This is a genomic window from Rhodococcus sp. 3258 (assembly GCF_031456475.1).
In the GTDB taxonomy this organism is placed as follows: domain Bacteria; phylum Actinomycetota; class Actinomycetes; order Mycobacteriales; family Mycobacteriaceae; genus Rhodococcoides; species Rhodococcoides fascians.
On record NZ_JAVDUT010000005.1, the window covers coordinates 1 to 450,703 of the forward strand.

The 450,703-nt window shown below is 64.9% G+C and carries 443 protein-coding genes, 4 tRNA genes, 1 other RNA gene, 2 pseudogenes and 3 riboswitches; of the genes and pseudogenes, 263 read left to right on the forward strand and 187 right to left on the reverse strand.

The genetic code is table 11. The annotated features are described in order from the left end of the window. Positions 1 to 93 precede the first annotated feature (93 nt). On the reverse strand, positions 94 to 1,074 hold the full coding sequence (locus J2X62_RS16140) for a sugar-binding transcriptional regulator (RefSeq protein WP_094623152.1): 981 nt from the start codon (positions 1,072 to 1,074) through the stop codon (positions 94 to 96). A 122-nt stretch (positions 1,075 to 1,196) separates the two neighbouring features. Here J2X62_RS16140 and J2X62_RS16145 point away from each other — a divergent pair, with 122 nt between their 5' ends. The 5 genes from J2X62_RS16145 (at position 1,197) to J2X62_RS25465 (ending at position 7,190) form a co-directional block, all read left to right on the forward strand. Next, the gene (locus J2X62_RS16145; RefSeq protein WP_310181836.1) at positions 1,197 to 2,051 is read left to right on the forward strand and encodes an MIP/aquaporin family protein; all 855 of its coding nucleotides are present in this window, start codon (positions 1,197 to 1,199) and stop codon (positions 2,049 to 2,051) included. Further along, positions 2,048 to 3,565, forward strand: a complete 1,518-nt coding sequence (gene glpK, locus J2X62_RS16150; protein ID WP_032367858.1) for a glycerol kinase GlpK — start codon at positions 2,048 to 2,050, stop codon at positions 3,563 to 3,565. Before J2X62_RS16145 ends, glpK begins: the two co-directional genes overlap by 4 nt. Further along, complete coding sequence (locus J2X62_RS16155) at positions 3,562 to 5,268, forward strand: glycerol-3-phosphate dehydrogenase/oxidase (RefSeq protein WP_027494672.1); 1,707 nt, start codon at positions 3,562 to 3,564, stop codon at positions 5,266 to 5,268. The genes glpK and J2X62_RS16155 overlap by 4 nt, the downstream gene beginning before the upstream one ends. 168 nt (positions 5,269 to 5,436) lie before the next feature. Beyond that, positions 5,437 to 6,951: an alkaline phosphatase D family protein gene (locus J2X62_RS16160; protein ID WP_310181842.1), complete on the forward strand. Its 1,515-nt coding sequence runs from the start codon at positions 5,437 to 5,439 to the stop codon at positions 6,949 to 6,951. A 53-nt stretch (positions 6,952 to 7,004) separates the two neighbouring features. Then, entirely contained in the window at positions 7,005 to 7,190 is a 186-nt protein-coding gene (locus J2X62_RS25465; protein WP_371128971.1) for a hypothetical protein, read from the forward strand. On the opposite strand, the gene glgX is transcribed toward J2X62_RS25465, so the two are convergent. Next, positions 7,121 to 9,163 (reverse strand): glycogen debranching protein GlgX, encoded by a 2,043-nt coding sequence (gene glgX, locus J2X62_RS16165; RefSeq protein WP_032367855.1) that lies wholly within the window; start codon positions 9,161 to 9,163, stop codon positions 7,121 to 7,123. The genes J2X62_RS25465 and glgX overlap by 70 nt on opposite strands. A 122-nt stretch (positions 9,164 to 9,285) precedes the next feature. Here glgX and J2X62_RS16170 point away from each other — a divergent pair, with 122 nt between their 5' ends. Beyond that, positions 9,286 to 11,661, forward strand: coding sequence for an ATP-binding protein (locus tag J2X62_RS16170; protein WP_310181847.1), 2,376 nt, complete (start codon positions 9,286 to 9,288; stop codon positions 11,659 to 11,661). 8 nt (positions 11,662 to 11,669) lie between these two features. Here the strand turns inward: J2X62_RS16170 and J2X62_RS16175 are convergent, their stop codons facing one another. Together J2X62_RS16175 and J2X62_RS16180 are read right to left on the reverse strand one after the other, a co-directional pair. Then, complete coding sequence (locus J2X62_RS16175) at positions 11,670 to 12,056, reverse strand: DUF5313 family protein (RefSeq protein WP_032367853.1); 387 nt, start codon at positions 12,054 to 12,056, stop codon at positions 11,670 to 11,672. Then, on the reverse strand, positions 12,053 to 12,505 hold the full coding sequence (locus J2X62_RS16180; protein WP_080966137.1) for a MarR family winged helix-turn-helix transcriptional regulator: 453 nt from the start codon (positions 12,503 to 12,505) through the stop codon (positions 12,053 to 12,055). Before J2X62_RS16180 ends, J2X62_RS16175 begins: the two co-directional genes overlap by 4 nt. Before the next feature lie 210 nt (positions 12,506 to 12,715). On the opposite strand from J2X62_RS16180, the gene J2X62_RS16185 reads away from it, so the two are divergent. After that, the gene (locus J2X62_RS16185) at positions 12,716 to 13,702 is read left to right on the forward strand and encodes an alpha/beta hydrolase family protein (protein ID WP_201010513.1); all 987 of its coding nucleotides are present in this window, start codon (positions 12,716 to 12,718) and stop codon (positions 13,700 to 13,702) included. 24 nt (positions 13,703 to 13,726) lie between these two features. On the opposite strand, the gene J2X62_RS16190 is transcribed toward J2X62_RS16185, so the two are convergent. Further along, positions 13,727 to 15,112, reverse strand: a complete 1,386-nt coding sequence (locus J2X62_RS16190) for a VOC family protein (protein WP_236254012.1) — start codon at positions 15,110 to 15,112, stop codon at positions 13,727 to 13,729. 184 nt (positions 15,113 to 15,296) lie between these two features. Here J2X62_RS16190 and styD point away from each other — a divergent pair, with 184 nt between their 5' ends. Then, positions 15,297 to 16,781: a phenylacetaldehyde dehydrogenase StyD gene (gene styD, locus J2X62_RS16195; RefSeq protein WP_310181856.1), complete on the forward strand. Its 1,485-nt coding sequence runs from the start codon at positions 15,297 to 15,299 to the stop codon at positions 16,779 to 16,781. A gap of 40 nt (positions 16,782 to 16,821) precedes the next feature. Next, positions 16,822 to 18,348, forward strand: coding sequence for a GMC family oxidoreductase (locus J2X62_RS16200; protein WP_201010516.1), 1,527 nt, complete (start codon positions 16,822 to 16,824; stop codon positions 18,346 to 18,348). Positions 18,349 to 18,381: 33 nt separating this feature from the next. On the opposite strand, the gene J2X62_RS16205 is transcribed toward J2X62_RS16200, so the two are convergent. The 11 genes from J2X62_RS16205 to J2X62_RS16255 all read right to left on the reverse strand — a co-directional run bounded on the left by J2X62_RS16205 (position 18,382) and on the right by J2X62_RS16255 (position 28,184). Next, a complete protein-coding gene (locus J2X62_RS16205; protein ID WP_310181859.1) occupies positions 18,382 to 19,287 on the reverse strand; it encodes a helix-turn-helix domain-containing protein in 906 nt (301 codons plus the stop codon). A 1-nt stretch (position 19,288) separates the two neighbouring features. Beyond that, positions 19,289 to 20,596 carry a phenylacetate--CoA ligase PaaK gene (gene paaK, locus J2X62_RS16210; protein ID WP_027494661.1) on the reverse strand — a complete coding sequence of 436 codons (1,308 nt, stop codon included), beginning with the start codon at positions 20,594 to 20,596 and terminating at the stop codon, positions 19,289 to 19,291. 18 nt (positions 20,597 to 20,614) lie between these two features. Next, a complete protein-coding gene (gene paaE, locus J2X62_RS16215; protein WP_094693844.1) occupies positions 20,615 to 21,709 on the reverse strand; it encodes a 1,2-phenylacetyl-CoA epoxidase subunit PaaE in 1,095 nt (364 codons plus the stop codon). Beyond that, positions 21,709 to 22,170, reverse strand: coding sequence for a 1,2-phenylacetyl-CoA epoxidase subunit PaaD (gene paaD, locus J2X62_RS16220; RefSeq protein WP_052055184.1), 462 nt, complete (start codon positions 22,168 to 22,170; stop codon positions 21,709 to 21,711). Before paaD ends, paaE begins: the two co-directional genes overlap by 1 nt. A gap of 41 nt (positions 22,171 to 22,211) precedes the next feature. Continuing rightward, positions 22,212 to 23,129, reverse strand: a complete 918-nt coding sequence (gene paaC, locus J2X62_RS16225; RefSeq protein ID WP_027494658.1) for a 1,2-phenylacetyl-CoA epoxidase subunit PaaC — start codon at positions 23,127 to 23,129, stop codon at positions 22,212 to 22,214. Between the two features lie 28 nt (positions 23,130 to 23,157). After that, on the reverse strand, positions 23,158 to 23,520 hold the full coding sequence (paaB, locus tag J2X62_RS16230) for a 1,2-phenylacetyl-CoA epoxidase subunit PaaB (RefSeq protein WP_027494657.1): 363 nt from the start codon (positions 23,518 to 23,520) through the stop codon (positions 23,158 to 23,160). Further along, the gene (gene paaA / locus J2X62_RS16235) at positions 23,517 to 24,464 is read right to left on the reverse strand and encodes a 1,2-phenylacetyl-CoA epoxidase subunit PaaA (protein WP_027494656.1); all 948 of its coding nucleotides are present in this window, start codon (positions 24,462 to 24,464) and stop codon (positions 23,517 to 23,519) included. Before paaA ends, paaB begins: the two co-directional genes overlap by 4 nt. Before the next feature lie 186 nt (positions 24,465 to 24,650). After that, complete coding sequence (locus J2X62_RS16240; RefSeq protein WP_057472492.1) at positions 24,651 to 25,421, reverse strand: enoyl-CoA hydratase-related protein; 771 nt, start codon at positions 25,419 to 25,421, stop codon at positions 24,651 to 24,653. Beyond that, a complete protein-coding gene (locus tag J2X62_RS16245) occupies positions 25,418 to 26,269 on the reverse strand; it encodes a 3-hydroxyacyl-CoA dehydrogenase family protein (RefSeq protein WP_310181879.1) in 852 nt (283 codons plus the stop codon). The genes J2X62_RS16240 and J2X62_RS16245 overlap by 4 nt, the downstream gene beginning before the upstream one ends. Next, positions 26,266 to 26,988 carry an enoyl-CoA hydratase/isomerase family protein gene (locus tag J2X62_RS16250; RefSeq protein WP_310181881.1) on the reverse strand — a complete coding sequence of 241 codons (723 nt, stop codon included), beginning with the start codon at positions 26,986 to 26,988 and terminating at the stop codon, positions 26,266 to 26,268. The genes J2X62_RS16245 and J2X62_RS16250 overlap by 4 nt, the downstream gene beginning before the upstream one ends. Further along, the gene (locus J2X62_RS16255) at positions 26,985 to 28,184 is read right to left on the reverse strand and encodes a thiolase family protein (RefSeq protein WP_032367841.1); all 1,200 of its coding nucleotides are present in this window, start codon (positions 28,182 to 28,184) and stop codon (positions 26,985 to 26,987) included. The genes J2X62_RS16250 and J2X62_RS16255 overlap by 4 nt, the downstream gene beginning before the upstream one ends. A gap of 110 nt (positions 28,185 to 28,294) precedes the next feature. On the opposite strand from J2X62_RS16255, the gene J2X62_RS16260 reads away from it, so the two are divergent. The 5 genes from J2X62_RS16260 to J2X62_RS16280 all read left to right on the forward strand — a co-directional run bounded on the left by J2X62_RS16260 (position 28,295) and on the right by J2X62_RS16280 (position 32,894). Beyond that, a complete protein-coding gene (locus tag J2X62_RS16260) occupies positions 28,295 to 28,906 on the forward strand; it encodes a TetR/AcrR family transcriptional regulator (protein WP_027494651.1) in 612 nt (203 codons plus the stop codon). A gap of 111 nt (positions 28,907 to 29,017) precedes the next feature. After that, complete coding sequence (gene paaZ, locus J2X62_RS16265) at positions 29,018 to 31,045, forward strand: phenylacetic acid degradation bifunctional protein PaaZ (protein ID WP_310181886.1); 2,028 nt, start codon at positions 29,018 to 29,020, stop codon at positions 31,043 to 31,045. Next, entirely contained in the window at positions 31,042 to 31,359 is a 318-nt protein-coding gene (locus J2X62_RS16270; RefSeq protein ID WP_167325834.1) for an EthD family reductase, read from the forward strand. Before paaZ ends, J2X62_RS16270 begins: the two co-directional genes overlap by 4 nt. 23 nt (positions 31,360 to 31,382) lie before the next feature. Then, entirely contained in the window at positions 31,383 to 31,751 is a 369-nt protein-coding gene (gene paaI, locus J2X62_RS16275; RefSeq protein ID WP_045841663.1) for a hydroxyphenylacetyl-CoA thioesterase PaaI, read from the forward strand. Between the two features lie 30 nt (positions 31,752 to 31,781). Further along, positions 31,782 to 32,894, forward strand: a complete 1,113-nt coding sequence (locus J2X62_RS16280; protein ID WP_310181891.1) for a helix-turn-helix domain-containing protein — start codon at positions 31,782 to 31,784, stop codon at positions 32,892 to 32,894. On the opposite strand, the gene J2X62_RS16285 is transcribed toward J2X62_RS16280, so the two are convergent. Next, positions 32,878 to 34,284 carry an FAD-linked oxidase C-terminal domain-containing protein gene (locus J2X62_RS16285; protein WP_310181894.1) on the reverse strand — a complete coding sequence of 469 codons (1,407 nt, stop codon included), beginning with the start codon at positions 34,282 to 34,284 and terminating at the stop codon, positions 32,878 to 32,880. The genes J2X62_RS16280 and J2X62_RS16285 overlap by 17 nt on opposite strands. Positions 34,285 to 34,567: 283 nt before the next feature. Here J2X62_RS16285 and J2X62_RS16290 point away from each other — a divergent pair, with 283 nt between their 5' ends. After that, entirely contained in the window at positions 34,568 to 35,869 is a 1,302-nt protein-coding gene (locus J2X62_RS16290; protein WP_027494645.1) for an MFS transporter, read from the forward strand. 87 nt (positions 35,870 to 35,956) lie between these two features. Here the strand turns inward: J2X62_RS16290 and J2X62_RS16295 are convergent, their stop codons facing one another. The 8 genes from J2X62_RS16295 to J2X62_RS16330 all read right to left on the reverse strand — a co-directional run bounded on the left by J2X62_RS16295 (position 35,957) and on the right by J2X62_RS16330 (position 43,519). Then, positions 35,957 to 36,250: a helix-turn-helix domain-containing protein gene (locus J2X62_RS16295; RefSeq protein WP_032367835.1), complete on the reverse strand. Its 294-nt coding sequence runs from the start codon at positions 36,248 to 36,250 to the stop codon at positions 35,957 to 35,959. Then, entirely contained in the window at positions 36,247 to 36,651 is a 405-nt protein-coding gene (locus tag J2X62_RS16300; RefSeq protein WP_032367834.1) for a VOC family protein, read from the reverse strand. The genes J2X62_RS16295 and J2X62_RS16300 overlap by 4 nt, the downstream gene beginning before the upstream one ends. A gap of 99 nt (positions 36,652 to 36,750) precedes the next feature. Further along, positions 36,751 to 37,677 carry a zinc-binding dehydrogenase gene (locus J2X62_RS16305; RefSeq protein WP_310181901.1) on the reverse strand — a complete coding sequence of 309 codons (927 nt, stop codon included), beginning with the start codon at positions 37,675 to 37,677 and terminating at the stop codon, positions 36,751 to 36,753. A 131-nt stretch (positions 37,678 to 37,808) separates the two neighbouring features. Then, positions 37,809 to 38,687 carry a LysR family transcriptional regulator gene (locus J2X62_RS16310; RefSeq protein ID WP_032367832.1) on the reverse strand — a complete coding sequence of 293 codons (879 nt, stop codon included), beginning with the start codon at positions 38,685 to 38,687 and terminating at the stop codon, positions 37,809 to 37,811. A gap of 104 nt (positions 38,688 to 38,791) precedes the next feature. Further along, positions 38,792 to 40,159, reverse strand: coding sequence for a dihydrolipoyl dehydrogenase (lpdA, locus tag J2X62_RS16315; RefSeq protein ID WP_310181904.1), 1,368 nt, complete (start codon positions 40,157 to 40,159; stop codon positions 38,792 to 38,794). Continuing rightward, positions 40,156 to 41,406, reverse strand: coding sequence for a dihydrolipoamide acetyltransferase family protein (locus J2X62_RS16320; RefSeq protein ID WP_310181906.1), 1,251 nt, complete (start codon positions 41,404 to 41,406; stop codon positions 40,156 to 40,158). Before J2X62_RS16320 ends, lpdA begins: the two co-directional genes overlap by 4 nt. After that, complete coding sequence (locus J2X62_RS16325; RefSeq protein ID WP_204847061.1) at positions 41,403 to 42,407, reverse strand: alpha-ketoacid dehydrogenase subunit beta; 1,005 nt, start codon at positions 42,405 to 42,407, stop codon at positions 41,403 to 41,405. Before J2X62_RS16325 ends, J2X62_RS16320 begins: the two co-directional genes overlap by 4 nt. Next, positions 42,404 to 43,519: a thiamine pyrophosphate-dependent dehydrogenase E1 component subunit alpha gene (locus J2X62_RS16330; RefSeq protein WP_094651622.1), complete on the reverse strand. Its 1,116-nt coding sequence runs from the start codon at positions 43,517 to 43,519 to the stop codon at positions 42,404 to 42,406. Before J2X62_RS16330 ends, J2X62_RS16325 begins: the two co-directional genes overlap by 4 nt. 158 nt (positions 43,520 to 43,677) lie before the next feature. Here J2X62_RS16330 and J2X62_RS16335 point away from each other — a divergent pair, with 158 nt between their 5' ends. Next, positions 43,678 to 44,163 (forward strand): Lrp/AsnC family transcriptional regulator, encoded by a 486-nt coding sequence (locus J2X62_RS16335; protein ID WP_032368670.1) that lies wholly within the window; start codon positions 43,678 to 43,680, stop codon positions 44,161 to 44,163. A gap of 28 nt (positions 44,164 to 44,191) precedes the next feature. Here the strand turns inward: J2X62_RS16335 and hppD are convergent, their stop codons facing one another. Beyond that, complete coding sequence (hppD, locus tag J2X62_RS16340) at positions 44,192 to 45,397, reverse strand: 4-hydroxyphenylpyruvate dioxygenase (RefSeq protein ID WP_048316976.1); 1,206 nt, start codon at positions 45,395 to 45,397, stop codon at positions 44,192 to 44,194. A gap of 162 nt (positions 45,398 to 45,559) precedes the next feature. Here hppD and J2X62_RS16345 point away from each other — a divergent pair, with 162 nt between their 5' ends. Next, positions 45,560 to 46,072 (forward strand): Lrp/AsnC family transcriptional regulator, encoded by a 513-nt coding sequence (locus J2X62_RS16345; protein ID WP_057472508.1) that lies wholly within the window; start codon positions 45,560 to 45,562, stop codon positions 46,070 to 46,072. A 6-nt stretch (positions 46,073 to 46,078) separates the two neighbouring features. On the opposite strand, the gene fahA is transcribed toward J2X62_RS16345, so the two are convergent. The 4 genes from fahA to J2X62_RS16365 form a co-directional block, all read right to left on the reverse strand. Next, the gene (fahA, locus tag J2X62_RS16350; protein WP_310181915.1) at positions 46,079 to 47,245 is read right to left on the reverse strand and encodes a fumarylacetoacetase; all 1,167 of its coding nucleotides are present in this window, start codon (positions 47,243 to 47,245) and stop codon (positions 46,079 to 46,081) included. A 19-nt stretch (positions 47,246 to 47,264) separates the two neighbouring features. After that, on the reverse strand, positions 47,265 to 48,104 hold the full coding sequence (locus J2X62_RS16355) for a hypothetical protein (protein ID WP_310181917.1): 840 nt from the start codon (positions 48,102 to 48,104) through the stop codon (positions 47,265 to 47,267). Further along, positions 48,050 to 49,243: a homogentisate 1,2-dioxygenase gene (locus J2X62_RS16360; RefSeq protein ID WP_310182441.1), complete on the reverse strand. Its 1,194-nt coding sequence runs from the start codon at positions 49,241 to 49,243 to the stop codon at positions 48,050 to 48,052. The genes J2X62_RS16355 and J2X62_RS16360 overlap by 55 nt, the downstream gene beginning before the upstream one ends. Before the next feature lie 71 nt (positions 49,244 to 49,314). Next, positions 49,315 to 49,842, reverse strand: coding sequence for a MarR family winged helix-turn-helix transcriptional regulator (locus J2X62_RS16365; protein ID WP_283541793.1), 528 nt, complete (start codon positions 49,840 to 49,842; stop codon positions 49,315 to 49,317). Between the two features lie 94 nt (positions 49,843 to 49,936). On the opposite strand from J2X62_RS16365, the gene J2X62_RS16370 reads away from it, so the two are divergent. Continuing rightward, positions 49,937 to 50,146, forward strand: a complete 210-nt coding sequence (locus J2X62_RS16370) for a hypothetical protein (RefSeq protein ID WP_094693806.1) — start codon at positions 49,937 to 49,939, stop codon at positions 50,144 to 50,146. On the opposite strand, the gene J2X62_RS16375 is transcribed toward J2X62_RS16370, so the two are convergent. Beyond that, positions 50,118 to 50,519, reverse strand: a complete 402-nt coding sequence (locus J2X62_RS16375) for a GAF domain-containing protein (protein WP_310181922.1) — start codon at positions 50,517 to 50,519, stop codon at positions 50,118 to 50,120. The genes J2X62_RS16370 and J2X62_RS16375 overlap by 29 nt on opposite strands. A gap of 83 nt (positions 50,520 to 50,602) precedes the next feature. Between J2X62_RS16375 and J2X62_RS16380 the strand changes: the two genes are divergently transcribed. The 4 genes from J2X62_RS16380 to J2X62_RS16395 all read left to right on the forward strand — a co-directional run bounded on the left by J2X62_RS16380 (position 50,603) and on the right by J2X62_RS16395 (position 54,942). Continuing rightward, on the forward strand, positions 50,603 to 51,484 hold the full coding sequence (locus J2X62_RS16380) for a dioxygenase (protein ID WP_094623077.1): 882 nt from the start codon (positions 50,603 to 50,605) through the stop codon (positions 51,482 to 51,484). Positions 51,485 to 51,686: 202 nt separating this feature from the next. After that, entirely contained in the window at positions 51,687 to 53,108 is a 1,422-nt protein-coding gene (locus J2X62_RS16385) for a lipase family protein (RefSeq protein WP_310181927.1), read from the forward strand. A 51-nt stretch (positions 53,109 to 53,159) separates the two neighbouring features. Further along, the gene (locus tag J2X62_RS16390; RefSeq protein WP_032368661.1) at positions 53,160 to 53,801 is read left to right on the forward strand and encodes a TetR/AcrR family transcriptional regulator; all 642 of its coding nucleotides are present in this window, start codon (positions 53,160 to 53,162) and stop codon (positions 53,799 to 53,801) included. 31 nt (positions 53,802 to 53,832) lie between these two features. After that, the gene (locus J2X62_RS16395; protein WP_310181931.1) at positions 53,833 to 54,942 is read left to right on the forward strand and encodes a CoA transferase; all 1,110 of its coding nucleotides are present in this window, start codon (positions 53,833 to 53,835) and stop codon (positions 54,940 to 54,942) included. A 114-nt stretch (positions 54,943 to 55,056) separates the two neighbouring features. Here J2X62_RS16395 and J2X62_RS16400 read toward each other — a convergent pair whose 3' ends face one another. Beyond that, the gene (locus J2X62_RS16400) at positions 55,057 to 55,785 is read right to left on the reverse strand and encodes an SIMPL domain-containing protein (RefSeq protein ID WP_230072852.1); all 729 of its coding nucleotides are present in this window, start codon (positions 55,783 to 55,785) and stop codon (positions 55,057 to 55,059) included. A 38-nt stretch (positions 55,786 to 55,823) separates the two neighbouring features. Then, complete coding sequence (locus J2X62_RS16405) at positions 55,824 to 56,375, reverse strand: YceI family protein (protein ID WP_032388009.1); 552 nt, start codon at positions 56,373 to 56,375, stop codon at positions 55,824 to 55,826. 70 nt (positions 56,376 to 56,445) lie between these two features. Here J2X62_RS16405 and dhaL point away from each other — a divergent pair, with 70 nt between their 5' ends. After that, positions 56,446 to 58,092, forward strand: a complete 1,647-nt coding sequence (dhaL, locus tag J2X62_RS16410) for a dihydroxyacetone kinase subunit DhaL (RefSeq protein WP_310181936.1) — start codon at positions 56,446 to 56,448, stop codon at positions 58,090 to 58,092. Here the strand turns inward: dhaL and J2X62_RS16415 are convergent. The 5 genes from J2X62_RS16415 to J2X62_RS16435 are packed head-to-tail and all read right to left on the reverse strand — an operon-like array spanning position 58,085 to position 61,936. Further along, the gene (locus J2X62_RS16415) at positions 58,085 to 58,570 is read right to left on the reverse strand and encodes a GAF domain-containing protein (RefSeq protein ID WP_204858629.1); all 486 of its coding nucleotides are present in this window, start codon (positions 58,568 to 58,570) and stop codon (positions 58,085 to 58,087) included. The genes dhaL and J2X62_RS16415 overlap by 8 nt on opposite strands. Continuing rightward, positions 58,546 to 59,235, reverse strand: a complete 690-nt coding sequence (locus J2X62_RS16420) for a DUF998 domain-containing protein (RefSeq protein WP_230592070.1) — start codon at positions 59,233 to 59,235, stop codon at positions 58,546 to 58,548. The genes J2X62_RS16415 and J2X62_RS16420 overlap by 25 nt, the downstream gene beginning before the upstream one ends. A 9-nt stretch (positions 59,236 to 59,244) precedes the next feature. Continuing rightward, on the reverse strand, positions 59,245 to 60,303 hold the full coding sequence (locus J2X62_RS16425; RefSeq protein ID WP_310181943.1) for a hypothetical protein: 1,059 nt from the start codon (positions 60,301 to 60,303) through the stop codon (positions 59,245 to 59,247). Positions 60,304 to 60,359: 56 nt separating this feature from the next. Further along, positions 60,360 to 60,785, reverse strand: a complete 426-nt coding sequence (locus J2X62_RS16430; protein WP_310182443.1) for a very short patch repair endonuclease — start codon at positions 60,783 to 60,785, stop codon at positions 60,360 to 60,362. Between the two features lie 2 nt (positions 60,786 to 60,787). Beyond that, a complete protein-coding gene (locus J2X62_RS16435; RefSeq protein ID WP_176457981.1) occupies positions 60,788 to 61,936 on the reverse strand; it encodes a DNA cytosine methyltransferase in 1,149 nt (382 codons plus the stop codon). 225 nt (positions 61,937 to 62,161) lie between these two features. Here J2X62_RS16435 and J2X62_RS16440 point away from each other — a divergent pair, with 225 nt between their 5' ends. Both J2X62_RS16440 and J2X62_RS16445 read left to right on the forward strand, forming a co-directional pair. Next, positions 62,162 to 63,955 carry an ABC transporter ATP-binding protein gene (locus J2X62_RS16440; RefSeq protein WP_032367810.1) on the forward strand — a complete coding sequence of 598 codons (1,794 nt, stop codon included), beginning with the start codon at positions 62,162 to 62,164 and terminating at the stop codon, positions 63,953 to 63,955. Then, the gene (locus J2X62_RS16445) at positions 63,948 to 65,771 is read left to right on the forward strand and encodes an ABC transporter ATP-binding protein (RefSeq protein ID WP_310181947.1); all 1,824 of its coding nucleotides are present in this window, start codon (positions 63,948 to 63,950) and stop codon (positions 65,769 to 65,771) included. The genes J2X62_RS16440 and J2X62_RS16445 overlap by 8 nt, the downstream gene beginning before the upstream one ends. Here the strand turns inward: J2X62_RS16445 and J2X62_RS16450 are convergent. Continuing rightward, positions 65,768 to 66,109 carry a hypothetical protein gene (locus J2X62_RS16450; RefSeq protein WP_230595149.1) on the reverse strand — a complete coding sequence of 114 codons (342 nt, stop codon included), beginning with the start codon at positions 66,107 to 66,109 and terminating at the stop codon, positions 65,768 to 65,770. The two genes, J2X62_RS16445 and J2X62_RS16450, sit on opposite strands and share 4 nt — an antisense overlap. Before the next feature lie 304 nt (positions 66,110 to 66,413). Between J2X62_RS16450 and J2X62_RS16455 the strand changes: the two genes are divergently transcribed. After that, positions 66,414 to 66,929 (forward strand): putative glycolipid-binding domain-containing protein, encoded by a 516-nt coding sequence (locus J2X62_RS16455; protein ID WP_027494613.1) that lies wholly within the window; start codon positions 66,414 to 66,416, stop codon positions 66,927 to 66,929. On the opposite strand, the gene J2X62_RS16460 is transcribed toward J2X62_RS16455, so the two are convergent. Beyond that, positions 66,902 to 67,873 (reverse strand): prephenate dehydrogenase, encoded by a 972-nt coding sequence (locus J2X62_RS16460; protein WP_371832743.1) that lies wholly within the window; start codon positions 67,871 to 67,873, stop codon positions 66,902 to 66,904. The two genes, J2X62_RS16455 and J2X62_RS16460, sit on opposite strands and share 28 nt — an antisense overlap. A 63-nt stretch (positions 67,874 to 67,936) precedes the next feature. On the opposite strand from J2X62_RS16460, the gene J2X62_RS16465 reads away from it, so the two are divergent. The 4 genes from J2X62_RS16465 to J2X62_RS16480 all read left to right on the forward strand — a co-directional run bounded on the left by J2X62_RS16465 (position 67,937) and on the right by J2X62_RS16480 (position 69,374). Then, positions 67,937 to 68,476 carry a tRNA adenosine deaminase-associated protein gene (locus tag J2X62_RS16465; RefSeq protein WP_032368651.1) on the forward strand — a complete coding sequence of 180 codons (540 nt, stop codon included), beginning with the start codon at positions 67,937 to 67,939 and terminating at the stop codon, positions 68,474 to 68,476. Positions 68,477 to 68,479: 3 nt separating this feature from the next. Next, on the forward strand, positions 68,480 to 68,935 hold the full coding sequence (locus J2X62_RS16470) for a nucleoside deaminase (RefSeq protein WP_027494610.1): 456 nt from the start codon (positions 68,480 to 68,482) through the stop codon (positions 68,933 to 68,935). A gap of 93 nt (positions 68,936 to 69,028) precedes the next feature. Continuing rightward, positions 69,029 to 69,226, forward strand: a complete 198-nt coding sequence (locus J2X62_RS16475; protein ID WP_027494609.1) for a CsbD family protein — start codon at positions 69,029 to 69,031, stop codon at positions 69,224 to 69,226. Positions 69,227 to 69,284: 58 nt separating this feature from the next. After that, positions 69,285 to 69,374 (forward strand) — tRNA-Ser (locus J2X62_RS16480). A gap of 396 nt (positions 69,375 to 69,770) precedes the next feature. Here J2X62_RS16480 and J2X62_RS16485 read toward each other — a convergent pair. Genes J2X62_RS16485 through J2X62_RS16495 form a run of 3 tightly spaced genes read right to left on the reverse strand, consistent with a single transcriptional unit; the run spans position 69,771 to position 72,189 of the window. Continuing rightward, positions 69,771 to 70,244: a hypothetical protein gene (locus tag J2X62_RS16485; protein ID WP_310181957.1), complete on the reverse strand. Its 474-nt coding sequence runs from the start codon at positions 70,242 to 70,244 to the stop codon at positions 69,771 to 69,773. Positions 70,245 to 70,267: 23 nt separating this feature from the next. After that, positions 70,268 to 71,182 (reverse strand): S9 family peptidase, encoded by a 915-nt coding sequence (locus tag J2X62_RS16490; RefSeq protein WP_204878996.1) that lies wholly within the window; start codon positions 71,180 to 71,182, stop codon positions 70,268 to 70,270. Then, positions 71,179 to 72,189: a PHP domain-containing protein gene (locus J2X62_RS16495; RefSeq protein ID WP_032367806.1), complete on the reverse strand. Its 1,011-nt coding sequence runs from the start codon at positions 72,187 to 72,189 to the stop codon at positions 71,179 to 71,181. Before J2X62_RS16495 ends, J2X62_RS16490 begins: the two co-directional genes overlap by 4 nt. Before the next feature lie 120 nt (positions 72,190 to 72,309). Here J2X62_RS16495 and J2X62_RS16500 point away from each other — a divergent pair, with 120 nt between their 5' ends. After that, positions 72,310 to 72,999: a YceI family protein gene (locus tag J2X62_RS16500; RefSeq protein ID WP_032367805.1), complete on the forward strand. Its 690-nt coding sequence runs from the start codon at positions 72,310 to 72,312 to the stop codon at positions 72,997 to 72,999. Here J2X62_RS16500 and J2X62_RS16505 read toward each other — a convergent pair. Further along, positions 72,980 to 73,885: a sterol desaturase family protein gene (locus J2X62_RS16505; RefSeq protein WP_310181966.1), complete on the reverse strand. Its 906-nt coding sequence runs from the start codon at positions 73,883 to 73,885 to the stop codon at positions 72,980 to 72,982. The two genes, J2X62_RS16500 and J2X62_RS16505, sit on opposite strands and share 20 nt — an antisense overlap. 71 nt (positions 73,886 to 73,956) lie before the next feature. Here J2X62_RS16505 and J2X62_RS16510 point away from each other — a divergent pair, with 71 nt between their 5' ends. The 7 genes from J2X62_RS16510 (at position 73,957) to tgt (ending at position 83,044) form a co-directional block, all read left to right on the forward strand. Then, complete coding sequence (locus tag J2X62_RS16510; protein ID WP_230597289.1) at positions 73,957 to 74,412, forward strand: GNAT family N-acetyltransferase; 456 nt, start codon at positions 73,957 to 73,959, stop codon at positions 74,410 to 74,412. A gap of 29 nt (positions 74,413 to 74,441) precedes the next feature. After that, positions 74,442 to 74,900, forward strand: a complete 459-nt coding sequence (locus J2X62_RS16515) for an Rrf2 family transcriptional regulator (RefSeq protein WP_027494603.1) — start codon at positions 74,442 to 74,444, stop codon at positions 74,898 to 74,900. 83 nt (positions 74,901 to 74,983) lie between these two features. Beyond that, positions 74,984 to 75,670, forward strand: a complete 687-nt coding sequence (locus tag J2X62_RS16520) for a TetR/AcrR family transcriptional regulator (protein ID WP_045841463.1) — start codon at positions 74,984 to 74,986, stop codon at positions 75,668 to 75,670. 2 nt (positions 75,671 to 75,672) lie between these two features. Then, positions 75,673 to 77,961 carry an MMPL family transporter gene (locus tag J2X62_RS16525; protein WP_310181975.1) on the forward strand — a complete coding sequence of 763 codons (2,289 nt, stop codon included), beginning with the start codon at positions 75,673 to 75,675 and terminating at the stop codon, positions 77,959 to 77,961. Between the two features lie 91 nt (positions 77,962 to 78,052). Then, a complete protein-coding gene (locus J2X62_RS16530) occupies positions 78,053 to 79,786 on the forward strand; it encodes an ABC transporter ATP-binding protein (RefSeq protein WP_310181977.1) in 1,734 nt (577 codons plus the stop codon). Between the two features lie 41 nt (positions 79,787 to 79,827). Next, complete coding sequence (locus tag J2X62_RS16535) at positions 79,828 to 81,723, forward strand: ABC transporter ATP-binding protein (RefSeq protein WP_032368744.1); 1,896 nt, start codon at positions 79,828 to 79,830, stop codon at positions 81,721 to 81,723. An 82-nt stretch (positions 81,724 to 81,805) separates the two neighbouring features. After that, positions 81,806 to 83,044 (forward strand): tRNA guanosine(34) transglycosylase Tgt, encoded by a 1,239-nt coding sequence (tgt, locus tag J2X62_RS16540; RefSeq protein WP_032368643.1) that lies wholly within the window; start codon positions 81,806 to 81,808, stop codon positions 83,042 to 83,044. Here the strand turns inward: tgt and J2X62_RS16545 are convergent. Next, positions 82,998 to 83,654 (reverse strand): pyridoxamine 5'-phosphate oxidase family protein, encoded by a 657-nt coding sequence (locus J2X62_RS16545; RefSeq protein ID WP_167329889.1) that lies wholly within the window; start codon positions 83,652 to 83,654, stop codon positions 82,998 to 83,000. The genes tgt and J2X62_RS16545 overlap by 47 nt on opposite strands. Positions 83,655 to 83,791: 137 nt before the next feature. On the opposite strand from J2X62_RS16545, the gene J2X62_RS16550 reads away from it, so the two are divergent. Both J2X62_RS16550 and J2X62_RS16555 read left to right on the forward strand, forming a co-directional pair. Beyond that, the gene (locus J2X62_RS16550) at positions 83,792 to 84,268 is read left to right on the forward strand and encodes a DUF2231 domain-containing protein (protein WP_310181986.1); all 477 of its coding nucleotides are present in this window, start codon (positions 83,792 to 83,794) and stop codon (positions 84,266 to 84,268) included. Continuing rightward, positions 84,261 to 84,980 carry a VIT family protein gene (locus J2X62_RS16555; RefSeq protein ID WP_310181989.1) on the forward strand — a complete coding sequence of 240 codons (720 nt, stop codon included), beginning with the start codon at positions 84,261 to 84,263 and terminating at the stop codon, positions 84,978 to 84,980. The genes J2X62_RS16550 and J2X62_RS16555 overlap by 8 nt, the downstream gene beginning before the upstream one ends. A 2-nt stretch (positions 84,981 to 84,982) precedes the next feature. Here the strand turns inward: J2X62_RS16555 and J2X62_RS16560 are convergent, their stop codons facing one another. From J2X62_RS16560 to J2X62_RS16570, 3 genes are all read right to left on the reverse strand, one after another. Next, positions 84,983 to 85,864: a M56 family metallopeptidase gene (locus tag J2X62_RS16560; protein WP_222058812.1), complete on the reverse strand. Its 882-nt coding sequence runs from the start codon at positions 85,862 to 85,864 to the stop codon at positions 84,983 to 84,985. After that, complete coding sequence (locus tag J2X62_RS16565; RefSeq protein WP_222058811.1) at positions 85,864 to 86,238, reverse strand: BlaI/MecI/CopY family transcriptional regulator; 375 nt, start codon at positions 86,236 to 86,238, stop codon at positions 85,864 to 85,866. Before J2X62_RS16565 ends, J2X62_RS16560 begins: the two co-directional genes overlap by 1 nt. 129 nt (positions 86,239 to 86,367) lie before the next feature. Continuing rightward, entirely contained in the window at positions 86,368 to 86,739 is a 372-nt protein-coding gene (locus J2X62_RS16570; RefSeq protein WP_032367789.1) for a MerR family transcriptional regulator, read from the reverse strand. A gap of 112 nt (positions 86,740 to 86,851) precedes the next feature. On the opposite strand from J2X62_RS16570, the gene J2X62_RS16575 reads away from it, so the two are divergent. From J2X62_RS16575 to J2X62_RS16590, 4 genes are all read left to right on the forward strand, one after another. Next, the gene (locus J2X62_RS16575; protein ID WP_094623061.1) at positions 86,852 to 87,814 is read left to right on the forward strand and encodes an aromatic alcohol reductase; all 963 of its coding nucleotides are present in this window, start codon (positions 86,852 to 86,854) and stop codon (positions 87,812 to 87,814) included. A 119-nt stretch (positions 87,815 to 87,933) separates the two neighbouring features. Continuing rightward, the gene (locus J2X62_RS16580; RefSeq protein ID WP_032364613.1) at positions 87,934 to 88,788 is read left to right on the forward strand and encodes a tryptophan 2,3-dioxygenase; all 855 of its coding nucleotides are present in this window, start codon (positions 87,934 to 87,936) and stop codon (positions 88,786 to 88,788) included. Beyond that, positions 88,788 to 89,996, forward strand: coding sequence for an aminotransferase class V-fold PLP-dependent enzyme (locus J2X62_RS16585; RefSeq protein WP_310182449.1), 1,209 nt, complete (start codon positions 88,788 to 88,790; stop codon positions 89,994 to 89,996). The genes J2X62_RS16580 and J2X62_RS16585 overlap by 1 nt, the downstream gene beginning before the upstream one ends. Beyond that, complete coding sequence (locus J2X62_RS16590; RefSeq protein WP_310182000.1) at positions 89,977 to 90,813, forward strand: PaaX family transcriptional regulator C-terminal domain-containing protein; 837 nt, start codon at positions 89,977 to 89,979, stop codon at positions 90,811 to 90,813. Before J2X62_RS16585 ends, J2X62_RS16590 begins: the two co-directional genes overlap by 20 nt. Here the strand turns inward: J2X62_RS16590 and J2X62_RS16595 are convergent. From J2X62_RS16595 to gluQRS, 3 genes are all read right to left on the reverse strand, one after another. Continuing rightward, the gene (locus J2X62_RS16595; RefSeq protein WP_310182003.1) at positions 90,810 to 91,553 is read right to left on the reverse strand and encodes a queuosine precursor transporter; all 744 of its coding nucleotides are present in this window, start codon (positions 91,551 to 91,553) and stop codon (positions 90,810 to 90,812) included. The genes J2X62_RS16590 and J2X62_RS16595 overlap by 4 nt on opposite strands. 79 nt (positions 91,554 to 91,632) lie before the next feature. Further along, positions 91,633 to 92,493: a membrane protein gene (locus J2X62_RS16600; RefSeq protein WP_037218833.1), complete on the reverse strand. Its 861-nt coding sequence runs from the start codon at positions 92,491 to 92,493 to the stop codon at positions 91,633 to 91,635. A gap of 106 nt (positions 92,494 to 92,599) precedes the next feature. Next, complete coding sequence (gluQRS, locus tag J2X62_RS16605) at positions 92,600 to 93,460, reverse strand: tRNA glutamyl-Q(34) synthetase GluQRS (RefSeq protein WP_310182006.1); 861 nt, start codon at positions 93,458 to 93,460, stop codon at positions 92,600 to 92,602. 559 nt (positions 93,461 to 94,019) lie between these two features. On the opposite strand from gluQRS, the gene J2X62_RS16610 reads away from it, so the two are divergent. Further along, complete coding sequence (locus J2X62_RS16610) at positions 94,020 to 94,844, forward strand: TIGR02391 family protein (protein ID WP_310182007.1); 825 nt, start codon at positions 94,020 to 94,022, stop codon at positions 94,842 to 94,844. Positions 94,845 to 95,365: 521 nt separating this feature from the next. Here the strand turns inward: J2X62_RS16610 and J2X62_RS16615 are convergent. From J2X62_RS16615 to J2X62_RS16640, 6 genes are all read right to left on the reverse strand, one after another. Continuing rightward, on the reverse strand, positions 95,366 to 98,866 hold the full coding sequence (locus J2X62_RS16615; protein ID WP_310182008.1) for a DEAD/DEAH box helicase: 3,501 nt from the start codon (positions 98,864 to 98,866) through the stop codon (positions 95,366 to 95,368). Continuing rightward, on the reverse strand, positions 98,851 to 99,771 hold the full coding sequence (locus J2X62_RS16620) for a hypothetical protein (protein ID WP_310182010.1): 921 nt from the start codon (positions 99,769 to 99,771) through the stop codon (positions 98,851 to 98,853). Before J2X62_RS16620 ends, J2X62_RS16615 begins: the two co-directional genes overlap by 16 nt. Before the next feature lie 420 nt (positions 99,772 to 100,191). After that, a complete protein-coding gene (locus tag J2X62_RS16625) occupies positions 100,192 to 101,223 on the reverse strand; it encodes an ABC transporter ATP-binding protein (protein WP_310182014.1) in 1,032 nt (343 codons plus the stop codon). Continuing rightward, positions 101,220 to 102,008, reverse strand: a complete 789-nt coding sequence (locus J2X62_RS16630) for an ABC transporter permease subunit (protein ID WP_310182017.1) — start codon at positions 102,006 to 102,008, stop codon at positions 101,220 to 101,222. Before J2X62_RS16630 ends, J2X62_RS16625 begins: the two co-directional genes overlap by 4 nt. Next, entirely contained in the window at positions 102,005 to 102,844 is an 840-nt protein-coding gene (locus J2X62_RS16635) for an ABC transporter permease subunit (protein ID WP_310182019.1), read from the reverse strand. The genes J2X62_RS16630 and J2X62_RS16635 overlap by 4 nt, the downstream gene beginning before the upstream one ends. Then, positions 102,841 to 104,052, reverse strand: a complete 1,212-nt coding sequence (locus tag J2X62_RS16640; RefSeq protein WP_310182020.1) for an ABC transporter substrate-binding protein — start codon at positions 104,050 to 104,052, stop codon at positions 102,841 to 102,843. The genes J2X62_RS16635 and J2X62_RS16640 overlap by 4 nt, the downstream gene beginning before the upstream one ends. Before the next feature lie 169 nt (positions 104,053 to 104,221). Between J2X62_RS16640 and J2X62_RS16645 the strand changes: the two genes are divergently transcribed. Next, entirely contained in the window at positions 104,222 to 104,890 is a 669-nt protein-coding gene (locus J2X62_RS16645; RefSeq protein WP_310182022.1) for a VTT domain-containing protein, read from the forward strand. Continuing rightward, a complete protein-coding gene (locus J2X62_RS16650) occupies positions 104,887 to 105,498 on the forward strand; it encodes a CDP-alcohol phosphatidyltransferase family protein (RefSeq protein ID WP_310182024.1) in 612 nt (203 codons plus the stop codon). Before J2X62_RS16645 ends, J2X62_RS16650 begins: the two co-directional genes overlap by 4 nt. Here J2X62_RS16650 and J2X62_RS16655 read toward each other — a convergent pair. Beyond that, entirely contained in the window at positions 105,470 to 106,936 is a 1,467-nt protein-coding gene (locus J2X62_RS16655; protein WP_052073583.1) for an NAD(P)/FAD-dependent oxidoreductase, read from the reverse strand. The genes J2X62_RS16650 and J2X62_RS16655 overlap by 29 nt on opposite strands. 36 nt (positions 106,937 to 106,972) lie before the next feature. On the opposite strand from J2X62_RS16655, the gene J2X62_RS16660 reads away from it, so the two are divergent. Next, positions 106,973 to 107,623 carry a class I SAM-dependent methyltransferase gene (locus J2X62_RS16660; RefSeq protein WP_032408542.1) on the forward strand — a complete coding sequence of 217 codons (651 nt, stop codon included), beginning with the start codon at positions 106,973 to 106,975 and terminating at the stop codon, positions 107,621 to 107,623. A 106-nt stretch (positions 107,624 to 107,729) separates the two neighbouring features. Here the strand turns inward: J2X62_RS16660 and J2X62_RS16665 are convergent, their stop codons facing one another. After that, entirely contained in the window at positions 107,730 to 108,443 is a 714-nt protein-coding gene (locus J2X62_RS16665) for a TetR/AcrR family transcriptional regulator (RefSeq protein WP_222072363.1), read from the reverse strand. A gap of 82 nt (positions 108,444 to 108,525) precedes the next feature. Between J2X62_RS16665 and J2X62_RS16670 the strand changes: the two genes are divergently transcribed. The 4 genes from J2X62_RS16670 to J2X62_RS16685 all read left to right on the forward strand — a co-directional run bounded on the left by J2X62_RS16670 (position 108,526) and on the right by J2X62_RS16685 (position 111,489). Continuing rightward, positions 108,526 to 109,386 carry an NmrA family NAD(P)-binding protein gene (locus J2X62_RS16670; protein WP_310182027.1) on the forward strand — a complete coding sequence of 287 codons (861 nt, stop codon included), beginning with the start codon at positions 108,526 to 108,528 and terminating at the stop codon, positions 109,384 to 109,386. A gap of 119 nt (positions 109,387 to 109,505) precedes the next feature. Beyond that, the gene (gene arr / locus J2X62_RS16675; protein ID WP_222072365.1) at positions 109,506 to 109,934 is read left to right on the forward strand and encodes an NAD(+)--rifampin ADP-ribosyltransferase; all 429 of its coding nucleotides are present in this window, start codon (positions 109,506 to 109,508) and stop codon (positions 109,932 to 109,934) included. Between the two features lie 37 nt (positions 109,935 to 109,971). Beyond that, a complete protein-coding gene (locus J2X62_RS16680; RefSeq protein WP_222072366.1) occupies positions 109,972 to 110,838 on the forward strand; it encodes an alpha/beta fold hydrolase in 867 nt (288 codons plus the stop codon). Between the two features lie 33 nt (positions 110,839 to 110,871). Continuing rightward, positions 110,872 to 111,489 (forward strand): dihydrofolate reductase family protein, encoded by a 618-nt coding sequence (locus J2X62_RS16685; RefSeq protein WP_222072367.1) that lies wholly within the window; start codon positions 110,872 to 110,874, stop codon positions 111,487 to 111,489. Positions 111,490 to 111,502: 13 nt separating this feature from the next. On the opposite strand, the gene J2X62_RS16690 is transcribed toward J2X62_RS16685, so the two are convergent. Both J2X62_RS16690 and J2X62_RS16695 read right to left on the reverse strand, forming a co-directional pair. Next, complete coding sequence (locus J2X62_RS16690; protein WP_222072368.1) at positions 111,503 to 112,225, reverse strand: hypothetical protein; 723 nt, start codon at positions 112,223 to 112,225, stop codon at positions 111,503 to 111,505. Positions 112,226 to 112,263: 38 nt separating this feature from the next. Beyond that, positions 112,264 to 113,172, reverse strand: a complete 909-nt coding sequence (locus J2X62_RS16695) for a LysR family transcriptional regulator (protein ID WP_094644222.1) — start codon at positions 113,170 to 113,172, stop codon at positions 112,264 to 112,266. A 139-nt stretch (positions 113,173 to 113,311) separates the two neighbouring features. Here J2X62_RS16695 and J2X62_RS16700 point away from each other — a divergent pair, with 139 nt between their 5' ends. Together J2X62_RS16700 and J2X62_RS16705 are read left to right on the forward strand one after the other, a co-directional pair. Beyond that, on the forward strand, positions 113,312 to 114,727 hold the full coding sequence (locus tag J2X62_RS16700) for an MFS transporter (protein WP_310182034.1): 1,416 nt from the start codon (positions 113,312 to 113,314) through the stop codon (positions 114,725 to 114,727). Beyond that, positions 114,724 to 115,470: a 3-hydroxybutyrate dehydrogenase gene (locus tag J2X62_RS16705; protein WP_094623041.1), complete on the forward strand. Its 747-nt coding sequence runs from the start codon at positions 114,724 to 114,726 to the stop codon at positions 115,468 to 115,470. Before J2X62_RS16700 ends, J2X62_RS16705 begins: the two co-directional genes overlap by 4 nt. Before the next feature lie 256 nt (positions 115,471 to 115,726). Here J2X62_RS16705 and J2X62_RS16710 read toward each other — a convergent pair. Beyond that, positions 115,727 to 115,814: transfer RNA gene (locus J2X62_RS16710), tRNA-Ser, on the reverse strand. A gap of 95 nt (positions 115,815 to 115,909) precedes the next feature. On the opposite strand from J2X62_RS16710, the gene ffs reads away from it, so the two are divergent. After that, an RNA gene (ffs, locus tag J2X62_RS16715) (signal recognition particle sRNA small type) lies at positions 115,910 to 116,004 on the forward strand. A gap of 54 nt (positions 116,005 to 116,058) precedes the next feature. Further along, the gene (locus J2X62_RS16720; protein WP_094717085.1) at positions 116,059 to 117,345 is read left to right on the forward strand and encodes an aminotransferase class I/II-fold pyridoxal phosphate-dependent enzyme; all 1,287 of its coding nucleotides are present in this window, start codon (positions 116,059 to 116,061) and stop codon (positions 117,343 to 117,345) included. 63 nt (positions 117,346 to 117,408) lie between these two features. On the opposite strand, the gene J2X62_RS16725 is transcribed toward J2X62_RS16720, so the two are convergent. After that, entirely contained in the window at positions 117,409 to 118,926 is a 1,518-nt protein-coding gene (locus J2X62_RS16725) for a DHA2 family efflux MFS transporter permease subunit (protein ID WP_032364593.1), read from the reverse strand. A 105-nt stretch (positions 118,927 to 119,031) separates the two neighbouring features. Between J2X62_RS16725 and J2X62_RS16730 the strand changes: the two genes are divergently transcribed. From J2X62_RS16730 to J2X62_RS16775, 10 genes are all read left to right on the forward strand, one after another. Continuing rightward, positions 119,032 to 119,703: a TetR/AcrR family transcriptional regulator gene (locus tag J2X62_RS16730; RefSeq protein WP_032369276.1), complete on the forward strand. Its 672-nt coding sequence runs from the start codon at positions 119,032 to 119,034 to the stop codon at positions 119,701 to 119,703. Positions 119,704 to 119,864: 161 nt separating this feature from the next. Beyond that, the gene (locus tag J2X62_RS16735; protein ID WP_045841657.1) at positions 119,865 to 121,121 is read left to right on the forward strand and encodes a lipase family protein; all 1,257 of its coding nucleotides are present in this window, start codon (positions 119,865 to 119,867) and stop codon (positions 121,119 to 121,121) included. A 221-nt stretch (positions 121,122 to 121,342) separates the two neighbouring features. Beyond that, positions 121,343 to 121,996 (forward strand): phosphate signaling complex protein PhoU, encoded by a 654-nt coding sequence (phoU, locus tag J2X62_RS16740; protein ID WP_027494559.1) that lies wholly within the window; start codon positions 121,343 to 121,345, stop codon positions 121,994 to 121,996. Positions 121,997 to 122,033: 37 nt separating this feature from the next. Beyond that, positions 122,034 to 122,837 (forward strand): transglutaminase family protein, encoded by an 804-nt coding sequence (locus J2X62_RS16745; RefSeq protein WP_045841454.1) that lies wholly within the window; start codon positions 122,034 to 122,036, stop codon positions 122,835 to 122,837. A 248-nt stretch (positions 122,838 to 123,085) separates the two neighbouring features. After that, complete coding sequence (locus tag J2X62_RS16750) at positions 123,086 to 124,171, forward strand: AAA family ATPase (RefSeq protein ID WP_310182036.1); 1,086 nt, start codon at positions 123,086 to 123,088, stop codon at positions 124,169 to 124,171. Next, complete coding sequence (locus J2X62_RS16755; protein ID WP_310182038.1) at positions 124,168 to 125,808, forward strand: LuxR C-terminal-related transcriptional regulator; 1,641 nt, start codon at positions 124,168 to 124,170, stop codon at positions 125,806 to 125,808. The genes J2X62_RS16750 and J2X62_RS16755 overlap by 4 nt, the downstream gene beginning before the upstream one ends. Before the next feature lie 39 nt (positions 125,809 to 125,847). Then, entirely contained in the window at positions 125,848 to 126,252 is a 405-nt protein-coding gene (locus tag J2X62_RS16760; protein ID WP_204859165.1) for a DUF1761 domain-containing protein, read from the forward strand. Positions 126,253 to 126,333: 81 nt separating this feature from the next. Beyond that, positions 126,334 to 126,909 (forward strand): HhH-GPD-type base excision DNA repair protein, encoded by a 576-nt coding sequence (locus tag J2X62_RS16765; RefSeq protein WP_310182039.1) that lies wholly within the window; start codon positions 126,334 to 126,336, stop codon positions 126,907 to 126,909. 53 nt (positions 126,910 to 126,962) lie between these two features. Then, the gene (locus J2X62_RS16770) at positions 126,963 to 129,356 is read left to right on the forward strand and encodes a helicase-associated domain-containing protein (RefSeq protein WP_310182041.1); all 2,394 of its coding nucleotides are present in this window, start codon (positions 126,963 to 126,965) and stop codon (positions 129,354 to 129,356) included. A 150-nt stretch (positions 129,357 to 129,506) separates the two neighbouring features. Then, on the forward strand, positions 129,507 to 131,906 hold the full coding sequence (locus J2X62_RS16775; protein ID WP_310182043.1) for a DNA polymerase III subunit gamma and tau: 2,400 nt from the start codon (positions 129,507 to 129,509) through the stop codon (positions 131,904 to 131,906). Positions 131,907 to 131,909: 3 nt separating this feature from the next. On the opposite strand, the gene J2X62_RS16780 is transcribed toward J2X62_RS16775, so the two are convergent. Beyond that, the gene (locus J2X62_RS16780) at positions 131,910 to 132,152 is read right to left on the reverse strand and encodes a hypothetical protein (protein ID WP_201010587.1); all 243 of its coding nucleotides are present in this window, start codon (positions 132,150 to 132,152) and stop codon (positions 131,910 to 131,912) included. 233 nt (positions 132,153 to 132,385) lie between these two features. Here J2X62_RS16780 and J2X62_RS16785 point away from each other — a divergent pair, with 233 nt between their 5' ends. Continuing rightward, positions 132,386 to 133,597 (forward strand): acetyl-CoA C-acetyltransferase, encoded by a 1,212-nt coding sequence (locus J2X62_RS16785; RefSeq protein ID WP_027494551.1) that lies wholly within the window; start codon positions 132,386 to 132,388, stop codon positions 133,595 to 133,597. Between the two features lie 9 nt (positions 133,598 to 133,606). Next, positions 133,607 to 135,742, forward strand: a complete 2,136-nt coding sequence (locus J2X62_RS16790; protein WP_032399301.1) for a 3-hydroxyacyl-CoA dehydrogenase NAD-binding domain-containing protein — start codon at positions 133,607 to 133,609, stop codon at positions 135,740 to 135,742. Between the two features lie 61 nt (positions 135,743 to 135,803). Here the strand turns inward: J2X62_RS16790 and J2X62_RS16795 are convergent, their stop codons facing one another. The 4 genes from J2X62_RS16795 to mihF all read right to left on the reverse strand — a co-directional run bounded on the left by J2X62_RS16795 (position 135,804) and on the right by mihF (position 138,545). Further along, complete coding sequence (locus tag J2X62_RS16795; protein WP_052063059.1) at positions 135,804 to 136,460, reverse strand: GntR family transcriptional regulator; 657 nt, start codon at positions 136,458 to 136,460, stop codon at positions 135,804 to 135,806. A gap of 13 nt (positions 136,461 to 136,473) precedes the next feature. Then, entirely contained in the window at positions 136,474 to 137,646 is a 1,173-nt protein-coding gene (locus J2X62_RS16800; RefSeq protein ID WP_027494548.1) for a cation:proton antiporter, read from the reverse strand. A gap of 19 nt (positions 137,647 to 137,665) precedes the next feature. After that, positions 137,666 to 138,148: a cation:proton antiporter regulatory subunit gene (locus tag J2X62_RS16805; protein WP_027494547.1), complete on the reverse strand. Its 483-nt coding sequence runs from the start codon at positions 138,146 to 138,148 to the stop codon at positions 137,666 to 137,668. Positions 138,149 to 138,230: 82 nt separating this feature from the next. Then, on the reverse strand, positions 138,231 to 138,545 hold the full coding sequence (mihF, locus tag J2X62_RS16810; protein WP_008712632.1) for an integration host factor, actinobacterial type: 315 nt from the start codon (positions 138,543 to 138,545) through the stop codon (positions 138,231 to 138,233). A 343-nt stretch (positions 138,546 to 138,888) separates the two neighbouring features. On the opposite strand from mihF, the gene J2X62_RS16815 reads away from it, so the two are divergent. After that, on the forward strand, positions 138,889 to 139,941 hold the full coding sequence (locus J2X62_RS16815; protein ID WP_057472548.1) for an alpha/beta hydrolase: 1,053 nt from the start codon (positions 138,889 to 138,891) through the stop codon (positions 139,939 to 139,941). A 16-nt stretch (positions 139,942 to 139,957) separates the two neighbouring features. Here the strand turns inward: J2X62_RS16815 and J2X62_RS16820 are convergent, their stop codons facing one another. Further along, a complete protein-coding gene (locus J2X62_RS16820) occupies positions 139,958 to 140,860 on the reverse strand; it encodes an oxygenase MpaB family protein (RefSeq protein ID WP_057472549.1) in 903 nt (300 codons plus the stop codon). 2 nt (positions 140,861 to 140,862) lie between these two features. After that, on the reverse strand, positions 140,863 to 142,380 hold the full coding sequence (locus tag J2X62_RS16825; protein WP_371832744.1) for an aldehyde dehydrogenase family protein: 1,518 nt from the start codon (positions 142,378 to 142,380) through the stop codon (positions 140,863 to 140,865). Between the two features lie 102 nt (positions 142,381 to 142,482). Here J2X62_RS16825 and J2X62_RS16830 point away from each other — a divergent pair, with 102 nt between their 5' ends. Next, complete coding sequence (locus J2X62_RS16830) at positions 142,483 to 143,157, forward strand: GntR family transcriptional regulator (RefSeq protein WP_027494543.1); 675 nt, start codon at positions 142,483 to 142,485, stop codon at positions 143,155 to 143,157. A gap of 6 nt (positions 143,158 to 143,163) precedes the next feature. Here J2X62_RS16830 and J2X62_RS16835 read toward each other — a convergent pair whose 3' ends face one another. Genes J2X62_RS16835 through J2X62_RS16845 form a run of 3 tightly spaced genes read right to left on the reverse strand, consistent with a single transcriptional unit; the run spans position 143,164 to position 146,439 of the window. After that, positions 143,164 to 145,530: an FdhF/YdeP family oxidoreductase gene (locus J2X62_RS16835; protein ID WP_027494542.1), complete on the reverse strand. Its 2,367-nt coding sequence runs from the start codon at positions 145,528 to 145,530 to the stop codon at positions 143,164 to 143,166. A 50-nt stretch (positions 145,531 to 145,580) separates the two neighbouring features. Beyond that, complete coding sequence (locus J2X62_RS16840; protein WP_310182060.1) at positions 145,581 to 145,841, reverse strand: acyl-CoA-binding protein; 261 nt, start codon at positions 145,839 to 145,841, stop codon at positions 145,581 to 145,583. A 28-nt stretch (positions 145,842 to 145,869) separates the two neighbouring features. Then, the gene (locus tag J2X62_RS16845) at positions 145,870 to 146,439 is read right to left on the reverse strand and encodes a TetR/AcrR family transcriptional regulator (protein ID WP_032364581.1); all 570 of its coding nucleotides are present in this window, start codon (positions 146,437 to 146,439) and stop codon (positions 145,870 to 145,872) included. 23 nt (positions 146,440 to 146,462) lie between these two features. Here J2X62_RS16845 and J2X62_RS16850 point away from each other — a divergent pair, with 23 nt between their 5' ends. Both J2X62_RS16850 and J2X62_RS16855 read left to right on the forward strand, forming a co-directional pair. Next, a complete protein-coding gene (locus tag J2X62_RS16850; RefSeq protein ID WP_310182062.1) occupies positions 146,463 to 147,395 on the forward strand; it encodes an oxygenase MpaB family protein in 933 nt (310 codons plus the stop codon). Between the two features lie 28 nt (positions 147,396 to 147,423). Next, positions 147,424 to 148,206 carry an alpha/beta fold hydrolase gene (locus J2X62_RS16855; protein WP_222060906.1) on the forward strand — a complete coding sequence of 261 codons (783 nt, stop codon included), beginning with the start codon at positions 147,424 to 147,426 and terminating at the stop codon, positions 148,204 to 148,206. A 52-nt stretch (positions 148,207 to 148,258) separates the two neighbouring features. Here J2X62_RS16855 and J2X62_RS16860 read toward each other — a convergent pair whose 3' ends face one another. Both J2X62_RS16860 and J2X62_RS16865 read right to left on the reverse strand, forming a co-directional pair. Further along, positions 148,259 to 149,575, reverse strand: coding sequence for a class I SAM-dependent methyltransferase (locus tag J2X62_RS16860; RefSeq protein WP_027494537.1), 1,317 nt, complete (start codon positions 149,573 to 149,575; stop codon positions 148,259 to 148,261). Then, positions 149,572 to 151,017, reverse strand: coding sequence for an FAD-binding oxidoreductase (locus J2X62_RS16865; protein WP_052053649.1), 1,446 nt, complete (start codon positions 151,015 to 151,017; stop codon positions 149,572 to 149,574). The genes J2X62_RS16860 and J2X62_RS16865 overlap by 4 nt, the downstream gene beginning before the upstream one ends. Before the next feature lie 258 nt (positions 151,018 to 151,275). On the opposite strand from J2X62_RS16865, the gene J2X62_RS16870 reads away from it, so the two are divergent. After that, a complete protein-coding gene (locus J2X62_RS16870; RefSeq protein WP_032392970.1) occupies positions 151,276 to 151,710 on the forward strand; it encodes an SRPBCC family protein in 435 nt (144 codons plus the stop codon). Here J2X62_RS16870 and J2X62_RS16875 read toward each other — a convergent pair. Further along, on the reverse strand, positions 151,707 to 152,357 hold the full coding sequence (locus tag J2X62_RS16875) for a hypothetical protein (RefSeq protein WP_167328505.1): 651 nt from the start codon (positions 152,355 to 152,357) through the stop codon (positions 151,707 to 151,709). The two genes, J2X62_RS16870 and J2X62_RS16875, sit on opposite strands and share 4 nt — an antisense overlap. Before the next feature lie 132 nt (positions 152,358 to 152,489). Between J2X62_RS16875 and J2X62_RS16880 the strand changes: the two genes are divergently transcribed. From J2X62_RS16880 to J2X62_RS16890, 3 genes are all read left to right on the forward strand, one after another. Further along, the gene (locus tag J2X62_RS16880; protein WP_027494533.1) at positions 152,490 to 152,828 is read left to right on the forward strand and encodes a YbaB/EbfC family nucleoid-associated protein; all 339 of its coding nucleotides are present in this window, start codon (positions 152,490 to 152,492) and stop codon (positions 152,826 to 152,828) included. A 9-nt stretch (positions 152,829 to 152,837) separates the two neighbouring features. Beyond that, entirely contained in the window at positions 152,838 to 153,446 is a 609-nt protein-coding gene (gene recR, locus J2X62_RS16885) for a recombination mediator RecR (RefSeq protein ID WP_027494532.1), read from the forward strand. Between the two features lie 96 nt (positions 153,447 to 153,542). Continuing rightward, entirely contained in the window at positions 153,543 to 154,580 is a 1,038-nt protein-coding gene (locus J2X62_RS16890; RefSeq protein ID WP_310182077.1) for a hypothetical protein, read from the forward strand. Between the two features lie 20 nt (positions 154,581 to 154,600). On the opposite strand, the gene J2X62_RS16895 is transcribed toward J2X62_RS16890, so the two are convergent. From J2X62_RS16895 to J2X62_RS16905, 3 genes are all read right to left on the reverse strand, one after another. Next, on the reverse strand, positions 154,601 to 155,305 hold the full coding sequence (locus tag J2X62_RS16895; RefSeq protein WP_310182078.1) for a glutamine amidotransferase: 705 nt from the start codon (positions 155,303 to 155,305) through the stop codon (positions 154,601 to 154,603). After that, on the reverse strand, positions 155,298 to 156,560 hold the full coding sequence (locus J2X62_RS16900; RefSeq protein ID WP_032400335.1) for a Mur ligase family protein: 1,263 nt from the start codon (positions 156,558 to 156,560) through the stop codon (positions 155,298 to 155,300). Before J2X62_RS16900 ends, J2X62_RS16895 begins: the two co-directional genes overlap by 8 nt. A gap of 85 nt (positions 156,561 to 156,645) precedes the next feature. Next, entirely contained in the window at positions 156,646 to 157,542 is an 897-nt protein-coding gene (locus tag J2X62_RS16905) for an EamA family transporter (protein ID WP_222060909.1), read from the reverse strand. A 72-nt stretch (positions 157,543 to 157,614) separates the two neighbouring features. Here J2X62_RS16905 and J2X62_RS16910 point away from each other — a divergent pair, with 72 nt between their 5' ends. Continuing rightward, entirely contained in the window at positions 157,615 to 158,526 is a 912-nt protein-coding gene (locus J2X62_RS16910) for a LysR family transcriptional regulator (RefSeq protein ID WP_310182081.1), read from the forward strand. Here the strand turns inward: J2X62_RS16910 and J2X62_RS16915 are convergent. The 3 genes from J2X62_RS16915 to J2X62_RS16925 all read right to left on the reverse strand — a co-directional run bounded on the left by J2X62_RS16915 (position 158,495) and on the right by J2X62_RS16925 (position 162,733). Beyond that, positions 158,495 to 158,872, reverse strand: a complete 378-nt coding sequence (locus J2X62_RS16915) for an SHOCT domain-containing protein (protein ID WP_310182083.1) — start codon at positions 158,870 to 158,872, stop codon at positions 158,495 to 158,497. The genes J2X62_RS16910 and J2X62_RS16915 overlap by 32 nt on opposite strands. A 208-nt stretch (positions 158,873 to 159,080) precedes the next feature. After that, a complete protein-coding gene (leuA, locus tag J2X62_RS16920; protein ID WP_310182085.1) occupies positions 159,081 to 160,892 on the reverse strand; it encodes a 2-isopropylmalate synthase in 1,812 nt (603 codons plus the stop codon). Between the two features lie 152 nt (positions 160,893 to 161,044). Further along, positions 161,045 to 162,733, reverse strand: coding sequence for an FUSC family protein (locus J2X62_RS16925; RefSeq protein ID WP_310182086.1), 1,689 nt, complete (start codon positions 162,731 to 162,733; stop codon positions 161,045 to 161,047). A 136-nt stretch (positions 162,734 to 162,869) separates the two neighbouring features. Between J2X62_RS16925 and J2X62_RS16930 the strand changes: the two genes are divergently transcribed. Together J2X62_RS16930 and J2X62_RS16935 are read left to right on the forward strand one after the other, a co-directional pair. Continuing rightward, positions 162,870 to 164,135, forward strand: a complete 1,266-nt coding sequence (locus J2X62_RS16930; RefSeq protein ID WP_027494523.1) for an aspartate kinase — start codon at positions 162,870 to 162,872, stop codon at positions 164,133 to 164,135. 2 nt (positions 164,136 to 164,137) lie between these two features. Continuing rightward, positions 164,138 to 165,160: an aspartate-semialdehyde dehydrogenase gene (locus J2X62_RS16935; RefSeq protein WP_032364568.1), complete on the forward strand. Its 1,023-nt coding sequence runs from the start codon at positions 164,138 to 164,140 to the stop codon at positions 165,158 to 165,160. A 51-nt stretch (positions 165,161 to 165,211) separates the two neighbouring features. On the opposite strand, the gene J2X62_RS16940 is transcribed toward J2X62_RS16935, so the two are convergent. Further along, positions 165,212 to 166,282, reverse strand: a complete 1,071-nt coding sequence (locus tag J2X62_RS16940) for an ABC transporter ATP-binding protein (RefSeq protein ID WP_094651686.1) — start codon at positions 166,280 to 166,282, stop codon at positions 165,212 to 165,214. A gap of 117 nt (positions 166,283 to 166,399) precedes the next feature. Here J2X62_RS16940 and J2X62_RS16945 point away from each other — a divergent pair, with 117 nt between their 5' ends. The 3 genes from J2X62_RS16945 (at position 166,400) to J2X62_RS16955 (ending at position 170,681) form a co-directional block, all read left to right on the forward strand. Beyond that, a complete protein-coding gene (locus J2X62_RS16945; RefSeq protein ID WP_310182089.1) occupies positions 166,400 to 168,217 on the forward strand; it encodes a multicopper oxidase domain-containing protein in 1,818 nt (605 codons plus the stop codon). Positions 168,218 to 168,365: 148 nt separating this feature from the next. Beyond that, entirely contained in the window at positions 168,366 to 168,767 is a 402-nt protein-coding gene (locus J2X62_RS16950) for a DUF6855 family protein (RefSeq protein WP_032385994.1), read from the forward strand. A 48-nt stretch (positions 168,768 to 168,815) separates the two neighbouring features. Then, on the forward strand, positions 168,816 to 170,681 hold the full coding sequence (locus J2X62_RS16955) for a DUF222 domain-containing protein (protein ID WP_310182090.1): 1,866 nt from the start codon (positions 168,816 to 168,818) through the stop codon (positions 170,679 to 170,681). Between the two features lie 333 nt (positions 170,682 to 171,014). On the opposite strand, the gene J2X62_RS16960 is transcribed toward J2X62_RS16955, so the two are convergent. From J2X62_RS16960 to J2X62_RS16970, 3 genes are read right to left on the reverse strand one after another with little or no spacing between them, the layout of a single operon-like run. Next, a complete protein-coding gene (locus tag J2X62_RS16960) occupies positions 171,015 to 171,926 on the reverse strand; it encodes a polysaccharide deacetylase family protein (RefSeq protein WP_310182091.1) in 912 nt (303 codons plus the stop codon). A 41-nt stretch (positions 171,927 to 171,967) separates the two neighbouring features. After that, positions 171,968 to 172,246, reverse strand: a complete 279-nt coding sequence (locus tag J2X62_RS16965; RefSeq protein ID WP_310182092.1) for a hypothetical protein — start codon at positions 172,244 to 172,246, stop codon at positions 171,968 to 171,970. A 49-nt stretch (positions 172,247 to 172,295) separates the two neighbouring features. Then, positions 172,296 to 172,865, reverse strand: coding sequence for a CGNR zinc finger domain-containing protein (locus J2X62_RS16970; protein ID WP_310182093.1), 570 nt, complete (start codon positions 172,863 to 172,865; stop codon positions 172,296 to 172,298). An 84-nt stretch (positions 172,866 to 172,949) separates the two neighbouring features. Between J2X62_RS16970 and J2X62_RS16975 the strand changes: the two genes are divergently transcribed. The 11 genes from J2X62_RS16975 to J2X62_RS17025 all read left to right on the forward strand — a co-directional run bounded on the left by J2X62_RS16975 (position 172,950) and on the right by J2X62_RS17025 (position 185,298). Beyond that, complete coding sequence (locus J2X62_RS16975; RefSeq protein WP_310182453.1) at positions 172,950 to 174,128, forward strand: epoxide hydrolase; 1,179 nt, start codon at positions 172,950 to 172,952, stop codon at positions 174,126 to 174,128. Positions 174,129 to 174,163: 35 nt separating this feature from the next. Beyond that, positions 174,164 to 174,769, forward strand: coding sequence for a TetR/AcrR family transcriptional regulator (locus tag J2X62_RS16980; protein WP_371128968.1), 606 nt, complete (start codon positions 174,164 to 174,166; stop codon positions 174,767 to 174,769). Beyond that, positions 174,766 to 176,274 (forward strand): NAD(P)/FAD-dependent oxidoreductase, encoded by a 1,509-nt coding sequence (locus J2X62_RS16985; protein WP_310182094.1) that lies wholly within the window; start codon positions 174,766 to 174,768, stop codon positions 176,272 to 176,274. Before J2X62_RS16980 ends, J2X62_RS16985 begins: the two co-directional genes overlap by 4 nt. Continuing rightward, complete coding sequence (locus tag J2X62_RS16990; RefSeq protein ID WP_032373786.1) at positions 176,271 to 177,962, forward strand: GMC oxidoreductase; 1,692 nt, start codon at positions 176,271 to 176,273, stop codon at positions 177,960 to 177,962. The genes J2X62_RS16985 and J2X62_RS16990 overlap by 4 nt, the downstream gene beginning before the upstream one ends. After that, positions 177,962 to 178,597 (forward strand): hypothetical protein, encoded by a 636-nt coding sequence (locus J2X62_RS16995; protein ID WP_310182095.1) that lies wholly within the window; start codon positions 177,962 to 177,964, stop codon positions 178,595 to 178,597. Before J2X62_RS16990 ends, J2X62_RS16995 begins: the two co-directional genes overlap by 1 nt. Before the next feature lie 174 nt (positions 178,598 to 178,771). After that, positions 178,772 to 180,304, forward strand: coding sequence for a catalase (locus J2X62_RS17000; protein WP_027494511.1), 1,533 nt, complete (start codon positions 178,772 to 178,774; stop codon positions 180,302 to 180,304). A gap of 139 nt (positions 180,305 to 180,443) precedes the next feature. Next, positions 180,444 to 180,917 carry a Dps family protein gene (locus tag J2X62_RS17005; RefSeq protein ID WP_027494510.1) on the forward strand — a complete coding sequence of 158 codons (474 nt, stop codon included), beginning with the start codon at positions 180,444 to 180,446 and terminating at the stop codon, positions 180,915 to 180,917. 83 nt (positions 180,918 to 181,000) lie between these two features. Further along, the gene (locus J2X62_RS17010) at positions 181,001 to 181,690 is read left to right on the forward strand and encodes an HAD family hydrolase (RefSeq protein WP_310182096.1); all 690 of its coding nucleotides are present in this window, start codon (positions 181,001 to 181,003) and stop codon (positions 181,688 to 181,690) included. Then, entirely contained in the window at positions 181,687 to 183,486 is a 1,800-nt protein-coding gene (locus tag J2X62_RS17015) for a glycoside hydrolase family 15 protein (protein WP_310182097.1), read from the forward strand. The genes J2X62_RS17010 and J2X62_RS17015 overlap by 4 nt, the downstream gene beginning before the upstream one ends. A gap of 30 nt (positions 183,487 to 183,516) precedes the next feature. Further along, complete coding sequence (locus J2X62_RS17020) at positions 183,517 to 184,317, forward strand: SDR family NAD(P)-dependent oxidoreductase (protein WP_027494507.1); 801 nt, start codon at positions 183,517 to 183,519, stop codon at positions 184,315 to 184,317. Positions 184,318 to 184,326: 9 nt separating this feature from the next. Beyond that, positions 184,327 to 185,298, forward strand: a complete 972-nt coding sequence (locus tag J2X62_RS17025) for an LLM class F420-dependent oxidoreductase (protein ID WP_032387954.1) — start codon at positions 184,327 to 184,329, stop codon at positions 185,296 to 185,298. Between the two features lie 61 nt (positions 185,299 to 185,359). Here J2X62_RS17025 and J2X62_RS17030 read toward each other — a convergent pair whose 3' ends face one another. From J2X62_RS17030 to J2X62_RS17040, 3 genes are all read right to left on the reverse strand, one after another. Beyond that, positions 185,360 to 185,785: an SRPBCC family protein gene (locus tag J2X62_RS17030; RefSeq protein ID WP_310182101.1), complete on the reverse strand. Its 426-nt coding sequence runs from the start codon at positions 185,783 to 185,785 to the stop codon at positions 185,360 to 185,362. Between the two features lie 80 nt (positions 185,786 to 185,865). After that, positions 185,866 to 185,939: transfer RNA gene (locus tag J2X62_RS17035), tRNA-Pro, on the reverse strand. 17 nt (positions 185,940 to 185,956) lie between these two features. After that, a complete protein-coding gene (locus J2X62_RS17040; protein ID WP_228139376.1) occupies positions 185,957 to 186,883 on the reverse strand; it encodes a metallophosphoesterase in 927 nt (308 codons plus the stop codon). 197 nt (positions 186,884 to 187,080) lie between these two features. Between J2X62_RS17040 and J2X62_RS17045 the strand changes: the two genes are divergently transcribed. Next, positions 187,081 to 187,545, forward strand: coding sequence for a GatB/YqeY domain-containing protein (locus J2X62_RS17045; RefSeq protein WP_310182103.1), 465 nt, complete (start codon positions 187,081 to 187,083; stop codon positions 187,543 to 187,545). Between the two features lie 66 nt (positions 187,546 to 187,611). On the opposite strand, the gene J2X62_RS17050 is transcribed toward J2X62_RS17045, so the two are convergent. Then, positions 187,612 to 189,963 (reverse strand): penicillin-binding protein, encoded by a 2,352-nt coding sequence (locus tag J2X62_RS17050; RefSeq protein ID WP_027494501.1) that lies wholly within the window; start codon positions 189,961 to 189,963, stop codon positions 187,612 to 187,614. A gap of 293 nt (positions 189,964 to 190,256) precedes the next feature. On the opposite strand from J2X62_RS17050, the gene J2X62_RS17055 reads away from it, so the two are divergent. Beyond that, on the forward strand, positions 190,257 to 190,580 hold the full coding sequence (locus J2X62_RS17055; RefSeq protein ID WP_008712729.1) for a WhiB family transcriptional regulator: 324 nt from the start codon (positions 190,257 to 190,259) through the stop codon (positions 190,578 to 190,580). Between the two features lie 20 nt (positions 190,581 to 190,600). Here J2X62_RS17055 and J2X62_RS17060 read toward each other — a convergent pair whose 3' ends face one another. Further along, the gene (locus tag J2X62_RS17060) at positions 190,601 to 191,731 is read right to left on the reverse strand and encodes an ArsA family ATPase (RefSeq protein ID WP_027494500.1); all 1,131 of its coding nucleotides are present in this window, start codon (positions 191,729 to 191,731) and stop codon (positions 190,601 to 190,603) included. Then, positions 191,728 to 192,735 carry an ArsA-related P-loop ATPase gene (locus J2X62_RS17065; protein WP_027494499.1) on the reverse strand — a complete coding sequence of 336 codons (1,008 nt, stop codon included), beginning with the start codon at positions 192,733 to 192,735 and terminating at the stop codon, positions 191,728 to 191,730. The genes J2X62_RS17060 and J2X62_RS17065 overlap by 4 nt, the downstream gene beginning before the upstream one ends. A gap of 105 nt (positions 192,736 to 192,840) precedes the next feature. Between J2X62_RS17065 and J2X62_RS17070 the strand changes: the two genes are divergently transcribed. Continuing rightward, positions 192,841 to 193,008, forward strand: a complete 168-nt coding sequence (locus J2X62_RS17070; RefSeq protein WP_072691993.1) for a DUF4177 domain-containing protein — start codon at positions 192,841 to 192,843, stop codon at positions 193,006 to 193,008. 4 nt (positions 193,009 to 193,012) lie between these two features. Beyond that, on the forward strand, positions 193,013 to 193,471 hold the full coding sequence (locus J2X62_RS17075) for a RidA family protein (protein WP_027494498.1): 459 nt from the start codon (positions 193,013 to 193,015) through the stop codon (positions 193,469 to 193,471). Here the strand turns inward: J2X62_RS17075 and J2X62_RS17080 are convergent. Continuing rightward, positions 193,452 to 194,840 carry a wax ester/triacylglycerol synthase domain-containing protein gene (locus J2X62_RS17080; protein ID WP_310182456.1) on the reverse strand — a complete coding sequence of 463 codons (1,389 nt, stop codon included), beginning with the start codon at positions 194,838 to 194,840 and terminating at the stop codon, positions 193,452 to 193,454. The two genes, J2X62_RS17075 and J2X62_RS17080, sit on opposite strands and share 20 nt — an antisense overlap. Before the next feature lie 13 nt (positions 194,841 to 194,853). Next, a complete protein-coding gene (locus tag J2X62_RS17085; protein WP_167327181.1) occupies positions 194,854 to 195,714 on the reverse strand; it encodes a Gfo/Idh/MocA family protein in 861 nt (286 codons plus the stop codon). A 71-nt stretch (positions 195,715 to 195,785) separates the two neighbouring features. On the opposite strand from J2X62_RS17085, the gene J2X62_RS17090 reads away from it, so the two are divergent. After that, positions 195,786 to 196,577, forward strand: a complete 792-nt coding sequence (locus J2X62_RS17090) for an MBL fold metallo-hydrolase (protein ID WP_310182120.1) — start codon at positions 195,786 to 195,788, stop codon at positions 196,575 to 196,577. Here J2X62_RS17090 and J2X62_RS17095 read toward each other — a convergent pair whose 3' ends face one another. Both J2X62_RS17095 and J2X62_RS17100 read right to left on the reverse strand, forming a co-directional pair. After that, positions 196,578 to 197,252 (reverse strand): Crp/Fnr family transcriptional regulator, encoded by a 675-nt coding sequence (locus tag J2X62_RS17095; RefSeq protein ID WP_027494494.1) that lies wholly within the window; start codon positions 197,250 to 197,252, stop codon positions 196,578 to 196,580. A gap of 255 nt (positions 197,253 to 197,507) precedes the next feature. After that, on the reverse strand, positions 197,508 to 197,777 hold the full coding sequence (locus tag J2X62_RS17100) for a hypothetical protein (RefSeq protein WP_310182123.1): 270 nt from the start codon (positions 197,775 to 197,777) through the stop codon (positions 197,508 to 197,510). Positions 197,778 to 197,950: 173 nt separating this feature from the next. Between J2X62_RS17100 and nth the strand changes: the two genes are divergently transcribed. The 4 genes from nth to marP are packed head-to-tail and all read left to right on the forward strand — an operon-like array spanning position 197,951 to position 201,193. Then, positions 197,951 to 198,637, forward strand: coding sequence for an endonuclease III (gene nth / locus J2X62_RS17105; RefSeq protein ID WP_205912677.1), 687 nt, complete (start codon positions 197,951 to 197,953; stop codon positions 198,635 to 198,637). 50 nt (positions 198,638 to 198,687) lie between these two features. Continuing rightward, positions 198,688 to 199,296, forward strand: a complete 609-nt coding sequence (locus J2X62_RS17110) for a TlpA disulfide reductase family protein (RefSeq protein ID WP_222089886.1) — start codon at positions 198,688 to 198,690, stop codon at positions 199,294 to 199,296. Between the two features lie 23 nt (positions 199,297 to 199,319). After that, on the forward strand, positions 199,320 to 200,006 hold the full coding sequence (locus J2X62_RS17115; RefSeq protein WP_032364742.1) for a CoA pyrophosphatase: 687 nt from the start codon (positions 199,320 to 199,322) through the stop codon (positions 200,004 to 200,006). Further along, positions 200,003 to 201,193, forward strand: a complete 1,191-nt coding sequence (marP, locus tag J2X62_RS17120; protein ID WP_027494489.1) for an acid resistance serine protease MarP — start codon at positions 200,003 to 200,005, stop codon at positions 201,191 to 201,193. The genes J2X62_RS17115 and marP overlap by 4 nt, the downstream gene beginning before the upstream one ends. A gap of 10 nt (positions 201,194 to 201,203) precedes the next feature. On the opposite strand, the gene J2X62_RS17125 is transcribed toward marP, so the two are convergent. Continuing rightward, on the reverse strand, positions 201,204 to 202,136 hold the full coding sequence (locus tag J2X62_RS17125; RefSeq protein ID WP_310182125.1) for an alpha/beta hydrolase: 933 nt from the start codon (positions 202,134 to 202,136) through the stop codon (positions 201,204 to 201,206). A gap of 24 nt (positions 202,137 to 202,160) precedes the next feature. Then, positions 202,161 to 202,655 carry a phage holin family protein gene (locus tag J2X62_RS17130; protein WP_032373800.1) on the reverse strand — a complete coding sequence of 165 codons (495 nt, stop codon included), beginning with the start codon at positions 202,653 to 202,655 and terminating at the stop codon, positions 202,161 to 202,163. A 267-nt stretch (positions 202,656 to 202,922) separates the two neighbouring features. Between J2X62_RS17130 and J2X62_RS17135 the strand changes: the two genes are divergently transcribed. Further along, complete coding sequence (locus tag J2X62_RS17135) at positions 202,923 to 204,293, forward strand: MFS transporter (RefSeq protein WP_048316729.1); 1,371 nt, start codon at positions 202,923 to 202,925, stop codon at positions 204,291 to 204,293. A 60-nt stretch (positions 204,294 to 204,353) separates the two neighbouring features. Here the strand turns inward: J2X62_RS17135 and acs are convergent, their stop codons facing one another. Beyond that, the gene (gene acs / locus J2X62_RS17140) at positions 204,354 to 206,297 is read right to left on the reverse strand and encodes an acetate--CoA ligase (RefSeq protein WP_310182127.1); all 1,944 of its coding nucleotides are present in this window, start codon (positions 206,295 to 206,297) and stop codon (positions 204,354 to 204,356) included. A gap of 444 nt (positions 206,298 to 206,741) precedes the next feature. Here acs and J2X62_RS17145 point away from each other — a divergent pair, with 444 nt between their 5' ends. The 5 genes from J2X62_RS17145 (at position 206,742) to J2X62_RS17165 (ending at position 212,811) form a co-directional block, all read left to right on the forward strand. Next, positions 206,742 to 208,364 carry an ABC transporter substrate-binding protein gene (locus J2X62_RS17145; RefSeq protein WP_371832739.1) on the forward strand — a complete coding sequence of 541 codons (1,623 nt, stop codon included), beginning with the start codon at positions 206,742 to 206,744 and terminating at the stop codon, positions 208,362 to 208,364. A gap of 139 nt (positions 208,365 to 208,503) precedes the next feature. Then, positions 208,504 to 209,427, forward strand: a complete 924-nt coding sequence (locus tag J2X62_RS17150) for an ABC transporter permease (protein WP_310182129.1) — start codon at positions 208,504 to 208,506, stop codon at positions 209,425 to 209,427. After that, positions 209,420 to 210,358, forward strand: a complete 939-nt coding sequence (locus tag J2X62_RS17155; protein ID WP_094718964.1) for an ABC transporter permease — start codon at positions 209,420 to 209,422, stop codon at positions 210,356 to 210,358. Before J2X62_RS17150 ends, J2X62_RS17155 begins: the two co-directional genes overlap by 8 nt. A gap of 1 nt (position 210,359) precedes the next feature. Then, positions 210,360 to 212,033, forward strand: coding sequence for an ABC transporter ATP-binding protein (locus J2X62_RS17160; protein WP_222100401.1), 1,674 nt, complete (start codon positions 210,360 to 210,362; stop codon positions 212,031 to 212,033). A gap of 31 nt (positions 212,034 to 212,064) precedes the next feature. Then, positions 212,065 to 212,811: a hypothetical protein gene (locus J2X62_RS17165; protein WP_032364740.1), complete on the forward strand. Its 747-nt coding sequence runs from the start codon at positions 212,065 to 212,067 to the stop codon at positions 212,809 to 212,811. A gap of 365 nt (positions 212,812 to 213,176) precedes the next feature. Here J2X62_RS17165 and J2X62_RS17170 read toward each other — a convergent pair whose 3' ends face one another. Next, positions 213,177 to 214,022 (reverse strand): HAD family hydrolase, encoded by an 846-nt coding sequence (locus J2X62_RS17170; RefSeq protein ID WP_371832745.1) that lies wholly within the window; start codon positions 214,020 to 214,022, stop codon positions 213,177 to 213,179. A 335-nt stretch (positions 214,023 to 214,357) separates the two neighbouring features. On the opposite strand from J2X62_RS17170, the gene ssd reads away from it, so the two are divergent. The 7 genes from ssd to J2X62_RS17205 all read left to right on the forward strand — a co-directional run bounded on the left by ssd (position 214,358) and on the right by J2X62_RS17205 (position 218,963). Then, positions 214,358 to 215,473, forward strand: coding sequence for a septum site-determining protein Ssd (gene ssd / locus J2X62_RS17175; RefSeq protein ID WP_080735767.1), 1,116 nt, complete (start codon positions 214,358 to 214,360; stop codon positions 215,471 to 215,473). Beyond that, positions 215,470 to 216,654, forward strand: a complete 1,185-nt coding sequence (locus J2X62_RS17180) for a TadA family conjugal transfer-associated ATPase (protein WP_310182138.1) — start codon at positions 215,470 to 215,472, stop codon at positions 216,652 to 216,654. Before ssd ends, J2X62_RS17180 begins: the two co-directional genes overlap by 4 nt. Beyond that, positions 216,651 to 217,430, forward strand: coding sequence for a type II secretion system F family protein (locus tag J2X62_RS17185; protein ID WP_027494476.1), 780 nt, complete (start codon positions 216,651 to 216,653; stop codon positions 217,428 to 217,430). The genes J2X62_RS17180 and J2X62_RS17185 overlap by 4 nt, the downstream gene beginning before the upstream one ends. Next, complete coding sequence (locus J2X62_RS17190) at positions 217,427 to 217,999, forward strand: type II secretion system F family protein (RefSeq protein WP_027494475.1); 573 nt, start codon at positions 217,427 to 217,429, stop codon at positions 217,997 to 217,999. The genes J2X62_RS17185 and J2X62_RS17190 overlap by 4 nt, the downstream gene beginning before the upstream one ends. A gap of 63 nt (positions 218,000 to 218,062) precedes the next feature. Further along, entirely contained in the window at positions 218,063 to 218,266 is a 204-nt protein-coding gene (locus tag J2X62_RS17195) for a DUF4244 domain-containing protein (protein WP_027494474.1), read from the forward strand. A gap of 23 nt (positions 218,267 to 218,289) precedes the next feature. Continuing rightward, complete coding sequence (locus J2X62_RS17200; protein WP_032392769.1) at positions 218,290 to 218,601, forward strand: TadE family type IV pilus minor pilin; 312 nt, start codon at positions 218,290 to 218,292, stop codon at positions 218,599 to 218,601. Then, entirely contained in the window at positions 218,598 to 218,963 is a 366-nt protein-coding gene (locus J2X62_RS17205) for an Rv3654c family TadE-like protein (protein WP_310182143.1), read from the forward strand. The genes J2X62_RS17200 and J2X62_RS17205 overlap by 4 nt, the downstream gene beginning before the upstream one ends. Positions 218,964 to 219,195: 232 nt before the next feature. Here the strand turns inward: J2X62_RS17205 and J2X62_RS17210 are convergent, their stop codons facing one another. Both J2X62_RS17210 and J2X62_RS17215 read right to left on the reverse strand, forming a co-directional pair. Further along, the gene (locus J2X62_RS17210) at positions 219,196 to 220,458 is read right to left on the reverse strand and encodes an alpha-hydroxy acid oxidase (RefSeq protein ID WP_310182145.1); all 1,263 of its coding nucleotides are present in this window, start codon (positions 220,456 to 220,458) and stop codon (positions 219,196 to 219,198) included. 243 nt (positions 220,459 to 220,701) lie between these two features. Further along, positions 220,702 to 223,071, reverse strand: coding sequence for a DEAD/DEAH box helicase (locus J2X62_RS17215; protein WP_310182147.1), 2,370 nt, complete (start codon positions 223,069 to 223,071; stop codon positions 220,702 to 220,704). 403 nt (positions 223,072 to 223,474) lie between these two features. Between J2X62_RS17215 and J2X62_RS17220 the strand changes: the two genes are divergently transcribed. The 4 genes from J2X62_RS17220 (at position 223,475) to J2X62_RS17235 (ending at position 228,838) form a co-directional block, all read left to right on the forward strand. Continuing rightward, positions 223,475 to 223,678: a cold-shock protein gene (locus tag J2X62_RS17220; protein ID WP_005248460.1), complete on the forward strand. Its 204-nt coding sequence runs from the start codon at positions 223,475 to 223,477 to the stop codon at positions 223,676 to 223,678. 151 nt (positions 223,679 to 223,829) lie between these two features. After that, positions 223,830 to 224,417, forward strand: a complete 588-nt coding sequence (locus J2X62_RS17225) for a hypothetical protein (RefSeq protein ID WP_027494470.1) — start codon at positions 223,830 to 223,832, stop codon at positions 224,415 to 224,417. A 109-nt stretch (positions 224,418 to 224,526) separates the two neighbouring features. Next, positions 224,527 to 227,532, forward strand: coding sequence for a type I DNA topoisomerase (gene topA, locus J2X62_RS17230; RefSeq protein WP_027494469.1), 3,006 nt, complete (start codon positions 224,527 to 224,529; stop codon positions 227,530 to 227,532). Positions 227,533 to 227,650: 118 nt separating this feature from the next. Next, positions 227,651 to 228,838, forward strand: coding sequence for a DNA polymerase III subunit delta' (locus tag J2X62_RS17235; protein ID WP_310182184.1), 1,188 nt, complete (start codon positions 227,651 to 227,653; stop codon positions 228,836 to 228,838). Here J2X62_RS17235 and J2X62_RS17240 read toward each other — a convergent pair. Next, on the reverse strand, positions 228,835 to 229,353 hold the full coding sequence (locus J2X62_RS17240; RefSeq protein ID WP_310182185.1) for a CGNR zinc finger domain-containing protein: 519 nt from the start codon (positions 229,351 to 229,353) through the stop codon (positions 228,835 to 228,837). The genes J2X62_RS17235 and J2X62_RS17240 overlap by 4 nt on opposite strands. An 87-nt stretch (positions 229,354 to 229,440) precedes the next feature. Between J2X62_RS17240 and J2X62_RS17245 the strand changes: the two genes are divergently transcribed. From J2X62_RS17245 to J2X62_RS17260, 4 genes are all read left to right on the forward strand, one after another. Beyond that, positions 229,441 to 230,136 carry an SDR family oxidoreductase gene (locus J2X62_RS17245; RefSeq protein ID WP_222072407.1) on the forward strand — a complete coding sequence of 232 codons (696 nt, stop codon included), beginning with the start codon at positions 229,441 to 229,443 and terminating at the stop codon, positions 230,134 to 230,136. Between the two features lie 66 nt (positions 230,137 to 230,202). Next, positions 230,203 to 230,275, forward strand: a tRNA-Thr gene (locus J2X62_RS17250). A gap of 125 nt (positions 230,276 to 230,400) precedes the next feature. After that, on the forward strand, positions 230,401 to 230,619 hold the full coding sequence (locus J2X62_RS17255) for a hypothetical protein (protein ID WP_027494450.1): 219 nt from the start codon (positions 230,401 to 230,403) through the stop codon (positions 230,617 to 230,619). Between the two features lie 52 nt (positions 230,620 to 230,671). Beyond that, positions 230,672 to 231,481 (forward strand): alpha/beta fold hydrolase, encoded by an 810-nt coding sequence (locus J2X62_RS17260; protein WP_310182187.1) that lies wholly within the window; start codon positions 230,672 to 230,674, stop codon positions 231,479 to 231,481. Here the strand turns inward: J2X62_RS17260 and J2X62_RS17265 are convergent. The 4 genes from J2X62_RS17265 to J2X62_RS17280 are packed head-to-tail and all read right to left on the reverse strand — an operon-like array spanning position 231,471 to position 235,486. Continuing rightward, positions 231,471 to 232,283, reverse strand: a complete 813-nt coding sequence (locus J2X62_RS17265; protein ID WP_310182188.1) for an ABC transporter permease — start codon at positions 232,281 to 232,283, stop codon at positions 231,471 to 231,473. The genes J2X62_RS17260 and J2X62_RS17265 overlap by 11 nt on opposite strands. Continuing rightward, positions 232,280 to 233,242, reverse strand: coding sequence for an ABC transporter ATP-binding protein (locus J2X62_RS17270; protein WP_310182189.1), 963 nt, complete (start codon positions 233,240 to 233,242; stop codon positions 232,280 to 232,282). Before J2X62_RS17270 ends, J2X62_RS17265 begins: the two co-directional genes overlap by 4 nt. After that, the gene (locus tag J2X62_RS17275) at positions 233,239 to 234,330 is read right to left on the reverse strand and encodes a hypothetical protein (RefSeq protein ID WP_310182191.1); all 1,092 of its coding nucleotides are present in this window, start codon (positions 234,328 to 234,330) and stop codon (positions 233,239 to 233,241) included. The genes J2X62_RS17270 and J2X62_RS17275 overlap by 4 nt, the downstream gene beginning before the upstream one ends. Before the next feature lie 58 nt (positions 234,331 to 234,388). Continuing rightward, complete coding sequence (locus tag J2X62_RS17280; RefSeq protein WP_310182193.1) at positions 234,389 to 235,486, reverse strand: DNA alkylation repair protein; 1,098 nt, start codon at positions 235,484 to 235,486, stop codon at positions 234,389 to 234,391. Between the two features lie 673 nt (positions 235,487 to 236,159). Here J2X62_RS17280 and J2X62_RS25470 point away from each other — a divergent pair. Beyond that, positions 236,160 to 236,477: pseudogene (locus J2X62_RS25470) on the forward strand (PAS domain-containing protein); the annotation flags it as partial. On the opposite strand, the gene J2X62_RS17285 reads toward J2X62_RS25470, so the two are convergent. Continuing rightward, complete coding sequence (locus J2X62_RS17285; protein WP_310182194.1) at positions 236,366 to 236,851, reverse strand: hypothetical protein; 486 nt, start codon at positions 236,849 to 236,851, stop codon at positions 236,366 to 236,368. The pseudogene J2X62_RS25470 and the gene J2X62_RS17285 sit on opposite strands and share 112 nt — an antisense overlap. 62 nt (positions 236,852 to 236,913) lie before the next feature. Between J2X62_RS17285 and J2X62_RS17290 the strand changes: the two are divergent. After that, positions 236,914 to 237,450, forward strand: a pseudogene (locus tag J2X62_RS17290) (diguanylate cyclase domain-containing protein); the annotation flags it as partial. 179 nt (positions 237,451 to 237,629) lie between these two features. Then, the gene (locus tag J2X62_RS17295) at positions 237,630 to 238,277 is read left to right on the forward strand and encodes an EAL domain-containing protein (RefSeq protein ID WP_310182461.1); all 648 of its coding nucleotides are present in this window, start codon (positions 237,630 to 237,632) and stop codon (positions 238,275 to 238,277) included. A gap of 3 nt (positions 238,278 to 238,280) precedes the next feature. On the opposite strand, the gene J2X62_RS17300 is transcribed toward J2X62_RS17295, so the two are convergent. Next, a complete protein-coding gene (locus J2X62_RS17300; protein ID WP_032391310.1) occupies positions 238,281 to 239,528 on the reverse strand; it encodes an MFS transporter in 1,248 nt (415 codons plus the stop codon). A 112-nt stretch (positions 239,529 to 239,640) separates the two neighbouring features. Between J2X62_RS17300 and J2X62_RS17305 the strand changes: the two genes are divergently transcribed. Together J2X62_RS17305 and J2X62_RS17310 are read left to right on the forward strand one after the other, a co-directional pair. Beyond that, a complete protein-coding gene (locus J2X62_RS17305) occupies positions 239,641 to 240,525 on the forward strand; it encodes a LysR family transcriptional regulator (RefSeq protein WP_032373818.1) in 885 nt (294 codons plus the stop codon). 50 nt (positions 240,526 to 240,575) lie between these two features. Further along, positions 240,576 to 241,667: a spore photoproduct lyase family protein gene (locus J2X62_RS17310; RefSeq protein WP_310182196.1), complete on the forward strand. Its 1,092-nt coding sequence runs from the start codon at positions 240,576 to 240,578 to the stop codon at positions 241,665 to 241,667. A 4-nt stretch (positions 241,668 to 241,671) separates the two neighbouring features. On the opposite strand, the gene J2X62_RS17315 is transcribed toward J2X62_RS17310, so the two are convergent. After that, positions 241,672 to 242,040 carry a helix-turn-helix domain-containing protein gene (locus tag J2X62_RS17315; RefSeq protein WP_032364524.1) on the reverse strand — a complete coding sequence of 123 codons (369 nt, stop codon included), beginning with the start codon at positions 242,038 to 242,040 and terminating at the stop codon, positions 241,672 to 241,674. Positions 242,041 to 242,119: 79 nt separating this feature from the next. On the opposite strand from J2X62_RS17315, the gene J2X62_RS17320 reads away from it, so the two are divergent. The 5 genes from J2X62_RS17320 to J2X62_RS17340 all read left to right on the forward strand — a co-directional run bounded on the left by J2X62_RS17320 (position 242,120) and on the right by J2X62_RS17340 (position 246,942). Further along, the gene (locus tag J2X62_RS17320; protein WP_310182198.1) at positions 242,120 to 242,530 is read left to right on the forward strand and encodes a RidA family protein; all 411 of its coding nucleotides are present in this window, start codon (positions 242,120 to 242,122) and stop codon (positions 242,528 to 242,530) included. A 75-nt stretch (positions 242,531 to 242,605) separates the two neighbouring features. Next, entirely contained in the window at positions 242,606 to 243,163 is a 558-nt protein-coding gene (locus tag J2X62_RS17325) for a dihydrofolate reductase family protein (protein WP_032388252.1), read from the forward strand. 39 nt (positions 243,164 to 243,202) lie between these two features. Next, entirely contained in the window at positions 243,203 to 244,432 is a 1,230-nt protein-coding gene (locus J2X62_RS17330) for an AGE family epimerase/isomerase (RefSeq protein ID WP_027494439.1), read from the forward strand. 48 nt (positions 244,433 to 244,480) lie between these two features. Beyond that, positions 244,481 to 245,836, forward strand: coding sequence for a hypothetical protein (locus J2X62_RS17335; protein ID WP_310182200.1), 1,356 nt, complete (start codon positions 244,481 to 244,483; stop codon positions 245,834 to 245,836). After that, on the forward strand, positions 245,833 to 246,942 hold the full coding sequence (locus tag J2X62_RS17340; protein ID WP_310182201.1) for a hypothetical protein: 1,110 nt from the start codon (positions 245,833 to 245,835) through the stop codon (positions 246,940 to 246,942). The genes J2X62_RS17335 and J2X62_RS17340 overlap by 4 nt, the downstream gene beginning before the upstream one ends. A 28-nt stretch (positions 246,943 to 246,970) precedes the next feature. Here J2X62_RS17340 and J2X62_RS17345 read toward each other — a convergent pair whose 3' ends face one another. Together J2X62_RS17345 and J2X62_RS17350 are read right to left on the reverse strand one after the other, a co-directional pair. After that, positions 246,971 to 247,231 (reverse strand): hypothetical protein, encoded by a 261-nt coding sequence (locus J2X62_RS17345; RefSeq protein WP_052053276.1) that lies wholly within the window; start codon positions 247,229 to 247,231, stop codon positions 246,971 to 246,973. A gap of 118 nt (positions 247,232 to 247,349) precedes the next feature. Beyond that, a complete protein-coding gene (locus tag J2X62_RS17350) occupies positions 247,350 to 247,883 on the reverse strand; it encodes a CGNR zinc finger domain-containing protein (protein ID WP_310182202.1) in 534 nt (177 codons plus the stop codon). Positions 247,884 to 247,922: 39 nt separating this feature from the next. On the opposite strand from J2X62_RS17350, the gene J2X62_RS17355 reads away from it, so the two are divergent. Next, positions 247,923 to 248,924, forward strand: a complete 1,002-nt coding sequence (locus J2X62_RS17355; RefSeq protein ID WP_032373824.1) for a DMT family transporter — start codon at positions 247,923 to 247,925, stop codon at positions 248,922 to 248,924. 7 nt (positions 248,925 to 248,931) lie between these two features. On the opposite strand, the gene J2X62_RS17360 is transcribed toward J2X62_RS17355, so the two are convergent. Then, positions 248,932 to 249,576: a TetR/AcrR family transcriptional regulator gene (locus J2X62_RS17360; protein WP_230072927.1), complete on the reverse strand. Its 645-nt coding sequence runs from the start codon at positions 249,574 to 249,576 to the stop codon at positions 248,932 to 248,934. Positions 249,577 to 249,648: 72 nt separating this feature from the next. On the opposite strand from J2X62_RS17360, the gene J2X62_RS17365 reads away from it, so the two are divergent. From J2X62_RS17365 to J2X62_RS17375, 3 genes are read left to right on the forward strand one after another with little or no spacing between them, the layout of a single operon-like run. After that, positions 249,649 to 250,515: an SDR family oxidoreductase gene (locus J2X62_RS17365; protein ID WP_032364730.1), complete on the forward strand. Its 867-nt coding sequence runs from the start codon at positions 249,649 to 249,651 to the stop codon at positions 250,513 to 250,515. A gap of 26 nt (positions 250,516 to 250,541) precedes the next feature. Continuing rightward, a complete protein-coding gene (locus J2X62_RS17370) occupies positions 250,542 to 252,032 on the forward strand; it encodes an NAD(P)/FAD-dependent oxidoreductase (RefSeq protein WP_310182203.1) in 1,491 nt (496 codons plus the stop codon). Between the two features lie 37 nt (positions 252,033 to 252,069). Next, positions 252,070 to 252,729 carry an NADPH-dependent F420 reductase gene (locus J2X62_RS17375; RefSeq protein WP_027494431.1) on the forward strand — a complete coding sequence of 220 codons (660 nt, stop codon included), beginning with the start codon at positions 252,070 to 252,072 and terminating at the stop codon, positions 252,727 to 252,729. Positions 252,730 to 252,743: 14 nt separating this feature from the next. Here J2X62_RS17375 and J2X62_RS17380 read toward each other — a convergent pair whose 3' ends face one another. From J2X62_RS17380 to J2X62_RS17400, 5 genes are all read right to left on the reverse strand, one after another. Continuing rightward, positions 252,744 to 253,025: a protealysin inhibitor emfourin gene (locus tag J2X62_RS17380; RefSeq protein WP_027494430.1), complete on the reverse strand. Its 282-nt coding sequence runs from the start codon at positions 253,023 to 253,025 to the stop codon at positions 252,744 to 252,746. Positions 253,026 to 253,034: 9 nt separating this feature from the next. Continuing rightward, positions 253,035 to 254,108 (reverse strand): M4 family metallopeptidase, encoded by a 1,074-nt coding sequence (locus tag J2X62_RS17385; RefSeq protein WP_310182204.1) that lies wholly within the window; start codon positions 254,106 to 254,108, stop codon positions 253,035 to 253,037. A gap of 90 nt (positions 254,109 to 254,198) precedes the next feature. Then, positions 254,199 to 254,948 carry a 5'/3'-nucleotidase SurE gene (gene surE, locus J2X62_RS17390; protein WP_310182205.1) on the reverse strand — a complete coding sequence of 250 codons (750 nt, stop codon included), beginning with the start codon at positions 254,946 to 254,948 and terminating at the stop codon, positions 254,199 to 254,201. Next, positions 254,945 to 255,898, reverse strand: a complete 954-nt coding sequence (locus J2X62_RS17395) for a PfkB family carbohydrate kinase (RefSeq protein ID WP_310182206.1) — start codon at positions 255,896 to 255,898, stop codon at positions 254,945 to 254,947. The genes surE and J2X62_RS17395 overlap by 4 nt, the downstream gene beginning before the upstream one ends. 57 nt (positions 255,899 to 255,955) lie before the next feature. Further along, positions 255,956 to 257,629: a phospholipase D-like domain-containing protein gene (locus tag J2X62_RS17400; protein ID WP_032406659.1), complete on the reverse strand. Its 1,674-nt coding sequence runs from the start codon at positions 257,627 to 257,629 to the stop codon at positions 255,956 to 255,958. A gap of 54 nt (positions 257,630 to 257,683) precedes the next feature. Between J2X62_RS17400 and J2X62_RS17405 the strand changes: the two genes are divergently transcribed. Then, entirely contained in the window at positions 257,684 to 258,532 is an 849-nt protein-coding gene (locus J2X62_RS17405) for an aldo/keto reductase (protein WP_032364727.1), read from the forward strand. Positions 258,533 to 258,604: 72 nt separating this feature from the next. On the opposite strand, the gene J2X62_RS17410 is transcribed toward J2X62_RS17405, so the two are convergent. Further along, complete coding sequence (locus J2X62_RS17410) at positions 258,605 to 259,243, reverse strand: 3-oxoacid CoA-transferase subunit B (RefSeq protein WP_057472599.1); 639 nt, start codon at positions 259,241 to 259,243, stop codon at positions 258,605 to 258,607. Next, complete coding sequence (locus J2X62_RS17415; protein ID WP_032364512.1) at positions 259,240 to 260,001, reverse strand: CoA transferase subunit A; 762 nt, start codon at positions 259,999 to 260,001, stop codon at positions 259,240 to 259,242. Before J2X62_RS17415 ends, J2X62_RS17410 begins: the two co-directional genes overlap by 4 nt. Positions 260,002 to 260,142: 141 nt before the next feature. Between J2X62_RS17415 and J2X62_RS17420 the strand changes: the two genes are divergently transcribed. After that, positions 260,143 to 260,925, forward strand: a complete 783-nt coding sequence (locus J2X62_RS17420) for an IclR family transcriptional regulator (protein ID WP_235579900.1) — start codon at positions 260,143 to 260,145, stop codon at positions 260,923 to 260,925. Here J2X62_RS17420 and J2X62_RS17425 read toward each other — a convergent pair. Both J2X62_RS17425 and J2X62_RS17430 read right to left on the reverse strand, forming a co-directional pair. Continuing rightward, positions 260,922 to 261,176 carry a hypothetical protein gene (locus J2X62_RS17425; protein WP_037218818.1) on the reverse strand — a complete coding sequence of 85 codons (255 nt, stop codon included), beginning with the start codon at positions 261,174 to 261,176 and terminating at the stop codon, positions 260,922 to 260,924. The two genes, J2X62_RS17420 and J2X62_RS17425, sit on opposite strands and share 4 nt — an antisense overlap. 9 nt (positions 261,177 to 261,185) lie before the next feature. After that, positions 261,186 to 262,151, reverse strand: coding sequence for an arsenic resistance protein (locus J2X62_RS17430; RefSeq protein WP_027494420.1), 966 nt, complete (start codon positions 262,149 to 262,151; stop codon positions 261,186 to 261,188). 211 nt (positions 262,152 to 262,362) lie between these two features. Between J2X62_RS17430 and J2X62_RS17435 the strand changes: the two genes are divergently transcribed. Beyond that, the gene (locus J2X62_RS17435) at positions 262,363 to 264,369 is read left to right on the forward strand and encodes a DUF222 domain-containing protein (RefSeq protein WP_310182213.1); all 2,007 of its coding nucleotides are present in this window, start codon (positions 262,363 to 262,365) and stop codon (positions 264,367 to 264,369) included. A 24-nt stretch (positions 264,370 to 264,393) separates the two neighbouring features. Here the strand turns inward: J2X62_RS17435 and J2X62_RS17440 are convergent, their stop codons facing one another. Both J2X62_RS17440 and J2X62_RS17445 read right to left on the reverse strand, forming a co-directional pair. Next, positions 264,394 to 266,214, reverse strand: coding sequence for a pyridoxamine 5'-phosphate oxidase family protein (locus tag J2X62_RS17440; protein ID WP_310182215.1), 1,821 nt, complete (start codon positions 266,212 to 266,214; stop codon positions 264,394 to 264,396). A gap of 134 nt (positions 266,215 to 266,348) precedes the next feature. Continuing rightward, on the reverse strand, positions 266,349 to 267,230 hold the full coding sequence (locus J2X62_RS17445) for an alpha/beta hydrolase (protein WP_310182218.1): 882 nt from the start codon (positions 267,228 to 267,230) through the stop codon (positions 266,349 to 266,351). Between the two features lie 86 nt (positions 267,231 to 267,316). On the opposite strand from J2X62_RS17445, the gene J2X62_RS17450 reads away from it, so the two are divergent. Continuing rightward, on the forward strand, positions 267,317 to 267,832 hold the full coding sequence (locus tag J2X62_RS17450) for a CGNR zinc finger domain-containing protein (protein ID WP_310182220.1): 516 nt from the start codon (positions 267,317 to 267,319) through the stop codon (positions 267,830 to 267,832). 190 nt (positions 267,833 to 268,022) lie between these two features. Here the strand turns inward: J2X62_RS17450 and J2X62_RS17455 are convergent, their stop codons facing one another. Further along, a complete protein-coding gene (locus J2X62_RS17455; protein WP_032373834.1) occupies positions 268,023 to 269,168 on the reverse strand; it encodes an NADH:flavin oxidoreductase in 1,146 nt (381 codons plus the stop codon). Between the two features lie 64 nt (positions 269,169 to 269,232). On the opposite strand from J2X62_RS17455, the gene J2X62_RS17460 reads away from it, so the two are divergent. The 4 genes from J2X62_RS17460 to J2X62_RS17475 all read left to right on the forward strand — a co-directional run bounded on the left by J2X62_RS17460 (position 269,233) and on the right by J2X62_RS17475 (position 273,190). Beyond that, the gene (locus J2X62_RS17460; protein ID WP_310182223.1) at positions 269,233 to 270,054 is read left to right on the forward strand and encodes a sulfurtransferase; all 822 of its coding nucleotides are present in this window, start codon (positions 269,233 to 269,235) and stop codon (positions 270,052 to 270,054) included. Positions 270,055 to 270,126: 72 nt separating this feature from the next. After that, entirely contained in the window at positions 270,127 to 270,954 is an 828-nt protein-coding gene (locus J2X62_RS17465; RefSeq protein ID WP_027494413.1) for an SDR family oxidoreductase, read from the forward strand. A 62-nt stretch (positions 270,955 to 271,016) separates the two neighbouring features. Continuing rightward, complete coding sequence (locus J2X62_RS17470; protein ID WP_371832582.1) at positions 271,017 to 272,162, forward strand: acyl-CoA dehydrogenase family protein; 1,146 nt, start codon at positions 271,017 to 271,019, stop codon at positions 272,160 to 272,162. Between the two features lie 44 nt (positions 272,163 to 272,206). Continuing rightward, entirely contained in the window at positions 272,207 to 273,190 is a 984-nt protein-coding gene (locus J2X62_RS17475; RefSeq protein ID WP_080733271.1) for an ABC transporter substrate-binding protein, read from the forward strand. Here J2X62_RS17475 and J2X62_RS17480 read toward each other — a convergent pair. Together J2X62_RS17480 and J2X62_RS17485 are read right to left on the reverse strand one after the other, a co-directional pair. After that, a complete protein-coding gene (locus J2X62_RS17480) occupies positions 273,187 to 274,215 on the reverse strand; it encodes a TIGR03086 family metal-binding protein (protein WP_310182227.1) in 1,029 nt (342 codons plus the stop codon). The two genes, J2X62_RS17475 and J2X62_RS17480, sit on opposite strands and share 4 nt — an antisense overlap. Then, positions 274,212 to 274,568, reverse strand: coding sequence for a helix-turn-helix transcriptional regulator (locus J2X62_RS17485; protein WP_032364507.1), 357 nt, complete (start codon positions 274,566 to 274,568; stop codon positions 274,212 to 274,214). Before J2X62_RS17485 ends, J2X62_RS17480 begins: the two co-directional genes overlap by 4 nt. A 99-nt stretch (positions 274,569 to 274,667) precedes the next feature. Between J2X62_RS17485 and J2X62_RS17490 the strand changes: the two genes are divergently transcribed. The 6 genes from J2X62_RS17490 (at position 274,668) to J2X62_RS17515 (ending at position 280,126) form a co-directional block, all read left to right on the forward strand. After that, a complete protein-coding gene (locus J2X62_RS17490) occupies positions 274,668 to 275,318 on the forward strand; it encodes a hypothetical protein (protein WP_032364506.1) in 651 nt (216 codons plus the stop codon). Between the two features lie 33 nt (positions 275,319 to 275,351). Next, positions 275,352 to 275,951 carry a DJ-1/PfpI family protein gene (locus J2X62_RS17495; protein ID WP_310182231.1) on the forward strand — a complete coding sequence of 200 codons (600 nt, stop codon included), beginning with the start codon at positions 275,352 to 275,354 and terminating at the stop codon, positions 275,949 to 275,951. Further along, positions 275,948 to 276,412, forward strand: coding sequence for a MarR family transcriptional regulator (locus tag J2X62_RS17500; protein WP_310182233.1), 465 nt, complete (start codon positions 275,948 to 275,950; stop codon positions 276,410 to 276,412). Before J2X62_RS17495 ends, J2X62_RS17500 begins: the two co-directional genes overlap by 4 nt. Positions 276,413 to 276,419: 7 nt before the next feature. Continuing rightward, positions 276,420 to 277,673 carry a hypothetical protein gene (locus J2X62_RS17505; RefSeq protein WP_310182235.1) on the forward strand — a complete coding sequence of 418 codons (1,254 nt, stop codon included), beginning with the start codon at positions 276,420 to 276,422 and terminating at the stop codon, positions 277,671 to 277,673. A gap of 23 nt (positions 277,674 to 277,696) precedes the next feature. Continuing rightward, positions 277,697 to 278,701, forward strand: a complete 1,005-nt coding sequence (locus tag J2X62_RS17510; protein WP_027494405.1) for an aldo/keto reductase family protein — start codon at positions 277,697 to 277,699, stop codon at positions 278,699 to 278,701. 63 nt (positions 278,702 to 278,764) lie between these two features. After that, positions 278,765 to 280,126 carry an NAD(P)/FAD-dependent oxidoreductase gene (locus tag J2X62_RS17515; RefSeq protein WP_310182237.1) on the forward strand — a complete coding sequence of 454 codons (1,362 nt, stop codon included), beginning with the start codon at positions 278,765 to 278,767 and terminating at the stop codon, positions 280,124 to 280,126. 53 nt (positions 280,127 to 280,179) lie between these two features. On the opposite strand, the gene J2X62_RS17520 is transcribed toward J2X62_RS17515, so the two are convergent. Together J2X62_RS17520 and J2X62_RS17525 are read right to left on the reverse strand one after the other, a co-directional pair. Continuing rightward, entirely contained in the window at positions 280,180 to 282,021 is a 1,842-nt protein-coding gene (locus tag J2X62_RS17520) for an NAD(P)/FAD-dependent oxidoreductase (protein WP_222069562.1), read from the reverse strand. Positions 282,022 to 282,113: 92 nt separating this feature from the next. Further along, positions 282,114 to 283,229 carry a hypothetical protein gene (locus tag J2X62_RS17525; RefSeq protein ID WP_310182240.1) on the reverse strand — a complete coding sequence of 372 codons (1,116 nt, stop codon included), beginning with the start codon at positions 283,227 to 283,229 and terminating at the stop codon, positions 282,114 to 282,116. 180 nt (positions 283,230 to 283,409) lie between these two features. On the opposite strand from J2X62_RS17525, the gene J2X62_RS17530 reads away from it, so the two are divergent. Genes J2X62_RS17530 through J2X62_RS17545 form a run of 4 tightly spaced genes read left to right on the forward strand, consistent with a single transcriptional unit; the run spans position 283,410 to position 288,684 of the window. Further along, complete coding sequence (locus tag J2X62_RS17530) at positions 283,410 to 284,468, forward strand: 2,3-butanediol dehydrogenase (protein WP_310182242.1); 1,059 nt, start codon at positions 283,410 to 283,412, stop codon at positions 284,466 to 284,468. Then, on the forward strand, positions 284,465 to 285,232 hold the full coding sequence (locus J2X62_RS17535; protein ID WP_027494400.1) for an acetoin reductase: 768 nt from the start codon (positions 284,465 to 284,467) through the stop codon (positions 285,230 to 285,232). Before J2X62_RS17530 ends, J2X62_RS17535 begins: the two co-directional genes overlap by 4 nt. A gap of 44 nt (positions 285,233 to 285,276) precedes the next feature. Continuing rightward, positions 285,277 to 286,605, forward strand: a complete 1,329-nt coding sequence (locus tag J2X62_RS17540; protein WP_310182244.1) for a GAF domain-containing protein — start codon at positions 285,277 to 285,279, stop codon at positions 286,603 to 286,605. 21 nt (positions 286,606 to 286,626) lie between these two features. Then, on the forward strand, positions 286,627 to 288,684 hold the full coding sequence (locus J2X62_RS17545) for an FUSC family protein (RefSeq protein ID WP_310182246.1): 2,058 nt from the start codon (positions 286,627 to 286,629) through the stop codon (positions 288,682 to 288,684). 66 nt (positions 288,685 to 288,750) lie between these two features. Here J2X62_RS17545 and J2X62_RS17550 read toward each other — a convergent pair whose 3' ends face one another. After that, on the reverse strand, positions 288,751 to 289,833 hold the full coding sequence (locus J2X62_RS17550) for a serine hydrolase domain-containing protein (RefSeq protein WP_310182248.1): 1,083 nt from the start codon (positions 289,831 to 289,833) through the stop codon (positions 288,751 to 288,753). A gap of 460 nt (positions 289,834 to 290,293) precedes the next feature. On the opposite strand from J2X62_RS17550, the gene J2X62_RS17555 reads away from it, so the two are divergent. From J2X62_RS17555 to J2X62_RS17585, 7 genes are all read left to right on the forward strand, one after another. Next, positions 290,294 to 291,475: a sensor histidine kinase gene (locus J2X62_RS17555; protein WP_057472609.1), complete on the forward strand. Its 1,182-nt coding sequence runs from the start codon at positions 290,294 to 290,296 to the stop codon at positions 291,473 to 291,475. Next, the gene (locus J2X62_RS17560) at positions 291,472 to 292,134 is read left to right on the forward strand and encodes a response regulator transcription factor (protein WP_032364494.1); all 663 of its coding nucleotides are present in this window, start codon (positions 291,472 to 291,474) and stop codon (positions 292,132 to 292,134) included. The genes J2X62_RS17555 and J2X62_RS17560 overlap by 4 nt, the downstream gene beginning before the upstream one ends. 55 nt (positions 292,135 to 292,189) lie before the next feature. Continuing rightward, a complete protein-coding gene (locus J2X62_RS17565; RefSeq protein ID WP_310182462.1) occupies positions 292,190 to 292,849 on the forward strand; it encodes a HEAT repeat domain-containing protein in 660 nt (219 codons plus the stop codon). Positions 292,850 to 292,858: 9 nt separating this feature from the next. Continuing rightward, positions 292,859 to 293,833, forward strand: a complete 975-nt coding sequence (locus tag J2X62_RS17570; RefSeq protein WP_310182250.1) for a HEAT repeat domain-containing protein — start codon at positions 292,859 to 292,861, stop codon at positions 293,831 to 293,833. 23 nt (positions 293,834 to 293,856) lie between these two features. After that, complete coding sequence (locus J2X62_RS17575) at positions 293,857 to 294,204, forward strand: plastocyanin/azurin family copper-binding protein (RefSeq protein ID WP_032388277.1); 348 nt, start codon at positions 293,857 to 293,859, stop codon at positions 294,202 to 294,204. A 13-nt stretch (positions 294,205 to 294,217) separates the two neighbouring features. Next, complete coding sequence (locus J2X62_RS17580; protein ID WP_057472613.1) at positions 294,218 to 294,622, forward strand: DUF2752 domain-containing protein; 405 nt, start codon at positions 294,218 to 294,220, stop codon at positions 294,620 to 294,622. A 113-nt stretch (positions 294,623 to 294,735) separates the two neighbouring features. Further along, positions 294,736 to 294,933: a hypothetical protein gene (locus J2X62_RS17585; RefSeq protein ID WP_027494394.1), complete on the forward strand. Its 198-nt coding sequence runs from the start codon at positions 294,736 to 294,738 to the stop codon at positions 294,931 to 294,933. 8 nt (positions 294,934 to 294,941) lie between these two features. On the opposite strand, the gene J2X62_RS17590 is transcribed toward J2X62_RS17585, so the two are convergent. Further along, the gene (locus J2X62_RS17590) at positions 294,942 to 296,081 is read right to left on the reverse strand and encodes an epoxide hydrolase family protein (protein ID WP_032388279.1); all 1,140 of its coding nucleotides are present in this window, start codon (positions 296,079 to 296,081) and stop codon (positions 294,942 to 294,944) included. 136 nt (positions 296,082 to 296,217) lie between these two features. On the opposite strand from J2X62_RS17590, the gene J2X62_RS17595 reads away from it, so the two are divergent. From J2X62_RS17595 to J2X62_RS17605, 3 genes are all read left to right on the forward strand, one after another. Then, the gene (locus tag J2X62_RS17595) at positions 296,218 to 296,874 is read left to right on the forward strand and encodes a GntR family transcriptional regulator (protein WP_032369373.1); all 657 of its coding nucleotides are present in this window, start codon (positions 296,218 to 296,220) and stop codon (positions 296,872 to 296,874) included. Beyond that, the gene (locus J2X62_RS17600; protein ID WP_310182254.1) at positions 296,871 to 298,121 is read left to right on the forward strand and encodes an MFS transporter; all 1,251 of its coding nucleotides are present in this window, start codon (positions 296,871 to 296,873) and stop codon (positions 298,119 to 298,121) included. The genes J2X62_RS17595 and J2X62_RS17600 overlap by 4 nt, the downstream gene beginning before the upstream one ends. A gap of 70 nt (positions 298,122 to 298,191) precedes the next feature. Next, positions 298,192 to 298,812 (forward strand): hypothetical protein, encoded by a 621-nt coding sequence (locus J2X62_RS17605; RefSeq protein ID WP_310182255.1) that lies wholly within the window; start codon positions 298,192 to 298,194, stop codon positions 298,810 to 298,812. An 82-nt stretch (positions 298,813 to 298,894) separates the two neighbouring features. On the opposite strand, the gene J2X62_RS17610 is transcribed toward J2X62_RS17605, so the two are convergent. After that, a complete protein-coding gene (locus J2X62_RS17610; protein ID WP_230072950.1) occupies positions 298,895 to 300,232 on the reverse strand; it encodes a M1 family metallopeptidase in 1,338 nt (445 codons plus the stop codon). 6 nt (positions 300,233 to 300,238) lie between these two features. Further along, complete coding sequence (locus J2X62_RS17615) at positions 300,239 to 304,183, reverse strand: Pls/PosA family non-ribosomal peptide synthetase (protein ID WP_310182463.1); 3,945 nt, start codon at positions 304,181 to 304,183, stop codon at positions 300,239 to 300,241. Positions 304,184 to 304,378: 195 nt separating this feature from the next. After that, positions 304,379 to 304,494: riboswitch (SAM riboswitch) on the forward strand. 54 nt (positions 304,495 to 304,548) lie between these two features. Between J2X62_RS17615 and J2X62_RS17620 the strand changes: the two genes are divergently transcribed. Together J2X62_RS17620 and J2X62_RS17625 are read left to right on the forward strand one after the other, a co-directional pair. Beyond that, positions 304,549 to 305,880 carry an aminotransferase class V-fold PLP-dependent enzyme gene (locus J2X62_RS17620; RefSeq protein ID WP_310182257.1) on the forward strand — a complete coding sequence of 444 codons (1,332 nt, stop codon included), beginning with the start codon at positions 304,549 to 304,551 and terminating at the stop codon, positions 305,878 to 305,880. Between the two features lie 154 nt (positions 305,881 to 306,034). Continuing rightward, positions 306,035 to 306,538 carry a hypothetical protein gene (locus tag J2X62_RS17625; RefSeq protein WP_094715249.1) on the forward strand — a complete coding sequence of 168 codons (504 nt, stop codon included), beginning with the start codon at positions 306,035 to 306,037 and terminating at the stop codon, positions 306,536 to 306,538. 11 nt (positions 306,539 to 306,549) lie between these two features. On the opposite strand, the gene J2X62_RS17630 is transcribed toward J2X62_RS17625, so the two are convergent. Genes J2X62_RS17630 through J2X62_RS17640 form a run of 3 tightly spaced genes read right to left on the reverse strand, consistent with a single transcriptional unit; the run spans position 306,550 to position 309,020 of the window. Further along, positions 306,550 to 307,023 (reverse strand): YbaK/EbsC family protein, encoded by a 474-nt coding sequence (locus J2X62_RS17630; protein WP_094642930.1) that lies wholly within the window; start codon positions 307,021 to 307,023, stop codon positions 306,550 to 306,552. Between the two features lie 27 nt (positions 307,024 to 307,050). Next, positions 307,051 to 308,013: an allantoicase gene (gene alc / locus J2X62_RS17635; protein WP_310182258.1), complete on the reverse strand. Its 963-nt coding sequence runs from the start codon at positions 308,011 to 308,013 to the stop codon at positions 307,051 to 307,053. Positions 308,014 to 308,024: 11 nt separating this feature from the next. Beyond that, on the reverse strand, positions 308,025 to 309,020 hold the full coding sequence (locus tag J2X62_RS17640) for a hypothetical protein (RefSeq protein WP_032386064.1): 996 nt from the start codon (positions 309,018 to 309,020) through the stop codon (positions 308,025 to 308,027). Positions 309,021 to 309,092: 72 nt separating this feature from the next. Between J2X62_RS17640 and J2X62_RS17645 the strand changes: the two genes are divergently transcribed. Both J2X62_RS17645 and J2X62_RS17650 read left to right on the forward strand, forming a co-directional pair. Next, positions 309,093 to 309,737 carry a TetR/AcrR family transcriptional regulator gene (locus J2X62_RS17645; protein ID WP_179273890.1) on the forward strand — a complete coding sequence of 215 codons (645 nt, stop codon included), beginning with the start codon at positions 309,093 to 309,095 and terminating at the stop codon, positions 309,735 to 309,737. A 28-nt stretch (positions 309,738 to 309,765) separates the two neighbouring features. Next, positions 309,766 to 309,990 (forward strand): DUF6480 family protein, encoded by a 225-nt coding sequence (locus J2X62_RS17650; RefSeq protein WP_027494384.1) that lies wholly within the window; start codon positions 309,766 to 309,768, stop codon positions 309,988 to 309,990. A gap of 10 nt (positions 309,991 to 310,000) precedes the next feature. On the opposite strand, the gene J2X62_RS17655 is transcribed toward J2X62_RS17650, so the two are convergent. Continuing rightward, positions 310,001 to 310,498 carry a 2-oxo-4-hydroxy-4-carboxy-5-ureidoimidazoline decarboxylase gene (locus tag J2X62_RS17655; RefSeq protein WP_032364483.1) on the reverse strand — a complete coding sequence of 166 codons (498 nt, stop codon included), beginning with the start codon at positions 310,496 to 310,498 and terminating at the stop codon, positions 310,001 to 310,003. Positions 310,499 to 310,618: 120 nt separating this feature from the next. Here J2X62_RS17655 and J2X62_RS17660 point away from each other — a divergent pair, with 120 nt between their 5' ends. From J2X62_RS17660 to J2X62_RS17670, 3 genes are all read left to right on the forward strand, one after another. Continuing rightward, positions 310,619 to 311,446 carry a crotonase/enoyl-CoA hydratase family protein gene (locus J2X62_RS17660; protein ID WP_027494382.1) on the forward strand — a complete coding sequence of 276 codons (828 nt, stop codon included), beginning with the start codon at positions 310,619 to 310,621 and terminating at the stop codon, positions 311,444 to 311,446. A gap of 1 nt (position 311,447) precedes the next feature. Further along, entirely contained in the window at positions 311,448 to 311,912 is a 465-nt protein-coding gene (locus tag J2X62_RS17665; protein ID WP_032364482.1) for a MarR family winged helix-turn-helix transcriptional regulator, read from the forward strand. 130 nt (positions 311,913 to 312,042) lie between these two features. Further along, a complete protein-coding gene (locus J2X62_RS17670) occupies positions 312,043 to 313,119 on the forward strand; it encodes a GGDEF domain-containing protein (RefSeq protein WP_032364716.1) in 1,077 nt (358 codons plus the stop codon). Between the two features lie 61 nt (positions 313,120 to 313,180). Here J2X62_RS17670 and J2X62_RS17675 read toward each other — a convergent pair whose 3' ends face one another. Continuing rightward, positions 313,181 to 313,639 carry a PAS domain-containing protein gene (locus J2X62_RS17675; protein ID WP_027494379.1) on the reverse strand — a complete coding sequence of 153 codons (459 nt, stop codon included), beginning with the start codon at positions 313,637 to 313,639 and terminating at the stop codon, positions 313,181 to 313,183. Positions 313,640 to 313,703: 64 nt separating this feature from the next. Further along, positions 313,704 to 314,195: an inorganic diphosphatase gene (locus J2X62_RS17680; RefSeq protein WP_027494378.1), complete on the reverse strand. Its 492-nt coding sequence runs from the start codon at positions 314,193 to 314,195 to the stop codon at positions 313,704 to 313,706. Between the two features lie 178 nt (positions 314,196 to 314,373). Here J2X62_RS17680 and dacB point away from each other — a divergent pair, with 178 nt between their 5' ends. The 19 genes from dacB (at position 314,374) to J2X62_RS17775 (ending at position 334,578) form a co-directional block, all read left to right on the forward strand. Beyond that, positions 314,374 to 315,744: a D-alanyl-D-alanine carboxypeptidase/D-alanyl-D-alanine-endopeptidase gene (gene dacB / locus J2X62_RS17685; RefSeq protein WP_052053284.1), complete on the forward strand. Its 1,371-nt coding sequence runs from the start codon at positions 314,374 to 314,376 to the stop codon at positions 315,742 to 315,744. After that, the gene (locus J2X62_RS17690) at positions 315,741 to 316,817 is read left to right on the forward strand and encodes a zinc-dependent metalloprotease (RefSeq protein WP_094642934.1); all 1,077 of its coding nucleotides are present in this window, start codon (positions 315,741 to 315,743) and stop codon (positions 316,815 to 316,817) included. The genes dacB and J2X62_RS17690 overlap by 4 nt, the downstream gene beginning before the upstream one ends. A gap of 16 nt (positions 316,818 to 316,833) precedes the next feature. Beyond that, the gene (tilS, locus tag J2X62_RS17695; RefSeq protein WP_310182263.1) at positions 316,834 to 317,787 is read left to right on the forward strand and encodes a tRNA lysidine(34) synthetase TilS; all 954 of its coding nucleotides are present in this window, start codon (positions 316,834 to 316,836) and stop codon (positions 317,785 to 317,787) included. Positions 317,788 to 317,798: 11 nt separating this feature from the next. Beyond that, positions 317,799 to 318,350, forward strand: coding sequence for a hypoxanthine phosphoribosyltransferase (hpt, locus tag J2X62_RS17700; protein WP_027494374.1), 552 nt, complete (start codon positions 317,799 to 317,801; stop codon positions 318,348 to 318,350). Positions 318,351 to 318,657: 307 nt separating this feature from the next. Further along, positions 318,658 to 321,498, forward strand: a complete 2,841-nt coding sequence (ftsH, locus tag J2X62_RS17705; protein ID WP_310182265.1) for an ATP-dependent zinc metalloprotease FtsH — start codon at positions 318,658 to 318,660, stop codon at positions 321,496 to 321,498. A 207-nt stretch (positions 321,499 to 321,705) separates the two neighbouring features. Further along, a complete protein-coding gene (gene folE, locus J2X62_RS17710; RefSeq protein WP_072691999.1) occupies positions 321,706 to 322,332 on the forward strand; it encodes a GTP cyclohydrolase I FolE in 627 nt (208 codons plus the stop codon). A 19-nt stretch (positions 322,333 to 322,351) separates the two neighbouring features. Further along, positions 322,352 to 323,200: a dihydropteroate synthase gene (gene folP / locus J2X62_RS17715; protein ID WP_310182267.1), complete on the forward strand. Its 849-nt coding sequence runs from the start codon at positions 322,352 to 322,354 to the stop codon at positions 323,198 to 323,200. Further along, complete coding sequence (folB, locus tag J2X62_RS17720; RefSeq protein WP_045841635.1) at positions 323,197 to 323,598, forward strand: dihydroneopterin aldolase; 402 nt, start codon at positions 323,197 to 323,199, stop codon at positions 323,596 to 323,598. The genes folP and folB overlap by 4 nt, the downstream gene beginning before the upstream one ends. Then, complete coding sequence (gene folK, locus J2X62_RS17725) at positions 323,595 to 324,104, forward strand: 2-amino-4-hydroxy-6-hydroxymethyldihydropteridine diphosphokinase (protein WP_205024888.1); 510 nt, start codon at positions 323,595 to 323,597, stop codon at positions 324,102 to 324,104. The genes folB and folK overlap by 4 nt, the downstream gene beginning before the upstream one ends. Next, on the forward strand, positions 324,101 to 324,571 hold the full coding sequence (locus J2X62_RS17730; RefSeq protein WP_032369421.1) for a DUF3180 domain-containing protein: 471 nt from the start codon (positions 324,101 to 324,103) through the stop codon (positions 324,569 to 324,571). The genes folK and J2X62_RS17730 overlap by 4 nt, the downstream gene beginning before the upstream one ends. Before the next feature lie 90 nt (positions 324,572 to 324,661). Continuing rightward, a complete protein-coding gene (locus J2X62_RS17735) occupies positions 324,662 to 325,903 on the forward strand; it encodes a DUF6779 domain-containing protein (RefSeq protein WP_310182272.1) in 1,242 nt (413 codons plus the stop codon). Between the two features lie 114 nt (positions 325,904 to 326,017). Further along, positions 326,018 to 326,932: a Rossmann-like and DUF2520 domain-containing protein gene (locus J2X62_RS17740; protein ID WP_032391344.1), complete on the forward strand. Its 915-nt coding sequence runs from the start codon at positions 326,018 to 326,020 to the stop codon at positions 326,930 to 326,932. Then, complete coding sequence (panC, locus tag J2X62_RS17745; protein WP_310182274.1) at positions 326,929 to 327,837, forward strand: pantoate--beta-alanine ligase; 909 nt, start codon at positions 326,929 to 326,931, stop codon at positions 327,835 to 327,837. Before J2X62_RS17740 ends, panC begins: the two co-directional genes overlap by 4 nt. A 4-nt stretch (positions 327,838 to 327,841) precedes the next feature. Continuing rightward, positions 327,842 to 328,273: an aspartate 1-decarboxylase gene (panD, locus tag J2X62_RS17750; RefSeq protein WP_027494364.1), complete on the forward strand. Its 432-nt coding sequence runs from the start codon at positions 327,842 to 327,844 to the stop codon at positions 328,271 to 328,273. Positions 328,274 to 328,277: 4 nt separating this feature from the next. Next, on the forward strand, positions 328,278 to 329,078 hold the full coding sequence (locus J2X62_RS17755; protein WP_032382184.1) for a type III pantothenate kinase: 801 nt from the start codon (positions 328,278 to 328,280) through the stop codon (positions 329,076 to 329,078). Positions 329,079 to 329,215: 137 nt separating this feature from the next. Beyond that, positions 329,216 to 329,785, forward strand: coding sequence for a cysteine dioxygenase family protein (locus tag J2X62_RS17760; protein ID WP_310182276.1), 570 nt, complete (start codon positions 329,216 to 329,218; stop codon positions 329,783 to 329,785). Next, on the forward strand, positions 329,782 to 330,204 hold the full coding sequence (locus J2X62_RS17765) for a rhodanese-like domain-containing protein (protein ID WP_032364474.1): 423 nt from the start codon (positions 329,782 to 329,784) through the stop codon (positions 330,202 to 330,204). Before J2X62_RS17760 ends, J2X62_RS17765 begins: the two co-directional genes overlap by 4 nt. A gap of 36 nt (positions 330,205 to 330,240) precedes the next feature. Then, on the forward strand, positions 330,241 to 331,764 hold the full coding sequence (gene lysS, locus J2X62_RS17770; RefSeq protein ID WP_032373866.1) for a lysine--tRNA ligase: 1,524 nt from the start codon (positions 330,241 to 330,243) through the stop codon (positions 331,762 to 331,764). Between the two features lie 273 nt (positions 331,765 to 332,037). Continuing rightward, positions 332,038 to 334,578 carry an ATP-dependent Clp protease ATP-binding subunit gene (locus tag J2X62_RS17775; RefSeq protein WP_032364473.1) on the forward strand — a complete coding sequence of 847 codons (2,541 nt, stop codon included), beginning with the start codon at positions 332,038 to 332,040 and terminating at the stop codon, positions 334,576 to 334,578. 214 nt (positions 334,579 to 334,792) lie between these two features. On the opposite strand, the gene J2X62_RS17780 is transcribed toward J2X62_RS17775, so the two are convergent. After that, a complete protein-coding gene (locus tag J2X62_RS17780) occupies positions 334,793 to 335,992 on the reverse strand; it encodes a lipase family protein (RefSeq protein ID WP_310182277.1) in 1,200 nt (399 codons plus the stop codon). Between the two features lie 94 nt (positions 335,993 to 336,086). Here J2X62_RS17780 and J2X62_RS17785 point away from each other — a divergent pair, with 94 nt between their 5' ends. Both J2X62_RS17785 and J2X62_RS17790 read left to right on the forward strand, forming a co-directional pair. Then, a complete protein-coding gene (locus J2X62_RS17785) occupies positions 336,087 to 336,524 on the forward strand; it encodes an OsmC family protein (protein ID WP_032364911.1) in 438 nt (145 codons plus the stop codon). 173 nt (positions 336,525 to 336,697) lie between these two features. Next, positions 336,698 to 338,992: a bifunctional diguanylate cyclase/phosphodiesterase gene (locus J2X62_RS17790; RefSeq protein ID WP_310182470.1), complete on the forward strand. Its 2,295-nt coding sequence runs from the start codon at positions 336,698 to 336,700 to the stop codon at positions 338,990 to 338,992. A 16-nt stretch (positions 338,993 to 339,008) separates the two neighbouring features. Here the strand turns inward: J2X62_RS17790 and J2X62_RS17795 are convergent, their stop codons facing one another. Continuing rightward, positions 339,009 to 339,320, reverse strand: coding sequence for an antibiotic biosynthesis monooxygenase (locus tag J2X62_RS17795; RefSeq protein ID WP_027494354.1), 312 nt, complete (start codon positions 339,318 to 339,320; stop codon positions 339,009 to 339,011). Between the two features lie 36 nt (positions 339,321 to 339,356). Here J2X62_RS17795 and J2X62_RS17800 point away from each other — a divergent pair, with 36 nt between their 5' ends. Both J2X62_RS17800 and J2X62_RS17805 read left to right on the forward strand, forming a co-directional pair. Further along, a complete protein-coding gene (locus J2X62_RS17800; protein ID WP_052073632.1) occupies positions 339,357 to 340,133 on the forward strand; it encodes an alpha/beta fold hydrolase in 777 nt (258 codons plus the stop codon). Beyond that, on the forward strand, positions 340,100 to 340,909 hold the full coding sequence (locus J2X62_RS17805; RefSeq protein ID WP_094651904.1) for an alpha/beta fold hydrolase: 810 nt from the start codon (positions 340,100 to 340,102) through the stop codon (positions 340,907 to 340,909). Before J2X62_RS17800 ends, J2X62_RS17805 begins: the two co-directional genes overlap by 34 nt. On the opposite strand, the gene J2X62_RS17810 is transcribed toward J2X62_RS17805, so the two are convergent. Continuing rightward, positions 340,906 to 341,790: an A/G-specific adenine glycosylase gene (locus tag J2X62_RS17810; protein WP_032386079.1), complete on the reverse strand. Its 885-nt coding sequence runs from the start codon at positions 341,788 to 341,790 to the stop codon at positions 340,906 to 340,908. The two genes, J2X62_RS17805 and J2X62_RS17810, sit on opposite strands and share 4 nt — an antisense overlap. A gap of 121 nt (positions 341,791 to 341,911) precedes the next feature. On the opposite strand from J2X62_RS17810, the gene J2X62_RS17815 reads away from it, so the two are divergent. The 3 genes from J2X62_RS17815 (at position 341,912) to J2X62_RS17825 (ending at position 344,281) form a co-directional block, all read left to right on the forward strand. Then, positions 341,912 to 342,538 carry a carbonic anhydrase gene (locus tag J2X62_RS17815; protein ID WP_027494350.1) on the forward strand — a complete coding sequence of 209 codons (627 nt, stop codon included), beginning with the start codon at positions 341,912 to 341,914 and terminating at the stop codon, positions 342,536 to 342,538. 111 nt (positions 342,539 to 342,649) lie between these two features. After that, positions 342,650 to 343,396 carry a hypothetical protein gene (locus J2X62_RS17820; RefSeq protein ID WP_027494349.1) on the forward strand — a complete coding sequence of 249 codons (747 nt, stop codon included), beginning with the start codon at positions 342,650 to 342,652 and terminating at the stop codon, positions 343,394 to 343,396. A 15-nt stretch (positions 343,397 to 343,411) separates the two neighbouring features. Further along, a complete protein-coding gene (locus J2X62_RS17825; RefSeq protein ID WP_032371515.1) occupies positions 343,412 to 344,281 on the forward strand; it encodes an SCO6745 family protein in 870 nt (289 codons plus the stop codon). Between the two features lie 47 nt (positions 344,282 to 344,328). Here J2X62_RS17825 and disA read toward each other — a convergent pair whose 3' ends face one another. The 3 genes from disA to J2X62_RS17840 form a co-directional block, all read right to left on the reverse strand. After that, positions 344,329 to 345,414 carry a DNA integrity scanning diadenylate cyclase DisA gene (gene disA, locus J2X62_RS17830; RefSeq protein ID WP_027494347.1) on the reverse strand — a complete coding sequence of 362 codons (1,086 nt, stop codon included), beginning with the start codon at positions 345,412 to 345,414 and terminating at the stop codon, positions 344,329 to 344,331. Between the two features lie 128 nt (positions 345,415 to 345,542). Continuing rightward, on the reverse strand, positions 345,543 to 346,940 hold the full coding sequence (radA, locus tag J2X62_RS17835) for a DNA repair protein RadA (protein WP_310182287.1): 1,398 nt from the start codon (positions 346,938 to 346,940) through the stop codon (positions 345,543 to 345,545). A 53-nt stretch (positions 346,941 to 346,993) separates the two neighbouring features. Continuing rightward, positions 346,994 to 347,602 (reverse strand): hypothetical protein, encoded by a 609-nt coding sequence (locus tag J2X62_RS17840; protein ID WP_027494345.1) that lies wholly within the window; start codon positions 347,600 to 347,602, stop codon positions 346,994 to 346,996. Between the two features lie 288 nt (positions 347,603 to 347,890). On the opposite strand from J2X62_RS17840, the gene J2X62_RS17845 reads away from it, so the two are divergent. From J2X62_RS17845 to rlmB, 5 genes are read left to right on the forward strand one after another with little or no spacing between them, the layout of a single operon-like run. Next, on the forward strand, positions 347,891 to 348,379 hold the full coding sequence (locus tag J2X62_RS17845; RefSeq protein ID WP_027494344.1) for a CarD family transcriptional regulator: 489 nt from the start codon (positions 347,891 to 347,893) through the stop codon (positions 348,377 to 348,379). 35 nt (positions 348,380 to 348,414) lie between these two features. Next, on the forward strand, positions 348,415 to 349,080 hold the full coding sequence (ispD, locus tag J2X62_RS17850; protein WP_057472633.1) for a 2-C-methyl-D-erythritol 4-phosphate cytidylyltransferase: 666 nt from the start codon (positions 348,415 to 348,417) through the stop codon (positions 349,078 to 349,080). Next, complete coding sequence (gene ispF, locus J2X62_RS17855; RefSeq protein WP_310182298.1) at positions 349,077 to 349,541, forward strand: 2-C-methyl-D-erythritol 2,4-cyclodiphosphate synthase; 465 nt, start codon at positions 349,077 to 349,079, stop codon at positions 349,539 to 349,541. The genes ispD and ispF overlap by 4 nt, the downstream gene beginning before the upstream one ends. 23 nt (positions 349,542 to 349,564) lie before the next feature. Beyond that, positions 349,565 to 350,980, forward strand: coding sequence for a cysteine--tRNA ligase (gene cysS, locus J2X62_RS17860; protein WP_310182300.1), 1,416 nt, complete (start codon positions 349,565 to 349,567; stop codon positions 350,978 to 350,980). Further along, positions 350,980 to 351,963: a 23S rRNA (guanosine(2251)-2'-O)-methyltransferase RlmB gene (rlmB, locus tag J2X62_RS17865; protein ID WP_032373657.1), complete on the forward strand. Its 984-nt coding sequence runs from the start codon at positions 350,980 to 350,982 to the stop codon at positions 351,961 to 351,963. Before cysS ends, rlmB begins: the two co-directional genes overlap by 1 nt. 18 nt (positions 351,964 to 351,981) lie before the next feature. Here rlmB and J2X62_RS17870 read toward each other — a convergent pair whose 3' ends face one another. Genes J2X62_RS17870 through J2X62_RS17895 form a run of 6 tightly spaced genes read right to left on the reverse strand, consistent with a single transcriptional unit; the run spans position 351,982 to position 356,983 of the window. After that, positions 351,982 to 352,836 carry a biotin-dependent carboxyltransferase family protein gene (locus tag J2X62_RS17870; RefSeq protein WP_310182303.1) on the reverse strand — a complete coding sequence of 285 codons (855 nt, stop codon included), beginning with the start codon at positions 352,834 to 352,836 and terminating at the stop codon, positions 351,982 to 351,984. After that, entirely contained in the window at positions 352,833 to 353,435 is a 603-nt protein-coding gene (locus J2X62_RS17875) for an allophanate hydrolase subunit 1 (protein WP_094622820.1), read from the reverse strand. The genes J2X62_RS17870 and J2X62_RS17875 overlap by 4 nt, the downstream gene beginning before the upstream one ends. Next, on the reverse strand, positions 353,435 to 354,193 hold the full coding sequence (locus tag J2X62_RS17880; RefSeq protein WP_094622819.1) for a LamB/YcsF family protein: 759 nt from the start codon (positions 354,191 to 354,193) through the stop codon (positions 353,435 to 353,437). Before J2X62_RS17880 ends, J2X62_RS17875 begins: the two co-directional genes overlap by 1 nt. Positions 354,194 to 354,203: 10 nt before the next feature. Beyond that, the gene (locus J2X62_RS17885) at positions 354,204 to 355,082 is read right to left on the reverse strand and encodes a metal ABC transporter permease (protein WP_032364918.1); all 879 of its coding nucleotides are present in this window, start codon (positions 355,080 to 355,082) and stop codon (positions 354,204 to 354,206) included. After that, entirely contained in the window at positions 355,079 to 355,912 is an 834-nt protein-coding gene (locus J2X62_RS17890; protein ID WP_027494335.1) for a metal ABC transporter ATP-binding protein, read from the reverse strand. The genes J2X62_RS17885 and J2X62_RS17890 overlap by 4 nt, the downstream gene beginning before the upstream one ends. A gap of 48 nt (positions 355,913 to 355,960) precedes the next feature. Next, positions 355,961 to 356,983 carry a metal ABC transporter solute-binding protein, Zn/Mn family gene (locus J2X62_RS17895; RefSeq protein WP_310182307.1) on the reverse strand — a complete coding sequence of 341 codons (1,023 nt, stop codon included), beginning with the start codon at positions 356,981 to 356,983 and terminating at the stop codon, positions 355,961 to 355,963. Between the two features lie 141 nt (positions 356,984 to 357,124). On the opposite strand from J2X62_RS17895, the gene J2X62_RS17900 reads away from it, so the two are divergent. Continuing rightward, complete coding sequence (locus tag J2X62_RS17900; protein ID WP_032364921.1) at positions 357,125 to 358,231, forward strand: LacI family DNA-binding transcriptional regulator; 1,107 nt, start codon at positions 357,125 to 357,127, stop codon at positions 358,229 to 358,231. Between the two features lie 207 nt (positions 358,232 to 358,438). On the opposite strand, the gene otsB is transcribed toward J2X62_RS17900, so the two are convergent. Next, positions 358,439 to 360,991 (reverse strand): trehalose-phosphatase, encoded by a 2,553-nt coding sequence (gene otsB / locus J2X62_RS17905; protein ID WP_310182309.1) that lies wholly within the window; start codon positions 360,989 to 360,991, stop codon positions 358,439 to 358,441. Between the two features lie 59 nt (positions 360,992 to 361,050). Next, a complete protein-coding gene (locus J2X62_RS17910; protein ID WP_027494331.1) occupies positions 361,051 to 361,794 on the reverse strand; it encodes a FadR/GntR family transcriptional regulator in 744 nt (247 codons plus the stop codon). An 80-nt stretch (positions 361,795 to 361,874) separates the two neighbouring features. On the opposite strand from J2X62_RS17910, the gene J2X62_RS17915 reads away from it, so the two are divergent. The 4 genes from J2X62_RS17915 to J2X62_RS17930 all read left to right on the forward strand — a co-directional run bounded on the left by J2X62_RS17915 (position 361,875) and on the right by J2X62_RS17930 (position 364,365). Then, a complete protein-coding gene (locus tag J2X62_RS17915) occupies positions 361,875 to 362,435 on the forward strand; it encodes a gluconokinase (RefSeq protein ID WP_032364969.1) in 561 nt (186 codons plus the stop codon). A gap of 259 nt (positions 362,436 to 362,694) precedes the next feature. Continuing rightward, positions 362,695 to 362,997, forward strand: a complete 303-nt coding sequence (locus J2X62_RS17920) for a WhiB family transcriptional regulator (RefSeq protein ID WP_032364923.1) — start codon at positions 362,695 to 362,697, stop codon at positions 362,995 to 362,997. 38 nt (positions 362,998 to 363,035) lie between these two features. Continuing rightward, positions 363,036 to 363,830, forward strand: a complete 795-nt coding sequence (locus J2X62_RS17925; protein ID WP_032382196.1) for a DUF2637 domain-containing protein — start codon at positions 363,036 to 363,038, stop codon at positions 363,828 to 363,830. Between the two features lie 22 nt (positions 363,831 to 363,852). Then, positions 363,853 to 364,365: a DUF427 domain-containing protein gene (locus tag J2X62_RS17930; protein WP_032364925.1), complete on the forward strand. Its 513-nt coding sequence runs from the start codon at positions 363,853 to 363,855 to the stop codon at positions 364,363 to 364,365. Positions 364,366 to 364,369: 4 nt separating this feature from the next. Here J2X62_RS17930 and J2X62_RS17935 read toward each other — a convergent pair whose 3' ends face one another. The 3 genes from J2X62_RS17935 to J2X62_RS17945 are packed head-to-tail and all read right to left on the reverse strand — an operon-like array spanning position 364,370 to position 368,324. Continuing rightward, on the reverse strand, positions 364,370 to 365,419 hold the full coding sequence (locus J2X62_RS17935) for a hypothetical protein (RefSeq protein ID WP_230072965.1): 1,050 nt from the start codon (positions 365,417 to 365,419) through the stop codon (positions 364,370 to 364,372). Next, positions 365,416 to 366,039 (reverse strand): 5,6-dimethylbenzimidazole synthase, encoded by a 624-nt coding sequence (gene bluB, locus J2X62_RS17940; RefSeq protein ID WP_179274518.1) that lies wholly within the window; start codon positions 366,037 to 366,039, stop codon positions 365,416 to 365,418. The genes J2X62_RS17935 and bluB overlap by 4 nt, the downstream gene beginning before the upstream one ends. An 11-nt stretch (positions 366,040 to 366,050) precedes the next feature. Continuing rightward, on the reverse strand, positions 366,051 to 368,324 hold the full coding sequence (locus tag J2X62_RS17945) for a bifunctional diguanylate cyclase/phosphodiesterase (protein WP_230072966.1): 2,274 nt from the start codon (positions 368,322 to 368,324) through the stop codon (positions 366,051 to 366,053). Between the two features lie 134 nt (positions 368,325 to 368,458). On the opposite strand from J2X62_RS17945, the gene dinB reads away from it, so the two are divergent. After that, positions 368,459 to 369,691 carry a DNA polymerase IV gene (gene dinB / locus J2X62_RS17950; protein ID WP_290369194.1) on the forward strand — a complete coding sequence of 411 codons (1,233 nt, stop codon included), beginning with the start codon at positions 368,459 to 368,461 and terminating at the stop codon, positions 369,689 to 369,691. Here the strand turns inward: dinB and J2X62_RS17955 are convergent, their stop codons facing one another. Continuing rightward, positions 369,692 to 371,089 (reverse strand): cytochrome P450, encoded by a 1,398-nt coding sequence (locus J2X62_RS17955; protein ID WP_310182316.1) that lies wholly within the window; start codon positions 371,087 to 371,089, stop codon positions 369,692 to 369,694. A 95-nt stretch (positions 371,090 to 371,184) separates the two neighbouring features. Here J2X62_RS17955 and J2X62_RS17960 point away from each other — a divergent pair, with 95 nt between their 5' ends. The 3 genes from J2X62_RS17960 (at position 371,185) to J2X62_RS17970 (ending at position 372,863) form a co-directional block, all read left to right on the forward strand. Next, entirely contained in the window at positions 371,185 to 371,760 is a 576-nt protein-coding gene (locus tag J2X62_RS17960) for a TetR/AcrR family transcriptional regulator (protein ID WP_032386090.1), read from the forward strand. A 22-nt stretch (positions 371,761 to 371,782) separates the two neighbouring features. Then, positions 371,783 to 372,064, forward strand: a complete 282-nt coding sequence (locus J2X62_RS17965) for a DUF2277 domain-containing protein (protein WP_032373673.1) — start codon at positions 371,783 to 371,785, stop codon at positions 372,062 to 372,064. A gap of 106 nt (positions 372,065 to 372,170) precedes the next feature. Further along, positions 372,171 to 372,863, forward strand: a complete 693-nt coding sequence (locus J2X62_RS17970) for a hypothetical protein (RefSeq protein WP_201011318.1) — start codon at positions 372,171 to 372,173, stop codon at positions 372,861 to 372,863. A gap of 17 nt (positions 372,864 to 372,880) precedes the next feature. Here J2X62_RS17970 and J2X62_RS17975 read toward each other — a convergent pair whose 3' ends face one another. Beyond that, complete coding sequence (locus J2X62_RS17975; RefSeq protein WP_094622946.1) at positions 372,881 to 374,044, reverse strand: globin domain-containing protein; 1,164 nt, start codon at positions 374,042 to 374,044, stop codon at positions 372,881 to 372,883. Between the two features lie 212 nt (positions 374,045 to 374,256). Here J2X62_RS17975 and clpB point away from each other — a divergent pair, with 212 nt between their 5' ends. The 5 genes from clpB (at position 374,257) to pyrE (ending at position 380,192) form a co-directional block, all read left to right on the forward strand. Beyond that, positions 374,257 to 376,803: an ATP-dependent chaperone ClpB gene (gene clpB, locus J2X62_RS17980; RefSeq protein ID WP_230072967.1), complete on the forward strand. Its 2,547-nt coding sequence runs from the start codon at positions 374,257 to 374,259 to the stop codon at positions 376,801 to 376,803. A gap of 102 nt (positions 376,804 to 376,905) precedes the next feature. After that, on the forward strand, positions 376,906 to 377,829 hold the full coding sequence (locus tag J2X62_RS17985) for a DUF5666 domain-containing protein (protein ID WP_310182319.1): 924 nt from the start codon (positions 376,906 to 376,908) through the stop codon (positions 377,827 to 377,829). A 125-nt stretch (positions 377,830 to 377,954) separates the two neighbouring features. Further along, the gene (locus tag J2X62_RS17990) at positions 377,955 to 378,908 is read left to right on the forward strand and encodes a hypothetical protein (protein ID WP_032382281.1); all 954 of its coding nucleotides are present in this window, start codon (positions 377,955 to 377,957) and stop codon (positions 378,906 to 378,908) included. Between the two features lie 57 nt (positions 378,909 to 378,965). Then, positions 378,966 to 379,541 (forward strand): LemA family protein, encoded by a 576-nt coding sequence (locus J2X62_RS17995; RefSeq protein ID WP_230072969.1) that lies wholly within the window; start codon positions 378,966 to 378,968, stop codon positions 379,539 to 379,541. A 102-nt stretch (positions 379,542 to 379,643) separates the two neighbouring features. Continuing rightward, positions 379,644 to 380,192 carry an orotate phosphoribosyltransferase gene (gene pyrE / locus J2X62_RS18000; RefSeq protein ID WP_032364933.1) on the forward strand — a complete coding sequence of 183 codons (549 nt, stop codon included), beginning with the start codon at positions 379,644 to 379,646 and terminating at the stop codon, positions 380,190 to 380,192. Between the two features lie 57 nt (positions 380,193 to 380,249). Here the strand turns inward: pyrE and J2X62_RS18005 are convergent, their stop codons facing one another. The 5 genes from J2X62_RS18005 to J2X62_RS18025 form a co-directional block, all read right to left on the reverse strand. After that, the gene (locus tag J2X62_RS18005) at positions 380,250 to 380,747 is read right to left on the reverse strand and encodes a class F sortase (protein ID WP_310182323.1); all 498 of its coding nucleotides are present in this window, start codon (positions 380,745 to 380,747) and stop codon (positions 380,250 to 380,252) included. Between the two features lie 97 nt (positions 380,748 to 380,844). Next, positions 380,845 to 382,692, reverse strand: coding sequence for a hypothetical protein (locus J2X62_RS18010; protein WP_310182325.1), 1,848 nt, complete (start codon positions 382,690 to 382,692; stop codon positions 380,845 to 380,847). A gap of 271 nt (positions 382,693 to 382,963) precedes the next feature. Then, on the reverse strand, positions 382,964 to 384,190 hold the full coding sequence (locus J2X62_RS18015; protein WP_027494311.1) for an MFS transporter: 1,227 nt from the start codon (positions 384,188 to 384,190) through the stop codon (positions 382,964 to 382,966). Continuing rightward, positions 384,187 to 384,648 (reverse strand): MarR family winged helix-turn-helix transcriptional regulator, encoded by a 462-nt coding sequence (locus J2X62_RS18020; protein WP_032364936.1) that lies wholly within the window; start codon positions 384,646 to 384,648, stop codon positions 384,187 to 384,189. Before J2X62_RS18020 ends, J2X62_RS18015 begins: the two co-directional genes overlap by 4 nt. Positions 384,649 to 384,741: 93 nt before the next feature. Continuing rightward, the gene (locus tag J2X62_RS18025; protein WP_048316526.1) at positions 384,742 to 385,341 is read right to left on the reverse strand and encodes a hypothetical protein; all 600 of its coding nucleotides are present in this window, start codon (positions 385,339 to 385,341) and stop codon (positions 384,742 to 384,744) included. A 141-nt stretch (positions 385,342 to 385,482) separates the two neighbouring features. Between J2X62_RS18025 and J2X62_RS18030 the strand changes: the two genes are divergently transcribed. Then, positions 385,483 to 386,178, forward strand: a complete 696-nt coding sequence (locus J2X62_RS18030) for a lysoplasmalogenase (RefSeq protein ID WP_052068967.1) — start codon at positions 385,483 to 385,485, stop codon at positions 386,176 to 386,178. Here the strand turns inward: J2X62_RS18030 and J2X62_RS18035 are convergent. Next, entirely contained in the window at positions 386,105 to 386,554 is a 450-nt protein-coding gene (locus J2X62_RS18035) for a hypothetical protein (protein ID WP_027494309.1), read from the reverse strand. The genes J2X62_RS18030 and J2X62_RS18035 overlap by 74 nt on opposite strands. Positions 386,555 to 386,645: 91 nt before the next feature. Here J2X62_RS18035 and J2X62_RS18040 point away from each other — a divergent pair, with 91 nt between their 5' ends. The 4 genes from J2X62_RS18040 to J2X62_RS18055 all read left to right on the forward strand — a co-directional run bounded on the left by J2X62_RS18040 (position 386,646) and on the right by J2X62_RS18055 (position 390,062). Next, on the forward strand, positions 386,646 to 387,434 hold the full coding sequence (locus J2X62_RS18040; RefSeq protein WP_027494308.1) for an SDR family oxidoreductase: 789 nt from the start codon (positions 386,646 to 386,648) through the stop codon (positions 387,432 to 387,434). 131 nt (positions 387,435 to 387,565) lie between these two features. Next, positions 387,566 to 388,183 carry a DUF6636 domain-containing protein gene (locus J2X62_RS18045; RefSeq protein WP_230591112.1) on the forward strand — a complete coding sequence of 206 codons (618 nt, stop codon included), beginning with the start codon at positions 387,566 to 387,568 and terminating at the stop codon, positions 388,181 to 388,183. Further along, positions 388,180 to 388,863, forward strand: a complete 684-nt coding sequence (locus J2X62_RS18050) for an RNA methyltransferase (RefSeq protein WP_230072974.1) — start codon at positions 388,180 to 388,182, stop codon at positions 388,861 to 388,863. The genes J2X62_RS18045 and J2X62_RS18050 overlap by 4 nt, the downstream gene beginning before the upstream one ends. 62 nt (positions 388,864 to 388,925) lie before the next feature. Next, positions 388,926 to 390,062 (forward strand): glycoside hydrolase family 76 protein, encoded by a 1,137-nt coding sequence (locus tag J2X62_RS18055; RefSeq protein ID WP_230072975.1) that lies wholly within the window; start codon positions 388,926 to 388,928, stop codon positions 390,060 to 390,062. A gap of 117 nt (positions 390,063 to 390,179) precedes the next feature. Here the strand turns inward: J2X62_RS18055 and J2X62_RS18060 are convergent, their stop codons facing one another. Both J2X62_RS18060 and J2X62_RS18065 read right to left on the reverse strand, forming a co-directional pair. Next, positions 390,180 to 390,845 carry a DedA family protein gene (locus J2X62_RS18060; protein WP_027494304.1) on the reverse strand — a complete coding sequence of 222 codons (666 nt, stop codon included), beginning with the start codon at positions 390,843 to 390,845 and terminating at the stop codon, positions 390,180 to 390,182. A 73-nt stretch (positions 390,846 to 390,918) separates the two neighbouring features. Next, positions 390,919 to 391,659, reverse strand: coding sequence for a VTT domain-containing protein (locus J2X62_RS18065; RefSeq protein WP_371828753.1), 741 nt, complete (start codon positions 391,657 to 391,659; stop codon positions 390,919 to 390,921). A 185-nt stretch (positions 391,660 to 391,844) separates the two neighbouring features. Between J2X62_RS18065 and fbaA the strand changes: the two genes are divergently transcribed. Further along, positions 391,845 to 392,885 (forward strand): class II fructose-bisphosphate aldolase, encoded by a 1,041-nt coding sequence (gene fbaA / locus J2X62_RS18070; RefSeq protein ID WP_027494302.1) that lies wholly within the window; start codon positions 391,845 to 391,847, stop codon positions 392,883 to 392,885. Between the two features lie 63 nt (positions 392,886 to 392,948). Here the strand turns inward: fbaA and J2X62_RS18075 are convergent, their stop codons facing one another. Continuing rightward, a complete protein-coding gene (locus tag J2X62_RS18075) occupies positions 392,949 to 393,650 on the reverse strand; it encodes a hypothetical protein (RefSeq protein ID WP_310182336.1) in 702 nt (233 codons plus the stop codon). A gap of 148 nt (positions 393,651 to 393,798) precedes the next feature. Here J2X62_RS18075 and J2X62_RS18080 point away from each other — a divergent pair, with 148 nt between their 5' ends. The 3 genes from J2X62_RS18080 (at position 393,799) to J2X62_RS18090 (ending at position 396,355) form a co-directional block, all read left to right on the forward strand. Continuing rightward, complete coding sequence (locus J2X62_RS18080) at positions 393,799 to 394,215, forward strand: DUF3151 domain-containing protein (RefSeq protein ID WP_027494301.1); 417 nt, start codon at positions 393,799 to 393,801, stop codon at positions 394,213 to 394,215. 37 nt (positions 394,216 to 394,252) lie between these two features. Then, positions 394,253 to 395,347 (forward strand): aromatic acid exporter family protein, encoded by a 1,095-nt coding sequence (locus J2X62_RS18085; RefSeq protein ID WP_032371495.1) that lies wholly within the window; start codon positions 394,253 to 394,255, stop codon positions 395,345 to 395,347. Positions 395,348 to 395,425: 78 nt separating this feature from the next. Continuing rightward, positions 395,426 to 396,355: a cation diffusion facilitator family transporter gene (locus J2X62_RS18090; protein ID WP_027494299.1), complete on the forward strand. Its 930-nt coding sequence runs from the start codon at positions 395,426 to 395,428 to the stop codon at positions 396,353 to 396,355. Here the strand turns inward: J2X62_RS18090 and J2X62_RS18095 are convergent. The 3 genes from J2X62_RS18095 to J2X62_RS18105 form a co-directional block, all read right to left on the reverse strand. Next, positions 396,345 to 396,812 carry a pyridoxamine 5'-phosphate oxidase family protein gene (locus tag J2X62_RS18095; RefSeq protein ID WP_310182341.1) on the reverse strand — a complete coding sequence of 156 codons (468 nt, stop codon included), beginning with the start codon at positions 396,810 to 396,812 and terminating at the stop codon, positions 396,345 to 396,347. The genes J2X62_RS18090 and J2X62_RS18095 overlap by 11 nt on opposite strands. 117 nt (positions 396,813 to 396,929) lie before the next feature. Beyond that, positions 396,930 to 397,703 carry a site-2 protease family protein gene (locus tag J2X62_RS18100; RefSeq protein WP_222061160.1) on the reverse strand — a complete coding sequence of 258 codons (774 nt, stop codon included), beginning with the start codon at positions 397,701 to 397,703 and terminating at the stop codon, positions 396,930 to 396,932. Further along, a complete protein-coding gene (locus tag J2X62_RS18105; protein WP_052053266.1) occupies positions 397,700 to 398,365 on the reverse strand; it encodes a hypothetical protein in 666 nt (221 codons plus the stop codon). The genes J2X62_RS18100 and J2X62_RS18105 overlap by 4 nt, the downstream gene beginning before the upstream one ends. 203 nt (positions 398,366 to 398,568) lie before the next feature. On the opposite strand from J2X62_RS18105, the gene J2X62_RS18110 reads away from it, so the two are divergent. From J2X62_RS18110 to J2X62_RS18145, 8 genes are all read left to right on the forward strand, one after another. Further along, positions 398,569 to 399,858, forward strand: a complete 1,290-nt coding sequence (locus J2X62_RS18110) for an adenylosuccinate synthase (protein ID WP_027494295.1) — start codon at positions 398,569 to 398,571, stop codon at positions 399,856 to 399,858. A 431-nt stretch (positions 399,859 to 400,289) separates the two neighbouring features. Beyond that, positions 400,290 to 400,844: an alternate-type signal peptide domain-containing protein gene (locus J2X62_RS18115; RefSeq protein ID WP_057472654.1), complete on the forward strand. Its 555-nt coding sequence runs from the start codon at positions 400,290 to 400,292 to the stop codon at positions 400,842 to 400,844. Between the two features lie 37 nt (positions 400,845 to 400,881). Further along, positions 400,882 to 401,421, forward strand: a complete 540-nt coding sequence (locus tag J2X62_RS18120) for a hypothetical protein (RefSeq protein WP_235579902.1) — start codon at positions 400,882 to 400,884, stop codon at positions 401,419 to 401,421. Between the two features lie 11 nt (positions 401,422 to 401,432). Beyond that, positions 401,433 to 402,056: a signal peptidase I gene (locus J2X62_RS18125; protein WP_057472656.1), complete on the forward strand. Its 624-nt coding sequence runs from the start codon at positions 401,433 to 401,435 to the stop codon at positions 402,054 to 402,056. Continuing rightward, positions 402,053 to 402,562 carry a hypothetical protein gene (locus tag J2X62_RS18130; protein WP_057472657.1) on the forward strand — a complete coding sequence of 170 codons (510 nt, stop codon included), beginning with the start codon at positions 402,053 to 402,055 and terminating at the stop codon, positions 402,560 to 402,562. Before J2X62_RS18125 ends, J2X62_RS18130 begins: the two co-directional genes overlap by 4 nt. After that, entirely contained in the window at positions 402,562 to 403,191 is a 630-nt protein-coding gene (locus J2X62_RS18135) for a SipW-dependent-type signal peptide-containing protein (protein WP_057472658.1), read from the forward strand. The genes J2X62_RS18130 and J2X62_RS18135 overlap by 1 nt, the downstream gene beginning before the upstream one ends. A 2-nt stretch (positions 403,192 to 403,193) precedes the next feature. Continuing rightward, positions 403,194 to 404,783: a signal peptidase I gene (locus tag J2X62_RS18140; RefSeq protein ID WP_310182346.1), complete on the forward strand. Its 1,590-nt coding sequence runs from the start codon at positions 403,194 to 403,196 to the stop codon at positions 404,781 to 404,783. Positions 404,784 to 404,873: 90 nt separating this feature from the next. Beyond that, positions 404,874 to 405,314, forward strand: a complete 441-nt coding sequence (locus tag J2X62_RS18145) for an LGFP repeat-containing protein (protein ID WP_032364947.1) — start codon at positions 404,874 to 404,876, stop codon at positions 405,312 to 405,314. Positions 405,315 to 405,386: 72 nt separating this feature from the next. Here J2X62_RS18145 and J2X62_RS18150 read toward each other — a convergent pair whose 3' ends face one another. Next, the gene (locus J2X62_RS18150; RefSeq protein ID WP_204846982.1) at positions 405,387 to 405,911 is read right to left on the reverse strand and encodes a methylated-DNA--[protein]-cysteine S-methyltransferase; all 525 of its coding nucleotides are present in this window, start codon (positions 405,909 to 405,911) and stop codon (positions 405,387 to 405,389) included. A gap of 90 nt (positions 405,912 to 406,001) precedes the next feature. Between J2X62_RS18150 and J2X62_RS18155 the strand changes: the two genes are divergently transcribed. Then, positions 406,002 to 407,483 carry a PLP-dependent aminotransferase family protein gene (locus tag J2X62_RS18155; RefSeq protein ID WP_032373687.1) on the forward strand — a complete coding sequence of 494 codons (1,482 nt, stop codon included), beginning with the start codon at positions 406,002 to 406,004 and terminating at the stop codon, positions 407,481 to 407,483. An 84-nt stretch (positions 407,484 to 407,567) separates the two neighbouring features. Here J2X62_RS18155 and J2X62_RS18160 read toward each other — a convergent pair whose 3' ends face one another. Further along, positions 407,568 to 408,644 carry a CaiB/BaiF CoA-transferase family protein gene (locus tag J2X62_RS18160; protein WP_027494286.1) on the reverse strand — a complete coding sequence of 359 codons (1,077 nt, stop codon included), beginning with the start codon at positions 408,642 to 408,644 and terminating at the stop codon, positions 407,568 to 407,570. A 95-nt stretch (positions 408,645 to 408,739) separates the two neighbouring features. Between J2X62_RS18160 and purT the strand changes: the two genes are divergently transcribed. Then, on the forward strand, positions 408,740 to 409,936 hold the full coding sequence (gene purT / locus J2X62_RS18165; RefSeq protein ID WP_310182353.1) for a formate-dependent phosphoribosylglycinamide formyltransferase: 1,197 nt from the start codon (positions 408,740 to 408,742) through the stop codon (positions 409,934 to 409,936). On the opposite strand, the gene J2X62_RS18170 is transcribed toward purT, so the two are convergent. Beyond that, positions 409,933 to 410,628, reverse strand: a complete 696-nt coding sequence (locus J2X62_RS18170; protein ID WP_204846981.1) for a CPBP family intramembrane glutamic endopeptidase — start codon at positions 410,626 to 410,628, stop codon at positions 409,933 to 409,935. The two genes, purT and J2X62_RS18170, sit on opposite strands and share 4 nt — an antisense overlap. A 42-nt stretch (positions 410,629 to 410,670) precedes the next feature. Here J2X62_RS18170 and J2X62_RS18175 point away from each other — a divergent pair, with 42 nt between their 5' ends. Next, on the forward strand, positions 410,671 to 411,153 hold the full coding sequence (locus J2X62_RS18175; RefSeq protein ID WP_032371480.1) for a DUF456 domain-containing protein: 483 nt from the start codon (positions 410,671 to 410,673) through the stop codon (positions 411,151 to 411,153). Here the strand turns inward: J2X62_RS18175 and J2X62_RS18180 are convergent. Next, complete coding sequence (locus J2X62_RS18180; RefSeq protein ID WP_032406542.1) at positions 411,150 to 411,896, reverse strand: amidohydrolase; 747 nt, start codon at positions 411,894 to 411,896, stop codon at positions 411,150 to 411,152. The genes J2X62_RS18175 and J2X62_RS18180 overlap by 4 nt on opposite strands. 46 nt (positions 411,897 to 411,942) lie before the next feature. Between J2X62_RS18180 and J2X62_RS18185 the strand changes: the two genes are divergently transcribed. Beyond that, positions 411,943 to 412,821 (forward strand): SMP-30/gluconolactonase/LRE family protein, encoded by an 879-nt coding sequence (locus J2X62_RS18185; RefSeq protein ID WP_371832740.1) that lies wholly within the window; start codon positions 411,943 to 411,945, stop codon positions 412,819 to 412,821. Positions 412,822 to 412,925: 104 nt separating this feature from the next. On the opposite strand, the gene J2X62_RS18190 is transcribed toward J2X62_RS18185, so the two are convergent. Next, positions 412,926 to 414,311 carry an FAD-dependent oxidoreductase gene (locus J2X62_RS18190; protein WP_310182359.1) on the reverse strand — a complete coding sequence of 462 codons (1,386 nt, stop codon included), beginning with the start codon at positions 414,309 to 414,311 and terminating at the stop codon, positions 412,926 to 412,928. 304 nt (positions 414,312 to 414,615) lie between these two features. On the opposite strand from J2X62_RS18190, the gene J2X62_RS18195 reads away from it, so the two are divergent. The 4 genes from J2X62_RS18195 (at position 414,616) to J2X62_RS18210 (ending at position 417,770) form a co-directional block, all read left to right on the forward strand. Beyond that, positions 414,616 to 415,479 (forward strand): TauD/TfdA family dioxygenase, encoded by an 864-nt coding sequence (locus tag J2X62_RS18195; RefSeq protein WP_310182361.1) that lies wholly within the window; start codon positions 414,616 to 414,618, stop codon positions 415,477 to 415,479. An 81-nt stretch (positions 415,480 to 415,560) separates the two neighbouring features. Continuing rightward, on the forward strand, positions 415,561 to 416,088 hold the full coding sequence (locus tag J2X62_RS18200) for a hypothetical protein (RefSeq protein ID WP_310182363.1): 528 nt from the start codon (positions 415,561 to 415,563) through the stop codon (positions 416,086 to 416,088). A gap of 48 nt (positions 416,089 to 416,136) precedes the next feature. Beyond that, positions 416,137 to 416,550 carry a rhodanese-like domain-containing protein gene (locus tag J2X62_RS18205; protein WP_032364957.1) on the forward strand — a complete coding sequence of 138 codons (414 nt, stop codon included), beginning with the start codon at positions 416,137 to 416,139 and terminating at the stop codon, positions 416,548 to 416,550. Next, complete coding sequence (locus J2X62_RS18210; protein ID WP_201011303.1) at positions 416,547 to 417,770, forward strand: O-succinylhomoserine sulfhydrylase; 1,224 nt, start codon at positions 416,547 to 416,549, stop codon at positions 417,768 to 417,770. Before J2X62_RS18205 ends, J2X62_RS18210 begins: the two co-directional genes overlap by 4 nt. 5 nt (positions 417,771 to 417,775) lie before the next feature. Here the strand turns inward: J2X62_RS18210 and J2X62_RS18215 are convergent, their stop codons facing one another. The 5 genes from J2X62_RS18215 to J2X62_RS18235 form a co-directional block, all read right to left on the reverse strand. After that, a complete protein-coding gene (locus J2X62_RS18215; protein WP_032382214.1) occupies positions 417,776 to 418,849 on the reverse strand; it encodes an isochorismate synthase MenF in 1,074 nt (357 codons plus the stop codon). Next, a complete protein-coding gene (locus J2X62_RS18220; protein WP_068053998.1) occupies positions 418,849 to 419,607 on the reverse strand; it encodes an HAD-IIA family hydrolase in 759 nt (252 codons plus the stop codon). The genes J2X62_RS18215 and J2X62_RS18220 overlap by 1 nt, the downstream gene beginning before the upstream one ends. A 90-nt stretch (positions 419,608 to 419,697) precedes the next feature. Then, positions 419,698 to 420,039, reverse strand: coding sequence for a WhiB family transcriptional regulator (locus J2X62_RS18225; RefSeq protein ID WP_370878629.1), 342 nt, complete (start codon positions 420,037 to 420,039; stop codon positions 419,698 to 419,700). A gap of 167 nt (positions 420,040 to 420,206) precedes the next feature. After that, positions 420,207 to 420,569: a hypothetical protein gene (locus tag J2X62_RS18230; protein WP_230073377.1), complete on the reverse strand. Its 363-nt coding sequence runs from the start codon at positions 420,567 to 420,569 to the stop codon at positions 420,207 to 420,209. A 42-nt stretch (positions 420,570 to 420,611) separates the two neighbouring features. After that, positions 420,612 to 421,811 (reverse strand): hypothetical protein, encoded by a 1,200-nt coding sequence (locus J2X62_RS18235; RefSeq protein ID WP_230073376.1) that lies wholly within the window; start codon positions 421,809 to 421,811, stop codon positions 420,612 to 420,614. A 234-nt stretch (positions 421,812 to 422,045) separates the two neighbouring features. After that, positions 422,046 to 422,139: riboswitch (SAM riboswitch) on the forward strand. Between the two features lie 204 nt (positions 422,140 to 422,343). Here J2X62_RS18235 and J2X62_RS18240 point away from each other — a divergent pair. The 4 genes from J2X62_RS18240 to J2X62_RS18255 all read left to right on the forward strand — a co-directional run bounded on the left by J2X62_RS18240 (position 422,344) and on the right by J2X62_RS18255 (position 425,627). Then, entirely contained in the window at positions 422,344 to 423,213 is an 870-nt protein-coding gene (locus tag J2X62_RS18240) for an amino acid ABC transporter permease (RefSeq protein WP_371832746.1), read from the forward strand. Continuing rightward, entirely contained in the window at positions 423,210 to 424,007 is a 798-nt protein-coding gene (locus tag J2X62_RS18245) for an amino acid ABC transporter ATP-binding protein (RefSeq protein ID WP_310182366.1), read from the forward strand. Before J2X62_RS18240 ends, J2X62_RS18245 begins: the two co-directional genes overlap by 4 nt. 42 nt (positions 424,008 to 424,049) lie before the next feature. Further along, positions 424,050 to 425,027 carry an ABC transporter substrate-binding protein gene (locus J2X62_RS18250; protein WP_310182369.1) on the forward strand — a complete coding sequence of 326 codons (978 nt, stop codon included), beginning with the start codon at positions 424,050 to 424,052 and terminating at the stop codon, positions 425,025 to 425,027. Between the two features lie 75 nt (positions 425,028 to 425,102). Continuing rightward, positions 425,103 to 425,627 (forward strand): GNAT family N-acetyltransferase, encoded by a 525-nt coding sequence (locus J2X62_RS18255; RefSeq protein WP_310182371.1) that lies wholly within the window; start codon positions 425,103 to 425,105, stop codon positions 425,625 to 425,627. A gap of 62 nt (positions 425,628 to 425,689) precedes the next feature. On the opposite strand, the gene J2X62_RS18260 is transcribed toward J2X62_RS18255, so the two are convergent. Together J2X62_RS18260 and J2X62_RS18265 are read right to left on the reverse strand one after the other, a co-directional pair. Continuing rightward, positions 425,690 to 426,028 carry a TfoX/Sxy family protein gene (locus tag J2X62_RS18260; protein ID WP_310182373.1) on the reverse strand — a complete coding sequence of 113 codons (339 nt, stop codon included), beginning with the start codon at positions 426,026 to 426,028 and terminating at the stop codon, positions 425,690 to 425,692. Positions 426,029 to 426,174: 146 nt separating this feature from the next. Next, entirely contained in the window at positions 426,175 to 428,040 is a 1,866-nt protein-coding gene (locus J2X62_RS18265; protein ID WP_310182375.1) for a DUF222 domain-containing protein, read from the reverse strand. Positions 428,041 to 428,410: 370 nt separating this feature from the next. On the opposite strand from J2X62_RS18265, the gene J2X62_RS18270 reads away from it, so the two are divergent. The 10 genes from J2X62_RS18270 to J2X62_RS18315 all read left to right on the forward strand — a co-directional run bounded on the left by J2X62_RS18270 (position 428,411) and on the right by J2X62_RS18315 (position 439,676). After that, entirely contained in the window at positions 428,411 to 428,917 is a 507-nt protein-coding gene (locus J2X62_RS18270) for a hypothetical protein (protein WP_167328876.1), read from the forward strand. 103 nt (positions 428,918 to 429,020) lie between these two features. Next, a riboswitch (SAM riboswitch) is annotated at positions 429,021 to 429,114 on the forward strand. 220 nt (positions 429,115 to 429,334) lie between these two features. Then, positions 429,335 to 430,945, forward strand: a complete 1,611-nt coding sequence (locus J2X62_RS18275) for an ABC transporter substrate-binding protein (protein ID WP_371832741.1) — start codon at positions 429,335 to 429,337, stop codon at positions 430,943 to 430,945. After that, on the forward strand, positions 430,942 to 431,922 hold the full coding sequence (locus tag J2X62_RS18280) for an ABC transporter permease (protein ID WP_310182379.1): 981 nt from the start codon (positions 430,942 to 430,944) through the stop codon (positions 431,920 to 431,922). The genes J2X62_RS18275 and J2X62_RS18280 overlap by 4 nt, the downstream gene beginning before the upstream one ends. After that, positions 431,915 to 432,811 (forward strand): ABC transporter permease, encoded by an 897-nt coding sequence (locus J2X62_RS18285; protein WP_032369860.1) that lies wholly within the window; start codon positions 431,915 to 431,917, stop codon positions 432,809 to 432,811. Before J2X62_RS18280 ends, J2X62_RS18285 begins: the two co-directional genes overlap by 8 nt. Then, entirely contained in the window at positions 432,808 to 434,406 is a 1,599-nt protein-coding gene (locus J2X62_RS18290) for an ABC transporter ATP-binding protein (protein ID WP_204846972.1), read from the forward strand. The genes J2X62_RS18285 and J2X62_RS18290 overlap by 4 nt, the downstream gene beginning before the upstream one ends. Continuing rightward, the gene (locus J2X62_RS18295; RefSeq protein WP_310182382.1) at positions 434,399 to 435,478 is read left to right on the forward strand and encodes an LLM class flavin-dependent oxidoreductase; all 1,080 of its coding nucleotides are present in this window, start codon (positions 434,399 to 434,401) and stop codon (positions 435,476 to 435,478) included. Before J2X62_RS18290 ends, J2X62_RS18295 begins: the two co-directional genes overlap by 8 nt. A gap of 2 nt (positions 435,479 to 435,480) precedes the next feature. Then, the gene (locus J2X62_RS18300; RefSeq protein WP_310182481.1) at positions 435,481 to 436,845 is read left to right on the forward strand and encodes an NtaA/DmoA family FMN-dependent monooxygenase; all 1,365 of its coding nucleotides are present in this window, start codon (positions 435,481 to 435,483) and stop codon (positions 436,843 to 436,845) included. Then, complete coding sequence (locus J2X62_RS18305; protein ID WP_310182384.1) at positions 436,842 to 437,582, forward strand: DUF1684 domain-containing protein; 741 nt, start codon at positions 436,842 to 436,844, stop codon at positions 437,580 to 437,582. Before J2X62_RS18300 ends, J2X62_RS18305 begins: the two co-directional genes overlap by 4 nt. After that, positions 437,579 to 438,703: an LLM class flavin-dependent oxidoreductase gene (locus tag J2X62_RS18310; RefSeq protein WP_204846970.1), complete on the forward strand. Its 1,125-nt coding sequence runs from the start codon at positions 437,579 to 437,581 to the stop codon at positions 438,701 to 438,703. Before J2X62_RS18305 ends, J2X62_RS18310 begins: the two co-directional genes overlap by 4 nt. A 37-nt stretch (positions 438,704 to 438,740) precedes the next feature. Then, complete coding sequence (locus tag J2X62_RS18315) at positions 438,741 to 439,676, forward strand: NADP-dependent oxidoreductase (protein WP_310182386.1); 936 nt, start codon at positions 438,741 to 438,743, stop codon at positions 439,674 to 439,676. A gap of 24 nt (positions 439,677 to 439,700) precedes the next feature. Here the strand turns inward: J2X62_RS18315 and J2X62_RS18320 are convergent, their stop codons facing one another. Both J2X62_RS18320 and J2X62_RS18325 read right to left on the reverse strand, forming a co-directional pair. Then, positions 439,701 to 440,567, reverse strand: a complete 867-nt coding sequence (locus J2X62_RS18320) for an LLM class flavin-dependent oxidoreductase (RefSeq protein ID WP_310182388.1) — start codon at positions 440,565 to 440,567, stop codon at positions 439,701 to 439,703. Position 440,568: 1 nt separating this feature from the next. Beyond that, positions 440,569 to 441,588, reverse strand: coding sequence for an aldo/keto reductase (locus J2X62_RS18325; protein ID WP_222081276.1), 1,020 nt, complete (start codon positions 441,586 to 441,588; stop codon positions 440,569 to 440,571). 87 nt (positions 441,589 to 441,675) lie between these two features. Between J2X62_RS18325 and J2X62_RS18330 the strand changes: the two genes are divergently transcribed. Further along, positions 441,676 to 442,272, forward strand: a complete 597-nt coding sequence (locus J2X62_RS18330; protein ID WP_371832742.1) for a TetR/AcrR family transcriptional regulator — start codon at positions 441,676 to 441,678, stop codon at positions 442,270 to 442,272. Between the two features lie 29 nt (positions 442,273 to 442,301). Here the strand turns inward: J2X62_RS18330 and J2X62_RS18335 are convergent, their stop codons facing one another. Beyond that, positions 442,302 to 444,116, reverse strand: a complete 1,815-nt coding sequence (locus J2X62_RS18335) for an FAD/NAD(P)-binding protein (RefSeq protein ID WP_310182390.1) — start codon at positions 444,114 to 444,116, stop codon at positions 442,302 to 442,304. 126 nt (positions 444,117 to 444,242) lie between these two features. On the opposite strand from J2X62_RS18335, the gene J2X62_RS18340 reads away from it, so the two are divergent. The 4 genes from J2X62_RS18340 (at position 444,243) to J2X62_RS18355 (ending at position 447,814) form a co-directional block, all read left to right on the forward strand. After that, a complete protein-coding gene (locus J2X62_RS18340) occupies positions 444,243 to 444,653 on the forward strand; it encodes a nuclear transport factor 2 family protein (protein WP_310182391.1) in 411 nt (136 codons plus the stop codon). Between the two features lie 326 nt (positions 444,654 to 444,979). Further along, positions 444,980 to 445,852: an LLM class flavin-dependent oxidoreductase gene (locus tag J2X62_RS18345; protein ID WP_310182392.1), complete on the forward strand. Its 873-nt coding sequence runs from the start codon at positions 444,980 to 444,982 to the stop codon at positions 445,850 to 445,852. Between the two features lie 12 nt (positions 445,853 to 445,864). After that, positions 445,865 to 447,211 carry an LLM class flavin-dependent oxidoreductase gene (locus J2X62_RS18350; protein ID WP_310182394.1) on the forward strand — a complete coding sequence of 449 codons (1,347 nt, stop codon included), beginning with the start codon at positions 445,865 to 445,867 and terminating at the stop codon, positions 447,209 to 447,211. Positions 447,212 to 447,289: 78 nt separating this feature from the next. Then, entirely contained in the window at positions 447,290 to 447,814 is a 525-nt protein-coding gene (locus J2X62_RS18355) for a hypothetical protein (protein WP_032388998.1), read from the forward strand. 14 nt (positions 447,815 to 447,828) lie between these two features. Here J2X62_RS18355 and J2X62_RS18360 read toward each other — a convergent pair whose 3' ends face one another. Beyond that, positions 447,829 to 448,308 (reverse strand): winged helix-turn-helix domain-containing protein, encoded by a 480-nt coding sequence (locus tag J2X62_RS18360; RefSeq protein ID WP_032366689.1) that lies wholly within the window; start codon positions 448,306 to 448,308, stop codon positions 447,829 to 447,831. A gap of 282 nt (positions 448,309 to 448,590) precedes the next feature. Between J2X62_RS18360 and J2X62_RS18365 the strand changes: the two genes are divergently transcribed. Next, positions 448,591 to 449,004: a GNAT family N-acetyltransferase gene (locus J2X62_RS18365; RefSeq protein ID WP_080731947.1), complete on the forward strand. Its 414-nt coding sequence runs from the start codon at positions 448,591 to 448,593 to the stop codon at positions 449,002 to 449,004. Positions 449,005 to 449,022: 18 nt separating this feature from the next. On the opposite strand, the gene map is transcribed toward J2X62_RS18365, so the two are convergent. Beyond that, on the reverse strand, positions 449,023 to 449,793 hold the full coding sequence (map, locus tag J2X62_RS18370) for a type I methionyl aminopeptidase (protein WP_283548907.1): 771 nt from the start codon (positions 449,791 to 449,793) through the stop codon (positions 449,023 to 449,025). A gap of 103 nt (positions 449,794 to 449,896) precedes the next feature. On the opposite strand from map, the gene J2X62_RS18375 reads away from it, so the two are divergent. Further along, entirely contained in the window at positions 449,897 to 450,592 is a 696-nt protein-coding gene (locus tag J2X62_RS18375; protein ID WP_094643879.1) for a GNAT family N-acetyltransferase, read from the forward strand. Positions 450,593 to 450,703 lie beyond the last annotated feature (111 nt).

Here is a 450,703-nt window from a genome sequence, read left to right on the forward strand (position 1 = left end):
AATCCGCTGCCTCAAACGAGCCGTCGCCCGCGAAATGTTCCAACTTCTCACCCAGAAAACTGCCACTTGACACTCATAGGAGCATCACATGGGTCAGCGCGAGCGCAACACCAATTTCGCGGCGCTGATGTCGTCGATCACCAGATCGGTGATCAGGCCACCGCGCAGTGCGGCGGTGAGGGCGTCGAGTTTGGACTCTCCCGCCACGATGGCGACTCTGCGCGGGACGGCCTTGAGTCGATCGAGGCTCGGCCCACTCGATCTGTCGTTCAACGCAATTCGGTTGTAGCTGCCGTCGGATCGGAGGAACACCGTGGCGATGTCGCCGACGACGCCGTCACGTTGCAGCTCGGCTCTGTCCTCGCGTTCGAGATAGCCGGCGCTGTAGACGTGACTCGGAACGGCTCCACTCATGACGCCGATGCTGAAGACGGCGAGGTTCATGCGATCCTGAAGTTCGAGCACGCGCCTGATGCTGCGCTCGCGCCACAGGTGCTGTCTCGTTTCCGGATAGTCGAAGAATGCGGGAACCGGAAATCCCTGTGCCGCAGCCCCGTACGCGTCGGCGAACGTCCGGATGATGTCGGTGGCATACGAGACCCCCGTGGTGCGCATGTTGGCTGCCCCGTTCAGTTGCACCACGCTCGAGTTGTGGGTTCGCTTGGGGGCGAGCTTGCGGCTGACGGCGCTGACGGTGGTTCCCCAGGCGACGCCCATCACCATGTCCGACTCGAAGAACGACGTGAGTAGTCGGCCGGCGAAGGTCGCGACCCGATCGAGACGCTGCAGTTCGTCGACCGTCTCCGCGACCGGCACCACGTGTGCACGAATGTCGTACAGATCGGCGAATGCACGCTCGATCCGCGGTGCCTGACCGAGTGGGGTGGAGATCTTGATTTCCACCAGTCCCGACGCCCGCGCGAACGTGATGAGTCGTGAGACTGTCGAACGAGATACGCCCAGCTCACGGCCGATGGCCGCCATCGTCATGTCCTGGAAGTAGTAGAGCCGCGCCGCCTGGGTGGCATGGCCGGTCCGCAGGTCGGATTCGGGAGTGATACTGGGGTCCGTCACCGGCACCAGTGTACGACCGAATTGCACATATGTGCATCAGCTGTGAAACGCAGTGCAGGCCGTCTACCGTGGCAAATGGCACGCAATGTGGCGTGTATCACTGACTGTGTGGAGGCTGAAAGATGGCACGTAAGGAACCGGAATGGGGGCTACCGGCGCACATGGCCGCGGAGTTCGCCGGAACCATGATTCTCATTCTGTTCGGTGTCGGCGTCGTCGCTCAGGTGGTCTCGGGTGGTGAGTCCGGCAGCCTCGGCGGTCACGACTCGATCGCCTGGGCGTGGGGGCTGGGCGTGATGTTCGGTATCTATGTCGCGGGCCGTATCACCGGCGCGCACCTCAATCCCGCGGTGACCATCACGTTCGCACTCTTCCGCGGATTCAGCTGGAAGATGGTTGCGCCGTACATTCTCGCGCAGACCGCAGGTGCCTTCGTGGCCGCCCTGCTGGTGCGCTGGAACTACAACGACATGATCAACGCGGTCGACCCCGGGCACACCACCGCCACCCAGACCATCTTCTCGACACTGCCCGGTAACGGGACACTGCCGGTGAGTGTGTCCTCGGCGCTGATCGACCAGATCATCGGTACCGCCATTCTGCTGTTCCTCATCGTGGCCGTGACCGATTCGCTCGGCACCGCACCGATGGCCAACATGGCTCCCCTGATCGTGGGCCTCATCGTCGTCGCCATCGGATTCGCCTGGGCCACCAACGCCGGCTACGCGATCAACCCGGCTCGAGATTTCGGACCTCGCCTGGCGTCGTACATCACGGGCTACGGTGGAGCGTGGCGAGATCAATACGGCGGCCTGTACTTCTGGGTGCCGATCGTCGGACCTCTCGCAGGTGGACCGATAGGAGTGTTCCTGTACGACCTGTTGATCGGGAAGAACCTACGCAAACAAGAAGGTTCGACGCCCGAGCCGCCATCACGACTCCCAGCAGACACCCAGACCACAGGAGAGAAGCCATGACCGAGTTCGCAGGAAAGTACGTCGCCGCGATCGATCAGGGAACCACGTCTTCACGCTGCATGATCTTCGATCACGCGGGCACCGTCGTCGCCGTCGATCAGAAGGAACACCAGCAGATCTTCCCGCAGGCCGGTTGGGTCGAGCACGACGCGTCGGAGATCTGGGACAACGTGCGCGCCGTCGCGGCCGGTGCCATGGCCGCAGCGGATCTGACGCGCGAGGACATCGCCGCAGTAGGTATCACCAACCAGCGTGAGACGGCGCTGGTGTGGGACCGCGAGACGGGCAAGCCGATCTACAACGCCATCGTCTGGCAGGACACCCGTACCGATCGCATCGCGACCGCACTCGGCGGCGGCGATGCCAACAAGTACACCGCCAAGACCGGTCTGCCGTTGGCCACCTACTTCTCCGGGCCGAAGATCAAGTGGATTCTCGACAACGTCGACGGTGCACGGGCCAAAGCCGAAGCGGGAGAGCTGTGTTTCGGCAACATGGACACCTGGGTGCTGTGGAACATGACCGGCGGAACCGACGGCGGATTGCACTACACCGATCCGACCAACGCCTCGCGCACGCTGTTGATGGATCTCGACACCCTGCAGTGGGACGAGGGCATCTGCGCCGACATGGGCATTCCGATGTCGATGCTGCCCGAGATCAGGTCGAGCTCCGAGGTGTACGGCACCGGCCGTGAACGCGGACCGTTCCGCGGTGTGCCGATCTCCGGCATCCTGGGCGACCAGCAGGCGGCCACCTTCGGGCAGGCCTGCTTGTCTCCCGGTGAGGCCAAGAACACTTACGGCACAGGCAATTTCGTGCTGCTCAACACCGGCACCGAGAAGGTCATGAGCAAGAACGGCCTGCTCACCACCGTCTGCTACAAGATCGGCGACCAGCCGACGGTGTACGCGCTCGAAGGCTCGATCGCGGTGACGGGTTCGCTCGTGCAGTGGCTGCGGGACAACCTCGGCATGATTTCCTCGGCTGCGGACATCGAGACCGATGCGCGTTCGGTGGACGACAACGGCGGCGCGTACTTCGTGCCCGCGTTCTCGGGTCTGTTCGCTCCGCACTGGCGTGCCGATGCGCGCGGTGCCATCGTGGGATTGACGCGGTTCGTCAACAAGGGCCACCTGGCCCGTGCCGTGCTCGAAGCCACTGCGTACCAGACGCGCGAGGTCATCGAGGCCATGAACGCCGACTCCGGCGTCGACCTCGAGGTGCTCAAGGTCGACGGCGGAATGGTTGTCAACGAACTGTTGATGCAGTTCCAGTCCGACATCCTGAACGTCGACGTGGTGCGGCCTGTCGTAGCCGAAACCACCGCTCTCGGAGCGGCATACGCGGCAGGCCTCGCCGTCGGGTACTGGGCGAGTGAGGACGACATTCGCCAGAACTGGGCCGAGGACAAGACATGGACACCGTCCATGGACGAAGACCAGCGGGCAAAGCTGTACGCCGGCTGGAAGAAGGCAGTGACACGTACTCTCGATTGGGTTGATGAAGAATGAGTTCCACCACAACGGCTTTGAGTCCAACCGCGCGCGCCGAGGCAATCGCACGGATGGAAGCCGAAGAGCTGGACATCCTGGTGATCGGCGGCGGCGTCGTCGGCGCGGGAACGGCTCTCGACGCGGTGACGCGTGGTCTGAAGGTCGGACTGCTCGAAGCACGCGACTATGCGGCCGGCACGTCCAGTCGCTCGAGCAAGCTGTTCCACGGCGGTCTGCGGTACCTCGAACAGTTCAACTTCTCGCTGGTGTTCGAGGCCCTCAAAGAGCGCTCGCTCGTGCTGAACACGTTGTGCCCGCACCTCGCTCGGCCGGTCCCGTTCATCTATCCGCTCGAAAAGGTGATCGACCGTCCGTACGTGGGGCTCGGCATCGGCGTGTACGACGTCATGGGTGCCGGACGCGGCGTCCCGAGTCATCACAAGCACCTCGGTAAGAAGAAGACGCTCGAATCCTTCCCTTCCGGTAAGCGGTCGGCGATTCGCGGTGCGGTGAAGTTCTACGAGGGCCAGGTCGACGACGCTCGGCACACGATGATGATTGCGCGGACCGCAGCCGCCTATGGGGCGTTGTGCGCCAACAGCACTCGCGTCACGGGCTTCCTTCGTGAGGACGACAAGGTCGTCGGAGTCGTGGCGAGCGATCTGGAAACGGGTCGTTCGTTCGAGGTGCGTGCCAAACAGGTCATCAACGCCGCGGGTGTGTGGACCGACGAGGTCCAGCAGATGGTCGGCGGGCGTGGACAGTTCCAGGTTCGCGCATCCAAGGGCGTGCACCTGGTGGTGCCCCGCAACCGCATCAACAGCGCCACGGGCATCATCACGCGCACCGAGAAGAGCCTGCTCTTCGTCATCCCGTGGGGAAGCCACTGGATCATCGGCACCACCGATACCGACTGGAAGCTCGATCTCGCTCACCCGGCCGCGAGCCAGAGCGACATCGACTACATCCTGGGGCACGTGAACAAGCTGCTGGCCGATCCACTGGACCGCGCCGATGTCGTCGGGGTCTACGCGGGTCTGCGGCCGTTGCTGTTCGGAGAATCCGACTCCACCAGCACGCTCTCCCGCGAGCATGCGGTGTCCAGCCCGGTGCGAGGACTGACCGTCATCGCCGGTGGCAAGTACACCACCTACCGCGTGATGGCCAAGGACGCAGTGGATGCCGCGGTGCACGGGCTCGAACGGACCGTGCCCAAGTGCGTCACCGAGAACATCCCACTCGTCGGGGCCGACGGCTACCTCGGGGCGTACAACTCCCGCAATCTGACGGCCGAACGTACCGGCATGCGGGTCTCACGCGTCGAGCATCTGTTGGGTCGGTACGGCACCCTGATGGGTGAGGTGCTGGATCTGATCGACGCCGATCCCGAACTCGGGAAGCCTCTCGACAGCGCACCGGAGTACCTCAAGGCAGAGGTCGTCTATGCCGCGAGTCACGAAGGCGCGCAGCATCTCGAGGACATCCTCACCCGGCGCACCCGCATCTCCATCGAGGTTCCCGATCGTGGTGAAGCAGCAGCCGAGGAAGTAGCTCGGCTGGTGGCTCCTATTCTCGGATGGGACGATCAGCACCGGACGGAAGAGATCGAGCACTACCGTCTTCGTGTTCTGGCAGAACGGGATTCACAGCAACAGCCCGATGACGAGACCGCCGACGCGGCCAGGCTCGGGGCACCGGACGTGCGCGCCGGGGTGAGCTGACCCTCACAGCGGTTCGGTGAGGTAGCGCCGCAGGGTCGGGATCGGTGGTTGTGTTTTCCGATCCTGCGGCCGCGTTCCTCGTCGCACGGTACGACGCGCTTGTGGCGGAAATCGTCTGTCTTCCTGGGCGCTACGAGCCGTTCATGTCGATGCTGGACGGTGAAGGGCATGCAGCTCACCCGTCGATCCCTCCTCCGATATGCCGCTCTCGGTGCCGCTGCCACGCCTGTGCTGGCATGCAGCCCGGCGTTGGTTCGCACCCGGCCGGTGCTGACACACGGTGTCGCCAGCGGTGATGTGCGTGCCGACGGAGCGCTGGTGTGGGCACGTTCGGATACTCCGGCGACGATGATCGTCGACACGTCCGCGACGGACTCGTTCTCCTCTGTGACTACGATGCGGGGGCCACTGCTGACTCCGCAGTCGGACGGAACGGGGGTGCTGCGCCTGACCGGATTGCCTGCGGGACAGAAGGTTCACTATCGCGTCACGCTCGAGGGCGAGGACGGCGCGACGTCTGAACCCGTCACCGGAATGTTCTCCACAGCTCCTGACGGCCCATCCGACATCCGCCTGTTGTGGGGTGGCGACACCGCAGGCCAGGGTTACGGCATCAACCCCGACATCGGCGGTATGACGATCTTCTCGGCGATGGCCGACAGGCAGCCGGATCTGTTCCTGCACAGCGGCGATGTGATCTATGCGGACGGCCCGCTCGAGGAGCGCGTGACACTTCCCGACGGCCGAATCTGGCGAAACACCATGAGCGAGGCCAAGTCCAAGGTCGCCGAGACGCTCGACGAGTACCGCGGCCAATACGCCTACAATCTCACCGACGACAACTACCGCCGCTTCAATTCGTCTGTCGCCCAGATGGTCCAGTGGGACGATCACGAAACCGTCAACAACTGGTATCCCGGTGAGATCCTCGACCTGGAGCAATACACGGTGAAGGATGTGGACCTGCTGTCGCAGAGAGCGTTGCAGGCGTTTCACGAGTGGTTGCCAATCGCGCCCACAGAAGCCGTCGACGGCCGGGTGTACCGCAAGATCGCCTACGGGCCGCTGCTCGACGTCTTCGTCCTCGACATGCGCACGTACAAGGATGCGAACGGTGCGAACACCGCTGCGTCAGGGGAGATCCTCGGCTCGGCGCAGCGTCAGTGGTTGATCGACGAGCTGTCCCGCTCCACCGCGACGTGGAAGATCATCGCGAACGACCTGCCCCTCGGACTCGTCGTTCCTGACGGGAAGGTCGCGCAGGAAGGCGTCGGCAACGGAGACCCCGGTGCGCCGCTGGGTCGTGAGACCGACATCGCGCAGGTGCTCACCGCGATCGATCGGAACGACGTCACCGGCACCGTCTGGCTCACCGCCGACGTGCATTACACAGCAGCGCATCACTATTCGCCGGAGCGCGCGGCCTATCAGGAATTTCGCGAGTTCTGGGAATTCGTCAGTGGGCCGCTCAACGCCGGCGCGTTCGGCCCCAACGACTTGGACGGCACGTTCGGCCCGGAAGCAGTGTTCGTGCACGCGCCACCGGAGCCGAACGCGTCGCCACTCGACGCGTTTCAGCATTTCGGTGAGGTTCTCATCGACGGGGACTCGCGCGATCTGACCGTCAACCTCTGCGACGCGACCGGGGCCGTGCTGTTCACGAAGGTACTGCCTGCCGCCTGATCGCTCGGGTCCGTCGGGGTCAGGTCGGCGAGAGCGACTGCACTCGAACGGACATCGTCCGCCGTACCGACAGCGGCCCCGCCGTCCTCGTCCGGCCCGACGGATACATCGCGTGGGCCGGACGCTCCGAATCGGAGGAGTGGCTACAGATTCTCGAACGGTGGACCGATCAGCCTTGCAGCAACGTGAACGAATGCTCGCGAATCAGAATGGACGGTCCGCCCGCCTCGTACGCCTGATCCGGATCACTCGACGTCGACTGACTCCACTTGCCCTCCGGCAGCGTGAATTCGACTGTCGCAGGTGAGGCGTTGACCATCCAGGCGAACGCCGCGTCTCCCTCGCCCGCACGCATCAGGATGAGAATGCTGTGCGCGTTTCCGTCCGACCAATCCTCGTCGACCAGTTTCTGACCGTCGGCGCGGTAGAAGTCGACCGTATCGGGTCCTGCCCCGTCTTCCTCGGAATCGCTGTCGTGCCGGAACCAGGTGGGACGCAACGCCGGATGCTCGTCGCGCAGCGAGATCAGGTGGGTGGTGAAGTCGACGAGATCCTGATCGACCGTGCTCCAGTCGAACCAGGAGACCTCGTTGTCCTGGCAGTACGCGTTGTTGTTGCCGTTCTGCGTTCGGCCCAGTTCGTCGCCGCCGAGGATCATCGGGACGCCGGCCGAAAGGAGCAGTGTGGCAAGGTGATTACGCTGCTGGCGGGCGCGGAGTGCGTTGACGCCCTCGTCGTCGGTCGGGCCCTCGGCACCACATCCCCACGAACGGTTGTCGGATTCGCCGTCCTGGCTGTCCTCGCCGTTCTCCTCGTTGTGCTTCTCGTCGTAGGAATTGAGGTCGGCCAGGGTGAAGCCGTCGTGGGCGGTGATGAAGTTGACACTCGCCAAGGTTGGGCGCCGGGTGCTCTCGTACACGTCGGGGCTGCCGGTGACACGTTGCGCAAGAGCGGACAACGCGCCGTCCTCGCCGCGCCAGAAGTCACGAACGTCGTCGCGGAACTTACCGTTCCACTCCGACCACCGGGCCGGGAACCCGCCCACCTGGTAGCCCTGGGTGTCCCAGGGCTCGGCGATGAGTTTGACCGGCGCGAGCGTCGGATCCTGGTGTACGAGATCGAGGAACGCGCTGTGGACGTCGAGGCCGGAGTCCTGACGGGTCAGGGTGCTCGCGAGATCGAAACGGAATCCGTCGACGTGCATCTCCGTGACCCAGTACCGCAGCGAGTCCATGATCAGGCCCAGCGCCGCGGGATGTCCGACGTTGAGGCTGTTGCCGGTGCCCGTGGTGTCGTAGTAGGCGCTGCGGTCGTCGTCGACGAGTCGGTAGTGCGAGCCGTTGTCGATTCCCTTGAGAGACAACGTCGGTCCCAGGTGGTTGCCCTCGGCTGTGTGGTTGTAGACGACATCCAGGATGACCTCGATACCGGCCTCGTGCATCGCCTTGACCAGTGCCTTGAATTCGTCCACCTGACCGCCGGTGTCGCCGGTGCTGGCGTACTCGTTGTGCGGGGCGAAGAAGCCGATGGAGTTGTAGCCCCAGTAGTTTCGGCGGCCCTCTTCGAGCAGGTGCGAATCCTGGACGAACTGATGAATGGGCAACAGCTCCACTGCGGTGACGCCGATACGCTTCAGGTGCGCGATCGCGGCGGGGTGGGCCAGCCCGGCGTACGTTCCTCGAATGTCCTCGGGAACATCGGGATTGGTGGCGGTGAAGCCCTTCACGTGGACCTCGTAGACGACGGTGCGGTCCAGCGGAGTGCGCGGTGCCTCGTCGCCGGTCCAATCGAAGTTCGATTGCACTGCAACGGAATACGGCATGTGCGGCGCGGAGTCCTCGTCGTTGCGGGTCTCCGGCTCTGCATGCAGATGCGAGAACACCGACTCGTTCCAGTCGACCTGGCCGGTGATGGCCGTGGCGTACGGGTCGAGCAGTAGCTTCGCCGGGTTGTGGCGCAGTCCCGAGGCGGGATCCCACGGGCCGTCGACGCGGAGACCGTATCGCGTTCCCGGGGTGACGTCGGGCACCAGATCGTGGAAGACGTGACCGGTGCGAAGCGTCAACGGCGTTGTACTGCGCTCTGTTCCGTCTTCGTTCATCACGACGACGGACACCGAGTCGGCTGTCTCGGAGTAGACGGCGAGGTTGGCACCGTCGTCGGACAGACGCGAGACGCCCAGGGGATACGGGAGACTGGATGAGGTGGGCATGAGCGGTCGATTACCCCCGGCGCAGGTGAGCGAAACGCTCACCCACCTGGTGCTCGGATAGAATCGTCGAGGAGTTTGCGCCCGTCCTTGACCTACGGCCGCATGTGACTAAGGACGAGGCCATGAATCCCGCAGTACCCGATCCCGGTTCGGCTCGGCTCGACGAGCTGTTTCCCGGTGACAATGCCACCGAGGCTCGGTTTCGCGAGCTGGATTGGAGCTGCACGGAGCTGGGACCGGTGGAGCAATGGCCGTACGAATTGATCGCGGCCATCCGCACGGTCATGCCGTCGACCATCCCGATGTTGATCTGGTGGGGGCCGCACCTGGTCCAGATCTTCAACCACTCGTACACCGATTTTCTCGGTGACAAGTTTCCCGCCGCCGCAGCGCAGCCGGCCAGGGACTGCTGGGCAGAGATCTGGGACGAGATCGGCGCATTGGCTCATCAGGTCGTCGACGGCGGCACTGCGGTGCACGGTGCTCGCCAACGGTTCATGATGAATCGGTACGGGTTCCTCGAAGAGACGTACTGGACCTTCTCGTACAGTCCGATTCACGGTCCCGAGCGCGCGGTCCTCGGCGTGTTCGTCGCGACGTCGGAGGTCACCCAGCAGCTCCTCGGCGAACGCCGCATGCAGGCGTTGCTGAGCCTGGGCACGCTGACGGGCAACGACACCGACGGTGCCGTGGACATCTGCCGTGCGGCAGTGGGCGTGCTCGCGGCGGAAGCGTCGGAGTTTCCCCTCGTCGCCGGTTACCTCCGCGAAGATCTGAATGCGGACGGTCCGGTGGAATGTGTCGTGACCGGCGGCGACGCCGGGTACGACGCTGCGACGTGGGAGTGCGCCGACATCTCTCGAGTTGCCGACGGTACGGTCGCCTGCGCGACCGTGCAGGTGGACGGCAACGTTCCGCAGGCCGTCGTCGTACCGTTGACGATGGCGGGTCGGGTTCAGCCGGTCGGGGCGCTGTTGATCGGAGTGAGCAGCCATCGGGTGATCGACGATGCCTTCACCTCGTTCTGCGTCGTCGTCGCCGAACGCCTGTCCACCGCATTGACGGCCTCGCACGCGTTCGAGATGGAGCGCAGCCGGGTGGCGGCCTTGGCCGACGCCGATGCTGCGAAGACTCGGCTGCTCGAGAACGTCGGGCACGAATTCCGCACCCCGCTGACGTTGCTGACGGGCCCGCTCGATTCGGTACGCGAGAACGCTGCTTCGGTGTTGGCCGCGAACGACCGCGAATCACTCGACGTCGTTCATCGCGCGTCGATGCGGCTGCGCAGGTTGGTGGACGACCTGCTCGACATCGTCAATGCCGAGGCCGGCCGACTCGTCTCTCGACCCGAGCCGGTGAACCTCGGCTCGGTGACACGCGATTGCGCGACGATGTTCTCGGCCGTCGCGTCGGCGCAGGGGCTCGAGCTCGTCGTGGATGCGGCAGAGGACGTCGTGGTCCTGACCGACGCCGAAATGTGGTCGAAGGTCGTGTTCAACCTCGTCGCCAACGCCGTCAAGTACACCCCGGCCGGACGGGTGTCGGTTCGTCTGGTCGCGGACGAGACCACCGTTCGGCTCGTGGTCGCAGACACCGGACTGGGAATTCCGGCCGAGGACCTGCCTCGAATCTTCGACCGGTTCCACCGCGTCGAGAGAGAAGGCGCGCACAGCATCGAAGGGTCCGGAATCGGGCTTGCCCTGGTGACGGACTTGCTGACCGCCTTGAACGGGCGCATCGACGTCGACAGCGACGTGGGCCGGGGGACTACCTTCACCGTGCAGGTGCCGCGGTTGCCCGCAGAAGCTGCCGCTGTCGATCGACCCGGCGCTCCGGCCGATCCGATCTCGGCGATCTTCCCCTCGATCGAGCCCGTTCCCGAGACGACCGATCGCGCCGATGTCCTGCTCGTCGAGGACAACGTCGACATGCGCAACTACCTCGCGCGCCTGCTGACCGACGAAGGGTGGTCCGTCTCGACAGCGGGGGACATCGAGACCGCTCTCGATCGTGCCCGAGCGATGCTGCCGGGGCTCGTGCTCTCCGACGTCATGCTGCCGGGGCGCAGTGGTCTGGATCTGGTGGACGACATCCGCGGCGACGCCGACTTGAGACGAGTACCGGTCATCTTGCTGACCGCTCGTGCGGGAACCGACTTTGTGCTCGACGGACTCGGACGCGGTGCCGACGATTACATCGTCAAGCCGTTCCACGACCGAGAACTCGTCGCGCGCGTTCGCGTGCACCTCGAACTGTCACGGATGCGCGAGCAGCTGATCGCCGAGAGCGGCAATCAGGCCGCGACACTGCGTACGGCGCTCGAGACCCGCGGCACTATCGGCCGAGCCGTCGGCATCCTCATGTCGGTGTACCGCATCGACGCCGACGCCGCGTTCACGCAATTGACCGAACTCTCACAGAACACCAACCGCAAGACGCGGGATCTGGCCGTCATGATCGCCGACGACTTCACCGCCGGCCTCGCCCGCGAGCACTGACCGGCCGGTCAGTGGTTGCGGCGGTAGTTCTCGCGTTCGCGTTCGAGTTCCGCCGTCTTCTTCTCGCTCTTCAGGTCGGCGGGCAGTCCGTGAATTTCGAGACGACGGGCGCGGTTCTGGTCCATGTATGCGGCGGTGTAGAACAGCGCGAGCAGCAGGGCCAACAGAACCATCGAGGCACGTAACCAGATCGCGCCGGGAAAGAGCACGAAGAACCCGATGAAGATGGGCAGGAACGGGATCATCGAGCGCAGGATGTGACGCGGTGTCGCGCCGGGGCCGACGAGGTCGCGTCGAACCCAATCCTGCATGGAGTCGGGGAGTTTGCGGCCCAGGACGGCGTAGCCCAACCATTGGCCGGCGTTCGGACGGGTGCGCTGGGGTCGTGCGCTCATGTCAGTGCTCCTGCTGCGATCGCCGCGTCGTTGACGCGAGTGAGGACGCGGCGCAACTGCTCCAGTTCGTCGAGTGACGCACCGAGTCTCGCCACGACCGCGGATGGAATCTTTTCGGCCTCGGCGCGGAGAGCGGCTCCGGCGGGGGTGAGGGATACGAGCAGAATGCGCTCGTCTTCCGTGCTGCGTGTGCGGGTGAGCATCCCCATCGATTCCAGACGCTTCAGCAGTGGGGACAGGGTGGGCGAGTCGAGTTGCAGCGCTGAGCCGATCGCTTTGACCGACATCGGCGACTCGCCCCACAAGGCCAACATCACCAGATACTGCGGATGGGTCAGGCCCATCGGTTCGAGCAACGGCCGATACACCGACAGCACAGCCCGGTTGGTGACGGCCAGGGCGAAGCAGACCTGGCGATCGAGCGCGAGTGGATCCTCGGTGGTGGTCACGGTGGTCAGAGTAGCAGAATTGATTAGTGCACGAATTGTTCGTGTGCGACTCAAGGGACGAAAAAGGGCGGAGGTACAGGTTCGCCACCTCGATCGGGTACCGAGTCTGCGGCAGTGGTGAAAGTTTGCCCACAACGTGTTACCGGGCGCGCAATTGTGCAATGCTGCACCTCGATTCACCCTTACCGTGATAATCCCGAGAGGATCGCCATGCGTCGCCGACGCATCTCCACCACTGTCTTCGTCGCAGCGTTGTCCCTGTCGATCGCCTCGGGAGGTATCGCATCCGCCGAGCCGGCTGCCCCCTCCGCCCGCATCGTCGACACCGTCCTGGCATCCGACACGCTGCGCACGCTGAAGGTCGACTCACCCGCCATGGGAGCCGTCGTCGAAGTGCAGGTGCTCACACCCGCGGTGAAGACCGGACCGCGTCCGACGCTGTACATGCTCAGCGGCATCGGCGAAGAGGATCCGCACAACAGCATGTGGTTGCGGAAGGGGCAGGCAGCGGAGTTCTTCGCCGACAAGAACGTCAACGTCGTCCTGCCGTTGGCCGGGCCAGGAAGCTTCTACACCGACTGGCAGCGCGACGACCCGAAACTCGGCCGCTACCAGTGGGAAACGTTTCTCACCGAGGAACTGCCTCCGCTGATCGACGCCGCCGTGGATGGCAACGGCCGCAACGCGATCGCCGGCCTGTCGATGGGCGCACAATCGGCGATGATGCTCGCCGCACGTAATCCGGACGTGTACTCCGGCGTGGCGTCGTACAGCGGCTGCTTCGCGTCCGCCGAACCGTTGGGCCAGGCCAGTATTCGAGCCATCGTCGGAGCATTCGGCGGCAATGCCGACAACATGTGGGGCGGACCCTTCGATCCTGCGTGGGCCGAACATGATTCGGTGGCCAATGCCGAAAGTCTGCGCGGTACCGATGTCTACGTGTCGGTGGGAACCGGCGCTCCCGGACGTCACGAAAGCTTCGACACTGCAGCGGGATGGGACAGGGTGGTGGTCGGTGGCCTCATCGAGGTCGGGTCGAACTACTGCACACACCGACTTGCGGATCGGCTCGGCCAGTTGAACATTCCTGCAACGTTCGACTTCACCGAGACCGGAACGCACTCGTGGCCGTACTGGGTGGAGCAGCTACCGAAGAGTTGGCCGACCCTCGCCGGATCTCTCGGTATCTCGGGCTGACGCTCGGTATCTCGGGCCAGTTGCTCAGTGGGTCCATGGGCAGTCGAGAGGCTTCGTCAGGCCGAGGTGCTTCTCGGCTCGCGTCACCGACTCGTCTCGGAGGCGGCCGTAGATCCGGTACGGGTCGTGCAGGGTCCGTCCCAGAACGCTTTCCATCGCCTCTGCATCGAAGGCTGCCGCGGTGTTGTCGGAATTTCGGGTGCCGTCGGATTCGAGATTGGACCTGAAGATGCCCGCCGCCGACTTGGGCAGGAAGTCCTCGTACACGATCGGGTCGGCCGCGACAACACCCGACCTGACCAGATCGACGAGGCCACCGTCCCGGACTGCAGCGGACGGGTTCGACCCCGTGACTCGAAAGGTGAAGTAGGCGAGGTCTTCTGCCATCCACTGTGTCTCGTCGTCCGGCACCAGCGACGACCACAGTGCGGACGCGTCCTCGGGTTTCTCGGTATCGAGTCGATCCAGATACTCGTCGTAGCGACGTCGTCCGAGTGCGGTAGCTGCCGCGCCCCTGGCTTCGACCTCGCCGAACCGTACCCGTAGATGGCCGGGTTCGATGTTGCCGTTCTCGTCGAGAAACATCCGCTGCTCGTCCAGCGCTCGGAACGACGTCTGGCGCAACAACAATCCGGGACCGGACGTACGAGGAGGCCCCTGGATGGTGTCGATCATCGCCACCCCGCGCTCTCCCATACGGCGATGCAGAAGATCGATGTCCAGAACCCTCGGTGTCAGATGGTTGATGTGGGTGGAGGAGACACCACCGATGTCGGCGGCCACCGCCGAGACTGCCTCGAGTTCGCGATACCACGCTCTGTCGACAGGGTCGGTCGACAACGCGAACGCCGCCGTCGCGAGGTCCAGAAAGGTAGCGGACTCCTCCGCTGCGAGGCCGTTGTCCCTCTCGCACGTGGCTGCCAGCTCGAGCAGTAGCGGAGGGAACAGTGTTCTGCGGTCGAGGAATTCCGTCAGGCGACGGCCGAGATCCGGGTCGAAGAACCGTCGATCCGACGCCACCAGCATCGAGGTGAAGATCCGGAACGGGTTGATCGCCAGCTCGGCCGGATCGATCGGCCGGAACGCAGTCGACACCACCGGAATCGAACTCGACGCAGTGTCACGCAGATCGTAGAAACCCACCGGATACATGCCCATGGCACCGAATATCAGTGCCACCTGCGACATCTCACGTGCATTGCCGACACGAATCGCCCCGTGTCGCTCGGCGGTGACGCGATCGATGGAGCCGAAACGTTCCGCATCGGCACCGCTGGTGCGCATCGTGTCGGCATTGATCGACGCGGTGACATCCAACAGCGTCGTGTACGCGGGAACCTCCCGCCCGTACAGAGCCGACAGACGAAGGGCGAACTGCGCTCGCAATTGCGTCGGTGTCACGTTCACCACCTCATACTGCGCCTTTCGGTGCCGGCACGGAACCCGTTCGGCTGTCTGCTGCACTCTCGCGACTGTGCGCATCTACCGCACAATGTGTGCGCGATCACACAAGACCGGCACGTTCGCCCGGGCGCAGTCTGGAGCAGACATGCGAGAGGTGCCTGCACACGGCACCGAGAAGGAGCGAAAACATATGACCGCAGTACAGGAATCGGCCGCACCGTCGCTGCCGACCGGAACCGCCACCGAGCTCTACATCGCGGGGCAGTGGCACGGTGCATCCGACGGAGGCACCTTCACCGACATCAACCCGACCACCGAACAGCCCCTGGCCGAGATTGCTGCGGCCACCGCGTCGGACGTCGATGCAGCGGTGCGTGCGGCCCGTGCCCAGCTCGGTGGTGAGTGGGGTGCTACCCCCGGAGCGGTCCGGGGCCAGCTGCTCAATCGGGTGGCCGATCTGATCGAGCGGGACGGTGACCTTCTCTCTCGACTCGAAGCCCTCGACGTCGGCAAGCCGGTCGGTCAACCGGCAATGCTCGACATCCCCAATGCTGCAGCCACTTTCCGGCACTTCGCGGGCTGGGCCGACAAGATCACCGGGAGCTCCATCCCCACTGCGGGCTACTTCGGGCAGCCGACGCACTCGTACACCGTCCGTGAGCCGGTGGGCGTCATCGGCATGATCGTTCCCTGGAACACCCCGCTGATGATTGCGGCATGGAAGCTTGCTCCCGCTCTGGCCGCGGGGAACACCGTCGTCGTCAAGCCGCCGGAGGACGCGCCACTGTCCATCCTGCATCTGGCTCGACTGATCGACGAGGCAGGCGTACCTGCCGGAGTGGTCAATGTTGTTCCAGGACTGGGCGAAGTGACGGGCGATACCTTGGTCGGCCATCCGGACGTCGACAAGATCAGCTTCACCGGCAGCCCTCGGGTCGGCAGAATCATCGCCAAGAAGGCAGCCGACACATTCAAGCGGACGACGCTCGAGCTCGGCGGCAAGTCCCCGCAGATCATCCTCGAGGATGCGGACCTGGAGGCGGCGATCAACGGAACCGCGATGGGACTGTTCTTCAATCAGGGCCAGGTGTGTGCCGCGGGGACGCGAGTGCTGGTGCACCGCTCGCTGTACTCGCAGGTGGTCGACGGTTTGGCCGCCGCCGCATCGGCTCAGGTCCTGGGAGATCCCTTCGATCCGTCGACGACGATGTGCGCACTCGTCAACGCGAAGCAGCGCGACAGCGTCCTCGGGTACATCCAGGCCGGACGCGACGGCGGAGCGCGAGTGGCGGCCGGCGGTGGACGTCCCGACAGCGCCGGCTATTTCGTCGAGCCGACGATCTTCGCCGACGCCGACAACGACATGAAGATCGCCCAGGAGGAGATTTTCGGACCCGTCGGAACGGTGATTCCGTTCGATACGGCCGACGAGGCGATCTCCATTGCCAACGACACCGTGTACGGCTTGGCCGCTTCGATCTGGACCCGCGACGTGTCGAGGGCGCACATACTGGCCGGGCAGGTCCGTTCCGGCGCGGTGTGGGTGAACGGCTGGGCTGCAATCGATCCCGCTCTCCCCTGGGGCGGCATGAAGTCCAGTGGCACGGGCCGGGAACTCGGGTGGGCCGGTATCGAGGCCAACACCGAAGAGAAGGTCGTCACCGTAGTTCTGTAGCCCGACTCCCTCGTGCAGCAACGAAACAGCAAGGACTGACATGCCGAAGAAATCGACCGACTACGTCGTCGTCGGAGCAGGATCAGCAGGAAGCGTCATCGCGAGAAGGCTCCTCGACGCAGGCCACACCGTCCACGTGATCGAGGCCGGTCCCGTGGACACCGATCCGGCGATCCACTCACCGCAGGGCTGGCCGACGCTGTTGGGCGGACCGCAGGACTGGGGACTGTTCACCACCCCGCAGAAGCACGCCAACGATCGGCGAATCTTCTGGCCACGCGGACGCGTCCTCGGTGGCAGCTCGTCCCTCAACGGAATGATTTACGTGCGAGGGCATTCCAGCGATTACGACGGATGGGCCTCTGCGACCGGTGATGCGGGATGGGCCTGGGAGAACGTGCTGCCGCTGTTCAAGCGTTCGGAGTCACACGAACTCGGTGCCAACGAGTTCCACGGCGGCGACGGGCCACTGCCGGTGTCGATCATGGGTACCCCGCACCCCTTGGCGGCGGCGTTCGTCGACGCGGCCGTCGAACATGGTCACAAACTGATCGACGACTTCAACGCCGACGAGATGGTCGGTGCCGGCTACAACCACACCACCACGCGCGACGGTGAGCGGATGAGCGCCTGGAAGAGCTTCGTCGGCCCGGTGCTCGACAATCCCGACTTGACGGTGACCACCGGTGCTCTCGTGCACCGAGTGGTGCTCGAGAACGGCCGAGCGGTGGGCATCGAATACAGCCGCGGAGATGGCGAGCTGGAGCGAGCGTTCGCCGATCACGAGGTCATCCTGTGCGGCGGAGCCCTCGGCTCTCCGAAGACCCTGCTGCTCAGTGGAATCGGGCCGTCCAGACATTTGGCTGAACTGGGAATCGACACCGTCATCGACCTGCCGGGCGTCGGCGAGAATCTGCACGATCATTTGCTGCTCAGCAACATCTACGAGTCCCTCGAGCCGCTCGCAGCCGGTACCAACAACCTGCTCGAAGCGCAGCTGTACGCCCGCAGTACCGGATGGGCCGGCGCTGCACCCGATCTGCAGCCCCTGTTCATGCACATCCCCTACCCCGCCGACGGATACCCGGTGCCCGAGAACGGCTACACGATCGCTCCGGGAATCGTGGCTCCGCGTTCACGCGGCACGCTGCGATTGGCGTCCTCGGATCCGAATGAACTGCCTCTGGCGGATCCGAACATCCTGGCCGATCCGTACGACCTCGAGGCGATGGTCGACGCGGTGGAGATCTGCCGGGAGATCGGTGCCTCCGATGCCTTCGCGCCGTGGCGCAAGGCGGAGGTGGTTCCGGGACCGAGCGCCCGCACCCGCGACGACCTGCGGGCGTACGTCCGACAGACTGCCGGTACGTACCACCACCAGGTCGGCACCTGCAAGATGGGAGCCGAGTCGGACTCCGATGCCGTTGTCGGAGCGGACCTTCGGGTCCGCGGGGTCGATGGATTGCGGGTGGCGGACGCGTCGATCATGCCCACGGTGCCGTCGGGCAACACCAATGCGCCGTCCATCATGGTCGGTGAGCGGGCCTCGGATCTGATCCTCGGGTAGTAGTTCGTGGTCGGCTGAGGGCGGCGTGCGCTCTCACCCGGCGCGATACTCCCGCGGAGACATGCCGTACGTCTCCTTGAACAGCTTCGAGAAGTTCGAGGAATCGATCAAACCGTGACGTGCACAGACGGTTCCGATACTGTCTGCGGCGAAACGAGGGTCACGCAGGTCGCGGTGGCACCTCTCCAGACGCCTGGATCTGATCCAGCCGGCCACCGTGCGACCGTCCTGCGCGAAGAGCTTCTGCAAGTAGCGCGTCGAAATATGCAGGTGCGCAGCGAGAGACGCCGTGGACAGTGTTGGATCGGACAGCTGAGCTTCGACGAGACTCTTGGCCTCGATCAGGAGTGTGGATCCCGGCGCATCGTGGGGAGCCGCGTCGTCGAGAGCGGCGCAGAGCAAATCGAGGACGGCGTTCTCGAGCATCGGTGTCGTCGGCAATGTGCCGTCGGCGGCGTTGCGACGCAAATTGAACAGGAACGGCGACACCAGCGCACCGACGCCGTGATCGCCCTCGATGCGACGCGCGGCAACGGTCGTCAAGTCACGGGAATCGATGCGGAGCGCGTCGCGTGGAAACATCACCACGAACATCTCGAAGTCCCCGGCGAAGTGCAGATCGTAAGGGGCACTGGTGTCGTAGACCGCGAAGTCGCCAGGATGGAGCACGGCCTCCCGCTCGTTCTGGACGATCGTGCCGCACCCCGTCAGTTGCAGACCCACCTTGATCGATCCGGGGTCGGACCGCCGGATGGTCGCGCGTGTGCGCCTGACGTCGACCTCCCGGCCGGTCACCTCGCTCAGTTGCAGCGCCCCGAGCGTCGACGACACCAGCGTGCCCTGGAACGACGACGGCCCGGTGGACACAGCGTCGAGCGGCACGAACGCCGTCGAGACGTTCTCGCGCCATTGCTCGAAATCCTGTGCCACCGGGCTCATGTCATACGGTCGGACGGTTGTCGATCAGACGACGGGCCTTACCGATGGAACGCTCGAGGGCCGCCGGTGCAACGACGTCGACCGCGACGCTGACGCCGATCCGGTCCTTGACCAGCTTCTTCAGCGTTGCTGCGGCAATCGGATGCGTGTCGAGCGCGGCATCGGGTCGGGCTTCGACGAGGACGGTCAGTGAGTCCATGCGTCCGGCACGCTCGAGCACGCACTGGAACTGCGGTGCCAGAACGGGAACCGTCAGGATCAGCTCCTCGATCTGCGTCGGGAAGAGATTGACTCCGCGCAGAATGATCATGTCGTCGGTGCGGCCGGTGACCTTCTGCATCCGACGCATCGTGCGAGCCGTGCCCGGTAGCAGTCGCGTCAGATCGCGCGTGCGGTAGCGGATGATCGGCATCGCTTCCTTGGACAGGGACGTGAACACCAATTCACCCTCCTCGCCGTCGGGCAGAACCTCGCCGGTCACCGGGTCGATGACCTCCGGGTAGAAATGATCCTCCCAGATGTGGAGTCCGTCCTTGGTTTCGACGCATTCCATCGCGACGCCCGGTCCCATGACCTCGGACAGGCCGTAGATGTCGACGGCGTCCATGTCGAGAGTCTTCTCGATCTCCTTGCGCATCTCCTCGGTCCAGGGCTCCGCGCCGAAGACGCCGGTTTTCAGCGAGGTCTTCGCCGGATCGATGCCCTTCTTGACCATCGCGTCGACAATCGTGAGCATGTACGACGGCGTGACCATGATGGCGTCGGGCTCGAAGTCCTCGATGAGCTGGATCTGACGATCGGTCATGCCACCGGACATCGGAATCACGGTGCAGCCCAGTCGTTCTGCGCCGTAGTGCGCGCCGAGTCCGCCGGTGAAGAGACCGTAGCCGTAGGCCACGTGCACCTTGTCCGACGGCTTGACACCACCGGCCCGAAGGCTGCGCGCGATGAGGTCGGCCCAGTTGCTGATGTCGTTCGCGGTGTATCCGACGACGGTGGGACGGCCGGTGGTGCCCGAGGACGCGTGGATGCGCGAGACCTTGTCCTGCGGCACCGCGAACATGCCGAACGGGTAGTTCTCCCGCAGGTCCTTCTTGGCGGTGAACGGGAACTTCGCCAGATCCGACAGATCTTTCAGATCGGTCGGATGCACCCCGGCGTCGTCGAATGCCTTCGTGTAGTGCGGAACGTTGTCGTACGCGTGCTGCAGCGACCATCGCAGGCGCTCCAACTGCAGCGTGGAAATGCGGTCCCGAGAGGCGAACTCGATGTCGGGGGTATCGGTGGGGGCGGACAGCACACTGGTCATGATCGGTCTCTCGTGGTCTCAGGCGTCGAAGTCGACGGTGACGGTGTCGCTGAGTGGGAAGGTTTGGCAGGTGAGCACGAAGCCGGCATCGACCTCGTTGTCTTCCAATGCATAGTTACGACGCATGTCGACCTCTCCGAAGGTCACCTTCGCGCGGCAGGTGCCGCACACTCCGCCCTTGCATGCGAAGGGGAGGTCCGATCGCAGCTGCTCGGCCGAATCGAGAATCGACTCGTCCTGCGGCAAAGCGCCTTTCACCTCGCGGCCATCGAGGATGATCGTGACCTCACTGCTGGGGCCGGTGATACCGGGCTCGCGGTGCTGCTCCTGCGGCGGCGGTACGTCGTCGACGTAGAACAGTTCGTGGTGAATGCTGCTCTTCGCGACGCCGAGTTCCTTCAGAACGTCCTGGGCATCGTTCACCATCCCGAACGGACCGCACAACCAGAAGTGGTCGATGTCCGGGGTTGCGACGACGGTGTCGAGTATCTCGCGTAGCCGGCCGGCATCGAGCCTGCCGCTGAACAATTCGACTTCCCGTGGCTCGCGAGACAGCACGTGAATGACGTCGAATCGACTGCCGTACTGATCCTTCAGGTCGGCGATCTCCTCGGCGAACATCACCGTTCGCGTCCGTCGATTGCCGTACAGCAGAACCACTTCGGAGTCGGGATTCGCCAGAACGGACGCCGCAATCGACAACATCGGGGTGATACCGGAACCGGCGGCGATGAGCACGTGCCTGCCGGCCTGGGCCGGATCGGCGTGAAAGGTGCCGCTCGGGCCCTGCACGTCGATGCGGTCGCCTGCTTTGACGTCGTGAACGAGCCAGGAGGAGAACAGACCGTCGGACACCTCACGGACACCGACGCGGGGACGCGCACCCGCCGGGGCGCAGATGGAGTAGGAGCGGCGGTGCTCGACGCCGTCGACGGTGCGGCTGAGCATCAGTGACTGGCCCGGTCGAAAGTCGAACTCTTCGCGCAATTCTTCCGGGACGTCGAACGTGACGGCAACGGCGTCGTCGCAGAGCGATTCCACGTCGGCAACGGTCAGTGAATGAAAAGGTTTGTTGCGTACATTCTTCTGAACGGGCTCGGCGGTGACGGTCATCAGATTTCCTTCACGTGGTCAAAGGGCTCCAGGCAGTCGTCGCACCGGTACTGGGCTTTGCAGAGGGTGGCGCCGAACTCGGACGTGAGCCGGGTGTTGCGCGAGCTGCACTGCGGGCAGGTGAGCTGACGGGGTTTGACGGTCAAGGTCAGCGGCACCGGGCCGGATGTACGTTCCGGGGCCGGACCCGGAGTGGAGTAGCCGGTCTCGCGCAGCTTGCGCAGGCCCTCCTCGGAGATCCAGTCGGTACTCCATGCCGGCGTCAGGCTGGTGACGATCTCGACATCCGCGTAGCCGTGGTCCTGAAGCTTGTGAGCGATGTCGTCCCGCATCGTCGCCATGGCGGGGCAGCCGGAGTACGTCGGAGTGATCGTGACGAGCACGCTGCCGTTCTCGCGTACCTCGACGTCGCGCAGGACGCCGAGGTCGTCGAGGGTGAGCAGCGGCATCTCCGGATCCATGACGGTAGCTGCGATTTCGCGTGCGGTTCGTTGAAGTGTGGTCACCAGACTCCCTCCGGATGGGCCCTCGCCACGACCTGCATCTCGGCGATCAGTGGACCGAATGCTTCGGTGTGAATGCCGCGACGACCACCGCGGCCGCCGATGGTGCCCACGGACTTGCCCTCGGGTGCCTCCAGCTCCGCGGCGTGCAGCACCTGTGCGAGAACCGAATCGAACTCGTCGCGAACATCGCGAGGGTCGACGGCGACACCGACCTTCGCGAGTGCGATCTCCTCGTCCGTCGGGATGAACAATTCCGAGACGTACGGCCAGATCCGAGTCACGGCGTCGCGGACGCGTCGCTTCGATTCGTCCGTGCCGCAGCCCAGGGTGACGACCCAGCGTGCCGCGTAATCGCGATGGTACGTCAGCTCTTTGACGCCCTTGTTCGCAACTGCGGCAAGGACGGGATCACGGGATTCCTGCAGGCGGGTGAAGACGGCGAGCCGCCACGTCGAGAACACCAGCAGCCGAACCAGCGACTTCGCGAAGTCGCCGTTGTCGAGCTCGGTGAGCCGAACGTTGCGGAAGTCGGCCTCGTCGCGAAAGAACGCCAGCGCATCCTCGGCGGGTGCGGGTGACGTGTCCGAGATGAACGGCACCACCGTCGGATCGGCTTTCGCGGCGCGGGCCAGTAGCAGCCGGGCCTGGCCGAGGAGATCGAGGCCGACGTTCGCCAGCGCCACCTCTTCTTCCAGTTCCGGTGCGCGAGTGCTCCATTCGGCGAGGCGCTGGGAGCTGATCAGCGCATCGTCACCGAGCATGAGGCAGTACGCGGCAAGGGCTTTCAGGTCGACGTCGTCGGGAACGGTGGTATCGACGCCGGCGAGTGGGTCGTCGAAACTCGTCCCGAATGCCCACTGCCCGTGCGAGTCCTCGTCGACGAGGCCCTCGTAGGCGCTGTCGTGATCGGTCATGAGTGCTTGTCCTCTGGGAGTGTGGGTCTCACATGTGGGGAACGTTGTCGGGGATCTCGTAGAACGTCGGGTGGCGGTAGACCTTGTCGCCACTCGGCGCAAAGAACGGATCCTTCTCCGACGGTGAGGACGCGACGATCGAGTTGGACGGAACCACCCAGATGCTGACGCCTTCGTTGCGGCGGGTGTAGACGTCGCGAGCATGCCGCAGGGCCATGTGGTCGTCGGCAGCGTGGAGCGATCCGACGTGTACGTGGTTCAGGCCGCGCTTGCCGCGTAGGAACACCTCGTACAACGGCCAATCAGCCTTTACTGCTTCTCTTTTCGGCTCCACCGGCACGTTGTCGGTGGGAACTGCGCCGTGGCCGCCCTCGGCCGTGAATTCTGTCATGATGCTGCGTTCCTTTCGGCGAATGCGGTTGCGGCCTCACGGACCCAGGCTCCGCCGTCGTGAGCTGCTCGACGGTTCGCGATGCGCTCGACGTTGGAGGCACCGTTGCCCTTGATCACCTGCATGAACTCGGACCAGTCGGGCTCACCGAAATCGTGTGACTTGCGCTCCTCGTTCCACTTCAGGTCCGGGTCGGGGAACGTGACTCCGAGTGCCTTCGCCTGCGGGATCGACATGTCGACGAAGCGTTGGCGCAGTTCGTCGTTGGTGTGGCGCTTGATGCCCCACTTCATGGACTGCTCGGTGTTGGGGGACTCGTCGTCCGGCGGGCCGAACATCATCAGTGCCGGCCACCACCATCGGTTGACGGATTCCTGGACCATGGCGCGCTGTTCGTCGGTGCCGCGCATCATGGTTGCCAGCAATTCGTAGCCCTGGCGCTGGTGGAAGGATTCCTCTTTGCAGACGCGGATCATCGCGCGCGCGTACGGCCCGAAACTGCTGCGACACAGCGGAACCTGGTTGCAGATCGCTGCGCCGTCGACGAGCCAGCCGATGGTGCCCACGTCGGCGTACGTCAGGGTGGGGTAGTTGAAGATCGAGGAGTACTTCTGCTTGCCCTCGATGAGCTTGACCGTCAGGTCGGCGCGGTCCGCCCCGAGGGTTTCGGCAGCGGAATAGAGGTAGAGGCCGTGACCGGCCTCGTCCTGCACCTTGGCCATCAGGATCGCCTTGCGGCGCAACGACGGTGCGCGGGTGAGCCAGTTGCCCTCCGGCTGCATGCCGATGATTTCGGAGTGCGCGTGCTGGGCGATCTGGCGGATGAGCGACTTGCGGTAGCCGTCGGGCATCCAGTCGCGGGGCTCGACGCGCTGCTCGTGGGCAATGGTCTCGTCGAACCCGTCCTGCAGCGTCTCGGTGGACAGGGTGTTTGACGTGGTCATAAGTCCTACTTTCATTACCGAATGATCGGTTGGTAACCAGTATGCATCGAAGTGACCCCGGGCACAAGAGCGGCTTCGCCGCACGTGCGTGAAAGTTCGTAGCAGGGGTCGAGTTTCTGTTCACATGGGTCGTTCCGCAGGCTCCACTCCCGCTCACATGGGTCGTTCCGCAGGCTCCACTCCCGCTCACCTGCCGACGAAGGAGGCTCCCTTCTTCGCGAGGAAAGCATCGACGGCGGCCTTGTGGTCGGCGGTCTGGCCGAGGGCGGTCTGCGCCTGCGCCTCGCGGTCCAGGGCGTCGGACAGTCCGGACCGCGCGATCAGCGACTTGACCTGCTTGTACGCCAGGGTGGGTCCCGCAGCGAGCGTTGTGGCCAGCGTGCGCGCGGTCTCGAGAACGTCGGCATCGTCGACGACGCGATGCACCAGACCCCAGTCGAGAGCCTGCGCGGCGGTGACCTTGTCTCCGAGCAGCATCAGTCCCGCGGCCCGGCTCGCTCCCAGTGCGTCGACCAGCGTGTAGCTCAACCCCGAGTCGCTGGCCAATCCGATGCCGGTGAACGCCGTGGCGAACGACGACTTGGTGCCGGCGACGCGGATGTCTCCGGCGAGTGCGATCCCGAGACCCGCACCGACACACGCGCCGGGGATGGCCACGACGATCGGCACCTCGAGCGCTGCGAGCCCTCGGATGACCGGGTTGTAATGCTCGCCGACGGTATCCATCGCCGTGGCCGGGTCGGCTTCGAGCGCGGTGACGTGCTCGCCGAGGTCCTGGCCGACGCAGAAGTTCTTGCCCTCCGCGGTGATGAGCACCGCGCGCACGCTGGGTGCGGCGGCGTTCTGCACTGCAGACATCAGGCCGACTTTCGTCATGACGTCGAGGGCGTTGTGTGCCTCGGAGCGCGCGAGGGTGATGGTCGCCAGGCCGTCGGTGACGTCGAACCGTACCGTCATGCGTTCGTCCAATCGTGAAAGCCGCGACCGGACTTGCGTCCGATGTCGCCGCGAGCAACCATGTCTCGCAACAACTGCGGGGGAGTGAACCTGTCGCCGAGGGTCGACGCCAGGTGTTCTGCGATGGCGAGCCGAACGTCCAACCCGACGAGGTCGGTGGACCGCAACGGACCCATCGGATGCTTGTAGCCGAGTTCCATGGCGCGGTCGATCGATTCGGCGTCGGCGACGCCTTCCTCCAGCATCCGGATGGCCTCGAGTCCGAGGCACACGCCGAGCCGGGAGGTAGCGAACCCGGGGGAGTCGTTGACGAGCACTTCGGTTTTGCCGAGCAGTGACACCCACTGCTGTACTCGCTCGACCACGTCCGCAGAGGTCGCCGGAGCGCGCACGATCTCGACGAGGGTCGACGCCGGAACCGGGTTGAAGAAGTGCATCCCGAGAAAGCGGCTCGGATCACTCAGTGCCGCGCCGAGTTCCGCGATGGAGATCGAGCTCGTGTTCGACGCGATGACCGTGTTGGGCCCGGCGATCTTGTCGACGAGAGCCAGTACCTCGACCTTGAGCGACGGGATCTCGGGAACGGCCTCGACCACCAGGTCCAGGTCGGCAGGAAGATCCGCGGGGCCGGCGACGGTGGAGACCCGGGCGAGAATCGCAGCGGGGTCCTCGCTGAGTTTCCCGCGCTCGTGCGCCCGGTCCAGTCCGGTCGAGACTCGTCCGAGGGCTGCAGTCTGGTCGGCTGCTTCGGCGATGACGACGGTCGAGCCGAGGGCCGCGAACACCTGGGCAATACCTGCACCCATCCGTCCGCCACCAACGACACCAACTGAGCGGGGAGCTGTCATTTCTTCTTCTCCAGAAATGCCGTCATGCGGCGTTGTTTGTCTTCGGTCTCGAACAGAACAGCCTGCGCGATGTCGTCGGCCCACGGGTGCGAACCGGGTGCATCGAGAATCTTTTTCGTCAGCTTCAGGGCCAGTGGTGCCTGTCTCGCAATGCGATCCGCGAGTGAATGCGCTGCAGTCAACGGCTCGTCGACGACGTCCAGCACCAGGCCGCACCGAAGTGCCACCTCTGCGTCGAGTGTCCGGCCACCGAGAAGTACCTGCTTCGCGACGGAGACGCCCACCAGCGTCGGCAACCGGTAGCTGGCCCCGGCGGCAGCCATGATGCCCAGTCCCGGTTCGGGATTGCCGAACACGGCCGTCGGCGACGCGATGCGGATGTCGCAGGCGTAGGACAGTTCGGCTCCGCCGCCGAGCGCGTATCCGCGCACCGCGGCGATCGTGGGCAGGGGGAGTGCGGCGATGCGATCGAACAGGTTTCGGTTGATGCCGCGCAGTGCGTCGTCGCGAGTGCGGGCCCGCAACTGATTGATGTCGGCACCGCCGGCAAAATGCTCGCCTGCTCCGGTCAGGATCACGATCTTGGGATCCTGCTCCACGAGCGCGCACACCTCGTGCAGCTCGCCGATCATGTCGGAATCGATTGCGTTGCGTTGCTTCTCGCGATTCAGGGTGACGACAACGCGGTCCGTCGACTCCTCCACGATGAGCGTGTTCACGGTGCCTCGATCAACATCGACACGCCTTGCCCGACGCCGACGCACAGTGTCGCAAGGCCACGGGAGGCCTTCTCGCGTTCCATCCGGCCCAACAGCGTCAACAGAATTCGAGCACCCGACGAGCCGAGAGGGTGGCCGAGGGCGATGGCCCCGCCGTCGGCGTTGACGATGTTCTCGTCGAGCTTCAGCTGGCGGATGACGCCGAGGGACTGCGCCGCGAAGGCCTCGTTGAGTTCGACGGCACCGAGGTCGTCGATCGACCATCCCGCGCGAGTGAGCGCCTTCTGCGTGGACGGGACCGGCCCGAGTCCCATGATGTGGGGCGCGATGCCGGCGCTCGCGCTGGTGACGATGCGTCCGCGCATCTCGAGGCCATACTTGTTCACGGCTTCTTCCGAGGCCACCACCAATGCCGATGCCCCGTCTGTGAATGGCGACGAGGTGCCGGCGGTGACGATGCCGTCCTTGCGGAAGACGGTCTTCAGGGTGCCGAGCTTGTCCAGAGTGGTTCCGCGGCGCGGCGTCTCGTCCTCGGTGACATCGCCGTTCTTGGTCGTGACGGGCACGATCTCGTCGGCGAAGCGTCCGGCATCCTGGGCGGCGATGGCACGCTGCTGACTGCGGAAGGCGAAGGCGTCGGACTCTGCGCGGGTGATGCCCTCGCTGAGCGCGACCTCTTCGGCGGTTTCGCCCATCGACAGGGTGATCTTGGGATCGGTCCCCCCGTCGTGGGAGGCGAAGGTCGGGTTGGTGAATCGCCAGCCGAGGGAGGTATCGAAGATCTCGCCGGGCTTGGCCCACGCCGTCCCGGGCTTGGCCATGACCCATGGCGCGCGCGTCATGGACTCGACGCCACCGGCGACGATGATGTCGGCCTCACCGCTGCGAATGGTGCTCGCGGCGTTGGCCACTGCGGTCAGTCCGCTCGCGCACAGGCGATTGACGGTGTATCCCGGCACCGACTGGGGCAGACCTGCGAGCAGAACCGCCATTCTGGCCACATCGCGATTGTCCTCGCCTGCCTGGTTGGCCGCACCCAGAATCACCTCGTCGATTCGGTCGACGGGTACGCCCGCTCTGCGGACCGCCTCGGCCACGACCAGCCCGGCGAGATCGTCGGGGCGCACCGAGGCCAGGGCGCCGCCGTAGCGCCCGTGCGGGGTACGTGCGCCGGCCACGAGAAATACTTCGCCCACTTCGAAACTCCTTCGTCGGTTGCGTCATTAATAACCGAACATTCGGTCGTTTGGCAAGGTCTGCTGCCCGTGGTGCTGTGGAATCGTCCGCCGACTGCGAAGATGTGGCAATGACAACCGCACGCGCGCCGCGCAAGACCGGACAGCCAGGGCGGCCGGGATACGACCTGGATTCCCTCTTGGCCGTGGCGGTCAAGGTCTTCAACGACCGTGGGTACGACGGCACCAGCATGGAGATTTTGGCGAAGCGGCTCGGTATCACCAAGTCGTCGATCTACCACCACGTATCGGGCAAGTCCGAGTTGCTCGAACTCGCGCTGTCGCGGGCTCTCAACGCACTGTTCGCCGTGACGACCGAGGATCGGGCGACCACCGGGCGGTATATCGATCGCCTCGAATACCTGGTGCGTCGCAGCGTCGACATCCTGTGCGCGGAACTGCCCTACGTGACGCTGCTGCTACGGGTGCGGGGCAACACCGACGTCGAGCGGCGCGCTCTCGCCCGCAGGCGCGAATTCGACACGTTCGTCACCGGGCTCGTCGTCGCCGCCGCCGAGGAGGGCGACCTGCGTCCCGGTGTCGACCCGGCACTGGCGTCCAAGCTCGTCTTCGGCACGGTCAACTCGCTCATCGAGTGGTACCGCCCGCGCACCGGCGGATCCGTCGAGGAATTGGCCGACGCCGTCGTGGCTCTGACCTTCGACGGCCTGCGCCGCACGTAGCGAGGGCATGCTCAGCCGGGTCGTTCCGCAGGCTCCACTCCTGGTCTTGACTTCTCGGCGTTCGGCGGCGATGGTAATTACCGACCGAACGTACGGTGAAATGGAGGCGTTGTGAGCAGACTTCTGGAAAGCTATGCCCAGGGCACGTGGTATTCCGCGACCGACGAGGGAACGCCGCTGCTGAGCGCCGTCGACGGCAGTGAGATCGCTCGGGTGTCGTCCAGCGGTCTCGACGTCGCAGGCATGGTCGACTACGCCCGGACCGTCGGAGGGCCCGCGCTCGCAGCCCTGACGTTCCACGAGCGTGCAGCCCTGCTCAAGCAACTGGGCCTGACGCTGCTGGCCGGCAAAGAGGAGTTCTACCAACTCTCCCGGCACACCGGAGCCACCACCCGTGATTCCGGCGTCGACATCGACGGCGGTTTCGGAACTGTGCTGAGCTATGCGAGCAAGGCTCGACGCGAACTCCCCAACGAGACGGTCTTCCTCGACGGTGCCATCGAGCAGCTCGGCAAGAAGGGCACCTTCCTCGGTCAGCACATCTACACCTCCCGGCGTGGCGTCGCCGTGCAGATCAACGCGTACAACTTCCCCGTCTGGGGCTTCCTCGAAAAGCTGGCACCCGCGTTCATCGCGGGCGTGCCCTCGATCGTCAAGCCCGCCAGTCAAACTGCGTACCTGACCGAGCTTGTCTTCCGTCGGATCATCGAGTCGGGGTTGCTGCCCGAGGGGTCGGTTCAGTTGCTGTGTGGCAGTGCCCGCGGTGTCCTCGACCACCTCGATGGCCAGGACTCGGTGGCCTTCACCGGATCGGCCGATACCGCTGCGACCCTGCGCTCACACCCCAACGTCGTCGGCGAGGGACTCCATTTCACGGCGGAAGCCGATTCTCTCAACGCGTCCATCCTGGGTTCCGATGTGGCACAGAGCGATCCGGAGTTCGATCTGTTCGTCAAAGGTGTCTTCACCGAGATGACATCCAAAGCCGGCCAGAAGTGCACGGCCATCCGCCGCGTGCTGGTGCCGCAGGACTCGGTCGAACCCGTCATCGAGGCGCTCAAGGCCAAGCTCGACAAGGTCGTCGTCGGTGACCCGCAGGACGACGGCGTCACCATGGGTGCACTCGCCAGCATCGACCAGCGCGACGAGGTCCTCAAATCCATTCGTGGACTGATCAAGTCGGCCACCGTCGTCTTCGGTGATCCCGACTCCGTGGATTCACGGCCCGGTGCCTTCATGGCACCGGTCCTGTTGAAGGCCGGCGACAAGAGCGCACCCGAACCGCACGAGATCGAGGCATTCGGGCCCGTCTCCACCGTCATCGGTTACGACAGCACCGCAGACCTGCTCGACCTCGTCGCCCGCGGAAAGGGCTCTCTGGTCGCATCTCTGGTGACCAAAGATTCGGCCATCGCGCGCGAGATCGTGCTGGGCACCGCTCCGTATCACGGGCGCATCCTGGTCCTGAACTCCGAGGACGCGAAGGAATCGACCGGTCACGGTTCGCCGCTACCGGTACTGGTGCACGGCGGACCCGGCCGCGCAGGCGGTGGTGAAGAACTCGGCGGTATCCGCGGCGTCCTGCACCACATGCAGCGCACCGCAATCCAGGGAACCCCGGACGTGCTGACGGCCATCGGCAACAAGTGGGTCACCGGAGCGAAGCAGACGACCGGCGACGTTCACCCGTTCCGCAAGAACCTCGGCGAACTGCGACTGGGCGATACCATCGTCGGTGGCCCACGACAGGTCACCCGCGCGGACATCGATCACTTCGCCGAATTCACCGGCGACACGTTCTACGCGCACACCGATCCCGAAGCGGCAGCGGCAAATCCGTTGTTCGGCGGCATCGTGGCGCACGGCTACCTGGTGGTCTCGCTGGCCGCAGGGCTGTTCGTCGACCCGGCACCGGGCCCCGTCCTGGCGAACTTCGGCGTCGACAGCCTGCGCTTCCTGACGCCGGTCAAGGCCGAGGATTCGCTGACGGTCACGTTGACGGCCAAGCTCATCACACCGCGCCAAAGTGCCGATTACGGCGAGGTGCGGTGGGACGCAGTGGTCGTCAACCAGGACGGTGACCCCGTCGCCACCTACGACGTACTCACTCTGGTCGCGAAGCCCGAGGCCGCGTCATGAGCGTGCGAGTAGCCGTCTGTTACGGAATACCCGAGGACCCTGCCGCCTTCGATCGGCACTACACCGAGGTGCACGTGCCCCTCGCTCGCGCAGTTCCCGGCCTGGTCGACTTCACCTGGGGCACGCTCGACTCGCTCGACGAGTCCCCGCCGCCCTACTACGCAATCGCAAGTCTGTACTTCGCGGACGAGGCATCGCTGAAGGCAGGGTTGGCTTCGCCCGAGATGACAGCGGCAGGCAAGGATCTGCGGAACTTCGCGACCGGTGGCGTCACGATGTTCACCCAGAACGAGCGTTCGGTGCTGCAGCCGTGAGCGATTCGCCTATTGCGCGGGAGATGTTCGAGGTCGACGCCGCGTCCCGCAAGCTCGGTATCGAACTGATCGAGCTGTCGCCCGGTCACGCGAGAATGTCGATGGTCGTGACCGAGGACATGGTCAACGGTTACGCCATCACACACGGCGGATACGTCTTCCTGCTTGCGGATACGACGTTCGCTATGGCCTGCAACTCGCACGAGGACTCGGCCGTCGCTGCCCGATGCGACATCCGGTACCTCCGTCCGACGAAGGTCGGTGACGTCCTCGTCGCCGACGCCGTCGAGCGTGCGAGGTTCGGCCGCAACGGTATCTACGACGTGTCGGTGACGTGCCGAGACGAGCTGATCGCCGAATTCCGAGGCGACAGTCGCACGATAGCGCGCTAGCGATCCGGCGCGTGGAAGTACTGTGAGTCGGTGACCACTGCAGACCTGTCGGCGCTGGCAGACACCACCGCCACTGCGGTGGGTGGTGCTGTGTCGGTGATGGATCCGCAGGGCTATGTGGTGGCGTATTCGTCGGTGCCGGGGCAGCCGATCGACGACGTGCGACGCGACGGCATTCTGGGCAAGCAGGTCCCGGCTCGATACATGGTGCATCACATCGATCCGGACTTCCGGCGCAGCTCGACCGTTCACGTCGTCGATGTGGCCGGTGCTCTACCGCGTCTGGCAGTAGCAGTTTCGGTCGACGGTGAGTACCTCGGCTCCATCTGGTGCATTGCGTCCGGTGCCGGCATCCGTCCGCCGGCCCCTGCGGCAGTGGCTGCATTGACGCGTGCGGCCGCAGCTGCAGTGCCGTTGTTGTCGGCCCGACATCATCCGGCCGATTCCGACAATCCAAGGGTGCGTGCGTTACTGACCGATCCCGAGGTCGTCACTACGCCGGGAAAGCACTACGCCGTTCTGGCCGCAGAAGTGGAGTCGCCGCGAGCGCAGAAAATGTTGGTGCAGCTCGCTGGTCTGCTGCAGCTCACGTTCGGCAACGCGGGCGACTCCGGATGCATCGTCGACGGGAACACCGTCCTGCTGGTGGTGGAGTCCGACGACGAACGCGCATTCGCTGCGGAGGCAGAGGAGGTTCGACGACGGGCGGAGACGGCCTTCGGTGCTGCGGTGAGCTTCGCGATCGGTGGCCCGGACGCCCGTCCAGCGATAGCGCTCAGACATGCTCACTGGGTACTCGACGTGATCGAAACAGGAGCACAGACAACGACATTCGAGCAGAATCGGGTATCGGTCACTCTCCGGAGAGCGGGGGAGGCGCTGTCGGAGGTGTCGCTCGCGTTGCCTGCCGTCGAACGGATGCTGTCCTGCGATGCCTCGGAAGGTACGGAATACGCCGCGACGGTGCTGGCGTTGTTGGCGCACGAGTCCAACGTCGCTGCCGCGTCTGCGTCGCTGTACCTGCACCCGAATACCTTTCGCTACCGACTCCGGCGTACCAAGGAGTTGTTCGGTCTCGATCTCGACGACGTGGACACTCGGTTGCTGGTGTGGATGTCGCTGCGGCTCAGGGCCGGACGGTGAGGACCTTCCCTGGGTTGAGCAGGTAATGCGGGTCGAGTAGTTCCTTGATGCCGCGCTGCAGTTCCGCTGCAACAGAATCGAGTTCGGTCTCGAGAAGATCGCGTTTGAGCAGGCCGACGCCGTGCTCACCGGTAATGGTCCCGCCCAGCGAGAGGGCGAAAGCCGCGATCTCGTCGAACGCGCGGTGTGCCTTGGCCAACGATGAAGGGTCCATCGGGTCGACGATGACCGTCGGATGGATGTTGCCGTCCCCTGCGTGGCCGACGACGCCGATGACGATGCCGATGCGCTCGGCGATGCGTCCGACCTCGTCGATCATCGCGGCGAGCTGCGAAATAGGAACGGACACATCGTCGACCAACGGTGAGCCGAGACGCTCGAGTGCGGGGTACGCCAGTCGACGGGCCTGCACGAGCTGCTCCGATTCGACCTCGTCCTCGGCAACGGCCACATCGGTTGCCCCGGCTGCGGTGCACAGTGCGGCGATGGCTTCGAGCTCCTGCACAGAGCCTGCGCCGATATCGGACTGAGCGATCAGCACGGCCGCGGCGTCGGTGCCGAAGTCCATCCGGGCGTAGGCGTCGATCGCGGCGATGGTGGTGCGGTCCAGCAACTCGAACAGGCTCGGAGTGATACCGGCGGCCCGGATCTGCGTCACCGCTTCACCGGCCGCGACAGTCGACGGGAAGGTCGCGGCCATAGTCAGCGGAGTGGCAGCCGGAAAGTCGAGTCCTACGGTTGCTTCGGTGATGATTCCGAGTGTGCCTTCGGATCCGACGAACAGTTCGGCCAGGGAAAGCCCGGCCACGCCTTTGACAGTGCGTCGACCGACGAACGTGGCGCGCCCGTCGGCGAGTACGACGCGCAGACCACGGACGAACCGTGCTGTGACGCCGTATTTCACGCAGCACAGACCGCCGGCGTTGGTGGCGATGTTGCCGCCGATGGTCGACGCCTCCCAGCTGGACGGGTCGGGGAGGTACGTCAATCCCTGCTGCAGGGCAGCATCTTTCAGCTCTTTGTTCGTGACACCGGGTTGCACGACGGCGGTGCGGTTGACGACGTCCAACCCGACGATCTTGTTCATCCGCCGGGTGTTGAGGGCAACGGCTCCGACGCTGGCGTTCGCGGCTCCCGCCAGGCCGGTCAATGCGCCTTGCGGTACCACGGGAATGCGATGTGCCGATGCGATTTTCATGATCGCCTGTACGTCCGATTCGGTGCTCGGTAGCACTGCCGCCAGGGGTAGGGCGGATTCGCACAGAGCGGCGGCGTCGTGCCGGAAGCTCTGCAGAATGTCCGGGTCGGTCAACACCGCGTCGGCACCGAGGGCGCGCATCAGTTCGTCGATGACCGGCGAATGGAGAACGAGGGTGGTCGGAGCAGCCATGGATTCGAGTATGTCGGGCGGCGCTGTCGATGTCTGCGTCGTTTCGGACGAAGCACGAGGTCTCGATCGGTAGTTTCCGACGAAGTGTGGGCAGGCCCTTGTTATGCACGCGACCACCTTGACAAACTACGGTGGCGCCGGTCACAGTAATTACCGACCGAATGGACGGTGAGTTTTATCCGGTTCGTCGGTTACCTGAATCCGCCGCTGTTCATACCCCACGTCACTCCGAACTGTCGCTCGCTCTCACGAGCGCCGGAGCCCGAACGAAACGAGATCGTCGATGACAACACAGGTCGAGACGCCCACCGGGGTGTCGCGTGAGCATCGCCGCGCCGCGATGGCCAGCATGGTCGGAACCACCGTCGAGTGGTACGACTTCTTCATCTACGCGCAGGCCGCGTCGTTGATCTTCGCTCAGCTGTTCTTCGCGCCCATGGGCTCGTCCGGACAGCTGGTCGCCTACGTGACCATCGGTATCAGCTTCGTGTTCCGTCCTCTCGGGGCCATCGTCGCGGGGTACTTCGGCGACAAGATCGGTCGCAAGAAGGTCCTCATCGCGACCCTCACCCTCATGGGCGCGGCCACCGTCGGAATGGGACTGCTGCCCACCTACGCGACCATCGGCATCTGGGCTCCGATCATCCTGATCGTGTTGCGCATCCTGCAGGGATTCTCGACCGGCGGCGAATGGGGCGGCGCGGCATTGATGGCCGTCGAGCACGCCCCGAAGGGCAAGCGCGGAATCTACGGTGCCGCAACGCAGATGGGTGTTCCGCTTGGCATGCTCATCGCGGTGGGAACGTTGGCACTGTGCACCGGTTTGCTCAGCGAAGAGCAGTTCGAGGCCTGGGGCTGGCGTATTCCGTTCCTCATCAGCTTCGTGCTGATCCTGGTCGGCTTCTACATCCGACGCCGCGTCGAAGAGACTCCGGTGTTCAAGGAGCTCGCAGAACGCAAGGAGCGCAACCACACTCCCGTTCGTGCACTGTGGCGCACCAACAAGAAGCAGGTCATGCTGGCAGCGCTGTCGTTCGTCGGCAACAACGGCAACGGCTACATCATCGTCGGTGGCTTCATCGTCGCGTACTCGACGAGGGAGCACGGGCTCGCCCGTGTGGACGTGTTGGTGGCCAGTCTGTTCGCGGCTCTCGTGTGGGGTGTGTTCACCCTGCTCGGTGCGTATCTGTCCGACCGCTACTCCCGGACCGCCATCATGAACCTGGGCAACGCGTCGATGGTGTTGTGCGCCATCCCGTTCTTCCTGCTCGTCGATACCGGTGAGCTGCAGTGGATCTACGTGGCCCTCGGTCTCTTCGCCGTCGGACTCGGTCTCGCCTACGGACCACAGCCGGCGCTGTATGCCGAGATGTTCCCCGCAGCAGTCCGATTCAGTGGTGCATCCATCGGCTACGCCATCGGAACCGTGCTCGGTGGGGCCTTCGTCCCGACGATCTCCGAGGCGTTGTTCAAGGGAACCGGTACCTCGATGTCGATCTCGATCTACCTGATGATCCTGGCGGCGATCTCGTTCATCGCGACCTCGCGCATCAAAAACCGCCGAGACGAGGATTTGAACGTCTGACACAACGACGACGACAGCCCCGCAACCAGCCGAGTTGCGGGGCTGTCGTCGTGTACGTGGACCGAACGGTGTTCGCACCGCGTGAGCTCAACTGACCTGTGGTGCAGCCTCTTTGCCCCATTGCTCGAGTGCGACAATTGCGTCACGCAGGGCGAGACCTCTTTCGGTCAGCGCGTACGCGCGAGTGTTGTGCCGAAGGGGGAGACGGGTCAACACTCCTGCCGCTTCGAGTTCGCGCAGCCGGGTAGCGAGCATGTTCGTCGGTACTCCGAGGTCGCGCTGCAGATCGCCGTACCGTTGCGGTTCCTCGAGCAGTCGCTCGACAATAAGAAGTGCCCATCGTGCGCCGACGATGTCGAGGGCGGCGGCGAGGTCGCTCATTCGGCCGTATCGGTGTCCGGCTTCATCCAGAACGGCGAGTAGTGGTAGCCGTCGAGGTCGTCGAACTGACGTTGATACATGAAGGCGTAGTCATCGATGTCTCCGATGCGTCCACCGGCAGCACCGGCCCGCTCGGTGAGCTCGTCGACCGCCTCGCGACTACCGAGGTCGAACGAGACCGTGACCTTCGACGGGGTGTCGGGACCGCCGATCAGCTCCTCGGTGCCACCCACGCTCGCATACATCTCGCGGCTTCCGAGCATGACGTACTGCCCCGGTGTGATGGCGAAGCACGACACGTTGTGGTCGGACATCTCGGGGTTCAGCGTCCAACCGAGGGCTGTGTAGAAGGACGTTGCGCGCTCGACGTTCTCGACGGGACAGGTGATGAACAGGCTCATGCCCTGATACTTGCAAAATGCAAGTGCGGCGTCAAGGGTCGTGCCCGCTGACCGTTTGGCATGTCACCGTGTTGGCCTCGAGTGATCGATGATGCAGTTTCAGTGGGAGATAGTGAGTACGGCTTTCCCTCCGGGCAATTCGCGTCGCCTCATCAGTTCGATGACATGAGTGAGTTCCGACCAGTCGACGCAGTACCCGGGTGTCGGATCGAGGCGGCCGTCGGCGGCCAAGCCCACGAGCAATTCGAGGTCCTCGCGTTCGGGGTACGCGACTGCATACGACATGTAGTTGGTGATCGTTGCGCCCTCGTGACCCATGAACGAGAACACATCGAGCTCGGCCTTGCTACCAGAACTGTTGCCGATCATTACCAGCGTGCCACGGGGTGCCAGCACGGACAGTGCCGCTTCGAGTACTGCGCCGCCAACTGATTCGATAATCAGATCGAAGGGACCTGATGCATCCGACGGTGTAGTAGTGACCTCGGTTGCTCCGAGTTCGATCAGTTCGCTGGCTTCGTTCTCGCCGGCTGTCGTGGTCGCTGTGACCGACGCACCTGCGGCACTTGCCAATTGGATCTGAAATCGACCCACGCCGCCGTTGGCGCCGGTGATCAGGACCTTGCGTCCCAGGAGGTCGCCACCCATACGCACAGTGCGTAGCGCGGTCAGCCCCGCCATTGGTAGAGCGGCAGCGATGTTGGTGCCCAACGTATCCGGGAGGACTGCCATTCGGTCGGTGCGCACGGCTGCGAGTTCGGACCATCCGGCTCCGTCGACCATTCCGACAATGGGTGTGCCTGCTTTGGGTCCGCTCCCGTCTGCGGCCGCATCGATCACGACGCCACTGATGTCCTGGCCGGGTCGCCAGCCGTGGCCCCTCGCGGCCATGAGGGAGAGTTCCCCGCGGTTGACAGAGAACGAATGGATCTGCACCAGAGCCTCATCGGCGGCCGGCTTCGGATCTTCGGCTTCGAGGCGTTGGATGGGAGTATCAGAGTCAGGGGTGTTGATCGTCGTGTACATCGGCGTATCCGATCTCGTCGTGTGGTCACACCGCGAGGGTGTGAATCTGTACGACGACGAGTCAACGCCGATCCGTCGGTGTGAACCAGAATCAATTCGTGCACTCAGCGTTCACGAAAAACAATCGGAGGTCAGATGCGGGCGCACGCTTCGGCCAGGGCGTCGACGAGTGTGGTCCGTTCTCGTACCGCCAACCACATCTGCACGGCCATGCCAGGATCGGTCACGGGCCGGAAGGTGACGCGTTCGGTCGACAGCGCTTGTGCTGAGCCCTCGTACATCGCTGTCCACGATGGTGGTCCCGAGCCGAGTTCGAGCACTGTCGCTTGTAGATCTCGGAATGGAATTCCCGTGGCCGGCTCGAACCCGGCGTCCGCACAAGCACGGAGCACGGTGGCGGCGAAGGCGGGGTTCTGCTCGGACGGAATCAGACGCAGCGGAAGGTCCGCCAGATCAGATAGCGTGAGATCGGGTTTGGAAGCCAGTGGGTGGCGCGTGGGAATCGCAACGACGATCCGGTCGAACCACGCCGGAGTCATCTCCAGATCGTGATCGTTCCTGGGCAGGCGAACAAGTGCGGCGTCGAGTGCTCCCGAACGAACAGCGTCGAGTTGCTCCCACACCTGCCCGATTTCCAGTGTGACGAGCAGATCGGGAAACTGAGTTCCAAGGTGGTCCAGCACCAGATCGACGCGAGTGCCCGAGCCTCCAGCTATCCCCAGTCGCAGGTGTGGTGGCCCGTCCGGCTCATCGGAGCGAGATTGCACAGTCGCCGCGGCGTGTGCCACCGCGTCGAGCACTGCATGAGCCTCCGGGACCAGCCTGCACCCGGCGGGGGTGAGTGTCACCTGACGTTTGGACCGGTCGAACAACGGCTGACCCAGCTCGTGTTCGAGTCTTCGAATCTGTTGACTGACCACGGCCTGGACCACGTGCAATCGTTCCGCCGAACGGGCGAAATGCAGTTCCTCGGCGACCACTAGAAAGTATCTGAGCTGCTTGATCTCCATGTCGAAACCGCCCCCTGCTCGGACCCCGCGTTCGTAGAACCTACCGATCAGTATCCATTGTGTCCTGCTCGTCCGCCGGATGGAAAGACATCGACCACCAATGCTCAGCTGTGCGCGTGCAACGGCCTACCCGAGAGCGCCATCATTGCCTCACCGAATGCTTCGTTCTGAGTGGGGTGGGCGTGCACGAAGCTACCGACCTCCGATGGCAGTGCTTCCCATGCCACCGCGAGTTGCGCCTCGCCGATCAGCTCGCCCACGCGGTCACCGACGAGGTGGACTCCCACAACAGGGCCGTCCTCGCGTGCACGAATCACCTTGACGCCACCTGCAGTGGCGAGGATGCGGCTCTTGCCGTTGCCGCCGAGGTCGTAGACCACAGAGGTCACGGTGCCGTACTTTTCCTCCGCGGCCTTCTCGGTGAGACCGACCGACGCCACCTCCGGATGCGAATAGGTCACGCGCGGAACGAGATCGCCGTCGATACGTGCCGGCGCGAGTCCGGCAATGTGTTCGGCGACGAACATGCCGTGCTGGAATCCGCGGTGAGCCAACTGATAGCCCGCCACGATGTCGCCGACGGCATAGACGCCGTCTGCGGTGGTGAGCAGATTGTCGTCGACAGTGACGAAGCCACGTTCGGTGGCGATGCCCTGCTCGGCCAGACCGAGGCCATCGGTGCGGGGGCCGCGTCCGACGGAGACGAGCACGAGATCCGTCGAGAGGGTGTCGCCGGAGGACAGCGCCACCGCGAAGTCGTCGGACGACTCGGTGACGGTCTCCACCTTGGTGCCGGTACGAATATCGATGCCGCGCTTGCGTAGTGCTTTGGTCAACTGCTTCGAGGCCCATTCATCTTCACCGGGCACGATGCGATCGAGCGCCTCGACGACGGTGACCTTGGCACCGAACGATGCCCAGATGCTGGCGAATTCGATGCCGATAACACCGCCACCGAGCACGACGACCGACTCCGGAACTCGGTCGAGTGCCAATGCGTCGTCGCTGGTGAGTACGCGAGGTCCCACTTCGATACCGGGGATGGTGCGCGAATACGACCCGGTGGCGAGAACCAGCGAAGCCCCGGTGATGCGTCGACCCTCCACCTCAACGGTGCGAGGACCGACCACCTGACCACGGCCCGAGACGATCTCGATTCCCGGACGTTTCAACAAGCCTTGCAGTCCGGAGTACAGGCCGGCGACCACACTGCGCTGATAGCCCAATGCCGCAAGCATATCCACGCCAGCAAACGATGCCGTGACGCCGACGTGCGCCGCACTGCGCACCGCATCGGCAACCTCGGCCGTGTGCAGCAGAGCCTTGGTGGGGATGCACCCGCGATGGAGGCAAGTGCCGCCGAGCTTGTCCTCCTCGACCAATGCGACCGTCAGGCCGAGTTGCTCAGCCCTCAGGGCACAGGAGTACCCACCCGATCCACCGCCGACGATGAGGACGTCCACGTCGCTCATCGGACGGATCCCAATGCAACGACGGGGTTCTCGACGAAATCGGCCACGGTGCGCAAGAAACCGCCGGCCACTCCGCCGTCGCACACGCGGTGATCGAACGCCAATGACAGCTGCGCAACCTTGCGGACGGCCAATTGGCCGTCGACCACCCACGGGCGGTCGATGATGCGTCCGATGCCCAGGATCGCGGCTTCGGGATGGTTGATGATCGCGGCCGAGCCGTCGACCCCGAAAACTCCGTAGTTATTCAGCGTGAATGTTCCACCGCTCAGCCGGGCTGCGGGCAGGGAGCCGGTTCGCGCCAGCTCGGTCAGCTCGGCCAGTCGCTCGGACAGTTCCTTCAGATCGGCCTTGTCGGCCTGCGGCACAACAGGAACCATCAATCCGCGATCGGTCTGCGCGGCAATGCCGAGTCCGACGTTCTCGTAGCGCAGAATCTCGCCCGCCGCAGTATCGACCGTGCTGTTGAGCTCGGGGAATTTGGACAGCGCGATCATCGTCAGCTTTGCCAGCACCGCTAGCAGCGTCACCTTCACGCCGTCGATGGAGGCGTCGAGGTCACGTCGGGCTTGCAGCAGAGCCGTCGCGTCGACGTCGACCCAGACGGTCGCCTCGGGAATCTCCGTACGACTGCGAGAGAGTTTGTCGGCGATGGTCTTACGAATCCCGGTGATGGGAATTCGCGTGACGCCCTCGGCACTGGGAGTGCTCGAGGACAGTGCCCGTTCCACGTCCGCGCGGGTGATGACTCCATGACTGCCAGCGACATCGATAGACGCCAGATCCAGCCCACCCTGCAGTGCCATGCTCCGAACGATGGGGGAGAGCACCTTCGGTGCATGTGAGTGGAAATTCGTAGTCTGGGTCGAGTTTTCACTCACGTGCGAAGCTCTTTTTCGACGGCCGGTCGGGCCGTGTCCCGTGCCATAGCCGATCAGCACATTTCCTGAGCCGGCGCGTTCTTCTTCGCGGTATCGCTCGTGGGCTGCAGGCGTATCGGCGACGGCACCGCCGGTGATGCTGATGAGCGGCGCGCCGACGGCGAGTGAGGTGCCCTCGGCCGCATGCAGTTCGCCGACAACACCCTCGAAGGGGCAGGGCACCTCGACGGACGCTTTTGCCGTCTCTACTTCGACGACGACCTGATCGATGGTGACGGTATCGCCGGGCTTGACCTTCCACTCCACGATCTCGGCCTCGGTCAGTCCTTCACCGAGATCGGGGAGCAGGAATACCTGCATGCTCATACCGTGACCGCCTTGCTGAGGTCGGGGGCATCGTTCCACTGCAGTCGGTCCATGGCATCGAGCACACGGTCGGCGGACGGCAGGTGAAAGTGCTCGAGTTTCGGTGCAGGGTAGGGAATGTCGAGTCCGGTCACCCGCAGTACCGGAGCGTGCAGGTGATGGAAACAACGCTCGGAGACGCGCGAGGCGATCTCCGCGGCGACGCCGGAAAACCCCTGCGCTTCCTGAATCACGATGCAGCGTCCGGTCTTCCGTACCGAGGCTGCGACGGTTTCGTCGTCGAACGGATTGATCGACCGCAGATCGATCACCTCGACGCTCCGGCCGTCCTCGGCTGCGAACTCTGCGGCCTGCATGGCCACCGACACGGTGGGTCCGTAGGCGAGAAGCGTGACGTCGGTACCGGCACGACGCACGACGGCGGTGCCGATCGGCTCGGTCTTGGTCAGCTCGATGTCGTCCTTGGAGAAGTACAGCCGTTTCGGTTCGAGAAAGATCACCGGATCCGGATCGGCGATGGCATCACGCATCAGCGAGTACGCGTCGGCGACGGTGGACGGCGAGACGACTTTCAGGCCCGGGGTGTGGGCGTAGTACGCCTCGGACGAGTCGCAGTGATGTTCGACGCCGCCGATACCTCCCGCGAACGGGATGCGGATGACCATCGGCGCGGTGAGTAATCCGCGAGTTCTGTTGCGCAGCTTGGCAACATGGGACACGATCTGCTCGAAAGCTGGGTAGGCGAAGGCGTCGAACTGCATCTCGACGACGGGCTTGTAGCCCGACATCGCCATCCCGATCGCAAATCCGACGATGCCCGACTCCGCGAGCGGGGTGTCGAAGCAACGATCGTCACCGAAGTCTCGGGTCAGTCCGTCGGTGACGCGAAAGACGCCGCCGAGCGTGCCGACATCCTCGCCGAAGACGACGACCTTCTCGTCCTCGGTCAACGCGTCGCGCAGGGCGGCGTTCAGGGCTCCGGCCATGGTCATCGTGGTCATGACAGTTCTCCTGCTGCGATCTCGGCGGCGACCTGGTTTCGCTGTTCGATCAGGCCGGGGGTGGGGGAGGAGTAGACGAACCGGAACAGATCCTCGGGGTCGACGTCCTGCTCGACGTTCATGCCCGCGCGAAGTGCCGCGGCATCGGCGTCGGCCGATACCGTCATCTGTTCGCGCAGATCGTCGGTGAGCAGACCCTGGGCTTCGAGGTAAGAATCGAGGCGCGAGAGCGGATCTCGGGCCAACCACCCTTCCACCTCGTCTGCCTTGCGGTAGCGCGTGGCGTCGTCGGCATTGGTGTGGGCGTCCATGCGGTAGGTGTGCGCCTCGACGACCACCGGTCCTTTGCCTGCTCGGACGTACTTCACTGCCTCGTCCATCACGGCCATCATGGCGATCGGGTCGTTGCCGTCGACCTGCTCGCTGCCGATGCCGTAGCCGACTCCCTTGTGCGACAACGAGGGTGCTGCACTTTGACGTGCCAGCGGAACGCTGATGGCGAATCCGTTGTTCTGGACCAGGAAGATCACCGGTGCGCGGAACACCGCGGCAAAGTTGAGGGCCTCGTGGAAGTCGCCTTCACTGGTCGCGCCGTCACCGCAGAACGCGAGGGCGATGGTGTCTCGTCCCTGCTTGGCCTCGGCGTAGGCGAAACCGGTCGCGTGCAGCAATTGTGTTGCCAGAGGCGTGCATTGGGGAGCGACCTTGTAGGCGGTGGGATCGTATCCGCAGTGCCAGTAGCCGGCGAGCATACCGAGCAACTCCACCTGGTCGACGCCTCGCGCCGCGAGAGCCATCGAGTCACGGTACGTCGGAAACATCCAGTCCTGCTCACCCAGGCAGAGGGCGGCCGCGATCTGGCAGGCCTCCTGTCCGCGCGAGGACGGGTACACCGCGAGCCGACCCTGCTTGGTCAATGCCGTTGCCTGCTGGTCGAATCGGCGACCGTGGACCATCGATCGGTACATCTCGAGCAAGCGTTCGTTCGACGGGTGTGCGTAGCGGGCGGCACTGTCCACGCCCGTCCCATCGGGTGCGAGGTACTGCACGGGACGATCGGCAGGCATGAACTGTTGGTAGGACGTTGCCGGAACCTTCTCGACGGTCGTCATGGGGCACTCTCCTGAGATCGGCTTGTACGGTGATTCTGGCCGAATCGGTGAGGAGGAAGTCCTATGGTCGTAGGATTGCAGACATATTGCCGACATTTCAGGTACGAACTGACTATCTGTCGGATCGGCGTAGCGAACCACCAGGTAGGAGCGGACGAATGGACGACGTCTCGAGACGTGTGGAATTGGACGACACGGATCGTCGCATCCTCGCCGAGCTGACTGCCGACGGGCGGGTCTCGATGCGGGTGCTGGCCGATCGTTTGAATCTCTCTCGGGCACATACCTATACACGGGTGGACAGGCTCAAGGATGCGGGTGTCATCGAACGGTTCACCGTGCAGGTGGATCACGGGGCGTCCGGGCTAGGGACCTCGGCGTTCATCGCGTTGTCGATCCGTCAGGATTCGTGGCGCAGTGTGTCCGAGGGGTTGCGGTCGATGGAATTCGTCGACCACTTCAGTTTGCTCGGAGGGGATTTCGACGTGCTGGTACTCATCAGGACTCCCGACAACGAGAGTCTGCGGCAAGTCGTGCTGGAGGGCCTGCAATCGCTCGACGGCGTCCGGGCGACGCGCACGTGGTTGATCTTCGACGAGGACCGAGGTGGTCTGGGACGAACTGCGCCGCCCACCGAACGCTGACAGTGGGCGGCGTCGTTCGGGGTACGGGTCAGAAGTTGCCGCGAGCGTCCTGCTCACGTTCGATGGCCTCGAACAGTGCCTTGAAGTTTCCGATGCCGAAGCCGAGCGAGCCGTGGCGTTCGATCATCTCGAAGAACACCGTCGGGCGATCGACCAGCGGCTTGGTGAAGATCTGCAGTAGGTACCCGTCCTCGTCTCGGTCGACGAGAATTCCGCGCTTCTGCAACTCTTCGATCGGCACTCGGACCTTACCGATACGGGCTCGCAGTGCGGGATCCTCGTAGTACGAATCAGGAGTGGCGAGAAATTCGACGCCCGCCGCGCGGAGCGCATCGACCGAAGACAGGATGTCGTTGGTCGCCAGCGCCAGATGCTGTGCGCCCGGGCCGCGGTAGAAATCCAGGTACTCGTCGATCTGTGAGCGCTTCTTCGCGATGGCCGGCTCGTTCAGCGGGAACTTCACTCGGTGGTTGCCGTTGGAGACGACCTTGCTCATCAAGGCCGAGTAATCGGTGGCGATGTCGGCCCCGACGAACTCGGCCATGTTCGTGAAGCCCATGACGCGGTGGTAGAAGTCGACCCACTCGTCCATCTTGCCGAGCTCGACATTGCCGACCACGTGATCGAGAGCCTGGAAGATGCGCTTGGGAGCGCCCTCCGGTCGCTGCAACGTCGACGTGCGTGGCACATAACCGGGGAGGTAGGTGCCGGTGTAGCGGGATCGGTCGACGAGCGTGTGTCGGGTGTCGCCGTAGGTCGCGATGGCCGCGGTGCGGACCGTGCCGTGCTCGTCGGACATGTCGGTCGGTTCTTGTAGTACGCGCGCGCCCTGGGCTCGCGCATGTTCGATGCACCGGTCCACGTCCGGCACGGCCAGCGCGATGTCGACGACGCCGTCGCCGTGGCGCGTGTGGTGTGCGACCAGTTCGCTGTCGGGGTCGACGGCTCCCTTGATGACGAAACGCACTGCGCCGGACTTGAGCACGTACGCGTGGTGGTCGCGTTGGCCGGTGGTCGGGCCCGAGTACGCAACGAGCTCCATGCCGAAGGCGGACTGGAAGAAGTGCGCGGTCTGCGTCGCGTTGCCGACCACCCACACGATGGCGTCCCAGCCACTGACCGGGAAGGGGTCGCGCTTGTCGTCGTACTCGACCAGACCGACGAGCTGCCGCAGCTGATCGGCGTCGAGATCGGCGAGCTTCTCGTCGTCGTTGAGGATGTTGTCGAGGCTCATGAAAGCTCCTGGTTGGTCCGAGTGAGGCGCACTATTCCGCTCAGCCCAGCATCGCGGTGCAGGGGAGTCAATCGACGCCTGAATAGCTGTCCGTGCTGTGCAGATAGGGCAGGTTCTTCCGCAGTTTGCTATACGATTCTTATAGCAAAGTGGAGGTGCGTCATGGAATCGACGTTGGACGAATTGGACCGCGCGATGCTCGCTGCGCTGCACGACAATTCGCGGATCGGTGTGCTCGAGCTGTCGCGAACGCTCGGTGTTGCACGTGCGACTGTGTCGGCCCGCCTGCAGCGATTGGAGGACAGCGGTGTCATCACCGGCTATCAGCCTCGAATCGGTTTGGCAGCAGCCGGTTACGGCGTGCAGGCGTTCGTCACATTGGAGATTGCCCAGGGTGCGCTCGGTGACGTCGTCGCCGTCCTGGAGCAGATACCCGGAGTGTTGGAGGCATTCGCGACAACCGGCGTCGGCGATGTGTTGTGCCGGGTCGCCGCGGCGTCTCATGACGATCTGCAGCGGACGTTGATCGCGCTCAATCAATCTCGCACGATCGCGCGGTCGACCAGTGTTGTCGTACTCTCGCAATTGGTCGAGTTCCGGGCACTGCCGTTGCTCAACAGCGCCGAGTCCGATCGAACCCCCAGAGCCCCCGCATACCGACGGACGCGCGAGTGATGGGCCTCAGGCCGGAACGATCCGGCCATGGACGTCGCCGAACCCGATGCGCGATCCGTTCGGTCCCGGGGCGCTGGCGGCGATGACGACCTCGTCGCCGTCTTCGAGGAACGTCCGGGTCCCCGCGCCGAGTGACACCGGTTCCGTTCCGCCCCAGGTGAGTTCGATGAATGCGCCGCGCTGATTCTTCTCGGGTCCCGAGATGGTGCCCGACGCGAACAGGTCACCGGTTCGGGATGTCGCGCCGTTGCTGGTCTCGTGAGCCAGCATCTGGGCCGGCGACCAATACATCGAACTGTACGGCGGACGGGATACGACGTGGCCGTTCCACGTGACGGACAGATCGATATCGAGTGCCCAGGAACGAGATTCGCGGAGGTGTTCGAGTGGCGCGGGGTCCTGAGTCGGCGTCGACACCCGAGCCTGTTCCAACGCGAGCAAGGGGACCACCCACGGTGAGATGGACGTCGCGAAACTTTTGCCGAGGTTCGGGCCCAGCGGCACGTACTCCCAGGCCTGGATGTCGCGAGCAGACCAGTCGTTGACGATGACGGCACCGAACACGTGCTCGGAGAACTGATCCGGCGAGATGGGGCCATCTGCCGGAATGCCGACGACGAAGCCCATCTCGGCTTCGATGTCCAGTCGCCGACTCGGACCGAAGGTGGGCGATGGCTCGTCGGGTGCCTTGCGCTGACCGCAAGGCCGGGTGATGTCGGTGCCGGAGACGACAACCGTGCCTGCCCGGCCGTGATACGCCACGGGCAGGTGCTTCCAATTCGGTAGCAGCGGTTCGGCATCGGGCCGGAAGAGTCGGCCGAGATTGGACGCGTGGTGCTCGGACGCGTAGAAGTCCACGTAGTCCGCAACTTCGAACGGCAGGTGCATCGTGACATCGGAAACCGAGACGATCGCTTCCGCGGTGGTCGTGTCACTGACGATCATGGCGGTGACGGACTCGCGGACCTCGACCCACCGACTGCGGCCGCGCGCCATGAAAGCATTGAGGCTGGGCGAGGCGAAATCCGAATCGTTCAGAGCGACAAACAGATCGATCACAGTGTCGCCGTACCGGACTCCGACTCGAGCGTCCGAACCAGGAGTACTGAAAATGCCGTAAGGAAGGTTGTCGATTCCGAACTCGGAGTCGGCGGGGATGTCGATGTGCGTCATGAACGGCGCGCTCCTTGGTTCACTGAGGTGGGACGAGTCCGAGGCGGACGAGGTCGTCCAGGGGTTCGCGGATGCTGCAGGTGCCGAACGATGCGAAGGCGCGTTGACCCTCGATCCCGGCGACGAGACCGGCGAGGACGTCGGCGTCCCGGATTGCCAGGATCTTCTCGAGCTCACCGACGCGTGCGCCGCTGTGTGCGGCCTGCGCGGCGAGGATCACGTTGAGGAAACCGTGTTGCTCGAAACCGTTGTGGGGATCGGTGTTACGGGCGGCATGATGCAGACCCGCGGTGGTTTTGAAGTGGACCTCGCGTTGTGCCGCCTCGTAGATGGACGCGGCAAGCTCCCGCTCGTCCGGGTACTCGTCGGCCGCGACGCCGCCGGTCCTGAATTTGGCTCGATACCCGAACTCGTCGACTGCGTCGAAGATGTCGTCTCGTCGGGAGTCTCGGGGAATTTCGACATAGATGTCGACGTCCTGAGTGATGTTGCGCAAGGCGTCGATGTTCGTGCCCTCGGGTACGGCCACTTCGACGGCAACGACCGTCACGCCGGCGGTCCGGTCGGCGGCGCGTAGGCCTGCCTCCACGCTGCCCGGACCGGCAGGTGCGGTCAACGCGACCTCCATCCGGGCGCCCAGGACGAGTTCGTGCACCCGGTCCATCGGAACGACCAACGGGCCGACGAGGTCTGCGAAAGAACTCGCCCGGTACTCGAGATGTTGTGCTGCAGCAACATCGAGTGGTGCATTGCCGGGAGGGAAGGCAGCGGCGTCGTCGCACAGGCGATGGAAGAACTTCGGGATCATCGGTTCGGCCCCCGGCCTGCCCACGTCCACGCGTACCCGGTGTCCTCGCACGCGAGCGCTCCTTCGCCGAGTTCGAGGGGGCGGAAAGTATCGACCATGACGGCCAATTCGTCGAAGAACTCGGCACCGATACTACGTTCGTATGCACCGGGTTGCGGACCGTGAGCATGACCGCCCGGATGCACCGAGATCGAACCCTGGCCGATTCCGGAACCCTTGCGGGCCTCGTAGTCGCCGCCGACGTAGAACATGATCTCGTCGGAGTCGACGTTGGAGTGGTAGTACGGCACCGGAATTGCTAGCGGGTGGTAGTCGACCTTGCGCGGAACGAAATTACAGATCACGAAGTTGGCCCCCTCGAATGCCTGATGCGCAGGCGGCGGTTGATGCACACGGCCGGTGATCGGTTCGTAGTCGGAGATGTTGAACGTATACGGGTACAGGCAGCCGTCCCAACCGACCACGTCGAACGGGTGGTGCGGATACACGTATCGGGTTCCGATGATTCCCGTCGAACCACGATGTTTGACAAGCACTTCCACGTCGCTGCCCTCGACGACCAGAGGCTCGGTGGGGCCGTGCAGATCGCGTTCGCAGTAGGGAGCGTTCTCGAGCAACTGGCCGTACTTCGACAGGAACCGCTTCGGTGGCGCGATGTGACTGTTGGCCTCGATGGCGTAGGCGCGCAGGGGGCCGTCAGGAATCCAACGGTGCGTCGTCGCGCGCGGGATGAGCACGTAGTCACCCTGCTGCGCCGGGAGAGTACCGAACACCGTTTCAACGGTGGCAGAACCGGATTCGACGTAGACCATCTCGTCACCGATCGAATTGCGATACAGCGGTGAAGTTTTCGATGCGACGACGTAGGACAGTCTGACGTCGGCGTTGCCGAGAACGAGGCGTCGGCCGGTGACGACGTCGGTGTCCGCCACCGTGGATTCGGGAAACAGCTCGTGCAACTTCAGGTGCCGCGGCACGAGCGGATGGTTGGGCGTCGTCGATTGATCGGGAAGGTCCCACACCGTGGCATCGACGATGGCCGACGGTATGTGGCGGTGGTACAGCAGAGACGAATCCGATGAGAAGCCCTCTTCGCCCATCAGCTCCTCGTAGTAGAGGTTGCCGTCGGGAGTTCGGTGCTGGGTGTGCCGCTTCGGCGGTACCGATCCGAGCTGCCGGTAGTAGGCCACGTTCTCTCTCCTGAGTTCGGTCACCGCTTGTAGTAAATACATTAACTACTTTGACGTGATCTACGCAACCGTCAGTTGCGCCCCCGGACGTCGAACTGGCTGCGGTTGGTGATCAGTTTGGTCAACAGCATCACCAGGATTCGCTGTTCGGGTTCGGTGAGCGCGCTGACCCATGCGTTCTCCCGTTCGTTCTGTTCGGCGAATGCCTCGACCATCTCGTCGTGCCCCAATGCGGTCAGGGCGAGGCGCACCGAACGTCCGTCCTTCTCGTCGGGCGTGCTGGCGAGCAGGCCGCCGGAGATGAGTGTCTTGGACAGGTTCGACACTGCGGCGCGGCTCATGCCGGTCAATTCGGCTGCTCGTCGCGGCTCGATCGGGCCGGCGAGCCACGTGACGAACATCAGCCGAAACGATGACCACGACCAGCCTCTGGGGCGATGAACCGTCGACTCGAGGTCGTACGTGACGATGTTCGACGCTCGGTTCAGTGTCAGCAGAACCTCGGTGGCCAGCTGATGCTCGAACCCGTACTCCCGGGCCAGTGTGGTGTTGGCGGTGTCGATGAACGACCAGAAATCGGGCTCGGGTGCGGCGGTCACGGATTCACTGTAGCCACGAACTCATCTGATCAACACCTGTATCACTTCAGTATGCGCAATTCATGTCTCATCCCGGAGGGGTCATGATGGACCCATGAGCTCGAAGAACCTGTTCGGCGGTCCCCGCACCCTGTTGATCGTGGCAGCAGTGGTCATCGTGATCGCACTCGTCGCTGCCGCCGCGACGCTGATCGTTCGCGCTGTGCTCGGACCACCCGAGGGTGAGAACAAGTTCGAGATCAAGGGCTACTCGGTGGTCCAGGTAGATCCCCAGGTCAGCGACCTCGCGCTCGCCACACGTTAGCCGACTCCGCGGCGACCTGAGGGTCGTGTGTCTGCTGAAAGTTTCGCCCGCCGCGCGCGAATGTCCGAAGCGTGGCGGCGGGTACCTCGTGCTCGGGAATCGGCTCGCTCGTCCACTCGCAGTTCCGTACGAAGATCAGGTTCGACGCCACCGCGTCGGCGCTGAGATCTTCCCGCAGAGGGCCGGAAATTCGGCCGAGGAAGTACTCGCCGTGCTCGGTTCGCGTCCAGACGAAAGATCCGTCCGCGACCTGCTCGAAACGCTCGACCCGTCGTAGCGAGCGTTCGTCGTTCGCCGACATGCCGCAGAGTCCGTAGGTGAGGGCACGCTCGACGCCATATGGCATCGGGGCGCGATAGACGGCGTCCGGCATACATTCGAGAGTATCGATGCTGGCCGGAATTCCCAATGGGTGCTAAGTTGAAGATTCAACTTAGGTACTTCGAAGGACCCGCCATGACTTCTGTGATGAACCCGCCCGTCGCGGGTGCCGCATTCGATGCGTTTCTCGCCGACGCAGCACCCGCGAGCCGGTCGCAGCAGATGTGGACCCCACACGATGGGCCGATGCCCGCGCTGTACATCAGTCACGGTGCGCCCCCGGTGTTCGACGACGCGCTCTGGATGAACGAGCTATTCACCTGGTCGCAGTCGATGCCCAAGCCGAAGGCGATCCTGATCGTCAGCGCGCACTGGGAAGAGGCCCCGTTGAGCCTGTCCGCGACGGCTGCGGCGACGCCACTCGTCTACGACTTCGGCGGATTTGCGCAGCGTTACTACTCGATGGAATACCGAACTCCCGACGCTCAGGCGCTGGCTGCACGGGTGGCCGCGGCCATTCCGGCGTCGGAGAACCTGCATCGGCACACCGCGCGCGGACTCGATCACGGTGCCTGGGTGCCGCTGAAGGTCATGTATCCCTATGCCGATGTCCCGGTTCTGCAATTGAGCCTGCCTACGCACGCGCCCGATCGGCTGATGTCGATAGGCGCTGCGCTGAAGGAACTTCGGGCCGAGGGTGTGTTGGTCATCGGTTCCGGGTTCATGACCCACGGACTGCCGTTCCTGTCCCGGGAGAATTTCGCAACCAACACCGTGCCGACGTGGTCCGAGGACTTCGACCTCTGGGCAGCCGACGCCTTGTCTCGCGGTGACGTCGGGACTCTCGCCGACTTCCGCAGTGCCGCACCGGGAATGCCGTACGCGCACCCCACTGTCGAACATTTCACGCCGTTGTTCGTCACCCTCGGTGCCGCCGAGAATCCGGAAGCTCCGGTGACGACGGCCATCACCGGCTTCCAGTTCGGTTTGGCGAAGCGGTCTTTCGCCGTCGCGTGACGAACGGGAACTACCCCGTGCAATTGGGCTCGATTCAGTTCTGAATCTTTTTCGTTTCGGGGATTGTTATCCACGCCACTTCGCTCTACAGTTCTGAGCACCATCTCGGACATCGGTGTCCAAGATCGTCGGATGCGCTGTACGAAATGTCGCCGGGCGCGCGTCCTGTGGACCCCGTTGTCCGGCGCGAAGGAGTAGAGCCGTGTCTTCTGCCCGATCTTGGACGCTGCGGGTAGCGATCGGTGTGGCGACCGTAGCCGCCGCCGTTGCCGCTACGACCAGCCCCGCTTCCGCTGCACCCGAATCCAGCGGTCCGGCCGGTGTGGAGGTTCAGCCGCCTCTGCCGCCGCTCACGTGGCCGAAGATTCCCGAGTTCGACACCGACTTCTACCTTCCTCCCGCCGACGTGGTGGCAGCGGCCGCGCCGGGCCAGATCATCGCCGCACGGCCCGTCGAGCTGGCTACTCTGAACGTCATTCCCACGCAGGTCGACGCGTGGCAGTTGTCGTTCCGGTCCAACAACGGGCGCGACGAGCCGATCGCCGCCGTGACCACGGTCATCAAGCCGCGGGGAGTGCCTGCGGCACCGCGTCCGTTGATCTCCATCCAGGTGGCCGAGGATTCTCTCGCGGCCTACTGCGCTCCGTCGTACGCGATGCGAGCGGGTGCCATCCCCTGGCCGGTGACCGGCGCGGTGACGTCGGGCGCTCAATTCCTCGAAGTGCAGGCAGCGTTGGCGCAAGGATGGGCGGTGTCGGTACCCGATCATCAGGGCCCGAACAATTCGTTCGCCGCCGGGCCGGTCGCCGGCCGGATCACACTCGACGGCATCCGAGCTGCCGAGAATTTCGCGCCAATGCAGTTGGCTGGGGCGGCCACCAAGGTGGGGATGAGCGGCTACTCCGGTGGCGCGATCGCCACCGGGCACGCAGCAGAACTGGCCGAAAACTACGCCCCTGAGCTCGATATCGTCGGAGTCACCGAGGGCGGCACCCCGGCCGAACTCGGGGCATTGGTCGACAACGCGAACAACACCCTGGGATCGGGCATCGTGGCCGCCGGCATCATCGGTGCCAGCCGCGAGAGTCCCGAGTTGGCCGCCTTCATCGACGAACACGTCGACCCGTTCGGTAGAACGTTGTTCGCGGCCAAGGACAACCTTTGTGTCGGCTACTCGTCGGCGCTGCTGCCGTTCGTCAACCTGAAAGGCTTGCTGCACACCGACGGCGACCCGATCCAGCAACCGGTGGTGAAGAAGGCCCTGTCTGCGATGCAGCTCGGCCGCACCACTCCGAACATGCCGCTCTACGTCTACCATTCCAACCCGGACTGGCTGGTGCCGATCGGGCCGGTCAACGCGATGGTCGAGTCGTACTGCAGCCGTCCGGGTGCCGACGTCACCTACACCCGCGATCATTTCAGTGAGCACATCAGCTTGGAGCTGATCGCTTTTCCGAGTGCGGTGTTGTGGATGCGCGACCGATTTGCCGGTGTTCCGGTGGAACCGGGTTGCCGGACGAAAGATGTCGGCTCGATGGCGCTCGACACGCGTGCGCACCCGACGTTCGTCGCGGCCGTCGGCGAGATAATCGCCGGATTGTTCGGGAAGCCGATCGGGTCGTGATGGAACTGATCAGCGGGGCTGCGAGCGGTGCGTCGCCTGTAGACTCCCTCGGTGACTGTCGCCGATGATCAGGGCCGCATCTACGCCGGACGATCCTCCGCTGTTCGGAAAGCCGATCGACGAGCTCGGTTCTTGCACGCGGCTATCGAGGTCATCGGGGGACGCGGATACGCCGCCACCTCGGTGGCGGACATCTGCGCCGCGGCCGGCCTCGCACGCAGTCAGTTCTACAGTGAGTTCGCCAACCGTGAGGCGCTGCTCGTGGACGTCTACGACCTGATCCAAGACGACGCGCTGGCCGCCGTCGTCGCCGCACTCGACGAGCAGGTCGACCGTGATCGTCGCTCGCTGGTCGTCGCAGCGATGACGGCCCTGGTCGGATCGATCGGAGGTGACCCACGTCGGGCGCGCATCTCCTATCTGGAGATGTTGGGTGTCAGCGATGCCGTCGAACAGCATCGGACGCGCCGTCGTGCGCAGTGGGTGGAGTTCTTCGAGAACACCCTGCGCTCGGAAGTCGGTTCCGATTTCGTTCCCCCGGGTGGATACCGCTTGGCCGCAACGGCATTCCTCGGTGCGCTCACCGAGATCGTCTCCGACTGGTCCCGCACTGCTCCGCCTCGTCCACCTATCGAGCAGATCGTGGACACGATGGTTGCCGTCCTGGCAGCGTTCGTTCCGGACCTGAACTGAACTGCAGCCGGCCGCGCAATACAGTGGACCGATGACAGACGCCACCGGTCCGCTCACCGGCCTCGTGGTCGCGGACTTCTCTCGTGTACTCGCCGGACCGTACGCGACGATGATGCTCGGCGACATGGGCGCGGACGTGATCAAGATCGAGCGGCCCGGCAGCGGCGACGACACCCGATTGTGGGGTCCGCCGTACGATTCTGCCGGTACGGCAACGTATTTCAACTCGGTCAATCGAAACAAGACGTCTCGGTTCATCGACCTGCAGTCCGAGAGCGGTGTGGCCGAGGCCCGTGAGATCGTCGCGGGCGCAGATGTTGTGATCGAGAACTTCCGCGCCGGAACGATGGACCGGCTCGGTCTCGGCTATTCGGCTGTCGCGCAGACGAACCCCGGCCTGATCTACTGCTCGATCACCGGCTTCGGTACCGGCGGTGGTGCTGCTCTCCCTGGATACGATCTGGTGGTCCAAGCTGTCGGCGGGCTGATGAGCGTCACCGGCCCCGACGCATCCACACCGACGAAAGTGGGCGTGGCGATGGTCGATATCGTCACCGGTCTGCATGCGCTGAGCGGAATCCTTGCCGCACTGCATCATCGATCGAACACCGGTGCGGGTCAGCAGGTGCACACCTCGCTGATGGCGTCGGTACTGTCCGCGTTGAGCAACCAGTCGGCGGCATATCTCGGGGCGGGCACCGTGCCGGTTCCGATGGGCAACAAGCATCCGTCGTTGGTGCCGTACGAGGTGTTCGAGACCGCCGACCGACCGCTCGCGTTAGCGGTGGGCAACGATCGGCAATTTCAGGCGCTGGTCGACGTGCTGGGTACCCCGGATGTGGCTGCGGATCAACGCTTCTCGTCCAATTCTGCTCGCGTCGAACATCGAGATCAGTTGGTCGACATCCTGAACTCGGCGTTGCGGACGCGTACTGCGGACGAATGGTATCGAGAACTGATGGCCCGCAACGTTCCCGCCGGGCCGGTCAATTCCATCGAGGAGGCCTTCGCGTTCGCGCAGTCGTTGGGTCTCGAACCACGCATCGAGGTTCCCGGGGCAGTGGCCGAGGGCGTCCGAAATCCGGTGGATTTCTCGACGACCCCGGTGAACTACCGGCTGCCGCCCCCGCCGGCCGGCTGAGCCCGTGCGTGGGGGTCCTGCAACTTGTGCTCCACTCCAGGGCTCGAGTCGGCGAATCCCCGGTCTGCAACCTCTTCAGTGGAGCAATAGTTGCAGCGGCAGTAACTCGCTGCGCTAGTTCAGCGCCCACTTCACCGACACGGACACGCTGACGGTCTGCTGTCCCGGTTCGATGGGCACTGCCGTGTCGAACGAAGCGGAGTCGCGAAAGCTCGTCGGCTGCTCCTGACCGGTGATCGACTCGGTGATCGACAGAACGTCACCGAGTTCGCCGCCTGCGAGCGACGCATACTGCTCGGCGCGATCGCGGGCGTCGGCGAACGCCCTGGACCGGGCATCGGTGATCAGCTCGGAATCGTCGTCGATCTTGAACGAGACCCCGGAGATTCGGGTCGCGTTGCCACCGGCGGAGGTGGCGTCGCCCAGGACTGCAGACGCCTTCGACAGGTCGCGCACCGTGACCTGCAACGTGTTGGTGGCCTGATATCCGGAGATGGCCGAGGTGCCGCCCGGCAGTGCTCCGGAGTACTGCGGATCGATCGACACCTGCTGCGTCTGAATGTCCTCGCGCGCGACGCCGGCAGCAATCACTGCGTCGGTCACCTCGGTAACTGCAGCATTGGCCTGTTCGATGGCGGCAGTGACGTCCTCGGCTGTGGCCTGAACGCCGATCTGAGTCGTCAACGTGTCCGGTGCACCCTGGACTTCGCCCACTCCGTTGACGTTCACTCCGGGAGGTCCGTCCGGGGACGTGGTCGCCGGACTGCTGCAGCCTGCGGTCAGGGCTGCGGCCAACACCAGGGCCGATGCGCACGATCCGATCGTCCATCGATTTCGGTTCACCGCCGTAGTGTCCACCATTGCAGGTGAATTGGGAAGGCTCAGGGCTTGCGATACTCGGCGTCGAACGTGACGGTCACGTCGTCTGCCACCTTCATGGCTCCGAACATCTGCGAATACGGCGTGATCTTGTAATCCGTTTGACGCACGGTAGTTTCGGAACCGATCTGCCATCTGTCGCCGGAGTCGGTGACGTCCACGTCCACGGTGATCTCCTTCGAGACACCGTGTATCTCGGCGGTGCCCGCCAAGCGAAATCCGGAGGCAACGGCAGTGATCTCCTCCGAACGAAATCGAATTGTCGGGTACCGATTGGCGTCGAAGGTCTTGAGTGCGTTGGCTTTTGCGACGATCTTCTCCGGCCCGATCAGCGGTGTCAGTCCGCCCTCGCCGTGGATCACCTCGAGTGAGCCGACCTCGGCGGTCAGTGACACCGCGGTGGGGGCGTCCCCGGACCACTCGACCGTCGCGGTCCAGGAGGTCACCGCAATCGTGAGTCGATGCCCCATCTTCGATGCCCTCCCGGTGACATCCGTCCGAACAGCCAGCTGCCCGCCGTCCGATGCGTCGAAAGCCCAGGTCTCGGTGGTCATCTTCGCGACTGTAGACGCGCGGCGGCCCGGCAGCTCACCGAAGCCGACAATGGAGGCTTAGTGTGAAGGAATGTTCTCCAATTCTCCTCGAACATTCGTCGCCGACGCCCTCCGCGGCTTCGTGGCCGCCACCGACGACGTCACCTGGCACGCCGATCCCGGATTCCTCACCCGTCGCTATCGCATCTCCGACGGTCAAGTCGCGCTGCTGTCCGGTGGCGGATCGGGCCACGAGCCGATGCATGCCGGATTCATCGGTCGCGGCATGCTCACCGGCGCGTGCCCCGGCCTGGTGTTCACGTCACCGAACGCCCTCCAAGTACACGAGGCATCCAAGGCCGTGGACTCCGGCGGCGGAGTGGTGCACATCGTGAAGAACTACACCGGCGACGTGATGAACTTCAAGATCGCCCGAGACTTGTTGCAGGAAGACGGTATTGCAGCCGATGTCGTTCTCGTCGACGACGACGTGGCCAGCGAGAGCGAGGACGGCCCGGGTCGCCGTGGCACTGCCGCGACCATCGTCGTCGAAAAGGTGTGCGGCGCAGCGGCAGAACGTGGCGACAGCCTGCAGGCGGTGGTCGCGCTGGGGCGTCGAACAGCGGAGAACGCACGCAGCATGGCGGTCGCACTGAACCCGCCGACGCTACCGGGTGCCGACGGCCCGTCGTTCGAATTGCCCAAGGAGGAAATCGAACTCGGCATCGGTATCCACGGTGAGCGCGGCACCGACCGGGTGTCCCGGCTGCCTGCTCAGGAGGTCGTCGAGAAGCTGACCGAGCCTATCGTGAGCTCGCTCGGATTGAACTCGGGCGAATCGGTGATCGCCATCGTCAACGGGCTCGGTGCAACGCACCCGCTCGAACTGCATCTGCTGTTCGGGGAACTCTCGGAGTACCTCGCGGGTAAGGGCATCGAGATAACCCGCTCACTCGTCGGAAGTTTTGTCACCGCACTCAACATGGGTGGAGCGTCCATCACTCTGGTGCGCGCCGACGACGAGATGCTCGAGCTCTGGGATGCCCCCACCGATGCGCCCGGTTGGCCCAACGCGCAGAGCCAAGGCGCGAAACCGGTCGGCGAGCGCGGCACATTCGGGCCGACATTCTCGCCGTCCGAGACCGGAGAGAAGTCGGCATTCGTCTCGGAGTGGATCGGGTCGTGGGCCCAGCGGGTACTCGACGAGGAGCCCGCTCTGACCGAGTTGGATCGCAAGGCGGGTGACGGCGACTTCGGTACCAACATGGTGGCCGCACTGGAACAACTCGACCTCGACGCGATCAAGGAAACCTATTCGGCAGCAACGGTATTCGAAGCCGTGAGCGAGGCCTACCTCGGCCACGCAGGCGGTACGTCCGGCGCACTGTTCGGTATCTGGTTCCGCCAGTTCTACCGAACGATGCTCGAATCCGAGCCATCTGCCGCGGCTGTCGCAGCGGCCGCGCGGGCCGGACTGGACAGCATCACCGAACTCGGTGGAGCCCGCGTGGGCGACAAGACGATGATCGACGCCATTGCCCCGGCTGTCGACGCGCTCGAGAAAGACGGCGGCACCCTGCAGGATGCCGCCGACGCCGCGAAGACCGGAGCCGAATCGACCAAGGACATCACCGCCAACCGCGGCCGCGCCAGCTATGTCGGTGAGGCCGCGCGAGGCGTCGTCGACCCCGGTGCGTTGGTCATGGCCTGGTTCTTCGAGGCAGCAGCGTCTAGCTGATCGAACCGAGGAACACCGCCGCGATCGCTTCGAGGCCGGCCTGATCGTCGGCGTCGAAGCGATCGGGTATCGGGCTGTCCAGATCGAATACACCGATCAGCTTCTCGCCCTGGTACAGCGGAACGACGACCTCGGAGCGAGTGTTGGCATCGCACGCGATGTGGCCGGGGAAGGCATGAACGTCGGCCACTCGCTGTGTCTCGCGGGTGGTCGCGGCAGCGCCGCAGACCCCTTTGCTCAGCGCGATACGAACACAGGCAGGCTGGCCCTGGAACGGACCGACCACCAGTTCGGTGCCGTCGAACAGGTAGAAGCCGACCCAGTTGACCTCGGGCAGAGCGTGATACACCAGTGCGGAGAGGTTGGCGGCGTTGGCGATCAGGTTCGATTCCTCGAACACCAGGCCGCGGGCCTGCTCGGTGAGCTGCTGGTACTGCTCTGCCTTGGAACCGTTCAGTTCGGTCGCGGTGAAAGACATGCGCCGAGTCTAAGCGCACACCCCAGCACCACCAGATACGCCGACATCCCGCCTACCTGCACCCGCTGAGCGATGCCGAGGCCATGATCGCCGGGAAGGTTGTCGGCGATCAACAGCCACGCCGTGGCCAGGGCGGTGATGGCCAGCACCGCGACACCGAGCGTCCGAAGCAGGGGATAGGCCCGATAGCGGAATGCGGCGAGCGTGAATGCGATCATGACCGTGAAAATCGCGAACACCGCGATGGTGCTCGTCAGAGCGTGAAGATGATGAAGCTGGGGGAACAACCCGCTGGGCTCGATCGGACAGCTCGGATCGTCGGCGGCCACACACTCGAGTGGCAGTTTCGCGTCGGCGATGGTGGCGATACCGAAGATGCCCGACGCCACCCAGCCGGTGACGACGAGCCGTCGGCGAGGGCTGACGAGGAAACCGAGTACGGCGGCGAGGATCATCAGCGAACCCGTGACCACGTCTGCAGTGGAGAAAAATTCGCGGTACGGCTGATCGCGGGCATCGAGTTCGCTGAGGAAGGATCGGGCCGGGTCGAGCCCGGTGTCGAGGAAGAATTCGGCCACCCACGCGGAGTACAGCAACCCGGCGAGGATCAGAAACACCACCGCGATTACTCGGCGGATATCCACACCTTCGGTTTTCGAGCGCACCGACCAAGGCTAACCAGTGAGCTCGTCGGCAGCTGCCACCGCCAGCGCGACGGCGGAGTCGCAGTCGTCCGCCATGACGGACAGCTCGGGAACTGTGCGGGCGTAGCGCGCGGCCGAGTCCTCGTTATCGGGCAGGCCGAGAACGGGGTTGCCCAACACGATGTCGGCCGAACACACCGAATCCGAGTCGCGAGTCTCCACGGTGTAACCGCCCTGCCGGATCTTCACGCGATCTGTCGAACGCAAGTCGCTGTCGTCGTAGGTGAGCGCGACGTCGAGCAGTACCAGGTTGTCCTCGAACGTCGCCGACGACGCCTCGAAGTGGCAGCCGTACGGATCCGCGGCAGGGTTCCACCGGTCGACCGTCCAGGTCTCGGGCAGATGCTCCAGAACGCTGCACGGATCCTTCGTGGCCAACGGCAGGTTGTACCTGGAATCGGCACGTAGTGGTGGATCGCTCACGAGGCCGAGTGCGGTCTCGGTGACGGATTTCGCTGCACTGCAGGCGTCTCCGTCAGCAAGATAGACGTCGATCGTGGCGAAACTACGACCGGATTCGGTGAGGACATCGTCCATGGGCCCGGAGGTGGTGCCGTCGAACTCGTCGCGGAGCGGGAAGCTGACGCGGCACGTCCCTCGGGAGGCGCCGTCGATATACACCTGTTCGTCGCCGATCGTGACTTGCTCGAAGTTCGGGTCGGCCGGCGTCGGCTGGTATCCGTTCAGCTTGATCGACACGGAGTCCGTGGCGTCCGATCGCCCAGGGTCGACTTCTGCCGAGCAGCTACTCAGTTCGCCGTCCGGTCGGAGCTGCACCACGGTGCCGAGGGCGGTGAGGTCGTCCTCGGTGAGGAAGCCGCAGGGATCGAGGCTGCGGACGAAGGCCGCCGAGTCGGCCAGATAGCGGTCTGCCTCCGACATCTCGAATCCGTACCGGTTCTGTCCCGTCGGCGACGCACTGCCGGCGGGGAACGCGCTGCCGAGCAACACCACCGCGCATCCACTGGTCCATACCGACATCGCCGCTGCCATCGCCGCAAGCACCCAACCTTTACGCACTGTCCTCATCCCCCGACTCGAATCGACCGATCATCAGGTTGGACGCGCGGGGAGTGCTGTGGGTTTCAGTCGGTCACTATCGGATCTGCAGCAAGATCGTCGACGACGCGTTGGGCGGCGACGACCGGGTCCTCGTGTTCCCAGATCCGCACGACGCGCCAGCCTTCCTCGATCAGGCGGGTGTCGGTGTCGCGGTCGCGGGCCACGTTGGCAGCCAGCTTGTCGGCCCACCACCGGGCGTTGTTGCGGGGTCTCGTCGCGTGAATGGGGCAACTGTGCCAGAAGCAACCGTCGACGTAGACCGCGACTTTGCGACGGGGGAACACCAGATCTGCTCGACGCCGCATGCCCTTCAGCGGGGCGCGGTCGACGAAGTAGCGCAGTCCTCGTCGGTGCAACTCTCGACGCAGCGCCACTTCCGGTTTGGTGTCGCGGCGGCGTTGCTTACTGAGCCGTGCACTGGTTTTCGCGTCGGTGACGGGGCGTTTCACGCTCACACCGACACCCGTTGCGTGTACCCACCCATGCGCTCGAGGTGGGCGTCGAGGTCGTCGAGAAAGCCGTCGGCGAAGCGGAGGTTGCCGGCTCGCGCGCGCTTGAGGAACCCTGCCGTGGCTCGCGCCGACAGCAGGGTGGAGTCGTCCAGGAAGTCGATCAGGTCCTCGGGCGGTTGGTGCACCGGCATGGTCGAGACGGTCACCTTGAAGCTCGCGCGGTCTCGGCCCCACGCGGCCGTCGGCCAGGCCTGACCGGGCAGCAATGCGGTATCGCCTGCGACGTCGTAGGGCTTCGGGTCGTCGAGTGCACCGGCCACCCACGACGCCATCCGCACACTGACGGCATTCCCGACGAGCTTCCAGCGATGCCCGGTGCGCACCCCGGCGCGCTCGACCGCGGGCAGCGTCCAGTCCGGATCGAACCCCTGCAGCCGCTCGGCCCCGATGATGCCGGGCGTGACGATCTCCCCGGACGGCAACCGCACGGCCGGCGGACTGGCGATGCCGAGGGACGAGCCGCCTTTGAGGGTGGGGACGGCGTTGACGGCCCAGCCCAGTCCGCGGGTGCCCTCGGTCCAGTAGAAGCCGCAGGGCGCAGTACTCGGATCGCCGTCGGGCAACGGCCCGGCATCCTGCGAGAACAGCACCTCACGCGGATCGTCGGTGCGCGAAGCCAGCATCACCACGCGCTGTCGACGCTGCGGCAACCCGAACGCACGGGCGTCGACGACGCGGTAGGCCCACATGTAGCCGAGGTCCTCGAGCGCGTCGGTGATGTGTCGCATCGCTGCGCCACGTCCGAGTTGCAGCATGAACGGCACGTTCTCCATCAACAGCCACCGCGGGCCGCGGCGACGTGAGACCAGCCGGAACACCTCGTCGACCAGCCCGGAACGAGCCCCGGTGATGCCTGCGGTCCGTCCGGCCTGGGAGAGGTCCTGGCAGGGGAAGCCGGCGGCCACGAGTTCGGTGCCGGTGGGCAGGCTGCGCAGCGTGGTGACGTCGGTGTGCAGCGGAACGTTCGGCATGCGCGCCGACAGCACCGCGCCGGCACCCGGATCGATTTCGCACAACAGCTGCGTCGTCCACCCTGCCTCGGCCAACCCCAGCTCGAGCCCGCCGATTCCGGCGAACAACCCGACCATCGACCGTGTGCTCACGTGTGCCCTTCTCTCGCCCGACGGGTTCACGTTACTCGAGAGCCGGTGCGCTGAAGGTCCACAAGCTGAGCGTCCGCGAGCTGAGCGTCGGTCGAACTTGACCTCGACCGTGCTCGAGGTTCCACACTGGAATGCACGCCGCCGAAAATCGGTTGGAAACTGAGCCTGAGCAATGAAATCATTCGGGCACCGCAATAAGGAGAACAACACGTGTCCACGGGTGTGCTCGACCCCGAAGCCCCAACCGTCGTTGAGTCGAACCCGAATGCTGCGCGGACACCCACGTCGCTGCAGCGTTTCGCGCCGTTCCTGGCCCCGTACAAGTGGTTCTACATCGGCTCCATCGTGGTCTCGCTCATCGCGACCCTCACCGGCCTCGTCATTCCGCTGGTGATGCAACGCGTCATCGACGGGCCCATCGCCGACCGCAACTTTTCCGCGGTGTGGTGGCCCGCGGCTTTGATCCTGCTGCTCGGCACCATCGACGCGGCCGGCATCTGGGTGCGGCGATACTTGGTGTCCCGCCCCTCCAGTCAGTTCGAGATCAGTGCTCGGGCAACGGTATTCGACAAGCTGCAACGGCTGTCGGTCGCGGCACACGAGAGTTGGGAATCGGGTCAGCTGCTCTCCCGTGCCATCGCCGATCTCGGGTCGCTGCGCCGGTTCATGGCGTTCATCGGCCCGTTCATCATCATCAACGCCGTCACGCTCGTCGTGGGTATCGGTGTATTGCTCGTTCAGGCATGGCAATTGGGTCTGATCATGCTGGTGACATCGGTTCCGCTGGTGATCGCCTGCACCAGGTTCGAGACGCTGTACCGCGTCGTCGCGCGTGATGCTCAGGACCAAGCAGGTGATGTGACGACAACGGTCGAGGAGTCCATTCAGGGCATCCGTGTTCTGAAGGCGTTCGGGCGAAGTGCGCACCTGGGCAAGCAGTTTCTGCGTCAGGCCTACACTCTTCGCGGCACCGAGCTGAAGAAGGTGCGCTATCTCGCGATCATCTGGGCGGTGATCGTCGGACTGCAGCCGATCACCATCGGCGCGATTCTGGCCGTGGGAACCTACTCGATCGTGCAGGGCACGATGACGGTCGGCACGCTCGTCGCTGCCATCGCCATCGTCACGTTCCTGCTGTGGCCGATCGAATCCTTCGGATACCTGCTGGCGGAGTTGAACAATGCGCGGACTGCGGCGGATCGTTACTGGGAGATCATCGACACCCCGGAGACCGTGACGGATCCGGACAACCCCGTCGAATTGCCCGACACGATCCGTGGCCGAGTGCAGTTCGACCGCGTCGGATTCACCTTTCCGGACGCGTCCTCGCCGCTGCTCACCGATGTCAGTTTCGTCGTCGAGCCGGGGGAGACCGTTGCGCTCGTCGGCAACACCGGCAGCGGAAAGACGGCACTGACGAACCTCGTTCCTCGTTTGTTCGACGCTACCGAGGGCACCATTTCGATCGACGGTATCGACGTGGCGTCGATGCGGCTGGCCGATCTGCGCTCGATCGTGTCGGTAGCGTTCGAGGACCCGGTGCTGTTCTCGGCCAGTGCGCGGGAGAACATCGCGCTCGGCTCTCCTGGCGCGTCCGATGCCGAGATCACCGAGGCGTTGGAGATTGCTCACGCAACGGAATTCGTCGACCGGCTGCCGTGGGGCCTGGCCACGCGCATCGGTGAGCAGGGCATGAGTTTGTCGGGCGGGCAGCGGCAGCGACTCGCACTGGCCCGTGCAGTGCTGGGCAAGCCCCGGGTGCTGGTGCTCGACGACCCGCTCTCGGCACTCGACGTGGACACCGAAGCGAAGGTGCAGAAGGAATTGCGGCGCGTGCTGGCCCATTCGACGACGTTGCTGGTGGCACACCGGCCGTCGACGGCGGCGTTGGCCGACCGGGTGCTGTATCTGGAGAACGGAAGAATTGTGGAGCAGGGAACGCACGAGGGACTGCTGGCGTCGTCGCCGCGGTACCGCGACGTGATGGGGTCGATCCATGGCTGAGCAGACCGCAACCGCAGATTGGCGGGGAGTGGGCGGCGAGGACTCGGAGGTCGACGCCACCGGAAACCTGGTGTTGGCCGGGCGTTCTCGGCGGTTGCTCGCCTCGCTGGTGCGCCCGTACAAGAAGCAGGCCCTGCTGTCTTTCGTCATCATCCTGATCGACAACATCACCTATGTGGCCGGACCGCTGTTCGTCGCCTACGCCCTCGACAACGGCGTCGGTGCTGCCGGACAAGGTGATTGGGGTCCGCTGCTGTGGGCCGTGGGCGGATACACCGGCTTCGGCCTGCTCGGAATGTTCACCACCTACGCGTTTCTCACCGTCTCGGGCCGACTCAGTCAGAACATTCTCTACGACCTTCGTGGACGCGTGTTCGACCACGCGCAGAAACTCAGTCTGTCGTTCCACGAGAAATACACGTCGGGACGGTTGATCTCGCGGTTGACCAGTGACGTGGAGTCGTTGCAGACACTGCTCGAAAGTGCGCTCAACGACGCGTTGACGGCCATCCTGTCGATGGTCTCGATTGCCGTCATTCTCGTGTATCTCGATGTTCCGATGGCGATGATCGTGCTCGCCGGCTTCGTACCGCTGGTGCTCGTCACCCGGTGGTCACAACGACGCCAACGCCAGGGATACCGTCGAACACGGGTCGCGATCGCGCGTGTGGTGGTTCATTTCGTGGAGTCGATGGGCGGAATCCGTGCCGTACAGGTCTTTCGGCGTGAAGGTCGCAACGACGCGATCCTCGAGACCGAGGACTCGGAGTACCGAGACGCCACCACCGCGGCCTTGCGCGGCATGGCGAGCTACACCGGAATTGTTCGGTGGATCGGCAACGTCACTCTGGCGATCATCCTGGTGTTCGGTAGCTGGCGAGTGATCAACGGGCACATGGACGTCGGCGTGCTCGCCGCGTACGTGCTGTACCTTCGCCGGTTCTACGGCCCACTCGACGAGCTGGCGATGGTGTTCAATGCCTACCAGTCGGCCGCGGCTGCGCTGGAGAAGATCTCCGGCGTACTCGAGGAAGAGCCGTCGGTGGTTGCCCCGAAGAACCCGGTGTCGATCGGAACGGTGAAGGGAGACATCACGTTCGACGACGTGCACTTTTCCTACGGCACCGAGCGCGTCGTGCTGCCCGAGTTCTCGCTGCACGTGCCGGCGGGTCAGGTGGTTGCCATGGTCGGTGCGACCGGAGCCGGAAAGTCGACGTTGGCAAAGCTGTTGGCGCGCTTCTACGATCCGACCGCCGGATCCGTGCGACTCGACGGCATCGACATGCGCGACATCTCCGACGAGGACCTGCGCCGCAACGTCGTCATGGTGACACAGGAATCGTTCCTGTTCTCCGGCTCGGTGGCCGACAACATCCGCCTCGGACGTCCCGACGCGACGGACGCCGAGGTCCGCGCTGCCGCCGAGGCCGTCGGACTGACCGAGTTCATCGCCTCGCTCCCCGAAGGGATCGATACCGACGTGCGTAAGCGCGGAGGCCGATTGTCCTCGGGCCAAAGGCAATTGGTGGCCTTTGCGAGGGTGTTCCTCGCTGCGCCGTCGGTGATCGTGCTCGACGAGGCGACGTCGAGTCTCGACATCCCGAGCGAGCGGTTGGTGCAGCGCGCACTCGAAACGATTCTGCAGGGCCGGACGGCGTTGATCATCGCGCACCGCTTGTCGACGGTGGCCATCGCGGACCGCGTCCTCGTCATGGCGGACGGGAACATCGTCGAGGACGGCGCCCCGGCGGACCTCATTGCGGGAGAGGGCCGCTTCGCGCACCTGCACGAGGCGTGGGAGGACTCGCTCGTCTAGGTCCAGGGGGTGATCGGCGGCTTGACCCACATGATCTTCTCGTCGGCGTGCTGGGGCGTCGCCCCGTCGTGACCCGGGTGCTCGGCCGCCCAGGCGGATTTGCGGTCGAGCAACTCGGCCACGATGGTCCACGTTTCCATCGTGCTCGGTGGATGCAGGTCCGCTGCGCGGGCCAGTTTTCGACGGGTGGCGTCGGGAAGATCGAGCAGTTCCGCGCCGCTGATGCCGCGCTCCCAGACGTAGCGCGCCAGAGCGGTCGCCTTGTCCTGTCGGCTCTTCGCGGCCTGCTCGGAATGCGCGAAATCGAACTGGCCGCCGCCTGGGTTCCCTGTCGTCACGGCCATCACCTTAGTAATCGTGAGCGAAATCGACAGGGCCTGCCGCTGTAAGGCGTCGCACACGGTAGCGGGCCAGAAGTCGACGTCGACGGGGGTCGGCCGGGGTCGAGCGCAGCATGAACGGCCGGGTCGGTGCAAAGAAAAGTCGCGTCCGCTTGTTCTACGGGGGGCCCTGTCGCATACCGTAGGACCTGTGATCACTCAAGCATCGGGTGCAGAGCACGTCTCCGTTCCCGCAACCGCCACCACCGACGCGAAATCCTGGCCCTCGATCCTGACGTGGCGAGCGCACGACGTTCCCCGCATGGAGTCCGTGCGCGTCCAGCTTTCCGGCAACCGCATCAAAGCTGCCGGACGCATCATCGGTGCCGCCTGCAGTGATCATCCCGCGTTCAGTGCGTCGTACGACCTGGTGACCGACGAATACGGCGTCACCAAGAGGCTCTCGGTGCGCACTTCGCTCGCGTCGGGCGACCGGCAGGCCTCGGTCAGCCGCGACGACGAGGGCTACTGGATGGTGGAGAACTCCGCCAACCACCAGCGCTCGACCTACAGCGGTGCCCTCGACGTCGACATGGTGCTCAGCCCGTTCTTCAACACCCTGCCGATCCGACGATTCGGTCTGCACACCCAGGTCCAGGACCTCGAGGTGCCGACGGTCTACGTCAACCTCCTCGATCTGAGCATCCAGGAAGCGACGCTGACCTACAGCAGCGGCGCGCACGGCATCCACGTCATCTCGCCGGTCTCGACATCGTCGGTGACGGTCGACGCCGACGGCTTCGTCGTCGACTACCCGGGACTCGCCGAGCGGATCTGACGCACGACGCCACCGCGTCGCCCCGCGTCCTGCAGGTTCTCTCGCCACCCCGGCTCGCCCGGGGTGACGTCGGTGATGTCGAATCGCTGATGCTGCTCGTACTGCAGTCGCGCTGCGTGTCCGGCGTCGACCAGCGTTTCGGTCGAGTTCTCGTTCAATTTTTCGCGCGCTGTGGTGAGCGTATGCAGCGCCTCGTCGAGCGCGGTTCGTAGCGCGGTCGCGTTGCCCTCGGTCATCGCACGGACGAGATTGGGGGCCGAGGACGCCACCCGGGTGCCGTCGCGAAACGACCCCGCGGCGAGCCCGAGCGCCAACGGCCCGCCCGCGGCCCCCACGATCGCCAACGCCTCGGCCAGCAGATGCGGTAGGTGCGAGATGCGGGCGACGGCACTGTCGTGCTCGACGCTGCCGGCCGGAACGACCACCGAACCGCAGTCCAGGGCCAGCTGGGCCACCCGGACCCACACGTGCGCGTCGACCCCGGGATCCGTGGACACCACCCAGACCGCGTCGGCGAACAGTGCCGGGTCCGTCGCCGACCAGCCCGAGTGGTTGGTACCCGCCATCGGATGGCCGCCGACATAGCGGGCCTGTAGTCCGCGAGCAGCGACGGCCGCGGCAACCTCGGCCTTGACGCTCACCACGTCGGTGATCGGGGCGGCGGGTGCGTGCTCGGCGATGGCCTGCAGAACGGAGTCGACGGCAGGCATCGGAACGGCGATGACGATGAGCGCATCCTCGTCTGCAGCCCTGGTCAGAGCGGCTGTCAGATCGGTGCCGACGTCGTAGCCATCGTCCGCAGCCCCGGCGATCGCGTCGGCCGATCGGTTCCAGCCCCACACCCGGCGACCGGCGTCATGCGTCGCCCGCAGAATCGACCCACCGATCAGTCCCAGACCGAGAACGCACACCGAAGAAGAAGTCACCCGATCAGATTGGCACAGGTGGGTGACTTCCAAGGGAGGTGGACTTCGAATACCGGCACCTACCGGACTACCGTTGCGCACATGGCCGCACAGCGCGCGAACAACAACCGTGCCTCCGCATCGGAGTACGACGACCTCGAAGGATTCGGCGTTGCAGTTGTCCGAGAGGACGGCAAGTGGACCGTGACGCCACTGTCCGACGACGCACTGACCAGCCTGTCGGCAGCAGAGACCGAATTGCGTGAACTACGCAGCTCGGGAGCGGTGTTCGGACTGCTCGACGTGGACGAGGAATTCTTCGTCGTCCTGCGTCCCGCACCCAACGGCACCCGCCTACTGCTGTCCGACGCGGTCGCCGCCGTCGACTACGAAATCGCCGCCGACGTCCTCGACGCACTCAACATCGAGATCCCCGACGTCGACCCCGACGAACTCGACGACATCGAACCCTACGAGGAAGGCGACCTCGCTCTCCTCGCCGACCTGGGCCTGCCCGAGGCAGTCCTGGGCATCATCGTCGCCGAGACCGACGACTACCCGGACGAACAACTGCAATCCATCGCCGAGCGCCTGGGCTTCGAGGACGAATTCGCCGCAGCGGTGAACAAGCTCCGGCGGTAACCGATGCCGCTGCCCGACGCGGACATGATCCGCGCAGCGCTGTCGGCCGCAGCCGAGGCATCGGACGCCGACGTCCCCGTCGGAGCCGTCGTGTACGACGCGTCGGGACGTGAGATCGCGCGAGCCTGCAATGCGCGGGAGGCGTCGGGCGACCCCACTGCCCACGCCGAAGTGCTCGCATTGCGTCGAGCAGCCGCCGTCCACGGAGACGGCTGGCGACTCGAAAACTGCACTCTTGCAGTCACTTTGGAACCCTGCACGATGTGCGCCGGTGCCCTCGTTGCGGCCCGCGTCGGCACCGTGGTGTTCGGAGCCTGGGAACCGAAAACCGGGGCCGTCGGCTCGCTGTGGGACGTCGTCCGAGACCGTCGACTCACCCACCGCCCACAGGTGCGCGGGGGAGTGTTGGAAGCCGAATGCGCCGAAGTGCTGACCCAGTTCTTCGCCCGCCAGAGATAACGATCTCGTCACGGGGTGGCCGGAATGTCCAACATTGGGGAGGGTGGAGGGCAGGGCGCAACGCTGCGCTCCGAACTTGCGAAGGAGACACTCATGGGACTCGACGACAAGATCTCGAACAAGACCGAAGACCTCGGCGGCAAGGCAAAAGAAGCCGCAGGTTCGGCAACCGGAGACAGGGACCTCGAAGCAGAGGGCAAGGGCGATCAGACCTCCGCCGCATTCAAAGACGGTGCCGAGAAGGTCAAAGACGCGGCCTCGAACATCAAGGACAAGCTCACCGGTAAGTAACTTTGCGCTCTGAGCAGGCGATTTAGCCTCAGGCGCTCATTCCGGTACAGTCTTCTGCGGTGGCGTGTCCGAGCGGCCTAAGGAGCACGCCTCGAAAGCGTGTGAGGGTTCACCCCCTCCGAGGGTTCAAATCCCTCCGCCACCGCCAAGACTCCCCACCCGATCCGTCGGGTGGGGAGTTTTTTGTGCGCGGGGTGGTGGCTGGTTGTTGCTCGGCAAACGCGCGCGCATTTGTCAGACGCGAGCGAATTTGCCATCGATTCGGGGTCTATTTCGCGCGCACCTAGCAAACGCGCGCGCGTTTGCGGGATCACCAGGGCCCGGGCATCGAACCCCCAGGGCCCGGACGGGATCACCGGGCGGGTGTTACGCGGCAAACGCGCGCGCATTCGTCAGACGCGAGCGAATTTGCCACCGATTCGGGGTCTACTTCGCGCGCATGTAGCAAACGCGCGCGCGTTTGCGGGATTACCAGGGCCCAAGATCAGCAGGGCTCGGGCGGGATCACCAGGGCCCGGGCATCGAATCCCCAGGGCTCAGACGCTCAGCATTGCCCCGCGCCCGCGGCGTCGAGTCCCCGCAGAATTTCGCCTTGATCGGCCTCGGGCACCGTGGACCAACTCGGCGCGGTGGTCATTTCGCTGCGCAGACCCTCGACGGATTTTGCGCGATCCGAGATTCCGGTTTGCTCCAGTGCATCGATGGACGGGAGAAACTGAGTGCAGGTCTGTCGGTAGAGATCGTCGCCGGTGACGCCTCCAGTTCCACCGGTCACCGCGGGGTCGGCTGGATCAGCGGCGGGCGGGGCCTCGGGAGCCGGGATGTCAGCGGGTGCATCGGCCGTCGGCGTGGCAGCTGTGGAGGTCGTCGCCTGCGTCGTCGTGGCCGACATGGCCGGAGCTGACGTGGCCTGAACGGACGTGGTCGACGCGTTCTCGGTCGACGCGTCGTCGCCGCATCCGGCTACAGAGGTGGCCACGATCAGCCCGAGCAATCCGGTCGCGATCTTTCGTTTCATCGCCACTGTGTACCACCTGCGGCTCAGAGCAGTGTCTGCGCGCGCCCGGTGATGGTGCTCAGTGCGGTGGACCATGCGATGTGCTTGGGGTCCAGGAACGCTCCGTGTCCGGCTCCGGGCAGTACGACCAGCTCGGGGTCCGTGCTCCCTGCGCGGGTGGCGGCGTCGACGTACACGCGGCTCTGGTTCACCGACACGGTCTGGTCCGCATCACCATGCAGCGCGGTCAACGGGACGTCGAGCGGGAGGTATTCGATGGGGGAGGCGATCTTGTATCGACCGGGAACGTCGCTGGGCATGCCGCCGAGGAATGCGGGTACGAACTTGTCGTTGCCGATGTTCGCCGCCCGTTTCATGTCGAACACCCCGGCCATGATGGTGGCACTGCGCGGCCGGATTCTGGGGTCCGCACCCGGTGCGTCGATCGGCATCAGATGACGCGCAGCGACCCACGCGGCCAGTTGTCCTCCGGCCGAATGTCCGGCGACATGCACTCGATCGAGGTCGAGTCGACCGTCGGCGGCGTTCTGGACGACGGTTGCCAGTGCCTCGGTGGCGTCGTCGACGTCGGTGAGGGTGTTGGCCCAATTGTTCGGACCGCGCCGATACTCGACGTTCCACACGGCGATGCCTTGGTCTGCGATGGCCTTGGACATCTGCTGGAAGTACGACAGATCGAGGTTCTCCTGCCATCCACCGCCGTGGATCATCACCACCACAGGCAGTGACGTCGCAGTGTTGGCAGGGAGATACAGGTCTCCGATGTTGTCGGGTTGGTACCCGTACTTCAGCCGGATCGGATCTCCGGTCGGTCCCGAAACGGGTTGCAGTGCAGCCGAATACGTCTCTGCTGTGCTCGGTGAGGATTCGGTGTCCGTGGAACTGCAGCCGACCAGCGTGACCGCGAGCAGGCCGGACAGGAAGTGGCGACGATTCACGTGCCCTGAGCCGTCCAATCGAGCAGCTCGGACAGCGACCAGGTGTTGATGACGCGATCGGCGGGAACGCCTTGGGCTTCGGCGCGGACACAGCCGTAGCCCTGCCAGTCGAGCTGGCCCGGTGCGTGTGCGTCGGTATCGATGGAGAAGAGGCAGTCGCGTTCGAGGGCGATGTCGATCAGGCGCTCGGGCGGGTCCTGGCGTTCGGGCCTGGCGTTGATCTCCACTGCGGTGCCGAACTGTCGGCATCCCTCGAACACCACCGGGGCGTCGAACGTCGACTCGGGCCGCTTTCCCCGGCCGCCCTCGACCAGTCGGCCGGTGCAGTGACCGAGTACGTCGACGTGCGGGTTGGCGATGGCGGTGACCATGCGTTTCGTCATCGCCACAGAATCTGCCCGCAGGTTCGAGTGCACGCTGGCCACCACCACGTCCAGTTCGGCGAGCAATCCCTCGTCTTGATCCAGCGAACCGTCGTCGAGGATGTCCACTTCGATTCCGGTGAGGATGCGGAACGGCGCGAGTTGCTCGTTGAGCTCGGCGATGATGTCGAGTTGTTTTCGCAGACGCTCGGCGCTGAGTCCGTTGGCGACCTTGAGCCGCGGTGAATGATCGGTCAGCGCGCAGTACTCGTGCCCGAGGTTCTTGGCGGTGCGCATCATCTCGTCGATGGGGCTGCCGCCGTCGGACCAATTGGAGTGGGTGTGCAGGTCGCCTTTGAGTGCGGCTCGTAGGGCGTTGTTGCCGATGGGTTCTGCGGCATCGCGTTGTTCGGCCAGGTAGTCCGGAACGTCCTGGGTCAGCGCCTGCCGGATGATCAGCGAGGTCTTGGCACCGATTCCGGCCAACGACGACCAGCTGTCCGCCTTCTCGTGCTCGGATCGCTGTGCAGGAGAGAGTGATTCGACGACATCCGCGGCTCGGCGGTAGGCCTTGACGCGATGGGTGTCCGAGCGCGAACGCTCGAGCCAGAAGCCGATCTCACGAAGTGCCTCCACCGGATCCATGGGTTCCATTGTGCCTGGCACCACCGACACCTGCGCACGGGGTAATCGGACAAAATTCTCAGGGAGTTGCCAGGTCGCTCACTCCCCATGGGCTTGAAGCTGCAACTATCATCGTCGGTCATGACCAAGAAATGGTGGACAGTCGGCGTCGTTGTCGTAGTGCTCGTGGCCCTCGGGCTGTATTTCGGCCCCAAGATCTACGCGTCCTTCCAGGAGGACGACGCTCCGGCGGCGACCGTCGACACCTCCGGTGCGCAGGCCGCCACCACCGACGATCTGAACGGCACCTGGACGGTGACGGCAGGCGATACGTCGAACAAGACCGCGGCCGGCTACACCGTCGACGAGGTGCTCAACGGATCCGACGTGACCGTCGTCGGGTCGACGCCCGAGGTCAGCGGCTCGGTGACCGTGGCGGATAATTCGTTGACCGCCGGTGAGGTTGTGGTGCAGACCAATTCGATCACCACCGACAGTGACCGTCGAGACGGTCAGTTCCGCGGCAACATCTTCGACACCGCGACATATCCGACGGCGACGTTCACCATCGACCAGCCCGTCGACCTCTCGTCGTTGCCCAAGGACGGAACCACCCAAACCGTCACGGCGGAAGGGACATTGACGCTCAAGGATCAGACGCGTCCGGTGTCGGTCGAGATGGAGGTGCTGCAGTCCGGTGACACGCTGATCGCGTCGGGCGCAATTCCGACGACGTGGTCGGACTACGGCATCGAGCCGCCGTCGCTCGGTTTCGTGACCGTCGAGGGCTCGGGAACCGTCGACTTCCTGATCAATCTGAGTCGGCAGTAGCCCGTTCTCGTGGGGCCGCCGGTGTCCATCCTGGCGGTCCGACGACGTATCCGACGCGTTCCCTCCATGACCTCGATGCCGCGACATCTCGTGCGATGTTGCGGTATTCGTGTGTTTGGAGCGTCCAGATGTTGAACGTGTCGACGGGTTTGGTCAGTCCGTAATTCGGTCGCTGCACTTCGTCGGCGTAGCTGCCGAACAGGCGGTCCCAGACGATGAGGATGCCGCCGTAGTTCTTGTCGAGGTACTGCGGATCGCGACCGTGATGAACGCGGTGGTGAGAAGGCGTGTTGAAGACGAACTCGAACGGTCGCGGCAACTTGTCGATCCGCTCGGTGTGTACCCAGAACTGGTAGACGAGATTGATCGAGAAGCCCACGAACACCATCCACGGTGGCATCCCCAGCAGCGGCAGCGGCAGCCACATGATGATCTCGCCGCTGTTGTTCCACTTCTGCCGCAGCGCCGCGGCGAAGTTGAAGTACTCGCTCGAATGGTGAGCCTGATGGGTCGCCCAGATCAGTCGGGTTCGGTGTGCGATGCGGTGGTAGCCGTAGAACAGCAGATCGACGCCCAGGATCAGGATGACCCACGTGTACCAGGCATCGGCGGGTAGATGCCACGGCGCGATGTAGACGTAGATGGCCGTGTAGCCGATCAGGGCCAGCGCTTTCCACGCAGTCGTGGTTGCGATCGAAACCAAACCCATGCTCAGGCTCGCCCGTGCGTCCCGGGCCGAATACGCGCCGGGGGTTCTGTCTTCGAGTTTCTTCGCCGCGATCCACTCGATCGCCAGCAGTAGCGCGAACGCGGGGACGGCCAGGGCAACCGGATCCCGCAGCGGTTCGGGTAGCGAGTTCCACGCCGATGCGAGTTGGTCCCTCATGTGTACGGCCTTCCGTGCGTGACACTGCTGTTCGAAGTGTAACGACAGTATGGTGATCGTAGTCTCGACGCGTGAAAATTCGTAGCCGCCGTTCCGGGGATATGGCGTTCTGTGTGACCGCGCTGGCGACGGTGCACGAGGCAGACGGGTATCCCGCACTGTGGCCCGAGGATCCGGCCGCCTGGTTGCGCTCGGCAACGCAGGTCGCCGCATGGGTAGCGGAGTCGAATGACCGGATCGTCGGCCACCTGGCACTCGACCTGGTCGACAACGGGCTGGTGGTCTCGCGATTGTTCGTCCGTCCCGAGTGCCGGGGCACAGGCGCAGCCGCGGCCTTGTTGGACGCCGCAGTGGCGTATGCGGTGGAACGGTCGGTTGCTATCGAACTGCACGTGGAACAGGGCTCGGCTGCGGCGATCGCGTTCTACGAGAAGTCGGGTTGGATCAGGACCGGTACCGCGCCCGCGGACTGGGTGTTGCCCGACGGGCGCAGAGCCGTCGAACATCGGTACGTACCCGGTCGCTAATTTCCTATCGAAATGATAGGAATTGAATCGTGCACATCACGGCGAAAGCGGACTACGCGGTGCGGACTCTCGTCGAGCTCGCCGCGGTCGGCGGCCGAGCACCCGCCAAGGCCGAGGCGCTGGCCGCCGCGCAAGGGATACCGCACAAATTTCTCGAGTCGGTGCTCTCCGACCTGCGTCGCGCCGAGTTGGTGCGAAGTAGAAGGGGGCCCGACGGCGGATACTGGCTCGCGCGGGAGGCGTCGAACATTTCCGTCGCGGACGTGATGCGTGCCGTCGAGGGACCGCTCGCATCGGTGCGCGGGCAACGGCCCGAGGATGCGCAGTATGCCGGTCCCGCCGAGCCGTTGACGCGGGTGTGGCTGGCCGTCCGCGTCAATCTGCGTGCGGTTCTCGAATCGGTATCGCTGGCCGACATCGTCGACGACGACCTCCCGGATTTTGTCGGAGAGCTGATCAGCGAGCCGACCGCATGGTCCCGTCGATGACCTGAGTCACAGTCGGACGCCGATGTGGCGCGGTCGTCAATATTGCACAGCTCTGCAAACTTGCCGAGCTGTGCAACTTCCGTATGTTGGACAGGGTGACCACCCCGACCGGCCTTCGCGATCAGAAGAAGGCAGCCACCCGCGACGCCCTCGGCATCGCCGCAGTCCGTCTGGGAAAAGAGCACGGACTCGATGCCGTGACGGCCGACGCCATCGCACACGAAGCCGGAGTGTCGACCCGAACGTTCCACAACTACTTCTCCAACAAGGAAGAAGCGGTACTCCACAACATCGAGGCCTCGGCTCTGGAATGGTTCGAGCTGCTTCGCGCCAGACCCGAGGCCGAACCCATCTGGGATTCGCTGCAGCACATCGCCGTCAACCTGGTCGCCGACCCCGGCCGCGACCTCGACGACACATTCGCCGCAGCACGACTCATCGAGGCCAACCCGGCGCTGATGGCACGCAAGCTCGAAATGCACCACTCGCTCACCCGCAAACTCGGCGAGGCAATCGCCGAACGCACCGGAACCGATATCGATTCCGACCTCTACCCCAACCTGCTGCAAATGGCAGTCGGCGGTGCCGTGACCGCCGCACTGAACCTGTGGATCAACGACCCCGGCGGAGAGAACACTCCGAAAGCACTCGTGGAGAACGCATTTCAGCAACTCCGCGCCGGAATCCCCGAGCCTGTGGGTCATTCCGCAGGCTCCACTCCCAAGCCTGAATCTCGCCAGCACGTATCCGATAACAACCGAGGAGCCTGACAGTGGCCACCTATCTGTACCGAATCGGCAGATTCGCCTACCGCCGCAAGGGGGTCGTCCTCGGCCTCTGGCTCGTCATTCTGATCCTGGCCGGAGTGGGCGCAGCCACGCTGTCCGCGCCTACCGTCAACTCGTTCAGCATCCCCGGAACGCCTGCTCAGGCCGCATTGGATCTGCAGAAGGAACGATTCGGCGGAGCCGAGGATCCCCTTCAGGCCGTCAACGCCGAGTACGTGTTCCAGGCACCCGACGGTCAGTCGCTCGATACCCCGCAGTACACCTCGGCCATCGACGCCACGATCGCCGAGATCGAGAAGGTCGATGCGGCCAAGCCGGCGGAAGGCGCTCCGCCGCTTGCCGATCCGGTCGAGGCGAACAAGGCCATCGTGCAGCAGTACACCGACGCCGCCGCCGAGGCCGGTACGCCGGCCGACAAGGTGGCAGCCGACGCGGCAGCCACGTCGCCGTTGAGCCCCAACGGCAACGTCGGCACCGTCACGGTTCCGATGAACGTCGAGCTGGCCGATGTCACCGACGCGATTCGCAGCGATCTCGATGCCGCGGCGCAACCCGCGCGTGACGCAGGGCTGACCGTCATCCTCGGTGGCACCGTCGCCCAGGAGAACCCGTCGCCCGGTGGAAGTTCGGAGATCGTCGGTCTTGCCGTCGCCGCCATCGTGCTTCTCATCATGTTCGGCTCGGCCGCCGCTGCCAGCCTGCCGCTGATCACCGCGATCGTCGGTATCGGTATTTCGAGTCTGGCCATCACGACGGCCTCCGGGTTCGCGAGCCTGTCCTCGTTCACCCCGATTCTCGCTATCATGATCGGGCTCGCCGTCGCGATCGACTACTCGCTGTTCATCCTCGCGCGCTACCGGCACGAGCTCACGCTCACCGACAACCGCGAAGAAGCAGTCGGTCGAGCGGTCGGTACCGCCGGATCGGCCGTCGTGTTCGCCGGCGCGACCGTGCTCATCGCCCTCGTCGCCCTGCGCGTCGTCGGCATCCCGTTCCTGTCGCAGATGGGTCTGGCAGCAGGCTTCGCGGTGTTCATCGCGGTACTCATCGCCCTGACGTTCCTGCCTGCCATGCTGGGCGTCTACAAGGGCAAGGCCTTCGCGGGCAAGCTCAAGTTCGTCAACACCACCGACCCGGAGGACCCGAACGCAACCCCCACCAATGGTCTTCGGTGGGCACGGTTCCTGGTCAAGAAGCCGATTCTCGGCCTCGTCGGAGGCATCGTGCTGCTCGGTGTCATCGCGGGCCCGACCACCGGGTTGTCGCTGGCTCTCCCGTCGATCGCCACCTCGGACCCGTCCACGCCTGCCCGTCAGGCCTACGACATCACCGAAGAGGCATTCGGGCCGGGACGTAACGGCCCGCTGCTCGTCATCGCCGACGCGTCCGACGTCGCCGAGGCCGACCGCACCGCGTCCTTCGGCAAGGTCATCGAGACGATCACCGCACAATCCGACGTGACGAATGCGCAGATCGTCGCCGTCAATCCGGCGGGTGACACCGCGCAGATACTCGTCACCCCGTCGAGCACACCCAACAGTGACCAGACGAAGGCGCTCGTGACCAACCTGCGCGATGCCGAGAGCGGATTGCAGGAGAGCTCGGGCGTCTCCTACGGAGTGACGGGCGAAACCGCGATCGGGATCGACATCTCGGAGCGGCTGCAGAGCGCGCTGATTCCGTACCTGGCCGTGGTCGTCGGACTGGCGTTCGTGCTGCTGATGCTGGTGTTCCGCTCGATTCTGGTGCCGCTGACGGCAACTGTCGGGTTCCTGCTCAGCGTGCTCGCCACCTTCGGCGCGACGGTGTTCATCTTCCAAGAGGGCGGGCTCGGCATCATTTCCAACCCGCAGCCGATCGTCAGCTTCATGCCGATCTTCCTCATCGGTGTGGTGTTCGGCCTCGCGATGGACTACCAGGTGTTCCTCGTCTCGCGCATGCGTGAGGAGTTCGTCCACGGCGCGGCCGCCAAGGACGCCGTCGTCAACGGCTTCAAGTACGGCGCACGCGTGGTCACCTCGGCAGCGGTCATCATGATCTCGGTGTTTGCCGCCTTCATCGCCGAGCCGGACTCGTTCATCAAGTCCATCGGCTTCGCATTGGCCGCCGCCGTCTTCTTCGACGCGTTCGTCGTCCGTATGGTGCTGATTCCGTCGGTGATGGCGCTACTGGGCGACAAAGCCTGGTGGTTGCCGAAGTGGCTGGACAAGATCCTGCCCAACGTCGACATCGAAGGGGCCAAGCTGAAGACGGCCCCGGAGAAGCGCGCGTAGTACTCGCGTCGCAGCTGAGAGGCCGAAGATTGCTCGTAATACTCGAAACGGAGAGACTGTTATCCATGTGTACGAGTAATCTTCGGTCATCATGCTGATCCCCCTTCTGCGTAGGTTTCTCGCCCCGTACAAGCTGCCGATTCTCTGCTTGGTGCTGCTGCAGCTGATCGCCACCCTCGCCGCGTTGTTCCTCCCGAGTCTCAACGCGGACATCATCGACAACGGTGTGACCGTCGGCGACACCGGCTACATCCTGTCCGCCGGCGGCGTCATGCTGTTGATCTCGGCAGTACAGATCATCAGCTCTGCCGCAGCGGTGTTCCTCGGTGCACGCACGGCCATGAGTGTCGGACGCGACCTTCGCGGAGCAATCCTCGAACGCGTCGGCACGTTCTCCGCCCGCGAGGTCGGAAAATTCGGTGCTCCGTCACTGATCACCCGCAACACGAACGACGTGCAGCAGGTGCAGTTGGTGATCATCATGGGATTCACCATCGTGGTGATGGCTCCCATCATGTGCATCGGCGGCATCGTGATGTCACTACGTGAGGACATCGGCCTGTCGTGGATCCTGCTCATCGCAGTGCCCGGCCTCGCGCTCGCGATGGGCCTGATCATCGTTCGTATGGTGCCGGCCTTCCGCTCCATGCAGAAGCGCATCGACGCGGTCAATCGCGTACTACGCGAACAGATCACCGGTATTCGCGTCGTGCGGGCGTTCGTTCGCGAACAGTTCGAGGTCGACCGTTTCGGCGCAGCGAACACCTCGTTGACCGAGACGGCACTCAAGGTCGGCCGGCTGATGGCCCTGATGTTTCCGACCGTCATGCTCATCAGCAACGTCACCAGTGTCGCCGTCATCTGGTTCGGCGGTCACGCCATCGACAACGGCACGATGCAGATCGGTTCGCTCACTGCGCTTCTGAGCTACATCATGCTCATCCTGATGTCGGTGATGATGGCGTCGTTCATCGCGATGATGGTGCCGCGCGCATCGGTGTGCGCCGATCGCATCAGCGAGGTTCTGGCCACCGAATCCTCGGTGGTGCTGCCCGAGAATCCCCGGACGTTCGTGTCCTCACCGGGCACGGTCGAGCTCGTCGGGGCCGAATTCTCCTATCCCGGAGCCGAATACCCGGTGCTGTGCGGGGTGAATCTGACTGCCGAAGCAGGCAAGGTCACCGCCATCATCGGCGGCACCGGATCGGGTAAATCGACTCTCGTCAATCTGATTCCACGGCTGATGGACGTCACCGGCGGTCAGGTGCGGGTCGGCGGTGTCGACATTCGCGAACTCGATCTGGACCTGCTGCGATCGGAGATCGGATTCGTGCCGCAGAAGCCGTACCTGTTCTCCGGCACCATCGCCAGCAATCTGCGGTACGGCAAGGCCGACGCCACCGACGCGGAACTGTGGGAGGCGCTCGAGATCGCCCAGGGAGCCGACTTCGTGCGCGCGATGCCCGACGGCCTGGATACTGCCGTCGCGCAGGGCGGCACCACCGTGTCGGGAGGACAGCGTCAACGACTGGCCATTGCCCGGGCGCTGGTACGCAAGCCCAAGATCTACCTGTTCGACGATTCCTTCTCCGCTCTCGACCTCACCACCGACGCGAAACTGCGTGCGGCGCTGCGGCCGGTGACGCGAGATGCATGCATGATCGTTGTGGCTCAACGGGTGTCGACCATCGTCGACGCCGACCAGATACTCGTGCTCGACGACGGAAAGCCGGTGGGCGTGGGTAACCACGAGCAACTGATGGCCACCTGCCCCACCTATGCCGAGATCGTCGACTCGCAGCGGCAAGTTGCAGGTGCACTGTGACCGACACCGACACCACCAAGGATTCCGCAGCCAAGCCCTCTTTGGAGAAGAAGAAGGGCGGCCGCGTCGCGAAGGCACTGCCGGCCACGAAAGCCAAGAACTTCAAGGGCTCGTTCAAACGCGTCATCGGTCTGCTCGCGCCGGAACGATTTCTGCTGAGCCTCATGCTCGTGCTGGGAATCGTCAGCGTCGTCCTCAGCGTCGCTGCGCCGACCGTCCTCGGGCATGCCACCAACCTCATCTTCAACGGAGTCGTCGGCGGAGATCTCGAACCGGGGCAGACGAAAGAACAAGCGGTCGACGGCCTTCGGGCCGCCGGTAACGACACCGTCGCCGACCTCGTCTCGGGCATGGACGTGACGCCCGGTGCGGGAATCGATTTCGGTGCCGTCGGAACGGTGTTGCTCTGGGTTCTCGCGCTGTACGTAGTGTCTGCACTGCTGGCATGGGCTCAGGGCTACATCCTCAACATCGCGCTGCAGCGTCGAATTCTGTTGCTGCGCGGCAGCGTCGAGGCCAAGGTGCATCGCCTGCCGCTGCAGTACTTCGACAACAATGCCCGAGGCGAGACGCTCAGCCGCGTCACCAACGACATCGACAACGTCTCGACCAGCCTGCAGCAGACACTGAGCCAGCTCATCACCGGCATCCTGACCGTGCTCGGCATCCTCGGCGTGATGATCTGGATCTCGCCGTTGCTCGCTCTGGTTGCGCTGCTGACTATCCCGGCCTCGTTCCTGGTGACCGCGCTGATCGCCAAGAGGTCGCAGCCGCACTTCGTGGCGCAGTGGAAGCACACCGGCAAGCTCAACGCGCAGATCGAAGAGACCTACACCGGCCACGAGATCGTCAAGGCGTTCGGTCGCCAGGCGGAGGTGGAACGCGAGTTCGGTGACCGCAACGAGAAGCTCTTCCAAGCAGGCTTCCGAGCGCAATTCATCTCCGGTCTGATCATGCCGATCATCATGTTCCTCGGAAACATCAACTACGTCGTCGTCGCCGTTGTGGGCGGCCTTCGCGTGGCGTCGGGAACATTGAGCCTGGGCGAAGTGCAGGCATTCATTCAGTATTCGCGGCAGTTCACTCAGCCGCTGTCGCAGGTCGGCGCGATGATCAATCTGATTCAGTCCGGAGTCGCGTCCGCCGAACGCATCTTCGAGGTGCTCGACGCCGACGAGGAAGACCCCGACGTCGTGCCTGCGTCCAGCCCCACGGAGCGCCGCGGCCGCGTCGTGTTCGACGACGTCTCGTTCAGTTATTCGCCGGAGCAGCCGCTCATCCAGAACCTGTCGCTCACAGCGGATCCGGGACATCTGGTGGCGATCGTCGGACCGACCGGTGCCGGCAAAACCACACTGGTCAACCTGATCATGCGGTTCTATGAGATCGATTCCGGCCGAATCACACTCGATGGCGTCGACACTCGCAAGATGACGCGCGACGAGTTGCGTTCACGAACCGGCATGGTGTTGCAGGACACGTGGTTGTTCGGCGGCACCATCCGCGACAACATCGCCTACGGTGACCCGACCGCCAGTGAGGAAGAGATCCTCGAGGCAGCTCGGGTGAGCTACGTCGACAAGTTCGTGCATTCGCTGCCCGACGGATACGACACGATCATCGACGAGGAGGGCAACAACGTCAGCGCCGGTGAGAAGCAGCTCATCACCATCGCCCGTGCCTTCCTGGCCAAGCCGCTGATCCTGATCCTCGACGAGGCCACCAGCTCGGTGGACACTCGCACCGAACTGCTGGTGCAGAAGGCGACAGCAGCGCTGCGCAACGACCGCACCAGTTTTGTTATCGCGCATCGTCTCTCGACCATCCGTGACGCCGACACCATCGTCGTGATGGAAAACGGCAGCATCGTCGAGCAGGGCAATCACGAGGAATTGCTCGAGGCCAAGGGTGCGTACTACCGGCTCTACAGCAGTTAGGCGGCTGGCGCCGCACGTGAGTGGAAAATCGTAGTGGGCTACGAATTTCCACTCACAAGCGGCGAAGCCGCATACTGACGCGGTGAGTTCTTCCAATTTCGGCTTCGATATCGGCACCCGGCTCGACGGTGAGCTCGGCCGCACCGGCACCATCCACACCCCGCACGGCGACATCGCCACCCCGGCGTTCATTGCGGTGGGGACGAAGGCGACCGTCAAAGCAGTGCTGCCGGAGGCGATGAAGGAACTCGGCGCTCAGGCGGTACTGGCCAACGCGTATCACCTGTACCTGCAGCCGGGCTCGGACATCGTCGACGAGGCCGGCGGCCTGGGCAAATTCATGAACTGGGACGGGCCCACGTTCACCGACAGCGGCGGCTTCCAGGTGATGTCCCTCGGTGTCGGGTTCAAGAAGGTCATCTCGATGGACGCCTCACGGGTGGAGTCCGACGACGTCATCGCCGAGGGCAAGGAACGATTGGCCCACGTCGACGACGACGGAGTCACGTTCAAGTCCCATCTCGACGGCTCGAAGCATCGATTCACTCCCGAGGTGTCGATGCAGATTCAGCATCGGCTCGGCGCCGATATCATGTTCGCGTTCGACGAGCTGACCACGCTGATGAATACCCGCGGGTATCAGGAGAAGTCGGTCGACCGCACCCAGGCATGGGCGAAGCGATGCGTCCTCGAACACGAACGCCTCACCGTCGAACGTGCCGACAAGCCGTATCAGGCACTGTTCGGAGTGGTGCAGGGAGCGCAGTACGAAGATCTGCGACGCAAGGCCGCGCACGACCTCGAGACCATCACGGGGGACACGGGCCGTGGGTTCGACGGCTACGGAATCGGCGGCGCACTCGAGAAGCAGAACCTCGGCACCATCACTCGGTGGGTGAACGAGGAACTGCCCGAACACAAGCCGCGCCACATGCTTGGGATCAGCGAGCCGGACGACTTCTTCGTCGCGATCGAGAACGGTGCCGACACCTTCGACTGCGTCAATCCTTCACGGGTGGCGCGCAATGCGGCGATCTACGTGCCCACGGGCCGCTTCAACATCAACACCGCGAAGCATCGACGCGACTTCACCCCGATCGACGAGAACTGCGACTGCTACACCTGCGCGCACTACACCAAGGCCTACATCCATCACCTGTTCAAGGCCAAGGAGATGCTCGCCTCGACGCTGTGCACGATTCACAACGAGCGATTCACGGTCAAGCTGGTCGACGACATCCGTGCTTCGATCGAGCAGCAGCGATTCACCGAGTTCAAGACGGAGTATCTGGGCCGGTTCTATGCGTCGAAGACTGCCTGAGCTGATCTTCCAGCTCCGAAATGCGCTGCAGTAGTTCGGTTTCCCGCTCGGCAGCTTTGCGTTGGTACACCTCGGACAGGTCCGCGAGGTACGCCGCGTCGTAGCGCGGGATGATGCTGCGCGTGCAGTTCCAGTCGAATGCCTCGACATCGATGACGACGCTGCGTTCGCAGGTGGCGGCGACGGTCAGGTCGCCGATCTTTTTGAGTCGCTCCAGTAGTTCGGGATCGTCCGCGGCCCCGATCGTCCGTGCCCGTCCGTAGAGCTTGAGTCGTTGCCGCAGAGGGTAATTGACCAAGAACACGGCGACGCGATCGTCGTGATCGAGGTTGGCCGCCGTCACGTACTGGTGGTTGCCGGCGAAATCGGCGAAACCCAGTGTGTGATCGTCGAGGACCTGCAGGAACCCCTTCGGCCCACTTCGGTACTGAATGTAGGGCCACCCGGACTCGGTGACAGTGGCGATCTGGAACTGATCCAGCGCGCGGATCATCGCCTTCTCGCGATCCTCGAGTGGCATCGGGCCGTCGTCGGGCCGCTCGGTCTGCGAGCCGTAGGCGGTGTAACTGCCGTCGACCTGCTGCCGCGCAATCGCGGCAGGGCCGAACATCAGGTGGTGATAGTGGTTGTTCGGCGGCACGCACCGACGATACGACAAACAAGGAAATCCGGCGCTCAGCTACTACACGATGTGTAGTATGAGCGGGGCGTGAGGTGCACGCGACTTCGAATCCAGCGGGAGAACGCATGTCCACCTTCAACGGCCTTCCGGCCCATATTCTGCTCGTTCACTTCATCGTGGTGCTGGCACCGTTGACCGCGCTGCTCGCCATCGCGGCCAGTAGCTGGACCGGTGTGCGCAGCAGGCTGGTGTGGCTCATCGCCGCTCTGGCCGTGTTCACGTTGGTGCTGACTCCGCTGACCACCGAGGCAGGCGAGTGGCTCGAGAAGCGCGTACCCGAGACCGCGGCGGTGGAGCAGCACACCGAGATCGGTGACTGGATGATCTACTTCTCCGTCGGTCTGGTCGTCGTCGCTGCACTGCTCGTGTTCCTGCATCTGCGTGAGCGTCGAGGTAACGCGCCCGTGCGGTGGCAGTCGATTGTCGTCGTGGTCTTGGCAGTGGTGATCGGAGCGACCACAATCGTCCAGGTGTACAGAATCGGAGAGTCCGGCGCTCGCGCCGCGTGGGACGACGTATCGGCAACGGCCGTCGATGAGTGAGCCCGAGCCGAGCCTGCACGAGCACGAACCGCACGGAGATCTGTCCGGTCGGCTGAACTGGCTGCGGGCCGGGGTGTTGGGTGCCAACGATGGCATCGTCTCCACCGCCGGCCTGGTCGTCGGCGTCGCGGCTGCCACCACGGACAGAGGCTCGCTGCTCACCGCTGGTGTCGCGGGGGTCGTCGCTGGAGCGGTGTCCATGGCACTCGGGGAGTACGTCTCGGTGAGCACGCAACGTGACGCCGAGCGTTCTCTGCTGATCAAGGAACGCCGAGAACTCGACGAGCAACCCGAGCAGGAATTGGCCGAGCTCGCGGCACTGTACGAGGCGAAAGGCCTGTCCGCCGACACGGCACAGACCGTCGCTCGCGAGCTCACCGACCACGATCCGTTCGCTGCACACGTGGATATCGAATTGGGAATCGACCCCGATGCCCTGACCAATCCGTGGCAGGCGGCTGCGTCGTCGGCGGTGTCGTTCATCAGTGGTGCGCTCTTGCCGTTGCTCTCGATCCTGCTTCTGCCTGCTTCGCAACGTATTCCGGTCACTTTCGTCGTGGTGCTGCTGGCTCTGGCCTTGACCGGCAGCATCAGCGCGCGTCTCGGCGGTGCGCCGGGCCGGCCGGCGATGACTCGCATCGTGATCGGTGGTGCGATCGCGATGGCCGTTACCTACGCGATCGGCCAACTCGCGGGCGTCGCGGGTATCTGAGATCAGCGGAAGATCGAGGTGGCGGCTTCCCCGGTTTCGGGTGCCACCACATCTTGGACGACGTCGAACAACGCCACCGAGATGACGGTGAAGGCGAGGACGAGAACCAAGCCGGCCGCAAGGATTCCGCGATCGTGACGGTGCCGTGGTGGTTCGCTGAGGGCCTGCACGCGGCGCACGACGTCGCCGCCGGTACTGGCGAGAGTGCGAGTTCCACGGTCGAGATGGTTTCGAAGCAGAGAGGTTCTGGCAATGGCAGACAACGTCTCTCGCCGCCCCAGCCTTGCCGCACTCTCGTCTGCTTGACGCTCCGCCGCGTGCCGTACCTTCGCGGTCAACGGTTCGAGAATTGGATCGACGCGGGCCGCGATTTCGCACATCTGGATCCACACGCTGTGACGGTGCCTCAGATGGGCGCGCTCGTGCTCGATCGCTGCTCGTAACTCGTTGTTCGACAACGCTTCCGCGAGTCCGGTGGTGATCACGACCGCACCTCCGCCGGACGGGACAGCGAAGGCGTCGGGAACGTCGGAGTCGACGACGACGATGCCGCCCGTCGCCCGCGCCTCGTCACCGAATTCGGATGCGATGGACGTACTGGCGACGACGCGTCGAACATGGCGGGCCACCTCGACCGACCGCCAGATCATCCACGCGCAGATCACGATTCCGAGTGTCACCCACACGGCCCGACTCGTCGTCAGAAACACCGCGGCGAGCGCAGTCAGGGACGCGAGCACCGAGAACGCCGTGACCACAGACAGAACGGGCAGCAGTACGACGGCGGTCGAGGGGTTGAGACGACGGTCGATGCGGTCGGCTCCGAATCCGAGGAGCAGCGACAGCGCCCACGGCAACACCGCGACGATCAGGAGCAGAGTCATCAATGGTGCTCGGCTGCGTCCGACTTGGCGAGTAACTCTCGCAGCGTCGCCTCGTCCTCAGGGTCCAGTGCGGCGACGAAGCTGGCCAGTACGTCGGCGCGCTCGGCTCGTGTGCCGAGCTCGGTGCGCATTCGCATCGCGGCCCGAAGCGCGGGGATCTCGTCGACCGGAGCGTTGAGGGTGTAGACGTACGACCGTCCTCGGCGCTCGCGATCGACGAGGCCTTTGCCGTGCAAGCGCACCAGAGCGGTCATGACAGTGGTGTGGGCGAGATCCGAGCCCAGATGCTCGCGCGCTTGGGCGACCGAGAGTTCCGTGTGCTCGCCGAGCAGATCGAGGATCGACTCCTCCAGCTGTCCGGACGCTCTTCGCAATGCGATTCCTCACTCGATTCGGCTACCTCGAGGATAGTTCAGCGGGCAGCGGTATCGACACCCGAATCGAGGTCGACTACCGCGGAGTCCAGATCAGGGCGACTCGGCCGTGGTCCTCCAGTGCGTCTTCTAGGTAAGGAGGTCTGCGTGGTCGGTGCTGCGGAGGAAGTCGATGACGGCATCGCGGCTTTTCTCGAGGCACACGATTCGGTTCTCCACCACCCGCAACTCACGCGCGAGCTCCTCTGCAGCCGCGCGACCACCCATCGTCGAATACTGTTTCGGCTCAGGAGTTTCGATGTCGAGGACGATCTTGATCATGCGCGTGGAAAGACCCGCCTCGACGAGCGCGCGCACGTGGCGTGCGTGCTCGATCTGCTCGTCGGAGTAATCGCGGTACCCGTTTGCCGACCGTGCAGCGTCGATGAGTCCCTGCTGCTCGTAGTACCGCAGCATCCGTGCCGGCGCTCCGATCGCATCCGCTGCCTCACTGATTTTCATGCCGGGGTCCTTCCGTCGGTGGCCACCGATTTGACCTTGACAGTGATGTCAACGTTTATGGTCGCAGACGTGTTCGGCACCCGATCCTCGGGGGAGCCGAAGAAAGGAACACATGACCAACGACTGGAATGGCCCGTCACGGAAGATCCTCGTCATCGGAGCCGGTGAACTCGGCATGCCCGTGCTACGCAACGTCGTCCGTCGAGCCGCTGGCGTCGCGGAATCTGTCGTCGATGTCTTGCTCCGTGGGACCACCATCGACTCCACCGTCCCGGCCAAGCAGCACGACGTCGCGGAGATCCGCGAACTCGGGATAGGCATCGTTCGTGGTGACCTGGTCGAGAACACCGTCGATGACCTCGCTGCGGTCTTCGCCGACTACGACACCGTCATCGGCTGCACCGGGATCACCGCAGGATTGGACACTCCGATGAAAGTCGCGCAGGCGGCATTGCAAGCGAAGCTTCCGCGATACTTCCCGTGGCAGTTCGGTGTCGACTTCGACGTCATCGGCCGGGGTAGCCCCCAGGACATCTTCGACTCCCAGCTCGACGTGCGGGATCTCCTCCGTTCACAGCACGACACCGAGTGGGTCATCATCTCCACCGGCATGTTCATGAACTACCTTTTCGACGCCGGCTCCGGGATGGTCGACCTCCCGAACGACACCGTCAATGCCCTCGGGACCGTCGACACTGCAGTGACCGTGACCACGCCGGAGGACATCGGCGCGCTCACCGCGGAGATCCTCTTCGCCGAGCCGCGCATCCGTGACGAGATCGTCTTCGTCGCCGGGGACACGATCACCTACGGCCAACTCGCCGAGACCCTCGAAACAGTCCTCGGTCGTCCGTTCGCGCTCCGGGTGTGGTCGGAACCGCTCCTGATGGCAGAACTCGGTGCAGACCCGGACAACATGACCCGGAAGTATCGTGCCGTCTTCGCGCAGGGACGCGGTGTCGCATGGGACAAGGCCGACACGTTCAATGCCCGGCACGGGATCCCGACCACAACGCTCCGCGAGTGGGTCGCACAGAACCTCGCCGAACGCACCACCCCTGTTGTCAATCGTTGATGGACGCGCCGATCCACTTCTCGAGGTTCGGTCGCGACTCACTGACTTACGGATATCTGGCGGTCGGCACATATGTGTAATACGGTGGACTCACCAGCCCACCACCTCGAGGACGATCCATGAGCGTCGAAGCGAACACCCGGAAGATCGAGAAGAGCGTCGTCACCGATTTCAGTGACCGCATGAGCTACGGGTCCTACCTCGACCTCGATACGCTGCTCAGCGCTCAGAAACCGGTGAGCACCCCCGAGCATCACGACGAACTGCTGTTCATCATCCAGCACCAGACCACCGAGCTATGGCTTAAGCTGGTTCTGCACGAGACCCTCGCCGCACGAGCAGCTTTCGATGCCGACGACATCGGTACCGCACTCAAATGCGTGGCCCGGGTCAAGCACATCCAGAAGACGCTGACCGAGCAGTGGTCGGTACTGGCCACTCTGACGCCGACGGAGTACTCGCAGTTCCGCGACTTCCTCGGGAACTCCTCGGGCTTCCAGTCGTATCAGTACCGGGCCGTGGAGTTCGTGCTGGGCAACAAGAATGCGGGAATGCTGACGGTCTTCGAGTCCGATCCTGCTGCGCATGAGCTGCTTTCGACTCTGTTGCGCGAGCCCAGCCTGTACGACGCCTTCTGGCGGTCGTTGGCGCGGCAGGGGTACGACGTACCGGCATCGGCCCTCGACCGTGATGTCACGACGGCATACACGTTCAACGAGGACCTGATGCCGCTGATCAAGTTCGTCTACGAGAACCACACCGAACATTGGGCGGTGTACGAGGCATTCGAGGAGCTCGTCGACTTGGAGGAGAACTTCCAGCTCTGGCGCTTCCGTCACATGCGCACGGTGCTGCGCACCATCGGAATGAAGAGCGGGACGGGAGGGTCGAGTGGCGTCGGATTTCTGCAGAAGGCACTCGAACTCACGTTCTTCCCCGAATTGCTCGCTGTGAGAACGGAAATAGGCCGATGATGGAACGTGCACTCGAACTAGACGACAATGATCCGCTCCGGAGCTACCGCGACAAGTTCCTCGGTAGTGACGACCCGTCGATCACCGCATATCTCGACGGCAATTCGCTGGGTCGGCCGACCAAGGCAAGCGTCGAACGCATCAACACCTTCATGACCGACGCCTGGGGCGGACGCCTCATCCGCGGCTGGGACGAGCAGTGGTTCGACCTCCCCGTCACCATCGGCGACGCCCTGGCCGACGCCACCCTGGGGGCAGCGCCCGGCCAGACCACGATCGGTGATTCGACGACGGTACTGCTGTACAAGCTGGCTCGGGCGGCGATCGCCATGCGGCCCGGCCGCACCGAGATCGTCATCGACCGCGACAACTTCCCGACCGATCGATACCTGCTCGAAGGTATTGCGGCCGAGATGAATATGACCCTGCGATGGATCGAGACGGACCGCCGCGGAGGCATCGAACCGGAACAACTCGCCGAGGTGGTGGGGGAGAACACCGCCCTGGTGGTGATCACCCACGTTGCCTACCGTTCCGGCTTCCTCGTCGACGTGGCCGAGGCGACGCGCATCACGCACGAGGCCGGCGCTCTGATGTTGCTGGATGTATGCCATTCCGTCGGTTCGGTGCCGCTCGAATTCGATTCGTGGGGAGTGGATCTGGCCGTCGGGTGTACCTACAAGTACCTCAACGGAGGTCCGGGTTCACCGGCCTTCGCGTATGTGCGCAGTGATCTTCTGGCCGACTTCGTGCAGCCGATCTGGGGCTGGATGGGCAGAGCCGATCCGTTCGAGATGGCGCAGGGTTACGTTCCGGCACAGGGTATTCGACGCGTCATCAGTGGCACGCCGTCGGTGTTCGGGATGATCGCGATGCAGGACACAATCGAGATGATCGCCGAGGCAGGGATGGACGCGATCCGTGCGAAGTCCGTAGCGCTCACCGAATACGCCCTCGAACTCGTGCGCGAGATGCTGGTGCCGCTCGGGGTCGAGATCGCCTCACCCGAGGACTCGAATCGACGCGGCGGTCACGTCACCATCGACCATCCCGATTTCAAGGCCATCACTGCTCGGCTGTGGGAGCAGGGTGTCATCCCGGATTACCGCGCACCGCACGGTATTCGGCTGGGGTTGAGCCCACTGAGTACCTCGTACCGCGAGGTGTATCTGGGTATCGTGGCGATCCGTGACGAACTCCGCGCCTAGCACTGCCGGGGCCATCCTCGACGACTTCGAGTCACGTCCGGGCAGTGCCACCTCGTTGGTGCGCACGGTGCTCGGGGCCTACGTTCGCCCTCTCGGCGGGTGGTTTGCCATCGCCGATTTCGTCGTCTGGATGGACACGCTGGGAGTGCCACCGGAAAGCACGCGCATTGCGGTGACGAGGTTGAAGAAGAAGGGCGTCGTCGAATCCGCAAATCGTGACGGCCGCACCGGCTATCGCATCACCGAGCAGGCCGACGCGATGTTCGCTAGGGGAGACGGTCGAATATTCGGCTTCCGGCGGATGGCCGACGGCGATCCATTCCGGTTGATCTCGTTCACCATTCCCGAGACGCAACGCGCGGCTCGGCACCAGCTGAGGCGTCGGCTCACGTCGATAGGTTGTGGGACCGTCTCACCGGGATTGTGGATCGCGCCCGAATATCTGGCGGCGGAGGCCGTTGCCATCGTCGACGCGTTGGAGTTGTCGCAGTACGTCACGACGTTCGTCGCGGCCGAGGTCGCGCCTCCCGGCACGCTGCGCGAAAGTGCCGAGCAGTGGTGGGATCTGGCCGGAATCGCCGATCGACATCGGGCATTTCTCGACGCTTTCGACGGCGGGTCGCCCGCTCGGAACCCGCGCGACGCGTTTGTCACGTTCGTGCCGTTGCTCGACGAATGGCGCGTCATTCCCTACGTCGACCCTGGTCTTCCGCCGTCGATGACGCCGGAGGACTGGCCGGGCACCCGGGCCGTCGCCACGTTCGAGACGGCCCGGGAGCGCTACTTTGATCTCAGTTTTGAATGGGTCGCGTTCTAGCGATCCTGGTACGACGGCTCGCGGTTCTTGATGTACGAGATGACGCGGTACGTGATGGGCATGACGATGACCTCGGCAAGCGTCTTCCACAGGAATCCGACGATGACGTAGTTGATGAAGTCGGTCCACGTGGTGATGCCGATGACTCCGGCGGCGATGGAGCAGAAGATCAGGGTGTCGAAGAATTCGCCGACGATGGTCGAGCCGATCAGTCGCGCCCAGAGGTGCTTTTCCTTGGTGCGTTCCTTGATCTTGACCAGCACGACGGAGTTGAGAAGCTGCCCGACGGTGTAGCCGGCGAGACCGGCGAGGACCAGCCGGGGAACGACGCCGACGACGCTTTCGAGCGCGGCCTGGTTCTCGTAGAACGAGGCGGCGGGGAGTTCGATGGCGATCCAGAAGCACACCGAGGTGAGCAGCAGGGAGCCGAAGCCGAGATAGATCGCTCGGCGCGTGGCTTTGAAGCCGTAGACCTCGCTGAGTACGTCGCCGAGGATGTAGGCGAGGGGGAACAGAAAGAATGCGCCGTCGGTGTTGATCGGCAGGATCTGGAACGGTCCGAGCATGACGTCGGACGAGGCGAAGAAGGCGACACCTTTGCTGGCGGCCACATTCGAGATCAGCAGCGTCGCGACGAACAAGGCGACGATGGTGGGGTAGTAGCCCCGGCTGATGTGAGCGAACGTGGCCTGCCCAGACTCGGTGCCGCCGTCGGGGGCGGTGTGTTGGGTTGTAGTCACCTGACAATCCAAGCACCGAGACGACGATGGGCGCGAATCCCGGGGTAGGGGATTCGCGCCCATCGAGGCGGATTACGGGTCAGGCGACGTTGCCACGCACCGTGACGCGGTAAGCGTAGGTACCGGCGATGATCGTGATCGGAATGGTCACCAGCAGACCGAGGCCAAGGGGGATCGCACCGACGATGTTGAGGCCTACCAGGGCGAGAGCGAGCACGAAGAGGGTCCCGCCGTTCGACGCGATTGCCTGCGCGCTGGCCTTGATGGCGGGAATCGGCTCGTCGCCGCGGTCGATGACGAACTGGAAGGTCCACCACGTGAAGAACGTGATGACGATGCCGGGGATGATCAGCAGGACGAAGCCGATGCTGGTTGCAATGCCGACGAGGATGCCGGCGATGATGACGGCGGCGACGTTGCCGAATTGGAAGAAGGACCCGAACGCGGGCTTGATCCCGTCCACCTCGTGCAGAGCGCCGCGGACGAGCGCCGCCTGGATGAGGAGTGCGACGACACCGACGATGATGCTGAAGACCAGGCTGAGGACGATGCTGTCGGAGCTCAGAACGAAGTTCAGCACGCCCTGGATGATCGCGGCGATCAGGACGATGCCCATCCAGACGAGGGCGTTCTGCTTGAACTTCTCGAACGCGTAGCCGATGGCTGTTCCCACGGATAGCTGCGTCGCCGTCGGCGAGTTACCGAACGGCGGAGGCGGCGGGTAGTTGCCCTGTGGGGGCGGTGGGTAGCCACCGGGTGGTGGGTAGCCACCTTGCTGGGGATAGTCGCCGGGAGGAGGTGGGTAATTTCCGGGCGGCGGATAGTTGCCTTGCGCGGGTGGTGGGTAGTTGCCGGGTGGTGGGTAGCCGCCGCCCTGCGGCGGGGGATAACCACCGGGGTTCTGTGGATCCTTGTCGGGGTCGTAGCCGCCTGAGGTCATGGTGTCCTTCTCCCTCGGGATAAGTTTGTCGCGGTCACTGTACGTCCGATTCGTGCGCAGTTGGGTTCTGTCGCGTTGCGACGTGATCTCGATTTTGTCAGGGCGTTCAGAGATTCGAGGGGTCGAACACCCACGGTTCGCGCGGCACCAGCCTCGGCTTCCACCGCTCGAGCAGTTCCTCGGCGTTCTTCACGTCCGGCATGCCGAGGGATGCTGTGATGAGCGTCCACGCATCGGGCCGTTCGCGCAGTGTTACGGCACCGTCGCGCTTGGCAAGGCGCTTGCCCTCGACGTTCAGAGCGAGGGGCACATGGACGTACGTCGCGGGGGTCAGTCCCAGGAGCTGAGCGAGATACCCCTGCCGCGGCGCGGAGGTGAGGAGGTCGTCGCCGCGCACGATCTGGTCGACGCCTTGCGCGCCATCATCGACGACAACCGCCAGGTTGTAGGCGGGGACGCCGTCGGATCGACGCAGGACGAAGTCGTCCACCTGGCCGCGGAACAGGCCGTGCAGTTGATCGACGATGGTGAATTCGGTTACCTGCGAACGCAATCGAATGGCCGGTGGGCGGTCCTTCGCTGCTCTCTGGTCTGCGGTCAGATTTCGACAGGTTCCGGGATAGGCACCGTCGGGAGCATGGGGCGCGGATGCGGCCTGCAAAATTTCCCGGCGCGTGCAGAAGCACTCGTACGTCAGTCCGGCTGCGGTGAGCGTGCGAATCGTGGCGTCGTAGATTTCCCGACGCTCGGATTGCCGCATGATCGGCCCGTCCCAGTCGATGCCGATTGCGGCGAGGTCGTCGAGCTGACGTTGCTCTGAGCCGGCTTTCACGCGATCGAGGTCTTCGACGCGCATGACGAAACGCCGTTCGGTGGAGCGGGCGAAGAGCCATGCCAGTAGTGCGGTTCGCAGATTACCGAGATGCAAGTCGCCGGAGGGACTGGGAGCAAAGCGTCCGGCGGGCATGGAAGCAGCTTAGTTTCTCCGTTGTCGGGCACAGAAGCCATGATCTGAGCTGGCCCACGACCGACCAGATGCAGGCGTTGTAAATTGCATTTTCCGCATCATCTCGCCTAAAACGCCAGTTCAGCACAGTTTTCGCCACTCCGACATGTCGGTGAACTGCGCTGGGCTGCCGATTTGTACTTCTGACCAGCTTGAACACTCTCGGCAACTGCTTACGAGAGCACTGCGGGGTTCGTATCAACGGCTGTGGAGCCGAAATCCCAGCGGGTTGCGAAGCGAATCGCGAAAGCGGTCGAGTCGTCACGGTCGGAGGGCACCAGAAAGACCTACGCGGCCGCATGTCGACGTTTCACCGGCTGGTGTGAACGAGAGGAACATGTCGCACTTCCGGCGCACTTATGCCAGGCACCGCACCTGAATAGACGCAGCACCAGAAATCTCACTGAACTCAGAATTGAACTCAACCCGCCGCGCGACGGGCGCACAGTCGTCCTTGCCCTCGTCGTCCGGGCAGCCCTCGGATAGGTTCTGTTCCGGCACGGAGTGAGACAATCTCGCCATGACATCCCCATCCCTGAAGAGACTTCCTGTGTTCGATCCTCAACTCACCGAGGCAGTCTCGAATATCTTGGCTCAGACTGACTATCCAGGTCTGACGGGAACTGACATAGATACGCTGCTACAGCTAGTGAACGTCACAGATCAAGAGCCTGGCCCGAACAAACGAACGAGGCTTTATTTGACGCTCCACAACACCCAAGTCTCGCAGGGATGCGGCAACGTACTTGGAGGGTTCGTCGCTCGCGCGATGAGACCCTCGCGCTACGTTACTGATCAACGCAGGTGGATGCAGTTGCGTGACCAGCTCAACGCAGTGTTAGTTCTATACGGGTACAAGATCAACGAAGAGGGTCGGTTGTCTACGGGCGCGAAAGCTAACACTCTCACAGAGGCTGCGAGACTGGCGGGGGAGTTACAAACGGAGTTGCACCGTAGAGGTTGTCACGCCGAACTGTTTAAGTACTGCGCGGAGGAAGTGATCGTCAAGGATTTGTTCCACGCAATGAGCGAAGCATCGAAAAGTGCACCGAATAGGGTGCGGGCTCTAACGGGTTTGACCACAGATGGTCAAGAGCTGTACGACGCTGCATTCGGGACCAACACACTTGCACCGATCGTGTTTATCAACCCTTATCGAACGGCGTCGGAAATTAGTGAACACAAGGGATTTAAGAATCTGCTCATCGGAGTACACGGTCACTATCGAAACCCAAGGGCGCACAAAACACGCGAAGGGGCTGAAGAGCTATTGGCCGACTTCTACGACCTGTTCGCCCTGATTTCGTACGTACACAGACGGTTGGACGAGAGCCGTCAAACCTAGCACATGCAGAGGGTTTCTGGTAACCCTGCATATTCGATTGCTGTATATCCTGTCGTCGTAGGCCGCAGTGACCTTTTTTGCTGGCGGGGTGGGAACACACGTCGCCTCTTCGGTCGGAAAAGCGTCGTTTGAGGCAGCCGGGCGGCTCAGATCTTGACGAAAATCTCTGGCGAGCATGGGGTTTGAGGTGGGTTACTGCAGAGGGTGCGTGGCCGGGCCTTTTTCATCTGATGCAATATGCAGCGGTTTACTGGTAACCCTGCATATCGAGACTGGTCGTATTGCTCCACAGTTGGGTGGCGACAGTCTAATCGCCGCCGTCTATGCTGCCGACGACATGACGACCCAACGGCTAGCAGAGCCCGGAAAACCGGCCTCTTATCGGTAGCGAGATTGTCGACCTCGCACACACTCTGGGCTGAAACCTTTAGTAGCTATCCGGTTCTGCGCCGGCGGCCCAAAAATCCCACGTTGCCGCCGGGCCCCGCGTTGATTATTCCCGGCGTGCAGGACCGGGTTGGTCAAAGAAAGTCAATCTGTCCCGCCGAGGCGCGCGTGATGGTCACCGTAGTGCCCTGGAGGACGAAGTCGAGTACTAGGCCGCTCGCGAGTACCGCTGCGACGCCGGCATGATCAGGCGCCACGATAAAGCCGCGAATCGCGCGATCGTTGGCCAGGATCCTGAGTTCGTCACCGTCATCCGACGCGACGACGCTCACTGGCAACGGGAAGACCTGCTCGTCGCCGTTGACGAGCCGAGATTGAGCGGTGACAGCCCCCAACTCCATCATCTCGGCCAGCTTATGCCGGTCTCTCCCTTCGACGTACTGGAGCAGGTCGAGGACATCCGTCGGGGTTGCTTCGAGATTGTCGCGCCATCCGCGGATGTGCTGCTCGCTCAGGTGTTCGCGTAAGCCTTCTTCATCCCAACCGGCTTCTCGTGCCACTTGCCCTAGACGCTGGGCCAGCGTCCGGGACTTCACATCTCGGACAAGCAGGTTGATTGCGATTGGTGAATCTACGCCGTAACGCAGGTGGGCAGCAGCGCTAGCGAAAAGAGCCGCTGAACTTAGGCGCAATCGAAGGATGTCGTTGGCTTGGGAGATGACCAGGCCAACGGTCCAGGACAGATAGTGCTGGATCCCCTCACTGATGCCGTCGACCATTTGCTCCAGTCGGAACGCCGTGTTGGGAACTTCGGAAAGATGGTCGTTGGCTAGCTCGGTGAGTGTGCGTCCTGTGATCCAGTCACGGACCACGGCATCGGTGTCGATGTCGATGTCCGCGCCCCTGGGTGACTTTCGGAATCGCCAGTATTTACCTGCTTCGGGGAGTGCCAAGAGTTGGGCGTACACGGCCAGACTGGTGAGGACGTCGAGCGTCTCCTGCAAAGTCTGTTCTTCGATGCTGCCGAGTCCATGCAAATGGTCGGCAACTGACTCTGCGATTGTCTCGATGACTGCGGCTGATGCCAGGCTGGTTCCAGCTTCCGCCCAGCGCCGACGTGATGTAGATGGTGTCCGCTCGTACTCGCTCTCGACGAGATCAGCGAGTGTTAGCCACCGTTCCTTGAGGTCGTCAGAAAGCTGGGTGAAGGCGAACAGGCGCTCGACGATCTCCCGCCAGGTTCGGGTGTTTGCGATGGTGGGTACCTGCTCCAGGACGTGGAGGATGAACCAGACGTAGTTGACGAACCCTCCGGTCTCCTGATCGGGTGTCAACCGCAGAATTGCGTCTTGTGTCTCGGCAACCAATTCCTCGGCCTCGGCAAGCGCATCGAGAGCGGCCGATCTGGCCACGGTCGAGCGAACTTCTAAGTCTTCCGGGCTGGGGGTTAGCCGGTCGAAATCACTTACGGTCAGCGCCTTCTGAAGAGCCAGCACGATCCAGCCTTCCGACTCCTTCCCGGCTCGGCCTGCACGGCCAACTGCGTTCAGAAGCTGGGAGGCACTCATCCTTTGGGCGGGGTTCTGCCCCTCGTACTCGGTGGTTGCGATGATGACGGTACGGACGGGCAGATTTACACCGTCAGTGAGCGTGCTTGTTGCAACGACGGCCTTGATTGTCTCGCTACGGATCGCGTCTTCGACGGCCTCTTGTACTTCGACGGGCAACCCGGCGTGGTGGTAGGCCACGCCCTTGCGGACTGTGGCAATGAGAGGATGGTCGTCGCCCAGGCGAGCTACGAGGGCGTCGGCAAGGCCCTGCGAGCGAGGGTCATCTCCGAGTTCGCCAGCCATCACTTTCGCGGCGTCGCGGGCAGTGGCCCGTTGGGAGACGATCATGAGGAGACTTCCGGCGCGCAAAAGCAGTGCGGCCGTCTTGGCGGTCATTGAGTAGGCGCTGGAGGAACCAGAGAGTCGCGTGCTGTCGGGGCCGATAAGGAGCCGGCCGACAGGAGTGTCCTTGCTGGTGGCAAGGTTCTGCGCGGTGGCACTGGTGGGTCGAACCGCGAGACGCGCACGCAGGTCGTATCGGGTCTTGTCCTTCCCCCCTGCTCGGTGGGCCGGGATGTCTGTGCGGCTTTCCTCGATCTTCTCGGTATTCAGGAGGACGTGGAGCCGACGCGGGGCTCTCCAATCGTCGGTGAACAGCACGTCTGCCTTGCCGTCGGAGGTCCACGCTGCGAGAGATGCAGCGTTGCCGATCACGCCGGAGAGGAGGATGAGTCGTGCGCCGCTGGCGTCGAGCAACGCCAACAGTCCTTCGAGCAGCAGTCCGCGGCCACCGGATTGGGCGATGAGGTGGACCTCGTCGATGACGAACAGACTGAACCGGCTCAGTACTTCGTTGGGGTTCTGCCGTAGGGCGTTCATGAGTCGTTCGGGCGTCATGACCTCGACCTGTGGCTGATGGGCGGTGTTGTCCTCGCTCGAAATCGTGTCGTCGCCGAATAGGTCCTGGGCGCCGAAGCCATCGGGGAGATCTGCGCCGAGGCGGCGATCGAGGTATCGCAGGCGCGGCCGGAGCCCTTGACGCATTTCTCGTCCGAGGCTGCGCAACGGGGTCACGTAGCAGACGTCGCGGTCGTCGCGGGCGGTGTGGGCGCAGATGATGAGCTGTGCGAGCAGCGTCTTGCCAGCGCTGGTCGGGACGGAGACGAGCAACCTGGAGGTTGTCGGGCTAAGAGGGCTGAGTGTCGGATGGGAGATGAGGTTGCGTTGTGGCGGCCACAGGGTCAAGATGGGCTGCGGGTCGAGGGTGAACGCCTGCTTGACCGCCGGGGGCAAGTCGGGTGGTAGGACTGCCCAGATGCTGCTGGCCTCAAGCCCGTCAGCGAGGGCGATGAGGTGTCCAGCTACCCAACGGGTGTCGAGGTCACTAAGGCCGACTTCGTCGTCGATGACGACGCGGAGGTGTCCGCGGGCAGTTTCGAGCGCTTCGGTGCTGCCTTCCCGCAGATACTGGACGAGGCCGGTGACACCGCGAAGGAGCCGTTGTGTCGGGCCGAACATCGTGCCGTCCAGGCTTTCGAGTTCGGCACTTCGGGTCAGTGAGGTCGCGGCGGAGCGCCAGGTGCTTAACCGCTGGTTGAGGGTGGTCATATCGAGGCCGAGGAACAGTATCCCGGCTTGAAGAGCGACGTGTGCGCTGTCGCTGAAAGCGGCCGGCACGTCGACGACGGGGCGCATTCTGCGGTAGATGGCACCGGCGTTGGGACTTTCGTCGGCGCGGTGGTAACCGACCTGGGCTGCGAACGCGGTTGCCATCTTCTGAAGGCCCGTTTCGGCTGGGTCGTCGAGGAGAAGGTCGTGGACATGAGCGCTGACGGCGAACGCTCGGCGCCGCTGATCCTGGGGGTAGCGGACACCGTCTGCTGTGGATGCGATCCCGTGCAGATACCAGGCGGTGCGACGTAGTTGCGTGAGGTCTGCGCGGAACCCGGTGTCAGTGAGGCCGCGAACGAGTTCAATCTCGAGTTCGGCAATCAGGTTAGTGAGCTCATCAACGGTAGGGAGCTCAGTGAGTTGATCGTCGCCGAACGCGGCGTTGAGGTGTTCGGCGGCTAGAGCGCGGTCCATGCGTATCTCCGTACCGTTTCAGCGAGTTCCTTGTAGCAGCTGATGCTGGTGGCCAGTCCGCGTAGCTGACCGGGTTTGCTCAGCAGCGGCAGCTTTTCGCTCATTTTCTTGAATGGCTGCGCTGACAGAGGCTGTTGGGTTGCCAGAGATACCCCGGCACCGACGAGCGCATCTCCTTGCACCCACGCGGCGGGCAACTGTTCGATCAAGGTAACTATCTCGGCACTGTGCGAGTCCCGCTGAAAAGTGCCAACGAGCTTCCCAACGTAACGCTGGCCCTCGTCGGTGATCTGCTTATACGCTTTGCTGAAGCTTCCGGACAGCGGCCCGTTGCCAGTGTTTTTCTTGCTCTCCCAAAGCCGAAACCGCAGCGCGCCGGCGGAATCTTCGTAGATTGAGAACGCGTCGGCGCCGGCATCCGTGACGTCGCCCTTGGGGTCGGGTTGAAGGCGAACGGCTGCGTTGTTCTTCGTGAGCAAATGCAGGAGCCACTCGGCGATGTGGCCGTGCAGATGATCCGTACTTTTCGGCTTCATCGGTAGCCCGAAGACCGGTTCGATGAACGCGGCGACGACTTTAGTGTCCGGTGGTGACAATTTGGTGCCACTGAGAGTGTGTGTATGCCACGAGTTGTACCAGGACACGGCTACGCCGAAGCGGGCACGCATGATCGTGTCGATGAGCACCCATGCGAGCGCGCCACCCTCCTCGGGGGTGAGGCTGGTGCTGGTGTGCGAGCTCCATTCACACTTACCCGCCCCGGGAGCACCGTCATGGGAGGTCCGGGGCAAGTAATCTTGGACGTTGAGTCGGTGATGGGTGCGGGCATACTCCTCGGACTGCGCAGGGGACAGTCCAGTGAGCGCAGCCACCCATTTTTCGGCGGGCGCCTGGGCATGGGTCACTGCTGCCTCCGGTGTGTACGTGCGCAGGTTGCCAGCACAAAGACATCCTTCGACCTGGATCTCTCAGCTGATCAGCAACGTCATTGAGATGCATTGCAACCGACACACTAGTCACAGACACACGATGGCACAGCAGCGTTGCCTCAATTGGTTGATACAGCAGCAGAGGCTCAAGGCCACCGTCCCAACCCCGATATGAGTCACCGCTGGCACACGATTTCGCGCAAGACTCTACGCCGCAAGAGCCTTCATAACAGGTTGACGTAATCCAAGTATCGGCGACGCCGTTTTGAGGAGAAAAATTCTGCAAGATCATCTCACAGCATGACGGTTCGGTAACTGTATTTCTCGCGGGCACGGGGGAGCGCCTTAGCGTCGGAACCCAGAGCATGGGGACTGCGTAACGCCGCATCTCCGATCTCAGCCTGCAACAACAAACCTCGTCCCACCCGGAATCTTCAGCCCCACCTCATCCCCGACCCGCGCCGTAGATCCCGCCGCCAGCTCTACCTTCACGGTCAGCGAGCCCACGGTCACATCAGCGATACTACGAAATCCGGTAGGCCGCAGGTCCGAAACAACCCCACGAATCCCGTTGTCATCCAGAGTAATCGGCTCATGTCGCAACAGCAGCACGGCAGGCCCAGCCGGCAAAGAAACTCCTTCGACCTCCAACTCCCCGAGCTCGGAGCGATGCACCCCAACCCCGTCCCACTGCCCCTCGATTTCGTTCATCCCACCCATCAGTCGCGACACTGCGAGCGTGCTCGGACGCGTGTAGGCCGTTGCGATATCGGAGTGATGCTCCAATCGCCCGTCGATGAGCACTGCGACCGAATCGGCCAGCACCGCAGCTTCCTGCTGATCGTGGGTGACGAGCAGCAGGGTCTGATCGAGCGTCGAACGTAATTCGCGAACCAGGTCGTGCATCTCGCTGCGCAACACAGGGTCCAGAGCGCTGAAGGGCTCGTCCAACAACAACACTCGCGGTGAACCGGCAAGTGAGCGTGCCAACGCCACCCGTTGGGCCTGCCCGCCGGATACCTCCGACACCGCGCGATCCCCGATGTCACCGAGATGAACCAGATCGAGATACTCCCGGGCACGTTCGCGCGACCGCTTGCGACTTTCCCCGGCCGCGCGGTACGCGAAACCGATGTTGTCCAGTACCGACATGTGCGGGAACAACATCGGACGTTGAAACACCATCCCGACGCCGCGGTTCTCGGCCGCAACACCGTTCACCTCGTGGCCGTCGATCTGCACCGTGCCGGTGGTGGGTGAATCCAATCCCGCGATGAGCCGCAGCGCCGTACTCTTGCCCGAGCCCGACGGCCCGAGAATCGCCGTGCAGGATCCCGGTGGCACGGTGAGATCCAACGAATCCAGAGCCGCAACCGATTGACCGGCATGTACTTTCGTGAGTCCGTGAACGGACAGTTCGACGCTCATCGTGCACTCCTACGACGCAACCGGGCGAGAATGAGCACCAGCAACAACGGCGGCACGACGGCGGTGACCGACAGCGCAGCCACCACCGAATCGTTACCGGTCCCCGCAGCGAACGAGGCGACAAGTATCGGCACGGTGACCAGTCTGCCGCCACCGATCAACAGGGTGATGACGTAATCGCTCCACGCCACGAGGAAGGCGAGTAACGCCGCCCCCGCCAACGCCGGAGCCAGCAGGGGAATGCGAATCCGTCGCAGCACCATGGCACTCGACGCACCGAGCGTGCGGGCCTCCTCCTCGTAGCCGATGTCGTATGCGCCGAACGCCACTCGCATGAGATACGTCGTATACGGAATGGCCGCAACGGTCAGCAACGCGATCACAGCCACCGTGCTCGGAATGCGGGAGCGCAGCACCAGAACATCGAGTCCCAACGCCACCGCAAACGGGGGCAGGGCCAGCGGAGCGAAGAGAACCCCGGCCACGAAAGCGGGGAAACGCACGGAACCGTTCACCAGTGCGCGAGCGGCCAACGCGCCCAATGGTGTTGCGATGGCGGCGACGGCGAAAGCGAGGAGGGTAGACCGCACGAACGCATCGACACCACCGGCGTCGAGGGCGCTGCGGACGCCGTCGAATCCCCATTCCTGGGGAACCGATCCGGGAAACGACCAGCGATTGCTGATGGCCCACAAGACAACCGGAATCAGCGGCAACAGGAACCACAGGACCAGAACGGACCTGCCGACAGCGGGAAGAATCCTGTTCACTTCCACCCTGTTCATTTCCACGCTGCCGATCTGCGCAGATAGTGCAGCGCCACCGCGGCTACGGCCACCGTCAGAGCGGTGGCGACCGTCGCCGCAGCAGCTGCCTGCGGACGCGTCTGAAGATCGATCGAGGTGAACAGTCGAATGGCCATCACCGACAACGGCTCCGGATACGGGCGACCCAGAATGCGGGCTACCTCGTACGAGCCGACCGTGTAGGCGAACGCGATGGCCGCCGATGCGATCAGCGCGGGCCGAGCCAACGGCAGCGTGACCAAACGGAGCCGAGCCCACCGTCCGGCACCCAAGGTCGCGGCCGTCTCGTCGAATGCCGCTACTCGGGTGGCGAGCGTCCCGGCCACGACGACGGCTACGAAAGCCGATTCCTTCCAGGCGTATTCGGCGACAACGGCGATCCACCACCTCCCACCGACCAACTCCGGCCAGCCGCCGTCGGTCATGCCGAGAATGCGCGGCAGCATCCCCGAATCCGCCAGCAACAACGCCATCGCCGCCGCGCCGATCAGGTGCGGCACCGTGACCGTCACCCCAGCAGCGACCAACGCGGCGCGTCCACCCGACAACGCCGTCAGCGCCGCGGCAAGCCCGATCACCGTGGCCAACGCCGTCGAGACGATGGCGATCGACAGCGTCAGCACCACCGAGCGCCAGAGGTCGCCGCCCAGAGCGGAGTACGCGTCGACCGATAGTTCGGGGGTTCCGACCAACGGCATCAGACCCAGGCTCTGCAGCACCACGGTTCCCAGGCCGCCGCCGACGACGAGAACGACCAAGACGGCGGCGGGGAGGACCGCCGCTGTGCCGCGAAAGCTCCTCGTGGACGCGCTCACTGACCGGCGAGCACGCTTCGACGCCAACCCTCGTCGACCGGCGAGACCCAGTCGGCTGACAGTTCTGGATGCGCGTTGGCCGACAGCTCTTCGTAGGACGGCAGAACCGTCGAACTCGGCAACGCCTCGAACCTGGCGCGGGCGTCATCGGGCAATCGGTCGATATCGAGCACGGTGAACTGGCCCCACACGTCCGGCGCCGCCTTTGCAAGTTGTTGCTCGGGCGACAGCGCGAGATTGGCAACCACCTGCGCCGCGGCCGACTTCCCCGACGTCGACGGAATGGCAAGGAAACTCGCATTCCCGACGGTTCCCTCGTCGAGAGTCAGCACGCGGGTCTCCGGTGGGAAGGTGCCGTCGGCGACGAGTTTCGGGAGGGTCGCGGGGCCGTACGTCATCGTCATGTCGACCTGGCCACCGGCGTAGAGGGCGTCGAGCTCGGAGGAGGACTGCGGATACGTCGTTCCTTCGCGCCACAGTGACGGGGCGAGCTCGTTCAACTGATCGAACAATGCCGGGGCGAGGCGATCGTAGGAGTCCTGATCGAACTGAGCGGGAACCTCGTCGACACCGCCGGAGGCGTTGATCAACGCTTCACGCACGAAGACGGAGCCGGTGAAGTCCGGGGGAGCGGGGTAGGTGAAGCGGCCCGGGTTCGCGCGAGCCCAGTCGAGCACGCCGTCGAATGTCGTCGGCGGATCGGGGATGGCAGCCGCGTTGTAGACCAGTGTGAATTGAGCTTTGTGCCAGGGTGATTCACAGTTCTCGACTGGAGTGCCGAAGTCGTCGCGCAACAGCGGATCCTCTGGATCGGTCAGTTCCATGTTCGGTAGATTCTGCGTCCACCCGCACAGCCACGCGCCGGCCTGCTTACCGGTGCCGAAGTTGGCGCCGTTGACCCACACCAGGTCCACTTCGCCGTCGGTGACCCCGGCCTGCCGCTCGGACAGGATGCGGTTGACGGCATCGGTGGTCGATTCCACCGGCACGCGACGCAATGTGACGCCCTCCGCGGCGGCCGCGGGGGTGAGCACGTCGTCGACGTAGGCATTGCCCTGCTCGTCGCCGCCGTACATCCACAGCGAGACGGTCTGTCCTTGCGCCTGCTCCTGGATCTCGCTCCAGGACAGGTCGTCGGCGCGCGGAGCCTCCGATGATGGTGCTGCGCATGCGGTGAGCAGCAACCCTGCGCTCGCCGCAATCGCCACTGCGCACCGTACTGAACGAATCACCCGGGGGCCTCCAGATCAACCGAAGCAGCCGTCGTCGACGCTGCCCCCACCACCGTAATCGGTCGAATGCGACAACCGCTGAACACGCGGGCAGACCGGCCGTGTGCACAATGGATCGTGAACCGTCGGACGAGAGGCACACACCGTGACGCAGGACCGCCCGACGCGTAGTCGCCGCGGCACGACCCTGAAATTGCTCGCGGCTGCCGTGGTCGTCATCGCTGTGGTGATCGTGCTCGGCACCGTCGACCTGCCTGATCCGTCGTTCATTCGTGACCGAGTGGCGTCGGCCGGGCCGTGGGGCATCGCGTTGTTCGTCGTGCTCTATGCCGTCCTGTCGGCCACTCCGTTCCCCGCCAGCACGTTGACCATCGCGTCGGGACTGCTGTTCGGGTTGGCTGTGGGCGCGACCGTCGTGGTGTTCGCCGCCACCGTGGGGGCATATCTCGGGTACTGGGGAGCGCGCGCGCTCGGCCGTGGACAGGTGGCCCGCACGGAATGGGACAGGCTCCGCCGGCTCGACGCCATGCTCGGACGACGCGGATTGCTGTCGGTACTGCTCGTGCGACTGGTGCCGCTGCCGTTCTCCTTGGTCAACTACGCGGCCGGAGTCAGTGCCGTGGGGCAACGTGACTACGTGGTGGGCACCATGATCGGGATCGTGCCCGCGACCGTCGCCTACACCGCGCTCGGTGCCTACGGGACGTCGCCGCTGTCATGGCCGTTTGCCATCGCATTGCTTGCCGTGCTGGCGATCGCGGCCGGCTCGGCTCTGTTGGCCCGACGTCTCGGATTGACCGGAGCCACCGAATGATCGACAGCTACCTGCGGCGCCACCTCGAAGGTCCGCTCGATCGCTGCGCCCGCGCACTCGATCGTCCGGCGATCACGCCCGACCGGATCACCGCGGCGGGACTCGTTCTGGGCCTGGGTAGTGCACTGGCCGCCGGCCTGCAATTCTGGTTGCTCGCTTTGGCATTGTGGATCGTCTCCCGCATCGCCGACGGTCTGGACGGACCGCTGGCACGCAGGCGGGCGACAACAGCCGGGGCCGGCGGGTTCTTCGACATCACCGCCGATTTCGTGGTGTACGGAACGACGGTGGTGGGCGTCGCGGTGGGTGCCTCGGCCGCGTACGACGCCCCCTGGTGGCCGTTCCTGCTGGTGCTGTTGGCGTACTACATCAACGGCACCGCATTTCTTGCGTTCTCCTCGATTGCCGAACGCACCGGTCGTACCATCGACGACGGCCGCTCGCTGTCGTTCCTCGGGGGCCTGGCCGAGGGTGCCGAAACAATTGCGGTGCACAGTCTCTGGCTACTGCTCCCCGGCATCTCGTGGCAGATCGCGGTGGTGTGGGCGGCCGTGGTCGCGGTGAGCTCTACCCAACGGATCATCGCCGGGTATCGCGCTCTTTCCTGACGAACCACGCACCGCGCGCCTTCGCCAGTGCGGCGGTTGCCCGAGAAATCACCGGAGAACCCAACTGCGCCTTCACGTCTGCGATCGCCGCGTTCCACGGCCCGTCGTTGTACGTCGGATACGGGTGCGTTGCCCCGGCGAGATCGCGGGTACGCAGGCCCTGCTCGATGGCGATGATCAGCTCCCCGATAGTCTCGCCCGCTCGCGGTCCCACCACACACGCTCCCACGATCCGACGCTTCGCGTCGAGAACGAGGGTCGTCGATCCGGTAGTTCTGCCCTCGGTGACGGCTCGATCGACGTGATGGTGATCGAGCGTCTGCAATCGAAGTCCACGCTGCCGCGCAGTCCGCACATCGATTCCGGCCGAAGCGATCTCGGGATCGGTGAACGTCACCCGCGGCATCCCCGTCGTACTCACCTTTCGGTTCAGGCCGAGCGCCGCGTTGCTCGCGGCCAGGCTGCCGTGCACACCGGCGGTGTGGGTGAACTGAGGGTGACCGGTGAGATCTCCGGCCGCCCAGATGCGGGGATTGGTGGTTCGTAGATGCTCGTCGACCCGCACGAATCCGTTGCCGTCCAATTCCACACCGGCCGTGCCCAACCCGAGCGACGCGGTTCGTGGGGTCCGCCCGGTGGCGACGAGCACCCGATCGAATTGGATCTCGACACCTGAGTCGGTCACGGCCGAGCCGTTCTCGATGCGCACGACGGCGGTGGAGGTCAGGACGCGCACGCCCTCGTCGGTCAGGGCCTGCGTCAGTATCGACGAGGCCTCAGGGTGCTCGCGGGGAAGGATCGTCGCTGACCGTCCGACAAGGGTGACGTCGGATCCGAGACGCGAGAATGCTTGCGCCATTTCGCAACCCACCGACCCGGCACCGACGATCAGCAGTCGCTGCGGTAAGTCCTTCAGATCCCACAGGGTGTCGCTGGTCAGGTAGTCCACGTGCTCGATGCCGTCGATCGCCGGCACTGTGGGATGCGCGCCGGTGGTCACGATCGCCTGACCGAAATGCAGCATCCGCGTGCCAACATTCACCGTGTTCGGACCGGTGAACACGGCGTTACCGCTGATAACGTCGACCCCGGCCGCAGTGAGTGCCTCGGGTGAATCGATCGGCGCGATCTCGGCGATCGACCCGTGCACGTGCTGCATCACGCGCGCAAAATCTACGCGCGGTGGTTCGGTGTCGATGCCGAACCGGGACGCGGATCGAACCGTCTCAGCCACCGAAGCCGCCGCGAGCAGAGCCTTCGACGGCACACACCCGGTCCAGAGGCAGTCGCCGCCGGTGCGGTCCCGCTCGATCAACACGACGCGAATGCCGAAGCCGGCCGCGGTCTTTGCCGCCACGATGCCGGCGGTACCGCCGCCCACCACGACCACGTCGGCGCGGTTCTCGGGCACACTCGAAGACGAACGACGAATTCCCATACCTCCCACTATGCCCGCGCCTTGGAGAGACCCGAGATGAGACGACCGACCAAGTACACCTTCTCGGCGCGCCTGTACGACGTGATCTCCGCCGAATGGCCGGTGTATCGAGCCGGACGGGAGGCGGCGTTCGAGCTGATGAATCTGCCTGTGGGGAGCCATGTTCTGGACCTCGGCTGCGGGACGGGGCTGAACTTCGCCGGGTTGCAGCGGATGATCGGCCCGACCGGCTCGATCACCGGAATCGATGCCAGCCCGCAGATGCTCGAACAGGCCCGACTTCGAGCTGCCCGCGCAGGGTGGATGAATGTCACATTGATCCCCGCCGACGCCACCGCCCTGACGTCCGCCGATCTGGGGGAGCAGGCCCCGTTCGATGCGGCCCTGAGCACCTACGCGCTGTCATTGATGACGCCATGGCAGGCGGCGCTCGAATCGATGATCTCGGCTACACGGGTGGGCGGCGTCGTGGCCGTCGTCGACATGCAGCGGCCCGTCGGACGAGCAACTGCGTGGACGCCGCTCGCGAAGCTTGCGTGTCGACTCGGAGGGGCGGATATCGAGGCGCATCCGTGGACAGCGATGACGCCACTGCTGCAGGATCTTTCGGCCCGCGCTGTCCGCGGAGGCCATATCCAGATTCGCGTCGGGACTGTCAACTCTGGCTCGGCAGAGCCGAGTTCATGAACGGTGGCGTCGAACGGCTCCTCGTCGCGCGAGGTCTGCCTCGTCGAACGGCGATCGAGTCAATTCGTGCGGCCATACCACCAGTGTCCGCGCATCGGGTGCATCGTCACCCGGATATCCGATCGAGCCACTCGGCCAACAACTGCCGCTCCGAATTACTCAGTACGTCGATGTCGGAAATCGAGGCTCGCAAGGCAATCGCTGCACCGTGCGCAGAGCTTTCGGGATACCGAGGTGTGTCGACGACGATGTGGCGCATGACTGCATCGAACAGCTCGTCGGCGAGTCCGACGTCTCGGCGATCGAGCTGTGTGCCGAGGATGGTCAGGACAGCACCCGTACCCGCGGCATGAATGAGCTCCACCGCGCGCTGCTCGGTGACCCGAAGTCGGCCGGCGCGGGCTATCCGGCGAATCCGTGCCGCGAGAACGGCTTCTCCTTCCCGGACCGCGGGAGAATCGGGCACTCGAGCAGGGTCGCTGAGCAGAGCGAACAAGGTTGGGTTGGCGATCCCGAACTCGATCTGTGCGCGCCATCCGGTTCTCAGATCCTCCACGGGGTCACAGTTCTCGGCGAGCTCATTGTCTGCGATCTCGGACTTCGTGGACACATAGGTGGCCATGACATGTTCGGCCACGGCGTCGAGCAGACCATTCTTATCCCCGAACAATCGGTAGATGGCCGGTGCCTGAACCCCGGCCGACTCGGCGACGCCGCGAGTGGTCACCGCCCCAGGGCCGTTTTCTTGCAGAAGCCGAGCTGCGGCATCGACGATTCGTCGACGGGTGCTGTCTCTGGTGCTCGTCGACGAATCCTTCACGTATCGACGATAACGCACTGTTGCTATCGTTGTGTTTCCGGTGTTACCTTCTATTTGATTCCATTGATAACTGGAGGTTGTCATGATTGTCATCACCGGAGCTACCGGGGCATTGAACGGTGCCACCGTCGACCATCTACTCGACCTCGTTCGCCCCTCGGAGATCGCCGTCGCGGTTCGCGATGAGGCTCGGGCGCAGCGCTTTGCGGATCGTGGCGTGCAGGTGCGTCGAGGCGATTATGACGATTCGGACTCGCTGACGACGGCGTTCGACGGGGCAGACCAGGTGTTGCTCGTCTCGTCCAGCGATCCCGGGGCCGACGCGACAGCGTTGCATCGCAACGCGATCGACGCGGCGGTCGCCGCCGGTGCCGGGCGCATTCTCTATACGAGTCACCAGGGCGCGGGGCTCGACAGTCCGTTCAAGCCTGCGCGCGATCATGCTGCGACCGAGCAGATGTTGGCCGACAGCGGTGTGGCGTGGACGTCGTTACGCAACGGCTTCTACGCACACAGCCTCGATTTCGTCATGGGCGATTGGCGCGAGACCGGCGTTGTATCCATACCCGTGGACGGCCCTGTTTCGTGGACCGACAGAGCGGATTCGGCGGAAGCTGCCGCCGCGATACTCACGTCGGATGGCGCATACGAGGGCCCCACGGTGTTGACGGCCCGCGATGCTCCGACAATGACCGAGGTAGCGGCCATCGCGTCGACAGTCGTGGGTCGAAAGATCGAGGTATCGATCGTGGGTGAGGAGCAGTGGGTCGCCGATCGCGTGGCTGCAGGTGCGAACGAGTTCATGGCTCGCTTCACCCTTGGCATCTTTCTCGCCGCCCACGACGGCCGATTCGCCGGTACCGACCCGCTGTTGGGCGAACTGCTCGGTCGCGAACCACGAACTACGCGTGACTTTCTCGTGTCGAGTGAATGCGCGACGTGATGTGGCCGTGCCTGCCACCGTTGCCTTCAGTTTATCGCTGAGTTGGGGGCTTGCGGCAAGACCCCATCGGCGGTGCACACTCTTCCGGCTACCGACACGGAGGAATTTCTATGGCAGACATGGCCGACACACCGGAGCGATTTCGCGTGCACGAGTCAGGTTCTTACTTTCATGGCACGAAGGCCGATCTGAAGGCCGGTGATTACTTGTCTCCCGGCTATCGCTCCAATTACCGTCCCGAGCACATCTCGAACTACATCTACATGACCAAGGTGCTGGACGGTGCCGTGCTCGCGGCCGAGATGGCCGTCGGCGAGGGGCCTCCTCGGGTCTACATCGTGCAGCCGACCGGCAGCGTCGAGGACGATCCGAACGTCACCGACAAGAAGTTCCCCGGCAATCCGACTCATTCCTACCGCAGCGCGGAACCGGTACGCATCGTCGAAGAGACGTCCGAGTGGGTCGGGCATTCGCCCGAATACCTGAACCGGTTTCGTGAAGGTTTGGAGAAGTTGAGGCAGACGGGAACTGCGGTTCTCTACGACTAGACGGTGAGTTTTCGCGCAGACCAAGGTCCACACCAGCATGACGACACAGACAGTTTCCGTGCCCGGTGCGACCCTGACGTACGACGTGATCGGCGAACTCGAGCCCGGGGTCACTCCCTTGGTGCTCATCGGCTCACCGATGGATGCGAGCGGGTTCGGGACGTTGGCATCGCACTTCCGCGACCGAGTGGTCGTCACGTACGACCCGAGAAATGTCGGACGCAGTCGACGAGACGACACGACCGCCGCGGTCACCTTCGGCCAACATGCCGACGACCTGCACGCAGTGCTCACCGCCGTCGGCCATGGGCCGGTCGATGTGTTCGCCTCGAGCGGGGGTGCGGTCAATGCGCTGGTACTCGTCAGCAGATACCCGTCCGATGTCCGGACGTTGGTGGCCCACGAACTACCCGCCGGAGGCACCCTGCCGGATCGCGAGAACATCGCGACCGTGTGCGCAAACATGGTGGCCGCATACGATGCTCACGGCCGCGGTCCGGCCATGGCTCAGTTCATGGCGTTGCTCATGCACGCAGGACCCATCGACAACACGTTCTTCGATCGCCCGACACCGGACCCGGCGCAGTTCGGCGTCTCGGCCGAGGACGACGGAACCCGCGATGACGCCCTGATGTCCAACATGCGCGGCGGCGGAGTCGATTTCGCACCCGACGTCGATGCAATGCGTGCTGCTCCCACCACGGTTGTGATCGGAGTCGGCGAGGAATCCGGCGGCCCCGAGGACGGTCACATCGCCGCTCGCGCAGCGTATTCCACTGCGGCGCTCCTCGGATCGGAGCCGATTGTCTTTCCCGGCGGCCACTCGGGCTTCCTCGGCGGCGAATTCGGTCAGACGGGAAAGCCGACCGAATTTGCCGAGACACTACGGAAAGTATTGGGCTGATCGAGCTTTCGTCCTACAGAACCAGGAGCAATCATGGGCCTCATCACGCTGGAGCTTTTTGCCACCCTCGACCTCGTCGCGCAATCACCCGGAAGCCCGGAGGAAGACCCCGAGAATTTTCCCTACGGCGGCTGGCAGGCTCCTTTGCTCGACCAGGTTTCGGGGGCGCAGGTCGCCGCCGCTTACGAGGGCACGGATGCGCTCCTGCTCGGGCGGCGCACCTACGACATCTTCGCCGCGTACTGGCCGCACCAACACGATTCGTTCGCAACGTTGTTCAACACCATCCCGAAATACGTGGCCTCCCGCGGCACACCCGATCTGCTGTGGAACGGTTCGACCCAGCTCGGACCGGACCTGGCCGGAGCCGTGCGTGAGATCCGAGATCGACACGACAATATCAAGGTGGTCGGAAGTCTCGATCTGGTGCAGACCCTGTTGCGCGAGAAGCTCTTCGATCGACTCGATCTGTGGGTGCATCCCATCCTTCTCGGAGTGGGAAAGAAGGTGTTCGCCGACGGCACCGTGCCCAGCAATCTGACGCTGCTCGAGCCACCGGCCGTCGACGGCAAGGGCACCGTCTACCTGCGGTACGGCCTCGACACCGGGACCCCGGACGTCGGCAACATGGACGACGTACTGACCGACTAGATCGGAGGGCAATTCACTTCTTCTGCCGTCGGCTCCCGCCGTGCCAATCCTGTTGCACGCCAACCTCGTCCTCCGTCACCCCCAGTGCCTTCAACTGGGGGAGTTCACGCATGCTGCGCTTCATCTCGGCAAATCCAGGGAATCGTGCGAGTCCGATCACGTTGTCCCACAGCGGTACTGCTTCTTCGTCGCTGGGTAGTCGGCTGATCACCGGACCGAAGAACGCCACACCGTCCGGCGGCTCGAAGGCGATGATGGGAGTTCCGACGTCCTTGCCGGTCAGCGACAGCGCATGATCGGTTTCGGCCCGGATCTCGTCGTCGATCGTCGAATCATCGAGTGCTGCAGTGTGACGGGTGGGCAGCCCGACTTCCTCGAGGATCGGCCCGAGGAATGCCGCGGTGCCGCGATGTCCGTGACTCGCAGCGTCGTCGGGCACGATCTCGGTATCGAATATGTGCGTTCCGAGGGCCTGATACAGCGGCCCGACAGCGTCCGACCCATGCTCACGACGAACAGAGGCAGCGGCCCGCAACAGTCGCAGACCTGCGGTGTGGCCGGCCTCGTACTCGGGTGGGAAATGGGCGTCGTAGTCGATGTGGGAGTTGAGCAGGCGAAGCGAGATGAACCGCCAGTCGACGGTGTAATCGCGCTGGGCCTGAACCTTGCGAACCCATTTGCTGGTCATCCACGCGAACGGGCATACCGGATCGAAATAGAAATCGATATCGGACATCAGGGGACTCTCCTTGTGGGGCGTAGGTTCCGTGCGTTTCATTTCTCACCCAGCAGAGCCGAGCGTTGTTCGGTGACCACCGCACGAATTGCGTCGATCACTGCGGACACTTCGGGTCGTCTGAGGGTTTCGGTGCGGGTGACGAGCCAGTAGGTCAGGGTCACCGCGATGGCGTCGGGCAGGATTCGTTGCAGGTCGGGGTGTCGGTCGGCCATGAAGCACGGCAACAATCCGATGCCCGCCGAGGCTCGTGTGGCCTCGACGTGGACGAAGACGTTGGTCGACGTCACCGATTCGCGCATCGTCGGAGTGAAGTTGGGGGCCAGATCCAGATCGTCGACGTGCAGCATCGAGTCGATGAAGTAGATGAACGGATGGGCGGCGAGGTCGGCCGGCACCTGCGGCGTGCCGTGCTCGTCCACGTAGGTCTGCGACGCGTACAGACCCAGCACGTAGTCGCCGAGCCGGATGGCCTCCGCGCGATGCACCTGCGGTTGTCCGACGACGATCTCGATGTCCAGTCCGGACCGTTGCCTCGACGCACGTCTGGTGGTCGCGACGATCTCCACCGACACCAGCGGATGGGTGCGTTGCACGCGAGCAGCCGCGGGAGCTGCGATGTAAGCGCTGAAGCCGTCCGTGGCCGAGATGCGTACGACGCCCTTCAGCGCACCCGCGTCGCTCGAGACCAGCGTCTGCAGCGCGTTTTCGACGGCCTCGGCAGCGGCGAGTGCGCCGTGCCCCAGTTGGGTCAGTTCCCAACCTCCGCCGGCGCGGGTGAGCACTCGTCCGCCGAGTGTGTCCTCGAGTGCGGCGATGCGTCGGGAGATGGTCGTGTGGTTGATGCCGAGGTCGTCGGCAGCGGAGCTGTAGCGTCCGGTTCGACTGACGGCGAGCAGGACCAGCAGGTCGTCGGCACTGGGAACCTTCCCGTCACCGCGTGTCATGTGTGCAGTTTTGCAGATCGAACCTGCGTTCATGCCTCTTGCGCAGAAAAAGATCTGCACCAATACTCAGACCAACCCCGCTACATGTGTGGTCTGTCACAAACACGAGCACGCAGTGCCGAGCAACACAGGAGAAGCTATGAGCGTCGACCAACCGCTGGCAGAAAGGTCCGAGCCGGACCCCGATGCCACCCCCACGGGCCTGAAGAAGGTCGTCGGAGCATCGATGGCCGGCACCATCGTCGAATGGTACGAGTTCTTTCTCTACGGAACCGCCGCCACACTGGTGTTCAGCAAGATTTTCTTCGCGGCCGGAACCAGTGAGCTCGACGCCATTCTCGCGGCCTTCGTCACCTACGCCGTCGGCTTCGTCGCACGACCCTTGGGCGGCATCGTCTTCGGACACTACGGCGACAAGTACGGCCGAAAGAAGCTGCTGCAGTTCAGCCTCGTCCTCGTCGGTGGTGCCACGTTCCTCATGGGCTGCCTACCGACATTCGAGGCCATCGGCTACTGGGCACCGGCACTGCTGGTCACCCTGCGATTCATTCAGGGCTTCGCCGTCGGCGGCGAATGGGGCGGCGCGGTTCTCCTTGTCGCAGAACATAGTCCGAACAAGAGCCGCGGATTCTGGGCCAGCTGGCCGCAGGCAGGCGTGCCCGCCGGTAACCTCCTCGCCACCGTCGCACTGCTCGTCCTGACGACAACCCTGTCCGACGAAGCGTTCCTCAGCTGGGGCTGGCGCGTCGCGTTCTGGCTCTCTGCCGTCATCGTTTTCGTCGGCTACTACATCCGTACCAAGGTCTCCGACGCCCCGATCTTCCTCGAGGCACACAAGCAGGCCGAGGTCATCAAGGCCGCGTCGTACGGCGTCTTCGAGGTCGTGAAGCGTTACCCGCGTGGCGTATTCACCGCGATGGGTCTGCGCTTCGGTGAGAACGTCATGTACTACCTCGTCGTCACCTTCTCCATCACCTACCTCAAGGTGGAGGTCGGCACCGACACCAGCACGATCCTGTGGTGGATGCTCATCGCCCACGCGATCCACTTCTGCACAATTCCGTTGGTGGGCAGGCTCGCCGACCGCATCGGCCGCCGTCCGGTGTACTTCGCCGGTGCCCTCACCGCGGCAACGTGGGGCTTCTTCGCCTTCCCGATGATGAACAGCGGCCATAACGTCGTCATCCTGCTGGCCATCATCATCGGCCTGATGTTCCACGCCTTCATGTACGCCACGCAGCCGGCCATCATGGCCGAGATGTTCCCGACGCGGATGCGGTATTCCGGTGTGTCCCTCGGCTATCAGGTCACCTCGATCGTCGCCGGCTCGCTGGCCCCGATCATCGCGGTGAAGCTGCTCGACATTTACGGCTCGTCCGTCCCGATCGCGGTGTACCTGGCCGTGGCCTGCGCGATCACCGTGGTTGCCGTCATCGTAGCCAGGGAGACAAAGGGACTGGCGCTCGAAAGCATCGACATCGCCGACGCCAAGAACCTGGCCACCGAAGCCGAGCTGGCCAAGGCCGGTCTGCTCGATCCGATTGCGAAGCAGTGACCGACCTGACCGGACGCTCCGCCCTCGTCACCGGGGGAGCGTCCGGCATCGGGGCCGCGTGCGCGCGTGAGCTCGCCGGCCGCGGTGCCCGCGTCACCATCGCCGACGTGAACGACGTCGCAGCAAAGGAATTGGCGGCCGAGCTCGAAGGCGAGGTGTGGTCGGTCGATCTGCTCGACACCGCCGCACTGGACGACCTTCGGCTCGACGTCGACATCCTGGTGAACAACGCGGGTATCCAAACGGTGGCACCGATCGTCGACTTCGACCCGGGCGCGTTCCGTCGCATTCAGACGCTGATGGTCGAGGCCCCGTTCCTGCTGATTCGTGCGGCGCTGCCTGGGATGTACGCACGCAGGTTCGGCCGAGTCATCAACCTGTCGTCGGTGCACGGACTGCGGGCATCGGAATTCAAGGTCGCCTACGTCACCGCCAAACACGCACTCGAAGGACTGTCGAAAGTGACAGCCCTCGAAGGTGCAGCCCACGGCGTGACGAGCAACTGCGTCAACCCGGGATACGTCCGCACACCGCTGGTGGAAAAACAGATCGCCGATCAGGCCAAGGCGCACGACATCCCCGAAGACGAAGTACTCGAAAAGGTGCTGCTGACCGAGGCTGCCATCAAGAGACTCGTCGAACCGGCCGAAGTCGCCTCGCTGGTGGGATGGCTGACGTCCAAGAACGCAGGCATGGTCACCGGGGCGTCCTACACCATGGATGGTGGTTGGTCGGCTCGTTAGTTCGGTGCCGCCCGTCTGCTGCGCCCCCACTTTGGGATCAATGTGGGTTTCAGTCGCTCAGATTGCAACAAAGTCGCATTCATCCGGATCGGGTCGCCGCACCCCACCGGATGAATGCGGCTTTGTTGCACTCAGACGGACTCGAACGCCCATTGATCCGGAGACGGGTGGGCTGATCGGGAGACGGGTGGGCGCGAGCCGGAGCACCCCTCCCTGAACAGCAAGAAGCCCCCGTGACAGGTCACGGGGGCTTCTTTGGCGGAGGATAGGGGATTTGAACCCCTGAGGGCGTTAACCCAACCCGCGTTCCAGGCGAGCGCCATAGGCCACTAGGCGAATCCTCCGTGAGGGAGCTTACCCGGTTACCCCCACCAACTCCCAAATCGGGAGGCGCGAAGGGTGGTGATGCGTTGCCCGACGGGAGGCGGCTACACTTCCTAACGGATCCCGCGCGGCGCGCATCCTGTGAACTCCCCCAGGGCCGGAAGGCAGCAAGGGTCAATGGGCTCTGCCGGGTGCGCGGGGTCCCCTTTATTTCAGTGACATAGACACTGTCCGGGGAACCCAGTCACCGAGAGGCCGCTCCGCATGCCAGCGCAAACCCAGTTGGGTCTGATGAACCATGAGGAGCTCGCCTCCGAGCACGAGCGGCAGAGCGCGAAGTACACGCAGCTCAAAGCCGAGAATCTAAAGCTGGATCTGACCCGCGGCAAGCCGTCGCCTGAGCAGCTCGATCTCGCTGCCGATCTGTTGACGCTCCCCGGCGCGGACTACAAGGACGGCAATGGCACCGATTGCCGCAACTACGGTGGCCTTGCGGGTCTGCCGGAACTGCGTGCCATTTTCGGCGAGTTGCTCGGCATCCCGGTGAAGAACCTGGTGGCCGGCAACAACGCCAGCCTCGAAATCATGCAGGACCTCGTGGTCTGGGCTCTGCTGCACGGGCTCTCGGATTCGCCGCGCCCGTGGTCGGCGGAGCCGAACGTTCGCTTCCTGTGCCCGGCCCCCGGCTACGACCGTCACTTCGCGATCACCGAGAGCTTCGGCATCGAGATGATTACGGTGCCGATGGGTCCGGACGGACCGGACGTGCACGAGATCGCCAACTTGGTGGCGTCGGATCCGCAGATCAAGGGCATGTGGGTCGTGCCGAACTACGCCAATCCTACCGGTGCCGTCTACTCCGAAGAGGTCGTTCGCGCGCTGGCCACGATGCCCGCAGCCGCACCCGATTTCCGTCTGTTCTGGGACAACGCCTACGCGGTGCATCCGCTGACCGAGGAGTTCGCGCCGTCCTACGACGTCATCGGGATGGCGGCGGAGGCCGGGTTCCCCAATCGTGCGTTCGTGTTCGCCTCGACGTCGAAGGTCACGTTCGCCGGTGCGGGCGTCAGCTTCTTCGGCAGTTCCGAGGAGAACCTTGCCTGGTATCAGAAGCACCTCGGTAAGAAGAGCATCGGACCGGACAAGCTCAACCAGCTACGTCACCTGCGTTTCTTCGGTGACGCCGAGGGGGTGCGGGCTCACATGGCCAAGCATCGCGAGATCCTGAAGCCCAAGTTCGCGCTGGTGCAGCAGATCCTCGAGGACCGGCTCGGTGCGTCGAAGATCGCGTCGTGGACCGAGCCCAAGGGCGGCTACTTCATCAGTCTCGATGTGCTCGAAGGCACGGCTGCGCGGTCGATCGCGCTGGCCAAGGATGCCGGAATCGCTCTGACGGCCGCCGGCTCGGCCTTCCCGTACGGAAAAGATCCGGAAGACAAGAACATTCGCCTGGCCCCGAGCTTCCCGTCGCTCGGTGAGCTGGAGAAGTCTATGGACGGCGTCGCGACCTGCGTTCTGCTGGCCGCGACGGAGAAGCTGCTCGAAGGCTGAACGCATGTGAGTGGAAACTCGTAGCAGGCTACGCGTTTCCACTCACATCAGGCGAAGCCGCTCTCAGTGCCCGACGACGACCGCACCCTCGGGAGCGGAGGGCAACGGCCCCTTCTTCAAAAGCGTGGCCGAGAGCACCGCGCCCAGTAGGAAGATGCCCGACGCCCACCAGAAGGTGGTCGTGTAGCTGGCAATTTCGGCGTTGGCCTGCAGCAGAGCCGCATCGGTTGCCGTCGCCATGTTGGAGCTGACGTAGCTGGTAGCGGCGTTGGCTGCCACGGTGCTCAGGAGTGCGGTGCCGATCGAGCCGCCCACCTGCTGCATGGTGTTCACCGTTGCCGACGCGACGCCGGAGTCGTCCGGGGCGACGCCCGAGATTGCGCCCTGCATGGCCGGTGCCATGGTGGCACCGAGTCCGAGACCCATGATGATCAGGCCGGGCAGGATGTGCGTGACGTAGCTGCTGTCCAGATCGATCTGGGTGAGCAGTCCCATACCGATCGACGCGACGACCAGGCCGGTCGTCATGAGGATGCGCGGTCCGAACCGGGGGAGGATCAGTGCCGTCGACAGTGTCGCGGTGAGGATCAGCGACGCGATCATCGGCATGAACGCGAACCCGGTGGTGATCGGGGTGTACTTCAGCGTGCTCTGCAGGTAGTAGGTCAGGAACAGGAACACCGCGAACATGCCTGCGCCGGTGACGAACACCGCGAGGAATGATCCGGCCCGGGTGCGATCCAGAACGATGCGCAGCGGCAGCAGAGGGTGTTCGACGCGATTCTGGATGGTTACGAAGACGGCGAGAAGAACGACACCTGCCGCAAGGAAGCCGAGGGTGACGGGGTTGCTCCAGCCGTCGGACTCGGCGTGGGCGAAGCCGTAGACGATCGAGAACAGCGCAGCGGAGACGGCGATCGTTCCGGGGATGTCGAGCTTGGGTCGGACGTCGACCTTGTGCTTGGCCAAGAACAGGAAGGCTCCGACGAAGGCGAGCGCAGCGAAGATCAGGTTGACGTACAGGCTCCAGCGCCAGTTGGCCCACTCGGTGAGCATGCCGCCGAGCAGTAGACCCAGTGCGCCTCCGCCGCCGGCGATGGCACCGAAGATGCCGAAGGCCTTGGCGCGTTCTTTGGTGTCGGTGAAGGTGGTGGCCAGCAGTGACAGGGCCGCGGGTGCCAGCAGCGCACCGAAGACGCCCTGACCGGCGCGGGCAGCGACGAGCATGCCGAAGTTGACGGCCGCGCCGCCCACTGCCGACATCAACGCGAAGCCGACGAGGCCGATGAGGAAGGTGTTACGTCGACCGAAGAGGTCGCTCAAGCGTCCACCGAGGAGCAACAGGCTGCCGAACGCGAGTGCGTAGGCGGTGACGACCCAGGAGCGGTCGGCGTTGTCGAAGCCCAGATCGAGCTGGGCGGCGGGGAGTGCGATGTTCACGATGGTCGCGTCGAGCACGACCATGAGCTGGGCCAGTCCGAGAGTGGCGAGAATCAACCAGCGATTCCGGTGCGCACGCTCGTCCGCCGGCGTCGTGGTCGACGTTGCGCCGTCCACGTTCTCCGATGAAAGGGTGGTCATGGTGTCCTCGGTTCGACTATGCGGAGGTGTATCCTCCGGTTGTAGGGCAAAGGTAGCAGCTAAGTGGAGGAATGTCCTCCGCTTATCGGGTGAAACGGACATCGAATGAGTGTGAGAGCGGACACAGCGGCATCGAAGCCCCTACGGGCGGATGCCGAACGCAACCGACGCCGCATCGTGGACGCGGCTCGCGAGTTGTTCGCTTCCCGCGGTATCGACATCACGCTCGACGACGTCGCCGCACACGCCAAGGTGGGCGTCGGCACCGTCTATCGCCGCTTCTCGTGCAAGGAAGAGCTCATCGACGGCGTCTTCGAGCAGCGCCTCGAGGGAATGCTCGCCAGTGCCGAACGCGCCCTCGAAGCGGAAGATCCCTGGAGTGGGTTGGTGGGCTTTCTCTCGGACGTATGCGAGGAAATGGCCTCCGACCGCGGGCTCGGTGATGTGGTCCTCGGGTCGGACGAGGGGTGCCGCGGCATCGCGGAGATGCGCCGACGGATCGATCCGTTCTTCGCGAAAATCGTCGATCGCGCCCTCGAATCCGGTCAGCTGCGTCCCGATGTGGCCGTCACCGACTTCTATCCGGTGCTGGGGATGATCGGCTCGACCGTCGAATTCTCCAGTCATGTCGATCCCGCGAACTGGCGTCGGTACTTCACGGTGCTGCTCGACGGCCTGCGCGGTGATTCGGTACCCCGATCGGAGCTCCCCGGACGTCCCTTCACCGACGACGAAGTGGATACGGCGAAGGCGGCCATGCACGGTCGCCGCCGCTGACTGGTGATTCGTCCAACTTCGGTCTGTACGTTGTGTGCGCCGTCACGTAAGGTGCGTCACGGTAAGTGCTACGCGGGGTAGCGCACACCTGGCAGCAGGTGTTCAGACGTTGGGGGTTCGATTTGCGTTCGACGCGTGTCTTCGGTTCGGCCGTGGCAGTGATGGCAGTGTTCATGGGGGTGACTGCGCCGGCCGTGTCGGCAGCACCGTCGACGGGTTCGACCGTCGAATCCGACTTCTACATTCCGCCGAGCCCGCTGCCCGCCGGCGCGCCGGGCGACGTGATTCGTTCCGAGCCTTCGCATCTCGCGCTGTCGGTGCCGGGCATCGGCGGCACCCTGCCGGGTGAGGCAACCCGAATCATGTACCGCAGCACCGATTCCAACGACGACGCCAACGCCGTCACGGGTACCTACATCGACCCGGCCGCGCCGTGGACCGGTCCGGGGCCGCGCCCGCTCGTGGTGTTGGCACCGGGAACGCAGGGGCAGGGCGATCAGTGCGCGCCGTCGAAGATGCTCAACAACGTCATCACCTACACCCCGCCGCTCGGATTCATGGTCGAGTACGAGGTACTGGCCGCGTATTCGCTTCTCTCCCAAGGCTATGGCGTCGTGATCACCGATTACGAGGGTCTCGGCACGCCGGGCGCGCACACCTATGTGAACCGCGCGTCCGAGGCCCATGCCGTGCTCGACGCGGCCCGCGCAGCTCGGCAGTTGCAGGGCACCAAGATCTCCGGCGACGGCCCGGTCGCGGCCTACGGCTACTCGCAGGGTGGCGGAGCTGCCGCAGCGGCGGCCGAGATCGCCGATGAATACGCCCCGGAACTCGACCTGGTCGGCACCTACGCAGGAGCACCTCCCGCGGATCTGAAGGCGACCCTCGAACAGGTCGACGGCACCATCCTCACGGGCGTGATCGGCTACACCCTCAACGGCCTGCTCAATTCCGACCCCGGTCTGCAGCCGATCGTCGACGAGAACATCAACGACGCAGGAAAGGCCATGCTCAACCTGGTCGCGAATCAGTGTGTCGGAGAGACGATTCTGAACGTCGGGCTGCACCGCACCAACGAGTACACCAAGACCGGCGAGCCGTTGTCGGTCGTGCTGGACAGGTTGCCCGTCGCGCAGGAAATCCTGGCCAAGAACAAGATCGGTGAGCGTACGCCGAATGCCCCGGTACTGATCCAGTCCGGTACCTCCGACGACATCGTGCCCCACGGTCAGGCCGTCGAACTGGCCGGCGACTGGTGCGGCAAGGGTGCAACAGTGCAGCTCAGTTCCGCGCAGGTCCCGGCTATCGTGCCGGGTTCCGGTGCCGGGCATCTGATCCCGGACATCCTCGGTCTCGGCGAAGCTCAGAGCTGGATCAAGGATCGCTTCTACGGAGTGCCCGCCCCGTCGAATTGCTGATCGGCAACCGATGATCGAACGGCCCGCGCTCACCGAGCGCGGGCCGTTCGGCGTTCCCTCCCATGTCGGCAATCGATTCGTGTTCAGCAGGCATGACCGACGTCACACCGTCGAGTTCTCCAACGAGCCCACAGCGGTGTGAGGGTGTAGAAGGATGCGCAGCAGGGTACTGCCCTCCAATGCCCTGAGGTTGGGCTGTCGAGCGGTTGGGGTGAGTGAACATGCGGGACAGTTACACGGAGGCGCTCGACACGTTGGCGTCGGAGCTGTCCGAAATGTCGAGAATCGCGGAACGAGCGATGGCTGACGCCACGCGCGCGCTGCTCACCGCCGACATCGTGCTCGCTGAGCAGACGATCGAGTACCGCGAAGAGATCGACACTCTCGCCGTCGAATGGGAACACGAGGCCTTCGCCTTCCTCGCTCGACAGTCACCGGTTGCCCACGATCTGCGCCGTGTCGTGTCCGGGATCAACATCGTGGCCGACCTCCAGCGCATGGGTGGGCTTGCGGTGCACATCGCCGAGCTGGCCCGCCGCCGTCACCCCGCACACGTCCTCCCGCCCGAGGTCGAGGGCGTGTTCACCGAGATGGGTCGGGTAGCCATCGCACAAGCGGAGGCGACCCAACGGGTGCTCGAGACGCGGGACGCCGAACTCGCCGCGAGTCTGCGAACGCAGGACGAGGAGATGGACGCACTGCACCGCAGCCTGTTCATGTTGACCTCCGCGCCCGACTGGCCGCACGGTGTACCGGCCGCCGTCGACATCACGTTGCTCGGCCGCTTCTACGAGCGGTATTCCGACCACACCGTCGAGGTCGCGAAACGGGTCATCTTCCTGGTGACCGGAGCTCGCCCCACCGACGAGTCTTAGTCTGCGAGAACCGCTCGGAGATGGCAGGATCGGCACGATGAAACGTGACGTCTCCGCGTACCTCGATGTCGATGTGACCGAGGCCAGCACCCTCGAGTTCCAGATCGCGATCGCGCCGCATCCAGGAACCGAAGTGTGGGAAGCGCTCTCGTTCACGCTCGACGGTCAACCCGTCGAAGCGCAGGAAATCAGCGGCGCGCACGGCACCCGCATCCACAAGCTGCACGCCGACGTCGGCAAGCTCGAAGCGTCGTACTCGGCGACGATCTACGGCAACACCGACCCCGCACCGGTGTCCGATTACGACCTGTCGCTGTATCTGCGGCCGAGCCGCTACGCCGAGGCAGACAAGTTCTTCGGTTTCGCAGCAACGGAATTCGGCTCGTACCCGCCGTCGGAGAAGCTTCTCGCCGAGGTGTCGTCTTGGGTCGGAGCCCGGCTGAGCTACGTTCCCGGCAGCAGCGACCCCATCGACGGCGCCGTCGACACCCTCCTCGCCGGTGCCGGAGTGTGCCGCGACTACACCCACCTCGTCGTCGCACTGCTCCGCGCAGTGAACGTGCCCGCTCGACTCGTGGCCGTGTACGCGCCGGGCTGCGATCCGATGGACTTCCACGCCGTCGCCGAAGCCTTCGTCGAAGGACAATGGCGAGTGGTCGACGCCACCTGCCTCGCGCCGCGATCGACCCTGGTGCGCATCGCAACCGGACGCGACGCAGCCGACACCGCTTTCCTCGACAATCACGGCGGATCGATCATCCTCAACAGCGCTGTCGTCGGAGCCGTCGTGGATGGGCCGCTGCCCTTTGACGACATCACTCAACTGGTGTCGATCACCTGACATGTCCCCTGTGAGGTAATCGCGGCTGTTCCCTAGGGCTTTCTCGCACGTCGGTTCGACCGAAGATAGGGAACTCGTCCGATGTGCGGACGGTGCGGCGGAGCCAGAGTGGGTTTCATGCACCCCACCTATGATGTTCTGGCCGATCATGAACGCCGTGTTGCCGATTCGCTGCGAGCGTACGACCGCCGGGTGCGCAGCCGCGCACAGAACGACCATCGACCACGAGTGCGGCGTAGTTTGTTGGCGTGGCTCGCACTCTGATCGGACGGGACGCCGAACTCGCGGCGCTCGAACAGGTCGTCGCCGATGCTGTCCGAGGCGTACCTGCCGCGGTCGTCCTGTCCGGTGACGCCGGTGTCGGCAAAACGCGGCTGCTGGCAGAACTGCGGCGCAATGTGGAAGCACGCGGATCTCGGGTACTGGTCGGGCGGTGCTTGGACCTCGGTGAGGTCGGAATTCCGTACCTCGCGTTCACCGAATTGTTCGGTCCACTCCCGCACACCACACGGACCGAACTGTTCGATGCTGCGCTCGTCGCCCTGACTGCAGCTGGGGCCGACCGCCCGGCGCTCGTCATCGTCGAGGATGCGCACTGGGCGGACACCTCCACCCGTGAGCTCATGACATTTCTGCTGTCGAGGCTCGCGAAAACGCACGTGTCCTTGGTGATCTCGTATCGTAGCGACGATCTGCATCGCAAACACCCACTCCGGCAGTCGCTCTCCGAGTGGACGCGTCTGAGCTACGTCCGTCGAGTCGACGTGACGCCTCTCGACGTCGAATCGTCGTATCGCCTCCTCGATTCGCTTCCTGCAGCGACGGATGTGGCATCCCGGGACGTCATCGTGGAGAGATCGGGCGGCAATCCATTCTTCATCGAAGAACTCGTATCTGCCGGCCAGCGTCCCGGATCGTCGATTCCGCCGGGCCTTGCCGAGCTACTGCTGGTCCGGCTCGACGCCTTGTCGCCCGAGGCGAAGTCGGTAGCCGAAACCATGGCGGTGGGTGGCCCCCGCGTCGCGCACGAGGTCCTGGCAAAGGTGACCGGTCTGGACGAGGACCGGCTCGAAGACGTGATCCGCGAGATCGTCGACGCCCGGCTGGTGGAGACCACCGACTTCTACTACGTCTTTCGGCACGCGCTCCTGGCCGATGCCATCTACGACGACGTCCTGCCCGGCCGTCGTGCGAGGTTGCACGCGTCTTTCGTCGACACGCTCACCGAACACCGGCATCGTGGCGCTGCCGCGGACCTGGCTCGACACGCAGGATCGGCGCACGATCTGCCGAAGGCGTTCGGAGCCCACGTCGATGCGGGCGCGAGGCGATGACGCTGGCTGCTCCTGCTGAGGCCATGGCTCACCTCGCCGCCGCACTGGAACTGCGACAGCCGCAATGGGAGCCGACGGAGACGGCACTGGTGTTGGAATACGCGTCGGCGTCGACGGCAGCAGGGCAAGACCTGCGGGCGCTCTCCGTCGTCCGTGCCGAACTGGAACGGGGTGGGGATGCGCTGACGATCCCCGAGCGACTCGACTTGTTGCATGCCGAGGCGACATCGGCTCTGGCGATCGAACGAGAGGATTCGGCCCTGGCGGCCGTCGAGCGCGCTTTGATCATCGCGGCCGCGGGGGAATTCGCCTTCTGGAGAGTGCAATTGACCGGTCTCGGTGCTCGGATAACCGAGGCGTTGGGCCGGGAGGATCAGTCGCTCGCCTGGGCCGAGGAGTCTGTACGTATCGCAGAATCCCTCGGTGACCCGGGGCTGTCGGCAGATGCACGAATCACGCTGGCACGCTTACATAGACGCCACAATGACCCCGCGGCGTCGCGCACGCTCCTCATTCGTACCGCCGCACTCGCGCGAGGATGCGGTGACATCGGGAATCTGTTGCGCAGCAAGTTCAATCTCGGAATGGTCGAATTCGACGACGGGAATTTCGTATCGGCCCAGGAGTCGTTCGAGGAGGCAGTCGAGATCGCCCGATCCGCCGGCCGCCAATGGACGCCCTACGGCGTCGGGGCGCGTGTCCAGTTGGCGAACGTGCGGTACTACTCGGGTGACTGGACACTCGCCCTTGCCGACTTGGCTCGGATCGAATCGGACGCACCACCTTTGGGTTCGGCCGAGCAGCTGTGTGCAGGGTTTCAGATTCGTGCCGCAATCGGGGACGAGGAACTCGCGGCCGACATCGAACGCGTTCGGCCCTTCGAGTCTCAGGATGGCTTGATCACGATTCTGACGAGCGCAGCTGTTGCCTATAGAGCGTTGTGCAACGGGCGGTTCGGCGACGTGATCACCGGTCTCGAAGCCGCTGTCGCGACCGTGGGTGCGCAATGGCACAACCCATGGTTCGGGGGACGCATCAGATTGTCGGTACTGGCGATGGAAGCGGCGCGCCGCGGGTCGACGGACATCGGTGCGCAGGCCGCACTGGACATCGGATCACGCCTGCACTCCGAGATCGAGCGCACAGCGAGTTCCAGCCCGTCCTACGGTTGGGAGTCGACCGCGTGGCTACGGCGAGGCGAGGCCGAGTTGGCCCACCTGCGTCTCAACTGCGGATACGGGGATGCTGTCTCTGTGGTGGCGGCATGGCGTGTGGCCGTCGACGTCTTCGCAATTCAGCCGTTCGAGCGTGCCCGTGCACTGCAGTCGCTCGCCGAAGCCCTCGAGGCGGCGGGGGAGCGGGCGGCAGCCGCACACACGGCCGATGAGGCCATCGCGATCTACGACCGACTCGGGGTCACCGTGAGACTCGGTGATGCGCGTCGACCCGCGGGCGCGGACCTTTTGACTCGTCGCGAGTGGGACGTTCTGGAACTCTTGGGCGAGGGATGCACCAACAAGCAGATCGCCGAGCGACTCGTGATCAGCGTCAAGACCGTCAGCGTGCACGTGTCGAATGTGTTGACCAAACTCGGTGCCCAGAACCGCACGGAAGCAGCGCGCTTCGCGAAAGGATGAACGAGACATTCTGGAGCTCGTTCGGACAAGGGGGAGCACATGGAACTGGATTGGCTCGGCGTAGTGCTGGCAATCGTGGCCGGCATGGGAGTCGCCGGCATCTGGTACGGCAAGGTTTTCGTTGCCCCATGGTGGCAACTGACCGGCATCACCCCGCAACAGTCCAAAAATGCCGGCACAAGAAACATGGTGCAGCTTCTTGTCGCCAACAGCATCACTGCCGTGGGTCTGGCCACCGCCATCAGCGTTGCATTCACGGCTGTCGGGAATGAATCGGTGTGGGTCCCACTGCTTGTCGGCCTGGTCGCTTGGATGGCGTTCTCGGCAACTACGTTGCTTCAACACAATGCCTTCGAGCTGAAACCTCCCAAGCTGACGCTCATCAACTGCAGTTACCAGCTGGTGTTGTTTCTCGCCATGTCGCTGGTGATCTGGCTGGTGTGAAACAGGTCGTCTCGCACAGTGCCTACGGTTCTGTTGCGCCCCGGACACAGATCGACAGCCACGGGTGGCAGGATCGAGGCCATGTCTCGCACTCTGCACCTCGTCGGCGATCCGGAGGCCGATGCATTGCTCGCCGAGGATCCGTTCGCGCTGTTGATCGGCATGCTTCTCGATCAGCAGGTGCCGATGGAATCCGCCTTCGCCGGGCCGAAGAAGCTCGTCGACCGCCTCGGTGATCTGAAGGTCGATACCGTCGCCGACGCCGATCCGGACGACTTCGCCGCATTGTGCGCGCAGACCCCGGCCGTGCATCGTTTTCCCGGCTCGATGGCCAAGCGCATCCAGGGACTCGCCGCGTTTCTGGTCGAGAACTACGACGGCAAGCCGCAGGAAATCTGGACCCGCGACGACCCCGACGGTGCCGAGGTTCTGAAGCGTCTCAAAGCACTTCCCGGCTACGGCGACCAGAAGGCGCGCATCTTCCTCGCGCTGCTCGGCAAGCAGATGGGCGTGACGCCCGAGGGGTGGCGAAAGGCCGCCGGAGCGTACGGCGACGAGGGTGCACGTCGATCCATCGCCGATGTCGTCGACGAGAAGTCCCTGCTCGAGGTACGCGAATTCAAGAAGGCAGCGAAAGCGGCAGCCAAGAACAAATAAGTCTGTCGGTGCCCGTCGGTACGTTGTGGCAGAACTTGCACCGGGGGGACGAGATGACCGAGAAGATCGGGACGTACGAGGGGTGGCTGGCCTCGCTCGACGAGGACGCACTGACGGATCTGCTGCGACGTCGACCGGACGTGGCGACCGACCCGCCACCCCGCTCGTTCGGGTTGCTCGCGCAACTCCTCGGCTCGCCCTGGCGGGTGGCGGCGTTGCCTCGAAAACTCGACAGGGGAGCGCTCGACCTGCTCGAGTTGTTCGCGCTCATGGAGGATCTCAGCCGCGCCGAGATCGGCCACTGGACGGGCGAGGGAATCTCGAACGAGACGGCGCATATCGATGCAGCCCTGAACACTCTGATGGCCTACGGCCTGATCTGGCCGCACACGGCAGGGGGCTCGGACGCGGTCGAGTACCGCCCCGTCGATCTGTCCGGCGTGTTCTCGCACCCATTCGGGCTTGCCCGCAGGCAGCGAAAGTTGTTCTTGCACTGCGCCGTCGAGCAGGACCGACTTGCTTTGCTGACCCGCCTCGGAGTCGACTCCTCGCACGATCGAGCCGAACGCGCCGACGCCGTCGCGGCCGCGATGACCCCCGAACGTATCCGAGCTTTGTACGACGACGGCCCGCCCGAGATGCGAGAGATGTTGTCTCGCTTCGTCGATGGACAACCGGCGTCGTTGATCTTCGACGTGCCTCCGACCGCAGGTACCGCCGCCTTCGAGCGCGGATTGCTGTATCGATTGGACGGGCATCGCGTCGAGATGCCGTTGGAAGTGAGCATCGCGCTGCGAGGAGACGGGTGGCGATTGCCCATCGAGCTCAGGCCGCCGGAATTCGCCAATCATGCTCTCTCGCAGGATGACTCGCAGCGCGCCCGCTCCATAGCCTTGCTGCAGTTCTGTGAGCACACGCAGGCGTTGTTGACTGCAATCGACACCGATGGCCTGGCAATGATGAAGACCGGTGGCCTCAGCGCCAAAGAGCTCCGTGCGCTGACTGCTCGTCTGGGATTCGCCGACGAGCATCACACCGCGCTGATGCTGATGCTGGCGCGCGAAGCCGGTTTGCTCGCCGACCGGGGAAAGACCGGTATCGCATTGACCTCGACCTACGAAACATGGTCGACGAGCTCGCGATCCGAACAGGCGGCAGCATTGCTGGCCGCGTGGTGGTGCTCGCCCTTCACTCCGACCCATCGGGTGCCACGATCCTCCCAGAAGACCGCGCCGGTGCTCAAGAAGATGCTCGACGATCCCGCAGCCGCAGACGTGCGTTCGACTGCCTTGGCGGCTCTTCTGCGCCTCGGTGGATCCGACAGCCCGACGCCGGTGTTGTCCGATCCCGACGAATTCGCCCGCTACCTCGAGTGGCATATCCCGGTCGTCGCGACGAGCGCCGCGCCCGGCCACGTGCGCGCACTCTGGGCCGAGGCCACCCGTCTCGGAGTTCTGGCCGACGGCGCACCGACAGATCTGTGCGCCACCCTGACGGACTTCCGAGTGGGCCGAGACGGCGATCCGCGCCAGATTGCCTCCGCGCTGGCAACGCAGCTACAGGATATGGCCGACTGGGTGCCGTTCTCGGTGCGCCTGCTGCCCGATTCGACCGCAGTGGTCACCGGGCCGCCGAGCACCGAGGTGGCGTCGATACTCGGTGCGGCCGCGCAACCCGAGTCGCGGGAAGTGGCGTCGGTCTGGCGGTTCACCCCGGCGACGATCCGCAGCTTCTTCGACACCGGCGGTACCGGGGAGGAGTTGATCGACGCCCTCGCCGAGATGGCCGACACCGACGTTCCCCAAGCCCTGGCTTACACGATCCGAGACTGTTGGCGCACCTACGGAGCACTGGCCGTGCGCAAGATCCCGTGTGCCATCGTCTCCGAGGACGTCGTACTGCTGACGAACATCGAGACGGACGAGGCATTGGCGGTGCTGAAGTTCCAGCGGCTCGCGCCGACAGTCCTGATCAGTTCTGCCACACCCATCGACACTCTCGCGGTGCTGCGCAGGCACGGATACTCCCCGGTGCGACATTCCGACACCGGCCGGCTCGAGCTGGCCAGCGCGACCAAGGTCCGCGCCAACACCACCCGCACCCCGCACCCGAGCGCACCCGCAGCACCAGTTCGACGCGAATCACGCGAGCTGGCACAGCTGCTGCGGACGGGCGACTCCGGCACCGTCGACGACGCGCGGGTGCGTTCCGCACTCAGCACGCACAGCAGACTGCTGCCACGGGAGCTCGATGCGTTGACCGACGCCGCAGCGCGCGGCGCACCCGTCTCGATCGACTATCAGAACTCCAAAGGCGCAATCGTGCGGCACGCGATCTCGGACGCGCTGCAGGACGGCAACTGGCTACTCGCGCTGTCGACGTCCACCGGCGCCCGGGAAAGCTTCGCGATCATGAACATCAGAGCGGTGTCCGTCGGTCCACACTGATGCAACCGAGCCGTGGGTTCCGTCGCGCGATGCAACTGAACCATTGGTTCCTCGCGCCCACCGACGCGCGATGCAACTGAACCCTTGGTTCCACCGCGCACACCGACGCGCGATGCAACACTGTCGTCGGTCGCCGGTACCCTTTCGGGCGTGGCCCTCTACCGGAAGTACCGTCCTGCGACGTTCGCCGAAGTCGTCGGTCAGGAGCACGTCACCGAACCGATCAGCGTGGCGCTCGATTCCAACAGAATCAACCACGCCTATCTCTTCTCAGGCCCTCGTGGCTGCGGAAAGACGTCCTCGGCGCGCATCCTCGCCCGATCGCTGAACTGCGCCGAAGGACCGACCTCCACGCCCTGCGGTGTGTGCAACTCCTGCGTCGCTCTGGCACCGGGCGGGCCCGGCAACTTCGACGTCGTCGAGATGGACGCAGCCAGCCACGGTGGCGTCGACGATGCCCGCGATCTTCGAGACAAAGCCGTGTACGCCCCGGCCGAGTCGCGCTACGTCATCTTCATCATCGACGAGGCACACATGGTCACCCCGGCCGGCTTCAACGCGCTGCTCAAGGTCGTCGAGGAACCGCCGGAGCATCTGGTCTTCATCTTCGCGACCACCGAGCCGGAGAAGGTGCTCCCCACCATCCGCTCGCGAACCCACCACTACCCGTTCCGACTGCTCGCGCCGTCGACGATGCGCGGCCTGCTCGAGAAGATCTGTGGTCAGGAACAGGTCCCGGTCGAGGACGCGGTCTATCCACTCGTCATCCGCGCGGGTGGCGGTTCTCCGCGTGACTCGCTGTCGGTCATGGACCAGTTGCTGGCCGGAGCCGGACCGGAAGGCGTCACGTACCCGCGAGCTCTGTCGCTGCTCGGCGTCACCGACGTCGCGCTCATCGACGAGGCCGTCGACGCACTGGCCGCGGGAGACGGCGGCGCACTGTTCGGCACCGTCGACAAGGTGATGGACGCCGGCCACGACCCACGTCGCTTCGCCATCGACCTCCTCGATCGCATGCGAGACCTGATCCTCATGAAGGCCGTACCGGACGCCGGTGAACGTGGCCTGGTCGACGTGCCGGGCGACGTCCTCGAACGACTCCGCGACGAGGCGGACCTGCTCGGCTCGGCGACGCTGACTCGCTACGCCGAGATCGTGCACTCGGGCCTCGGCGAAATGCGAGGGGCCACCGCGCCGCGCCTGCTGCTCGAAGTGATGTGCGCACGGATGCTGCTGCCCTCGGCCTCCGATGCGGAATCGGCCGTGTTGCAGAGGCTCGAACGCGTCGAACGCCGCCTGGACGTCACGCTCCCTGCCGGTGAGCAGGCGGCAGTGGCACAGGCAGCCGCAGACCCGACACGACCACAGCTGCCCGCGACCGACGAGCCTGCGCCCTCCGGCCCGCCCCCGGTGAACAAATTCCAGCGACCGTCCCAGCGACAGCCGGCCGCCGAGTCCGCCCCCGCTCCGGCGCCAACCCCCGCTCCGACACCAGCGCCTGCGCCTGTCGCGGCACCCGAACCCATGGCGGTCCCGGAACCGTCTCCGGTGCCAGAGCCTGCAGCCCCCGAGCCCGCTCCCACACCCGAGCCTGCAGCCCCCGAACCGGCTCCCACACCCGAGCCGGCTCCCGCACCCGAGCCGGCTCCCACACCCGAACCGGCTCCCACACCCGAACCGGCTCCCACACCCGAACCGGCTCCCACACCCGAGCCAGCTCCGACACCTGAACCGGCTCCGACACCCGAGCCAGCTCCGATACCCGAACCGGCTCCGACCCCCGAACCGGCACCGGTCACGACTCCCGTTGCAGCGCAACAGTATTCGGAACAATCACTCGCCCACGAGGATTTTCCGCCGGAGCCCGAGGACGAGTACGGCCCGGAACCCGAGCCGGTGTACGAATCCGAGTCCGAGCCTGTCGCGGCACCCGCGGCTGCCTCCAACGAGCCTGATGCGGCTGCCGTCCGCGCGGTGTGGTCCGAGGTGCGAACCAAGGTGCGAGAGCGAAGCAGGACCGTCGAGGTGATGTTGTCCGGTGCGTCGGTACGCACCGTCGAGAACGGCACCATCACTCTGGGCCACGATTCGGCACCGCTCGCGAAGCGTCTCGAAGAACCCCGCAACGCCGACGTCATTCGGGACGCGCTGCGTGACGTGTTCGGCGTCGAATGGTCGGTGGTATGTCTGGTGGGTGCTGCGGCACCACCGGAACCGTCATCAGCAAAAAAAGATGAACCGGCAGCGAAACCCGCGTCGCTGCCGAAGTTCTCGAGGCCGAGCCAGGCAGGGGCTCCCCGTCCGACGTCGGACGGTTTCGGTTCAGCGGGCGATGGATCGGACGCAGATATTCCGATGCCCGAGGCCCCGGACTATCCCGATGATCCCGAGCCGGTAGGTCCGCCGCCTCCGGAGACGCCGGAGGACGAGGAAGAACTGCTCAAGGCCGCGGCCGAGCCTGCGGACCCGTCGGTTCGCCGGGACCCGGAAACCGTCGCCATGGAGCTGTTGGTGAGCGAACTCGGAGCGGTACCGCTCAAGGAGATCTGAGACTCAAGCAAGCGTGAGGTCGTCGGTGTCGACGAATACCAATCGGCCGCTGTCGAGAGCGACGGCCCAACGCTTGGCGACGGCCCAGTCCCGCGAGGTGCTGTCGGTCGCTTGGACTCCGAAGTCGTCGACGATCGCGCCGGTCTCGTAGGAGTCGGATCCAGAACTGTCGGCTCCGGACTTGTCGTCGTTGCGAGTGCGTACCTTGACGCGAGCGCCCACGGTCGGTTCGTTGTCGGTTTCCATGGTCGGTCTTCTTTCGCCTTCGGTCGATCTGACGCATCGTAATTTCCCATGACGGGGTCGTTCAAACCTGAACCGCATCGTGGGTCATGCGAAACGCTCGTTTCGGTCCTTATGTCGGATCGGTATGCCAACTTACTGTGGCATGAGCTGAGGTCTGTCATGGCCTCGCACCGACGCGATCGGCCGGCACGGCGATCGCGACAAGATCGAGTATGTGGAAGGAACTGCGCGCTGTGACTACAGAGGCATTCATTTACGAGGCCATCAGGACTCCCCGAGGTAAAGGAAAGAACGGCTCCCTGCATTCGGTGAAGCCGATTTCCTTGGTGACCGGGCTGATCGACGAGCTTCGTCGACGTTTCCCCGACATGGACGAGAACCGAATCTCCGACCTCATCCTGGGCGTGGTCTCGCCCGTCGGAGATCAGGGTGCCGACATCGCCCGCACGGCCGTGCTCGCAGCCAAGATGCCCGACACCGTCGGCGGCTTCCAGCTCAACCGCTTCTGCGCGTCGGGCCTCGAGGCCGTCAACCTGGCCGCGCAGAAGGTGCGCTCGGGCTGGGACGAACTGGTCGTTGCCGGCGGCGTCGAGTCGATGTCTCGCGTGCCGATGGGCAGTGACGGCGGCGCATGGGCCATGGACCCGGCCACCAACTACGACACCTACTTCGCCCCGCAGGGCATCGGTGCCGACCTGATCGCCACCATCGAAGGATTCACCCGCGAGGACGTCGACGCGTATGCCGTCCAGTCCCAGGAGCGCGCCGCAGCGGCGTGGTCCGGTGGTTACTTCGCCAAGTCCGTCGTTCCGGTCACCGACCAGAACGGTCTGCTGATCCTCGATCAGGACGAGCACATGCGTCCGGGCAGCACCGTCGAGTCGCTCGGCAAGCTGAACCCGGCATTCACCGGTATCGCGGCCATGGGCGGGTTCGACGACGTGGCGCTGCAGAAGTACCACTGGATCGAGAAGATCGATCACGTCCACACCGGCGGAAACAGCTCCGGCATCGTCGACGGCGCAGCCCTCGTCCTCGTCGGCAGCGAGCAGGCGGGCAAGGACCTGAACATGGTCCCGCGCGCCCGCATCGTCGCGACGGCCACCAGTGGCGCCGACACGACCATCATGCTGACCGGACCGACCCCGGCGTCGAAGAAGGTTCTCGCCACAGCAGGACTGACCGTCGACGACATCGATCTGTTCGAGCTCAACGAGGCGTTCGCTTCCGTGGTGCTGCGTTTCCAGAAGGATCTGAAGATCCCGAACGAGAAGCTCAACGTCAACGGCGGCGCGATCGCCATGGGCCACCCGCTCGGTGCCACCGGAGCCATGATCACCGGCACCGTGCTCGACGAGCTCGAGCGCCGCGGCGGCCGGTACGCCTTGATCACCCTGTGCATCGGCGGCGGCATGGGCGTTGCCACCATCATCGAGCGAGTCTGAGGTAGAACGATGTCTGACAACATGATTCAGTGGGACCAGGACGCCGACGGCATCGTCGTTCTGACGATGGACGACCCCAACCAGGGCGCCAACACGATGAACCAGCTGTACAAGGACTCGATGGGCGCGACGGTCGACCGCCTCGAGGCCGAGAAGGACAGCATCACCGGAGTCGTGCTGACCTCCGCCAAGAAGACGTTCTTCGCCGGCGGTGATCTGCACACCCTCATCGAAGCCAAGCCCGAGGACGCCCAGCGGGTGTTCGACGAGGTCCAGGAAGTCAAGGGACAGCTGCGTCGGCTCGAGAAGCTCGGTAAGCCGGTCGTGTCCGCCATCAACGGCGCGGCACTCGGCGGCGGACTCGAGATCGCGCTCGCGACGCATCACCGCATCGCGGCCGATGTTCCCGGCGTGCAGATCGGTCTGCCCGAGGTCTCGCTCGGTCTCCTGCCCGGCGGCGGCGGCGTTGCCCGCATCACGCGACTGCTCGGCATTCAGACCGGCTTCATGACGGTCCTCGCTCAGGGCACTCGGTTCCGTCCGGCCAAGGCTCTCGAAATCGGTCTGGTGCACGAATTGGTCGGCAGTATCGACGAATTGGTGCCCACCGCCAAGGCATGGATCAAGGCCAACCCCGAGGGTGGCGTCGCACCGTGGGACGTCAAGGGTTACAAGATCCCCGGCGGCACGCCGTCGAACCCGAAGCTCGCGCAGATCCTGCCTGCTTTCCCGTCCAACCTGCGCAAGCAGATCAAGGGCGCACCGATGCCGGCTCCGCGCGCGATTCTCGCTGCGGCAGTGGAGGGTGCGCAGGTCGACTTCGACAATGCGTGCACCATCGAGTCGCGGTACTTCACCGAGTTGGTCACCGGTCTGGTGTCCAAGAACATGATTCAGGCGTTCTTCTTCGACCTGCAGGCGATCAACGCCGGCAAGTCTCGTCCCGACGGCATCGAGAAGACCACCTTCACCAAGGTCGCGGTTCTCGGCGCAGGCATGATGGGCGCGGGCATCGCGTACGTGTGTGCCAAGGCCGGAATCGACGTGGTGCTCAAGGACGTTGCCATCGAGTCGGCGCAGAAGGGCAAGGCGTACTCCGAGGCCATCGAGGCCAAGGCACTCTCGCGTGGCAAGACCACCCAGGAGAAGTCGGACGCTCTGCTCGCACGCATCCACCCGACCGCCGATGCCAAGGACGTCGAAGGTGCCGACCTCGTCATCGAGGCCGTCTTCGAGTCGGAAGAGTTGAAGCAGAAGGTCTTCCAGGAGATCGAGGACCTCGTCGATCCGACGGCGCTGCTCGGTTCCAACACCTCGACGCTGCCCATCACGAGCCTCGCTCAGGGCATCAAGCGTCAGGAAGACTTCATCGGCATCCACTTCTTCTCACCCGTCGACAAGATGCCGCTGGTGGAGATCATCCGCGGCGAGAAGACGTCGGATGCAGCCTTGGCCAAGGCATTCGACCTGGTGCAGCTCATCAAGAAGACCCCGATCGTCGTCAACGACAGTCGTGGATTCTTCACCTCTCGCGTGATCGGTACGTTCATCAACGAGGCCATCGCGATGCTGGGCGAGGGCGTCGAGCCGTCGACCATCGAGCAGGCCGGTCTGCAGGCCGGATACCCGGCTGCGCCACTGCAGCTTTCGGACGAGCTCACGCTCAACCTGATGCAGAAAATCCGCAAGGAAACCTACGACGCCATCAAGGCTGCCGGTGGAACCCCTCCCGAGGATCCGGCCGGCGAGGTCATCGACAAGATGGTCGACGAGTTCGAGCGTCCGTCGAAGGCCAAGGGCGCTGGCTTCTACGAGTACGAAGACGGTAAGCGCGCCGGCCTGTGGCCTGGACTGCGTGATGCGTTCAAGTCGGGTTCGGCGGACATCCCGTTCGAGGACCTCAAGGAACGCATGCTGTTCATCGAGGCCATCGAGACGCAGAAGTGCTTCGACGAGGGTGTCCTGAACACCACCGCCGACGCCAACATCGGTTCGATCTTCGGCATCGGCTTCCCGGCGTGGACGGGTGGCGTGCACCAGTACGTCGTCGGCTACCCGGGTGGTCAGGCCGGATTCGTCGCTCGCGCGGACGAATTGGCCAAGAAGTACGGAGAGCGCTTCCAGGTTCCGGCCTCGCTGCGCTGACCCCATGTGAGTGGAAACGCGTAGCAGGCTACGAGTTTCCACTCACGTGCGCGTAGCGCTCTCACCCGCGATGCGCGATCAACCTCTCGGCGCCGTCTGTGAATTGTTGCTTCATCAATTCGCAGGCGGCGTCGATGTCGTTTCGAATCAGGGCCGCGATCAGATCCTCGTGATTGCGCACGGCTGCTCGGCCCCAGTCACGGTCGGTGGCGTACAGACGAGTGGGGGTGTAGCGGGTGGCGTTGTTGAGAAACCACGCCAATTTGGACGACTCGGCCAGACGGTTCAGCACGCGATGGAACTCGAACTCGATATTCTCGACGTCCTCGGCCCGGCCGTTCTCGACGGCGACCGACAGGGCAGCGGTCAGCTCGGCGAGCCTGTCGAGTTCGACCTCGGTGATCTTCGGTGCCGCCCGGCGCACGAGTTCGACCGCGATCTCACCCTGCAGCCAGAAGATGTCGACGATGTCGCTCGGCGTCAGCGCAGACACCACATAGCCGCGGTGGGGGACGAGCTCGACGATGCCCTCACCACGCAAGGTCAGTAGCGCCTCACGCACCGGGGTGACGCTGACGCCCAGCTGGGCTGCGGTCTCGTCGAGCCGGATGAAGTCTCCCGGACTCACCTCTCCGGACATCACCAGGTGCCGGACGTGGCTGGCGACTTCCTCGGACAACTGCGGCCGTCGCCTCAGAGCCGTCCGCTTGTCTGCCATGTCGAAAAGCCAATCACACCGCGGGCTTGGTCCGGAGCACAACCTTCGCGACGGGTTCGACGACGCGGGCAGCAATCGGCCCCAGGATGGCCATCAGCAGCACGTACGCCGTCGCCAGGGCCGCCAGTTCGCCTTCGACAGCTCCCGCGGCGACGGCCAGTCCGGCGATGACGATGGAGAACTCTCCGCGCGCCACCAGAGCCGCACCGGCGCGTAGTCGTCCCGGCCTGCCGATTCCCTGCCGACCTGCTGCCCACCAGCCCGTCGCGATCTTGGTAGCGGCGGTGGTGACGGCGAGTACGACGGCCCAGCCCAACACGGGCGGGATGGTCGACGGGTCGGTGCCCAGGCCGAACACGACGAAGAACATCGCGGCGAACAGGTCTCGTAGGGGTTCGAGGACGCGGGTCGCGTTGTCGGCCGTCGAGCCGGAGATCGCGATTCCCAGAAGGAACGCGCCGACGGCCGCCGAGACTTGCAGTTCCGACGCGATGCCGGCCACCAGCAGGGCGGATCCGAGGACTTTGAGCAGGACGATTTCGCGGTCGGGACTGTCGACGATCGCCGAGACGAATCTGCCGTATTTCAGCGCGACGACCAACACGAAGGTGATGACGAACAGTGAGATGCCGAGGGCTTCGAGTCCGCCGAGGAAGCTGACTCCGCTCAGGACGGCGGTGAGGATCGGGAGGTAGATGGCCATCGCGAGGTCTTCGAACACCAGGATCGACAGTACGACGGGGGTTTCGCGGTTTCCCAGTCGGCCCAGGTCGGTGAGTACTTTGGCGATGATGCCCGACGACGAGATGTACGTGACGCCGCCCATCACGAGCGCCCCGACTCCGCCCCAGCCGAGCAGCAGCGCGACGACGGCACCGGGCGCGAAGTTGAGGACGATGTCGACCAGACCGGCCATCCACGATCGACGCAGGCCGGTGACGAGCTCCGTTGCGGTGTATTCGAGGCCGAGCAGCAGCAACAGCAGGATGACGCCGATTTCGCTGGCGATTTCGCTGAACTCGTCGATGCCGCCGAGGTTGACGAATCCGCCGTTGCCGAAGGCCAGCCCGCCGAGCAGGTAGAACGGGATGGGGGAGACGCCGATCCGGCCGGCGAGACGAGCGAGAAGTCCGAGAACGAAGAACACGGCACCCAGCTCGGTGAGGGCGAGCGCGCTCTCGGCCACGGGTCAGCCCCGACTGATCTCAGGCATTGCCGAGCAACTTGGCTGCTGCGTCCAGTCCGTCCGCGGTGCCGACGGCGACCAGCAGGTCACCTGCGGCGAGCGTGAAGTCGGGGGTGGGTGACGGTTGTACCTGGCCGGCGCGCATGACAGCGACGACGGATACTCCGGTCTTGGTGCGCATGGCGGTGTCGCCGAGTGTGCGGCTGACGAACCGTGAATTCGCGCGAATGGGGAGTTGACGAGTGTTGATTCCGGGGAGGTCGCGATGCTCTTCCCCGAGCTGAGCAATGAGTTGCGGCGACCCGAGCAGATTGCCCAGGGCCGCCGCTTCCTCATTGCTCAGGGTGATGGACGCCTGCGTCGCATCGGGGTCGTCCTTGCGCGAAACGATCAACTCGTTCGCGCCGTCCTTGCGGGTGATGACGCCGATGCGGCGCCCGGAAGCGAGGGCAAAATCTTTCCGCACCCCGATTCCGGGCAGCAGGGTCACTTCGACGTTCATGGTCGAAATGCTAGCCCTGCAGGCAACGCGTTATCGCAGGATCAGGCGTGGAGCCTGCAGGAACGACCCGTGAAAATGTGAATCAGGATGCGACGGCAGCGAGCAGCGCTTCGCGCTGGTTTGCGCCGAGGCCGCCGATGCGGCGCGTATCTGCGATGGACAGCTGCTCGAGAAGCTGTGCGGCGCGCACGGATCCAACGCCCGGCAGGGCCTTGATCAGCGCGGACACCTTGGTCTTCTTGACGATCTCGTCGTTCTCCGCCTTGGCGAGGACGTCAGCGACGCTCAGTTCGCCGGACTTGACGGATGCGAGCAGCTTCGACCGCGCAGTGCGTGCCTCGGCCGCCTTGGCCAGCGCCGCGGTGCGCTGTTCCGGTGTCAATACTGGTAAAGCCATGGCCTGTTCTCCTCGATTGTGGTGACCCGTCGCTCGTTGACAGGTCTCGACCCTCTTGCATCGTGCCTGGTGGCTCTTCCAATCTAACCGAACAACACGGGTGTCATTCACGGTCGAACCACCGAACCTCCCTCGCCAGGCTACGTCCTATCCGATTCGGGGTGTGCCCCGACCAGCACTTCGGCCTTCCGGAGCCGGTGTGTGCTGGGTGTTCGACGCCTCGAGCCGGCCCGGTCGGGAGCGGTCGCGTGCGTTTTCGATGGGCGACGCGAGCGTCGTGCCGTGGGCGCTACGGCCAGTGACGCCGTATCCGAACGGTCGGTCGGATTGTTATTCTGGCGGCATGATGCGCACCCGAGGACTGCTGGCCGGACTGGCCGCGTCGATGCTCCTGCTCGTCGGCGCGGGTACCGCGGCCGCTGCTCCGATCAACGTTCCGTGGTCACCCGACGACGCGCTCGATTCGGAGGTCGGCTTCGAGTCCGGTGGCATCACCTTCTACGGCAGCCTTCGCATGCCGGTCGGCGACACCCGCGGCGTGGCATTGGTGCTGCCGGGCAGCGGGCCGACCGACCGCAACGGGAACTCGGGTGATCTGCAGCTGAATACGACCGCATACGTCGCCGACGAGCTGTCGCGACGCGGTATTGCGAGCCTGCGTTTCGACAAGCTCGGGAGCGGCCGCACCGGCCTGGCCGGGGTGGATCCGAACAATCCGCCCGGCTTCGATGCGCAGGTCGACAATGCTGCGGACGCACTGGCTTTCCTGCAGCAGCGCACCGGTGTCGGGGCGGATCGCACGACGGTGATCGGGCACAGCGAGGGCGCACTGACGGCGCTGCGCCTGGCTGATGCCGACAGCGCGGCGTTCACCCATGTCGGCCTGCTCGAGCCGTTGTCCATCCGCTACCTGGATCTGTTGACCGCGCAGGTCGATCGCAACATCGGCGAGGCCGTGGCGGTCGGCCAGTTCACCGAGGAGCAGGCCGCGTCGTCGCGGGATCGCTTCGCCCAGGCCGTCGCCGATATTCGCGCGGGACAACCGCTGTCCGCGGAGCCCGACCCGATCGTCGACGGTCTGGGACTGCGGCAGAGCGCCACCTTCCTGCGGGAAGCGGATGCCACGGACCCGGCGGATCTGGCTGCCGCGCTACCGGACTCGTACTCCTCGTTCCTGACCTGCTCGGACAAGGACCTGAACGTGTCCTGCGGCCAGGTCGAGAACGTGCGAGTGGCCCTGGGACACACCGACCTGCACTTCGCGCGCTTCGCCAACAGCTCGCACATGCTGGGCGAGCTCGGCCCGCTGCCCGCCGATCCGAACACCGCCTTGGCACCGCTGCCGCTCTCGGGGGAGTTTCGCGATGCGTTCGGCCGGTGGGTGGACGGACTCTGACCCGTCGAGTGCGCAGTTACGTCGTCGCTACCGGACAACCGCGAATCGGTGATGCGGCCTGGGTGCCCAGATCTCGCGGGCTGTACCCGACGGGATAGCCGGGGTAGGTCTTGTTGCCTGCGTCGGCTGTCGTGCGTGAGTGTTTTCTCGTGGGCAGGAAACGCTCCACGCGGGCCTTGGTCCGCAGCGCCCGCACCGCGGCCCGTTCCAGCGTGGGTGAGCCCGCGGGAAAGCCGAATGCGTTCGCCATCCGATCGTCGAGCAACGCGAACACGCCCTGCCGGACGGCCGGGGTGAGCGCGGCGGGAAACCACGAGCAGTAGAGATCGAGTGTGTAGGTGCCGATGCGACGGTTGTCCTCGCCGAAGCGGAACGTGCGTTCTTCGTAATCGAGCTTGAACTGTGCGAACTCGGTGTACGACTCCGGAATGTCCTTGATGCCCATGCGTTTACCCACTTCGCTGTAGAAGTGGAAGGTCGCGAGCCGCTCGTGGGGATGCAGGCGACGCCACCCGTAGGTGTCGATCCATTCGATGGGCTCGTAGATGAACGTCGTGAGCACGTACAGCATGTCGTCGTTGCAGATGTCGTACTGCGCGTGCATTCGATTGACCGTCCGCAACGATTCGCGACCTCGTTCGGAGTCGTATCCGTGTTCGACCATTTCCGACATCAGCAGCGAGGTGTCGTCGTACCGCTTCTGCGGTCGCTTCTCGAACTCGCCGGTCCGGGCCAGCAGAGCGGAGATCGTCGGCACGCAATAGGTTCGGAACAAGGCGAATTCGAGGGCCCGCTGATAATCCCAGGGGAACTCGTACCCCGCGGTGATCCGGTGAATGGTGTGACAGTCGCGGACCGGGTCGAGTTCCTCGACGCGGCGCAACCACCCGTATCGACCCCGACCCGGCGCGATGTCCATGGTCAGCCTCGTCCGTGGCGGAGTTTGAGCGCCAGCACCGAGAGCTTCATGTTCCGGGCTTTGCGCTTCATCGTCAACAGATCGATCGGTGCCGCGAAGCCCTGCACGGTCAGTGATTTGACGGTGCTGAATTCGCGAAGGCCGTCGTCGCCGTGAATGCGGCCGAAGCCCGAGTCGCCCGTTCCGCCGAACGGCAACGCCGGCACGCCGGCGAAGCCCAGCACCGAATTGACCGTCACGACACCACAATCGAGCTTCTCGGCGGCGCGTCGCCCGACCGCGGTGTCCTTGGTGAACACCGATGCACCCAGACCGTAGGAGGACGCGTTGGCGCGGGCGATGGCCTCGTCCAGGTCGCGGACCTTGTTGACGACGACGGTGGGCCCGAACGTCTCCTCGGTGATCGCGGTCGAATCCTCGGGAACGTCGGTGAGGACGACGGGGTCGATGTACGGCCCGTGCAGTGAGTCGAGACCTCCCACCACTGCGGTGCCGCCCTTGGCCAACGCATCCTCGATCTGGGCGCGGACGATGTCGCTCTGCTTGCCCAGCGTCATCGGGCCGTAGGACGAGGTCTTCGATCCACCGGGCTTCAATTCCTTGACCGCCCTGGTGAATTCGGCGACGAACCGGTCGTACACCGGGGCGGCGACGTAGATACGTTCGACTCCGGCGCAGGTCTGCCCGGCATTGCCCATCGCGCCGAACGTCGCGAACTCCACGGCCGCAGAGATATCGGCGTCGGCGTCGATGAGCATCGCGTCCTTACCGCCGCACTCGGCGATCAACGGCGTCAACGATTTCGCGCACGTGGCCATGACTTTCTTGGCCGTCGCGGTCGAGCCGGTGAATGCAATCTTGTCGACGCCGGCTTCGACCAGGGCAGTGCCGGTGGAACCGTCGCCGGTGATCGTCTGGAACACCGGGTGGGGAGCGGCGAGCGACTGCCACTTCTCGGCCAACCAGACCCCGACACCCGGGGTGAGTTCGCTGGGCTTGAAGACGACGGTGTTGCCTGCGGCGAGGGCGTACGCGATCGACCCCATCGGCGTGTACAGCGGGTAGTTCCACGGCCCGATGACGCCGACGACGCCGAACGGGCGGTAGCTGACGTAGGCCTTCTGGTTGATGGCGAGCAGACCCGATCCGACCCTGCGCTGTTTCAGGGTCTTGCCGGCGTGACGCGCCGCCCAATCGATGTGTTCGACGCCCAACATGACTTCCAGCAGGGAGTCCTCGTCCGGCTTGCCGGTTTCGGCGGCGATGACGGCGGCGAGGCTCGCGGCGTCGCGGGCGATCGCGGTCTTGAATTCGAGGAGCCACCGCTTGCGGCCCTCGAATCCCTGCGCGTCCCACCACCGGGCGGCCGAGCGGGCGCGGGCCACGGCGATCTCGACCTCGGCGGCGTCGGCGATCGGGTACGTGGCGAGTGCGAGACCCGTTCTGGGATCGAGGCTTTCGAAGGTGCTCTCGTTCGTTCGTTCGATCTGGTCCGTCACGGGCTCTATCCTCCAGCAGATCGCATCACATATATTTGATGTGATTCAATGTTGTCCAGGACACACTATGCGTCCGTCACCGTTGCAACAACCCCCGCCGCCCCGCTGTGCAGGAGATGTGGAATGAGCCTCGATCTCACGCGCACGGCATCATCGAAACAGCCGATTCCGCGACGTCCGCAGTTGTCCGAGGATGTCGCCGTGAACATTCGTCGCAGGATCGTCGCCGGTGCGCTGAAGCCGGGGACGTTCGTCCGCATCGACGAGACCGCAGCCGAGTTGGGAGTCAGTGCCACCCCGGTACGCGAGGCGCTGGTGTCGCTGCGCGGCGAAGGGCTGCTCGAATCGGTCCCGCATCGGGGCTATCGCGTCGTCGAACTGACACAGCAGGACATCGACGACATCTTCTGGTTGCAGGGCACGATCGCCGCGGCCCTGGCCGAGCGCGCATCCCGCCGGGTGACGGCGGAGCATCTCCAGCAGTTGACCACCCTCAACGACGACCTACGCGACGCCGTTACACGCGCCGCCGCCGATGCCGTCGAACGGTGCGAGTTCGAGTTTCACCGCGCCATCAACAAGATCGCAGGCGGCACCACGTTGGCGTGGTTTCTGCTCGGTGCCGTCAAGTACACCCCGACGCATCTGCATGCGTCGGACACCGACTGGGGACGACGGGCGGTACGCGGCCACGAGGAATTGATCGAGGCGATGCGTCGAGCGGATCACCGGGCCGCCGGTGAACTGATGCGACATCAGTTCACCGACGCAGCGACCCTGGTTCGATCGTTCAGCTGAGTCCGCTCAGCTCAGGTGATGCGGCTGGGGGTGCGACTTGTGCCCCTCGTCCGAACCCTCGTTGTCCTGATGCCCGTTCGACGTGCCCTGCGCTCCTGTTCCCGCCGGAACCATCGAGATGATCACCGATTTCGAGGTAGGGCAGTTGCTCTGCAGCGCAGTCGAATCCAACGGAATCAGCGGATTGGTCTCGGGGTAGTACGCAGCAGCCGACCCACGCGGGGTGTCGTACTCGACGATGCGGAACGACGGCGCGCACCGTTCCACGTCGTCGTCGTCCCACTTGGTGACGAGATCGACCATGTCGCCGTCGCGGAAGCCGAGCGTCGAGATGTCTTCTCGGTGCACAAAAATGACGCGTCGGCCGTTCTCGATTCCGCGGTAGCGATCGCTGAGGCCGTAGATCGTCGTGTTGAACTGATCGTGGCTGCGCAACGTCTGCAGAATCAGATGGCCGGGCGGAACCTGCAGCACGTCGATCGGCGAAACGGCGAATTCGCCTTTCCCGCTCTTGGTTTCGAACGTCCTGCTGTCGCGAGGGGGATGCGGAAGGACGAAGCCGCCGGGGCGTCGAACATTGACCTCGTACCCTTCGCAGCCGGCGACGACGCGCGAGATGTGCGTACGGATGTTGCGGTAGTCGTCGCGGAAACCCTTCCAGTCGAGACCGTATCGGTCGCCGAGTGTCGCCTCGGCGATTCCGCTGACGATCGCGACCTCCGAGCGCAGGTACGGGCTCGCGGGCTTCAGCGGTCCTCGTGACGAGTGCACCGAGCAGGTGGAGTCCTCCACCGAAATCCATTGCTCACCACTGGCTTGCACGTCCTTCTCGGTGCGTCCGAGGGTCGGCAGAATGAGAGCGGTCTCGCCGCAGACGAGATGCGAACGGTTGATCTTCGTGGAGATCTGCACGGTCATCCGCATCTTGCGCAGCGCCTCGAACGTGACGTCGCTGTCGGGCGTCGCCTGTACGAAGTTGCCGCCGAGGCCGAGGAAGAAATGGGCCTTGCCGTCGCGCATGGCGCGGATCGAGTCGACGGTGTCCAAGCCGTGCTCACGGGGCGGCTCGAAGTCGAACTCCGCCGCCATGGCGTCGAGGAAGGCCACCGGAGGGCGCTCCCAGATGCCCATCGTTCGGTCGCCCTGCACGTTCGAGTGGCCACGGACGGGAAGCAAACCGGCACCGGCCTTACCGATGTTTCCTTGCGCGAACGCTAGATTGGTGACTTCCTTGATGGTGGCGACGGCATTGCGATGCTGCGTCAGACCCATCGCCCAGCAGAAGACGGTGGCCTTGGAGTCGCGCAGCATCTCGGCGGCCTCGGTGATCTGCTGCATCGACAGGCCGGTGACCTCGGTGACGAGATCGAAATCGACCTCGGCAACGTGGGCCTTCCACTCGTCGAATCCGACGGTGTACTCGCCGAGGAATTCGTGATCGAGGGCGTCCCACTTCACCAACAGCGCCCCGAGGGCCTGGAACAGAGCGAGGTCGCCGTTGAGCTTGATCGGCAGGTGCAGATCCGACAGATCGGTACCGGGACCGACCATGCCGCGCGGGGTCTGAGGGTTCTTGAAGTTCAGCAGTCCCGCTTCGCGAAGGGGATTGATGGACAGAATCTTTGCGCCGTTCTGCTTCGCCAGCTCGAGGGCGGAGAGCATGCGCGGATGATTCGTGCCGGGATTCTGGCCGGCCAGGATGATCAGTTCGGCGTTGTGAACGTCGTCGAGCGTGACGCTGGCCTTGCCGATGCCGATGGATTCCTGCAGCGCGATGGACGTCGACTCGTGACACATGTTGGAGCAGTCGGGCATGTTGTTGGTGCCGAACGACCGAGCGAACAACTGGTAGATGAACGCGGACTCGTTGGACGCACGACCCGAGGTGTAGAAGATGGCCTCGTCCGGGCTGGCCAGGCTCTTCAACTCGTCGCCGATCAGACGGAACGCATCGTCCCATTCGATGGGCTCGTAGTGGCTGCCGCCGGGGAGCTTGATCATCGGATGCGTGATGCGGCCCTGCTGACCCAACCAGTGTTCGGTGTGCGCATCGAGCTCGGCAATGCTGTGCTGCGCGAAGAACTCCGGAGTGGCTCGCGTGGTCGTCGCCTCCTCGGCGACGGCCTTGGCACCGTTCTCGCAGAACTCGGCGGCGTGCCGATGACCCGGATCGGGATCGGGCCACGCGCAGCTCATGCAGTCGAAGCCCTCGGCCTGGTTCAGCTTGAGGAGCGTCTGCGCGGTGCGCTTGGGACCCATGTGTCCCAGCGCGCGCTTCATCGACACCGCAACGGCGGTGGCACCTGCCGCATGGGTTTTCGGCTTCTCGATATCGAGCTCGGCCTCGTCGACGTCGCTGTCGGTGCGTCTCATGCGGGTCCCTTCGTTGCGTTACCCCCGAAAACCGACAATAGCCCGAAGGCTCAGCCGGCGAGGAGCGCGGTCACCAAATCCACGTACTGCTGTTTCGCTGAATCCTGGCTCGTACCTTCGAGCTTCGCCCAGGCATCGAACTTCGCCCGATTCACCATGTTCAGCCGTCCGGGACGCTTACCCGTCACGTCTCCGATCGAACCTTGCTTGAAGAGCGAGTACAGGCGCAGCAGATCGTCGTTGCTCGGCTTGGACGTGAGCTTCTTGACGTCAACCTGCGCATCGGCGAACGACTGGTCGAGATCGGACATGAACGAGCTCCTTCGGCTGTAGGTGCCGTCATCCTTGCACGGCGGCCTGCTCGAGGATGCGAATACAGTGCGCGACGAGAGCGTCGCGAGTGGCGTCGAGGGTGCCGTCCAGAAAACCGATGAACAGCGCCGTCAACGCGCCGACGGTTCCGACGGCGACGAGCTGCCGGTCGGCGGACTCGGGTAGCCGGGCACGAACCAGTTCGACGAACCCGGGCAGCAGGTCGAGTCCGCGTCGGCTCAGTGCAGGTTCGGCCAACGGAGCGATCAGCAGTACTCGTCCCATCCGAGGCTCGTCGACGACGATTTCGACGAACGCCCGGACGGGCGCGGCCACGGCGTCCTTCGGTGATGCTCCGGCGACGGCGTTCTCCAGGGCCTCCTGCGCTCGGGCCCCTACCCAGGCGTAGACCGCGCGAACGAACGTGTCGCGATCGGTGAAGCTCTCGTAGAAGTAGCGCTCGGTGAGTCCGGCTGCGCGGCACACGGCGCGCACGTTGACCGCAGGCCCCTCCTGCGCGCCGAGGAGTTCGATCCCCGCATCGAGCAACGCGTCGTATCGCTTGGATCTGCGCTCTTCCAACTGTTGACTACGCATGTTGTCGAGGCTACTTTGACAACATGCGTAGTCAGTTCGATCGACCCGTCCCACTCGGTCCCGACTCGCTCACCTGGAAGTACTTCGGTGACTGGCGCGGGATGCTGCAGGGCGTGTGGGCGGGGTCGATGCAGAACATGCACCCGGGCCTCGGAGCGGGCGTCGAACAGCATTCGACGTTCTTCGACGAGCGATGGCAGCGCCTCTACCGCTCCCTGTATCCGATCGGGGGAGTGGTGTTCGACGGCGACCGCGCCGAGGAGACAGCCCACCAGGTTCGCAGCTACCACAACGACATCAAGGGAATCGACTCGAAAGGGCGCACGTACCACGCCCTCGATCCCGACACCTTCTACTGGGCACACGCGACATTCTTCATGGGCACGGTGCTCACCGCCGACTGCTTCATGGGCGGCCTGACCGAAACGCAGAAGGTGCAATTGTTCGACGAGCACGTGCAGTGGTATCGGCTCTACGGCATGAGCATGCGATCGGTGCCCGAGACCTGGGCCGAATTCCAGAAGTACTGGGAGCACATGTGCACACACGTGCTCGAAGACAACATGGCTGCACGTGGAGTGCTGGATCTGTCCGCGCTCGGCCCGCCGCCGTATGCCTCCTGGCTGCCGGAACGAGTGTGGGCCGTGCTGCGCAGACCGGTGGCATCGTTGTTCGTCTGGATCACCGTCGGGCTCTACGACCCGCTCGTCCGGGAGCTGCTGGGGTACACCTGGTCGGAGCGGGACGCACGACGGTTCGCACTGTTCGGCAGGGCGGTGAACCTGGCGTTCGGGCTGGTGCCGCGTCGTCGCCGACTCCATCCGCGCGCCCGAGCCGGATGGGATCGCGTGGCGGGCCGCAGGCCGGCATCGGCTCCGCTGGTGCACACGCCCGCCCGCAATCTGCCGCCGGCACAGCGTCGCTCGCACCCGTCGCACTACAGCCCGAAAGTGTAGGTTTCCGGTTTCCGGGTACGACGCGGGTATGTACAACGTCAGAACTGGCAGCGGGTCGCCGCTGGTCCTCGTCCACGGGCTCGGGTCCTCGCACCGCAACTGGGATCCGGTCGTCCCGGCACTCGCGGAGCACCGCGAGGTCATCGCCCTCGACCTCCCCGGGTTCGGACGGACACCGCCGCTGGCCGACGTGTCCATCGCGTCGTTGACCGATGAGCTGCGTGAATACCTCGACAACGAGGGATTGTCCGACGCCGATCTCGTCGGCAGCTCCATGGGCGCGCGGATGGTCGTCGAATTGGCTCGACGGGGTCACCGGGGGTCGACGGTGGCACTCGATCCGGGTGGCTTCTGGAACGACCGTCAGGTCAAGGTGTTCGGGGCGACCATCACCGCATCGCTGGCGTTGATGAAGCGGGCGCAGCCGCTGGTGCCCTTCCTGGCCGGAAACCCGATCACCAGAACCGCTGCACTGGCGCAGTTCTCGTCCGCGCCGTGGAAACTGCCGAGCGGACTGGTCGAACGGGAGCTGAAGGGCTTCTCTGCCAAGACTTCACCCTCGCTCGATGCCGCTCGCAAGGCGCTGATCCACGGGCCGAAGCAGCAGGGTGCCCCGAAAGGTTCCCTGCAGGGGTCGCTGCTCATCGGCTGGGGTCGTCAGGACAAGGTGACGACGCCCAGCCAGGCAGAGGTGGCGATGCAGCGTTTCCCCGACGCCACCCTGCATTGGTTCGACAAATGCGGACACTTCCCGCACTGGGACCAGCCGACCGAAACCGCCCGCGTCATCCTGCGGGCGACCGGTCGCTAGCTCCCATGTGAGTGGAACTTCGACCCCTGCTACGAAGTTCCACTCACAAGGCTCAGCCGTTCCACCACGGACGCAGAGGTACGTCGGCCTGACCTTTCGGTCCCAGCTTGACCGCCAGAACCTGGTGCAGCTGAACGACATTGCGCTCGAATCCCAGACGGGACCCGGCCATGTAGAGGCCCCAGACACGGGCGGTGCCCTCGCCGGCCTCGGCGACGCACGCATCCCAGTTGTCCACCAGGTTCTGACACCACCCGGCGAGGGTCAGCGCGTAGTGCTCGCGCAGGTTCTCCTCGTGCCGGACCTCGAGTCCGACGTCCTGGATCTCGGTGATGATGCGACCCGATCCGGTGAGCTCCCCGTCGGGAAAGACATACCGGTCGATGAAGCTGCCCGCCTTGGCGTGCGCGCGGTTGTCGGGTCGGGTGATCGAGTGGTTGAGCAGCCGACCACCGTCGCGCAGCTTGGACTGGATGAACGTGAAGTACGCCGGGTAGTTGCCGACACCGATGTGCTCGGTCAGCCCGATCGACGAGATCGCGTCGAAATTCGTCTCGGGCACATCGCGGTAATCGGAGAAGCGAACCTCGGCGAGGTCCGCAAGACCCTCGTCTTCGATGGCCTTCTGCGCCCACGAGGCCTGCTCCTGCGAGAGAGTCACACCGATGACCTGAACTCCGCGTCGCGCTGCGTAGCGCACCATCGAACCCCAGCCGCATCCGATGTCGAGCAGGCGATCACCGGGCTGCAGACCCAGTTTGTCGAACACCAACCGATACTTGTTCTCCTGCGCGGCCTCCAGAGACTGCTCGACGTTCTCGAATGCCGCACAGGTGTACGTCATCGAGGGACCGAGGACCATCTCGTAGAACCTGTTGGACACGTCGTAGTGGTGGTGGATCGCTTCGGCATCGCGTGTCTTGGAATGCCGCAGACCTTCGGCGATGCGACGCCACCGCGGAATCGCCTCCTGGGGTGGAGGAGCGATGGGACGCAGCACGTCCCAGCCGAGCGACCGAGCGATCGAGGTCAAGGTCATGGCCGACGGGCGGCGGAAATGGAGCTCGTCGCCCATCAGCGCGAGCAGTTCGTAGGGATCGCCGGGATGAACACCGGTGGCCTCCAGGTCGCCGGAGACATAGGCGCGGGCCATGCCGAGATCGCCGGGAGCTGTTGCGAGATAGGTGGTTCCGCGTGGGCTCTTGAGGTTGAGGCCGATCTTGGCATCCTCGGGGCCGGCCACGCTGCCGTCGTACGCGGTGAAACGCAGGGGAATGTTGCCGTCGGAGATCAGCTCGAGGATCTCGGAGATCTTGAGTTTCTGTGGCCCGTTCACCGTGCGATTGCCGGAGTCCTTGAACGTCGTCATTTGCGCTGCACCGCCTTCGAGTACAAATCCAGCAATCGGGATTCGGGATCGTATTTCTTCTTCAGTTCTCTGTATTTCTCGCCGCCGTAGAGAACGGCGAATTCATCCTCGGTGTAGTAAGCGTCCGAGTACAGCGATTTATGCCCCTCGAACTCGGTGACCTTCTTCTCGATGGCGCGGTTCGCGGCACCCTCGGGTCGACCGGGCACGATCGGCACCGACGACCAGAAGCCGATGTTGACGTAGGTGCGCTTGGGCTCGAGCGGGTACAGCGGCCACGGCCGGGACGGATCGGCTCCGGGGGCGGCCGGTTCGCGAAGACGCAAGGGGCACAACCACAACGGCTCGATCGGAATCTCGTCGAGAAACCAGCGTACGAATCCGGCGGTGTGTTCGATGGGAACCTCGACGTCCTGTACGACGCGTTCGCGCGGCGGATTTCCCTTGCGCTTCTCGAGTCGATCGGCGATGTCGTACTTGCGATCGAGGCCGATCAACTTCCAGTAGAAGCTGCTGCGCCGGTACTTGCGCGGCCAGAAGCGTCGGATCCGGGGGTTCTGGGTTCCGAACGCACGCGAGCACCAGAACCAGTCGGTGTCCCAGCGCCACAGGTAATCGTGGATGGTGAGCCGATCGGTCTTCGGAGTGTCCGACGAATGCTGGATCGAACGGTAGAAGATGTCGGCACCGGTGTAGTCGCTGACGGGTCCGGGCTCGTCGGTCTGAACCCCGAGAGTGAGGTAGCTTTCGTCGGCGCTGAAGACGACGCCGTCCAGGTACTGAACGTCGATGCCGTCGTACTCACGCCGAGCGACGATGGTGTCCATCGTCGTTTGAAGCGTGTCCAGATCGTGGAATCGCAAGTGGCGCAGGGCAACGAACGGAAGTACCGGCTCGAGTTCGATCTTCAGCCGCGTCGAGTAGCCGAGAGTGCCGTACGAGTTGGGAAAGCCCCAGTACAGGTCCGAGTGTTCGCCCTCGGGTGTTGCCGTGAGGATTTCGCCGCTACCGGTGAGGACGTCGATCTCGAGTACCGACTCGTGCGGAAGCCCGCTGCGGAACGACGTCGACTCGATGCCGAGTCCGGTGACCGCGCCGCCGAGGGTGATCGTCTTGAGCTGCGGAACGACCAGAGGGGCGAGGCCGTAGGGCAGCGTCGCGTCGACCAGATCCTCGTACGTGCACATCCCCGCCACGTCGGCGGTGCGAGCCGCGGCATCGACGGTGACGACCTTGCTCAATCCCGAGACGTCGAGTCCCGGCGTCTTCGAGGTCGTCCTGGCCCGAAACAGGTTGGACGTCTTCTTAGCCAGACGCACCGTCGCGTCGGTCGGTATTGCGCGATAGCTGCGAAGCAACTTCTCGACACCCGACCGATGCGCTGCGTAACCGCTCTCCCTCGGTTCTGGCCGTCGTCCGAGAAGAGCATTCACTGAAGCCACGAGTAGACGCTATATCTCGTACTGCTCGGTATCCACCGAAGCTGCCGACGGTCCGGTGAAACTTCACGCAACTGTTGTGGAATCGGCCGGCTGAAACAGAACTATTCGGACAAATGGTTGCATCATGCATGTGTTTTTCGATGACAACTGATCGTGTGTGAACCACCTCACACACCCTCGGCGGCAGTGCCGACATCGGGAGCGACGCGAGGCAGGATGGAGAACGCAACCCCAATCGACTCGAAGGAGAACGTTCTCGTGGCTCAGGTCAGCGCATCCAGTTCCGCCACCATCGCCACCACACCCGATCAGGTGCTCGCCGCGCTCGCCGACTACGAAACCGTGCGGCCCCGCATCCTTCCCGAGCAGTATCGCGACTACCGGGTGGTGCAGGGCGGACAAGGCGACGGCACCGTGGCCGAATGGACCCTGCAGGCCACCCAGAAGCGAGTGCGCAACGTGAGCGCCTCCGTCACGGTCTCCGGCTCGACCATCACCGAACGCGACGCCAACTCCTCCATGGTCACCACCTGGACCGTCGCCCCCGAAGGCAACGGGTCCGTCGTCACCACGACGACCGAGTGGGCGGGTGCCGGAGGAATCGGCGGATTCTTCGAGAAGACGTTCGCGCCCCTCGGATTGAAGAAGATCCAGGCCGCGACCCTCGACAACCTGCGCCGCGAGTTGATCTAGACCCGCTCGAAATCCGGCTCTTCGATCAACGCCAACGTGCCGACCACCACGGTGCGCATCGACCACAGAAACATCCCGTCGGGTCCACGGTCGATCGTGTCGTAGGCCCCCGGCAGGGTGTCGAGGTCGGTGCGCGCCGCGATCGCGTCGTCGTACTCACGGTCGCGGCGATCGGCGTTGTACACCATCTGCGCCAACGCCAGTGCATGTTCGCTGACGGTGATGACGGCCCACGTCGCCTGCTTGGAAGTCAGTTCGTAGCGCACTCGATATCGGGTCTGCACGGTGTCGGCCATGCGCAGCGCGTCGACGGAACTGGGAGTCAGTCCGATCAGATACTCGGCGATGCCCGGGTTCTCGAGTACGAGCACCCGCAACGCGGACGAGAGTCCCAGCAACGCGTCGTGCATCGACTCGTCGTCTCCGGGGAGCGGCGGCGACCAGCGTCGCAGGATCTCCTCGGCGACCAGGGCCTTGAGCGCGGTCGGGCCGTCGATGTTGTTGTAGATCGCGACGATCGATACGCCCAGCGCGTCGGCGACCGACTTCACCGTCACCTTGGGCAGCGTCAGGGCGATGCCCGCCTCGGTCATGGTTTCGGGAGTCACTCGGCGCTTGCGAGGGGTCGAGCTCGCCGGCGCGTTCATGCCCTCAGGCTACGTGGGCTCAGAACTGACGGAACGTCAGCCGAGTGTCGAACCTGATCGTGCGGCCGAACGTCTTCCGACACCGTGCGACTACGCTGGAGCTCGCTTCGACCCACGCGAGAGGACGGCACAGTGCAACCCGGTGAACAGCCCGACATGGCCTCGATTCTGCAGCAGGCTCAGCAGATGCAGCAGCAACTGATGGCGGCACAGGCGGAGATCGCCGAAACCGAGGTCACCGGTCAGGCCGGCGGCGGACTCGTCGTGGCGACCGTCAAGGGAACGGGCGAAGTGGTCGGACTGACCATCGACCCCAAGATCGTGGATCCCGACGACGTCGAGACACTGCAGGACCTGGTGATCGGTGCCATCGCCGACGCGTCGAAGGCAGCGCAGAACGTAGCGAGCGAGAAGCTCGGCCCCCTCGCAGGCGGTCTCGGCGGCGGCTCCCTCGGACTACCCGGCTTCTAGGCGAGACGAGTGTACGAAGGTCCCGTACAGGATCTGATCGACGAGCTGGGAAAGTTCCCCGGAGTCGGTCCGAAGAGCGCTCAGCGCATAGCGTTTCACCTCCTGGCCGTCGAGCCACCCGAGGTCGATCGCCTCATGCGCGCGCTGCAGCGCATCCGCGACGGCGTGCAGTTCTGCATCGTCTGCGGGACCGTATCGGACAAGGAACTGTGCCGAATCTGCGCCGACTCCCGACGCGACAGGTCCATGATCTGCGTCGTCGAAGAGCCCAAAGACGTTCAGGCCGTGGAACGTACGCGCGAATTCAAAGGCCGATACCACGTACTCGGCGGAGCGCTCGACCCACTCAACGGAGTAGGCCCCGACCAGCTGCGCATCCGAGAGTTGTTGACCCGCGTCGGAACTCAGGACGACGGCGTCGACGTCACCGAGGTCATCATTGCCACCGACCCCAACACCGAGGGCGAAGCAACGGCTACGTATTTGGTTCGGATGATGCGCGATTTCCCCGGTCTCGCCATCACCCGTCTCGCCTCCGGCCTGCCGATGGGCGGAGACCTCGAATTCGCAGACGAACTGACACTCGGCCGAGCTCTCACCGGTAGGCGTCGTATGTGAGATGCCGGAGGCAGTGGTGTGGTTAAGTGCCCCAGGCGGCGCATAACCGCACCACTGCCGCAGGCACTTGTCGTACCCCTGGTGCAATATCCCGCCATGACAAACGACGGGACCCGCATACCGCAGTCCGTTCTCGACGATCAGCACGGTTTGATGACCTCGGTTCAGCTCAGCACATTCGGGTTCACGCCGAAGGCAATCCGCCACCATGTCGAAACCGGTCGGTGGCTACGAGTGTTTCGAAACGTGATCTGTCTGACCAGTGGTCCACTCAGCAGGGATATGGAGCTGCAAGCGGCGCTGCTGTACGGAGGCGGGGGCGCGATCCTGAGCCATGACACCGCCGCGTATCAGTGGGGAATGCTGCGGGAGTCTGCCGGACCGATTCACCTCACTGTCCCTCGCCAGTGCTCGGCCATCAGCCAGCCACCGACGATGCGACATGTTCTGACGCGGCCGACGTCGCTGAGCAATGCGCGCATCCATCCCGGGGTGGTGGTGCATCGGTCTCTGGCCATCGAACACATCGGTGTCGATACCGAGCCGCGTCGGACGAGCAAGGAAGACACAGTCATGGACCTGGCCGCGTCCGCGCCGACTGCCCCAGAAGCCGCAGCAGCTTTTGTGGCGGCCATGACCAACGGAAAAGTGTCCATCCCGGCAATGCGTCGAAAGATCGAACTGCGGCGTCCGCGGCGGTACAAGAAAATCATGCTCGACGCCCTCTCCCTGTTGGCAGGTGGCGTCCAGTCCGTTCTCGAGTTTCGCTATGCGATCGACGTCGAGCAGGCGCACGGACTGCCCGCCGGTCGCCGTCAAGCGCCACACCACATCGGTGACCGGGTGGTGTTCGAGGACGTCGAATACGGCGCCGAGGGTCTGATCGTTCGTCTGGACGGCCAGCAGTTCCACGCGGCGAGCAGTGTGAGGTTCCGAGACAGGTTGCGAGACAACGCTGCCGAGCTCAGTGGGCGGCCGCGGCTGGTGTACGGATGGCACGAAGTGTCGACGGACCCCTGCGGGGTGTACCGCGAAGTGCGTGATGTTCTGGTGCGCGAAGGGTGGGTGGATGCGTCGTATGCCTGCAAGAAGTGCTGCCCAGTGGTGCGGTTAGGTGCCGCCGAGGGCACATAACCACACCACTGCCGCAGGCACTACCGGAGCCGCTCCTTGCGGAGTTGCGTGACCTCGGGGAGGTCGAGGGGAGCAAGGGTAGTGCCCAGCGCCCGTTCGAGTAGGTAGTCCGCCAACTCCGGGTTTCGGGCGAGTACCGGCCCATGCATGTAGGTGCCCAGCACCGAACCCTGCACGACGCCTTCGCGTCCGTCTCCGACACCGTTACCCACCCCGTGCGTGACCTTGGCGAGCGGTGCGGCATCAGGCCCGAGTGTCGTTCCGCCGCGGTGGTTCTCGAATCCGCTGAGCTTCTGGGTGAGACCGTCGAGCGTGGGTTCGGTGACGACTTCACCGATGGATCGGGTGGCCTGGGGCGCGGTGGTCACGTCGAAGAGAGAGATGCCGTCTACGCGTTCGCCTGCGGAGGTCTCGTACCAGTGCCCGAGCACCTGGATCGCGGCGCAGATGGCGAGTACCGGCACACCGCGAGCAGCTGCGTTCTGCAGGCCCGGGTATCGGGTGAGGTGACGCGTCGCGAGGCGCTGAGCCGAATCCTCCGCTCCACCAAGGGTGTACACGTCCAACGAATCCGGGACCGGATCGTTGAGCGTGATGTGCACGACCTCGGCGTCGATGTCGCGCATCCGCAGTCGCTGGCGGAGAACGAGGGCATTGCCGTTGTCGCCGTAAGTGCCCATGACGTCGGGCAGAACGAGGCCGATCCGAACTGTGGACTCAGACATCCTTGGTCTCCCGTGCCAGTGCGCGACCGAGATCGCGGAACGCGGTGTAGTTGGCCAGCACTTCGACGCGTCCCGGCGGGCAGGATGCGATGGCCTGCAACGGATCTGCGATGGTGGTGTGCTGCGAACCGGCATACAGCAGGCGGACGCCCAGGTCGGTCGCGCGTTCACCGGCCGCGACGACAGCGACGTCCTCGAAGTGCTCGAAACGCACGTCCCACAGCCACGATAGGTCTTCACCGTCGGGAATCTGCCCGTTGACGGCGATGACGAGACCGTCGCACGTGGGATCGATCATCGACAGTGCTTCCTGCCAACCGGCAGGATTCTTGGCCAAAAGCATTCGGACGGAATGCGATCCGTACTGGACGGTGGAGTAACGCCCGGCCACCTCGTCGACTCCCGATGCGGCAGCGACGGCGTCGGCAGGCGTTGCGCCGAGAGTGACGGCTGCAGCCACGGCCTGAGCTGCGTTGCCGCGGTTGGCCTTCCCCGGCAGCGCCAATGTCATCGGTAGAACGAGCCCATCGGGGCCGTAGAGATTCTCGTCGTCGAGCCACCAATCCGGCGTCGGACGCTTGAAATCGCTTCCGGTGCTGTACCAGTGCTCGCCGTCCCAGACGATGGGTTCGCCGGTACGCGGGCAGCTGACGGAGTCGCCGGCCCAGCCGCCGCCCGCGGCGACCCACACGACGTTCGGCGCATCGAATGCCGCCGAGGTGACGAGGACGTCGTCGCAGTTGGCAATGACGACGGTGTCGGGATGACGGGCCAACCCGGCGCGCAGGGCTCGCTCGATCATGTTGATCTCGCCGACACGGTCGAGCTGGTCGCGACTGAGATTCAGCAGAACGATCGCCGCGGGATCGACGGCGTCGGAAACGTGGGGGACGTGGAGTTCGTCGACCTCCAGGGCCGCCAGCTCCGCGTCGAAATGAGCGTGCAATGCCGCGACGATGCCGGCATCCATGTTGGCTCCGTCGGCCTGGGTGGCGACGTCGCCGAGAGTGGCCAGCGCTGCGGCCGTCATCCGCGTCGTGGTGGACTTGCCGTTGGTGCCGGTGACGATGACGGTGCGCCGCCCACGGCCAAGGCCGCCCAGAATGGTCGGATCGATCTTGAGCGCGACCAGACCACCGATCATCGAGCCTTTGCCTCGGCCCGCCTTGCGGGACGCCCACGTCGCCAGCTCCGCCGCGCGTAATGCCACGCGGCCACGGGCGCCGATACGTCTGCGCTCACCCAGTTCAGCCATCCGCCGAGTCTGGCACAGAACAGGGTGGCGTTTCATATCGGCGGCTCGCTAACCCACGGTCATCCCGCAGGCTCCACTCCCGCCCTCATACCGGTACTTTCTCCAGAACTGGGGTCGGCTTCCTGGCAGCCATTCCGCCCAGGCAGCCGCCGATGACGATCGCTCCGCCGAGCAGGGCCAACAGCGACGGGGTTTCGTCGAGGAACGCCCAGGCACCCGCGATACCGACGACGGGAACCAGCAGCGAGAACGGTGCGACGAGACCGGCCGGGTTGCGGCTCATCAGGATGCTCCACAGGCCGCTTCCCATGATCGTGGCGGGAATCACGATGTACGCCAACGCGACCAGCCCTGGCCAGCCCTGCGAACCGAACGAGTCGGCGAGCGCGTGCCAGCCCGTGCTCGGGCCCTCGACGACCGCCGACAGCGCCAACATCGGCACCGGCGGTACGACGGTCATCCAGAGCATCAGTGTCATCGGGGAGTCGGATTTGGCGAGTCGGTTTCCGAGATTGCCGAATGCCCAGCCCAGACCGGCGAGCAGGGTGAGGACGACAGGAAGCAGGGTGGCGTTCTGGGCGCGATCCCACCCGATGAGGACCATGCCGAGGACGGCCACACCGATGCCGATTGCCTGCCTGCGGCTCACGTGTTCGCGTAACAGCAGCGCGCCGAGAACGACGGTGAACGGAGCCGACGACTGCAGCACGAGCGACGCCAATCCGGTGGGCATGCCTGCCGCCATTGCCGCGAACAGGAAGGCGAACTGCAGGAAGCCGAAACCGAAACCGTAGAGCAGCAACCATTTCAGGGGCACCTTCGGTCGTGGAACGAACATCACGACCGGAATGGCGATGACCAGAAAGCGCAGTGCCGCGAAGAAGAAGGGCGGAAAGTGGTCGAGCCCGACGCGGATGGCGAGGAAGTTCAGTCCCCACAGAACGGCGACAGTCAGTCCGAGGAGGCGGTCGCGAGTGGTCATGCCGTTCATCGTGACGGGTGCAAAAGATCAGCACAATCGAATATATCCGCACCAACAGTTAAGATTTTCTGTATGAACGTCGAGCGGCTCCGGATCCTCGCTGAGCTTGCCGACCGCGGAACCGTTGCATCGGTCGCCGAGGCGATGTCGATGACTCCGTCGGCGGTGTCTCAACAGCTCAAGTTGCTGGCGCGCGAGGCCGGCGTGACACTTCTCGAACCCGACGGGCGGCGGCTGCGGCTCACGGATGCCGGGCGTGCACTGGTACTGAGAACCGACGAGGTTCTCGCAGCCCTCGACCGCGCCGCTGCAGAGATGGATCGCTATCGAGCGTCGCCGCGGGGACGCGTCCGAGTTGCCCTCTTCCCGTCGGGCGCGGCACTGCTGCTGCCCGGAGTCCTGACGCGGTTGGCGGACTCGGACGTCGACATCGATGCGCGCGACGAGGACCTGCCCGCCTCCTCGGTGCCCGAGCTACTCGCCGATTACGACGTGGTGCTCACCCATCGAGACGACCGAGCTCCGTCGACTGCAGGTCCACGGATCGAGGTGACGACCCTGATGCGCGAGCCCATAGATCTGGTGTTGCCTCTCGATCACGCACTGGCGCAGCAAGGCTCGATCGATCTGCGAGACCTGATCGACGAGCGGTGGATCAGCGTTCGCGGCGGTTTTCCGGTCGACGACGTATTGCTCTCCGTGGCTTCGGTGACCGGAGTGCAGCCGCGAGTTGTCCAACGTATCAACGACTTTCGAGTGACCGAAACACTCGTCGCCGCCGGGCACGGAGTGGCGCTGATGCCGCGCTACGCCGTTGTGCATCCGGGCCTGGTACGTCGAGAGCTCGCCGGCGTTCGAGCCGGGCGAATCTACGAACTCGCGACGAGGCCCGATGCGCGTCGACTACCCGCGATCGCCGCTGTGCTCGACGCGTTCGGAGCGGAGGCTACGTTCAGGACAGCGCTTTGGCCTTCAGTGTCGTGAACTCGTCCTGATCGATGGTTCCGTTGTCCAGCAACGCCTTTGCGTGCGCGATCTCTTCGGACGCAGATCGACCGGCGACATGCTTGATGTAGGCCTCCTGCTGGTCCTGTGCGTGCTGCAGGGCAGCAACCTGACGCTTGGCCATGTTGCTGCCGTTCACGATGAGGTAGACCAGCGCGGTGAGGAACGGCGCAACGATGAGGAAGAGCACCCACAGGGCTTTGACGAACCCGGATGTCTTGTGGTCCCGGAAAAGATCTCCGATGATCGAGAACATCACCATCAGGTAGGCCACGAAGGCGAAACCGACGATGAGAAGCCAAAGAAAATCCCAGAAAGAATCCATGGCGAACTTCCATTCTCTGAGGTGCCCCGACGGCTGATTCAGTGTGGCATTTGCGGCACCCCGTGCACACGGGTCTTTGGTCCCTTTCGTCGACCGGAAGTCCGCGTGAGCCACACATCGACCGCGCCCGCTTTCGTTTCGTGAGGGCCCCACAACGCAACACGCCGCCCACCCCGAAAGGTGAGCGGCGTGTCGTCGAGCAGCGAAGTTACTTCAGCGCGCGGTTCACGGCCGAGACGACGGCACGCAGCGACGCGGTGGTGATCGAGGTCGCGATTCCGACGCCCCAGACGGTGGTGGCGACCCCCGCAGGCGAGGTGACCGAGGCTTCGACGTAGGCGGCGGCCTGGGCGTCGTCGCCTGCGGACAGTGCGTGCTCGGAGTAGTCGAGGACGCTGACGTCGTAGCCGATGGTGGACAGCGCGTCGACGAACGAAGCGAGTGGTCCGTTGCCGGAGCCGGAGATTTCCTGCTCGACGCCGTCGACCTTGACCGTGGCGGTGATGGTGTCGGTTCCGCCGTCGATCTCGGCGGCCTGTACCGACTGCTTGATGCGCTCGAGCGGACGGATCGGCGTCAGGTACTCCTCGGCGAAGACGTCCCACATCTCCTTCGGCGAGACCTCGCCGCCCTCACCGTCGGTGATGCGCTGGACGGCCTGGGAGAACTCGATCTGCAGGCGACGCGGCAGGTTCAGTCCGTGATCGGACTTCATGATGTACGCGACGCCGCCCTTGCCGGACTGCGAGTTGACGCGGATGACGGCCTCGTAGGTGCGGCCGACGTCCTTGGGGTCGATGGGCAGGTACGGCACCTGCCAGGTGATGTCGCCGATGTCCGAACCCTGTTCGTCCGCCGTGACTTTCATGGCATCGAGGCCCTTGTTGATGGCGTCCTGATGGCTGCCCGAGAACGCGGTGTACACCAGGTCGCCGCCGTAGGGGTGGCGCTCGGCGACGGGCAGCTGGTTGCAGTACTCGACCGTGCGGCGAATCTCGTCGATGTTGGAGAAGTCGATCTGCGGATCGACGCCGCGGGTGAACAGGTTCAGGCCGAGCGTGACCAGGCAGACGTTGCCGGTGCGCTCACCGTTGCCGAACAGGCATCCCTCGATGCGATCGGCACCGGCCTGGTAGCCCAGTTCGGCTGCGGCAACACCGGTTCCGCGGTCGTTGTGCGGGTGCAGAGACAGCACGATGCTGTCGCGACGATCGAGGTTGCGGCTCATCCACTCGATCGAGTCGGCGTAGACGTTCGGCGTCGCCATCTCGACGGTGGCCGGCAGGTTCAGGATCAGAGGCTTCTCGGGCGTCGGGTCGATGACGGCGGTGACCGCGTCGCACACCTCTTTGGCGTAGCTGAGTTCGGTGCCGGTGTAGGACTCGGGGGAGTACTCGTAGCGCCAGTCGGTATCGGGGAACTTGGCTGCTTCTTCGAGTACCTTGCGAGCACCGTCGGTCGCGATCTTCTTGATGACGTCACGATCGGCCCGGAACACCACTTTGCGCTGCAGGATCGACGTCGAGTTGTAGAAGTGCACGATGACGCTGCGAGCGCCCTCGCACGCGACGAACGTGCGCTCGATCAGTTCGGGACGGCACTGCGTCAGAACCTGGATGGTGACGTCGTCGGGAATCGCGCCGTCTTCGATGATTTCGCGGACGAAGTCGAAGTCGGTCTGGCTGGCGGACGGGAAGCCGACCTCGATCTGCTTGTAGCCCATCCGGACCAGCAGGTCGAACATCCGGCGCTTGCGCGCGGGGCTCATCGGATCGATCAGTGCCTGGTTGCCGTCGCGCAGATCGACGGCACACCACTGCGGCGTCCGGTCGATGATCTTGTCCGGCCAGGTGCGGTCGGTGAGGGTGACGGGCTCCACTTCCTCGGCGAACGGCCGATAACGGAACGTGGGCATCGAGGAGTTCTTCTGGGTGTTCCACGCAGGCTGGTCGCTGGGCGCGGGCCGTGAGGGCGGGGTGATGGTGCGGGATCCCGAGGTGAATGCGTCGGCTGGTGACATGGTCTTCGTCTCTCCGTACAGATCAGAGCAATGGTGTTCGACCGGCGCAACGAACCCCGCGACGGGAAGCCAGTCTGGTCTCAGACCCCGTCGCGGCTGTTAAGAAGGAGAGCTCGCAGCATGGGGTGAGTGTACTACCGCAGACCGACCGCCTACCCCAGGGTTCGGGAGTCGAATTTTCCGGTCACGGTGTCGTGCCTGCGCTGCCGCTGATCGATGTCGTTCGGTCGTCCGACATCGTCCGCGGTCCAACACCGTGCGAGCAGTTCGTATCCGAGATGATCGACCTCTGCATGCCGATCCCAGACTCGATGCGCCCAGCGGCGATCGTTGTGCGCCGCTTCGGCTCCCGCGAGCGCGGCACCGACCAGCTCGAACTGGACATCTCGTCGTAGCTCCATAGTGGCTGACGCCGAAGCTTTTTCGGTTCGGAGGGCCGTCAACAATCGGTCGGTCAACTCCAGAACCCGCCGATCGGACCACAGCAGCGCGCGCCGAAAAGCGCCCGGTAACAACAACCACAGCGCCGCGAAGGCAAGGGCGACGCCCACCGCGGTCTCCACCACCCGATCGACGACGATGCCGCCGAGCGGAGCGCCCGGATGCGAGATGGTGCCCATCAGTAACGCGAGTGGGGTGATGAACGTGACGGCGAGACCGTAATTGCGCGCAACACTGATCTCGATCGCGAACTGCAGCACCATCAACACCACGATCACCGCGAGACCGGTCAGCGGCGAAAGATAGATCGCCGAGAACAGCACCACTCCGGCCAGCGTTCCGCCGAGCCGCTGCATGCCGCGGTACGTCCCGTGCACACGATCCGGCCCCTGCTGGAGCACCAGGACCGCGCCGAGGATCGCCCAATCCGGCCTGCTCAAACCCATCGCCACACTGATCCCGCCGGCACCTGCCGCCGCGCAGAACACCCGGATCGCCGTGGACGCCGCGTGCGAATCTCGATGCAACGACCGCCTCAACCGATACCCGATGCCCGGACGAGCCAGCGGCAGCTGATCTCGTGGCGATTCCACCGCACTTTCCGGATCCGGGACTGCACCGGCGCGCGCCCTCGTGGCAGCCGCAAACGCGAGATGGGCGTCGAACAGGGTCTGTACCAGCGCGGGGCGCGAGGTCCCGCGCGTCGACCCGGCCTCGTACACCGCGGCCCACGCCCCATGCAGCCGCGAGGCGGCGGTGTGCCGATCGACGACGGACGCCGTCGGCGATGCCGTGTACTTCTCGATCGCCGTCACGGCCGCACCGACGGCCGCCCGTTCGGGACCCCTCGGGTCACGCACCACCCCGGACATCGCGACCACCAGCGCCGACGCCACCCCGATCGCCGCGCACACGGCACCGCGGGTCGTGCTGATGTCGGCGGCAGGGAGGTACGACGCCACCGCGCACACCAGCACGAAGAAGAAGGCTCCGGGCGGGCCGAGTCGCAGCGCTGCCACGACGTAGACCGCGACGAGAGCGAGAACGGACAACACGGTCACCGGGATCATCCGCGCCCACCCGGTCTCGCCGAAGTCGAGGGCGAGCCGACCGGCCGTCGCGCCCAGCCACACCGAGGCCACCAGGGCGGCCCCTGCGGTCAGCACCACCCACCACCGCGATCGGTAGGGACGGCCCTCGCCGTAGATCACCGCGAAACTGCCCGAGACCACCAGCAGTGCCTCGGTGTGGAAGCCGAGCAGCCACGCCAGGATCGCCGGAACACCGAACGCCAGCGCCGAACGCAGTCCACCGGGCCAGCGCCGGCCGACGGCGGGGAGCCCGAAGAGCACCTTCAGGCCTCGAGCCGGCGGTGGTGGGAGATGTTCGGGAACGGTCACTCGAACATGTTAAGGCAGGCGAGAGGCCCTAAAGTCCCAGCTCGGAGCTACCCGGCCCACTGCTCGGGGCATTCGCTCGGTAAGGTGACCCGCGGACAATCGAACGATTGTCGGCTATCCAGCGGAGGTAAAACGCGTGGCTCTCATCGTCCAGAAGTACGGTGGATCGTCGGTGGGGACCGCCGAACGTATCCGACGCGTCGCTGAACGAATCGTCGAGACCAAGAAGGCGGGCAACGACGTTGTCGTCGTCGTATCGGCGATGGGCGACACCACCGACGAACTGCTCGACCTGGCACAGCAGGTGTGCCCGGCCCCGCCCGCTCGCGAGATGGACATGCTGCTCACCTCGGGTGAACGCATCTCCAACGCACTGGTCGCGATGGCCATCCACTCGCTCGGCGCCGAGGCACGGTCGTTCACCGGTTCCCAGGCAGGCGTCGTCACCACCAGCGTGCACGGCAACGCCAAGATCATCGACGTCACCCCCGGCCGCGTCCGCAGCGCACTCGACGAGGGCTCGATCGTGCTCGTCGCCGGCTTCCAGGGCGTCAGCCAGGACAGCAAGGACGTCACGACGCTCGGTCGTGGTGGGTCCGACACCACCGCCGTCGCGCTCGCCGCGGCCTTGAACGCCGACGTCTGCGAGATCTACACCGACGTCGACGGTATCTTCACCGCAGACCCGCGCATCGTTCCCAACGCACGCCACCTCGAGACCGTCTCGTTCGAGGAGATGCTCGAAATGGCAGCCTGCGGCGCGAAGGTGCTCATGCTGCGCTGCGTCGAATATGCCCGTCGCTACAACGTTCCCGTTCACGTGCGCTCGTCGTACACCACCAAACCCGGAACGATCGTCTCCGGATCTATGGAGGACATTCCAGTGGAAGAAGCAATTCTCACCGGCGTCGCACACGATCGCAGCGAGGCGAAGGTCACCGTCGTCGGTCTGCCCGACACACCGGGCTACGCCGCCAAGGTCTTTCGCGCCGTGGCCGACTCCGAGATCAACATCGACATGGTGTTGCAGAACGTCTCCAAGATCGACACCGGCAAGACCGACATCACCTTCACCTGCCCCAAGGCCGACGGCCCGACGGCAGTGGAGAAGCTCACCAAGCTGCAAGCCGATATCGGCTTCGCGCAGGTGCTCTACGACGACCACATCGGCAAGGTCTCGCTCGTCGGTGCCGGTATGAAGAGCCACCCCGGCGTCACCGCGACGTTCTGTGAGGCCCTCGCCGACGCCGGCATCAACATCGATCTCATCAGCACCTCCGAGATCCGTATCTCGGTGCTGTGCAGCGACACTCAGCTCGACGATGCCGTGCGCGCACTGCACGCCGCCTTCGATCTCGGCGGCGACGAAGAAGCCGTCGTGCACGCAGGAACAGGACGATAGCCATGACCACAGTTGCAGTCGTAGGAGCCACCGGCCAGGTCGGTGCCGTCATGCGAACCCTGTTGGAGGAGCGCAACTTTCCCGCCGACACCGTTCGATTCTTCGCCTCCGCACGCTCGGCGGGCAAGAAGCTGCCGTTCCGCGGCGAGGAGATCATCGTCGAGGACGCGTCCACCGCGGACCTCACCGGTATCGACATCGCACTGTTCTCGGCCGGTGCCACGCTTTCGCGTGAGCAGGCACCGCGATTCGCTGCCGCAGGTGCCACCGTCATCGACAACTCGTCGGCGTTCCGCAAGGACTCCGATGTGCCGCTGGTGGTCAGCGAGGTCAACCCCGAGTCCGCGAAGAACCCGCCCCGCGGCATCATCGCCAACCCCAACTGCACCACCATGGCCGCCATGCCGGTGCTCAAGGTGCTGCACGACGAAGCCGGCTTGCAGCGGTTGATCGTTTCGAGTTACCAGGCGGTGTCCGGTAGCGGCCTCGCCGGCGTCGACGAGCTCGCCACTCAGGCACGCGCCGTCATCGACGACGTCGAAAAACTGGTGCACGACGGTTCGTCGGTCGATTTCCCGGCCCCGAACAAGTACGTCGCGCCCATCGCTTTCAACGTCCTGCCGCTGGCCGGCGCGTTGGTCGACGACGGATCCGGCGAGACGGACGAGGACCAGAAGCTACGCAACGAATCGCGCAAGATCCTCGGACTGCCCGACCTGCTGGTCAGTGGCACCTGCGTGCGCGTTCCGGTCTTCACCGGGCACTCGCTGTCGATCAACGCCGAGTTCGCTTCACCGCTGTCAGTGGAACGCGCTCGTGAACTGCTCGCCTCCGCACCGGGTGTCTCGCTGGTCGACGTACCGACGCCGCTGGAAGCCGCAGGCAAGGACGACTCCCTCGTCGGCCGCATCCGTCAGGATCCGGGCGTCCCCGAGGGCCGCGGACTCGCCCTGTTCGTCTCGGGCGACAACCTGCGTAAGGGTGCCGCGCTCAACACCATTCAGATCGCCGAGCTGCTGGTCTGACGTCGTGCGCGTTGTGCGTACCCAGGGGTACGCACAACGCGCACGAGGGGGTCAGTTGAGGCGGCGACCCTCGGCGGAGGCGTCGAAGATATGCGCATGGGCCTCGTCGATGCGGACGTGAACGCGGTCGCCCTTCTCGGGTGGGCTGCGCCAATCTGCCCGAGCGACAATGGTTTCGGTCCGGCCGTTGATGTCCGCGCGGCCGAACACGAAGGCCTCGGAGCCGAGTTCTTCGACGACGTCGATCTCGAGAGCGATTCCGCTGTCGGCGATTTCGATGTGCTCGGGACGAATGCCGAACATCACCTCGGTGGCGGAACCGAGCGTCTGACGTGGGACCGGGACTACCTGATCGGCCAGGCGGACGCCGCCGTCGGTGACCGGAGCGCGGAACAGATTCATCGACGGTGAGCCCATGAACCCGGCGACGAATGCGTTGACCGGGGTTCGGTAGAGCTCACGCGGGGTGGCGCACTGTTGCAGCACACCACCTTTCAGGACGGCGACGCGATCACCCATCGTCATGGCCTCGACCTGATCGTGCGTGACGTAGACCGTCGTCGTGCCGAGCCGACGCTGCAACTGAGCGATCTGCGTCCGCGTCTGAACCCTCAGTTTGGCGTCGAGATTGGACAGCGGCTCGTCCATCAAGAACACCTGGGGCTGCCGAACGATGGCGCGCCCCATGGCAACTCGCTGCCGCTGGCCGCCGGAGAGCGCCTTGGGCTTGCGGTCCAGGTACGGCTCGAGGTCGAGTAGCTTGGCGGCCTCCTCGACGCGAGTGCGAATGTCCTCCTTGTTCGCCTTCGCCAGCTTGAGGGCGAACCCCATGTTCTCGGCGACGGTCATGTGTGGGTACAGCGCGTAGTTCTGGAACACCATCGCGATGTCGCGATCCTTGGGTTCCGAATTGGTGACGTCCTTGCCGCCGATGAGGATGCGTCCCGAGTTGACCTCCTCGAGCCCGGCGAGCATTCGGAGCGACGTCGACTTGCCGCACCCGGAGGGGCCGACCAGAACGAGGAACTCACCGTCCTCGATGTGCAGATCGAGCTCGTTCACCGCGGGGGTGTCGGAGCCGGGAAAAAGCCTGGTCGTGCGCTCGAACGAGATTGTTGCCATGACGAAATAGATCCCTCCACCGGCAGGAACGTGCCGGACGATCCGAGTGTGGGGTGACGGCGGGAGCCGACCAGCACATAGTATGGGCCCCATCACAACCAGGAGGAAGGTGGCCGGGTGAGCGGCTCCGTGTCCAGACGCACCGCCCTACGTGGGCTGGCGGCGGCCGCAGTGGCAGCCGGAGCAGCAGCGATACCCGTGGCGTCGACGACGCGTCGAGCACTGGCCGACGACTTCCTCCGCGGGCAGAGCCCACTGCTGTTCCATTCGCCGCAGCTGACGCCGTTCCGTGACGAGCTACCGCGGTTGCCGCTGATCAGCGGTACCGAGATCTCCCTCGACGCGCACAGCGCCACCCACTCGTTCCACGCCGATCTCAGGCCCGCGCCTACGTTCGGTTACGGCCAGTGCGACTACCTCGGGCCCACCATCGAATCGCAGCAGGGCCAGCCGTGGACGCTGAAGTACTCCAACACCACCGCAGGCAACCCACTCGCCGCCGACGTCGACACCTCGCTGCACGGCATGAGCGAGATGGATCGCACGATGACGCCGACGGCACTGCACCTGCACGGTGCCGTCACCGAACCCGCGAGCGACGGGCACTCCGAGATGCTGGTGCGCCCGGGTGAGTCGATGACGCACAACTTCTCGGGTCTGAACGACGCCGCCGGACTCTGGTACCACGACCACGCCATGTCCATGACACGTATCAACGTGTACGCGGGCCTGCTCGGGATGAACCTCGTCCGTGATCGGTGGGACACCGGCACATCCGACAACGCCCTCGGTCTGCCCTCGGGCGAATTCGAGTTGCCGTTGGTGCTGCAGGAAAAGATCATGAATCCCGACGGCAGCATGAGTATCCGGTCCAATATCACCGTGCCGCAGGGTAAATGGGAGGGCGGCGGTACCGGCGACGTCGGCGTCGTCAACGGCAAGATCTGGCCGACGATGGAAGTCGCCCGGGGCATGTACCGGCTGCGGCTCGTCAACGCCGGGTCGTACAGTGTGTGGAACCTGTTCTTCACCAACAGGTTACGTTTCTGGGTTATCGGAAACGACGGTGGATTGCTCGACGCACCGGTGGAGACCACCAGCATCCGGCTCGCGCCCGCCGAGCGTGCTGACATCCTCGTCGACTTCGGAGCGGTCGAGGCAGGTGCCCTCGTCGAGCTGTTGAACGACGAGCCTCCGCCGGCGCAGGCCGCGTCCCTCGGAGCCGTCCCGATGCCGATGTTCTGCCAGTTCCGCGTCGCGTCCGCGGCGGGGTTCCGGGGTGGCATGCCGTCGTTGCTGCGCGGGGGAAAGGGGCAGCCGGATCTGTTGCCCGCGTTGCCGACACCCACCTTCACGCGCACTGTCACCGTCAACCAGCCCTCCGGTGGGCTGAACCTCGACATGACGCTGATGAACTTGAACAACCTGCGGTACTCCGACCCGGACATCGAGATGCCCAAGCAGGGCACCGTGGAGATGTGGAACATCGTCAACACGACGGTGGAGCCGCACCCGATTCACCTGCACCTGGCGCACTTCCGGACGCTGGGGCGAATTCCCATCGACATCGCGGCGTACCAACGCGACTTCCCCCGGCCGACGTTCGGCACCAAATGGGCTCCGCCGGTGGAGAAGTTCCTCACCGGGCCCTCGGTGCCGCCGGCCACCTGGGAAGCCGGGTGGAAAGACACCGTCAACACGTACCCGGGCACCGTTACCCAGATCCTCGTTCGATTCCCGACGGCCGACGAACTCGGCTTCGATCCCGACGCCACGTTCGCGGGACCGGTCGCACACCACGGCGGTCACGACATGAGCGGTCACGACATGCCGGCTGCGGGTCCGTCCGAACTGCAGGGGTACATGTGGCACTGCCACATGCTCGACCACGAGGACCACGAAATGATGCTGCGGTACCGCACCGTCGCTCCGTGACGCACGACCCCGAACCTGTCCCGGGTCGAGAGTTGGTTGTATTCGCCGTCAGGTCGGCCCACACTGACCGTGCCGTGTAAGGCAATCACCGTGCTCGGTCGGTCTTTCTGCCCGTCGGCTGACTGCGACGACTGAACGGACCCAGGCCATGACCAGCGGAACGAAATCCGACCCGTGGGCTCTCACCACCGCCCCCGGCACCTCGGCGTACACCATGTACCGTGATCCCGACCACGAGCCACCTGCCCTCGTGTGCCAGGTGGGGTCGACGACTCTTCGATACCGCATCGAGGCAATCGAAGACCTGCACGGTTGGCTCACCGAACGTGGCGACTGGGTATTGCTCGGTGCCGCTGACGAGAAGAAGCCGGCTGCGCCGGACACGGTCGAAGCGTGGGGACGCTCGCCGGACAACCCGGTCGGTGGTTGGTACGGGCTCAGGAACGGATACCGCGGCCGCTTCGGCATGTATCTGCCACCGCTACTCGAAGAGCTCGGCCTTGCAGAGCTCACCCACAATGCGCGGAACAACAGCATGCGCGCGCTGTAGCGGAGTCATCGAAAAAGTCTGTCGGTGGGTGGGTATAGCTTTCGTGGGGTGAAGACATGGGGGGATGTGTTCGGGCTCGGGGACCAGGAGTTGGTCTCCGAGCTCGCCGATGTGACCTCCCTCGAAAACGCTCTCGCAGCACAGAGATTGTCGTTGCTCGCGGAAATCGACCGCCGCGGCTTGGCGATGAAACTCGGCCACTCGTCCGTCACCCGCTGGTACGCGAAGTCGGTGCGCATCACCGACGGGTCCGCCGCCCGCCAGAACGCATTGGGCTACTGGCTGTTCGATCACCCCACCGTGCTCGACGCCCTCGCCGATGGCCGGATCCATGCCGCGCACGCCGCCGCCATCGCCGAGGGATACGACGTCGTGCTGGTGGCCGACCCGACGTTGGATCAGGAGCGCCGCGACGGAATTGTCGACGAACTCCTCGACACCGCGATGCGCAACACCGCCGGCCAAGTGACCTCCCGCGCGCAGGCTTTGGCGCATGCGGCCGCGGACGACGCCCGAGCACGACACGCGAAAGCCGAGAAACAACGCCGAGAGCGAGAACAGCAGGAACGCGAGCGTCACGATCAGGAGCGGCGCAGCGATGATGCTGCGAGCTCTACCGGCGGGCTGCCAGATCCGGAACCGCCTGCGCCCGAGCCTGTTCCGCCGACACCCGCACCGCGGCCGGTGTCGGAAAACCCGGACCTGAACCGATTCGACCTGCACCCGCTGGCCAACGGCCGCTTCCAGTTCGGTGGCGACATCGACCGGTTGCTCGCCGAGAAGCTTCTCACCGCTCTGTCGCCGTTGACGGCACCGCGACCAGGTCCCGGCGGGGAGCGCGACCCACGCAGCCCGTCGAAGCGCCGGGCCGATGCACTCGATCAGATCCTCGACCGACACCTCCGCGGCAGCACCCGGGGGTCGGCGGGCGGGTCGCGGGCGTCAGTGCACCTGATCGTTCCCCTGCGCGACTTGCTCGCCCACGGCGGCAACAAGCAAACGGGTCGCACCGCAACCGAATCGGGCGACACCGGTACGGGCGCGGGGAGCTCCTCGAACGGCGGCGACAGCAACGGCTCGCGTCCGCATGGAGTGGCTCGAGGGGATATCGCTGCTCGCGGCGAAACGACATCCGGATGTGGTGGTGCCGGGCAGAAATCTGTTTCCGAGCCGGGCGACGCTGGTTCTCGCGGCGAAGCGTCAGCCGGTGGCCATGGTGGCGGTGGTAGTAGCGCCGGGCATAGGTCTGCCTCCAGCCCAGGGAGAATGGCTGCTCGCGGCGAACCAGCGTCCGGTGGTGATGGTGGCGATCTCGACCGTGCCGGGCAGGAGTCTGCGTCCGACCCGGGCGACGCTGGTCCTCGCGGCAGTGACGCCGGGCATAAGTCTGTGCCCGAGAGGGGAGTCGCTGCTGCTTGCGGCGAAGCTTCAGCCGATGGTGATGGTGCCGGGCAGAAGTCTGTCCCCAAGCCGGGCGACGCGGACTGGCCGTTCCACCTCGACTGGACCGGGCCCATCAGTCGCTTCCTCGCCGAGCTGGTCACCTGCGACGCCGACCTGACCCCCGTCATCGTCGACCACCACGGCGTACCACTCGCGCTCGGACGAACCACCAGACTCGCCAGCGACGACCAACGCATCGCCCTGACCATCCGCGACACCTGCTGCGTCATGTGCGGCCGCCCCGCACAGTGGTGCCAAGCCCACCACATCAGATTCTGGGAACACGGCGGCCGCACCGACCTGATCAACCTCGCGCTGGTCTGCGGAGAATGCCACCGCCTCGTCCACCACGGCGACTGGCAGCTCATCATGGGCGACGACGGACACCCGTACGCGATCCCGCCGGAATCCGTCGACCCACGCAGACAACCACTCCCCAGCTACCGTCGACGAAAACAACGAGCTGCGTGAGCAATTGACGCGCGCGACGTGCGCTCGTGCAGAGTTCCGCTCTGGTTGCGGGGCACCTCGTCGGGGAACGTGACGGTCTCGGGCACCGCTGACGGCGCGATCCGACCCTTAGTATGCTCGGGCCACTCCTGCGCCGAGACTTCGCATTCGTCCTCGAGGACGGCGACTGTCGTCACTGCGTCCATCGCATGGGGTGGCGTGCACCCATGCGCTGCCGAGTTGTGGGTCCATTCCGGACTGGGTCGACCTCGGTCATTGACGTTGCGACGCAGGCACTATCAAAGTTCCCGATCGGTCGTTCACGGCGAACTCGGTGTGGTCCGAACGCGTCGACTATTTGCCGCTTCCAGGCGTGGATGTCTCTGGTGGAGGTTCAACCGTGCGGTAGTGCGCCGCGATGTCGCCGGGGGTGGTGAACCAGACGCCGTCGTTGTTGGCGGTCAGGTGCTCGAGTGCAGCACGGAACCGTCGCAGTCGGTAGGGCTGTCCCGTCAGGAAGGTGTGCACGGAGATCGCGAGCACCACCGGTTGCCTTGCCGAGTTCTCCTTCAGCTCGTCGAAGCTTCCGATGATGTTGTGCTCGAACGCTTCTGCGGTCTGATGGTGATGGACGAACATCGGCAGATCGTTGATCTCGTGGGGATACGGGACGCTGAGCAGCGGGCCGCCGCGGGTCTGTAGCCACACCGGTTGGTCGTCGACGGGCCAGTCCAAGGTGTACTGGTAACCGTGCTCCGCGAGGATGTCCTCGGTGACGCGGCTCGGGTTGGCACCTGGGCTCATCCATCCTCTGGGCGGTGCTCCCTCGTGTCGTTCGATCGCGGCGGTGACATCCTCGATGGAGCGACGTTCGGTGTGCTCGTCTTGATCGTTCGGTTGCACCGCGTTCGTTCGGCCGTGTGCGACGACCTCGGCGTCGAGTGCTCGGAACGCTGCGGTCAGCTGCGGAGCGTGCTCGTACACCTCGGTATTGACCAGCAGTGTCGGCCGAATTCCGCACTGCTGCAATGTCTCTGCGATGCGGAAGCCGCCGACGCGATTGCCGTATTCACGCCAGCCCCAGTTGTACGTGTTGGGTTGGTCCATTGCAGGCGTGTAACCGAGGCCGGGCTGCCCGTCGTCGTACGGAAAGTGCTCGCAGTTGACCGCGACGTACACCGCGAGACGTGCGCCGCCGGGCCACTCGAACCGAGGCCGATCGACGATGGGGGAGTACTCGAAGCGGCCGTGTGAGGGGAGAGCCATGGCCGGGGTATTGCCCGCGGCGAGTCGGCACAAACTGTCGGTCAGTCGGTCTGAGTCGCGACGTCCACCAGGTGGGCGATCTGCGGGTCCCGTGGCTCGAACACCTCGAACACTCCGACGGCCGCCAGCTGGGGTGCCAGCTCTTTCAGCGTCGCGACCAGTTCGTCGTGAGCCTCGGTCCCGGGTTCCACGTCACGGAGCGCGTGCGCATTCGCGATAGACGCCGCCACGGTGCCTTTCCGTATCGGGTGACCGTCGAACGTGGCTCTCTCGGCTCCGTCGGGAAGTATGTCCTCGGGGCGCACGGAATGACCGGTCATCGTGTATTCCTTCCGTCGAAGCAGCGTACGAATGCCAGTAAGGCCGACGTCAGCGCGACGATGTGGTGCCACGGCTGGCCGCCATGCGGGCCTTCTTCTGACGGTTTCCACACGTGTTCATGTCGCACCATTTTCGACTGCGGCTCTGGCTGGTGTCGAAGAACGCCGCGCGGCACGTAGGGGATGCGCACAACGCCACCGTGCCGTCTCGCTCACCGGCGACAATGTCGATTGCGTCGGCTGCGATGACACCGAGGGCGTCTTCGACCGCCGTCGTAGCCGTCAACTGCCACTGCCGGACGCCCGACGGCGACAGGATTGCCGACGCCCGACCCCGAAGGCTGTGGTCGTTCAAAATGCGAACGGGGGAAGCGGGCAGTCGATCTCCAGTCGCGGCTGCGGTAGCGCAGAGGTGGATCGCTTCCCGTAGCTCCCGAGCCGCGTCGAGCTGTGAGTCGGTGCAGGATTCGACGGCGAGTCCGTGGAGAGTCAACCAGTCGGAGAGCCGTTCCGGCACAGGGATTCGTTCGACGGCATCGCCGCGACGCTCGGTGAGGGTTCCGGTGAATGCCGTCGACAGGACATTGCCAGGTCGGAAATCGGGGAAGCTCCTTGCCATAGAACCACCTTAGCCGGTTGCGACAGGCCGTCTGCGCTGTTAGAACTGCCTTAGCCGGTTCAAGTAAACAAAGGAGCCTTCATGATGCGCGTCGACAAGCCCGATGTCCGCCCGTTCGAGTGGCGCGCAACCGACGCCGACCTCGCCGATCTGGTCGCACGGCTCGACGCGGCTCGCCTGCCCGAATCCGAGACCGTGGCCGGCGCGCGCAGATGGGAGCAGGGGGTACCGCTCACGGAGCTCACGGACGCGATCGAGTTCTGGCGCACCGAATACGAGTGGCGATCGCTCGAGTCGAGGCTCGACCGAGTCGGGCAGTTCTGCACGACGATCGACGGCGTGGGGATTCATTTCCTGCACCGTCGTTCACCGCGGAGTGACGCAGCGCCGTTGATCGTGACGCACGGCTGGCCGGGCAGCGTTGTCGAATTCCTCGACATCATCGACGAACTAGCCGATCCGTCGGACCTCTCGGCACGTGCATTCCACGTCGTGGTCCCGTCTCTTCCGGGCTTCGGGTTCAGCGACAAACCTGCGACGACCGGGTGGGGCACCGAGAAGATCGCGGCCGCGTGGGTCGAGCTGATGGGCCGTCTCGGCTACGGCCGGTTCCTCGCCCACGGGGGCGATTGGGGAGGTGTCGTCACCACGATCCTGGGCGGCCGATTCCCCGAGCAGGTCATCGGAATCCACACGACTTACGCCGAAGCGCCGCCCGGGTTGTCGACGGACGGACTGACGGCCGAGGAGCTCGGCTGGGTTCAGCACACCAGAGAGTTCGACCGTGATCGCATCGCCTACGCGACACTGCAGGCGACGCAGCCGCAGACGATCGGGTATTCACTCGTCGATTCCCCGGCCGGGCTGTTGGCCTGGATTCTCGACAAGTTCGCGGAGTGGACGGACACCGAGGGCACTCCGTTCGAGACGGTCTCTCGCACGGCCTTTTTCGATAACGTCACCCTGTACTGGTTGACACGTAGCGGGGCGTCGTCGGCCCGCATCTACTACGAAAGCCATCACTCGCTCGACCCGGACCTCCGCGTCGATGTCCCGGCCGCGGTCACGACATATCCCCGGGACATTGCGAAGTGCCCGCGGCCATGGGCTCAGCAGCGGTACCGGCGCATCGTTCGATGGCGGGCACCCGACGCCGGCGGTCACTTCCCTTCACTCGAACGGCGCGACTACTTCGTCCGGGACCTTCGCGCGGGTCTGTCGGCGGTCCTGGAGGCGGATGAGCGCAGTTGTGACAAAACTTAAAGTCAGGCTGGACTGTTTGTTGTTTTGACGCTACTGTGCGAAGTGTGACTACCGACACAGAGCTCAGCGACGGCGCGCCTACCCCGCGCCGCACGCAGGCCGAACGCACCGCGGGGACCCGCGCAAAGTTGCTCGATGCAGCCATCGAGTGCCTCGTCGAGCTGGGTTTCTCGAAGACCAGCACGCAGGAGATCGCGCGGCGTGCCGGAGTATCCCGTGGAGCGCAGCTGCACCACTTCCCTACCAAGGAGACGTTGGTGACCGCGGCCGTCGAGCATCTCGTCGACCGCCGCCTGTCCGAAATCTTGGAAGCCGAGCCCGATCCGGAACGCGGACCGGAGATCCTCGTCGACGCGTTCTCGGGCCCGCTGTTCTATGCCGCGCTCGAGCTGTGGGTCGCGGCCCGCACCGATCCGGCTCTGCACGAGGCCATGGTTCCGCTCGAACGACGCGTCGCCGAGGCCATTCAGAGCGGCGCTCAGATCGTCATGGGTAGCCGCATGTCCACCGAGTCCATCGAGCTCAGCGTCGAGCTGGCACGCGGGCTCGCTGTATCGGCTCTGTTCCGTACCCCCGAAGCCGACGCGCAGCTGCGCGGACGGCTCCTCCCCGTCTGGTCCGAAAAGGTGATGGACTCGTGAATTCTGCACTGCCCCAACAACTCGACGTGCTCGTCGTCGGAGCCGGTTTCGCCGGCCTCGCCGCGGTGGCGAAGATCCTCGCCGCCGATCCGAGTGCCGACGTGACCGTCATCGAGCGAGCGTCGGAGGTGGGCGGCACATGGCGGGACAACACTTACCCCGGGTGTGCGTGCGATGTCCCGACGTCGTTGTACTCGTTCTCGTTCGCGCCGAGCCCGAAGTGGAGTCACACCTTCGCGCGCCAACCGGAGCTGTTCGACTACCTCCAATCGGTGGTCGAGCGGCTGAACCTGCGGGATCGCATCGTCACCGATTGCGAACTGCTGTCGGCCGATTGGAGTGACACGGACCAGCGGTGGACCGTGCAGACCTCGAAGGGCGCGGCGAGCGTCAGAGTTCTCATAGCTGCCACCGGCGCACTGTCGACGCCGAAGATCCCGGACGTCCCGGGCATCGACACATTCCAGGGAACTGTGTTCCACTCCGCGACGTGGAACCACGAGCACGATCTCACCGGAGAGCGCGTCGCCGTGATCGGCACTGGAGCGTCGGCGGTGCAGTTCGTGCCCGAGATCGTCGACAAGGCCCAGCGGCTCACCGTCTTTCAACGCACACCGGCCTGGGTCATCCCGCGCCTGGACCGCACCATCGGCCGGGTCGAGCGGACTCTGTACGGGAAGGTCCCCGCGGCTCATCGCGCGGTTCGCGGCATCATCTACGGGTACCGCGAGGCATATGTGACCGTTCTGGCCGACAATCCGTGGATGTTGCCCGCCGTCAAGGCATTCGCGAAGGCCAATCTGAAGCGTCAGGTCAAGAACCCGACGAAGAGGGCGGCTCTGACCCCCGACTACGCACCCGGCTGCAAACGTCTTCTGCTGTCCAATGATTGGCTGCGGACGCTGGATCGACCCGACGTCGACCTGGTGACATCGGGCCTGACGTCGGTGACCGAGAACGGCGTCGTCGACGCGTCGGGCCGCAACTACGAGGTGGACACCATCATCTTCGCGACGGGGTTCACCCCGACCGAACCGCCGGTGTCGCATCTGTTGCGCGGCAGCGATGGTCGTACGCTCGCGGAGCGCTGGGGCGGTAGCCCGCAGGCCCACCTGGGCACCACCGTCGCCGGGTTCCCGAACCTCTTCCTGATGTACGGCCCCAACACCAATCTCGGGCACAGTTCGATCGTCTACATGCTCGAGTCGCAGGCCAATTACGTCGTCTCGGCGCTCAGCGAGATGCGGGACCATCATGCAACCGCCGTCGAGGTGTCCGAATCCGCTCAGCAGCAGCACAACTCGTGGGTCGACTCTTCTCTCGACGGCACGGTCTGGAATGCCGGCGGCTGCTCGAGCTGGTACCTCGACGCCAACGGACGCAACTCGACGATGTGGCCCACGTACACGTTCCGGTTCCGCAACAAGACGCGAACGTTCGACACCTCGAATTACCGACTCGTCTCCGACACCCGTGAATCAGACAAGAAGGCGGTTTCCGCATGAGCGACTACGACGTACTGATCATCGGCTCCGGGTTCGGCGGCAGCGTCGCCGCTCTGCGGGCCGTCGAGAAGGGCTACCGGGTGGCGGTGCTGGAATCCGGCCGACGGTTCGCCGATCACGAATTGCCCAAGACCAGTTGGCGTTTGCGTAAGTACCTGTGGGCTCCGGCGCTCGGCTGCTACGGCGTCCAACGTATCCATCTGTTGCCCGACGTGCTGGTGATGGCGGGGGCAGGCGTCGGCGGAGGCTCGCTCAACTACGCCAACACGCTGTACCAGCCGCCGACGAAGTTCTTCGAGGACCCGCAGTGGGGTGCCATCACGGACTGGAAGCGTGAACTGAATCCGTATTACGACCAGGCGCGTCGGATGCTCGGGGTCGAGACGAACCCGACGATCACTGCCTCGGACAAGGTCATGAAGGAGGTCGCCGAGGACATGGGCGTGGGCGACACGTTCACCTCTACTCCGGTGGGCGTCTACTTCGGTGACCGTGGCAAGACCGCACCCGACCCGTTCTTCGGCGGTGCCGGCCCCGAGCGGACCGGGTGCACCGAGTGTGGTTCGTGCATGACGGGTTGCCGCGTCGGCGCGAAGAACACCCTCGTCAAGAATTACCTCTATCTCGCCGAACGTGCAGGCGCACACATTCTTCCGCTGACGACCGTCGTGGACGTCCGCCCGAACGGCAGCGGCTACGACGTCGTGACGCGCCGCACCGGCGGCAAGCTGCGCCGCAAGGAGAAGACGATCACTGCCGATCAGGTGGTCTTCTCGGCGGGCACCTATGGAACGCAGAAGCTCATGCTCGCCGCGAAGGAGAAGGGTTCGTTGCCGCGGCTGTCGAACAAGATCGGTTCGTTGGTACGTACCAACTCCGAGGCCGTGCTGGCCGCAACGGCGCGCGGACGCGAGGTCGACTACCACGAGGGAGTGGCGATCACCTCGTCGTTCCACCCGGACGATCACACGCACATCGAACCCGTGCGATACGGCAAGGGCAGCAACGCGATCGGGCTGCTTCAGACCGTTCTCAGTGACGGCGGCGGCAAGGTGCCGCGGATTCTCAAGACGCTCGGAGTGGCACTGCGTCACCCCGGCGCGGCGGCCCGCAGTCTGTCGGTCCATCGGTGGTCCGAACGCACTGTCATCGCTCTGGTGATGCAGACCGACGACAACTCCCTCGAACTCGGCTCGAAGAAGGGGCCGTTCGGGCGTCGTCTGACGAGTCGGCCCGGGGCGGGCGATCCGCCGCCGCAGTGGATTCCGCAGGGGCACACGGCTATCAGGTTGCTCGCCGACAAGATCGGCGGCGATCCGGGCGGGTCGATCGCCGAGATCGTCAACATTCCGATGACCGCGCACTTCCTCGGCGGCTGCGCCATCGGTGATTCACCGAATACCGGTGTGATCGACGGCTACCAGCGGGTGTACGGGTACGAGGGCTTGCACGTGCTCGACGGGTCTGCCGTCAGCGCCAACCTCGGCGTCAATCCGTCTCTGACCATCACCGCGCAGGCCGAGCGGGCAATGGCGTTGTGGCCCAACAAGGGTGAGCCGGACCGTAGGCCTGCCGTCGGCTCGGGTTATGTCGAGGTGGCACCGGTTCAGCCGTCCAACCCGGTGGTGCCGGTGACCGCGCCGGGCGCGCTGCGCCTGCCGCTGACCGTCGTGGGGAGGGACTCCTGATGTGGAGCGTCGCCGAGTCCGAGACCGAGCGCACCGATTGGCCGGTCAGCCCCGCCGCGCCGTGGCCGGCGAACGTCCGGGCCACGATCTGGTGGCATCGCGCCCGGTCGTCGGATTTCGCTCCCGCCGGCGCGAAGACGTTGCCGATCACGATGTGCATGGTCGTCGACTACATGACGTCACCCGTCGGTCCCTACCGCGAGATACTGGCGAGCCCGGTTTTGCGCCGGGACGTCGGAAAGATTCCGCGCATGTCTGTGCCGTTCATCGCCGTCGATTCCGCGACGTCGGTGCACGGCGGCAGGACCAACTGGCATCTGCCCAAGGTGCTGGCCGAGTTCGACGGCGACGTGCTGAACAAGGCCGGGGTCAGCGGTGGGGACTGGTCGGTGCGGACCGGCTCCCGCGGCATCGGGCCCGCATTTCCGATGCGCGGTTCGATCGGGTTCGCGCAGCCGGTGCTCGGCGGATCGGCTCTGGGCGTCGCGAGCTTGAAGGGGAAAGCCAGGTTGGCCCGGGTGCAGGTGGATGCGTCGGGGCCGACGCTCGATCGCTGGATGCCGTCGGGCACGTATTTCGGGTTGCAAATCGTGTCGGGTTCGATGCGGACGGGTGAGGCGCGGCTGGTGCCCTGACGACAGTCCTTTTCTTGACTTAGTACAGATTGATGGCATGCTGGTGGTCGAGCTCGAGGGTTTATGCCGCGTGAGTACGGGCATTCCCCATGAGAATCCGGCCGCGCCCTCGGCCGCACAGATTTCGTCCGGGACAGCCCTCTCGGACTCTCTACAGCCATCAGGAGGCTTCGTATGACCAAGCCGACCACCAGCAAGCCCACCACCAGCAACTCGGGAATCCCCGTAGCCAGCGACGATCAGTCGCTCACCGCCGGCGCACAGGGCCCGATCCTGCTGCACGATCACTACCTGATCGAAAAGATGGCGCAGTTCAACCGCGAGCGAGTCCCGGAGCGCGTCGTGCACGCCAAGGGCGCGGGCGCGTTCGGCGAACTCGAGATCACCGGTGACATCAGCAAGTACACCAAGGCGAAGGCGTTGCAGCCCGGCGCGAAGACCGAGATGCTGGCACGGTTCTCCACCGTCGCCGGCGAGCAGGGTAGCCCCGACACCTGGCGTGATCCGCGCGGCTTCTCGCTGAAGTTCTACACCGAGGAAGGCAACTGGGACCTCGTCGGCAACAACACGCCGATCTTCTTCGTCAAGGATCCGATCAAGTTCCAGGACTTCATCCGCAGCCAGAAGCGCATGCCCGACTCCGGTCTGCGTGACAACAACATGCAGTGGGACTTCTGGACCCTCTCGCCCGAGTCGGCGCACCAGGTCACGTGGCTCATGGGTGACCGCGGCATCCCGAAGTCGTTCCGCCACATGGACGGTTTCGGTTCGCACACCTACCAGCTCATCGCCGAGGACGGCACGAAGACCTGGGTGAAGTTCCACTTCAAGACCGATCAGGGCATCGACTTCCTGACGCAGGACAAGGCCGACGAGGTTGCGGGTACGTCACCCGACCACCACCGTCAGGATCTTTTCGGGTCCATCAAGAACGGCGACTTCCCCAGCTGGACCCTCAAGGTCCAGCTCATGCCGTACGACGAGGCGGAGAACTACAAGTACAACCCGTTCGACCTCACGAAGGTCTGGTCGCAGAAGGATTACCCGCTCATCGAGGTCGGCAAGATGACCTTGAACCGCAACCCGGAGAACTTCTTCGCACAGATCGAGCAGAGCTCGTTCGAGCCGTCCAACACCGTGCCCGGCATCGGCTTCAGCCCCGACAAGATGCTGCTCGGCCGGGTCTTCTCCTACGCCGACGCACACCGGTACCGCATCGGAGCGAACTACGCGCAGCTGCCGGTCAACGCCCCGAAGTCCGAGGTCAACTCGTACTCCAAGGACGGCAACATGCGGTACTCGTTCAACTCTCCGGAGACGCCCGTCTACGCCCCGAACTCCTTCGGCGGCCCATCGGCGGACACCAACAAGTACGGCGACGACGGCGCGTGGGACTTCGAGCCTCGTTTCGTACGCACCGGTTACATCGAGCACCCCGAGGACGGCGACTTCGTGCAAGCGGGAGCCCTGGTCCGCGAGGTCATGGACGATGCGCAGCGCGAGCGTCTGGTCGGGAACATCGTCGGACACGTCCTCAACGGTGTCAGCGAGCCGGTTCTGAGCCGGGTGTTCGAGTACTGGACCAACGTCGACCCCGAGCTCGGCAAGAAGGTCGAGGAAGGTGTTCGGTCGCAGCAGAACGAGACCGCTCCCACCACCGGTGCCGGCGCGATCGACGATCCTGCCGACGAGGCCGCCAAGGTCTGATCCGCACGTTCCTGGGATCGGCGTCACAACGACGCCGATTCCGGAACAACCGGCGCGGTGCCGCCGTTGTGCAATACAGACGGAAGCACAATAATGACGTGCGATGCACACCGTCGTACAACGGCAGGGAGGCCACATCATGACGAACCCCATCACCAGCACCCTCGACGCAGGTCAGCAGAAGATCGCGGGCGACGCTCTGCAGGGCACCGTCGTCGACCTGATCGATCTCTCGCTCATCGCGAAGCAGGCGCACTGGAACGTGATCGGCAAGAACTTCCGGTCCGTGCACCTCGAGCTCGACGAACTGGTCACTGCTGCACGTGAATTCACCGATCAGGCGGCCGAGCGCGCCACCGCTATCGGTGTCAGCCCGGACGGCCGGGCAGCCACCGTCTCCTCGACGGCAGGAACCAAGGGATTCGGTGCCGGGTGGACCCAGGACAGCGAAGTGGTCCCGGCCATCGTCGACAACATCGCTGCCGTCGTCGACCGGCTGCGTGGACGCGTCGCCGATACCGCGGAAGCCGACCCGGTGACGCAGGACCTGCTCATCGCCATCACTGCTCGGCTCGAGCAGCTGCACTGGATGTGGCAGGCCCAGGCCAGCTGAAACCTGAATTCGATGCGGGCCCCTCACCGGTGGTGAGGGGCCCGTTTTGTTTGCGTGTACAGCCCATGGGTATTCGTACGCCCATGTCTGAAAGTGCTCCGAAGGTCGACGCGGTGTTGTTCGATATCGACGGCACGCTCGTCGATTCCAATTACGTCCATGTCGACGCGTGGTCCCGCGCGTTCCGCGATGCCGGGCACGAGGTGTCGTCGTGGCGCATTCATCGCAGTATCGGGATGGACGGGTCGAAGTTGCTGGAAGCGTTGGTCGGTTCATCCGACAGCACGCTCGCGCAGGAAGCGAAAACCCTGCACGGGGAGTATTACGCGGCGGCGTCGAAGACCTTGGAAATCCTGCCGGGTGCACGAGAGCTGTTGGCAGAGCTGAGTACTCGCGAGGTCACCGTGGTGCTCGCGACGTCCGCTCCGGAGTCCGAGCTGTCGACGTTGCGTGATCTGCTCGAGGTCGAGGATTCGGTAGCGGTGGTGACGTCCGGCGAGGACGCCGAGGTGGCGAAGCCGGAGCCCGACATCATCGGTGTTGCGCTCGAGCGCGCCGGCGTCGACGTCGAACACGCGATCATGGTGGGAGACAGCGTGTGGGACATCGAATCCGCGGGCCGGGCAGGGGTGCGGGCCATCGGCGTGTTGAGCGGCGGTATCTCACGCGCAGAGCTGCTCGACGCGGGTGCGGTGGCAGTGTTCGACGACCCGGCCGATCTGCTGGAACACCTCGCCGAGAGCCCGGTCCTTGCCGACAAGGCAAGTGCTTGAGCAACTTCCGAAAGCCTTGTCCGAGGGTCGACGGGTACGTCCCCATCGAAAGTTACGGCGCGATCGGTGACGGCCGAACCGTCGCGATGATCGCCGACGACGGCCGCATCGATTGGTTCCCGGTACCGAATCTCGATTCGCCACCGCCGTTCGCCTCGCTGCTCGACGCCCCGCACGGTGGGTACATCGAACTGACGCCCAGAGGCGAGTTCACCGTCGAGCGCGAATTCGTGCCCGGTACAAACGTTCTGACCACCACGTTCCGCACCGACGGCGGTACCGTCCGAATCACCGACTCGCTCAATACCGGTGTGGCCGGGCGATTGCCGTGGGTGGAGTTGGCACGCCGTATCGACGGACTCGACGGAACAGTCGACATGACGTGGTCCGTCGCACCGGGCACGATGCTCGGTATCGCGTCGCCGTGGGCGTACGACACCGAGCACGGAACCGTCCTGCGCGTCGACGGATTGACGCTGGCAGTCCGGACTTTGGGGATCGAAGACGTGCAGCTCGCGGATCGCGACATCAGCGGCGTCTTCACCACGCGCTCTGGTTCGCGTCACGTCATCGGTGTGGTCGGAACCGAGAACGAGCCACTGCCGCTGCCGGATCCTCGACACCTCGACGAGGGCATCGACCGGACCATCGACAATTGGCGCGTCTGGTCGGACGAGTTCTCGTACGAGGGCCCGTGGGCGAAGCACGTCGCTCGTAGCGCGTTGGCATTGAAGCTGTTGCTGCACAGTCCATCCGGTGCTATCGCGGCGGCAGCGACCACGTCACTGCCCGAGAATCGCACCGGTGGCAAGAACTGGGACTACCGGTACGCCTGGGTTCGGGACGCCGCGTACACCATTCGGGCGCTGCAACGGTTCGGTCTGCGTGAGGAAATCCATGCGGCGGTCGCGTGGCTGCTGAAGGTCATTCGAGTCAACGGTCCGTTGGTTAACGTGTTCTACACCCTCGGCGGCGAATTGCCGGGCGGCACAGAGCAGCCCGACGTGCCCGGCTGGCGCGGCATCGGACCGGTGGTCAACGGTAACGCCGCGGCGGACCAACTCCAGCTGATGATCTTCGGAGACCTGTTCTCGATCATTCGGCAGTACGTGGACGCGGGCAACATTCTCGACGCGCAAACCGGCCGGCTGTTGGCGACCATCGCGGACGAGGCCTGCGACTCGTGGCAGCGCAAGGATGCCGGTATCTGGGAGCTCGAGGTGGAGCAGCACTACACGAGCTCGAAGCTGGGGTGCTGGCAGGCGCTGGACTGCGCGGTGCACCTGGCCGAAGCCGGGGAGATCCCGGGCATACCGGATCGGTGGAAGGCCGAGAAGGAGTGCATACGGCGGTACATCGAAACCGAGTGCTGGTCCGAGGAGCGGCAGACCTACCTCGCTTACCCGGGTGCCGACGGGCTCGACGCGTCGGTGCTGTTGGCAGCCGAGATGAATTTCGATCGCGGAGAACGTATTTCGGCCACGATCGATGCGCTCGGCGAGGAGCTCGGTGCCGGGCCGTTGATGTACCGCTACAGCGGAGTGTCCGAAGAGGAGGTCACGTTCGTGGCCTGCGCGTTCTGGCGAGTGTCGGCGCTGTCGTGCGTCGGCCGCGACGACGAGGCCACGGCCCTGATGGACCAGTTGGTGGAAATGTCCAACGACGTCGGGCTGTACAGCGAGATGATCGATGCTTCGGATGGGTCGTTTCTGGGTAACTTCCCGCAGGGCTTGAGCCACCTGGCCCTGGTGAATGCGGCGTTGACCATCGCCCGTTCGCACGACGCCACAGCCTGACAACCGACCTCTAGCGCAAAGTGGGATCGAATGGATTTGGGAATCGACGGTAGAGCCGCACTGGTGACCGGAGCCGACTCCGGCATCGGGTGGCACACTGCGAAGCTGCTGCTGGCCGAGGGCGTACGGGTGGTCGTCAGCGACAAGGACCAGAGTTCGTTGGACGAGGCCGCCGCGAAACTCGGTGCAGCAGAGGGACAGCTGTTCGCGTTCGCCGCGGACGTGACCGACACCGAGGCCGTCGAGAACCTGGCAGTGCGCACGCAGCAGGCCGTGGGCGACATCGACATTCTGGTGCAGTCCTCTGGCGTCACCGGCGCGCAGGGGCTGTTCCACGAGATCGACGAGGAAGGGTGGCGCTCCACCCTCGACATCGACCTCATGGGCCCGGTCCGCTTACTGCGCGCGTTTCTCCCCGCCCTCCGGCGCGGTGGATGGGGGCGCATCGTGCTGTTGACGTCCGAGGACGCCGTGCAGCCGTACGACGACGAATTGCCCTACTGCTCGGCCAAAGCCGGAGTTCTGGCTCTGGCCAAGGGGCTTTCGCGCAGCTATGCGTCGGAGGGCCTACTCGTCAACGCGGTCTCACCCGCATTCATCCACACCCCGATGACCGACGCGATGATGGACAAACGAGCCGAGGAGAAGGGCACCGACAGAGACGGCGCCATCGAGAGCTTCCTCGACGAGGAGCGTCCGTACATGGAACTGGGACGCCGCGGCGAACCCGAGGAAGTGGCCTCGGTGATCACGTTCCTGTGCTCGGATCGCGCGTCCTTCGTCAACGGATCCAACTACCGAGTCGACGCCGGTTCCGTCGCAACAATTTAGGAGAACAGCATGACCAATTTCGGATACACGTTGATGACCGAGCAGAGCGGTCCCAAAGAGCTGGTGAAGTACGCCGTTGGAGCCGAGAAGGTCGGCTTCGACTTCGAGGTCAGCAGTGACCACTACTCGCCGTGGCTTTCGTCCATGGGCCACTCTCCTTACGCGTGGACCACTTTGGGTGCGGTCGCGCAGGCCACCGAGCGCGTCGAGCTGATGACGTACGTGACGTGCCCGATCATCCGGTACCACCCGGCCGTTGTCGCCCAGAAGGCCGCGACATTGCAGATCCTGGCCGACGGACGTTTCACTCTGGGCCTGGGCAGCGGCGAGAACCTCAACGAGCACGTCGTGGGTGAAGGCTGGCCGTCCATCGACAAGCGACAGGACATGTTCGTCGAGGCACTCGAGATCATCCGCGCACTGCACGCCGGTGGCCTGGTCACCTACGAGGGCAAGCACTTTCGCGTCGACTCGGCTCGGATCTGGGACCTGCCCGAGGGCGGCGTCCCGATCGGCATCGCAGCCGGCGGCGAGAAGGCCGTGGCGAGGTTCGCCGAGTACGGCGATCACCTCATCGCTACCGAACCGGATGCTGATCTCGTCAAGGCGTGGTCGGACAACCACGACGGACCGGCGCGGTCCATCGGCCAGATCCCCATTTCGTGGGATCCCGACAAGGATGCAGCCATCGATCGCGCACACGACCGTTTCCGCTGGTTCGCCGGCGGTTGGGCCGTCAACGCGGATCTGCCGACGACGGCTGGTTTCGCCGGTGCGACGAAGTTCGTCAGGAAAGAGGATGTGGCCGACACGATCCCGTGCGGACCGGACCTGGACGCGATCGTCGAGGCCGTGAAGCCGTACTGGGAGGCCGGTTACACCGACATCGCGCTGGTGCAGGTGGGCGACGAAACTCAGGAGCGCTTCCTGGCCGAAGCGGCCGGCCCACTGTTGGAGAAGCTGCGCGCTGCGTCCAGCTGAGCACACACGACGAGACCCCGATCGAGACCATCGATCGGGGTCTTGTCGTTGTGCGGCTGTGCTACCGAGCCAAGCGCGGCAGGTTCTTCGAGATGCTCGACGTCAGTGCCTTGCCGACGATCGCGGCGAGACCGGGGATCGGGGCGTCGAATCCGATTGTGTAGTCGAGTTCGGTACCGCCGTCAGTGGTGGGGGTCAGCTTCTGCACACCCCAATGACCGCGTAGCGGGCCACCTTTGGTGATGCGGTACTCGATGAGGGTGTTCGGCTCGGAGACGGTGGTGGTCTCCTCGAACGCGGGGAGTGGCCCCAGCTTCAGGCTACGAGCCGATCCGACGCCGTTGCGGGAGGTGTCTCCGTCGCGCACCCGGCGGATCTTGGCCAGGAACAACGGGCCGAGGTTCTCGTGTTCGGACAGCGCGGCGAAGACGGCGTCGGGAGACGAAGCGAACCGATGGGTGACATGAACGCGGGTGGGGGTCGGCATGCCTCACAGTAGCGCCGATCAGGCAAAGAAAAGGGACCCGCTCGATTGAATCGAGTGGGTCCCTTTTCGTGGTCCAACTGTCGGGGTGGCGGGATTCGAACCCACGACCTCTTCGTCCCGAACGAAGCGCGCTACCAAGCTGCGCCACACCCCGTGTACCGCTGGAGAAGTCTAACTCACGACTGCCTCAGAACGCGAAACGCCCTCGTCGGAGACGTCCTTCGGGCCCTTTCTGGGGGCGGGAGTGAGCGTGATCAGGGTTGCTTCGGGGCGGCAGCAGAAGCGGGCAGGCGCGTACGGCGAGGTCCCGAGACCGGCGGACACGTGGAGCTGCGTGTGCGCGCCCCACTTGGACGGACCCTTGACCCGGGAGCGGTCGATCTCGCAGTTCGTCACCAGCGCACCGTAGAACGGCAGGCACAGCTGGCCGCCGTGGGTGTGCCCGGCGAGGACGAGGTCGTAACCGTCCTGTGCGAACTTGTCCAACACCCGGGGCTCGGGGGAGTGGGTGATGCCGAGGCGCAAATCTGCCAACGGGTTCGGCTGGCCGGCGATGGTGTCGTAGCGATCGCGCTTCAGGTGCGGATCGTCGACGCCCGCCGATGCGATCCGGACGCCTGCGACCTCGAGTTCGCGGCGGACATGCGTCACGTCGAGCCAGCCGCGTTCGGAGAACGCAGCCCGCAGATCACGCCACGGCAGCGACTCGCCCGTCGTGCGCTTGTGGTTCTTGTCGAAGTACTTGAAGGGGTTCTTCGGCTTGGGCGCGAAGTAGTCGTTGCTGCCGAACACGAACAGTCCGGGACGCGACAGCAGCGGCCCGAGGGCCTGCACGACGCTGGGAACGGCGCGTTGGTGCGACAGATTGTCGCCGGTGTTGACCACGAGGTCGGGTTCGAGGCGGTCCAGTTCGCGGAGCCAGTTCTGCTTCATCCGCTGGCCCGGCATCATGTGCAGGTCGCTGATGTGCAGTACTCGCAGCGTCGCGGAGCCGGGTTCGAGCACCGCCATCGACGTCTCACGGAGCGTGAACGCGTTGCGCTCGACGAGGGTGGCGTAGCCGATGCCCAAGGCCGCAGCACCCGCCGTCCCGATCACCGAGCTCTTGAGCGGTGCCGCTCTGACGACGTCGCGCGTGTGCTCGGCAACCGACCGCAGCTGCGTGGAAGCGCTGCGCAGTTGCGCCGAGGTTGGCAGTAACGAGGAACTGAAGTGAACGGCCACCCAGTCCACGATACGGCAGCAAGCCGATATGGACGCGCGAGCCGACGGCTGGGCCGCGTAGCGTTTCTGCCATGTCCGAACTCAAGGCCCGTATCCGAACCGACCTGACCACAGCGATGAAAGCGAAGGACAAGCTCCGGCTGGCAACGCTGCGCATGATCCTCGCCGCCATTCAGACCGAGGAGGTCTCCGGCAAGGAGGCCCACGAACTGACCGACGACGACGTCCTGAAGGTGCTGGCGAAGGAATCGAAGAAGCGCGGCGAATCGGCCGAGATCTACACGCAGAACGGTCGCGGCGAGCTCGCCGCCAACGAGCACGCCGAGGCGCAGATCATCAACGAGTACCTGCCCACTCCGCTGACGGACGAGGAACTGGCCACCATCGTCGACACCGCCATCGCCCAGGTCGCCGAACAATTGGGTGAGCGACCGGCCATGAAGCAGATGGGTCAGGTCATGAAGATCGCGTCGGGACTCGCCGTCGGTAAGGCCGATGGATCCCGCCTGTCGAAGGCCGTCAAAGACCGCCTGTAGTGCGCTCCGCGCAGTGGTGCGGTTATGTGCCCCAGGAGGGCCGTAACCACACCACTGCCGCAGGCACTAGCGAGGAGCGGTGAGCCCGGGGATTGCCGGTATCTGGATACCCGGCGGCAGGTCCGGTATCTGGATACCCGGCGGCAGGGCAGGGGCCGGAGCCGGTGCCGGGCGAACCGATCCGTCACTGACGTAGATCGTGATGTTCGATCCGGGAACCGCACTGCCCGACGGTGACGTCGACACCACGGTTCCGCGCGCAGCCTGATCGGCCGTCGTCACCGCGGTCACCTGGAAGCCCGCACCCTGCAGCGTGGACGTCGCGGACGACTGGCTCTGGCCGGTGACGTCGGGTACCTGTCCGTTGGCCGAACCGCGGACGTACTTCTGATCGACCGGTGGAAGTTGGACGGGCCCGAAGTTGGTGGCGATCGGGCTCATCGCGTCGAACCAGGTTCTCGCGGGTTCGTTACCGCCGTACAGGTTTCCCGAACCGCAGGGCCGAAGCGGGAACGAGCAGATCTCGCTGGGCGTCGGTGAGTCGCCGTAGGTGTACACGGCGGCGGCGTAATTGTTGGTGAACCCGAGGAAGCCCGAGGATCGGTTCGACTCGGTGGTACCGGTCTTGCCGGACATCGGCAGATTCCAGCCGGCCGAGGCAGCGGCGGACGCGGACGTGCCACCTGCCTGGTCGTCCTTGCTCATAGCGTTGGCGAGGGTGTTCGCCAGACCGGGTTCGACGACCTGCTCGCAGGCCTGGTGAGCGACGGGAACGGGCTTGCCGTCGCGGTCGAAGATCGAGTCGATCGGGGTCGGCGGGCACCATTTGCCACCGGAAGCCAAGGTCGCGGCCACGTTGGACAGCTCCAGCGGGTTCACCCAGGTGGGTCCGAGGGTGAACGAGCCGAGGTTCTGACTCTTCTGGAAATCGGCCATCGACTGCTCGGCACCCGAGGAACCCGGGTCCGTGTACGAGCGCAGGCCGAGACGGACGGCCATGTCGACCGTCGGCGTGACGCCGACGGACTCGATCAGCTTGACGAAGGCCGTGTTGGGGGACTGAGCCAGCGCGTCGGTGATGGACAGCGCGGGTGGGTAGTTGCCCGCGTTCTCCACGCAGTAGGTGGAGGCCGGGCAGTTACGAGCACCACCGTCGCCGACGCCCTTGACCTCCACGCGCTTGGGGACCTGCAGCGTTGCGCTGGTGCCCAGTCCGCGTTCCATGGCGGCGGCCGTGGTGAAGATCTTGAAAATGGAGCCGGCTCCGTTACCCACGAGGGAGTGCGGTTGCGGCTGCACGGTCTCGTCGGCGTCGGCGTTGAGGCCGTAGGTGCGGCTGCTGCCCATCGCCAGGACGCGGTGCTGGTCCTGGCCCGGGGCGACGACGTTCATCACCGTCGCCACGCCGTCGAGCGAGGGGCTGGTGTTGCTGACCAGCGCGGCCTTGGTGGAGTTCTGGACCGCGGGGTCGAGCGTCGTGCGGATGAGGTACCCACCCTTGTCTATTTGCTCCTGGCTGATTCCGGCCTGAGCGAGGTACTGCAACGCGTAGTCGCAGAAGAATCCCCGGTCTCCTGCGGCGATACAGCCGCGGGGCAGGGTCTGGGGGACCGGCAGCACGCCGAGGGGCTCGGCCTTGAGTGCGGTGAGCTCGGCCGCACGCTCGGGGAGGTTCTGGATCATCGTGTCGAGCACGGTGTTCCTGCGCTCGATCACACCCTCTTCGTTGGTGTACGGGTTGAGGGCCGAGCTGGACTGGACCATGCCGGCGAGCATCGCGGCCTGGACGGCGCTGAGCTGGCTGGCATCGATGCCGAAGTACGTCTGAGCCGCGTCCTGGATGCCGAACGAGGCATTACCGAACGGCACCAGGTTGAGGTAGCGGGTGAGGATCTCGTCCTTGGTCAGTTCCTTGTCGAGCGTCAACGCCATCCGGATCTCGCGGATCTTGCGGGCGGGCGTCGTCTCGATGGCGGCGCGTCGCTCGGCGTCGGTCTTCGCCACGACCAGTAGCTGATAGTTCTTCACGTACTGCTGGTCGATGGTCGATGCACCCTGCTGGACCTGGCCGCTGGTGGTGTTGGTCAGGAACGCGCGCAGTGTGCCCTGCCAGTCGACGCCCTGGTGCTCGGCGAAGCGCCGGTCCTCGATGGAGACGATGGCCAGCTTCATCTCGTTGGAGATCTTGTCGCTCGGTACCTCGAAGCGGCGCTGCTCGTACAGCCACGCGATCGGGTTGCCGTTGACGTCGGTCATCGTCGAAACAGCAGGTACGGCACCCTCGACCAACTCGGCCGAGACGTTGTCGACGGTATCGGCGGCGCGGTTGGACGCGAACCCGAACCCACCGGCCAAGGGGAACATCACGCCGGCGAGCAATGCACCGGCGAGTGCTGAACATCCGGCGAGCTTCGCCACGGTTTTTCCAACTGACACAGAGCACAGCGTACGTGTGCCTCGTTCGGATCGGCAGTGCCCCGCATGCGTTGTGCGCTGCGCCCCTGCTCGGGACGCCCGTACCAGAAATGTGACCTCACCGTCTTGCATTCGGGGCCGGGTTTACCTAAATTATGAGCACAGTGTGATTCGCATAACACTTGATAATGAATGTGGGGCAGCTCCTAGAATTTGTGCTTCGACACCGAGGTACAAACTGCTCGGAGCCTCCAGGACGCCCAGTGAGGGCGACCGAGACGTAAAGGGGATCCGCCATGCACACGACAACCGCGCCGACGCGACTCGATGTAGAGGAAGCAGAAGCACGTATCGCTTGGGTGTCACACGCTCGGTGCAAGGGCACGGATCCGGACCAGCTGTTCGTCCGGGGTGCAGCGCAGCGCAAGGCCGCGACCATCTGCCGGCACTGCCCGGTTCTGATGCAGTGCGGTGCGGATGCGCTCGACAACCGCGTCGAGTTCGGTGTGTGGGGTGGCATGACGGAGCGTCAGCGCAGGGCACTGCTCAAGCAGCACCCCGAGGTCGACTCCTGGTCCGAATTCTTCGAGACCCAGCGTCAGCAGCAGGCGGCGATCTGACCGCCTGCCGGTACGGCCGATCAGCCTCTGCGGGTCAGCTGGTCGGCCACCGCGCGTAGTGCGGCGAGGTCGGAGACCTCGAACGGCAGGGACGGAACACCGACGATGGGCACGCGGGGGTGCGCGCCGGTGAAGCGTTTGAGCAACCGCACCTCGCGCGCCGCGGTCACCGCGCGTTGAGCGTGGATACGCAGCACCGCAGCAGTCAGTTCGGCACCGGGGTCGTCGATCCGGTCCAGGAGATCGGCGGCAGTGGCGGCGTGATCGGCCTGCACCGACGACAGCGTCGGATGCGTCCGGTTCACCACCAGTCCGGCCAGCGGCATGTTCTCGGCGGAGAGTCGCTCGACGAAGAACGCGGCCTCGCGCAATGCGTCGGGCTCGGCAGCGGCGACGACGAGGAAACTGGTGCCGTCCTCGCGCAGCAGTTGGTATGTGCGCGTGGCGCGTTCGCGGAAACCGCCGAACATCGAATCCAGCGATTGCACGAAAGCTGAAGCGTCGGAGAGCATTTGGCTGCCGATGACGGTCGAGACGCCGCGCATCGCCAGGCTCATCGCGCTGGTGACGACGCGGGTGATTCCTCGTCCGGGAGCGGTCAACAGCCGGATGAAACGACCGTCGAGAAACGACCCGAGCCGTTGCGGAGCGTCGAGGAAATCCAACGCGTTGCGCGACGGCGGAGTGTCCACCACGATCAGATCCCACGACGCGTCGAGGGACAGCTGCCCCAGCTTCTCCATCGCCATGTACTCCTGCGTGCCCGAAAAGGACGACGCCACAGTCTGATAGAACGGGTTGGCCAGAACCTGCGCCGCCTTTTCCGGCGTCGAATGTTCGATGACCATCTCGTCGAACGTGCGCCGCATGTTCAGCATCATCGCGTGCAGTTCGCCCTTGGCGTCGGCACCCAATTTCACCGGCTGCGGGCTGTTGTCGAGGTCGCCGAGCCCGAGGGCCTGGGCCAGCCGGCGAGCCGGATCGATGGTCAGCACGACGACACGCCTGCCCTGTTCGGCGGCACGCAGAGCCATCGCCGCTGCGGTGGTGGTCTTCCCGACACCGCCTGCGCCGCAGACCACGACGATTCGTGACGCGGGGTCGGTGAGGATGCGGTCGACGTCGAGTTCGGTTGCTGCTGGTCGAGTCATCGGACACCCTGTTCTGCGAGCGTGGCGGCGAGCTCGTACAAGCCGCCGAGGTCGACGCCGTCGGCCAACATCGGCAGCGTCATGCGTGCAACGTCGAGTTCGTCGAGTTGTGTTGCGCTCTCCACCTGAGCGGACAGCGTCGACGCGTGCTCGATCGATTCGGTCAGTAGACCCGCGAAATCGGCTTCGGACAACGTGATTCCGGTCTTGGCCAGACCCTCCTGAATTGCGACGGCGTCGATCTCGCCCTCGGCGATGGGTTCGAGGGAGTCGGCAGGCAGGTACGTCGGCTCGGTGCGGTTGACGATCACCGTGCCCAGGCGGAGGTCGGCTGCTTCGAGCTCGCGTACCGCATCTGCCGTCTCCTGCACCGGCAATGCTTCGAGCAGGGTGACCAGGTGCACGACGGTGTCCGACGAATGCAGCAACCGCACCACGCCCTCGCTCTGCGAGCGGACCGGGCCGCCCTTGGCCAGGTCGGCCATGGCCTTGGTGACGTCGAGGAAGTTTCCGATGCGGCCGGTGGGCGGCGAATCGACGACCACCTCGTCGTACGCGCGGTTGCCCTTCTTGTCGGTGCGCACCACGCACTCCTTGACCTTGCCGGTCAGCAGTACGTCACGCAGGCCGGGCGCGATGGTCGTCGCGAACTCGATGGCACCGATCTTGCGCATCGCGCGGCCGGCGAAACCGAGGTTGTAGAACATGTCGAGATACTCGAGGAACGCGGTCTCGATGTCGATCGCCAGCGCGTAGACCTCGCCGCCGCCGTCCGCCGAGGCGACGCGGGTCTCCACCGGCGGGAGCTGCGGCACGTCGAACAGCTGCGCGATGCCCTGCCTGCCCTCGACCTCCACCAACAACACTCGCCGGCCACCCGCGGCCAGCGCCAACGCCAGCGCGGCAGCGACCGTCGACTTACCGGTACCGCCCTTGCCGGACACGAAATGCAGCCGCGCGGCATCCGCCTTCGCCGGCCATCCCTCTTGCTTCGATGTACCCACGCCTCGACCATATAGAGACGCGATGCCGGTCGTCCGACAGAACCGAGAATCACCCGATCGCAGTGACGCACCCCTCGTACTCCGGTGGGCGATAGGCTTCGGGTCATGAGCGAAAAGATCATCTGGGAGTACTTCACCGCACCGGTGCTGATTCACGCCACCAAGCAGATTCTCGACAACTACGGCTCCGAGGGCTGGGAGCTCGTGACGATCATGGCGGGACCGAACGGCGGCGACACACTGGTCGCGTACTTCAAGCGTCCGAAGGGCTGACGCCGTGGCGAACTGGAGCGAACGCCTCTCCGAGCTGGGCATCGAGCTGCCCGACGTCGTTCCGCCGCTGGCCGCGTACGTCCCCGCTGTACAGGTGGGTTCGCTCGTCTACACCTCCGGTCAACTGCCGATCGTGGACGGAAACCTGACCTCCGTGGGCAAGGTGGGTGCCGATGTGTCGGCCGAGGACGCCACGGCAGCTGCGCGGATCTGTGCGTTGAACGCGCTGGCCGCGGTGCATGCGTTGGTCGGTATCGACTCGGTCGCACGCGTGATCAAGGCCGTGGGCTTCGTGGCCTCGGCGGAGGGCTTCACCGGTCAGCCCGGTGTCGTCAACGGAGCCTCGAACGTCATCGGCGAGATTTTCGGTGACGCAGGCAAGCATGCCCGCTCGGCCGTCGGCGTCGCGGAACTTCCGCTCGGTGCGTCGGTGGAAGTGGAGCTCATCGTCGAACTGCAGTAGTCGACGTCCCATGAAGTGCACCGCAGGTCTCGTCGACTGCGGAACGCAGCAGGTCGGCATACACGGCGTGATCGGGGACCGTCGTCGGGCAGGCCGTCACACAGACGGTGACGACGTCCCCGTATCCGTACACGGCGTGGGTGATGCTGCAGCCCGGGCTCAGCGACGCGACCCCCGCGCACAGGGTGGCCCGGCTGGACCCCAACTCGAGGTCCAGACCGGTTCGGTTGACGCTGGTCACCACGGTATGGCTGGTGACACGCTCGGGCGTACCGCTGCGAGGGGCGACGAGCCGGGCGCGGCGACCGAAGCCGAGCAGTAGCGCGGCCGGGTAGAGCTCGGCCGACCGAGTGGCGTCGATGTGGCGGCGATCGTTCACGCGTTCACGCTGCAGGTTCAGCGCATGCGCCACTGCCGATGCTCGGTCGGGCACGTCGGTGAGCTCGGGATGCAGATCGACGGCAGCCGGGACGGTTCGGTTGACGGCAGGCCAGGCCGCCGACGTCTCGATCGCGGTGGGAACCGTGGCGCGGATGCGGGTGCCGTCCCTCTCTCCGTGCGCAGCGAGATACGCCGACAACGCCGCTCCGACGGCGGTGAGCGCGGTAGCCGTGACGGTGGCCGGCCCGCCTGTCCACTGCGACTTCGGGAACTGCAGGACGTGCACCGCTCTTGTTTCGTCGGGATGGGCGTTGACGCGCGTGGGTTCGACCGGTGCGGGGGCAACCAGCTCCCCGGTCCGCACGGCGTCGAGATACGTCTGCTGTGCCCGCCCCATCCGCCGCTGCGACCGCGCCCAGCGGTAGGGCAGGAGCGCCGTCGCAACGACCGCATCTCGCACGCGACGTGGACGAGAGACGGCAGGGTCGTCGGGGAACGTGACGTTGTCGGTCGGCTCGTCCGGTCCGAAGAGAGCGCGAACGATGCGGGTACCGACCGACCCGTCGGACAATGCGTGGCTGACCTGAACGATCACGACGGTGGCCGCACCGCGGATACCGTCGACGCCCGACAGGCCCCGGCCGACGTGCACGGTCCATGCCTGCGTCGTCGCATCGACCGGAACGCACACGCGTTCGGCCAGAAACGAATTCAGTGTGTGACGACCGTCGGAGAGATCGTGGTCGACCACGTGGTCACGAGGCGGCGTCGGGTCCCTGATCCATCGGGGGTACTCCAACAGACCTACCGCATCGCCGATGCGAATCTGCAGTCTCGGAACGAATCGAGCGCGTCTCTCGACGTGGGCCACGACGTCGTCGAACGTCGGTGGCTCGTGGTCCCCCGAGTCGAAGACGAACGTCGTGTACTGGTCCATCGAGCGATGCGGGGCCGAGGTGTAGTGGAACATCGCATCTTTGACGTCCATGGTGGTCACACGATCAGGGTGCCCACTCCCGCGCCCGATCAATCACCCTCTGCAAGTGCAGTCCTCGGTGTACCGAGCATTCGTGGTCGACACCCGATTCCACCGACTCGAGGAACTCGTCCAGCAGTACGGCGTAACAGTCGGTCGACGACGTGGATCGGTCGGTGAAGGTGTCGACTCCGGCGGGTCCGGACAGCTCGATCCGCATGAGCGACGGCATGACCGGTGTCCGCAGCGACAATTGGACGGTGCTACGCGCGCCGCCCTCGTGTTCGAGTAGAACGGTCCAACTGTCCGACGCCACGTCGCGGTGCGAGTAGGCAACGCGCGCAATGGTTCCCAGTGCCGCGTCGAGGAGATCGAAGACGTGTGGCCCGATGTCGAGGATCGCCCCGTCGTCGTGTCGCCACTGCGATTCCGAGTACGCCCCGCCGAGAGTGGCGCCGGAGAACCAGGTTCCGGAGCCGGCTGCCCAGGGGCGGCCCGCTGTCGAGGCGAGGAATTGCCTTGTCTCCGGGGCGAATCGGAGTGTCAGAGTCACCATCGAACGAACTCCGGCGGTGGTGACGGCCTCGGCCAGTTCTTCGGCCTCTGCCACGGTGGCGGCAATGGGCTTGTCCAGCAACACATGTTTGCCTGCTCGCGCGGCGCGGAGCGCGAACCCGGCTTGCACGGCCGGTGGTACCGCGAACGCCACCGTGTCGACGGCATCGAGCAGGGCGTCGAAGGACTCGTAGACGGGTGCACCCAAATCGGCCGCAGCGTCCGGTCTGCGGGCCCACACTCCGGTGAAGTCCACTCCTGGATGGGCGAGCAGCGAGGGGGCCTGAGTCTTGCGGGCCCAGGGGCCGGCTCCGACGAGTCCGATCTTCATATGCGTCGACGTTAGTCGTCGGCACCGGTCCTGTTCCACCTCGAGAACAGTGGGCGTCCTACAGTGTTTCAATGGCCGACTCGAACTTGACGCATCCCGCCTACGGACTGGTCCGGCACGTGACGCCCACGGCGTCGGTTCTGCTCGCGGAGAACCCGGGCAAGATGACGCTCGACGGAACGAACACGTGGATTCTGCGGGCACCGGGTTCGGAGGAGTGCATCGTCGTCGACCCGGGTCCGAAGGACAAGGCCCATCTCGACGCCGTCGCCGCGTCGGGCACGGTGGTGCTGACCCTGGTGACCCATCGCCATGCCGATCACACGGCAGGGTTGAAACGGTTTCACCGCAAGACAGGGGCACCGGTGCGGGCGGTGGGGGAGAAGTTCCTGCACGGCGGCGGCGAGCGGTTGGCGGACGGCGAGGTCATCGATGCGGCGGGTCTACGGATCCGAGTGCTCCACACGCCCGGTCACACGGCGGATTCGGTGAGCTTCGTGCTCGACGACGCGGTCCTGACGGGAGATACGATCCTCGGCCGCGGCACCACGGTGCTCGACCCGAAGGACGGCTCGCTCGCGGACTATCTGAATTCGCTCGATCGGCTCGAGGCCGCCGGTGCGGGCAAGACGGTGTTGCCGGGGCACGGGGCCGATCTACCGGACACCGCCGAGGTGGCGCGACTGTATCGCGTTCACCGTCGGCAGCGGCTGGATCAGGTGCGGGCGGCGTTGGCCGAGATCGGAGACGACGCCAAACCGATGCAGGTGGTGCGCCACGTCTACTCGGACGTGGACAAGAAGTTGTGGCCGGCTGCGCGGATGTCGGTCAAGACGCAGCTGGCCTACCTCAGGGAGAACTAGCTAGCGAGCTCGGCGAGCCAGGCGCTCGGAGTCCGAGATCAGTACGGACTTGCCCTCGAGGCGCAGCCATCCGCGGTGCGCGAAGTCGGCCAGTGCCTTGTTGACGGTCTCGCGCGACGCTCCGACGAGCTGAGCGATCTCTTCCTGCGTCAGGTCGTGGGTGACGCGCAGCGATCCCGCTTCCTGGGTGCCGAAGCGCTGGGCGAGCTGCAGCAGCGCCTTGGCCACGCGTCCGGGGACGTCGGTGAAGATGAGGTCGGCCAGGTTGTTGTTGGTGCGACGCAACCGGCGAGCCAGGACGCGCAGCAGCTGCTCGGCGATCTCGGGGCGCTGATCGATCCAGTCCTTGAGGGCCGCGCGGTCCATGCTGACTGCGCGCACCTCGGTGACCGTGGTGGCCGAGGACGTGCGAGGGCCGGGGTCGAAGATGGAGAGCTCGCCGAACATGTCCGACGGTCCCATGATCGTCAGCAAGTTCTCGCGGCCGTCGGGGGAGCGTCGCCCGAGCTTGATCTTGCCGGAAACGATGATGTAGAGCCGGTCTCCGGGCTCACCCTCGTTGAACACCACGTGTCCCCGGGGGAAATCGACAGGCTGCAGCTGCTTCGTCAGTGCCGCAACCGCAGAGGGTTCGACTCCTTGGAAGATGCCGGCCCGTGCCAGGACGTCGTCCACTTGCGCTCCTTTTGGGATGTCGGCGATGCGGTGACCCGCACCCCCGAAGGCGTCTGTACACACTCGTCTCACCACCGAATCGCGCTGCGATTCAGGCGTCGATGCCGATGCAATGTTCAAACACAACAATTACCTCAGGGGAGTCTACTTCGACTCGGCCGAAACCGAGTGATCGACGCCACCACAGGTTGCCAGAGGAACGGTACGTCTGTTCGCGTTCACCGTAAATTCATCCGAATGCGGACAAATGGGTGCTCAACTGGCCCGTTGGTCGACCATGCCGTCGCGCGTGTCGATCGTGCGCGGAGGAGTCTGGTGACGCTTGCGGGAGTTGAACCGAGCCAGGGCGTGGGGGAAGCCCTCGTTCGCCAGTATGGCGACCTCGGACTTGCTCGCCTGATCGAGGAATTCCTCTACTTCGTGCTCCCGGACGCCGAGCTTGCTGAGCCGGAACTCGACGCGCTCCATCGCGAGTGCGAAGAGCATGAGTAGTACCGGAAAGAGCACCACGGCGAGTCCTTGCATACCGGCCAGTTAACACCGAAAAGGTCTCGATACAAACACAGCTCGGCGCGCTCGCGTAGTTCGTTACGCATTCTTGTCCGTACAGTTGTGGCGTGGAATCGACAGCCCCGAAACGCCCCGACGTGCGCAAACGCGAGGAGACGCGACTCGGCCTCGTGCGGCGGGCCCGGCGGATGAACCGAACGCTCGGGGTCGCGTTTCCGCACGTCTACTGCGAACTCGACTTCACCACGCCCCTCGAACTCGCCGTCGCGACCATCCTCTCGGCGCAGTGCACCGACAAGCGCGTCAACATGGTGACTCCGGCCCTGTTCGTGAGATACCGCACAGCTCGCGACTACGCCGAAGCCGACCGAACCGAACTCGAAGAGTTCATCCGAACCACCGGCTTCTACCGCAACAAGGCCAACTCGCTGATCGGGCTGGGTCAGAAGTTGCTCGAGAACTTCGACGGCGAAGTCCCCGCATCGTTGAAGGATCTGGTGACGTTGCCCGGCATCGGCCGGAAGACGGCCAACGTCGTGCTCGGCAACGCGTTCGACGTTCCCGGCATCACCGTCGACACCCACTTCGGCCGACTGGTGCGGCGCTGGCAGTGGACCGAAGAAGAGGACCCCGTCAAGGTGGAGCACGCCGTCGGCGCGCTGATCGAGCGGAAAGAGTGGACCGTGCTCTCCCATCGCGTCATCTTCCACGGTCGACGCGTCTGCCACTCCCGCACGCCGGCGTGCGGGGTGTGCGTCCTGGCCAAGGACTGCCCGTCGTTCGGCCTCGGCCCGACCGATCCGGCGACCGCTGCAGCCCTGGTGAGAGGCCCCGAGACCGATCATCTGCTCGCTCTAGCCGGAATCGTGTCGTGAACAAGGCCGCACTCCGCTGGTCTTTGGTCGCGCTCATTCTCGTCGTCGGGATGGTCTATGCCCTCTGGCCACGCAATGAATCTCCGGCAACGCAGCGTGCCGATGGTCCCGGTCTGGGGCAGCAAGGACCGTCGACGGCCGAGCGTCGTGCCGCCGATACTCCCGAGGCTCTGGCACCGCTGCGGCAGACTGCCGGTCTCGACGCATGTCCGACGCCGTCGGGCGCTGCAGCAGGCCCGTTGACGGGCATCACCCTCGAATGCATCGGCGACGGCTCGTCCGTCGACCTCGGCCAGGCTCTGGCCGGGCGACCCGCACTGCTCAACATCTGGGCCTACTGGTGCGGCCCGTGCGCGAAGGAGTTGCCGTACCTGCAGCAATACGCGCAGCGGGCGGGTGATGCAGTCACGGTGTTGACCGTCCACAACGATGCCAACGAGTCCAACGGGCTGACCCGTCTGGCCGAGTACGGCGTCACGCTGCCCGGCGTTCAGGACGGTGCCGGACGCGTCGCCGCGGCGGCGGAAGCGCCGAACGTGTTGCCCGTATCCGTTTTGATATCTGCGGATGGCACTGTCGCCAAGGTGCTGACCGAACCCTTCACAGGCGTCGACGACATCGCCGACGCAGTCCGCGAGAACCTCGGAGTCGCGTCGTGAGCGCACCCGAGTGGCTCGGGCGCATGCTCGACGTCGCCGGCAGCGAAAACGGACTGACCGACACCACCGGCATCAACCCGGTACTGCAACGACAGGCGCAGCCGGCCGATCGAACCCGCTCGGCGGCGGTGTTGGTGCTGTTCGGCGGTCCGGCTGCCGCCGATCCGACCGCGCCCGGTGGGCTACCCGCCGAGGCCGACGTTCTGCTGACCCAGCGGGCGTCGACCTTGCGCGACCACAGTGGGCAGATCGCCTTCCCCGGCGGTGCCACCGACCCGGGTGACGACGGGCCCATCGGAACGGCGCTGCGGGAGGCCCAGGAAGAGACCGGTCTCGACCCGGCCGGCGTCGTACCGCTCGCGACGATGCCCGGCATCTACGTGCCGCCGTCCCGATTCGACGTGGTTCCCGTGCTCTCGTACTGGCGGAGTCCAACCCCGGTCCGCGTCGTCGACGCCGGCGAAACCGAGCGCGTGGTGCGAGTTCCCCTGCGCGAGCTGCTCGATCCGGCCAACCGATTCCAGGTGCGTCACCCCGCCGGCTACCAGGGCCCGGCCTTCTCGGTGCAGGGAATGCTGGTGTGGGGATTCACGGGCGGTATTCTGGCGGGCCTGCTCGCTGTGTCGGGCTGGGAGTCCGAATGGGACACGGGGGATATACGCGATCTGGAGGCCAGCTTGACTGCGGTAGGAGCGAGGCTCGATCGGTGACGGGTTCAGGGTGGGTCGATATCGCGGTGCTCGCCGTCGCGCTGCTGGCGGCGACGTCGGGATGGCGACAGGGGGCGGTGGCGTCGGCGCTGGCGTTTCTGGGAGTCGTTCTGGGTGCCGTCGCCGGAATTCTGGTGGCACCGCACGTGCTCGAACACGTCGACGGATCACGCACGAGGGTGTTCGTCGGTATCGCGTTGATCGTGGTGTTGGTGATCGTCGGTGAGGTGGCCGGCATGGTTCTGGGTCGTGCGTTGCGCAGCGGAATACATTCGCGCTCAGCAAGATCGGTTGACAGCACGATCGGGGCAGGTCTGCAGGCCGCGGCCGTGCTCGCTGCCGCATGGTTGCTCGCCATTCCGCTGACGTCCTCGTCGCAGCCCGAGGTGGCCAGTGCCGTGCGTGGCTCGACGGTCCTGGGCAAGGTCGACGAGGTGGCACCCGAGTGGCTGCGTCAGGTGCCCAAGGAATTCTCGGCGCTGCTCGACACCTCCGGGCTGCCGGACGTCATCGGTCCGTTCGGACGCACTCCGGTCGCCGACGTCGCCGCTCCCGACTCCGGGATCGCCGCAGGCCCCGTCCCGGTGGCGTTGCAGGCGAGCGTCATCAAGATCAACGGAATCGCCCCGAGTTGCCAGAAGGCGCTCGAGGGTTCGGGTTTCGTCGTCGGGCCGGATCTGGTGATGACCAACGCCCACGTGGTGGCCGGTACCTCCGAGGTGACCGTCGATTCTCCGGACGGCCCTCTCGACGCCGACGTCGTCCTGTTCGATCCCGAAGAAGATGTTGCAGTGCTTCGTGTTTCGCAGCTGCAGGCTCCGGTGTTGCCGTTTGCGCCGAACCCGGCCGAATCCGGATCCGACGCCATCGTGTTGGGCTACCCGGGCGGCGGTCCGTACACGGCGAGCCCAGCGCGCATTCGCGAGATCATCAACCTCAGCGGACCGGACATCTACCGCACCGGAACTGTTCAACGTGAGGTCTATACGGTTCGCGGATCGGTGAGGCAGGGCAATTCCGGTGGGCCACTGGTCAATTCGAACGGTGAGGTACTCGGTGTGGTGTTCGGTGCTGCCGTCGACGACCCCGATACCGGATTCGTCCTGACCGCAACCGAGATCTCGGACGAGCTCGCCCGCAGCTTCGATGCGCCGGTCAGTGTGGGGACCGGCGACTGCATCGTCTGACGGCGGGACGTCAGCTTTTCAGCGCGACGCGCAGGATTTCCTCGGACACCACGTCGGGGGCTTCCTGGTGCACGTAGTGCCCCACGTCCCGCACCGTTCGACGGGTCAGCCCCGGTGCCCAGTGCCGATCGCGATCGAGGGTGGTGGGTAGGACGTACGGATCGAGGTCACCGCTGATCTGCGCGACGGGGATCGAGGTCTTCACGTCGACGGCGTCCATGAAGCGTCGGCCCTCGGCGCGGAACTGGCTACGGAACGCCCAGCGCTGATATTCGAGTGCGCTGTGCGCGGCCCCGGGAATTCGGATGGCCGAGCGCATCTTGCCTGCGGTATCGGAGAAATCGTCGGTGCGCTGCCACTGCGACCCGGCGCGGCTGCGCATCAATTCTTCCACTGCCGCGCCCCCTCGCCGGGTGAGCAGCTTCTCGGGGCGCAGCGGAACTTGATACCGAATGAAGTGCGGCAGCAGAGCACCGCGCTGTTCAGAATCCTTCAGCACGGCGCGGCGCAACGAGATCGGGTGCGGTGCATTGATCAGGACCATCGAGCGGACCATTCGCGGATGCAGAGCCGAACTCGCCCAGCACACCAGGCCGCCGTCGGCATGACCTACGAACGTCGCATGTGGGTACCCCAGCGCGCGAACGAGACCGACGATGTCGCCGGCCAGGGTCCATCCGTCGTAACCACGTGGGGGCTTGTCGGAGTCGCCGTAGCCGCGGAGGTCGACTGCGACCGCTCGCACTCCGGAACTCGCGAGCGCGTCGAGCTGGTGATGCCAGGAGTACCAGAAGTCGGCGAAGCCGTGCAGCAGCACCACCAGCGGGGCACCGGGAGCATGCTCGCCGACCTCCACGGTGTGGAACCGGATTCCGTTGGCATGGATGTCGCGATGGATCCACTGTCCCGGGTAACGGACCGTGGACGGATCGGGATGATTCATACTGCTCGACTCGCCGGGCGTCGTCTACTTCTTGTAGCCGGGGATTCCGGGAATGCTCTCGTGCTGGTTGGGCAGCACGGTCGACGCCTGCTTGAGGGAGTCGATGGTCTTCTCGGGCTTGCGCAGTTTCTTGACCCTGCGGTAGCCGAGGAACCCGAACAGGCCGGCAACCAGCACCATGAACACGAAGACGATGAGGAACGAGGCCCAACGGTAGAGCCACACGTCGAGGAGTTCGGCGGCGAAGAAGAAGAAGAAGAACGAGCTGAACAGCAGCACCGTCAGCGCGACGATGAAGAAGACGCTGCCCTGCAGACCCTTCTTGACCTCGCCGGTGACCTCGGCCTTGGCGAGGGCCACCTCGGCACGCACCAGCGTCGAGACCTGAGTCGTGGCGTCCTTGACGAGGTTTCCGATGCTCGCGCTACCGGGTGTGCGGGCATCGACATCGGTGAGAGGTATCGACGAAATCGTGTTCGGGACGCCGTTGCCGTATCCCTTGTCATTGCTGACGCTCAACTCTCGACCCCTTGTAATCGCTGTGCTCGGTATTGCGGTGATCGCTCTGCTCGGTGTTGCGGAAGATCGTATCGACAGTAGTGCCTAAGTAGCAGATTATCTGTCCCGCGGCGGCCGAGCGACGCTCGGCCCGTCGTCGGTTACCTCTCCGCCCGTCGCGACAAACACGGGAATGTTGCACGAATCGGCAACGAACGGCCCGGGGGCGTGAAATTCTCAGGTGTTCATCAGGTAATTTTCAGGGAACTTTCCCCTTCAGGAGCACTCGTGAGTTCAACACACGCCGTCACGGACGACGGCGCAATTCCCGCACCTCAGGTGCCTCGGTCCCGAATCGTCATCGCCTCGATGGTCGGTACGTCCATCGAGTTCTTCGACTTCTATATCTATGCAACGGCCGCAGTGCTCGTCTTCCCCCGCCTGTTCTTCCCCGCGGGCAACGACACGACCGCGCTGCTGGCGTCGTTCGCGACGTTCGGTTTGGCGTTCGTAGCGCGACCCATCGGCTCGATTCTGTTCGGCCACTTCGGTGATCGCATCGGACGCAAGGCCACCCTCGTCGGGTCCCTGCTGACGATGGGTGTCGCGACGTTCGCGATCGGGCTCCTGCCGACCTACGCCGCGGCGGGTCTGTGGGCACCGGCTCTGTTGGCGCTGATGCGCTTCACTCAGGGCGTCGGCCTCGGCGGCGAATGGAGTGGTGCGGCGTTGCTGGCCACAGAAACCGCGAAGCCGGGCAAGCGAGCCTGGGCGGCGATGTACCCGCAGCTGGGCGCGCCGATCGGCTTCTTCTTCGCCAACGGCATCTTCCTGCTCATCGTCATCGCGACCGGCTACGACTCCGCGAACTCCGGCACCGACCATGCGTTCCTCACGTGGGGCTGGCGCATCCCGTTCCTGCTCAGCGCGATCATGGTGATCATCGGCCTGTACGTCCGCCTCAAGCTCGAGGAGACGCCGGTGTTCAAGCTGGCAGTCGAGCGCGGCCAGAAGGTCAAGACCCCGTTGGCCCAGGTGTTCAAGACGAGCTGGCGTCAGCTGATCATCGGCACGTTCGTCATGCTCGCCACGTACACGCTCTTCTACATCATGACGACGTGGGTGGTCAGTTACGGAACAGGCAAGGTGGCCGACGTCAACGGGCCCAAGCTCGCGATTCCGTACACGGACTTCCTGGAACTCCAGCTCATCGCGGTGCTGTTCTTCGCGGCGCTGATCCCGGTCGCCGGGCTGCTCGCCGACAAGTACGGCCGCCGCCCCACGCTCATCGTCATCACCGCGGCGATCGTGCTGTTCGGTCTGTCGTTCCACTGGTTCGCCGACCCGTCGTCCGCGTCGGCAGGCAAGATGCTGGTGTTCATGTGCGTCGGCCTGGGACTGATGGGTCTGACCTTCGGGCCCATGAGTGCCGTTCTGCCCGAACTGTTTCCGACGAACGTGCGCTACACGGGCTCGGGAATTTCGTACAACACCGCGTCGATCCTCGGAGCTGCAGTGGCTCCGTTCATCGCAACCTGGCTGGTGAGTTCCTACGGCGTCGGCTGGGTGGGCGTCTATCTCGCCATCGCCGCTGCGCTGACACTGATCTCGCTGATCATCATGAAGGAAACGCGAGACCAGTCGCTCGACAGCGTGTAGGTGCCTTCGGCAGTGGTGTGGATATGTGCCTCATAGGGCGCATATCCACACCACTGGCCGCTAGCGGCCCTTCTTGATCGCCTCGAACACCTTCGGGTCGACGAGAGTGGAGACGTCACCGAGTTCGCGGCCCTCGGCCACGTCACGGAGCAGGCGGCGCATGATCTTGCCCGACCTGGTCTTCGGCAACTCCGGCACGATGGAAATCTCTCGTGGCCGCGCGATCGGCGAAATCTCCTTGGAGACTTGAGCTTTGAGTTCGGCGATCAATGCGTCGCCGGTGTTCTCCTCGCCGCCGCGCAGGATGACGAACGCGACGATGCCCTGACCGGTGGTCTCGTCGGCGGCACCGACGACGGCAGCCTCGGCGACACTGTGATGACTGACCAGTGCCGACTCCACTTCCGACGTGGAGATGCGGTGGCCCGAGACGTTCATGACGTCGTCGACGCGGCCGAGGACCCACAGGGCGCCGTCCTCGTCGTACTTGGCACCGTCACCGGCGAAGTACCAGCCTTCTTCGGCGTAGCGGGACCAGTAGGTGTCCTTGTAGCGGTCCATGTCGCCCCAGATCCCGCGGAGCATCGCCGGCCACGGCTCGGAGAGAACGAGGTATCCGTTGCCGCCGTTGCCCAGTGGCTTGGCGTCGTCGTCGACGATCTTGGCCGAGATACCGGGCAGCGGAGTCATGGCCGAGCCGGGCTTGGTGGATGTGACGCCGGGGAGCGGAGAAATCATGATCGCGCCGGTCTCGGTCTGCCACCAGGTGTCGACGATCGGTGCGCTGCCGCCGCCGACGACGTCGCGGAACCAGCGCCAAGCCTCGGGGTTGATGGGCTCGCCGACGGACCCGAGCAGGCGGATCGAGGACAGATCGTGTGCCTCGGGAATCTCCTTGCCCCACTTCATGAACGTGCGCACCAGGGTGGGGGAGGTGTAGTAGATCGACACCTTGTACTTTTCGATGACGTTCCAGTGCCGGTGCTCGTCGGGCGAATTGGGCGTGCCCTCGTAGACGACCTGCGTGGCGCGGTTGGAGAGCGGTCCGTAGACGATGTAGGAGTGCCCGGTGACCCAGCCGATGTCGGCGGTGCACCAGTAGACGTCCGTGCCCGCCTTGTGGTCGAAGACGTTGTGGTGGGTGTACGAGGTCTGTGTCAGGTAGCCGCCGGAGGTGTGGATGATGCCCTTGGGCTTACCCGTCGTACCCGAGGTGTAGAGGATGAACAGGGGGTGCTCGGCCGGGAACGGCTGCGCCTCATGCTCTTTCGACGCTTTCGCGACGGTCTCGTGCCACCACAGGTCGCGTCCCTCGGTCCAGGCGACGTCGGAGTCGGTGCGCTTGACGACCAGAACGTTCCGGATGGAGGCGGCTCCGTCCACGGCTTCGTCGACGGTGTCCTTGATGGGGGCGGGCTTGCCGCGTCGCCACTGGCCGTCGGTGGTGATGACGAGTTTGGCTTCGGCGTCGTCGATGCGCGAGCGCAGTGCGGTGGCGGAGAACCCGGCGAAGACGACCGAATGGGTCAGGCCGAGGCGTGCACAGGCGAGGATCGAGACGATGGCCTCGGGGATCATCGGCATGTAGATCGCGACGCGGTCACCGGAGACGAGGCCGAGTTCGGTCAGGGTGTTGGCCGCCTGGCTGACGTCGGCGAGCAGATTGGAGTAGGTGATGTCGCGGCTGTCGCCGGGTTCACCTTCCCAGTGGATGGCGACCTGGTCGCCGTGGCCGTCGAGGACGTGGCGGTCGACGCAGTTGTAGGCGACGTTGAGCTCGCCGTCGGCGAACCATTTCGCGACGGGGGCGTCGGACCAGTCGAGTACCTCGGTGAACGGGGTGTGCCAGTGCAGCCGGCGAGCCTGCTCCGCCCAGAACCCGAGTCGATCCTTCTCCGCGGCGGCGTACAGATCTGCCTGAGCGTTCGCCTGCGCCGCGAACTCGGCCGACGGCGCGTAGGAGGCAACCGCGGTGTCGTCGCTGCCGGAGGTACTGGTCGTCATCTCGAATAGCTCTCTTTCGTCCGATGCTTTTCGCCCATGAAACGGCACTTACAGGCCGGTCTTGAGCCCCTAGTGAGGGTAGTCACATGTGATGGCGATCGCACCGTTGCAATCGGCTGCAACCCCTTGATCTGCGGTGATCGGTTGTTTCCGCACGATGGACGGTCATCGCCGTCGTCGACGGGAGGCTGTCTCGGCGGCTATGCCCGCACTGTGAGAAATCGACTTGCCGAAACGTTTCGATCATGTTTCCGACTTACTCGCCGGTCAACAAAACCCGGGGGAGTTCACATGTTCGTTTCAGGATGTGTCTAAAGTTCGTTCCATCAGATCGTTGGTACGGCTCACAGGCCGTGTCTTGCGGTCGCCCACGAATCCCCGGGCGTCGCGCCCGAGGAACTGAGCACGGACGACCCCGTGTTCACATCTGGATGGAGGATTTCCTTGCGTATCAAACGTGCCGCGGTAGTCACCACGGCTGTGCTGATGAGTGCGAGCTTGCTCGCTGCCTGTGGGGGTGGAGGCTCGAGCTCCGGCGGCAGTGCAGACGGGATCTACAGCATCTACATCGGTGAGCCCGAGAATCCACTGGTTCCCGGAAACACCACCGAGAGCGAAGGCAGCCAGGTACTCAAGGCGCTGTTCACTCCGCTGGTGACGTTCAACGACGAAGACAACAGCGTCGAGTACAACGGCGTTGCCGAGTCCGTCGAGTCCGAGGACAACGTCAACTGGACCATCAAGCTCAAGGATGGTTGGACGTTCCACGACGGCACTCCCGTCACCTCGGAGTCCTTCACCAAGGCGTGGAGCTACAACGCGCTCAGCACCAACGCATTCGGTGCCTCCTACTTCTTCGAGAACATCGAAGGCTACGCAGATCTGCAGGGCAGCGACACCGCAGAACCCGCAGCGACCGAACTGAGCGGACTGAAGGTCGTCGACGACACGACCTTCACGGTCAAGCTCAACGGACCGTTCGCGATCTTCCCGCTGACGCTCGGCTACACCGCGTTCGATCCGCTGCCGGAGGCGTTCTACGCCGACCCGACGGCATTCGGTGCCCGCCCGATCGGTAACGGTCCGTTCAAGGCCGACTCGGACTTCGTCCCCGGACAGGGTTTCACCGTCACCAAGTACGACGACTACGCAGGTGACAATGCCGCCAAGTCCGCAGGCGTGAACTTCAAGGTCTACACCGAGCTGAACACCGGCTACAACGACATTCAGGGTGGCGGACTCGACATCATGCTCGATCTGCCCGAGGACGCTTGGGCCACGGCGCGTGACCAGTTCGGTGATCGTTACGCCGATCGTGCTCGTCCCGACATCACCTCGCTCGGCTTCCCCACGTACGACCCGCGGTTCCAGGACCCGAACGTGCGCAAGGCATTCTCGATGGCCATCGACCGCCAGGCCATCGCGACCGCGATCTTCACCGACACCCGCACTCCCGCCAATTCCTTCGCCTCTCCGGTGGTCGAGGGCTACCGTGCGGATGCGTGTGGCGCGTCCTGCGAACTGAACAAGGACGAGGCGAACCGCCTGCTCGACGAGGCCGGGTTCGATCGCAGCCAGCCGATCGACCTTTGGTTCAACGCTGGTGCCGGACACGACTCGTGGATGACGGCCGTGGGCAACCAGATTCGCGAGAACCTGGGTGTCGACTACGCATTGCGCGGCGATCTGCAGTTCGCTCAGTACCTGCCGCTGCAGGATGCCAAGGGTATGACCGGTCCGTTCCGCTCGAGCTGGATCATGGACTACCCGTCGATCTACAACTTCCTGTCTCCGCTGTACTCCGTCGCAGCAACCCCGCCGGCCGGCAGTAACTACACCTTCTTCAACGATCCGGCGTTCGACGCCAAGTTGGCCGAGGGCAACAATGCGGACAGTGTCGAAGCAGCAACGGAGAAGTACCAAGAGGCGGAGGATCTCCTGATCCAGCAGATGCCTGCTACTCCGCTGTTCTACGGGCTGAATCAGGCAGTGTGGTCCGATCGCGTCTCCGACGTCAAGATCGACAACACCGGCGACATCGTCCTCGAGGACGTCGTAGTCAGCTAATAACGGACACCGGTGGGTGGCAACGGATGTGACTCCGTTGCCACCCATCGGTTCGTTTCGGCGGTGGGCCTACGCCCGCCGAAGACCTGCGTAAGCGAGACCCGATTCGCAGGATCGCCGCATCCAAGGAGAAACCACAGTGGGTCGCTACATTTCCCGCCGATTACTGTTGACGATTCCCGTCCTGATCGGCTCCTCTTTTCTCATCTTCGCCATGGTGTACGCATTGCCCGGTGATCCCATCCGCGCCCTTGCCGGAGATCGCCCGCTCGCCCCTGCCGTCGTCGCACAGCTGCGAGACGAGTACAACCTCGACGACAACCTGTTCGTCCAGTACTTCAAGTACATCGCCGGATTCTTCCAGGGCAACTTCGGCACCGACTTTTCCGGCCGCCCGGTGCTCGACACCATCGAGCGGGCCCTGCCCGTCACCATCAAGCTGACGATCGTCGCGGTGGCCTTCGAGACGGTGATGGGTATCGCGGCCGGCGTGCTGTCGGCCCTGAAGAAGGGGTCGTTCTTCGACAACCTGGTGCTGATTTCGACGACGCTGCTCGTCTCCGTCCCGGTCTTCGTGCTCGGCTTCATCGCCCAGTTCACGCTGGGGCTCAAGCTCGGTATCTTCCCGATCTCGGGCATCAACGACGGCTGGTCGAGCTTCCTGCTTCCCGGACTTGTCCTCGCGTCGTTGTCGATGGCTTACGTCGCCCGACTGACGCGTACCTCCGTTGCCGAATCGATGGCGGCGGATTACATCCGCACCGCGAAGTCGAAAGGAATCAGCAACCGTCGCATCATCGTTCGCCATGCACTGCGCAACTCGTTGATTCCCGTCGTCACCTTCATCGGTGCCGATGTCGGTGGTCTGCTCGGTGGTGCGATCGTGACCGAAACGGTGTTCAACCTACCGGGTCTCGGCCGCGCGATCTATGACGCACTGGCGCGTCAGGAAGGTGCCGTCGTGGTCGGCATCGTGACGCTCTTCGTCTTCTTCTACATCTTCTTCAACCTCGTGGTGGATGTTCTCTACGCGGTTCTCGATCCAAGGATTCGTTATGAATAAGGACGACACGACCGCAGCTCAGCACGCCGCGGACGAGGGCCAGCCCGGCAACGTCATCACCGGCGAAGCCGTCGATCTGGTCGGCCAGGCCAGCCTGTGGGGCAATGCGTGGAAATTCCTCCGCAAGAGTCCCTTCTTCATCATCGGAACGTTCCTGCTGGTCGTACTCCTGGTGATGGCGGTGTTCCCGCAGTTGTTCGCCCGCGGTATCGACCCGCGCGTCTGCTCGCTGTCCAACTCGCGGAAGACCCCCAGTGCCGAGCACTGGTTCGGTACAGACATTCAGGGCTGCGACTACTACGCCAACGTCATCTACGGCGCGCGGATCTCGCTGTCCATCGGCGTTCTGTCGGTCATCGGCGTACTCATCATCGGCGTCCTGATCGGTGCTCTCGCAGGCTATTTCGGTGGATTCACCGACAGCATTCTGGCTCGCTTCACCGACGTCTTCTTCGGAATCCCCCTTCTGCTCGGTGCCCTCATCCTGTTGACGGTCACCGAACAGCGCACCATCTTCACCGTCTCGCTCGCCCTGGTCGCATTCGGCTGGATGACGGCAATGCGGCTGGTTCGGTCGAGTGTCATCGCAATCAAGAACAGCGAGTACGTACAGGCTGCTCAGGCTTTGGGCGCATCCACGTACCGAATTCTGGTGCGGCACATCCTTCCCAATGCTCTTGCACCCGTGATCATTTACGCGACCATCTCGGTCGGTACGTTCATCGCGGCCGAGGCGACGTTGACGTTCCTCGGAATCGGACTCCAGGCACCCGAGATCTCCTGGGGTCTGCAGATCAACCTCGGTCAGAACGTGTTCCTGACGGCACCGCACCTCGTGCTGTTCCCGGCCGCGTTCCTCTCGGTCACGGTGCTTGCGTTCATCATGCTCGGCGACGCACTCCGTGACGCACTCGATCCGAAACGGAACTGACATGAGTATCCAGAAGGACACCGTCCTGACCGTCACCGATCTGACGGTCGAGTTCGAGGTCGAGAAAGTGTGGCGCAAGGCTGCCGACTCCGTCTCGTTCACCGTCGCTGCCGGTGAAGTACTTGCCATCGTCGGTGAGTCCGGATCCGGTAAGTCGACCACCGCCATGGCCATTCCCGGTCTGCTGGCGGACAATTCGCGAGTCTCGGGCAGCATCGTTCTCGGCGAGAAAGAACTGGTCGGGCTGCCCGAGAATCAGCTCGCACCCATCCGCGGCAAGAACGTCGCGGTGATTTTTCAGGAGCCGATGACGGCTCTGAATCCGGTCTACTCGATCGGATGGCAGATCACCGAGGCCATTCGGGCACACACCTCGCTCTCGAAGAAGGAAGCGAAGGCGCGGGCCGTCGAGTTGTTGAAGCTCGTCGAGATGCCTGATCCGGAGACTCGGGTGGACTACTACCCGCACCAGCTCTCCGGTGGTCAGCGTCAGCGCGCCATGATCGCCCAGGCGCTGTCCTCGGATCCGTCGCTGCTGATCGCGGACGAGCCGACCACGGCCTTGGACGTGACGGTGCAGGCCGAGATCCTCGACCTGATGCGCGACCTCAGAAACCGCATCGACGCGTCGATCGTGTTGATCACCCACGACATGGGTGTGGTGGCCGACATGGCCGACCGCATCGCGGTGATGAAGGACGGCGTCATCGTCGAAACCGATGCGGCGCAAACAATCTTCAAAAACGCGTCGCACCCGTACACGCAGCAATTGCTGGCGTCGGTTCCGCACCTCGGCAGCAGTATCGAGTCCGTTGCGGCCGGTACTGTAGCCGAGCCCAAGGCAGCGGAAGATACGCGCGCGCTGAGCATCGTCGACGGCGTCATCGACTATCCGGGGCGTACCGTGTTCCGAGCCGTCGATGGGGTCAGTCTCGACATCGAGATGGGTGAGGTGGTCGGTCTCGTCGGTGAGTCCGGCTCGGGTAAGTCCACGATCGGCAAGGCCGTGGTGGGCTTGAACAAGCTCACCGGCGGCTCGTTGTCGATCGCTGGCGTCGACATCACGAATTTGTCCAATCGCGAACTGCGGTCGGTACGCAGCAAGGTCGGCATCGTGTTCCAGGACCCGGGTTCGTCGCTGAACCCCCGCTGGCCGATCGGCCAGTCGATTGCTGAGCCCATGCTGCTGCACACCGAACTCGGTGCGGCCGAGAGGAACAAGAAGGTCGAGGAACTGCTCGACCAGGTCCACCTGTCGCGGACCATGCGTAACCGCTATCCGCACCAGCTGTCCGGCGGTCAGCGTCAGCGAGTCGGTATCGCGCGGGCGCTCGCCTTGGAGCCGACGTTGCTGGTGGCCGACGAACCGACGTCGGCACTCGATGTATCGGTGCAGGCCAAGGTGCTCGAGCTGTTCAAGGAACTGCAGCGGGAGTACGGGTTCGCATGCCTGTTCATCAGTCACGACCTCGCCGTGGTCGAGGTGCTGGCCAAGCGCATCGCGGTGCTGAACAAGGGCAAGTTGGCCGAGTTCGGTACGACGGATCAGATCCTGCGTCGTCCAACCAACGAATACACCAAGCGGCTGCTCGCAGCCGTCCCGGTGCCCGACCCGGCCGAACAGGCCAAGCGTCGTCAGGCCCGCGCCGAGTTGTTGGCGGCAGGGGCGAAGTAGAGCGTGAGGTGAGGGGGTACCGTCGTCTGTCGTGACGGACCCCCTCGCCCCGCTGCTGGAATTGCCCGGAGTTGTCGATTCCGCCGAACGGGCACGCGATGCCCTCGGTGCCGTGCATCGGCACAAGGCCAATCGTCGTGGGTGGCCGGCGACCGCGGCCGAGGCCGCTGTGCGGGCAGCTCGTTCGTCCTCCGCGCTCGAGGGCGGTTCGATGGATTTCCCTCGCGAAGGCGAGGAGGGCGACCCGATTCTGGCGGGTGCGCTGCGAGTGGCTGCTGCTCTCGATGGTGACGCCCTGCAGAACACGTTGTCGACGTGGAAGCGCGCCCCACTGCAGACGCTGGCCCGCCTACATCTGTTGGCCGCCGCGGATCTCGTCGACGATGCTTCCTCGCTCGGTCGGCCGCGCACGGACGCGGGCATCGGCGAGCGGCTCGATCTGCTTGCGCAGTTGGTGACGGGTGGAACTTCCGCGCCGGCTCCGGTGATCGCGGCAGTCGTGCACGGTGAACTGTTGACGCTGCGGCCTTTCGGAACTGCCGACGGCATCGTGGCGCGTGCTGCATCGAGGTTGGTGGCCGCATCGTCGGGATTCGATCCGCACAACCTCGGCGTGCCCGAGGTGAGTTGGATGCGTCGAGCGAACGCGTACCGAGACGGTGCGGCGGGATTCGCCGAGGGCACCGCAACGGGCGTTGGCAGTTGGGTGATCCTCTGCCTCGGGGCATTCGAAGCTGGTGCCGCAGAAGCGACTTCGATTGCCGAAGCTGCACAGTAGGAGTTGTGCACACGTAAAAGGGCGGCGATGCCGACTTGCGTCGACGTCGCCGCCCGTTAGCACGGAGCGCCTGGTTACCAAGCGTGCACAGGTGGGCTGTGATGGACTACCACGTGGCCTCGGCGAGAACTCGACGGTGATGAGGTCATCCGTGCAACCGGTGCAGGGTTCTTGCTGATCACCCACGAATATCGCAGGCCCACAGCGCTTCTGCCATTAGGTGGCAAGCTCCGCGTGGGTGCCGGTGTCCGTGCTGGGAATCGCGGTCGGGAGAAGCGAACCTTCTCTTCCGGTTCGTTCTTGGCCTTCCGTTCTTCCGTACGTCATTTGTACCCCGTGACGCCGCTCACATCAAGGGTTTGGGCTCATCGTTTTCTGCGGAGTAGTCCGTAGGTGATCGCGCCGGCCGCTATTGCGCTGAAACCTGCTGCAGCACTGGCTACTACGGTCTTCCCGGACGGATTCGGAATGCGGGAGCGCAGCGAAACGGGGTTCGAGAATGTCAGAATCGGCCAGCCGAGGGACGAGGCCTCTTTGCGGAGCGCGCGGTCTGGATTGACGGCGGTGGGGTGCCCGACCGCCCGCAGCATCGGCACGTCGGTGATCGAATCCGAGTAGGCGTAGCTCTTGGACAGGTCGTAATCATGTTGTGCCGCCAGGGACTTCATGGCGTCGACCTTGCCCTCGCCGTAGCAGTAGAAGTCGACCTCGCCGATGTACTTGCCGTCGACAGTCACCATCGTCGTGGCCATGCTGTGGTCGGCACCCAGCAGTTCGGCGATGGGATGCACGATCTCGTCGCCCGACGCTGAGACGACCACCACGTCGTGTCCGCGGAGCTTGTGGTCCGCGATCAGATCGGCCGCTTCGGCGAAGACGAGGGGATCGACGATGTCGTGCAGGGTTTCGGCCACCACTGCTCGCACCTGTTCGACGTGCCACCCGGCGGTCATACCGGCGATGTGTGCGCGCATGCGTTCCATCTGGTCGTGATCGGCACCGGAGAGCAGGAACAAGAACTGCGCATAGCTGCTCTTGAGTACCGCTCGCCGGTTGATCAGACCTTGGTCGAAGAACGGCTTGCTGAAGGCCAGAGTGCTGGACTTCGCGATGATCGTTTTGTCGAGGTCGAAGAAGGCGGCGACGCGCGCTGCGCGTCGGCCGGCGGGGGCGTCGTCGGTGTCTGCGCTGAGGGTCACGATTGTCACCATAGTGGCCGGTGGTGACCGGTGGATGTCGCGCAACTTCTCTTCTCGACTCGCTCCGAACATGTCCACAAATTGAGACGGTTGAACTTGCAAACAAGGACGTCCACGGGTGTAGTATTTTCCACGAGCCCGGTTCATTCCGGGCGGTGTTCAGCCCGACCCCCCGGGGCTGAACCAGACGACCCTCGCCTCCTCCCCCCCTGGCGAGGGTCGTCCTCTTTTTCGGGGTAGGCCGAAAACTGGTACCGCGGTACCGGTATTCATCCACAGGGGCCGATCTATCCACATTTCCCCAAGTCGCGCGCCGCGCGAGCGGATTCTCGCGCACGCTTGGGTCCATGAAAACGGATCCGATTTCACGGCGGACGAATGCGAACGCGTCGATGTCGATCGACCATCACGGACTGCGTCAGGACGTGTATCGAATCGCCGCAGCCGCGGATTGTGTTGTGGAAGAGCAGAACTTACTGGTCGGTATCGGATCGGCGCGCCCGATTTGGGAATTCCCAGGAACTATTTTGATCGATTTTTCTTCTGCCGAGTCGGCGCTCGCAGGCGGACTTCCGCGGCGGCCCGGCGTCGTTCTGGTCACGGCCGCCTCGCCGACACTCGACGATTGGCGGACGGCCACAGCGCTCGGTGCCGAACACGTGGTGTCGTTACCCTCGGACGAGGACACGCTCGTTCGCATCCTCGGTGAACCCGTCGTCACATCGCCGGGCGGCGGTGGCGTCATCGTGGTCGTCGGTGCCCGCGGAGGTGCGGGTGCGTCCACGTTCGCGGCGGCGCTGGGCCTGTGCAGCAGTCGCACGGGGCAACGCACGCTCGTGGTCGAAGCCGACCGGTACGGCAGCGGCCTCGATCTGCTGCTCGGCTGGGAGAACGCCCCAGGCTTGCGCTGGTCCGGCCTCGTCGTCGAGGGCGGGCGCGTATCCGGCGACGCACTCCACGGCGCGCTGCCGTCGAAGAACGGATTGTCGGTGCTGGCACTCGGGCGATCCGACGACCGGCGAACCGGACTCTCGGCCGTCGCCGCGGCGGCTGTGCTCGACGCAGGGCGCGCTGGAGGCGATCTCGTGGTGTGCGACGCCCCGCGCCACTCCGATGACCTCTCGGACGCCCTGTACGCCGCAGCCGACCTCGTCGTACTGGTGCTGCCTGCCGAATTGCGGGCCGTGACCTCGGCAGAAGCAGTAGCGGACGAGATCTCGAGTCGCAATGCGAACGTCGGATTGGTCGTTCGTGGGCCCGCACCCGGGGGACTACGGGCAGCGGACATCGCCGCCGCCCTCGACCTGTCGCTGCTGACGTCCATGCGGGCCGAGCCTGGATTGGCCGAGCGTCTCGAGCGGGGCGGGCTTGCTCTCGGACGCCGCTCACCGCTCGCGGCGGCGGCCACCGGGGTCCTCGATACGTTCGCGCACAAGCCCGGTGGTCAGCGGTGGGCGGCATGAGCGCAGTCGTCACCGCCGAATTGCTCGACCGCGTACGAGATCGGCTGGCTGCTTCGGCACAGTCTCCGGTGCCCGCCACCGTTGCCGCGGCCATCCGCACCGAGGCAGGGGGAGTCATCGGTGACACCGATATGCTTGCGGCACTGCGTATTCTGCAGACCGAGCTCACCGGAGCAGGCCCGTTGGAGCCGCTCCTGTCCGAGCCAGGGGTGACCGATGTTCTGGTCACGGCGCCGGATCAGGTGTGGATCGATCGCGGTAGAGGCCTGGAACGCACCGGAGTCCAGTTCGCCGACGAAGCCGCGGTCAGGCGGCTGGCGCAACGGCTCGCGCTCTCGGCCGGTCGGCGATTGGACGATGCGCAGCCGTGGGTCGACGGCCGATTATCCGGCGTCGGACAGGGAGCGTTCGGGGTCCGTCTGCACGCGGTGCTGGCACCGGTGGCGAGCGGTGGAACCTGCCTGTCGTTGCGAGTGCTCCGCCCGGCCACCCAGGGACTCGCCGCGCTCCGGGCGTCCGGTGCGGTGACCGAGGAGGGCTACGATCTGCTCGCGCGGATTGTGCTCGCGCGCTTGGCGTTTCTGGTCGTCGGAGGTACCGGTGCCGGGAAGACCACTCTTCTGGCTGCTCTGCTGGGCGAGGTCGACCCAGCCGAACGAATCGTCTGTGTGGAGGATGCGGCCGAGTTGGCTCCGTCGCATCCCCATGTGGTGCGTCTGGTGGCCCGTGCTCCGAACGTCGAAGGTGTGGGCGAGGTGTCTGTTCGGCAATTGGTTCGCCAAGCACTACGGATGCGACCCGATCGGCTCGTCGTCGGTGAGGTGCGCGGGGCCGAGGTGATCGACCTGATGACGGCCCTCAACACCGGGCACGACGGCGGTGCCGGAACCATCCATGCCAATTCGCCCTCGGAAGTACCCGCTCGGCTCGAAGCCCTTGCCGCACTGGGCGGAATGGGTCGCGACGCCTTGCACAGTCAACTCGCGGCGGCCGTCCAGGTCGTCCTGCACGTCCACCGGAGCGCCGACGGCACGCGCAGATTGCGGGAGATCGGACTGGTGGAGGTGGATTCGACGGGTCGTGTTCATATCGTGCCGGCATGGTCCGCTGATTCCGACGCCGTGCCCGGGCAGCGCGGGCTGCACGAACTGCTCGCTCGGCGCTGTGGCGAGATGCGATGACGGCTGCACTGTGTGTCCTGGCCGCTGCATTTACGCTGTGGCCCAGCCGCTCTCGCCGACTACCGCGCCGCGGTCGAGTTGCCGTCGGCGTTCCTGGGTGGGCGCTCCCTGTCGCTGTTGCCGCGGCGTCGGCCGTGGGCATGTTCTGGATCGGCGGTCCGTGGGGCGCGGCGGCTCTGTTCGTGGCGGGCGGTACCGGATGGCACCGACATCGCCGTCGCACCGTGCGCGCCCGTCGTACGGCCGAATTGGATTGGTTGGCAACCGGAGTCGAAGTGGTCATCGGTGAACTGCGGGTCGGTGCGCACCCGGCGACGGCCGGCGAAGTGGCTGCGGACGAGTGCGGCGGGATCGCCTCGGAGGCGCTGCGCGGTGCTGCGTCCAGATCGCGAATCGGTGGACGCGCTGCCGACGGGATAGCCGCGTCGGATCCACTGTTGAACCCCGAACTGGACCGCTTGGCCGCGGCATGGCGGGTGGCCGACGAACACGGCCTCGCACTCGCCGAGTTGCTCGACGCCGTGCGCGAGGATCTGCTCGGACGTCGGCGATTCCGGGAACGAACCGAGGCGTCGCTCGCAGGGGCCCGCGCTACTGCATTGGTGTTGGCTGGACTGCCCGTTCTTGGGGTCGCGCTCGGACAACTGATGGGGGCCGATCCGCTGCGCATACTGCTGGGCGGCGGGCTGGGCGGAATCCTGCTCCTCATCGGAACCGCTCTCGGTTGCGCAGGTCTGCTGTGGACCGATGCGATCACCGGCAAGGTGACGACATGACGTGGGCGATCACGCTCTGTCTGGCAACGGCTTTGGTCGTCGTCCCCGCTGCCCGTGGCGGTTTGGCGCGAGTAGAGGTTTCAGGGCTTTCGACGACAGAAGCCGTCGACGACTCCGGACCCGATCCGCTCGCCGTGGCGACGACGTTCGACCTTCTCGCTGCGTGTCTGCGTTCCGGACTCCCGATCTCGACTGCCGCGGCGGCCGCAGCCCATTCCGCTCCGCCCGCATTCGGTGTCGCACTGCGCAAAGCCGCCGATCTGCTCGAGCTGGGGGCCGATGCAGCGACGGCGTGGGATGCAGTGGCAAAGGATCCGAAGACCGAGGCGCTGGCACGGATGGCGCGACGATCCGCTCGGGCCGGGTCGTCCATGGCGTCGGCGATGACGGAACTGGCTGCCACCCAACGAACTCGGGCCGAGGATGCGTCGGCGGCTGCGGCCGAACGGGCCGGTGTGCTGATAAGCGGACCGCTGGGCCTGTGCTTTCTGCCGGCTTTCATCTGCCTGGGCATCGTGCCCGTGGTGATCGGCCTTGCGGGCAATGTGCTGGCCGGCGGCGTGCTGTGACCGCCGAACTACGAATCGTCCGGTGCGGATACGCCGCGCCGGAATACTGGGAGGGGAAGCGTCATGATGCGGAATGCACTGCAGGAGATCAAGACTCGAGTCGCATTGTTCGGTGTGGAGGACGACGGTATGTCGACCGCGGAGTACGCGATCGGCACCATCGCGGCCGCGGCATTCGGCGCGGTGCTCTACACGGTGGTGACGGGGGACAGCATTGTGACCGCGCTGACGGGGATCATCGATCGAGCGCTCAACACAGCCGTCTGATTCCGGGCGGTGAGGACGGGGCTGTGACGGTGGAGGCGGCGATTGCCGTCGCGTCCATCGTCGCAGTGATCGTGGTGTGCATCGGTGCGATCGTGTCGGTGACGATGCACATCGGCTGTGTCGATGCTGCGCGGGAGGCGGCTCGGTTGGCGGCGAGAGGTGATGCGACCCGGGCGGTGTCGGTGGGGGAGCGGGTTGCGCCGGAGGGTGCTCGGATCACGGTGCGCGAAGACGGTGAATTCTTCGTCGCGCGGGTGGAGGTGGAGAGTCCGCTCCCGGGACTGACGTTGTCGGCGGAGGCCGTTGCTGCTGCGGAACCGGTTGCAGCGGAATGAGGCTCGCATTCCGAAAGGCGCTGCGCGATGACGAGGGCGGGGCGACGGTCTTGGCGGCACTGGCGATGTCGGCGTTGATCGCCGTCGTGGTGATGGTGATGCACGTCGGGTCGGCGGTGGGCGCTCGTCATCAGGCGCAGTCGGCTGCTGATCTCGCTGCATTCGCCGGTGCGGGGGCCCTCGATCGCGGGGTGGCCGATGCGTGTGAGACGGCGAGGGGATTGGCGATGCGAATGGGAACGGAGTTGCGGGAGTGCACGATCGACGATTGGGACGTGATCGTGACGGTGGGTCAGTCGGTGTTCCTCGGACGCTTCGGAATGTCCGACGCCATCGCGACGGCGCGGGCGGGGCCGGAGTGAGTCCGGGCCCCCGCCCGCCGCCCGCCCGCCCGCCCGCCCGAATCCGCAAACGCGCGCGCGTTTGTCAGGTGCGAGCGGAATCGCCCCGTTCGAGCCGGCGAATTCGCGCGCGTTCAGCGAATGCGCGCGCGTTTGCGGTGAAACCCGGCCTCGACCCCCGCCCGAGGACCCGAACCCGTGGCCGAGAGTCTTGCCACGGCCTCGACGGGTCGCGACGGTCCGCCTGCAGCGGTCAGCGCGGCGTGAATGCGGCGGCACCGGACTGCAGAGGGGCCAACCGAGTGAGTTGAGTGACGTGTTCCGGGGTCAGTTCGGCGAGTGAATTGACCTGCAGCAGTTGCATGGTGCGGATGATCTCCTCCCTCAGAATCTCGATCATGCGGTCGACGCCCGCGCGACCGCCGGCCATCAGGCCGTACAGGTAGGCCCGGCCGACGAGCGTGAACGATGCCCCCATTGCGATGGACGCGACGATGTCGGAACCGTGCATGATGCCCGTGTCGACGGCTACTTCGAAGTCGGGGCCGACTTCACGGACGACCTGCGGCAGCAGGTGGAAGGGAACGGGAGCCCGATCGAGTTGTCGGCCTCCGTGATTGGACAGAACGATGCCGTCCACACCCAGTTCGGCCAGGCGCGCCGAATCCGCCACCGACTGAACACCTTTGACGACCAACTTGCCGGGCCAGATCTCACGGATGACGTCGAGATCCTCGAACGAGATGGAGGGATCCATCGCTGAATCGACCAGCTCTCCGACCGTGCCGCCGGTAGAGGTCAGCGACGCGAACTCCAGCTTGGGCGTGGTGAGGAAGTCCCACCACCACCATGGACGCGGAATGGCGTTGGCGATGGTCGACGCGGTCAACTGCGGCGGAATGGAGAACCCGTTGCGTTTGTCTCGCAGGCGAGCCCCGGCGACCGGTGTGTCGACCGTGAACAGGAGGGTGTCGAAGCCAGCTTTCGCGGCGCGTTCGACCAGACCGAACGAGATGTCGCGGTTACGCATGACGTAGAGCTGGAACCAGTTTCGGCCGTTCGGGTTGGTGGCCTTCACGTCCTCGATCGACGTGGTGCCCAGCGTCGAGAGGGAGAATGGAATTCCAGCAGCGCCGGCGGCGGCAGAACCGGCGTACTCACCCTCGGTCTGCATCAGGCGCGTGAAGCCCGTCGGGGCGATACCGAACGGAAGCGCGGACGGTCCGCCGAACACCGTCGTCGAGGTGTCGACGTGGGAGACGTCTCGCAGGATCGAGGGGTGGAATTCGACGTCACGGAAGGCCTGCCGGGCTCGGGAGAGTGAGATCTCGGCGTCGGCCGCGCCGTCGGTGTAATCGAATGCCGCGCGCGGGGTACGGCGACGGGCGATGGTGCGGAGATCGTCGATGGTCAGTGCCGCGCTGAGGCGTCGTCGGCGCAGGTTCAGATCGGGCTTCTTGAACGAGAGCACCTCGCGCAAGTCGGTGGCTTTCGGTATCTGCCGGGCAATGGGCATGCGTCGTCTCGATTCTGTGGGCTGATCCTCTCCCCACCACACCACCCGAGGTGTCGGCAGCAACGAGCAGGGTGGCGCACCAGTTCGATCCAAGCCTTGAACGCGCGCGCGTTTGCGACAAATGACTGGTAATCCCCGCGAAACCCTGGCAATTTTGCGCGCGCATGGCAAACGCGCGCGCGTTTGCGGTGAACCCCCACTCGGTCCCCAGCCACCAGGTTCCTGACTGCGAGATGGGCCGGCTCATCCCTCGCGAGTGACGGCCGCCAACACTGCGGTCAGCACTCGAACGGCACCCTCTTTGTCCAGGGGGTCGTTACCGTTTCCGCATTTCGGGGATTGCACGCATGACGGGCAACCGGTCTGACACTCGCAGGAGACGATTGCGTCCTTGGTGGCGGCGAGCCAGTCGGCGATGGCCACGTGACCGCGGTCTGCGAAGCCTGCTCCGCCGTCGTATCCGTCGTAAACGAAGACCGTCGGCAGCCCGGTGTCGGGGTGTAATGCCGTCGACACTCCACCGATGTCCCATCGATCGCAGGTCGCGACCAACGGCAGCAAGCCGATGGCGGCGTGCTCGGCCGCGTGCAGCGATCCGGGGAATCGCTCGAACGGAACACCGCTGTGCTCCAACAACTCCGGGGTGATGGTGTACATGACGGCGCGGCTGTCGAGGGTCTGGGCCGGCATGTCGAGTTCGATGGAATCGAGGACCTCGCCCGAGGGGAGGCGTCGGAGATATCCCACCACCTGATGGGTGACGTTCACCTGCACCAGCGCGACGCGGACCTCGCCGTAGTCGACGGATTCGTGCACCGCGGTGATCGCGATGTCGGTGATCTCGCGCGCCGAGGTGTTCCACTCGGGTTGTTCGGCATGCACCAGCGCGAGGCCGGCCTCGAGATCGAGCTCGTCGACCACGAAGGATTCGCCCTGATGAATGTGCACCGCACCGGGATGTGCAGTGGCAGGGGCACGTCCGCCGTCGACGGTGCCGAGCATGCGGCCGGATTCGCCGTCGACGATGGCGACCTGCACGCCCGTGCCGCCGCGAATGTTGACCGCACCGTGCGGAGACAGCTGTTGCCCCTCGGGGGTGATGAACCACCCGTGAGGACGCTTACGCACGTAGCCCTTCAGCTCGAGCTCTTCGAGTACCGATTCCGCGCTCAACGCCTCGGCCTCGGCCAGGGTGATCGGTAGTTCGACTGCAGCACAAAGCAATTGGGGAGCAAGAATATACGGATTGGTCGGGTCGGTGACGGTTGCCTCGACCGGCTTGTCCAGCAGGGCTGCCGGGTGATGCACCAAGTAGGTATCCAATGGGTCGTCGCGCGCGACGAGTACCAGCAGTGAGCCCTCCCCGCGTCGTCCGGCGCGCCCACCCTGCTGCCAGAACGAGGCGACGGTACCGGGGAAACCGGCGACGATCACCGCGTCCAAACCGGCGATGTCGACGCCGAGTTCGAGGGCGTTGGTGGTGGCCACTCCCAGCAGGGTGCCGTCGGAGAGGTCCCGTTCGAGCTTTCGCCGATCCTCGGCCAAATAGCCTGCGCGATAAGCGGCGACGCGTCGGACCAATTGCGGATCGACGTCGGCGAGAATTCGCTGGGTCCCCAGCGCAGTGACCTCGGCTCCGCGCCTGGACCGCACGAACGCGAGTGTCCGTGCACCCTCGATCAACAGATCCGCCATGATGCGCGACGCCTCGGCCCCCGCCGATTTGCGTACCGGCGCACCGTTCTCGCCGGTGATCTCCTTGAGCAGCGGCGGTTCCCAGAGTGCGACGGTACGCGCTCCGTGGGGCGAGCCGTCCTCGGTGATCTCCTCGCAGGGCGCTCCGATGAGTCGACTGGCAGCGCGTCCCGGCTCCGAAGTCGTGGCACTGGCGAGAACGAACACCGGAGACGCTCCGTAGCGCGCGCAGAGGCGTCGCAATCGGCGTAGCACCAAAGCCACGTTGGAGCCGAAAACACCTCGGTAGTAATGGCATTCGTCGACCACCACGTACCGCAGGTTGCGCAGGAAACGCGACCATCGCTCGTGCGCGCCGAGGATGCCCAGGTGCAACATGTCGGGATTGGTGAAGATCCAGCGCGCGTTGGTTCTGGCCCACTGCCGAATCTCGATCGGGGTATCGCCGTCGTACGAGCTGGGAAACACCTCGGCGAGATCGTCTGACAGCGAACGTAACTCGTCGGTGATCGAGATGGTGGTGCGTAGCTGATCGGCTCCGAGGGCCTTGGTCGGTGCGAGATACAGAGCCGTCGCCCGGGCGTCGGCGGCCAGCGTCGTCAGAATGGGCAGCTGATAGGCCAACGATTTGCCCGACGCGGTACTCGTCGAGAGCACCACATGACTGCCCTCGGCGGCGAGCGTCGCGGCCCGGGCCTGATGCGTCCACGGTTGTGCGATGCCCCGAGAGGTGATCACCTGCACCACTTCCGGGCCGACCCACGACGGCCATGGTGCAAAGCTGGACGATCGAGCCGGCAACTCGGCGACGTGCGTGACGGGGCCGTCGTCGGCGGGGGTACCGGCCAACACTCGATCCAGCAGCCGCTGCCCGTAACTCCGGACATCCGCACCGTCGTGCGGATGCTTCTCGCTCACTGCCGGTCTCCATACATTCGTTCGATCTACTGGCCGCCCATTCGGGCTAGGTGCGACCTGGGGTCCTCATGCTATCGCGGACCCGAAACGAGCGGCTCGAGCCCTGGTGAGAGCCGCATTCCACCCGTCCGGCGTTGTGTGTTGTTACAAGACGGGCAATTTGTTCGAAAAGGGTCGGTTTTCGACTGTTGCGAACGCGGAGTTCATGGTTCACTTGACGCGGTCGCAGCTTCTGTGTTCGTTCTACGCTTCGCAGGATCTTATGTTGCGGGCGCGGTACTGGGAGAGCTCGTCCATCAGGGGGAATCCTGAGGGGGATTCGTACAAGTGCAGCGGTCGGAACCGGCCCGATGGATCGAAAGTGCGCTCCATCGAATCCGGTGTTAGAAAGAGAAGGAAAAGCATGGCACAGGGAACTGTGAAGTGGTTCAACGCCGAAAAGGGCTTTGGATTCATCGCACCAGAAGACGGCTCCGCTGACGTTTTCGTTCACTACTCCGAGATCCAGGGCAGCGGCTTCCGCACCCTCGAGGAGAACCAGCGCGTCGAGTTCGAGGTCGGCCAGGGCACCAAGGGTCCTCAGGCAACGGGCGTTCGCGCAGTCTGATTCTTTTCTCTTCGGAGACGAGAACCTTCATCCCCCTTTCTCGATCGGCCGTGAAAAGCCGTTCGAGAAAGGGGGATGTTTCGTTCGTGGCGAACCACCAGGAAGCGTCGAAAGCAGTGTCTGCCGGTGTCGATGTCCTAATGTCCATGCTGTGAACCAGCTGTCCTTCTTCTCTGCCGAGTCGTTGCCGCCCGCGGTGACCGATCTCAGCGGACTGCTGGCTGCCACCGGCCATGTCGTCACGTCCTCGGGAGCGGCGCGTATCTCCGTCGTCGTCGACGCGCAGTGGCGGGCCGATGCCATTGCCGAGTTGATCGAACAATGTGGTTTGTCGGCAGAGCTGGGACGGTCCGAAGAAGACCGTCCTCTCGTCCGCACCGCGTCGGTTCCGGAACTGTCCGCGTTGGCGTCGTTGTGGACCAAGGGCGCGGTGAAGGCCGTGCCTCCCGGGTGGGTGCCCGGTTCTCGGGAGTTGCGGGCATGGGTGCTCGCGTCGGGGCGTCCCGAGGCGGAGGGGGAACGCTACGTACTCGGCCTCGATCCGCACGCGCCGGAGACTCATGCGGTCCTCGCTCAATCGTTGATGCGCGCGGGCATCGCGCCGACTCTGATCGGCACCCGCGGGTCCAATCCTGGCCTTCGAATCACCGGCCGACGTCGGCTGTTGCGCCTCACCGAGAACGTCGGCGAGGCTCCTGCGAATGTGGACGCACGTACCAATTGGCCCCACGCTGAGTAGGAAGATGAATGACTGATCTGCGAGTATTTGCTCGACGTATGTCAGTCTGTTAGGAGTGGGGCAGGCAAATCTGCTTGTGAAAACGCACTAGGGAAGGTTCGGCAGCAAGGTGGCAGCACGTAACAACGGCTCGGGGGACAGCTCCGCCGAGCCGCGTCGTCTGGTCATCGTCGAGTCTCCGACCAAGGCCAAAAAGATCGCTCCCTACCTCGGGAGCAACTATGTCGTCGAGGCCTCGGTCGGCCATATCCGCGACCTTCCTCGTGGTGCTGCCGACGTGCCCGCCAAATACAAGGGCGAGCCGTGGGCACGTCTGGGCGTGGACGTCGACCACGACTTCGAGGCCCTCTACGTCGTCTCGCCCGAGAAGAAGGGCAAGGTCGCAGAGCTCAAAAGCCTGCTCAAGGACGCCGACGAGCTGTATCTCGCCACTGACCCCGACCGCGAGGGCGAGGCCATCGCCTGGCATCTCCTCGAGACCCTGAACCCCAAAGTCCCGGTTCGACGCATGGTCTTCCACGAGATCACCAAGCCGGCGATCCTCGCGGCCGCCGCCGATACTCGCGACCTCGACCAAGACCTCGTCGACGCACAGGAAACCCGCCGCATCCTCGACCGTCTCTACGGCTACGAGGTCAGCCCGGTGCTGTGGAAGAAGGTCATGCCGAAGCTGTCGGCAGGCCGTGTGCAGTCCGTGGCCACCCGCATCATCGTCCAGCGTGAGCGCGAGCGGATGGCGTTCCGTAGCGCCGAGTACTGGGATATTTCTGCCACCCTCGACGCCGGGGCCGAGGCGAGCCCGCGCAGTTTCGGAGCTCGGCTGGTCAACGTCGACGGCAATCGCGTCGCCGCCGGCCGCGACTTCGGTCCCGACGGCAAGCTCAAGACCGAGTCGGTCACCGTTCTCGACGAACCGCATGCCCGACGCCTCGCCGACGCTCTCGAAGGCGTCGACCTCACCGTCGCGTCCGCCGAGGACAAGCCGTACACGCGCAAGCCGTACCCGCCGTTCATGACGTCGACGCTGCAGCAGGAGGCCGGCCGCAAGCTGCGGTTCAGTTCCGAGCGGACCATGCGCGTCGCGCAGCGTCTGTACGAGAACGGCTACATCACCTACATGCGTACCGACTCGACGTCGCTGTCCGCGTCTGCGGTCTCCGCGGCACGGGCGCAGGCGACCGAGCTGTACGGCCCGGAGTACGTGCACCCCACTCCGCGGCAGTACACCCGCAAGGTCAAGAACGCGCAGGAGGCGCACGAGGCCATCCGCCCCTCGGGTGACGTGTTCCAGACTCCCGGTCAGCTGCATTCGGCTCTACAGACCGACGAGTTCCGGCTCTACGAGCTGATCTGGCAGCGCACGGTGGCGTCGCAGATGGCAGATCTGCGCGGCACCACGCTGACCCTGCGCATCACCGGAACCGCCGGTACCGGCGAGGAGTGCACGTTCTCCGCGTCGGGTCGGACCATCACGTTCGCGGGCTTCCTCAAGGCCTACGTCGAGAGCGTCGACGACGAGGCAGGCGGTCAGACCGACGACGCCGAGTCGCGTCTGCCCGCGTTGAAGGCCGGCCAGGCGGTGACGGCCACCAAGCTCGATCCCGACGGTCACACCACCAACCCGCCGGCTCGATTCACCGAGGCGTCGCTGATCAAGACGCTCGAAGAGTTGGGAATCGGTCGGCCGTCGACGTATTCGTCGATCATCAAGACGATCCTCGACCGCGGTTACGTCTACAAGCGTGGCAGCGCTCTCGTGCCGTCGTGGGTGGCGTTCTCGGTGATTGCGTTGTTGGAAGCGCACTTCGGACGTCTGGTGGACTTCGACTTCACCGCCGGCATGGAAGACGATCTCGACGCGATCGCGGGAGGTCGTGAGCGGCGCGGAGATTGGCTGCAGAGCTTCTACTTCGGCGGCGAGACCGGTGCCGAGGGTTCGGTGGCGCGCTCGGGTGGCCTGAAGAAGATGGTGGGCCAGAACCTCGAAGACATCGATGCGCGCACCATCAACTCGATTCGTCTGTTCGACGACTCCGAGGGGCGCGAAATCCATGTGCGCGTGGGCCGTTACGGTCCGTACCTCGAGCGCATGGTCAAGAACGACGACGATCCGGACGGCGATCCGATCAGCCAGCGCGCCAACCTGCCCGACGACTTGCCGCCGGACGAGCTGACGATCGATTTCGCCGAAAAGCTGTTCGCCACACCACAAGAGGGCCGCAAGCTCGGTGTGGATCCGCTGACCGGTCACGACATCGTGGCGAAGGAAGGCCGTTTCGGGCCCTACGTCACCGAGATCCTGCCCGAGCCGGAACCTGAACCCACGCCCCCCGAGCCCGACATCGTCCCGGTGCCGTCCGGCAACGACGGTGATGGCGGCGGTGGCGTCAAGACTGCGGTGAAGAAGGCCGCGGCCAAGAAGGCACCGGCAAAGAAGGCTGCAGCGAAGAAGGCCACCGGCCCCAAGCCGCGGACCGGTTCGTTGCTCAAGTCGATGGATCTGGCGACGATCACGCTCGAGGACGCGCTCAAGCTGCTGTCGTTGCCACGCGTCGTCGGTGTCGATCCCGAGTCCAAGGAAGAGATCACCGCGCAGAACGGCCGCTACGGCCCGTATCTGAAGAAGGGCACCGACTCTCGCTCGCTCGCCGACGAGGATCAGATGTTCACGGTCAGTCTCGAAGAGGCTCTGAAGATTTACGCCGAGCCCAAGCGTCGGGGCCGTCAGGGCGAGGCCAAGCCGCCGCTGCGGGAACTGGGCGTCGACCCGATCAGTGAGAAGCCGATGGTGATCAAGGACGGTCGATTCGGGCCGTACGTCACCGACGGCGAGACCAACGCAAGTCTGCGCAAGGACGACGAGGTCGAGACGATCACCGACGATCGCGCGTCGGAGTTGTTGGCGGACAGGCGTGCTCGTGGCCCGGTGAAGAAGAAGGCTCCGGCGAAGAAGGCCGCTGCGAAGAAGGCTCCGGCCAAGAAGGCTGCTGCGAAGAAGGCTCCGGCCAAGAAGGCTGCAGCCAAGAAGACCGCCACGAAGACGACGGCGGCCAAGACGACGACGAAGAAGGCTGCTGCCAAGAAGGCACCGGCGAAGAAGACCGACGGCGAGTAGCTCGCGAACTCGAAGTTGTGGATGGAATCGGCAGCGATCACGTCCACAGCTTCGAGTTCGGCACTGTCCGGGAACAGTGCGCCGGGACTAGTCGGTCCCAACCGTTAGGGTTGCCAGCATGGCGGGTGTGTTCGATCGTTTGGTCGGTCAGGAAGATGTCGAGGCCGATCTGACGGCTGCAGCAGTGGCTGCTCGTACGGGCGTCGACTCGTCGGCGATGACGCATTCGTGGCTCTTCACCGGCCCTCCCGGGTCCGGGCGTTCCATCGCCGCCCTGTGCTTCGCTGCGGCGTTGCAGTGCACCACCGAGGGCACTCCGGGGTGCGGATACTGTCAGGCGTGCTCGACGACGATGGCAGGCACTCACGGCGATGTGCGACGCGTCATCCCGGAGGGTCTGAGCATCAGCACCAAGGAGATGCGAGACATCGTCTCGGTCGCGTCGCGTCGGCCGAGCACCGGTCTGTGGCAGGTGGTCGTCGTCGAGGATGCCGATCGACTCACCGAGGGTGCCGGAAACGTACTGCTCAAGGTCGTCGAGGAGCCGCCCGCTCGGACGGTGTTTCTGTTGTGCGCTCCGTCGGTCGATCCGCAGGACATCTCGGTGACGCTGCGCTCGCGCTGCCGGCACGTCTCGTTGGTGACGCCCACGGTGCCGGCCATCGCGCAGGTGCTGCAGACCCGCGACAAGCTCGACGCCGAGACGGCGGAATGGGCCGCGTCGATCAGCGGCGGCCATGTGGGCAGAGCACGCCGACTCGCGACCGACGAGGACGCGCGGGCGCGACGCAAGCGGGCACTTGCCCTGGCGTCGGCTGCTGCTCGCCCCAATCAGGCGTACCTCGCAGCCGAGGAACTGGTGAAGGCCGCCGAGGACGAGGCCAAGGAAATGAGTGCCACTCGTGACGAGGCCGAGACCGAGGAGTTGCGCACGGCCCTCGGAGCCGGAGGCACAGGTAAGGGCGCTGCCGGAGCATTGCGCGGCTCGGCGGGCGTGCTCAAGGACCTGGAGAAGCGGCAGAAGTCTCGCGCCACCAGAACCGGCCGCGACTCGCTGGATCGGGCGTTGATGGACCTGGTGGGCCTGTACCGCGACGCGCTCGCACGTTCGTACGGCTCGACCGCGACGGCCACGCACCCCGACATGGCCGAGCAGGTCGAGCGAATGGCGAAAGCCGTGCCGCCCGAGGCTCTGCTGAAAAGCATCGAGGCGATCCTCGAATGCCGAGAGTCGTTGGCTGTCAACGCAAAACCCAAATTTGCGATCTATGCGATGGTCGCGACGCTCGGGGATGTCCTGCGCTAGCTCTGTATTTTCCGTCGGGCCCGTGAGGCGCGAAGATTGGCGACATTGCCGCACGTCTTCACGTCGTGCCAGACGCCGCTGTTGTTGCGGGAGCGGTCGTAGAAGGCAGATCCACATGCCTCGTTCTTGCATCGCTTGAGTCGTCGCCACGTGTCCGCTTGTTGAGCGAGAAGCACTTCGGACCAGATCGTCGACACGATGTAGTCGGTCCCGGTGCCGGTCGGCATCAGTCGTACGGTGCCGTCGCCGCCCGGTAGAAGTTCCGCTCGGACGGCCGGACGCGTGGGCAGGTCGCCGGCAATGGCCGCTTCGACATCCGAGCGCAGAGCCCGCAGCGTGGCCGCATCGTCGTCCGACAGCGCGGTCTCCCACACGAGCGATGCTGCCTTCCCGTCCGCTAGGAGGTCGGGGAGGCCGTACGCGTCGATGGCTCGCGTGTTGAGCAGATTCTGAACCACCTGCAGTCCGTCGGGTGCCGGTGCGAGGTGAAAGCGCTCCGTCGGCGACTGTGACATAAGTGAACAGTATTTGACTATGTCGAACTGGTCAACTACTACTGACAGAGTCAAAAGCAATTAACCTCTGTCGTAAGGGTGAGTTCGATGGTGTCTGTTTCGGGAGCAACGGTATTGGTGACCGGCGGTCAGCGCGGTCTGGGCAAGGCGACAGTCGACGCATTGCTCGAGCGTGGGGCAACGAAGGTGTACGCGACTGCGAGGAGCCCACGAGAGGACTCGGATCCTCGGGTGGTGCCCGTTGCTCTCGATGTCACCGACGCGGATTCCGTTGCCGCACTTGCCGATATCGCGTCCGATGTGTCGATCGTCTTCAACAACGCCGGCGCTCCCGGAACGACACCGTTGCTGACGACGTCGATCGATGAGGTTCGCGCGGTGTTCGAGACCAATGTCTTCGGCGCGCTGCGAATCGCGCAAGAGTTCGCTCCGATACTGAAGGCAAACGGCGGCGGGGCGTTGGTCGACATTCACTCGGTGCTGTCGTGGCTCGGCGGTGCAGGTGCCTACGGGGCATCGAAGGCGGCGATTTGGTCGGCCACCAACTCGCTCCGGCTCGAGCTCGCACCGCAGGGAACCCTCGTTGTCGGGGTGCATCTCGGGTACACCGACACCGACATGATCGCCGAACTCGACGTCCCGAAGAACGACCCGCGCGACGTGGTGCGCCAGGTGCTCGACGCCCTGGAGGCCGGGGAGACCGAAGTGCTCGCCGACGACCTGACCAGGCACGTCAAGACGATCCTCAGCGGGCCTGCGGAAGGACTCGGCCTCGCGGGCTGACCGTCAGGGAGGGCGATTTTCGTTTCGACCCGATGCTCCGTTAGACTCACCAACGCCGAAAGGCACGCCGCCTTAGCTCAGTCGGTAGAGCATTTCACTCGTAATGAAAAGGTCAAGAGTTCGATTCTCTTAGGCGGCTCAGACTCAGCCCCTCACCGATACAAATCTGTGAGGGGCTTTTTCGTATCCCGCTCCGGTGAGCGTCGGACTCGTCAGCCTCGCGGACCCCGCGACATCCATCACCGAACGAACAGGAACACCCACATGATCGACGCCGTCATTTTCACCAACTACTCCGACACCGAAACCCCCGTCCGAATCAGCACCATCGACGGACACCAGCATGTCGGCAAGATCGGGGCCGTGGACAACAACGATGACGACGGTGGCTTCATCACCGTCGCCCTCACCGAAGTCCCCACAGGGTCTCCCTACGTCACCGTCGTCATCGCTGTCGACGCGATCACCGCCATCGAAAGCTGAACCGCAGACACCCTGACCTTCCGCACCACCGTCGACGGGCACACTGGACGAGGTGTTCGCCTCCCTCGCCCCGGCCCGTCGTCGCCTCGCGTACGTCGTACTCGCTCTCGTCCTGATCGGGCTCGTCGTGGCCGTGGCGGTCTTCGTCGCATCGCGGTCCACGAACGACCCTGTCGCAAGCGTCGACCAGTCCGTTCCCGGCCCGGTGCTGCTGGTACCCGGGTTCGGCGGATCCACCGATGCTCTCGAGGTACTCGCGGCGGAACTACGGGAGAACGGCCGCGACGCCACCGTCGTGGCCCTGCCCGATGGTGGCGTCGGTGACCTGACCGCACAGGCGCAGACACTGCGCGACGCCGTCGACGCGGCACTGACTCGGACGGGAGCGACCTCGGTCGACGTCGTCGGGTACTCCGCCGGCGGGGTGGTGGCCCGGATCTGGGCTGCCGATCTGGGCGGTGCCGAGCAGGCCCGACGCATCGTGACCCTCGGCTCCCCACACCACGGCACCCAGGTGGCGGGGCTGGCTGCCCAGGTCCTACCCGACCGGTGCCCGATCGCCTGCCAACAGCTGGCCCCGGACAGCTCCGTGCTGGCCGGCTTGAACTCGGGCGACGAGACGCCGGACGGGCCGCAGTGTGTGTCGATCTGGACCGAACTGGATCAGGTGGTGACCCCGCCGAACTCGGCCCAACTCGACGGCGCGATCGACATCCCCGTCCAGAGCGTGTGCGCGGACTCGACCGTCGACCACGGAAACCTGCCCCGTGATCCTCTCGTCGGCGCGATGGTCTCGGCCCAGTTGGACGGCAGCTCTACCGTCGAGCTCGGCGCAGCCGACTGCAGCCGTCTCAGCTCGTGATGTCCTTGGTCGTGAAATTCGCCCACGAGGCCCCCAGGAGCACGACGACGTAGACGCCCTGCAGACCGACGCCGCGCACCAGGTCCCGCGTCGGCACCGGGTCGCGGAAGAGATCGACGAAGGCCAGCCAGTACCGCGTCGGAAGGTACGGCGCGATGGCGTCGGCGGCGTCCAGCGTCAGCAGTAGCGAGCTGGCGATGAGGAAGGCCAACGCGCCCAGCGTCGCCGCGAGTGGCGAGTCGGTCAGGGTCGAGAGGAACAGGCCCATGGCAGCAACTCCGAGCATCGACAGGGTCACGTAGAGCACGGCGATGACAGTGCGCACGGCGACCTGTTCGTCCGTCAGTACCGTGCCGGACACGCTCGACACTCCGGCCAACGACGTGGTGGCGAACAGCGTCGTGCCGACGAAGTATGCGACAGCAGCCACGATGACCACGGCCAGCAGCACGAACGCAGCCACCGAGATCAGCTTCGCGACCAACAGCTTCGTTCGTCCCACCGGGCGGGCCAGCAGGTAGCGGAGGGTGCCGGCCTGGGCCTCCCCGGCGACGGAATCGCCGGCGATGACCGACACCGCGACGGGCAGGAACAGCGGGAGCACGATGGCGAGAGCGGCGAGTGGGAAGAGCTGGCCGTTCGTGGTCACCGCGGACAGGAAGGCAGGGCCGTCGCCGGGACGCGGACCGACGTCGGTGAGGGCCAGCAAGCCCGCGACGATGGTCGGCAGCAGGTTCAGCAGGAGAATGACGACCCAGGTGCGGGGTCGGCGAAGCATCGCGCGCAGTTCGACGCCGATCATGCGGTCACCTCCGATCGGACGGAACCGTCGCGAGGGCCAGCGGGACCGTCGACTCGGTCCGAGCTGGCACCGGTGACCGCCAGCACCGACTGCTCGAGGCTCATCTGCTGCGGGCTCAACTCGCTCACCCGGACTCCGCCTTCGACGAGCAGTCGATTGAGCAGGGCCGGATCAGGGTGTTCGATCACGAGCTGTTGCCCGTCGCGCTCGAGCACGGTGGCGTCCTCCACATCGGACAGGACCGTCACCGCGTCGGCGGGGTCGGGGGTACGCACGAGCACTCGGCCGGTGGGTTGTTGGAATGCAGAGAGCTGATCCTGCAGAACGAGGCGACCTTGATCGAGTACTCCCACTCGGTCGCACAATTGCTCCACTTCGGCCAGCAGGTGGCTCGAGAGGAACACGGTTGTGCCCCGGGAATGCAAGTCCAGCAACAACTCTCGAATCTCGAGGATCCCCTGTGGATCGAGGCCATTGGTCGGCTCGTCGAGTATCAGCAGCTCGGGGGTACGCATGAGGGCCGCGGCCAAACCGAGGCGTTGCCGCATGCCGAGAGAGTACTGCTTGACCGGCCTGCGTCCGACCCCGGCGAGGCCCACCTGCTCGAGGGCCTCGCCGACGCGGGCGGTCCGGGTGCGCCGAGAACCACCGGGGCCGGCCGCGTCGAGCAGGGTGAGGTTCCGGCGCCCGGAAAGATTGGGGTAGGCGGCGGGGTTCTCGATCAGCGCACCCACCCGCGGCAGCACGCTCCTGCGTCGTCGGGGCATCTCCTCGCCGAGCACCTGCATCTGCCCGGAGGTGGCCAGGACCAGCCCGAGCAGCATCCGCACGGTCGTCGTCTTGCCGGAGCCGTTCGCGCCCACGAAGCCGTAGATGTCGCCGGCGCGCACGTCGAGGTCGACGCCGTCGACGGCCCGCACCGATCCGTAACGCTTGGTGAGGCCGGTCGTGCGGATCATGTGGCTGCTCCTTCGAGCTGCTGGGCGGCGGTGGCCAAGGTTTCTGCGGTGACGGTGCCGGAGAGCAGATATCGGCGGCGGTCTCCGGCGGGCTCGGTGATCAGGACGTTCAGCGGTCCGATCGACAGCGCCACGCTGTCGCCGGTCACGACCGCGCCGGGAGCGGCCCGCAACTGGTCGACGAGCCCGCGCGCGGCGCGACGCGGCAGCGGAGCGGCGATCAGCTCGGTCACTCCGCGGCCGTATATCCCGACGGATCCCGGTTCGTCGCGGTCCCGCAGATCCAGTCCGGACAGAGTCGACGGAAGACGGGGAGAGTCGATCCCGTCGGCGAACGAGGCGATGTCGAGACCGTCCTGCTGCTGCACATCGGTTCCCGGGGGCGGGACGAATCGGACGGTGTCGGCGTCAGGCATCTCGGGTGAGAAGTCCAGGAACGCGGTGCTGACGACAGGGCGAGCGGCCCCGCCGGCGAGCACGTCGACCTGCAGCGGCAGCCCGCTGTCGGGGTCGGCCCACACGTCGACCTCGGTGATGGTGCTCTGCGGCTCGGCGGGGACGAGCCGCAGGCCAGGAGCGTCCCGGCCGGCAATTCGGCGGGTCGGCAGCCGGGTGACCTCGTCGGTGGTCGCCTCACTGAGCAGCCGCTGCCCGAGCTCCGGCGGCAGCAGATCGGCCTCGCGCGGCAGACGCAGGCTCGGTTCGGGGACCGGGTTTGCCACAGCCGTGTTCTGCTCGTAGTCCCATCTCCACAGCAGAGCCGGGGACCGGTAGAGACCGCGTTCACCGGCCAGGCGGACGGTGTCGACGCGAAAGCTGTCCGGGGCGCGGTACCAGGCGCGCAGGGTCGTGGTGTCGCCCAACAGATCCGGTAGGCCGCCGAGTCCGTCGGTGACCGGCAGGGTGACGCCGCCGACGGCCTGGGCGTAGCCCGAATACGGTGCTGCGGTGGAGGACTGGACCCGAGACAGCAGTTCCGCCGCACCGATGTCCGACGCGGCGACGGGCAGGCGCTCGATCACCGAGGGCGTGGCGACGAGCACGGCGATGCCGAGCACCACCGCCAACCACCGCCACTGTCCACGCACCTCATCGACCGTACGGACGTAGCCGATGTGCCGCATGTGCGTGGTACAGAACTCGCGGCTAGCGGACGAGCACGAACTCCGCGAGACCGTAACTCACACCGTTGATCTGGAGCTCGATCGAGTGCGGGCCGGGGTAGTACGTGCGTGTGGTCAACGTTCTGAACGAGTGTCGGCGCGCAACCTCGATGCTCTCTCCGGGCGCGATCGTCTTGGTCGTCAGCTTGAACGTTTTCCCTGTCACTCCGCCGTTCGCCTTGGTGTGGTGCACGACGTAGTCGATCGCGATCTGTGCGGGCTCGACGCCGACGTTGCGAATTTTCGCGGTGAACTGCATGCTGTCGCCGATCTGCAGCTCGGCCACGTCCACGGCGGGGCCCGTCACCTCGAGGTCGGCCGGGGCGAAACCCAGTAACGCGAGCGCGTCGGTGTTCCCCTTCTTGATCACCGTCCGAAGCGCATGGCGCGCAAGCCGGTCTGTGTTGGCGTCCGGCTCGCCCAGCCACCGCGCCGCGGTCCCGACGACGACATCCGGGATGTCTCGGCTGAAGTCGTTGAGATGGTTGGCAACCGACCTCCGAACGTAGTCGCTGTCGTCTCGGTACAGCCTGTCCAGAATCGGCACGGTCACGCCGGGGCGCGCAAGTATTTCGGGCACTCTCACCGACCACGGCAAGTACGGTCGAGTGCCTTCCGACGCGAGGCGGCGAACGTGTTCGTCCGGTGATTGCGTCCACTCGGCCGCGATGGCGAGAGCCCGATCCAGATCGGTTCGGAGAAAGGTCCGGATGGCGAATTCGGAGGTCAGTCGGCCGGTGAGCTCGGCGAGCAATGACATCCCGTCGTCGAACGCGGTCGCAGTTCGCTCGTCGACGGCTTTCGATGCGACAGCACTCGTCACGGGCCAGACCGACCAGCCTCGAAAGTCGGGATCCGCAGCGGCCAGTCGGATGGTCCGAGCGAACTGGGCGTAGTCGCCCGGCAGCCCTGTCAGTAGCGCGTCACGCAGCAGGTCGGCGCGGGCTCGGAGTGCGAGTGGGCCCAACCCGTCCGACGACTCTCGAAGCGACGACAGATCCGCGTTCGGAGCAGCCGTACGAATGGTCCGAAACAGCGTGTGGGCTGCGTCCGGACCGAGTAGTTCATCGGCGAAGGGCATGAGAGCTTCTTACCCGACGCATCGCGTTCGTTCGGCGGCGGACCGAAGGTACGGATTATCCGGCGAAACGCCCGATTCTCGGCTGCCCGAACGGCAGCAGTGTAAAAAGAACTGCGATAACCTTCGCGAAACACAATGTGCTGAAACGCTGGTCAATGCGGGTCTTCGATGGTGAAGTACCGAATTCCGGTCCCGGTCCGATCATTCTGTGCAACGCGCTACGAACCTGGGGGGGTCGCATCGTGCTCGTCGTCGACTCGAACCGACTCGTGAGCCCGGTGTACCGAGCCGATGAGCGATCGCGGTGAGCGGGTGGCTCTGGGTGGTGATCCTCAACGGGATCACCGCTGCTGCGTACTCGGGGATCGTGCTGTTCATCGTCCGAGGGCTGTTGCGAACCGGGCAGTTTCGCGCCAACCGGCTCGCGGTCGCCACCGCCGCGATCTTCACGACGTGTGCCGCCCACCACTTGATCCATGCGTGGCATCTGACGGCCGGGCTCGGCACTCACACATCGCATCTCGGTACCGATTCCGGCATGGGAACCCTGGACGCGATGCGGGAGTCGATGGGCGGGACCGTCGATGTGATGGTGACGGCCTCGACGGCACTCGCCGGCGTCGTCTACCTGGGGATGCGCCGCTTCTACGGACCGTTGCTCCGCTCACCTGCGATGTTCGACGACGCGAGCGAGGCCCGGTATCGGCAGCTGGCGGCGAACCTCCCGCACACGTCGGTGCTGGTCGTCGATCGCGACCTGCGATTCATACTCGTCGAAGGTGCCGGACTGCTGGCGGAAGGATACGACCCGCGGCGGATGGAGGGGCAGCTGCTGCAAGACACTGTGCCGCCGGAGGTCTATGCCCGGCTGAAGCCGTTCTACACAGCGGCCATCGATGGGGAGGAATCGTCCTTCGACTCCGTGGGTTCCCGGACGGGTGCGATCTTCGCCGTGAAGACCAGACCTCTGCGCGATGACACAGGTCGAATCGTCGGCGCGATGGTGCTGTCCGAGGACGTCACCGCCGAGCGCGAGGCGCGCGCCGAGCTCGAGCAGGCGCGCGCGTTCCGTGATGCGGTGCTGACGGCATCGCCTGACGTCACCATCGTCACCGATGTCGAGACCAGGACCGTGAAGTGGGCCTCGCGCAACGTCAGGTCATTGTTGACCGGGCCGAACCAGGACGGCTCACCCGGCGACACCGCCGCCCCCGAGGACGGGTTGGAGTCGGTGGTGTCCCAGGACATCGACGTCGTCCGGGCAGCGGACCGGGACGCTGCCTCCCTGCCGGATGGGGAGAGCGTCAGCATCCGGTACCGGGTGCGTGCGGCGGACGGCTCGCTGAGGTGGCTTTCGCGGCGCACGCACCCGGTACCGACATGGACCGGCGGGTTCAGCGGCGGAGGTGCTCTCGGTGGTGCGGGAGGTGACCGATGTCGTCGAAGCCGAGCGCGCTCTCGAGCGTGCAGCCCTGCAAGATCCGTTGACGGGCCTGCCCAACCGTATGAAGCTGCTGGAGCGAATCGGATCGGCGATCGAGCGGGGTGCGCGCACCGGCGCTGCCGCGGCGGTGCTGTTCTGCGATCTGGACGGGTTCAAACGGATCAACGACACCGGTGGCCATGCGGCCGGAGACGCCGTGCTGGTCGAGGTCGCTCGCCGCTTGCGCTCGGTGCTGCGAGCCGAGGACTCGATCGCCCGCGTCGGCGGCGACGAGTTCGTTCTGGTCCTCGATGCGTTGCCTGCGGAGAACGGGACAGGCAAGCCTGCGGGCGGCGCGCTTGCCGCACAGGTCGCCGAACGAATCCGGACGGTACTCGCAGCGCCCATCGCGTACGGAGGCCGTGAGTACGTGGTGTCGGCAAGCGTCGGGATGGTGTTGGTCCGCCGGGGCGTCAGTGCTCAGGAAGCGCTGCGCGATGCGGACTCCGCGATGTACCGGGCGAAGCAATTGGGCAAGGACCGAATCGAACTGTTCGACGACGCGCTGCGGGTGCACGCGATCGAGCGTGCGTACATCGAACAGACCCTGAGGGACGCGCTCGATCCTGATCGCGGCGGTTCCGCGACATTCGGTGTGGCCTACCAACCGGTCTACGATCTCGGCAGTCGGCGACTCGTCAGTTCGAGGCGCTCGCTCGCCTGCGGGACAGCACGGGCACAGCGATTTCACCCGACAGATTCATCCCGGTGGCCGAGGACACGGGGCTCATTTCCGATCTGGGTGAGCGCGTGCTCGACGACGCTCTCGGCACCCTCGCGCGGTGGAAATCCGAGAACCCGCCTACCTCCGCGTCCGACGAGCCCGTCACGATGGCCGTGAATCTCAGTGCCCGACAGGCTCAACACGTCGACATTTGTGCGGCAGTGGAAACAGCCCTCGAGCGGCATCGAATGGCTCCGGGGGACCTCGTTCTCGAGCTCACCGAGTCCGTGTTGCTCGATTCCGGCTCGTCGGTCCTGCGTCAGCTCGGCGAATTACGCACGCTGGGTGTGGGAATCGCCATCGACGACTTCGGAACGGGCTTCGCGAGCCTGCGATACCTCGCTACGCTGCCGGTGAGCGCTGTGAAGATAGACCGGTCCTTCACGTCCAGCATGACCAGTGACGCGACGAGCAGCAGCATTGTCGGCGCAATCATAAACTTGGCCCGCGATCTGAAACTGGGCTGCGTGGTCGAGGGCATCGAAACTCTCGATCAACTCGAGGCGTTGCCCAATTCTGTTCAGGGACAGGGCTATCTGCTGGGCAGACCTGCCGAGATCGCGTCGGATACGTGGAACTCCTGAGCGTCACCGCGGTGTTGCCGAGGCCCGTCGAGCCAGGGTTGCCACTCCCAGTAGAAGTACCAGCACTAAGGCCGCAAGTCCGGTCATGGCTGCGGTTGCGGACATCGAGAGGGTGGCGATTCCGATTCCCACGGCCGGAATGCCCAGGCCGAGGTATGCGATCAGGAACAGTCCGGCCAAGGCCTCGCTTCGTTCGGCCGGTGCCGCCATCGCGGCGACGGCTCCCACTGCGGCCTTGAACAGGACGCCCGCCCCGATTCCGGCCACGACGCCGCCGACCAAGAATGTCGGCAGGCTCAGGGTGTGCATTCCGACCACCAACGCGATCAGACCGAGGGCCTCGGCCGAGATGCCGAGTGAGAGTTTCGCTGTACGCGACATGCGACTGGTCATCGTCTGCGCGAGCGCTGCCGTGCCGAACACTGCGAACACGGTGGCTCCGCTGAGGGCGCGGGACGGGTGGTCGAGTGTGCCCGCCACGAATCCCGGTGCCACCGAGGTGAACACGCCGAACACTGCGAACGACGCGAAACCGGCTGCGGCCGCGGCGAAGTACCCGCCGCGATCACCGTGATCGGCACTGATTCGCTGCGGGCGATAGGCGGGCCGCTCAGGCATTTCGGCCACGGTCTCGGGTACCAGCGCGACACCGACGGCAGCGACGACGATCAGTACCGCGAACACCAGATACGGGGTGTGCAGGGGAGCCGCGACGAACTGCGCCAGGAACCCGGCTACCAACGGCCCGACGCCGAGTCCGCCGATGTTCGCTGCGGTGGAGACCTTCTCGAATCGCTGGCCGGACGCGGTCGGCCGGTGCGTGGAATGCAGCTCGTGCAGGTAGGCCGTGGCGGTCGCGGTGAGTGCTCCGACGCCGAGTCCGGTGATGAGCCGTGCGACGAGCAGTAGAGGAAGTGCAGTGCCGCTGAGGAACATGACCGCAGCCACCAATTCGAGCAGCAACGCGGCGATCAAGACCTTCTTCCGGCCCACCCAGTCAGAGACATGGCCTGCCAGAACAAGACTGACGATCACGCCGACGGCGTAGGCCGCGAACACGATCGTGACCATGAACGTCGAGAAGCCGTCACGCACCTGATAGAGCGGGTACAGCGGGCTGGGCACGGTGGAGAACGCCATCGCGGTGAGGAATGCCGCCGCAACCACCCAGAAGCCGACGCCGTGTCGACGAGTCGAGGTCGGTGAGTGAGTCTGTGCCGGCGGAGCGGCGGGCAGGGTGTCGTGGGACATGTCGTTCTCCGATGTCGGTGTTGTTCGTTCGGATACGACTGTCCTCGGACTCGACGATCACGTCCAACGAAGAAAAACGCTGACAACTATCTCGATATGCGATCATCGACGGATGGAGCTGCGGCACCTCGAATACTTCGTCGCGGTCAGTGAAGAACAGAACTTCACCCGTGCCGCTGCCCGTCTGCATATCGTTCAATCTGCGGTTTCGGCGGCGATCAAGTCCCTCGAACGAGAACTGGGTGCATCGCTGCTCGATCGCAACTCCAAGCGTGTCCTGCTGACCGAGGCCGGTCGGGCTCTGCTTCCCCGTGCTCGGGTCGTCCTCGATGCCGCTCGCGATGCCCGTGATGCGGTCGACGACGTTCGAGGCGGCCTGCGCGGCACCGTCAGAATCGGCACGTTGACCTCCATCAAGCTGATCGACCTTCCCGGTCTACTGGGCGAGTACCACCGCCGGTTTCCGCACGTCCAGCTCATCACCGGCGCAGCGCCGTCGGGCACCCAGGGGCTACTCGAATCGGTGGCGGACGGTCGACTGGATCTCGCGTTCGTCTCCGACTCCGGCCGACGGCCCGCCGGGATCGACGTGCGAGAACTCGCGTCGTCGGTATTGGATCTGGTGCTCCCGTCGGACCACCCCCTGGCCGAACGAGAATCCCTGACGCTGGACGACATTGCACCGTACGACTTCATCGATTCGCCGATCGGCTTCGGAAATCGCGCCGTAGCCGACCGCGCGTTCGCCGACGCGGGATTGCAGCGACGCGTGAGCATCGAAATCACCGATATCTCCACCGGCGTTGCCTACGTCCGCAACGGCCTCGGGATATCGCTGCTACCCCGGTTCGTCCTGACCGAGCGGAGCGGTGTGGTCGTCACCACGGTGTCGAAAGTAGATCTCACGTGGCCGCTCGCGGTTGCGACCTCGTCGACTCGCGCTCCGAGCGCGGCGGTACGTGCCCTGCTGGGCGTGCTCGACGAATTTCTCGCCTGAGCTGCGGTAACCGGGAAGCATTGCACGCTGCGACGCGTTGAACACGAGTAATGGATGATCTTCTGGTTGCCCCCACTCGACTCTGGACACCCTCGCGTGTCCTGGTCACCAAGTCTGCGTCCGAGCTACCGCACACCGCGGAAATTCTCCGTCGGTGCGAAGCAGCAGGCGTCGCCGACATCGACATTCTGTCCGGTGACCGCCTCACCGGACTGCGTGGTGAGTCCGAGCGCGAGACCTACGCACGAGCCAAGACGACGATGGCCGTGGTGGTCGCGCCGCCGAGTGTGCTGAAACCGCAACCGATTCCGCCGAGCGCGGACTGGCGGATCGACCTGGCCAAGGGGTGCCCGGCGCATTGCCAGTACTGCTATCTCGCCGGCTCGTTGTCCGGTCCGCCGATCACCAGGGTCTTCGCCAACCTCGACGACGTGTTGGCCGGTATCGGCACTCATGCAGGCCGCGGTTCCATCACCTCCGGCACCGATGAGCGCGGGCACGAAGGCACCACATTCGAGTTATCCTGCTACACCGATCCTTTGGGGATCGAACATGTGACGGGCTCTCTTGCCGAGGCCGTTCGCGGAGTGGGCGCGGGCGTGTACGGCGACGACGTGTCGCTGCGTTTCACCACCAAGTTCGACGACGTCCGCGAGTTGGTGACGCTCGACCACGGCCGCCGAACGCGAGTTCGGCTGTCGGTCAACGCCGATGACATCGCTCACCGCTTCGAGGGCGGCACGGCACGTATGCCGGCTCGGATAGAAGCTCTGCGGCAGTTGGCACTGGCCGGTTACCGAGTGGGGTTGACGATCGCGCCGATCATGCCGATCCCGCAGTGGCGCGAGCAGTACGGTCGATTGCTCGCGAATGTCGCCGACGCGTTGCGCGATGTGCCCGATCTCGATCTGACCGCCGAAATCATCACTCACCGCTTCACGCCGTCGAGCAAGGATGTGTTGTTGAGCTGGTATCCGGGAACGAAACTGGAGATGGACGAGGGCGCGCGCACAGCGAAGAGAAACAAGTTCGGTGGCGTGAAATACGTCTATCCGAAGGACACGATGGCCGAGATGCGCAGCTGGTTCGTCGACGAACTTCGCGACGTTCTGCCCGACGCGCAGCTGCTGTACTGGACGTGAACCGTCACAGGGCATCGAATCGGTCTCGCGCTCGGTCGATGTCGTCCATGTGCGTGGTTGCCCACGCCAGCAGGACGTCGACGGGAGTTCGGAGCGTTTTGCCCAGGGGAGTGATTCGATATTCCACCGCCACCGGGCGGGTGCTCAGCACCGTGCGTTCGATGATTCCGTTGCGTTCGAGCTTGCGCAGCGTTGCGGTGAGGGACTTCTGAGTCACCTCGGGAATCCCGCGGCGGAGATCGTTGAATCGGCAGGGGCGCTCGCACAATTCGTTGAGTACTTGCAGCGACCATTTGTCCAGCACCTGATCCAACAGTTCGCGGTGCGGGGCAGTGATCGTGAGTTCTGCGGTGCCGTCGGCGGTATCGGTCATGAAACCAGGTTCCCTTGAAGTGTCCTTTGTGTACCAGGTATCAACGTTATACCTGAATTTCTACGACGAAGGACCAACCATGAGCGTCACTCGATTCACCCCGCCCGGAATGATGCAACCCACCCCGTATCACCACGTGGCGGTGGGTCAGGGTTCTCGACACATCCACGTCAGCGGTCAGATCGCCCGGAACGAGGACGGGTCGGCCATCGATACCGACGACCTCGCCGGTCAGGTTGCGCAGGCGCTGCGCAAGACCGCGATCGGATTGACCGGTGCAGGAGCAACATTCGAGGACGTACTGCGGCTGACGTTCTACGTCACGCACTGGGCTCCCGAGCTGATCGGTGAGTTCATGGACGGCGTCACGCGTGTCGCCGACCAGATCGGACTGCCGACTCCTATGCCGCCGGCGTCGCTGATCGGAGTGGATTACCTCTTCGAACCGGACGTGCGGGTCGAGGTGGAAGCAACCGCGATTCTGGACTGAATCCGCGGATAGGCCGGTGACTTCTCGGCGGTGCAGAGGTCGAAACCGGCAAACCCACCCGACCTCTGGAGTGACATGGCGATTCTGACCTACAACCTGCATGTTTCCCTCGACGGCTACATCGAGGATCCCGACGGCAGCCTCGACTACTCGATGCCCGACGAGGAATCGCATCGGTTCTCGAATCGACAGACCGTGGAGACGAGCGTCTTTCTGTTCGGACGGCGGCTGTACGAGGCCATGGAGGACTACTGGACCGACCCGGAACGGGCGGCCGGCGACCCCGTCGAAGCCGAATTCGCCGAGCTGTACCAGGCAACTCCCCGGGTGGTCTTCTCGGACACCCTCACTTCCGTGCCCGACGGTTGCCGGCTGGTCCGTAGTGCCGACGCCGTAGCGGAGGTGGAGCGAATGAAACGGGAGACCGAGGGCACGTTGGCCGTCGCCGGCGCGTCGTTGGCCGCATCGTTGTTCGACTCGATCGACCAGTTCGAGCTCATTGTCGTCCCGACCATCCTGGGTGGTGGCAAGCCGTACTTCCCCGCGGGGCACCGACTGAACCTGGTGCTGGAAGAGCAAAGGCACTTCCCCACGTCGGGCTGGATGTATCTGCGGTACAGGGTGGTTCGGTAAGCAGACCTGTCGTCCGGCCCGATCGCGCAGAATGGGCTCATGACATCCGGTGATCGTCGTCAGTGGTGGACCTTGCCCGCGCACCAGCGGTGGCTCGACACAGAATCGGCTCGGCTCCTCCGGTTCGGTAGCTCGCTCGAGCATCCTGCCGGGGGAGCGGCGTGGTTGAACGACCGCGGACATCCGGACCTGAGCCATCCGGCCCTGACCTACATCACTGCTCGGATGGCGCACGTGCATTTCCTGGCCTCGATGCAGGGGTATCCGGGGTCTCGTAGGAAAGCCGATCGAGTGTTCGACGGTCTACTGACGACGTTGCGGGACAGCACGAACGGCGGGTGGTTCGAGTCCAGCGCCGACGCCTCGTCTCCCGATGCGACGAAGACGGCCTACACGCACGCCTTCGTAGTGTTGGCTGCAGCCGCAGCCGCAGCGGCGGGACACCCCAGTGGACGGGGGCTTCTCGACGAAGCCCTCGAGGTCGTGGATCGGCGATTCTGGGACGAGAACCACGGCATGTGCGCAGACACCTGGAATGCGAGCTGGACCGCGCTCGACGGTTATCGCGGAATCAACGCCAACATGCACATGGTCGAGGCGCTGCTGGCGGCGGCCGATGCGGGTGCGCCCGAGGTCTGGCGAAGCAGGGCAGTACGCATCTGCGACAACGTGATCGGCTGGTCACAGGCGAACGAGAATCGCATTCCCGAGCATTTCACTGCGGAATGGCAGCCGATGCTCGAGTACAACAGCGGCGACACAGCAAACCAGTTCAAGCCGTACGGAGCAACGGTGGGGCACGGTTTCGAGTGGGCGCGGCTGCTCGTGCAGGCGAGTCTCGTGGCCGATAGCCCTGGTGGCCACGATTACGTTGCCGCCGCCGCGTCGCTGTATCACCGCGCGGCGCAGGACGGCTGGCAACCCGGCCCGTCGCCTGGCTTCGTCTACACCACCGACTGGACTGGGCGACCGGTAGTGAGAGAGCGTCTGCACTGGGTGTTGTGCGAGGCGATCGCGGCCGCCGCGACACTGGGTCGTCGGACCGGAGAAGACCGCTACGACAACGACTATCGCACCTGGTGGGACATTGCCGCCGACTCCTTCATCGACCTCGTCGACGGCTCCTGGCATCACGAACTCGACGCGGACAACAGGCCCGCAGCCACGGTGTGGAGTGGCAAACCCGACCTGTACCACGCTGTGCAGGCAACATGGATCAGCCGAGGTGTGAACAGCTCGAGTATGGTGGCGGCGCTGCTGGCGGCCTGAGTGGCCGCATCGGACGAAAACCGTCCGTTGGGTATGTAGTGTCGTCTCGTGCGCGAAGGTAGAAGACACAACGCCGTCATCGACGTATCGGTCATCGTCACGGTGGTCGCACTCGGTGTCGTTGCGGCCGGACTGCTGCATTCGCCGGAAAGTGAACTGCCGCGCGGAAATGCTGTGTCATCCGGAGAGGCCGCACGCGACGGTGACTACTCCATCGTCTCCGAGCCCGTCGAGTATCCGGCCGACATTCCGGGGTGCTCCGAGGTCGAACCGCCCCCGCCCAGTGAGGATGGGCGCCTCATCTCGGTCATCGGAAGTCAGGCTCCGTCCTACGACAATCCTGCCTACCCGTGGTTGACCGCGAGCAAGGCAGGAGCGATGACCGACGCTCTCGTGGGCGCACTTCCAGCGGATGTCACCGTGAAGTTGGCCGCCCCATCCCAGTCGCTGACCTTCCAACCGGTGGAGGACTTCGGCGGTAACGTGCCGGAGGGCCTCGAGGCCAGCACCAGTGCCCGTGGCGATCTGGTTCGTGCGGGGGTGTCTGCGTTTGCCAGCGTCGATGTTCGACCGTCGTCGACGGGGATTCCGGCCTGTGTCGCAGGCGTTCTCGATGCCCGCAGTACCGAACCCGATGGGACGGTGGTCGATACCGACGACAGTTGGTACGAGATCGGCGGTGACCGCACGAACAGTCGCAGAGCGACGGCGTATCACCCTGACGGAACTCTGGTCACCGCGAATCTCAGTACTACCGTCGGTCCCGACTTTCCCTTGGATACATCCGAGTTGACCCGAATCGCGGCGCTGCCGGGCCTCCGAGTCGGTTCGCCTGCACCGGCGGGAAGCGCTGAGCCGCGTCAGGATTGCTCGGTCCCGTTCGTCGGGGAGGCGACTGCGGTGAATATCGACGAGGTGTCCTTGGACGCCGCGAACGAGGCGTTGTCGACAACCTGGCAGGCGCTACCCGATGCGCCGGTACTGAACCGGCCGATCGGGTCACTGGTACCCGATCGCACGGGCAGGGGTGCCTGTACGGACATCGACGTAGTGAACTCCGATGTAGCGCTGTCGATTTCTGTGTCCTCCGGCGCGGTACTCCCGGTGGCGAGGGACCCCTACGATCCGGAAAATGCGTACGAACCTGTTGTCGAGTTGCGAACACTGCCCGACGGTTCGGTGCTCGAATCGTACGACGTCGATCTGTCGAGCAGCATGACCGCGGAGGACGGAACCATGCGGTTGGCGAGGTCGGTCACGCTGACGCGACCGTCCGGCGTGCAGGTGTCGGTTCGGTCGACGGCGGATTTCGTTCCTGGCGGGGGCCGTTCGACACGGCCGGAACCGCTGCCATTCGAGCTACTGAATGCAGTGGCCCAAGCTCCGATCACGGAGTGGCCGTGAAAGATTCGACGACACGCACTGTTCTCGCTGCAGCCGCGGTGATGGTGGCAGTGGTATCCGTCGCCGCGGCTGCGGTCGTGCTGGTGAATGTGGACGTGTCCGTGAAGCCGTCGATGGACGATGCAACGACGTCGGCCTTCGACGAGATGCCGACGTTCTCGGAGGAGACGGAGACAATTGAGGCACCGGCTGGGCCGGCGCTCGAGCCCAGCTGGCGGATCGACGCAGAGACCGTCTACGGCAGGCAATTCGCTGCATTCCGTTCGCCGACCACAAGTTTGACGTTCGATCTCGGGGTCACGGGCGTGATCGACGCCGGCGATGTTCTCGTCACCGCAATGGGCCTGCCGAATCCGCGGTCGTCTTCGCTCGATGCAGTCGAGTTCGTGGCCCTCGATGCCGACGACGGCAGTGTGCGATGGAAGGCGTCGCCCAGCACAGTCGACGTATGCGCGAGTGTCCCCGTTCAGGGCGACATCGTCTGTCTCGACACGTATTCCGATGTGCAGTCCCTCGTCACTATCGGTACGAACGACGGGGTGGTGAAGCGGATACCGGTCCCCGAGGACTGGTACGTCTACGCGATCGAGAGCGACGGGACATCGGTGCTGTTGTTGGAAGGCAGCCCTGAGGATGGCGAATCCGTGTTGCACGGCGGGTCGGTGAATGCACTCGACCGAATGTGGACGCTACCGATCACCACATCCGTGGGGTGGGAGGGCCTGAGTGGCACGGTGATTCACACGGCCGACCGGCGAGGCGTCGTGACGATGGGCGGAGAGGCTACATTTTTCGATCCGACCACCGGAGCACCCGTCGAGGGTCTCGACATGACCTCGGACGACACCGTCGTCGACTCCACCGGCGCTACTGTCTGGGAGTTGCCGGATCCGTTCGATACGGACAAGGTCATCGGCAACACTCGTTATTCGATCGACGGTCCGGCGTATGTCGCGACGACGGATTCCGGTGATGTGCGGTGGCATTGGACCATCCCGGCTGGATCCGATGGGTTCACCGACAGCGGCACTATCGCCCAGACGCGATCGGGTGTGTTCTTCCTCGGAACCGATTCGATGGTTCGTCTCGAATCGGTTCCGAGTTGACGCCGAGCAGCTCTTACGTGCGGCAGTGCTATTCCCGGTGCGGAGTGCGCTCACCGGTATTCGGGTCCACGTCGAACAGTTGATCGGTGTTGTCGGGGGAGTAGACGACGGTGTCGACTTCCCGCGCGCGTCGTCGGGCACCGTCGCGAACGGCGAAGAACGCGGCTGCGAACAGTACGACCACGGTGATGCCGGCGACGATCGCCCATCCCTCGAAGCCGCCCGCCAGAGCCGCGATCAGACCGCCCGCAGATGCAATTCCGGCGAATATCAAGATGACGGCCAGCATGTTCTCGACTGCACGTGCCCAGCTCGTTTTCGAAGGCCTTTTCTCGACCATGGGGATGTTCCTCTCGCTAAGTTCCGTCGCCGAATACCCGAAACCCGGTCGTCTAAGCTCTGCGGTGCTACTGGGCCTTGCGTGCGCGGTACGCGGCAACCGCCGCGCGGTTGCCGCAGGTGGTGCTGCAGAAGCGGCGAGAGCGGTTTCGGGAGAGGTCGAGAACCAGCCCGTTGCAGTCCGGATCGGCGCAGACGTCGAAACGGGAGAGCTCGTCGGCTCGGATGACGTCGATCATGGCCATCGCAGTCTCGACGACGATGCGGGTTGCCAGTGGACTGTCGTCGGCGACGGCATGGACGTGCCAGTCGAGAGTGTCGTGCCGGACCAGTCGGGGCAGGGCCGAGGATTCGGCAAGCAAGCGGTTCACCTCGAGCACGGCGTCGTCTCGACTGCTGGTGAGCAGTGATCGCAGGGTCGGACGCAGTGCCCGCACAGCCTCGAGCTCGGCGTCGTCGCCGTCGAACCGTCCGGAGTAGCCCTGGTCGGTGAAGAAGTCGGCCAGCTCCTCGCGGGTGGTCAGCGTGTCCGGGTCTTCGGCGGAATTGACCAATGCCACGGCGGACAGAAGCGACAGTTCTGCGTCATGAGCAAAAAGCATGTTGACACCTTACCAATCCACTCCCTACTGTCACATGTCATGACGGCTTACACTCATGACGCGCAGGTGGATCGCGCAGCTGCACACGACGCTGCGGCACGGTCGCGTCGACTCTCGGGGCTCGGGTTCGCGCTCCTGTCCGCGGCATCGTTCGGGCTCTCCGGCTCGCTGGCCAAGGGCCTGCTCGATGCCGGCTGGACCGCCGGTGCCGCTGTGACTGCGCGCATCCTGCTCGCGGCAGCGGTGTTGCTGATTCCGTCGATTCTCGCGCTGCGTGGGCGCTGGGGCCTGTTGGCCAAGAATTGGAAGCTGCTCGTGGCCTACGGTGCCTTCGCGGTGGCCGGTTGTCAGCTCGCGTTCTTCAACGCCGTCGGCCGAATGGACGTGGGTGTCGCACTGCTCATCGAATTCACCTCGCCCGTAGCCGTCATCGGCTGGATGTGGTTTCGGCACCAGCAGCGTCCGGGTCGGCTGACGCTGGTCGGTGCGCTGTTGGCCGCAATGGGACTGGTGCTCGTGCTCGACCTGATCTCCGGCGCGGACGTCGACAGCGTCGGCGTGCTGTGGGCGCTCGGTGCGATGGCGGGAGCCGCCGTCTACTGGGTGCTCTCCGCCGACGAGAGCAACGGTTTGCCGCCGATCGTGCTCGCCGGGGGCGGTCTGCTGGCAGGTGGACTCATTCTGCTCGCCGCCGGGCTCGTCGGCATCGTCCCGTTCGCGGCTCCGCTGACCGACGTCACCTTCGTCGATGCCGTTGTGCCGTGGTGGGTTCCGATCATCGGTCTCGGTGTGGTGACCGCCGCGTTGGCGTACGTGCTCGGAATTGCGGCCGGCCGACGCCTCGGCTCGCGGCTGGCGTCGTTCATGGGTCTCATGGAAGTTGTTGCAGCGCTTGTGTTTGCGTGGCTGTTGCTCGGCCAGGCTCCGGGACCGATCCAATTGGCCGGTGGCGCACTGATTCTGCTCGGTGTCGTCGTCGTCAAATCAGGTGAACGCGTCACCTCGGACGAACCGGTGGAGCCGCTGCAGAGCAGAGCATGACAGCTGCTCAGCCGTCGACGCGTCCGAATACGACGGCGGCCAGAATGGTGTGCGCGCTGGCGATCACGGAGTCGAGAGGTTCGCGTTCGGGGGACAGCAACCATTGCTGAGCAATGGTGAGTACCGCGCCCACCAGGCCCATCGCCAGCGTTTTACGGTTCGGCCCGGCCAGGCCCCGGCTGGACCCTACGGTGTCGGCGACCTGTAGCACCGTCGCCGAGAACGAGGTGGTGGTCTTGCGGTACAACGCGTCGACGGTGGGGGATACGCCGAGGATTTCGACGAAGGCGATACGAGCGGACTTCGGTTGCTCGGCGACGAACGTGAAGAAGCCGGTCAGGGCTCCTCGGAGCACCTGTTCGCTGGACTCCGTTTCCGAGCCCGCTCCGGCGAGGATGCTCTCGCGCATCGCATCGGTGGCGCGGGCGTAGGTGGCCATCAGGAGTTCTTCGCTGTTGGTGAAGGACTCGTAGAAGTAGCGCTTGGTCAGCCCCGCTTCGACGCAGACTTTCTCCACGGTCGCCGTCCGGTACCCGGTGGTGCCGAACACTTCGACGGCGGCATCGAGCAGCCGGGTTCGACGCTCCTGCTGCCGCTGCTGCGGATCGGCACCTCGATAGGTGCGGCCGACTTCACTGTGATGGGTAGTCACAGACAGATCTTGACACCGCTCGGTATCAGATGCAAAGTGTTCGCAGGAATGCATCTCGATCGAGGGGGAGACATGGCGTCATCGACGCTCCGGAACAAGGTCGTTCTGATCACCGGCGCGGCACGAGGAATCGGTGCCGAGACCGCACGTGCGTTGGCAGGTCGTGGAGCCAAGTTGGTACTCGTCGACGTCGACGAGGCTCCGCTGCGGGAGGTCGCGACGCAGCTGAAGGCCGAGGCGTTCGTCGCCGACGTCCGAAATCTGGACGACATGCAGCGCGCCGTCGACGGCGGCATCGCGGCCTACGGAGGCATCGATCTGGTGCTCGCCAATGCGGGAATCGCCAGCTACGGATCGATCCTGCAGGTGGACCCGGCCACGTTCCAGCGCGTCATGGACATCAACGTGATGGGCGTGTTCAACACCGTCCGCGCTGCCTTGCCGTCGCTGATCGAACGCAACGGCTACATCCTCGTCGTCTCCTCGCTGGCCGCGTTCACCCCGTGCCCCGGCTTGGCCGCGTACAACGCCAGCAAGGCCGCAGCCGAACATTTCGCCAATGCGCTTCGGCTGGAAGTGAACTACCGAGGAGTCGACGTCGGCTCGGCCCACATGGCCTGGATCGATACCCCGATGGTCCAGGACGCGAAGTCCGATCTCACGGCATTCCAGGATTTGCTCGCGGTATTGCCCGGCCCCCTCGGGAAGACGATGACCGTCGAGCAGTGCGTGGATGCGTTCGTCGACGGCCTGGCCAAGCGCAAGCGCCGCGTCTACGTACCGCGGTGGGTGGGTGCGGCGTCCTGGTTCAAGGCCGTCATCACCTCGCGCGTCGGCGACCGCAGCATGTTGGCGCACGTGCCGACGATCCTGCCCAAGATGGACGAAGAAGTAGCGCGCCTCGGTAGGTCCGAGAGCGCACGCAACAAAATCAGCTGACCCCCCCACCGAAGGAATCGTTGCTCATGACTGCCGTACTGACCACCCCCGAGGTCGATGTCCTCATCATCGGTGCCGGCCTGTCCGGGATCGGTGCCGCGCGTCACCTCGGGCACGATCTGCCCGGGAAGACGTACACCATCCTCGAAAGCCGCGGGGCGATCGGTGGCACCTGGGATCTGTTCCGCTATCCCGGTATTCGCTCCGATTCCGACATGTACACCCTCGGGTACAGCTTCAAGCCGTGGACGGGAGAGAAGTCCATCGCCGACGGTTCCGACATCCGTAACTATATTGTCGAAACCGCACGAGAAGCGGGTGTGGACAAGCACATTCGATACCACCACAAGGTTGTCGCCCTCGAATGGTCGTCCGAGCAGCAGTTCTGGACGGTCACGGCGCAGCGCAGCGACACCGACGAGACCGTCACGATCACCGCGTCGTTCGTGTTCTCCTGCAGTGGTTACTACAACTACGACAAGGGTTTCAGCCCGGAGTTCGTCGGCCAGGAGAACTTCGGTGGGCAGGTGATCCACCCGCAGCACTGGCCCGAGGATCTGGATTACGCGGGCAAGAAGGTCGTCGTCATCGGCAGCGGTGCAACGGCGATCACGTTGGCTCCCAACCTCGCTCGTGAGGCCGAGCACGTGACGTTGCTGCAGCGCTCGCCGAGCTACATCCTCTCGCTCCCCTCGAAGGATCCGATTGCGCAGACACTGCGGAAGCGTTTGCCGAAGAAGTTGGCGTACAGCGTGACTCGGCTCAAGAACGTATCGATGGCCATGTTGATCTTCACGTTGAGCCAGAAGTACCCGGAATTCATGAAGAAGCGGATCCGGAAGATGCAGGAGGGATGGCTGCCGAAGGGATACGACCTCGACACCCACTTCACCCCGTCGTACAACCCGTGGGATCAGCGCCTGTGCCTGGTGCCCGACAACGATCTGTTCCGCTCGATCCGCAAGGACGAGGTCTCGATCGTCACCGATCACATCGACAGCTTCACCGAGACCGGCCTGAAGTTGAAGTCCGGCCAGCACCTCGACGCCGATATCGTCGTCACCGCAACGGGATTGAACCTGTCCGCACTCGGCGGCGCGACCTTCCGCGTCGACGGTAGAGACGTGGATCTGCCCAGCACCATGGCGTACAAGGGCATGATGCTCACCGGAATCCCCAACTTCGCTTTTGTCGTCGGGTACACCAACGCGTCGTGGACGCTCAAAGCCGACATGGTCTCGAACTACGTCATGCGCCTGCTCGCCCACATGGACGAGAACGGATACAGCACCGTCGAGCTCGAACGCGACCCGACCGTGGACGAAGAGCCGTTCCTCGATTTCGCCGCCGGCTACGTGCTGCGGGCCGTGGACAACTTCCCGAGGCAGGGCAGTGAAACTCCGTGGAAGCTGCGGATGAATTACTTCCGCGACCTGCCGGTTCTGCGGTACGGCAAGCTCGTCGACAAGGCGATGAAGTTCGGGCGGCCTCGATCGAAGGTCGCGGTCGCTTCCTGACGGGAATAGATCGAGTCCCTGATCGTTTGTTCCGGACATGAAAATTGGCATCATCGGAAGTGGATTCATCGGTGGAACGCTCGTGCGCCGGTTGACGGCGCTCGGTCACGAGGTTCGATTCTCGAACTCACGCGACCCGGAGACTCTGGCGGAGCTGGCGTCGGAAACCGGAGCGACGGCGGTGTGGGCAGCGGACGCGGCGCAGGATGCGGACCTGGTCATCCTCAGCATCCCGCAGAAGAACGTGCCCGACCTCGCCGCCGGTATCGCCGGCGCACGCAAGCCCGGAGCGCCGATCATCGAAACGAACAACTACTACCCGCAGCAGCGCGACGGTCTGATCGAAGACATCGAAGGCGGCACACCCGAGAGCGTATGGGTGTCGCAGCAGCTCGGTGAGCCGGTGATCAAGGCGTTCAACGGAATTTGGTACAAGCATCTGCTCGAGAAGGGTGTTCCTGCCGGAACCGACAAGCGCATCGCACTGCCGATCGCCGGGGACGACGCAGAGTCGAAGAAGTTGGTGTTCTCGGTGATCGACGAGCTCGGCTTCGACCCGGTCGATGCCGGTTCGCTCGCCGAGTCGTGGCGTCAGCAGCCGGGAACCCCGGTGTACGGCAAGGACTTCGGCGTCGACGACACGGTGAAGGCGTTGGCCGAGGCGTCCCCGGAACGCTCCGCGGAATGGAAAGCTTGAGCCGAGCTGCTGAACTACCTGACGCGACCCTCGCGGAGTGTGCGCTCCGCGAGGTCGCGTAGCGGCCCGGTCAGGGCCGAATCGCCGACCCGGCACGATTGCTCGCCCACCGACACGTTCCACACGAAGGTGTCGCGGGCCTGCGACTCGGCCGGCTCGGGTGGGGGCGGCTCAGCGAGGTACGGGCGCGCAGCCTCGACCAGCGACTGCCATTCCGGCTCGTCGGTCTCGACCACTCCGCGTTTGGACATCCCGGCGATCCCACCGGTTCGCAGTACCTCGATGCGCAGGCTCATGCCCCTCGATCACACCCGATCGTCGCTCGGCTCCCGTGTTGACTGAACTCCCACGGTAGACCAACCGGTGGCCACGGCCCGGGCGACGTCGGAATTGGTGCCGAATCGCTTCTGCGCTGCGAGCAGCGTCGCCGCGGAGAAACCGGCGAAGTCGACCGTTGGTTCCAGGCCCCCGACAGTCATGGTGTCGAACCAGACCTGCCCGACGCGGTCCCATGCCGGGCCACCCAAAGTGGTTGCGGCGACGGCGAACGCGCGGTTGGGAATGCCCGAGTTGATGTGCACACCGCCGTCGTCCTCGGTGGTGACGACGAAGTCGTCCATGCTCGCCGGCTGTGGGTCTTTGCCGAGTACATCGTCGTCGTACGCGGTACCGGGCTCGAGGAGCGAGCGCAGCGCCTTGCCCTGCACCGCAGGCAGGAACAGACCTTCGCCGATCAACCACGACGCGTCCTCGGCGTTCTGCTTCGCGGTGTACTGCTCCACGAGTGCACCGAACACGTCGGAGATGGACTCGTTCAGTGCGCCGGCCTGGTCCTTGTATTCGAGCGGGGTGGTGTACTGCGTGAAACCGTGCGCGAGCTCGTGTGCAATGACGCCCAGAGAAATGGTGAAGCGGGCGAACACCTCTCCGTCACCGTCGCCGAACACCATGCGAGAACCGTCCCAGAACGCGTTGTCGTAGTCCCGGCCGTAATGCACCGTCGCATCGAGGGGCAGGCCGCTGCCGTCGAGACTCGAGTAGCCGTACACCTCGTCGAAGAACGCATACGTGGCACCGAGGCCGTCGTATGCCTCGTCGGTCGCAGCATCGCCGGTGGGATCCTCACCCTCGGTGCGAACCTGCTGACCCGGGAGGTCGCGGGTCGCTTTCGCATCGGAGATGGTGCGTTCGAGGGTGCCGCCTGTCCGCGGTGCGATGGCGGTACGTGCCTGGACGACCTCTCTGCCCGCCCGCATCTCGCGGTCGGCCAGCAGAGTCGCGCGGGCACCGGCTCCCTGCAGACGCTCGAGCAGAAACGGTGGAACTACGCCATGCGAGTGGAGCCTGCGGAACGATCCGGAATCGGTATCTGTCGTCATGTGCGGTGACCCCCTAGGTCCGTTGCATGTGCGGTGATGATTCCCAGTGTGCCCGAGGGCACCGACACAATCGGCTCCACCGCACCGAGCTCACTCACGCAGCGTCGACAGATCGATACTGTCCACCTCGCTCGGGGGACGCAGCGCGGTGACGGTCGCCCAGTTCCGGGCCAGCAGGGAGGCGTCGGAGTCGTCGTCCTCGGCGTGGATCTCGTCGAACCGGACGGTGACGAAATCTTCTCCGCGATCGCCTATTTCGGCCTGCACCGCGCCGTACCGGGCCAGCGAGACCGGAACGATCCCGGCAAAATCCGACCGTGCAACGTCGGGAATGTTGACGTTGACGACCGCATCGACGGTCAGATGCGAGATCATCCATGTCACCGCCAGATGCGCGACGTGTTCGGCGGTGTCCCAGTGCGACGGCCGGGTGGCGAGCGACGACAGCGCCATGGCGGGAACCCCGTGCGTCAGGGCTGTCAGCGCCGCGCCCACCGTGCCCGAATGTAGAACGGCCGCACCGGTATTGGGGCCGTGATTGATACCGGAGAGGACCACGTCGGGTGGATCGCCGAAGGCCCCTCGGGTGGCGACGAACGCGATGAGGGCCGGTGAGGCCTGTACCGCATAGACCTCGACGCCGCGCAGCCCCTCGATCTCGGTTCGCTCGATACCCAGGTGATCGTCGACGCCCATCCCCGTCAGCGATGCACTGGCACCGCTGCGTTCCTCGTGGGGTGCGGCCACCACGACGTCGAGGCCGGCGTCGAGCGCGACCCGCGCCAGCAGTGCGATGCCTGCGCTGTCCACGCCGTCGTCGTTGGTGATCAGCGCCCTCATTTCTTGCCAGCCTTGCTGTACGGACGCACGTCGACCGATTCGGTGAGTCCGAGAACCAGGTCTTTTCGGCCGCTACCGAGGCCGCGGCGGGTGACGTTGGCGGTGCCCGCGCCGCCGCCCAGGCGGAGCGCCTCCGGCATCGACATTCCCTGGGCGATTCCGGCGGCGATCCCGGCGCTCATCGAATCGCCTGCGCCGTGATGGTCGACCATCTGTAGACCCGGGGTGACGATCTCCAGCACGTCCCCGTCGACCAACGCCAGGGCGGGGTCTCCCGCTCGGGAGATCACAACCACCTCGGCACCGTCGTCGTGCATCTTTCGCATCGCATCGATCAGGTGCTTCGGGTCCTCGGACTCGGCTCCGCCGTCGGCAATGAGGTCCTCGTGGCTGACCTTGAGCACCGTGAGACCGCCGGCGAGAGCGGCCAGCATCGTCGGTCCGGACAGGTCCGCCACCACCGGGACGTCGAGCGCACGTAGGTCTGCGCACAGTCGCTCGTAGACCTCGGGCGGCACGATGTTGTCGGCGTGCGGACCGCCGAGAATTGCCACGTCGCTGCGGGCACCGGTGGCCAGTGCCGCGCCGAACAGGTCGTCGAGCGCGTGCCTGGCCAGCGGCGGCGGATCGACCGTGGCCAGTACCTCGCGCTCTCCGCTGCGGCGATCGTGCACGTAGGAGCCGCTTTCCTGGCCGATGTCGACGGAGACGACGGAGATGCCCTCACTCTCGACGATGCCGCGCAGTACGGCACCGATCTCGCCGCCGAACACCCCGGCGAGTGTGACATCGAGACCCAGCACCGACGCCATCCTGGCGATCCAGTGGCCTTGCCCGCCCGCGTGCACGTGCAGTTCGGTACTGCCGTTGGGGGCAGCGTCGAGGGTCACCGTCAGTAGTGGGGACGGCGCGAAGACGAGCGCGCTGGGCGCGCGGGAGGAGGTGGACATCGTGAGCGAATGCCCGATATGTCAGGTCCGAAACAGCTACAACTCGAAAACGTCGACTCAGAATCGACGACGCAGGCGCATCCCGATGGGGCGTCCGTCGGGGTCGACGAACAGCCGGTAGGCGAGTGCGGCGAGTCGCTGCTGCCAGACGGGCGGCACCGTGATCTCGTGCATTCGCAGACGGCCGACGGGCCGGGGCTTCGCGGACGGGTTGCGGTGCCAGTTGTCCAGGGCCGTCGCGCTCGCCGAGACCACGTCGAAGAACTGCTGCGGGTCGACGAGGTCGGCGTCGTCGCCGTCGGCCCGCCCGAGGTGTTCGCGGATCAGTTCGAGTCTCAGGTTGCGCGCGTGGGTTCTGGCACCGTCGCCGAGGCCCGCTGGGTCGAGCGGTGCCCGATCGTCGCGCTGCTCGTCGACGATGGCCGCGGTCAGCTCCGAATCATGGGTCCAGGAGCGGCGATTGAAGTTGTCCGACCCCACTGCCGCCCAGACGTCGTCGATGATGCAGACCTTCGAGTGCACGTATACCGGTATGCCACGGTCGTTTTCGATGTCGAGTACCAGTACGCGGTCACCGCCGGCTGCGCGGATGACCCCGAGCGCCGCCGAGTGTCCCAGCAGCGCAGAGGGAATGGTCAAGTTACTGTCGTCGTCGAGGTGCTTGGGGACCACCACCACCAGCCGCAGGTTCGGCTTGCGGCGCAGTGCCGCGGCGAACACGCGCGCGACGTCGACGGACCACAGATATTGGTCCTCGATGTAGATCAGCTCGGTGGCACGGTCCAGGGCTTTGGCGTATGCGCGGGCAGCGCTGCGCTCGCCTCTCGTCGCGAACGGGTAGGCGGGGCGTCGACGCGGGTAGGTACGCAGCAGCTGAACCGAGCACGTGCCCTGCGGCTCCGGGGCGGCGGCAGCGGGTGGCAACTCCGACGGTTCACGCCTGACTCCGCGCAGGAAATCGGGAATGGCGTGCCACGGTAGACGCGAGAGCGCCGCGGGATCTTCCCACCGTTCCCGGAAGACGTCCTCCACATCCCGGACTGCGGGCCCCTCGATCTGCACCTGAACGTCGTGCCACGCCGGAATCTCGCCGTACTCGGGAGGGAAGGGGCGCGAGACGGGATCGCCGAAGTGATCGGCGTCGTCGCGTCGAGCACGTGCCAGATCGATACCGCCCACGAAAGCGACGTCGGGCAAATCAGTCCTGCCGTACCGCACGACCACGAACTTCTGATGGTGGCTTCCGGTGACCAGCACGCGCTGGTCCAGAATGACCTCGCCGCCCGCCTCCTCCAGCCGCAGCGCGAGCTTGCGGTTCTTCGGACCGGTGAAACCGAGGGTTTCCATGTGGGAGCGCCACACCATGCCCTTGACGACGCCACCGCGGTGCGCGACGGCGGCCAGGGCATCCTCGACGGTCACGCCGTCGTCGGTGAGCAGCTGCTCCGGGTCCCCGCGCCAATCGGTGAAGAGCACCAGATCGTCGCGCTCGGTCTGCTCGAGGGCCCGTGCGAGTGCCGCGAAGTACGTCTTGCCGTGCACGAGGTTCTCGACGCGATTGCCCTCGGTCCAGGCCGAAATTCGGGTGTCGTCGTTGCCTCGCTCGGGCGCGGTCAGGAACCATGGGTGCCCCGGATCGAAACTGCGCTCGGGAGCTGTCAGAGCAGAGGTGGACCGACCGAATTTCTCGGCAACTCCGTCTACGACGCGCCGGATGCGCTGCACTATCACGATGGCATTGTTCCACCCGGTTTGAAGGCCAGAGTGGGCGGGCACCCCGGCGATATGACTCAGGTACCCAACGTCACGCTCAGAAACGGCAAGCAGATTCCCCAGCTCGGTTTCGGCGTCTTTCAGATCGACGCCGACGAGACCGCGAAGGCCGTCGAAACGGCGCTCGAGATCGGCTACCGACACATCGACACCGCGCAGATGTACGGCAACGAGAAGCAGGTCGGCGAGGGCATTCGTAACTCCGGCATCGACCGCGAATCGGTGTTCGTCACCAGCAAGCTCAACAACGGTTTCCACCGGCCCGACGACGCGCGCTCGGCGTTCGACAAGACGCTCAGCGACCTCGGGACCGACTACGTCGATCTCTTCCTCATCCACTGGCCGCTGCCCACCCGGTACGACGGCGACTTCGTCTCCACGTGGAAGACGTTGGAGGAGTTCGCCGCCGACGGCCGGGCCCGCAACATCGGCGTCTCGAACTTCCAGCCCGCTCACCTCGATCGCCTCGCCGAAGAGACCGAGACGGTCCCCGCGGTGAACCAGATCGAGGTGCACCCGTACTTCGTCAACCACGACGTGTGGGCCTACGGCCGCGAACATGCCATCCCCACCGAGGCGTGGTCGCCGATCGCTCAGGGCAACGTTCTCGACGACGCGGAACTGAAGCGAATCGCCGACGCCGCAGGCAAATCCGTTGCACAGGTGGTGCTGCGCTGGCACATTCAGCGTGGCAACATCATCTTCCCGAAGTCGGTGACTCCGGAGCGCGTGAAGGCCAACTTCGACATCTTCGACTTCGAGCTGAGCTCGGCCGACGTCGATGCGATCACTGCACTCGACAAGGGCGAGGAAGGCCGGAACGGTCCGAATCCGGACACGTTCGACATGATCCCGGACTAGAACGTAACACTGTGGGCCCGAACGTCTTCGGACGTTCGGGCCCACAGTGTTGTTCGAACGGCTGTCGGTGCTTCAGTGCTTCAGGGTTGATCCGGTTGCGGCGATGACCTGTTCGGTGGTCACGCCCGGTGCCAGTTCCACCAGCTTCAGCGTGCCGTTGCCGACGACGTCAATGACGGCCAGGTTGGTGATGATGCGGTCGACGACGCCCTGGCCGGTCAGCGGCAGGGTGCACGCGTCGAGGATCTTCGGATTGCCGTCGCGGTCGGTGTGTTCCATGACCACGATGACGCGTCGAGCCCCGTGCACCAGGTCCATCGCGCCGCCCATGCCCTTGACCATCTTGCCGGGGACCATCCAGTTGGCGAGGTCGCCGTTACGGGAGACCTGCATGCCGCCGAGAACGGCTGTGTCGATGTGGCCGCCTCGGATCATGCCGAAGCTCAGCGACGAATCGAAGTACGACGCACCGGGATTGACGGTGACGGTCTCCTTTCCGGCATTGATGAGGTTGGCGTCGACCTCGTCCTCGGTGGGGTAGGGGCCGGTGCCGAGGATGCCGTTCTCCGAATGCAGAGTGACGTTCACCTTGTCGGTGAGGTAGCCCGGGATCAGCGTCGGCAAGCCGATGCCGAGGTTGACGTATTCGCCGTCGACCATCTCGGCCGCCGCACGCTCGGCCATCCGGTCTCGGGTCCATCCTGCGGTCATGCTCGAACTCCTGAACTGACGGTGCGCTTTTCGATGCGCTTGTCCTGTGGACCGGTATGTACGACACGTTGGACGAACACTCCGGGAAGATGCACCTGGGCCGGGTCGATTTCGCCCGGCTCGACGAGCTTCTCCACCTGAGCGATGGTGATCCTGCCCGCCATCGCTGCCAGCGGGTTGAAGTTCATCGCTGTCTTGTCGAACACGAGATTGCCTGCGGTGTCGCCGATCTCGGCGTGCACTAGAGCGAAATCGGCGTTGATCGCCTCCTCGAGCACGTAGCGTTTGTTGCCGAACACCCGTGTTTCCTTGGGCGGTGACTCGATCGAGACGGAACCGTCGACGTTGTAGCGCCACGGCATTCCGCCGTCGGCGATGGGGCTGCCGACCCCGGCGGGGGTGAAGAAGGCGGGAATGCCGGTGCCGCCGGCGCGGAGACGCTCGGCGAGCGTGCCCTGCGGTGTCAATTCCACTTCGAGTTCGCCGGCGAGGTACTGCCGGGCGAACTCCTTGTTCTCGCCGACGTACGACGCAGTGACGCGGCGAATACGTCCGGCTGCCAACAGAATTCCCAATCCGTAGCCGTCGACGCCGCAGTTGTTGGAGAACACCTCCAATTCGTCCGCGTCGGTGTCGGCGATGGCCTCGATGAGGGCATCGGGGATGCCGCACAGGCCGAAGCCGCCGACCGCGATGGTCGCTCCTCTACCGATGTCCGCCACCGCGTCGGCTGCGGAGTCGTAGGTCTTTCCTGTCACGTGAACTCCTGATGTGTTCGTTGAGCAAACGATGGGTCCAGTGAACTCGACCTGCGGGCATTGCGGAGGTGTTGGGAAATTCTGCTCGATTGTCGAACATGAAGTGCGTCGGCGTTCACTCAGTGGACGTACAGTGGTGCGGTGACTGTGCTCGATGCCAACGCAGGCGTCATCGCCAAAGTGTGTGCTCTGCTGCGTGCCGCCAGTGCGGCGGAGGCGGCCGGTACCTCGACCACCGAGTTGGCGAGGTCTGCTGGCGTTGCGCGGCCGACGGCGCATCGGCTGTTGACGGAATTGGCCGACGAGGGATTCGTCGACCGCGATACGGGAACCGGACGGTGGGCACTGGGACCGGAAATCTATCTCCTCGGCTCCATGGCCGCGTTGCGCTACGACGTCACCGATCAGGCCCGAGATATCGTGCAGGACTTGGCAATGCGGAGCGGCGAGAGCGCGTTCCTGTCCGCGCGTCGAGGTGGCGAGACGGTGTGTCTGCTTCGGGTGGAGGGCAGCTTCCCGCTACGGTCGCATGTGCTGTACGAGGGCATCCGATTACCGCTGGGTGTGGCCTCCGCAGGCTTGGCCGTTCTCGCTCATCTCCCGGACCGCGAGGTCGACGACTACCTCGACGGAGTCGATCTGGTGCCCGAGTGGGGAGCCGATCATTCGGAGTCGGCGATTCGCCACCGGATCGAGCAGACGCGGTCCTCGGGCTACGCCGTCAACCCGGCGTTGCTCGTGGAAGGCAGCTGGGGACTGGGCGCGGCGGTGTTCGACCGCGGCCGCAGGCCAGCATGGGCGTTGAGTCTGACCGGTGTGGAAACGAGGTTTCGAGAGGACAGACGTCGGGAGTTGGGAAAGATGCTGCTCGACGCGGCGCATCGGCTCACCCTGCAGGTGGGCACCCGTCCTGATCCGATCTAGCCGTCCAGTTCTTCGAGAATGTCTGCGGCATCCTGGCTTCCGCCGGCTGCCAGCCGCTGCAGTTCGTCGCGGTCCTCGCGCTCTCCGGCGCTTTCGACGAGCATGTCGACGGCGTCGCTGTTGCCGGCTGCGGCAAGTGAACGCAGATCGTCGACGGTGCCCTGCTCCACCAATTCGTCGATCGCGTCCTGGTCACCGCCCGCAGCCCGTGCACGTAGCGCGGTCAGGTCGGATGGCGTGGGTTCGGTCATGTACGGAGTTTAAGTCGCCCGTGCGAGGCGAGGAACAATTCTGACGTACGCGATCATGCCGATCAGCTCCACCAACGTCTGCGTCACCACAACGACTGCGGCGAGGGAAAGAGCCGGCGGCAGCGCGAGCGCGAGAGGCAGCACCACCAGCGAGTTCCGGGTCGCCCCGGAGAAGATCAAAGCCCGGGTCGCGGGCACGTCCTGGCGGGTGACCCGAGCCGTCGCGAGTCCCACGACGGCCATGACGACCAGAAACGCCACGAAGATCGGCACTGCTGCGATCAGCTGAGATGCCTCGCTGCGGACTGCGTCGGCTTGAGATGCGACGACGACTGCGAGGGTTGCCATCATGATCGGCACCATTGCCGCGGCCATGGCGTCCATGATGTGAGTGCCGAGGCGTGTGCGTCGTGCCAACCACTGCGTTGCCGCAGCCAATGTCAGTGGCAGCGCGATCAGTAGGACGAACGCCTCGACGAACGGTGCGACGTCGACGATCTCCATTACCTCGGATCCGACAAACAACCAGAGGTAGAGCGGCAAGAACGCGATCTGCAGCAGCATCAGTAATGGAGCAGCGGCGAGAAGTCGTTCCGATGCCGCCCCGGCCAATCCGCTGAAGACGATGACGTAGTCGATGCACGGAGCCAACAGCACGAGAAGTATCCCGACGAGCACCGCTTCGTTACTCGCAACGAACCGGGTCAGTGCGAACACGACGATCGGGACGAGTACGAAATTGAGCACCACGACGCTCAGCAAGAAATTCCGGTCGCGTAGCGAATCGCCGATGGCGGAGAACGGAACTGCGAGGAACGTTGCGTAGAGCAAGACGATCAGCGCCGGATTGATGGCGATCTCGAATGCGGGAGCCGATGCCGGTGCCGCCAACCCGACAACAACTCCGACGGCCAACGCCAGTAGGTACAGCGGGATCTGGAACTTCTCCAGCCACGCCACTGCCGAACCGGTCACGTGGTACTCGTCGATGAAGTGCAGAGGGTGGGCACGTACCGAGGATAGGCGTTGTCGAGTATTCGGGGGATGTGGCTCGGGTACGCGATCATCGCCGCGTCGGTCCGACGACCTGGGGTTCGACGGGTCCGGCGTTCTTGTCGGTGGGTCGGGATACTCTTCTTCCAGTTCGAACATGCGTTCTTGTTTCGATTCACTGGGGGGTGAAGAGATGGCGATACCGACGGTGTCGTTGGATGCGTTGACCGCTGCTGCGCGGGAAGAGAATCGGCTGGCGGCTCGCAAGATTTCCGCGTGCTACTCCGTCCATCGGAGCTGGATCACTCTCGACACCAAGCACAAGCACTACAGCCGGTATGGGCGCACCGAGATGGCGGTGGCGTTGGGGTGTTCGGCGACGGTCGCCGAGGCGTATGTCTCGGTCGGGGTCGCCCTGCACACTCGACTGCCGCTGGTGAAGAATGTATTCGAGGCTGGGGAGATCGACCTTCCGCGAGTGAGGGTGGTGTGCCGGATCCTCGACAACCTCTCCGACGACATCGTGAAGTCGGTCGAGGACGAGATCGTCGAAACAGCCCGCCGGTCGTCACCGGGGCCGCTGGAGAAGGAGATCTGGGACATTCTGCTGCGGGTGGCACCGGAGGAAGCGGCAGCGTTGCGGGAGTTCGCGAAGAGGTTCCGCAATGTTTCTTACGCCCCGGCTGGGGAGTTGGCGCGGATCCGAGCAGAATTGACCGCCCCCGAAGCCGCGGCCGCATGGCAGCTCCTGGAGGAAATGGCCGACACGCTCTGCCCGAAAGACCCACGCGGCAAACAGGATCGGCTGTGTGACGCCTTCATGGCGCGGATGCACGGAGAACCCCGGCTGGTATGCCTGTGTCAACGAGCGGACTGCCCGAAGAAAGATGCAGAGCTGCCGGATCGTCGGGTGCCGTTGACGATGGTCACCGTCGACATCGCAACGCTGATCGGACTGTTGGCGAATCCTGCGTACCTGGCCGGGCACGGATCCATCGATCCCGACCTCGCGCGGGAGTTGGCGCGCAACAGTCACTGGCAGGTCCTGCTCACCGAGGCGGTGACGTTGGCAGAGAAACTCGGACTGGCAGTGCAGAACCCGGAAACCGGGGAATGGGAACAACGCTCGGCAGAAACGACAGCCGAGCCGAGTGCGGCAGAGCCCGAGCCGGCAGAGCGCGACGCAACAGAGCCTGACGCGCCAGAGCCTGACGCGACACAAACCAACGCGGAACCGAATGCAGCGAAACCGGATACGCGAGTAACGCGGACGGATACTGGCCCTGGCACTGGCACTGGCAGCGCAACGAACACAGCAGCGCCACTACCGTCGATACCGCCACCTCCAGTACCGCCACCGTCGCTACCGGACCCAGGACCGCATCCCGGCGCAGGGCCCGTTCAGGGTTCGGGTTCGGTTGCTGCAGAATCGCATTCGACGCCAGACCCGACACCGCCTGAGCCGACCGAATACGACGAGACCCAGCACCGGCAACGACGTCGGAATGCCTTGGCGTCCGTTGCAGCCCTGTTCTGTACTCACACACCCGTCGGCAGGGGCACACGGCACAGCTCTGCCCTCGACCTATCCTCGGCGGTCCGCCCCGACAACCCGACGATCCGCCCCGCAGGCTGTACCGCACAGCGGCCTTCCTCCGGCATCTACCTCGGCAATGCATCCCTTGCCGCAGCACTCGAAGCCGCCATCGCCGCCGACCCCACTCTCGGGAAATCCGTAGCACGTGACCCCCTGACCGACCGAGCGCTGATCTACCGACCTGACGCCCTCACCACCGCCGCCGTCCGGCTACGCGATCGCCATTGCCGCTTTCCTGGCTGCCACCGACCTGCCGAACGCTGCCAACTCGACCACATCATCGCCTTCGATCACGCCAATCCACTCGGCGGCGGCTGGACGACAGTCAACAACCTCCAATGCCTCTGCGAATACCACCACAGCGTCAAAACCGCAGGCTACTGGACCGCCGTTATGCTCCCCGGTGGCGCGGTTCTGTGGACCTCCACCTCGAGGACCGCCCGAATCACCCTGCCCGCCAACGGAACAGCCGTACCCATCATCGGCAACGACCTCCGGCCGTACATACCCACCAAGCCCAAACGATCTGGCATCATCGCCTACCCCGACCCACCGGACAACGAACAGCCCGAGACAGACGACACGACAGCACCGCCCTTCTAGAGGCCGCGTTCTTAGGTGCAGCGTTCAGTAGTCGAACGCCTCGAACCTGACGTCTTCACCGGCCACCCACTTCAGAACTGCTTGGTGCAGAGGCCGATCCGCGCACACGTAGAACTGTCGTCGCCCCACGCGGCCTACGGCTTTGACGTCGGCCGCGGTCATTCGTCGTATGTATGTCCGGGCTCGGAGCTGTTCGAGAGTGCGTGCCTTGGCATGCCCGTCGGTGTCCAACTGCCCGGTGATGAACACCGTGATCGCCATCCCCAAGTGGCCGACCTGCTCGATGACGTCGACGGCGAGAGCCAGGTCCTCTGCGCGGATGCTCCACAGCAGGGTCAGCGCGAGTCCGGATTCGTGGGCAGCATGCGCCTGCGCCATGAATGGCGTGATCCCGATCCCCGATGCCACGACCACTACGTCGTCGGTATCGGGCTGCGTATCGGCGTATCTGGTGTCGTCCTCGCCGCCGAAGCCCATGACAGGGACGGCCAGGTCCGACCCTGGAGTCCACCGCGACAGCAGGCGGCTGACCGGTCCGTGCTCCCGAACGGTTATCTCGAATACATTGCTGTCCGAAGTGTTCGGTTCGCTGGACACCGTGAACGTTCTGATGAAGTCGTCGTTGAGGGAGCTCGGGTCATGATCGCGCATGTGCGACCAGCCACGATCGAGTCGATCCGAGAAGTCGAGGGTGACGTGTTGCCCTGCACGCCATCGCACCGGCGTCGACGACTCGCCCGGAGAAAGCCGGAATGTGTAGCGCGATATCGTCGGTGTGATCGGCAGCTTGTGGATCAGCGAGGCAAGCATTCTGTCCGCTGATCTGGGCCGCCGGCCCGAATCTCCGACCTCGCGGGCCAATCTGCGAACCGGCGGGTTGTACGGCGACGGGTCGAGCAGCGTGCCTCGGAATGCAAGGCCCTCTCTTACGAAGCGCACTGCCTCGATATCGATCCGTACAGCCATACTGCTATGTGGCAGAACGCTTTCAGCGGCATCTCCGATCAGTACCTCTGCGCGTCCCGTCAGGTAGAGGATGTCGCCGGTGTCGAAATCGGGGAAGGTGAGTCCCACTGCCCGGTCGGAAGTGATGTTTCCCAAGGTCTGGTAGAGGCGGTTCCCCGAGTACTCCGGGTACACCAGGGTCACGCCCTCCGTGTCGGAGTTACTGAATATCCGGACGAATCCCGGCGCCCCACCGCGGATGTTGGTGTCCATGCTGTGGGCGCCGTGTCGGCTGGAGATGAGGAACGTGTCGGATCTGCCGATAAGGGCGCGGGCGTCGGCTGGTAGCGGGAGTGTATCGGTGATCAACTGCGGAGATGATGCGTAGGGTGTTATCGCCCGCTTGTTGAGATATTTGGGGCAGTTTCCGAGGGTTTCGTCGACTGCGACATTCACCTGTACGTCGATAGGTTCGCTGGTCTTCGAAGGCGTTGTGTTCGTTCGCCTTTCCATCACTATCCCGTCGTGCAGCCGTCCTGCGATCTTGACCCGGCCCCTGTGCTCGAGATCGATGACGAGGCCCGAGACCAGCCTTCCTCGTCCGTTCGTGGCTTCGTCGCCCACGAGACCCTCGAGCACTGGGTCGGTACCCGTCCAGTGAGCGCCTGGATCTGCGGGGCGAGGTTCGAGCCGAGTCCGAAACCTCACTCGGAGAACACTGTCCGCGGCCACGGTTGCTGTTCCCGGAGCGCCTCCGAGCAGCGTTGTCCACACACGGCCGTCGACGCCGATCGTCCCCAGCGCCACGAGTGGGCTCCGGCTCATCCAGGGTCCGTATGCGGCGGGCAGCCCTGGGACAGTGGGGTTGTCCTCGTACGGCACCTGCAGAAGACGGTGCATCGTCTCCTCCCCTGGATGCCACTGGCTCGGCATGTGGTCGTCATCTGCTCGCATGACGTCTGGCCTTTCTCGGAGGCTGTTGGCATACATGGCTATTGGGAATAGCTGGTGCGGAATCGAGAACAAGTTCTCTATCAGGCTGCGTGTCGCGCCCCGGAAGATCGGTGCAGGAAGGTGGTGATCAGGGTGGCGACGTCGTCGAGGTGGCTTTCGAGGAGGAAGTGGCCCCCGTCCAGTAGATGAATTTCCGCGTCGGGAAGATCGCGCAGGAACGCGCGCGCGCCGTCGGGTCCGAAGATCTCGTCGTTCTTGCCCCAGACAGCAAGGAGTGGGGGACGACAATCGCGAAAGTAGCGCTGCACCGCCGGATACAGGCGGACGTTGGTCGGATAGTCGGCGAACAGCCGCAGTTGGATCTCGTCGATGCCGGAGCGGGTGAGTAGCGTGTGGTCGTGGATCCAAGCGTCGGGACTCAGGAGCGTCGAATCGGAGACGCCGTGGACGTACTGCCATCGGACCGCGTCCAGTTCGAGTGCTTCGCGCAGCGGAGCCGCGGTTTCCGGTGTGCGGTTATTCGCGTAGGTCCATAGAGGAGCCCAGAACGAGTCGACGAACCCTTCCTCGTAGGCATTTCCGTTCTGAGTGACGATGGCGGTGATGCGATCGGGATGGCTGAGGGCGAGACGCCATCCGACGGGTGCGCCGTAGTCCTGGGTGTAGATCGCGTACCGGTCGAGACCCAGCTGCTCGAGGAGGTGATCGGTCACCGCGGTGAGCGTGTCGAAGGTGTAGTCGAAGTTGTCGACGGATGGAGCTGACGAGTATCCGAAGCCGATGAGGTCGGGTGCGATCACGTGAAAATGTTTGCCCAACAACGGGATGAGGTGGCGGAACATGAAAGAGCTCGAGGGCGTTCCGTGCAGCAGCACGATGGTGGGATCGGCGGGATTGCCGGCCTCGCGGTAGAAGACTTCGAGTCCGTCGACGGTGGTGGTGTGGTGATGAACGGCGACCATGAATAACCCCTATGGGTAGTTGATGTGGTTACTCCCATGACGGAACCACACTGGCCGTAACCTGTCAAGCGGTCTATGATGGTTACATGGACACCGCGGAAGCACGGGCGATCGATGAGGCACTGCTGATCGACCTGCTCAACACCACACCGGTCGTGGATGATCAGCCGATCGATCTCCTGGCGGGCGACGCCGACGGCCGAGACTGGCTGAGTGCACGCGGCGGGACCGGAAGCGCCAAGGAGCTTCGGGTGTGTCGCGCTCTGCGTGACGACCTTCAGCGGGTGGTGCGGGGTGAGGCGTCACCGTCATCGCTGAGAACGTACTTGGATGGCCTCTCGCGGGTGCCGGTGCTGACCGATGACGCGCTGGACTGGAATCTGCAGGTGGCCGAGGATCGCCGACTGGCTGCGCGAATAGTGCTGGCCTGGGCGGAGATTCGTGAGACTATTCCCGGCGCACTGCGTCCGTGTGCGAATGACGAGTGCCGCCTGTTTCTCCTGGATCGCTCCCGTGCGGGCACCGCGCGGTGGTGTTCGATGGCCACGTGTGGCAACAAGATGAAGGCCCGACGGCACCGTGCTCGGGCAGCGGGCGACTGATTGTCGCGCGCCGCAGCGGGCGCAGGGCGATCGCCCTCGTCGCGAACATTCTGCTGGCCGGCGCGGGGTGTGCCGTCTCCTGCTCGGGCGCAACACGCGAGCCCACGACCGACCGATCGTGGGCTCGTCGTACAGGAGGTGAGAGTCGCCCTCGGGCGCTAGGACCCGAGGGCGACCAGGGCTGGGGGTGTCAGACCAGGTTCCGAATGTGGTCGCGCGTGAATTCGATGCGCTCGTCGACGCGGCCGTCGCCGACCTTGTTCACCCACTCCGGATCGGAGAGCAGCGCCCGTCCGACGGCCACCAGGTCGAACTCGCCGTCCTGGAACTGACCGGCCAACGCGTCCAGTCCCGTCACACCGGAGGCCGCGTCCTCCGACCATGCCGAGGTGAACACCGAATCGAGGCCCACGGAGCCGACGGTGATGGTCGGAACGCCGGTGAGCTTGCGCGTCCAGCCGGCCAGACCGAGCTTGCCGTCCACTCCGTCCAGTTCGGGGAATGCCGGATCCCAGTGCCGACGAGTCGAAGCATGCAGTACGTCCACGCCTGCGTCGACCAGTGGCGTGAGGACGCGATCGAGTTCGGCCGGGTTCTCTGCGAGTCGAGCGTCGAAGTGGTTGCTCTTCCACTGCGAGAAGCGGTAGACGATCGCGAAGTCGTCGCCCACCGCGGCACGGATCGCAGCGACCACCTGTGCGGGGAAGCGGGTCCGGGCCTCGAGAGATCCGCCGAACTCGTCGTCGCGCACATTGGTTGTTGCCCAGAGGAATTCGTCGAGGAGATAACCGTGAGCACCGTGCAGTTCCAGGCCGTCGAAGCCGGTGTTCTTCGCGTTGACGGCAGCCTGAACCCAGTGCGAGGTCAGTTCGTCGAGATCGGCGTCGGTGAAGGCGCGACCGACCGAGGAGCCGTCGAGAGCGATGCCGGACGGGCTGACGGTGGTGACGTCGGGGAACAGGCGTGGCTCGGTGCCGCGCTCGACCCCCAGGTGCCACAGCTGCGGGATGATCGCGCTGCCCTCGGCGTGGACCGCATCGACGACGCCCTTCCATCCTTCGAGGCTGGTGTCGCCGTAGATCCTCGGTACGCGGGTGTGCGGTCCTGCGGCGGGGTCGGGGATGTAGGTGCCCTCGGTGATGATGAGGCCGGTGCCGCCTGCTGCACGTTTGCGGTAATACTCCGCCACGTCCGGGCCGGGGATGCCGTCGGGCGAGAACGCCCTCGTCATCGGGGCCATGGCGAAGCGGTTACGCAGCTTCAGCGACTTGACCTCGAACGGCTCGAAGAGCCCGGCGGTGGACAGGTGCGGTGTTGTCGTTGCAGTTTCGGTCACGCCTGCGCACAACCTGGTCGGACTCCGAGCTATTCCCCCTCCCGGACTGTAGCGTCGAAACACTATGAGCCAGTCGCCGCTGATATCAGCTTCCGAATTACACGATCTGTTCGAGATGGGTCGCGGCCCAGTGGTCCTGGACATTCGGTGGACCCTCCAAAACGGTAGCGACAGAGCAGGTTACGAGGCGGGGCACATCCCGACCGCACAATTCGTCGACCTCGGTACGGAACTGGCGGCACCGCCAGACGATCGTGGTCGCCATCCGCTGCCCGACGCGGATACGTTCGTTGCGGCGATGCGAGGAGCCGGAGTCGGCGACGATTCCGCGGTGGTGGTCTACGACGCGGGCCCGGCAACTGCGGCTGCGCGGGCCTGGTGGTTGCTCCGCTACTTCGGCCACCGTGATGTGCGCGTCCTCGACGGCGGGTTCGCGCGATGGGTGGACGAGGGATATTCCGTCGGCACCGAGCCCTCGATCGTGGCGGCCGGATCGTTCACGGCGCGGCCGCCGCTGGCCCGGGTCCTCGAAGTCGGGGACGTGCTCGACTTCGCACGCGAGAACGTCCTGCTCGACGCCCGCGCACCCGAGCGATTCCGCGGCGAGGTCGAGCCAGTCGATCCTGTGGCCGGCCACATCCCCGGGGCGGTCAACAGGCCGACGACCGACAATGTCGATTCCGCCGGGCGCTTCCTGCCCCCGGAGGTACTCGATGGCGCATTCGGTGGACTCGTACCGAAGGGAAAGGACGTCGCCGTCTACTGCGGCTCGGGCGTGACCGCGGCGCATCAGATTCTCGCACTGGAGTTGGCAGGTATCGATGCCGCGTTGTATCCCGGCTCGTGGTCGGGTTGGATCGCCGATCCGACGCGGCCGAGGGCATGACACACCGGCGCTGAGCTGGCAGTTCATTCAACCAGGGTTGAACTTGAATCTGACTTCAACTATACCTGGGGAATGAAGGTTGCAGGCAAGGTCGCCATCGTCACCGGAGGTGGTGGCGGAATCGGCGGAGCCATCGCCGCCAGACTCACCGAACACGGAGCCCGCGTCGTCGTCTCCGATGTCGACGAGTCCACGGCCCGATCCGTGGTCGACGCCATCGAGCGAGACCGGCCGGGCACAGCCGTCGCTGCCGCGGCCGACGCGTCGGACATAGGGGATATCGAGCGGCTGATCGCGGTCGCCGAAGAGTCGTTCGGTCCGGTCGATCTGTATTTCGCAAACGCCGGCATCAGCGGTGCCCCCGGGCTCGACGCCAGCGAACAGGACTGGGATCTGTCGTTCGACGTCAACGTGCGCGCGCACATCCGCGCTGCGCAGCTGTTGGTGCCGGGTTGGCTCGAACGTGGTGAGGGCTATTTCGTCAGTACGGCCTCGGCAGCCGGTTTGCTCACCCAGATCGGTTCCGCGACATACGCGACGACCAAGCATGCCGCGGTGGGGTTCGCCGAGTGGCTCAATGTCACCTACGGCAATCGGGGCATTCGCGTCAGCTGCCTGTGCCCGATGGGCGTCAATACCAAGCTGCTCTACGAAGGCCGCGAATCGGGAGATGCCTTGGGAGCGGCCGCAACTGCCGCCGTACTGAGCGCGGGCGCTGTGCTCGAGCCGCTCGACGTCGCCGACGTGGTGCTCGACGCGATGGACCGGGAGCAGTTCCTGATCCTGCCCCACGAGAACGTACTGGACATGTACCGCAACAAAGGTGCCGATTACGACCGGTGGTTGCGCGGCATGCGCCGCTACCAGGACAGCTTGCTCGACAACCAACAGGGGAACTGAACGTGGCATTTTTCGAGACCAGCGACCGCGCAAAGAAGTACGAGTCGGATCTGTTGGAGTTCATGGACTCTCACGTCTATCCGGCGGAGGCGGTGTACGAGCAACAGATGCTCGAAGCCGGGGACCCGCACTTCCATCCCCCGGTTCTCGAGGACCTGAAGAAGGAAGCGCGCTCGCGTGGACTGTGGAATCTGTTCCACCCGCACCCCGAGTGGGGCCCCGGCCTGACCAACCTCGAATACGCTCCGCTGGCCGAGATCATGGGCCGCAGCCTGCTCGCCCCCGAGGCATGCAACTGCAACGCACCCGATACCGGCAACATGGAGGTGTTCACCCTCTTCGGTACCGACGAGCACAAAGAGAAGTACCTGAAGCCGTTGCTGGACGGTAAGATTCGTTCGGCCTTCGCGATGACCGAGCCCGACGTCGCCAGTTCCGATGCCACCAACATCGCAATGAAGATGGACCGCGACGGCGACGACTTCATCCTGAACGGGCGCAAATGGTGGACGTCGAACGCGATGCACAAGAACTGCAAGGTCCTGATCGTCATGGGCAAGACCGATCCCGAGGCAGCAACGCACCGGCAGCAGTCGATGCTCGTCGTGCCCATCGATGCGCCCGGCGTCACCGTGCTGCGCAACCTGCCCGTCTTCGGCTACGTCGACCGCGAAGGGCACGCCGAGGTGCTCTTCGAGGACGTGCGGGTGCCGGCGAAGGACGTGCTGAAGGGGCCGGGTGAGGGGTTTGCGATCAGTCAGGCTCGACTGGGGCCCGGCCGCATCCACCACGCGATGCGGACCATCGGTGTTGCGGAGCGAGCGCTCGAATTGCTCTGTCGCCGTGCGGTTTCACGGGTGACCTTCGGCAAGCCGGTCGCCATGCGTGCGAACATCCAGGACTGGATCGCCGAGGCGCGCATCGAGATCGAGAAGACGCGGCTGCTGACGTTCAAGGCCGCCTACCTGATGGACACCGTCGGAAACAAGGAAGCACGCACCGAGATCGCCGCGATCAAGGTCGCTGCGCCCGAGATGGCGCTGAAGATCATCGACCGCGCCATTCAGGTGCACGGCGGCGGCGGAGTCAGCAACGACTTCCCGCTCGCCATGATGTACGCACACGTGCGGACGCTGCGGCTCGCCGACGGTCCCGACGAGGTGCACAAGATGTCCATCGCGAAGATGGAGCTGCGCAAGTACATGTGAACGTAGCTCACCTCAGGAAGGCAAGGCTGTGCTAATTTCGGCCGATGACAAGGACCTTCCTGGGGTGCGCCTTTGCCGTCGCCACGGCCCTGACGCTGGCATCGTGCAGCAGTAACACCGCTGACGACGCCGGCTCCGACACCCGCAGCGTCACCGTCGACACACTCGCCGGACCCACGCAGATCACGGGAACGCCACAGCGCATCGTCGCATTCGGGCAGCAGTGGGTGGACGCGCTGCTCGAATTCGACGTGCAACCCGTCGGGTATGTCTCCGCCGGATCGAACGGCGACGAACGCGGGCTCTACCCCTGGCAGTCCGCAGTGGATACGGATGCCCAGATGCTCGACTCGGCCGCCGTCGATCAGATGGGGGCTTCGGTGCCGACCGAGCAGATCGCGGCGCTACAGCCCGACCTGATCCTGCTGTCGGGGATACCGTCGATAGAGCCGTACAAGAGCTTGTCCGACGTCGCGCCCACGATATTTCCGAAGGCGGAGAAGGTCGAGACGTGGGAATCGCAGATCGAGACGCTCGGGCGGGTGCTCGATCGCGAGGACGATGCACAGAGCATCATCGACGAGGGGCATGCCGTCACCGATGGCATCCGTCAGCAGTACCCGGCGCTCGACGGTAAGTCGGCTGTGTTGTCGCAGTTCGTTTTCGACAGTCAGCAGCTTGCGGTCGTCGCCGACCCGGAGGACGGTGCCGCGAAGGTCTTCGACAGCATCGGACTCGACGTCCCGCAGGATTTGGTGAACTCGCCCGACATCTCTCACGGCCGGATCGTGCTGAGCCCCGAACGGCTGGACGTTCTCACCGCAGACCTCGTGGTCATTCTCCCCAACGGCGGCACGCGCGAAGACCTCGAACAACTTCCGGGGTTCACCAGCCTGCCCGCGGCGACCGGCGGCGGAGTTGCCGTCGTCGACTACGCGACGGTGGTGGGATTCAATACACCATCGAAAGCGTCGGTCGAGTTCTCGCTGAACAAGATTCGTCCGCAGCTCGAGGCTGTGGGTACCTAACTCTCGGGTGACCAGGACGGGTCGCGTCCGATGAAGGCCATCAACCTGTCCTGGGCGGACGCGTTGTCGTCGACGTCGACGGCGGGGCCGAACTGCCCGCTCGCGCGGAGCACGCGGTCCATCGGTTTCATGGCGATCAGCGCTGCGGCGCAACGCTTTTCGCCGAGATCGGGTTCGCGTCCCAGGGCTTTGGCCAAGTCCCAGGTGTGCATCCACACATCAGCGGTATAGAACCGGTCGATCGCGTCTTCGACCGGCATGTCGCCGATGTGCGGATTGCTCAGGATGCGGCCCGCGGGGGCGTCGAGGATGGCTTGGATGTCCGCGGCGTGTCGCGCCCACGCGGCGGCGGGGTCGCGCGTCACGTCGAGTTCGGTGAGCTCGACACCCTCGACACCGCCGAGGAAACCACGTGACCAACCGACGATGTGTTCGACGACACCCAGCGCGTTCCACTCCGGTACCGGACTGGGCCGAGACCACGCGTCCCCGGAAACGGATTCGACCAACGCCGTGAACGCGGCGGCGTCCCGTGCATGCTGTGCAGCGGGTCCCGTCAACAGTGCATCGAGTTTCTCGTAGCCCTCCCTGACTCCGACATCCATTCCGCTGGAGAGCATCCCGTCTCGGGTTGCGAAGTCGGACAGCACGCTCAGCACCCTCAATCGCGTGCCGCCGTCGTCGCGGGCCTCGAAAGCCATTGTCTCGAGGGCGACCGAATCCGGATCGCCTTCGTAGGTGAAGGTCCACACGATCCGCTCGTTCGCGCGAACCTCGTGGAAGCTGCCGAAGAACGACGCGATCTCTTCGCCGTCGCGGTCGTTCGCGAACGACCATGCACCGCCGGTTCGCGCGTCCCACGCGATGATTCGCGTCGTCACCGACCGTGGGCCTACCCACTGCCGATACAGATCGGGGTCGACATGCGCGCGGAACACCTGCTCCGGCGACGCGTCGAACTGCCGGATGATTTCGATTGTGGGTACTTTGTCGTCCGCTACTATCTCGGTTTCGTGCTCGGTCATGACACGTCCTTCTGAGAGTCGTCTTGTGTTACAACGTGATCCAGCAGGTCGTCGAGTCGGCGGTAGCGCTGCTCGGCCTCCTGGCGATAACGCTCGATCCACTTCGCCATAAGGCCGAACACCTCCGCATCCAAGTGCACCGGTCTGCGCTGGGCGTCTTTGCTGCGCGTCACCAGCCCGGCGTCCTCGAGCACCTTCACGTGCTTGGAGACTGCCTGCAGACTCATGTCGTACGGCTCGGCGAGTTCGCTGACGTTGGCGTCGGCACCCGCAAGCCGAGCAACCATGTCACGCCGGGTGGGGTCCGCCAACGCTGCAAAGGTTCGATTGAGCTGCTCGATCCGGTCGTCCATGGTCACCCACCTCCTCGAATACAGCCAAGATATGCCCCTCGAGCTGTGTAGTCAACCAATTGGTTTATAAAGGATGATTCGGTGCCCTACGCTCGACTCATGAGCTTGGGTGACGATGTGGTGTCCGATCTTGTGTCTCTCGACCCGGGTCATCCGGTGCGTGTGGCGGTCGATGGGGTGACGGCATCGGGAAAGTCGACGTGTGCTCGGTGGCTGGCCGAAGCCGTTGTGGCGCAGGGTCGATCTGCCTTGCATGTCACCATGGACGGCTTTCATCACCGGCGAGCCCATCGGTATCGGCAGGGTCGAGCATCTGCTGCGGGCTACTACGAAGACGCATACGACTTCGGGGCGCTGATTTCCCATGTGTTGGATCCTCTTGGGCCGAACGGGAGTGGGTGTATTCGGCGTCGAGTGATCGATCTGGCGTCTGACGAATTGGTCGAGGACGCCCCTGAGTACGTTCCCTCGGATGCAATTCTCGTCGTCGATGGAACGTTCTTGCATCGGCCACCGCTACCGGACTATTGGGATTACTCGATCTTCGTCGACACGCCCTTCGATGTCGCGAGGTTGCGCGGAATTGCGCGTGACGCCGATGCGCTGGGTGGTGCACAAGCGGCCGGCGACGCGTTCGATCAGCGCTATCACGCTGCTTGCCGGATCTACTTGCGCGAGGTGGGACCTCGTGAAAAAGCAACGCGAGTGATCCCCGGGATTGACAGCCTGTTGTCAAAAGCGAATGATTGACAGCATACTGTCAATCGACGTGAGGACCGTTCCATGATCACCGTTGCGCTGTATGCCACCGACACCATGGCTGATTGGGAGTACGGCTACCTCATCGCCGGGCTCGCGATGGCCCGCGAGCAGAATCCCGACGCCAACCGGTTGCTCGTCGCATCGGAGTCGGGGGAGGCGGTGACGACGATGGGCGGCCTGAGGATTACCCCCGACGTCGCGTTGGCCGATCTTCCGTCCGTCGACGCGCTGATTCTGCCCGGTGCCGGCACGTGGGAATCCGCTAAAGATGCAGCTTTGGAGTTGGCCGCCGAACTCGTGGCAGCGGGCACCCCGGTCGCAGCAATCTGCGGGGCAACCTACGGGCTTGCTCGGACCGGCCTGCTCGACGGCCGGCCACATACCTCGAATGCCGCCGAATTCCTCACTCAGGCTGCGGAATACCGCGGAGCGGAGCATTACCGTGAGGAGAAGGCAGTGTCCGACGGCACCGTCATCACCGCGGGAGCGACCGCACCGATCGAGTTCGCCAAGCTGGTGTTCGAGCGCCTGGACGTGTTCCCGCAGCCCATCATCGACGCTTGGTACGGGCTCTACACAACGGGGGAGCGCAGATTCTACGACCAGCTGACGGGCGCATGAGCGGACGAACGCCGGAGGGGGACGCGCTCACCGAGGTGGTCCTGCCGGTCTTCGAGCTCAACGGCGAATTCCTCGCTGCCGCACAGGACATCACCGAACCGACAGGATTGACGCCGGCCTGGTGGCAGGTTCTCGGGGCCACTCTCGACGAGCCGCTCTCGGTGGCCGATATAGCGCGACGCGTCGGTCTGGGTTTGGCGCGGCAAAGTGTGCAACGAACCGCAAACCTGTTGGTGGACAAGGGCTGGGCCGTCTACATCGAGAATCCGAACCACAAGCGAGCGAAGCTCCTCGAGCCCACCCCGAAGGGACGCGAGACCGTAGCCGCTCTGCGAGATGCTCAACACGCGTGGTCGGACGCGGTGGGCGCCGCGGTGGGTGAGGACGAATTGCGTTCTTTTGCAAAGACTTTGGAGAAAATTGTTGCGGCATCCCGCGCCTACCGTGGTGGCCGTGCATAATTCGGGGATGTCAGCGCTCGCGATCGTTCTTTCCGGACTCCTGGCCGGTTTGCTCTCGCAATCCGACGGGGTCGATATCTTCGGCGACACCAGCGTCGGGGGTGTGGTGTTCTCCAGCGGCGGAGGGGGAGTCGCCGTAGCAGTGATTCTGGCGTCGGGTCTGGCTATGCTCGTCCGTCGGCGCAGTATTCTCGCCGGTCTGTCCATCGCCGCGGCCGTAGTCGCCGGGGTGACGGCACTGATGATGCCCTCCGACCTCGCCGAGGTGGTGGCAGGCGGAGTTCTGTTGGGATGCACTGCAGTACGGGCGAACGGTGTACGAGTTCGACAAGCGTTGTTGATCGGGTCGTTCCTCGTCGGACTACTCAGTGTAGGCGCGGTCGAGGCCTTGCAGCATCCGAGTATCCCGCGGCGCTACGCCGACTACCTCACCGAATCCGATATCGGCCCGCCGGTGGTCGTTCCTGTGCTGTGCGTACTGGTCGTAATTGCAGTGGCCTCGGCAGCTCGTGTCGACCGCAGCGACGACCATGCGCCACCGGAACGGAGCATCCGCACGGTCGGGGCGATACTACTGATCTCGATCGGTGGCTTGCTGCTCAATATGTTGTTCGTGCAGATGCTGTTTCGAGCTGAAGACGGCTTCGGTGGAAGCTGGTACTTCGGCCTCCTCGTCGTACCGGTGCTGTTCACTGCCGCCGCTCTGCTACCGGGTCGCGGAGGCATTCTTGTGCTCGCCGGGACAGCCGTGTTGCTCACCTCGACCACCACCTCTGGGGTGGGCATCGATGTTTCGGACGGTATCTGGGTGCTCGGGCTCGTGGCAATCACGGCAGTTGCGGTGACAGTGGGCGCGGCACTCGGGCTGCGCTGGGGTCGACCGATCGTCGGCTTCGCGACCCTGGCGGTGGTGTGTACGACCGCGCTGTTCGAGCGCCCCCCGTGGGACAACGTGCACTACGCGGCAAGTCTGGTGATCTTCCCGGCCGCTGCGGCCTACCTGTACGTGGCGTGCACGCCGGCTACTCACACTCCCTCGCCCCCCACGCCCTTGACCATCGGCCTCGCGGTACCGGTGGCAATCACGGTGCCGATGGTCGTCACCTACGGTTGGACGGCGTACACGCCGCTCACATCCGCCCTCCACCACTCGACGTGGCCCAGTGCCGAGCTGTGGCTCTCGACGGGCGCGGCAGTGCTAGCGGTGGTCCTCGCGGGTATCGGAACCCGGTTCCTCGGCCGTCGGCTACTTGTGAATTGATCACCGGAGTACCGTTTTCTTACATGGCTTACAGATACCTCGGAAACAGTGGACTGAAGATTTCGGAGATCACGTACGGCAATTGGTTGACCCATGGTTCGCAGGTGGAGAACGACATCGCGACCCAGTGCGTGCGTGCGGCTCTCGATGCAGGCATCACCACATTCGATACCGCCGATGTCTACGCCAACGGGGCTGCGGAAACGGTCCTCGGTGACGCATTGAAGGGCGAGCGCCGCGAATCGCTGGAGATCTTCACCAAGGTCTACTTCCCCGTCGGACCCAAGGGTCCCAACGACACCGGACTCTCACGCAAACACATCTTCGAGGGCATCGATGCCTCGCTGCGTCGCCTCGGTACCGACTACGTCGATCTCTACCAGGCCCACCGCTACGACGTCGAGACCCCGCTCGAAGAGACCATCGCCGCGTTCGGCGACGTCGTCCGTCAGGGCAAGGCCCTCTACATCGGCGTCTCGGAGTGGACGGCAGATCAGCTCCGCGCCGGCCAGGAACTGGCACGGCAGAACGGGTTCTCGATCATCTCGAACCAGCCGCAGTACTCGGCCTTGTGGCGCGTCATCGAGGATCAGGTGATCCCGACGTCGAAGGAACTGGGCATCTCGCAGATCGTCTGGTCGCCCATCGCTCAGGGCGTTCTCACCGGCAAGTACCTACCCGGACAACCGCTGCCCGACGGTTCGCGCGCCAAGGACGACAAGGGCGGCGACAAGATGATCGCGCGCTACCTCGACGATCAGACGCTCACCCGGGTGCAGGCACTCAAGCCGATCGCCGACGATCTCGGAATCACCATGGCGCAGTTGGCTGTTGCTTGGGTTCTGGCCAACGACAACATTTCCGCCGCGCTGGTCGGGGCATCGCGTCCCGAGCAGATCGCCGAGAACATCAAGGCGTCCGAGGTCATCCTGGACGCGGATGTACTCGCCAAGATCGACGAAGCCCTCGGCGATTCGGTCGAGCGCGATGCGGGTAAGACCGGCTCCCCGGAAGCCCGGTTGGTCTAGAAATTCGTCGCCCGGTCCACGTTTGACGGGGCGGAGCTGCGGTACTCGGCGTTAATGTGGACCATGCGCTCACCACTCCGTAATCGCAGCACCGCCCCGGCTCCCGCATCCCCAGCCCGGGTGGTGGTGGTCGGCGGCGGGTTCGGCGGCTTCTACGCACTGCGCAAGATGCAGAAGCTGTTGGGCCCGGACCGCGCCTCGTCCACCCTAGTCGCGCCCAACGACTACCTGCTCTACAGTCCGCTGCTGCCCGAGGTAGCAACCGGCGTGCTGGATCCGCGGGACATCGCAGTGTCGACACGACAGACGTTGCGGCGCACCAAGTTGGTGCTGGGACACGTCACGTCCGTCGACTTCGAGAATCGACGCGTTCGTGTCGCCGGCCCCGACGGTGATTCGGAACTGGCCTGGGACAAGCTGATTCTGGCCCCGGGTTCGGTGACGAGGCAGTTCGACATCCCCGGTGTCGCCGAGCACGCACACGGTCTCAAGACCCTGAGCGAAGCGGTGTTCATTCGCAACCACGTGTTGAAGCAGTTGGATGCAGCCGACGAACTGCCCGACACGCCGGAGGGCCGCGCCGAACGCAAGGAACGGCTCACCGTCGTCGCTGTGGGAGCCGGCTATACGGGCACCGAATTCGTTGCGCAGATGCAGAATTGGATTCGCGGTATCGCTACCCGGTGGGCGACGGTCGACCCGTCGGACATTCGGTGGTTGCTCATCGACCTCGCGCCTGCGGTGCTGCCGGAACTGGGCGAGCGACTCGGCAAGGAAGCAATGGAAGTCCTCGCGGCTCGCGGCGTCGAGGTGCGTCTCGGGGTGTCGGTGGAATCGGCCACGGCGAACGCGGTGACGCTGACCGACGGTGACGTCGTACCGACACGCACCCTGGTGTGGGGAGCGGGCGTGGCTGCGAGCCCCCTCATCGCGCAACTCGACCTGCCGACCGAAAAGGGGCGGCTTGTGGTCAACCCCGACCTCACGGTCCCCGGCGTGGACGACGTCTGGGCCATCGGTGACGCGGCCGCGGTGCCCGATATCGCCGCCGACCCGTCGAAGCCGACGCCGCCCACCGCGCAGCACGCGCAGCGGCAGGGCACAGCGGTGGCCAAGAACGTCGCCGCGTCCCTGGGTGTCGGCACTGCTCGACCGTACCGACACAAGGATCTGGGACTGGTCGCCGACCTGGGCGGATTCGACGGTGTGGCAAAGCCATTGGGCGTGCCCCTCACCGGAGCCGTCGCGAAGTTCGTCGCCCGCGGTTATCACCTTTATGCCCTGCCCACCGCCTCCGCCCGGGTGCGCGTGGCCACTGATTGGCTGTACTCGACGGTGCTGTCCACCCGCGTGGTCAACCTCGATCAGGTGCGCTCCGAGGATGCGTTGATCGCCAAGGCGCAGGGGACCGGCGTGTACGACTAGGCAGCCATGTGCGCGGAAACTCGTAGCCCACTACGAGTTTCCGCGCACGACCGTCACCGAAGGTGATGCACCTCCTGCAGCCCGTAGACCGGGGTGTCGATGCCCTCGTAGCGCGCCTTGATCTGCAGCGCCAGGTACAGCGAATAGTGCCGGGACTGATGCAGATTGCCGCCGTGGAACCAGAAGTTCTCCTGCTGCGTCGGCTTCCACATATTGCGCTGTTCGCCCTCCCACGGACCGGGGTCTTTGGTGGTGTCCGAGCCCAGGCCCCAGCACTTGCCCACCTTGTCAGCGGTCTCCTGGTCGATGAGATCGGCGACCCAGCCGTTCATCGAGCCGTAGCCGGTGGCGTAGACGATGAGGTCCGCCGGTAGTTCGGTCCCGTCCTCGAGTACGACGCCGGTCTTGCTGATCCGCTCCACCTGTCCGGCAACGAGTTTGATCTTGCCGTCCGCGACGAGCTCGGATGCGCCGACGTCGATGTAGTAGCCCGAGCCGCGGCGCAGGTACTTCATGAACAGGCCGGAACCGTCGTCGCCGAAGTCGTGCTGGAAGCCTGCCTTCTCGAGGCGATCGTAGAAGTCCTTGTCCTGCTCTGCGATCTGCTGATACACCGGGATCTGGAACTCGTGCATGATCCGGTACGGCAGCGACGCGAACGTGAGATCGGCCTTGGCCGTGGTCATTCCGGACTCCACCGCGCGCTCCGAGTACAGATCGCCGAGAGCGATCTCGCACAACGAGTCCGACTTGACGATGTGCGTGGACGAGCGCTGCAGCATCGTGACGTCGACACCCGTCTCGTACAGCGCCTTGCAGATGTCGTGCGCCGAGTTGTTGGAACCGACGACCACCACACGCTTGCCGACATAGGCGTCGGGACCGGGGTGTTCGCTGGAATGGTGCTGCTCGCCCTCGAATTCGTCCATGCCGGGGAAGTTCGGCACGTTCTTCTTGCCGGACATCCCGGTGGCCATCACCAACTGCTTGGGCCGCAGGATCACTTCCTCGCCGTCGCGGTCGACGACGACGGTCCACTCCTTCGCGGTCTCGTCGTAGGTCGCGGACTTCGCGGTCGTCTTGCTCCAGTACGGAACCTCCATGACCTTGGTGTACATCTCGAGCCAGTCGCCGATCTTGTCCTTCGGTGCGAACACCGGCCAGTTCGGCGGGAACGGCAGGTAGGGCAGATGGTCGTACCAGACCGGGTCGTGCAGGCACAGTGACTTGTATCGGCCACGCCACTGATCTCCGGGGCGCTCGGCACGGTCGACGACGATCGCCGGGACGCCGAGTTGACGGAACCGAGCACCGAGAGCGATGCCGCCCTGCCCGCCGCCGACGACGAGGACGTACGGCTGCACGCTGTAGCCGAGCTCCTTCTCTTCCATCTCCTTCTTCTCGGCCCAGTTCTGGGTGTCGGCATTCGAGCCGTGCACGGCACCCTTGATGCGGGACTTGCCCTGCCGCTCCTCGTATCCCTTGAGTTCTTGCATCGTCGTCAGCAGCGTCCACGCCACGTCGTCACCGGTCTCGGCGTCCGTCGTCAAACGCAGATGTCCCTTGCCACGGCTCGTCGCCGTCTCGAATGCGATCCACGCCGAGACGACGCCGTCTGCTTCGTCGGGGGTCTCGGTGGTGTGAAATCCCGTCGGGTCGGTATCGGCGAGCCTTTCACCGAGCATGTCGGCGACGCCGTCCCGGCCCTCGACCGTCTTGAGGTTCCAGGTGAACGTGACGAGATCGCGCCAGAAGCTGCTGACGGCGAACATGCCGGCAACACGAGGAATGTCCCGGGTGACCAGGGCGTCCTCGAACTTCGACAACCAGGCGTCGACCCGTTCCTGCGGGGTGTGCGTGCGGGTGATCGAGTCGGGCTCGATGGTCTGGGTCATGAAAACTCCTTGCGATGAAGAGGTGCCGTGTATGTGACCCAGCACACTCTCTTCGGATAGCCGGGTCGAGAGTTGCAATGCGTTGCAGCGGCTCATGCCGGTGACAGCTTCTTCAACCCCAACGACTGGAATCCAACGACGTAGATCAATGTCCACAGCACCAGCCAGTCGACGAAGCCCAGTGCGTTGCCGGAGATGCCGGCCGCGACGACGGGTTCGTGGAGCACGTGCTCGGCAAGAACGTAGTAGTAGGGCAGGAACGTGCCGATAGCCAGCGCGAAAGTCAGTACTGCGCGTCCCGCCGCCGGGAAGCGATTGCCGAAGCCGTTCGCCCAAAAGATCATCCAGAATGCCCAGCAGACTCCGATCTGTGCCGGGAACTGGTTGATCACCGTGCCGAGTTCTGCGGTGGCTTCCGAACCGACGAGTAGCTTCGCGAGCGGAACCATCAGGAAGTAGATCGCCGTGCCGAGCGCAGCGTTGCCGACGGTGGCCGCCAGTGCGGTCCGTCCGCCGCCGCCGGCCAATTTCCAGGGCCAGTTGTCCAGGGTCTGGCCGGTCAGGATCACCGAGACGACGATCGAGTAGAACCAGCCGAGTGCGGTGTCCACGGACATCAGTGGATCGGTGGCCGAGAGCGAGACCGACGGCAGTCCGAACACGAAGTACAACGCGAGGGTCGGGACGGCGACGAATGCGATCTCGCACAGCCCGATCAGCGGTTGCTTCATGCGCAGCACGGTCCACGGCCAGTGCTGCCAGTTGAGGACCACCATGACCCAGGTGCCGAATCCGAACAGCACGAACAGCGCTCCGGCGAAGTAGCCGAGCCCGCCCTCGCGAGAACCGGCGAAATCCGGGTACAACGCCCCGAGGCCGCTGCCGAGGATCCAGGTGACGGCAACGGCGAACACCGCCGTCGAAGTCAGGATCGCGAGCCCGCGCATCGGTTGTTTCAGAGAGTCGAATCCGGCGAATTCACAATCGAATCCGATGAACACGATGAAGAGAATGGCCCAGAACAGCGCGGCGTTGAACGGCAGCGGATAGAAGTTCCAGGGACTGGTGGTGGGATCGGCGAGCACATACCAGGTCGCCAGCGACACGGCCATGACCACGGCGAGGTTGGCCAGTCCGAATATGAGCCAGTTGCCCTGTGCTGACGCCGTTTTCGGCTCGTCGAGGGGTCGGTCTGCGGTTGCGGTCATGGGGGTCTCTTCTCGGTGGGTCGACAGGGTCGCCGTCACTATGAGCTGAATCACAGCCCACCGTCAGGGTTGCGGGAGGTTGCAGTGCGACCGATTCGATGCAACGCACTGCAACCCTGTCGGAAGTGGTCGTCGTCACATAAACCTGTGTGCATCCAATTCAGTCAGGAGTGAGAACCGATGCGTGCAGCTGTGTATTACGGCCCGAACAAGGTGGAGATCACCGACGTACCCGAGCCGAATCCCGGTGCGGGGCAGGTCAAGGTCAAGGTCGGGTTCAACGGAATCTGCGGAACCGACCTGCACGAGTACTACGCAGGCCCCATCTTCATCCCCACCTCGCCGCATCCGCTGACCGGCCAGGAGATGCCCCTGGTGCTCGGACACGAGTTCTCGGGCACGGTCACCGAGCTCGGCACGGGTGTCACCGGCATCTCGGTCGGCGATCGCGTTGCCATCGAACCGCTCTACCGCTGTGGACACTGCGGACCCTGCCGGGCAGGAAACTACAACATCTGCGCGCAGATCGGCTTCCACGGACTGATGTCCGACGGCGGAATGGCCGAATACACCGTGGTCCCCACGGACATGATTCACGCCCTACCCGACAACGTCTCTCTCGAACTCGGTGCCCTCGTCGAACCGATGTCGGTTGCCTATCACGCTGCGACACTGGGGGATCCGAAGCCCGAGGACACCGCGATGGTGTTCGGAGCCGGCCCCATCGGCATCGGCCTGTGGTTCGCGTTGCGCGGTAAGGGACTCGACATCGTCTACGTCGTCGAACCGTCGCCGACGCGTCGCGCCTCGATCGAAGCGCTCGGTGCCAAGACCCTCGACCCGACGGCAGTGGACGTGCCCGCCTTCATCGCCGATCTGACCGACGGCAACGGGGCCGACGCCATCTACGACGCGGCCGGTGTGCAACCGGCCGTCGAGACCGCGCTGGGCTGCATCGGTGCTCGCAAACCGCTCGTCAGCGTCGCGATCTACGAAAAGCCGCTCACCACACCGCTGCAGAAGCTCGTCATGAACGAATCCCGCATCCAGGGATCGCTCTGCTACACCTCCGCCGACTACGAGGCCGTCATCGATCTGATGAGCCAGGGCCACTACGACACGACGGGCTGGGTGGACAAGATCACGCTCGACGGCGTCATCGACGACGGATTCGAGGCGCTGCACGCAGGCACCAAGATGAAAGTTCTGGTCGACCCCTCGACGGGTGTACCCGCATGAGCGCGGTGCTGGTGACAGGGGCCGGTCAGGGCATCGGACGGGCGATCGCGTTGCGGTTGGCCAACGACGGGCACGACATCGCGTTGGTCGACCTGGCCGAGGACAAGATCGCCGGCGTGGCCGACGAGGTGCGTCGAACAGGCTCGAAGGCAACGACATTCGTCGCCGACGTCAGTGATCGCGATCAAGTGTTCGCGGCCGTCGAACATACCCATAAAGCGCTCGGCGGCTTCGACGTCATCGTCAACAATGCCGGAATCGCACAGGTCGCGCCGCTCGACGACGTCCGCCCGGAAGACACGAAGAAGATCTGGGCCGTCAACGTCGACGGTGTGCTCTGGGGAATTCAAGCTGCGGCAGCCACATTCAAGGCGCTCGGCCAGAAGGGCAAGATCATCAACGCTTCCTCGATCGCAGGCCACGACGGGTTCGCGATGCTCGGGGTCTACAGCGCAACGAAATTCGCGGTCCGGGCATTGACCCAGGCTGCGGCCAAGGAGTACGCCTCGGACGGCATCACCGTCAACGCGTACTGCCCCGGCGTTGTCGGCACCGACATGTGGGTGACCATCGACAAGCGCTTCGCCGAGCTGACCGGTGCCGCCGAGGGGGAGACCTACGACAAGTTCGTCGGCGGTATCGCTCTCGGTCGGGCGCAGACTCCCGAGGACGTCGCCGCGTTCGTCTCGTATCTCGCCGGACCCGACTCGGACTACATGACCGGACAGGCACCGTTGATCGATGGTGGTTTGGTCTACCGGTGACCCCGCATGAATCCGCTTTGTGAGCTGGAGCACAATTGACAGCGATGACGCAGTCGACAGGCCCTGAACCTGCGCTGGCGGCCGGCGAAGACCCGCGCCGCTACGCGCAGATTCTCACTGCCGTGTACGACGCGACCATGACCGGCGGGAAGTCTCCCGCGCGTCCCCGCGAGGTCATCGGTGACTCCTGGCGGCGGTTGCAGACCCTCGGTATCGACCCGGAACTGGGCAATCCTGCCGAGAGACAGATGGACGCGTCCGATCTCGAGTTCAGTCGACGGGAATCGGGGTTGTTCGACATTCTGGACGACCTCGCCCGTGGCCTGGAATCGGTGGTGCAGGACGGCGACAACATTCTCGTCGTCGCCGATCGGAACGGTCGAGTGCTGTGGCGCAGCGGATCGACGTCGGTGCTCGACCGCGCCGACGGTCTCGGGTTCGTCGAAGGGGCCAACTGGGCCGAGGACTCGGTGGGCACCAATGCCATCGGGACAGCATTGGTCTCACGCCGCGCTGTGCAGATCTTCTCGGCCGAACACTATGTGCGCAGCCATCATTCGTGGACCTGCGCCGGAGCGCCCATTCGCGATCCGCGTACCGGCCAGGTGCTCGGCGCCATCGACGTCAGCGGGCCGGCCAAGACGGTGCACCCCACCACCATCGCCCTGGTCGACGCCGTGGCGAGGTTGGCGGAATCGCAGCTGCGCGAGATTCACCGAACCACCTTGGATCGACTGCGTTCGGTGGCCGCACCGATGCTGGCGCGCCTGCAGTCCCCGGCGCTGGCCGTCGACGCGAACGGGTGGGTCGCGGCCGTCGAATCGGTGGCACTGCGCAATCGCATCCTGCTGCCCGAGGACCTCGCGACGGGACGCTTCTGGCTGCCGAGCCTCGGGGTGTGCGACTTCGAACCCCTGCCCGGTGGATGGCTGGTGCGACCCACTTCTCATGGTCGTTCCGCCGGCTCCACTCCTGGCGACTCGGCGGACTCGTTCGTCGCGGAGTCCGGTAACACGACGACGATTCGCATCGACCTGCGCGATTCGCAGAGGCCTCGTATGGAGGTGCGCAGCGAGGTGGGGGAGTGGACCCACGAGCCGACGCCCCGGCACGCCGAGATTCTCTACCTGCTGGCCATCCACCGGCAGGGACGCACCGCGTCGCAGATGGCTGCCGACCTCTTCGGCGACGACGGCCGCGCGATCACCGTGCGGGCCGAGATGTCCCGCCTGCGCAAACACCTCGCCGGCATCATCTCCACCCAGCCCTACCGGCTGGACGAGTCGGCGACGGTCGACGTGATCACGCCGGCGGACAGGAACAGGCTGCTACCGCATTCGTCGGCCCCCGCTATCCGGGCCGCACGGGGCTGAGCCGTAGCGCAGAATCGGGGAATGAACCGCCTCACCCGCATCCTCGACGCGTCGGATCCCGGGCAGTTACGGCTGCGCGGTGCCTCGGCGACGACGCTGACGGTGTTGCTCGCGATGGTGGTGCTGCTGCTCGCCACTCGCGCCATCGGCCAGCCGGTGACCGTGGCGATGCTCGGCACCGTGGTGGCGATGCAGGCGTCGGCGTCGGTCAAGGACAAAGACCAGCACAGCCGGCTCGTCACCACCGCCCTGATGGTGCTTCCCTCCTCGGCGGCAGTGACGGTCGCGGCGCTGCTCTCGCGGCTCGGCGCGGTGGCCGACGTCGGATTCATCGCGGTGTTGTTCGCGGCCGTATGGGTGCGCAGATTCGGACCCCGTGGCACCGCGCTCGGCATGGTCGCGTTCATCTCGTACTTCTTCGCGTTGTTCCTTCAGGCGACCCCGGGGCAAGTGCCGATGCTGATCGCGGCGATCGGCGGCGGAGTGCTCATCGCTCTGTTCGTACGGGCGGTGGTCTTTCCGGACCGACCGATCGTGGAGGTGCGGCGGCTGCTCTACGCCATGCGAGCGGTATCGGAATCGGTGCTCGCGGCGGCATCGGCGCGTGAGGACCGTGATCTGGAACTGTTGCGGCGCAGGCTCGATCGGCTCGGAAACACCGCCCTGATGATCGACGACTGGCTCGACCGTCACGACGCGGGACAACTGCTCAGCGTGACGAGTACCGATCTGTCGCTGCGTGTGTTCGACGCCCAGATCGCCACCGAACAACTCGTCAGCTCACTGTGGGCTCTCGATCCCGCCAAGCCGTGGCCGACCGCACTGGGTCAAGCGACCACCGCGCTGGGATCGTGCCTGCAGAACGCCCCGTCCGCCGAGCAACTCAAGGCCGCCCGACGGTTGGCCGCCACGGCGGCCGAGCGCGCCGACCCGTCGACCCCCGCCGGTATCGCGACGGTGTCCGCCCAACGAGCGGTGCAGGCACACATCGCCATTCATCACATCACCACCAATGCGGTGGCTGTCACGTCGAGCCCTCGACAGGCTGCTGCCGAGCCGTCGGACAAGGACGAGCCTGCCGGCCTGAACCCCAGCACGAAGGCGGCAATCCAGGTTGCTGTCGCGACCAGCGCGGCAACGGTATTGGGGGAGTTGGTATCGCCGGACCGCTGGTACTGGGCCGTGCTGACGGCGTTCCTGGTGTTCACCGGGGCGTCGACGCGCGGCGAGATTCTGACCAGAGCCGGCCAACGCATCCTCGGCACGATGGCGGGAGTGCTTGCGGGAGTGGTGATCGCGGCACTCGTCGGCAACCACCAGTCCGTTCAGCTGGTGCTCATCGTCGTCTGTGTCTTCTTCGCGTTCTACCTGGTGACCGTCGCGTATGCGCTGCTGTCGTTCTTCGTGACCATTCTGCTCGCGATGCTCTACGGGCTGCTCGGCACGTTCAGCATCGAGGTTCTGGAACTACGGATCATCGAGACTGCAGTCGGCGGAGCCGTCGGTATTGCGTCCGCCTACTTCATCTTCTCGACCGGAACACGTAAGACATTGGTGGACAAGGTCGATACGTATCTCGACCAATTGGACGCCCTGATCGACACCAGCGTCGAATCGGTGATCACCCCAGGAAACGCCACCGACCTCGTGGCGTCGACGCGCACGCTCGACAACGCGCTGAAGGAGGTCGTGACGGCGGGGAAGCCGCTCGTGCTCGGGCCGACGACCCGCAGCCGGCGAGGGGCGAAGCGATTACTGCGGGTGCTGACCGTCAGCGGCCGATCCGCACACGGCCTGGCGCGAGCGGGTGTAATCGCCTCGCGCGCCGATCCCGCATCGATGCCCTCGCCCGAGACGGCCCAGGCTTTGCGTGAGGCCGCAACCCTGGTGCGTGACACCGCCCGGCAAGTGCAGGCGGCGATCGCGGGAAAGCGCGTCGATCAGCCCGAGAAGGTGACCGACACAACGGTATTGGATGTGTTGCTCACCAGCACCAACTCACCCGGACCGGTGCGGATCGCGGTGCGAGCCCTGAACACTATGAATCGGACCCTGGCCGATGTCCTCAGGCGGGGCTGACCTCGGCGCGGTGTCAGGGAAATGGCTCGACCGCATCGTCGACGGTTCTCTGCGTGAGGGTCTCGATCAGCTGTAGACAGTTTCGGGGCTGAGAATTTCCGTGATCGGAGTCATCAAAGCGCTCACGAGGTCACTCGGTCCGTCGATATCGGTGTTGACGAAAACCACGAGGGTAGTGTCCTTTTCGGGTAGGTACACGGCGACGGTTTTGTACCCTGGCAAGCTGCCGTTGTGGCCGATCCAGCCGTGAACGTTGAACAGCCCCAGACCGTATCCGCTCATAGGATCCTGCGGGTCGAGGCTGTGGGTCTCCAGACGCTGGTGCTGAGTGCCTGGTGCGAGCAAGTCGCCCTTGGCGAGGGCGGGTACCCACACGCGCAGGTCGTCCAGGGTCGAGATCATCGCACCTGCCGCCCAACCCCATGAGGGATTCCAGTCGGTGGCGTCGGCAGTGGCTCCGTCCAGTGTTTGCTCCGTGTAGCCCCGTGCGTGCGGCTCGGGAAACTCGTTAGCGGTAGGGAACACCGTGTGCGTCAGTTTCAGCGGAGTCAGAATTCCGGCACCGATGACATCGGCGAGCGGTCGTCCGGTGACCTTTTCGATCACCATGCCCAGAAGAATCAAGTTCGTATTGGAGTACTCCACGTCGGTCCCAGGTTCGACATGGAGGGGATGGCCGGCCGTGTAGGCGAGTAGTTGCTCCGGAGTCAACGACTGCTCCGGGTTGCTCAGGATATCGGTCACGAACTGCTCGTTGGATGTGTATGGGTCCAGCCCACTGCGCATACCGGCCAACTGCCGCAGCGTGATTCGACCTCCCTCGGTGACTCCACCGACATATTTCGCGATCGGATCGTCCAGACCGATCTTCCCCTGGTCCACCAGCTGCAGCAGGGCTGTGACAGTGAAGGTCTTCGTCACGCTGCCGATTCTGCTGTAGAAGCCGGGCTCCATCGGAGCTTTGGTGGCAGTGTCGGCAACGCCACGCGCTCCGACATAGCTACCGCCCGGGCCCCAGATTCCCACAAGAGCGCCCGGCAGACCGGCCTTTTTTACCGCTGAATCGATTACCGCATCCAGGCGCGCGGACAGCGCGGCATCCACTGGTCGATCAGCGGGGTTCACAGCCGACGTGGGTGAAGTGTCCACAGGCGAATTCGGTCGGTCTCCGTTACTGCAGGAGGTCGCGGTAGCTGCAAGCCCCACGGTCAATACGGAACAGATCATCGTTTTAACAAGAGTGGTTCTGATCATCGATCGGTCCTTTCGAGAGTTGTTCACTGCGATGTCCGGCAGCAGTCAACCATGATCACGTTGAATCACGTTTTCTCGCTTGATATCTCGAATGCAGCTGACCATGAGAAATGGAACGAAGTGGTATTCGCCCGAGGCAAAGATCATCCTTTCGGACGATGCCGACCTCGAGATGGTCGGTCGCTAGGCGTACAACGCGCCGGTAGAAGGCGTAGTAGGGCGCGAAACTTCGAGCCGATCTGGCGATACCCATATCGACTCCTGGGGCATAGGGTTCGGCCAAGTCGAAGATTTCGACGGTTTCGGACAAAAATCTCACGGTCGGAGTTGCCATGCCGAGCAAGTGTTTTCCACAGTGACGTGGCTGGTACGTGGCGAGCGATCGGTCGGTCGTCCCTGGCGTCGGTGGATCTTCGATGGCACCGCGACGATGGTGGCCTTCGCTGTCGCCTCTCCCTACGTCTTCTACGACGACCGACACAACGTTGCACCGGCGATGATCGCGTTGGTTGCCGTACATGCACCATTGCTGCTCAGGCGGGTGTATCCCGTTCCCGTGTTCGCATGGGTGTTCGTCGCCGCTTCGGCTGCAGTCCTGTGGAACGATCATGTGATCGGCGGCTTGGGTGTTCTGGTTGCCCTCTATACCGTTGTCGCGACGCAACCACGCCGAACAGCAAGTGCTGCTACGGCACTGGTGGAGGTTGCCGCCTTGTCGGCGGCGCTGACGTCTTCGAGCGAGTCGCGGACGGTCGACGCACTGTTGCTGTCCGGCCTCGTCGGGTTGGCGACAGGTCTAGGAATTCACTCATGGACCCGCCGAGCGTATCTGGCCGAATTGATTTCTCGAGCTGTACATCTCGAGATCGAACGTGATCAGCAAGGCGCGTTGGCTGCTGCTGCCGAGCGCGACCGCATCAGTCGCGAGATGCACGACATCGTCGCCCATCACCTCACCGTCATGGTCGCTCTCAGCGATGGCGCTGCGGCGGCTACGGCGTCGTCGCCGGAAAGGGGTATCGAGGTGATGCGCGTGGTGTCCGAGACGGGCCGTTCGGCGCTCGCCGATACCCGTCGACTACTCGGAGTACTTCATCGGCAGCGTGATTCAGCACTCGATGGTTGCAATCCGACACCCGTCCGGGCCGATCTGGAGTCGTTGATCGAGCGGGTCTGCAATGCCGGGGTTCCCACCACGCTGACGGTGTCCGGTGCCGGATCCGAGGCGACCCGGCCGATGCATCTTGCAGTGTTTCGAATAGTTCAGGAGGCCCTGACAAACACTCTCAAGCATGGTGGATCTGGAACGTGTGCGGAGGTCGATGTTCGATACGGACCGGAGGGTGTGGACGTGTCGGTACGCGACAACGGCGCGGGCGTTCGTGCGAAGGCCACCGACGGATCCGGGATCGGTTTGATCGGCATGCGCGAACGGGCCCTCGTCCACGGCGGAACATTCACCGCGGGTCCTCATCCGACTGGCGGATGGGCAGTCGCGGCAACCTTGTATGTCGGTGACGCTGTCGGCGCTCGATGATCACCGTCTTGTTGGCCGACGACCAGAGCTTGTTGAGGCTGGGCTATCGCCTCATCCTCGAAGCCGAAGACGATATCGAAGTCATCGGGGAAGCAGGCGACGGAGCCGATGCGGTGTCCATGGCGGTCGCTCTTCGGCCCGATGTCGTACTGATGGACGTTCGGATGCCCAACGTGGACGGGATTACTGCGACTGCAGCCATCGAATCTCGTTGCCCGACTGCATCGGTTCTCATTCTGACGACATTCGATCTCGATTCCTACATCCATGCAGGCCTGCGTGCCGGAGCCAAAGGCTTTCTGCTCAAAGATGCTGCACCGGTCGACTTGCTGACAGCTATCAGGGCCGTGGCCGACGGGAACGTAGTCTTGGCTCCGCGCGCGACAAAGCATCTCGTGGAACAGTTCACCCGCTCACTGCCTCCGGCGGAACGGCAGACGCGCCACGACACCGTGGTGAGTGCACTGTCCGATCGCGAACTGTCCGTTCTGCGTTCGCTGGCCAACGGTAGGTCCAACAAGGAGATCGGAGTCGATCTGGGTATCTCCGAGGGGACCGTCAAAGTTCATGTCAGTCGGATTTTGAAAGCACTGTCCTTGAGGGATCGAGTGCAGGCCGTCGTACTCGCATACGAATCCGGAATCTGCCAGGGCGGGTGAGCGGTGGCCCGGCTGAATGTTCGGACTTTCGCGTACGCCCTGAGTCGGGGTTGACATTCACACGGTGACAAGGTCTTGGCTGACGGCCATGATCGAATTACTCCGGCACCAGAACTCTTCCGTGCGGCTTCGGGCTGCGCTCGACATCGGAATATCGAAGGACCCAGAATCCCTCGACGCGCTGCTCGAGCGCTGCGCCGTCGAACCGGATTTTCAGGTGCGAGAGATGTTGACGTGGGCGCTGATTCGTCTCCCCGCTGCATCGACGGTGCCCAGGCTGATGCATGAAGTGCGCACCGGCGGCGCGCAGGCTCGCAGCCAGGCGTTGCACACGTTGTCCAAGGTCAAGGACCGGGCGGCCTGGCCAGTGATCACCGAGCCGCTCATCTCCGACTCCGACGACGAGGTGGCCCGGAGCGCGTGGCGGGCGGCGGTCGTCCTGGTCCCCGACGGCAGCGAGCAGTGGTTGGCGACGACGCTGTCCACTCAGCTGGGGCGAGGCGGGCGGGAGTTGCAGCGCAGCCTCAGCCGCGCACTGGTGGTACTCGGGTCGGTGATCGAGCCGATGGTGCGCGAGGCCGCGTCGAGCAAGGATGTTGCTGTTCGCGCGCACGCGCTGGCGACGGAGTCGCTGCTGCGAGACCCCGACAGCGGATTTGCGTTGTTCGAGGCCCAGCGCGTCGATGCACTTGGCGCAGCCGACCCGACGGGGTGAGATAGGCAGATGTTGATCGGTGAGGTGGCGCGGCGGTCCGGGGTCAGCGCGCGCATGCTTCGGCACTACGACCGGCTCGGGCTCGTGCAGCCGACCTCGCGGACTGGCACCGGATACCGCGAATACTCTCCGGCCGACGTGCGTCGTCTGTTCCACGTCGAATCGCTCCGGTCGCTCGGGTTGTCCCTGCACGACGTCGGGCGTGCACTGGACGATCCGAGTTTCGCGGCGACGGGACTCGTCGACGAGCTGGCTACCCGAGCCGAAGAGCGCATCGCGCGAGATACCGAGCTGCTGACGCGGTTGCGCCGCATCGGGAGCGCCCGACCGGAGGATTGGGAGGACGTCCTCGGTGTCATCGGAATGCTCGGAGACCTGGACTCGGTGAGCGCGGGGAAGCGGCAGTCGGCGGCGTTGGCGTCCGTCGGAGATCGCCCCATCCCGGCCGAGGCTCTGGCCGAGGCGGTGCTGCGCGAGCCCGCCACCAACGTCGCCGGCGCGCTGCGATGGGCACTCGCGCAGACCGGGAGCGATGCTGTCGCGGCGCTGCGGCAGGGCCTCGACTCACCGGATCCCGAGGTGCGTCGCCGCGCCGTCGATACCGTCGTCGAAATTCCGCATCCCGACGCTACCGAGGTGCTGCGGGAGGCGCTGGGCCACGAGGACGGGCAGGTACGACGACTCGCTGCGCTGGAACTGGGTGCCCGAGGAATCGTCGACGCGATTGCGGTGCTGATCGACATGGTCCACGAGGGTACGAACGATGTGGACGCGGCAGACGTGCTCGGTAAGCTCGGGTATGCAGACTCCACGGTCGCGGCCCTCATGGACGGCCCGAGTGGGATTGCGGCGCGCCTACGGGTGACCCAGGCGCTGGCCAGCATCCCGGGCCCGGCGGCGGCGCAGGCTCTGCGCGAGCTGACTCAGGATGAGGACCGCTCGATCGCGCTGACGGCGACGTACCTCCTGGACCGGAGAGAGTAAGCCGCTTCGGTACCGTCGGAGTCATGAAGGCACTCGGATTGCTCGCGGCACTGTCGATCACATTGGCCGCGACTGCCTGCTCCACCTCGACCACCCCGGCCGCACCCGCCGAGCCCGCTGCCGAGAACCAGGTGACCGTCGCCGACCGGATGTTCACACCGCAGTCTCTGACGATTTCTGCGGGCGAGACCGTGACGTGGGTGTTCGCCGACCGCGCGATGGCACACAACGTCGTCGCCGACGACAAGTCGTTCCGCAGCGAACTGATGCAGTCGGGGCAGTTCACCCATACCTTCGACACCGCGGGCACCTACACCTACCACTGCACCCCGCACCCCGACATGACCGCGACGATCATCGTCGAACCGTGATGGACCGATAGTCGTGGCAACTCGGGCCCGCAGCATCGTCGCACCCCTGGGGGTGGCGGGAGCAGCGGTCGGCGGTGCCATCCTGTTGCATGTCCGCGATCCCCGAAGCTCGACGTACCTGCCGTGCCCCTTCCACGCCCTCACCGGACTGTGGTGTCCGGGATGCGGCGCGACCAGGGCTTTCGGTGACCTCACTCGCGGAGACATCGCGGCGGCCGCGTCGAGCAACGTCGTGGCGGTGCTGCTCGGTGTCGTCGCGATCGGTGTCTGGGCCGCGTGGCTGCGAGCACGATGGACGCAGACGCCACTGACGCTGCCTCGTCCCAATCGCCCGACCGTCGTCGTCGGGGTTGCCCTATTGGTCTTGTTCACCGTGGTGCGCAACACTGCGTGGGGCACCGCCCTCGCCCCGACCTGACATCCCTAGGAGGCTGCTGTGCTGCTGCAAATCTTCTCGATCATCGTGCTGCTGGGCGTGCTCATCGCGCTCATCCCCACGGCCCGACGCGTCTTCAAGAAGGGTGACGACGAATGAGCGACTCACTGCGAGATCGGGTGCGAGCGAAACTGCTCGCCCAGATCGCCGACGACGGAGGCACGGCCGCCGAGCAGGCAGAGGGCGACGACCCCCGCCTGAACGCACTGCGCGACGACCTCGAAGCACTGGACGCAGCCCCCGACGGAGACCCGGTGATCGACGACATCGCCGCCAGACACTGGGTGCCCTGACCTAGCTCCTATTTCAACGCGCCGAGGAAAGTCCGCAGATCCGCCGCCAACTGAGCCGGGTTCTCCATCGCGGCAAAATGCCCACCGTGATCGGGGACTTCCGTCCAGTGCACGATGTGGAATTCCTGTTCCGCGAGGTGCCGAATGCCGATGTCGTGCGCAAACATGATGGCACCCACCGGTTGTGACGGCTTCTGCGCCTTCTCGCCCCAAGCACCGGAATCTGCTGCGTACACGGTGTACGCAGCACTACCGGCGCAACGAGTGAGCCAGTACAGAGTGACGTGCGCCAGGATGCGTCTGTCCGGTTCCGCGTCGAACGGATATGTCCACGCACGAAACTTGTCCAGCATCCACGCGAGCTGACCGATGGGACTGTCGGTCATGGCGGCACCGATCAACTGCGGCCGCGTCGACTGGATGGATATGTACCCGAACTCGGACTGCAAGAAGTCCGCTACGCGGCGGTAGCGGTCCAGTTCGACTTCGGTGCAACGCTTTTGCTCTTCTTCGTCAGGCGCCTGCTGGGGTGCGCCGATCGAACCGTTGACGTGAATGGCGGTGCAGTGATCGGGATCGAGCCGTCCCATCGCAGGTGCAACGCCGGCACCGTAGTCGCCACCTTGCACGACGTACGAGTTGTACTCCAGGTGACTCATCAACTCCACGAACGCTTTCGCTACACGGTCGGTGGTCCACCCGTCGTCGGAGAGCGGCATGGAGAAAGCGAATCCGGGTACGGAGGGAACTATCACGTCGAAGGGACGGCTGTTCACGTCATCCGGCTCGGTGAGGAGCGGAATGAGCTCCAGAAACTCGAGATACGACCCGGGCCACCCATGGCACAGCAGTATCGGTGTGGCATCGGCCCGCGACGATCGCACGTGCAGATAGTGGATGCGCTGCCCGTCGATTTCCACCAGGAATTGGGGGAATGCTTCGAGCTGCTCTTCCACGTCCCGCCAGTCGAAGTCGTCGATCCACGTCGAAGCCATGGACTTCAGGACGGAGATGGGGACACCGGTGGTCCAGTCGTCGGCACCCAGAGGTTCGGGGAGACGGGCATCGCGGACGCGTCGTGCCAGGTCGTCGAGGTCGGACTGCGGGATGTCGACGGTGAACGGGACGGGGGACTCGGTGATAGTCATGGAAGTACGGTTGCAACTATTGCGGACATTACCTGTCCTGATCGCCAGTGGCTTGTCGACCGTCGATGTCACGTCGAGTGGACCTTGGGAGGGACCTGGGTTGGTGTCAGCGTGAGGCGCATCTAGTATCTATGTTGTGTCCGAGACGAGATCCGCCGCCGATACGGCGTACCTGACTGTCAAGGAGCTCGTCATTTCGGGGGAACTTCCTGGTGGTGAGCTCGTCAGTGAAGGGGAGATCGCGACGCGGCTCGAGATCAGCCGCACACCGGTCCGCGAGGCGTTCCTTCGCCTCCAGGTCGAGGGATGGATGCGCCTCTATCCCAAGCGGGGGGCGCTGGTCGTCCCCATCGCGGTGGGTGAGGCGGAGAGCGTCGTCGACGCGAGGCGATTGGTCGAGGCCGGCAGTGTTCGCGCCTTCGTCGGCGATGCGGATGCCCGCGCACGAGTGGTCGAGGCGCTACGCGACAACCTGCGAATCCAGGACAAGCTCGCAGTCGACGGCACCGCAGCGGAGTTCAGTGCCGCCGACGCAGATTTCCATCGGACCGTCGTCCGCGCCGGCAACAACCCGTTGCTCGACGCGTTCTACGACGGACTTCGCGAGCGACAGCGGCGGATGACCGCGGCATCCCTGACCCGTGATCCGGGTCAGATCTCCCGCATCGTCGACGACCATCGCAGACTCGCCGACCTGATCGAAGCCGGGGACGCAGACGAATTCGAGCGAGCCGTCGAACAACACATGCTCAGGGTGCACGGCTTGCGCACAGACAGAGGGGGAACACGATGACCGAGGCCATGATCGAAGACGACGTCCGACAGGCGACGGCCAAACGCTGGCTGTTGGTTGCCGTCGGCATGTTCGCCGTCGCCTGGGGCGGCAACGAATTCACACCGCTTTTGGTGATGTATCGACTCGACCACGGCTTCTCTGCCGTGGTGGTCGACACGTTCCTGTTCGCATACGTTCTGGGCATCATTCCGGCGATGCTGATCTGTGGTCCGTTGTCCGATCGACTCGGCCGACGCCCGATCATGTTGCCCGCGCCCGCAATTGCCGCTGCCGGTTCCATTCTGATCGCCCTCGGCCCCGACAACGCCTTCATGCTCTTCGGCGGGCGAGTGCTCAGCGGCATCGCGCTCGGAATCGGTATGGCCGTCGGCGGTAGCTGGGTCAAAGAACTCTCCAGTCGCGACGCCACCGCCAAGCCCGGTGCCGGAGCGCGCCGCGCCGCGATGTCGTTGACGGCGGGCTTCGCCCTGGGAGCCGGCGTCGCCGGTGTGCTCGCGCAGTGGGCACCCTGGCCGACGCACCTCGCGTACAGCGTGCATGTGCTGATCTGCATCGCCGCGTTCGTCGGCATGCTGTCGGTCCCCGAGACACGCAGCGCCGCAGCATCATCGGGAAGGAAGAGCCTCGTCGACGATCTCAGAATTCCGTCGGCGTCGCATCGACGCTTCCTGTTCGTCGTGTTGCCCTTGGCCCCATGGGTTTTCGGCGCGGCAAGCGTGGCCTATGCGGTGCTGCCATCTCTGATGGCCGACGCGTTGGCCGACGAGCCCGGTGGCGGTTACCCCGTCGCCCTGTCCGCTGCGATGGCGGTGATCGCCCTCGGTTCCGGATTCGCGATCCAGGCTGTCGGGCGTCGGATCGACACACCCGCCAATGCGCGCGGCGCTTTGGTTGCGCTGTCTCTGTTGGTGGTCGGTATGGCTGTCGCGGCGTGGGCGGCGTCGGTGCTCACCATCGCCGCGGCATTGATCGCGGCAGCGGTTCTCGGTTGCGGGTACGGCATGGCGCTGGTTTCGGGTCTGCAAGAGGTGCAACGCATTGCGGGCCCCGACGATCTCGCCGGCCTCACCGCTGTGTTCTATTCGCTGACGTATCTCGGCTTTGCGGTGCCCGCTGTGCTGTCGGCGCTGACCGAGACCTGGCCAGGGGTGGTCACGTATCCGATCATCTTCGGATTCGGCGCGGTGATGGCGGCACTGTGTGGCCTGGTGGTGCGATCGAAAACGTCCGCTCACCTGCCCTAGGGGTCGTGCGCGTTGTGCGTACCTGGAGGGACGCACAACGCGCACGAAGGAGGCTAGGATCAGCGCCATCATGGTGCAGTCCTCGCGCACGGTCCCGCCGTATCGGGTGCCCCCGACAGCTTGGGTAGCTGCTGCCACGGTCTGGAATCGACGCGAAGCGTACTGGTTTCTCGTCGCGGTGATCGTGCCTGCCGCATGCTGGTCGAGGTATCCCGCGCTGGTGCCGTACATGTTCGCGATCGTTCTGTTCGGGGCTCTGGTGTTTCGCTATCGACGGATCGCCTCGGGGGTGTCGATGCTGCGCTGGGGAGTGATCGCACACGTCGAGACCGTGGACACGGCACTGCGCGGCGATCGCAACCTCCGACTCGCACACGCCACCGGGTGGAATGTCCAACGGCGTTGGTACACAGGACCGTTGACGGAATCTACGGTGCGCTATCGAGCGGGGGATGCGCGCGGGCACCTGTTCGTTCGGGGACTGCCGTTCACCACCGGTGTGGTGCTCGCGCACTCGAAACAACCGGCTTCAGCGATGGTCATCAGCGACTTCCCCTGCGATCTGCAACTGGACGGCAAGGGACGCTGGGCGGCAACGTTCCCGCAAGGATTCTGGCGACAGGCATCGGCGACGGTCGCGCTGTACGGCTACGCCGTGACAGGCCTCGCGGTCTCGCTCGCGTATCGCTGACGACAATCGGCTCCCCAGACTCGGAAATATGCCTCTGATCGGAGGCACATTTCCGAAACCGGGGAGCCGATTGCCCGCGAAACTAGGGCAACGACGGCAATTGCGTGTCCACAAGCCATGCGTCCCACAGGGTTCGGGGGCAACCGAAGCGAGAGGCGAGGTCGGTGAAGTCGGCGGTCGCCACGGTGGAGTAGCGGTATTTGGAGGTCCATTCCTGGATCAGGCCGAAGAATCGTTCGTCGCCGATGGTGCGTCGCAGTGCGTGCAAGGCCAGCGCGCCGCGCTTGTAGACGCGGTCGTCGAAGATGCGGGCGGGCCCGGGATCGGTGAGCTGCAGATCCATCGCGAGCCCTCGCTGGATGGTGTGAGCTCGCTTGGCCTTGTCGTGAGCCGTTGCGCCGCCGGAGTTCTCGGCCCAGATCCACTCCGAGTAGCAGGCGAATCCTTCGTGCAGCCAGATGTCTGCCCACTTGCCGAGGGTCAGGGAATTGCCGAACCACTGGTGCGCCAATTCGTGTGCAACCAGACGCTCGTAGTATCGGGAACCCGAACAGTGGTTCGCACCGAAGATGGACAGGCCCTGCGCCTCGACCGGGATTTCGAGATCGTCGTCGGTCACCACCACGGTGTACGACGCGAAAGGATAAGGGCCGTAGAGCCGTACGAAGGTGTCCATCATCTGCGGTTGACGGCCGAAGTCGTGATCGAACTGCGCTCGTAGCCGCGGGGGCGTGATCGCGTTCATCGGCACCGGTCCCGGGCTCACGACGCGATGCTCGTACGGTCCGACCTGAATGGTCGCGAGATAACTCGCCATGGGCTCGGGCTGCTCGTACACCCACGTGGTCCGGCTGGCCCGAGTCTGCTTGCGTACCAACGTGCCGTTGGCCACCGCGTAGTACGGCGAGTCGGTGGTGATGGTGATGCCGTAGCTGGCCTTGGACACCGGGTGGTCGTCACACGGAAACCACGATGCGGCACCGTTCGGCTGACTCGCGACGATCGATCCCTCGGTGAGCTCTTCCCAGCCGACCTCACCCCAGAAACCGTTGATGGGCTTGGGTGTTCCGCCGTACGCCACCGTGACCACCAGTGCCGCTCCGGACGCGATGGGCTTGGCGGGAGTGATCTTCAGCTTGCCCCGCTGGTGGCTGAACTTCACCGAACGTGACCCGTTGACCGACACCTTCGACACGTTCATCGCCGGGCCGAGATCCAACGCGAATTTCGACACCGTCGCCGTGGTGACCGCGGTGATCTTCGCTTTGCCCGTCAATCGGTTGCTCTCGACCTTGTACTCGAGGTCGAGTTCGTAGCGCGAGACGCGATAGCCGCGATTGCCGTTCTGCGGAAGATACGTATCGATCGGATTGTCACTGGAGTCGACGTCGAACACCGGTGCCACGAGCCTGTCCGGCATTGAAGATCACCCCTCGTTTCGGTCGTCGCGAATCCGCGGAAAGGGATCACCCTTGGCCCACGGCGCGATCGGATTGCCCTGCCAACGAGTATGCGCGGGAACCGTATCGCCGCGCATCACCAGAGAGGCAGGCCCCACCGTCGCACCATCACCTATACCCGATGCAGGCAAAGCGACACAGTGCGGTCCCAGGGTTGCGCCTCTGCCGAGATCGACGGTGTCCATGGACATGATCCGATCATGGAACAGGTGCGTCTGCACAACGCACCCTCGGTTGACCGTCGCACCGTCGGCCAACGTCACCAGGTCGGCTTCGGGGAGCCAGTACGTCTCACACCACACGCCGCGGCCGATGTCCGCCCCGAGCCACCGCAGCCACATGTTGAGCACCGCAGTGCCCTCGGCGGCGCGCGCGAACCACGGTGCGGCGACGGTCTCGACGAACGTGTCGGCCACCTCGTTGCGCCAGACGAACGAACTCCACAGCGGATGGTCGGTCTTGCCGATCCGGCCCACCCACAGCCACTTCGCGGCCGCCGACACCGCTGCAGCGACGAAGCCGGCGACGAGCAACACGACACCGCTGAGCGCGGCAGCAAGCCAGTAGCCGATCGAGTCGGCAATCGCGGTCAGTCCGAACAGCACACCGAGGCCGATGCCGAACGTCACGACGACGGGAATCAGCCGGCACGTCTCGACGAGTGAACGGGCGATCTTCAACTTCCGAGGCGGGTCGAACGTGCGCGACGAGTCGGCACTGCCTGCCGCGCGGCGCAACCGGACCGGCGGACTACCGAGCCATGACGAGCCCGACTTCGCCTTGTCCGGAGTTGCCGACAGCACCGCAACGAGACCGTTCTTCGGGACGGTCCGCCCCGGTCCCGTCATGCCGGAGTTTCCGAGGAACGCCCGCTTGCCCACCTTGGCGTCGCCCAGGTGCATCCAGCCGCCGCCGAGTTCGTAGCTCGCGACCATGGTGTCGTCGGCGAGGAACGCGCCGTCGGCGACCGTGGTGAACTTGGGAATCATCAGCACTGTCGACGCCTCGACGTCCTTGCCGATCTTCGCGCCCAGCAACCGGAGCCAATGCGGTGTCAGCAGCGACGCGTAGAGCGGGAACAGGAAGGTGCGCGCCGAATCCATCAGGCGTTCGGTGGCCCACACCTGCCAGCCGATGCGGCTGCGCACGGGGTGGTAGCCGCCGACGAGCCCGATGCCGAGCAACCGCACCGCGACGACGGTGATCAGCGCGAACACCGCCAGCGACACCAGAGTGGCGACGGGCAGCATCACCAAGCCGCGCTCGAAGGCCCCCAGCACGGAGTCCGCGGTGTGAATCCACCAGCCCATCAGCACCAGGCTGACGCCGATGGAGAACAGGGCCATGCCGGAGAGGAACAGCGACGCGACGCCGTAGGCGAACACCCACTTGGTGGCGCGCGGCGGGGTCTCCGCCGGCCACGGATGATCGGCCTTGCCCACTTTCTGCGCGGGCGAGCCGGACCACATCTGGCCGGCCTTGACTCGTCCGACGACGGCGGAGCCGGCCGTCACGACCGCGTTCTTGCCGACCTTGGTGCCGGGCAGCAGCGTGGAGCGGGCGCCGACAGTGGCACCCGCACCGATCTCGATACCGCCGATGTAGACGAGGTCGCCGTCGATCCAATGACCGGACAGGTCGACTTCTGGTTCGATGGAGCAACCGTCGCCGAGTTCGAGCATGCCGGTCACGGGCGGCAGGGTGTGCAGGTCGACGCCCTTACCGATCTTCGAGCCGAGAGCGCGCGCGTAGTAGACCATCCACGGTGCACCCGAGAGGTTGGACGCGCCACTGGCATCGGTCAATCTCGTTGCTGCCCAAAGCCTTATGTGCATGCTGCCGCCGCGTCGATATGCGCCGGGTTTCAACCCCGCCAGCAGTATTCGCGAGCCGATCACCGAGATGGCCATGCGCCCGACCGGGGTGATGAACAGGACGAACGCGAGAAGAATCCACCACCACGACAGCGTCGGAGCCCACGGCACGTCGTCGAACCATGCCATGACGTTGAACAGCAGGCCGAGCCAGGTGACCCACTGCAACCCGGTCAGCGTCGTCAACGGCACGGTCGCCAGAATCTGCGCCCACTGCGCGGTGCGGGACGTCGGTGCCACGTCGCGGGGGATTGCCTCCACGACAGGCTTCAGGTCGTCCAGATACTGTGCCAGAGAACCCAACCGCGGGTGATCGTAGAGCTGCGCGACGGTGATCTCGGGGAACCGCTCGCGCAGTGCCGTCACCAGCTGAGCGGCCGACAGTGAACCGCCACCGTTGGCGAAGAAGTCGGCGTTCTCGTCGTTGACCTGAGCGCCGAGGATGTTGGTCCACAACTCGGCCACCCACCCCGCGGTACCTCCGAGCGCCGACGCGCCCGCCATGCCGGGCAGCGGCCACGGGAGCGCATTGCGGTCGACCTTGCCCGAGGTACGAGTGGGCATCTCGTCGACCAGCGCGAGCCGCGGTACGAGCGCCGACGGCAACTGCTCGGCCAACAAGGCGCGCGCGGCCTCCAGGTCGAAGTCGGGATTGGTACTGGCGAGATATCCCACCAGAACCGAGTTGCCCGCAGCGGTCTTGCGGACTGCCGCGGCCGCGCCGCCGACGCCCGGAAGTGCTTGCAGCGCATTGTCTATCTCGCCCAGCTCGATGCGTCGCCCGCCGAGCTTGACCTGGTCGTCGGCGCGGCCCTGGAACAGCAGTCCTTCGAGCTCGAGCTTCACCAGATCGCCGCTGCGATACGCCCGGTCCCACCCGAGAGACGGCATGGGCGCGTACTTCTCGGCGTCCTTGGCCGGATCGAGATACCGGGCGAGGCCGACGCCGCCGATGACGAGCTCGCCCACTTCGCCGACCGCCACCGGAGTGCCCGAGGCGTCGACGACCGCCAGATCCCAACCGTCCAGCGGTAATCCGATGCGGACCGGACCTTTACCGTCCATGATGGACGCGCACGCGACAACCGTCGCCTCGGTGGGGCCGTAGGTGTTCCAGACTTCCCGGCCTTCGACGGCCAGCCGCTCGGCCAGCTCGGGTGGGCATGCTTCGCCGCCGAAGATCAACAGCCGCACCGCTTCCAGTGCCACGGCGGGCCACAGTGACGCCAGCGTAGGCACCGTCGAGACGACGCTGACGTCTCGGGAGACGAGCCACGGACCGAGGTCGAAGCCGGATCGCACCAGGGAGCGCGGGGCGGGCACCAGGCAGGCGCCGTGCCGCCACGCCAGCCACATCTCCTCGCAGGAGGCGTCGAACGCGACCGACAGGCCGGCGAGCACTCGGTCGCCTGGTCCCAGCGGATCCTTCTGCAGGAACATCCGCGCCTCGGCGTCGACGAATGCCGCGGCGTTACGGTGGCTGACTGCAACACCTTTGGGGGTTCCGGTCGAACCCGAGGTGAAGATCACCCACGCGTCGTCCTCGGGTGTGGGCAGCTCGGGCACCGGAGTACCGGCACCCAGTTCGGGCGCATTCTGTTTCGGCGCGGTGCCGGCAGCGATTCCGCCCGCAGTGACGATGGCCGTCACCTGCGCCTCACCGAAGACCAATTCGGCGCGCTCTTCCGGATCGTCGGCGTCGACGGGTACGTACGCAGCCCCGACGTCGAGGATCGACAGAATCGCGACATAGAGCGAGAAGGACCCCGACGGCATCCTGATACCGACGCGGTCGCCGCGCCGGACACCGGCGTCGGCGAGCCACTGGGCGCCCTCGGCGATGTCGTCCAGCAGTTCGGCGTAGCTGACCGACACCGTCCCGTCGTCGATCGCGGGTGCATCAGGGAAGCGATCGGCGGTCTCCTGCAGTACGTCGATCAGTGTGCGGGCCGGCGGGGCAAGGGGCGAGCGGAGAAACGCGGCCGGAGCAGGTGCGATATCCGTGCTCGAACCCGGCAGATCGTTCTCTTGGTGCACAGGCAACCGGGTGTCCTTCTCGTTCGTTGGCAGATGACTCTTGTGGTGCTGGGGAAAGCAGCGCCGTTGGTTATCTCACGTTCTGTTTGCCAGCAGGTGAACGAGCGCGCCTTCCCACCGCGGAAATCCTACTGCTGTGTCGGAGCGATCCCCGGCTTGACAAAACCGTGGCGGGTTTGCCAGTGTCTTGACCACGGTCACGAGTACCAGCATCGAGCCCCGGCTTGCTGGTCGGCAACCCTCCTTCGCGGTGGGGTGCTCCGGGTGACGACCAGGCTGACACCGAAAAATCGGTGCGGCAAGCGCGGACTCGTTCACGAATATCTTCCGTTGCGGGTCCCTCGAACGTGAGGGCTTGATCTGTCATGACGTCTGTACTTTCCCGTCCCTGCACTCCTTTTGCCCCTGTTTCCGGCACGGAGTTGCAGGTTCCGTTGGTTCACGGCGGGACGTGCACCTACGCCAATTTCGATTACGCGGCCAGCGCGCCTGCGCTGTCCGCAGTGACCGATCGGATCGCGGAATTGCTGCCGTTCTATTCGAGCGTGCACCGCGGGGCCGGCTACGCGTCTCGGGTGTGCACCGCGGCGTACGAGAAGGCGCGCGAGACCGTAGCTGATTTCGTTGGTGCACAAACGAATTCAGTGGTCGTGTTCACACGCAACACCACCGATTCGCTCAATCTGCTGGCCGCGTGCGTGCCGGGGGACACCGTGGTGCTCGATATCGAACACCACGCCAACCTCCTGCCGTGGCGCAATCGCCGAGTGGTGGTCGCAGCATCGACGCTGGCCGAAACGCTCGCCCGGCTCGACGCCGAACTGGCTGCGAAACCTGCTGCGCTACTGGCCATCACGGGTGCATCGAACGTCACCGGCGAAGTGCTCCCCATCGCGCAACTGGCCGATCTCGCGCATCGCCACGGTGCCCGGATCGTCGTCGACGGCGCACAACTCGTTCCGCACCGTCGAGTGGACATCGCCGCACTCGGTGTGGACTATCTGGCGTTCTCCGGTCACAAGCTCTACGCTCCGTTCGGCGCGGGTGTGCTTGTGGGAAGCCGTGATTGGCTCGACGCGGGCGAGCCCCACCTGGCCGGCGGCGGTGCCGTGCGCAGTGTGACGATCGAGCACACCGACTGGGCTCCCGCACCGCAGCGTCACGAGGCGGGAACGCCCAACGTGCTCGGAGTCGCCGCGCTGGCGGCGGCGTGCGAGGCCATCGCGTCGTTCGACGAGGATGCCGCGACGGCGCACGAGCGGGAATTGTCCACCCGATTGCGGGACGGGTTGGCCGCACTGAAGGGTGTCGAACTGCTGCAGGTGTGGGCCGACGCGCCCGACGTCGTCGGCATCGTCACCTTCACCGTCGCCGGCCACGACCCCGGTGAAGTGGCGGCGTACCTGTCGGCCGAACACGGCATCGGAGTGCGCGACGGAAAGTTCTGCGCCCACCCGCTGCTGCGCCGGCTGGGTCACGCCGACGGTGCCGTGCGGGCCAGTATCGGTCTCGGCAGTTCCTCGGCCGACGTGGACCGACTCGTCGACGCCGTGGCAGCGTTCGTCGAGTCCGGGCCGACGTGGGATTACGCCGAAGAAGCCGGGTGGTGGAACCCCGTACCGGACCCTCGTCCCTTCCCCGCCCTGGCCGACGGGGCCGCCGGGGTTGGATCCCCGTGCAGCCCCACAGGCAGTTAGCATGGCGTCATGACCGTGAGTGTCGTGTCGCGTGGCAATCGCCACTGGTGCAACAGGTATGTCGATCTGTGCCGCACTGCGTCCGGGTCGTGTTCGAGTTCGGCTCCGCTCCGACCGCATGCGCATCCCGACCGACGAATCAGGACCACCACTCATGTCGCACAATCACACCCGCATAGCCATCGAATCCGCTGACGTCTGGACCGAGCTGACCGTCGGGCCCGAGGTGAACACCGTCAGAATCGTTGCCTCGGACCTGCGGGAAGCTCAGCAGCAACGCGCCCGGTTGCACGCGGAAGCCGTCGACCGCGGTGAATCGGCCGACAATCTCGCGGTCTTCCTCGATCTCGAGATCTACATCGCTGCCGACGCCAGGACGGCCCGTCGGGAATTCGCCGCACTCGACGCGCCGGCAAGCCCGTCGTCCATCCGCTACGTCGGTACCCCGTCGGGACTGGCGAGTTTGATCTCCGACGTCACCGCGGCCGACGTCGCCGACGGCGTGACGCTGCAGGTACACGGCGAGATCGAGCGGCAGTCGACGTTCCTGGCCGCGGGAGTGTTGCCGCTCCTCGAATCGCGCGGCACCCGCCTCGCCACCGACGTCGTCGACGCGATCCTCGGCGCACCCCGAATTGCCCCGACCCTTGCTTCCTAGGTCGATCGAGCTCAGGTGACGTCGATCGCCAGACCTGCGGTGATGCGCAGCAACTCGGAGTACGACGAGCGGAAGATCGTGTCGATGTGCCCGGCCGCGGCCCACAGTTCGGGGTGGGCCGCAAGGTCCTGATCGACGAACGTATCCAAATTCGTCGGATGGCCCACCGGAGCGATTCCCCCGATCGGCTGGCCGGTGGCGTGCTTGGCGGTACGCAGATCGGCCCGGGCGAGCGTGCCGCCGAGACGCTCACCGGTGTGCTCGAGATGAACATTGTGAGCCCCGGACACCAGGAGCAACACCGGCTCGTCGTCGAGCAGAAACACCATCGACTTCACGATCGCACCCACATCGACGCCCAACGCAGCTGCGGCATCGGCGGCGGTGTGGGTGCCCTCGGGACTGTTCACCACCACCCCGTGATGACCACGAGAAATCAGGGTGTCGGCAACATGGGCTGCATTCGGATGAAGTAGCCGGGACATGCCCCAACCCTATTGCCACACGACCGTTTACGCAGACAGGTCGAGATCACCGAACAGTCTCAATCGCGCCATTCCCCCGTCGGGGAAGATGTCCATTCGCACCTCCGACACCGGAGTGTCGTGGTCCAGAACGAAGCGATGCCGAGTGTCGGGCTGCAGTGTCGTTCGCGGCAAGAGTTCGATCCAGTCGCCGTCGCCCAGTCGCCCTTGCAGGGATGCCGCGCCGGGGGCGTTGCCCAGGAAGCAACTGGTGTCCAGCTCGGCCAGCCGGATTCGGCCCGTGCCGGCGAGCTGCACCTGCACCCAGTCGTTGGCGTCGTTGCGTCGACGCGAGGTCTCCCAGCCTTCGCCCATCGAGCGCGGCGGGCCGGGGAACAGCAGATTGTTGGGGGAGCTGTAGAACATGTTGGAGCAGGCCGAGACGTATGCGCCGTTCTCGAGCGCGGCCAGGTCGACGGGCCCGACGGCGAGGAACTTCGGGTCCGGGACGCCGCGGCCCAGTACTCGCAGCCGAGCGACGCCGCCGTCCGGGTAGATGGACAGCTTGACGTGCGTCCACCGGGCGTCGGACGCGACCTCGAATCGGTTCTCGCTGTCGCCATCGACGGCACTACGGGCGACGATGGTCGTCCATTCCGTGTCGTACAGCTCGGTCGGTGACGGGAATCCGGTCACCTCGGCGGCCTCGATCGAAACTTCCGGCGGATAGTTGCCGGTGAACCAGGACGTATCGACGATGACGGCCGACACGATGCCGGCAGCTCCGAGTCGCACGATCGCCTCGTCGTAGCCGGCCTCGCGTCGGCGCCGCGTCTCCCACCCGTCGTAGATCTGCCCCTTGTGCCCGAACGTCGCGGTCGAGTAGTCGGCTTTGCCCGGTGTGATCAGATTTTCCTTCTCGGCGAACGTCTCGTCGTTCGCCCACACCACTGCGCCACCGAGTGTGCGGACAGCGAGATCGGGCATCGGCAGAGGGAAGGTGGCAGTCATGGGATGCCACTTTACTGGCTCGGCATCGATTCACCGGCGCTGCGACGACGGCGCAGAACCGCTGCCGCAGCCATCAGCAGCACGCCGATCAGGATGTAGAGACCCAGTCCGAGTGCCGGCTGCCCGACCCCCGCACCCGAGAAGTACACGATGCTGCGCACTCCTTCGGTGCCGATGCCCGGGGTGATCCACCGGCCGATCGACGCGTACACATGCGGCAGTACGTTGGCCCCGAAAGCGCCTCCAGCGCTGGGATTTCCGAGGATGACGAACAGCACGATCGCCGCCGGTACCGCGGCCACTCCGATCAGGGCTCGCAGGCCCATCGTGAACAGTCCGGTGGCGAAGACGACCCCGGTGCCCAGCACGGTGAGCGGAAACCAGTGTCCGGCAAAGGTTCCGAGTACGTGGGTGGTCAGCAGTGCTCCCAGTGCGCCCGAGGCAATCGAGTACGCGGCGAGAATGCCGACGTGGACACAGGTTTCGCGTCGGGTCTTCGGTGCCCCGATGAGCAGACCGAAGGCGGCCGCGAGTAGGTAGCCGCCGACGACCCAGCCCACCGACAGGTAGAAGCCGGACAATCCTCGGTTGTCGTGCACACCGACCGGGATTTCGTCACGCACCACGAATTGGCGTCCCTGAGCGGCATCGACCTCGGTGAAGATCGATTCGAGGGCCGTCGCTACCGAGCTCCCGGCAGCACTCGCGGTGATCAGTGTGTCGGTGCCGCTCGAGCCGACGACATAGGCGCCGAGGATGTCCCGATCGCGGAGCAGGGTGCGAACCTCGGCGGTATCCGCTGCCGTACGCGCGTCGAGCGGTGCCCCGTCGATGGCGTCGAGGCGGTCGGCGGTCTGCTGGTCCAGGCCGGCGGGAAGCCCGGCCTCGGTCACCACAGCGATCGGAATCGCGTGGGGAGTCGGCTGATGGAACGCCGACACGTAGCTGAGGATGAAGCCGAGTTGCAGCACCAGCACTGCGGCGGCGAGTAGTGACATCTTGCGCATGAAAAGTGCTCCTGAACATGTCGAGACTCGAAGACCTTGTCGATACCCGAGGTATTCAATACTCTAGGTATCGTGAATGCCGAGCAGCAAGAAGAGTGGCGATCGACACAGCCACAGCGCAGGCCGCAGCGCACCGATGTGCGAGAGAGACTGCTCGCCGCAGCCGCCGACGAGTTCACCGAGCGCGGATACGCGGCGGCCAAGCTCACCGACATTGCCGATCGGGCCGGCTTCACGAAGGGGGCCGTGTACTCCAACTTCGATTCCAAGCAAGGGTTGTTCGCCGAACTGCTGGCACAGCGCTCACTCGATCTCGCCGCCCGAGTACTCGCTCACGTGTCCGACCTGGACCCACAGGCGGCTGCGGGAGCCGGCGGCGGCGAAATCGCGTCCTGGGTGGTCGCCGAGCCGCGGTGGCCGCTACTGACCGTCGAATTCGGGATTCTTGCGGGCCGTGACCCGGTGGTCGCCGAGCGTTACCGCACCGACCGCCGTGCCCTCCGCTCCGAGCTCGAACGACTCATCGCCGATCGAGCGGTGCAATGGGGTGTGGGGGAGGCGTTCGATGCTCGACGCCTCGCGATGTCCTTGGCTGCGTTGATCTCCGGATTGGCCGTGGAACATTCGGTGGATCCGGAGGAGATCGACCGGTCCGTCATCGCCGATGCCGTGTCGGAACTGTTCGCCGGAGCGATAGCCAGAGCACAGCTCGATTGAGGGCTGCGCTACCGGGTACTCCGGGTTCATGACTGCTCAGAATCCAGAACCCGATGAGACTGCCGGCCTCGAAGCGGGCGGTAGCGTGACGCCGGGCGATACTCCTCCAGCCGAGACAGCAGTCGGTGGGCCGAACCACGAACCGCCGCAGCGCAGTCGCGTGATGCCGATCGTCGTCATCGTTCTGGTGGCATTGTTGGCGATCGTGATCGCCGGTGGCCTGATCGGTCGAGTTGTCGGCCTGTTCGGCTGATTTCGCGGTGTCAGTACGGCGGCCAGCCGCCTTCGGGACCCAACAGTCGGCCGAGGCGACGGTGATCGATCTCGACCAACTCCCTGCGCATGACCAGCCGTTCGGTCGGTTCGTCGTTGTCGAGTCGATGGCCGAGCTCCATCAGCACGTCCCTGGGTTCGAAACCGTCGGGGGCCATCATCAGGTTCGAGACGTACCGCCAGCCGAATTTCGATTCGTACGCGCGCGCTGCGGCGCCCAGGGCGCTACGTGATCCTGCGTCCATGGTCGTACACATCTTGTTCGGCTCGGGCAGCGTCGCGGCCAAGGCGTCGATGACGTTGTCGGACAACTCGTTCAGCTCGGCGGCCGCCGCGGTGAACAACTCGTCCCGCGACCGGTACGGGCGGCCGTCGGCGAGACGTGAGGCCCAGGCAACCGAGCAACAGCACTCGTAGAGCGCGTGTACCGCCTTGCGACGCGGCAGATCGTTGAATGTCTCGAGACCCAACCCCTGATGCATCAACATGCATGAATGATGAGGGACCGGAGTCGGCCATTGCCATAGCTGAGCAGGCTCTTAGCGCAGACGTTACTCGGCGTAACACGCCCTGTGGGTACTGCTGCGTCTGCCGCTAGGCTCGCAGGCATGACCGAACGGAACTGGACCGCATTCTCTGTGGAGATCGCAGACCACATCGCGCACGTGACACTTCTCGGGCCGAACAAGGGCAACGCCATGGGCCCTGATTTCTGGAGCGAATGCCCAGAACTGTTCGACCGACTCGATGCCGATCCAGAGGTACGGGCCGTGGTTCTCGCGGGCTCCGGAAGGAACTTCACCTACGGTCTCGACCTGCCGGCCATGGCAGGAACGTTCGGGCCGCTGATGGCCGACCAAGCACTCGCCGGACCCAGGACCACGTTCCACGACACCATCAAGACGATGCAGAAGGCCGTCAACGCCGTGGCGGACTGCCGCAAGCCCGTCGTCGCCGCAGTGCAGGGTTGGTGCATCGGTGGCGGCGTCGACCTCATCACCGCCGCCGACGTGCGATATGCCAGCGCCGACGCGAAATTCAGCGTCCGCGAGGTGCGTGTCGCGATCGTCGCCGACATGGGATCTCTCGCTCGACTCCCCGCAATCATCGGCGACGGCCACCTGCGTGAGCTCGCGTTGACCGGCAAGGACATCGACGCGGCGCGCGCCGAGAAGATCGGCCTGGTCAACGACGTGTTCGAGGACCACGATGCCGTCCTCGCGGCCGCCCGCGAGTGCGCCGCGGCCATTGCTGCGAACCCGCCCCTGGTGGTGCAGGGCATCAAGACCGTCCTCGACCATTCCCGGTCGGCGAGCGTCGACGACTCGCTGAGATTCGTCGCGGCCTGGAACGCGGCTTTCCTCGCCTCGCACGATCTCACCGAGGCCATCACCTCGGTATTCGAGAAGCGTCCGGCCCAATTCACCGGTAGCTGACGTGGTCGAATTCGCCGAAGAGCTGGGTACACAGCTGGTTCGGCTGCAGCGGATTCGGGAGCGCAACATCGCGCAGATCTCGTCCTCGGGCGGCGTCGACGGTGCCGCCTACGTATGCCTGTTCCGCCTGCTGCGCGACGGACCGATGCGGTCCAGCGAGCTCGCCGCGATGGTCAACTCGGACCCGTCCACGGTCAGCAGGCAGGTAGGCCAGCTGGTCGAGCGAGGACATGTCGCTCGGGTACCCGACGAACGTGACGGGCGGGCATTCGTTCTGGCCGTCACCCCGTCCGGCGAGGAAGCTGCAGCCGCCATCCAGCAACGCCGTACCGAGAACCTCGGACGAGTCATCGAAGGATGGGCCGAGGAGGATCGGGCGAAGCTGGTCGGTCTGCTGGACCGATTCTTGACCGATTACGAGACCATCAGACCGGACCTGCCCACTCAACGCCCGGGTAACGTCTGAGCCTCGGACTCCGAGAACTCGGTGCCGACGGTCGAGTCGTTTCGTACGCTCGAGCCCTGCCTCGACGGCCGGGGCGCGACGCCGTCGTACGCGGATGCTCGGACTGCTCGGAACGGACGGAGGGGACGCGATGCCAACCGATCACGACGTACCCTCCCCGTCGTCCGAGATCGGACCCCGATCGGGCTCGATCCGGCTCGAGCGTCGCGTGGCCAGGGGTATCGCAGTGCTCGTCCCGTCGTTCGGCGTGATCGGCGCGATCATCATGCTGTCGGACGACGGTCCGGTGGGTACGACGGCCGTGCTGATCTGCACGATCGTGCTGCTCTCCACCCTGCCGGTGGGAGCGTGGTGGTGGTTACGGTCGGTGGACGCCTCGCACATGCCCGGATGGTTCGTGATCTATGCGGACGTGGGGGTGTCGGGGCTACTGCTGACCTTTGCGGACCGGGACCTGGCTCTGTACGGGGCTGCCCTGTTCTCGGTGATCGGCACCTACATCGCGTACTTCTCCCGCCGCAACGTACTGAAATTTCACACGGCGTTCGTCAACGCCGTCATTCTGCTGCTCGCGGTTCTGGCCGTCCTCGAACGCCCGGACGACCCGGCCTCGATCGTCGCGCGCGCTCTCGTCACGGTGCTCGTGGTCAACTCGGTGCTCGCCTTTCGCGCCGTCATCCAACGCCAGCTCGACCTCGCCAACACCGACTCTCTGACGGGCCTGCTCAATCGGCGCGGTCTGGAACTGCGGCTCGAGCGGATGCTGGGCAGATTGGCCGACACTGAATCCGTGGCGTTGATGGTGGTCGATCTGGACCAGTTCAAGCGGGTCAACGACACCTTCGGCCACGCGATGGGTGACCGGGTTCTTCGCCGGACAGCGCGGCGGCTGAGCGCTGTCACCGGTAGACGTCCGTGCGTGGCGCGGACCGGAGGTGAAGAGTTCACGATTGCCGTTCCGGTCGACGCCGACTCCGCGAAACACCTGGCCGACGACATTCGCGAGGCGGTGCACGATCCAGGCGACGACGTGCCGGTGACGGTCAGCATCGGGGTCGCGATACTCGATGCCGGCCGGTGGCGGTCGGCCGATTCGACCTACGAGTCGGCCGAGTTGATGCACAACGGACTGCTCGACGCCGACGCAGCGATGTACGAGTCGAAACACGCGGGTGGAAACAAAGCAACGGTGTACACCGGCACCTGACATGCCGATGTACACCGTTGGTCGTTCCCGGGAAACGTTCTGGGGAGAACGATTCGAGCCTTCAGCGCAGAGCGCTCTTCGGGTCGTTCCACAGCTGGTCGGTGAAATCCTCCAACGCGACGAGCACGATGGTGTCCTCGGTGCGCCTGAGAATCGACTTGCTGGCCCGCACCTGAACGATGTCGCCGGTCTTGTCGGTCATCCGCCACAGGGAGTCCGCACGGGTGGCGACGGTGGTCAGGAACATCTCCGCGACGTTCACGCCCTCCGGAGCTCGATCCGGGAAGATGTCGTGCAGGTGGAAGTCCTCTCGTTCTGTCCGGTCGAGTCCGAACAGATCGTCGAAGGCCTCGTTCGCGAACACGATGGCACCGGTGGGATCGACAGCCAGAATCGGTACCGGGATCCGGTCGAGAACGACGGTCACCGGCAGATCGGGGAACTGGGTCGGGTCCGATATCGGCCGCGACTCCAGATTGCGCCGATCACCGGCGGTGCCGTTGGAAGTGCTGTCGGTCATACGTCTCCCCAAACTGTGGTTCGTCGGCTCACGGCCGAAACGAGGTGTTGTGATGCCGAAAGGATCAGTGACCCGGATTGTCCGTCAAACGCTTGAAGGACGCAGCGATTTCGGCCTCGGCTTCTGCGCGACCCACCCAGTCTGCACCGGTGACGTGCTTGTTGGGTTCGAGATCCTTGTAATGGACGAAGAAATGCTTGATCGCGTCGAGCTCGAAGGTCGAGACGTCGCTCAGATCCTGGATGTGATCCCAGCGGGTGTCGCCGGCCGGCACACACAGCACCTTGTCGTCGCCGCCTGCTTCGTCGACCATCTTGAACATGGCCACCGGGCGGGCCTCGACGATGACACCGGGGTACACCGACTCGGGCAGCAGCACCAGCGCGTCGAGCGGATCGCCGTCCTCGCCCAGGGTGTTCTCGATGAAGCCGTAGTCGGCCGGATACGCCATCGCGGTGTAGAGGTAGCGGTCGAGGCGAACACGTCCGGTGACGTGGTCGACCTCGTACTTGTTGCGCTGCCCCTTGGGGATCTCGATGGTGACGTCGAACGACACGTGCAGTCCTCACTGTCTTGGTTCGAGCCCGAACGGGCTCGAGTGGTTTGCGAATGTCTCTATGGTGGCGGCGCAAGGCTACCGGACCCGAGGATACTGTTGACTCGATGATCATGGGTACGACCACGGCAATGACGGAGGAACGGTGGCGGGGCTGACACGGCGATTCCTCGGTCCCATGGCGGGGCGCAGACGCAGGAAGAAGCGGTTGATCCTCACGCTGTGCGCGGTGTTCGTCGTGGTCCTTGCCGTCACGACCGCCGCTCTGGTGCTGCCCAGGGTCTCCGAGAGTGCCGACGCCGCGATCGCACCCCCACCCGAGACGGTGCTGCCGAACCCGTCGATCACCGCGTTCCCGGACTCGGCCCCGGTGCCGAGCGCAGCCGGTCTCGCAGGCGCGCTCGCACCCGTCGTGGACGACGCCGCGCTCGGCACCTTCACCGGAACCGTGGCCGACGCGCAGACCGGCCAGATCCTGTGGTCGCAGAATCCCGACACGCCCATGACTCCCGCATCGACGACCAAGGTGCTCACGGCAGCGGCCGCGATGCTCGCGCTTCCGTCCGACCACCGCGTCGCGACCCGGGTGGTCCAGGGCAGCGGTGAGGGCAACATCGTGCTGATCGCCGGCGGCGACCCCACGCTCACCGCCCTGCCGGTGGGTACGACCGGGTTCTATCCGGGAGCGGCACGCATCGACGACCTGGTGGAGCAGATCCGTCGCAGCGGAACCGCAGTACGCAGCATCAGCGTCGACACGTCCATCTACTCCGGCGACACAATGGCCCAGGGCTGGTTCCCGGCCGACATCGCCGCCGGATCGATCACCCCGATCGAACCGATCATGCTCGACGGCGGCCGCTCGAACCCCCTCGTCGACGAATCGCCGCGCAGCACCACGCCTGCCCTCGATGCCGGCCGCGCCCTCGCCGCGGGACTCGGCGTCGACCCCGCTGCGGTGACGACGGGCAAGGCGGCGGAGGGTGCCGATCAGATCGCATCGGTGCAGTCGGCCCCGTTGCGGGATCGGCTGCAGCAGATGATCTATCGGTCCGACAACGTGCTGGCCGAAGCGGTGGGCCGAGAACTCTCGCTCGAGATGAACACGGCGGCAAGCTTTTCCGGGGCGGTGGCGTCCATCGGCCAGACCCTGTTCTCGGCCGGCTTCGACATGGCCGGTCTGGCGTTGCAGGATGCGAGCGGACTGTCGGTCGACGGCAGGATTCCCGCGCGCCTGCTCGATCAGGTGCTGACGTCGGCAGCCGGGAGCGGTCAACCGGCACTGCGGCCCATGCTCGACTACCTACCGGTCGCCGGTGCCACCGGAACGCTGTCCGATCGGTACGCCTCGGGTGATCGTACCGGTGCCGGCTGGGTCCGAGCGAAGACCGGAACTCTCTCCGCTGCAAGCGCTTTGGCGGGATACGTCGTCGACGTCGACGGCCGGATCCTGACGTTCGCCCTGATGTCCAACGACCGGCCACCCGATGTCAGTCGACCCGCCCTCGATGCCGTCGCATCGACCCTGAGAATGTGTGGTTGCCGATGAGCACCGAAACAGCAACCGCCGACGACAACGACGCCACGTCCGGGTTCGCCGGCGCAGTCGACTGGGCGGTGGCCGCGAAGGCCGGAGCGAGATTGGCCCGCCCGGGACCGGCCACCTCGCGATACACCGCCGACGCGGCCGTGGAAGAGCTTGCCGCAGCATCGATTCGGGCCGAGGGTCCGGTGCGGGAGACGACAGGCCTGGCCGATGGCCTGCCGGTGCCCGACGCCCAGGTGGTCGATCGAGCAGGATGGATCGCAGCGGCGGCCGCGTCGATGAAGCACCTCACCGGGGACGAGAACGAGGCACCCCCGACCGGTCTGCTCGGTGGCAAGCCCGCCGGGTTGCAGGCCGGTGCCATGCTCGCGTTCCTGTCCAGTGCCATTCTGGGACAGTACGATCCGTTCACCGGTGAGAGCGGCACCCTGCTGCTGGTCGCACCCAACGTGATCGCCGTCGAACGTGCACTTCGCGTCTCACCCAGTGATTTTCGGCTCTGGGTATGCCTGCACGAGGTGACCCACCGAGTGCAGTTCTCCTCCGCGCCGTGGCTCGGGCAGTACATGCGGGACAACGTCGGATTGCTCTCCGACGGCACCGACGAGCCGATGTCCGATGTCCTCACTCGGTTGAGCGGCGCTCTGAAGGCCAGGAAGAACCCCGGCGGATCCGCCGAGGACGCCGGCATCATCGGTCTGCTCCGCGCGACCCAGCCCGAGCCGCAGCGGCAGGCGATCGACCGGCTTCTCGTTCTCGGAACACTGCTCGAAGGTCACGCCGACCACGTCATGGACGCCGTCGGACCGGCCGTCGTGCCGTCGGTGGTGCAGATCCGCCGCGCATTCGATCGGCGACGCCAACGCAAGGTCAACCCCGTGCAACGCGTCGTGCGCACACTGCTCGGGATGGACGCGAAGATGGCGCAATACGTACGCGGCAAGGCATTCGTCGATCACGTCGTCGGCTCGGTGGGAATGGAACGCTTCAACACGGTGTGGACCGGGCCGGACACTCTGCCGTTGCTGTCGGAGATCGAGGACCCGGATGCGTGGGTCGCGCGAGTCCTTGGCTGAGCCTGCGGAACGACCCATGCTGCCCGAGTCTCCGGCGTTGCTGGAGGTTCGGCGTGCAGTGCGGGGTTGGTTGGCGGCGCATCCCGGCCCGGTAGCGGTGGCGCTGTCCGGTGGTGCGGATTCACTGGCGCTCACTGCGGCGACGGCAGCCGAGGCTCCGAACGTGACGGCGCTGATCGTCGATCATGGGCTTCAGGCGGGATCCGCGGAGGTGGCTGCCGTCGCCGCCGAGCGTGCCCGGTTGCTGGGCGTCGACGACGCCCGAGTGCTGACAGTGACCGTGGCCGGTTCGGGCGGGATGGAAGCCGCGGCTCGCCGAGCCCGATACGACGCATTGGACGGCGCGCGCGGCGAAGCCTCGGTACTGGTGGCGCACACTCTCGACGACCAGGCGGAGACGGTGCTGCTGGGCCTCGGTCGCGGCTCGGGGCCGCGGTCCATCGCCGGAATGGCAGCGTTCGACGACCCGTGGGGTCGCCCGCTCCTCGGGGTGCGCCGCGCCGTGACGCGAGCCGCGTGCGCGGAGCTGGAACTCGAACCGTTCGAAGATCCGCACAATTCCGATCCCGACTTCACCCGGGTGCGACTACGCCACGAGGTGTTGCCGTTGCTCGAGGACGTGCTCGGTGGGGGCGTCGCTCCGGCTCTGGCCCGCACGGCCGAGCAGCTGCAGGACGACGGCCGGGCGCTCGACGCCATCGCCGCGGCCGTCGTCGATACGAACACGCGCGAGTTGGACGTCTCGGCGATCGAATCGTCCGACCCTGCGATCCGCCGCCGAGTGGTGCGGCGGTGGCTCCTCGGCCGGGGTGTGACGTCGTTGTCGGACCGTCAGATCCGGGCTGTCGATGCGCTCGTCGTGCGCTGGACCGGGCAGGGCGGAGTTGCGCTGCCTGGGGGAACGCCGGAGGCGAGGTTGGTGTGCTCGCGTCGGCATGGCAGGCTGAGCGTCGGCCTGGAGAACGAATGAAGGGAAACCCCGTGTACGAGGGCGACATCGAATCGGTTCTCATTTCCGAGGAACAGATCAAAACACGGACCGCGGAACTCGCAGAGGAAATTGCCAAGCGGTATCCCGAGGGTGCTCCCGAAGGCGACTTGCTGCTGGTCGGCGTTCTCAAGGGCGCGATCATGTTCATGACCGACTTCGCGCGGGCCCTGCCCATCCCGGCGCAGCTCGAGTTCATGGCGGTGAGCTCCTACGGCTCGTCGACGTCGTCCTCCGGCGTCGTCCGGATTCTCAAGGACCTCGACCGCGACATCACCGGACGTCACGTGCTGATCGTCGAGGACATCATCGACTCGGGTCTGACACTGAGCTGGCTCAAGCGCAACCTGGCGACCCGGTCGCCCGCCTCGCTGTCGGTGGTGACGTTGCTGCGTAAGCCCGACGCGATCAAGGTCGACGTCGAGGTCGCGAACGTGGGCTTCGACATCCCCAACGAGTTCGTCGTCGGCTACGGCCTCGATTACAACGAGCGATACCGCGATCTGCCGTACATCGGTCTGCTGGACCCGAAGGTGTACAGCTGATCCGAGTTCTTTCGGCTCCGCCCGTGTCGCTGCGCTGGACCGTCCGTCAATGGACCATTGCCGCGCCGAGACGTATGCAATGGTCCATCGATCCGGATAGTGTGCGGCGATACACGGGGAACTGCCGGGGGAGTGCAGTCGTTGGAGGGGAAGAAGCGTCGACGCCGACAGGCGCGTGGACGCAGAGCGCCAGGTAAGAGCGAGTCCGATGTCCGAGTCTCGCGGTAGCCTGGAGTATCCGGCGGGCAGGGAGCAGCCAGCGCGCGGGAGCGGACTGAAAGGACACGGCCGAGTCGGCTGAAGCTGTATGAATCGGAAGACAGTAATACGAAATCTCGCCATCGTTTTCGGCATTCTGTTGGTGATCTATGCCTTCAGCTACTTCGGTAACGACACGCGGAACTGGACGTCGGTCGACACCTCGGTGGCGATCGCCCAGCTCGACGACCGCAATGTCGAGTCCGCGCAGATCGACGACCGTGAGCAGCAGATTCGGCTGACCCTCAAAGAGGCCTCCGACGCCACGGAGAACGAGAAGCAGATCATCGCGAAGTATCCGGACTCGGCGTCCGAGCAGATCTTCGACAAGGTCGACTCGCAGGGCTTGAACAGCTACAACACCACCGTCACCCAGGAGAGCTGGTTCAGCTCGTTCCTGCTGCTCATCCTCCCGATGGTGTTGATCCTCGGCGTGATCATCTTCGTGATGAGCCGTATGCAGGGCGGCGGCCGCGGCGGTGTCATGGGCTTCGGGAAGTCCAAAGCCAAGCAGCTGACGAAAGATATGCCGAAGACCACGTTCGCCGATGTCGCGGGCGCGGACGAGGCTGTCGAAGAGCTCTACGAAATAAAGGACTTCCTGCAGAACCCGGCGCGCTACCAGGCCCTCGGTGCCAAGATTCCGCGCGGCGTCCTGCTGTACGGCCCTCCCGGAACCGGCAAGACGCTGCTGGCGCGCGCCGTCGCAGGCGAGGCGGGCGTCCCGTTCTTCACCATCTCCGGCTCCGACTTCGTCGAGATGTTCGTCGGCGTCGGTGCATCCCGCGTGCGCGACCTGTTCGAACAGGCGAAGCAGAACAGCCCCTGCATCATTTTCGTCGACGAGATCGACGCCGTCGGCCGCCAGCGCGGCGCAGGCATGGGCGGCGGACACGACGAGCGCGAGCAGACGCTCAACCAGCTGCTCGTCGAAATGGACGGCTTCGGTGAGCGCACCGGCGTCATCCTCATCGCCGCCACCAACCGTCCCGACATCCTCGACCCGGCCCTGCTGCGTCCGGGCCGCTTCGACCGACAGATCCCGGTCGGTGCCCCCGATCTGGCAGGCCGTCGAGCGATCCTGAAGGTGCACTCGGCCGGCAAGCCCGTCGCGCAGGATGCCGACCTCGAAGGTCTGGCCAAGCGAACCGTCGGAATGTCGGGTGCAGACCTGGCCAACGTCATCAACGAAGCGGCACTGCTCACCGCTCGTGAGAACGGCACCGTCATCACCGAGGCGTCGCTCGAAGAATCCGTCGACCGCGTCGTCGGTGGTCCGCGCCGCAAGAGCCGCATCATCAGCGAGCACGAGCGCAAGATCACTGCGTACCACGAGGGTGGCCACACTCTTGCGGCATGGGCGATGCCCGACATCGAGCCCGTCTACAAGGTGACCATCCTCGCGCGCGGTCGCACCGGCGGCCACGCGATGACGGTCCCCGAGGACGACAAGGGCCTGATGACGCGGTCAGAGATGATCGCACGCCTGGTGATGGCCATGGGTGGACGCGCCGCGGAAGAGCTCGTGTTCCACGAGCCGACCACCGGAGCGTCCTCGGACATCGACCAGGCCACCAAGATCGCCCGCGCGATGGTCACCGAGTACGGCATGAGCAGCAAGCTCGGTGCCGTCCGCTACGGACAGGAACAGGGCGACCCGTTCCTGGGTCGTTCGATGGGACAGCAGTCCGACTTCTCGCACGAGGTCGCACGCGAAATCGACGAGGAGGTGCGCAAGCTCATCGAAGCCGCGCACACCGAGGCGTGGGCCATCCTCAACGAGTACCGCGACCTGCTCGACACCCTTGCCTCCGAGCTGCTCGAACGTGAGACGCTGACCCGCAAGGACCTCGAGAAGATCTTCCACAGTGTCACCAAGCGCCCGCGCATCACGCTGTTCAACGACTTCGGTGACCGTAAGCCGTCGGACAAGCCACCGGTCAAGACTCCTCGCGAGCTCGCAGCCGAGCGCGGCGAGCCGTGGCCTCCGGTGCCACCGGCACCGAAACAGCTTCCGCCACAACCGTTTCCGCAGCCCAGCTACGCCGGGTCGCCGCAGTTGACCAAGGGTGGGCAGCAGAACGGCAACAACGGTTACAACGGCGCACCCAGCAACGGCGCACCCGGCACCGGCGAGCTCGGACCGAACACGGGTGCCGGTCGACGTAGCGCGCCTGCCCCCGGCGACTACAACGGCGGTAGCAACAACGGTGGCGGCTACAACGGGGCTACCAACGGTGGCGGCTACAACGGCGCTACCAACGGCGGTCCTGCCAACGGAAGCTACGGCGGGCCGACCACGGGCGGCCGATACTCCGAGGGCTATCGCCGGCCCGAGCCCCGATCAGGTCCCAATGGTTCGGGCCCCGATTACGGCGCTCCCGCCGGCTGGTCGGCACCCGGCTGGCCGCCGCGCGATCAGCCACAGGTGCCGCGCTACCAAGGCCCGTCCACTCCGCCGGCTCAGTACCAGCCTCCGCGTGAGCAGGACTCGGATCAGGGCTACCGTCAGCATCCGACGTATCAGCAGCCGCAGTCCTACCAGCCTCCCCAGCCGCAGCAGTCGTACGACCCGCAGCAGCCGCAGCAGTCGTATCAGCCGCCGCAGTACCAGCCGGATCCGTTCCGGCCGGACGCCGGGGAGCACGGTCGCACGTCCCGGCACGAGCCTCCCTACGGCGAGAATTCCGAGGGCGCGCCGGAGTCGACTCCCACATGGGAGGTTCCGGAAAGCTCGCACAACTACCCGCTGCCCGGAGACGGTCGACCCGCTCATGGTTCGTCGGAGGAGTCGCAACAGGGTGAGCGCGGCGACGGTCACGGAAACGACGACGGCGACGCCGGCCCACGCACCCAACGGTGGGAAGGACCGGGCGGCTCACACCGCTAGTCCGATCATTAGGCTGACTGGGTCGACCGTCACGGTCGACCCAGTGCGTCGTTTCGAACCCGTGCTGTTGTCCGTCGGCGAGCCGTTCACACCGAGCAGCACGCCCGCCCAGCTGCCACATTCGCGGAGCCCAACCGGAGGTACGTTCTCGTGTCAGTCAACAGGACCGACGAGTCGACAGGCGACTCGGCAGAAGTCCCAGCAGCCGTGCAATCCGTCGTCCCGCAGCAGGGAATCGCGGAGACGGTGGCCTATGCCACGGGCGCGGTGTTCGACCAGCCCCGCGCGGAGGCCGCGGTACGCGAGTTGCTCATCGCCGTCGGTGAGGATCCCGATCGCCCGGGCCTGCTCGATACCCCGGCTCGTGTCGCCCGGTCCTACCGCGAGATCTTCGCCGGCCTCTACACCGATCCGGACACCGCGCTGAACACGACCTTCGACGAAGGCCATCAAGAACTGGTTCTGGTTCGCGACATCCCCATGTACTCCACGTGCGAGCACCACCTGGTCTCATTCCACGGCGTCGCCCACGTGGGATACATCCCCGGCAAGAGCGGCAAGGTGACCGGTCTGTCGAAGCTGGCCCGCGTGGTGGACATGTACGCCAAGCGTCCCCAGGTGCAGGAGCGGTTGACCAGCCAGATCGCCGACGCGTTGATGCGGAAGCTCGACCCGCGCGGTGCGATCGTCGTGATCGAGGCCGAGCACCTGTGCATGGCGATGCGCGGTATCCGCAAGCCCGGTGCCAGCACCACCACCTCGGCGGTCCGGGGTCTGCTGCAGTCCAGCGCGGCATCGCGTTCGGAAGCCTTGGACCTGATCCTCCGGAAATGACGGTTCCGGTCCGATCACGATGAATGTCGCGCGCTCCGTTCCCGCTGCGCCCATCGTCATGGGCGTTCTCAACGTGACGGCCGATTCGTTCTCCGACGGCGGTCGCTACCTCGACGTCGACGCGGCCGTCGAACACGGTCTGGCGATGCATCGGCTGGGAGTCGACATCGTCGACGTCGGCGGGGAGTCCACGCGCCCCGGGGCGGACCGCGTCGACCCGTCTGTCGAGGTGCAGCGCGTCGTACCGGTCATCTCGGCGTTGGCCGCCGAAGGCGTGAGCACCAGCGTCGACACGATGCGCGCACACGTCGCCGCTGCGGCGATCGAGGCCGGGGTGTCGATCGTCAACGACGTCTCGGGCGGTCGAGCCGACCCCGCGATGGCCGGCGTGGTCGCGCACGGCGGGCTGCCGTGGATCCTGATGCACTGGCGGGCCGCCGACTCGACGTTCCGGCACACCGGTCCGGCCGATCACTACGACGACGTGGTCGCCGACGTTCGCCGCGAACTGCTCGAGCAGGTCGACCACGCAGTGAGCGCCGGGGTCGACGCGTCGCGGATCGTGCTGGACCCGGGCCTCGGATTCGCCAAGAACGCGGAGCACAACTGGCAGCTGCTGCGCGGACTGCCCACCCTGGTGGAATCCGGTTTCCCGGTTCTGGTGGGTGCGTCCCGCAAACGTTTTCTGGGCTCGCTCCTCGCCGAACCCGACGGTTCACCGCGTCCACCGGACGGCCGGGAGATCGCGACGGCCGTCGTCTCTGCTCTCGCCGTCGCCGGCGGCGCGTGGGGAGTGCGGGTGCACGACGTCCGGTCGTCACTCGACGCGGTGGCCGTCGTGCGGGCATGGCAGGGTGGTCGCGCATGAGCGAGATCAACAGTGCCGCTGCAGGGACTCGTCGCGGCGACCGCATCGAATTGCGCGGGCTGACCGTCCGCGGCAATCACGGTGTCTTCGACTTCGAGAAGCGAGACGGCCAGGACTTCGTCGTCGACATCACCGTCTGGATGGATCTCTCGCCCGCGGCCGAGACCGACGATCTGACTCGGACGCTGCATTACGGCGAGCTGGCCGAACATGCCGCGGCGGTCGTAGCGGGCCCGTCCCGGGATCTGATCGAGACGGTCTCCGCCGAGATCGCCGAGGTGGTGCTCGGTTACGACTCCCGAGTCGACGCAGTGGAGGTGGTGCTGCACAAGCCGTCGGCTCCCATTCCCCTGACGTTCGGCGACGTTGCCGTGGTGGCCTATCGGGAGCGAAAGTGAGCCGTGCAGTGCTGTCGATCGGCAGCAACATCGGCGACTCGATGAGCCACTTGCGTTCTGTCACAGCGGAATTGGGTTCGCGCGTGGTGGCGTGCTCGGCCGTCCATCGATCTGCTCCGTGGGGCGGCGTCGAGCAACAGGACTTCTTCAACGCGATCGTGGTGGCCGAGGACGAGGCCTACGGCCCGTGGGACTGGTTGCGTCTGGGGCAGCAACTCGAGGAGGCAGCGGACCGCGTTCGAGTGCAGCGTTGGGGACCGCGCAGCCTCGACGTCGACGTGATCGTGTGCGACGACGTCATCAGTGACGACCCGCGCCTGATTCTTCCCCATCCCCGTGCACACGAGCGCGCGTTCGTGCTGCTGCCGTGGCTGGACGTCGAGCCCGACGCCACTCTTCGGGTCGACGGGACGGACGTGCCGATATCCGAGCTGCTCGAGCGTCTGAGTACGGACGAGCGAGCGGGAGTCGTCCGTCTCGACGACGACGGTGATCGACTGTGGTGACCAATCCCACCAAGATCTGGGATGTCTTGGGTTTGTTTCTGATCGCCGCAGTGGGCACGTGGCTGCTGGTGCGGGTTTTCTACGGTTCGTTTCCGCCGATCCCGGTGTACGCCGGAGCGTCGCTGTATCTGGTCGCGGTAGTGGAAGTGGTGACCGCGGTGATCGTCCGCAATCGCATCGCCGAGCATCGAGTGGGCACCGGTCTGCACGACCTGCATCCGTTGACGGTCTTCCGGGCGCTGGTGTTGGCGAAGGCGTCGTTGCTGGTGGGAACCGCTCTGGTGGGGGTGTGCGTCGGCTTCCTGGTGTACGTATTGCCACGTGCGGCAACGGTGCGAGCGGCGTCCGCTGACCGAGCCGGAGCGATCGTGGCCCTCGTCGCGGGCCTTGCTGTCGTGGCCGCCGCGGTGTGGCTGGAGCAGTGCTGCCGCACCCCGGAAGATCGGGACGACGAGCGCTCCCGATAACGTATCCGTCCCTCGATCGTTACCTTCGTTGTGCACGTGATCGGTCGGGGATGACCGGATGCGACCGACAGGCCGGTTACCCTTGAGGACATGACAGATCAGACTCGCGCCAAGAAGGGACGCCGAAAGCGGCGTAGTGCGAGCCAGCTGTTCCTCGCGGCGCTCGTCGTGTTCGGCATCGTCGCCAGTGTGCTGTTGTTGTTCAGCGAAAGCGTTCAGTGGATGCGCGTCGGGGTGCTCTCGGCGCTGTGGGCCGCGGTGATCGGTGCGTTCGCGATGACGAAGTACCGCAGGGAAGCGGCTGCGGATCAGACCAAGGCCAAGGACTTACAGACCGTCTACGAACTGCAGCTCGCCCGCGAGATCTCGGCCCGACGCGAGTACGAGATGAGCGTCGAAGCCCGGGTGCGCAACGAGACGCGGTTGGAATCGGACGAGGTCGCTGCGCTGCGTAACGAACTGGCCGCGCTGCGCCAGAACCTACAGGTGCTGTTCGAGGGCAACCTGCCGACCGAACGGGTCGCACTGCGCGCCGAGGCGATGCGGATGCAGGAACTCGGTGGCCGTGGCTACGACAGCTATCAGCCCGCACCGTCCGGGTTGTACGTACGAGGTGGCGGCAACGGCAACGGACCCGCAGGCCCCGGCTTCAACGGCGTGGGCACGCCCTACGACGAGCCGGTCACCGCCGAGACGTCGGTGGTCTATCCCGAGGATCCGGACGAAATGCCCCGCGCGACGGCGGCACCGGACCCCGATTCCCGGTACGCACAGGACGCGTCTGCCGAGCAGGGTTCTGCACCGGAGGGTTCCGACGACGTCACCGACGCCGGGCAGAACGACCGCACCGAGCCGCCGGCCGCGCAGTCACGCCCCTACGGGGCACCGAGGCCGGCCGGGCGGGTGAGCCCGCCTACCTCGCCGTTCACCGCATACAACTTCGAGCAGACGCGTCGACCCGCGGCCGAATCCGAACCGGCCGAATCAGAACCTGTCGAGGACGCCGAACCTGTCGAGGAGGCCCAGCCCCAGCAGGCCCCCAAGTCCGAATCGGCCGAAGAAGCGGCCACGTACCCGGAGTCGCGCCGATCGCTGCGCGATTCGGCCGATGCGTTCTTCGCAGCCGACCGCGTCGACGACACGCCTGCCGAGGAGACGGCGGATGCACCGCGACGCGGACGCAGGCGCGCCGAATCCCCCGAGGAGGCGTCCGGCGCGCACTCCAACGGCCGTTCCGTCGCCGAGATCATGGCCGGGCTGGCAGGCGGCGATTCGGCCGACACGACGACCACCGACGCCGGCACGCGTCGCCGTCGCCGTCGCGCAGACTGAGAACCAGATCACACCGGTTTCCCATGGCACGTTCGGTGCCGCTGTCGCTAGTGTTCCCTGCAGGACGTCTGGTACCCGCCGAGCGGGACTGGAACGAACGAGAGGAAAATTTCGGTGACCTCATCAGGGTTCACTGGTGGTCTGTCTCCGGCTCGCTTGACCGTGGGTGTCGTCTCCGCCGGTCGGGTCGGTACGGCATTCGGTGAGGCGCTCGAACGCGTCGGACACGTTGTCGTCGGTGCCGCCGCGGTATCGGACGCATCCATCGCGCGAGTACGTGATCGATTGCCCGAGTCGCAGATTCTGCCTGTCGACGAGGTTGCCCGTCGCGCCGAACTGCTGATTCTGGCGGTACCGGATTACGAACTGGCCTCGATCGTCGCCGGTCTCGCCGCGACCGGGGCGGTCGCGCCGGGCAAGTTGGTGGCGCACACCTCCGGCGCGAACGGCGTCGCGGTACTGGAGCCGTTGGCTGCCCTTGGCGCGGTTCCGTTGGCAATACATCCGGCCATGACATTCAGCGGCGGACCCGAGGACACCGACCGGATGACGGCCGCGTGCTTCGGCATCACCGCGGGCGACGAGATCGGTTATGCGGTAGCCCAAGCCCTCGTCCTCGAGATCGGCGGCGAGCCGGTGCACGTGCCCGAGAACAACCGGGCGCTCTACCACGCGGCGCTGGCTCACGGCAGCAATCACCTCGTGACGTTGGTCGTCGACGCGGTCGAGGCACTGCGAGTTGCGTTGGCCGGTCCGGGTTTTCCTGGATCCGATGCCGAACGTGGTGTGCCCGAGCGCGTTCTGGCTCCGCTGCTCGAAGCTGCACTGGACAATGCGCTGCGCAACGGACAATCCGCACTGACCGGCCCGGTGGCCCGAGGCGATACCGCGGCTGTCGGCAAACACCTCGAAGTGCTCGAGGCCGTCGATCCACGGATCGCCGCCGGTTACCGTGCGCTGTCGCTGCGGTCCGCCCAACGTATCGGTGCCGCAGCCGATCTGATCGAGATTCTGGAAGGGAAGCGATGACCCTCGCGGGCAGCTACACGAAGGGACAGTTGACGGTTCACCACGATCCCGCGGTGATCACGTCGGTGTCCAAGGCCCTACGTGGCGTCGGCAAGCAGGTCGCTCTGGTGCCGACCATGGGCGCATTGCATGCCGGCCACCTGCAGTTGGTGCGCCAGGCGAAGCTCACCGGCGCGGTCGTGATCGTGTCGATTTTCGTCAATCCACTGCAGTTCGGCGTGGGGGAGGACCTCGACGCTTATCCGCGGACCCTCGACGCCGATGTCGAACTGCTCGGCGGCGAGGGCGTGGAATTGGTATTCGCGCCGTCCGCGTCCGACATGTACCCGTCCGGGCCGCGCACCACGGTCCATCCCGGTCCGCTCGGTAGTGAACTCGAAGGTGCCAGCAGACCAACGCATTTCGCGGGAATGCTCACCGTCGTGGCGAAGCTGCTGCAGATAGCCGCTCCGCATCGGGCGTACTTCGGGGAGAAGGACTACCAGCAGCTGACGTTGATCCGGCAGATGGTGCGAGACCTGAACTTCGACGTCGCGGTCATCGGAGTCCCGACGGTTCGCGAGCAGGACGGTCTGGCGCTGTCCTCGCGCAACAGGTATCTCGATACAGAACAGCGTGACGCTGCAATGGCGTTGTCCGCTGCACTCGTGGCCGGGGCGCACGCCGCTGCCGGTGGTCCGGAGGCGATCATCGCCACCGCGCGTGCCGTCCTCGACGAGGCACCACTGGTGCAGGTCGACTATCTGGAGGTGCGCGACCCGCATCTCGGCCCGGCTCCCGAACGTGGGGACGGAAGACTGCTCGTGGCGGCCAAGGTGGGCACCACGAGATTGATCGACAACGTCGGTGTCGCAGTCGGCACCGGTTTCTTGGAGTACCCGGACGATCCGAAAAGTGGAGAGTGACACGATGTTTCGTACCATGATGAAGTCCAAGATCCATCGCGCCACCGTCACGCACGCAGACCTGCACTACGTGGGCTCGGTGACCGTCGATCAGGAGCTGATGGAAGCAGCCGATCTGCTCGAAGGCGAGCAGGTCACCATCGTCGACATCGACAACGGTGCGCGGCTGGAGACCTACGTGATCACCGGTGAGCGGGGCAGTGGTGTGATCGGAATCAATGGGGCCGCAGCGCATCTGGTGAACCCGGGTGACCTGGTCATCCTGATCGCCTACGGGGTCATGAACGAGCAGGAGGTTGCCGACTACGCACCCCGGGTGGTGTTCGTCGACGACAAGAACCGGCCGGTCGAGCTCGGCAGCGACCCGGCTCATGCGCCCGCCGGTTCGGGTCTGATCACGCCGCGCGATCTGCGGGCCGACTCCGTGCTGGTCTGACTCGATGCTTCTCGCAATCGATGTACGCAACACCAGCACGGTGGTCGGGCTCTTCACCGGCACCGGGGATCACTCGAAACTGCTGCGCGATTGGCGTATTCGCACCGATCCCCATGTGACGGCCGACGAGCTGGCGTTCATGTTGCGGGGGTTGTTGGGCGAACAGGCCGAGCAGATCACCGGGGTGACGGCTCTGTCCACGGTGCCGTCCGTGCTGCGCGAGATGCGGACGATGCTCGTGCGCTACTGGGATCACGTGGTGCACGTGGTGGTCGAACCCGGTGTGCGGACCGGGGTTCCGCTGCTGGTCGACAATCCCAAAGAGGTCGGGGCCGATCGCATCGTCAATACCCTTGCCGCACATGATCTGTACGACTCGGCGTGCATCGTGGTGGATTTCGGCACCACCACGTGTGTCGACGTCGTCTCGGCCAAGGGCGAGTTCCTCGGCGGAGCGATCGCGCCCGGTCTCGAAATTTCGGCGTCGGCCATGTCGACTCGCACCGCGACGCTGCGTGAGGTCGAGATGGTGCGGCCGCGATCGGTGCTGGGCAAGAACACCGTCGAGTGCATCCAAGCGGGCACCATCTTCGGTTTCGCCGGCCTGGTGGACGGGCTCGTCGGACGCATCAGACGTGAGGTGCCGGAGGTCAAAGGTACCGGCGTCGCGGTCATCGGTACCGGAGACATCGCTGCGCTGATCCTGCCCGAGTCGACGACCATCGAGCATCATGAACCCGACCTGACGCTGGAGGGTCTGCGACTGGTCTACGAACGCAACATGGCAAAGCGGCGGCCACGCTGAGTGTTTCGGTGAAGCGGGGTAGCGCGTCGGGCGTTCGTGTGTCAGAATCGTCGGCGTGATGACGTGCATGGCCACCCAGGAGTGTTGTCGAGGCTGACCGCTGCCTCGTTCGTTACACACCCCTGGAGTAGAGCTTCATGCTTTCCACACCTGTATTTTCTGTACCCTCCCGACCCCGATCGACCTCGCGGTCGGTCTCGACATTGCCGACTCGGCTGCGTCCTCCCGACCTGCTTCGGATCACCGATCAAGGCGCGGCGGACGTCCTCGAAGGTCGCTTCGACCACCTGCTTCCCGGCGGTGGATTGTGGCCTACCGACGAGCGGTGGGCCACTCGCCTGCACTCCGACGACGATCTCGACGTCTGGTTGATCAGCTGGGTTCCCGAGCGATCCACCGAACTGCACGATCACGCCGGATCGCTCGGTGCATTGACCGTCCTGAGTGGTTCTTTGCTCGAATACCGTTGGGCGGGAACCGAACTGAAGGAACGTCATCTCGACGCGGGAGATCAGGCAGCCTTTCCGCTGGGATGGGTGCACGACGTGATGCACGATCCGGCGTCGAACACGACCGGGCCCACCCTCAGCGTGCACGCCTACTCACCGCCGCTGACGGCGATGTCGTACTACGAAGTGACCGAGCGCGCCACGCTGCGCCGTACCCGCAGTGAGCTCACCGCCGAACCCGAGAAGGCCACGAGATGACCATCGTCGAAATGCTCGAATCCGCTCGCGAGACCATCGATCGCATGACCGTCTTCGAGCTCCGTGACGCTGTCGACCGCGGCGCGGTCGTCGTCGACATTCGCCCGCAGGCGCAGCGCGCAGTCGAGGGCACCCTGCCCGGTGCGTTGGCCATCGAACGCAACGTCCTGGAATGGCGTCTCGATCCCACCAGTGACGCGCGGCTGGCGATCGCCACCGACCACGACGTCGAGTGGATCGTCATCTGCTCCGAGGGCTACACCTCCTCGCTCGCGGCCGCGTCGCTCAAGCTGCTGGGTCTGCACAAGGCCACCGATCTGGTCGGCGGCTATCAGGCACTGAAGTCGGCCGGGCTGCTAGGGGTGTTGACGCAGGCCAAGCACTGCGTTCGCGAGGCCGAGGCCGTCGCAGCGCACTGATCGTCCCGACAGTCTCGGACTGTAAAGTGTGTGCGCGTGAGTGATACAGCTTCTACCCAGCCGGCCGACGACACCCCGGAGCAGCTACGGATTCGTCGCGCCAAGCGCGCTGCGTTGCTCGAGCGCGGGGTCGAGGCGTATCCGGTGTCGGTTCCGCGGACCCATTCGCTGCTCGAGATCCGCACCCAGTTTCCCGAGCTCGACGCCGACACGACGACCGGCCTGATCGTCGGGGTCGTCGGCCGCGTGATCTTCGTCCGTAACACCGGCAAGCTGTGCTTCGCCACCCTGCAGGAGGGCGACGGCACCCAGCTCCAAGCCATGATCAGCCTGGCAGGTGTCGGCGAGGACGCCCTCGCAGCGTGGAAGGCCGACGTCGACCTGGGCGACTTCGTGTTCGTGCACGGCGAGGTCATCAGCTCCCGTCGCGGTGAGCTCTCGGTGATGGCCGACGCATGGCAGATCGCGTCGAAGTCGTTGCGGCCCTTGCCCGTCGCGCACAAGGAACTCAGCGAAGAGACGCGTATTCGGCAGCGCTACCTGGATCTGATCACGCGTCCGGAGGCCCGAGAGACTGCCCGCAAGCGCATCGCCGTCGTTCGTGAACTGCGTAACGCACTCGAGCGTCGCGGCTTCCTCGAGGTCGAGACCCCGATGCTGCAGACGCTGCACGGCGGTGCCGCGGCCCGGCCGTTCGTCACCCATTCCAATGCGATGGACACGGATCTGTACCTGCGCATCGCGCCGGAGCTGTTCCTCAAGCGCTGCGTCGTCGGCGGCATCGAGAAGGTCTTCGAGATCAACCGCAACTTCCGCAACGAAGGTGCCGACTCCTCCCACTCGCCGGAGTTCGCGATGCTCGAGACCTACGAGGCCTACGGCACGTACGACGACTCGGCGAAGATGACGCGGGAACTCGTCCAGGAAGTGGCGGTGGCCGCACTCGGATCCACCGTGGTCACCCTGCCCGACGGCACCTCCTACGATCTCGGCGGCGAATGGACGACGCTCGAGATGTACCCGTCGTTGTCGGAGTCGCTCGGATTCGACGTCACCCCCGACACCACCGTCGACGAACTGCTCGCGATCGCCGACAAGGTCGGGCTGGAAGTCCCCCGCAAGGACGGCGTCCCGATCTACGGCCACGGCAAGCTCGTCGAGGAACTCTGGGAACACCAGGTGGGCGACGCGTTGACCGAACCGACGTTCGTCCGTGATTTCCCCGTCGAGACGTCGCCGTTGACGCGTCAGCACCGCAGCAAGCCGGGCGTCACCGAGAAGTGGGATCTCTACGTTCGTGGATTCGAGCTGGCGACCGGCTACTCGGAGCTGATCGACCCGATCATCCAGCGCGAGCGCTTCGAGGACCAGGCGCGTCAGGCTGCCGCAGGCGACGACGAGGCGATGGTGCTCGACGAGGACTTCCTCGCGGCCATGGAACAGGGAATGCCGCCGACCACCGGAACCGGTATGGGAATCGACCGTCTGCTGATGGCACTGACCGGCCTCGGCATCCGCGAAACGATCCTGTTTCCGATCGTCAAGCCGTCGCAGGCCTGATCGGAGGCCAGAAAGCTGTTCGCCAGCAGCGGACAGCGATCGGGAAACGTTTTGCAAAGTGCCTGCGTTATCAACAGTAAGCACACGAGGCGGTCCGTCTCGTTGCCGGAGACGCAGTATTTCAGGGGTGGAGGGTCGGCGTTCGTCGCGTCGGCCAACTACAGTGAGACACAGTCTTACCTTCGAATGCACAAGCGACCGAGTGTTCAGGACACTGCGGCGCTGGAAGAACTGGTGGGCGAGCTACCACCCACCGAGAAGTGAGGGAGAGCGATGTTCGAGAGGTTCACCGATCGCGCGCGGCGTGTTGTCGTCCTGGCTCAAGAAGAAGCCCGGATGCTCAACCACAACTACATCGGCACGGAGCACATTCTGCTGGGCCTCATCCACGAGGGTGAAGGTGTTGCAGCAAAGTCTCTCGAGTCGCTGGGCATCTCCCTCGAAGGAGTTCGCAGCCAGGTAGAGGAAATCATCGGCCAGGGCCAGCAGGCTCCGTCCGGTCACATTCCGTTCACTCCGCGCGCCAAGAAAGTACTCGAGCTCAGCCTGCGTGAAGCACTGCAGCTCGGCCACAACTACATCGGCACCGAGCACATCCTGCTCGGCCTGATCCGCGAAGGCGAAGGCGTCGCAGCTCAGGTTCTGGTCAAGCTCGGAGCCGACCTCAACCGCGTGCGTCAGCAGGTCATTCAGCTGCTGTCGGGCTACCAGGGCAAGGAGCCGTCCGAGAGCGGCAGCGGCCGCGGCGAGGCGGGCACCCCGTCGACGTCACTGGTTCTCGACCAGTTCGGACGCAACCTCACCCAGGCCGCGCTCGAAGGCAAGCTCGACCCGGTCATCGGTCGCGCGAAGGAAATCGAGCGCGTCATGCAGGTGCTGTCGCGTCGTACCAAGAACAACCCTGTTCTCATCGGCGAGCCCGGTGTCGGTAAGACCGCAGTCGTCGAAGGCCTGGCTCAGGCCATCGTCAACGGCGAGGTTCCCGAGACGCTCAAGGACAAGCAGCTCTACACCCTCGACCTCGGCTCGCTCGTGGCCGGCAGCCGTTACCGCGGTGACTTCGAGGAGCGCCTGAAGAAGGTGCTCAAGGAGATCAACACCCGCGGCGACATCATCCTGTTCATCGACGAGCTGCACACGCTCGTCGGCGCAGGTGCAGCCGAAGGTGCCATCGACGCAGCATCGATCCTCAAGCCGAAGCTGGCTCGTGGCGAACTGCAGACCATCGGTGCCACCACGCTCGACGAGTACCGCAAGTACATCGAGAAGGACGCCGCTCTCGAGCGTCGTTTCCAGCCCGTCCAGGTCGGCGAGCCGACCGTCGAGCACACGATCGAGATCCTCAAGGGTCTGCGCGATCGCTACGAGGCACACCACCGCGTCTCGATCACCGACGGTGCACTCGTCGCTGCCGCCACTCTGGCCGACCGGTACATCAACGATCGGTTCTTGCCCGACAAGGCAATCGACCTCATCGACGAGGCGGGCGCGCGGATGCGCATCCGCCGGATGACCGCGCCGCCAGACCTGCGTGAGTTCGACGACAAGATCGCCGACGCACGCCGGGAGAAGGAATCGGCCATCGACGCACAGGACTTCGAGAAGGCTGCGAACCTGCGCGACAAGGAGAAGACCCTCGTCGGTCAGCGTGCCGAGCGGGAGAAGCAGTGGCGTTCCGGTGACCTCGACGTCATCGCCGAGGTCGACGACGAGCAAATCGCCGAGGTCCTCGGAAACTGGACCGGTATCCCCGTCTTCAAGCTCACCGAGGAGGAGACCACCCGTCTGCTCCGCATGGAGGACGAGCTGCACAAGCGGATCATCGGCCAGGTAGAGGCAGTCAAGGCCGTATCGAAGGCGATCCGTCGTACCCGTGCAGGTCTGAAGGACCCGAAGCGTCCGTCGGGCTCGTTCATCTTCGCCGGCCCGTCCGGTGTCGGTAAGACCGAGCTGTCGAAGGCTCTCGCGAACTTCCTGTTCGGCGAGGACGATGCGCTGATCCAGATCGACATGGGCGAGTTCCACGACCGCTTCACCGCCTCGCGTCTGTTCGGTGCTCCTCCCGGATACGTCGGCTATGAAGAGGGTGGCCAGCTCACCGAGAAGGTCCGCCGCAAGCCGTTCTCCGTCGTGCTGTTCGACGAGATCGAGAAGGCCCACTCGGAGATCTACAACACGCTGCTCCAGGTCCTGGAAGACGGTCGTCTGACCGACGGACAGGGACGCACGGTCGACTTCAAGAACACCGTGCTGATCTTCACCTCGAACCTCGGTACCGCAGACATCTCGAAGGCTGTCGGTCTCGGCTTCTCCTCGGGTGAAGGCACCGGCTCGAACTACGAGCGGATGAAGCTCAAGGTCAACGACGAGCTGAAGAAGCATTTCCGGCCTGAGTTCCTGAACCGCATCGACGACATCGTCGTGTTCCACCAGCTCACGCGAGACGAGATCATCCAGATGGTCGATCTCATGCTCAACCGAGTCGAAGGTGCGCTCAAGAACAAGGACATGGCGATCGAGGTCACCGAGAAGGCGAAGTCGTTGCTGGCCAAGCGCGGATTCGACCCCGTACTGGGTGCGCGGCCACTGCGTCGCACCATCCAGCGCGAGATCGAGGACGCCCTGTCGGAGAAGATCCTCTTCGGCGAGATCGAAGCCGGCCAGATCATCCTGGTCGACGTCGAGAACTGGGACGGCGAAGGCGCAGGCGAGGACGCGAAGTTCACGTTCCGCGGCGAGAAGAAAGCCATCATCGTCCCCGACGAGGTTCCGGTCGATCTGGCCAAGGCCGCCGGAGACAGCGACAGCGAGTAAGTTCCACCAGTTCCAACACAACGGGCGATCCTCTTCGGAGGGTCGCCCGTTGTCGTATGTCCACCTGCCCCGCCCGCGCACCTCCACCCGCCCGCCGCCACCCACCCCCCCGGATCAATGTGGGTTCCAGTCGGTCAGACTGCAACAAAGGCGCATTGATCCAGGCCCGGGCCGCGCAGAAGCCTCGGCGAAGACCCTGATTTCGGTGCTGAGATCAGGCCTCGGTTCTGTGAACGAGGTCGGCGATCCAGGGCAGTATGTCGGCGTATGCGGCCAGGGCTCCGGGTGCATGGTTCGCGCCGGTGATCGGGACGACCGGAAAGTCGTATTCGCGGTAGGTGACGTCGGCACCGAATTCCTGCCAGCGTTCGAGCAGAGTGCGGGACTGCTCGACAGGTACGACGTCGTCCGCGACGCCGTGCGACAGGTAGACCGGCATGCTCGGTGCGATTCGGCCGACGGTGTTCGCATCGATCACGTCGAAGATTCCGGGGTCGTTCAGGTGTTCGGTGAGTGGGCGTCCGTCGCGGGTCAGAGCTCTTGTGTCGATAGCGTCGTTCGCTGCGCGGTCGGTACTGCACCAATTCTGCGCGGCGTCCAGCATTGCGGTGCCGTCGGCGTCGAACACGCTTCGGATCTCGTCGGCACGTTCGGGGTAGGCATTGATCATGCCGTCGACCGCGAACAGGACGGCGCTGCCGAGTGTGGTGCCGTCGAGGGGCTCGATGTTGAGCGTCGGATCTGCCGGTGGCGCACCGACATAGGCGCCGACGATGTTGAGCTCGGGGGCATACCCATTGGCGAGTTCGGCCGCCGAGGCCGAGGCGAACCCACCCTCCGAGTACCCGTACAGCACCACCGGCGCGTCATCGTCGGCGGTTCTGGCTACGTCGAGTAACGCGTGTCCCGAGGCCAGGCGGTTCAGGTACGTGTGCCCGCCCGGAGTGCCGAGTCCCTGGTAGTCGGTCGCTACGACGCGATAGCCGGCCAGCAGTAGCGGCAGGATGGCGGGGGACGAGCCGACTGTGCCGAGAACCGCCGATCCGGCGCAGCGATCGGCCATCCCGGATGTGCCGGGCGCGTAGGCGATCACCGGTCGCGGTCCGGGACCGGGCCACGGCGCGGTGGGGGTCATCGTGTACCCGGAGACGGTCATGGGTTCGCCGTGCGTATCTGTGGAGGTGTACAGGATTCGTTCGATGTCGAAGCCGAGTCCGAAACCTTTGGGCGAGTTCATCGGTCGTACTCGCACCACATCGCCGGGCGAATGTCCCGTCGATTCCACCGGCAGGTCGTAGAAATCCGACAGGGGATCGGCGACGACGGGTGCCGACAGCGCGACTCCCCAGACGAGCACCCCCGCCACGATCATCGCTGTTCGCCGCAGGCAACTGGTGGTTCGCTCGTTCGTCATCTCGAGATCTCTGCACTCGATGGCCCGGTCACCCCGCCGACGTTAGCCTGAGTATCGGCCCTATGAAGGGTCGACGACGAAAGGACTCGGTTCGATGCCAACACGTACCTCACGCACCGCATGGAATGGAACTCTCGAAGAAGGTTCCGGGCAAGTGGAGCTGTCCAGTTCGGGTGCAGCGACGTTCGACGTGTCGTTTCCCAAGCGTGCCGCCGAGAACGCCGACGGCACCACCAGCCCGGAGGAACTGATCGCAGCGGCTCATTCGAGCTGTTACGCGATGCAATTGTCGGCGCTGATCGCCGAAGCGGGCGGTACTCCGCAGAGTCTCGAAGTCACCGCTGATGTCTCGCTCGGTCCGGATCAGCCCGGTTTCAAGCTCACCGGTATCAAATTGACCGTCCGCGGCGAGGTGGACGGTCTCGACGCCGACGGGTTTGCGAAGGCAGCGCAGGCAGCGAAAGAGACCTGCCCGGTCAGCAAGGCTCTCACCGGTGTCGAGATCACGCTGGACGCCGCGCTCGAAGGCTGATCGAACGGATCACCCGATGTGAGACTGGCGAACAGTCGTCAGGTTTGAAATAGTTCGTGAATCGACCCATCCACGGATGGTTCGGTGCCGAATCGAGGTCAAGCATCGGGTTAGATCGGCTGTTGCATACCTTCAGGGAATGTAACGACCAGCCTAGGAAGGATGTGCCCACTATGTTGTGGACGCGCTTCCTAGGCCTGGGTGCCCTCGCAGTCGCAGCGCACGCGGCAGCCCCGCAGGGATTACCCCGCGACATCGTCTATGCAATCGTGGTCCTGGCCACAATGGCGGCATTCGTCTATCGGTACCTGCGCGAGAACGGTCCGGATCGGCGCACATGGAAGTACATGGCACTCGGTGTCGGCTGCTGGGGCGTGGGCGATGGCTTGGTCGCCCTGATGCAGTACGGGGGCGGTCGGGTCTCGACCTTCTCGGCCGCGGACGTCCTGTTTCTGGCCGGGTACGTGATCATCGCTGTGGGATTCGCGCGTGCGGCCGACGAGAACGGGCTCGTTTTCGGTCTGGAAGAGCTGCTCGAATGTCTGGTTGTCGCGGTGGGCGTCGGTCTGGCCGCGTGGATGTTCGTCGTTCCCGGCGACTGGACGGGGTCACTGGCCTCGATGCTCTCGTTCCTGCCTGCGACCGTCTACCTGACCATCGACGCGTTCTTGCTCACTCTCATCGGCAGTCTCTATCTGTTGACGCGTTCGACCGGAATCCCGGTCGTGGCTGCCACCATCGGCACAGTGCTTCTGACCGTGTCCGACTTCGCCACCTACTCTCGGATAGACGATGTCGAGCTCTACCGCTCGCTGATCCCGAACACGCTGTGGCTGGCGTCCTACGTGTGCTTCGGAGTCGTTGCGCTGTTCGTGCCGGAGCGGGCGGTCGCACGCATCGAGCGGCCCAGTCCGTTCAGGTTCGGGCGAGCACGATTCGTCGGTCTGGGTCTCGCGGTTGCCGTCACCCCGGCGGCCATGGCCGTGCAACTGGCTCGCGGAGTGCCCGTCGCGCAGTGGGGTTGGGTGATCGTGCTGTCCTCTGCGTTGGTCATATCCCTGGTCGGCGGCAGGATGGCCTGCTTCCTCGGAACGCTGCGCAGGCAGGCTTCGGTGCTCGAGAACGTGGCACGAACGGATGCCGTTACCGGTCTGGGCAACCGCAGGCTGCTTCGGGAGCGGCTCGACACGATGCTCGCCACGCGCGGCGAATCGGACGTCTTCACGCTCGTGGTCGACATCGACCGTTTCGCTCAGATCAACGAGACGTTCGGCTACAGCGTGGGCGACAGCGTGCTCCGCGAGATCGGCCATCGCCTCGTCGCCTCGGTGCGGTCCGACGATCTGGTGGGACGGTTGGGAGGCGATCAGTTCGTCGTGGCGATGCGTCGGCTGCCGGGCAGGACCGATATTTTCGACATGGCTCATCGGCTCCAATTCGCGGTCAGCAGAACGATGTTCGTGCACGACATCAACGTCGCCCTCGACGCGGCGGTAGGGATAGCGGCGTTCGAGGAGTGTTCGGGGGCGTCCGAGACGAACGGCGTCGACGGCGAGGCGATGTTGCAGCGAGCTCATGTGGCGTTGACGTCCGCGAAGGCAGGCCATGCTCGCATCGGTCTGTACGAGCCCGACATGGACCGAAACCGACACGATCAGATGCGACTGTTGGGCGAGCTCGACACGGCGATCCGTGACCATCAGCTCCGGGTGTTCTTCCAGCCGTGTCTCGATCTCGAGTCGGGCAGCGTCGACCGGGTCGAGGCTCTGCTGCGGTGGCTGCACCCTCGCGAGGGACTGATCGGGCCGTCGACGTTTCTCCCCGATGCCGAGCGCACCGGCATGTTGCCCGCCATCACCGCACTGGTACTGGACGAGGCACTCGCGCAGTGCAGCGCACTACGACGGCGAGGCATCACTCTGTCTGTCTCGGTGAACCTTTCGGTTCGGAATCTTCTCGACGAGACACTCACCGAACAGGTCGCCGCGGCACTGGCGAAACACTCGGTACCGGCGCACGCCCTGGAGTTCGAGGTCACCGAAACGACAGCCATGACCGACCCGGTGCGATCGGTGGCTGCGTTGACCTCGTTGCGCAGCCTGGGGGTGACTCTGGCCATCGACGATTACGGGACCGGCTACAGCTCGCTGGCGTACCTGCAGACCCTGCCGGTGCAGACCCTCAAGATCGACCGCTCGTTCGTCTCGAAGATGAACTCCGACGACACCGACGCGTCCATCGTTCGCTCGACCATCGACCTGGCCCGCAGTCTGGGTGTGCGAATCATGGCCGAGGGCGTCGAGGATGCAGGCACCCTCGACGCCCTTCGTCGGCTGGGTTGCGATGCAGCACAAGGCTTTTACCTCGGTCGCCCGATGCCTGCCGAGCTGTTGTTCGACGCCGTGCACAAACTCGATTCCGATACGCCCACCAGACTGGAGTGGGAGCTCGCCCGTCAGCCCATCTGACGGGCGAACTGCGTCGTCACGAGGTGGCGGGCACGTCCAGCACGACCTCGAACTCCAACAGTGACGCGCCCGACGCGACCGGCTTGCTCTCGCCGGAACCGGCGTGCGCCTGCCGTGACGGGCCACCGGACCAGGCCTGGAACGACTCCTCGTCCTCCCACTGGGTGACGACGAAATAGCGTGTCTCGCCCTTGACCGGACGGAGCAACTGGAACCCGAGGAAACCGGGCGAACCGTCGACCGTTCCGGCACGCGCGGCGAAGCGCTTCTCGAGCTCGGGGCCTGCGCCCTCGGGTACGTCGATCGCGTTGATCTTCACAATGGCCATTCTCGGGAGACTACCCCGCCGATATGCTCGGCGGTGATGCTCTACGACGAGGGTGGATCCGGCCGTTCGATACTGCTGCTGCACGGGCTGATGGGCAGTGCGGCGACGTGGCGACGCCAGATTCCGTGGCTCCGAGAATTCGGGCGGGTGCACACCTACGACGCCCCGGGCCACCGTCGGCCTCCGCCGCCCGAACTGACGACCGAGGCGTTCGTGGACGACCTGATCGAGCACCTCGAAACGGTGGGTCCCAGTGTGCTGGTCGGTCATTCGATGGGAGCGCTGCACGGCTGGTGTGCGGCTGCGCGGCGACCCGATCTGGTCACCGCGCTCGTCATCGAAGACATCGCGCCGGACTTTCGCGGTCGAACGGCGGACGGCTGGGCGGCGATGATCCGGGCGTGGCCGCAACCGTTCCCGGACGCCGACGCGGTACGCGCCTTCTTCGGAGATGTTGCCGGACAGTACTTTCTGGATTCGTTCGAGCTCAGCGACGACGGCTGGCGACTGCACGGTGACGTCGATACGTTCGAGGCCATTTCGCAGGAGTGGGGGACGCGGCACTTCTGGAACGAATGGGATGCCGTCCGTGCTCCGGTTCTGTTGATCGAAGGTGAGCACACCATCACGCCTGCCGGACAGATGAGCCGAATGCACTCGGCCAAGCCCGGATCGGTGTACGTCCGAGTCGAGGGTGCGGCGCATCTCGTTCACGACGAAGCCCCGGAGCGGTATCGCGACGCCGTCGAGGGGTTCCTGCGCACACTAGGATCATCCGAATGCCGCTCGCACAGCTCAACGGAATCGACCTGAACTACGACGTCACCGGTGACGGACCGCTCGTGGTTCTGGTGATGGGAACGGGAAGCCCGGGCCGCGTCTGGCGAACCCATCAGGTTCCCGCGCTGGTGAAGAGTGGATATCGCGTGGTCACATTCGACAATCGCGGTATCGCACCGTCGTCCGAGTGTGCGCGCGGGATGACGCTCGACGACCTGGTCGAAGACACCGCCGCCTTGATCGAACATCTCGGCGGCGGAAAGGCGCGCGTCGTCGGCACGTCGATGGGCGCACGCGTCACCCAGGAATTGGCGTTGGCGCGGCCGGATCTGGTGTCGCACGCAGTGATGATGGCCACCTACGGCAAAAACACCACAATGCGTCAGCAGTTGACGAAGGGTGAGAAAGACCTGTTCGACGCCGGAGTCGAACTTCCGGCCTCGTACCGGGCGGCGATGACTGCGATGCAGAACTTCTCGCCCAAGACCTTGGCCGACGAGGCAGCGATCGGCGACTGGCTGGCGGTGCTCGAATACTCCGGCGGCAAGAAGACGGCCGGTATGCGGGCGCAGATCGGACTCGAAATGCGTGCCGGCACAGACAGATTGATAGCGTATCGCCGAATTTCGGCCAAGTCGCTCGTCGTCGGATTTGCCGACGACCGGCTCATTCCGGTGCAGCAGTGTCGTGAAGTGGCTGCGGCGATACCCGGTGCGCGCTACGTCGAAATCGCCGATACGGGCCACTTCGGCTACCTCGAACGACCCGACGCCGTCAATGCGACTCTGGTGGAGTTTCTGTCGTCCTAGCTGTCCGAACCCTCACCGGCCAGCGCGAACAAGCCCGATTCGGTCTGCTCGATCAAGCCGTCGGTCAACAGTGAGTCCAACGCGCGGTCACGCTGGGTTGGGTCGGTGGGCCAGACGATGTCGAGCTGAGCCCGCTCCACCGGCCCGGTGCTCTCCCGCAGGACCGACATCAGTTTGCCGCGTACCTGTCGATCGGTTCCGGCGAATTTCTGCACCTTCTTCGCCGGGCCGGTGTGCGCAGGCCGCCCGGCCTCGATCCAGGCGCACTCGGGAAGTGGGCACAGCAGGCACGCCGGATTCTTGGCGGTGCAGATGAGCGCGCCGAGCTCCATCAATGCCGCCGAATACCGGGCGGCGCGGGGCACGCTGACCGGAAGCAGTTGTTCGACGTCGGCCAAATCCCTTGTCGTCGAGGGATTTCCAGGCTCGGCGTTGCCGTGCAACGCACGCGCGACGACGCGTCGAACATTGGTGTCCACCACCGGAACTCGCTGGCCGTAGGCGAAAGTCGCCACCGCCCTGGCCGTGTAGGCCCCGATGCCGGGCAGGCCGAGCAGGGTGTCGACGTCCCGCGGAACCTCGTCGCCGTAGTCCTCGGCAAGCACCCGAGAACACTCGTGCAGACGCAATGCGCGACGCGGGTACCCCAGCTTCCCCCACGCCCGCAGCACCTCGGCCTGCGACGACGCGGCCATCGCCGAGGGGACCGGCCACCGCTGCACCCACTGCTCCCAGATGGGAGCCACCCGCACGACGGGCGTCTGCTGCAGCATGATCTCGCTCATCAGGATCTGCCATGCGGTCACTCCCGGACGACGCCACGGCAGGTCGCGTCCGTCGGTATCGAACCATCCGAGCAGGGCCTCGGGATCGATCGGCAACTGTGCGCCCTTCTTCTCGTGTCTGTGACGGGTACCAACAGTAGTGGACCCGACTCGCCGGTAGCCCGCTGCGCGTGCACCCGACTCGCCGGTAACCCGCTGCGCGTGCACAATGAGAGCTATGCCTGCTTCGAATCCGATCGCTGCCTGGAAGTCACTCAAGGAAGGCAACCAACGGTTCGTCTCCGGAGAGGTCCTGCATCCGTCGCAGGGGATCGAGGACCGCGCCCGGCTCGAGAGCGCTCAGCACCCCGGGGCCATCCTGTTCGGCTGCGCCGACTCACGCGTCGCCGCCGAGATCATCTTCGATCAGGGCCTCGGCGACATGTTCGTCGTTCGCACCGCCGGCCACGTCGTCGATTCCGCTGTTCTGGGCTCCATCGAGTACGGCGTCGCGGTGCTCAATGCTCCGCTGATCGTCGTGCTCGGACACGACCACTGCGGTGCCGTCCAGGCGACCGTCGACGCACTCGAAAGCGGCGACGTGCCCGGCGGCTACATCCGCGACGTCGTCGAGCGCGTCACCCCGTCGGTGCTCTCGGCCCGACGCGACGGCCACGAAGCCGTCGACGAGTTCGAGGCGCGCCACGTCCAGGAAACCGGCAACCTGCTGATGCAGCGTTCGCGCATCGTCGCCGAGAAGGTCGAAGCCGGCGAGCTGGCGATCGTCGGGCTCACGTACCAGCTGTCCAAGGGGCGTGCGCAGCTTCGCGAGGTCATCGGCGACATCGGCGAACAGCCCGCCTGAACGGTCGAACAGCCCGCCTGACGGTCCGGCAGCCCCCGAAAGCCCGTTCGCCGGTGCGACACGCCGCGTGGGCTCAGGGATAGCGTGGCTTCGGCCGCATACGGTTGATTCGTGTTGGAACCGACCGGGCCATTGCCTCCCGAAATCTACTGGCGACGCCGCGCACTCGCCATCGGTGCGGCCGTTGTCGTCCTCGGCTTGATCGTGTGGTTCATCGCCTCGCTCAGCGGTCGTTCCGACGATCCCGAGGCCGCTCCGGCCGGGGTCGCAGCTCCGGCGACCACGTCCGCGCTGCCGTCGCCCAGCTCGTCTGCCACGCCCGGTGGTTCGGGTGGCTCCGGTGGTTCGGGTGAGGGATCGGGCGGTTCCGGTGGGTCCGGTGGTTCGGGCGGCGGTACCGACTCCGCGGCCGGCGGTGGCACGACAGCAGCAACGACCAGTGGTGCGCCCGCTCCGGCGATCGCCAACCAGTGCCCGGATCAGTCCCTCGCGATCAAGGTGACGCCCGAGAAGGCCACCTATCGCCTCGGCGAAGAGCCGGTGTTCACCGTGGTAATCACCAACATCGGGTCAGCGGAGTGCCAGCGCGACGTCGGTGCCGGGCTGCAGCAGGCGCTCGTCTACACGCTCGACAATCAGCGCATCTGGTCCAACATCGACTGCTTCCCGAACGCTGCGTCGGATCTGCGAACCTTCAAGCCCGGTGAGCAGGCCGGCTTCACGGTGAAGTGGTCGGGCACCAACTCGGTTCCCGGTTGCGGTGAAGAGCGCGTCCCGGTCGGCGTCGGTGCATACCAGGCCATCGCACAGCTCGGCGAACTCAAGAGCGTGCCGGAACCGTTCAACATCACCGGCTGAGTACGGTCGAATCTCATGACCACCCCGACAGCGCTTGCCCGAGCGGCCTACACGACGCTCGAACCCTTCCATGTGACCGCGTACTTCAATCCTGAACTCGGATCTGCGTACGAGGACACCGGACTCGACGGTCATGCCTGGTACGTGGGCGCGAGGGCCGCGCCGATGGGTCCGTGCGCGCCCAGCGTCGTCGCGGCTGCGTTCTACAACTTCAACCCGGTGTTGATCGAGCAGGCGTGGCCGGCCGCTGTGGCCGTCGGTCTGGATGCAGTGTCCGATCGTCGGTGGGCACTGCTCGACTCCGTCCTCGGCGCAGCATTGGGTTCCTTGGCCTCCGAGCCCGATCTCGCGACCATCGCGGAGCGATTGCGCAGCATCGGCGACGCGGCGTCCTTCGCCGGCCGTCCTCTCGCAGCAGCATGGCATTCCACCGAACGACCCGACGTGCCTCATCTCGCCCTGTGGCATTCGATCACCGTGCTGCGTGAATGGCGGGGCGACGGCCACCTCGCCGCCTTGATCGACGCGGAACTCGACCCCGCGGAAGCGGCGGTGTTCCACGAAGCCGTCCGTCCGACACCGCAGCCCGGGCGCCGAGCACTCGGCAAGCGCATCACACAGCTGACGCGACAGTGGTCCGAGACCGAATGGGATTCGGCTGCAGAACGACTCGCCGTCCGGGGACTGCTCACCACTTCTGCCGAGGGGGAGACGTTGACCGAGGCCGGTACCGCTCTCGATCGGCACATCGAGGATCGCACCGACGCCATGGCTTCGGCAGTGTGGAAGACCGTTCCGGATGCGGAGCAGCTGATCACGAGCGCACGGCCCTACGTGAAAGCCGTGATCGACGCTGGTTTCCTCCCGGGGACCAAGAAGCGGTAGGGGTTACCGGTTCTCCCAGTGGTCCCGGGTCTCGGTCGTAGCGCTTCCTAGTCGTAGGGCCCGGAGATCGAGGCCTCTGCCAAGCGCGACAGCCCCTCTCGAATGTGCCTGGCCCACAGGCCGCCGATGCCGTCGACCGACTGCAGATCGGCTGCGGTGGCGGCCAGCAGGCCCTGCAAAGTGCCGAATGCGCCCACGAGTCGGTGAATCTGGCTGAACTGCAACCGCGGCACTCGCGTCAGTACGCGATAACCGCGCGGACTCATCGGGGTGTCCAACGCTTCGATGGTCGCGGGATAACCGAATGCCCGGGACAGAGTCGTCAGGTCCAACAGGTCGACATCGGTCAGCTTGTCCAGCGCCGCGAGCGCTTTCTCCACACCGGTGGTGCTCGACGGTTCGTTGCCGGCGAGATAGTCGCGCACGATCAGTTGACGGTCGATGTCGTTGTCGCCCAACAACTCTTCGAGCTGAAGAGCGAGCTGACGGCCGTCGGTACCGAGCTCGAGGACGTTCTGCTCGATTTCCACCGACACCCGTCGCACCATCTCGAGGCGCTGCGCGACGGTCAACGCGTCGCGCAGGGTCACGAAATCTTCGATCTCCACGACCGAGAGCTGACGCGTGTTCTCGTCGAGCCGGGCCTTGTATCGCTCGAGCGTGGCGACGGCCTGATTGGCGCGCGAGAGGATGGTGGCTGAGCCCTCGACGACGTGCCTGATGCCGCTGATGTAGACACTGACGATGCTCATCGACTGGCTCACGGAGACAACGGGATACCCGGTCTGCATCGCGGTTCGCTCGGCTGCGCGGTGTCGCGTGCCGGATTCGACGGTAGGAATCTTGTGGTCCGGGACGAGCTGAACATTGGCCCGAACGATGCGCTGCCCGTCGGTCGAAAGCACTACTGCGCCATCCATTTTCGACAGCTCGCGCAGTCGTGTCGGCGCGAATTCGACATCGAGCTCGAACCCGCCGTCGCAGATGGCCTCGACCTCTTCGTCGTAGCCCAGGACGATCAATCCGCCGGTGCGGCCGCGCAGGATTCGTTCGAGACCGTCCCGCAGGGCGGTGCCCGGTGCCAGTCGAGCGATGGTCTCGCGTAACGCCGGGGACTGCGCGGCGCCTTCCATGGCCAACCCCCTCGTGTCGTAACGGCATGCGGCAGATCTGGAGCTCGTGCCCAACAAAGACTAACGCGCCGCCGAATGCGGGCCACGCCGTTGCACACGGGCAGCGCCGTAAAGGGTACCGCCCGGTGTCATACCGGCCGCATACGCGTGTACGTCAGGGCCTCACCGACGTTGATGACGGTTTTGACCTTGATGCCGGGCGGGATGGGGCCCGCGTCCTCGGGGACGATGGCGTAGTTGAACCCCAGTCTGGCTGCCTCGGCGAGGCGGCGCCCGAGCCCGGCGACGCGTCGTACCTCGCCGGCGAGCCCCACTTCCCCCAGAATCACCATTCCTGCGGGCAACGGTTGATCACGCACCGCCGAGGCCACCGCAGCCGCCAGAGCCAAATCTGCGGACGGCTCACTCGTGCGCATCCCGCCGACCGTCGCGGCATAGACCTCGGCCTTGGACACCTTCACCCCGCACCGGCGTTCCAGGACGGCCAGAATCATCGCGACACGGGCGTGATCGAGTCCGCTGACCGCACGTCGCGGTGACGGCATGGCGGTGTCGACGATCAGTGCCTGCAACTCGGCCAGCAGCGGTCGCTTGCCGTCCATCGTGACGGTGACGGCGGTCCCGGGGACGGCGTCGTTGCGGTGATGCAGGAACAGCCCGGACGGGTCACTGATGCCGACGATTCCGGTCTCCCGCAACTCGAAGCAGCCCACCTCGTCCGAGGCACCGAACCGGTTCTTGACGCCGCGAATCATGCGCAGCGTGGAGTGCTTGTCGCCCTCGAAGTTGAGGACCACGTCGACGAGGTGTTCGAGCGAGCGCGGGCCTGCCACCGCGCCTTCCTTCGTCACGTGCCCCACGAGCAGAACGGCGACTCCGGTGGTCTTGGCCAGCGTGGTCAACGCACTGGTGATGGCGCGGACCTGAGTGACACCGCCGATGACGCCGTCGACGTCGGCGGCCAGCATCGTCTGCACCGAATCGACGATCAACAGGCTGGGCTTGACCTGTTCGACGTGTCCGAACACGGTTGCCAGATCGGACTCGGCGGCGAGAAAGACGCGCTCGTGCACCGCGCCGGTACGGTCCGCTCGCAGCCGAACCTGCCCTGCCGATTCCTCACCGGTGACGTAGAGCGCGCGGCGATCGGGAGCCGAACGCGCCCACCGATGCACCACCTCGAGCAGCAGCGTCGACTTGCCGACGCCCGGCTCACCGGCCAGCAGAACGACCGAACCGGGGACCAGACCGCCGCCGAGGACACGATCGAACTCGTCGATGCCGGTGGTGTTCGCCTGCGAGGTTGCGCTGCTGATGGTCGTCAGTGCAGCTGCGGGCGTCGTCGGGATCATGGCACCGCCGCCCGAGCGGAGCGCCGATGCACCTGCGCGCGACGTGAGCGGTGCCGCGGTGGCCTGGACCTCGTCCATCGAGCCCCAGTCACCGCATTCGGGACACCGGCCGACCCACTTGGAGACCGAATGATGACACGCGGAGCAGCGGTAGCTCGACTTCAGTTTGACCACGTCGGAAGCCTAACGATGGGCACCGACAGGTCCGGTGACCTCGTACGGCGGGGTCAGTGCCCGCCGCTGTGCTCGGAGACTGCCTCTTCGGAGCGCTCGAGTTCGTGACCGGCGTCGACGGGGACGTTGACGACAACATCGCCCGCATTCGCGAACTCGAAGGTGACCGGCAGCGTCAGGCCCGGGCGCACGTTCTCGCTGATGTCGGCCATCTCGACCTTGATGAGCTGGATCGGAAGCAGAGGATCGTCCAGCTGCGTGTCGGCGGGTGATCCGGCACCGAGCGCGGTCAGCGGAGCGATCTCGGTGCTGCCCGGTTCTGCCTCGTCGACGATGGTGACCTGAGCCTCGGGAGAGGAGATCCCGGTCAGCTCGTCCGCCACGGCGGGGTTGGCGTTGATGGCCGTGAAGCCGAGCTCGACGGTGCCGCCGGGCTCGATGCTGTACTCCTCGGAGGAGGGGTACACGACGTGCACGTTGCGCAGCTGAATGTCTCCGACGTCGACGGAATTGCCGTTGACCGCCGCGACCTGAGTGGCCGTCTGCGAGATCTGACCTGCGCCGCAGGCGGTGAGCACGAGGGTGCCACCAGCGAGAAGCGCGAGGGCAGCGGCCGTTCTGCGATGGCGGCCAAGCGGTGTCGCAGCGTCGATTGCAGTCACTTCGGTCGTCCTCCATGTGGTGCCGGGCCGGCTCGGTCCATCTCGTCCACTAGGCAGAGTAGTAGTTCTCGTCCACCGACCGCTCGTGGGGTCCGCCACTGCTCACGATGCGCCAGGTAGGGCAGCCTTCCGCACGGAACGGGGGTGTTACGACCGCGGCCGAAATGTGGCATCGGATACACGTCGAACGGTCTGTGTCAACCCCTGATTCGGCAGCACTGTGCCCCTGACCTGCGCCGTTGATATTGGGCGTGGTATTCTCGATAAATCGAAAGGGGCACTTGTCACATGATTTTCAAGGTCGGAGACACCGTCGTTTACCCCCATCACGGAGCGGCGCTGATCGAAGCGATAGAGACACGCACCATCAAGGGTGAACCGAGAGAGTACTTGGTTCTCAAGGTCGCGCAAGGCGACCTCACCGTTCGAGTCCCCGCGGACAATGCCGAGTACGTCGGCGTTCGCGATGTCGTCGGGCAAGAAGGCCTCGACAAAGTCTTTCAGGTGCTGCGCGCACCGCACACCGAAGAGCCCACCAACTGGTCGCGTCGCTACAAGGCCAACTTGGAGAAGCTGGCTTCCGGTGACGTGAACAAGGTGGCAGAGGTCGTTCGTGATCTCTGGCGTCGCGAACAGGATCGTGGATTGTCGGCAGGCGAGAAGCGGATGCTCGCCAAGGCGCGTCAGATCCTCGTCGGCGAGTTGGCACTGGCCGAGGGAACCGACCAGGCCAAGGCCGACACCATGCTCGACGAAGTTCTCGCCACCGCTTCGTAGAGTGAGCAGCTTCGCAGAATGAGCAGCTTCGTAGCGTGAACGGTACCGCCGGCGACGTTGTCGCCCTGGTACCCGCAGCAGGTAAAGGCCTTCGGCTCGGACACGACGAGCCGAAGGCTTTCGTCTGTCTGGGTGCCGACTCTCTTCTGACGCGGTCCGTGGACGGACTGCGTGCCTCGGGTGCCGTCGACCGCATCGTCGTCATCGTGCCCGTCGATCTGCTCGACGCGGCCCGCGGGCTCGTCGGCGACGACGTCATCGTCGTGGCAGGCGGCCGCGAACGCACCGATTCGGTGCGCGCCGGTCTCGCCGTCGTCGGAGACGCTTCCGTCGTGCTGGTCCACGACGCCGCGCGCGCTCTCACCCCGCCTGCGTTGATCGCCCGCGTCGTCGCCGAGGTCCGAGCCGGACGCCCAGCGGTCATCCCGGTGCTGCCCGTCGTCGACACCGTCAAGGAAGTCGACCTCATGGGCGCTGTGGTCGGCACGCCCGATCGCGCGAGTCTGCGTGCGGTCCAGACCCCGCAGGGCTTCGACGCCGACGTCCTGCGTCGCGCCTATGCCGCCGCTACCGACATCTCCACCGACGATGCGGGATTGGTCGAGCGCATCGGCGAGACGGTGCACACCATCGTCGGCGACGCGCTCGCATTCAAGATCACCACTCCGCACGACCTACTACTGGCAGAGGCGCTCCTATGAGAGTCGGCATCGGCACCGACGTCCACCCCATCGCTCCCGGCCGACCCTGCTGGCTGGCCGGACTGCTCTTCGAGGACGCGGACGGACTCGAGGGCCACTCGGATGGCGACGTCGCCGCACATGCGCTGTGTGACGCCCTGCTGTCCGCTGCGGGCCTGGGCGATCTGGGGTCGGTCTTCGGCACCGGGCGTCCGGAGTGGGACGGGGTCAGTGGAGCCGCGATGCTGACCGAGGTACGACGGTTGCTCGACGCCGACGGGTTTGCGGTCGGCAACGCTGCGGTGCAGATCATCGGTAATCGGCCAAAGATCGGACCGCGCCGCATCGAGGCGCAGGACGTTCTCTCGGGTGTGCTCGGCGCCCCGGTGTCGGTGTCCGCGACCACCACCGATGGGCTCGGGCTGACCGGTCGCGGCGAAGGAATCGCGGCCGTCGCGACCGCACTTGTCATGACGAGGTAAAACCACCGGTAGCATTGCTGGTCGTGACCCTTCACCTACACGACACCGAGACGAGGGCCCTGCGGGAATTCACCCCCTTGGTCCCTGGCCATGTATCGGTGTACCTGTGTGGGGCAACGGTGCAGGGTGAGCCTCACATCGGCCACGTACGCAGCGGAGTGGCGTTCGACGTCCTGCGCCGCTGGCTGTTGGCACACGACTACGACGTCGCTTTCGTTCGCAACGTGACGGACATCGACGACAAGATCCTGAACAAGGCGCGCGACGCCGGGCGGCCGTGGTGGGAGTGGGCGGCAACGTACGAGCGTTCGTTCACGTGGGCCTACGACCGACTCGGTGTGCTGCCGCCGTCCGCCGAACCGCGTGCGACGGGCCACATCACTCAGATGGTCCAGATGATCGAGCGGCTGATCGAGCGCGGGCACGCGTATGCCGACTCGTGCGGGGACGTGTACTTCGACGTGCAGAGTTTCCCGAGTTACGGCGCGTTGTCCGGTCACAAGCTCGACGACGTACACCAGGGCGAGAGCGTTGCCGAGGGCAAGCGCGATCCGCGCGACTTCACGCTGTGGAAGGGTGCCAAGCCCGGCGAGCCCTCGTGGCCGACGCCGTGGGGCCCAGGCCGTCCCGGCTGGCATCTCGAGTGCTCGGCGATGGCGGAGACGTACCTCGGCGCGGACTTCGACATCCATTGTGGCGGACTCGATCTGGTGTTTCCGCATCACGAGAACGAGCGGGCTCAATCCATGGCGGCCGGCGACGGCTTCTCGCGCTACTGGCTGCACAACGGCTGGGTGACGATGGGCGGAGAGAAGATGTCCAAGTCTCTCGGCAACGTCCTCTCGGTACCCAACGTGCTCAAAAGGGTTCGGCCGCAAGAACTTCGGTTCTACCTCGGTGGCGCGCACTATCGCTCGATGCTGGAATACTCCGACACTGCGCTCGAGACCGCGGCGGTGACGTACCGGGGCATCGAAGGATTCGTCCGGCGAGCTGTCGAACGCGCCGGTGACGTTCCGATGGGCAAGTGGACCGCCGGGTTTGCCGCGGCTCTCGACGACGATCTCGGAGTTCCCAAAGCGTTGGCCGAGATTCACGCCACCGTCACCCTCGGCAACACCGCCCTCGAGTCCGGTGATCTACCGGCAGCCGTGGAGCATGCGGGCAGCGTGCGGGCGATGCTCGACATCCTCGGTGTCGACCCCCTCGATCCGCACTGGTCGAACGACAGTGGTTCGGACGCAGCAGCTCTCGGTGCACTCGGCGTTCTCGTCGAGGCCGAGCTGGAGCGTCGAGCAACGGCGAAGGCGACCAAGGACTGGGCCGTCGCCGACGAGATACGCGATCGACTGGCGCAGGCCGGAGTCGATGTGACAGATACACCCAACGGGCCCGAATGGTCGCTGGGTACGAGCAAGACCGACGAAGCAGGTTTGTGATGGCAGGCAATTCGAGTAGGCGCGGCGCAATCCGCAAGGACGGCACCAAGAAGGGGCAGGTCGCCGGATCCGGAGGCAAGCGTCGTAAGGGCCTCGAGGGCCGCGGCGCAACACCCCCCGCCTCCGAGCGCACCAAGCATCCCGCAGCGCGTCGGGCCAAGCTTGCCGAGAAGTCCGCGCAGAACCGTGGCGGTACCACCGGAGGACGCGCGGGTGGACGTCCGGCCGGACGCAAGGCAGAAGACGGTCCCGAGGTGGTACTCGGGCGCAACCCGGTCGTCGAGTGCCTGCGTGCAGGCGTGCCCGCCACCGCCCTGTGGGTCGCCGTCGGCACCGACAGTGACGATCGACTCAAGGAAGCCGTGCAGCGCGCAGGCGACGCACGGATCTCCATCCTCGAAGTTCCCCGCTCCGATCTGGACAAGCTCAGCGCCAACGGACTGCACCAGGGCCTGGCCCTGCAGGTGCCGCCGTACCGCTACGCGCACCCCGACGATCTGATCTCGAACGCGCGCACGCACCAGGAACCCGCACTGCTGGTGGCGCTCGACAACATCACCGACCCGCGCAACCTCGGTGCCGTCGTGCGTTCGGTGGCCGCGTTCGGTGGCCACGGCGTCGTGATTCCGCAGCGTCGCAGCGCCAGCGTGTCGGCGGTGGCATGGCGTACCAGCGCCGGTGCTGCAGCCCGACTGCCCATCGCGCGGGCGGTCAATCTGACTCGCACACTGAAGGATTGGCAGTCCAAGGGCGTCACCGTCGTCGGCCTCGACGCAGGCGGCGACACCGACCTCGACACCTTCGACGGTAAGGGACCGGTCGTCATCGTCGTCGGATCCGAGGGCAAGGGCCTCTCGCGTCTGGTCAGCGAGACCTGCGACCACATCCTGTCGATCCCGATGGCCGGGCCGGTGGAATCGCTCAACGCATCCGTCGCTGCGGGCGTCGTGCTGGCCGACATCGCGCGTCAGCGTCGAGGCTGAGGTTGCGCAGGGTCGGGATCAGCCGACAGCGCGGAACTGGATCCGCGTTCCCGGGGTCAATTGCGCGGCGGCGGACACATCGTCCAGGGTGACGACGGCGATCACCGGATAGCCGCCCGTGACGGGATGGTCGGCGAGAAACAACACCGGCTGTCCCGAGGGCGGCACCTGAAGTGCCCCGAGAACCATTCCCTCGCTGGGCAATTCGTCGTCGACCGCGCGGGTCAAGGGCTCCACGCCGTCGAGCCTGATGCCGACGCGATCCGAATCCTGCGTGACCGTCCATGGCTGCTGCACCAGAACCGATCGGGCGTGCTCGGTGAACCAGTCCTCGCGCGGGCCGAACGTGATGTGCAGTGTCTGCTCGAGCGGGTTCGGTACTACGAAATCCGTTGCAGGCCACTGGTCTGTGGCGTCGCCGACCGGGAGCGCCGTCCCGGGGGAGAGTCGATCGGGCCCGAGGCCCGACATCGTGTCCGTCGATCTGCTGCCGAGAACCGGAGGGACGTCGATGCCTCCCCGGACGGCGAGGTAGCTGCGCAGACCCGATGTGGGCGGCGACAGAGTCAACTCCTGCCCGGCTCGGACCACGAGCGTCGAATGCAGTCCCTGCACGGTGCCGTCCACGCGGCAGATCACGTGCGCTCCGGTGACGGCCATGACGGCGTCGAACTGGGCACGGACCTGCAGGCCACCGAACGTCACTTCCAGGGTGGCGGCTCCGGAGTCGTTGCCCACCAGACGGTTTGCCGCATCGTGTGAACGCAGATCCGCTGCACCGGACCGTCCGACGCCCACCGCCGCGTGGCCACGTCGTCCACGATCCTGGACGGTGCACAGCGGTCCCGTCTGCAGGACGGTCAGGGTCTTCATGTCGACTCGAATCGGACGGTGGTGCCGGGTGTGAGCAGTGCCGGTGGAGTGCGCTCGCTGTCCCACAGCGTCACGTCGCTGCGGCCGATCAACTGCCATCCCCCGGGTGAGGATCGCGGGTAGATGCCGGAGAACTCGCCGGCCAGACCCACTGCGCCTGCCGGGACGCTGGTGCGCGGTGAATCACGTCGCGGCACGTGCAGTCGGGTGTCGGTGCCGACGAGGTAGCCGAAGCCGGGCGCGAAGCCTCCGAACGCGACTGTCCAGGTCTGTTCCGTATGCGCTGCAACCACTTCGGCGGTGGACAGGCTCGTCAGGCGGGCGACGTCGTCGAGATCAGCGCCGTCGTAGGTGACGGGAATCGTGACCGCCTCGGATGCGGCAGTGGGTTCGTCGACAGCGGGTTCCAGCGCCGCGACCCACTCGAGTATCGGTGCCGGTGCCCCGTCGAAGATCACCAGCACGGTGCGGGCGGCAGGAACCAGATCGACGACCGCGTCCGGCCGTTGGCGGACCATGGACCGGTGATACGACATGGTCTCGGGCAGGTCGGCGAACTCGATCAGCAGCGCGTTCTCGCCTGCGGGGAGGAGGCGCATCAGACGAAGGAAGCGATATCGACAGCGTTGACGCGCAACAGGTCCCGCACGGCATTCGCCATCGCCACTGCGCCGGGGGAGTCGCCGTGCAAGCAGATCGATTCGGCGCGGACTTCGACCGTTGTGCCGTCCACCGCCTCGACCGTACCGTCGGTGATCATCGTCAGTACCCGCTCGGCGACCGCCTCCGGGTCGCTGAGCACGGCTCCCGGTTCCGAGCGCGAGACCAGAGTTCCCTGTGGGGTGTAGGCGCGATCGGCGAAAGCCTCTGCGACCGTGCGTAACCCGACGCGTTCGGCTTCGTCGAGGAATGCCGAACCGGGCAGTCCGAGTACCGGCAGGTGCGGGTCGTACGCGGCGACTGCCTCGGCGACGGCTTTCGCTTGCTCGCGGTGATGCACGATCGCGTTGTACAGCGCACCGTGCGGTTTGACGTACGTGACGGCCGAACCGGCAACTCGGGCAAGGCCGTCGAGTGCACCGATCTGATAGATCACGTCGGCGGTGAGATCTGCGGGGGCGACGTCGAGAAAGCGTCGACCGAATCCGGCGAGGTCCTGATAGCCGACCTGAGCCCCGATCCGCACGCCTGCGTTCGCAGCAGAGCGACACGTGCGCAGAAGAGTGGTCGGATCACCGGCGTGAAAGCCGCACGCGACGTTGGCACTGGACACCACTGCGAGCAACGCGTCGTCGTCGCCCAGAGTCCACGCACCGTAGCTTTCGCCGAGATCGGCGTTGAGATCGATGGCCGTCACCTTGGACAGTCTAGGCGGCGACGAGCCGTCCGGAATTGGCCTTGCGGGTTGCCCCGATGCCGCGGCACACGAGGTAGATGACGAACGAGATGGTCGTGACGAAAGTCGAGACCGGGAGGCCAGGAGCGAGCGAGAGCAAGATGCCACCGACAGCGGCGATCTCGGCGAACAGGATGGACAGCAGCGTCGCCTTCAGCGGGCTGGCCGTGACCCGCGCGGCGGCCGCGGCCGGGGTGATGAGCAGTGAGAGCACCAGCAGCGCGCCGACGATCTGCACGCCGAGTGCACAGGCAACACCGACGAGTACGGCGAACACGACCGAGAGTGCGCGGACGGGGACGCCGCGGGCCAGGGCTACCTCGGGGTCGGTGCTGGCGAACAACAGCGGGCGGTAGACCACGGTGAGCACGATCAGCACGAGAACGGCGCACACCAGCAGCAGCTGGATTCCGCTCTGCCCGACGCCGACGATCTGGCCGATGAGCAACGAGAAGCTGGTGCCGGTTCGGCCCGGGTACAGCCAGATGAACAGCACCGACAGGCCGAGGCCGAACGACATGATGACGCCGATGACCGAGTCTCGGTCGCGGGCCTTGTTGCCGAGCAGGGCGAACATCACCGCGGCGACGACGGATCCGACGATGGCCCCGAGTCCGACGGTGATACCGACGAGCAGTGCAGCGGACGCACCGGTGAGGGAGAGCTCACTCGATCCGTGCACCGCGAAGGCCCACTGCCTACTGACGATGAGCGGTCCGAGCGCGCCGGCGAGCAATCCGAGAATGGCAGCGGCGATCAACGCCTGCTGAACGAAGTCGTAGCTCAGCAGATTCGCCGTGGTGTCGAAGTCGAGCATTTTCGAGAATGCGTCGAGAACCTTCTCGTTCATGCCTTGTCTTCTCCGTCGTGCGGTACGGGTGGGTGGTGGGCACCGGCCGAGCCGAGCGCATCGATCGAGTCGCCGGTTCCGACGACGACGAGCCGACCGCGAACCTTCAACACCTCGACCTCGGTGCCGTACAGCTCGGACAACACTTCGGTGGTCATGACGTCCTCGGGAGTCCCGATCCGGAACCGGCCGTCGACGATGTAGACGACGCGGTCGACGAGCGGAAGGATCGGGTTGATCTCGTGCGTCACGAACAGCACGGCTGTGTCGTGCTCCCGCCGTCGGCGATCGATGAGGCCGGAGACCAACGATTGGTTGGCGAGGTCGAGGCTGAGCAGGGGCTCGTCGCACAGCAGTACCGACGGATCGCCGACGAGTGCCTGGGCGATCCGCAGTCGCTGCTGTTCACCACCGGACATCGAGCCGACCGGTGCGCCGGCGAAGGAATTGGCGTCGACCTGATCGATGGCGCGCTGCACCGTCTCCTTGCGCTGCCGCATGCCGCGCAGTCCCATGCCCCATTTGTGGCCGTCCCAGCCCAGACCGACGAGATCGCGTCCGCGTAGCGGCAGATCGTCGTCGATGTTGCGTTGCTGGGGGACGTACCCCACGCCCGACTGGCCGCGGCGAACGGGACTGCCGCCGATCGACGCGGTGCCGGACGTGAGGTGGTTCTGACCGAGCAGCACCTTGAGCAACGACGTCTTGCCCGACCCGTTGGGGCCGAGGACGGCGACGAACTCGCCCGCCGCGACGGACAGATCCAGGTTCTGCCAGAGTGTGCGGTCGCCGAAGGCCAGTCCGGCATCGCGCAGTTCTACAGCAGGCATGCGTTACAGCTTTCCATCAGCTGCCCACCGATCGGGAGGCGGATCGGCTCACGGGTTGGTGCTGAGCGCGGCCTGCAGGTCCGTCGCGGCCTTGGTCTGCCACTCGATGAACGTCATCCCGGCGGGCAGAGTTTCGGTGACCTCGACGACGGGGATGCCGGCAGCCTCGCTGGTGGTGCGAATGTCCTGTGTGACAGCGTCTTCGGTCTGAGTGTTGTAGACCAGCGCGCGGACGGACTTGGACGTGAACAGATCCCGTGTCGCGGCGATCGATGCGGGCGACGGGTCGTTGCCCTCCTCGATGGCGTCCTTGAAGTCCTCGGGAGTGCGGTCGTCGAGATCGGATTCCTCGAGGAGGTAGTGCGCGATCGGTTCGGTTTGGGCCACCGGTGCGTTCGGGAACTCGGCGGCGATCCGGTCCGTCACGTCGGTGATGGCGTGGATCTGCTCGTGGAACGTTTCGGCGTTGGCGGTGTACTGCGCGGCGTTGTCCGGGTCGAGCTGACCGAGCTTGTCGGCGATCTCCTCGGCGGTGTGCGCTGCGACCTCGGCGTTGTACCAGACGTGTTCGTTGACCTCACCGTGCGAGTGGCCGTCTTCGGTCGCGGGTTCGGTTGCGGGCTCGGTTGCTGCCTCGGACGTCGTCTCGGAGTCGTGATCGTGGTCCGCGTCGAGCAACGGGAAGGCATCGACGGACGGCACGTCCTTGCCCTCGGAGCCGAGGATGTCCTCGATGAACTGGTCGTAGCCACCGCCGTTGTAGACCACCAAGGACGCCTCGGCAACCGCGGCGGCGTCACCGGGGCTCGCCTCGTACGAGTGTGGATCTGCCGACGGGTCGGCGATGATCGACTTCACGGTGGCCAGGTCGCCCGCAACGGCCTCGGCAACGCTGCCCCACACGTTCGTCGACGCGACGATCGTGATCGGACCGTCGACGGGGTTGGCCGGCGCGGACTCGGTGCTCGTCGGCTCGTTCGAGCTGCACGCGGTCAGTGCCAGCGCGGCAGCGCAGGTCAGGCCGATGAGGGCCGAGCTCTTGACCCGAGACGGGCGGTGGAAGGACGACATCGATGTACTCCTGAAGGCAGGGCTTGACGCTAATGGAAACCGTTACCGTTGTACTCTAGCTCTCGGGCGGGCTCGGTATCGAATCGGACGAGCCCAACCTCGATTTTCACTGCAGCATGGTGTGGGACTAACGTCCCGGTTATGGCCAGGTCAAGCGAGCCCCGACGTCAAGCGACGTTGGCGTCGATCGCAGCCGAGCTGAAGGTATCGCGAACCACCGTCTCGAACGCCTACAACCGACCCGATCAACTCTCGCCCGAACTGCGCGAACGCGTTCTCCAGGCAGCCAAACGACGCGGTTACGCAGGCCCGGACCCGGTCGCGCGATCGCTGCGCACCCGCAAAGCCGGAGCCATCGGACTACTGCTCACCGAAGCCCTCAGCTACTCCTTCCGCGACCCCGCCGCCATGAGCTTCCTCGCCGGTCTCGCCGAATCCTGCGAGGCCGCAGGACAAGGACTGCTGCTCATCCCCGCCGGAGCCGAACGCGACGACGTCCAAGCCGCAGCCGTCGTCCAACAAGCAGGGGTCGACGGGTTCGTCGTCTACTCCGTCGCCGACGACGACCCCTACCTGGCCGCAGTGCGCGAACGACACCTACCGATCGTCGTGTGCGACCAACCCCGCAACATTCCCGAGGCCGCCCTCGTCGCAATCGACGACCGCGTCGCCATGAAAATGCTCGCCGCACATCTGATCTCGCTGGGACACGAACATCTTGCAGTGCTGTGCATGCGGCTCGGACGCGACCGCCGCGATGGCGTCGTACCCCCGGGGCGGCTGGCCGACAGTCACTTCCACGTCCAACGTGAACGCATCGCCGGCGTCCAGGCCGCGATGATCGACGCCGGACTCGACCCCGACACCCTCACCGTCGTCGAGCGATTCGACCACACCGTGCGCTCCGGCCACTCCGCCGCAGCCCAGGCACTACAGGCCAACCGCGAGACCACCGCACTGCTGTGCACCACCGACGTCATCGCCCTCGGTGCACTCAACTTCGCCAGAGTCTCGGGAATCGATGTGCCGAGCCAACTCTCGGTCACCGGATTCGACGGCATCTCCGACGCCATTCGCGAGAACCTGACCACCGTGCGCCAGGACGCCGAGGAAAAAGGCCGCCGCGCAGGCAAACTGGTGCTCTCGTCCTCACACTCGGGCATCGTTGCCGCCGAAACTCTCCCGACCGAACTCTTCCGCGGCCGCACCGCAGCACCGCCGCCGGCTCAACCGCCCGCAATTGCCTGACCAGCTGCCCTCGCCCGTTTGCCCGCTCACCCCAGATTTGCGCCCCATTTGGGATCAATGTGGGTTTCAGTCACTCAGAGTGCAACAAAGCCACATTCATTCAGTGTCGGCTGGAACCCCGTTCGGGATGAATGTGGGTTTCAGTCAGTCTGACTGCAACAAAGGCGCATTGATCCCAACTGGTGAGGAGTGAACCGGGGGTGGGGGTCAGACGGGCTGACCGCTGAGCAATCTCGCGCAACGCAGCAGACCCAGGTGACTGTAGGCCTGGGGGTGGTTGCCGAGAGAGCGTTCGGCAATCGGGTCGTATTCCTCACTGAGCAGTCCGGTCGGTCCGGCGGCGCTGACGAGTTGAGCGAACAGAGCCTCGGCCTCGGCGCGTTGGCCCACCAGCAGGTATGCCTCGACGAGCCACGCTGCGCACAGGTGGAATCCGCCTTCGCCGCCGGGCAGACCGTCGTCGTGGCGGTAGCGGTAGACCGTCGATCCGCTGCGCAGTTCGGCTTCGGTTGCAGTGACGGTGGCTGCGAAACGCGGGTCCGACGGCTCGATCAGTCCGGACAGGCCGATGTACAGCGTCGCGGCGTCGAGGTCGGTGCCGTCGTATGCGGCGGTGAAGGACTGCACTTCGTCGTTCCAGCCGTTGGCGAGCACTTCTTCTCGGATGGTGTCACGAAGCTCGGTCCAGCTCGATTCTGCTGTGCGACCGAAGGTTTCGGCCAGACCGATGGCGCGGTCCACCGTCGTCCAGCCCATCACCTTCGAGTAGACGTGGTGGCGGGGATTGTCTCGGATTTCCCAGATGCCGTGATCGGGTTCGAACCAGCGTCGTTCGACGGCTTCGACCATCGCGCGGACGAGGTCCCAGTCGTCGTCGGACAGACCGTTCTCCGACCCCGCGGCTTTGCGGGCGTGTGCGAGGGCGGACACCAATTCGACGATGGGGCCGAAGACGTCGAGCTGAACCTGTTGGTTGGCAGCGTTTCCCACGCGGACCGGACGCGATCCGGCGTAGCCGGGCAGCTCGTCGATGACGGCCTCGGGCGGCAGGCCCAGGCCCCAGATGGTGTAGAGCGGGTGCAGGCGTTCGGGTCCCGACACCGATTCGAGTACCCCGTGAATCCACGAGAGGTAGTTCTCGGCCTCGGCTGTCGATCCGACGTCGACCAGTGCGGTCGCGGTCAGTGCAGCGTCGCGCAGCCAGCAGTATCGGTAGTCCCAGTTGCGCACTCCTCCGATGTCTTCGGGCAGCGAGGTGGTGGCGGCAGCCATGATCGAGCCGGACTCGGAGTGCACGAGGCCACGCAAGGTCAGGGCCGATCGCTTCATCAGATCGCGCTTGAGCGGCGGCAGATTCAGGCCGTCGGCCCAGTCCTTCCAGTACGACTCCGATGCTCGACGCCGTTCGACCTCGGGCCACGGGTGCTCGCTCAGATCGTCTGTGCCGAGCCGCAATTCGAGAACGATCGGCCCGTTCGACGGGTCGACCTCGGCGTGGGCGGACTGCTGGGATCCGTCGGAGACGATGTTCCATGTGACACCGGGGCTGCGCAGGACCATCGGGTCCGCGGTGCCTAGGATGCGCAGTCCGTCGACGTCGGGTTCCAGTGACGCCCACGCCTTTCCGAACTCCGGACGCGGCGCGAACGTGACGATGGCCGGTGCCTTGCCGGTGATGACGCGGGTCAGCGCGGTCTGGCCCTGGCCGATGTCGTGCGGCAGGTAGTCGGTGACCTGCAGGCTGGCCCACTTGGTCTGCACGGTCATCGTGCCGTCCACGTACTGCTGGCTCAACGGAAGCGATGCGCGGACGGGTCCGATGCTGAAGTGTCCGGCCTGATCGCCGCCGAGCAGGTGTGCGAACACCGCTGCCGAATCGGGCTCGGGGTGACAGAGCCAGGTGACGTCGGCATCGGGAGTGAGCAGCGCGACGGCGTTGGGGCTGGCCAACATCGTCAGTCGTTCGATGCGCGGAGCGTCGGCTCCGGAGAGCCACTGCCGACGCTCCTCGAGCAGGAACGCCAGTGCCAGTGCCACGTGCTCGGTGCTGTCGATACGGAATTCGGCGAGAGTATCGCCCGGTCCGATCTTGACCCCGATGTCGGGTCCGTGCAGGTGGCCGAATGCCTTCTCGTCGGTGACGTCGTCGCCGAAAAAGACTGCGGCAGTGGAGGCTTCCTGATGTCTGAGGATATCGAGGGCGACGCCCTTGTCGGTGATGATGACGGCCAGCTCGATGACGGACTTGCCTTCGGTCACCTGGACGCCGTCGCGTGCGGCAGCACCGGAACGCACGGCGGCCAGGGCTTCCTCGCCCGCGGCGGGCTCGGCGTTGCGCACGTGCAGTGCGACGCTGGCCGGCTTGGTTTCGATACTCACGCCCGGATGGGCGTCGGCGATGGCTTGGAGCTCGCCGGTGATGACGGTGAGGAGCTTCTTGGCGTCGTCGTCGATGGCGTTGACGAACCCGGCGTCGAACTCGCTGCCGTGGCTGCCCACGAGCTGCACCTCGGACGGCAATCGCGAGAGGATCGCGAGATCGCGGAGGGCGCGGCCGGAGATGACCGCAGCGTTGGTGCCGGCGAGGGAGGCGAGCCCGCGCATGGCACTGACGGACTCGGGGTGCGGGAAGGCCTTCTGTGGGTCGGAGACGATCGGAGCCATGGTTCCGTCGTAATCGGACGCGACGAGCAAACGCGGAGTCCGAGCGACTCCGACGAGTGCGCGGCGAAGTTCGAGCGGCAATTCGAGAGCAGTCACGCGTCGAATCTAGGCGATGAACCTCGTCTCGGCGTACCTGGCTTCGTGCGCCCGGTGTATCACTGCTGGTCGGGAACCAGACCGGGCGATGGCGTCACACCGGAAGCAGCCGACATCGACCTCGCGGACTTGGTGACGATGGCCAACATCGCTCGTTGGGCGGCGTCGGCGTCACCGGACTGGATGGAGGACGCGACCACTCCGTGCAACCGGATGGCCTCGGGGTCTGCTTGCCGCGACATCAAGGCATGGCGGGTGCGTCCGGCGAGTACCTCGACGACGATGTCCGACATCGACCGCAACATGGGATTGCCCGACGCCTCCAACAGCGTGCGGTGAAAGTTGCAGTCGTGTTCGAGGTAGGCCTCCGAGTCCGCGGAACGCGACGTCGACGACATTCCGATGACGGCAGCGGTGAGCGCCCCGCAGTGCTCGGGGGTGGCTCGGTGGGCAGCGAGTTTGGCTGCCAAAGGTTCGATACCGGACCGCAGTTCGCTGAGCAGCAGCAGCTGCTCGGCGCGGGCAGGCCCGGCCAGTTGCCAGCGGATGACCACCGGGTCGAGGGAGTTCCAGTTCTGCGAACCCAGCACCGTGATGCCGACGCGTCGCCGAACGGTGAGCAGGCCCAGTGACTCGAGAACACGAACGACTTCTCGCACCACGGTTCGCGATACGGCGAACCGCACGGCGACGTCGTCGGCCGAGATTCGGGTGCCACTCGGGATCGCGCCACTCACGATGTCGCGCCCGAGCTCGTCGAGCACCGAATCGTGGAGTTGGCGAAAATCATTGGTCTCGGTCATGTCCGATCGATCGTCCCACGGGTTGCCCGGTTTCTCGCGTCTGTCCGATCCCGATGCACCGGATGGAGCAGTATCGAGGCATGGCAGCAGAGAAGACAGGCAGAGCGCACCATCCGGTTCTCGTGGTGATGGGGGTATCCGGATCGGGCAAATCAACCGTGGCAGGCATCCTCGCCGGAGCCTTGAAATGGGACCTCCAAGAGGGCGACGACCTGCACCCGGACGCCAACGTCGCGAAGATGGCGTCGGGTCAGCCCCTGACCGACGAGGACCGATGGCCGTGGCTCGACATCATCGCCGAGTGGATCACCGACCACACCAGCACGGGACGATCGGGAATCGTGACGTGCTCGGCACTCAAACGGTCGTATCGGGACGTACTCAGCGCAGGAGCCAGGGACGGGGCGCCGGTGATCTTCGTGCACCTGGCCGGAACCAAGGACCGAATCAGCGGGCGTCTGAATGCACGGATGGACCACTTCATGCCGTCCTCGCTGCTGGACACCCAGATCTCGACACTGGAACCCCTCGGCGACGACGAGAACGCCATCGTCGTCGACATCGGCCCGCCGCCCACCAAAATCGCCGAACACGTCCTCGTCGAACTGGAAAAACGCGCAGGAATGTCCGAAAGCCACTGAGTGCTGCCTGCCTCTGCCCTCTCGCTCCCCACCCGGGTTCGGATCAATGCGGGATTCAGTCGGTCAGAGTGCGGCAATGGGACATTGATCCACACCCGGGGGCCGAAACAGGGCAGAGGTCCGGGGCGGAGTGTCCGGTAAGTGCATATTCCAAGCAAGCGCGCTTGATTTTAAGTACTACGAATGACCGAAAGGACTTGTAAAAGTACGACGAATGCGAGAAGGTGAGCTTGTTCACTTTTCAGTGAGGAGACAGCTCATGGTGCGAGGCGCACCCGCCAGGCCGGTCCAACTTCCCGTTCCCAACGCAGATGTCTGGGACTGGCAACTCGACGGTCTGTGTCGTGGTCTCGACTCGTCCGTGTTCTTCCATCCCGAGGGGGAGCGAGGCCGTGCCCGCGCCACTCGGGAAAAGACCGCCAAGCAGGTCTGCGGCCGATGCCCGGTGCTCGAGCAATGCCGTCAGCACGCACTCGAAGCGAACGAGCCGTACGGCGTGTGGGGCGGAATGTCTGCACACGATCGCGCAGACTTCTACCGCGGAGCCGTTCGTACCGCTTGATCGGAACCTGTCGGTGGGCTCGTGTTTCATGACGACCCATGAACAAGGTCCTGCGTGCGACGCTCGTCAGTGCGGTCGTCATCACCACCGTCATCGGAATCGCGTCGTTCGTGCTGAGTTTCGCCGCACTGTGGGATCTCGCCACGATGGCGGGCGTCCCGCGATCGCTGTCGTGGCTGTGGCCGGTGATCGTCGACGGCACCATCTTGCAGGCCACGATCTCCGTCATCGCACTCGCCCAATTCGAGGAACAACGCAGTGGTCGACGCTTCTTCTGGGGCGTGTTGATCACGGCAGCTCTGGTCAGTATCGGCGCAAATGCTATGCACGCCTTCATTTCCGACGCCGGAACACTGCATCCGGCGCTGTCGGCGGCCATCGCGACGGTCGCCCCGGTCAGTCTGTTGGCCGCGACCCACGGACTCGGCATCCTCGTCCGAGTGCCGGCCGAACTGCCGCGCGACGTCGAACTACCCGAACCCGAACAGACCCATGAAATCGCACAGGTCCATGCGGTCGAACAGGCAGGCAAGGCCGAGGCGCAACAGCACCACACAACCGAGCAACCCGATGACGTCGAGTCGAGCATCGCAGACGTTCCGGTCGATGCCCGAAGGCTGACGGTCCCCGTCGCCGCGAGCATCGACGACCATGACGGCGACACCGCGGGCGCGCGAACCCAGGAGACGCTGATCGAGCACGTTCGGGTCGATGCGCCGGCGAGCGATATTCCGGTCACATCCGTGCGCACGGTCGAACCATTGGACGACGTCGATCGCTGGATTCTCGACGAAGAACGGGTGGACGATCTCTATCCCGTCGACGCTCCGTGACATCCGGTGGCACCATCGAGTGATGAGCCAGAATCTGCCGAGATCCGTAGTTCCCGAGAAGCCGAAGCCGGGTCAGGAGTCGGTGTGGGATTACCCCCGTCCACCGAAGCTCGAGTCCTCCAACCGTTCGCTGGTCGTCCGGCTCGGTGGCGAGGTGGTCGCGCGCACCACCGCTGCGTACCGAGTGCTCGAAACCAGCCATCCGCCCACCTGGTACATCTCTCCCGCAGACGTGGTTCCGGGTGCGTTGACGCCGTCCGAGGCCCGGTCGACGCACTGCGAATGGAAGGGCGCGGCGACGTACTGGGACGTGCACGGCGGCGACGCCGTGGCACCGGCCGCGGGGTGGAGCTACGAGAACCCGACACCGCGGTTCGCCGAGATCGCCGGCTACCTCGCGTTCTCACCCAGCCGACTCGACTGCGAAATCGACGGCGAGGCGGTCCGGCCGCAAGAAGGCGGTTTCTACGAGGGCTGGATCACCGACGACGTGGTCGGCCCGTTCAAGGGCATCCCAGGCTCCTACGGCTGGTGATCACTCACCCCGCGGGTAGCTCGGCGCGCGGGATGATCTGAATCGAACTCGTTGCGCCGGGGTCGCTGCCGGTCACCAGAACGTCCCCGGTGCGCGGGTCCACGGCAACGGAGTTGGCCTGTGTCACGGTCGGGACGTCGCCCAGGATTCGCGGTGCGGAGACGTCCGAAACATCGACCACGCGCAACAGATTCGACGCGGTCAGCGTCACGAACAGCAGTGCCCGGTCGCGGTCGACGGCAAGTCCGTACGGATTACCCGGGGCCTCGATCGACGCGGTCTGGCGGATACTCCCCGCAGCGTCGACCGAAGCGAGAAGAACGGTCCCGCCGTCGGTATCGGCGAACCCGGCCGTTGTCTCGTTCACCGTCACGGCGTGGGTCAGCTTGACGCCGATCGGGGCCTGCGCCACCTCCCGCTGGGTCGCGCCGTCGTAGACCCACACACCGTTGCCCTGCACGTCTGCGACGGCGGCGTACGGACCGAGAGCGGCAGCGCCACCGGGCTGGACCGGGCCCGGCGGTAGCTCCGACAAGACCGATCCCTCGCGCAGGAAGATCACCCCGCCGCCCATCTCGTTGGTGGCCACGATCGTGCCGCCGGAGGTGAGCACCGCGTCGTGCGGCTGCCGTCCGACACCCGTGGCCGTGGACAGGATCGCACCGTCGTTCAGCGCCACTTCGAGTAGTTCGTCACTGCCTTCGAGCGGGGCCAGGACCGGGCCGTCGGGACCTGCCAGCGACAGGTGCCGGGGTGCGCCCGTCGTCTGGACCATCTGCCGGACGGCACCCGTCGCCGCGTCGAACAGCACCACGCCGTCGGGCTCGCGTACTCCGGCGGCGGCGATGCCCGACGTCCCCACGACGATGCCCTCGGGAGCCCCCGGGAGCGGAACGACAGTTCCGACGGGATCGGCAGAATCGGGCGCCTGGGCGGGTTCGGCTGCCGGAGTTGTTGCCGGAGTGGATGCCGGCGAGGGGGATTCGTCAGGGGTAGACGAGCACCCCACGAGCAGGAGGCACATGACCGTCGCCGCGGCGAGAGCGGTTTTCACGATCGGCGGTACTGCTCGAAGTGCAGGGCATCGTCCAGTGGACGCCCCGTGCGCCAGCCGAATCGCTCGAGATCCGGTACCTCCTGGAACGACTCGACCGGGCCCACGCACAACCATGCGATCGGACGCACCGGGGCGGGGATGTCGAGCAGTTCGGTGAGGTACGCCTCGTCGTAGAACGACACCCAGCCGACCCCGACGTTCTCGGCTATCGCTGCGAGCCAGAGGTTTTCGATGGCCAGTACTGCCGAGAACAATCCGGTGTCGTCGACGGTGTCGCGGCCGAGGACGTGCGGGCCTCCCCGGTTCGGGTCGTACGTGACCACCACTCCGGTGCCGCTGGTCTCGATCCCTTCGATACGGATGGGATCGAACGTCTGTCGGCGCTCGGAGTCGAGCTTGTCCGCGAAGTCCTGTCGGCAGTCGGCGACGTGTGCGGCGAAGGCGCTCAACGTGTCGGGTTTGCGGACCACCACGAAATCCCAGGGCTGGGTGTTACCGACGCTCGGTGCCTGATGCGCTGCGCCGAGGATGCGGCGCAAGGTGTCGTCGTCGACGACGGTTCCGTCGAACTCGGCTCGCACGTCGCGGCGAGATCGAATGGCCGCGTATACCGACAGTGTGGCTTCGGTCATGATATCCGTTCTCCGATAACAGTTTTCAGGTTCTCGTTCAGTTCGTCGACGAGGGCGGGCAGGTGCTCACCGGGGGTGGGGCGGCCCAGATGGAAGCCCTGCGCCCGTCCGCATCGCAGCTCACGCAACACCGATACCGTCCTTTCGTCCTCCACGCCCTCTGCGGTCACCGACAGCCCCAGTGTGCGCGCCAGTTCGATGGTCGAGCGAACGATGGCGGCGTGAGTGGCATTGTGCGACATTCCGCTGACGAACGTTCGATCTATCTTGAGTTCCTGGACCGGGAGGCGCTCGATGTAGGCCAGGGAACTGTAGCCCGTGCCGTAATCGTCGATGGCGACCTGCACTCCCATGGCGTGCAGACCGGCCAGCACCTCGGTGGCACCGGCGGGGTCGGTCATCGCGGAGCTCTCGGTCACCTCCAAGGTCAACTGCTCTGCAGGGCAATCGAACTCGGACAGGGCTCGGGACACGTGGAAAATCAGACTGTCGTCGAACAGGTTTCGGGTGGAGATGTTGACGGCCATGCGCAGGTTCAGGCCCGATGCTGCCCATCGCTGTCGTTCCGCCAGGGCTTGCTCGAGGACGTAGCGGGTCAGTGGGCGGATCAGTCCGGTGTGCTCGGCCGTGGGCAGAAATGCGCTGGGAGAGAGAATGTCTCCGCTCGGGTGGTACCAACGCAGCAGGGCTTCGACCCCCACCACGGTCATGGAGTCCAGGTCGACCTGGGGCTGATAGCGCAGTCTCAGTTGATCCGACGCGAGGGCGGCGGTGAGCTCGCCCAGCATTATCAACTGCTCGCTCTTGTCCCGGTCCATGGACCGGTCGTAGTACGCGACGCGCGATTGCACGGTCTTCGCGGCCTGCACGGCGAGGTCGGCGCGCTGCACCAGACGGTCGGGTGTGGCGTCGTCCTCGGCGACGCCCGCCGGGGCGTTCGTCGCCACCCCCACGGATGCTTCGATGAGCAACGACATGTTGCCCACCTCGAACGGCGTCGAGAATTGTTCCAGTATGTCGCGGGCGAGGGCTGCGGGATCCATCGAATCCGACTCACCGCACAGCGCGAATTCGTCACCGGCCAAGCGTGCCAACAGGATCGCGTCGTCGCCTACCGTGCGCAGTCGAGTGGCGACGGCGGCCAGCACCTGATCTCCGAGGCCCCGTCCGAACGTGTCGTTGATTTCGGTGAAGCGGTCGATGTCGACCGTCAGCAACGTCGATTCACCGGCGTTGCCGTAGATCCGGTGTTCGAGAGCGCGCAGATTGGCCAGCCCGGTGAGGTGGTCGGTGTCGGCGACGGCACGGAGCTGAACGGTCTGGGTGTGCAGCAGCCGCAGCAGGTCGGTGATGCGCAAGATCACCAGGACCACCAGAATGCCCGCGCACAGCATGACCGCCCATCCCCATTGTGCGATCGGCTTCTCGCGCACGACTTCGACGACCATCACGGCGGGGGCGGTGAGCGTGGCGGCGGTCAGCACGACGACGGACGGTGTAGTGAACGACGCCATCAGGTGGGCGTCGGATTCGATGGTGGGGCCGGTGATTCTCCGCATCGACGGGTGGAGTGCGGCGACGCCGATGAGGACGTAGGACAACGTCCACCCCGCGTCGAGCAGCGAGCGGTCGGCCGAGGAATCGGACACGATGGAGAAGTTGTTCACGGTGTCGGTGACGACGAGCAGGACCACCGCCGCGGTGAGCAGTCGGTAGGACAGTGCCCGCCACTGACGAGAGCCGACGAAGTGGGCGAGCAACCCGAGCAGAAAGATGTCCATCGCGGGATAGGCGACATCGACCAGCCCGGCGACGCCGGAAATGCCGTCCCCGTCCAGCGACGGTTGGACCGCAAAAACCCAGGTGAGCAGTGCGAATGCGACCATCACGATAGCGCTGTTGGCGATGTGGCCGCGTTCGCTCGCCCGCCACTTGTGCCGGACCAGCAGGAACAGTCCGAAACCGTAGATCGGGTAGCCGACGAGGTAGAGCGCGTCGGCGAGCGACGGATAGGGCGCGACGCCTCCGCCGGCGTGAAGCCACTCGTAGACGATGTCGCCGAGCACCCACACCGCGGTGCCCGCGGCGATGCTCCACCAGGCGGTTCGGTTGCGCGGACGGTTCAGCCTGGTTCCCACGATCGTGGCGGCGACGGCGGACGCCCCGACCACGACGAAGATCGATTGCGACCAGACGGAGTCGGGCACCGCGAAGTAGGCGATGCAGCCGAGTACGCCGAGTGCTCCGTACCACCGCCACCAGGCCGTCACAGTTGTCTCCAGCCGTTCGCGTGATCCGACGACTCAACAATGGCACATCAGGTGACCTGGGTCACTTTCTCGGGGTGTTTTTCGGGCTCGATGCAGGTAACGGGGATGTCGGTGCCTCGTGGGAGCATGAAGACGTGGAGTCGAGCGCCGAAAAGGCGAAGAGCGGGGAAGCGAGCATCATGCATGCCGATCTCGACTCCTTCTATGCCTCGGTGGAGCAGCGAGACGACCCGCGGCTGCGGGGAAAACCGGTGATCGTCGGCGGGGGAGTGGTACTCGCGGCCAGCTACGAGGCCAAGGCCTTCGGGGTACGCACCGCGATGAGCGGTGGGCAGGCGCGGGCGGTCTGTCCGCAGGCGATCGTCGTGCCGCCGCGTATGGATGCGTACTCCCAGGCGAGCAAGGACGTGTTCGACGTCTTTCACGACACGACGCCGCTCGTCGAGGGAATCTCCATCGACGAGGCCTTTCTCGACGTCGGAGGCCTGCGCAAGATAGCGGGCAGTGCACTCGACATCGGGCAGCAACTGCGCCGCGACGTCGCCGAACAGGTCGGGCTCCCGATCACCGTCGGGATTGCCACCACCAAGTTCCTGGCGAAGGTGGCCAGTGCGTTCGCCAAACCCGACGGGCTGCTGTTGGTGCCACCCGGTGGTGAACTCGAGTTCCTGCACCCGCTGAACATCGAAAGGCTGTGGGGCGTCGGCAAGGTCACCGCCGAGAAGCTGCACGTACTCGACATCAGAACCGTGGGAGACATCGCGGCCTACGGCGAGAGATCGCTGGCCTCGGTGTTGGGAAAGGGCGCAGGAGCGCACCTGTACGCACTGGCCATGGGACGAGATCCGCGCCGCGTGCAGCCCGGAAAGTCGCGCAGTTCCATCGGTGCCCAGCGGGCCCTGGGCCGCGGGCGGCACGACGCGGCCGAGGTGGAGGCGTCGTTGATCGGCCTCGTCGATCGCGTCACGCACCGAATGCGGGGCGCGCAGCGGACCGGCCGAACCGTGATGTTGCGCTTGCGGTTTGCCGATTTCACCCGGGCCACCCGATCGCACACCCTCGATCGCGCCACCGCCGACACCCGGGACATCCTCGATGCCGCACTCGAGCTGCTGCACGAGGCGGCTCCGCTGATCGCGGAGAAGGGCATCACTCTGGTCGGGGTGACGGTCTCGAGCATCGACAGGGGCGGAGCCGAGCAACTGGAACTGCAGTTCCACCCCCCCTCGGTACGTAGACCACCCGAGGCGTCGGCACTCGACCGTGCGTTGGACGGGGTGCACAAGAAGTTCGGGTCGACGTCGCTGACGCGCGGGGTACTGCTCGGACGAGACCCGGGGGTATCGGTACCGCTGCTGCCGGACTGACTACGTGCGCACCGTCGGCTGCACCCGAAAGCCCTCGGGCATCATGGTCAGCCGCTCCGTGACCTTCAGTCGATACGACGGGTCGGCCTGCAGATCGAAGCGTTGCAGCACGGTTCCGAGTACCAGTACGGCCTCATGGATGGCGAATTGCCTTCCGATGCATGCTCTTTCGCCCGTCCCGAAGGGCTTGTACACGTGCGCCGGCCGAGCTTTGATGCGGGCGGGCAGAAAGTTGTCGGGGTCGAATTTCTCCGGCCGATCGCCCCACACCGGATCTCGGTGCAGGGCCGTCGCGAGCACGATCGCCCAGTCTCCTGCCGCCATGGGGTAGCCGTCGCCGATGACGGTGTCGGCTCGTGCGCCGCGTCCGAACGCGGGAACCGTCGGCCACAGACGCAGTGATTCGTCCAGGACTCGGCGGACGTACCGGAGTTTGGGGACCTGGCCGAACTCGGGCTTGTCCGTCCCCCAGATCTCGTCCACCTCGGCCCTGGCACGTTCGAAGACCTCGGGGTGGGTGGCCAGGAAGTACAGTGCGAAAGACAATGCACCAGAGGTGGTCTCGTGCCCGGCGATCAAGAACGTCAGAATCTGGTGGCCGATGTTGGCTTCGCTCAGGGCATTCGGGTTGTCGGCCTCGCGCGCCGCGTCCATCATGATCTGCAGTAGGTCGGTGAAGTCCCCGTCGGACTGTCGACGAGTACGTACGACGTCGGTGAGTACCTCGGCCAGGTACTTCTTGTTCTGCTCGTATCGGCGGTCCGATCGGGCGAACAGCGGCGCGGCGAACGCCGGGATCGATACCAACGCCCGCCGTTGGTTGTACGTCAGTGCGCCGACCATCGCGGACACGAACGGGTGTGGTTCGGCGCGGGTGAACGAGCCGAAGCTGTAGCTGAATCCGGTGCGTCCGATGGTCTCGAGCGTCAGCTTCGTCATGTCCGAGGACACATCGGTCGTCGACGCGTCGCGCGAACGCTCGCTCCAGTGCTCGATCAGATCGTCCGCGACGTTCACCATGATGTCGTGGTAGCCGCGCATGGCTCCGGCGGTGAACGCCGGCCGCAGCAGATCGTGGGCCCGTTGCCAATTGGGCTCGTGGTTGTAGGCGGTGAACAGGCCGTCGGCACCGATGTCGCGGAGGCGCTCGACGCCCGGCGGCAGGAACTTCTCGAAGCGGCGTTCGTCGCAGAGATCGCCGACCACGTCGGCACCCGAGGCGAAGACGAAGCGCTTGCCGAGGATGTGGCGCTCGAACATCGGTCCGAGCCGTGCGGCCAGAGCGGTCGAATCCTGGATCGGCGAGCGCGGGTCGACACCGATGACGTCGCCCAGTATCGGCAATCGATACGGCGGATGCGGTAGTGCGCCGTCTCGCAGTGCGAATTCCGTCGACATGGCCGCTCCTCAGTCCCCGAACCGACTCGTTGAACCGGTGTCAAATAGTGACCGTACTCATCGTTGAACTCGTGTCAAGTAAGGTTCGAAACCCCATGACCACACCTCGAAAACGCATGACACCGGAGCAGCGGCGTGCGCAGCTGATCGAGATCGGGTCGACCCTGTTCGCCGAACGTCCCTACGAGGACGTATGGATCGAGGAAGTGGCAGACCTGGCCGGGGTCTCACGGGGTCTGATGTACCACTACTTCCCGTCCAAGCGGGAGTTCTTCGTCGAGATCGTGCGCACCGAATCCGAGCGCAACCTCGCCGTCACCGCCCCGGACCCGTCGTTGCCGGTCCTCGAGCAGATAGCCGCCGGACTCGACGCCTACATCGCCTACACCGACGAGCATGCGCACGGCGTCCGAGCGGTCAATCGAGGCGCGCTGCTCGGAGACGACCGCATCAACGACATCCTCACGCGCGAGTTCGACATCCAGCAGCAACGCATTCTCGACGCGCTGCCCGACCAGTTCCACGACGACCAGATGATCCGGGCCGCGCTCCGCGGGTGGGTGGCATTCGTCCGCGCGGTCTGTCACGACTGGGTGGAGCGCAGGACCCTGAAGAGGGAACAGGTTCGCGAGCTGTGTCTGAAGGCGATCGCAGGTCTTCTCGAGGTGTGACCTGCGGGTCTATCGTCGGGGAATGTGCCGAAACATCACCACCCTGCGGGGATTGGAACCACACGCCACCGACGACGAGATCGAGGCTGCGGCGCGTCAGTACGTCCGCAAGATCAGCGGAGTGCAGAAGACGTCCGACGCCACCCGTGACGCGTTCGAGACGGCAGTCGCCGAGGTGACGGCCACGACGCATCGGCTGCTCGACGCCCTGCCGGACCGGCGGCAGCCACCTCCGACGGTGCCTCCGCTCAGGCGTCCGGAAGTGCAGGCGCGGATTGCCGCCAAGGCGGCTGCCGGGGCCTGACGCGCGCTAGCAGACCACTGCATCGAATGGATGGTTTTCCGCAGAATCGGACGCGCGATCGGGGTCGAGGGTGGCAAACTGGTCGAGTCAGGCGAAGGGGGTGACGATGACCGATCGACGACGACGACGCACGTTCGATTCCCGAGACGGTGACGCCGAGGTCGCCGAGCCGCTGCTGCGAGCGGTGTTGTCCTACGCGCCCCGCGACGAGTCCCCGATGCCCCATCCTTCCGAGGGCATCACCTTGCGGGCCGAGAACGGATGTGGCTCGATCCGCCTGGAATTGGCGATCGCCGACGAGCTCGGGGTAGGCGTACCGGGACCGTTCGGATCCAGATTCTACGAATGTGGATCGTTCGAAGTGGTTGTGCCGCAACGAGACCCACGCGAGGGTGCGTTGTTGATGATTCACCTGCTCGAAGCCCAGGCTCCGCATCGATTCGAGTTCACCGCATCCATGCCTGCGTGCTGGGAGTTGCGGCTCGAGCGAGACGGTTCCGTATCGGTGCTCGACGACACCGGCGACGCAGTGATATTCATCGGCCGCCCTTGGGCTTTCGACTCCGACCTGCACCCGGTGCACGTGTACTACACCATCGAGAACGGCCTGTTGGTGCAGAATGTCGGAGCTACGTCCGACACCGGATACCCCATTCTCGTCGACCCCGATCCCGAGGCGATCATCACCGGAGACGGCAGGCTCGTCACCGAGAGCTGGACACCGCGGCTGGTTGTCGGAGGCATCGTCGAGGACCTCCCGCCGCGGTCGATCTCCGGCCGAAAGATCATTCCCGGCTGAAAAGCGTTGCAGCGCAGTCAGAACGGATCGTGCTGAATGTGCTCCATCGGCGTACCGACCTTGCGCAGTGCGTACAGCGTGGTGCGCACCATCGACGGCGATCCACAGATCTGAATCTGCCGATCGGCCCACGAGCCGAACCGCGTCACCACCTTGCCCACCGGGCCGTGCAGTCGATGATGCATGCCCCACGGGAGTTCGCGCGTCGGACCCGAGTGCCACCACGGATCCTCGAGCTCCTCGGTCACCGGCACCACCGTCAACCACGGATTCGACAACGACAGCTGCCACAGTGTGTCGAGGTCGTAGAGGTCGCACGGATACGTCCCACTGACGAACAGATGCACCCGCGGATTGGTGCTGCGCTGGGCCATCTCCATCACCTGCGCGCGCAACGGTGCCAAACCGGTGCCCCCGGCGATCATCAGCACGTCCTCGCCGATCGTGCGATCGACGTGCATGCCGCCCAGCGGCGGGCTGATCAGCCAACGGTCGCCGACAGTCGTTTCGGTGACCATCGCCGGTGATACCCAGCCCCCGGATACGCGTCGAACATGGAACTCGATCTCGCCGTAGGGGTTGCTGGGAATGGCAGGGGACAGGTAGCGCCACAGTTTGGGTCGCTGCGGTATCTGCACACTGACGTACTGGCCGGGGAAGTAGGGAATCTCCCCGTCGGTCTTCAGCCGCACCACGGCCAGGTCGTCGAGCAGGCGGTGATGTTCGACGACCGTCGCGCCCCAATACGGGGGCAGCTCGTCGTTGTCGGCGGCGGCGGCCATCGCGTTGCTCACCACGGTGAGGGCGTCTCGCCAGGCGGTCTCGACCTCGTCGGTCCACATCTCGGTGCCGGCGAAGCTCCGGAAGGCGCTGATCAGCGCCGAACTCCCCGCCCGGAAATGTGCTCCGGAGATTCCGTGCTTGCGGTGGTCCCGGCCCAGCTGTTCGAGGAACGGCTCGACGCGGTCGGCGTCGTCCAGATTGTCGAAGATGTACCCCAGTGCCAGGACGAAATGCTCGCGCAATGCGTCCATCGACGCCGGGAACAGGGAACGGAAGTCAGGATATTTGGCGAAAAGGTGAGCGTAGAACGACCGGGACAGCTGTTCGGGACCGTTCGGTGCAGCCGCTACCGACTTGAATCCGGTGCGGACCAGGGAGACCGTGCGTGCGTCGAGCAACCTCCACCCCCACCGATTGACACCTTCGACCGTCACCAAAGTAGACCGATCGAGACTTTCGCGCATCAGGGCTGCGCCCTCGTGCGCGTCTTGCGCCCCTCCAGGTACGCAAAACGCGCACGAGAAAATCAAGGTTGAGCGGAACAGACTCAACTTGTCTATGGTTGTACCCAGCGACACGCTCGAACCCCACACTGGAAAGAAGGTGACCGGTGGACAGTTTCACTCCCACCACGAAGTCGCAGGCAGCACTTTCCGCTGCACTGCAGGCCGCATCCGCGGCCGGTAACCCGGATATTCGTCCGGCACATTTGTTGGTGGCGTTGCTCGATCAGACCGACGGCATCGCCACACCACTGCTGAAGGCCGTCGGCGTCGACCCCGCAACGGTGCGTCGAGAAGCGCAGAACCTCGTCGACCGCCTGCCCTCGGCATCCGGTTCGACCACCACTCCGCAACTCGGCCGTGAAACCCTCGCCGCGATCACCGCAGCGCAGCACCTGGCCACCGAACTGGACGACGAGTTCGTTTCCACCGAACACCTCATGGTGGGTCTCGCGACCGGAAACGACGACGTCGCCAAGCTCCTCTCCGGCCATGGTGCCGGAGCCAACGAGCTGCGCGACGCGTTCCAGGCGGTCCGCGGCAGTGCCCGCGTCACCAGCGCGGATCCGGAGAACACCTACCAGGCGCTGGAGAAGTACAGCACCGACCTGACGGCGCTCGCCCGAGAAGGCAAGCTCGATCCCGTCATCGGCCGCGACACCGAAATCAGGCGTGTCGTCCAGGTGCTGTCCCGGCGAACCAAGAACAACCCCGTTCTGATCGGTGAACCCGGTGTCGGCAAGACCGCCATCGTCGAAGGACTCGCACAACGCGTCATCGCCGGCGACGTACCCGAAAGCCTGCGAGGCAAGACCGTCGTATCCCTCGATCTCGGTTCGATGGTCGCCGGCGCGAAGTTCCGCGGTGAGTTCGAGGAGCGGCTCAAGGCCGTGCTCGACGACATCAAGAACTCCGCCGGTCAGGTCATCACGTTCATCGACGAGCTGCACACCATCGTGGGCGCAGGAGCCACCGGCGACTCGGCGATGGACGCGGGCAACATGATCAAGCCGATGCTTGCTCGCGGCGAGCTCCGACTCGTCGGCGCGACCACCCTCGAGGAGTACCGCAAGTACATCGAGAAGGACGCCGCCCTCGAACGCCGCTTCCAGCAGGTCTACGTCGGGGAGCCGTCGGTCGAAGACACCGTCGGCATCCTGCGCGGACTCAAGGAACGCTACGAGGTGCACCACGGCGTCCGCATCACGGACTCCGCCCTGGTGGCCGCCGCGACCCTCAGCGACCGGTACATCACGGCCCGGTTCCTGCCGGACAAGGCGATCGACCTCGTCGACGAGGCTGCATCGCGTCTGCGCATGGAGATCGACTCGCGCCCCGTCGAGATCGACGAGGTGGAACGAGCCGTCCGTCGCCTCGAGATCGAGGAGATGGCACTGGCCAAGGAGACCGACGACGCGTCGAAGGCCCGGCTGGACAAACTGCGTCAGGAACTCGCCGACCTGCGGGAGAAGCTGGCCGAGCTCAGCACGCGGTGGCAGAACGAGAAGAACGCCATCGACTCGGTGCGGGCGCTCAAGGAAGAACTCGAGAACCTGCGCGGAGAATCCGATCGTGCCGAACGCGACGGTGATCTCGGCAAGGCCGCCGAACTGCGGTACGGCCGGATCCCGACCCTGGAGAAGGAGCTCGCGGTCAAGACCGAGGACTCACCTGCCCAGGGCGACGTGATGCTCAAGGAGGAGGTAGGCCCGGACGACGTCGCCGACGTGGTGGCGGCGTGGACCGGAATTCCGGCCGGCCGAATGCTGGAAGGCGAGACCGCCAAACTGCTGCGGATGGAAGACGAACTCGGCAAGCGAGTCGTCGGACAGAAAGATGCAGTGCAAGCGGTGTCCGACGCCGTCCGACGGGCCCGTGCCGGGGTTGCCGACCCGAACCGTCCGACGGGCTCGTTCCTGTTCCTCGGACCCACCGGCGTCGGTAAGACCGAGCTCGCGAAAGCGTTGGCGGAGTTCCTCTTCGACGACGAACGCGCGATGGTGCGCATCGACATGAGTGAGTACAGCGAGAAGCACGCCGTCGCCAGGCTCGTCGGTGCCCCTCCGGGCTACGTCGGCTACGAGGCCGGCGGCCAGCTGACCGAGGCGGTACGCAGGCGTCCGTACACGGTGGTGCTCTTCGACGAGGTGGAGAAGGCACACCCGGATGTGTTCGACATCCTGCTGGCCGTGCTCGACGAGGGCAGGCTCACCGACGGTCAGGGCCGCACGGTCGACTTCCGCAACACGATCCTGATCCTCACCTCGAACCTCGGTGCCGGCGGCACCAAGGACGAAGTGATGGACGCGGTGCGGCGCTCGTTCAAGCCCGAGTTCGTCAACCGGCTCGACGACGTCGTCGTGTTCGACGCACTGTCGGAGGACCAGCTCGAGTCGATCGTCGACATCCAGCTCGGCTTCCTCGCGAACCGTCTGGCAGCTCGTCGACTGACTCTCGACGTGTCTTCGCCGGCCAAGATGTGGCTGGCCGTACGCGGTTACGACCCGCTGTACGGTGCTCGACCGCTTCGCCGACTGATTCAGCAGGCAATCGGTGACCAGCTGGCGAAGCTCCTCCTCGCCGGTGACGTGCACGACGGCGACGTGGTGCCCGTCAACGTCAGCCCCGACGGCGAACGGCTCATCCTGGGCTAACGCCCGAGCCGGCAACCAGTCAGAGCAGGCCCGCACGAGACCTCGTGCGGGCCTGCTGTCGGTTGCCACTGTCGACGTTCTCGGCGTGGGTACCCTCGTGGAATGACAAATCCGGACGACCCGCGAGCACCTAGAGATCGCGATCAGGACGCGGCGCAGCAGCCGGAGTCATCCCAGCCGACCCAGGACTACGGGCACCCAGGTGCCCAGCAGTATCCGGATGCCCAGCAGTATCCGGATGCCCAGCAGTACCCGGATGCCCAGCAGTATCCGGGCGCTCAGCCGACGGAGGCGAATCCGACCCAGGCCTACGGTAATCCGGACCCGCAGGCGTACCCACCGGGCTACCAGCCGACGCAGGCGTTCCCGCCCTTCGACCCGGCGCAGCAGGCGGCCGCGAATCAGGCCTACGGACAGGCCCCGGGATACGACACCCAGCAGTTCGGTCACACCCAGCAGTTCGGGCAACCGCAGCAGTTCGGGGGCACCCAGCAGTTCGGGGGTGCGCCGCCGCCGCAGGAGCCGAACAGCGTCGATTCCGGCAGTAAGGGGCCCCGTCCGTGGGTTCTGGCGCTGATCGGGCTCGTTGTGCTCGTCATCGTCGTCTCGTTCGGGATTGCGTTTCTGAGCGGTGGGCGCGACGAACCGGGCACCACCGCCGCGGCACCGTCCACCTCCATCCGGCCCTCGCCGTCCAGCGCGCCCACGACCACGCCGCGGCCCACGGAATCGGGCGCGACAACCACACCCGAGCTCATCCCGGGCGGCATTCCCGAGATCCTCGGCCAGCTTGGCTCGTCGGTGGGAACGATCAACGCCAACGACGGTTCGACTCTGACGCTCGACGGCCTCGACGGCGCTCCGGTCACAGTGCAGACCACACCGCAGACCCAGATAATCTCGTTGTCCGGTCGCGATCTCGCGTCGTTGGCCGTCGGTGCTTTCGTCGTGGTGCAGGGCGAGACCGTAGAGAACGGAATCATCCGTGCGAACGTCATCATCGAGACTCCCAAGCTCGGAGGGTGACGGCGGGAGTGGAGTCTGCGGAGTGACCCTCGTATCCCACGCGGCTTCCATGACCGTTCACAGGAGTCGGCGGCCGTGGACGGGCGCGAGGTGGAAGTCGATTAAGGTGGTTCGCGATGACGGCAATGTGGTTCGGCCTGGCGGTAATTGCACTCGTGGGCGCAGCAGCGCTGCTCTACATCGACCGATCCAAGCGAGATCGATCCGGTCGGGTACGGCAGATGTGGGCCAAGGCCCAGGGGTACGAGTACCGACCCCACGACCGAGAGCTGGTCACCCAGTTCTCGCGCGCCGCGCTGTCCAAGCCCGAGTTCGATGTGGCTCTCGGTGTCGTCACCGGAGTTCGGCGTGGTGAGGAGTTCGTACTCTTCGACGTCGAGGAAACGGGCACCATCGTGGCCGTGCAGCGTTCCGTCGGCTCCGATGTCGATATCGACCTGAGGCCCCGCTCGACGCCACCTCCGCGCGACGAGGACATGCAACTGCTCGGGTCCATCGGACCGCGAGTGGTGTTCGCCACCGACGTCGACATCGCTCGTCGTGTCTGTGACCAGCGGATGGCGGCGTTCACCGAGTCGATTCCCGAGAATCTGCAGCTGTTGTGGAGTGAACAGGACTGGACTCTCGGATCGATGCCCCTGACCAGCTCGGGGCGCGATTGGGATGCCGCGATCGATGCGGTGGCGCGACTGTCGGGGATGCTTCACGTTCTGCCGCCGGTCCGCGGTAGCGCGGTGTACGGCTCGCGTCCGGGCGGCGGCGAGTCCGTTCGTGATCGAAGCGATCCGGGTCGACCGTTGGTGCAGGAACCGCGCGTCGGGCCGCCCCGCAACCAGCAGTCCGGGAACGTCCCGCCGCGCGGTGTGGAGCCGCGCAGTGTCGAGCCTCGCGGTGTGGAGACGAGAAGTCCTGCTGCCGATTCTCGTCCGCAGGAGGCGACTCGACGGCCGAGTCCACCGAGGCCGGATCAGAGCGGACCGCAGGCCACGCGATCGGTGAATCCGGTGCGACCGGTGCCGCGTCCGCCCGTGTCCCGTCCGATTCCGTTCGATGCGGATCGGCGACGCAACCAACCCTGATCATTCTCGGGCGTGCCTACCGGCCTCGGCGGCTGGGCACCGTTAAATTCGTACCTCGTGACGGTTTTCTCGGGCGTTGTGGTCCTCGTGCTGGTACTCGTCGTTCTCGGTTACGTCCTGAGTGTGGTGCGCCGCCTCGCGCGGTACCGCGGTCTGGCCGAGCAGAGCGCACGGCTCGTCGACATCGAGCTCGATCGTCGATACGAGCAACTGCAACCGTTTCTGACTGCGGCCGAGTCGGCGGACCTGTCGGGCGACCTGCTGCGTCAGCTCGCCGGAGCGCGTTCGTGGTCCAAGGCAGTCCGTGATCGCGGACTGGGCCTGCAGGCGCAGGCTGCCGCCGAGAACGCTCTGTCCGCCGCCTTCCATGCGGTTCTCGACGACGCCGAAGCGCGCCGCAGTGTCGTCGGCAACTGGGCGTTCCAGGGGCCGGCCGGCGAACTGACGGTCACCGAGAAGCGGATTGCCGGCGCGGTGCGGGTGTACAACGACACGGCGTATCAGCTGTCCGAGGCCGTCGGATCGTTCCCCTCGTCGCTGGTCGCGAAGGCTCGATCGGTGACCGCGCCCGAACCGTTCGTCGAAACCAAGGAGTCCCTGGACGAGCACCGCGCCGCCGAGCTCGCCGCGTAGGGGAGCGCTGCGCCCAGTACCCGGGTGCGGGTGGTCGAGAATCTCGGTGGGTAAGTTCGTACCGACCCGACCGCCTCATGGCACGACGAGAGGAACCCGAACATGGCCGACAGCGCTGCGAATTCGGACAGGCAGGAACTGGCCGATCTGGTGAAAGAGCTCGCCGTCGTGCACGGGAAGGTGACGTTGTCCTCGGGCAAGGAAGCCGACTACTACGTGGATCTGCGTCGGGCGACCCTCCATCATCGCGCAGGTGCCTTGATCGGTTCGCTGATGCGCGAACTCGTCGCCGACTGGGATTTCGCGTCGGTCGGCGGTTTGACGATGGGCGCAGATCCGGTCGCGATGGCGATCATGCACGCGCAGGGCCGGCCGATCGACGCATTCGTGGTGCGCAAGGCCGCGAAGGCTCACGGCATGCAGCGCCAGATCGAGGGACCGGACATCGTCGGCAAACGTGTTCTGGTGGTGGAAGATACGACGACGACCGGCAATTCGCCCCTGACCGCAGTTCGAGCCCTGCGCGACGCGGGCGCGACGGTGGTCGGGGTCGCCACAGTCGTGGATCGGGCGACGGGTGCGGACGAGGTCATCGCCGCCGAAGGGCTCGAATATCGATCCCTGCTCGGCTTGGCCGACCTCGGTCTGTAGCCACTTCGCGACCGGACCGGGGGCCCGGCCGCGAAAATGACTGTCTACAAGCCGGATTCAGCGAATGAGCTGTGCGACGACCACGAAGTTGTCGTCGGTGGGTTCGCCGCCTTGGACGTCGCAGTTGGCCAGGATCAATCGTCCTGCTACCGACCTGCGCAGTTCGTTGTCTGCGAGCAGAGATCCCTTCGGTAGGGGGCCCACCGATTCGACGGCGTACTCCAGAGTGCCGCTCGCGGTGCGCAGCACAACGGTGTCGCCAGGGGTCACCACCCGCAACGCCTTGAACGGGGCGTCCCGCTTCGAATAGTTGTGTCCGGCAACAACTACCGTCTGCTCGGTCGAGGTGCCCGGCATGCCACTCTCGGCCCACCAGGCCGGTAGTTCGTCCACCGGGTTCAGCACCTGCCCGCTTTCCCCGCCGCGATAGAGGGGGTCCGGATGAATGGGACTGCTCAGATAGGTCGACCCGTCCGCCGAGCGCAGCTCGATGTACTCCGGTCGAGAGGGGGCGACATCGCCCGTCGGTGCAGCCCCCGAGATCTGTGACTGCACCGGCGAACGATCGGGTGCGGCGATCCCGACTTCGTCACTCGCACAACCTGATACGAGAAGAACGAACGTCAGGATCGCCGTCCACAGCCAGCGGGTGTTACGAGGTGGCATCGGTGGAGCTGCGGCGACGCAGGTAGAACGCGCCACCGGCAGCTGCGACGACGACCACGCCGACGCCGGCCAGGATCACCGGGGTGTTCGACGAGCTGTCCGAAGCGCCCGACGCCTCGTTCGAGGAATCGCCGAGTGCCAGATCGACCGGCGGGAGCTCTCCGGCCACGCTGACGACGCCGTTGTCGTCGGTGGTGAAGTAGTCCGCGACGGTGAAGGATCCGTCCTCGTTCTTGACGCCGACGAGCGAGACTCCGGTCTCGTCGACGACGACGGTGTTCTCGTCGACCTCGGTGACGGGCACGTCTTCCTTCACGGTGTTGCCGAGGTTGATGGTCCACTCGAACTTCGGTCCGCTGGCTGCCAATTCGGCTGCCTCGGCCTTGAGATCGGCCTCGGCCTTCGCCTTGGCGTCGGCTTCGGTCTTGGCGGCCGTTGCGGCGTCCTGAGCCGTCTTCAGCGTGGCTGCTGCCTCCGTGGCCTTGGTCTTGGCGGCCGCGGCTGCGTCGGTCTTGGCCTGCAGGTCGGCGTTCGCCGTCTCGACGGCCGTATTCGCCGTCACCAGTGCCGCTGCGGCTGCGTCGGCCTTGGCCTGCAACTCGGCGACATCGGCGTCCGACGGCGCGGAATCGAGTGCAGCCTGGGCAGCGGTGGCCGCCTCGGCCTTGGCGTCGGCATCGGCCTTCGCTGCGTCGGCGGCAGTGCGGGCGTCGGCTGCGGCCTTCTCGGATGCAGTGTCTTCACCTGCGGCGGCCTCGGCTGCGGCTTCGAGGTTCTTCGCGTTCTGCTCGGCCACTGCAGCCACTGCGGCAGCGGTCTGAGCCTCGATGTTCAGTGCCAGCGACTTCGCGGCAGTGGCAGCGGCAGCGCGAACTGCAGCGGTCACCTTGGCGAGATTGAAGTTCTTGAACGAATCCTGAACAGCCGTAACGGAATCCGCGAGTGCCTTGTTCGATGCGTCGGCATCGACCTTGGCGGTGGCGGCGAGTTCGGCCTTCGCGTCGGCGTCTGCACGAGCCGCCTCGGCTGCGGCGGTGGCGTCGGGGTCGCCCGAGACGGCTGCGGCTTCGAGCTCCTTCGCCTTCGCCTCGGCCTCGGCTGCGACTGTTGCAGCGCTGTCGGCGGCGGCCTTGGTTTCGTCGGCCTTGGTCTTCAGTTCGGCAGCGGTGTTCTTCGCTGCGGTGACCGCTGCGCTCGCTGCTGCGCTCTCGACCTTGGCGTTCGAGGCGGCCGTGACGGCGGCCTTGGCCTTGACGTCTGCCTCGGCAGCAGCAACCTCTGCCTTGGTGGCGTCGGTGCTCGCGGTGGCCTCGGCTGCCTTGGCCGTCTCGAATCGTACCTGGGCGGCAGCCGATGCGGCTGCGGCTTCCTTGCTGGCGGCTTCGGCGTCGGCGATCGCCTTCTTCTCGGCGTCGGACAACTGCGGAATGACGTCGAGATTGACTGTGGCCGTGCCGTCTTCGTTGAACACGACGCCGCCGGTGATCTGCGGCAGTGGACGAACGGCGGAGGGGGCTTCGGGTGTCGGGACTGCGGCTGCGGCGGCCGCGGCTGCGTCCTCGGACGTGACGGCCGGGACAGGAGCGTCGATCTGTCCTTCGGCTGTTGCGGTGCCCGATCCTTCTACTGCGGCACCCTGTTGGCCTGTGGGAGCGGCGGGTTCGACGCCTTCGGATTCTTCGCCCGCCGGTGCTTGAACCTCGGAGCTTTCCGGCGTACTGGGATCCTGAGCACTGGCGATTCCCGGTGCGGCGATGGACAGGGACAGTGCCATGGCGGCCCCGGCTGCGGCGAGGCGCGCCTTCTTGGACCTGGCGATCGACTTCTGCGACATGGAGATTGTGGCCCTTCGGTCAGTGGCAGCAGTGAGCTGCGCGCACCCGTCCTCCCACGCGGAACGAGTGTTGTTGGTGAGTCACACGAACAACCGTGATGACGTGACCGTAAACCAACCGGACGGTACATCGAACCGAAAAGTCCTTTACTGAGGTATTGGTTACCAAAGTGTTACTGATGAGACGGATGTGACGAATGAGGCCATTGATACACGCCGGCGGCCGAAAGCGATGCTCTCGGCCGTCGGATCCAGCGGTTGATCGAAAGGCTCAGTCGCCTACTGTCACCGCGCGGGCCTCGTCGATGCTGTGCGGTGCCGGCTCGTGTTCGTCCACGTGAGCGAGGACTTTCCGGCCGCTCGCAAGGACGACGATGGCCAGGGCCGTGCAGGCCGCGCCGACCCAGAACGGGACGTGCATGTTGGATTCACCGAGCTTGCCGGCCAGGTAGGGAGCGGCGGCACCGCCGGTGAAGCGGACGAAGCTGTAGGCCGCCGACGCGGTCGAGCGCTCCACCGGCGCCGAGATCATGACGGTCTCGGTGATCAGAGTGTTGTTGACGCCCAGGAAGAGGCCGGCCACGACGGTTCCGACGATCAGGACGGTCTTGTTCTCGGTGAACATCGCCATGACGCCGAGGTCGACGGCGAAGAGCAGGAGCGAGAGCATCATCATGTTCAGCGTTCCGTAGGCCCGCTGGAGTCTCGGTGCGATGAACACCGATGCCACGGCCAGGCAGAGGCCCCAGCCGAAGAAGATGAAACCGATCGAGTAGGTACCCATGTCCAGGGGGAACGGGGTGTACGCCAGCAGGGTGAAGAAGCCGTAGTTGTAGAGCAGTGCGGTGATGCCGACGGTCAGCAGTCCGCGGTGTCGCAGTGCCCGGAACGGATCGAGGATCGACGTGGTGTGCGCGGGCTTGGGGGTGTCCGGGAGCATGACGATCAGCAGGATGAATGCGATGGCCATCAGTACCGCGACGCCGAAGAACGGTCCGCGCCAGCTGAATCCGCCGAGTAGGCCGCCGACCAGCGGGCCGGTTGCTATTCCGATGCCCAGTGCGGCCTCGTAGAGGATGATCGCGCGGGCGACGCCGCCGGATGCTGCGCCGACGATGGTCGAGAGCGCCGTGGCGATGAACAGGGCGTTGCCCAGTCCCCAGCCGGCGCGGAATCCGATGATCTCGCCGACGGAACCGGACATGCCGGCGAGGGCGGCGAAGACCACGATGACGGCCAGGCCGGCCAGCAGTGTGCGCTTGGGCCCGAATCGGCTGGACACGACGCCGGTGATCAGCATCGCGACGCCGGTGACGAGCATGTAGCTGGTGAACAGCAGCGACACCTGGGACGGCGAGGCGTGCAGTTGTTCGCCGATCGGCTTGAGGATCGGGTCGACCAGACCGATGCCCATGAAGGCGATGACGCTGGCGAACGCGACGGCCCACACGGCGCGCGGTTGCTTCAGCAGGCTGTCGGGGGAGGTGCTGGTGGTCACGAAAGAGTTCCTCTCTTTTCGCGATCGACGGGTTCGAGGATGCTGCGAAGCTCGCTCAGGCCGTCGGTCAATTTCTGGATTTGTTCCGGGTCTCGGTCGGACAGGTACGGGACGAGTCCGTCGACGATGTGACGGCGACTCGCGGCGAGCCACCGATGGCCGGCCTCGGTCATCTCGACAAGCACGGCCCTCGAGTCGTCGGGGTCGGACGTCTTGGTCACCAGGCCGTTCTTGCCCAACTTCGCGAGCAGTGCCGTGGCCGAGGGCTGCGAGCATCGGTCCAACTCGGCGAAGGTGCTGATGCGCAGGGGCTGATACTCCTCGAGCAGCGACAGTGCCCGCATCCACGCTCTGGGCCATTCGTCGCTGCCGAATCGGGCAGCCAAGCGAACGAAGCGTGACGAACTGGTGACCAGCTCCGAGACCAGATCTTTGAGGTCGTCGTGGGAATGGCTCACCGGTTTATTGTTACATACACTAACTATCTATCGCAATGCGAGGCTCACCTGCCGTTGAAATCGGGTGGGGTGAGCTCGGGGAGTGAGAGCGGATCAGTGTCGACTCAGTAGATCGGCGATCTCGCGATCCCACTCGGCGTTTCGGCGCCCGTCATATCGGAAGCGCATGACGTAGTAGAAGCCGATCAGCGCAGTGGCCGCCAGGATCCAACTTCCGACGGCACTGAAGATCGCGGCAGCGACGACATCCGACGAGGTCAGTGGCCGCAGGCTCAGCTCGCCGGCGTCGTTCACCCAGATCTGAGCGGTCGTACCTACCGGCGACCCGGTGTCGACGCTGACGCGGCCGGTGTGCTCGACGCCTCGGTAGACCCACTGCGAGGGAACGGCCGTCACGGCGGCACCGTTGGTGGAGTCGAAGCTGGTCGCGGCAGTCGGTGCCACGGTTGCGACATCGGTCGTGGTGGCCGTCACCTGGTGGATCGACGTGCGCTGCTCGTCGAGTCGTTGCTGCTGCTCGGAGTAGGCACCGGTGCCGATCCACAGCGAGAACGGCACCATGACGATCAACAGGGTGACGACCCAGCGCTTGATCTGTGCCTGGCGGAGGTCGCAGTCGCGGAGAAGCGGATTGGGGTAGCCGGCGACCTCGTCACCTGCGATGCGAGTGTGCCCGGTGAGTTTGCGGCGCATGATGGTCCCCAGTGCTTTCGAAAATGATCCGACCGACCTGTCCACGATGCCCACGCTCACTGCGAGTATCAAGCGATAGGGGTCAGGGTCACATGTGACGGTCGTTATGACGGATTCGCCCCGGAAAGGTCGGAAGTGAACATCGATCGGGTGGGATATGCCCGCGTTGCCGCGTCGGTAGCAGGTGCGGTGACAGTGCTCGGGGCGTGGACGGGCTCGGCACGGCTGCAGAAGATTGCCAAGCCGCTGATCGTTCCTGTATTGGCCACCGCCCTCGATCCAGCACACGACCGGGTGCTGGCGACGGGTCTGGTCGCAGCCACCATCGGCGACGTGCTGTTGATCGACCCGGACGACGACTCGGCGCTCGAACTCGGTGCCACTGCATTCGGAGTCATGCAGAGTTGCTACACGTTTCTGCTGTGGCGTCGTGGTGCGCGACCCGTTCTGCTGGACGCCGTTCCGCGATACGCGGGCTGGCTGGCCGCGTCGATCCTGCTGGCTCGACGCCAACCGGCGGTCGCCCCGACCCTGTCGGCCTACGGCGGCGTGCTCGCGACGACGTCGACGTTGTCTGCGCGGTCGGTCTCGCGTGGGGGTGATCGCCGGCTCGTCGTGGGCGGCATCCTGTTCACGGTGTCCGACGCGTTGATCGTCCACCGACGACTGTTCCTCACCGACGAACGGCAGCGCCGCACGGCGGAGGCGGTGATCCTGTCCACGTACGTGGCCGCTCAGATGTTGCTCGTCGACGCCCTGGCCACTACTCGTCGACGCCGTGACGGGGAAGCAGCAGAACCCGCTCTCGATGGGCCGGGTCCACTCGAACGGCGATGACCGTGCCCGGCTCGAAGTGTGCGGTGTCGGCTCGGGGAATGCCGTAGACGATCTTGCCGAAGTAGCTGCTCGAGCCCGGCACGGTGAACTCCAGGTCCAGCTCGGCGGTGTCGTCGTCGATGCGCCGGATCGCGTCCACCGTCGCCCACCCCTCGACGCCGTGTTCGATCAGATCCTTCTGCTCGCGCGTGGGGCGTCCGGCGATCATCATGGCCAGGCCGAGGGCTGCGCCGAATCCGGCCACCAGGGCTGCCAACTGGTACGGCAATGTGCCGGGCGGGGTCTTGTCCACGAGCCAGCCGATCCAGACTGCCAGCACTATCGAATAGCCGATCGCCACGACGACGACGGCTCGCACGATCCTCGAGTCGTTCACTTCGGTACTCCTGTGCCGTCGGGAGACGGCGTTCGATCGATCGGAGATTGGGGGGTTACTCGTAAGTAGGGTTACATGTACGGTGATCGATGTGACTCGACCAACTGTCTTCATCTCAGGTGCCGCGGCCGGCATCGGCCGTGCAACGGCACTCAAGTTCGCTGCCAACGGTTACCTCGTCGGTGCGTACGACATCGACGAGACCGGTTTGGCGTCACTCGGCAAGGAAGCTGCTTCGCTCAGCGGTCGGGTGTTCACCGGTACTTTGGATGTAACCAACTCCGACCAGTGGGAAACCCGGTTGAAGGAGTTCGTTGCCGAGGGTGACGGTCGACTCGACATCTTGATCAACAATGCCGGGATCCTCGCTGCAGGGGCCTTCGAAGACATGCCGCTCTCGGTGCATCGCCGCCAGATCGACATCAACGTCAACGGCGTCGTCTACGGCACCCACGCTGCATTCCCCTACCTCAGGGACACCCCGGGCGCGCAGGTCGTCAACCTGTGCTCGGCCTCGGCCATCTACGGTCAGCCCGAGTTGGTGACGTACGGCGCATCCAAGTTCGCGGTGCGCGGCATCACCGAGGCGTTGGATCTCGAATGGAGCAAGTACGACATCGCGGTCAAGGCCATGTGGCCGCTGTTCGTCCAGACGGCGATGACCGAGAAGATCTCGACGGGCACCACGAGCTCGTTGGGCATCAAGCTCACCGTCAAAGATGTGTCCGATGCGATCTTCGACGCCACCCGTCCGGTGAAGCGCCGGTTGCACAAGGTGCACTTCCCGGTCGGGCTGCCCTCCAAGGCGCTCTCGCTCGGTTCACGGTTCTCGCCTGCGTGGCTCACCCGTGAAGTCAACCGCCGTCTGAGCCACACCTAGAACGCCGCACCGGACGATGCCGGCGCTGCGCCGGTATCGTCTGTCTTTCGAGCAGTAGGTGTCGAAAGGTGGGTCGGGTTTTCTTCATGCTGAGCACGGTGCGGTCGAGCAGGACAAGACAATTCGGGACAGTGCGATTCGGAACGGTGCGGGCGTGGGTGGTCGCTGTCGGGGTCGGGTCGGCGCTCGTACTCACCGGCTGCAGTAGCGAGTCGGCTGCGCAAGCGCCGCCTACGTCGTCGACCACCACCCCCGTGCCGACCACCACGACGACCGCACCGACCACGACTCCGCCGCCGGTGACGACCACGTCGGAAGCGCCGCCGCCCCCGCCGGTCGAACCACCCCCACCGGTCGCGGAGCCGCAGACGACGTATGCCGCGATCGGCGGGGCCTATTACTTCACTTCGCCCGACGGGCTGTTTCAATGCGGCATCGTGCCGCTGTCGAGTCGCACCGAGGCCGGCTGTCAAGGCACGACCACCCCGGTTCCGCCGCGGCCCGACGACTGCATGATCAACTGGGGCAACGGTATTCGCGTGACCAACGACGGTCCCGCGGCATTCATGTGTTCCGGGGGAGTGGTGTACACCTCGGGTGGCGAGTCGATGGATCCGCCGCTGGCTGTCGGTGCGACCATCGCCGAGGGTGGCTACACCTGTACCTCGGCCGAGAACGGTATCTCGTGCGCGAACGACGCCACCGGTCACGGATTCCGGATCGCGCCCGACAGTAACGAAATCTATTGAGCGAGAACGAGATCGACGGCCAACCGGCCGAAGCCGGTCCCACCGAATGGGGTGAGAACCCGAACGGCGTCGGCCCGTGGTCGGACGCCCACGACGAGCCGCCGCCCGACGACCCGCGACTGGACCCCGAACTGCTCGCCGCCGGTGATCGACGCAATGTCGTCGACGCATATCGATACTGGCGACGCGAGGCCATAGTCGCCGACATCGACACGCGCCGTCATTCACTGCACGTCGCCATCGAGAACTTCGCGAACGACGCGAACATCGGCACGGTGGTGCGCACGGCCAACGCCTTCGCCGCGCAGGCGGTGCACATCGTCGGGCGGCGTCGATGGAACCGTCGCGGCGCGATGGTCACCGACCGGTACCAACACATTCACCACCACGATTCGGTGGAGGCGCTGATGGCGTTCGCCGAGGACCAGGGACTCGTCGTCGTCGCCGTCGACAACACCCCGGGCTCGGTGCCGATCGAAACGGCAGAATTGCCGCGCAACTGCCTGCTGCTGTTCGGTCAGGAGGGTCCCGGCGTCTCCGATAGTGCGCGGGAGTCCGCGTCCATGACGGTCTCGATCGCGCAGTTCGGGTCGACACGCAGCATCAATGCCGGTGTTGCGGCCGGGATTGCGATGCACTCGTGGATTCGTCGCCACGCCGATCTCGATACCGCATGGTGAGGACAGGGCATTACCAGGACGGGATGTAACGGTTCGGCAACGGTAGTGGCAGGATTGCGGGTATGCAGGAGTTGTGGTCGCAGCGTGCCGACGCTGCGGAGGGGGCCGTCGTCGCACGGCACATGCGTCGGCTGTGGGGACTGCCCGGTACGGCGCTCGGAGTCGTCGCGTGGCCGCCCGTCAAGCATGAGCGTGCCTTCCTGCGCTGGCACTACTGGTGGCAGGCACACCTGCTCGACTGCGCAGTGGATGCCGCCGACCGCGAACTCACCACAAAACGTCGACGACGCCTGACGAAGATCACCCGCGCGCACCGCACCCGAAACCTCACCGGCTGGACCAACAACTACTACGACGACATGGCCTGGCTCGGGTTGGCCCTGGAACGTGCGCAGCGTCAGCACTTCGTCGGAAATCGCAGCGGCATCCAGCAGATAGAGATGGAACTGTTCGACGCCTGGGCTCCGGCCGAAGGCGGCGGCATCCCGTGGCGCAAGAAATCCGACTTCTACAATGCGCCTGCCAACGGCCCGGCCGCGATCATGCTCGCCCGCACCGGTCGGCTCTGGCGGGCCCAGGAGATGTCGGACTGGATGGACCGCACCCTGCGTGACTCGCGCACCGGATTGATCCTCGACGGCATGCATTCCACCCGCGCCCTCGTCGACGCGGGCAAGTCCGGCGAGGTCGAACGCGCGATCTACAGCTACTGCCAGGGCGTCGCACTCGGCCTGGAAACCGAACTCGCACTCCGTCTCGGCGAGCCGAGGCATGCGCAGCGTGTCCACGCGCTGGTCGACGCCGTCGAGAACCACCTCACCCGCAACCTCGTCATCACCGGCCGCGGCGGGGGAGACGGGGGCCTGTTCAACCCGATTCTCGCGCGCTACCTCGCATTGGTGTCCACCGAACTACCCGGCGACACCGACGCCGACGACCGTGCACGAGAGGTCGCCGCTGCAATCGTCCTCGCCTCGGCCGAGGCCGCATGGGAGAACAGACTCGAAGTGGAGGACAACCCACTGTTCGGTGCCGACTGGACCCGCGAAGCACGCTTCCCAGGGCAGGGCCTGCACATCGCCACCTTCGCCGAGGGAACGGTCCGACCGTCCGAGGTGCCCGAACGCGACCTGTCCGTGCAACTCGGTGGCTGGATGCTCATGGAAGCGGCCTACCGCGTCTGTGCTGCTGGTTTCTAGGTCGTTCCGCAGGCTGCACTCCCGCGGATTCTAGGTCGTTCCGCACGCTGCACTCCCGCGGTTTCTAGGTCGTTCCGCAGGCTGCACTCCCGCTGGTTTTTAAATCGCTCCGGGCTACTACTCGACAACCTCGTCGACGACGATCGTCTCTTCGGGACGCGCCATTTCCTTGCGGTATTGCCAGATGCCCAGACCCGTTCCGACGACCAGCAGCACGATCATGCTGATCAGCACCGCGGGCATCAGCCACGGGATGCGTTGGATGAACGAGCCGAAGTAGAAGCCGACGAGCAGCAGCACCGGTGCCCAGATGATTGCGCCCAGAGTGCTGGCGATGGTGTAGCGACGGTGATCCATCTTCGCCGCCCCGGCGACCATCGGGCACAGCGTGCGCACCCACGGGATCCAACGCGCGACGAGAACCGCCCAGAATCCGTGCTTTTCCAGCAGCAGATTGACCTTGTGCAGGTTCTTGGTGTTGAGGTACTTGCCGTTCTTGCGGGCCACCAGCGTCGAACCGGTTCGGTGGCCGATCATGTATCCCACCTGGTTGCCCGCGATCGCCGCAACCATCGCACCGACCGAGAGAGCCCAGATGTGGCCGGTGCCCGACGCGTGCGTCGCCATGACGATGCCCGCCGTGATAAGCATCGAGTCACCGGGTAGGAACAGGCCGATGATCACCGCGCATTCGATGAACACGAATGCCATCACGATCACCCACACGACCAGCGGACCTGCCGACTGCAGCGGTCCGAAACTGCCGACGGCCTCGGTGGACACGGTCTGCAGTGCGGTGGCGGTCAATGCTGTGGCGCTCAGTGACACGGGCTCGATCGCTTTCGGAATTTCTCGATCAGGACTTGGAGTCCGGGGCGTCGGCTTCGATCGCGTCGGCTGCTTCCCCGAGTGGAGTCTTGCGGGCCTTGATCATGCGCTTGCCGACCTCGATCACGATGGGCAGGACGGACACGGCGACGATCAGCAGGAAGATGATGTCGACGTGGTCGCGGATGAACGCGATCTGTCCGAGCAGGTACCCCAGAACCGTGACACCCGCGCCCCACAGGATGCCGCCGACGACGTTGTACGTCAGGAACAGCGAGTACTTCATGTGCGACGCACCGGCGACGACCGGCGCGAACGTCCGCACGATGGGTACGAATCTCGCCAGGATGATCGTGATCGGGCCGTGCTTCTCGAAGAAGACGTGCGACTCGTCGATGTACTTCTTCTTGAAGAATCGGGCGTCGTTGCTCTTGAAAAGGGCAGCACCGCCCTTGGTGCCGATGAGGAAACCGACCTGGTCGCCGAGGATCGCCGCGATGGGAATCAGGATGACCAGCGTCCAGATGGACGCGAACGGCTCGATCTCGGTGGACTTCGACGCCGCGATCAGGCCGGCTGTGAAGAGCAACGAGTCGCCGGGCAGCAGCGGAAACAGCAGGCCCGACTCGATGAACACCACCAACAGCAGACCGATCAGGACCCAGTGACCGAAGGAATTGAGCAGGTTCACCGGATCGAGGAAACCGGGCAACAGGGCCAGATTCGTCGTCACCGATTCCGAAGCAGCAAGAAGACTCACCGCGCCCACACTACCGGCCGAAACCGGCAACTCCTGAACAGTCGGTGTCGGCCGACCGTGAACTCGATGGCCTGTTCGGCACCCCTCGACGGACAACCACCCGGGAGGGACGTGAGCGGGTACGCACGACACCGAGCCCGGAGGTTGCCATACTGCACAGGACACAATCGAACTTTCAATGGAGGAATGACGCCGTGCCTATCGCAACTCCCGAGGTCTACGCCGAGATGCTGGGCCGGGCGAAGGAACACAAGTTCGCCTTCCCGGCAATCAACTGTGTGGGTTCCGAGTCCATCAACGCCGCCATCAAAGGCTTCGCCGACGCGGGTAGCGACGGCATCATCCAGTTCTCGACCGGCGGCGCAGAATTCGGCTCCGGCCTGGGTGTGAAGAGCATGGTCACCGGCGCTGTCGCTCTCGCCGAGTTCGCCCACGTCGTGGCCGCCGAATACGACGTCACGATCGCGCTGCACACCGACCACTGCCCCAAGGACAAGCTGGACACCTACGTGCGTCCGCTGCTCGCGATCTCGCAGGAGCGCGTCGACGCCGGCAAGAACCCGCTGTTCCAGTCGCACATGTGGGACGGATCGGCCGTGCCGATCGACGAGAACCTGGAGATCGCGAAGGATCTGCTGGCCCGCGCTGCGGCCGCGAAGATCATCCTGGAGATCGAAATCGGCGTCGTCGGCGGCGAGGAAGACGGCGTCGAGGCAGAAATCAACGACAAGCTGTACACGTCGAACGAGGACTTCCTCAAGACCGTCGAGGCACTCGGTGCCGGAGACGCCGGCTCGCGCTACCTGCTGGCGGCCACCTTCGGCAACGTGCACGGCGTCTACAAGCCGGGCAACGTCAAGCTCAAGCCGTCCGTTCTCGCCGACGGTCAGCGTGTGGCCAGCGAGAAGCTCGGCCTGGCATCGGGCTCGAAGCCGTTCGACTTCGTCTTCCACGGCGGATCGGGCTCGGCGAAGAGCGAAATCGAAGAGGCGCTCGAGTACGGAACGGTGAAGATGAACGTCGACACCGATACCCAGTACGCATTCAGCCGCCCGATCGCCGGACACTTCTTCTCCAACTACGACGGTGTGCTCAAGATCGACGGCGAGGTGGGCAACAAGAAGGCCTACGACCCGCGCAGCTACCTCAAGAAGGCAGAAGCCGGAATGACGGCCCGTGTGATCGAGGCCTGCAACGACCTGAAGTCGGCCGGACGCAGCGTCAGCGCCGGCTGAGCGGCTGCGCCGCATGTGAGTGGAACTTCGTAGTGGGCTACGAAGTTCCACTCACATGGGTACTCAGCTGCACACCTTCCACTGATCGCCGTCGAGGCTCAGGTCGAAGGTGCGCGGCGAGCGATCGTTCGGGTTGGCGTCCGTGTGGGCGATGACCTGAGCGATCGCCGTGGTGTCGTCGGTGACCTGGATGGCGTCGATGCTGTCGACGGTCGGGATGTTGCCCTGCTCCACGGACACCCGATGCACGTCGGCGAACTCCGTGTCCGGGATGTCGCGATAGAACGTCGCCAGGTCTCCGCAGGACGTGCTGCGCAGCGTGGCCAGATCTCCAGCGGCCAGCGCCCTGGTGAACGACTCGACCGTCGTGCGAATCTGCGCTTCCGGGGAGTCCTCGACGCTCGTGCGGTCGATCAGCAGGTACGCACCGGCGGCCACTGCCGCGATCACGACTACCGCGGCCACCAGAGCCGCCCACCACTTCTTGTGACTCGGTTTGTTCGGTTCCGCAGCCGGCGGTCCGACGCGGCGTGGTCCGACCTGCTGCGGCCGAGCCTTCTGCGGTTCGATCTTTCTGGGCACGATCTTCTGGGGCGTGATCTTCTGGGGCTCGGCTTTTCGAGGCGCAGCTACCGGCGAATCGGATTCAGGTGCAGCGATCTTCTCGGTGGGGGCGTCCGCCGATTCGTCGGCCGGCTTCTTCTTGTTCAGGTCGATCTTGGTCGTGTCGGCCTCAGGGGTCGCATTGTTCTTCTCGTCCGACATGCGTTCTCCCTCGTTCACCGAATTCCTCGAAAGCTGTAAGTCCGAAATTTCGTCAGCTGGCAGCCTATCGACCGCGTGTGCAGCGCAGCGTGAGCGCCGCCGGGGGTGTTCGGACACGATTGGGTGACGTAGGGGCACAATGAGCGCCATGACTTCTTTCGGTGATCTGCTCGGACCTCAACCAACGCTGTTGCCCGGCGACGACGAGGCCGAATCCGCACTGCTGAATCACGAGGCTCCCGAGACGGTTGCTGCGGCCCATCCGACGGCGTCGATCGCGTGGGCGTATCTCGCCGAGGCCGCTCTCGAATCGGGTGCCACCATCACCGCGTACGCCTATGCGCGTACCGGTTATCACCGAGGTCTGGACCAGTTGCGTCGTAACGGATGGAAGGGATTCGGGCCGGTCCCGTACAGCCATGAGCCCAACCGCGGATTCCTCCGATGCGTCGCAGTCCTCGCCAAAGCCGCCCGCGACATCGGCGAGCACGACGAGTACGCCCGCTGCCTCGACCTCCTCGAAGACTGTGATCCCAAAGCAGCGGAAGCGCTCGGCCTGGGCTGATCGGGCCCGCGCGAGCCGGGCGCGTGGCCGAACCCGGATGAAGGCGGGCACCGAGCGGCTGCGGTTGTCGTTGTTGCCCATCGTGCAGTGCGCGTTGGCGGCCGGGGTCGCGTGGTTCGTCGCTACGGACCTCGTCGGTCACGAACGTCCGTTCTTCGCGCCCATTGCGGCCGTCGTCTCGCTCGGTGTGTCCCTCGGGGCGCGGTTGCGCCGATCGGCCGAGCTGGTGGCCGGCGTGACGGTCGGCATCGGCGTCGGCGATCTGTTGATCTCCCTGATCGGCAGTGGGCCGTGGCAGATCGCGCTGGTGGTCGTGTTGGCGATGTCGGCTGCGGTGTTCCTCGACGGCGGCCCCATCATCGCGATGCAGGCCGGATCGTCCGCGGTGCTGGTGGCGACCCTCATTCCTCCTGGCAACATGGGTGGCCCCAACCGCATGGTCGACGCGTTGGTCGGTGGTCTGGTGGGCATCGCGATCGTGGCGTTGATTCCGACGCATCCGGTGTGGCGGGCGCGTAAGGATGCGGCGAACGTGTTGGCGACCGCGGCGAGTGTGTTGCAGAAGGTGGCCGACGGGTTGGTGGCCAACGACCCGAAGCCTATCGAGGATGCGTTGCGCAAGGCTCGGGCGACGCAGTCCGGAATCGATGCTCTGCGGACCGATCTCAAGGGCGGCCGGGAGATCGCGCGCATTTCTCCGATGTACTGGAATCATCGCACTCGGTTGGCGGCCCTGGCGGCGACAGCCGACCCCATCGACAACGCTGTTCGCAATATTCGGGTGCTGGCACGGCGGTCGTTGACCTTGGTGCGCGACGACGAAATTCTGGACCCGCGGGTGGTCGACGAGGTGGAGAAGCTGGCGCATGCGGTGGAAGTCCTACGTCAAATGATTCTCGCCGATCCGGGGCAGAAACCGGATGCGGCGGAGGCCGCGCGGGTGTTGCGGTCGGTCGCTGCCGGAGCGAAGCCGGAACTGATCTCGAACGCCGGGTTGTCGGCGACGGTGGTGCTCGCTCAGTTGCGGTCGATCATCGTCGATCTGTTGCAGGTCGCCGGGCTCAAGCGCATCTCTGCGTTGGCGACTCTTCCGCCGACGGTCAAGCATCCGCACGTCCCGCCGGAGTTGTGACCCGAGCACACCATTGCATATATGCGTATGTACGCATATGGTGACTGCCTGAAGTCGTTGCAGTCACGAGGGGGAGTCATGGGCGCGGGTCACGGACACAGCCACGGCGTGGGTGGTCATTCGCCCGACGGCGCGGGACCGCCCAGATCTCGGGTTCGCAAGATGATCGTGGCGTTGGCCGTTCTGGTGGTGTTCCTGGTGGTCGAGCTGACCGTCGCGCTGGCCATCGGCTCGCTCGGACTGCTCGCTGATGCCGGCCACATGCTCACCGACGTACTCGGGATGTCGATGGGCTTGATCGCTCTCGTCCTTGCACGAAAGGGAAGTGCCGCAGCGGCAAGGACATTCGGTTGGCACCGTGCCGAGGTGCTCACCGCGATCGCGAATGCTGTTCTGCTGCTGGGCGTTGCGGCGTTCATCATGTACGAGGCGATATCTCGCATCGGCGATGCGCCCGAGATTCCCGGTCTTCCGTTGATTCTCACCGCTGCGGCCGGTCTTGCCGCGAACATCGTCGTCATGATGCTCATCCGCGGCGATGCGAAGGACTCTCTCGCCGTTCGCGGTGCCTACATGGAGGTGCTGGCCGACGCCGTCGGCAGCGTCGGTGTGTTGGTGGGCGGTGTGCTCATGCTGGTGTTCGGGTGGACCTGGGTCGACATCGTCGTCGGCGTGCTCATCTCGCTGTGGGTGGTTCCGCGTGCGATCAAGCTCGCCGGGTCGGCACTGCGCATCCTCACTCAGGCGAGTCCTGCCGATGTCGACGTGGACGCGTTGACCGGCGATCTGAGCGCCCTTCCCGGAGTGACGGGAGTGCACGACCTGCATGTGTGGACCCTGACCACCGGAATGGACGTGGCCACCGTGCACCTGGAATGCGAGGGATCGTCGTCGATGGTGCTCGATCGCGCGCGCTCGCTGCTGTCGACCTACGGACTCGACCATGCCACCGTGCAGGTCGAGCCGACCGCACACGGCCGAACCTGCAAGGAAGAGCTCACCTGGTGACGGTGCGTACCTCGGTTCCCGGACGCCAGATGTCGATCTGCATGTGATCGTCCACCAGTGACGTCAGTACCACTTCGCCGATGTCGAGATCGAACACCTGGTACGGCACGAGTTCGCCGGGAGCCGCGTCGAATATCGGTTGCAGCACAGCAGGATCGGTGATCTCTGCGGCGATTCCGCTGATCTTTGCATCGCCGCCCTCCATCGAGTGGTGGCCGGGATTGCTGTGCAGTGCGAACCGGCCGTCGCGCTGAAGATCTCGCGCTTTGGCGGCACCGAGCATCGATCCGAGTCGCAGCACCCCGGTGTCCACGAACTCCACCTCGGTTCCACTGACGCGCGGTGAGCCGTCTGCCCGTAGTGTCGCGAGAACATGGTGCTTGTGCGCGGTGAATCGGGCCCGCACCGCGGACGCGAGAGTCGGAGCCGCTGCCGAGAATTCGTTCCACGTCGTCATGCGCACATTATGCGATCGACCACCGACAGTGTTGGGCAGGAATGCACGGAACCTGCCCGAACAGACGGAATCCCGCCGATCGCGCTCGATATCGTGCACTCTTTCCCGCTGGACCTGTCAGATCCAGAATCGCATCAGGTAGTTGCCGTTGCCGGCGAAGTACTCGGGGACCCCCGACAATCCGAACAGTGTGTAGATCGCTCCGAAGAAGACGGCGTTGACGGCCGGCACGAAGAGCAACGCAACGAGGACGAGAATCCCGTATCCCTTGACCTGGTTCAGCGACGCTCGGGTGGTGGGTGAGAGCGAGGGTTCGAGGGCCGCGTAGCCGTCGAGTCCGGGCACCGGGATCAGGTTGAGGATCGTAGCCATGATCTGCAGAAACGCCAGAAAGCTGAGCCCGTACCAGAAGGCGGCGTTGGTGCCGTCGGTACCGAACAGCCTGATGACCACCAGAAGTGCCACGGCCACAACTGCATTGGCGAATGGGCCGGCCAGTGCGATGCGCCGTTGGGTCGACGCCGAGAACTGCCCGGTGCGCAGATAGACGGCACCGCCCGGCAGGCCGATCCCACCGATCGCGATGAACACCACCGGGAGAACGATGGACAGCAGCGGGTGTGTGTACTTCAGCGGGTTCAGGGTCAGGTAGCCGCGGAGCTCGACTTCGCGATCACCGGCTCGAAACGCGGTGTAGGCGTGGCCGAATTCGTGCAGGCAGACCGACGCGATCCACCCGGCGAGAACGAGCACGAACACTCCGATGCGCGCGGCGACGGACGTGACGTCGTCCGCCGTCCAGGCAAGGGCACCACCGATTCCGGCGACGGCGAGTACCGCGACGAAGATCGGACTGGGCAGGACGGGACCGCGCCGCACCGGAACGGTCATCGGACCAGCAACCACTCCTGATGGTGGCGGTAGAAGGTCGACCGCTTCACTGCCTTGCCGCCGGCGATGCCGTCGCGAGTCAGTTCGGCGGCGGGGGAGCCGAGTTGCATGGCGCGGCCGCTCACCCAGCGGCGCGGCAGAAATCGGCGACGGCCGACCACGCGTGCACGGAGGCCGGGCATGTCCGGGGTGGGAGCCACCTCGACTCCGGGCACGACGCCGGAGAACAACCGGGTGTCGTCGACATAGGCCTCGCCTTCGAGGTCGGTTCCGTCGGCACCGCCGAGCAGAGCTCTCCCGACGACGGCCTTGCCTGCATCGTCGCGGATGAGGGGTGTGCTCGACGCAGTGCCCGTCAAGGCGACCTTGGCGGCACGTGACCCGGTGCCCAGCTTGTAGATGTGAGCGGCATCGGTTGCGTTCTCCGGCACGAACGCGACTTCGACGTGCAGCCGTTCGGTGCGCATCAGGCGCGTCAGCAGCGCGGCGAGGGACGCATCATCGCCCAGGACGATGATGCGTGGCTCGGGGGCGGATTCGATGTCGGAGAAGATCGCGCTGCAATCGTCGTCGGTCGGTACTGCGTCGGCGTTGCGCAGTGGGACGTCGGTCAGCGTGATCGGCAGCAGCGGGTTGCCGCACTGCAGAACGAACGGTGTCACGGCGCTCCTAGATCTTCCGATGAATCCTCGTCACGACCATAGTGCCCTCGTTCGGCGTCGACCGTAGCGGCATGCGGGCCAGCTCACCGCCTCGGCTAGACTGTTCCCCCGGCCACTGTCGCGCCTGCGACGAATGGTGACTGCTGCATTCGCTCTAGTACATCTGCAGCACGTCCTTGCACGAAAGCAACGTAGGAGAGCACATGCCGGCGATAGTCCTGATCGGCGCCCAGTGGGGCGACGAAGGCAAAGGCAAAGCCACCGACCTGTTCGGCGAACGACTTCAGTGGGTGGTTCGCTACCAAGGCGGCAACAACGCCGGCCACACCGTCGTTCTTCCCAACGGCGACAAGTTCGCGCTGCACCTGATCCCGTCGGGAATTCTGACGCCGGGCGTCAAGAACGTCATCGGTAACGGTGTCGTCGTCGATCCGGGTGTGCTGCTCACCGAGCTCGACGGCCTCGAGAAGCGCGATGTCGATACGTCGAACCTGCTGCTCAGCGCCGATGCGCACCTGATCATGCCGTACCACGTGGCCATCGACAAGGTCACCGAACGCTTCCTCGGAGCCAAGAAGATCGGCACCACCGGGCGCGGCATCGGCCCGTGCTACCAGGACAAGCTCGCCCGCGTCGGAGTGCGTGCGGCGGATGTGCTCGATGAGAAGATCCTGACTCAAAAGGTCGAGGCTGCACTGGAATTCAAGAACCAGGTGCTCTCGAAGATCTACAACCGCCGGGCGTTGGACCCACAGCAGGTCGTCGACGAGGTGCTCGAGCAGGCCGAAGGTTTCAAGCACCGCATCACCGATACGCGCCTGCAGCTCAACCTAGCGCTCGAGCGCGGCGACACGATTCTGCTCGAGGGATCGCAGGGCACGTTGCTCGACGTCGACCACGGCACCTATCCGTACGTGACGTCGTCGAACCCGACGGCAGGCGGTGCGTCCGTCGGCTCCGGCATCGGCCCGAACAAGATCACCACGGTCCTCGGCATCCTCAAGGCCTACACGACGCGTGTCGGTTCGGGTCCGTTCCCGACCGAGCTGTTCGACAACCACGGTGAGTACCTGGCCAAGCAGGGCGGCGAGGTGGGCGTCACCACCGGTCGTGCCCGACGTACGGGCTGGTTCGACGCGGTCATCGCTCGGTACGCCACCCGCGTCAACGGCATCACCGACTACTTCCTGACCAAGCTCGACGTGCTGTCCAGTCTGGATACCGTCCCCATCTGCGTCGCCTACGACGTCGACGGCGTCCGTCACGACGAAATGCCGATGACGCAGACCGGTTTCCACCATGCGAAGCCGATCTACGAAGAGATGCCCGGTTGGTGGGAAGACATCTCCGGTGCCCGGACATTCGAGGAACTGCCGATCAACGCGCAGAACTACGTCCTGCGTCTCGAGGAACTGTCGGGCGCGTACATGTCGTGCATCGGTGTGGGACCGGGCCGCGACGAAACCATCGTCCGTCGAGACATCCTGCGGTAGCCGAACCCGTTATCGAAAAGCCCCGAGGCGCACTGCCTCGGGGCTTTTTGCTGTCTTCCTGCGGTCCGAAGCCGCTGAATTCGCCGATCGGGACAAAGAAACTTCAGGTCGGATTTCGCGTTGAACCGCCGACGTCTCTTCGGGTTCAGGCCACTGTCCAGACGTGGCGTGAAGTCCGATTCGGCCGATTCCGGAAACGTTTCATCTTTACAGTCGTGTTGTAGATGTAACTGCCCGTATTGAGTCGGTCCACAAAATCGGGCATAAGAAAACTGTCGGACTTTTATCCCAATAGGGGTAACAGACCGCCCGGTTTAGGAGAAACAATGATCGACGCACCCTGTTGCGCAGCCCTTTTGACACAAGGGGCACCGACCCGTTGGGGTCCTCAACCGCCCTCTTCGTCAGGGCCACCGAAGAAAGTTGAAACAATGAACAAGGCAACCAAAGGCGCTGTAGCGGCGGGCGCGGCGGCGGTTCTGCTGCTCGGCGGTTTGGGATCCTATGCACTGTGGAGCGATCAGGAGACCTTGGGCGGAGGGACCATCACGTCCGGTGATCTCAGCCTGGCCCCTGTTGCCACTCCCGCGCCTCAGTGGCGAGATGTCTCCCCGGATGTTGCCGGAAACCCGAAAGTGATCGACCCTGCTACGTTCCTGATCGTGCCTGGTGACATCGTCGAGTACACGGCAAGTTTCACCATTCAGGCCAGCGGTAACAACCTACTCGCCGACCTCAGCGCCGATACCTCTGCCATCACCGGCGACGCGTTGCTGCGATCGAAGATCACCACCTCTGTCACGGCCACCTCGGGTAGTACGACGCTGCCGACCACCGGTGCCAAGACTCGGATCACTTCAGCGGACCAGAACGTCGCGGTCAGCGTCAGATTCACCTTCGACCCGGGCACTGAGAATCAGGACGCACAAAACCAGTCCATCAACCTCGCAGCCTTTGCTCTGAAGCTCGAGCAGTCTCGAACCTGAGCCGAAGTTCGACTTGAAGCACGCACGATACTGGGCGTTGGCAGCCGCGTCCGTCCTTGTGGTGATCTTCGGATCGGCGCAGGCGACGGGCGCGCTGTGGCGCGATCGAGAAACCCTGGGCGGCGGCACCATTCGGTCCGGCACGCTCGACATCAAAGTTGGAACGTCGGGTGCTGAGGTGAACGACTTCTTGTATCAACTTCCCACAATCCTGGGAGCTACCAACATTGGTCCAGGGGGCTACTCGCAGGCCCCACTCTCGGTGCGTAACAGCGGAACTGTGCCGATGAGATACAGGTTGAACAGCACTTCTCAGACTGGTTCGCTGAACTTCACCCTCACCGCGTCGAAAGTCACCGCAGTGACGAACTGCCCGGCCATCGGCGTGCCGTCGGGCACTGTCGAGGCTCTCTACAATGGTCCATTCACTGGAGCCCAGGCGCCGGCGAGCCCCGCTTTTCGCCAACTCGGAGTCGGGCTTGCTGAAGTTCTCTGCCTTCGAATGACGCTGTTGGACAGCTCTACTCAAAGTTCGTCCTCGCAGGTGAAGTTCTCGTTTCTGGCGCAGTCGCGATGACACATCGACCGATGGACAACTCGAGTCGACTCGACGACGTGACGGAGGAATGTGCAGTCGTCGACGTGACGGGCGCGACCGACGACCAAGAGCACGCCGGGCTGTGGTGGTGGATCAAGCGCGCGGCGTCCTACCTGTTGCTGTTCGCAGTGCTGGCGATATTGCTGGCTGCCGTTGTGATTCCGCGTATCTCCGGTGCGATGCCGTACACGATTCTCACCAGTTCGATGAAACCGAGCTATCCGCCGGGAACGATGGTGGTGATCGAGACCGTCGATCCGGCCGAACTAGGAGTCGGTTCGGTGATCACCTATCAGCTCGAGTCCGGCAAGCCGGACGTGGTGACACACCGCATTGTTGCCACCGAGAGAAGCGGCACCGGTGAACTGCGATTCATAACCCGCGGTGACAACAACGGGGTGGCCGACGAGATTCCGGTGCGTCCGGAACAGATCCGCGGAGAGCTTTGGTACGCAGTTCCTTTCATGGGCTACGTCAGTCGATGGATGACGGGTGAGCAACGAAAGTACGCCGTCGCCGCAGTGGTGGTCGTTCTGGCTGGGTACGCACTGTTCATGTTCGCCGGTGCCGCCGTCGATCATCGCAAGAAGCGGAAGGAGCCCGCTGCGCCATGATGAACAATGCAGTTGTGGTCAGCGCCGCTGGAGCTGCGTTCCTTGCAATCATTGTGCTGATCGGGGCCGGTCCCGCGCGGCCGGTTCAATTCGTCACTTACAGCACCGACGGTCGGCTGTGGCTGCAGAGCCTGGCCGAGCCCCTGGTGGACAAGGATGTGCGGTGGGTGCCGGGCGACAGCCGGACGTCGGAGTTTCACGTTCACAACGGGACCGATAGAGACGGACGACTTCAGGTGATCGTGGACAGCGATGATTCGGCTTTTGCCCGCGCGCTGAGCGTGTCCATTGCCGGCCGAGCCTTCGGAGCCTGCGCACCGGTCGATGTATCCGCAGGTGAACAGAAGCGGATCGACGCAACGATCACCATGGCCGATACGGCCGGAAACGATACTCGAAACTCCTCTGCCGAAATCGACCTCGTTCTTCGGTGGAGTGACGGCACCAGCTCTGCGTGCTCGGATTTCGCAAGCCGAGGGCCCGATCAGGAAGGGGCGCAGCCCTGATGGCGCGTCATCACGACACAGTCGGATTCGCGGTGGTACTCCGCCGGATCGGTGCTGCGCTGATCAGCGCGCGGGCCCGAGCAATCATGTCGATCGGTATGGTGCTCGGACTCGGCACAGTGGGAACTCTTGCTGCATGGTCGGATACGGCAACGGTAACGTCGGGCACCTTCACCACGGGCAAGCTCGACATCAAGGTCGGCAATCCTGCGGTGGACAACAATCCGACCGATTTTTCGACGTCGTTGACGAAGACTGCCATGTTCCCAGGCGATACGGTCGCAGCAGGGCTGTTGGTCACCAACGCAACAGGTTCTGTGGCGAACACTTACACGATTTCGGTTGTCTCGACCAACTCGACTTTGGGCGGCGTGCTGAATTCGTCGGTGTACACCGGATCGCCGTCCGCCGGGGTATGCACGGGCACGCTGCTGAGTACTGTGACCGGCCTCGGCACCTCGAAGCTGTTCCAGCAGACCACACCGACGGTCGGTAACTTGACTCGGTCTTTGCCGTTGAACGGCCAGGACCAGCTGTGCATTTCGGTCACCATGCCGTCGACGGCCACCTCGCCGTCCGCTGTCCAATCGGGCACCATCACCTACACACTGACCGCGACATCGGTGTAGATATGGTCGCCGACGACAGTGTGGTTGCGCCGAACAGCAGAGCCCGCATTTTCCGTGAACTCGCTCTCAGTGCAGGGGCGTTCGTGGGTTTGGTGTGCGTTCTCTTCGCCTTGGCAGCAGTGTTCTTCGGGATCACCCCGCTCATCTTCAGATCCGGATCCATGTCGCCCGCGATCGACACAGGCGCGTTGGCTCTGAGCAAGAAGACACCCGCCGACGATATCCAGATCGGTGACATCGTCAACGTCACCAATGCAGGTGGCAGCAGCATCACACACCGCGTTGTCGACATCGGTGCGGTCGGAACCGGCAGCGTTCAGCTGTTTCTCAAGGGCGACGCCAATGCAGACCCTGACGTCGAGTCGTACATCGTGTCCGACGCTCGACGCGTCTTCTTCAGCGTCGACAAACTCGGCTATGCGGTCGCGTGGCTGAGCGGACCGATCGCGGTTTTCCTGGGCGGCATCGCCGTGGGTGCGTTGCTGATGTTGGCGTGGAGACCGCGCGGGGAGCGCTCCGCAGGCAACCGGCCGTCCGAGGCATCCGAAACACCGCCTGGACGGCACAGCAGGTCGCCCCTGCCGGTGATACTTGCCATCGCATGCGTAGGTGCTGTGGCGATCACGGCATCGAACACCCCGACGACCCTCGCTGCAGGCACAGATACAGCCACCGCGACGAGCGGCAGCTTCACCACCGGACTGATACCCGCACCAGGCCCCCTCGGCTGCACCAACAAAACGAGGTCGCTTCTCGGCATCGGGTTGCTGCCGTACGTCACGCTGTCGTGGGCCACGGCCGGTGCCGGCTATACCTACCGCCTGACTCTCACCAAGTCGGGATCAGCGGACATCGTGATCCCGATCAGTACCACCGCCGCGACGGGGAACATCACCCACGACGTGGAAAACGGTGCAATTCTCAACCTTGCGCCCCTCACCGGAACGTATACGGCTCGCGTACAGGCGGTGTCCGGGACACGCTCGTCAGCTCCCAGTGCAACGTTCACGATCGACTTCAGTGCGGTCATTGTGCTGTTGCCCTCCGCGGTGTGTGGAGTCGCGGGTTCGGCAGGCGTTGCAGCTCGAAGCGCGCCCGCAGCGGCGGCGACCACCACAGAATCGTTACCACCGGTTGCGTCGACAACGACTGTTCCCCCGACAACGACGACCACGGCTCCCCCGACCACGACGTCGACAGTTCCGCCGACCACGACGACAACCACAGTTCCCGCGCCGCCGCCGATACCACCGACCACTACGTCCACCACGACCACCCCTCCGGCTCCCGCTCGTCTGTCCGCCCCGGTGACCTCGCCGTCTGGTGCGGCGACTGCTCAGGTTGTCGACATCGACGGCTCTCCGACGCTGCAGATCGTCGACACCGCAGGCAATGTTCAGTACAGCGCTCCCGCTACCTCCAGCGAGGCGTACGGCTATGGCGTCAACTGGTCAGCCGGGGATCAGCTGTGGTTGCTCGGTCCGAATCAGTTGGTTCGGCTGGACGCGTCGGGTGGAAGCTGGTTTCGAACGGCGGTCGACCCCGCAGCGACGGATGAGATCCCCGCCGAGATTCTCGCCCTTCTCCAATAGCGGAGACGTCACATATATCTCCGAATCGAAGTGCGCGTCTACGAATCGGGTGGATAATCGAGGCCAAGTAAAGCGACGGAGGGCCGGTCGATGACTGAAAATTACAATGGCTTGGAAGTTTTCAGCTACCAATTCGATCGGTTTGCTTACGAACACTCGTGGATCGGGGCGCAGACTGGCGAATTCATGCTCGGTCCGCAAGGGGGCGGCATGTTGGAGTTCACCCACGCGATGGTGTTCGCCCTCCCCGACGGTGGTGCGCACGAAGTACACGGACCCATTTTGGAGTGGTACCTCTCGCACGGCGGACCCTATGGCGCACTTGGCTATCCGATCAGCAACGAGCGCCCGACGCCCACCGGATCCGGACGCTACAACCTGTTCCAGCGAGGAGCGATCGGCTGGCTTCCGGATACGGGCGCATTCACCATCGGCGGTAGAGAAGAGGATTCTGATGTCAGTCCGGGTCCCGACGCCGCGACGGTTTCCGTTGTCGACGCCTCGATGTCTTCGGTCGGCATATCTGGCTGACAAAGCCAACTTCAGTCCTGTTTTTGGTCTATTTATCCGGTCGAGAAGTATCTTTAGCGATTACCGATGAATTCAGAACAGCGTCGGCTCGTCGAATCCGGCGACGCCTTCGATGCCGAGAATTCGTTGTTTCGTATTCGCCCCGCCGGGAGCGGAGAAGCCACCGACCTCTCGGCCCGCGCCCAGCACGCGATGACACGGAACGATGATCGGTACCGGGTTGCGGCCCAGTGCCCCGCCCACCGCCTGTGCTGCCCCCGGCAGCCCGAGTCGACCGGCGATGTCTCCGTACGTCAGCGTCGCGCCCCGGGGAATCGCGCTGCACACGGTGTAGACCGAGGCGTCGAACGCCGAAACCTCGAGCACCAACGGGATCGGGCTCATGTCCACGGTTCGGCCGGCGAGCAACGCGACGATTCGGTCGATCGCGTCCGCGGCGAGAGCGTCGACCGGACCTCGGGTTGCGGCGAAGCCGGCCAGGTAGTCGAGCATCGCCTCGTCCGACGGCTCGGGTAGTGCCACGGCAATCACGCCGTCGGCGCTCCAGGCAAGACCGCATCGCCCGATGGCCGTGTCGAAGAGGGTGCTGCTCGGCATGGGTCGAGTATCCACCGGACGTCGACAGGCAGTCCAGTCGAACGCCCAATGGACTTGAAAGTTCGATGCCAGTGGGTGAATATGGGCTGTATGGCCTCTAGGGTGCTCAATGCAACGTCGCTGGCACGAGATCTCGGAAGCTGGCGCGGCGACGCGTCGGCCGATGGATCCGGCAGGCGCAAGGCCTCCCGTCCCACGTACAGGGCGCTCGCAGACGGGGTTCGACTGCTCATTCACGACGGCCGCATCCCGTTGGGTGTCGGGTTGCCGAGTGAACGCGATCTGTCGGCTGCTCTCGACCTGAGTCGCACCACGATCACCTCGTCGTATTCGGTGCTGCGCGACGAGGGCTATCTCATCAGCAAACAGGGATCGCGCAGCACCGTGGCGTTGCCTGCCGCGCCGACACCGAACGGAATGCTGATTCAGTCGACGTCACCGTCGGGTCCGGTGGTGGACATGAGTCATGCGGCCATGTCGGCGGCCGACGGAACGATGACAGCAGCGTACGAATCTGCGCTGCAAGCACTTCCGACGTATCTGCCCACTCACGGTATGGAGCCCATCGGACTCGCTGTGTTGCGGGAGGCCATCGCGCAGCGTTTCGTCGAACGTGGGTTGCCCACCACCGCCGATCAGATCATGGTCACTTCGGGTGCGCAGCAAGCGGTTCGGTTGCTACTGGGCACGCTGACCTCGCCCGGCGACCGCGTCCTGATCGATCACCCGACGTACCCCAACGCACTCGAGGCCATCAGGCGCGTCGGTGCCCGGCCCGTACCGGTGCCGGTGCGTCCGGTCGAGGGCGATTGGGATCTGGACGGAATCCGCAGCGCGGCAAGGCAAACCGCCGCCAAGGTCGCGTACTTGATTCCGGACTTCCACAATCCCACCGGTCAGGTGCTCGACGCGGAGGGGCGCGCCGAGCTCGCGCGCATCACCCGAGACACCCGAATGACGCTCATCGTCGACGAAACCATGGTGGACCTGTGGCTCGACGCGCCACCGCCGCCACCGGTCGCATCGTTCGGGCGGGTGTCGGGATCGGACATCGTGACGATCGGGTCGGCGTCGAAGTCGTTCTGGGGCGGTCTGCGCATCGGATGGATCAGAGCGCATCCATCGCTCGTGTCGCAGCTCGCCGGCTCGCGAGCAGCACACGACCTCGGTACCTCGATCGTCGATCAACTGGCGTCGTCGTTCCTGCTGCAGGATGCCGAACCTGCTCTGGAGGTCCGTCGATCCCAGCTGCGCGAGCGTCGAGATGTGCTCGAAGATGCTCTGGCCGAACATGTTCCGGAGTGGAAGTACCGGCGCTCGGAGGGCGGGATGTCGCTGTGGCTTCAGCTACCCGCTCCGGTGTCGAGTGCGCTCGCCGCTACTGCGCCTGCGTTCGGGGCAGTGTTGGCCGCGGGCCCACGGTTCGGGGTCGAGGGTGCGTTCGAGCGTTACCTTCGGCTGCCGTACACCCGTGAGCCGCAGGAGCTTCGGGCTGCGGTTGCGGCCACTGCCGCGGCGTATCGAGCCTTGGCACCGAGCGTCGAATCCGAACAGCCGGCCCTGGTGTTCTGAGCGGCGGTGTTCTGACCGCGAGCTCGAAGTTATGTACGAGAATCAGCCGAAATGCGTCCATAACTTCGAGTTCTGCGCAAAGAATTACGCCCAGACGGATGCGATGTCGGTCGCCGTGGCGGGCGGTGGCGTCGGGACTCCGTTTTCGGTGCGCGAGAACCGGGGTGCCGGTCGGTGCTGCGTCACGCCACCGATGTCGATGAGCGAGTCTCGGTCCTTCATATGTGGGTGGTTCGGGGCCTCGGCGAAGGTGAGGACGGGGGAGACGCAGGCGTCGGTGCCGTCGAAGATCGCGGCCCATTCGTCGCGGGTCTTGGTCAGGAATGTCGCGGTGAACGTCTCGCGCAGTTCCGGCCAGCGCGACTTGTCCATCTGTGACGGTAGGTCTGCATCGGCGAGACCGAGACCGGTCACGAGCTGGGCGTAGAACTGCGGTTCGAGGGACCCGACCGCCATGTACTTACCGTCCGATGTCTCGTAGGTGTCGTAGAACGGCGCGCCGGTGTCGAGCAGGTTGACGCCGCGGTCGTCGCTCCATGCTCCGACGCCTCGCCAGGCCCAGATCATGTGCGACAGTGCTGCGGTGCCGTCGACCATGGCTGCGTCGACGACCTGTCCCTGTCCCGAATTCTGTCGTTCGTAGAGCGCCGCCATGATGCCGAAGACGAGGAACATCGATCCGCCGCCGAAATCGCCGACCATGTTCATCGGTGGTACCGGTCGTTCGCCGTCGCGGCCGATGGCGTTGAGGACGCCCGTGACGGAGATGTAGTTGATGTCGTGGCCGGCGGTCTGTGCCCAGGGGCCTTCCTGCCCCCAGCCCGTCATGCGGCCGTAGACCAGGCGCGGGTTTCGGGCGAGGGCGTCGTCGGGCCCGAGTCCGAGTCGCTCGGTGACGCCGGGGCGAAAGCCCTCGATGAGGACGTCGGCGCGTTCGATCAGGCCGAGGACCTTCTCGATGTCGGCGGGATCCTTGAGGTTCGCTTCGACGATGGTGCGGCTGCGCAGCTGGTGGTCGTGTGGAGAGACCTGTCCGGCGCGCTGGACGCGGACGACGTCTGCGCCGAGGTCGGCGAGCAGTAGCGCTGCGTGCGGACCGGGCCCGATCCCTGCGAGTTCGACGACGCGGAGCCCTGCGAGCGGTCCACCAGTGTTAGCCACGTTTGTTGCCTCGTTCCGACTCGTCAGCTGCGATAGTGAATGGAGACTAACGTGTACTAGGGCGTCCAAGTGATGTGGGTGTGGATAATAAGGCTGTGACTGCCCCAGATCCCGTCCGCATCGGTACTCCACTCACGCCCGGTGCCACCCGGGTCATGCTCCTCGGAGCAGGTGAGCTGGGCAAAGAGGTCATCATTGCGTTCCAGCGCCTCGGTGTCGAGGTGATTGCCGTCGACCGTTACGACAACGCCCCGGGCCACCAGGTGGCGCATCACGCGTACACGATCGACCTGAGCAATCCCGAAGAGCTGCTGGCGCTGATCGACGCTCAGCAGCCGGACTTCGTCGTCCCGGAGATCGAAGCCATTGCCACCGATGCGCTCGCCGAGGTGGAGGCCAAAGGACGCTCCGTGGTCATTCCGACCGCGCGTGCAACACAATTGACGATGAATCGCGAAGGAATCAGGCGGCTCGCGGCCGAGGAGCTCGGTCTGCCGACCTCGCCGTACGCGTTCGCCGATTCGTTGGATGAGGTCCGACAAGCGTTGTCCCACATCGGCTTCCCCGCCGTCATCAAGCCGGTGATGTCCTCGTCCGGCAAGGGGCAGTCGGTGGTACGAAGCGAAGCCGACGTCGAGACGGCGTGGGACTACGCGTTGAAAGGCGGTCGAGTCGACCTGGGCCGCGTCATCGTCGAGGGATTCGTCGATTTCGATTACGAGATAACACTTCTCACCGTGCGCGCGACAAACGGGACTTCGTTCTGCGAGCCGATCGGCCATCTGCAGGAGTCGGGCGACTACATCGAATCCTGGCAGCCGCAACCGATGTCCGACGCGGCACTCGCGTCGGCACGCGAGGTGGCCGAGAGAATCACGACGGCACTCGGTGGTCGTGGACTGTTCGGCGTGGAGCTGTTCGTGCAGGGCGACAACGTGTACTTCTCCGAGGTCAGCCCCCGGCCGCACGACACCGGCCTGGTAACGCTTCGTACGCAACGGTTCTCGGAGTTCGAGCTGCATGCCCGCGCCGTTCTCGGGCTACCCATCGACACGACACTGCTCTCGCCGGGAGCGTCGGCGGTCATCTACGGCGGTGTCGATGCGGACGGCATCGCATTCGAAGGCGTCGCCGATGCCCTCGCGGTTCCCGAAACCGACCTTCGACTGTTCGGCAAGCCCGCCAGCTTCGTCCGGCGGCGAATGGGTGTTGCGGTGTCGACGGCGTCGGACATCGAGACTGCGCGGGCTCGGGCCCGCGAGGCAGCAGGCAAGGTTCGACCGACCGTCTAGATTGAGGCCACCACCGCGGCGGTAGCAAGGGCGTTGTTCATCGTGTGCAGTGCGATGCCCGGAATCAACGATCGGTGCAGTCGAACCAGCAGGGCCGCAGCAGAGCCTATGCAGACCATGATCAGCGCGATGGCGGGCAGCACGTGGACGGCCCCGAAGCACACCGCGGAGCCGAGAACCGCGATCTGCCATCGTGTTCGGGTGTCGAACCACCCGAAGATCACCCGACGGAAGAGGATCTCCTCGAGTACCGGTGCGATCAGCACAGTGCAGGCGATGGTGAGGGTTCCGGCGACCACACCCACATCGAGTGCATCGAGGGTCGACGCGCTTCCGCCGGCATCGGAGGCGGGAGCTATGCCGACAGCGCCGGCGAGTGCAATGCCGACGCCCATGGCGGCGATCCACGCGACGGGTACTTCCCACAGCAGGTGCCACAGTGAGCGTGGACCCGACGTGAGCTGCAGATCCTTCCACGTCCAGCCGCGGCGACTCAGCGACTGCCACAAGGCAACTGCGAACACCGCCGTCGCCAGCGGAATGGCGTAGCCGAGTACCCAATTCAGGTCGAACACACCGACGAGAAGCACGACCGCGGCCACCACAGCGATGGCACCGATGAGCAGGCTGCCGATGGACAGCAGGGCGTCGCCGCCGGAAACGGGACGTTCGAAAGTCGCGGTTCGGGGCACAGGCGTCAACTTACCGGCGATCGGCGTGCACACTTGACCACCATGAGCGCTCTCGGAGAAATACTGGTCGGCCTGGTGATTCTGGTCGGACTCGTCGGCATCGTCGTGCCCGTCCTGCCTGGCACCATCTTGATCTTCGCGGCTGTTGCGGTGTGGGCGTGGGTTACCGGCGGCACCGCCGCGTGGACGGTGTTCGGCATCGCGACGGTGCTGCTGGTTCTGAGCGGCGTCGTGAAGTACACCTGGCCGGGCCGTCGGATGCGCGAGGCCGGCGTGCCGATGCGGTCGCTGATCGTCGGCGGCCTGCTCGGCATCGTCGGCTTCTTCGTCATTCCCGTGGTGGGCCTGTTCATCGGTTTCATCGCCGGCGTCTACGTGGCCGAACTACCCAGGCACCGCAACCATTCCGAGGCCTGGCGATCGACCGTGCACGCCACGAAGGCGGCCGGGCTGTCCATCCTGGTGGAGCTGTTCGGCGCGTTGCTCGCCTCGGCCGTGTGGCTCGGGGGAGCGGTACTGATCTAAGGCACCCGATACCAAGTCCGGGCATTACCGTCGAGCACAGCGGGGAGGTCGCCGCCGACGGCCCCGGAGATGATGTCGATGTCGGTCTCGGAGAACGGCCGTGGGGCTCGTGTACCGGGCAGGTCGGTGCCGAACAGCAGTGCCTCCGGGTTCACGCGGTGGATCTGCTGCAAGGTGTCGACGATGTCGAGGTCCACGCGGCCGAATCCCGTTGCCTTGACGCGTACTCCGCGGTCGACGAGGTTCAGCAGATAGGGAAGTCCCTGCGTCGACAGTCCCAGATGGTCGATGCTCACCGCCGGTAGTTTCGCAAGGATCGGCTCGAGCGAGAGCAGCAACGACGCGTCGACGTACAGCTCGGCGTGCCAGCCCACCAGTTCGTGTACGCGTCGGGCCTGCGTGGTGAGCATCTCGACGTCGGTTTCACCGCGTTTGAGGTTGAATCGCATCGCCCGCACGCCTGCCTCGTCGAGGGCGACGATCTCCTCGTCCGTGCACTCGGGATCGAGCTGAGCCACCCCCACCCAGCCGCGTCCGAGCGTCTCCAATGCGGCCAACAGATAGCTCTGATCGGTGCCTTGGAACGATGCGGTGACCACGGCACCGCCGGTGATCCCGAGCCCGTCGACGTCGTAGAGATAGTTCGAGACGGTGTACGGATCCGGCGTGTATCCCTGGTTCTCGATCAGCGGAAATCTGGGGTCGATGATGTGTAGGTGGGCGTCGAACACGGGTCCCAGCATGCCAGCTCGCCGATTCGCCGTCGCGGCCACCTGGCTCGGTGTTTGAATGCGAAACATGAAACCGGAGACCACCGTCGTTCTCGACGGATACACGTATTTCGAATGTCCACGCTGGCACGACGGGAGGATCTGGGTATCGGACTTCTACAGCCATCGCGTCGTATCCGCCCTCGAGGACGGTTCCGATGTGCGAGTCGAGGCCGAGGTGCCCAATCAGCCGTCGGGCCTGGGCTGGTTACCCGACGGCCGGCTGTTGATCGTCTCGATGCGCGATTACAAACTGCTACTACGCGAGCACGATGGTTCGCTGACCGTCCATGCCGATCTGTCGACGTACGTGAAGGCGAACCTCAACGACATGCTCGTCGACACGCAGGGACGCGCGTACATCGGCAATTTCGGATTCGACCTGATGAATTTCGCTCCCGTCGAGACGGCAGATCTGATTCGCGTCGACCCCGACGGGTCCGCGCACGTCGTGGCCTCGGATCTGTATTTCCCCAACGGAATGGCGTTCACCGATTCCGGTGAACTGCTCGTCGACGAGACGGTCGGGAACCGGGTCAGTGCGTTCGACATCGCCGAGGACGGATCACTGGGGGAGCGGCGCGACTGGGCGACGTTCGGTGAGCTGCCGTCGTCGACGGACATGGCAACGGCCATGAGTGAGGTGAAGGTGGCCGCCGACGGCTGCTGCATCGACACCGACGGCACGATGTGGATCGCCGACGCACTCGGTCAGCGCGTGTTGCACGTCGCGCCGGGCGGAGAGGTTCTCGAGCAGCTCGACTTCGATCTCGGAGTGTTCGCGTGCGGACTCGGCGGATCCGACGGCCGCACGCTGTTCGTCTGCGCCGCACCCGATTTCAACGAGCATCAACGCAAGATCGAAACCGAGGGAAAGCTGCTGGCGGTTCGGGTGTAGTGCGCTTCGCGCATGTGAGTGGAAACTCGTAGCGGGCTACGAGGCAGGAGTGGAGCCTGCGGAACGACCCGCAGGCTCCACACTCACATGCGGCGCCAGCCGCTCTACGCCTTGTCGGGCTCGGAGGCCTTCAGCATGTCCTCACGCTCGACGACCTTGACGCGCTCGCGGCCCTCGGGCTCGCCGAGTGAACGCTCGTGGGCGTCGAGGCGGTACCAACCGTCCCAGGTGGTGAAGGGAACCTGCTTGCCCTCGAGGAACGAGGTGACGGCATCGAGGTCCGGCTCGGCCGCACCGGCGAAGGTGGGTGCATCCTCGAGCAGGTTCGCGACGGTTTCGTTGGCGTCGCCCTTGGTGTGACCGATGAGGCCGACGGGTCCGCGCTTGATCCAGCCGGTGACGTACGTGGCGGGAACGGGCGTGGTGGAGTGCGGCGATTCGACGACGCGTCCGGCCTCGTTGGGGATGGTGCCTGCCTGCTCGTCGAACGGGAGCTGGCTGATGTTCTGGCTGAGGTAGCCGACGGCGCGGTAGACGGCTTGGACGTCCCAGTCGTTGTACTTGCCGGTGCCGCGGACGTTGCCGGTGCCGTCGAGTTCGGTGCGTTCGGTACGCAGGCCGACGACCTTGCCGTCCTCGCCGAGTACCTCGTGCGGGGACTCGAAGAAGTGTAGGAACAGCTTGTGCGGGCGAGCGCCGACGTCGCGGATGGCCCAGTCCTGCAGGGTGTTGGCGACCATGTCGATCTGCTTGGAGCTGCGGCGAGCCTGCTCGGAGCCTTCGTCGTAGTCGATGTCCTCGGGTGCGACGATGACCTCGATGTTGGGCGAGTGGTCGAGCTCGCGCAGTTCGAGCGGGGTGAACTTGGCCTGAGCCGGTCCACGGCGGCCGAAGACGTGCACCTCGAGAGCCTTGTTGGCCTTGAGGCCTTCGTAGACGTTGGCCGGGATTTCGGTGGGGAGCAGTTCGTCGCCGGTCTTGGCGAGAACGCGTGCGACGTCGAGGGCGACGTTGCCGACGCCGAGGACGGCGACCTTCTCGGCCTCGAGGGGCCAGGTGCGCGGCACATCGGGGTGGCCGTCGTACCAGGAGACGAAGTCGGCGGCGCCGTAGCTGCCGTCGAGGTCTATGCCGGGGATGTTCAGTGCGCGGTCCGCGTTGGCTCCGGTGGAGAAGATGACGGCGTCGTAGAAGCGGCGCAGGTCGTCGAGGTTGATGTCGGTGCCGTAGTCGATGTTGCCGAGCAGGCGCACCTGAGGCTTGTCGAGCACCTTGTGCAGGGCGGTGATGATGCCCTTGATGCGTGGGTGGTCAGGGGCGACGCCGTAGCGAATGAGCCCGAACGGGGCCGGCATCCGCTCGAAGAGGTCGATGCTCACGCCCGGTCCGCTGACATTGTGGTCGGACTTCATGAGCGCGTCGGCGGCGTAGATGCCTGCCGGTCCGGCACCGACGATGGCGACGCGGAGTGGACGAGTCTGATCAGTCATGTGCAGCGAGCTACCTTCTTCGAGGGAAGTGCGGACACCCCAGCATAAATTAAGGACAACCTGAGCTGGGGCAGTGGGCAACTTGCCGTATTCCCCGGGTTCCGGTAGGAATTGACCCGTGCAGACGACATACCTGGTCCGACGGTTCACCGTCGACTTCTGTCGCACCTGCACCAACATGTGTTGTCGGTGATCTGACCCGACGCCCAATCCCTGTTTCCCGACGTCGTCGGGACGGGATCCCTCCCTCGACGGCCGTGCCGCGACGAATCGGCGCACCGCTGTCTCTCGGATTCGAGGACACATGACCACTCTGGAACAGACCGTTTCGCTCACTCTCGACAAGTTCGGCCCCAGCTTCGGTGCCGAAGTCATCGGTCTCGACGTCGCCACCGCGTCCGACGCCGAAATCCGCGCCGTTCGGACGGCGCTCGTCGAGCACAAAGTTCTCGTGCTGCGAGGCCAATCGATCGACGACGCAGGCCACATCGAGTTCGGCCGCCGGCTCGGCGACCTCACCGCCGGTCACCCCGTGCACGACAGTGGGCACGTCGCCCCCGAGGTCTATGCCCTCGACAGCCAGGACAACGGTTTCGCCGACGTCTGGCACACCGACGTGACATTCATGGGGCGCCCGCCGATGGGGTCGATCCTGCGGCCCGTCGTACTACCTCCGCACGGCGGCGACACCAACTGGGCCGACAGTCAACTCGCCTACGAGTCGCTGTCCGCGCCCGTTCGTCGAATGATCGACGGGCTCACTGCAATTCACGACGGTAATCGCGAGTTCGGCTACTACCTCGCGCAGAAGCGGGGCGGTAAGGGCAACGTGTGGGACGGCAAGGAAGTCACCGCGCTGGTCCCCGTCGAACATCCCGTCGTGCGGGTGCATCCGGAAACCGGCCGCAAGGGGCTGTTCGTCAATCCGGGTTTCACCTCCCACATCGTGGGCGTCTCGGAGGCGGAGAGCCGCGGAATCCTGGATCTGCTGTACGCGCACCTCACCAAGCCCGAGCACATCGTGCGCCACCGTTGGCGTCTGGGAGATCTGGTGCTGTGGGACAACCGCAGCACCTCGCACTACGCCAACCGCGATTACGGCACCGAGCACCGCAAGATGCACCGCATCACGTTGAAGGGCGACATCCCCGTCGGGCCCACTCGCTGAAGGACCCCACTCACTACGAGGACCCACTCACTGCAGGACCCAGCTGAACGCAGACCCGTCGGATCGAGGAAGATTGCCTACATGGCGTCGTGGAGTGAACGTAGGCAGCAGTGGGTCGACAGTCGTGAGGAAGCGCGCAACAACGCATCCCAGGCGGCTGCCGACTCCGGTGAGCAGCGTCCGCCCACCGCGTGGCCGTTCATCATCGCCGCGGGCATCGTCGTCCTGCTGCTCGTCGGCATCTTCGCGGCGTCCAAGTTCGCCCCCGCGGAGGACAACGTGACGCAGGCGCAGTTGCTCACTGACGCCGTCGACGGTTTCCTCGAAGCACAGAACACCGGCGACGCGGATCTGCTGCGTGCGAACACGTGCGCCGATCAGGTCGAGCGCCTGATTCCCGGCGACGACGCCCAGTACCGCACCGACCGCGCAGGCGAAGTGGAACGCAACGGCGAGACGTCGATCGACGGAGTGCCCACGGGGTACGAGGTCAACGGCGACCGCGGCGTAGTCACGGTACCGCTGAAGGAAGAGAAATCCGGAGCGCAGACCGACGACAAATGGAAGTTCGTCCGGGTGAACGACACCTGGTTGGTGTGCAATGTGTGATTCGGGCCCGTGTGATGTCGTAACAGCAAGTGACGGAAGGCTGATCCAGTGACCTACGCAGGTGACATAACCCCGCAGGCGGCGTGGGAGTTGTTGCAGAGCAACCCCGATGCCGTTCTCGTCGACGTCCGCACGCACGCCGAGTGGCAGTACGTCGGCGTACCCGACACCTCCGGCATCGATCGCCCGACCCACCTGATCGAGTGGGTGAGCTACCCCGACGGCGCTCGCAACACCGACTTCGTCGACGAGCTGAAAGCCGCAGGCGTGGACGGCGATCGGCCGGTGGTGTTCCTGTGCCGCTCCGGTCAGCGATCCATCGGTGCCGCCGAGGCGGCCACGGCTGCGGGAATCGGCCCGTCCTACAACGTGCTCGACGGTTTCGAAGGTGCCACCGATGCCGACGGCCACCGCGGTGCCGTGGGGTGGCGTGCGGTCGGGTTGCCCTGGAGGCAGTCGTGACGAACATTCCCAGAGGCGGGGGTTTTCAGAAGCCGCTACCCGACGGTGTGGGTCAGGGAACGCTGGGAGTTCGCGGCGGTCTGATGCGATCGGGCTTCGACGAGAACGCCGAAGCGCTGTATCTCACTTCGGGTTTCGTCTACGAGAGTGCCGGTGCCGCCGAGCAGGCGTTCACCGGTGACATCGATCATTTCGTGTACTCGCGCTACGGCAACCCGACGGTCAAGATGTTCGAGGAGCGGTTGCGGCTGATCGAAGGTGCCGAGGCGTGCTTCGGCACGTCGAGTGGAATGTCGGCAGTGTTCACCGCGCTCGGCGCATTGTTGAAGGCCGGTGATCGATTGGTCGCTGCGCGTAGCCTTTTCGGTTCCTGCTTCGTGGTGTGCAACGAGATTCTGCCGCGCTGGGGCGTCGAGACCGTCTTCGTCGACGGCGAGGACCTCGAGCAGTGGGAGCACGCGCTGTCGGTGCCGACGACCGCGGTGTTCTTCGAGACCCCGTCCAATCCGATGCAGTCGCTCGTCGACGTCAGGCGGGTGTCCGAGATGGCGCACGCCGCCGGCGCAACGGTGGTGTTGGACAACGTGTTCGCGACGCCTCTGCTGCAGCGCAGCCTCGAACTCGGTGCCGACGTGGTGGTGTATTCCGGCACCAAGCACATCGACGGTCAGGGCCGGGTGCTCGGCGGCGCGATCCTGGGATCGAAGGAGTACATCGACGGTCCGGTACAGACGTTGATGCGGCACACCGGACCTGCCCTGAGCCCGTTCAACGCCTGGACCTTGCTCAAGGGGCTCGAGACAATGCCGGTGCGTGTGCGGCATTCGGTGAACTCCGCGCTGCAGATCGCCGAGTTCCTCGAAGGGCATTCGGCGGTGCGGTGGGTCAAATACCCGTTCCTGCCATCACATCCGCAGTACGAGCTGGCGACGTCGCAGATGTCGGGCGGCGGCACGGTCGTCACGTTCGAGCTCGATGCCCCCGAGGGCGCAGGCAAGCAGCGTGCTTTCGAGTTGCTCGACGGCCTGAAGATCGTGGACATCTCGAACAACCTCGGCGATTCCAAGACGCTGATCACCCACCCGGCCACCACCACGCACCGCGCGATGGGGCCGGAAGGTCGCGCCGCAGTGGGCATCACCGACGGCGTCGTGCGGATCTCCATCGGTCTCGAGGACACCGAGGACCTGATCGGGGATCTGGACCAGGCGTTGAAGTAGCTGGGTCAGTTCTCGAAGACGCTGAGTACCGTTCTGAACTTTGCTGTGGTTTCGTCCAGCTCGGCGTCGGGGTCCGAGTCGGCGACGATGCCGCCGCCGGCTGTGGCGGTACCGGACAGGCCGTCCGCGGTGAGTTCGATGCACCGGATCGCGACCATCCATTCACCGTCCCCGCTGCCGTCGGTCCATCCGAGCGCACCGGCGTAGAAGCCGCGGGATCCCTCGATCTCGGTGATCGCTCGCATGGCGGCGGCGCGGGGAACACCGGCGACGGCAGCGGTGGGATGCAGCGCCAGTGCGAGGTCGAGGGCCGACGTCGACGGGTCGGCCAACGTACCGACGATCGGCGTGGACAGGTGCCACAGCTGCGGAGTGCTGCTCAGCTGAGGTGTCGCGGGTACGTCCAGTGTCTCGCAGAACGGCGCCAGTGCTGCCTTGATCTCGTCGACGACGAAGCGATGCTCGGCCTGGTCCTTCGCGCTGGCCGCCAGTGCCGCCGAGATACGCGCGTCCTCGTCGGGGTCGGTGGAGCGCGCGGCCGTCCCGGCGAAGGGATGGCAGCTCACGACGTTGCCGCGTTTGCGCACCAGCAGTTCGGGGCTTGCGCCGACGAGATGTCTGCCGGGCTCGTCTGCGGGCGAGAGGTCTGCGAAAAAGCCGTTTCCCATCGGATCGCGAGTCACCAACGCGCTCAACACCGCTGACGGATCGATGGGCGACTCTGCGGCCAGTTCGATCGCTCGTGCGAGCACGATCTTCTCGGCGACACCGGCTTTCACACGCCGCACGACCTCACGTACCCGTTCGACGTGGACGCCCGGCTCGGGTATCTGGCGTACGACGGTGACGGACGGCAGCGGGGGCTGAGCATCCGGTACCGCCCACGCACCGGCGCGTCGGTAGAACTCCGCCGGCTCGATCAGCGCGGTGGCGTCGGACATGTCGAAAGGCAATACCCCGACGACGTTTCGGCCTTGCTGTACCGCCGCGACTGCGTCGGCGACGTCCGGAAACTGTTGCTGCACTCCCAAGCCGACGACGTGATGATCCTGCCGAGACAGAACGAATCGGAGTTTCATCAGAACGGGTTCTGTGTGCGGCCCACCAGGTCTGCGACGGAATCGAGCACTTTCGTCGGACGGTACGGGTACTGCTCGACGGACTGCACGGTCGAAATGCCGGTCAACACCAGAATGGTCTGCAATCCGGCTTCCAGGCCGGACAGCACGTCGGTGTCCATCCTGTCGCCGATCATCAGAGTGTTCTCGGAGTGCCCGCCGATGGCGCGTAGAGCCGAACGCATCATCAACGCGTTGGGCTTGCCCACGTAGTACGGCTCTTTGCCGGTGGCCTTGGTGATGAGTGCGGCGACCGAACCGGTCGCGGGCAGCGAACCCTCGCGCGACGGACCGGTCGCGTCGGGGTTGGTGGCGATGAAGCGCGAACCCTTCTCGACTAGACGAATGGCGGTGGTGATGGCCTCGAACGAGTATGTTCGCGTCTCCCCGAGCACCACGTAGTCGGGGCTGGAGTCGGTGAGGGTGTAACCGATGTCGTGCAGCGCGGTGGTCAGACCGGACTCGCCGACGACGTACGCGCTGCCGCCGGGCCGCTGGTTGCCGAGGAACGTCGCGGTGGCGAGAGCAGAGGTCCAGATCGACTTCTCCGGAATGTCCAAGCCGGTGAATGCGAGACGTGCGCGCAGGTCACGTGGGGTGCGGATCGAGTTGTTCGTCAACACGATGAACGGGATCTCGTTGGCCTGCAGCTCGGCGAGGAACGTGTCGGCACCGGGGATCAGGTGATCCTCGTGGACCAGAACTCCGTCCATGTCCATCAGGTACGTCCACGGCAGGGGCTTCTCGATATCGGTCACCCCTCCATTGTGGACCATCCGGCGACCTGCGGACCATCTTCTGGTCGCGGCCTAACTCGCCCGCCGCTCGTGGTCGCGTCGCGAGTTGGCCCGATGCACCAGCCGTTCGCGGGCCGTCATGCCGCCCCACACTCCGAACGGTTCGTTGGCTGCCAACGCGAACCGCTTGCAGGCGTCGAGCACTCCGCAGCCTGCGCACACCTGCTTGGCGCGATCCTCGCGTTGGCGACGCGCCGTTCGCCCCTCACCAGAGGGGGAGAAGAAGATCTCCGAGTCCTGACCCCGGCACAGTGCGTCGAGCTGCCAGTCCCAGGATTCGGCGGCAGACGAGGAAATCCTGCGTTCGATCATGGCAATTGCGGTGTTCTTCGACGGGGCAGATTCGTTCGGCATCGTGGCGACCCATTCCTTTCGTCGACGCTGCGCGAGACTGCTCCCGCACAAGGCCATTCGCCAGGAACTCTCGCCGCGTCGCGGGCGCGAGGCAAGGGTTGAAATCAGGGTGATTCGAGGTCGCGGGTTCAGGACACGTCGGGGGTGTACCGATAGAGGGCGTTCACTCAGTCGTCCAGCATGAACAGCGGAAGGATCACAGCCTGGATCGCGGCGATCACAGCAGGGAGATAGTCGCCTGCGACGACACACACGAGACTGCCGAGACCGAACAGAATCAGCGTCGTACGGGGAAGGAGCCACGTCGGCTTTCGGTCGGTTCGCCTGAGCGCGTACAGAATTGCGGCTGCGACCGCCACGAGGATGGCGCTGTGAGCGGCCACGCGTATCGAATCGGACGTGTCGGCCGCCTGGAACGTGCCGATCACGACCAGCGAACCGAGAAAGACGACACTCGCTGCGTTCAGCTGCCGATAGCGCGGCGTCCTTCGAAAGCCATCGTCACCGATCCTGGCTTTCCACACGTGCATGGGTCGAATTCTCGCACGAGGGTGGTGGAGTTCGTCGACCCTTTACAGATCCAACCCGGGGGCGGTTGCGAGCTCGACGAGCGAATCGACTGCGACGGTGTCGTCGAAACGAAACTGCACCAGCGTGTTCGACGGCCTGAGCACACTGAGCCACTCGGTCGGTTCCGTCCCTATCGTGCGCATGTCGGACCTGCGGGTCACCACGGTGCCGTCGGGCAGAACACTGCGCACTACGTCCGGATCGTCGGGCCACTCCACGTTGTCCTCGACGGATATCTCGACGTTCAGCTGTGCGGTGCCGCGCGAGGTGGTGAGAACGACTGCATTGCAGGCGCTTCCGCTTCCATAGGTGCCCGGCATCAGGTCGCCCGCAGCAACATCGGTGGATGTGTTCGGAAACGTGGTTTCCCACTGCGTCTGGAGTGCCGATCCGATGCGCACGACCACATCGCGTGGGAGTGGGGGAACGGGGTACTCGCGCGATGATCCACAGTCGGCTCGCGCTGGTTTCGTACCTTCGGGGACGCGTGCGCTCACCCGGAGTTCGGGATTCGAGACGATGTCGCGGAGCTCGTCGGCCTCGAGAGGGAGTTCGGCTTCGGCTCCTTCGCTCGAAGTCCGTGCGTGGACGGTGGTGTCCGGGAAGTATGCGGTCGCTGTGCGCCGATGCGTCGATACCCCGTCGTACTCGGACACCGCATCCAGCACATCGACGGCGGTGCCGTCGGGCAGCGTGATTCGTTCGTCGACCGATCCCTCGGTGCACGGCGGAATCGCATCGTCCCACGCCTCTGCCGAGACCCGAAGTGGTGCAGCGACTCCTGCACGATCGACAACCCCGGATGCCGTGCTGTCCCCACTGATGTCCTCGACGGTCATGCCGCCCGACAGTTCGGCATTCTTCGAGTAGATCTGTATCGGTTGGAACACCAGTGAATTCGAGGGGGAAGCGAACTCCACTTCGACGTCTGCGGGCAAGGAGCGAACCAGAGACTCCGACATCGCCGACGCCTTCTCGGCCGTCAGCCACGGGTAGTCGGGGTTGTCGTACGTGCCTGGGTAGGAACCGGTCAAGAAGGAGAACGTCTCGCCGTCGGGAACTACGACGTCACAACCCGGTATGTCTTCGACCTCGGGTTGCGAATCATGGGTGATTCCGGCTGCCACACAGCCCGCGGTGACGATCGCAGCGACGACCACGGCGTCGATCCACACTCCACCGCGTCGTATGTCGAGTCGCACACGACAAGCCTAATCGGTGATCGAGTGGCTCGTGAGTAGTGCGCAACTCCCGGTTCCGGTCCGAAGACCTGCTCTTGACATCAACGGCCCGCGTCGCATCCGGCGGCCCGGTGCCGGGGCATATTCGGCTGACACTCGGCAAACATCGTCGGTGGCAAGGGTTCAAATCATCGTGATTTCAACCGAATGCGCACGTGCACTTGACATTTCGATAAATTGTTCTGTACGTTCCTGTCACCATCCAGAGCGACCGAGAGACCTTGGCTCGATGACGTCGCAGCAACCCCGCCCTACGGCGTGTGGGTGCTACCGCCAGGACCGATGGAGGCACGACCGATGAACATCTGCATCTGTACGCACGCTTGACCGATCGGCGTACTCACAGCACGAAATCTTCGAAAGGCAACCCAGCGATGATCGCTGCCCATCCGACCCGGCGGTTCCGGTGACTCAACTCGACTCTCGACCCGTTGCGGATACGACGGACGACATTCCCGACGAACAGCTCGTCGTTGCACGCACGTGGCACCCGTTGCGCTGGGTGATCGCGGTCGCAACGCTGATCGTGGTCGGTCAGTTCCTGCACGGCTTCGTCACCAACCCCGGCTGGGATTGGGGCACCTTCGCGCAGTACTTCACTGCAGCATCGGTGATGTCGGCGCTGTGGTTGACCATCCAGCTCACCTTCTGGGGAACGCTGATCGGTTTCGCCATCGGTATCGGCCTGGCGGTGGCCCGGCTGTCCGACAATCCTGTGCTGCAGGTTATTTCCTGGTTCTACATCTGGGCCTTCCGTTCCATCCCGTTGATCGTGCAGCTTCTGTTCTGGTTCAATATCGCGTACCTGTACCAGACTCTGTCTTTGGGAATTCCGTTCGGTCCCAGCTTCTTTCAATTCGACGTCAACAACGTCATCAGTGGATCGACGGCGGCCATCATCGGGCTGGCCCTGCACCAAGCGGCCTACTCCGCCGAGATCGTTCGGGCCGGCATCATCTCGGTGGACCAGGGGCAACTCGAAGCTGCAGCAGCGCTGGGGATTCCGAAAAGGCGGGAGTTCTTCAAGATCGTTCTGCCGCAGGCGATGCGAGGGATTCTCCCCAACGCGGCCAACGAGGTGATCTCTTTGTTCAAAGGCACGTCGATCGTGTCGGTGATGGCCATTGCCGAATTGTTCTATCAGGTGCAAGTCATATACGGACGCAGCGGGCGCGTGGTTCCGCTGCTCATGGTCGCGACCGTCTGGTACATCATTCTGACGTCGGTGCTGTCGATCGTGCAGTTCTACGTCGAGCGGCACTACGCCAAGGGCGCGGTACGCAACATTCCGCTGACGCCGATCCAGCAGATTCGCCACAAGCTCTCCAACGTCACCTTCGCGTCGAGAGGGGCAACCCGATGACCACTCTCGATGCCTCCACATCCACTGCCGCAACGAGATACGCGGTCGAGGTGCGCGGCGTCCACAAGTCCTACGGCGGGCTCGAGGTGCTCAAAGGCGTCGACCTCGTCGTACGTCCCGGTGAGGTGACCGCGATTATCGGCCCCTCGGGTTCGGGCAAGTCGACTTTGCTGCGCGCTCTGAACCATCTGGAGAAGGTGGACCAGGGCACCGTCCGGATCGACGGTGATCTGGTGGGATATCGGCGCAAAGGCAACAAACTGCACGAACTCAGCAACAAGGAGATTCTGCGGCAGCGTTCCCAGATCGGTTTCGTGTTCCAGAACTTCAATCTGTTTCCTCACCTGACGGTCCTCGAGAATGTCATCGAAGCCCCGATCTCTGCGCAGAAACGCCCGCGTTCCGACGTCGAACCCGAAGCGCTTGCTCTCCTCGAACGAGTCGGGGTGCACTCGAAAGCGCATGACTATCCGCGACGACTCTCCGGCGGACAACAACAGCGGGTCGCCATCGCGCGTGCACTTGCCCTGCGTCCCAAGGTCATTCTGTTCGATGAGCCGACGTCAGCCCTCGACCCCGAATTGGTGGGAGAGGTTCTCGAGGTCATCCGCGGCCTGGCGCGCGATGGTGCCACCCTGGTGATCGTCACGCACGAGGTCGGGTTCGCCCGCGAGATCGCCGACACCGTCGTCTTCATGGATGGCGGCGTCATCGTCGAACAAGGCTCTCCTGCAGAGATTCTCGATTCACCCCAGGAGGAACGCACCAAGTCGTTCCTCGCTCACGTTCTCTAGCTCTCACTCACCCTTCACCTGCACCCACGAACGGGGAAAGTCATGTCCGGATCATCTCGTAGGCTCGCGGTAGTAGCGTCCGCATTCGCTGTCCTGGCGCTCACTGCGACTGCATGCAGCGAACCCACTGCCGAATCTCGGGTCGTCACCGATGACGGCGGAACGTTCGATCTTTCACCCGAGCAGGCCGACCGCGTTCGCGTCGAGAAGGTCGACGAGATCGCAGCCGAAGTGCCGCAAGCGATTCGCGATCGCGGCACGCTGATCGTCACCGGGGCGGGCGGTACCGCGCCACCACTGCGCTTGTACGCCACCGACGACACCACCATCGTGGGGTCCGAGGTGGACTTCTCGTACCTGATCGCCGACATTCTCGGTCTCGACGTCGATCTTCAGGTCGCAGATTGGTCGCAGAACTTCGTAAAGATCGATTCCGGCGAGAACGACGTGTTCATCTCCAATGTCACCGTCACCGAGGAGCGCAAGGACAAGTACGACTTCGCGACCTATCGACTGGACAACCTCGCTTTCGAGGCGCAGAAGGACACGGATTGGACAGTCGAGAAGCGTCAGGACATCGCAGGTAAGAAGATCGGTGTCGGCTCCGGTACCAATCAAGAGCAGCTGCTGGTGGACTGGAACGAACAGAACGTAGCCGAGGGTCTGGCTCCCGCCGAGATCGCTTATTACCAGAACACCTCCGACTACTACCTGGCGCTCGGGTCAGGCCGTATCGACGGGTATCTGGGACCGAATCCGTCGGCTGTCTATCACGCGGCAACCGGCGGCGAAACAAAGATCATCGGCACGTTCTCCGGTGCCGGAGATGCGCTGCAGGGTGAGATAGCAGTTCTGACGAAGAAGGACAACGGCCTCATCGACGCCGTGCAGGACGCAGTGAACCACGCCATCGAGGACGGCAGCTATCAGAAGGTGATCGATCGTTGGGGCCTGCAGTCCGAGACAGTGCCCGAGTCGGTCATCAACCCGCCCGGGCTACCCCGCAAGCCGGCAGCGTAGGCAGACGGTGAAGGTAGTGGTCGCTCGGTGAGTCGGTCGGAGATCTGGTCGACGAACAATCGAGACAGGAAGCACATGAGCGCGACGTTCGATGTCAACATCCGCACTGGTGGCACGGGTCCAGGACGCGTGGACTTCGTCGAGGTCGATCAGCACGATCGGCTGGCGACGCCCCTGCTGCAAGAACTGGCGATCGAATATTCGTCCCGATACGGCCGTAGCCCCGGTATCCAATACGAGGAACTGAAGTCCTATCCCGCCCGGGAGTTCGCGCCGCCGGGCGGTGTGTTGTTGATTGCCTTGGCCGATGGCGTTCCTGTCGCCGGAGGTGCGTACCGGAAATACGACTCGGAAACCGCAGAGCTCAAACGTATTTGGACATCGAAAGAGCACCGCGGCAAGGGTTTCGGCAGACTCGTCGTGGCCGAGCTGGAACGCAGCGCACGTGATCGCGGATATCGCAGGGTCTACCTGACGACCGGCTGGAATCAGCCCGAGGCCGTTGCGCTGTACCTGGCAGCTGGATACACCCCGCTCTACGACCGAAGTGTGCCGTCCAGAACAGTCGGATCGCACCCCTTCGAGAAGAGTCTCGAATGAGCCCGGTTCGGTGATGCCCACCTACGGGCTGAGTGGGGTGCAGTATCGCCGAGTAACGTCTGTCAGCCCGACGTGTCGGCGTTGTGTTCCAGGGCTGCACCGACCCAGAACTGCAGTGCCTGTTCGCTCGTCAGCGCTTCTGCATCGACGGTGATCCAGCCTTCACCCATCGACCGTCCCTTGCCCATGACTGCATGGTGGGCCCCATCGAGTTGAAGGTATTCGGGTTCGCGCACCCCGTCCACACGAACAAGCAAGGCACGGTTTTCGGTGCCGACACACACCACCATTCTGTCTCGCACCATGAACGCCAGACCGCCGAACATCTTCTGCTCACGCAAACTCTCCTGGTCCGAGAGAGCGTCGCGGATGCGGTCCGCAAGAAGCTCGTCGTACGCCATGCGCTCGTACTCCTCCTGTGATGGTTGTATCGATGGAACCCCCTGGTCGTGTCGAGCGCAACTGCGGGTCGACGCAATGGGGGATTCGGCGTCTGCGTTGCAGTCCTGCCGGAGGCAGGGCTGTGCCGTGGTGGTGGTGTGGGTCGTCATGCGGGTTGTCGTGGTTCTTCGTCGCCGGTGTCGCCGGTGTCGCGGGTGTTGTGGTGGTCGGGTGGGTAGAGCACTTCTTCTGGGTGGTGTGCGTGGTTGATCAGGCCGCGGCGTGTGGGGTCCATCCCGGTGGGTGGGTGCCACAGGGTTCGGCCCGGATAGCGATGTCCTGCTGTGGTTTTGGTGGTTGCCCACTTTCCGGGTCCGGTGCCGACGAGTGCGTGGTGCATGTCGCATCCGAAGGTGAGGGAGTCGATGTCGGTGGGTCCGCCCTCGACCCAGTCGTCGAGGTGGTGGGACTGGCACCAGGTCGCGGGGCGGGTGCAGGAGGGGAAGCTGCAGCCGCGGTCGCGGGCGATGAGGACGATGCGTTGGTCGGCGGAGGCGATGCGTTTGGATCGACCGAGGTACAGGGCTCTGCCGTTGTCGTCGAAGATGGTGAGGTAGTGGTGGGCGTGCGAGGCCATGCGGATGGCGTCGCGGATCGAGACGCGGGATCCGGTGGCGGTCATGGCGTAGCCGCAGCCGGCGTCGAGGTCTCTAAGGGTCATGGTGACGATGGCGGTGACGGGTAGGCCGCGGTGGGTGCCGAGGGTGCCGGAGGCGAGGGTGTGCCGGAGTGCCATCTTCAGGGCGTCGTGACGGCGTTCGTTCTGGGTGCGTCGATCCCGTGCGGCGGCAGCGTCGCGAGCAGCGGTGTCCGATGCGTCGGCGTCGGCGTGGCCGCCGGGTTCAGCAGTGCTGTCGGAGCCGGCATCGTCGCTGGTGTCGTTGGTGTCGTTGGTGTCCTTGGGTGCCGCTGCGTCCTTGGCTGCAGCTGTGCCGTTGGACCCTGTGCCGCAACCACAGTCGTCACCGTCGCACTCGCCGCAGTCGTCTTCGCAGCAGTCCTCGTCACCGCAGTCGTCGTCACTGCAGTCACTGTCCCCGTTGCGGGTCGTCCCATCCCACAGGCCTGCATCGCTCGACCCGGCATCACCGGACGACGGCTCGGACGTCGGCTCGGGCTGCTCTGCAGTGGACTTGCTGTCAGCTTCATCGTCGTGGACGACCGACGTCGGGTCGGCAGGATTGTTGACTCTTGGTTTCGCGGCTTTCGAGAACAGGGCTTCGAGGTAGGCGCGAAGCTCCGAGTCGACGCAGAACTTCCCCTCGGACATTCCGTCGGAACCCTGCTCACCGAGGTAGAAGAACGCATCCCGTTTCCGTGGCCTCGGCTTCGCGTTCTTGTCCTCGTCTTCGTTCTCGTCGAAGTCGCCGTCGGGGTCGAGGATCGAGTCCAGATGCGCCACCAGTGGTGCGAAGTCGTCGGGCCGCCTCGTCGACGCCAAGCCCACCAACTGCTGTTCGGCGCGATCGCGAGTCTGCGGATCCACACTCGACGGTAGGTGCCGGAAGAATTCGCGGATCATCTGCACATGCTGGGCATCGATCAGTCCTGCCCGTACCGCTGCAGCGGTGTGCGGCAACAAGGGAGGCAGCATTTCGCCGGACAGTGCGGTGCGATCACCCAGTTCGGCAGCCAGACGCACTCGCGCCCCGGCCGCGCGTGGGGTGATTCGCAGCATCCATGCCACCGCGCACGGCACCGACCCCGGATAGACGTCGAGGCCGTGCTGAGTGATCAGTTCGTTGAGCCAGGTGTGCGAGTACGCCGTCACGGACCGCGACACAGTTTCCATGCGTTGGATCACCGCACGCCGATCGGCATTCGACCATGCCACCGACGCCTGTTCGGCCAACTCGGCGACCGCCGACTCCACCGCATCGACCAACCCAGCCAAGTCGGGGTCGGACACGTCAGGGGCTGGCGGCACCGTGTCGATGCCGTCCACCCCTGATCCGCCGTCCCCCGAAAGCATGAACAGAATCTACCGCGACCCACCGACAAGTATTCGAACGTACGTTCCCGCATCATTGGGCTGTCGCTGCGGCCCAGCTGGAGTCGGAGCACGGCACTATGCGGCCAATTACATATGGACCAAAAGTGTGACGTTGTCGGTTTTGTACAACCACGAGTCGCGAAGATGCTGGTGGCGGCGTTCAATATCCCCCAAGGCGGACGTAACGACCACAGCAGCGTTGCTCGCATCGGTGACGAAAGCCACTGCTCGACGGTATCTCCGAACGCGACTGTCGAGCCGGTGTCCAATGTTGTGTGTTGACCCAGTGGGGATGATCGACATGAACGACTCGTGTGGCTCCGCGCTTTCGTGCAGTTCGCCCAAGGACATGATCACCCGTCTCCAGTTCGGCACCGCCGACCTGTGGCCAGAGGACGCGGCGCTTCCTGCCCGCTGGCGCTACATGGCCGATCTGGTCGACTCCGATCGCGGCATTCTCGCTGAGCTCCACGGTTCGGTGTCGGCGCCGGTGGCGGATGCTCTCGCTGCGGCTGCGGAACTGTGCAGACAATCGGCCGATGAGCCTGTGACCACCGGAGACTGGGCGCTACTCGGACGAGCACTGGCGTGGCTCGGCCCCGGCGGTTCCGATATCGATCGCGCGTTGCTTGCTGTGGGAGAAGAATTGACACTGATCGGTCTCGACGGTGCGGAACAGGACTTCTCGGTCGCGACCTGGCTCTGCATGGACGTCCTCGTCCGATTCGCTCATGCGGGCGAAGCGATCGACTACTGGGTGCACCGCGTAAATGCGCCAGAGTTGAACAAAGTTGCGTCGCATGATGATTCGAGATCTTGCGCGAGTGGGAGCGCTGGACTGGCGCTGGCCGTCTGAACGGTAGGCGTCGGTCCGACCGCGCTTCTCGCGTCTACTATCGGCGGGTTTTCCTACCCCGGTTGGCAACCGGGGCGATGCTCTCGTAGTATCGGAAACTGTAGGACCATCCAGAGCGACCGAGAGACCTGGCTCTATGACGTCGCAGCAACCCCCCGCTCGTCGGGTGAGGGTGCTACCGCCGGGACCGATGGAGGATTGCACGTGAACACCCGAGTTGCCGCAGGCTTCGTCAACGGTTGCCGCCGTCTCCATGTCGATCTGTGCCGCCTCAACGGTTCGACCTGTCGCAGCTGACATTTCGTCACAACTCGTACTTCACACCTCACCTCATCATCTGCGCGCACTCCTTCCTGGGCACACCCAGCTCGGATGCGGGATCGTGCGCGCGATCGACCAGATATCGGAGACACCTACGTGTCCACTCGTCCTGCATTCCTGGTGGCCGGCCTGATCGCCACTACGGCCACAGTCCTCGCCGGATGCGCCGGTGGTGCCGCCACCACGGCCGCCGACGCCGGTCCGGCCCAGCCCGGCGGAACTCTGCGTTACGGCTTGTCCGGGGCCCCGACCTGCTCGGATCCTGCCCAGTCCGGCACCAACCAGACCATCTACGTCACCCGTCAGGTCGTCGATTCACTCACCGATCAGAACCCCGAAACCGGTGAGATCGAACCGTGGCTGGCCGAGCGGTGGGACGTGGGTGCCGATGCGAAATCCTTCACATTCACGCTGAAAGACGGCGTCACCTTCAGTGACGGCACGGTGCTCGACGCGGCGGCGGTGAAGGCGAATTTCGACGCGATCATCGGCCTCGGCGCAGCGAAGGCACCGTTGGCGGCGAGCTACCTGACCGGTTATCAGAGCGCCACGGTGGTCGACCCCTCGACGGTGCGCATCGACTTCGCAGCACCGAATGCGCAGTTCCTACAGGCGAGTTCGACACCTCAGCTCGGAATTCAATCCATCGCGACCTCGGCGCAGTCGGCCGAGTCGCGGTGCTTGGGTACCAATATCGGATCGGGACCGTTCACCTACGCGGATTACCAGCAGGACCGTTCAGTCACTCTGGCCAAGCGAAGCGGATACAACTGGGGTTCAGCGGTATTCGGTCACACCGGCGAGGCCTATCTCGATCGCATCGATTTCACCATCGTGCCCGAGTCGGGCGTTCGCACAGGAAGCTTGTCCTCCGATCAGCTCGACGCCGTCAGCGACGCGTTGCCGCAGGACGCTCCGCAGATCGAAGCGACCGGCGGCCGAATTCTGACCACCTCGAACCCGGGAGTCCCGTTCGGCATTCAGCCCAATGTTACGCGCGGTGCGCTACAAGACCCCGCCGTCCGGACGGCCCTGGTACCGGCGATCAACCGTCAGGAACTCGTCGATACCGTCCTCGGGCCCGACTTCCGCACGGCGACAAGCACGTTGGCCAGCGCCACCCCAGGTTACGTCGAACTCGCCGATGTCACCTACGATCCCGAGAAGTCGAAATCGCTGCTCGACGACGCCGGCTGGGTTCCCGGTGCCGACGGAATCCGTGAAAAGGACGGGCAGAGGCTGAGTTTCGAGGTCATGTACTCCGCAGTGTTCGCTGGCAACCAGGCGATCCTGGAGTTGACGCAGCAGCAGCTACGTGCGGTGGGCGTCGACCTGCAGCTCGAGTTGGTCTCGACGTCCGAGGCGACAGCACGTCAGGGCACCAAGGACTACGACTCCACGTACTACAACAGCACCCGCGCCGACGGCGACATTCTGCGCACCACGTTCGCCGTCGACGGACGTAACCTGAACGCGCGCGGCCCGATTCCCGATCTGGATGCATCGCTGACCGATCAGCTCTCGACCACCGATCTAACGGCGCGCAACGACATCCTCGCCACCGCTCAGCAGCAGGTGCTCGACAACGGACTGTGGATCCCCACCATCGAGCTGTCGCAGGCCGTCGGCGCGGCGTCGAAAGTGCAGGACCTGAAGTTCGAGGCCTCCGCTCGACTGCAGTTCTTCGATACCTGGCTGAGCGCATGATCCGGTACCTCGGACAGCGCGTACTGCAGGCAGTGGCAGTGCTGTGGGCCGCGTTCACCATCTCGTTCGGCGTGCTGTTCCTGCTGCCCTCGGACCCGGTCAGTCTCGCTGTCGACTCTGCCGGTTCGGGTACACCGGTCGACGCGGCGGCCGTCGCAGAATTGCAGGCCCGCTACGGTTTGGACCAGCCGGTGTGGGTGCAGTACTGGCATTCGCTGTCTGGGGCTGTGAAGGGCGATTTCGGATTGTCCATCGCCACCGGACAGCCGGTGACGACGGCGATCCTCGATGCCGTGCCGAGCACGCTCGGCCTTGCAAGCACCGCACTGGTATTGGCGGTCGTGTTCGGGTCGGCACTGGCGTACGCCGCGACGTACACCCGAACGCCGTGGCTCGAGAATCTGTTGTTCGCACTCCCGCCGCTCGGGGTGGCTGTACCGACCTTCTGGGTGGGACTGCTGTTACTGCAACTGTTCTCGTTCCAGTTGAGGTGGTTCCCGGCCTTCGGTGACGCCGGAGCGGCTGCACTGGTGTTGCCTGCGGTCACATTGGCATTGCCGACCGGTGCGGTCATCGCTCAGGTGTTGGCGACCAGCATGTCGACTACCTGGAAGCAGCCGTTCGTCGATGTTGCTCGCGCCAAGGGCGTCTCGCGGCTACGGGTGCAGACGCGGCATATAGCGCGGCTGTCGTCCATCCCGGCTTTCACGATCGCGGGTGTGTTGGTGGGGACGCTGCTCGCCGGATCGGTCGTCGTCGAGACGGTCTTCTCGCGGGCCGGAGTGGGACGGCTGACCCAGACCTCGGTGTTGGCCCAGGACATTCCGGTGGTGCAGGGCATCGTGGTGCTGACCTCGCTGGTGTTCGTTGTGGTGAACCTGGCCGTGGACCTGCTGTATCCGCTGATCGACCCGCGCATCGTGCGCGAGTACAAGCCTGCGCGCGCAGTCGCGAAACTGGAGAAAGCGCATGTCTGACATTCTGATTCGTGATCTCCAGATTCAGGCGGAGGCGTTGCTCGAGGCAGAGTCGGTGCCGTCGACAGCTCGTCGTCGCCGGGTTGTGACGAACGCCCTGAAGCACGTGTGGCTTACCTTGTCCGCGCTCGTGCTGCTGCTCGCGCTGGGATTCGCACTCTTCCCCTCCGTGTTCGCGAGCGGAGACCCGTTGGTGGGCGTGCCCGCCGACAAGCTCCAGGCCCCCAGCACGGCACATTGGTTCGGCACCGACAACATCGGCCGTGACGTCTTCACCCGCGTGGTCCACGGCTCCGGTCTGTCGTTGACTGCGACACTGCTCGCGGTCGGGATCGCACTGGTCGTCGGATCGCTCGTCGGCCTGATCTCCGGGGCCGTCGGGGGCCTCGTCGACGCCGTGCTGATGCGCATCGTCGATGTGCTGCTCTCGATTCCGACGCTGCTGCTGTCGCTGGCCCTGGTCACAGCGCTCGGCTTCGGAACCGTCAACGTCGCCATCGCCGTGGGGGTCACCCTCATCGCCAACTTCGCCCGGGTCATGCGGTCGGAGGTGTTGCGTGTGCGTCGATCGCTGTATGTCGAGGCGGCGTACGCCTCGGGTGTGCGATGGTTCGACGTCTTTCGCCGACACATCCTCCGCAACTCGTACGGTCCCGTGATTGCCCTCGCAGCAGTCGAATTCGGTATGGCGGTCCTGGCGGTCTCGGCGTTGAGCTTCCTGGGATTCGGCGCTGTTCCGCCTACACCGGAGTGGGGATCGCTGATCTCCGAGGGTCGGAACTTCCTCGCCACCGCCTGGTGGATGACCACCTTGCCGGGCCTGGTGATCGTGGCAGTCGTGCTGTCCGCGCACCGTCTCGGGCACGCACTCGAGAGGCGATCCGAATGAGCCCCATCCTCGAAGTCGACAACCTCACGGTCGGCTACGGCACGACGACGGCCGTGCGCGGAATTTCGTTCACCGTCGAACGCGGCGAGGTACTGGCCGTCGTAGGCGAATCCGGTTCGGGAAAATCCACCACGGCCCACGCGGTCATCGGCTTGCTGGCCGGCAACGGCCGGATCCGAAGTGGCTCGGTGACCTTCGACGGCCGGCGCCTGGACACCGCATCGGACAAGACACTGAATCGCCTGCGCGGTCGGCATATCGGGCTCGTCCCGCAGGATCCGACCACCTCACTGAACCCCGTCGTACGCGTCGGAGACCAGGTGGCCGAGGTGCTGCGTGTGCACGGGTCGGCAGATCGGCGTACCGCGAAGCTCGAGGCGATCCGCATTCTCACCGACGCGGGCCTCGACAACCCCGAGGTGCGGGCACGCCAGTACCCGCAGGACCTGTCCGGTGGGCAGCGGCAGCGGGTACTGATCGGTATCGCTCTCGCGTGCCGCCCCGAACTGCTGATCGCCGACGAACCGACCAGCGCCCTGGACGTCACCGTGCAACGACGCATCCTCGACCATCTGGACGCCCGAATTGCCGAGACGGGTGCCGCAGTTCTGTTGATCACGCACGATCTGGGCGTTGCGGCCGATCGCGCCGACCGGCTGGTCGTCATGAGTGGTGGTGAGATCGTCGAAACCGGTCCGACTGCAGAGGTGTTGGCGAAACCCACCCATCCCTACACACAGAAGCTGCTCGCGGCCGCGCCGTCTCTGAACTCGACGCTCCGTCCGGCCAGGACGGGTGCGGGCGATCCAATTCTGTCCGTCTCGTCGGTGTCGAAGCGTTTCGCCATCGGACGAGGCGTTCACCTGGATGCGGTGCGAGACGCCACGATCACGGTCGAGCGGGGTCGAACCGTCTCTGTCGTCGGCGAATCCGGTTCGGGGAAGTCCACCCTGGCGCGTATCGCGATCGGCCTGGAAACACCCTCCGCGGGCACGGTCACGTTCGACGGAATCGATGTCACCGGCCTTCGTGGCACGGCGAGGCGGGAGCTGCGGCGTCGAGTCCAGATCGTCTATCAGAACCCGTACGCATCACTGAACCCGAAGTTGCGCGTCGGCGAGATCGTGCGAGAACCGCTGGACGCGTTCAAGATCGGGACGTCCCGAGACCGCTCGGCGCGTGCCGCGGAACTGCTCGACCAAGTGGCTCTGAGCAGTGACCACCTGGCGCGTCGCCCGGCCGAGTTGTCGGGTGGTCAACGTCAACGTGTCGCAATCGCTCGGGCACTGGCGTTGGCACCGGAGGTGGTGGTGCTCGACGAGCCCGTATCGGCCTTGGACGTGTCGGTGCAGGCACAAATTCTTTCGCTGCTCGGCGATCTGCAATCCGAGTTCGGTCTGAGCTATCTGTTCATCTCGCACGACCTGGCCGTGGTTCGCCAGATCAGCGACACCGTGGCTGTGATGCAGTCGGGTGTGATCGTCGAATATGGCAGCACCGCTTCGATATTCGACAAACCCCAGCAGGAATACACCCGCGAGTTGCTCGCGGCCATCCCAGGAACAGCGACACAGAGAGTGGGTACCGGTGTCTGACAAGCTTTTCGTCACGGCAATCGAACCGAGGGGAACCGGCGCACATCCACAGGCGTGGCGGCGACAGGATTCTCGCGCCGAGGAAGTGTTCACCGCGGCATTCTGGATCGATCAGCTTCGCGCGGCAGACCGGGCCGGGATCGATCTGGTCTTTCTCGCAGACTCCTTCGCTTCCCGGACTCTCGAGGCGGTTGCCGTGGCAGCCCGGGCTGCTGCGCTCACCGAACGCATCGGTTTGATCCCGACGGTCACCGTCACCCACACCGAGCCGTTCCACATCTCGAAGCAGATCGCGAGTCTGGACTTCGCCTCACACGGTCGCGCAGGTTGGCAGGTCGAGGTGTCCGGCGGCGCGGAGCAGGCAGCACTGTTCGGGCGTAAGGGCGAGCAGGACGAAGAGAGCCTGTGGCAGGAGGCCGACGAGGCCATCGAGGTCGTCACTCGGCTGTGGGACAGCTGGGAGGACGGCGCCGAGATTCGAGACGCTGCGACGGGTCGGTTCGTCGACCGAGACAAGTTGCACTACATCGACTTCCAAGGTGAGCACTTCTCGGTGAAAGGGCCGTCCATCACGCCGAGGTCACCTCAAGGACAGCCACTGGTAGCAGTGCGCGCCCACTCCGCCGAATCCACCGCGGTAGCGGCCGCCAGAGCGGACATCGTGCGGATTGCTGCAGACTCGATCGAGGGCGCAGCTGCCCTCGCGGCGCGTGTTCGACGGGCCGTCGTGGCCGAGGGCCGCGACCCGGTGGACGTGTTCGTGCTACTCGACGTCGAGACCTTGGTGTCGGAGACCGCGGCCGAAGAATTGGCGCAGCTCGACAACTGGGCAGGCCGGGTACGTACGCCGCAATCGCTGCAGTACGTGGGCGACGTCGCCGGGCTGAACTTGCTACTCGGAGCGGCCGAATCCGCGGGACTGGACGGGGTCACCCTCGTGCCGCTCGCGCTTCCGTCGGGAGTGAAGACACTCCCGGCCACGGACAGCAGAACCGGAGCGACGGTGCGCGAGCGCCTCGGCCTGGCTCGTCCGACAAATCGTTTTGCAGCACCCGAAAGGAACAGTCGGTGACGATCTCGAAGCGGACCAAGAAGCAGATCCACCTCGGCGCGCATTTCCCTGGCGTCAACAACACCACCGTCTGGACCGACCCGGCGTCGAAGAGCCAGATCGAATTCGATTCGTTCGTCCACCTGGCCGAGTCCGCAGAGCGTGGGCTGTTCGACTTCTTCTTCCTCGCCGAAGGTCTGCGATTACGCGAGCATCGCAACAAGATTCACAATCTCGACGTCGTCGGCCGTCCGGACACGCTCACGGTGTTGAACGCGTTGGCATCGGTGACGACGAAGCTCGGACTCGCCGGGACGATCAACACCACGTTCAACGAGCCCTTCGAGCTCGCCAAGCAGTTCTCTTCGCTGGACCACCTGTCCGACGGGCGCGCGGCGTGGAACATGGTGACCTCGTCCGACGCGTTCACCGGAGAGAACTTCCGACGCGGTGGCTACCTCGACCGGGCCGACCGCTACGTGCGAGCGAACGAGATCATCGACGTCGCCCGAGAGTTCTGGGATTCGTGGCAGTCCGATGCGTTCGTCGTCGACCGGGATCGAGGTGTCTTCGGCCGAGAATCCGAGATCCGCACGGTCTCGCATTCGGGTCCTCAATTCGATGTGACGGGCCGCTTCACGTTGCCGCGCAGTCCGCAGGGACACCCGGTGTTGTTGCAGGCCGGCGATTCCGACGAAGGTCGTGAGTTCGGTGCGGCCAATGCGGATGCGATCTTCACCATCCACGGGACGCTGGAGGACGGGCAGAAGTTCTACACCGACGTCAAGGGAAGGTTGGCCAAATACGGCCGCGAGCACGCAGACCTGAAGGTGCTGCCCGCCGCGACGTTCGTCCTCGGGGACTCGGCCCAGGATGCAGCCGAGAAGGCCGACCATATTCGGCACCAGCAGGTCAGCGGCAAGACTGCTATCTCGTTTCTGGAGCAGGTGTGGGGACGAGACCTGTCCGAGTACGACCCGGACGGACCGCTGCCCGACGTCGAGCCGAGTGGTGACGTGAGCATCACCCGTGGTCGCGCTCGCCACGGTGACCCGAGAACCCTTGCGCAGCAGTACCGTGAGCGTGCCGAGGCCGAGAATCTGAGCATCCGGGAGCTCATCATCGCGGTGACGACCCGGCAGCAGTTCGTCGGAACGCCGGCACAGGTAGCTGAGGACATCGACAGCTACGTCCAGAACGATGCGTGCGACGGGTTCATCCTCGTCCCGCACATCACACCGGCCGGGCTCGACGAGTTCGTCGACAAAGTCGTCCCACAACTGCAGGATCGCGGTAGTTTCCGTACCGAGTACACCGGGAACACGCTGCGTGATCACCTCGGTCTGCGTCACCCGTACCAACAGCGTGAAGGAGTGCGAGCATCGTGAGTGGATTCGAGCAGGACTGGAAACAGTGGCATGCGGACCGGGAAGCGTCCTACGGCGATCCATTGGGATGGTTGTCGCTGGCCGGATTGTATTGGCTCACCGACGAGTTGGAGATCGTAGCCGATCTGCCCGGTCGATGGCGGGCCGACTCGGACTCGGTGACCGTCGAGGGGGTGGACGGTGTTACGACGCTGAATCCGGTGGAGGGTGCGCCCGGGATCCTCGTCGACGACGGTGAACGCCGTATCGAGGTCATCCGCCGCACCGGCGCGGTGGCGCTACGGGTCCACGATCCGAAAGCTTCGACCCTGCAGTCCTACAACGGAATACCGGCCTACGAACCCAGCGAGGAGTTCGTGGCCCGCGCCACGTTCACGCCCTACGACGCCCCGGTCACCGTGACGACAGGTGCCGTGGTCGAGGGTCTCGAACACCACCACACTGCGGTGGGCACCCTCGATTTCGAGCTGGCCGGTACGGCCCAGCAGTTGGTTGCGTTCGGCGGCAACGACACTGGTCTGAAGGTTCTGTTCACCGATGCCACGAGCGGGGTCACCACGTACCCGGCAGCGCGGATCCTTGCTGTGGCGGAACCCGAGGGTGGCTCCGTGGCACTCGATTTCAACCGAGCGGCGAACCTGCCGTGCGCGTTCACCGACTACGCGACGTGCCCGGTCGCGCCGGCGGAGAACCGGCTGACGGTGGCTGTCGAAGCAGGGGAGAAGACGCCCGGATGACGCGCGTGCCGCTGTCCGTTCTCGACCTGGCACCGATCAGCGCTGGGTCGAGCACTGCTCAGGCGCTCCGGAATTCGCTCGATCTGGCACGACAGGCCGAAGAGTGGGGCTACGAGCGCTACTGGGTTGCCGAGCATCACTTCGTCGCTGCGGCCAGTTCTGCGCCTGCGGTACTGGTGGGTTTGATTGCGGCTGCCACCAACCGCATTCGTGTCGGATCGGCTGCGGTCCAGCTCGGTTTCACGACAGCTGCTGCCGTTGTGGAGTCCTTCGGAACGGTGGACGCGCTGTATCCGGGTCGTATCGATCTTGGTGTGGGTAGGTCCGGGCAGCGCAGAGCAGCAGCCCTGACCGGTGCACAGCGGGCTGCGCCCGAGCACGCGGTGTCATCGGAACCCGGTGGACTGTTCCCAGTGGCGCCCGCTGCGGCGACCCCGCGAAAAACCTCGCTGCTGGCTGCGTCTCTGGCTGCGCTGCAGCAGCCACACGCTGAGGTCCCGGAATTCGTCGATCAACTCGACGACCTTGTTGCGCTGCTTGCCGGTAGCTACGAGCGCGACGGGGTGCCGTTGACGGCACGCCCGGGTGTCGGGGCCGATGTGGCGCTGTGGCTGTTCGGCAGCAGCGCTGGGCCGACTGCCCGTGAGGCCGGTGCCCGCGGTCTGCCGTTCGCGGCGAGTTATCACTTCAGCCCGGGGACGACTCTCGAGGCGATCGACGAGTATCGCCGTGCTTTCGTGCCGTCGGCCGGGTTGTCCTCGCCGTACGTGGCGGTGTCGGCCGATGTGGTTGTTGCAGAAACGGATTCGCAGGCCCGTGAGCTGGCAGCGTCTTTCCCGCAATGGGTGCACAGCATTCGCAGCGGTCGAGGTGCGATCGAGTACCCGGATCCGAAGAACGTGGCACCGCTGACCGGCGAGCAATACGAGCTCGTCGCTGATCGAGTGGACACTCAGATCGTCGGATCTGCGGCGACGGTCGCGGTGAAGCTCGACGCCCTGCAGGAAGCGACCGATGCGGACGAACTCGTGCTCACCTCGGTCACATACGACCATGCGGACCGGCTGCGCTCGTACGAATTGCTCGGTAGGGAATGGGGACTGCCGCGCCTGCGGATCTGAGCGGAACATTTGCGTCGTGGTGACCGTTGTACCGCGCATGACACGAGTTGCAGTTGCAGCGTCCTACGGTGGACCGGACGTCATCGAGATCGTCGAACGAGAGCTGCCTGAACCGTCCGAGGGCCAGGTTCTGGTCGAGGTCAAGGCGATCGGCGTCAACCCCTTCGACTACAAGAGCTACAGCGGCGCCTTCGGTACCGACGGGTCGAAGCTTCCGATTGCGTTGGGCAGCGAGGCGTCGGGCATCGTGGTGGCGGTCGGAGGAACCGTCGAGGGCCCGGTCGGTCCTGTCGCCGTCGGCGACGCGGTGGTTGTCTCCGGCCAGAACGGTACGTACGCCGAGAGGATTCTGGTTCCTGCGCGGTTCGTGTTCCAGAAGCCGGAAGCGTTGGACTGGAACGTTGCTGCGGGAGTACTCGCCGTGGCTGGAACGGCCTACGACGCACTCGAATCCGTCGATGTCACGAGCGGAGACACTGTTCTCGTGCATGGAGCGGCAGGCGGCGTCGGGTCCGTGGTGGCTCAGCTCGCTCTGGAGCGCGGGGCCACCGTCATCGGGACTGCGCGCCAACAGAACCACGACGCGCTTCGGTCCTACGGTGTCGAGCCCGTCGAATACGGCGACGGACTGATCGACCGGGTACGAGCAGCCGCACCGAATGGGGTGGATGCGGCAATCGACACGGTGGGCACCGAGGAGGCCGTCGACGTCTCTCTCGAATTACTACCGGACAGAGCGAGATTGGTCAGCACGGCCGCCTTCGGGCGAGCTTCGGCAGACGGGTTCCTCACCGTCGGTGGGCCGGTGAGTATGGAGCGTCGACGCCTCGCATCCCCGGTGCTGTTGGAGCAGGCGGGTGCAGGCGTATTCGAGGTCATGGTTGCCAAGACGTTTCCCCTCGCCGATGCGGCGAGAGCACACGCCGAGCTGCAGTCGACGCACCCGCGCGGCAAGTTCATCCTGATTCCTTGACGAGTACCGGGGGCTCAGAACGCTTCACGAGCTCGTACTCGGACCGATGAACTCCTCGGTCACTCTCTGCGCGATGCCGTCGGGATAGGGGCCGGGGAGGATGAGAACGACATGATCGAATCCGGCGGCCACCGCGTCGCCGATGTCGTTTCTCAACCTCTCGGGTTCTTCGAACGACACCCCGAGAGCGATCGATCGGGTGATCGCCCCTGGATCGCGCCCGATCTCGGCGCAGTACCGGTCGAGTAGTCTGCCTCTGTCCAGTGCGTCGGCCAGGTCCCCACCGGGAATGTTCCATACGTCGGCGTGTTCGGCGACGAGGCGCAGCACTCCTGCCGCCCGGCCGCCGATCACGATCGGCGGGCCCGGTCGCTGAATCGGTTTCGGATTCTGGAACGCCCCGACGAGGTCGACGTGGCTGCCGTGAAAGTCGAAGGGTTCGCTCTCGGTCCAGAGCCTACGAATCACCGTGATCGATTCACCCAGTCGCGCAACAGCGTTCGCAGCGTCGCTGTAGGGCAGCCCGCTCCCGTCGTACTCCCGTCTCGCCATCGGCACGCTCGGCCGTGATCCGGCACCGATGCCGAAGTCCAGCCGCCCGTGCGAGACAGCGTCGACCGTAGTGGCGATCTTCGCGAGGATCGCGGGTGGACGAATGCGGTTGCTGGTGACCATGATTCCCAATCGCAACCGCTCGGTACGAGCGGCCAATGCGGACAGCATGGTCCAGCCTTCGAAGATCGGGCCGTCGAGGTCACCGCCGATGGGCATGAGGTGATCGAACAGCCACGCGTGCTCGATTTCCGGAATGCCGTCTGCCTCGCGCCACACCCGGAGCAGGTCGGCGTAGGAGACGTTCTGGGGAGGGGTCATGATCCCGTAGCTGACCATGTCAGCGTCTCCGCAGGGAGGCGTCGAGCAGTGCCGGCGGAGTGTCGAACTTGTCGTCCGGCGCGAGATCGACTCCTGGAGCCACGATCTCGTCGATTCTGTCGAGGACATCGGCCGGGAGGACGGTGTCGGCGGCAGCGAGCTGCGAGTGTAGGTGCTCGACGGTACGCGGCCCGACGATCGCGCTGGTGACTCCCGGATGAGCCGTCACGAAACCGAGTGCGAGTTGGATCAGTGTCAGTCCGGCTTCGTCGGCAACGCCGACCAGTTTCTCGACGGCGTCGAGTTTGGCCCGTCCCGTGGGAGTGTCCGTGCCGAATCGCTCGGGCATCATCGCCGCGCGGTTGGTGGTGGCCTCTCGCCCGGCCCGGATGGCTCCGGAGAGGAAGCCGCCCGCCAGGGGACTCCACGCGAGCACGCCCATTCCGTACTCCTGCGCGACCGGGAGGACGTGGGATTCGATGCCGCGCTGCAGGATCGAGTACGGCGGCTGCTCGGTGACGAACCGCCCGAGGCGGTGCTCCCGTGCGGTCCACTGCGCCTGCACGATTCGGTAAGCCGGGTAGGTGGAGGAGCCGAAGTATCGAATTTTCCCGGCACGCTGCAGATCTGTCAGCGCCGAGAGGGTTTCTTCGTCGCTCGTGGTGGGGTCCCAGCGGTGTATCTGGTAGAGGTCGACGTGATCGGTACCGAGTCGGCGCAGACTGTTCTCCAGTTCGGTGACGATCCAGCGGCGGGAGCTGCCCTGATGATTGCGTTCGTCGCCCATGGGGTTGAACACTTTGGTGGCCAGCACGATGTTCTCGCGCCGACCTTGGATCGCCTTGCCGACCATTTCCTCGGATTGTCCCTGGCTGTACATGTCCGCGGTGTCGATGAGGTCGATACCGCCCTCGAGTGCGGCGTCGACGATCGCGGTTGCCTCGTCTTGCGTGGTGCGTCCGATGGCACCGAAGTTCATCGCGCCGAGCGAGAGAGTGCTGACCTGGACGCCGGTGCGTCCCAGTGTGCGGTACTGCATGGGGATCTCCTTGTGGCCTCTGGAGGGGTTACTCTGCGAGTAAGCGGAACAACGTTCCGTAAACAAACATACGGAACGTTGTTCCGTATGTCGATGGCTGGAGGAACAGTGACCGAGGCCGAAGCCGAGCAGCCCAGAAAGCGGGCGGATGCGAGGCGCAACGAAGCGACCCTGCTCGACGCGGCGGCGGCTGCGTTCGTCGAGTCGGGAGTAGAAGTGCCGGTGCGCGATATCGCCAGGCGGGCCGGCGTCGGCGTGGGAACCATCTACCGGCACTTCCCGACGCGGGGCGACCTCGTCGTCGCCGTCTTCCGACATCAGGTGGAGGCCTGCGCCGTCGCCGGTCAGGAGCTTCTCGCCGGCCGCGAATCACCGCACGCGGCGTTGGTGCTCTGGATCGATCGGTTCGTCGACTTCCTGGTCACCAAACACGGTCTGGCCGAGGCCATGCAGTCGGACAGCGCCGGATTCGAGACCTTGCACAGCTACTTCCTGAACCGGCTGGTTCCGGTGTGCGAGTCATTGCTCGACGCCGCTGTGGACTCGGGGGAGATCGCCCCGGGGCAGACCGCATTGGAGTTGATGCGGGCGGTCGGCAACCTGTGCATCGGTGCCACGGACAGCCGCTACGACCCGCGCAAGATGGCGCGGGTGCTGATCGCCGGACTGCGCATCGCGCCGTGATCCGGTCCGTTGTTCGGCCGACCGACGGTTCAGCGGCTGTGCCGCAGTAGTTCTGCCGCGAGCTGGTCGTTGTGTCGGAAGAAGCCGGCGTTGGTCCTCGGCCGCGGAAAGGCGCTCGACCACGTGTGCCCGGCGACCCACGGACCCACCGCGTAGCGGTTCTCGGCAACCTCTCCCGACGCGGTGATCAATCGAGAGCGCCCGTCGACTGCTACTTTCGCCGCGCTGTGCTCGGTGGCGCGGATGTCGGTGATGTCGCCGCGCGCATGGAGGGTGCGTAGCAATTCGTCACCGGCGGCGGCGATCGATGCGACGGGTAAGCGCGCGTCGATCAGAGTGTCGGCGTGCACCACCACATCGTGTGCAGAGCTACGGGCGACGAACGATCCGTTCTCCGGGGAGAAGGTGACATCGGGGCCGAGGAAGTGAACGATGTTCGCCCGGCTGAGGGCCAGGAGTTGTTCGAGTCGTTCCGGTGGCGGACCGCTCGCGATGAAACTGAAGAACGAGTGCAGCCACCCTTCCACATCGCCGGCGACCGACTGCGCCGGAATGCGCCCGCGTCGCAACAACTCTCCGATGGTCATGTACACCGAGAGCAGCGCCGAGAAGACGGCGGCATCCGAGCTGTAGTAGGGATCTGCTCGACGACGAAGGTCGGTCTCGATGTAGGTCTGCAGCTCGGTACGTACCTCGTCGAGTCCATCGAAACGCCGTCCGGCAAAGGGTTTATCGAGCCGTGCCAGATCGATGCGGTCCTCGTCCTTCGGAACGAATTGCTCCACGAAGACGGTGAGTTCTGGGGAGTTCCAGATGATTTCACTGAATCCGATCTCGAACTCCGGCCAGGAGCCGACTGTTCGCTCGGGGTGGGCCGTGAACAGCTCGTAGTAATGAGCCCAGGCCAGTTCTTTGGATGCGAGCGGCCAGATTTCGTCGCGGAAGTGCAGGGGGCCGTGGCCGGGGAAGGCGTCGGCGGTGAAGAACTTCGGGAGGGGCGGGCGCGCCGCGGCGATATGGTAGGAGATCTTCGCGTGATACGGAACTCCGCGCCGCGAACCTGCATAGAGAATCGGTTCGCGGCCGGAGGCGGTGTACTCGAGCACGCCGTCCGCGTTGCGGGCGAACGATCCATCGCGAGTTTCCGCGAGCAACACCATCCAGTCGATGAATGCCAATCCGAGCCCGGCAACCAGCACCGGTTCTCCCGCAGGCACTCGGCTGGGATCCAGATCTGCGGTGTATCCGGGGCCGATGTACGTCAGCCCATGGGTTCGGGAGAACTCATCGAGCTGTGATTCACGGTGCGATGCAAGCGCATCGGGATGCCCCTGGGCCAAGAGCACGGCATCGGCGCGGATGGTCGACCCGTCGTCGAGTAGCAGTACCTGGTCGGCGGTCAGGTCCGTCACCCGTGCTCGATGAACGTGAACGTGCGTGTCGGTGTCGGCAACGGCGTGCTCGAACACCCAGCTGAGGTAGCGACTCTGTAAAGTCCGCGACGCGAAGGAATGCGGACCGAAATCGCGCAGTTCGTCGCGCAATTCGAGGTCCTGGCGCAGGGTGTGGGCATGTTCCAGAACCCACTGCGCCAGCGTCGGACCGGGGCGGATCGGACCGTCGACGACGGTGGTGTCGTCGGTGAACATGGTGACGTCGGCGGCCACCGAATTCATCCACAGCAGCGGTGGTTGACTGCTACGCCAGATGCGACCGGCCCCCGGAGGGAACGGATCGACGACGTGGATGTGCAGCTCCGCATCGGACCGGCGCGCCAGCAGTCGTTCGAGTACGCCGGTGCCGCGCGGACCCGCACCCACAATGGCGATAGTGAACGATTTCACCGGCGGCCCTCCATCTGACACTGTCCCACTACGAGAAGTATGCACACGCCGAAAGTCGTTGCTGCAGGGGCAAAAAATCACGGTGAGCGAATGTCTTGCGTCCTGGCGGTCGGCTACTCTTGCTTCATGAACTCGTCCGCGGACCACTTGGTCGAGCAGTACCTCGATGCACTTCGACGGGTCGACGTCGATGCGGTCCTGACTCTGTTCGCACCCGGTGCGGTTGTGCACTCGCCGCTGTACGGACCGACGCCCGCATCCGACTTCTATCGCGCGCTTTTCGCGGACACCTCGGGTGCGACGCTGACCTCGAAGGGCGTCGCCGAAGGTCGTACGTCCGAAGGCGCTCGACTCGTCACGTTCTGGTTTCATTTCGACTGGAGACTGCCCTCGGGTGTGGCGGCCCCGTTCGACGTGGTCGACGTCGCCGAACTCGACGAGGACGGACGCATTTCTGCACTGTCCATCGTCTATGACACCGTGGATGTGCGGCCGGTCTTCGAGCGTGAAACCGGGTCCTCGTGGAGGTCGACGTAGGTCGCACGACCTGATCGGTGACAGTAGAGAGGTGGTCCGGGCCCGCGAGAGCGGTGACCTCGTGCTGACACTGCGCGTCTACGTACCGGCGTCTACGTCGTTCGAATCAGCGTGATCGCAACGGGTGTGCTCTACAGCGGATGAACCTAGGGTCCACGTATGACCTGGCTGAAAGCACTGGCGGCGGCGTTGATCGATCGACTCGGAGCTCAGCCTGCCTGCACCGCCGCGGCGCTGGACTTCGGAACTCGTGGTTGAGCCGTCCGGTGAAGATCGTCGGTACAGAGGACGCAGGAACACGACGAGTGCGAAGGGCTGAACCGAGGATGACCGAGACGTTGTACTTCGCCGTCGAACTCGACGGGTTCGACGAGACACCTGCGCTCCTGAAGGAGAACGCGGCCGCCGCCGAACGCGCCGGCTTCACCCTCGTCACCTTCGGTGATTCGCTGGTCTCCTCACGCGAGCGCCTCGATGCAGGTACTCGTGCGGCATTCGTCGCCTCCACCACGTCCACCCTCGGCCTGGCTCCCACGGTCCACACTCTGACGACCGAACCGTTCTTTCTCGCAACACAACTCGCGAGTGTGGACCACGCCTCGCACGGCCGCGGGGCCTGGGTGGTCGGTGTCGACAACAGCGCGGACACTCACGCGGCTGTCGGATCCGAGGTCCGCTCCGAGACCACCGCCGAAGTGCGGGACGTCATCGACGTGGCGCGGCGGCTGTGGGATTCTTGGGAAGACGACGCCGTCGTTCGAGACGCGGAGTCCGGCCGGTATCTCGATCCCGCTCGCGTGCATCACGTGCGGTTCGAGGGCGAATTCTTCGACGTCGTAGGGCCACTGATCACTCCTCGTCCGCCGCAGGGGCAGGTCGTCGTCATCGGCGACGCCGACCTGGGAGTCACCGATCTGCTCGATGTCGCACTCGTACGCGGGGACGGCATCGGCGAGCAGGCCGACACCGCTCGCCGCGACGGAGCCGCGCTGGTGTTCGCCGATATCGACCACCTGTCGAAGGCCGAGGCCCTCGCCGGTGTCGTCGACGGCGTCCGGCTGCACCTCGGTGGTGCGGCGTTGAAAGAGCTTGCGGTACCGGCACATCTGATTCGTCGGCCGACGCCGGGACTGTCGCTGCGGGAGAACCTGGGGTTGCCGCGTCCGGTCAGCCGCTACGCCGCGGCTGCGCACGAGTAGAGAAGAGCTGTCATGGGCATCATCGACCATCACCCGGACACCGGCGCACCGTTCGACCCGAACGCGCAGATTCATCTGGGCGTGTTCTATCCAGGGATCGGCGCGCAGACGGTCTGGGAGGATTCGCACGCCCCCGATCAAGTGGCCACCGACACGTTCGTCGAGGTCGCCGTCACACTCGAACGCGGTTTGTTCGACGCGTTCTTTCTCGGGGACGGTCAACGTATCCGAGAGAACCGTGGCGACATTCTCTCCACCGACATCGCCGGCAGGCCCGACGCCATCACGCAACTGGCGGCTCTGGCGTCGGTGACCGAGCGCATCGGACTTGTCGCGACCCAGAACACCACGTACAGCATCCCGGTGGAGTTGGCTCGTCGTTTGGCCAGCCTGGACGCGCTGTCGGACGGGCGCGCCGGATGGAACATCGTCACCACCGACAACGCCTGGACGGGTGAAAACTTCAGGCGCGGAGGGTGGTTGGAGCACGAACGCCGTTACGAGCGCGCCACCCAGGTGGTCGAACTGGCGAAGCAGTATTGGGCAGGTTCTCCTGTGGAGTTCCACACCGATCTGCTCGAAGCGGTTGCGGCACCCAACGTTCGGTCCAGTGTGCAAGGTGGGCCGGTGCTGTTCCAGGCCGGCGATTCGCCGGGAGGACGGGACCTCGCAGCCCGGCACGCCGACGTCGTGTTCTCGGCCAACAACGCCTACGACGCAGCGGTGGCCTACGCCAGAGATCTACGTGCCCGGACGGTTGCCTACGGCCGACCGGCCGATGCCGTGAAGATCTTGCCCGGGGTGACCGTCGTACTCGGTGATACCGAAGCCGAGGCCGAAGAAAAGGTTCGGTGGCTTCGATCCAACGCGCACAACGGTGTTCGAGCCATCGCCTTTCTCGAGCACTACTGGGGCAAGGACCTCTCGGCGTACGACCCGGAGGGCCCACTACCCGACATCGATCCGGTGGACGCCGAGCTGGATCCGTCACGCGGCACGCTGTCCATCGACGCTCGGACCGGCAAACTGACTCAGATCGCGCAATGGCGAGCCCTCTCGGAAGAGAAAGGGCTGTCCATCCGAGAGTTGGTGCTCGAAGTGTCGCCGGCGTCGCGCTTCCACTCGGGAACCCCTGCGGCAGTGGCAGACCACTGGGCAGACCTCGTGCGTCACCGTGTGGTCGACGGCTTCAACATCAACCCGTATCACCTGCGTGACGCCATCGGCGATCTGGTCGACAAATTGGTCCCGGCATTGCAGGAGCGAGGGGTGTTCCGTACCGAATACACCTCGACGACGTTGCGGGGACACCTGGGCCTCGACGGTGACGATGCTTCGGAGCGTGCACGGGCGTCGTAGCGGGCTGGGCACATCCCCATCTAACGATCAGGTCTCGGGTGAGGTCGTACGAGGTGTTCGACGCTCTACCATGGGCCTATGACTGCTGACCCGACCACGCCTGCACCGTCGACCAACTCGGCGAATTGGAAGCGGCGCGGCATCCTGCTCGGTGCCGGCGTCGTTCTTCTGTTGATCGCTTACTTCGTTCTGGCGGCGTTCCTGCCGCGGTGGTGGAGCCTGCGCGTCGAGAGCCTGGCGGATCGCACGTTCACCAAGGGAATTCTGTGGGGCCTGCTGTTCGGAATCGTCTGCACGTTCGCGCCACTGATGTTCTTCTGGAGTGCGTGGTCGGTCCGAAAGGGTAGGGCGGGAAAGCAGTTGGCGATCGGATCGGTGATTCTCGCAGTCGTCACCGCCATCCCGAACCTGCTGACTCTCACCATCGTTCTGGGTACCAGCAATGCCGCCCACGCCGGCGAACGCACCCTCGATACCAGCGCACCCGGCTTCCGCGGCGCGACGGCACTGGGCGCGATCATCGCGGTGGTTCTGGTCGCGTTGCTCGTGTTCGTGGTGGTACGTCGGAACCGTCGACGTCGAACAGCAGCACTGACGCGGTAGTCGTGTAACTGATCTCAGGCGCTGCGCAGCACCGACGGCTCGGTGATGACGCGAATTCCGGGCTCGGGGTCGAATCGGTAGCCGGTGCCGCGGACCGTCGTGATCAGTCGGCCGTACTGCCCGAGTTTGGTTCGCACCCTGGAGAGATGGACGTCGACACTGCGGCCGCCGTTCGAGTCACTCAGCTCGGATCTGTTCACGACGACACGAGGATGCTGGGCGAGATAGGCGAAGATCTCGAACTCGGTGTGGCTGAACCGAACGCTCTTGCCGGCGAGAACCACATCGCGCGCGGGTAGGTCGATGACAAGGGGAGCGTTGAGTTCGTTCACCCGGACGTCGAAACGCGTCAGGATCTTGGCATGTGGTGCATAGCTTTTTGCGGCGACGCGGAGAGCATCGGCGAGGGCGTGCAACTGCGGTCGGGTCAATCCCTGCAAGGATGACGTCCCGGAATCGGAGATGCGAAGAACGACGGTCGCTTCGGTGCTCATGGCTGTGGCTCCTGTGACGAGTGCTGTCGACTGTGACAAGTGCTGTCGACGGTGGGGAGGTCGGATGGTCAGCGTGGGCAGCGACAGTTCGTGTTCACGCTGTCACAGTGCACGACGACGACTGGCCGCACCAGCAATAAACTCACCGTGATTGCAGCGGTTGACGGCGGCCCGTAGCGCGTGGTCCGATCGAGCGTGACCGATGTAGCGCAGTCCCGAACCGACCTCGTCACCCGCGCCGTCGACTGGAACCATCCCGACGCCGAATCGCTCCGTGCCGCAATGGCATCGGAGGTGGGTCCCCGATACGCGGACCGAGCGGCCTTGATGGCGAAGACGCAGGCCAATGCCGTGGACGAAGGCGACGTGCATCGCACGTTCGTCGTCTATCGGTGCGATGCGCAGAACGTCGAGCAGGCCGTCGGACATGCCGCTCTGCGGTGGAACGGCCCCGACCTCGAACTGAAGCGAATGTTCGTTCATCCTGATCACCGTGGGTCGGGAGTCTCCACCGCGCTGCTGCAGGCGTCCGAGAATGCGGCCCGCGACCAGGGATTGCGACGCTTGATTCTGCAGACCGGTGATCGTCAGCCCGACGCGGTGCGGCTGTACGAGAAGAGCGGCTACACCCGCATCCCGGTGTTTCCGCCGTACGAACTGCTGCCGTTCTCCAACACCTTCGAGAAGCGTTTGTAACTCACTACCGACGCAGAATCACGAACGTAGGGTCATGATTTCGGCCCCGCTGTCGGTGATGACGACGGTGTGTTCGCTGTGCGCGGTGCGGCAGCCGGTGGTGCTGCGCAATGTCCACCCGTCGGGGTCGGTGACGAGCTCGTCGGTATCCGCCATCACCCAGGGCTCGAGCGCCAACATCAGGCCGGGGCGAAGGCCGTAGCCGCGGCCGGGCCTGCCGGTATTGGATACGTGCGGATCCTGATGCATCGTCGACCCGATTCCATGACCACCGAACTGAACGTTGATGGGATAACCGGCTTCGCGAAGAACCGTCCCGATGGCGTGAGAGATATCGCCGATCTTGTTGCCCGGACGTGCCGCGGCGATGCCGGCGGTCAACGCTCGTTCGGTGGCATCGATCATCGCCAGGCTCTCTGCCGGCTTGTTCTCACCGACGACGAAACTGATGGCCGAGTCCGATGCCACGCCGCCGAGGATGACGGCAAGATCGAGCGTCAGCAGATCGCCGTCGGCCAGGTTGTAGTCGTGCGGTAAACCGTGCAGCACAGCGTCGTTGACCGACGTGCAGATGTAGTGGCCGAACGGTCCGCGCCCGAAGGACGGCGCGTAGTCGACGTAGCACGACGTCGCCCCCGCCCCGAGGATGATGTCCTTGGACCATTCGTCGATCTCGAGCAGATTGGTGCCGACGGTCGCACGTTCGCGGACGGTCTCGAGAATTTCGGCGACGAGTGCACCGGTTTCACGGGCAAGGGGAATCTTGCTCGGGGGCAGGATTTCGATCACGGAATGCCTTTCGGTTCGATGCGAATAACTATACCGGTATAAGTATTGGTGACGGAGTGGGTCGTGAGCAACTGACCGAGCCCGACATGGGACGCTGACCGACGTGTCTGTTCACCCTCTCGACGATCCCATTCGTACCTCCCTCGGTGGTCCGCTGTCGCGGTTTGCGATCACGCGCGGCCGAGTGATTCGTGCTGATCCCCAGGTCTCGCCCTTTCTGGCGCATCCCGACGTTCTGCAGCCACGGGACTGGGACGACATCGCAGTGCTGTTCGGGCCGCGAAGCATCGTGGGATTGCGGGGGCCGGTGCTGGATGTGCCCGAGGGGTGGTCCGTGGTCGACAGCTTCGGGATCGTTCAACTCGTGGGCACTGAACTGGAGACCCGGCCGTTGGCCGAGGCGGTAGAACTGACAGCCGACGACGTGCCCGAGATGCTCGATCTCGTGCGACGCACCGAGCCGGGCCCGTTCCTTCCTCGCACCCGCGAACTCGGCACGTATCTCGGTATCCGACGGGGCGGCGCTCTGATCGCGATGGCAGGGGAGCGCATGCGTCCGCCGGGGTGGACCGAGATCAGCGCAGTGTGTACCGACCCGGCTCATCGCGGACAGGGCTTGGCCACCGAGCTGGTCCGCGCGGTCGGTCACGGCATCAGGGCCCGAGGCGACGAGCCGTTCCTGCATGCCGCCGCGACGAACATCCGCGCTATCGAGCTGTACCTCTCCATCGGATTCTCGCTGCGCCAGACCTCGCAGCTGACGCTGGTGAGAACACCGGAACGAGCGGCCGACGTCTGAGGTCAGAATGGCGGCTCCTCGTCTTCTTCGTTGGTCGGTTCTGGTTCGGGGGTCGGGTTGTCTGGTGGGTCGGGGTAGGCGATGACGCCTGATCGTCTGGGTTGGGTGGGG

What these genes read in the sequence shown, in the direction of transcription:
- J2X62_RS17000 (WP_027494511.1), top strand. Translation starts at nt 178,772, where the DNA reads ATGACCAAGCCGACCACCAGCAAGCCCACCACCAGCAACTCGGGAATC.
- J2X62_RS18315 (WP_310182386.1), top strand. Translation starts at nt 438,741, where the DNA reads ATGACACGAGTTGCAGTTGCAGCGTCCTACGGTGGACCGGACGTCATC.
- J2X62_RS17570 (WP_310182250.1), top strand. Translation starts at nt 292,859, where the DNA reads ATGTTGATCGGTGAGGTGGCGCGGCGGTCCGGGGTCAGCGCGCGCATG.
- J2X62_RS16830 (WP_027494543.1), top strand. Translation starts at nt 142,483, where the DNA reads ATGAGCCTCGATCTCACGCGCACGGCATCATCGAAACAGCCGATTCCG.
- J2X62_RS16455 (WP_027494613.1), top strand. Translation starts at nt 66,414, where the DNA reads ATGGAGTCCGTGCGCGTCCAGCTTTCCGGCAACCGCATCAAAGCTGCC.
- J2X62_RS16320 (WP_310181906.1), bottom strand. Translation starts at nt 41,406, where the DNA reads ATGAGCATGCAGGTATTCCTGCTCCCCGATCTCGGTGAAGGACTGACC.
- J2X62_RS16395 (WP_310181931.1), top strand. Translation starts at nt 53,833, where the DNA reads ATGACAGACGCCACCGGTCCGCTCACCGGCCTCGTGGTCGCGGACTTC.
- J2X62_RS17405 (WP_032364727.1), top strand. Translation starts at nt 257,684, where the DNA reads ATGACTCAGGTACCCAACGTCACGCTCAGAAACGGCAAGCAGATTCCC.
- J2X62_RS16780 (WP_201010587.1), bottom strand. Translation starts at nt 132,152, where the DNA reads ATGGAAACCGACAACGAACCGACCGTGGGCGCTCGCGTCAAGGTACGC.
- J2X62_RS17345 (WP_052053276.1), bottom strand. Translation starts at nt 247,231, where the DNA reads ATGCTGGCCGTCATCTTGATATTCGCCGGAATTGCATCTGCGGGCGGT.
- J2X62_RS17475 (WP_080733271.1), top strand. Translation starts at nt 272,207, where the DNA reads ATGACAAGGACCTTCCTGGGGTGCGCCTTTGCCGTCGCCACGGCCCTG.
- J2X62_RS17900 (WP_032364921.1), top strand. Translation starts at nt 357,125, where the DNA reads ATGGCCAGGTCAAGCGAGCCCCGACGTCAAGCGACGTTGGCGTCGATC.
- J2X62_RS16160 (WP_310181842.1), top strand. Translation starts at nt 5,437, where the DNA reads ATGCAGCTCACCCGTCGATCCCTCCTCCGATATGCCGCTCTCGGTGCC.
- J2X62_RS16815 (WP_057472548.1), top strand. Translation starts at nt 138,889, where the DNA reads ATGATGCGCACCCGAGGACTGCTGGCCGGACTGGCCGCGTCGATGCTC.
- J2X62_RS17650 (WP_027494384.1), top strand. Translation starts at nt 309,766, where the DNA reads ATGACTGCTCAGAATCCAGAACCCGATGAGACTGCCGGCCTCGAAGCG.
- J2X62_RS17395 (WP_310182206.1), bottom strand. Translation starts at nt 255,898, where the DNA reads ATGTCCACCTCCTCCCGCGCGCCCAGCGCGCTCGTCTTCGCGCCGTCC.
- J2X62_RS17370 (WP_310182203.1), top strand. Translation starts at nt 250,542, where the DNA reads ATGACTGCCGTACTGACCACCCCCGAGGTCGATGTCCTCATCATCGGT.
- J2X62_RS16720 (WP_094717085.1), top strand. Translation starts at nt 116,059, where the DNA reads ATGCCAGCGCAAACCCAGTTGGGTCTGATGAACCATGAGGAGCTCGCC.
- J2X62_RS16240 (WP_057472492.1), bottom strand. Translation starts at nt 25,421, where the DNA reads ATGACGGTACGGTTCGACGTCACCGACGGCCTGGCGACCATCACCCTC.
- J2X62_RS18230 (WP_230073377.1), bottom strand. Translation starts at nt 420,569, where the DNA reads ATGCACGTGTGGAAAGCCAGGATCGGTGACGATGGCTTTCGAAGGACG.
- J2X62_RS17985 (WP_310182319.1), top strand. Translation starts at nt 376,906, where the DNA reads ATGACAAATCCGGACGACCCGCGAGCACCTAGAGATCGCGATCAGGAC.
- J2X62_RS17265 (WP_310182188.1), bottom strand. Translation starts at nt 232,283, where the DNA reads ATGATCGGCGTCGAACTGCGCGCGATGCTTCGCCGACCCCGCACCTGG.
- phoU (WP_027494559.1), top strand. Translation starts at nt 121,343, where the DNA reads ATGCGGGACAGTTACACGGAGGCGCTCGACACGTTGGCGTCGGAGCTG.
- arr (WP_222072365.1), top strand. Translation starts at nt 109,506, where the DNA reads ATGGCCGACACACCGGAGCGATTTCGCGTGCACGAGTCAGGTTCTTAC.
- J2X62_RS17245 (WP_222072407.1), top strand. Translation starts at nt 229,441, where the DNA reads ATGGTGTCTGTTTCGGGAGCAACGGTATTGGTGACCGGCGGTCAGCGC.
- J2X62_RS18095 (WP_310182341.1), bottom strand. Translation starts at nt 396,812, where the DNA reads ATGACGACGTGGAACGAATTCTCGGCAGCGGCTCCGACTCTCGCGTCC.
- folP (WP_310182267.1), top strand. Translation starts at nt 322,352, where the DNA reads ATGAATGTCGCGCGCTCCGTTCCCGCTGCGCCCATCGTCATGGGCGTT.
- J2X62_RS16290 (WP_027494645.1), top strand. Translation starts at nt 34,568, where the DNA reads ATGACAACACAGGTCGAGACGCCCACCGGGGTGTCGCGTGAGCATCGC.
- paaD (WP_052055184.1), bottom strand. Translation starts at nt 22,170, where the DNA reads ATGGATCCGGAGATGCCGCTGCTCACCCTCGACGACCTCGGCGTCCTG.
- J2X62_RS18215 (WP_032382214.1), bottom strand. Translation starts at nt 418,849, where the DNA reads ATGAAACTCCGATTCGTTCTGTCTCGGCAGGATCATCACGTCGTCGGC.
- J2X62_RS17675 (WP_027494379.1), bottom strand. Translation starts at nt 313,639, where the DNA reads ATGACCGACAGCACTTCCAACGGCACCGCCGGTGATCGGCGCAATCTG.
- J2X62_RS18220 (WP_068053998.1), bottom strand. Translation starts at nt 419,607, where the DNA reads ATGGACATGGACGGAGTTCTGGTCCACGAGGATCACCTGATCCCCGGT.
- J2X62_RS16475 (WP_027494609.1), top strand. Translation starts at nt 69,029, where the DNA reads ATGGGACTCGACGACAAGATCTCGAACAAGACCGAAGACCTCGGCGGC.
- J2X62_RS17255 (WP_027494450.1), top strand. Translation starts at nt 230,401, where the DNA reads ATGATCGACGCCGTCATTTTCACCAACTACTCCGACACCGAAACCCCC.
- J2X62_RS17110 (WP_222089886.1), top strand. Translation starts at nt 198,688, where the DNA reads ATGGTCTATGCCCTCTGGCCACGCAATGAATCTCCGGCAACGCAGCGT.
- J2X62_RS17910 (WP_027494331.1), bottom strand. Translation starts at nt 361,794, where the DNA reads ATGACCGAGACCAATGATTTTCGCCAACTCCACGATTCGGTGCTCGAC.
- J2X62_RS17670 (WP_032364716.1), top strand. Translation starts at nt 312,043, where the DNA reads ATGCCAACCGATCACGACGTACCCTCCCCGTCGTCCGAGATCGGACCC.
- J2X62_RS16660 (WP_032408542.1), top strand. Translation starts at nt 106,973, where the DNA reads ATGAGACGACCGACCAAGTACACCTTCTCGGCGCGCCTGTACGACGTG.
- J2X62_RS18110 (WP_027494295.1), top strand. Translation starts at nt 398,569, where the DNA reads ATGCCGGCGATAGTCCTGATCGGCGCCCAGTGGGGCGACGAAGGCAAA.
- J2X62_RS16835 (WP_027494542.1), bottom strand. Translation starts at nt 145,530, where the DNA reads ATGAGACGCACCGACAGCGACGTCGACGAGGCCGAGCTCGATATCGAG.
- J2X62_RS17355 (WP_032373824.1), top strand. Translation starts at nt 247,923, where the DNA reads ATGACGGCTTACACTCATGACGCGCAGGTGGATCGCGCAGCTGCACAC.
- surE (WP_310182205.1), bottom strand. Translation starts at nt 254,948, where the DNA reads ATGAGGGCGCTGATCACCAACGACGACGGCGTGGACAGCGCAGGCATC.
- J2X62_RS17925 (WP_032382196.1), top strand. Translation starts at nt 363,036, where the DNA reads ATGAACAAGGTCCTGCGTGCGACGCTCGTCAGTGCGGTCGTCATCACC.
- J2X62_RS18075 (WP_310182336.1), bottom strand. Translation starts at nt 393,650, where the DNA reads ATGTCGGACGAGAAGAACAATGCGACCCCTGAGGCCGACACGACCAAG.
- J2X62_RS16485 (WP_310181957.1), bottom strand. Translation starts at nt 70,244, where the DNA reads ATGAAACGAAAGATCGCGACCGGATTGCTCGGGCTGATCGTGGCCACC.
- J2X62_RS17775 (WP_032364473.1), top strand. Translation starts at nt 332,038, where the DNA reads ATGTTCGAGAGGTTCACCGATCGCGCGCGGCGTGTTGTCGTCCTGGCT.
- fahA (WP_310181915.1), bottom strand. Translation starts at nt 47,245, where the DNA reads ATGACGCACATCGACATCCCCGCCGACTCCGAGTTCGGAATCGACAAC.
- J2X62_RS17825 (WP_032371515.1), top strand. Translation starts at nt 343,412, where the DNA reads ATGACCACCCCGACAGCGCTTGCCCGAGCGGCCTACACGACGCTCGAA.
- panC (WP_310182274.1), top strand. Translation starts at nt 326,929, where the DNA reads ATGACCCTCGCGGGCAGCTACACGAAGGGACAGTTGACGGTTCACCAC.
- J2X62_RS18175 (WP_032371480.1), top strand. Translation starts at nt 410,671, where the DNA reads ATGAGCGCTCTCGGAGAAATACTGGTCGGCCTGGTGATTCTGGTCGGA.
- J2X62_RS16585 (WP_310182449.1), top strand. Translation starts at nt 88,788, where the DNA reads ATGGAACGTGCACTCGAACTAGACGACAATGATCCGCTCCGGAGCTAC.
- J2X62_RS17545 (WP_310182246.1), top strand. Translation starts at nt 286,627, where the DNA reads ATGAACCGCCTCACCCGCATCCTCGACGCGTCGGATCCCGGGCAGTTA.
- paaC (WP_027494658.1), bottom strand. Translation starts at nt 23,129, where the DNA reads ATGACCGATCACGACAGCGCCTACGAGGGCCTCGTCGACGAGGACTCG.
- J2X62_RS16205 (WP_310181859.1), bottom strand. Translation starts at nt 19,287, where the DNA reads ATGAGCCCGGTGGCACAGGATTTCGAGCAATGGCGCGAGAACGTCTCG.
- J2X62_RS17240 (WP_310182185.1), bottom strand. Translation starts at nt 229,353, where the DNA reads ATGTCACAGTCGCCGACGGAGCGCTTTCACCTCGCACCGGCACCCGAC.
- rlmB (WP_032373657.1), top strand. Translation starts at nt 350,980, where the DNA reads ATGGCAGGCAATTCGAGTAGGCGCGGCGCAATCCGCAAGGACGGCACC.
- J2X62_RS18115 (WP_057472654.1), top strand. Translation starts at nt 400,290, where the DNA reads ATGAACAAGGCAACCAAAGGCGCTGTAGCGGCGGGCGCGGCGGCGGTT.
- J2X62_RS16940 (WP_094651686.1), bottom strand. Translation starts at nt 166,282, where the DNA reads ATGGCAACAATCTCGTTCGAGCGCACGACCAGGCTTTTTCCCGGCTCC.
- J2X62_RS17610 (WP_230072950.1), bottom strand. Translation starts at nt 300,232, where the DNA reads ATGCCGGACAGGCTCGTGGCACCGGTGTTCGACGTCGACTCCAGTGAC.
- disA (WP_027494347.1), bottom strand. Translation starts at nt 345,414, where the DNA reads ATGGAAGGCGCCGCGCAGTCCCCGGCGTTACGCGAGACCATCGCTCGA.
- styD (WP_310181856.1), top strand. Translation starts at nt 15,297, where the DNA reads ATGACCGCAGTACAGGAATCGGCCGCACCGTCGCTGCCGACCGGAACC.
- J2X62_RS16270 (WP_167325834.1), top strand. Translation starts at nt 31,042, where the DNA reads ATGAGCGTGCGAGTAGCCGTCTGTTACGGAATACCCGAGGACCCTGCC.
- J2X62_RS16900 (WP_032400335.1), bottom strand. Translation starts at nt 156,560, where the DNA reads ATGGCTGAACTGGGTGAGCGCAGACGTATCGGCGCCCGTGGCCGCGTG.
- J2X62_RS18285 (WP_032369860.1), top strand. Translation starts at nt 431,915, where the DNA reads ATGTCTGACATTCTGATTCGTGATCTCCAGATTCAGGCGGAGGCGTTG.
- J2X62_RS18280 (WP_310182379.1), top strand. Translation starts at nt 430,942, where the DNA reads ATGATCCGGTACCTCGGACAGCGCGTACTGCAGGCAGTGGCAGTGCTG.
- J2X62_RS17060 (WP_027494500.1), bottom strand. Translation starts at nt 191,731, where the DNA reads ATGACTCGACCAGCAGCAACCGAACTCGACGTCGACCGCATCCTCACC.
- J2X62_RS17450 (WP_310182220.1), top strand. Translation starts at nt 267,317, where the DNA reads ATGGACACCGCGGAAGCACGGGCGATCGATGAGGCACTGCTGATCGAC.
- J2X62_RS16650 (WP_310182024.1), top strand. Translation starts at nt 104,887, where the DNA reads ATGATCGACAGCTACCTGCGGCGCCACCTCGAAGGTCCGCTCGATCGC.
- J2X62_RS17220 (WP_005248460.1), top strand. Translation starts at nt 223,475, where the DNA reads ATGGCACAGGGAACTGTGAAGTGGTTCAACGCCGAAAAGGGCTTTGGA.
- J2X62_RS17790 (WP_310182470.1), top strand. Translation starts at nt 336,698, where the DNA reads ATGTTGTGGACGCGCTTCCTAGGCCTGGGTGCCCTCGCAGTCGCAGCG.
- J2X62_RS17055 (WP_008712729.1), top strand. Translation starts at nt 190,257, where the DNA reads ATGCACACGACAACCGCGCCGACGCGACTCGATGTAGAGGAAGCAGAA.
- J2X62_RS16700 (WP_310182034.1), top strand. Translation starts at nt 113,312, where the DNA reads ATGAGCGTCGACCAACCGCTGGCAGAAAGGTCCGAGCCGGACCCCGAT.
- J2X62_RS17490 (WP_032364506.1), top strand. Translation starts at nt 274,668, where the DNA reads ATGAGCTTGGGTGACGATGTGGTGTCCGATCTTGTGTCTCTCGACCCG.
- J2X62_RS16950 (WP_032385994.1), top strand. Translation starts at nt 168,366, where the DNA reads ATGACCAGCGGAACGAAATCCGACCCGTGGGCTCTCACCACCGCCCCC.
- J2X62_RS17025 (WP_032387954.1), top strand. Translation starts at nt 184,327, where the DNA reads ATGACCAATTTCGGATACACGTTGATGACCGAGCAGAGCGGTCCCAAA.
- acs (WP_310182127.1), bottom strand. Translation starts at nt 206,297, where the DNA reads ATGACGACCAGTACCTCCGGCAGCGACGACACCGCGGTTGCCTCCTAC.
- J2X62_RS17915 (WP_032364969.1), top strand. Translation starts at nt 361,875, where the DNA reads ATGGCAGCAGAGAAGACAGGCAGAGCGCACCATCCGGTTCTCGTGGTG.
- J2X62_RS16990 (WP_032373786.1), top strand. Translation starts at nt 176,271, where the DNA reads ATGAGCGACTACGACGTACTGATCATCGGCTCCGGGTTCGGCGGCAGC.
- J2X62_RS18100 (WP_222061160.1), bottom strand. Translation starts at nt 397,703, where the DNA reads ATGACCGTTCCGGTGCGGCGCGGTCCCGTCCTGCCCAGTCCGATCTTC.
- J2X62_RS17560 (WP_032364494.1), top strand. Translation starts at nt 291,472, where the DNA reads ATGATCACCGTCTTGTTGGCCGACGACCAGAGCTTGTTGAGGCTGGGC.
- J2X62_RS17170 (WP_371832745.1), bottom strand. Translation starts at nt 214,022, where the DNA reads ATGGTGACAATCGTGACCCTCAGCGCAGACACCGACGACGCCCCCGCC.
- J2X62_RS18090 (WP_027494299.1), top strand. Translation starts at nt 395,426, where the DNA reads ATGGGCGCGGGTCACGGACACAGCCACGGCGTGGGTGGTCATTCGCCC.
- J2X62_RS16970 (WP_310182093.1), bottom strand. Translation starts at nt 172,865, where the DNA reads ATGGCAAGGAGCTTCCCCGATTTCCGACCTGGCAATGTCCTGTCGACG.
- J2X62_RS17320 (WP_310182198.1), top strand. Translation starts at nt 242,120, where the DNA reads ATGAGCGTCACTCGATTCACCCCGCCCGGAATGATGCAACCCACCCCG.
- J2X62_RS16470 (WP_027494610.1), top strand. Translation starts at nt 68,480, where the DNA reads ATGCCGCTGCCCGACGCGGACATGATCCGCGCAGCGCTGTCGGCCGCA.
- J2X62_RS17435 (WP_310182213.1), top strand. Translation starts at nt 262,363, where the DNA reads ATGGCGATACCGACGGTGTCGTTGGATGCGTTGACCGCTGCTGCGCGG.
- J2X62_RS16735 (WP_045841657.1), top strand. Translation starts at nt 119,865, where the DNA reads ATGGCAGTGTTCATGGGGGTGACTGCGCCGGCCGTGTCGGCAGCACCG.
- J2X62_RS18055 (WP_230072975.1), top strand. Translation starts at nt 388,926, where the DNA reads ATGCAGGAGTTGTGGTCGCAGCGTGCCGACGCTGCGGAGGGGGCCGTC.
- J2X62_RS17535 (WP_027494400.1), top strand. Translation starts at nt 284,465, where the DNA reads ATGAGCGCGGTGCTGGTGACAGGGGCCGGTCAGGGCATCGGACGGGCG.
- J2X62_RS16405 (WP_032388009.1), bottom strand. Translation starts at nt 56,375, where the DNA reads ATGACCACCGAGACCTGGGCTTTCGACGCATCGGACGGCGGGCAGCTG.
- J2X62_RS16325 (WP_204847061.1), bottom strand. Translation starts at nt 42,407, where the DNA reads ATGACCACGATGACCATGGCCGGAGCCCTGAACGCCGCCCTGCGCGAC.
- J2X62_RS16755 (WP_310182038.1), top strand. Translation starts at nt 124,168, where the DNA reads ATGACGCTGGCTGCTCCTGCTGAGGCCATGGCTCACCTCGCCGCCGCA.
- J2X62_RS17155 (WP_094718964.1), top strand. Translation starts at nt 209,420, where the DNA reads ATGAATAAGGACGACACGACCGCAGCTCAGCACGCCGCGGACGAGGGC.
- J2X62_RS17530 (WP_310182242.1), top strand. Translation starts at nt 283,410, where the DNA reads ATGCGTGCAGCTGTGTATTACGGCCCGAACAAGGTGGAGATCACCGAC.
- J2X62_RS16345 (WP_057472508.1), top strand. Translation starts at nt 45,560, where the DNA reads ATGGAATCGACGTTGGACGAATTGGACCGCGCGATGCTCGCTGCGCTG.
- J2X62_RS18350 (WP_310182394.1), top strand. Translation starts at nt 445,865, where the DNA reads ATGGGCATCATCGACCATCACCCGGACACCGGCGCACCGTTCGACCCG.
- J2X62_RS18025 (WP_048316526.1), bottom strand. Translation starts at nt 385,341, where the DNA reads ATGCGCCGCAAACTCACCGGGCACACTCGCATCGCAGGTGACGAGGTC.
- J2X62_RS16745 (WP_045841454.1), top strand. Translation starts at nt 122,034, where the DNA reads ATGAAACGTGACGTCTCCGCGTACCTCGATGTCGATGTGACCGAGGCC.
- paaB (WP_027494657.1), bottom strand. Translation starts at nt 23,520, where the DNA reads ATGACAGAATTCACGGCCGAGGGCGGCCACGGCGCAGTTCCCACCGAC.
- J2X62_RS16495 (WP_032367806.1), bottom strand. Translation starts at nt 72,189, where the DNA reads ATGGATCCGGTGGAGGCACTTCGTGAGATCGGCTTCTGGCTCGAGCGT.
- J2X62_RS16725 (WP_032364593.1), bottom strand. Translation starts at nt 118,926, where the DNA reads ATGACCACCCTTTCATCGGAGAACGTGGACGGCGCAACGTCGACCACG.
- J2X62_RS16600 (WP_037218833.1), bottom strand. Translation starts at nt 92,493, where the DNA reads ATGACCTCAGGCGGCTACGACCCCGACAAGGATCCACAGAACCCCGGT.
- J2X62_RS17870 (WP_310182303.1), bottom strand. Translation starts at nt 352,836, where the DNA reads ATGAAGACCCTGACCGTCCTGCAGACGGGACCGCTGTGCACCGTCCAG.
- J2X62_RS17125 (WP_310182125.1), bottom strand. Translation starts at nt 202,136, where the DNA reads ATGAATCATCCCGATCCGTCCACGGTCCGTTACCCGGGACAGTGGATC.
- J2X62_RS17630 (WP_094642930.1), bottom strand. Translation starts at nt 307,023, where the DNA reads ATGTCCCGGCTACTTCATCCGAATGCAGCCCATGTTGCCGACACCCTG.
- J2X62_RS16145 (WP_310181836.1), top strand. Translation starts at nt 1,197, where the DNA reads ATGGCACGTAAGGAACCGGAATGGGGGCTACCGGCGCACATGGCCGCG.
- J2X62_RS16690 (WP_222072368.1), bottom strand. Translation starts at nt 112,225, where the DNA reads ATGTCCGATATCGATTTCTATTTCGATCCGGTATGCCCGTTCGCGTGG.
- J2X62_RS17805 (WP_094651904.1), top strand. Translation starts at nt 340,100, where the DNA reads ATGCCGCTCGCACAGCTCAACGGAATCGACCTGAACTACGACGTCACC.
- J2X62_RS18345 (WP_310182392.1), top strand. Translation starts at nt 444,980, where the DNA reads ATGACCGAGACGTTGTACTTCGCCGTCGAACTCGACGGGTTCGACGAG.
- pyrE (WP_032364933.1), top strand. Translation starts at nt 379,644, where the DNA reads ATGGCCGACAGCGCTGCGAATTCGGACAGGCAGGAACTGGCCGATCTG.
- J2X62_RS17180 (WP_310182138.1), top strand. Translation starts at nt 215,470, where the DNA reads ATGAGCGCAGTCGTCACCGCCGAATTGCTCGACCGCGTACGAGATCGG.
- paaI (WP_045841663.1), top strand. Translation starts at nt 31,383, where the DNA reads ATGTTCGAGGTCGACGCCGCGTCCCGCAAGCTCGGTATCGAACTGATC.
- J2X62_RS17575 (WP_032388277.1), top strand. Translation starts at nt 293,857, where the DNA reads ATGAAGGCACTCGGATTGCTCGCGGCACTGTCGATCACATTGGCCGCG.
- J2X62_RS17965 (WP_032373673.1), top strand. Translation starts at nt 371,783, where the DNA reads ATGTGCCGAAACATCACCACCCTGCGGGGATTGGAACCACACGCCACC.
- J2X62_RS16625 (WP_310182014.1), bottom strand. Translation starts at nt 101,223, where the DNA reads ATGAGCGTCGAACTGTCCGTTCACGGACTCACGAAAGTACATGCCGGT.
- J2X62_RS17795 (WP_027494354.1), bottom strand. Translation starts at nt 339,320, where the DNA reads ATGGCCATTGTGAAGATCAACGCGATCGACGTACCCGAGGGCGCAGGC.
- J2X62_RS16505 (WP_310181966.1), bottom strand. Translation starts at nt 73,885, where the DNA reads ATGAGGGACCAACTCGCATCGGCGTGGAACTCGCTACCCGAACCGCTG.
- J2X62_RS17500 (WP_310182233.1), top strand. Translation starts at nt 275,948, where the DNA reads ATGAGCGGACGAACGCCGGAGGGGGACGCGCTCACCGAGGTGGTCCTG.
- glpK (WP_032367858.1), top strand. Translation starts at nt 2,048, where the DNA reads ATGACCGAGTTCGCAGGAAAGTACGTCGCCGCGATCGATCAGGGAACC.
- paaK (WP_027494661.1), bottom strand. Translation starts at nt 20,596, where the DNA reads ATGACCAGTGTGCTGTCCGCCCCCACCGATACCCCCGACATCGAGTTC.
- J2X62_RS18080 (WP_027494301.1), top strand. Translation starts at nt 393,799, where the DNA reads ATGACTTCTTTCGGTGATCTGCTCGGACCTCAACCAACGCTGTTGCCC.
- J2X62_RS18200 (WP_310182363.1), top strand. Translation starts at nt 415,561, where the DNA reads ATGGCGTCGTGGAGTGAACGTAGGCAGCAGTGGGTCGACAGTCGTGAG.
- J2X62_RS18265 (WP_310182375.1), bottom strand. Translation starts at nt 428,040, where the DNA reads ATGCTTTCGGGGGACGGCGGATCAGGGGTGGACGGCATCGACACGGTG.
- J2X62_RS17920 (WP_032364923.1), top strand. Translation starts at nt 362,695, where the DNA reads ATGGTGCGAGGCGCACCCGCCAGGCCGGTCCAACTTCCCGTTCCCAAC.
- J2X62_RS16875 (WP_167328505.1), bottom strand. Translation starts at nt 152,357, where the DNA reads ATGAACGCGCCGGCGAGCTCGACCCCTCGCAAGCGCCGAGTGACTCCC.
- J2X62_RS16655 (WP_052073583.1), bottom strand. Translation starts at nt 106,936, where the DNA reads ATGGGAATTCGTCGTTCGTCTTCGAGTGTGCCCGAGAACCGCGCCGAC.
- J2X62_RS17755 (WP_032382184.1), top strand. Translation starts at nt 328,278, where the DNA reads ATGCTTCTCGCAATCGATGTACGCAACACCAGCACGGTGGTCGGGCTC.
- J2X62_RS17505 (WP_310182235.1), top strand. Translation starts at nt 276,420, where the DNA reads ATGTCAGCGCTCGCGATCGTTCTTTCCGGACTCCTGGCCGGTTTGCTC.
- J2X62_RS17030 (WP_310182101.1), bottom strand. Translation starts at nt 185,785, where the DNA reads ATGCCGACCCCCACCCGCGTTCATGTCACCCATCGGTTCGCTTCGTCT.
- J2X62_RS17800 (WP_052073632.1), top strand. Translation starts at nt 339,357, where the DNA reads ATGCTCTACGACGAGGGTGGATCCGGCCGTTCGATACTGCTGCTGCAC.
- J2X62_RS16895 (WP_310182078.1), bottom strand. Translation starts at nt 155,305, where the DNA reads ATGTCTGAGTCCACAGTTCGGATCGGCCTCGTTCTGCCCGACGTCATG.
- J2X62_RS17325 (WP_032388252.1), top strand. Translation starts at nt 242,606, where the DNA reads ATGGCGATTCTGACCTACAACCTGCATGTTTCCCTCGACGGCTACATC.
- J2X62_RS17690 (WP_094642934.1), top strand. Translation starts at nt 315,741, where the DNA reads ATGAGCACCGAAACAGCAACCGCCGACGACAACGACGCCACGTCCGGG.
- J2X62_RS18325 (WP_222081276.1), bottom strand. Translation starts at nt 441,588, where the DNA reads ATGCAGTACCGCACACTGGGACGCACCGGCGTCCAGGTCAGCACTCTC.
- J2X62_RS17445 (WP_310182218.1), bottom strand. Translation starts at nt 267,230, where the DNA reads ATGGTCGCCGTTCATCACCACACCACCACCGTCGACGGACTCGAAGTC.
- J2X62_RS16200 (WP_201010516.1), top strand. Translation starts at nt 16,822, where the DNA reads ATGCCGAAGAAATCGACCGACTACGTCGTCGTCGGAGCAGGATCAGCA.
- J2X62_RS17760 (WP_310182276.1), top strand. Translation starts at nt 329,216, where the DNA reads ATGCTTTCCACACCTGTATTTTCTGTACCCTCCCGACCCCGATCGACC.
- J2X62_RS17735 (WP_310182272.1), top strand. Translation starts at nt 324,662, where the DNA reads ATGACAGATCAGACTCGCGCCAAGAAGGGACGCCGAAAGCGGCGTAGT.
- J2X62_RS16685 (WP_222072367.1), top strand. Translation starts at nt 110,872, where the DNA reads ATGGGCCTCATCACGCTGGAGCTTTTTGCCACCCTCGACCTCGTCGCG.
- J2X62_RS17780 (WP_310182277.1), bottom strand. Translation starts at nt 335,992, where the DNA reads ATGACGAACGAGCGAACCACCAGTTGCCTGCGGCGAACAGCGATGATC.
- J2X62_RS16670 (WP_310182027.1), top strand. Translation starts at nt 108,526, where the DNA reads ATGATTGTCATCACCGGAGCTACCGGGGCATTGAACGGTGCCACCGTC.
- J2X62_RS17970 (WP_201011318.1), top strand. Translation starts at nt 372,171, where the DNA reads ATGACCGATCGACGACGACGACGCACGTTCGATTCCCGAGACGGTGAC.
- J2X62_RS18135 (WP_057472658.1), top strand. Translation starts at nt 402,562, where the DNA reads ATGGCGCGTCATCACGACACAGTCGGATTCGCGGTGGTACTCCGCCGG.
- J2X62_RS16500 (WP_032367805.1), top strand. Translation starts at nt 72,310, where the DNA reads ATGACCAAGAAATGGTGGACAGTCGGCGTCGTTGTCGTAGTGCTCGTG.
- J2X62_RS17310 (WP_310182196.1), top strand. Translation starts at nt 240,576, where the DNA reads ATGGATGATCTTCTGGTTGCCCCCACTCGACTCTGGACACCCTCGCGT.
- J2X62_RS17895 (WP_310182307.1), bottom strand. Translation starts at nt 356,983, where the DNA reads ATGTCGTCCTTCCACCGCCCGTCTCGGGTCAAGAGCTCGGCCCTCATC.
- J2X62_RS17785 (WP_032364911.1), top strand. Translation starts at nt 336,087, where the DNA reads ATGCCAACACGTACCTCACGCACCGCATGGAATGGAACTCTCGAAGAA.
- J2X62_RS17815 (WP_027494350.1), top strand. Translation starts at nt 341,912, where the DNA reads ATGCCTGCTTCGAATCCGATCGCTGCCTGGAAGTCACTCAAGGAAGGC.
- J2X62_RS18310 (WP_204846970.1), top strand. Translation starts at nt 437,579, where the DNA reads ATGACGCGCGTGCCGCTGTCCGTTCTCGACCTGGCACCGATCAGCGCT.
- J2X62_RS16840 (WP_310182060.1), bottom strand. Translation starts at nt 145,841, where the DNA reads ATGTCCGATCTCGACCAGTCGTTCGCCGATGCGCAGGTTGACGTCAAG.
- J2X62_RS17100 (WP_310182123.1), bottom strand. Translation starts at nt 197,777, where the DNA reads ATGCAAGGACTCGCCGTGGTGCTCTTTCCGGTACTACTCATGCTCTTC.
- J2X62_RS16770 (WP_310182041.1), top strand. Translation starts at nt 126,963, where the DNA reads ATGACCGAGAAGATCGGGACGTACGAGGGGTGGCTGGCCTCGCTCGAC.
- J2X62_RS17510 (WP_027494405.1), top strand. Translation starts at nt 277,697, where the DNA reads ATGGCTTACAGATACCTCGGAAACAGTGGACTGAAGATTTCGGAGATC.
- J2X62_RS18010 (WP_310182325.1), bottom strand. Translation starts at nt 382,692, where the DNA reads ATGTCGCAGAAGTCGATCGCCAGGTCCAAGAAGGCGCGCCTCGCCGCA.
- J2X62_RS17590 (WP_032388279.1), bottom strand. Translation starts at nt 296,081, where the DNA reads ATGACTATCACCGAGTCCCCCGTCCCGTTCACCGTCGACATCCCGCAG.
- J2X62_RS16860 (WP_027494537.1), bottom strand. Translation starts at nt 149,575, where the DNA reads ATGACGACGTTCAAGGACTCCGGCAATCGCACGGTGAACGGGCCACAG.
- J2X62_RS17235 (WP_310182184.1), top strand. Translation starts at nt 227,651, where the DNA reads ATGGCGGGTGTGTTCGATCGTTTGGTCGGTCAGGAAGATGTCGAGGCC.
- J2X62_RS17190 (WP_027494475.1), top strand. Translation starts at nt 217,427, where the DNA reads ATGACGTGGGCGATCACGCTCTGTCTGGCAACGGCTTTGGTCGTCGTC.
- J2X62_RS17185 (WP_027494476.1), top strand. Translation starts at nt 216,651, where the DNA reads ATGACGGCTGCACTGTGTGTCCTGGCCGCTGCATTTACGCTGTGGCCC.
- J2X62_RS17605 (WP_310182255.1), top strand. Translation starts at nt 298,192, where the DNA reads ATGGTGCAGTCCTCGCGCACGGTCCCGCCGTATCGGGTGCCCCCGACA.
- J2X62_RS18255 (WP_310182371.1), top strand. Translation starts at nt 425,103, where the DNA reads ATGAGCGCGACGTTCGATGTCAACATCCGCACTGGTGGCACGGGTCCA.
- J2X62_RS18140 (WP_310182346.1), top strand. Translation starts at nt 403,194, where the DNA reads ATGGTCGCCGACGACAGTGTGGTTGCGCCGAACAGCAGAGCCCGCATT.
- J2X62_RS18130 (WP_057472657.1), top strand. Translation starts at nt 402,053, where the DNA reads ATGATGAACAATGCAGTTGTGGTCAGCGCCGCTGGAGCTGCGTTCCTT.
- J2X62_RS16730 (WP_032369276.1), top strand. Translation starts at nt 119,032, where the DNA reads ATGAGTGTGAGAGCGGACACAGCGGCATCGAAGCCCCTACGGGCGGAT.
- J2X62_RS18145 (WP_032364947.1), top strand. Translation starts at nt 404,874, where the DNA reads ATGACTGAAAATTACAATGGCTTGGAAGTTTTCAGCTACCAATTCGAT.
- J2X62_RS17005 (WP_027494510.1), top strand. Translation starts at nt 180,444, where the DNA reads ATGACGAACCCCATCACCAGCACCCTCGACGCAGGTCAGCAGAAGATC.
- J2X62_RS18125 (WP_057472656.1), top strand. Translation starts at nt 401,433, where the DNA reads ATGGACAACTCGAGTCGACTCGACGACGTGACGGAGGAATGTGCAGTC.
- J2X62_RS16570 (WP_032367789.1), bottom strand. Translation starts at nt 86,739, where the DNA reads ATGAAAATCAGTGAGGCAGCGGATGCGATCGGAGCGCCGGCACGGATG.
- J2X62_RS16790 (WP_032399301.1), top strand. Translation starts at nt 133,607, where the DNA reads ATGTCTGACAACATGATTCAGTGGGACCAGGACGCCGACGGCATCGTC.
- J2X62_RS16975 (WP_310182453.1), top strand. Translation starts at nt 172,950, where the DNA reads ATGCGCGTCGACAAGCCCGATGTCCGCCCGTTCGAGTGGCGCGCAACC.
- J2X62_RS17930 (WP_032364925.1), top strand. Translation starts at nt 363,853, where the DNA reads ATGAGCCAGAATCTGCCGAGATCCGTAGTTCCCGAGAAGCCGAAGCCG.
- J2X62_RS16550 (WP_310181986.1), top strand. Translation starts at nt 83,792, where the DNA reads ATGTCCACCTTCAACGGCCTTCCGGCCCATATTCTGCTCGTTCACTTC.
- alc (WP_310182258.1), bottom strand. Translation starts at nt 308,013, where the DNA reads ATGACTGCCACCTTCCCTCTGCCGATGCCCGATCTCGCTGTCCGCACA.
- J2X62_RS18360 (WP_032366689.1), bottom strand. Translation starts at nt 448,308, where the DNA reads ATGAGCACCGAAGCGACCGTCGTTCTTCGCATCTCCGATTCCGGGACG.
- J2X62_RS16580 (WP_032364613.1), top strand. Translation starts at nt 87,934, where the DNA reads ATGAGCGTCGAAGCGAACACCCGGAAGATCGAGAAGAGCGTCGTCACC.
- J2X62_RS17625 (WP_094715249.1), top strand. Translation starts at nt 306,035, where the DNA reads ATGTCGCACAATCACACCCGCATAGCCATCGAATCCGCTGACGTCTGG.
- J2X62_RS18085 (WP_032371495.1), top strand. Translation starts at nt 394,253, where the DNA reads ATGAAGGCGGGCACCGAGCGGCTGCGGTTGTCGTTGTTGCCCATCGTG.
- J2X62_RS16610 (WP_310182007.1), top strand. Translation starts at nt 94,020, where the DNA reads ATGACATCCCCATCCCTGAAGAGACTTCCTGTGTTCGATCCTCAACTC.
- J2X62_RS16415 (WP_204858629.1), bottom strand. Translation starts at nt 58,570, where the DNA reads ATGTCTTTCACCGCGACCGAACTGAACGGTTCCAAGGCAGAGCAGTAC.
- J2X62_RS16960 (WP_310182091.1), bottom strand. Translation starts at nt 171,926, where the DNA reads ATGGCTCTCCCCTCACACGGCCGCTTCGAGTACTCCCCCATCGTCGAT.
- J2X62_RS16820 (WP_057472549.1), bottom strand. Translation starts at nt 140,860, where the DNA reads ATGGACATCGCGCCGGGTCGGGGTCGATACGGGTGGTTGCGCCGCGTC.
- J2X62_RS18190 (WP_310182359.1), bottom strand. Translation starts at nt 414,311, where the DNA reads ATGACTGATCAGACTCGTCCACTCCGCGTCGCCATCGTCGGTGCCGGA.
- J2X62_RS17600 (WP_310182254.1), top strand. Translation starts at nt 296,871, where the DNA reads ATGACCGAGGCCATGATCGAAGACGACGTCCGACAGGCGACGGCCAAA.
- J2X62_RS16910 (WP_310182081.1), top strand. Translation starts at nt 157,615, where the DNA reads ATGAACGTCGAGCGGCTCCGGATCCTCGCTGAGCTTGCCGACCGCGGA.
- J2X62_RS17205 (WP_310182143.1), top strand. Translation starts at nt 218,598, where the DNA reads ATGAGGCTCGCATTCCGAAAGGCGCTGCGCGATGACGAGGGCGGGGCG.
- J2X62_RS18290 (WP_204846972.1), top strand. Translation starts at nt 432,808, where the DNA reads ATGAGCCCCATCCTCGAAGTCGACAACCTCACGGTCGGCTACGGCACG.
- J2X62_RS17960 (WP_032386090.1), top strand. Translation starts at nt 371,185, where the DNA reads ATGACCACACCTCGAAAACGCATGACACCGGAGCAGCGGCGTGCGCAG.
- J2X62_RS18195 (WP_310182361.1), top strand. Translation starts at nt 414,616, where the DNA reads ATGACCACTCTGGAACAGACCGTTTCGCTCACTCTCGACAAGTTCGGC.
- J2X62_RS17410 (WP_057472599.1), bottom strand. Translation starts at nt 259,243, where the DNA reads ATGACCGCAGGATGGACCCGAGACCGGATGGCCGAGCGTGCGGCGGCC.
- J2X62_RS16855 (WP_222060906.1), top strand. Translation starts at nt 147,424, where the DNA reads ATGTACAACGTCAGAACTGGCAGCGGGTCGCCGCTGGTCCTCGTCCAC.
- J2X62_RS16330 (WP_094651622.1), bottom strand. Translation starts at nt 43,519, where the DNA reads ATGACGACCGTCGAGAAGGTTCCGGCAACGTCCTACCAACAGTTCATG.
- J2X62_RS16175 (WP_032367853.1), bottom strand. Translation starts at nt 12,056, where the DNA reads ATGAGCGCACGACCCCAGCGCACCCGTCCGAACGCCGGCCAATGGTTG.
- J2X62_RS17955 (WP_310182316.1), bottom strand. Translation starts at nt 371,089, where the DNA reads ATGTCGACGGAATTCGCACTGCGAGACGGCGCACTACCGCATCCGCCG.
- J2X62_RS17375 (WP_027494431.1), top strand. Translation starts at nt 252,070, where the DNA reads ATGAAAATTGGCATCATCGGAAGTGGATTCATCGGTGGAACGCTCGTG.
- J2X62_RS17470 (WP_371832582.1), top strand. Translation starts at nt 271,017, where the DNA reads ATGGACTCTCACGTCTATCCGGCGGAGGCGGTGTACGAGCAACAGATG.
- J2X62_RS17270 (WP_310182189.1), bottom strand. Translation starts at nt 233,242, where the DNA reads ATGATCCGCACGACCGGCCTCACCAAGCGTTACGGATCGGTGCGGGCC.
- J2X62_RS16845 (WP_032364581.1), bottom strand. Translation starts at nt 146,439, where the DNA reads ATGCGTAGTCAACAGTTGGAAGAGCGCAGATCCAAGCGATACGACGCG.
- J2X62_RS17210 (WP_310182145.1), bottom strand. Translation starts at nt 220,458, where the DNA reads ATGCCCATTGCCCGGCAGATACCGAAAGCCACCGACTTGCGCGAGGTG.
- J2X62_RS17520 (WP_222069562.1), bottom strand. Translation starts at nt 282,021, where the DNA reads ATGACCCAGACCATCGAGCCCGACTCGATCACCCGCACGCACACCCCG.
- J2X62_RS16915 (WP_310182083.1), bottom strand. Translation starts at nt 158,872, where the DNA reads ATGGATTCTTTCTGGGATTTTCTTTGGCTTCTCATCGTCGGTTTCGCC.
- J2X62_RS17020 (WP_027494507.1), top strand. Translation starts at nt 183,517, where the DNA reads ATGGATTTGGGAATCGACGGTAGAGCCGCACTGGTGACCGGAGCCGAC.
- J2X62_RS16445 (WP_310181947.1), top strand. Translation starts at nt 63,948, where the DNA reads ATGGCTGAGCAGACCGCAACCGCAGATTGGCGGGGAGTGGGCGGCGAG.
- J2X62_RS17305 (WP_032373818.1), top strand. Translation starts at nt 239,641, where the DNA reads ATGGAGCTGCGGCACCTCGAATACTTCGTCGCGGTCAGTGAAGAACAG.
- J2X62_RS16375 (WP_310181922.1), bottom strand. Translation starts at nt 50,519, where the DNA reads ATGCCGGACGCCGTCTATCGCGCCCCGATGCCATATGGCGTCGAGCGT.
- J2X62_RS16905 (WP_222060909.1), bottom strand. Translation starts at nt 157,542, where the DNA reads ATGACCACTCGCGACCGCCTCCTCGGACTGACTGTCGCCGTTCTGTGG.
- J2X62_RS16545 (WP_167329889.1), bottom strand. Translation starts at nt 83,654, where the DNA reads ATGTTCGGCCCTGCCGCGATTGCGCGGCAGCAGGTCGACGGCAGTTAC.
- J2X62_RS18260 (WP_310182373.1), bottom strand. Translation starts at nt 426,028, where the DNA reads ATGGCGTACGACGAGCTTCTTGCGGACCGCATCCGCGACGCTCTCTCG.
- panD (WP_027494364.1), top strand. Translation starts at nt 327,842, where the DNA reads ATGTTTCGTACCATGATGAAGTCCAAGATCCATCGCGCCACCGTCACG.
- J2X62_RS16300 (WP_032367834.1), bottom strand. Translation starts at nt 36,651, where the DNA reads ATGAGCCTGTTCATCACCTGTCCCGTCGAGAACGTCGAGCGCGCAACG.
- J2X62_RS17890 (WP_027494335.1), bottom strand. Translation starts at nt 355,912, where the DNA reads ATGCCTGCTGTAGAACTGCGCGATGCCGGACTGGCCTTCGGCGACCGC.
- J2X62_RS16260 (WP_027494651.1), top strand. Translation starts at nt 28,295, where the DNA reads ATGACAACCGCACGCGCGCCGCGCAAGACCGGACAGCCAGGGCGGCCG.
- J2X62_RS17045 (WP_310182103.1), top strand. Translation starts at nt 187,081, where the DNA reads ATGTCCGAACTCAAGGCCCGTATCCGAACCGACCTGACCACAGCGATG.
- J2X62_RS16285 (WP_310181894.1), bottom strand. Translation starts at nt 34,284, where the DNA reads ATGGCTGCTCCGACCACCCTCGTTCTCCATTCGCCGGTCATCGACGAA.
- J2X62_RS17585 (WP_027494394.1), top strand. Translation starts at nt 294,736, where the DNA reads ATGAGCGACTCACTGCGAGATCGGGTGCGAGCGAAACTGCTCGCCCAG.
- mihF (WP_008712632.1), bottom strand. Translation starts at nt 138,545, where the DNA reads ATGGCTTTACCAGTATTGACACCGGAACAGCGCACCGCGGCGCTGGCC.
- J2X62_RS17365 (WP_032364730.1), top strand. Translation starts at nt 249,649, where the DNA reads ATGGCGTCATCGACGCTCCGGAACAAGGTCGTTCTGATCACCGGCGCG.
- folB (WP_045841635.1), top strand. Translation starts at nt 323,197, where the DNA reads ATGAGCGAGATCAACAGTGCCGCTGCAGGGACTCGTCGCGGCGACCGC.
- J2X62_RS18320 (WP_310182388.1), bottom strand. Translation starts at nt 440,567, where the DNA reads ATGGTCAGCTACGGGATCATGACCCCTCCCCAGAACGTCTCCTACGCC.
- J2X62_RS16185 (WP_201010513.1), top strand. Translation starts at nt 12,716, where the DNA reads ATGCGTCGCCGACGCATCTCCACCACTGTCTTCGTCGCAGCGTTGTCC.
- J2X62_RS18330 (WP_371832742.1), top strand. Translation starts at nt 441,676, where the DNA reads ATGTCGATGGCTGGAGGAACAGTGACCGAGGCCGAAGCCGAGCAGCCC.
- J2X62_RS16530 (WP_310181977.1), top strand. Translation starts at nt 78,053, where the DNA reads ATGCTGATCCCCCTTCTGCGTAGGTTTCTCGCCCCGTACAAGCTGCCG.
- J2X62_RS17080 (WP_310182456.1), bottom strand. Translation starts at nt 194,840, where the DNA reads ATGGACGTCAAAGATGCGATGTTCCACTACACCTCGGCCCCGCATCGC.
- J2X62_RS17070 (WP_072691993.1), top strand. Translation starts at nt 192,841, where the DNA reads ATGAGCGAAAAGATCATCTGGGAGTACTTCACCGCACCGGTGCTGATT.
- J2X62_RS16795 (WP_052063059.1), bottom strand. Translation starts at nt 136,460, where the DNA reads ATGGCAGACAAGCGGACGGCTCTGAGGCGACGGCCGCAGTTGTCCGAG.
- J2X62_RS17660 (WP_027494382.1), top strand. Translation starts at nt 310,619, where the DNA reads ATGACCGAACGGAACTGGACCGCATTCTCTGTGGAGATCGCAGACCAC.
- J2X62_RS16995 (WP_310182095.1), top strand. Translation starts at nt 177,962, where the DNA reads ATGTGGAGCGTCGCCGAGTCCGAGACCGAGCGCACCGATTGGCCGGTC.
- J2X62_RS16380 (WP_094623077.1), top strand. Translation starts at nt 50,603, where the DNA reads ATGACTTCTGTGATGAACCCGCCCGTCGCGGGTGCCGCATTCGATGCG.
- paaA (WP_027494656.1), bottom strand. Translation starts at nt 24,464, where the DNA reads ATGACCACGTCAAACACCCTGTCCACCGAGACGCTGCAGGACGGGTTC.
- J2X62_RS16520 (WP_045841463.1), top strand. Translation starts at nt 74,984, where the DNA reads ATGTTGGACAGGGTGACCACCCCGACCGGCCTTCGCGATCAGAAGAAG.
- J2X62_RS18225 (WP_370878629.1), bottom strand. Translation starts at nt 420,039, where the DNA reads ATGCCGAACGAATCTGCCCCGTCGAAGAACACCGCAATTGCCATGATC.
- J2X62_RS16245 (WP_310181879.1), bottom strand. Translation starts at nt 26,269, where the DNA reads ATGACAGCTCCCCGCTCAGTTGGTGTCGTTGGTGGCGGACGGATGGGT.
- J2X62_RS17885 (WP_032364918.1), bottom strand. Translation starts at nt 355,082, where the DNA reads ATGAACGAGAAGGTTCTCGACGCATTCTCGAAAATGCTCGACTTCGAC.
- J2X62_RS17540 (WP_310182244.1), top strand. Translation starts at nt 285,277, where the DNA reads ATGACGCAGTCGACAGGCCCTGAACCTGCGCTGGCGGCCGGCGAAGAC.
- dhaL (WP_310181936.1), top strand. Translation starts at nt 56,446, where the DNA reads ATGTTCTCCAATTCTCCTCGAACATTCGTCGCCGACGCCCTCCGCGGC.
- J2X62_RS17195 (WP_027494474.1), top strand. Translation starts at nt 218,063, where the DNA reads ATGATGCGGAATGCACTGCAGGAGATCAAGACTCGAGTCGCATTGTTC.
- J2X62_RS18150 (WP_204846982.1), bottom strand. Translation starts at nt 405,911, where the DNA reads ATGCCGAGCAGCACCCTCTTCGACACGGCCATCGGGCGATGCGGTCTT.
- J2X62_RS16465 (WP_032368651.1), top strand. Translation starts at nt 67,937, where the DNA reads ATGGCCGCACAGCGCGCGAACAACAACCGTGCCTCCGCATCGGAGTAC.
- J2X62_RS17330 (WP_027494439.1), top strand. Translation starts at nt 243,203, where the DNA reads ATGACATCCGGTGATCGTCGTCAGTGGTGGACCTTGCCCGCGCACCAG.
- J2X62_RS17160 (WP_222100401.1), top strand. Translation starts at nt 210,360, where the DNA reads ATGAGTATCCAGAAGGACACCGTCCTGACCGTCACCGATCTGACGGTC.
- ispF (WP_310182298.1), top strand. Translation starts at nt 349,077, where the DNA reads ATGAGAGTCGGCATCGGCACCGACGTCCACCCCATCGCTCCCGGCCGA.
- nth (WP_205912677.1), top strand. Translation starts at nt 197,951, where the DNA reads ATGAACCGAACGCTCGGGGTCGCGTTTCCGCACGTCTACTGCGAACTC.
- J2X62_RS17525 (WP_310182240.1), bottom strand. Translation starts at nt 283,229, where the DNA reads ATGACCGCAACCGCAGACCGACCCCTCGACGAGCCGAAAACGGCGTCA.
- J2X62_RS17875 (WP_094622820.1), bottom strand. Translation starts at nt 353,435, where the DNA reads ATGCGCCTCCTCCCCGCAGGCGAGAACGCGCTGCTGATCGAGTTCGCC.
- J2X62_RS17465 (WP_027494413.1), top strand. Translation starts at nt 270,127, where the DNA reads ATGAAGGTTGCAGGCAAGGTCGCCATCGTCACCGGAGGTGGTGGCGGA.
- J2X62_RS16295 (WP_032367835.1), bottom strand. Translation starts at nt 36,250, where the DNA reads ATGAGCGACCTCGCCGCCGCCCTCGACATCGTCGGCGCACGATGGGCA.
- leuA (WP_310182085.1), bottom strand. Translation starts at nt 160,892, where the DNA reads ATGTCACCAGCCGACGCATTCACCTCGGGATCCCGCACCATCACCCCG.
- J2X62_RS16965 (WP_310182092.1), bottom strand. Translation starts at nt 172,246, where the DNA reads ATGACCGGTCATTCCGTGCGCCCCGAGGACATACTTCCCGACGGAGCC.
- J2X62_RS18270 (WP_167328876.1), top strand. Translation starts at nt 428,411, where the DNA reads ATGATCACCCGTCTCCAGTTCGGCACCGCCGACCTGTGGCCAGAGGAC.
- J2X62_RS16370 (WP_094693806.1), top strand. Translation starts at nt 49,937, where the DNA reads ATGAGCTCGAAGAACCTGTTCGGCGGTCCCCGCACCCTGTTGATCGTG.
- J2X62_RS17460 (WP_310182223.1), top strand. Translation starts at nt 269,233, where the DNA reads ATGAGCCAGTCGCCGCTGATATCAGCTTCCGAATTACACGATCTGTTC.
- J2X62_RS16435 (WP_176457981.1), bottom strand. Translation starts at nt 61,936, where the DNA reads ATGGTCGGGTTGTTCGCCGGAATCGGCGGGCTCGAGCTGGGGTTGGCC.
- J2X62_RS18185 (WP_371832740.1), top strand. Translation starts at nt 411,943, where the DNA reads ATGCGAAACATGAAACCGGAGACCACCGTCGTTCTCGACGGATACACG.
- J2X62_RS16935 (WP_032364568.1), top strand. Translation starts at nt 164,138, where the DNA reads ATGACCACAGTTGCAGTCGTAGGAGCCACCGGCCAGGTCGGTGCCGTC.
- gluQRS (WP_310182006.1), bottom strand. Translation starts at nt 93,460, where the DNA reads ATGCCCGCCGGACGCTTTGCTCCCAGTCCCTCCGGCGACTTGCATCTC.
- J2X62_RS16335 (WP_032368670.1), top strand. Translation starts at nt 43,678, where the DNA reads ATGGACGACGTCTCGAGACGTGTGGAATTGGACGACACGGATCGTCGC.
- J2X62_RS18365 (WP_080731947.1), top strand. Translation starts at nt 448,591, where the DNA reads ATGGCATCGGAGGTGGGTCCCCGATACGCGGACCGAGCGGCCTTGATG.
- glgX (WP_032367855.1), bottom strand. Translation starts at nt 9,163, where the DNA reads ATGCCCACCTCATCCAGTCTCCCGTATCCCCTGGGCGTCTCGCGTCTG.
- ssd (WP_080735767.1), top strand. Translation starts at nt 214,358, where the DNA reads ATGAAAACGGATCCGATTTCACGGCGGACGAATGCGAACGCGTCGATG.
- J2X62_RS16760 (WP_204859165.1), top strand. Translation starts at nt 125,848, where the DNA reads ATGGAACTGGATTGGCTCGGCGTAGTGCTGGCAATCGTGGCCGGCATG.
- J2X62_RS16155 (WP_027494672.1), top strand. Translation starts at nt 3,562, where the DNA reads ATGAGTTCCACCACAACGGCTTTGAGTCCAACCGCGCGCGCCGAGGCA.
- J2X62_RS16555 (WP_310181989.1), top strand. Translation starts at nt 84,261, where the DNA reads ATGAGTGAGCCCGAGCCGAGCCTGCACGAGCACGAACCGCACGGAGAT.
- J2X62_RS17085 (WP_167327181.1), bottom strand. Translation starts at nt 195,714, where the DNA reads ATGAAGATCGGACTCGTCGGAGCCGGCCCCTGGGCCCGCAAGACTCAG.
- J2X62_RS16310 (WP_032367832.1), bottom strand. Translation starts at nt 38,687, where the DNA reads ATGGAGATCAAGCAGCTCAGATACTTTCTAGTGGTCGCCGAGGAACTG.
- dacB (WP_052053284.1), top strand. Translation starts at nt 314,374, where the DNA reads ATGGCGGGGCGCAGACGCAGGAAGAAGCGGTTGATCCTCACGCTGTGC.
- J2X62_RS16680 (WP_222072366.1), top strand. Translation starts at nt 109,972, where the DNA reads ATGACGACACAGACAGTTTCCGTGCCCGGTGCGACCCTGACGTACGAC.
- hppD (WP_048316976.1), bottom strand. Translation starts at nt 45,397, where the DNA reads ATGAGCCTCGACAACATCCTCAACGACGACGAGAAGCTCGCCGATCTC.
- J2X62_RS17385 (WP_310182204.1), bottom strand. Translation starts at nt 254,108, where the DNA reads ATGACGACAGATACCGATTCCGGATCGTTCCGCAGGCTCCACTCGCAT.
- J2X62_RS17485 (WP_032364507.1), bottom strand. Translation starts at nt 274,568, where the DNA reads ATGGACGACCGGATCGAGCAGCTCAATCGAACCTTTGCAGCGTTGGCG.
- J2X62_RS18340 (WP_310182391.1), top strand. Translation starts at nt 444,243, where the DNA reads ATGAACTCGTCCGCGGACCACTTGGTCGAGCAGTACCTCGATGCACTT.
- J2X62_RS17425 (WP_037218818.1), bottom strand. Translation starts at nt 261,176, where the DNA reads ATGACCGAACCCACGCCATCCGACCTGACCGCGCTACGTGCACGGGCT.
- J2X62_RS17280 (WP_310182193.1), bottom strand. Translation starts at nt 235,486, where the DNA reads ATGCCCTTCGCCGATGAACTACTCGGTCCGGACGCAGCCCACACGCTG.
- J2X62_RS17495 (WP_310182231.1), top strand. Translation starts at nt 275,352, where the DNA reads ATGATCACCGTTGCGCTGTATGCCACCGACACCATGGCTGATTGGGAG.
- tilS (WP_310182263.1), top strand. Translation starts at nt 316,834, where the DNA reads ATGCTGCCCGAGTCTCCGGCGTTGCTGGAGGTTCGGCGTGCAGTGCGG.
- J2X62_RS16560 (WP_222058812.1), bottom strand. Translation starts at nt 85,864, where the DNA reads ATGACTCTGCTCCTGATCGTCGCGGTGTTGCCGTGGGCGCTGTCGCTG.
- J2X62_RS18250 (WP_310182369.1), top strand. Translation starts at nt 424,050, where the DNA reads ATGTCCGGATCATCTCGTAGGCTCGCGGTAGTAGCGTCCGCATTCGCT.
- J2X62_RS16850 (WP_310182062.1), top strand. Translation starts at nt 146,463, where the DNA reads ATGCGTAGTCAGTTCGATCGACCCGTCCCACTCGGTCCCGACTCGCTC.
- J2X62_RS17845 (WP_027494344.1), top strand. Translation starts at nt 347,891, where the DNA reads ATGATTTTCAAGGTCGGAGACACCGTCGTTTACCCCCATCACGGAGCG.
- J2X62_RS16695 (WP_094644222.1), bottom strand. Translation starts at nt 113,172, where the DNA reads ATGACACGCGGTGACGGGAAGGTTCCCAGTGCCGACGACCTGCTGGTC.
- J2X62_RS17380 (WP_027494430.1), bottom strand. Translation starts at nt 253,025, where the DNA reads ATGAGCCTGCGCATCGAGGTACTGCGAACCGGTGGGATCGCCGGGATG.
- J2X62_RS17515 (WP_310182237.1), top strand. Translation starts at nt 278,765, where the DNA reads ATGCGCTCACCACTCCGTAATCGCAGCACCGCCCCGGCTCCCGCATCC.
- J2X62_RS17655 (WP_032364483.1), bottom strand. Translation starts at nt 310,498, where the DNA reads ATGTTGATGCATCAGGGGTTGGGTCTCGAGACATTCAACGATCTGCCG.
- J2X62_RS17990 (WP_032382281.1), top strand. Translation starts at nt 377,955, where the DNA reads ATGTGGTTCGGCCTGGCGGTAATTGCACTCGTGGGCGCAGCAGCGCTG.
- J2X62_RS16425 (WP_310181943.1), bottom strand. Translation starts at nt 60,303, where the DNA reads ATGAGGACAGTGCGTAAAGGTTGGGTGCTTGCGGCGATGGCAGCGGCG.
- J2X62_RS16615 (WP_310182008.1), bottom strand. Translation starts at nt 98,866, where the DNA reads ATGGACCGCGCTCTAGCCGCCGAACACCTCAACGCCGCGTTCGGCGAC.
- J2X62_RS18180 (WP_032406542.1), bottom strand. Translation starts at nt 411,896, where the DNA reads ATGCTGGGACCCGTGTTCGACGCCCACCTACACATCATCGACCCCAGA.
- lpdA (WP_310181904.1), bottom strand. Translation starts at nt 40,159, where the DNA reads ATGAGCGACGTGGACGTCCTCATCGTCGGCGGTGGATCGGGTGGGTAC.
- J2X62_RS18245 (WP_310182366.1), top strand. Translation starts at nt 423,210, where the DNA reads ATGACCACTCTCGATGCCTCCACATCCACTGCCGCAACGAGATACGCG.
- J2X62_RS17640 (WP_032386064.1), bottom strand. Translation starts at nt 309,020, where the DNA reads ATGCGCAAGATGTCACTACTCGCCGCCGCAGTGCTGGTGCTGCAACTC.
- J2X62_RS17300 (WP_032391310.1), bottom strand. Translation starts at nt 239,528, where the DNA reads ATGTCCCACGACACCCTGCCCGCCGCTCCGCCGGCACAGACTCACTCA.
- J2X62_RS17315 (WP_032364524.1), bottom strand. Translation starts at nt 242,040, where the DNA reads ATGACCGATACCGCCGACGGCACCGCAGAACTCACGATCACTGCCCCG.
- J2X62_RS18155 (WP_032373687.1), top strand. Translation starts at nt 406,002, where the DNA reads ATGGCCTCTAGGGTGCTCAATGCAACGTCGCTGGCACGAGATCTCGGA.
- J2X62_RS17010 (WP_310182096.1), top strand. Translation starts at nt 181,001, where the DNA reads ATGTCTGAAAGTGCTCCGAAGGTCGACGCGGTGTTGTTCGATATCGAC.
- J2X62_RS17620 (WP_310182257.1), top strand. Translation starts at nt 304,549, where the DNA reads ATGACGTCTGTACTTTCCCGTCCCTGCACTCCTTTTGCCCCTGTTTCC.
- J2X62_RS16170 (WP_310181847.1), top strand. Translation starts at nt 9,286, where the DNA reads ATGAATCCCGCAGTACCCGATCCCGGTTCGGCTCGGCTCGACGAGCTG.
- J2X62_RS16890 (WP_310182077.1), top strand. Translation starts at nt 153,543, where the DNA reads ATGACAAACGACGGGACCCGCATACCGCAGTCCGTTCTCGACGATCAG.
- J2X62_RS16575 (WP_094623061.1), top strand. Translation starts at nt 86,852, where the DNA reads ATGACCAACGACTGGAATGGCCCGTCACGGAAGATCCTCGTCATCGGA.
- J2X62_RS17115 (WP_032364742.1), top strand. Translation starts at nt 199,320, where the DNA reads ATGCTCGACGTCGCCGGCAGCGAAAACGGACTGACCGACACCACCGGC.
- J2X62_RS17350 (WP_310182202.1), bottom strand. Translation starts at nt 247,883, where the DNA reads ATGCTTTTTGCTCATGACGCAGAACTGTCGCTTCTGTCCGCCGTGGCA.
- ftsH (WP_310182265.1), top strand. Translation starts at nt 318,658, where the DNA reads ATGAATCGGAAGACAGTAATACGAAATCTCGCCATCGTTTTCGGCATT.
- J2X62_RS16765 (WP_310182039.1), top strand. Translation starts at nt 126,334, where the DNA reads ATGTCTCGCACTCTGCACCTCGTCGGCGATCCGGAGGCCGATGCATTG.
- paaE (WP_094693844.1), bottom strand. Translation starts at nt 21,709, where the DNA reads ATGACCGTCACCGCCGAGCCCGTTCAGAAGAATGTACGCAACAAACCT.
- J2X62_RS17480 (WP_310182227.1), bottom strand. Translation starts at nt 274,215, where the DNA reads ATGACCGAGCACGAAACCGAGATAGTAGCGGACGACAAAGTACCCACA.
- J2X62_RS17440 (WP_310182215.1), bottom strand. Translation starts at nt 266,214, where the DNA reads ATGCACCGTCTTCTGCAGGTGCCGTACGAGGACAACCCCACTGTCCCA.
- J2X62_RS18355 (WP_032388998.1), top strand. Translation starts at nt 447,290, where the DNA reads ATGACTGCTGACCCGACCACGCCTGCACCGTCGACCAACTCGGCGAAT.
- J2X62_RS17765 (WP_032364474.1), top strand. Translation starts at nt 329,782, where the DNA reads ATGACCATCGTCGAAATGCTCGAATCCGCTCGCGAGACCATCGATCGC.
- J2X62_RS17090 (WP_310182120.1), top strand. Translation starts at nt 195,786, where the DNA reads ATGGCCGACTCGAACTTGACGCATCCCGCCTACGGACTGGTCCGGCAC.
- J2X62_RS16805 (WP_027494547.1), bottom strand. Translation starts at nt 138,148, where the DNA reads ATGAACGTCGAAGTGACCCTGCTGCCCGGAATCGGGGTGCGGAAAGAT.
- J2X62_RS16630 (WP_310182017.1), bottom strand. Translation starts at nt 102,008, where the DNA reads ATGAACAGGGTGGAAGTGAACAGGATTCTTCCCGCTGTCGGCAGGTCC.
- J2X62_RS16305 (WP_310181901.1), bottom strand. Translation starts at nt 37,677, where the DNA reads ATGTACACGACGATCAACACCCCTGACTCTGATACTCCCATCCAACGC.